424 protein-coding genes, 5 tRNA genes, 1 riboswitch and 1 other annotated feature (1 of these 431 only partly in view) are annotated in these 461373 nt (G+C 53.6%); of the genes, 180 read left to right on the top strand and 249 right to left on the bottom strand.

What is annotated here, in order from left to right; genetic code table 11:
* The 3 genes from sppA to pncA all read left to right on the top strand — a co-directional run.
* A protein-coding gene (gene sppA, locus WFP70_RS02145) for a signal peptide peptidase SppA (protein WP_034828799.1) crosses the window boundary here: on the top strand, positions 1 to 59 show its 3' portion. Its footprint begins 1801 nt before the window's first position; the window shows 59 of its 1860 coding nt (coding positions 1802-1860); its start codon lies beyond the left edge, outside the window; the stop codon is at positions 57 to 59.
* Positions 60 to 144: 85 nt separating this feature from the next.
* Positions 145 to 1158, top strand: coding sequence for an asparaginase (ansA, locus tag WFP70_RS02140; RefSeq protein ID WP_034828797.1), 1014 nt, complete (start codon positions 145 to 147; stop codon positions 1156 to 1158).
* Positions 1159 to 1174: 16 nt separating this feature from the next.
* The gene (pncA, locus tag WFP70_RS02135) at positions 1175 to 1783 is read left to right on the top strand and encodes a bifunctional nicotinamidase/pyrazinamidase (RefSeq protein WP_034828795.1); all 609 of its coding nucleotides are present in this window, start codon (positions 1175 to 1177) and stop codon (positions 1781 to 1783) included.
* A 35-nt stretch (positions 1784 to 1818) separates the two neighbouring features.
* Here pncA and WFP70_RS02130 read toward each other — a convergent pair whose 3' ends face one another.
* Entirely contained in the window at positions 1819 to 2100 is a 282-nt protein-coding gene (locus WFP70_RS02130; RefSeq protein ID WP_160833623.1) for a YeaC family protein, read from the bottom strand.
* A 2-nt stretch (positions 2101 to 2102) separates the two neighbouring features.
* Positions 2103 to 2513 carry a peptide-methionine (R)-S-oxide reductase MsrB gene (gene msrB, locus WFP70_RS02125; protein WP_034828790.1) on the bottom strand — a complete coding sequence of 137 codons (411 nt, stop codon included), beginning with the start codon at positions 2511 to 2513 and terminating at the stop codon, positions 2103 to 2105.
* A 338-nt stretch (positions 2514 to 2851) separates the two neighbouring features.
* Here msrB and gapA point away from each other — a divergent pair, with 338 nt between their 5' ends.
* Positions 2852 to 3850 (top strand): glyceraldehyde-3-phosphate dehydrogenase, encoded by a 999-nt coding sequence (gene gapA / locus WFP70_RS02120; RefSeq protein WP_034828788.1) that lies wholly within the window; start codon positions 2852 to 2854, stop codon positions 3848 to 3850.
* A 74-nt stretch (positions 3851 to 3924) separates the two neighbouring features.
* Positions 3925 to 4800 carry a D-hexose-6-phosphate mutarotase gene (locus tag WFP70_RS02115; protein ID WP_337022448.1) on the top strand — a complete coding sequence of 292 codons (876 nt, stop codon included), beginning with the start codon at positions 3925 to 3927 and terminating at the stop codon, positions 4798 to 4800.
* A 21-nt stretch (positions 4801 to 4821) separates the two neighbouring features.
* Here WFP70_RS02115 and WFP70_RS02110 read toward each other — a convergent pair whose 3' ends face one another.
* Entirely contained in the window at positions 4822 to 5670 is an 849-nt protein-coding gene (locus WFP70_RS02110; protein WP_097116973.1) for an aldo/keto reductase, read from the bottom strand.
* 84 nt (positions 5671 to 5754) lie between these two features.
* Positions 5755 to 6504 (bottom strand): MipA/OmpV family protein, encoded by a 750-nt coding sequence (locus WFP70_RS02105; protein ID WP_058959835.1) that lies wholly within the window; start codon positions 6502 to 6504, stop codon positions 5755 to 5757.
* Positions 6505 to 6911: 407 nt separating this feature from the next.
* On the opposite strand from WFP70_RS02105, the gene yeaG reads away from it, so the two are divergent.
* The 6 genes from yeaG to WFP70_RS02075 all read left to right on the top strand — a co-directional run bounded on the left by yeaG (position 6912) and on the right by WFP70_RS02075 (position 15640).
* On the top strand, positions 6912 to 8846 hold the full coding sequence (gene yeaG, locus WFP70_RS02100; RefSeq protein WP_034828773.1) for a protein kinase YeaG: 1935 nt from the start codon (positions 6912 to 6914) through the stop codon (positions 8844 to 8846).
* A 91-nt stretch (positions 8847 to 8937) separates the two neighbouring features.
* A complete protein-coding gene (locus tag WFP70_RS02095) occupies positions 8938 to 10215 on the top strand; it encodes a YeaH/YhbH family protein (RefSeq protein WP_034828771.1) in 1278 nt (425 codons plus the stop codon).
* Between the two features lie 230 nt (positions 10216 to 10445).
* The gene (locus WFP70_RS02090; protein ID WP_038646621.1) at positions 10446 to 12173 is read left to right on the top strand and encodes a potassium/proton antiporter; all 1728 of its coding nucleotides are present in this window, start codon (positions 10446 to 10448) and stop codon (positions 12171 to 12173) included.
* A gap of 77 nt (positions 12174 to 12250) precedes the next feature.
* Positions 12251 to 12484 (top strand): DUF1480 family protein, encoded by a 234-nt coding sequence (locus tag WFP70_RS02085; protein WP_034828766.1) that lies wholly within the window; start codon positions 12251 to 12253, stop codon positions 12482 to 12484.
* A 377-nt stretch (positions 12485 to 12861) separates the two neighbouring features.
* Positions 12862 to 14328 carry an undecaprenyl-phosphate galactose phosphotransferase WbaP gene (wbaP, locus tag WFP70_RS02080; protein WP_058959838.1) on the top strand — a complete coding sequence of 489 codons (1467 nt, stop codon included), beginning with the start codon at positions 12862 to 12864 and terminating at the stop codon, positions 14326 to 14328.
* A gap of 118 nt (positions 14329 to 14446) precedes the next feature.
* Positions 14447 to 15640 carry a multidrug effflux MFS transporter gene (locus WFP70_RS02075; RefSeq protein ID WP_034828762.1) on the top strand — a complete coding sequence of 398 codons (1194 nt, stop codon included), beginning with the start codon at positions 14447 to 14449 and terminating at the stop codon, positions 15638 to 15640.
* Here WFP70_RS02075 and dadX read toward each other — a convergent pair.
* Both dadX and WFP70_RS02065 read right to left on the bottom strand, forming a co-directional pair.
* Positions 15633 to 16703, bottom strand: coding sequence for a catabolic alanine racemase DadX (gene dadX, locus WFP70_RS02070; RefSeq protein WP_034828760.1), 1071 nt, complete (start codon positions 16701 to 16703; stop codon positions 15633 to 15635). The genes WFP70_RS02075 and dadX overlap by 8 nt on opposite strands.
* Before the next feature lie 21 nt (positions 16704 to 16724).
* Complete coding sequence (locus WFP70_RS02065) at positions 16725 to 18026, bottom strand: D-amino acid dehydrogenase (protein WP_337022447.1); 1302 nt, start codon at positions 18024 to 18026, stop codon at positions 16725 to 16727.
* Positions 18027 to 18527: 501 nt separating this feature from the next.
* On the opposite strand from WFP70_RS02065, the gene WFP70_RS02060 reads away from it, so the two are divergent.
* Complete coding sequence (locus WFP70_RS02060) at positions 18528 to 20063, top strand: SpoVR family protein (protein ID WP_034828757.1); 1536 nt, start codon at positions 18528 to 18530, stop codon at positions 20061 to 20063.
* 37 nt (positions 20064 to 20100) lie between these two features.
* On the opposite strand, the gene fadR is transcribed toward WFP70_RS02060, so the two are convergent.
* A complete protein-coding gene (gene fadR / locus WFP70_RS02055; RefSeq protein WP_034828755.1) occupies positions 20101 to 20820 on the bottom strand; it encodes a fatty acid metabolism transcriptional regulator FadR in 720 nt (239 codons plus the stop codon).
* A 316-nt stretch (positions 20821 to 21136) separates the two neighbouring features.
* Between fadR and dsbB the strand changes: the two genes are divergently transcribed.
* Entirely contained in the window at positions 21137 to 21670 is a 534-nt protein-coding gene (dsbB, locus tag WFP70_RS02050; protein ID WP_034828752.1) for a disulfide bond formation protein DsbB, read from the top strand.
* A 39-nt stretch (positions 21671 to 21709) separates the two neighbouring features.
* Here the strand turns inward: dsbB and WFP70_RS02045 are convergent, their stop codons facing one another.
* From WFP70_RS02045 to WFP70_RS02035, 3 genes are all read right to left on the bottom strand, one after another.
* Positions 21710 to 22156, bottom strand: a complete 447-nt coding sequence (locus WFP70_RS02045; RefSeq protein WP_038646609.1) for a YcgN family cysteine cluster protein — start codon at positions 22154 to 22156, stop codon at positions 21710 to 21712.
* A gap of 65 nt (positions 22157 to 22221) precedes the next feature.
* The gene (locus WFP70_RS02040; protein WP_337022446.1) at positions 22222 to 22881 is read right to left on the bottom strand and encodes a fumarylacetoacetate hydrolase family protein; all 660 of its coding nucleotides are present in this window, start codon (positions 22879 to 22881) and stop codon (positions 22222 to 22224) included.
* A gap of 267 nt (positions 22882 to 23148) precedes the next feature.
* On the bottom strand, positions 23149 to 23424 hold the full coding sequence (locus WFP70_RS02035) for a YcgL domain-containing protein (protein ID WP_058959843.1): 276 nt from the start codon (positions 23422 to 23424) through the stop codon (positions 23149 to 23151).
* 153 nt (positions 23425 to 23577) lie between these two features.
* On the opposite strand from WFP70_RS02035, the gene minC reads away from it, so the two are divergent.
* The 3 genes from minC to minE are packed head-to-tail and all read left to right on the top strand — an operon-like array spanning position 23578 to position 25413.
* Entirely contained in the window at positions 23578 to 24288 is a 711-nt protein-coding gene (gene minC, locus WFP70_RS02030) for a septum site-determining protein MinC (RefSeq protein ID WP_337022445.1), read from the top strand.
* A 33-nt stretch (positions 24289 to 24321) separates the two neighbouring features.
* Complete coding sequence (gene minD, locus WFP70_RS02025) at positions 24322 to 25134, top strand: septum site-determining protein MinD (RefSeq protein ID WP_034828743.1); 813 nt, start codon at positions 24322 to 24324, stop codon at positions 25132 to 25134.
* Between the two features lie 3 nt (positions 25135 to 25137).
* The gene (gene minE, locus WFP70_RS02020) at positions 25138 to 25413 is read left to right on the top strand and encodes a cell division topological specificity factor MinE (protein WP_034828741.1); all 276 of its coding nucleotides are present in this window, start codon (positions 25138 to 25140) and stop codon (positions 25411 to 25413) included.
* Positions 25414 to 25467: 54 nt separating this feature from the next.
* On the opposite strand, the gene rnd is transcribed toward minE, so the two are convergent.
* From rnd to WFP70_RS01995, 5 genes are all read right to left on the bottom strand, one after another.
* Positions 25468 to 26589 (bottom strand): ribonuclease D, encoded by a 1122-nt coding sequence (rnd, locus tag WFP70_RS02015; RefSeq protein WP_337022444.1) that lies wholly within the window; start codon positions 26587 to 26589, stop codon positions 25468 to 25470.
* A 98-nt stretch (positions 26590 to 26687) separates the two neighbouring features.
* On the bottom strand, positions 26688 to 28364 hold the full coding sequence (gene fadD / locus WFP70_RS02010; protein WP_160833629.1) for a long-chain-fatty-acid--CoA ligase FadD: 1677 nt from the start codon (positions 28362 to 28364) through the stop codon (positions 26688 to 26690).
* 207 nt (positions 28365 to 28571) lie between these two features.
* Positions 28572 to 29168 (bottom strand): Slp family lipoprotein, encoded by a 597-nt coding sequence (locus WFP70_RS02005; RefSeq protein ID WP_034828738.1) that lies wholly within the window; start codon positions 29166 to 29168, stop codon positions 28572 to 28574.
* A 59-nt stretch (positions 29169 to 29227) separates the two neighbouring features.
* The gene (gene tsaB / locus WFP70_RS02000; RefSeq protein ID WP_097116884.1) at positions 29228 to 29926 is read right to left on the bottom strand and encodes a tRNA (adenosine(37)-N6)-threonylcarbamoyltransferase complex dimerization subunit type 1 TsaB; all 699 of its coding nucleotides are present in this window, start codon (positions 29924 to 29926) and stop codon (positions 29228 to 29230) included.
* Between the two features lie 52 nt (positions 29927 to 29978).
* On the bottom strand, positions 29979 to 31889 hold the full coding sequence (locus WFP70_RS01995) for an ATP-dependent DNA helicase (RefSeq protein ID WP_160869317.1): 1911 nt from the start codon (positions 31887 to 31889) through the stop codon (positions 29979 to 29981).
* Between the two features lie 123 nt (positions 31890 to 32012).
* Here WFP70_RS01995 and WFP70_RS01990 point away from each other — a divergent pair, with 123 nt between their 5' ends.
* Positions 32013 to 32357 (top strand): RidA family protein, encoded by a 345-nt coding sequence (locus WFP70_RS01990; RefSeq protein WP_034828732.1) that lies wholly within the window; start codon positions 32013 to 32015, stop codon positions 32355 to 32357.
* Positions 32358 to 32369: 12 nt separating this feature from the next.
* On the opposite strand, the gene WFP70_RS01985 is transcribed toward WFP70_RS01990, so the two are convergent.
* Positions 32370 to 32555 (bottom strand): YoaH family protein, encoded by a 186-nt coding sequence (locus WFP70_RS01985; protein WP_034828730.1) that lies wholly within the window; start codon positions 32553 to 32555, stop codon positions 32370 to 32372.
* A 110-nt stretch (positions 32556 to 32665) separates the two neighbouring features.
* On the opposite strand from WFP70_RS01985, the gene pabB reads away from it, so the two are divergent.
* The 4 genes from pabB (at position 32666) to WFP70_RS01965 (ending at position 37932) form a co-directional block, all read left to right on the top strand.
* The gene (pabB, locus tag WFP70_RS01980; protein WP_337022443.1) at positions 32666 to 34024 is read left to right on the top strand and encodes an aminodeoxychorismate synthase component 1; all 1359 of its coding nucleotides are present in this window, start codon (positions 32666 to 32668) and stop codon (positions 34022 to 34024) included.
* Positions 34025 to 34594 (top strand): CoA pyrophosphatase, encoded by a 570-nt coding sequence (locus tag WFP70_RS01975; RefSeq protein WP_337022442.1) that lies wholly within the window; start codon positions 34025 to 34027, stop codon positions 34592 to 34594.
* Between the two features lie 191 nt (positions 34595 to 34785).
* Complete coding sequence (locus WFP70_RS01970; RefSeq protein WP_058962469.1) at positions 34786 to 36150, top strand: L-serine ammonia-lyase; 1365 nt, start codon at positions 34786 to 34788, stop codon at positions 36148 to 36150.
* A gap of 219 nt (positions 36151 to 36369) precedes the next feature.
* Entirely contained in the window at positions 36370 to 37932 is a 1563-nt protein-coding gene (locus tag WFP70_RS01965) for an EAL domain-containing protein (RefSeq protein ID WP_097116880.1), read from the top strand.
* A gap of 482 nt (positions 37933 to 38414) precedes the next feature.
* On the opposite strand, the gene WFP70_RS01960 is transcribed toward WFP70_RS01965, so the two are convergent.
* A complete protein-coding gene (locus tag WFP70_RS01960) occupies positions 38415 to 39980 on the bottom strand; it encodes a TerC family protein (protein WP_034828721.1) in 1566 nt (521 codons plus the stop codon).
* Positions 39981 to 40491: 511 nt separating this feature from the next.
* Here WFP70_RS01960 and manX point away from each other — a divergent pair.
* From manX to WFP70_RS01940, 4 genes are all read left to right on the top strand, one after another.
* Positions 40492 to 41457 carry a PTS mannose transporter subunit IIAB gene (manX, locus tag WFP70_RS01955; protein ID WP_337022441.1) on the top strand — a complete coding sequence of 322 codons (966 nt, stop codon included), beginning with the start codon at positions 40492 to 40494 and terminating at the stop codon, positions 41455 to 41457.
* Positions 41458 to 41514: 57 nt separating this feature from the next.
* A complete protein-coding gene (locus tag WFP70_RS01950) occupies positions 41515 to 42315 on the top strand; it encodes a PTS mannose/fructose/sorbose transporter subunit IIC (protein WP_034828717.1) in 801 nt (266 codons plus the stop codon).
* A 14-nt stretch (positions 42316 to 42329) separates the two neighbouring features.
* Positions 42330 to 43175 (top strand): PTS mannose transporter subunit IID, encoded by an 846-nt coding sequence (locus WFP70_RS01945; protein ID WP_034828715.1) that lies wholly within the window; start codon positions 42330 to 42332, stop codon positions 43173 to 43175.
* A 92-nt stretch (positions 43176 to 43267) separates the two neighbouring features.
* Positions 43268 to 43726 (top strand): DUF986 family protein, encoded by a 459-nt coding sequence (locus WFP70_RS01940; RefSeq protein ID WP_337022440.1) that lies wholly within the window; start codon positions 43268 to 43270, stop codon positions 43724 to 43726.
* Here WFP70_RS01940 and rlmA read toward each other — a convergent pair.
* The 5 genes from rlmA to WFP70_RS01915 all read right to left on the bottom strand — a co-directional run bounded on the left by rlmA (position 43723) and on the right by WFP70_RS01915 (position 46868).
* Positions 43723 to 44529, bottom strand: a complete 807-nt coding sequence (rlmA, locus tag WFP70_RS01935) for a 23S rRNA (guanine(745)-N(1))-methyltransferase (protein ID WP_337022439.1) — start codon at positions 44527 to 44529, stop codon at positions 43723 to 43725. The genes WFP70_RS01940 and rlmA overlap by 4 nt on opposite strands.
* A gap of 139 nt (positions 44530 to 44668) precedes the next feature.
* The gene (gene cspE, locus WFP70_RS01930; RefSeq protein WP_034828712.1) at positions 44669 to 44878 is read right to left on the bottom strand and encodes a transcription antiterminator/RNA stability regulator CspE; all 210 of its coding nucleotides are present in this window, start codon (positions 44876 to 44878) and stop codon (positions 44669 to 44671) included.
* 83 nt (positions 44879 to 44961) lie between these two features.
* On the bottom strand, positions 44962 to 45036 hold the full coding sequence (locus WFP70_RS01925; RefSeq protein WP_128599124.1) for a DUF2627 domain-containing protein: 75 nt from the start codon (positions 45034 to 45036) through the stop codon (positions 44962 to 44964).
* Between the two features lie 527 nt (positions 45037 to 45563).
* Positions 45564 to 46574, bottom strand: a complete 1011-nt coding sequence (locus WFP70_RS01920) for an MBL fold metallo-hydrolase (RefSeq protein ID WP_337022438.1) — start codon at positions 46572 to 46574, stop codon at positions 45564 to 45566.
* Positions 46575 to 46592: 18 nt separating this feature from the next.
* Positions 46593 to 46868, bottom strand: coding sequence for a YebO family protein (locus WFP70_RS01915; protein WP_034828707.1), 276 nt, complete (start codon positions 46866 to 46868; stop codon positions 46593 to 46595).
* Positions 46869 to 47086: 218 nt separating this feature from the next.
* Between WFP70_RS01915 and WFP70_RS01910 the strand changes: the two genes are divergently transcribed.
* Positions 47087 to 47323 (top strand): YobH family protein, encoded by a 237-nt coding sequence (locus tag WFP70_RS01910; protein ID WP_034828706.1) that lies wholly within the window; start codon positions 47087 to 47089, stop codon positions 47321 to 47323.
* 36 nt (positions 47324 to 47359) lie between these two features.
* Here the strand turns inward: WFP70_RS01910 and kdgR are convergent, their stop codons facing one another.
* Entirely contained in the window at positions 47360 to 48151 is a 792-nt protein-coding gene (gene kdgR, locus WFP70_RS01905) for a DNA-binding transcriptional regulator KdgR (RefSeq protein WP_337022437.1), read from the bottom strand.
* Positions 48152 to 48344: 193 nt separating this feature from the next.
* On the opposite strand from kdgR, the gene WFP70_RS01900 reads away from it, so the two are divergent.
* Positions 48345 to 49727 (top strand): MFS transporter, encoded by a 1383-nt coding sequence (locus tag WFP70_RS01900; RefSeq protein WP_337022436.1) that lies wholly within the window; start codon positions 48345 to 48347, stop codon positions 49725 to 49727.
* A gap of 52 nt (positions 49728 to 49779) precedes the next feature.
* Here the strand turns inward: WFP70_RS01900 and htpX are convergent, their stop codons facing one another.
* The 4 genes from htpX to WFP70_RS01880 form a co-directional block, all read right to left on the bottom strand.
* A complete protein-coding gene (gene htpX / locus WFP70_RS01895) occupies positions 49780 to 50661 on the bottom strand; it encodes a protease HtpX (RefSeq protein ID WP_038646563.1) in 882 nt (293 codons plus the stop codon).
* A gap of 218 nt (positions 50662 to 50879) precedes the next feature.
* Entirely contained in the window at positions 50880 to 52919 is a 2040-nt protein-coding gene (gene prc / locus WFP70_RS01890; RefSeq protein WP_034828701.1) for a carboxy terminal-processing peptidase, read from the bottom strand.
* Between the two features lie 19 nt (positions 52920 to 52938).
* Complete coding sequence (proQ, locus tag WFP70_RS01885; RefSeq protein ID WP_034828699.1) at positions 52939 to 53619, bottom strand: RNA chaperone ProQ; 681 nt, start codon at positions 53617 to 53619, stop codon at positions 52939 to 52941.
* 96 nt (positions 53620 to 53715) lie between these two features.
* A complete protein-coding gene (locus WFP70_RS01880) occupies positions 53716 to 54216 on the bottom strand; it encodes a GAF domain-containing protein (protein WP_038646557.1) in 501 nt (166 codons plus the stop codon).
* Between the two features lie 217 nt (positions 54217 to 54433).
* Here WFP70_RS01880 and yebS point away from each other — a divergent pair, with 217 nt between their 5' ends.
* The 3 genes from yebS to rsmF all read left to right on the top strand — a co-directional run bounded on the left by yebS (position 54434) and on the right by rsmF (position 59780).
* Positions 54434 to 55678, top strand: coding sequence for a membrane integrity lipid transport subunit YebS (gene yebS / locus WFP70_RS01875; protein WP_097116874.1), 1245 nt, complete (start codon positions 54434 to 54436; stop codon positions 55676 to 55678).
* Positions 55647 to 58280 carry a PqiB family protein gene (locus WFP70_RS01870; RefSeq protein ID WP_337022435.1) on the top strand — a complete coding sequence of 878 codons (2634 nt, stop codon included), beginning with the start codon at positions 55647 to 55649 and terminating at the stop codon, positions 58278 to 58280. Before yebS ends, WFP70_RS01870 begins: the two co-directional genes overlap by 32 nt.
* 75 nt (positions 58281 to 58355) lie before the next feature.
* A complete protein-coding gene (rsmF, locus tag WFP70_RS01865) occupies positions 58356 to 59780 on the top strand; it encodes a 16S rRNA (cytosine(1407)-C(5))-methyltransferase RsmF (RefSeq protein ID WP_337022434.1) in 1425 nt (474 codons plus the stop codon).
* 3 nt (positions 59781 to 59783) lie between these two features.
* On the opposite strand, the gene WFP70_RS01860 is transcribed toward rsmF, so the two are convergent.
* Positions 59784 to 60431 (bottom strand): metallophosphoesterase, encoded by a 648-nt coding sequence (locus WFP70_RS01860; protein WP_034828689.1) that lies wholly within the window; start codon positions 60429 to 60431, stop codon positions 59784 to 59786.
* 251 nt (positions 60432 to 60682) lie between these two features.
* Here WFP70_RS01860 and WFP70_RS01855 point away from each other — a divergent pair, with 251 nt between their 5' ends.
* The 3 genes from WFP70_RS01855 (at position 60683) to WFP70_RS01845 (ending at position 62271) form a co-directional block, all read left to right on the top strand.
* Positions 60683 to 61414, top strand: coding sequence for a class I SAM-dependent methyltransferase (locus WFP70_RS01855; protein WP_337022433.1), 732 nt, complete (start codon positions 60683 to 60685; stop codon positions 61412 to 61414).
* Positions 61415 to 61669: 255 nt separating this feature from the next.
* Positions 61670 to 61930 (top strand): DUF3761 domain-containing protein, encoded by a 261-nt coding sequence (locus tag WFP70_RS01850; RefSeq protein WP_160833641.1) that lies wholly within the window; start codon positions 61670 to 61672, stop codon positions 61928 to 61930.
* 62 nt (positions 61931 to 61992) lie between these two features.
* The gene (locus WFP70_RS01845) at positions 61993 to 62271 is read left to right on the top strand and encodes a hypothetical protein (RefSeq protein ID WP_160869865.1); all 279 of its coding nucleotides are present in this window, start codon (positions 61993 to 61995) and stop codon (positions 62269 to 62271) included.
* A gap of 42 nt (positions 62272 to 62313) precedes the next feature.
* Here the strand turns inward: WFP70_RS01845 and WFP70_RS01840 are convergent, their stop codons facing one another.
* The 5 genes from WFP70_RS01840 to copC form a co-directional block, all read right to left on the bottom strand.
* On the bottom strand, positions 62314 to 62481 hold the full coding sequence (locus WFP70_RS01840; protein ID WP_337022432.1) for a hypothetical protein: 168 nt from the start codon (positions 62479 to 62481) through the stop codon (positions 62314 to 62316).
* A gap of 108 nt (positions 62482 to 62589) precedes the next feature.
* On the bottom strand, positions 62590 to 62916 hold the full coding sequence (locus WFP70_RS01835; protein ID WP_337022431.1) for a hypothetical protein: 327 nt from the start codon (positions 62914 to 62916) through the stop codon (positions 62590 to 62592).
* Between the two features lie 468 nt (positions 62917 to 63384).
* Positions 63385 to 63732, bottom strand: coding sequence for a YebY family protein (locus tag WFP70_RS01830; protein ID WP_337022725.1), 348 nt, complete (start codon positions 63730 to 63732; stop codon positions 63385 to 63387).
* 28 nt (positions 63733 to 63760) lie between these two features.
* Positions 63761 to 64642, bottom strand: coding sequence for a copper homeostasis membrane protein CopD (gene copD, locus WFP70_RS01825; protein WP_337022430.1), 882 nt, complete (start codon positions 64640 to 64642; stop codon positions 63761 to 63763).
* 3 nt (positions 64643 to 64645) lie between these two features.
* Positions 64646 to 65023 (bottom strand): copper homeostasis periplasmic binding protein CopC, encoded by a 378-nt coding sequence (copC, locus tag WFP70_RS01820; protein WP_337022429.1) that lies wholly within the window; start codon positions 65021 to 65023, stop codon positions 64646 to 64648.
* Positions 65024 to 65176: 153 nt separating this feature from the next.
* Here copC and WFP70_RS01815 point away from each other — a divergent pair, with 153 nt between their 5' ends.
* Both WFP70_RS01815 and exoX read left to right on the top strand, forming a co-directional pair.
* The gene (locus WFP70_RS01815; protein ID WP_034828680.1) at positions 65177 to 65407 is read left to right on the top strand and encodes a DNA polymerase III subunit theta; all 231 of its coding nucleotides are present in this window, start codon (positions 65177 to 65179) and stop codon (positions 65405 to 65407) included.
* 7 nt (positions 65408 to 65414) lie between these two features.
* A complete protein-coding gene (exoX, locus tag WFP70_RS01810; RefSeq protein ID WP_038646533.1) occupies positions 65415 to 66083 on the top strand; it encodes an exodeoxyribonuclease X in 669 nt (222 codons plus the stop codon).
* Here exoX and WFP70_RS01805 read toward each other — a convergent pair.
* Together WFP70_RS01805 and WFP70_RS01800 are read right to left on the bottom strand one after the other, a co-directional pair.
* Positions 66077 to 68140 (bottom strand): prolyl oligopeptidase family serine peptidase, encoded by a 2064-nt coding sequence (locus WFP70_RS01805; RefSeq protein ID WP_337022428.1) that lies wholly within the window; start codon positions 68138 to 68140, stop codon positions 66077 to 66079. The genes exoX and WFP70_RS01805 overlap by 7 nt on opposite strands.
* A 127-nt stretch (positions 68141 to 68267) precedes the next feature.
* A complete protein-coding gene (locus WFP70_RS01800) occupies positions 68268 to 68780 on the bottom strand; it encodes a phenolic acid decarboxylase (protein WP_176505730.1) in 513 nt (170 codons plus the stop codon).
* Between the two features lie 92 nt (positions 68781 to 68872).
* Here WFP70_RS01800 and WFP70_RS01795 point away from each other — a divergent pair, with 92 nt between their 5' ends.
* Positions 68873 to 69745 (top strand): LysR family transcriptional regulator, encoded by an 873-nt coding sequence (locus tag WFP70_RS01795; protein ID WP_337022427.1) that lies wholly within the window; start codon positions 68873 to 68875, stop codon positions 69743 to 69745.
* A gap of 17 nt (positions 69746 to 69762) precedes the next feature.
* Here WFP70_RS01795 and WFP70_RS01790 read toward each other — a convergent pair whose 3' ends face one another.
* Positions 69763 to 70404, bottom strand: a complete 642-nt coding sequence (locus WFP70_RS01790; protein ID WP_337022426.1) for a tellurite resistance TerB family protein — start codon at positions 70402 to 70404, stop codon at positions 69763 to 69765.
* A 161-nt stretch (positions 70405 to 70565) separates the two neighbouring features.
* Here WFP70_RS01790 and purT point away from each other — a divergent pair, with 161 nt between their 5' ends.
* Positions 70566 to 71744, top strand: a complete 1179-nt coding sequence (purT, locus tag WFP70_RS01785; protein ID WP_034828670.1) for a formate-dependent phosphoribosylglycinamide formyltransferase — start codon at positions 70566 to 70568, stop codon at positions 71742 to 71744.
* Between the two features lie 81 nt (positions 71745 to 71825).
* Here the strand turns inward: purT and WFP70_RS01780 are convergent, their stop codons facing one another.
* The 3 genes from WFP70_RS01780 to zwf all read right to left on the bottom strand — a co-directional run bounded on the left by WFP70_RS01780 (position 71826) and on the right by zwf (position 74764).
* On the bottom strand, positions 71826 to 72464 hold the full coding sequence (locus WFP70_RS01780; protein WP_034828669.1) for a bifunctional 4-hydroxy-2-oxoglutarate aldolase/2-dehydro-3-deoxy-phosphogluconate aldolase: 639 nt from the start codon (positions 72462 to 72464) through the stop codon (positions 71826 to 71828).
* A 198-nt stretch (positions 72465 to 72662) separates the two neighbouring features.
* Positions 72663 to 73106, bottom strand: a complete 444-nt coding sequence (locus WFP70_RS01775; protein ID WP_337022425.1) for a hypothetical protein — start codon at positions 73104 to 73106, stop codon at positions 72663 to 72665.
* A gap of 182 nt (positions 73107 to 73288) precedes the next feature.
* Positions 73289 to 74764, bottom strand: coding sequence for a glucose-6-phosphate dehydrogenase (zwf, locus tag WFP70_RS01770; protein ID WP_337022424.1), 1476 nt, complete (start codon positions 74762 to 74764; stop codon positions 73289 to 73291).
* Positions 74765 to 75137: 373 nt separating this feature from the next.
* Here zwf and WFP70_RS01765 point away from each other — a divergent pair, with 373 nt between their 5' ends.
* The 3 genes from WFP70_RS01765 (at position 75138) to WFP70_RS01755 (ending at position 78871) form a co-directional block, all read left to right on the top strand.
* A complete protein-coding gene (locus WFP70_RS01765) occupies positions 75138 to 75983 on the top strand; it encodes a MurR/RpiR family transcriptional regulator (RefSeq protein WP_337022724.1) in 846 nt (281 codons plus the stop codon).
* Positions 75984 to 76100: 117 nt separating this feature from the next.
* Positions 76101 to 77543 (top strand): pyruvate kinase, encoded by a 1443-nt coding sequence (pyk, locus tag WFP70_RS01760; protein ID WP_038646525.1) that lies wholly within the window; start codon positions 76101 to 76103, stop codon positions 77541 to 77543.
* Between the two features lie 92 nt (positions 77544 to 77635).
* Positions 77636 to 78871, top strand: a complete 1236-nt coding sequence (locus tag WFP70_RS01755; RefSeq protein WP_182058046.1) for an MFS transporter — start codon at positions 77636 to 77638, stop codon at positions 78869 to 78871.
* 25 nt (positions 78872 to 78896) lie between these two features.
* Here WFP70_RS01755 and lpxM read toward each other — a convergent pair whose 3' ends face one another.
* The 3 genes from lpxM to znuA form a co-directional block, all read right to left on the bottom strand.
* Positions 78897 to 79874 carry a lauroyl-Kdo(2)-lipid IV(A) myristoyltransferase gene (lpxM, locus tag WFP70_RS01750; protein ID WP_337022423.1) on the bottom strand — a complete coding sequence of 326 codons (978 nt, stop codon included), beginning with the start codon at positions 79872 to 79874 and terminating at the stop codon, positions 78897 to 78899.
* A gap of 127 nt (positions 79875 to 80001) precedes the next feature.
* The gene (gene mepM / locus WFP70_RS01745; protein ID WP_034828661.1) at positions 80002 to 81330 is read right to left on the bottom strand and encodes a murein DD-endopeptidase MepM; all 1329 of its coding nucleotides are present in this window, start codon (positions 81328 to 81330) and stop codon (positions 80002 to 80004) included.
* Positions 81331 to 81344: 14 nt separating this feature from the next.
* Positions 81345 to 82316 (bottom strand): zinc ABC transporter substrate-binding protein ZnuA, encoded by a 972-nt coding sequence (znuA, locus tag WFP70_RS01740; RefSeq protein ID WP_058960184.1) that lies wholly within the window; start codon positions 82314 to 82316, stop codon positions 81345 to 81347.
* 77 nt (positions 82317 to 82393) lie between these two features.
* On the opposite strand from znuA, the gene znuC reads away from it, so the two are divergent.
* A complete protein-coding gene (znuC, locus tag WFP70_RS01735; RefSeq protein ID WP_097117250.1) occupies positions 82394 to 83149 on the top strand; it encodes a zinc ABC transporter ATP-binding protein ZnuC in 756 nt (251 codons plus the stop codon).
* Positions 83146 to 83931: a zinc ABC transporter permease subunit ZnuB gene (gene znuB, locus WFP70_RS01730; protein WP_034828656.1), complete on the top strand. Its 786-nt coding sequence runs from the start codon at positions 83146 to 83148 to the stop codon at positions 83929 to 83931. Before znuC ends, znuB begins: the two co-directional genes overlap by 4 nt.
* 70 nt (positions 83932 to 84001) lie before the next feature.
* On the opposite strand, the gene ruvB is transcribed toward znuB, so the two are convergent.
* The 6 genes from ruvB to aspS all read right to left on the bottom strand — a co-directional run bounded on the left by ruvB (position 84002) and on the right by aspS (position 89599).
* Entirely contained in the window at positions 84002 to 85006 is a 1005-nt protein-coding gene (ruvB, locus tag WFP70_RS01725) for a Holliday junction branch migration DNA helicase RuvB (RefSeq protein WP_097116855.1), read from the bottom strand.
* Between the two features lie 8 nt (positions 85007 to 85014).
* A complete protein-coding gene (gene ruvA / locus WFP70_RS01720) occupies positions 85015 to 85629 on the bottom strand; it encodes a Holliday junction branch migration protein RuvA (RefSeq protein ID WP_034828652.1) in 615 nt (204 codons plus the stop codon).
* Positions 85630 to 85836: 207 nt separating this feature from the next.
* Positions 85837 to 86364 (bottom strand): crossover junction endodeoxyribonuclease RuvC, encoded by a 528-nt coding sequence (gene ruvC, locus WFP70_RS01715; protein WP_038646509.1) that lies wholly within the window; start codon positions 86362 to 86364, stop codon positions 85837 to 85839.
* Between the two features lie 37 nt (positions 86365 to 86401).
* A complete protein-coding gene (locus tag WFP70_RS01710) occupies positions 86402 to 87145 on the bottom strand; it encodes a YebC/PmpR family DNA-binding transcriptional regulator (RefSeq protein WP_034828649.1) in 744 nt (247 codons plus the stop codon).
* Positions 87146 to 87386: 241 nt separating this feature from the next.
* Entirely contained in the window at positions 87387 to 87818 is a 432-nt protein-coding gene (nudB, locus tag WFP70_RS01705; RefSeq protein ID WP_034828648.1) for a dihydroneopterin triphosphate diphosphatase, read from the bottom strand.
* Positions 87818 to 89599 carry an aspartate--tRNA ligase gene (aspS, locus tag WFP70_RS01700; RefSeq protein ID WP_337022422.1) on the bottom strand — a complete coding sequence of 594 codons (1782 nt, stop codon included), beginning with the start codon at positions 89597 to 89599 and terminating at the stop codon, positions 87818 to 87820. Before aspS ends, nudB begins: the two co-directional genes overlap by 1 nt.
* A 232-nt stretch (positions 89600 to 89831) precedes the next feature.
* On the opposite strand from aspS, the gene WFP70_RS01695 reads away from it, so the two are divergent.
* The 3 genes from WFP70_RS01695 (at position 89832) to cmoB (ending at position 92424) form a co-directional block, all read left to right on the top strand.
* Positions 89832 to 90653: a DUF72 domain-containing protein gene (locus tag WFP70_RS01695; RefSeq protein ID WP_337022421.1), complete on the top strand. Its 822-nt coding sequence runs from the start codon at positions 89832 to 89834 to the stop codon at positions 90651 to 90653.
* A gap of 77 nt (positions 90654 to 90730) precedes the next feature.
* Positions 90731 to 91459, top strand: coding sequence for a carboxy-S-adenosyl-L-methionine synthase CmoA (gene cmoA, locus WFP70_RS01690; protein ID WP_160832826.1), 729 nt, complete (start codon positions 90731 to 90733; stop codon positions 91457 to 91459).
* The gene (gene cmoB / locus WFP70_RS01685) at positions 91456 to 92424 is read left to right on the top strand and encodes a tRNA 5-methoxyuridine(34)/uridine 5-oxyacetic acid(34) synthase CmoB (RefSeq protein WP_337022420.1); all 969 of its coding nucleotides are present in this window, start codon (positions 91456 to 91458) and stop codon (positions 92422 to 92424) included. Before cmoA ends, cmoB begins: the two co-directional genes overlap by 4 nt.
* A 3-nt stretch (positions 92425 to 92427) precedes the next feature.
* Here the strand turns inward: cmoB and WFP70_RS01680 are convergent, their stop codons facing one another.
* On the bottom strand, positions 92428 to 93048 hold the full coding sequence (locus tag WFP70_RS01680; RefSeq protein WP_160869625.1) for a LysE family translocator: 621 nt from the start codon (positions 93046 to 93048) through the stop codon (positions 92428 to 92430).
* A gap of 175 nt (positions 93049 to 93223) precedes the next feature.
* Here WFP70_RS01680 and WFP70_RS01675 point away from each other — a divergent pair, with 175 nt between their 5' ends.
* On the top strand, positions 93224 to 94321 hold the full coding sequence (locus WFP70_RS01675) for a glycerol dehydrogenase (RefSeq protein ID WP_337022419.1): 1098 nt from the start codon (positions 93224 to 93226) through the stop codon (positions 94319 to 94321).
* A 41-nt stretch (positions 94322 to 94362) separates the two neighbouring features.
* On the opposite strand, the gene WFP70_RS01670 is transcribed toward WFP70_RS01675, so the two are convergent.
* Both WFP70_RS01670 and cutC read right to left on the bottom strand, forming a co-directional pair.
* Positions 94363 to 95223 (bottom strand): hypothetical protein, encoded by an 861-nt coding sequence (locus WFP70_RS01670; RefSeq protein ID WP_034828634.1) that lies wholly within the window; start codon positions 95221 to 95223, stop codon positions 94363 to 94365.
* A 169-nt stretch (positions 95224 to 95392) separates the two neighbouring features.
* A complete protein-coding gene (gene cutC / locus WFP70_RS01665; RefSeq protein ID WP_034828632.1) occupies positions 95393 to 96145 on the bottom strand; it encodes a copper homeostasis protein CutC in 753 nt (250 codons plus the stop codon).
* An 85-nt stretch (positions 96146 to 96230) separates the two neighbouring features.
* On the opposite strand from cutC, the gene WFP70_RS01660 reads away from it, so the two are divergent.
* The gene (locus WFP70_RS01660) at positions 96231 to 97370 is read left to right on the top strand and encodes a MalY/PatB family protein (RefSeq protein WP_337022418.1); all 1140 of its coding nucleotides are present in this window, start codon (positions 96231 to 96233) and stop codon (positions 97368 to 97370) included.
* On the opposite strand, the gene WFP70_RS01655 is transcribed toward WFP70_RS01660, so the two are convergent.
* Positions 97367 to 97921 carry a VOC family protein gene (locus WFP70_RS01655; protein WP_337022417.1) on the bottom strand — a complete coding sequence of 185 codons (555 nt, stop codon included), beginning with the start codon at positions 97919 to 97921 and terminating at the stop codon, positions 97367 to 97369. The genes WFP70_RS01660 and WFP70_RS01655 overlap by 4 nt on opposite strands.
* A 319-nt stretch (positions 97922 to 98240) precedes the next feature.
* Between WFP70_RS01655 and WFP70_RS01650 the strand changes: the two genes are divergently transcribed.
* Both WFP70_RS01650 and argS read left to right on the top strand, forming a co-directional pair.
* Positions 98241 to 98363, top strand: coding sequence for a hypothetical protein (locus WFP70_RS01650; RefSeq protein WP_007889544.1), 123 nt, complete (start codon positions 98241 to 98243; stop codon positions 98361 to 98363).
* Positions 98364 to 98531: 168 nt separating this feature from the next.
* Positions 98532 to 100262, top strand: coding sequence for an arginine--tRNA ligase (gene argS, locus WFP70_RS01645; protein ID WP_337022416.1), 1731 nt, complete (start codon positions 98532 to 98534; stop codon positions 100260 to 100262).
* Between the two features lie 35 nt (positions 100263 to 100297).
* Here the strand turns inward: argS and flhE are convergent, their stop codons facing one another.
* From flhE to WFP70_RS01595, 10 genes are all read right to left on the bottom strand, one after another.
* Positions 100298 to 100702, bottom strand: coding sequence for a flagellar protein FlhE (flhE, locus tag WFP70_RS01640; protein WP_097116846.1), 405 nt, complete (start codon positions 100700 to 100702; stop codon positions 100298 to 100300).
* A gap of 3 nt (positions 100703 to 100705) precedes the next feature.
* Positions 100706 to 102793 (bottom strand): flagellar biosynthesis protein FlhA, encoded by a 2088-nt coding sequence (gene flhA / locus WFP70_RS01635; RefSeq protein WP_337022415.1) that lies wholly within the window; start codon positions 102791 to 102793, stop codon positions 100706 to 100708.
* Positions 102786 to 103937, bottom strand: coding sequence for a flagellar biosynthesis protein FlhB (flhB, locus tag WFP70_RS01630; protein ID WP_097116845.1), 1152 nt, complete (start codon positions 103935 to 103937; stop codon positions 102786 to 102788). Before flhB ends, flhA begins: the two co-directional genes overlap by 8 nt.
* 87 nt (positions 103938 to 104024) lie before the next feature.
* Positions 104025 to 104846, bottom strand: a complete 822-nt coding sequence (gene cobA / locus WFP70_RS01625; RefSeq protein ID WP_337022414.1) for a uroporphyrinogen-III C-methyltransferase — start codon at positions 104844 to 104846, stop codon at positions 104025 to 104027.
* 11 nt (positions 104847 to 104857) lie between these two features.
* On the bottom strand, positions 104858 to 107461 hold the full coding sequence (locus tag WFP70_RS01620; protein WP_337022413.1) for a nitrate reductase: 2604 nt from the start codon (positions 107459 to 107461) through the stop codon (positions 104858 to 104860).
* A complete protein-coding gene (gene nirB / locus WFP70_RS01615) occupies positions 107458 to 111525 on the bottom strand; it encodes a nitrite reductase large subunit NirB (protein ID WP_337022412.1) in 4068 nt (1355 codons plus the stop codon). The genes WFP70_RS01620 and nirB overlap by 4 nt, the downstream gene beginning before the upstream one ends.
* Before the next feature lie 10 nt (positions 111526 to 111535).
* Positions 111536 to 112324: an ABC transporter ATP-binding protein gene (locus WFP70_RS01610; protein ID WP_097116841.1), complete on the bottom strand. Its 789-nt coding sequence runs from the start codon at positions 112322 to 112324 to the stop codon at positions 111536 to 111538.
* Positions 112325 to 112334: 10 nt separating this feature from the next.
* Positions 112335 to 113210: a nitrate ABC transporter permease gene (ntrB, locus tag WFP70_RS01605; RefSeq protein WP_337022411.1), complete on the bottom strand. Its 876-nt coding sequence runs from the start codon at positions 113208 to 113210 to the stop codon at positions 112335 to 112337.
* 11 nt (positions 113211 to 113221) lie between these two features.
* Entirely contained in the window at positions 113222 to 114475 is a 1254-nt protein-coding gene (locus WFP70_RS01600; protein ID WP_337022723.1) for a CmpA/NrtA family ABC transporter substrate-binding protein, read from the bottom strand.
* A 267-nt stretch (positions 114476 to 114742) separates the two neighbouring features.
* Positions 114743 to 115963: a nitrate- and nitrite sensing domain-containing protein gene (locus WFP70_RS01595; RefSeq protein WP_337022410.1), complete on the bottom strand. Its 1221-nt coding sequence runs from the start codon at positions 115961 to 115963 to the stop codon at positions 114743 to 114745.
* A 480-nt stretch (positions 115964 to 116443) separates the two neighbouring features.
* On the opposite strand from WFP70_RS01595, the gene WFP70_RS01590 reads away from it, so the two are divergent.
* The 8 genes from WFP70_RS01590 to WFP70_RS01555 all read left to right on the top strand — a co-directional run bounded on the left by WFP70_RS01590 (position 116444) and on the right by WFP70_RS01555 (position 125435).
* Positions 116444 to 116935, top strand: a complete 492-nt coding sequence (locus tag WFP70_RS01590; protein WP_176505716.1) for an SH3 domain-containing protein — start codon at positions 116444 to 116446, stop codon at positions 116933 to 116935.
* A gap of 85 nt (positions 116936 to 117020) precedes the next feature.
* Entirely contained in the window at positions 117021 to 118235 is a 1215-nt protein-coding gene (gene icmH, locus WFP70_RS01585) for a type IVB secretion system protein IcmH/DotU (protein ID WP_034828609.1), read from the top strand.
* Positions 118235 to 120349, top strand: coding sequence for a type VI secretion system membrane subunit TssM (tssM, locus tag WFP70_RS01580; RefSeq protein WP_058960206.1), 2115 nt, complete (start codon positions 118235 to 118237; stop codon positions 120347 to 120349). The genes icmH and tssM overlap by 1 nt, the downstream gene beginning before the upstream one ends.
* A gap of 13 nt (positions 120350 to 120362) precedes the next feature.
* Positions 120363 to 121061 carry a type VI secretion system-associated protein TagF gene (tagF, locus tag WFP70_RS01575; RefSeq protein ID WP_034828605.1) on the top strand — a complete coding sequence of 233 codons (699 nt, stop codon included), beginning with the start codon at positions 120363 to 120365 and terminating at the stop codon, positions 121059 to 121061.
* A 33-nt stretch (positions 121062 to 121094) separates the two neighbouring features.
* Positions 121095 to 122210 carry a type VI secretion system-associated FHA domain protein TagH gene (tagH, locus tag WFP70_RS01570; protein ID WP_283215316.1) on the top strand — a complete coding sequence of 372 codons (1116 nt, stop codon included), beginning with the start codon at positions 121095 to 121097 and terminating at the stop codon, positions 122208 to 122210.
* Entirely contained in the window at positions 122207 to 122983 is a 777-nt protein-coding gene (locus WFP70_RS01565) for a PP2C family protein-serine/threonine phosphatase (protein ID WP_045816028.1), read from the top strand. The genes tagH and WFP70_RS01565 overlap by 4 nt, the downstream gene beginning before the upstream one ends.
* A 14-nt stretch (positions 122984 to 122997) precedes the next feature.
* The gene (locus WFP70_RS01560; RefSeq protein ID WP_337022409.1) at positions 122998 to 123948 is read left to right on the top strand and encodes a hypothetical protein; all 951 of its coding nucleotides are present in this window, start codon (positions 122998 to 123000) and stop codon (positions 123946 to 123948) included.
* 65 nt (positions 123949 to 124013) lie between these two features.
* Positions 124014 to 125435, top strand: coding sequence for a serine/threonine protein kinase (locus tag WFP70_RS01555; protein ID WP_337022408.1), 1422 nt, complete (start codon positions 124014 to 124016; stop codon positions 125433 to 125435).
* Here the strand turns inward: WFP70_RS01555 and WFP70_RS01550 are convergent, their stop codons facing one another.
* A complete protein-coding gene (locus WFP70_RS01550; RefSeq protein WP_337022407.1) occupies positions 125436 to 126104 on the bottom strand; it encodes a gamma-glutamylcyclotransferase in 669 nt (222 codons plus the stop codon). It lies immediately after the preceding gene.
* Positions 126105 to 126639: 535 nt separating this feature from the next.
* On the opposite strand from WFP70_RS01550, the gene chaA reads away from it, so the two are divergent.
* Positions 126640 to 127731: a sodium-potassium/proton antiporter ChaA gene (gene chaA, locus WFP70_RS01545; RefSeq protein WP_097116833.1), complete on the top strand. Its 1092-nt coding sequence runs from the start codon at positions 126640 to 126642 to the stop codon at positions 127729 to 127731.
* Positions 127732 to 127800: 69 nt separating this feature from the next.
* Here chaA and kdsA read toward each other — a convergent pair whose 3' ends face one another.
* The 6 genes from kdsA to hemA are packed head-to-tail and all read right to left on the bottom strand — an operon-like array spanning position 127801 to position 133112.
* Positions 127801 to 128655, bottom strand: a complete 855-nt coding sequence (gene kdsA, locus WFP70_RS01540; protein WP_337022406.1) for a 3-deoxy-8-phosphooctulonate synthase — start codon at positions 128653 to 128655, stop codon at positions 127801 to 127803.
* A gap of 27 nt (positions 128656 to 128682) precedes the next feature.
* On the bottom strand, positions 128683 to 129492 hold the full coding sequence (sirB1, locus tag WFP70_RS01535; RefSeq protein ID WP_034824266.1) for an invasion regulator SirB1: 810 nt from the start codon (positions 129490 to 129492) through the stop codon (positions 128683 to 128685).
* On the bottom strand, positions 129489 to 129887 hold the full coding sequence (locus tag WFP70_RS01530) for a SirB2 family protein (protein WP_097116831.1): 399 nt from the start codon (positions 129885 to 129887) through the stop codon (positions 129489 to 129491). The genes sirB1 and WFP70_RS01530 overlap by 4 nt, the downstream gene beginning before the upstream one ends.
* 14 nt (positions 129888 to 129901) lie before the next feature.
* On the bottom strand, positions 129902 to 130732 hold the full coding sequence (gene prmC, locus WFP70_RS01525; protein WP_337022405.1) for a peptide chain release factor N(5)-glutamine methyltransferase: 831 nt from the start codon (positions 130730 to 130732) through the stop codon (positions 129902 to 129904).
* A complete protein-coding gene (gene prfA / locus WFP70_RS01520; protein ID WP_034824272.1) occupies positions 130732 to 131814 on the bottom strand; it encodes a peptide chain release factor 1 in 1083 nt (360 codons plus the stop codon). Before prfA ends, prmC begins: the two co-directional genes overlap by 1 nt.
* Before the next feature lie 41 nt (positions 131815 to 131855).
* Positions 131856 to 133112: a glutamyl-tRNA reductase gene (gene hemA / locus WFP70_RS01515; protein ID WP_058960216.1), complete on the bottom strand. Its 1257-nt coding sequence runs from the start codon at positions 133110 to 133112 to the stop codon at positions 131856 to 131858.
* Positions 133113 to 133329: 217 nt separating this feature from the next.
* On the opposite strand from hemA, the gene lolB reads away from it, so the two are divergent.
* The 4 genes from lolB to WFP70_RS01495 all read left to right on the top strand — a co-directional run bounded on the left by lolB (position 133330) and on the right by WFP70_RS01495 (position 137293).
* Positions 133330 to 133953 carry a lipoprotein insertase outer membrane protein LolB gene (gene lolB / locus WFP70_RS01510; RefSeq protein WP_034824277.1) on the top strand — a complete coding sequence of 208 codons (624 nt, stop codon included), beginning with the start codon at positions 133330 to 133332 and terminating at the stop codon, positions 133951 to 133953.
* Positions 133953 to 134807, top strand: a complete 855-nt coding sequence (ispE, locus tag WFP70_RS01505) for a 4-(cytidine 5'-diphospho)-2-C-methyl-D-erythritol kinase (RefSeq protein WP_337022722.1) — start codon at positions 133953 to 133955, stop codon at positions 134805 to 134807. The genes lolB and ispE overlap by 1 nt, the downstream gene beginning before the upstream one ends.
* A gap of 137 nt (positions 134808 to 134944) precedes the next feature.
* Positions 134945 to 135892, top strand: a complete 948-nt coding sequence (gene prs, locus WFP70_RS01500) for a ribose-phosphate diphosphokinase (RefSeq protein ID WP_034824282.1) — start codon at positions 134945 to 134947, stop codon at positions 135890 to 135892.
* 225 nt (positions 135893 to 136117) lie between these two features.
* Positions 136118 to 137293 (top strand): GGDEF domain-containing protein, encoded by a 1176-nt coding sequence (locus WFP70_RS01495; RefSeq protein WP_034824284.1) that lies wholly within the window; start codon positions 136118 to 136120, stop codon positions 137291 to 137293.
* Here the strand turns inward: WFP70_RS01495 and ychH are convergent.
* Positions 137290 to 137565, bottom strand: a complete 276-nt coding sequence (gene ychH, locus WFP70_RS01490) for a stress-induced protein YchH (protein WP_034824286.1) — start codon at positions 137563 to 137565, stop codon at positions 137290 to 137292. The two genes, WFP70_RS01495 and ychH, sit on opposite strands and share 4 nt — an antisense overlap.
* 259 nt (positions 137566 to 137824) lie before the next feature.
* Between ychH and pth the strand changes: the two genes are divergently transcribed.
* The 4 genes from pth (at position 137825) to WFP70_RS01470 (ending at position 142055) form a co-directional block, all read left to right on the top strand.
* On the top strand, positions 137825 to 138412 hold the full coding sequence (pth, locus tag WFP70_RS01485) for an aminoacyl-tRNA hydrolase (RefSeq protein ID WP_034824288.1): 588 nt from the start codon (positions 137825 to 137827) through the stop codon (positions 138410 to 138412).
* A gap of 111 nt (positions 138413 to 138523) precedes the next feature.
* Positions 138524 to 139615 (top strand): redox-regulated ATPase YchF, encoded by a 1092-nt coding sequence (ychF, locus tag WFP70_RS01480; RefSeq protein ID WP_034824290.1) that lies wholly within the window; start codon positions 138524 to 138526, stop codon positions 139613 to 139615.
* Positions 139616 to 140021: 406 nt separating this feature from the next.
* Positions 140022 to 140999 (top strand): DUF1852 domain-containing protein, encoded by a 978-nt coding sequence (locus WFP70_RS01475; protein WP_058960220.1) that lies wholly within the window; start codon positions 140022 to 140024, stop codon positions 140997 to 140999.
* A gap of 27 nt (positions 141000 to 141026) precedes the next feature.
* Positions 141027 to 142055 carry a methionine synthase gene (locus WFP70_RS01470; RefSeq protein WP_097116825.1) on the top strand — a complete coding sequence of 343 codons (1029 nt, stop codon included), beginning with the start codon at positions 141027 to 141029 and terminating at the stop codon, positions 142053 to 142055.
* A 117-nt stretch (positions 142056 to 142172) separates the two neighbouring features.
* Here the strand turns inward: WFP70_RS01470 and WFP70_RS01465 are convergent, their stop codons facing one another.
* From WFP70_RS01465 to WFP70_RS01445, 5 genes are all read right to left on the bottom strand, one after another.
* Complete coding sequence (locus tag WFP70_RS01465) at positions 142173 to 143591, bottom strand: 6-phospho-beta-glucosidase (RefSeq protein WP_337022404.1); 1419 nt, start codon at positions 143589 to 143591, stop codon at positions 142173 to 142175.
* A gap of 202 nt (positions 143592 to 143793) precedes the next feature.
* Positions 143794 to 145227 carry a 6-phospho-beta-glucosidase gene (locus WFP70_RS01460; protein WP_337022403.1) on the bottom strand — a complete coding sequence of 478 codons (1434 nt, stop codon included), beginning with the start codon at positions 145225 to 145227 and terminating at the stop codon, positions 143794 to 143796.
* A 30-nt stretch (positions 145228 to 145257) separates the two neighbouring features.
* Complete coding sequence (locus tag WFP70_RS01455) at positions 145258 to 145590, bottom strand: PTS lactose/cellobiose transporter subunit IIA (protein WP_160832839.1); 333 nt, start codon at positions 145588 to 145590, stop codon at positions 145258 to 145260.
* Between the two features lie 8 nt (positions 145591 to 145598).
* Positions 145599 to 146915, bottom strand: coding sequence for a PTS sugar transporter subunit IIC (locus tag WFP70_RS01450; protein WP_337022721.1), 1317 nt, complete (start codon positions 146913 to 146915; stop codon positions 145599 to 145601).
* On the bottom strand, positions 146915 to 147235 hold the full coding sequence (locus tag WFP70_RS01445) for a PTS sugar transporter subunit IIB (RefSeq protein WP_034824314.1): 321 nt from the start codon (positions 147233 to 147235) through the stop codon (positions 146915 to 146917). The genes WFP70_RS01450 and WFP70_RS01445 overlap by 1 nt, the downstream gene beginning before the upstream one ends.
* Positions 147236 to 147529: 294 nt before the next feature.
* On the opposite strand from WFP70_RS01445, the gene WFP70_RS01440 reads away from it, so the two are divergent.
* From WFP70_RS01440 to gap, 3 genes are all read left to right on the top strand, one after another.
* On the top strand, positions 147530 to 148552 hold the full coding sequence (locus WFP70_RS01440; RefSeq protein ID WP_160868144.1) for a LacI family DNA-binding transcriptional regulator: 1023 nt from the start codon (positions 147530 to 147532) through the stop codon (positions 148550 to 148552).
* A gap of 51 nt (positions 148553 to 148603) precedes the next feature.
* Positions 148604 to 149581: a GlxA family transcriptional regulator gene (locus WFP70_RS01435; RefSeq protein WP_337022402.1), complete on the top strand. Its 978-nt coding sequence runs from the start codon at positions 148604 to 148606 to the stop codon at positions 149579 to 149581.
* A gap of 78 nt (positions 149582 to 149659) precedes the next feature.
* Entirely contained in the window at positions 149660 to 150670 is a 1011-nt protein-coding gene (gap, locus tag WFP70_RS01430) for a type I glyceraldehyde-3-phosphate dehydrogenase (RefSeq protein ID WP_337022720.1), read from the top strand.
* Positions 150671 to 150737: 67 nt separating this feature from the next.
* On the opposite strand, the gene phoA is transcribed toward gap, so the two are convergent.
* The gene (gene phoA, locus WFP70_RS01425) at positions 150738 to 152144 is read right to left on the bottom strand and encodes an alkaline phosphatase (protein ID WP_337022401.1); all 1407 of its coding nucleotides are present in this window, start codon (positions 152142 to 152144) and stop codon (positions 150738 to 150740) included.
* 245 nt (positions 152145 to 152389) lie between these two features.
* Between phoA and WFP70_RS01420 the strand changes: the two genes are divergently transcribed.
* Positions 152390 to 152477: transfer RNA gene (locus WFP70_RS01420), tRNA-Ser, on the top strand.
* A 64-nt stretch (positions 152478 to 152541) separates the two neighbouring features.
* Here WFP70_RS01420 and WFP70_RS01415 read toward each other — a convergent pair.
* Positions 152542 to 153417 (bottom strand): LysR family transcriptional regulator, encoded by an 876-nt coding sequence (locus WFP70_RS01415; RefSeq protein ID WP_337022400.1) that lies wholly within the window; start codon positions 153415 to 153417, stop codon positions 152542 to 152544.
* Positions 153418 to 153510: 93 nt separating this feature from the next.
* On the opposite strand from WFP70_RS01415, the gene WFP70_RS01410 reads away from it, so the two are divergent.
* Both WFP70_RS01410 and WFP70_RS01405 read left to right on the top strand, forming a co-directional pair.
* Positions 153511 to 154524 (top strand): nitrilase family protein, encoded by a 1014-nt coding sequence (locus tag WFP70_RS01410; protein WP_337022399.1) that lies wholly within the window; start codon positions 153511 to 153513, stop codon positions 154522 to 154524.
* Between the two features lie 91 nt (positions 154525 to 154615).
* A complete protein-coding gene (locus WFP70_RS01405) occupies positions 154616 to 155485 on the top strand; it encodes a hypothetical protein (protein ID WP_337022398.1) in 870 nt (289 codons plus the stop codon).
* Between the two features lie 71 nt (positions 155486 to 155556).
* On the opposite strand, the gene phoH is transcribed toward WFP70_RS01405, so the two are convergent.
* The 5 genes from phoH to putP all read right to left on the bottom strand — a co-directional run bounded on the left by phoH (position 155557) and on the right by putP (position 162219).
* Entirely contained in the window at positions 155557 to 156345 is a 789-nt protein-coding gene (gene phoH / locus WFP70_RS01400) for a phosphate starvation-inducible protein PhoH (RefSeq protein ID WP_034824330.1), read from the bottom strand.
* A 574-nt stretch (positions 156346 to 156919) separates the two neighbouring features.
* Positions 156920 to 158200: an iron uptake transporter deferrochelatase/peroxidase subunit gene (gene efeB / locus WFP70_RS01395; RefSeq protein WP_337022397.1), complete on the bottom strand. Its 1281-nt coding sequence runs from the start codon at positions 158198 to 158200 to the stop codon at positions 156920 to 156922.
* 2 nt (positions 158201 to 158202) lie between these two features.
* On the bottom strand, positions 158203 to 159321 hold the full coding sequence (gene efeO, locus WFP70_RS01390) for an iron uptake system protein EfeO (RefSeq protein ID WP_337022396.1): 1119 nt from the start codon (positions 159319 to 159321) through the stop codon (positions 158203 to 158205).
* 54 nt (positions 159322 to 159375) lie between these two features.
* The gene (gene efeU / locus WFP70_RS01385) at positions 159376 to 160209 is read right to left on the bottom strand and encodes an iron uptake transporter permease EfeU (protein ID WP_337022395.1); all 834 of its coding nucleotides are present in this window, start codon (positions 160207 to 160209) and stop codon (positions 159376 to 159378) included.
* Between the two features lie 525 nt (positions 160210 to 160734).
* Complete coding sequence (gene putP / locus WFP70_RS01380; RefSeq protein ID WP_097116811.1) at positions 160735 to 162219, bottom strand: sodium/proline symporter PutP; 1485 nt, start codon at positions 162217 to 162219, stop codon at positions 160735 to 160737.
* Between the two features lie 445 nt (positions 162220 to 162664).
* On the opposite strand from putP, the gene putA reads away from it, so the two are divergent.
* Entirely contained in the window at positions 162665 to 166609 is a 3945-nt protein-coding gene (gene putA / locus WFP70_RS01375; RefSeq protein ID WP_337022394.1) for a trifunctional transcriptional regulator/proline dehydrogenase/L-glutamate gamma-semialdehyde dehydrogenase, read from the top strand.
* An 89-nt stretch (positions 166610 to 166698) separates the two neighbouring features.
* On the opposite strand, the gene WFP70_RS01370 is transcribed toward putA, so the two are convergent.
* From WFP70_RS01370 to WFP70_RS01330, 9 genes are all read right to left on the bottom strand, one after another.
* Complete coding sequence (locus WFP70_RS01370; RefSeq protein ID WP_160868135.1) at positions 166699 to 167781, bottom strand: acyltransferase family protein; 1083 nt, start codon at positions 167779 to 167781, stop codon at positions 166699 to 166701.
* A 409-nt stretch (positions 167782 to 168190) separates the two neighbouring features.
* On the bottom strand, positions 168191 to 169279 hold the full coding sequence (locus tag WFP70_RS01365) for an acyltransferase family protein (RefSeq protein WP_337022393.1): 1089 nt from the start codon (positions 169277 to 169279) through the stop codon (positions 168191 to 168193).
* A 236-nt stretch (positions 169280 to 169515) separates the two neighbouring features.
* A complete protein-coding gene (gene tcyN, locus WFP70_RS01360) occupies positions 169516 to 170268 on the bottom strand; it encodes an L-cystine ABC transporter ATP-binding protein TcyN (RefSeq protein ID WP_034824347.1) in 753 nt (250 codons plus the stop codon).
* On the bottom strand, positions 170265 to 170933 hold the full coding sequence (tcyL, locus tag WFP70_RS01355; protein ID WP_045815117.1) for a cystine ABC transporter permease: 669 nt from the start codon (positions 170931 to 170933) through the stop codon (positions 170265 to 170267). The genes tcyN and tcyL overlap by 4 nt, the downstream gene beginning before the upstream one ends.
* Complete coding sequence (gene tcyJ, locus WFP70_RS01350; RefSeq protein ID WP_034824352.1) at positions 170933 to 171733, bottom strand: cystine ABC transporter substrate-binding protein; 801 nt, start codon at positions 171731 to 171733, stop codon at positions 170933 to 170935. Before tcyJ ends, tcyL begins: the two co-directional genes overlap by 1 nt.
* Before the next feature lie 143 nt (positions 171734 to 171876).
* Entirely contained in the window at positions 171877 to 172863 is a 987-nt protein-coding gene (locus WFP70_RS01345) for a D-cysteine desulfhydrase (protein WP_097117246.1), read from the bottom strand.
* Positions 172864 to 172994: 131 nt separating this feature from the next.
* On the bottom strand, positions 172995 to 173498 hold the full coding sequence (gene fliZ / locus WFP70_RS01340; protein ID WP_034824353.1) for a flagella biosynthesis regulatory protein FliZ: 504 nt from the start codon (positions 173496 to 173498) through the stop codon (positions 172995 to 172997).
* Positions 173499 to 173547: 49 nt separating this feature from the next.
* Positions 173548 to 174270 (bottom strand): RNA polymerase sigma factor FliA, encoded by a 723-nt coding sequence (locus WFP70_RS01335; protein WP_038646384.1) that lies wholly within the window; start codon positions 174268 to 174270, stop codon positions 173548 to 173550.
* Between the two features lie 143 nt (positions 174271 to 174413).
* Entirely contained in the window at positions 174414 to 175382 is a 969-nt protein-coding gene (locus WFP70_RS01330; RefSeq protein WP_045834049.1) for an HNH endonuclease signature motif containing protein, read from the bottom strand.
* Between WFP70_RS01330 and WFP70_RS01325 the strand changes: the two genes are divergently transcribed.
* Positions 175372 to 175551 (top strand): hypothetical protein, encoded by a 180-nt coding sequence (locus WFP70_RS01325; RefSeq protein WP_337029536.1) that lies wholly within the window; start codon positions 175372 to 175374, stop codon positions 175549 to 175551. The two genes, WFP70_RS01330 and WFP70_RS01325, sit on opposite strands and share 11 nt — an antisense overlap.
* On the opposite strand, the gene WFP70_RS01320 is transcribed toward WFP70_RS01325, so the two are convergent.
* A complete protein-coding gene (locus WFP70_RS01320) occupies positions 175552 to 175920 on the bottom strand; it encodes a cell envelope integrity TolA C-terminal domain-containing protein (protein WP_337022391.1) in 369 nt (122 codons plus the stop codon). It abuts the gene before it with no gap.
* Positions 175921 to 176032: 112 nt separating this feature from the next.
* On the bottom strand, positions 176033 to 177364 hold the full coding sequence (locus tag WFP70_RS01315; RefSeq protein WP_337022390.1) for a FliC/FljB family flagellin: 1332 nt from the start codon (positions 177362 to 177364) through the stop codon (positions 176033 to 176035).
* Positions 177365 to 177699: 335 nt separating this feature from the next.
* Between WFP70_RS01315 and fliD the strand changes: the two genes are divergently transcribed.
* Genes fliD through fliT form a run of 3 tightly spaced genes read left to right on the top strand, consistent with a single transcriptional unit; the run spans position 177700 to position 179900 of the window.
* A complete protein-coding gene (fliD, locus tag WFP70_RS01310) occupies positions 177700 to 179127 on the top strand; it encodes a flagellar filament capping protein FliD (RefSeq protein ID WP_337022389.1) in 1428 nt (475 codons plus the stop codon).
* Positions 179128 to 179139: 12 nt separating this feature from the next.
* A complete protein-coding gene (fliS, locus tag WFP70_RS01305; protein ID WP_034824372.1) occupies positions 179140 to 179547 on the top strand; it encodes a flagellar export chaperone FliS in 408 nt (135 codons plus the stop codon).
* Positions 179547 to 179900 carry a flagella biosynthesis regulatory protein FliT gene (gene fliT, locus WFP70_RS01300; protein WP_034824376.1) on the top strand — a complete coding sequence of 118 codons (354 nt, stop codon included), beginning with the start codon at positions 179547 to 179549 and terminating at the stop codon, positions 179898 to 179900. The genes fliS and fliT overlap by 1 nt, the downstream gene beginning before the upstream one ends.
* Before the next feature lie 72 nt (positions 179901 to 179972).
* Here fliT and yedD read toward each other — a convergent pair whose 3' ends face one another.
* On the bottom strand, positions 179973 to 180440 hold the full coding sequence (gene yedD / locus WFP70_RS01295) for a lipoprotein YedD (RefSeq protein ID WP_337022388.1): 468 nt from the start codon (positions 180438 to 180440) through the stop codon (positions 179973 to 179975).
* Positions 180441 to 180588: 148 nt separating this feature from the next.
* Here yedD and WFP70_RS01290 point away from each other — a divergent pair, with 148 nt between their 5' ends.
* Positions 180589 to 180912, top strand: coding sequence for a DUF6388 family protein (locus WFP70_RS01290; protein ID WP_034824381.1), 324 nt, complete (start codon positions 180589 to 180591; stop codon positions 180910 to 180912).
* A 197-nt stretch (positions 180913 to 181109) separates the two neighbouring features.
* On the opposite strand, the gene iraP is transcribed toward WFP70_RS01290, so the two are convergent.
* Positions 181110 to 181403: an anti-adapter protein IraP gene (iraP, locus tag WFP70_RS01285; RefSeq protein ID WP_034824384.1), complete on the bottom strand. Its 294-nt coding sequence runs from the start codon at positions 181401 to 181403 to the stop codon at positions 181110 to 181112.
* Between the two features lie 169 nt (positions 181404 to 181572).
* On the opposite strand from iraP, the gene WFP70_RS01280 reads away from it, so the two are divergent.
* A complete protein-coding gene (locus WFP70_RS01280; RefSeq protein WP_160868127.1) occupies positions 181573 to 181812 on the top strand; it encodes a DinI-like family protein in 240 nt (79 codons plus the stop codon).
* Positions 181813 to 181831: 19 nt separating this feature from the next.
* Here WFP70_RS01280 and WFP70_RS01275 read toward each other — a convergent pair whose 3' ends face one another.
* From WFP70_RS01275 to WFP70_RS01260, 4 genes are all read right to left on the bottom strand, one after another.
* Positions 181832 to 182098 carry a hypothetical protein gene (locus WFP70_RS01275; protein ID WP_034824391.1) on the bottom strand — a complete coding sequence of 89 codons (267 nt, stop codon included), beginning with the start codon at positions 182096 to 182098 and terminating at the stop codon, positions 181832 to 181834.
* A 127-nt stretch (positions 182099 to 182225) separates the two neighbouring features.
* The gene (locus WFP70_RS01270) at positions 182226 to 182822 is read right to left on the bottom strand and encodes a hypothetical protein (RefSeq protein ID WP_337022387.1); all 597 of its coding nucleotides are present in this window, start codon (positions 182820 to 182822) and stop codon (positions 182226 to 182228) included.
* A gap of 82 nt (positions 182823 to 182904) precedes the next feature.
* Positions 182905 to 183234: a hypothetical protein gene (locus WFP70_RS01265; RefSeq protein WP_034824398.1), complete on the bottom strand. Its 330-nt coding sequence runs from the start codon at positions 183232 to 183234 to the stop codon at positions 182905 to 182907.
* Positions 183215 to 183604 (bottom strand): hypothetical protein, encoded by a 390-nt coding sequence (locus WFP70_RS01260; protein WP_034824400.1) that lies wholly within the window; start codon positions 183602 to 183604, stop codon positions 183215 to 183217. Before WFP70_RS01260 ends, WFP70_RS01265 begins: the two co-directional genes overlap by 20 nt.
* Positions 183605 to 183748: 144 nt before the next feature.
* On the opposite strand from WFP70_RS01260, the gene WFP70_RS01255 reads away from it, so the two are divergent.
* On the top strand, positions 183749 to 184396 hold the full coding sequence (locus WFP70_RS01255) for a helix-turn-helix domain-containing protein (protein WP_337022386.1): 648 nt from the start codon (positions 183749 to 183751) through the stop codon (positions 184394 to 184396).
* 57 nt (positions 184397 to 184453) lie between these two features.
* On the opposite strand, the gene WFP70_RS01250 is transcribed toward WFP70_RS01255, so the two are convergent.
* Entirely contained in the window at positions 184454 to 184702 is a 249-nt protein-coding gene (locus WFP70_RS01250; protein ID WP_038646357.1) for a hypothetical protein, read from the bottom strand.
* Positions 184703 to 184950: 248 nt separating this feature from the next.
* Between WFP70_RS01250 and WFP70_RS01245 the strand changes: the two genes are divergently transcribed.
* Positions 184951 to 186162, top strand: a complete 1212-nt coding sequence (locus WFP70_RS01245; protein WP_337022385.1) for a diguanylate phosphodiesterase — start codon at positions 184951 to 184953, stop codon at positions 186160 to 186162.
* 51 nt (positions 186163 to 186213) lie between these two features.
* On the opposite strand, the gene WFP70_RS01240 is transcribed toward WFP70_RS01245, so the two are convergent.
* The 3 genes from WFP70_RS01240 to fliE form a co-directional block, all read right to left on the bottom strand.
* Positions 186214 to 186396: a hypothetical protein gene (locus WFP70_RS01240; protein WP_045815127.1), complete on the bottom strand. Its 183-nt coding sequence runs from the start codon at positions 186394 to 186396 to the stop codon at positions 186214 to 186216.
* A gap of 229 nt (positions 186397 to 186625) precedes the next feature.
* Complete coding sequence (locus tag WFP70_RS01235) at positions 186626 to 187333, bottom strand: YnfC family lipoprotein (RefSeq protein ID WP_337022384.1); 708 nt, start codon at positions 187331 to 187333, stop codon at positions 186626 to 186628.
* A gap of 109 nt (positions 187334 to 187442) precedes the next feature.
* Entirely contained in the window at positions 187443 to 187754 is a 312-nt protein-coding gene (gene fliE / locus WFP70_RS01230) for a flagellar hook-basal body complex protein FliE (RefSeq protein WP_034824419.1), read from the bottom strand.
* A 235-nt stretch (positions 187755 to 187989) separates the two neighbouring features.
* On the opposite strand from fliE, the gene fliF reads away from it, so the two are divergent.
* From fliF to WFP70_RS01155, 15 genes are all read left to right on the top strand, one after another.
* Positions 187990 to 189711 carry a flagellar basal-body MS-ring/collar protein FliF gene (gene fliF, locus WFP70_RS01225; protein WP_337022383.1) on the top strand — a complete coding sequence of 574 codons (1722 nt, stop codon included), beginning with the start codon at positions 187990 to 187992 and terminating at the stop codon, positions 189709 to 189711.
* Entirely contained in the window at positions 189708 to 190700 is a 993-nt protein-coding gene (gene fliG / locus WFP70_RS01220) for a flagellar motor switch protein FliG (protein ID WP_034824425.1), read from the top strand. Before fliF ends, fliG begins: the two co-directional genes overlap by 4 nt.
* The gene (fliH, locus tag WFP70_RS01215; RefSeq protein WP_034824427.1) at positions 190693 to 191394 is read left to right on the top strand and encodes a flagellar assembly protein FliH; all 702 of its coding nucleotides are present in this window, start codon (positions 190693 to 190695) and stop codon (positions 191392 to 191394) included. Before fliG ends, fliH begins: the two co-directional genes overlap by 8 nt.
* Positions 191394 to 192758, top strand: a complete 1365-nt coding sequence (gene fliI / locus WFP70_RS01210; protein WP_045815130.1) for a flagellar protein export ATPase FliI — start codon at positions 191394 to 191396, stop codon at positions 192756 to 192758. The genes fliH and fliI overlap by 1 nt, the downstream gene beginning before the upstream one ends.
* 23 nt (positions 192759 to 192781) lie before the next feature.
* Entirely contained in the window at positions 192782 to 193225 is a 444-nt protein-coding gene (gene fliJ, locus WFP70_RS01205; RefSeq protein ID WP_038646338.1) for a flagellar export protein FliJ, read from the top strand.
* Positions 193222 to 194505 (top strand): flagellar hook-length control protein FliK, encoded by a 1284-nt coding sequence (locus WFP70_RS01200; RefSeq protein ID WP_337022382.1) that lies wholly within the window; start codon positions 193222 to 193224, stop codon positions 194503 to 194505. Before fliJ ends, WFP70_RS01200 begins: the two co-directional genes overlap by 4 nt.
* Before the next feature lie 130 nt (positions 194506 to 194635).
* A complete protein-coding gene (fliL, locus tag WFP70_RS01195; RefSeq protein WP_034824439.1) occupies positions 194636 to 195121 on the top strand; it encodes a flagellar basal body-associated protein FliL in 486 nt (161 codons plus the stop codon).
* 4 nt (positions 195122 to 195125) lie between these two features.
* A complete protein-coding gene (gene fliM, locus WFP70_RS01190; RefSeq protein ID WP_034824442.1) occupies positions 195126 to 196133 on the top strand; it encodes a flagellar motor switch protein FliM in 1008 nt (335 codons plus the stop codon).
* Positions 196126 to 196533, top strand: coding sequence for a flagellar motor switch protein FliN (gene fliN, locus WFP70_RS01185; RefSeq protein ID WP_034824445.1), 408 nt, complete (start codon positions 196126 to 196128; stop codon positions 196531 to 196533). Before fliM ends, fliN begins: the two co-directional genes overlap by 8 nt.
* Positions 196534 to 196535: 2 nt before the next feature.
* Entirely contained in the window at positions 196536 to 196931 is a 396-nt protein-coding gene (gene fliO, locus WFP70_RS01180) for a flagellar biosynthetic protein FliO (protein ID WP_034824448.1), read from the top strand.
* Positions 196931 to 197662, top strand: coding sequence for a flagellar type III secretion system pore protein FliP (gene fliP, locus WFP70_RS01175; protein WP_034825234.1), 732 nt, complete (start codon positions 196931 to 196933; stop codon positions 197660 to 197662). The genes fliO and fliP overlap by 1 nt, the downstream gene beginning before the upstream one ends.
* 77 nt (positions 197663 to 197739) lie before the next feature.
* A complete protein-coding gene (gene fliQ, locus WFP70_RS01170) occupies positions 197740 to 198009 on the top strand; it encodes a flagellar biosynthesis protein FliQ (protein WP_034824451.1) in 270 nt (89 codons plus the stop codon).
* A complete protein-coding gene (fliR, locus tag WFP70_RS01165; protein ID WP_034824454.1) occupies positions 198009 to 198797 on the top strand; it encodes a flagellar biosynthetic protein FliR in 789 nt (262 codons plus the stop codon). Before fliQ ends, fliR begins: the two co-directional genes overlap by 1 nt.
* A gap of 629 nt (positions 198798 to 199426) precedes the next feature.
* A complete protein-coding gene (gene rcsA, locus WFP70_RS01160) occupies positions 199427 to 200062 on the top strand; it encodes a transcriptional regulator RcsA (RefSeq protein ID WP_058959884.1) in 636 nt (211 codons plus the stop codon).
* A 176-nt stretch (positions 200063 to 200238) separates the two neighbouring features.
* On the top strand, positions 200239 to 201945 hold the full coding sequence (locus WFP70_RS01155; RefSeq protein ID WP_097116788.1) for a methyl-accepting chemotaxis protein: 1707 nt from the start codon (positions 200239 to 200241) through the stop codon (positions 201943 to 201945).
* Positions 201946 to 202021: 76 nt separating this feature from the next.
* On the opposite strand, the gene dsrB is transcribed toward WFP70_RS01155, so the two are convergent.
* Both dsrB and WFP70_RS01145 read right to left on the bottom strand, forming a co-directional pair.
* Positions 202022 to 202216 carry a protein DsrB gene (gene dsrB, locus WFP70_RS01150; protein ID WP_160832784.1) on the bottom strand — a complete coding sequence of 65 codons (195 nt, stop codon included), beginning with the start codon at positions 202214 to 202216 and terminating at the stop codon, positions 202022 to 202024.
* 67 nt (positions 202217 to 202283) lie between these two features.
* Complete coding sequence (locus WFP70_RS01145) at positions 202284 to 202442, bottom strand: YqaE/Pmp3 family membrane protein (protein WP_034824466.1); 159 nt, start codon at positions 202440 to 202442, stop codon at positions 202284 to 202286.
* A 318-nt stretch (positions 202443 to 202760) separates the two neighbouring features.
* On the opposite strand from WFP70_RS01145, the gene yodD reads away from it, so the two are divergent.
* The 3 genes from yodD to WFP70_RS01130 all read left to right on the top strand — a co-directional run bounded on the left by yodD (position 202761) and on the right by WFP70_RS01130 (position 205398).
* A complete protein-coding gene (yodD, locus tag WFP70_RS01140; RefSeq protein WP_039327762.1) occupies positions 202761 to 202994 on the top strand; it encodes a YodD family peroxide/acid resistance protein in 234 nt (77 codons plus the stop codon).
* A gap of 362 nt (positions 202995 to 203356) precedes the next feature.
* Positions 203357 to 204154: a mannosyl-3-phosphoglycerate phosphatase-related protein gene (locus WFP70_RS01135; RefSeq protein ID WP_337022381.1), complete on the top strand. Its 798-nt coding sequence runs from the start codon at positions 203357 to 203359 to the stop codon at positions 204152 to 204154.
* A 23-nt stretch (positions 204155 to 204177) separates the two neighbouring features.
* Positions 204178 to 205398: a glycosyl transferase gene (locus WFP70_RS01130; RefSeq protein WP_034824481.1), complete on the top strand. Its 1221-nt coding sequence runs from the start codon at positions 204178 to 204180 to the stop codon at positions 205396 to 205398.
* Here the strand turns inward: WFP70_RS01130 and dgcQ are convergent.
* The 6 genes from dgcQ to WFP70_RS01100 form a co-directional block, all read right to left on the bottom strand.
* Positions 205395 to 207047, bottom strand: coding sequence for a cellulose biosynthesis regulator diguanylate cyclase DgcQ (gene dgcQ, locus WFP70_RS01125; protein ID WP_337022380.1), 1653 nt, complete (start codon positions 207045 to 207047; stop codon positions 205395 to 205397). The genes WFP70_RS01130 and dgcQ overlap by 4 nt on opposite strands.
* 131 nt (positions 207048 to 207178) lie before the next feature.
* Positions 207179 to 207358: a YodC family protein gene (locus tag WFP70_RS01120; protein WP_034824498.1), complete on the bottom strand. Its 180-nt coding sequence runs from the start codon at positions 207356 to 207358 to the stop codon at positions 207179 to 207181.
* Positions 207359 to 207538: 180 nt separating this feature from the next.
* Positions 207539 to 207673, bottom strand: coding sequence for a hypothetical protein (locus WFP70_RS01115; protein WP_255253243.1), 135 nt, complete (start codon positions 207671 to 207673; stop codon positions 207539 to 207541).
* A gap of 36 nt (positions 207674 to 207709) precedes the next feature.
* Complete coding sequence (locus WFP70_RS01110) at positions 207710 to 208621, bottom strand: DUF808 domain-containing protein (protein ID WP_034824501.1); 912 nt, start codon at positions 208619 to 208621, stop codon at positions 207710 to 207712.
* An 11-nt stretch (positions 208622 to 208632) separates the two neighbouring features.
* On the bottom strand, positions 208633 to 208908 hold the full coding sequence (locus WFP70_RS01105) for a hypothetical protein (RefSeq protein WP_034824504.1): 276 nt from the start codon (positions 208906 to 208908) through the stop codon (positions 208633 to 208635).
* Positions 208909 to 208978: 70 nt separating this feature from the next.
* Entirely contained in the window at positions 208979 to 209455 is a 477-nt protein-coding gene (locus WFP70_RS01100) for a very short patch repair endonuclease (protein ID WP_337022379.1), read from the bottom strand.
* Between the two features lie 127 nt (positions 209456 to 209582).
* Between WFP70_RS01100 and dcm the strand changes: the two genes are divergently transcribed.
* Entirely contained in the window at positions 209583 to 210983 is a 1401-nt protein-coding gene (gene dcm, locus WFP70_RS01095) for a DNA (cytosine-5-)-methyltransferase (protein ID WP_337022378.1), read from the top strand.
* Positions 210984 to 211105: 122 nt separating this feature from the next.
* Positions 211106 to 212707 carry a methyl-accepting chemotaxis protein gene (locus WFP70_RS01090; RefSeq protein WP_160868113.1) on the top strand — a complete coding sequence of 534 codons (1602 nt, stop codon included), beginning with the start codon at positions 211106 to 211108 and terminating at the stop codon, positions 212705 to 212707.
* A gap of 44 nt (positions 212708 to 212751) precedes the next feature.
* Here the strand turns inward: WFP70_RS01090 and WFP70_RS01085 are convergent, their stop codons facing one another.
* Together WFP70_RS01085 and WFP70_RS01080 are read right to left on the bottom strand one after the other, a co-directional pair.
* Positions 212752 to 213000 (bottom strand): hypothetical protein, encoded by a 249-nt coding sequence (locus WFP70_RS01085; RefSeq protein ID WP_034824521.1) that lies wholly within the window; start codon positions 212998 to 213000, stop codon positions 212752 to 212754.
* A gap of 76 nt (positions 213001 to 213076) precedes the next feature.
* Positions 213077 to 213775 (bottom strand): phosphohydrolase, encoded by a 699-nt coding sequence (locus tag WFP70_RS01080; RefSeq protein WP_038646302.1) that lies wholly within the window; start codon positions 213773 to 213775, stop codon positions 213077 to 213079.
* Between the two features lie 590 nt (positions 213776 to 214365).
* On the opposite strand from WFP70_RS01080, the gene WFP70_RS01075 reads away from it, so the two are divergent.
* From WFP70_RS01075 to WFP70_RS01065, 3 genes are all read left to right on the top strand, one after another.
* Positions 214366 to 215046, top strand: coding sequence for a hypothetical protein (locus WFP70_RS01075; protein ID WP_045815144.1), 681 nt, complete (start codon positions 214366 to 214368; stop codon positions 215044 to 215046).
* Positions 215047 to 215216: 170 nt separating this feature from the next.
* On the top strand, positions 215217 to 215984 hold the full coding sequence (mtfA, locus tag WFP70_RS01070; protein ID WP_034824527.1) for a DgsA anti-repressor MtfA: 768 nt from the start codon (positions 215217 to 215219) through the stop codon (positions 215982 to 215984).
* Positions 215985 to 216087: 103 nt separating this feature from the next.
* Positions 216088 to 216163: transfer RNA gene (locus tag WFP70_RS01065), tRNA-Asn, on the top strand.
* Between the two features lie 253 nt (positions 216164 to 216416).
* Here the strand turns inward: WFP70_RS01065 and ybiX are convergent.
* The 9 genes from ybiX to WFP70_RS01020 form a co-directional block, all read right to left on the bottom strand.
* Positions 216417 to 217094, bottom strand: a complete 678-nt coding sequence (gene ybiX / locus WFP70_RS01060) for a PKHD-type hydroxylase YbiX (RefSeq protein ID WP_097116735.1) — start codon at positions 217092 to 217094, stop codon at positions 216417 to 216419.
* Positions 217095 to 217141: 47 nt separating this feature from the next.
* A complete protein-coding gene (locus WFP70_RS01055; RefSeq protein ID WP_337022377.1) occupies positions 217142 to 219421 on the bottom strand; it encodes a catecholate siderophore receptor Fiu in 2280 nt (759 codons plus the stop codon).
* A 361-nt stretch (positions 219422 to 219782) separates the two neighbouring features.
* Complete coding sequence (locus WFP70_RS01050; RefSeq protein ID WP_166932180.1) at positions 219783 to 219950, bottom strand: hypothetical protein; 168 nt, start codon at positions 219948 to 219950, stop codon at positions 219783 to 219785.
* Between the two features lie 135 nt (positions 219951 to 220085).
* Positions 220086 to 221498: an EmmdR/YeeO family multidrug/toxin efflux MATE transporter gene (locus WFP70_RS01045; protein ID WP_034824533.1), complete on the bottom strand. Its 1413-nt coding sequence runs from the start codon at positions 221496 to 221498 to the stop codon at positions 220086 to 220088.
* Between the two features lie 120 nt (positions 221499 to 221618).
* Complete coding sequence (locus WFP70_RS01040) at positions 221619 to 222368, bottom strand: ABC transporter ATP-binding protein (RefSeq protein WP_097116733.1); 750 nt, start codon at positions 222366 to 222368, stop codon at positions 221619 to 221621.
* Positions 222361 to 223236, bottom strand: coding sequence for an ABC transporter ATP-binding protein (locus tag WFP70_RS01035; protein ID WP_337022376.1), 876 nt, complete (start codon positions 223234 to 223236; stop codon positions 222361 to 222363). The genes WFP70_RS01040 and WFP70_RS01035 overlap by 8 nt, the downstream gene beginning before the upstream one ends.
* Positions 223229 to 224512: a high-affinity branched-chain amino acid ABC transporter permease LivM gene (livM, locus tag WFP70_RS01030; RefSeq protein WP_337022375.1), complete on the bottom strand. Its 1284-nt coding sequence runs from the start codon at positions 224510 to 224512 to the stop codon at positions 223229 to 223231. Before livM ends, WFP70_RS01035 begins: the two co-directional genes overlap by 8 nt.
* 10 nt (positions 224513 to 224522) lie before the next feature.
* On the bottom strand, positions 224523 to 225437 hold the full coding sequence (locus tag WFP70_RS01025) for an ABC transporter permease subunit (RefSeq protein WP_097116730.1): 915 nt from the start codon (positions 225435 to 225437) through the stop codon (positions 224523 to 224525).
* A gap of 80 nt (positions 225438 to 225517) precedes the next feature.
* On the bottom strand, positions 225518 to 226576 hold the full coding sequence (locus WFP70_RS01020) for a branched-chain amino acid ABC transporter substrate-binding protein (protein ID WP_160868152.1): 1059 nt from the start codon (positions 226574 to 226576) through the stop codon (positions 225518 to 225520).
* Positions 226577 to 226978: 402 nt separating this feature from the next.
* Here WFP70_RS01020 and WFP70_RS01015 point away from each other — a divergent pair, with 402 nt between their 5' ends.
* Entirely contained in the window at positions 226979 to 228427 is a 1449-nt protein-coding gene (locus WFP70_RS01015) for an AMP nucleosidase (protein ID WP_337022374.1), read from the top strand.
* 48 nt (positions 228428 to 228475) lie between these two features.
* On the opposite strand, the gene WFP70_RS01010 is transcribed toward WFP70_RS01015, so the two are convergent.
* Complete coding sequence (locus tag WFP70_RS01010) at positions 228476 to 229264, bottom strand: hypothetical protein (RefSeq protein WP_337022373.1); 789 nt, start codon at positions 229262 to 229264, stop codon at positions 228476 to 228478.
* A 257-nt stretch (positions 229265 to 229521) separates the two neighbouring features.
* The gene (locus WFP70_RS01005; RefSeq protein WP_211728366.1) at positions 229522 to 230820 is read right to left on the bottom strand and encodes an NCS2 family permease; all 1299 of its coding nucleotides are present in this window, start codon (positions 230818 to 230820) and stop codon (positions 229522 to 229524) included.
* 416 nt (positions 230821 to 231236) lie between these two features.
* On the opposite strand from WFP70_RS01005, the gene WFP70_RS01000 reads away from it, so the two are divergent.
* A complete protein-coding gene (locus tag WFP70_RS01000) occupies positions 231237 to 231983 on the top strand; it encodes a response regulator (protein WP_058959928.1) in 747 nt (248 codons plus the stop codon).
* Here WFP70_RS01000 and WFP70_RS00995 read toward each other — a convergent pair.
* The 6 genes from WFP70_RS00995 to WFP70_RS00970 form a co-directional block, all read right to left on the bottom strand.
* Positions 231920 to 232972 (bottom strand): carbohydrate kinase family protein, encoded by a 1053-nt coding sequence (locus tag WFP70_RS00995; RefSeq protein ID WP_337022372.1) that lies wholly within the window; start codon positions 232970 to 232972, stop codon positions 231920 to 231922. The two genes, WFP70_RS01000 and WFP70_RS00995, sit on opposite strands and share 64 nt — an antisense overlap.
* A 1-nt stretch (position 232973) precedes the next feature.
* Entirely contained in the window at positions 232974 to 233834 is an 861-nt protein-coding gene (locus WFP70_RS00990; RefSeq protein ID WP_337022371.1) for a ketose 1,6-bisphosphate aldolase, read from the bottom strand.
* A gap of 11 nt (positions 233835 to 233845) precedes the next feature.
* The gene (locus WFP70_RS00985; protein WP_337022370.1) at positions 233846 to 234529 is read right to left on the bottom strand and encodes a D-lyxose/D-mannose isomerase; all 684 of its coding nucleotides are present in this window, start codon (positions 234527 to 234529) and stop codon (positions 233846 to 233848) included.
* Positions 234530 to 234579: 50 nt separating this feature from the next.
* A complete protein-coding gene (locus WFP70_RS00980; RefSeq protein WP_337022369.1) occupies positions 234580 to 235518 on the bottom strand; it encodes an ABC transporter substrate-binding protein in 939 nt (312 codons plus the stop codon).
* Positions 235519 to 235710: 192 nt separating this feature from the next.
* Positions 235711 to 236694 (bottom strand): ABC transporter permease subunit, encoded by a 984-nt coding sequence (locus tag WFP70_RS00975; protein WP_337022368.1) that lies wholly within the window; start codon positions 236692 to 236694, stop codon positions 235711 to 235713.
* Positions 236695 to 236704: 10 nt separating this feature from the next.
* Entirely contained in the window at positions 236705 to 238210 is a 1506-nt protein-coding gene (locus WFP70_RS00970; RefSeq protein ID WP_337022367.1) for a sugar ABC transporter ATP-binding protein, read from the bottom strand.
* Between the two features lie 145 nt (positions 238211 to 238355).
* Here WFP70_RS00970 and WFP70_RS00965 point away from each other — a divergent pair, with 145 nt between their 5' ends.
* The gene (locus WFP70_RS00965; RefSeq protein WP_337022366.1) at positions 238356 to 240941 is read left to right on the top strand and encodes an ATP-binding protein; all 2586 of its coding nucleotides are present in this window, start codon (positions 238356 to 238358) and stop codon (positions 240939 to 240941) included.
* Here WFP70_RS00965 and phnE (WFP70_RS00960) read toward each other — a convergent pair.
* The 14 genes from phnE (WFP70_RS00960) to phnF all read right to left on the bottom strand — a co-directional run bounded on the left by phnE (WFP70_RS00960) (position 240895) and on the right by phnF (position 252144).
* Positions 240895 to 241779 carry a phosphonate ABC transporter, permease protein PhnE gene (gene phnE, locus WFP70_RS00960; protein ID WP_337022365.1) on the bottom strand — a complete coding sequence of 295 codons (885 nt, stop codon included), beginning with the start codon at positions 241777 to 241779 and terminating at the stop codon, positions 240895 to 240897. The two genes, WFP70_RS00965 and phnE (WFP70_RS00960), sit on opposite strands and share 47 nt — an antisense overlap.
* Positions 241776 to 242639 carry a phosphonate ABC transporter, permease protein PhnE gene (gene phnE, locus WFP70_RS00955; RefSeq protein ID WP_034824562.1) on the bottom strand — a complete coding sequence of 288 codons (864 nt, stop codon included), beginning with the start codon at positions 242637 to 242639 and terminating at the stop codon, positions 241776 to 241778. The genes phnE (WFP70_RS00960) and phnE (WFP70_RS00955) overlap by 4 nt, the downstream gene beginning before the upstream one ends.
* Positions 242640 to 242719: 80 nt before the next feature.
* On the bottom strand, positions 242720 to 243646 hold the full coding sequence (gene phnD, locus WFP70_RS00950) for a phosphonate ABC transporter substrate-binding protein (protein ID WP_034824564.1): 927 nt from the start codon (positions 243644 to 243646) through the stop codon (positions 242720 to 242722).
* 26 nt (positions 243647 to 243672) lie between these two features.
* Positions 243673 to 244503 carry a phosphonate ABC transporter ATP-binding protein gene (gene phnC, locus WFP70_RS00945; protein ID WP_200569610.1) on the bottom strand — a complete coding sequence of 277 codons (831 nt, stop codon included), beginning with the start codon at positions 244501 to 244503 and terminating at the stop codon, positions 243673 to 243675.
* Between the two features lie 79 nt (positions 244504 to 244582).
* Positions 244583 to 245353, bottom strand: a complete 771-nt coding sequence (phnP, locus tag WFP70_RS00940) for a phosphonate metabolism protein PhnP (RefSeq protein WP_058962103.1) — start codon at positions 245351 to 245353, stop codon at positions 244583 to 244585.
* On the bottom strand, positions 245350 to 245886 hold the full coding sequence (gene phnN / locus WFP70_RS00935) for a ribose 1,5-bisphosphokinase (RefSeq protein WP_160832763.1): 537 nt from the start codon (positions 245884 to 245886) through the stop codon (positions 245350 to 245352). Before phnN ends, phnP begins: the two co-directional genes overlap by 4 nt.
* Complete coding sequence (gene phnM / locus WFP70_RS00930; RefSeq protein ID WP_337022364.1) at positions 245886 to 247022, bottom strand: alpha-D-ribose 1-methylphosphonate 5-triphosphate diphosphatase; 1137 nt, start codon at positions 247020 to 247022, stop codon at positions 245886 to 245888. Before phnM ends, phnN begins: the two co-directional genes overlap by 1 nt.
* Positions 247019 to 247723 carry a phosphonate C-P lyase system protein PhnL gene (gene phnL, locus WFP70_RS00925; RefSeq protein ID WP_034824574.1) on the bottom strand — a complete coding sequence of 235 codons (705 nt, stop codon included), beginning with the start codon at positions 247721 to 247723 and terminating at the stop codon, positions 247019 to 247021. The genes phnM and phnL overlap by 4 nt, the downstream gene beginning before the upstream one ends.
* An 18-nt stretch (positions 247724 to 247741) precedes the next feature.
* Complete coding sequence (gene phnK, locus WFP70_RS00920) at positions 247742 to 248503, bottom strand: phosphonate C-P lyase system protein PhnK (RefSeq protein WP_038646247.1); 762 nt, start codon at positions 248501 to 248503, stop codon at positions 247742 to 247744.
* Complete coding sequence (locus WFP70_RS00915) at positions 248493 to 249341, bottom strand: alpha-D-ribose 1-methylphosphonate 5-phosphate C-P-lyase PhnJ (RefSeq protein WP_337022363.1); 849 nt, start codon at positions 249339 to 249341, stop codon at positions 248493 to 248495. The genes phnK and WFP70_RS00915 overlap by 11 nt, the downstream gene beginning before the upstream one ends.
* Positions 249334 to 250410, bottom strand: a complete 1077-nt coding sequence (locus tag WFP70_RS00910) for a carbon-phosphorus lyase complex subunit PhnI (RefSeq protein ID WP_034824580.1) — start codon at positions 250408 to 250410, stop codon at positions 249334 to 249336. The genes WFP70_RS00915 and WFP70_RS00910 overlap by 8 nt, the downstream gene beginning before the upstream one ends.
* Positions 250410 to 250985 carry a phosphonate C-P lyase system protein PhnH gene (gene phnH / locus WFP70_RS00905; RefSeq protein ID WP_034824582.1) on the bottom strand — a complete coding sequence of 192 codons (576 nt, stop codon included), beginning with the start codon at positions 250983 to 250985 and terminating at the stop codon, positions 250410 to 250412. Before phnH ends, WFP70_RS00910 begins: the two co-directional genes overlap by 1 nt.
* Complete coding sequence (gene phnG / locus WFP70_RS00900) at positions 250985 to 251431, bottom strand: phosphonate C-P lyase system protein PhnG (protein ID WP_034824584.1); 447 nt, start codon at positions 251429 to 251431, stop codon at positions 250985 to 250987. The genes phnH and phnG overlap by 1 nt, the downstream gene beginning before the upstream one ends.
* The gene (phnF, locus tag WFP70_RS00895) at positions 251428 to 252144 is read right to left on the bottom strand and encodes a phosphonate metabolism transcriptional regulator PhnF (protein WP_166932154.1); all 717 of its coding nucleotides are present in this window, start codon (positions 252142 to 252144) and stop codon (positions 251428 to 251430) included. The genes phnG and phnF overlap by 4 nt, the downstream gene beginning before the upstream one ends.
* A gap of 310 nt (positions 252145 to 252454) precedes the next feature.
* Between phnF and WFP70_RS00890 the strand changes: the two genes are divergently transcribed.
* Positions 252455 to 254620 (top strand): putative bifunctional diguanylate cyclase/phosphodiesterase, encoded by a 2166-nt coding sequence (locus WFP70_RS00890; protein ID WP_337022362.1) that lies wholly within the window; start codon positions 252455 to 252457, stop codon positions 254618 to 254620.
* A gap of 108 nt (positions 254621 to 254728) precedes the next feature.
* On the opposite strand, the gene WFP70_RS00885 is transcribed toward WFP70_RS00890, so the two are convergent.
* From WFP70_RS00885 to WFP70_RS00780, 22 genes are all read right to left on the bottom strand, one after another.
* On the bottom strand, positions 254729 to 255571 hold the full coding sequence (locus WFP70_RS00885) for an oxidoreductase (protein WP_337022361.1): 843 nt from the start codon (positions 255569 to 255571) through the stop codon (positions 254729 to 254731).
* Positions 255572 to 255654: 83 nt separating this feature from the next.
* Positions 255655 to 257742 (bottom strand): hydantoinase B/oxoprolinase family protein, encoded by a 2088-nt coding sequence (locus WFP70_RS00880; protein ID WP_337022360.1) that lies wholly within the window; start codon positions 257740 to 257742, stop codon positions 255655 to 255657.
* Between the two features lies 1 nt (position 257743).
* Entirely contained in the window at positions 257744 to 259792 is a 2049-nt protein-coding gene (locus WFP70_RS00875; protein WP_337022359.1) for a hydantoinase/oxoprolinase family protein, read from the bottom strand.
* Positions 259793 to 259810: 18 nt separating this feature from the next.
* Complete coding sequence (locus WFP70_RS00870) at positions 259811 to 260257, bottom strand: GNAT family N-acetyltransferase (protein ID WP_034824597.1); 447 nt, start codon at positions 260255 to 260257, stop codon at positions 259811 to 259813.
* A gap of 209 nt (positions 260258 to 260466) precedes the next feature.
* On the bottom strand, positions 260467 to 260979 hold the full coding sequence (locus WFP70_RS00865; protein WP_034824599.1) for an Lrp/AsnC family transcriptional regulator: 513 nt from the start codon (positions 260977 to 260979) through the stop codon (positions 260467 to 260469).
* A gap of 142 nt (positions 260980 to 261121) precedes the next feature.
* Complete coding sequence (gabT, locus tag WFP70_RS00860; RefSeq protein WP_337022358.1) at positions 261122 to 262438, bottom strand: 4-aminobutyrate--2-oxoglutarate transaminase; 1317 nt, start codon at positions 262436 to 262438, stop codon at positions 261122 to 261124.
* A gap of 115 nt (positions 262439 to 262553) precedes the next feature.
* Positions 262554 to 263687: a M20 aminoacylase family protein gene (locus WFP70_RS00855; protein WP_337022719.1), complete on the bottom strand. Its 1134-nt coding sequence runs from the start codon at positions 263685 to 263687 to the stop codon at positions 262554 to 262556.
* Positions 263688 to 263694: 7 nt separating this feature from the next.
* The gene (locus WFP70_RS00850) at positions 263695 to 264621 is read right to left on the bottom strand and encodes a 2-hydroxyacid dehydrogenase (RefSeq protein ID WP_337022357.1); all 927 of its coding nucleotides are present in this window, start codon (positions 264619 to 264621) and stop codon (positions 263695 to 263697) included.
* The gene (locus WFP70_RS00845; protein WP_337022356.1) at positions 264621 to 265466 is read right to left on the bottom strand and encodes a GNAT family N-acetyltransferase; all 846 of its coding nucleotides are present in this window, start codon (positions 265464 to 265466) and stop codon (positions 264621 to 264623) included. The genes WFP70_RS00850 and WFP70_RS00845 overlap by 1 nt, the downstream gene beginning before the upstream one ends.
* Before the next feature lie 113 nt (positions 265467 to 265579).
* On the bottom strand, positions 265580 to 267244 hold the full coding sequence (locus WFP70_RS00840) for an ABC transporter ATP-binding protein (protein WP_166932138.1): 1665 nt from the start codon (positions 267242 to 267244) through the stop codon (positions 265580 to 265582).
* Positions 267241 to 268092, bottom strand: a complete 852-nt coding sequence (locus WFP70_RS00835) for an ABC transporter permease (protein WP_058962118.1) — start codon at positions 268090 to 268092, stop codon at positions 267241 to 267243. The genes WFP70_RS00840 and WFP70_RS00835 overlap by 4 nt, the downstream gene beginning before the upstream one ends.
* Positions 268092 to 269045: an ABC transporter permease gene (locus WFP70_RS00830; protein ID WP_337022355.1), complete on the bottom strand. Its 954-nt coding sequence runs from the start codon at positions 269043 to 269045 to the stop codon at positions 268092 to 268094. Before WFP70_RS00830 ends, WFP70_RS00835 begins: the two co-directional genes overlap by 1 nt.
* Positions 269046 to 269072: 27 nt before the next feature.
* Positions 269073 to 270677 (bottom strand): ABC transporter substrate-binding protein, encoded by a 1605-nt coding sequence (locus WFP70_RS00825; RefSeq protein ID WP_034824613.1) that lies wholly within the window; start codon positions 270675 to 270677, stop codon positions 269073 to 269075.
* Between the two features lie 229 nt (positions 270678 to 270906).
* Positions 270907 to 272184, bottom strand: coding sequence for an NAD(P)/FAD-dependent oxidoreductase (locus tag WFP70_RS00820; protein WP_337022354.1), 1278 nt, complete (start codon positions 272182 to 272184; stop codon positions 270907 to 270909).
* Between the two features lie 14 nt (positions 272185 to 272198).
* A complete protein-coding gene (locus WFP70_RS00815) occupies positions 272199 to 272867 on the bottom strand; it encodes a haloacid dehalogenase type II (protein ID WP_034824618.1) in 669 nt (222 codons plus the stop codon).
* A 32-nt stretch (positions 272868 to 272899) separates the two neighbouring features.
* The gene (locus WFP70_RS00810; protein ID WP_034824619.1) at positions 272900 to 274369 is read right to left on the bottom strand and encodes an aldehyde dehydrogenase family protein; all 1470 of its coding nucleotides are present in this window, start codon (positions 274367 to 274369) and stop codon (positions 272900 to 272902) included.
* 423 nt (positions 274370 to 274792) lie between these two features.
* Positions 274793 to 276250, bottom strand: a complete 1458-nt coding sequence (locus tag WFP70_RS00805; RefSeq protein WP_160868087.1) for an NAD-dependent succinate-semialdehyde dehydrogenase — start codon at positions 276248 to 276250, stop codon at positions 274793 to 274795.
* Between the two features lie 265 nt (positions 276251 to 276515).
* Complete coding sequence (gene cbl / locus WFP70_RS00800; RefSeq protein WP_034824622.1) at positions 276516 to 277475, bottom strand: HTH-type transcriptional regulator Cbl; 960 nt, start codon at positions 277473 to 277475, stop codon at positions 276516 to 276518.
* 188 nt (positions 277476 to 277663) lie between these two features.
* On the bottom strand, positions 277664 to 278581 hold the full coding sequence (gene nac, locus WFP70_RS00795; RefSeq protein WP_034824624.1) for a nitrogen assimilation transcriptional regulator NAC: 918 nt from the start codon (positions 278579 to 278581) through the stop codon (positions 277664 to 277666).
* Positions 278582 to 279011: 430 nt separating this feature from the next.
* A complete protein-coding gene (locus tag WFP70_RS00790) occupies positions 279012 to 280043 on the bottom strand; it encodes an ABC transporter permease (RefSeq protein WP_337022353.1) in 1032 nt (343 codons plus the stop codon).
* 14 nt (positions 280044 to 280057) lie between these two features.
* Positions 280058 to 281542 (bottom strand): sugar ABC transporter ATP-binding protein, encoded by a 1485-nt coding sequence (locus WFP70_RS00785; RefSeq protein WP_034824628.1) that lies wholly within the window; start codon positions 281540 to 281542, stop codon positions 280058 to 280060.
* Between the two features lie 32 nt (positions 281543 to 281574).
* The gene (locus WFP70_RS00780; RefSeq protein WP_034824630.1) at positions 281575 to 282498 is read right to left on the bottom strand and encodes a sugar ABC transporter substrate-binding protein; all 924 of its coding nucleotides are present in this window, start codon (positions 282496 to 282498) and stop codon (positions 281575 to 281577) included.
* A gap of 507 nt (positions 282499 to 283005) precedes the next feature.
* On the opposite strand from WFP70_RS00780, the gene WFP70_RS00775 reads away from it, so the two are divergent.
* Both WFP70_RS00775 and WFP70_RS00770 read left to right on the top strand, forming a co-directional pair.
* Positions 283006 to 283081 (top strand) — tRNA-Asn (locus WFP70_RS00775).
* A 184-nt stretch (positions 283082 to 283265) separates the two neighbouring features.
* Entirely contained in the window at positions 283266 to 286868 is a 3603-nt protein-coding gene (locus WFP70_RS00770) for an AAA domain-containing protein (RefSeq protein ID WP_337022352.1), read from the top strand.
* 147 nt (positions 286869 to 287015) lie between these two features.
* Here WFP70_RS00770 and WFP70_RS00765 read toward each other — a convergent pair whose 3' ends face one another.
* From WFP70_RS00765 to WFP70_RS00745, 5 genes are all read right to left on the bottom strand, one after another.
* Positions 287016 to 288347, bottom strand: coding sequence for an MFS transporter (locus WFP70_RS00765; RefSeq protein ID WP_166932131.1), 1332 nt, complete (start codon positions 288345 to 288347; stop codon positions 287016 to 287018).
* 627 nt (positions 288348 to 288974) lie between these two features.
* Positions 288975 to 289277, bottom strand: coding sequence for a helix-turn-helix domain-containing protein (locus WFP70_RS00760; RefSeq protein ID WP_337022351.1), 303 nt, complete (start codon positions 289275 to 289277; stop codon positions 288975 to 288977).
* Positions 289278 to 289281: 4 nt separating this feature from the next.
* Positions 289282 to 289635, bottom strand: a complete 354-nt coding sequence (locus tag WFP70_RS00755) for a type II toxin-antitoxin system RelE/ParE family toxin (RefSeq protein WP_337022350.1) — start codon at positions 289633 to 289635, stop codon at positions 289282 to 289284.
* Between the two features lie 242 nt (positions 289636 to 289877).
* On the bottom strand, positions 289878 to 290534 hold the full coding sequence (locus tag WFP70_RS00750) for a methionine ABC transporter permease (protein WP_058962320.1): 657 nt from the start codon (positions 290532 to 290534) through the stop codon (positions 289878 to 289880).
* A complete protein-coding gene (locus WFP70_RS00745) occupies positions 290515 to 291642 on the bottom strand; it encodes a methionine ABC transporter ATP-binding protein (protein ID WP_337022349.1) in 1128 nt (375 codons plus the stop codon). Before WFP70_RS00745 ends, WFP70_RS00750 begins: the two co-directional genes overlap by 20 nt.
* 320 nt (positions 291643 to 291962) lie before the next feature.
* On the opposite strand from WFP70_RS00745, the gene WFP70_RS00740 reads away from it, so the two are divergent.
* The 3 genes from WFP70_RS00740 to WFP70_RS00730 all read left to right on the top strand — a co-directional run bounded on the left by WFP70_RS00740 (position 291963) and on the right by WFP70_RS00730 (position 294908).
* Complete coding sequence (locus WFP70_RS00740; protein ID WP_058962323.1) at positions 291963 to 292604, top strand: TetR family transcriptional regulator; 642 nt, start codon at positions 291963 to 291965, stop codon at positions 292602 to 292604.
* 73 nt (positions 292605 to 292677) lie between these two features.
* A complete protein-coding gene (locus tag WFP70_RS00735; RefSeq protein WP_337022348.1) occupies positions 292678 to 294060 on the top strand; it encodes a D-arabinono-1,4-lactone oxidase in 1383 nt (460 codons plus the stop codon).
* Between the two features lie 20 nt (positions 294061 to 294080).
* Positions 294081 to 294908 carry a glycosyltransferase family 8 protein gene (locus WFP70_RS00730; protein ID WP_337022347.1) on the top strand — a complete coding sequence of 276 codons (828 nt, stop codon included), beginning with the start codon at positions 294081 to 294083 and terminating at the stop codon, positions 294906 to 294908.
* A 38-nt stretch (positions 294909 to 294946) separates the two neighbouring features.
* Here the strand turns inward: WFP70_RS00730 and WFP70_RS00725 are convergent, their stop codons facing one another.
* Entirely contained in the window at positions 294947 to 295969 is a 1023-nt protein-coding gene (locus tag WFP70_RS00725) for an LLM class flavin-dependent oxidoreductase (RefSeq protein ID WP_034824654.1), read from the bottom strand.
* A gap of 217 nt (positions 295970 to 296186) precedes the next feature.
* On the opposite strand from WFP70_RS00725, the gene WFP70_RS00720 reads away from it, so the two are divergent.
* Both WFP70_RS00720 and WFP70_RS00715 read left to right on the top strand, forming a co-directional pair.
* Positions 296187 to 297236 carry a fatty acid desaturase gene (locus tag WFP70_RS00720; protein WP_337022346.1) on the top strand — a complete coding sequence of 350 codons (1050 nt, stop codon included), beginning with the start codon at positions 296187 to 296189 and terminating at the stop codon, positions 297234 to 297236.
* The gene (locus tag WFP70_RS00715; protein WP_442956325.1) at positions 297133 to 297918 is read left to right on the top strand and encodes a phosphate/phosphite/phosphonate ABC transporter substrate-binding protein; all 786 of its coding nucleotides are present in this window, start codon (positions 297133 to 297135) and stop codon (positions 297916 to 297918) included. Before WFP70_RS00720 ends, WFP70_RS00715 begins: the two co-directional genes overlap by 104 nt.
* A 109-nt stretch (positions 297919 to 298027) precedes the next feature.
* Here WFP70_RS00715 and fusA read toward each other — a convergent pair whose 3' ends face one another.
* Entirely contained in the window at positions 298028 to 300127 is a 2100-nt protein-coding gene (gene fusA / locus WFP70_RS00710; RefSeq protein ID WP_097116691.1) for an elongation factor G, read from the bottom strand.
* Positions 300128 to 300341: 214 nt separating this feature from the next.
* Here fusA and WFP70_RS00705 point away from each other — a divergent pair, with 214 nt between their 5' ends.
* Positions 300342 to 301259, top strand: coding sequence for a ketopantoate reductase family protein (locus tag WFP70_RS00705; protein ID WP_337022344.1), 918 nt, complete (start codon positions 300342 to 300344; stop codon positions 301257 to 301259).
* 95 nt (positions 301260 to 301354) lie between these two features.
* Here WFP70_RS00705 and WFP70_RS00700 read toward each other — a convergent pair whose 3' ends face one another.
* Positions 301355 to 302122 (bottom strand): YdcF family protein, encoded by a 768-nt coding sequence (locus WFP70_RS00700; protein WP_337022343.1) that lies wholly within the window; start codon positions 302120 to 302122, stop codon positions 301355 to 301357.
* 99 nt (positions 302123 to 302221) lie between these two features.
* On the opposite strand from WFP70_RS00700, the gene WFP70_RS00695 reads away from it, so the two are divergent.
* Positions 302222 to 303289 (top strand): LacI family DNA-binding transcriptional regulator, encoded by a 1068-nt coding sequence (locus tag WFP70_RS00695; protein WP_337022342.1) that lies wholly within the window; start codon positions 302222 to 302224, stop codon positions 303287 to 303289.
* Between the two features lie 97 nt (positions 303290 to 303386).
* Here WFP70_RS00695 and tmaR read toward each other — a convergent pair whose 3' ends face one another.
* The 4 genes from tmaR to dacD form a co-directional block, all read right to left on the bottom strand.
* Entirely contained in the window at positions 303387 to 303707 is a 321-nt protein-coding gene (tmaR, locus tag WFP70_RS00690) for a PTS system regulator TmaR (RefSeq protein ID WP_034824689.1), read from the bottom strand.
* 161 nt (positions 303708 to 303868) lie between these two features.
* Positions 303869 to 304927, bottom strand: a complete 1059-nt coding sequence (locus tag WFP70_RS00685; protein WP_034824691.1) for an FUSC family protein — start codon at positions 304925 to 304927, stop codon at positions 303869 to 303871.
* A gap of 159 nt (positions 304928 to 305086) precedes the next feature.
* On the bottom strand, positions 305087 to 305551 hold the full coding sequence (locus WFP70_RS00680; protein WP_337022341.1) for a GyrI-like domain-containing protein: 465 nt from the start codon (positions 305549 to 305551) through the stop codon (positions 305087 to 305089).
* An 88-nt stretch (positions 305552 to 305639) separates the two neighbouring features.
* On the bottom strand, positions 305640 to 306806 hold the full coding sequence (dacD, locus tag WFP70_RS00675) for a serine-type D-Ala-D-Ala carboxypeptidase DacD (protein ID WP_337022340.1): 1167 nt from the start codon (positions 306804 to 306806) through the stop codon (positions 305640 to 305642).
* A gap of 199 nt (positions 306807 to 307005) precedes the next feature.
* Between dacD and sbcB the strand changes: the two genes are divergently transcribed.
* Positions 307006 to 308427 carry an exodeoxyribonuclease I gene (gene sbcB / locus WFP70_RS00670; protein ID WP_160832734.1) on the top strand — a complete coding sequence of 474 codons (1422 nt, stop codon included), beginning with the start codon at positions 307006 to 307008 and terminating at the stop codon, positions 308425 to 308427.
* Positions 308428 to 308582: 155 nt separating this feature from the next.
* On the opposite strand, the gene WFP70_RS00665 is transcribed toward sbcB, so the two are convergent.
* The 5 genes from WFP70_RS00665 to ltnD all read right to left on the bottom strand — a co-directional run bounded on the left by WFP70_RS00665 (position 308583) and on the right by ltnD (position 313623).
* Positions 308583 to 309935 (bottom strand): GntP family transporter, encoded by a 1353-nt coding sequence (locus WFP70_RS00665; protein ID WP_337022339.1) that lies wholly within the window; start codon positions 309933 to 309935, stop codon positions 308583 to 308585.
* Positions 309936 to 310050: 115 nt separating this feature from the next.
* The gene (locus WFP70_RS00660; protein WP_337022338.1) at positions 310051 to 310830 is read right to left on the bottom strand and encodes an HPr family phosphocarrier protein; all 780 of its coding nucleotides are present in this window, start codon (positions 310828 to 310830) and stop codon (positions 310051 to 310053) included.
* Complete coding sequence (gene otnC / locus WFP70_RS00655) at positions 310830 to 311456, bottom strand: 3-oxo-tetronate 4-phosphate decarboxylase (RefSeq protein WP_034824702.1); 627 nt, start codon at positions 311454 to 311456, stop codon at positions 310830 to 310832. The genes WFP70_RS00660 and otnC overlap by 1 nt, the downstream gene beginning before the upstream one ends.
* A complete protein-coding gene (otnK, locus tag WFP70_RS00650; RefSeq protein ID WP_337022337.1) occupies positions 311453 to 312712 on the bottom strand; it encodes a 3-oxo-tetronate kinase in 1260 nt (419 codons plus the stop codon). Before otnK ends, otnC begins: the two co-directional genes overlap by 4 nt.
* A gap of 2 nt (positions 312713 to 312714) precedes the next feature.
* On the bottom strand, positions 312715 to 313623 hold the full coding sequence (gene ltnD / locus WFP70_RS00645) for an L-threonate dehydrogenase (RefSeq protein ID WP_337022336.1): 909 nt from the start codon (positions 313621 to 313623) through the stop codon (positions 312715 to 312717).
* Between the two features lie 259 nt (positions 313624 to 313882).
* Between ltnD and ygbI the strand changes: the two genes are divergently transcribed.
* Positions 313883 to 314644: a DNA-binding transcriptional repressor YgbI gene (ygbI, locus tag WFP70_RS00640; protein WP_045815211.1), complete on the top strand. Its 762-nt coding sequence runs from the start codon at positions 313883 to 313885 to the stop codon at positions 314642 to 314644.
* A 93-nt stretch (positions 314645 to 314737) separates the two neighbouring features.
* Here ygbI and WFP70_RS00635 read toward each other — a convergent pair whose 3' ends face one another.
* Together WFP70_RS00635 and WFP70_RS00630 are read right to left on the bottom strand one after the other, a co-directional pair.
* Positions 314738 to 316093 (bottom strand): APC family permease, encoded by a 1356-nt coding sequence (locus tag WFP70_RS00635; protein ID WP_058962044.1) that lies wholly within the window; start codon positions 316091 to 316093, stop codon positions 314738 to 314740.
* A gap of 358 nt (positions 316094 to 316451) precedes the next feature.
* Complete coding sequence (locus WFP70_RS00630; protein WP_034824710.1) at positions 316452 to 317867, bottom strand: glutamine synthetase family protein; 1416 nt, start codon at positions 317865 to 317867, stop codon at positions 316452 to 316454.
* 213 nt (positions 317868 to 318080) lie between these two features.
* Between WFP70_RS00630 and puuD the strand changes: the two genes are divergently transcribed.
* From puuD to WFP70_RS00615, 3 genes are read left to right on the top strand one after another with little or no spacing between them, the layout of a single operon-like run.
* Complete coding sequence (puuD, locus tag WFP70_RS00625) at positions 318081 to 318845, top strand: gamma-glutamyl-gamma-aminobutyrate hydrolase (RefSeq protein ID WP_337022335.1); 765 nt, start codon at positions 318081 to 318083, stop codon at positions 318843 to 318845.
* Positions 318842 to 319399 carry an HTH-type transcriptional regulator PuuR gene (gene puuR, locus WFP70_RS00620; RefSeq protein ID WP_034824711.1) on the top strand — a complete coding sequence of 186 codons (558 nt, stop codon included), beginning with the start codon at positions 318842 to 318844 and terminating at the stop codon, positions 319397 to 319399. The genes puuD and puuR overlap by 4 nt, the downstream gene beginning before the upstream one ends.
* Before the next feature lie 24 nt (positions 319400 to 319423).
* Positions 319424 to 320701, top strand: a complete 1278-nt coding sequence (locus WFP70_RS00615; RefSeq protein WP_337022334.1) for an NAD(P)/FAD-dependent oxidoreductase — start codon at positions 319424 to 319426, stop codon at positions 320699 to 320701.
* 105 nt (positions 320702 to 320806) lie between these two features.
* Here the strand turns inward: WFP70_RS00615 and WFP70_RS00610 are convergent, their stop codons facing one another.
* The gene (locus tag WFP70_RS00610) at positions 320807 to 321634 is read right to left on the bottom strand and encodes an SDR family oxidoreductase (protein ID WP_211729770.1); all 828 of its coding nucleotides are present in this window, start codon (positions 321632 to 321634) and stop codon (positions 320807 to 320809) included.
* Between the two features lie 180 nt (positions 321635 to 321814).
* Here WFP70_RS00610 and hisL point away from each other — a divergent pair, with 180 nt between their 5' ends.
* The 12 genes from hisL (at position 321815) to WFP70_RS00550 (ending at position 331837) form a co-directional block, all read left to right on the top strand.
* Positions 321815 to 321862, top strand: coding sequence for a his operon leader peptide (gene hisL / locus WFP70_RS00605; protein ID WP_100396937.1), 48 nt, complete (start codon positions 321815 to 321817; stop codon positions 321860 to 321862).
* Positions 321838 to 321959 (top strand) — a sequence feature (His leader region). It overlaps the preceding gene by 25 nt.
* A gap of 54 nt (positions 321960 to 322013) precedes the next feature.
* The gene (hisG, locus tag WFP70_RS00600; protein ID WP_034824735.1) at positions 322014 to 322913 is read left to right on the top strand and encodes an ATP phosphoribosyltransferase; all 900 of its coding nucleotides are present in this window, start codon (positions 322014 to 322016) and stop codon (positions 322911 to 322913) included.
* Between the two features lie 4 nt (positions 322914 to 322917).
* Entirely contained in the window at positions 322918 to 324225 is a 1308-nt protein-coding gene (gene hisD / locus WFP70_RS00595; protein ID WP_337022333.1) for a histidinol dehydrogenase, read from the top strand.
* Positions 324222 to 325292 carry a histidinol-phosphate transaminase gene (gene hisC / locus WFP70_RS00590; RefSeq protein ID WP_337022332.1) on the top strand — a complete coding sequence of 357 codons (1071 nt, stop codon included), beginning with the start codon at positions 324222 to 324224 and terminating at the stop codon, positions 325290 to 325292. Before hisD ends, hisC begins: the two co-directional genes overlap by 4 nt.
* Positions 325289 to 326356, top strand: coding sequence for a bifunctional histidinol-phosphatase/imidazoleglycerol-phosphate dehydratase HisB (gene hisB, locus WFP70_RS00585; protein WP_097116671.1), 1068 nt, complete (start codon positions 325289 to 325291; stop codon positions 326354 to 326356). Before hisC ends, hisB begins: the two co-directional genes overlap by 4 nt.
* Positions 326356 to 326946 (top strand): imidazole glycerol phosphate synthase subunit HisH, encoded by a 591-nt coding sequence (gene hisH / locus WFP70_RS00580; protein WP_337022331.1) that lies wholly within the window; start codon positions 326356 to 326358, stop codon positions 326944 to 326946. Before hisB ends, hisH begins: the two co-directional genes overlap by 1 nt.
* The gene (gene hisA / locus WFP70_RS00575) at positions 326946 to 327683 is read left to right on the top strand and encodes a 1-(5-phosphoribosyl)-5-[(5-phosphoribosylamino)methylideneamino]imidazole-4-carboxamide isomerase (RefSeq protein WP_045815223.1); all 738 of its coding nucleotides are present in this window, start codon (positions 326946 to 326948) and stop codon (positions 327681 to 327683) included. Before hisH ends, hisA begins: the two co-directional genes overlap by 1 nt.
* Positions 327665 to 328441 carry an imidazole glycerol phosphate synthase subunit HisF gene (gene hisF / locus WFP70_RS00570; RefSeq protein ID WP_034824747.1) on the top strand — a complete coding sequence of 259 codons (777 nt, stop codon included), beginning with the start codon at positions 327665 to 327667 and terminating at the stop codon, positions 328439 to 328441. Before hisA ends, hisF begins: the two co-directional genes overlap by 19 nt.
* The gene (gene hisIE, locus WFP70_RS00565) at positions 328435 to 329046 is read left to right on the top strand and encodes a bifunctional phosphoribosyl-AMP cyclohydrolase/phosphoribosyl-ATP diphosphatase HisIE (protein WP_337022330.1); all 612 of its coding nucleotides are present in this window, start codon (positions 328435 to 328437) and stop codon (positions 329044 to 329046) included. Before hisF ends, hisIE begins: the two co-directional genes overlap by 7 nt.
* Before the next feature lie 138 nt (positions 329047 to 329184).
* Complete coding sequence (locus WFP70_RS00560) at positions 329185 to 329688, top strand: YbaK/prolyl-tRNA synthetase associated domain-containing protein (RefSeq protein WP_337022329.1); 504 nt, start codon at positions 329185 to 329187, stop codon at positions 329686 to 329688.
* Positions 329689 to 329753: 65 nt separating this feature from the next.
* On the top strand, positions 329754 to 330551 hold the full coding sequence (locus WFP70_RS00555; RefSeq protein WP_160832717.1) for an ABC transporter substrate-binding protein: 798 nt from the start codon (positions 329754 to 329756) through the stop codon (positions 330549 to 330551).
* 170 nt (positions 330552 to 330721) lie between these two features.
* A complete protein-coding gene (locus WFP70_RS00550; protein ID WP_337022328.1) occupies positions 330722 to 331837 on the top strand; it encodes a succinylglutamate desuccinylase/aspartoacylase family protein in 1116 nt (371 codons plus the stop codon).
* Positions 331838 to 331895: 58 nt separating this feature from the next.
* Here WFP70_RS00550 and WFP70_RS00545 read toward each other — a convergent pair whose 3' ends face one another.
* The 28 genes from WFP70_RS00545 to wbaP (WFP70_RS00410) all read right to left on the bottom strand — a co-directional run bounded on the left by WFP70_RS00545 (position 331896) and on the right by wbaP (WFP70_RS00410) (position 368156).
* Positions 331896 to 334187, bottom strand: a complete 2292-nt coding sequence (locus WFP70_RS00545; RefSeq protein WP_337022327.1) for a hypothetical protein — start codon at positions 334185 to 334187, stop codon at positions 331896 to 331898.
* Positions 334180 to 335082 carry a hypothetical protein gene (locus WFP70_RS00540; RefSeq protein ID WP_337022326.1) on the bottom strand — a complete coding sequence of 301 codons (903 nt, stop codon included), beginning with the start codon at positions 335080 to 335082 and terminating at the stop codon, positions 334180 to 334182. Before WFP70_RS00540 ends, WFP70_RS00545 begins: the two co-directional genes overlap by 8 nt.
* Before the next feature lie 42 nt (positions 335083 to 335124).
* The gene (locus WFP70_RS00535; RefSeq protein WP_337022325.1) at positions 335125 to 336072 is read right to left on the bottom strand and encodes a glycosyltransferase family 2 protein; all 948 of its coding nucleotides are present in this window, start codon (positions 336070 to 336072) and stop codon (positions 335125 to 335127) included.
* A gap of 198 nt (positions 336073 to 336270) precedes the next feature.
* Positions 336271 to 337680, bottom strand: a complete 1410-nt coding sequence (gene gndA, locus WFP70_RS00530; protein ID WP_337022324.1) for an NADP-dependent phosphogluconate dehydrogenase — start codon at positions 337678 to 337680, stop codon at positions 336271 to 336273.
* 134 nt (positions 337681 to 337814) lie between these two features.
* Complete coding sequence (locus WFP70_RS00525; RefSeq protein WP_337022323.1) at positions 337815 to 338930, bottom strand: glycosyltransferase family 4 protein; 1116 nt, start codon at positions 338928 to 338930, stop codon at positions 337815 to 337817.
* Positions 338927 to 340093, bottom strand: a complete 1167-nt coding sequence (locus tag WFP70_RS00520; protein ID WP_337022322.1) for a glycosyltransferase family 4 protein — start codon at positions 340091 to 340093, stop codon at positions 338927 to 338929. The genes WFP70_RS00525 and WFP70_RS00520 overlap by 4 nt, the downstream gene beginning before the upstream one ends.
* Positions 340069 to 340971, bottom strand: a complete 903-nt coding sequence (locus WFP70_RS00515; protein ID WP_337022321.1) for a GDP-mannose 4,6-dehydratase — start codon at positions 340969 to 340971, stop codon at positions 340069 to 340071. The genes WFP70_RS00520 and WFP70_RS00515 overlap by 25 nt, the downstream gene beginning before the upstream one ends.
* A gap of 1 nt (position 340972) precedes the next feature.
* Positions 340973 to 342013, bottom strand: a complete 1041-nt coding sequence (gmd, locus tag WFP70_RS00510) for a GDP-mannose 4,6-dehydratase (protein WP_337022320.1) — start codon at positions 342011 to 342013, stop codon at positions 340973 to 340975.
* A 46-nt stretch (positions 342014 to 342059) separates the two neighbouring features.
* A complete protein-coding gene (locus tag WFP70_RS00505) occupies positions 342060 to 343439 on the bottom strand; it encodes a glycosyltransferase family 4 protein (protein ID WP_337022319.1) in 1380 nt (459 codons plus the stop codon).
* Positions 343432 to 344649, bottom strand: a complete 1218-nt coding sequence (locus WFP70_RS00500; RefSeq protein WP_337022318.1) for a hypothetical protein — start codon at positions 344647 to 344649, stop codon at positions 343432 to 343434. Before WFP70_RS00500 ends, WFP70_RS00505 begins: the two co-directional genes overlap by 8 nt.
* On the bottom strand, positions 344650 to 345549 hold the full coding sequence (locus WFP70_RS00495) for an FkbM family methyltransferase (RefSeq protein ID WP_337022317.1): 900 nt from the start codon (positions 345547 to 345549) through the stop codon (positions 344650 to 344652).
* On the bottom strand, positions 345550 to 346767 hold the full coding sequence (locus WFP70_RS00490) for an ABC transporter ATP-binding protein (protein WP_337022316.1): 1218 nt from the start codon (positions 346765 to 346767) through the stop codon (positions 345550 to 345552).
* Positions 346767 to 347561, bottom strand: coding sequence for an ABC transporter permease (locus WFP70_RS00485; RefSeq protein WP_442956329.1), 795 nt, complete (start codon positions 347559 to 347561; stop codon positions 346767 to 346769). The genes WFP70_RS00490 and WFP70_RS00485 overlap by 1 nt, the downstream gene beginning before the upstream one ends.
* Entirely contained in the window at positions 347561 to 348940 is a 1380-nt protein-coding gene (gene cpsG, locus WFP70_RS00480; RefSeq protein WP_337022314.1) for a phosphomannomutase CpsG, read from the bottom strand. Before cpsG ends, WFP70_RS00485 begins: the two co-directional genes overlap by 1 nt.
* Before the next feature lie 15 nt (positions 348941 to 348955).
* Positions 348956 to 350371 carry a mannose-1-phosphate guanylyltransferase/mannose-6-phosphate isomerase gene (locus WFP70_RS00475; protein WP_337022313.1) on the bottom strand — a complete coding sequence of 472 codons (1416 nt, stop codon included), beginning with the start codon at positions 350369 to 350371 and terminating at the stop codon, positions 348956 to 348958.
* A 531-nt stretch (positions 350372 to 350902) separates the two neighbouring features.
* The gene (gene galE, locus WFP70_RS00470; protein WP_058962022.1) at positions 350903 to 351916 is read right to left on the bottom strand and encodes a UDP-glucose 4-epimerase GalE; all 1014 of its coding nucleotides are present in this window, start codon (positions 351914 to 351916) and stop codon (positions 350903 to 350905) included.
* Positions 351917 to 351960: 44 nt separating this feature from the next.
* Positions 351961 to 352854: a UTP--glucose-1-phosphate uridylyltransferase GalF gene (gene galF, locus WFP70_RS00465; RefSeq protein WP_097116653.1), complete on the bottom strand. Its 894-nt coding sequence runs from the start codon at positions 352852 to 352854 to the stop codon at positions 351961 to 351963.
* A 310-nt stretch (positions 352855 to 353164) separates the two neighbouring features.
* Positions 353165 to 354505, bottom strand: coding sequence for an MOP flippase family protein (locus WFP70_RS00460; protein ID WP_045832317.1), 1341 nt, complete (start codon positions 354503 to 354505; stop codon positions 353165 to 353167).
* The gene (locus WFP70_RS00455; protein ID WP_337022312.1) at positions 354502 to 355725 is read right to left on the bottom strand and encodes a glycosyltransferase; all 1224 of its coding nucleotides are present in this window, start codon (positions 355723 to 355725) and stop codon (positions 354502 to 354504) included. Before WFP70_RS00455 ends, WFP70_RS00460 begins: the two co-directional genes overlap by 4 nt.
* Positions 355726 to 355728: 3 nt before the next feature.
* Positions 355729 to 356991 (bottom strand): colanic acid biosynthesis pyruvyl transferase WcaK, encoded by a 1263-nt coding sequence (gene wcaK, locus WFP70_RS00450; protein WP_034824781.1) that lies wholly within the window; start codon positions 356989 to 356991, stop codon positions 355729 to 355731.
* A gap of 197 nt (positions 356992 to 357188) precedes the next feature.
* Positions 357189 to 359399, bottom strand: a complete 2211-nt coding sequence (locus tag WFP70_RS00445; RefSeq protein ID WP_034825254.1) for a phage tailspike protein — start codon at positions 359397 to 359399, stop codon at positions 357189 to 357191.
* 179 nt (positions 359400 to 359578) lie between these two features.
* The gene (locus WFP70_RS00440) at positions 359579 to 360613 is read right to left on the bottom strand and encodes a glycosyltransferase (protein WP_182057062.1); all 1035 of its coding nucleotides are present in this window, start codon (positions 360611 to 360613) and stop codon (positions 359579 to 359581) included.
* Between the two features lie 85 nt (positions 360614 to 360698).
* Complete coding sequence (locus WFP70_RS00435; RefSeq protein ID WP_160832702.1) at positions 360699 to 361451, bottom strand: glycosyltransferase family 2 protein; 753 nt, start codon at positions 361449 to 361451, stop codon at positions 360699 to 360701.
* Between the two features lie 73 nt (positions 361452 to 361524).
* Entirely contained in the window at positions 361525 to 362442 is a 918-nt protein-coding gene (locus WFP70_RS00430; protein ID WP_337022311.1) for a glycosyltransferase family 2 protein, read from the bottom strand.
* Between the two features lie 219 nt (positions 362443 to 362661).
* Positions 362662 to 364839, bottom strand: coding sequence for a tyrosine-protein kinase Wzc (gene wzc / locus WFP70_RS00425; protein WP_337022310.1), 2178 nt, complete (start codon positions 364837 to 364839; stop codon positions 362662 to 362664).
* Between the two features lie 12 nt (positions 364840 to 364851).
* Positions 364852 to 365286 (bottom strand): arsenate reductase/protein-tyrosine-phosphatase family protein, encoded by a 435-nt coding sequence (locus WFP70_RS00420; protein WP_200569385.1) that lies wholly within the window; start codon positions 365284 to 365286, stop codon positions 364852 to 364854.
* 8 nt (positions 365287 to 365294) lie between these two features.
* Positions 365295 to 366425, bottom strand: coding sequence for a polysaccharide export protein (locus WFP70_RS00415; protein ID WP_337022309.1), 1131 nt, complete (start codon positions 366423 to 366425; stop codon positions 365295 to 365297).
* Positions 366426 to 366722: 297 nt separating this feature from the next.
* Positions 366723 to 368156 carry an undecaprenyl-phosphate galactose phosphotransferase WbaP gene (gene wbaP, locus WFP70_RS00410; protein WP_160868032.1) on the bottom strand — a complete coding sequence of 478 codons (1434 nt, stop codon included), beginning with the start codon at positions 368154 to 368156 and terminating at the stop codon, positions 366723 to 366725.
* Between the two features lie 791 nt (positions 368157 to 368947).
* Between wbaP (WFP70_RS00410) and WFP70_RS00405 the strand changes: the two genes are divergently transcribed.
* Positions 368948 to 370513, top strand: a complete 1566-nt coding sequence (locus WFP70_RS00405; RefSeq protein WP_313374705.1) for a TerC family protein — start codon at positions 368948 to 368950, stop codon at positions 370511 to 370513.
* A 50-nt stretch (positions 370514 to 370563) separates the two neighbouring features.
* On the opposite strand, the gene asmA is transcribed toward WFP70_RS00405, so the two are convergent.
* The 3 genes from asmA to udk form a co-directional block, all read right to left on the bottom strand.
* Positions 370564 to 372366 (bottom strand): outer membrane assembly protein AsmA, encoded by a 1803-nt coding sequence (gene asmA, locus WFP70_RS00400; protein WP_337022308.1) that lies wholly within the window; start codon positions 372364 to 372366, stop codon positions 370564 to 370566.
* A 135-nt stretch (positions 372367 to 372501) separates the two neighbouring features.
* Positions 372502 to 373083 (bottom strand): dCTP deaminase, encoded by a 582-nt coding sequence (dcd, locus tag WFP70_RS00395; RefSeq protein WP_034824828.1) that lies wholly within the window; start codon positions 373081 to 373083, stop codon positions 372502 to 372504.
* 87 nt (positions 373084 to 373170) lie between these two features.
* Entirely contained in the window at positions 373171 to 373809 is a 639-nt protein-coding gene (gene udk, locus WFP70_RS00390) for a uridine kinase (protein WP_034824830.1), read from the bottom strand.
* Positions 373810 to 374038: 229 nt separating this feature from the next.
* Here udk and WFP70_RS00385 point away from each other — a divergent pair, with 229 nt between their 5' ends.
* The 3 genes from WFP70_RS00385 (at position 374039) to yegD (ending at position 378780) form a co-directional block, all read left to right on the top strand.
* Positions 374039 to 374653, top strand: a complete 615-nt coding sequence (locus WFP70_RS00385) for a phosphatase PAP2 family protein (RefSeq protein WP_034824832.1) — start codon at positions 374039 to 374041, stop codon at positions 374651 to 374653.
* Between the two features lie 147 nt (positions 374654 to 374800).
* A complete protein-coding gene (locus tag WFP70_RS00380) occupies positions 374801 to 377365 on the top strand; it encodes a diguanylate cyclase (RefSeq protein WP_337022307.1) in 2565 nt (854 codons plus the stop codon).
* Positions 377366 to 377427: 62 nt separating this feature from the next.
* On the top strand, positions 377428 to 378780 hold the full coding sequence (gene yegD / locus WFP70_RS00375; RefSeq protein ID WP_034824834.1) for a molecular chaperone: 1353 nt from the start codon (positions 377428 to 377430) through the stop codon (positions 378778 to 378780).
* Between the two features lie 130 nt (positions 378781 to 378910).
* Here the strand turns inward: yegD and WFP70_RS00370 are convergent, their stop codons facing one another.
* Positions 378911 to 380251 carry a carbohydrate porin gene (locus WFP70_RS00370; protein WP_337022306.1) on the bottom strand — a complete coding sequence of 447 codons (1341 nt, stop codon included), beginning with the start codon at positions 380249 to 380251 and terminating at the stop codon, positions 378911 to 378913.
* Positions 380252 to 380464: 213 nt separating this feature from the next.
* Positions 380465 to 381427: an aldo/keto reductase gene (locus WFP70_RS00365; RefSeq protein WP_160868026.1), complete on the bottom strand. Its 963-nt coding sequence runs from the start codon at positions 381425 to 381427 to the stop codon at positions 380465 to 380467.
* Between the two features lie 239 nt (positions 381428 to 381666).
* On the opposite strand from WFP70_RS00365, the gene WFP70_RS00360 reads away from it, so the two are divergent.
* The 10 genes from WFP70_RS00360 (at position 381667) to yegS (ending at position 395944) form a co-directional block, all read left to right on the top strand.
* Positions 381667 to 382893 (top strand): MdtA/MuxA family multidrug efflux RND transporter periplasmic adaptor subunit, encoded by a 1227-nt coding sequence (locus WFP70_RS00360; RefSeq protein WP_337022305.1) that lies wholly within the window; start codon positions 381667 to 381669, stop codon positions 382891 to 382893.
* Positions 382893 to 386015 carry an MdtB/MuxB family multidrug efflux RND transporter permease subunit gene (locus tag WFP70_RS00355; protein ID WP_337022304.1) on the top strand — a complete coding sequence of 1041 codons (3123 nt, stop codon included), beginning with the start codon at positions 382893 to 382895 and terminating at the stop codon, positions 386013 to 386015. The genes WFP70_RS00360 and WFP70_RS00355 overlap by 1 nt, the downstream gene beginning before the upstream one ends.
* Positions 386012 to 389080 (top strand): multidrug efflux RND transporter permease subunit MdtC, encoded by a 3069-nt coding sequence (gene mdtC, locus WFP70_RS00350; protein ID WP_337022303.1) that lies wholly within the window; start codon positions 386012 to 386014, stop codon positions 389078 to 389080. The genes WFP70_RS00355 and mdtC overlap by 4 nt, the downstream gene beginning before the upstream one ends.
* Positions 389081 to 389151: 71 nt before the next feature.
* On the top strand, positions 389152 to 389385 hold the full coding sequence (vapB, locus tag WFP70_RS00345; protein ID WP_034824846.1) for a type II toxin-antitoxin system VapB family antitoxin: 234 nt from the start codon (positions 389152 to 389154) through the stop codon (positions 389383 to 389385).
* Positions 389385 to 389783: a type II toxin-antitoxin system tRNA(fMet)-specific endonuclease VapC gene (gene vapC / locus WFP70_RS00340; protein ID WP_034824847.1), complete on the top strand. Its 399-nt coding sequence runs from the start codon at positions 389385 to 389387 to the stop codon at positions 389781 to 389783. The genes vapB and vapC overlap by 1 nt, the downstream gene beginning before the upstream one ends.
* 16 nt (positions 389784 to 389799) lie before the next feature.
* On the top strand, positions 389800 to 391206 hold the full coding sequence (locus WFP70_RS00335; protein ID WP_200569332.1) for an MFS transporter: 1407 nt from the start codon (positions 389800 to 389802) through the stop codon (positions 391204 to 391206).
* Positions 391203 to 392594 (top strand): two-component system sensor histidine kinase BaeS, encoded by a 1392-nt coding sequence (gene baeS, locus WFP70_RS00330; RefSeq protein ID WP_097116632.1) that lies wholly within the window; start codon positions 391203 to 391205, stop codon positions 392592 to 392594. The genes WFP70_RS00335 and baeS overlap by 4 nt, the downstream gene beginning before the upstream one ends.
* Before the next feature lie 3 nt (positions 392595 to 392597).
* Positions 392598 to 393305 (top strand): two-component system response regulator BaeR, encoded by a 708-nt coding sequence (gene baeR, locus WFP70_RS00325; protein ID WP_034824856.1) that lies wholly within the window; start codon positions 392598 to 392600, stop codon positions 393303 to 393305.
* 139 nt (positions 393306 to 393444) lie between these two features.
* Positions 393445 to 394812 (top strand): prephenate-dependent tRNA uridine(34) hydroxylase TrhP, encoded by a 1368-nt coding sequence (gene trhP / locus WFP70_RS00320; RefSeq protein WP_160833496.1) that lies wholly within the window; start codon positions 393445 to 393447, stop codon positions 394810 to 394812.
* A gap of 232 nt (positions 394813 to 395044) precedes the next feature.
* Positions 395045 to 395944 carry a lipid kinase YegS gene (yegS, locus tag WFP70_RS00315; protein WP_034824860.1) on the top strand — a complete coding sequence of 300 codons (900 nt, stop codon included), beginning with the start codon at positions 395045 to 395047 and terminating at the stop codon, positions 395942 to 395944.
* 451 nt (positions 395945 to 396395) lie between these two features.
* Here yegS and WFP70_RS00310 read toward each other — a convergent pair whose 3' ends face one another.
* Positions 396396 to 397517: a Gfo/Idh/MocA family protein gene (locus tag WFP70_RS00310; protein WP_058961411.1), complete on the bottom strand. Its 1122-nt coding sequence runs from the start codon at positions 397515 to 397517 to the stop codon at positions 396396 to 396398.
* A 308-nt stretch (positions 397518 to 397825) separates the two neighbouring features.
* Here WFP70_RS00310 and WFP70_RS00305 point away from each other — a divergent pair.
* Positions 397826 to 397901, top strand: a tRNA-Asn gene (locus WFP70_RS00305).
* Positions 397902 to 397954: 53 nt separating this feature from the next.
* Here the strand turns inward: WFP70_RS00305 and WFP70_RS00300 are convergent.
* Both WFP70_RS00300 and WFP70_RS00295 read right to left on the bottom strand, forming a co-directional pair.
* Positions 397955 to 398287, bottom strand: a complete 333-nt coding sequence (locus WFP70_RS00300) for a type II toxin-antitoxin system PemK/MazF family toxin (protein WP_034824863.1) — start codon at positions 398285 to 398287, stop codon at positions 397955 to 397957.
* Positions 398288 to 398545, bottom strand: a complete 258-nt coding sequence (locus tag WFP70_RS00295; protein ID WP_166936165.1) for an AbrB/MazE/SpoVT family DNA-binding domain-containing protein — start codon at positions 398543 to 398545, stop codon at positions 398288 to 398290. It lies immediately after the preceding gene.
* Between the two features lie 233 nt (positions 398546 to 398778).
* Here WFP70_RS00295 and WFP70_RS00290 point away from each other — a divergent pair, with 233 nt between their 5' ends.
* The 4 genes from WFP70_RS00290 to WFP70_RS00275 all read left to right on the top strand — a co-directional run bounded on the left by WFP70_RS00290 (position 398779) and on the right by WFP70_RS00275 (position 403544).
* Positions 398779 to 399789, top strand: coding sequence for a Zn-dependent oxidoreductase (locus WFP70_RS00290; RefSeq protein WP_160868019.1), 1011 nt, complete (start codon positions 398779 to 398781; stop codon positions 399787 to 399789).
* 173 nt (positions 399790 to 399962) lie between these two features.
* The gene (locus WFP70_RS00285) at positions 399963 to 401246 is read left to right on the top strand and encodes an MFS transporter (RefSeq protein WP_160868018.1); all 1284 of its coding nucleotides are present in this window, start codon (positions 399963 to 399965) and stop codon (positions 401244 to 401246) included.
* Positions 401247 to 401298: 52 nt separating this feature from the next.
* Positions 401299 to 402759: a mannitol dehydrogenase family protein gene (locus WFP70_RS00280; protein ID WP_337022302.1), complete on the top strand. Its 1461-nt coding sequence runs from the start codon at positions 401299 to 401301 to the stop codon at positions 402757 to 402759.
* Positions 402760 to 402857: 98 nt separating this feature from the next.
* A complete protein-coding gene (locus WFP70_RS00275) occupies positions 402858 to 403544 on the top strand; it encodes a GntR family transcriptional regulator (protein ID WP_034824871.1) in 687 nt (228 codons plus the stop codon).
* A 213-nt stretch (positions 403545 to 403757) separates the two neighbouring features.
* Here the strand turns inward: WFP70_RS00275 and fbaB are convergent, their stop codons facing one another.
* The 3 genes from fbaB to thiM all read right to left on the bottom strand — a co-directional run bounded on the left by fbaB (position 403758) and on the right by thiM (position 406600).
* The gene (gene fbaB / locus WFP70_RS00270) at positions 403758 to 404810 is read right to left on the bottom strand and encodes a class I fructose-bisphosphate aldolase (RefSeq protein WP_337022301.1); all 1053 of its coding nucleotides are present in this window, start codon (positions 404808 to 404810) and stop codon (positions 403758 to 403760) included.
* A gap of 207 nt (positions 404811 to 405017) precedes the next feature.
* Positions 405018 to 405818, bottom strand: a complete 801-nt coding sequence (thiD, locus tag WFP70_RS00265; protein WP_038645887.1) for a bifunctional hydroxymethylpyrimidine kinase/phosphomethylpyrimidine kinase — start codon at positions 405816 to 405818, stop codon at positions 405018 to 405020.
* Positions 405815 to 406600, bottom strand: coding sequence for a hydroxyethylthiazole kinase (gene thiM / locus WFP70_RS00260; RefSeq protein WP_337022300.1), 786 nt, complete (start codon positions 406598 to 406600; stop codon positions 405815 to 405817). Before thiM ends, thiD begins: the two co-directional genes overlap by 4 nt.
* A gap of 33 nt (positions 406601 to 406633) precedes the next feature.
* Positions 406634 to 406729, bottom strand: a riboswitch (TPP riboswitch).
* A 324-nt stretch (positions 406730 to 407053) separates the two neighbouring features.
* Between thiM and WFP70_RS00255 the strand changes: the two genes are divergently transcribed.
* Positions 407054 to 407257, top strand: a complete 204-nt coding sequence (locus tag WFP70_RS00255; RefSeq protein ID WP_337022299.1) for a hypothetical protein — start codon at positions 407054 to 407056, stop codon at positions 407255 to 407257.
* A 66-nt stretch (positions 407258 to 407323) separates the two neighbouring features.
* Here the strand turns inward: WFP70_RS00255 and ahpF are convergent, their stop codons facing one another.
* Together ahpF and ahpC are read right to left on the bottom strand one after the other, a co-directional pair.
* On the bottom strand, positions 407324 to 408892 hold the full coding sequence (gene ahpF / locus WFP70_RS00250) for an alkyl hydroperoxide reductase subunit F (RefSeq protein WP_097116623.1): 1569 nt from the start codon (positions 408890 to 408892) through the stop codon (positions 407324 to 407326).
* A gap of 70 nt (positions 408893 to 408962) precedes the next feature.
* Positions 408963 to 409526 carry an alkyl hydroperoxide reductase subunit C gene (gene ahpC / locus WFP70_RS00245; protein ID WP_034824884.1) on the bottom strand — a complete coding sequence of 188 codons (564 nt, stop codon included), beginning with the start codon at positions 409524 to 409526 and terminating at the stop codon, positions 408963 to 408965.
* A 255-nt stretch (positions 409527 to 409781) separates the two neighbouring features.
* On the opposite strand from ahpC, the gene WFP70_RS00240 reads away from it, so the two are divergent.
* Complete coding sequence (locus WFP70_RS00240; RefSeq protein WP_097116622.1) at positions 409782 to 410234, top strand: GNAT family N-acetyltransferase; 453 nt, start codon at positions 409782 to 409784, stop codon at positions 410232 to 410234.
* On the opposite strand, the gene apbC is transcribed toward WFP70_RS00240, so the two are convergent.
* Positions 410231 to 411343, bottom strand: a complete 1113-nt coding sequence (gene apbC, locus WFP70_RS00235; protein ID WP_097116621.1) for an iron-sulfur cluster carrier protein ApbC — start codon at positions 411341 to 411343, stop codon at positions 410231 to 410233. The two genes, WFP70_RS00240 and apbC, sit on opposite strands and share 4 nt — an antisense overlap.
* Before the next feature lie 88 nt (positions 411344 to 411431).
* Between apbC and metG the strand changes: the two genes are divergently transcribed.
* The 7 genes from metG to WFP70_RS00200 all read left to right on the top strand — a co-directional run bounded on the left by metG (position 411432) and on the right by WFP70_RS00200 (position 419168).
* Entirely contained in the window at positions 411432 to 413519 is a 2088-nt protein-coding gene (gene metG, locus WFP70_RS00230; protein ID WP_286119915.1) for a methionine--tRNA ligase, read from the top strand.
* 57 nt (positions 413520 to 413576) lie between these two features.
* Positions 413577 to 413951 (top strand): CidA/LrgA family protein, encoded by a 375-nt coding sequence (locus tag WFP70_RS00225; RefSeq protein WP_034824894.1) that lies wholly within the window; start codon positions 413577 to 413579, stop codon positions 413949 to 413951.
* On the top strand, positions 413944 to 414636 hold the full coding sequence (locus WFP70_RS00220; protein ID WP_097116618.1) for a CidB/LrgB family autolysis modulator: 693 nt from the start codon (positions 413944 to 413946) through the stop codon (positions 414634 to 414636). The genes WFP70_RS00225 and WFP70_RS00220 overlap by 8 nt, the downstream gene beginning before the upstream one ends.
* 124 nt (positions 414637 to 414760) lie before the next feature.
* Complete coding sequence (gene cdd / locus WFP70_RS00215) at positions 414761 to 415657, top strand: cytidine deaminase (RefSeq protein WP_337022298.1); 897 nt, start codon at positions 414761 to 414763, stop codon at positions 415655 to 415657.
* Positions 415658 to 415817: 160 nt separating this feature from the next.
* Positions 415818 to 417515 (top strand): NAD-dependent malic enzyme, encoded by a 1698-nt coding sequence (locus tag WFP70_RS00210; protein ID WP_034824900.1) that lies wholly within the window; start codon positions 415818 to 415820, stop codon positions 417513 to 417515.
* 136 nt (positions 417516 to 417651) lie between these two features.
* Entirely contained in the window at positions 417652 to 418371 is a 720-nt protein-coding gene (sanA, locus tag WFP70_RS00205; protein WP_034824903.1) for an outer membrane permeability protein SanA, read from the top strand.
* Positions 418372 to 419009: 638 nt separating this feature from the next.
* Entirely contained in the window at positions 419010 to 419168 is a 159-nt protein-coding gene (locus WFP70_RS00200; RefSeq protein WP_337022297.1) for a hypothetical protein, read from the top strand.
* 416 nt (positions 419169 to 419584) lie between these two features.
* On the opposite strand, the gene mglC is transcribed toward WFP70_RS00200, so the two are convergent.
* From mglC to WFP70_RS00165, 7 genes are all read right to left on the bottom strand, one after another.
* Positions 419585 to 420595 (bottom strand): galactose/methyl galactoside ABC transporter permease MglC, encoded by a 1011-nt coding sequence (gene mglC, locus WFP70_RS00195; protein WP_034824905.1) that lies wholly within the window; start codon positions 420593 to 420595, stop codon positions 419585 to 419587.
* Between the two features lie 18 nt (positions 420596 to 420613).
* A complete protein-coding gene (gene mglA / locus WFP70_RS00190) occupies positions 420614 to 422134 on the bottom strand; it encodes a galactose/methyl galactoside ABC transporter ATP-binding protein MglA (RefSeq protein WP_337022296.1) in 1521 nt (506 codons plus the stop codon).
* Positions 422135 to 422204: 70 nt separating this feature from the next.
* Entirely contained in the window at positions 422205 to 423200 is a 996-nt protein-coding gene (gene mglB, locus WFP70_RS00185) for a galactose/glucose ABC transporter substrate-binding protein MglB (RefSeq protein ID WP_034824919.1), read from the bottom strand.
* A 304-nt stretch (positions 423201 to 423504) separates the two neighbouring features.
* A complete protein-coding gene (gene galS / locus WFP70_RS00180) occupies positions 423505 to 424545 on the bottom strand; it encodes an HTH-type transcriptional regulator GalS (protein ID WP_160869470.1) in 1041 nt (346 codons plus the stop codon).
* A gap of 141 nt (positions 424546 to 424686) precedes the next feature.
* The gene (gene yeiB, locus WFP70_RS00175; RefSeq protein WP_337022295.1) at positions 424687 to 425847 is read right to left on the bottom strand and encodes a DUF418 domain-containing protein YeiB; all 1161 of its coding nucleotides are present in this window, start codon (positions 425845 to 425847) and stop codon (positions 424687 to 424689) included.
* A gap of 51 nt (positions 425848 to 425898) precedes the next feature.
* A complete protein-coding gene (gene folE / locus WFP70_RS00170) occupies positions 425899 to 426564 on the bottom strand; it encodes a GTP cyclohydrolase I FolE (protein WP_034824925.1) in 666 nt (221 codons plus the stop codon).
* A 125-nt stretch (positions 426565 to 426689) separates the two neighbouring features.
* Entirely contained in the window at positions 426690 to 427820 is a 1131-nt protein-coding gene (locus WFP70_RS00165; RefSeq protein ID WP_337022294.1) for a YbfB/YjiJ family MFS transporter, read from the bottom strand.
* Positions 427821 to 427924: 104 nt separating this feature from the next.
* On the opposite strand from WFP70_RS00165, the gene ptrR reads away from it, so the two are divergent.
* From ptrR to fghA, 3 genes are read left to right on the top strand one after another with little or no spacing between them, the layout of a single operon-like run.
* Positions 427925 to 428836 carry a putrescine utilization regulator PtrR gene (gene ptrR / locus WFP70_RS00160; protein WP_038645851.1) on the top strand — a complete coding sequence of 304 codons (912 nt, stop codon included), beginning with the start codon at positions 427925 to 427927 and terminating at the stop codon, positions 428834 to 428836.
* Between the two features lie 46 nt (positions 428837 to 428882).
* A complete protein-coding gene (locus WFP70_RS00155; protein WP_034824931.1) occupies positions 428883 to 430007 on the top strand; it encodes an S-(hydroxymethyl)glutathione dehydrogenase/class III alcohol dehydrogenase in 1125 nt (374 codons plus the stop codon).
* Positions 430008 to 430019: 12 nt separating this feature from the next.
* Positions 430020 to 430862 carry an S-formylglutathione hydrolase gene (gene fghA, locus WFP70_RS00150; protein WP_058962266.1) on the top strand — a complete coding sequence of 281 codons (843 nt, stop codon included), beginning with the start codon at positions 430020 to 430022 and terminating at the stop codon, positions 430860 to 430862.
* 142 nt (positions 430863 to 431004) lie between these two features.
* Here fghA and WFP70_RS00145 read toward each other — a convergent pair whose 3' ends face one another.
* The 6 genes from WFP70_RS00145 to WFP70_RS00120 form a co-directional block, all read right to left on the bottom strand.
* Positions 431005 to 431793, bottom strand: coding sequence for an ABC transporter ATP-binding protein (locus WFP70_RS00145; protein WP_034824935.1), 789 nt, complete (start codon positions 431791 to 431793; stop codon positions 431005 to 431007).
* Positions 431793 to 432872: a FecCD family ABC transporter permease gene (locus WFP70_RS00140; RefSeq protein ID WP_034824944.1), complete on the bottom strand. Its 1080-nt coding sequence runs from the start codon at positions 432870 to 432872 to the stop codon at positions 431793 to 431795. Before WFP70_RS00140 ends, WFP70_RS00145 begins: the two co-directional genes overlap by 1 nt.
* Positions 432873 to 433045: 173 nt before the next feature.
* On the bottom strand, positions 433046 to 434512 hold the full coding sequence (locus tag WFP70_RS00135) for an amino acid permease (protein WP_034824946.1): 1467 nt from the start codon (positions 434510 to 434512) through the stop codon (positions 433046 to 433048).
* 137 nt (positions 434513 to 434649) lie between these two features.
* Positions 434650 to 435516: a DNA-binding transcriptional regulator YeiE gene (gene yieE / locus WFP70_RS00130; RefSeq protein WP_034824948.1), complete on the bottom strand. Its 867-nt coding sequence runs from the start codon at positions 435514 to 435516 to the stop codon at positions 434650 to 434652.
* A 9-nt stretch (positions 435517 to 435525) separates the two neighbouring features.
* Entirely contained in the window at positions 435526 to 435903 is a 378-nt protein-coding gene (locus WFP70_RS00125; RefSeq protein ID WP_034824950.1) for a YkvA family protein, read from the bottom strand.
* 120 nt (positions 435904 to 436023) lie between these two features.
* Positions 436024 to 436365 carry a hypothetical protein gene (locus WFP70_RS00120; RefSeq protein ID WP_337022293.1) on the bottom strand — a complete coding sequence of 114 codons (342 nt, stop codon included), beginning with the start codon at positions 436363 to 436365 and terminating at the stop codon, positions 436024 to 436026.
* A gap of 205 nt (positions 436366 to 436570) precedes the next feature.
* On the opposite strand from WFP70_RS00120, the gene nfo reads away from it, so the two are divergent.
* Positions 436571 to 437416 (top strand): deoxyribonuclease IV, encoded by an 846-nt coding sequence (gene nfo / locus WFP70_RS00115; protein WP_337022292.1) that lies wholly within the window; start codon positions 436571 to 436573, stop codon positions 437414 to 437416.
* Between the two features lie 51 nt (positions 437417 to 437467).
* On the opposite strand, the gene fruA is transcribed toward nfo, so the two are convergent.
* From fruA to WFP70_RS00095, 4 genes are all read right to left on the bottom strand, one after another.
* A complete protein-coding gene (gene fruA / locus WFP70_RS00110; RefSeq protein ID WP_034824956.1) occupies positions 437468 to 439162 on the bottom strand; it encodes a PTS fructose transporter subunit IIBC in 1695 nt (564 codons plus the stop codon).
* A 16-nt stretch (positions 439163 to 439178) separates the two neighbouring features.
* Positions 439179 to 440117, bottom strand: a complete 939-nt coding sequence (fruK, locus tag WFP70_RS00105) for a 1-phosphofructokinase (protein ID WP_038645831.1) — start codon at positions 440115 to 440117, stop codon at positions 439179 to 439181.
* The gene (fruB, locus tag WFP70_RS00100; RefSeq protein WP_337022291.1) at positions 440114 to 441244 is read right to left on the bottom strand and encodes a fused PTS fructose transporter subunit IIA/HPr protein; all 1131 of its coding nucleotides are present in this window, start codon (positions 441242 to 441244) and stop codon (positions 440114 to 440116) included. Before fruB ends, fruK begins: the two co-directional genes overlap by 4 nt.
* 276 nt (positions 441245 to 441520) lie before the next feature.
* Positions 441521 to 441775, bottom strand: a complete 255-nt coding sequence (locus tag WFP70_RS00095; RefSeq protein WP_097116606.1) for a YkgJ family cysteine cluster protein — start codon at positions 441773 to 441775, stop codon at positions 441521 to 441523.
* Positions 441776 to 441924: 149 nt separating this feature from the next.
* On the opposite strand from WFP70_RS00095, the gene yeiP reads away from it, so the two are divergent.
* The 9 genes from yeiP (at position 441925) to yejF (ending at position 452863) form a co-directional block, all read left to right on the top strand.
* Positions 441925 to 442497, top strand: coding sequence for an elongation factor P-like protein YeiP (yeiP, locus tag WFP70_RS00090; RefSeq protein ID WP_034824964.1), 573 nt, complete (start codon positions 441925 to 441927; stop codon positions 442495 to 442497).
* A gap of 95 nt (positions 442498 to 442592) precedes the next feature.
* Positions 442593 to 443567 carry a CobW family GTP-binding protein gene (locus tag WFP70_RS00085; RefSeq protein ID WP_097116605.1) on the top strand — a complete coding sequence of 325 codons (975 nt, stop codon included), beginning with the start codon at positions 442593 to 442595 and terminating at the stop codon, positions 443565 to 443567.
* Positions 443568 to 443612: 45 nt separating this feature from the next.
* A complete protein-coding gene (locus WFP70_RS00080) occupies positions 443613 to 444320 on the top strand; it encodes a phosphatase PAP2 family protein (protein WP_337022290.1) in 708 nt (235 codons plus the stop codon).
* A 516-nt stretch (positions 444321 to 444836) separates the two neighbouring features.
* On the top strand, positions 444837 to 445412 hold the full coding sequence (mepS, locus tag WFP70_RS00075) for a bifunctional murein DD-endopeptidase/murein LD-carboxypeptidase (RefSeq protein ID WP_034824970.1): 576 nt from the start codon (positions 444837 to 444839) through the stop codon (positions 445410 to 445412).
* A 298-nt stretch (positions 445413 to 445710) separates the two neighbouring features.
* Complete coding sequence (locus WFP70_RS00070) at positions 445711 to 447276, top strand: cyclic di-GMP phosphodiesterase (protein WP_337022289.1); 1566 nt, start codon at positions 445711 to 445713, stop codon at positions 447274 to 447276.
* Positions 447277 to 447341: 65 nt separating this feature from the next.
* On the top strand, positions 447342 to 449150 hold the full coding sequence (locus tag WFP70_RS00065; RefSeq protein ID WP_337022288.1) for an extracellular solute-binding protein: 1809 nt from the start codon (positions 447342 to 447344) through the stop codon (positions 449148 to 449150).
* Between the two features lie 10 nt (positions 449151 to 449160).
* Positions 449161 to 450252, top strand: coding sequence for a microcin C ABC transporter permease YejB (locus tag WFP70_RS00060; protein WP_337022287.1), 1092 nt, complete (start codon positions 449161 to 449163; stop codon positions 450250 to 450252).
* A complete protein-coding gene (locus WFP70_RS00055) occupies positions 450252 to 451277 on the top strand; it encodes an ABC transporter permease (RefSeq protein WP_166936103.1) in 1026 nt (341 codons plus the stop codon). The genes WFP70_RS00060 and WFP70_RS00055 overlap by 1 nt, the downstream gene beginning before the upstream one ends.
* Entirely contained in the window at positions 451274 to 452863 is a 1590-nt protein-coding gene (gene yejF, locus WFP70_RS00050) for a microcin C ABC transporter ATP-binding protein YejF (RefSeq protein ID WP_337022286.1), read from the top strand. The genes WFP70_RS00055 and yejF overlap by 4 nt, the downstream gene beginning before the upstream one ends.
* Here yejF and WFP70_RS00045 read toward each other — a convergent pair.
* The 3 genes from WFP70_RS00045 to rsuA all read right to left on the bottom strand — a co-directional run bounded on the left by WFP70_RS00045 (position 452857) and on the right by rsuA (position 455525).
* Positions 452857 to 453183 (bottom strand): hypothetical protein, encoded by a 327-nt coding sequence (locus WFP70_RS00045; RefSeq protein ID WP_034824977.1) that lies wholly within the window; start codon positions 453181 to 453183, stop codon positions 452857 to 452859. The two genes, yejF and WFP70_RS00045, sit on opposite strands and share 7 nt — an antisense overlap.
* A gap of 416 nt (positions 453184 to 453599) precedes the next feature.
* On the bottom strand, positions 453600 to 454790 hold the full coding sequence (locus tag WFP70_RS00040) for a Bcr/CflA family multidrug efflux MFS transporter (protein ID WP_034824979.1): 1191 nt from the start codon (positions 454788 to 454790) through the stop codon (positions 453600 to 453602).
* 12 nt (positions 454791 to 454802) lie between these two features.
* A complete protein-coding gene (gene rsuA, locus WFP70_RS00035) occupies positions 454803 to 455525 on the bottom strand; it encodes a 16S rRNA pseudouridine(516) synthase RsuA (RefSeq protein ID WP_058961320.1) in 723 nt (240 codons plus the stop codon).
* Positions 455526 to 455693: 168 nt separating this feature from the next.
* Between rsuA and WFP70_RS00030 the strand changes: the two genes are divergently transcribed.
* Both WFP70_RS00030 and rplY read left to right on the top strand, forming a co-directional pair.
* The gene (locus WFP70_RS00030) at positions 455694 to 457448 is read left to right on the top strand and encodes a DEAD/DEAH box helicase (protein WP_337022285.1); all 1755 of its coding nucleotides are present in this window, start codon (positions 455694 to 455696) and stop codon (positions 457446 to 457448) included.
* Positions 457449 to 457576: 128 nt separating this feature from the next.
* Entirely contained in the window at positions 457577 to 457861 is a 285-nt protein-coding gene (rplY, locus tag WFP70_RS00025; protein ID WP_034824983.1) for a 50S ribosomal protein L25, read from the top strand.
* 56 nt (positions 457862 to 457917) lie between these two features.
* Here the strand turns inward: rplY and yejK are convergent, their stop codons facing one another.
* Positions 457918 to 458922 carry a nucleoid-associated protein YejK gene (gene yejK / locus WFP70_RS00020; protein ID WP_167140348.1) on the bottom strand — a complete coding sequence of 335 codons (1005 nt, stop codon included), beginning with the start codon at positions 458920 to 458922 and terminating at the stop codon, positions 457918 to 457920.
* A gap of 158 nt (positions 458923 to 459080) precedes the next feature.
* On the opposite strand from yejK, the gene WFP70_RS00015 reads away from it, so the two are divergent.
* The 3 genes from WFP70_RS00015 to WFP70_RS00005 all read left to right on the top strand — a co-directional run bounded on the left by WFP70_RS00015 (position 459081) and on the right by WFP70_RS00005 (position 461232).
* Positions 459081 to 459308 carry a YejL family protein gene (locus WFP70_RS00015; RefSeq protein ID WP_034824987.1) on the top strand — a complete coding sequence of 76 codons (228 nt, stop codon included), beginning with the start codon at positions 459081 to 459083 and terminating at the stop codon, positions 459306 to 459308.
* Between the two features lie 23 nt (positions 459309 to 459331).
* Positions 459332 to 461083 carry an LPS biosynthesis-modulating metalloenzyme YejM gene (yejM, locus tag WFP70_RS00010; RefSeq protein WP_337022284.1) on the top strand — a complete coding sequence of 584 codons (1752 nt, stop codon included), beginning with the start codon at positions 459332 to 459334 and terminating at the stop codon, positions 461081 to 461083.
* 72 nt (positions 461084 to 461155) lie between these two features.
* A tRNA-Pro gene (locus WFP70_RS00005) sits at positions 461156 to 461232 on the top strand.
* The last annotated feature ends 141 nt before the right edge of the window (positions 461233 to 461373 follow it).

Genomic DNA, 461373 nt, shown 5'->3' with positions numbered 1-461373 from the left:
ATCTTAATGATCCGCAAAATCGCTACGCCTTCTGCCTGAACTGCGGCAACGTACGCTAATCTTTACAGCCCGGCCGCTGGTCGGGCTGCTTTTCGCTGTTAATCCCCTTATACTGCGCGTTTTACGGCAAGTCTGAGTTCTTCCATGCAAAAGAAAAATATCTATGTAGCCTACACGGGCGGTACCATCGGTATGCAGCGCTCCGCGCACGGCTACATTCCGGTTTCCGGCCACCTGCAGCAGCAACTGGCCAACATGCCAGAGTTCCATCGGCCTGAGATGCCGAATTTCACCATCCACGAATATCAGCCTCTGATGGATTCGTCAGACATGACGCCATTGGATTGGCAATCGATTGCTGATGACATTAAACAGAATTACGACAGCTATGATGGTTTTGTCATTCTGCACGGCACCGACACCATGGCATTCACTGCCTCGGCGCTGTCATTCATGCTGGAAAACCTGGCGAAGCCGGTAATCGTAACCGGCTCGCAGATTCCACTGGCAGAATTGCGCTCAGATGGTCAGCAGAATTTACTCAATTCGTTGTACGTGGCCGCTAATTATCCGATCAATGAAGTGGCGTTGTTCTTTAACAACACGCTGTTCCGTGGCAATCGCACCACCAAAGCACATGCCGACGGCTTCAACGCCTTCGCTTCACCGAATCTCCCTCCTTTGCTGGAAGCCGGTATTCACATTCGTAAACTCAATACGCCGCCGGCGCCTCAGGGCCGTGGCGAGTTGATTGTGCATCCGATTACCCCACAACCGATTGGCGTGGTTACCATTTACCCCGGGATCTCTGCCGATGTGGTGCGTAACTTCCTGCGCCAGCCGGTGAAAGCACTGATTCTGCGCTCTTATGGTGTCGGTAACGCGCCGCAAAATGCAGAATTCCTGGCTGAACTCCAGCAGGCGAGCGAACGTGGGATTGTGGTGGTGAATCTGACGCAATGCATGTCCGGAAAAGTGAATATGGGGGGCTATGCCACCGGTAATGCGCTGGAGCATGCGGGGGTGATCAGCGGTTTTGACCTTACCGTTGAGGCTACATTAACAAAACTGCACTTTTTGTTGAGCCAAAACCTCACCAACCCGGAAATTCGTGCCAGAATGCAACAGAATTTACGCGGCGAACTGACCGACGACTGATACGGAGCGAGATGTAATGAAGCGGGCATTGATAATCATCGATATTCAGAACGATTTTTGCCCCGGCGGCCCAATGGCGGTGCGCGAAGGCGACCAAACGGTTGCCGTTGCCAATCGCTACGCACGCGAGTTCCGCGATCGGGGAGAATGTGTAGTGGCATTGCAAGACTGGCATCCGGCAGATCATGGCAGCTTCGCCTCCGTCTCTGGCGAACCAGTGTATACCCTGGGTGAATTGAACGGTCTGGCGCAGATTTGGTGGCCCGATCATGGAGTCGAGAACTCAGTGGGGGCGGACTTCCACCCAGAACTGGACCGCACACTGATTGATGCGGTGTTCCATAAGGGGGGCGACGCGGATGTGGACAGCTATAGTGCTTTCTTCGATAACGGCCATCGCCGCAAAACGGAGCTAGACAGTTGGCTGCGTGAACGCGACATCAGCGACCTGGTGATGCTGGGGCTCGCTACCGACTATTGCGTCAAATACAGCGTGCTGGATGCGCTGGAGCTGGGCTACAACGTTGAAGTGGTGAAAGAGGGTTGCCGCGGCGTCAACCTGAATCCTGATGATAGCGATATTGCTATCGAACAGATGCAAGCTCAGGGTGCAGTAATAATCTGAAAATGAGGGCTGGTGAAAACCAGCCCTTTTGCATTCTAGTGCAGGTTAATGCGCGTGATGTCCGGCTCGATACCAAACTCTTCCTTAAGCTGCTTTTTCGACTTCATCACCATCTCCCCACCTTTGCCAATGGTCATATGCTGCGGGTCGTCGTTGTGACGCGCCTGCCACAGCATCACCAGCTGCAGGCAATTATCGCGCTGCTCTTGCGTCAGCGCGACACCGTCCGGCCATTTACCGATTTCCACTGCGGTGGCGAGCCGCTCGTAGACTTCCGGCGTCATCGCCGCCAGCATGGCTTCCAGTTCTTGCTTCATGCTCAGCCCTCTTGTTGCTTGCCCTGCTCATCGGTAAAGCTCAATGAGGCAGAGTTAACGCAGTAACGCTCACCGGTAGGCTGCGGGCCATCCGGGAAGACGTGGCCGAGATGCGCATCGCAATTGCCACAGCGAATTTCCACGCGGTGCATGCCGTGGGAATCATCTTCCAGATAACGAATCGCTTCGTCGCTGTAAGGCTGGTAAAAGCTCGGCCAGCCGCAGCCTGAATCATATTTAGAGTCGGAGAGGAACAGCGGTGAATTGCACACTAAACAGTGGTAAATGCCTTCCTGCTTGTTGTGCAGTAGTGCGCCACTGAAAGGAGGTTCCGTGCCGCGATGCTGTGTGACATAGCGCTGCATCTCAGAGAGCTGCGCGATTTTTGCCTCGGGTGCGGTGTCTTTAGCCATTTTGAGTTCCGGAGTGTCATTCTGTAAAAATCGACTAGTATTCTAACAAACGAACAACATCATCATGGTCTTTTTTCGTGCGAACCCGTTCGCCACGACTGCCACAGCGCAAAATTGTGACGTCGATCACCCTTTGCAAAAGTCATCCCTTTTCGGTCGGTATTCGGCGTAACATAGGCGCGCAATAAGGGTGCTGCGTAAGCGATTGCGCAACCAATTATTCCTGGCGTTGGAATTGACCTGTCGCAACAATTGACACGATTCCGCTTGACGCCTGGTAAGGTTTTTGTAATTTTACAGCCAACCTTTTATTCACTAACAAATAGCTGGTGGAATATATGACTATCAAAGTAGGTATCAACGGTTTTGGCCGTATCGGTCGCATCGTTTTCCGTGCTGCACAGCAGCGTTCTGACATCGAAATCGTCGCGATCAACGACCTGCTCGACGCCGATTACATGGCTTACATGCTGAAGTATGACTCTACGCACGGTCGTTTCGACGGCACCGTAGAAGTGAAAGACGGCGCGCTGATTGTTAACGGTAAGAAAATCCGTGTTACCGCTGAGAAAGACCCGGCTAACCTGAAATGGGACGAAGTGGGTGTTGACGTTGTTGCAGAAGCAACCGGTATCTTCCTGACCGACGAAACCGCTCGCAAACACATTCAGGCTGGTGCGAAGAAAGTGGTTCTGACCGGTCCTTCTAAAGATGCGACCCCAATGTTCGTTCGTGGCGCTAACTTTGAAAAATATGCTGGCCAGGATATCGTTTCTAACGCATCTTGCACCACTAACTGCCTGGCACCACTGGCTAAAGTGATCAACGACCACTTCGGTATCGTTGAAGGTCTGATGACCACTGTTCACGCCACCACCGCTACGCAGAAAACCGTTGATGGCCCGTCTCACAAAGACTGGCGCGGCGGCCGCGGCGCAGCTCAGAACATCATCCCATCTTCTACCGGTGCTGCTAAAGCAGTGGGCGTGGTTCTGCCAGAGCTGAACGGTAAACTGACCGGTATGGCGTTCCGCGTTCCTACCCCGAACGTGTCTGTTGTTGACCTGACTGTACGTCTGGAAAAACCAGCCACTTACAAAGAAATCTGTGCCGTGATCAAAGCTGAATCTGAAGGCAAGATGAAAGGCGTTCTGGGCTACATCGAAGACGACGTTGTATCAACCGACTTCAATGGCGAAACCCTGACTTCAGTATTCGATGCTAAAGCCGGTATCGCACTGAACGACAACTTCGTGAAACTGGTTTCATGGTACGACAACGAAACTGGCTACTCACACAAAGTTCTGGATCTGATTGCACTGGTTGCTTCTAAGTAAGCGACTGGCGAAACAGACAAGGGGTGACTTCGGTCGCCCCTTTTTTTTCATTTGGAAGAAGAGAAGGTCTGACGATGCAAGATACGCTTTATAGTTTACCGGTGGTGAATCAGATCACCCCTTACCTGTCTCAGCGCCAGATGGGCGATTTGCCGATCGTGGTTGTGAGCCATCCTAAAGTTCGTGCGGCGATCGCGCTGCAAGGCGCGCATCTGCTCTCATGGCAGCCCAGCGGCCAGCAACCGGTGATCTGGTTGAGCGATAAGACGCCGTTTGCCGCAGGCAAAGCAATCCGTGGAGGCGTGCCGATTTGCTGGCCTTGGTTTGGTCCGGCAGGTGAACCGGCGCATGGTTTCGCCCGTAATCAACCCTGGACATTGACTGCACACGATGAGAACGAAGATGCCGTAATGCTGACGTTCACACTGGAAAGCAACGCGCAAACGAAGAAGCTGTGGCCGCATGATTTCACCCTGCTGGCCCGTTTCCGTATCGCCGAGCATTGTGAAATTGAGCTGGAAGCCTGGGGCGATTACGAAGCCACCGCAGCCTTGCACACCTACTTCCAGATCGCCGATATTGCTCAGGTGGAAGTGAGTGGCTTAGGAAATAGCTTTATCGACAAGGTGAACGCTAACACGGTAGGCAGTTCGGCTGATGGCAAGCAAACCTACCCTGACCGCGTCGATCGGATTCACACCGCAGCCGAAGATTGCAGTGTGATTCACGACATCGCAGGAAAACGTCAGATTGAAGTGTATCACCACTATCAAAGTGACGTTGTCACATGGAATCCAGGTCCAGAATTGTCCTGCAGCATGGCGGATATGCCTAATGAGGGTTACAAAACTATGGTCTGCGTGGAAACGGCTCGCATCAACAAGCCGATGAAAAGTGCCGGTGAATCCCCTGCTCGCCTCGGTACCACCCTGCGCGTGCGCAATAAGTAGGTTTGCGGCGCAGATGCGCCGCTATACCACGTCTAAGCCCGTTTTATGTTGCGGTGCTGGAAACGCCCGGTCAATGACCGCCAACTCTTCAACACTCAAATGCAGGTCTAACGCAGCCGCATTTTCAGCCACGTGTTGTTGGCTGCTGGCCTTGGGGATGGCGATCACGCCTGGCCGACGAATCACCCACGCGAGCAGCAATTGCGCCACGCTGATGCTCTTCTGTTGTGCAATTTGGTGCAAATGGGGATCTTCAAACAGTGACTGACGTAAACGTCCCGCCTGTGCCAGAGGGCAATACGCCATGATCGGCATATCACGCTGCTGGCATGCCGCTAACAAATCGTATTCGATTCCTCGTGATGCCAGGTGATACAACACCTGATTGGTAGCGCAGTTTTCACCGCCCGTCTCACTCCACAGTTCATGCAGATCGTCCGTGTCGAAATTGGATACGCCCCAATGCCGAATTTTTCCCTGCTGCTGTAATGTTTCCATGGCGCGAATGGTCTCTTCCAGTGGCACATTGCCACGCCAGTGCAGTAAATAAAGATCAAGATAATCGGTCTCTAAGCGCTGTAAGCTGCGCTCGCAGGCCTCTATCGCATCCACTTCCCCGGCATTCCACGGATAGACTTTTGACACCAGCCAGGCCTGATGGCGGCGTCCGCGTAGCGCTTCGCCCACCACCTCTTCCGCCCCGCCTTCGGCGTACATTTCTGCGGTATCAATCAGTCTCAGCCCCAGATCCAATCCAGCTTGTAACGCCGAGACTTCCTGACGACGCAGCGCTGCATTCTCCCCCATATACCAGGTTCCTTGCCCAATAGCGGGTAAAGTTGATTCTCCACGGAATTGAATCGTCTTCATTACGCCTCCTGATGCGCCATGATGGGGCGCGTTATTGGTGCAATGTAATAAAAACGCCTCATTACGAGGCGCCATGTAAAACCATTAGAAGCTGTAGCTGATGCCGGTCCAGAGAGTGAACTGACCACTTTTGTCCACCATCGGACTGTCTTTGATTTCGCTATCAAAGCGGGTGTAACGCCCGGACAAACTGGCATTCCAGCTATCGCTAATCTGGTAGCTGGCATTCATTTCCACATAAGGAGACCAGCTGTCGTCCGGTTGATATTCAGCAATACCTGTCCGCGCGCTTTCGTGCGAAGACACGCCATAGTAGTAGCGGTTTTGATTGGCGCTGTTCCACATTGCACCGATGCCTGGCGTCAGGCTGAACGCGCCAAAATCGAAGCGATACAGATAGGTAAGATCCCAGATGATGCCATTACTGTTGTTCAGCACATCGCCCAGCAGAGCGGTACGCACGATACCCCAATCGGCAACATGGCGATAGGTGGCACCTGCCATCAGAGTCATCCGGCGCTTATCCAGAGCCTTCATGTCACCCAGATCGTTATCCTTGGGATCATACTGTTGCGGTGAACCCAACAGGGTTAATGACAGTTGATCCTGCTGGTCTTTCCACAGGTAGTAGCCGCCCTGCAAGCTACGGAACCAGAAGTTTTCGCCTTCATAATTGATGACCGGGATGGGGATGTATCGGTCCTGTCCGCCGCGATAAGGTGACTGGGCATAAATAACCGAAGCCCCGAGAGATAAGGGTTCTGCATGAGTGCTGAACGCCGCAAAATAACAAGGAACAACACAAGCAAGCGCTTTAAGTTTGAATTGGTTCACAATTTAATCAGTCCATTAATATAACAATCACACGCAGAGTCTAACTAAATTTTCGCGCTGGGTTAACGTTAAATCAGGGATGTTTATCACCCATGCGGAATAGTCTGAAGCAGGTTGCAGTGGTAGACATGCAAACGGAATGCCTTAGTGCTTATGAGACTTTGTTATTGATATATCGCTAAATAAGGAGAAAAGTGGCTGCAGATTTTCTGAATGCCTTCTACAGTTAAAAGTAAGTCGAGACTTTTTGTACGAGCAGAGTAACCATAAGAATTGTGTATCCGGATAAAAAAACGTCAGGTTGGCATAAGGGTTGCTGTACTCAATAAAGAATATCTTCCGGGAGCTGCAAACGTATCTAATTTCGCTCCTTTACCTGTGCTAAAAACGAAAGGACGGGCATCGCTATGAATATATTCGATCACTATCGTCAGCGTTATGAAGCTGCCAAGGACGAAGAGTTCACACTGCAGGAATTTCTCGCTATCTGTAAGCAGGATCGCAGTGCATACGCCAACGCTGCAGAGCGACTATTGATGGCTATCGGTGAGCCGGTGATGGTTGACACGGCGCAGGAGCCACGCCTTTCCAGAATCTTCTCTAACCGCGTCATGGGACGCTATCCCGCCTTCGAAGAGTTTTATGGTATGGAGGAAGCGATTGAACAGATCGTCTCCTACCTGAAACACGCTGCGCAAGGCCTGGAAGAGAAGAAACAGATTCTCTACTTGCTGGGGCCGGTCGGTGGCGGTAAATCGTCACTTGCTGAGCGTTTGAAAGCCCTGATGCAACGCGTACCGATCTACGTGCTGAGCGCTGATGGCGAACGCAGCCCGGTCAACGATCATCCTCTGTGCCTGTTCAACCCACAGGAAGACGCCAACATTCTTGAGAAAGAGTATGGCGTGCCGCGGCGTTACCTGGGCACCATCATGTCGCCGTGGGCAGCAAAACGCCTGCATGACTTCGGCGGCGATATTACCCGCTTTAAAGTGGTCAAAGTCTGGCCTTCTATCCTGGAGCAAGTGGCCATCGCCAAAACGGAACCGGGTGATGAGAACAACCAGGATATCTCTGCATTGGTCGGTAAGGTGGATATCCGCAAACTGGAAAACCACGCGCAGAATGATCCCGACGCTTACGGTTACTCGGGCGCACTCTGCCGCGCGAACCAGGGCATCATGGAATTCGTCGAGATGTTTAAGGCACCGATTAAAGTGCTGCATCCATTGCTGACCGCCACTCAGGAAGGTAACTACAACGGTACTGAAGGGATCTCTGCCCTGCCGTTTAACGGCATCATTCTGGCGCACTCCAACGAGTCAGAATGGGTGACTTTCCGTAACAACAAGAACAACGAAGCGTTCCTGGACCGTGTTTACATCGTCAAAGTGCCTTACTGCCTGCGAGTGTCGGAAGAGATCAAAATCTACGACAAACTGCTTAATCACAGTGAGCTGACGACGGCGCCATGTGCACCAGGCACGCTGGAGACCTTAGCGCGCTTCTCTATCCTGTCGCGTTTGAAAGAGCCGGAAAACTCCAGCATCTATTCAAAAATGCGCGTCTATGATGGTGAAAGCCTGAAAGATACCGATCCAAAAGCGAAATCATGGCAGGAGTATCATGACTACGCTGGCGTGGATGAGGGCATGAACGGCCTTTCGACCCGCTTCGCGTTCAAGATTCTGTCGCGCGTGTTCAACTTTGACCATGCAGAAGTGGCGGCCAACCCGGTACATCTGTTCTACGTGCTGGAGCAACAAATTGAGCGCGAGCAGTTCCCGCAGGATCTGGCAGAGAAATACCTTGAGCACCTGAAAGGTTATCTGATTCCGAAATACGCGGAGTTTATCGGCAAAGAGATTCAGACCGCCTATCTGGAGTCTTATTCAGAATACGGCCAGAACATCTTCGACCGCTACGTAACCTACGCCGACTTCTGGATTCAGGATCAGGAATACCGTGATCCCGATACCGGACAGTTGTTTGATCGTGAATCACTGAACGCCGAGCTGGAAAAAATCGAGAAACCTGCCGGGATCAGTAACCCGAAAGATTTCCGTAACGAGATCGTCAACTTTGTGCTGCGTGCCCGGGCGCAAAATAGTGGACGTAATCCCAACTGGACCAGCTACGAAAAACTGCGCACGGTTATTGAGAAGAAAATGTTCTCCAATACCGAAGAGTTGCTGCCGGTGATTTCGTTTAATACCAAGACCTCAACGGACGAACAGAAAAAACACGATGATTTTGTCGATCGCATGATGGAGAAAGGCTATACGCGCAAGCAGGTACGCTTGCTGTGCGAATGGTATCTGCGCGTGCGTAAATCGTCTTAATCGTTACCTGTAAGCTACGCGGCGCCGCGACGCCGCAACAGGAGGCCGGAGTGGTTCCGGCCTGGCTTGCACTGTAGTTTGGGGGATATGTATGGCCTATTTTATCGATCGGCGTCTGAACGGTAAAAACAAGAGCGCGGTCAATCGGCAGCGTTTCCTGCGCCGTTACAAGTCGCAAATCAAGCAGTCGATCTCCGAGGCCATCAACAAGCGGTCGGTCACCGACGTGGAGAGCGGCGAATCTGTCTCGATTCCTATCGATGACATCAATGAGCCCATTTTCCATCAGGGACGCGGCGGCAGTCGCCATCGCGTGCATCCGGGGAACGATCATTTCGTCCAGAACGACCGCATTGAGCGCCCACAAGGGGGCGGTGGTGGCGGTGGCAGCGGTCAGGGCAACGCCAGTCAGGACGGTGAAGGTCAGGATGAGTTTGTCTTCCAGATATCGAAAGATGAATATCTTGATTTGCTGTTTGAAGATCTTGCCCTGCCAAATCTGCGTAAAAATCAGCATCGACAATTGAACGAATATAAAACGCACCGCGCGGGCTTTACCTCAAATGGGGTACCGGCCAACATCAGTGTGGTGCGTTCGCTACAAAATTCACTGGCGCGTCGTACTGCCATGACCGCCGGTAAACGCCGTATGCTGCACGAACTGGAAGCCACGCTGACGGAAGTGGAGAACAGTGAACCGGCTCAGTTGCTGGAAGAGGAGCGGCTGCGCAAAGAGATTGCCGAACTGCGGGCACGCATTGAACGCGTACCCTTTATTGATACCTTCGACTTACGCTACAAAAACTTTGAGAAGCGCCCTGAGCCTTCCAGCCAGGCGGTGATGTTCTGCCTGATGGATGTGTCCGGTTCCATGGATCAAGCCACGAAAGACATGGCGAAGCGTTTTTATATTCTGCTCTATCTGTTCCTGAGCCGGACCTATAAAAATGTGGAGGTGGTGTATATCCGTCACCATACGCAGGCGAAAGAAGTCGATGAGCAGGAGTTCTTCTACTCGCAGGAAACCGGCGGCACCATTGTGTCTAGCGCATTGAAGTTAATGGATGAAGTGGTTAAAGAGCGCTATGACCCTGCGCAGTGGAATATTTATGCGGCACAAGCCTCTGATGGTGACAACTGGGCGGATGACTCTCCGTTATGTCATGAGATTCTGGCCAAACATATTTTGCCGGTTGTACGTTATTACAGCTACATCGAAATCACGCGCCGTGCGCACCAGACGCTGTGGCGTGAGTATGAACATCTGCAAGCCATGTTTGATAACTTCGCGATTCAGCACATCCGCGAGCCAGAAGACATTTACCCGGTATTTAGAGAACTTTTCCACAAACAGGTGGCAGAAGCCTGAACATCAAGCCGGTCATTGACCGGCTTTTTCTTTTCCGCGCCACCGCTCATTCGCCTGAAATCCCCGCTGATTTTTCACACAATTTTAACGATCTATGGGATAGCGCTCCGCAGATTGAAAAAATATGCAATTAAGCGCTGACAAGCTATTGATAAGGCATTATCTTTTCACCTTGTCTGTGTGAATCCCCCGCAGTTTGTCATTTTCGCTCGTACCGCAGGAGAACGCCGTTGAATGCCAGCATGATTTACAGTTTGTTTATTATTGGTTCCGTGCTGGTCGCAGCAAGTATTCTTCTGAGTTCATTCTCGTCACGGCTTGGCATCCCTATTCTGGTAATCTTCCTTGCGTTAGGCATGTTGACCGGCGTTGATGGGATTGGCGGCATCGCTTTTGACAACTACCCGGTGGCGTATCTGGTATCCAACCTCGCGCTGGCGATTATTTTGCTGGATGGCGGCATGCGCACCAAAGCCAGCTCATTCAAGGTGGCACTGGGGCCCGCATTATCACTCGCCACGGTCGGTGTGATGATAACCGCCGGTTTGACCGGTTTGGCTGCAGCCTGGCTCTTTAAACTCGATTTGATGCAAGGTTTCCTGATTGGCGCGATTATCGGTTCCACCGATGCCGCCGCCGTCTTCTCGCTGCTGGGGGATAAAGGGCTTAACGAACGTGTCAGCTCCACGCTGGAAATTGAATCCGGCAGTAACGATCCCATGGCGGTATTCCTGACCATCACGCTGATTGACATGATCCAGCAAGGCCAGTCAGGCTTAAGCTGGATGTTTGTGGTACATCTGGTGCAACAGTTCGGTCTCGGTATTGTACTGGGGCTGGGCGGCGGCTGGGCACTACAGCAACTGATTAACCGTATCAATCTGGCGCAAGGTCTCTATCCCCTGCTGGCGTTAAGTGGCGGCATCATTGTGTTTGCACTGACCACGGTGATGGAAGGCAGCGGTATTCTGGCGGTTTACCTGTGTGGCTATCTGCTGGGTAACAGCCCGATTCGCAACCGTCACGGTATTCTGCAAACCTTCGATGGTATGGCGTGGTTGAGTCAGATCGGCATGTTTATCGTGCTCGGCTTACTGGTGACGCCATCTGATTTGTGGCATATCGCCGTTCCTGCCATGATTTTATCTCTCTGGCTGATTTTGGTGGCGCGTCCGCTTTCAATTCTGGTGGGCCTGTTGCCATTTAAAGGTTTTACCGGCCGCGAACGCATCTTTATCAGTTGGGTTGGCCTGCGTGGCGCAGTACCCATCATCCTCGCGGTATTCCCGATGATGGCCGGGCTGGAAAACGCCAAGCTCTACTTCAACATCGCCTTCTTCGTGGTTCTCGTGTCGTTGATGCTGCAGGGCACCTCACTGGGCTATGCGGCCAAACGCGCCAAAGTTGTGGTTCCCCCTACTGCATCACCTATCAGCCGCGTCGGACTGGACATCCACCCTGAAAACCCCTGGGAGCAGTTTGTTTACCAACTTAGTGCTGATAAATGGTGTATTGGAGCCGCGCTGCGTGATTTGCAGATGCCACGCGAAACGCGCATCGCTGCCCTGTTCCGCGATAACGCGCTGATGCATCCCAACGGTAGCACGCGCCTTAAAGAGGGCGATGTGCTATGTGTGATTGGACGTGAACGTGATTTGCCCGCTTTGGGTAAAATGTTCAGTCAGTCTCCACCCGTCGCGCTCGATCAACGCTTCTTTGGTGACTTCATTCTGGATGCCGAGGCACGTTTACGCGATGTGGCGCAAATTTATGGGCTGGAACTCGATGAAACCACCAACGATCAGCAATCCCTCGGTCAACTGGTGATGGGCCTGCTGGGCAGTACACCGGTGGTGGGCGATCAGGTGGAGTGGAACCAATTGACCTGGACCGTGGCAGAGAAAGAGGACAACCAAATCGTTAAAATTGGCGTACGTGTCATGGAAGACAAGGAGTAATCCTAACCGCGAATACGCCAAAACTGCGCGTGAGCGACTATGATCACTGTTCCACCCAGCACAAACGGGAGAAGCGCATGGGACACGTGGTAAAGATTGGTCGTTACGAGATCGTTGATGCAGAACTGAATGCTGAAAAGCTCGATACCATCAGCATTCCCTGCAATACCAACCCCGGCCTGAGTTACCAACTCGATGGCTGGGATCATGAAACCAGCGTGCCGGCGTGGATTGATGGCGAGCCCGTCGATCTGCAGATCGGACACTATGACAAGCAACAAGACCGCTGGGTATTAAAAAAACCCGCCTGATGTACCCCCGCCGCCATCCGCTTCGTATGGCGGTCATTCCTAAAAGCAGTCTTAAAATGAAGCGTTCTATCTGTGTTTTTTTTAGTTTTAACCTTGTATTTCAATTAGCTAACTCACTATTTCACGCAGCATTTATTTCCTTTTAAGACTATTTCCATATTAACTCTGTCAAATAACTCCTGCATACTCTTAAACGTTGCTGCAGCTTTTCGTGACGTACATCACGTCTCAAACGGCCCTTTCCATGCAGCGCTTATGGCAGCATTGACTTATATCGCACTGAAAAATCATTTCTTTTTATTTTCGGTGGACAACTCCTGAGCGCGTACTTGATTCTGGTCAGGCCATCTTTTACTTAAGAAAAGAGAGCAGGTTTTATGGCAAGTACATTGGTAATGAATGATGCAACCCGCTCGTGGAGCGGATTGCGTAAAAATCTCATCGCAAAAGTCGCTTTAAGCTTTTCGGATTTAATTGCTCTGAATCTGGCTTTGTTTTTATCTGCAGCAACCGTTCAGGGTATTTGGGGAGAACTGGACACCTTTATTCCGCCGCAGCAGATTGAGTACCGCTTCATCGCTCAATTAGGGCTTTCTGTACTTTGCACCGCGTGGTTTTGGGTGCGCATGCGTCATTACACTTACCGCAAACCGTTCTGGTTCGAGTTAAAAGAGATTGTTAAAACCCTGTTCGTCTTCTCGCTGCTGGATTTGGCGCTGATTGCCTTCTCCAAGTGGGATTTTTCGCGCATGGTTTGGGTGTTTAGCTGGACTTACGCACTGCTACTGCTGCCGCTGATGCGTGCGGTGGTCAAGCGTGCCATTAACCGCGCAGGTCAGTGGCAGAAAGAGACCATCATCATTGGTTCAGGTAAGAATGCCATGGAAGCTTATGCAGCCCTGCAGAGTGAGGAAATCCTCGGCTACAACGTCCAGGCTTTTATCTCACTGGAAGATGAGCACCACCCTGAGAACGTGAATGGTGTACCCGTGATCACCTGGAAAGACATCAACTGGCAAACGATGGATCGCGACAACACGCAATTTATCGTCGCCACTGAGTTTGAACAGCAGGTGGTGCGCGATAAATGGCTGAAGTTCCTGTCCAAAATGAAGTGCCGCTCGATCTCCGTGATCCCAACCCTGCGCGGCGTGCCGCTTTACGGTACGGATATGTCATTCATCTTCAGCCACGAAGTGATGATCCTGCGCGTCAGCAACAATCTGGCGAAACGCTCATCCCGCTTCCTCAAGCGTACTTTCGATATCGTGGTGGCATCACTGTTGCTGCTGTTCCTTGCCCCGGTATTTGGTCTGCTGTGTGCGATGGTGAAACGTGATGGCGGCAATGCCATTTATGGACATGAACGCGTTGGGCAAGACGGTGTGAAGTTTAAATGTCTGAAGTTCCGTTCGATGGTCACTAACTCCCAGGAAGTATTGCAAAACCTGCTGGCGACCAGTGAAGAAGCGCGTGCCGAATGGGATCGTGATTTCAAACTGAAGAACGATCCACGCATCACCAAAATTGGCGGCTTCCTGCGTAAAACCAGTCTCGACGAATTGCCGCAGTTGTGGAATGTGATTCGTGGTGAGATGAGTCTGGTGGGACCACGTCCGGTTATCGAAGCTGAGCTGGAACGCTACGCAGGGGATGTCGATTATTACCTGATGGCGAAACCAGGCATGACGGGGCTGTGGCAGGTGAGTGGCCGTAACGACATCGACTACGACACCCGCGTCTATTTCGATTCCTGGTATGTGAAGAACTGGGCGTTGTGGACCGATATTGCCATTCTGTTCAAAACCGCAGGCGTAGTGTTACGCCGTGACGGCGCTTACTGATCCTACCCTTGACGCGATGTCTGTGTTGGTCCAGCAGACATCGCTTTTTTATTCCTTTCTTTTTCCCGGCTAAGTCATTACCCTTCCCGCTTGTTTAACAGGACGTTTCTGGTTTCAGATGCAAAAATTTACCCTGCTGCTTTTAAGCCTGGTGCTGCTGGCACCGCTCGGCATCGATCTTTACCTTCCCACTCTGCCGCAAATCGCTGAAGGCCTGAACAGCCCGGTCAGTTTGATTCAGATCACCATTCCGTTGTTCTTACTGGTGATGGGCATCGGCCAGCTGGTGACCGGACCATTGGTAGATAATTTTGGCCGTAAGCCGATTGCGCTGATTGGCCTGGCACTCTACATCGTTGGTAGCGCTGTGGCTGCGACCGCCACCGTATGGCCGGTGTTCTTCCTCGCCCGTTTGATTCAGGGCTGCGCGGTCTGTTGCAGTGCTGTGGTGGCCTTCAGTGGCGTGCGCGATCGTTTAAGCGGTGATGAAGCCGCACGCGCCTATGGTTTCCTCAATGGTGCACTGAATATTGTGCCGGCACTGGCGCCACTGCTTGGCGGTATCCTTGCTGAAGCCTACGGCTGGCGTGCGCCCTTCTGGTTCCTGTGTGGCTATGCTGCCGTGATTGGTTTGATTGTGGTGTTCTGCCTGCCGGAAACCCGTCCTGCCGATACGCTGCGAGTTAAAGGATTGCCGCTGGCGCAGTACGCGGCGATTGCACGTGAACCGCGTTTTCTTGCCTTCGCCTTTGCCAATGCGGGTGCGCTCGGCATGGTGCTGACTTATGTGTCACTGGCACCCCACGTGCTGATGACGGAAGGGGGTCTGACGCCCCTGCAATTCTCCTTTGCCTTTGGTGCCAACGGCTTTTGGATCATGCTGGTCAGTGCGTTTGTGAATAAGACTATCCGTAAAGCCGGACGCCCGTTCTGCCTGGCGATGGGCTTCGTCACCATGCTGCTGGGTGCCATTCTGCTGCTGGCGGGAATGACGCTGTTGCCTGCCGTATGGCAGACACACTGGGCGCTGTATATGATTCCGGTGGCGGTATCGGTTGCAGGGCTGGCCTTTACCGTTGGCCCGGCCACCAGCTACGCGTTAGAGCCGTATCAGCAGCAGGCAGGCGTTGCCGCGGCATTGCAGGGCTTTATTCAGATGGCGTGCGGCGCGGGTGGCAGCCTGATGATTGTGGCATTGCCGGTTGCAGAAAAATCAGCACTGGCTTTGATGATGCTTTTAGGTGCAGCGCTGGCCCTGATTGCCTGGCGCTGCAGTAAGAAGATGCACGGCAGCGTGACCGCGCTTAAATAATCTCAACCGGTACGCGGGGCGCGAGTGCACACATCAGCTCGTAGCCCACCGTGCCGGCGGCTTTCGCCACCTCATCGATTTTCACCTGATTGCCCCACAGTTCCACTTTGGAACCAATCCCGGCCTGCGGACAAGGTTCGAGGTCAATCATCATCATATCCATGGAGATCGCGCCCAGCGTCTGAGTGCGAATACCGTCGACGCTCACTGGCGTGCCGGTTGGCGCATGGCGTGGATAGCCATCTGCATAGCCGCAGGCCACAATACCAATGCGCTGTGCGCCCGATGCATGATAGCGATAGCCATAGCCCACACCGTCACCGGCACTGAGCTGCTGCACACCAATGATTTCACTGTTCAGCGTCATCACAGGTTGCAAGCCGCTGCTGGCAATATCCTGCCAATTCCCACTTGGCGATGCGCCATAGAGAATGATCCCCGGACGCACCCAGTCAAAGTGCGCTTCAGGATGCCACAACGTGGCGGCAGAGTTGGAGAGCGAGCGCGGGCAATCCAAACCTTCGGCGGCCAGTTCAACACGCTTCATCGGTTCGATAAGTCCTTCCGGGTTTTCCGCGTCCGCAAAATGCGCCATCAGCGTCATCTCACCGACGTTAGGGAGCGCACGCAGTTTCTGCCACGCCGCCTGAACCTGTTCAGGACGGAAACCCAGCCGATTCATGCCGCTGTTCATCTTCACATAGATATCAACCGGTGCAGAAAGTGAAGCTTTGGCCAGCGCCTGAATCTGCCAGTTGCTGTGCACGCTGGTGGTCAAGCGATAACGATCGATCAACGTTAAATCTTCAGCATGGAAGAAACCTTCCAGCAACAGAATCGGTTTTTTCCAACCCTGCTCACGCAACAGAATCGCTTCTTCCATATTCAACAGCGCGAAACCATCGGTCTCTGCCAGACTTTGCCAGACACGCGCGATACCGTGCCCGTATGCATTGGCTTTGACCACTGACCAAACCCGCGACTGCGGTGCAGCCTGCCGTACAATCGCCAGATTGTGGCGCAGCGCCTGTTGGTTAATGGTGGCGCCAGTAGGACGTGACATGCTTGTGCTCTCCCTGAGGTCTCAACGCGCCGCGTTAGCGTTACGCAACGGCGACGAATGGGGTTCGAAACCCGGCAGGTAGCGCAGTACTGACAAATCGTCTGCGGCAATCGCCGGTTTCTGACCGGAAATCAAATCAGCCAATAGCTGACCGGAACCACAGGCCATGGTCCATCCCAGCGTTCCGTGACCGGTGTTGAGATAGAGATTGGACAGCGGCGTACGCCCGACAATCGGCGTGCCGTCCGGCGTCATCGGACGCAATCCTGTCCAGAACGTGGCCTGTTCAACAAAACCGCCTTCAGGATAGAGATCGCTGACCACCATCTCCAGCGTTTCACGTCGTGCAGGCGTCAGTTTGGTGTTAAAACCAACAATTTCCGCCATGCCGCCCACGCGAATGCGATCGTCGAAGCGCGTGACCGCCACTTTGTAGGTCTCATCGAGGATGGTGGATACCGGCGCAGCGTCGGGATTCTTAATCGGAATGGTGAGGGAATAACCTTTAAGCGGATAAACCGGAATTGAGACAATATCTTTCAGTAACGCGGTCGAGTAGGAACCAAAGGCCACCACATAGGCATCCGCTTTAACCACCTCATCACCACACTTCACACCGTAAATGCGATTGCCTTCACGCAGCAGTTGATCAACCTGAGTGTCATAGCGGAAGGTGACACCCGCAGCGGCTGCCATCTCGGCCAGGCGCTGCGTAAACAGCTGGCAGTCTCCGGTTTCATCGTTCGGTAAACGCAGCCCACCGGTCAGTTTGTGTGCGGTCGTGGCCAGCGCCGGTTCAACGCTGTGGAGCTGATGTGCTTCAAACAGTTCATAAGGCACGCCAGCTTCTTTCAGCACGGCAATATCTTTGCTGGCGCTCTCAAACTGTTGCTGAGTGCGGAACAACTGCAAGGTGCCACCCTGCCGGCCTTCATAGGCGATACCGGTCGAGGCGCGCAATGCTTTCAGGCAATCACGACTGTATTCCGCGATACGTACCATGCGTCCTTTGTTTTCCTGATAATGGCGCATGTCACAGTTACGCAGCATGTTCCACATCCATTCCAGCTGGAACTTGCTGCCATCGAGGCGGACGGCCAATGGCGCGTGACGCTGGAACATCCATTTTACCGCTTTCAGTGGCACGCCCGGTGCCGCCCAGGGCGCTGCATAACCTGGAGAGATCTGGCCAGCGTTACCGGCACTGGTTTCCAGCGCGGCCCCCGGCTGGCGATCGATGACCGTCACCTCATGTCCAGCCTGCGCCAAATACCAGGCACTCGCCACTCCCACGACACCACTTCCAAGAATCACTACGCGCATAAGCCCCTCGCCGCGGCAAAAGCATAATCAACTATGAATGCTGCCTGAATCAGCATAACCAGACAGCACTTCTTATCTTACATTCGACAGACATATTTCACATGTTTTTCACCTTCCTGCACACAGAAATCATGAGCTAGTGCAAAAATCAGGATTTTTTATGCCATAAAACCATTAATCAGCAATTTATTATGCGCAAGGGAGTGCTTTTCTCTTTTTTCAGGAGAAAGCGCCGCAGTCATACAATGCACTTATAAACAGAACTTTATTCTGCAACTTAGATAAAAACCAACAGTTGTCATCAGTAATGACTTAAGCGACGATTTTTGAATGATTTTCTGCCAAAAGAATTCGATTGAGTTCCGGTTTCGGATAAGCGACAGTGGACTATCATTGAAGTGTTCGCTCAGTTTTATTGGGCTGTCTTTCTCAGGATGAAGCCTTAAACGATCGTGACAGGTGACACTCCGTTGCCTGCCGCTTGCAAAACAGAGGTGCGCTATGACGACAATCTTTGACGAGCCAACCCGGAGCAGTAAACGACTCAGTGATGGACCCGACTGGACCTTTGAACTGCTTGATGTTTATCTGGCAGAAATTGACCGTGTAGCGAAAAGCTACGGGCTTGATACCTATCCGCATCAAATCGAAGTCATCACCTCCGAACAAATGATGGATGCCTACTCCAGCGTGGGTATGCCGATTAACTACGCCCACTGGTCGTTCGGTAAAAAATTCATTGAAACCGAACAACGCTATAAACATGGCCAGCAGGGCTTAGCGTACGAGATCGTCATCAACTCCAATCCTTGTATTGCCTATCTAATGGAAGAGAACACCATGACCATGCAGGCGCTGGTGATGGCGCACGCGTGCTATGGGCACAACTCTTTCTTTAAAAATAACTATTTATTCCGCAGCTGGACCGATGCCAGCTCCATCGTCGATTACCTGTTATTCGCGCGTAATTACATCACCGATTGTGAAGAGCGATATGGCGTCGAAGAAGTGGAGCGGTTGCTCGACTCCTGCCACGCTCTGATGAACTACGGCGTGGATCGCTATAAACGTCCGCAAAAGATCTCGCTGCAGGAAGAGAAAGCGCGGCAAAAAAGCCGTGAAGAGTATCTGCAAAGCCAGGTAAACACCTTATGGCGCACCCTGCCGCGTAAAGAGAAGGAGTCCGTGCACGTGGAAGCGGCGCGCTATCCTTCGGAACCGCAGGAAAACTTACTCTACTTTATGGAAAAAAACGCCCCGCTGCTGGAGTCCTGGCAACGCGAGGTGCTGCGCATCGTGCGCAAGGTCAGCCAGTATTTTTACCCGCAGAAACAGACGCAGGTGATGAACGAAGGATGGGCGACGTTCTGGCATTACACCATCCTCAACCATCTCTACGACGAAGGGAAAGTGTCGGAACGCTTTATGATGGAGTTCCTGCACAGCCACACCAATGTGGTGTATCAACCACCGTATAACAGCCAGTGGTATAACGGCATAAACCCTTATGCTTTGGGCTTCGCCATGTTCCAGGATATCAAGCGTATCTGCCAGTCACCGACGGAAGAGGATCGCTACTGGTTCCCGGATATTGCGGGTTCTGACTGGCTAAAAACGCTGCACTTTGCCATGCGCGAGTTTAAAGATGAGAGTTTCATCAGCCAGTTCCTGTCACCCAAAGTGATGCGCGACTTCCGCCTGTTTACGGTAATGGATGACGATCGCAATAACTTCCTGGAAATTGCCGCGATCCACGACGAAGCAGGCTATCGTGCCATCCGCCAGCAGCTGTCAGCACAGTACAACCTGAGCAATCTGGAGCCTAACATTCAGGTCTATAATGTGGATCTACGCGGTGACCGTTCGCTGACCTTACGCTACGTGCCACAGCAACGTGCGCCGCTGGATAAAAGCCGCCGCGAAGTGCTGAAGCATGTGCATCGGTTGTGGGGTTTCGATGTGATTCTGGAACAACAGAACGAAGATGGCAGCGTTGAGCTGCTGGACCGGTCGCCTTCACGTGGACCCGCACTTTAAACATAAAAAAACCGGACTGTTAAAGTCCGGTTTTCTTTTAGCGCTTGCTGGCTAAATCATCGGGCATGCTTTTTTGCATGCTATGCCAGATCTCGCCACTGCGACGACCATACTCACGTACCGTATCGACAATCTGGTCCTGCGTGGGATTCGCACTGCACAAATCCGCCAGTTGACGATAGAAGCTACGAGCCTGCTGACGCGCCTCGGGATTAGAGAAGTAGTGGCGCCCCACGCGGGTGTACAGCCCTTTCAAACCGTTCAGGATCAAACCATAAATCGGGTTACCGGAGGCAAAGGCCAAACCACGGAACACGCGATAATCCAGTTCGGTGTAAGCTTCTGCTTTATCCTCTTCGCTCAATGCGGTTTCAAGCACTTCGCGCGCTTTGTCCGGATGATGACGCAATGCACGACTAATAAAGATCGAGGCGATGTTGGTACGCACCGACAGCAGATTATCAATCAACTGCGGTACGCTATCGTGATCGAGGCGGGCCAGCGTTTCGAGAATGTTAAGACCGGAGGTTTCCCAGAAATCATTCACGCGCGTGGGCTTACCATGCTGAATGGTTAACCAGCCATCGCGTGCCAGACGCTGTAAAACTTCACGCAGCGTGGTGCGCGTGACACCAATCAGTTCAGAAAGCTCACGTTCAGCAGGCAGGATCGACCCCGGCGGAAAGCGACTGTTCCAGATGCTTTCAATAATATACTCTTCAGCAAATCCTGCGGGGCTTTGCGCCTTAATCACCATAGCATTTATTTCTCATTGCTTTCTTTGTCGTAATGGCACTCATCATACCAGAGCGGCTATAGCGGAAATAGACTGACAACCGATTAAAAGCGCGCGCTGGCGCAAAATTCAGCGGTGTTTTTAACCGGTCAGACGGCAACGCACTCGTTTGCGTGGTATGGACCTTCTGCCACCTCCGCTTGATCAGTAAATGCGCTTTATATGGCCTGGATCAGGCTTAAGTCATTTTTGTACATGATTTTTTCCCCTTACCTGGCTGGCACGGTTACGCTTTTGGTTTACACTGCGAAGCATTAATGGTTACAGGATAAGCAATATGTTGCGATATTTGAATCAATGCTCACGAGGACGCGGGGCATGGTTATTGCTGGCTCTGACAGCACTGGCTTTTGAACTGACTGCACTCTTCTTTCAACACGTCATGGGACTGAAGCCCTGCGTGATGTGTATCTACGAACGTTGTGCGCTGTTTGGCGTCATGGGCGCAGGTATCGTTGGCGCGTTCGCCCCGAAATCCCTGCCACTGCGCTGGGCCGCTATCCTCATTTGGCTTTACAGCGCTTATAAGGGATTAATGCTTTCGATTGAACATACGAATATTCAGCTGCACCCGAATCCGTTTGTCACTTGTGACTTTGCCGCACGCTTCCCGACCTGGCTGCCGTTGGATAAATGGCTGCCATCGGTATTTGTCGCCAGCGGTGATTGTGCCGAACGCAGCTGGACATTCCTGACCTGGAGTATGCCGCAATGGATGATCGTCATCTTTGCCGCGTATCTGCTGGTTGGCGCACTGGTGCTGATTGCCCAACCGTTTAAGCCAAAACGCCGCGATCTGTTTAGCCGCTAATCAAAACGAAACAGGCAGCTCTCGCTGCCTGTTATCACGTCAACCGTTACGATCGGGCCGATCGATAATGTGATCTTCCCAGTCGCGCACTTCGCTTTCCCGTACCGCGATATAACGCACCGAGATACGCTGCGCATGCATCGCTTTTTTCGAACCAGCCACCAATGGATGCCAGGCAGGTAAAGTCCCGCCTTCGCCTAACAGACGATAGGCGCAGGTGCGCGGCAGCCAGTTAAAGGTGGTGAGGTTTTCACGCGTCAGCTTGATACAGTCCTCTTCAAATTCAAACCGGCGCTCGTAGTTACGGCACTGGCAGGTTTTGATGTTCAGCTGATTGCAAGCCACATTGGTGAAGTAGATTTCGTCGGTGTCCGCATCCTGCAACTTGTTCAGGCAGCACTGGCCGCAGCCGTCGCACAGTGATTCCCACTCTGCATCGTCCATTTGGTCAAGGCGTTTTGTCTGCCAGAAAGGTTGTTCAGTCATGATCGCGGTCCGGGTTGTGCAATAAGACCGCACCTTATAAAGGGTTAGGTGCGGTGATGCAAGTTTTACAGTACGCGGGTGGTAATTCCGTGACCGGCCAGCGAGATTTCGAGTTTATCGCCAGATCGCATTGGCCCGACACCTTCCGGGGTGCCCGTCAGGATCACGTCACCGGCGCGCAGCGTAAAGTACTGGCTCATGTAAGCAATCAGCGGCAGGATTTTGTGAATCATATCCGCCGTGCTGCCATGCTGGCGCACTTCGCCATTCACCACTAGCTTCAGTTCAGTATCCTGCGGGTCGCCGCTGAATTCAGAAACTGGAATGAAACCTGACAGCGGGCAAGAGTTATCGAACCCTTTGGATTTTTCCCACGGCTGACCAGCTTTTTTCAATCCCGCCTGTACATCGCGCAGCGTCAGATCCAGTGCCACACCATATCCGGCAATCGCTTTGACCACATGCTCTTCCGTTGCCTGCTTCAGCGTGGAGCCAATCAACACCGCCAGTTCCACTTCGTGATGCACTTCGCCTAAGTTGGCTGGAATCGAAAGCGGCTGGCGCAGATCGCACACCGCCGTTTCCGGTTTGATAAACACCACCGGTTCTGTCGGCGTGGCACTGCCCATTTCCTTGATGTGCTTCGCATAGTTGCTGCCCACGCAAACCACTTTGCTGACGGGATAATCCAACAAAGCGCCCTGCCAGTTACGATGCTGATACATGCTGTTCCCCTGCATTAGTTGTGTTTGATGCCAGTCTGACTGGCGGATAGGTCAGGTTCAGTGCCGGAACGCGGCAAGCTGAGGAGGATTATATTAGCGGTTTTATGGCGGCAGACGTGGCGGAAATTGTCAAAAGTCGTTAATCATACGCAACAAACAGGATTACAACCTGGAATTATTGCCCGCAATAATGCTTTAAAGCGGGCGAATAATTAATGCAAATAACACTGAGGATTTTTACAGGGAATATTTACAGATGAATCCGAATTAAACTTTTTTACTCTGATCAAGATGAATGTTGAGCAGACTTTCAACCGGTGGTGGGATCTGTAAATAATAGCCTTGATCGCTCAAACCTTGCTTAACTTTATTGATATCTGCATTAGCCAGTTTGTCGCGTTTGTCCAGTGATAGCACCATTGCTAGCTGGGGTTTACCAAAGCCACGCAGCAGTTCTTCCGGAACGCGCGAAAAATCGTCTTTTTTTTCAACATAAAGATAAGTTTGTTCACGTTGCGGGCTTCTATAGATCACACAAAACATATTTTTTACTCGAATTAACCTATGGCGTCACTTGCCTGAATATAGCAGTAACTATAACATGCTTGCAGAACTTCGAATATTGACCGTTTGATGTTAATGACGATTTTATCGGCGTACATCTTAGGGTCGTAAAACAGGACTGAGTCAGGACAGATGTCGCAAACGCCAATCGAATTCAAGGGAAGCAGTTTTACCCTGTCAGTGGTTCATCTGCACCATTCGCAACCCGAGGTGATTCGTCAGGCGCTGCAGGACAAAATCGACCAGGCACCTGCGTTTTTGCAGAATGCACCGGTGGTGCTCAACGTGTCAGCACTGAACGGTGACATCAACTGGAAACAGATGCAGCAGGCGGTCATCGCCACCGGTTTACGCATTGTCGGTGTCAGCGGTTGTAAAGATGAAGCCCTGAAAAAGATGATTGCCCGTGCAGGCTTGCCGGTGTTGTCAGAAGGCAAAGAGAATCGCAAGCGTGCGGAAGCGCCAGTGGTTGAAGAAGCCCCGCCTATCCTGGCGCCGGTCGCTGAAACCGCCAGCAAAACCCGCATCATCAATACGCCAGTGCGCTCAGGCCAACAAATTTACGCACGGAATGCCGACCTTATCGTCACCAACAGCGTCAGCGCCGGTGCCGAACTGGTGGCAGACGGCAATATTCATATTTACGGCATGATGCGTGGTCGTGCGCTGGCGGGTGCCAGTGGCGAACGTGACAGCCAGATTTTTTGTACCAACCTCGCAGCCGAGTTGATCTCTATTGCCGGGGAATACTGGATTATGGATCAGATTCCGGCGGAATTTTTTGGTAAAGCCGCGCGCCTGTGCCTTAAAGAGGGCGCGCTCACCATTCAGACACTTTATTAGGCCCCTTTTCTTTCGTTAAGGAAATCAACATTTATGGCACGCATCATTGTAGTTACATCGGGTAAAGGGGGCGTTGGCAAGACCACGTCAAGCGCGGCCATCGCAACCGGTTTAGCGCAGAAGGGCAAGAAAACTGTCGTGATCGATTTTGATATCGGTCTGCGTAACCTCGACCTGATCATGGGCTGTGAACGCCGTGTGGTTTATGACTTCGTCAACGTCATCCAGGGCGATGCAACCCTGAACCAGGCACTGATTCGTGACAAGCGCACGGAGCAACTCTATATCCTGCCTGCTTCACAAACACGTGATAAAGATGCGCTGACCCGCGAAGGCGTGGAAAAAGTATTAAACGACCTGGCCGCGATGGAGTTCGACTTCATCGTATGTGATTCCCCTGCGGGGATCGAAACCGGTGCGTTGATGGCACTGTACTTTGCGGATGAAGCGATTATCACCACCAACCCGGAAGTCTCTTCCGTGCGTGACTCCGACCGCATCCTCGGCATTATCTCTTCTAAATCGCGTCGTGCTGAAAATAGCCAGGACCCGGTGAAAGAGCATCTGCTGCTGACACGTTACAATCCAGGCCGCGTGACGCGTGGCGACATGCTGAGCATGGAAGACGTGCTGGAGATTCTGCGTATACCACTGGTGGGTGTGATCCCGGAAGATCAGTCAGTACTTCGTGCTTCTAACCAGGGTGAGCCGGTCATTCTCGACGCTAACTCTGACGCCGGTAAAGCTTACGCTGATACCGTAGATCGCCTGCTTGGCGAAGAACGCCCCTTCCGCTTTATTGAAGAAGAGAAGAAGGGTTTCCTGAAACGCCTGTTCGGGGGATAACCAATGGCATTATTAGATTTCTTTTTATCCCGTAAGAAGAACACAGCCAACATAGCCAAGGAAAGGCTGCAAATTATCGTAGCCGAGCGCAGAAGGGGCGACAGTGAGCCCCATTATCTGCCGCAACTGAAGCGCGATATTTTGGAAGTGATCTGTAAGTACGTGAAAATTGACCCGGATATGGTGACCGTTCAGCTGGATCAGAAAGGGGACGATATCTCCATCCTGGAACTCAACGTCACACTGCCGGAGACGGAGACGGAAGACGTTCCTAAATGATTGTAGCGGGTTCCTGATTTTCCCCTGCGTTGTGCGCAGGGGAAAACATTCCGCTTATAGCGCCTGCAGGATCTCGTCGATTCGCTTTTGCAGCAATTCACCACGCCAGCCAGTCAGTAATTCTGGTGTACGGCATCCGCTTTTCAAGCCCCAGTATACGCTTAACACCTGATTGATTTGGCGACGTGAAGCCAATAGTTCCTGACTGAAACCCGTCTCTTCGCTTACCTGTAACACCAGCGCTTTGATTGCTTTAAATGCCTGTTTGTAATGCGGATGGTCAATCAGATTGGGCAACGGTTGTGGCAAGGTCGCTTCATCCTGTGCCAGCGCTTCCGCCACCAGCGCCACCATCGCTTTCCCGTGGAAGCGAATCTCGTGACCGTTCAGGCCCAAATGATCGAGCTCACCCAGGCTACCCGGCATAAAGCGCGCCACTTTCCACAGATTCTCTTCACGCACCACAAAATTCACGGCCATGTCTTTCTGACGGGCGATGTTCAAACGCCATGCCGCCAGGCGTTGCAGCGCTGCCAACTGGCGCGGTCGCAACTGCCATGCGTTGGTGATGTCGCGCCATGCATCCTCTGGCTGTAAAACGTCAAGACGACGCTGGCAAAGATTATCGCATTCGCTCAGCGCGGCAGCCATGTTGCCTGCGGCTTGCGTCTGCTCAACTAACTGATGGGCAATCGGCAGAAGATAAGCGACATCTGCTGCGGCATAGTCGCATTGACGCTCAGTGAGCGGGCGCGCCAGCCAGTCAGTACGGGATTCGCTCTTATCCAGTTCGATTTGGTTAAAGTGATTAACCATCGAAGCGAAGCCCCATGACAGCGGCTGCCCAGCGAAGGCCGCCAGGATTTGGGTATCGATCATCGGATCAGGCAGGCATTTAAAACGATGCAAGAAAACTTCAAGATCTTCGCCACCGGCGTGCAGGAATTTCGTCACCTGCTTGTCTTGCAGCAGTGCGATGAACGGCGTCCAGTCACTGATGTTGAGCGGATCGATCAGAACCAGTTGTTCACCATCGAACAGCTGGATCAGACCCAACTGCGGATAGTAAGTGCGCGTGCGCACGAATTCAGTATCCAGCGCAACGGCATTATGCTGGCGCGCTTGTTCGCACACGGCAGCCAGCTGGCTGTTTTGGTCGATCAGGGTGTAATTCACGTATTCATTCTCGCTGCGGCACACTTCGCGCAGCGCTCCATGTTAAAAGCAATAAAAACGCCGGACTGAGCCGGCGTTAACCTGGAGAGAAAGGCAGCTTACTGCCCTTCTCGCTTCGCCTCGTCACGCAATTCGCGGCGCAAAATTTTGCCCACGTTGGTCTTCGGCAGCTCATCTCTAAACTCGATAATCTTCGGCACTTTGTAGCCGGTGAGCTGACGGCGGCAATGATCCAGCACTTCTTCTTTCGTCAGTGACGGATCCTTTTTAACGATGCACACTTTCACCGCTTCGCCAGAAAGGTCGCTGGGAACACCGATTGCGGCGGCTTCGCGCACTTTCGGATGCTGCATCAGCACATCTTCGATTTCGTTAGGATACACGTTAAAGCCTGACACCAGAATCATGTCTTTCTTCCGATCGACGATGCGAATAAAACCTTCGCCATCAACGGTAACAACATCACCGGTGTGCAGCCAGCCATTTTTCAACACTTCTTCGGTAGCATCCGGTCGCTGCCAGTAACCGACCATCACCTGTGGACCACGAATACAGAGTTCACCCGGTTCACCTGGCGCCACATCGTTATCTTCGTCATCGACGATACGCACATCCGTGGAGGGTACAGGAAGACCGATGCTGCCGGTGTGGCAAGTGATGTCATACGGATTGACCGATACCAGCGGTGAACATTCAGTCAAACCATAACCTTCGAGCAGATAATGCCCGGTGAGTTTTTCCCAACGCTCAGCCACGGCCTTCTGCACGGCCATGCCGCCGCCAGCAGAAAGACGCAGCGTGGAGAAATCGAGCTTATTAAAGTTTTCGTCGTTGAGCAGCGCGTTAAACAGCGTATTGACGCCGGTAATGGCGGTGAACGGGAATTTGCTTAGCTCTTTGACAAAACCGGGGATATCACGCGGATTGGTGATCAGCAGGTTGGTACCGCCGAGATCGAGAAACAGCAGGCCGTTTACCGTTAACGCAAAGATATGGTAGAGCGGGAGTGCCGTGACCACCTGCTCTTTGCCTGCACGCAGCAGTTTGCCATAGGTGGCTTTGGTCTGCTCCAGGTTTGCCTGCATGTTGCCGTGAGTTAGCATCGCGCCCTTGGCGACGCCGGTGGTGCCGCCGGTGTATTGCAGGAATGCCAGGTCACTGTTAGTCAGCGTCGGACGCTGGTAAGTCATCTGCGCACCCTGCTGCAACGCGCTGCGGAACGGCACCGCACCGGGCAGATGGTATTTCGGCACCAGCTTCTTCACATACTTAACCACGAAGTTGACCAGCGTGGCTTTGACCGGGGCAAGTTGGTCACCCATGCGCGTCAGCATCACGTGCTTGATCGGTGTTTCCGCGACGACTTTTTCAAGCGTGTGGGCAAAGTTGGACACAATGACAATCGCACTGGCACCGCTGTCATTCAGCTGATGTTTCAGCTCACGCGGCGTGTAGAGCGGGTTAACGTTGACCACCACCATACCCGCACGCAGCACGCCAAACAGCGCCACCGGATATTGCAGCAAGTTTGGCATCATCAGCGCCACGCGGTCACCCTGCTTCAGGCCCAACCCTTGTTGCAGCCAGGCCGCAAAGTCGCGACTTTGCTTATCCAGCTGACGATAGGTCATCGGCTGACCCATATTAATAAACGCCGTTTGATCGGCATACTGCAATGCTGCGTGCTCGAAAAGTTCGACCAAAGAGGTATAACGGTCCGCATTTATCTCCGCAGGAACATCTGCCGGATAGCGTTTAAGCCAAACCTTATTCAAAGAATCACCCCGATATTCTTGTTGCGTAGCCATCGCCGCCTCTGCAATCAGTGTTGTTAACAATATTTTAACTGATTGTACCAGTTTGCCTGTTTCGGCATTTTCAGGTTGCGAAGCGCATCACTAAATTTCGCGCATCGGTTGCGCGCCCAATAAAAAAGCCCGGTCGCGAGCACCGCGACCGGGCCGTCAAATAATGAAGATGAATTATTCGGTCAGGATAGTTTCCACCTGCGCGGGACCGGTATTCATGTTCATTCCCCAATAAGGATTAGGCCCCCAGTAACCCGGATGACGACGCGTTGGCCCATACCAAATCCACGGATCGATCGGCTGCGGAGGCGTCATCACCTGCTGTGTCAGATGCCAGCGCTGATAGCCGCGTACATCCACCACCACAAAGTTGTAGCTGGCTTTACCAATTTCACCTTTTTCGGTGCCTTTGATATTCCCCAGTACCGTAACGTACTGATTGTTCAGATCCACCGGATCAACAAAACCGCGAATGTCGGCAAAGATACGCCCAACCGATGCGGAACCTAAACGCGGCCGCGCACTGTCATCCAGCGGTTGGGTGGCGATCTCCAGGCGCGTCACGCCCGTCAGATTGGTGACTTTCACCACTTTACCGCCAAAACGTGACTCCTGGCCGACATACAGCTGAGGCGCATTCATCACGCGTAATAAATCTTGCTGTGGAAGTTGAGAACTCCCTTTAATGGAATCTGGCACCGAAACGCAGCCGCTGAGCAACAGCGCGCAGGCTAACAGAGCGCCAGACATCCCTTTACGACTTATTGGCATAGCACTTCTCCTGTTATTTCTCAGTTAGACTGGGCGCTTACGGAATAGTTGCGTGGCGCTTAACGGCCTGGCAACTTTTTCCATGCCACTTCATTACGCAGGTAAACCGGCTCGGCATTCTCCACCGCCACCGACTCACCGCGCTGCCAGGCACTCAATGCCAGCGGCAGCATATCCTCCGCTGCTGGCAGAGTTACTTCTGTGGTCACTAAGGTTGCGCCCGTCGAGCTTAACAGATGCGGATAAGCCGCCCAGCCGGTGCCGACCGTTGCCCACTCGCCGCTTAGCTGGCCGATGCGCGCCTGCACATCTTCGGGTTTCAAAACGGCTTCCGAGTCCGCACCTTGCCATTCACCGTTAGCATCACGCTGATATTCGGCCCAGTAAACTTCGCCCATGCGCGCGTCGATGGCAGCCAGCACGCGTTGAGCGCCGGTTAAGCGCCATGCGCCCTGAGCCATAGTCGCGAGAGAAGAGACGCCGATCATCGGCAAGTTCGCACCCAACGCCAGCCCTTGCGCAATACCAATGCCAATGCGCACGCCAGTAAAACTGCCTGGCCCACGGCCAAACGCCAGCACGTCAAGCGCGGTCAGATCCAGCTGCTGCAACTGCAACAGCTCTTGTACCAGCGGTAAGATGCGTTGGGTGTGATCGCGCGGGGCGATTTCAAAGCGGGCATCGATCTGCTGCTGATTGAGCAGCGCGGCAGAACAGGCTTCTGTCGCCGTGTCCAGAGCTAAAATTCGGGCGGACATAACAACCTCTGAAAGTCAAAATGGCGCGCATCTTAACACAGCCTGGCACAAATTAGTGCTTCTCTGGCTGGCGGACGAAAGCGATGGCGCGCTGCAAATCGCGGGTACGTGGCGTGGGTGGCAGACTATTAAGGAACAACCCGCCATACGGACGCGATACCAGGCGCTGATCGCAAATCACCAGCACGCCACGATCGTCAGTATCACGAATCAAACGGCCAACCCCCTGCTTCAGGGTGATAACCGCATCCGGCAGTTGCACATCATTAAAGGGATCGCCGCCACGCAGGCGACAATCTTCCATGCGCGCTTTCAGCAACGGATCTTCCGGCGAGGTAAACGGCAGCTTATCGATAATCACCAGTGACAGTGCATCGCCACGCACATCAACGCCTTCCCAGAAACTGCTGGTCGCCACCAGCAAGGCGTTGCCGGCCTCGAGGAACTGCTTCAGCAGCTGGCCTTTACTGGTTTCTCCTTGCAACAACACCGGCAAAGTCATCGAGGCACGAAATTCGGCGGCCAGTTCGCGCATCATCTTGTGCGAAGTACAGAGGAAGAAGCAGCGTCCTTTATTGGCATCGATCAGCGGTTTCATCATCTGTGCCAGCTTACGGGCACCGCCGGGTTGATTGGGTTCCGGCATATTGCGAGGCACACATAACAGCGCCTGCTGGGTGTAATCGAAAGGACTGTCGAGAATCATGGTGGTGGCTTTATCGACGCCCAATCGGCTGGAGAAGTGGCTCATCTGCTCATTCACCGCCAGCGTGGCGGAGGTGAATACCCACGCCGCTTTACGGTTATCCATCACTTCACGAAAACGTTCGGCTACCGATAGCGGGGTTAACGCCAGCGTAAAGTGGCGGCTGGTGCACTCATACCAGTAGCTAAAACCGGGTTCATCAATGGCGCGTAGGCGTTTCAAACGGGTGCGATACAGCGCGGCACGCTCGAATGCCGCGTCCAGCAACGCCGAGCGCCCCAGCGACAATTTAATCACGTCGTAGCAAAGCTCCAGCGCATCATCCAGCAGGGTCAACATGCGCATGATGTTGTTATCGCTTAGCAGGTCACGCAGATTGCCGCGAAAACCCGGCTCGCCCAGTGTTAAGCGGAAATCCTGCGCGCACTGTGCCAGACGGTCGGCTGATTTCTGTAGCTGCTGCACGTCGCGCACTTCAGTGCGATAGGCAATAATGATGTCTTTGGCGAGATCCTGCAGTTGGCGGCTCGAAAGTTGCTGACCAAAGTATTGACTGGCGATATCGGGTAACTGATGCGCTTCATCGAAGATCATCACATCCGCTTCCGGGATCAGTTCACCAAAACCGCCCTCTTTGACCACCAGATCGGCAAGGAACAGATGATGGTTCACCACCACCACATCGGCATCCATGGCTTTTTTACGCGCTTTCACCACAAAGCAATCTTTGTAGAGCGGGCAGTCGCTGCCAAGGCAGTTATCGTTAGTGCTGGTGACAAACGGCCAGATCGGACTGTCTTCGGCCACGCCGGAACAGCTGCTGACATCGCCATCTGAAGTTTGATTTGACCAGCTGCGCACGTTGATCAAATCCCCAAGCGCCTGCACGGTGAGATCGCCACCGGTCTGATTCTGCTGTTCCAGACGTTCGAGGCATAAATAGTTGGAACGTCCCTTCAGCAGGGCAGTTTTACCGCTGAACTTCAGGGCACGAGCGATGGTGGGCAAATCGCGGTTATACAGCTGATCCTGTAAGGCTTTGGATCCGGTCGAGATAATGACCTTTTTTTTCGCACGCAATGCGGGTGCCAGATAGGCATAGGTTTTACCGGTACCGGTGCCGGCTTCGACCACCAGCTCACCGCCCTTCTTCACCGCTTCCATGACCGCTTGCGCCATTTCACGCTGCGCGGCACGCGGTTTGAAACCTGGAATAGCCTGCGCCAGCGCGCCATCAGCTGCAAAATCGTCTGCCACACATCCTCACCGATTGGTCAAAAACACTGTAATTATGTCAGGATTCCCCTGAGGCGACCACAACAGATGACAGCGCCCTACTGGATATGGCAGGCTAGCGCAGCGAAATAACAGGAGAACACCATGACCATTACGCGTATTGATCCCGCACCCCGCATGTCAGAAGCCGTTGTGCATAACCAGACCGTCTATTACACCAGCGTGCCAGAAAATCTGGATGACGATGCCGAAGCGCAAACCGCCAACGCGCTGGCGGTGATTGACGCGATTCTGACCCGAGTCGGATCAGACAAAAGTAAGATCCTTGATGCCACAATTTTCCTGGTCGATAAAGCTGACTTTCCGGCCATGAACCGTGCATGGGATGCGTGGGTTTCACCTGATAACGCGCCCGTACGTTGCACCGTGCAAGCTGACTTGATGAATCCGAAGTACAAAGTGGAAATCAAAATCATCGCCGCACTGTAACCCTTTCGGGCGTTATTCGTCTTCTTCGTCGTCTTCGAACATCGCCCGAATCGATTCACCCTGATAGCTCTGACGGATCTCGTGTGCCACTTGCGCAATCGCCTGACCACTGGCCATGCCACCCGCCATCAACTCCTGGATACGTTCCACAGCTTGCTGCTGCTGTTCATGAGATAAAGCCGGAAGACCTGTAAACATTATTTGCTCCTGGTGCAAAAGGGGACGCATTATTCCACGAGGAACAAACAGGTGCCAGCGACAAAAAAATGTGCCAGGCTACGCGCCTGCTTGTTGGATTAATTAGCCCGATGATCGTAAAAACCCTTAATCTGAAGTATACGCCGGATGCGCTATTGCATCGTTTTTCTGCGCTTGCTCATCGTCCCTGGGCGATGTTGCTCACCTCTGGCCATGCCGACCATGCCGATAATCGTTTTGACATTTTAACGGCGGATCCCCGTGCCACGCTTACCACGCGCGGCGAGATGACGGAAATCGACTGTGATGGCAAGGTGATCCTCTCCGCCGATGATCCACTGCACCTGGTGCAGCAACAGTGCGAAATGCTGGGCGCGACTCCACTGTTTGATGCTGATCTGCCTTTCCAGGGCGGCGCGCTGGGTTTGTTTGGTTATGATCTGGGACGCCGCTTTGAAATCTTACCGCAGCGCGCTGAGCAGGATCTGACAACGCCGGATATGGCAGTCGGCATCTACGATTGGGCTTTGATCGCGGATCATCATCAGCAAAAACTCACCCTGATTTCACTCACCGATGCCGGGCAACGCTGGCAGTGGCTGCAGGCGCAGGCGATTCCGCAGCCTAAAGCTTTTGCGCTAACCAGCGACTGGCAGTCAAACCTTAGTTTTGATGAATACGCCGCGCGTTTTGCACAGGTTCAACATTACATTCAGGCCGGTGATTGCTATCAGGTGAATCTGGCGCAACGCTTTCAGGCTCGCTATCACGGCGACGAGTGGCTGGCCTTTTTACGACTCAACCGCGCCAACCGCGCGCCCTTCAGTGCATTTATCCGCTTGCCTAAGAGCGTCATTCTTAGCCTGTCACCGGAACGCTTTCTCTCATTGCAGCAAAAGGAGATTGAGACCCGACCGATTAAAGGCACTTTGCCACGCTTAGCCGATCCAGAAGCCGATCGCTTGCAGGCTGAGAAACTGGGCCATGCGGAAAAAGATCGCGCCGAGAACCTGATGATTGTCGATTTGCTGCGTAATGACATTGGTCGCGTGGCTGAACCCGGCAGCGTCAGCGTCCCTGAGCTGTTTGTGGTGGAACCTTTCCCGGCGGTGCATCATCTGGTGAGCACAGTACGAGCGCGACTACCTCAACATCTCGGCGCAACCGATCTCCTGCGCGCCTGTTTCCCCGGCGGCTCCATTACCGGTGCACCAAAAATTCGCGCGATGGAGATTATTGAGGAATTGGAACCGCAGCGCCGCAACGCCTGGTGCGGCAGCATCGGTTACATCAGCCTGTGTGGTCGCATGGATACCAGCATCACTATCCGCACGTTAATCGCTGAAAATCAGCATCTTTATTGTGCGGCAGGTGGTGGCCTGGTGGCGGACAGCGATGTGGAGCTGGAATATCAGGAGACCTTCCACAAGGTCAATCGTATCTTGCCCAGCCTGAGCGGCGAGGTTTAAATGAGCCTGACGCTTGACCAGTTCCTGAACCGCTTCGTGCTGCAGCCTCCTCTGAGCGCATCCAAAAGCGTGATCAGCGGCCGGCGAGCGGCCGTGTTGGTACCGGTGATCGACGGTGCTGAACCGGGTTTACTGCTGACGCGTCGCTCATCACACCTGCGTAAGCATGCGGGCCAGGTAGCGTTCCCTGGCGGCATGCAGGATGCAACGGATGATTCGCTGATCCACACCGCACTGCGTGAGGCCGAAGAAGAAGTCGGCATTCACCCCGCTCAGGTTAGCGTCGTGGGTGTGTTACCGCCCGTGACCAGCAGCACCGGTTTTGCCGTCACGCCGGTGGTCGGCATTATTCCAGCGGACCTGCCTCTCAATATTAATCCTGACGAAGTGGAAAGCACCTTCGCGATGCCGCTGGCAGAAGCCCTGCGTCTCAGTCGCTACAGTGGACTCACCTTGCGCCGTGGTCATCGTCAGCATCAGGTGTGGTTATCGTGGTATGAGGATTATTTTATCTGGGGCATGACCGCCGGGATTATTCGCGCATTAAGTCAGCAAATCGCCCTTCCCTGAGTTCCGCGCTGCATGTTACTTCCGCCATAAACTCGATCCACTTCACAACCGCAGAATGGGATAACTATTTCTGTGGCTTATAATTAGTTTATTTCATGCGAAAAGCTGCTCGCTGAATCACGCGGGCGATTACTATTAGCCGCATAAACGGCCTCAGCCGTACAGAATAAGATTTGTGAGGAGTGTCACCTGTGATTAGTGTTTTTGACATGTTCAAAGTGGGCATTGGCCCATCCAGTTCACATACCGTAGGTCCGATGAAAGCGGGCAAGCAGTTTGTTGATCTGCTGGCCGAACAGGGCAAATTGCAAGACGTGACGCGCATTGCCGTCGACGTCTATGGCTCGCTGTCGCTCACAGGTAAAGGTCACCATACCGATATCGCCATCATTATGGGGCTGGCCGGTTTTGAGCCCGCCACCGTGGATATCGATAGCATTCCCGCTTTTATTAAAGACGTCGAGCAGCGCGAGCGCCTGCTGCTGGCGAACGGTGCACGTGAAGTCGACTTCCCACGCGAAGGCGGCATGGTGTTCCGCAGTGAAAATCTGTCGTTGCATGAAAACGGCATGACGGTTTTCGCCTTTGCCGGCGATCTGCTGATCCTGACCAAGACCTACTACTCGATTGGCGGCGGATTTATCGTTGATGAAGAGCATTTCGGCCAATCCGTACTGGATGAGGTCTCGGTGCCGTATGCGTTCAACTCTGCCAAAGAGTTGTTGAGCCACTGCCATGAAAGTGGATTGTCCCTTTCCGGTTTGGTGATGAAGAATGAGCTGGCGCTGCACAGCCGTGAAGACATTTATGCCTATTTCGGCAACGTCTGGCAAACCATGCAGGCCTGTATCGATCGCGGCTTAAATACGGAAGGCGTATTGCCGGGTCCACTGCGCGTGCCGCGCCGCGCTGCCTCGTTGCGTCGTTTACTGGTTTCTTCTTCCAAGCACTCCAATGATCCGATGAACGTGATTGATTGGGTCAACATGTTTGCCCTGGCGGTCAATGAAGAAAATGCCGCCGGTGGACGTGTGGTCACCGCGCCAACCAACGGCGCCTGCGGTATCGTCCCTGCGGTGCTGGCCTATTACGATCACTTTATTGAGACCGTGACGCCGGACATCTTCATCCGTTACTTCCTGGCCTCGGGTGCCATTGGCGTGTTGTATAAAATGAATGCCTCGATTTCAGGTGCTGAGGTGGGCTGTCAGGGCGAAGTCGGTGTGGCCTGTTCGATGGCTGCCGCTGGCCTGGCGGAGTTGCTCGGCGCCAGCCCGGAGCAGGTGTGTGTCGCCGCTGAAATCGGTATGGAACATAACCTGGGATTGACCTGTGACCCGGTGGCAGGTCAGGTGCAGGTGCCGTGTATCGAACGTAATGCTATCGCCTCAGTGAAAGCCATCAATGCTGCGCGCATGGCGTTGCGCCGTACCAGTGAACCACGTGTTTCACTGGATAAGGTGATCGAAACCATGTACGAAACCGGTAAAGACATGAATGCCAAGTATCGTGAAACCTCACGCGGTGGTCTGGCGATCAAAGTTCAATGTGATTGACCAGATGTGTTGAAAAAATAATCAATTAGATTTTTTTCTGCATCTCACGCTACCTCCCTGTGAGTAAACCAGATACATTAATTTGCGCGCGGCCCTTAGTGGCCGCGCTGTTTTTTAGTGCCGCTTTTTTTCTCTGCGGTGCGCTAAACCTGGCCGCCTCAATGCCGATAACCTACACGTTAATTTGGCTTCAATTTTTGTTTTGCAAGGTGGTTACTGATGCTCATTCCCCAGCAATTTGTCGGTCAATTTCGCCGTAAGCGTTTGCTTATCGCGTTGGTGATCGCGGCGCTGGTTCTGATTCTCACGCTGACTTTTCGTTATATCGAAGAGAAATCGCGTATTGAGCAGCAGTCCCTGAATTTTGCCAGTCGCGCCATTGAGCGCTTTGACCGCATGTTCTCCCCGCTGGATGTCTCCGCCAACAATACGCTTGGGCTGGTTGGCGTGCCTTGCGCACAAGTTCGCTATCCGTTAATCGAAAAGATTTCTTCATTGCAGACCGTGCGCACCATCCTGCTGGTGCAGGATGACAGTATTTACTGCTCCAGTATTTACGGCCCGCGCAATATTTCGTTTAGCCAGACCTATCCAGAGTTGGCGATTAATAATCAGCGCATGATGCTGACCACCGATAATTATCTGCTGAAAGGCTCACCGGTCTTGCTGCTGTGGACACCCAAATCGCTGGATAATCGCGATGGGCTGCTGCAGGTTATCAATGTGGAATTGATGACAAATTATCTGCTGGAGCCGCAGTTACCCTGGGTCGAACGGGCTATTTTTAATGTCGGCGGACAGAGTCTGGAATATGGCAATCCGTTGATTGAAGAGACAGTGCCATCGGAAGATGAAGTGGCTTTTGATCAGGCTTCACTGCGTTACCCCTACAGCATTACCTTGTATGGCCCTTCTCCAGCGCGTCTGGCGTTGCATACGCTTCCTTCACAGCTACCGTTGGCGGTGCTGCTGAGTTTGCTGATGGGCTATATCGTTTGGTTAGCCACCGCGAACCGCATGAGCCTCAGCTGGCAAATCAGCTATGGCATTACCGCGAATGAATTTATGGTTTACTGTCAGCCGCTGATCAATGCCAAAAGTGGTGAGTGCGATGGCATGGAGTTGCTGTTGCGCTGGCACAATGCGCGTCAAGGCTGGGTTGCGCCGGATGTGTTTATCCCGCTAGCCGAGCGCCAGAACCTGATAGCACCACTGACGCGCTTTGTGTTAGCCAAAGTGGTGGATGAGTTGCCTAACCTGCCGCAATGTTCTTCTTTTCATATTGCGATTAACGTTGCCGCCAGCCATTTCCGCGATCGTGCGATTGTCGAGGATCTGCAAAGTATCTGGTGGCCCGCTAATCCACTGCCGAAGCTGGTGGTCGAGTTGACCGAGCGCGATGCGCTGCCGGTGATCGATCAATCCGTGGTGTCGCAGTTGCATGAGATCGGCGTGCGCCTGGCGATTGACGATTTCGGTACCGGACACAGTTCCCTCGCCTACCTGAAAGACCTGAAGCCAGACGTGCTAAAAATTGACAAGATTTTCACTGCGGCCATCGGCACCGACGCGATTAACGCCACGGTGACAGATATGGTGATTTCGCTGGCGCAGCGTTTGAACATTGCGTTAGTGGCTGAGGGCGTGGAAACCGCGGAGCAGGCACACTATTTGCGAGAGCGCGGCGTGGATCATTTACAGGGCTATTATTATGCCCGTCCAATGCCCATCGAAGATTTCCCTGTGTGGCTGGAGCAGCATCAGGCGCATCTTAGGGCCTGATGTTGGGTTGTATTGTTGTGTCTGATGCTGGGTTGGATTGCTCTGTTTGATGGTGCGTTCGATTGCTCTGTTTCATGATGCGTTCGATTGCTGTGTCTGAGGGTGCGTTCCAGCCAGTAAAGGGGGATGTTCCGTAAAGACGGCGTGAATACATCCCTATAGCCTCGGACGCCGCATCCCTGCGGCGTACGCTTTACTCCTCATCCCCCTTTACCGGCTTCATGTGGCATTTTTTGCGGTCTGTACAACGCTGTACCTGGATTAGGTCAATCGCGTGGAGCGTTTAACATACTCGTTCATGACCTATTCCTCAGAGAAAGTGTGGAAAGTGTCAACGCCATTCAGGGCGAAACACATACTGGTTAATCACATCTTCCTAAGTGAGTGAGTAAAATGTGCCAACGCTATTTAGGACGGGTCACAGAAATAAAAAAGGCCGATATCGTGGATATCGGCCTTTTCGATGACAATTAACTTAGCGCTTACGCCTCATGCTCTTCATCTTCATGCGGCTTATCTTTGGTTACGCGCACCAGGTCGATACGATAATCCGTAGCCTCAATGATTTGGAAATGCAGCGGCGGCAGGTCGATGATCTCACCAGGCTGCGGCAGTTGGCCTTTCTGGGCAATCAACAGACCCGCCAGCGAGGCATGATCTTCTTCCCGATCCACCAGCTCATGGTGGTCGAGCAACTGCTGCAGTGAGTGCAGATCGGTACCGCCCTTCACTAACCAGCCATCACCATCCGCGATAATATCGGGCGTTTCATCTTCATCCGGGAACTCACCGGCAATCGCTTCCAGCACGTCCAGTGGGGTAATCAAACCTTGCACCACACCAAATTCGTTGGTGACGATGACAAAGCTGCCTTTAGCGCGGCGCAGTACGCCCAGCAGGTTGATCGGATCCAGCGTTTCAGGCACCACTATCGCCGGAGTGGTAGCAGCAAACGTCGCCACATCCATACCATGCTCCAGCGCCACCAGCAGTTCTTTAGCACGCACCACGCCGATGATCTCATCCAGCTCACCGCGGCATACCGGAAACAAACTGTGCGGCGTGTCGAGGAGCTGAATACGGATTTCATCCACCGGACGTTCAGCATCAACCCATGAGATATTGCCGCGTGGCGTCATGATGCTACGAATGGAGCGCTGTGACAGCGTCAACACGCCGTTGATCATATAACGCTCTTCGTCTTTAAATGCTTCCTGTGGCATCGCCTGCGTCAGTGAAGCTTCTTCAGTGGTCACCGGCTGATGACGCTGGCGACCGCCCATCAGACGCAAGATCGCTTCAGCCGTACGTTCTCGCATCGGCCGATGTTCCTGATGGCGAATAAAGTTACGACGCGCAATTTGGTTGAACAGCTCAATCACAATCGAGAAGCCAATTGCGGCGTACAGATAGCCTTTCGGAATGTGGAAACCGAAGCCTTCCGCCACCAATGACAAACCAATCATCAGCAGGAAGCTTAAGCACAGCACCACGACCGTCGGATGGGCATTGACGAAGTTGGTCAACGGCTTCGAAGCCAACAGCATCACACCCATGGCAATCACCACGGCGGTCATCATCACCGGCAGATGGTTGACCATCCCCACTGCGGTAATCACCGCATCAAGCGAGAATACCGCGTCCAGCACCACAATCTGGATCACCACGGCCCAGAAGCTGGCATAACCTTTGTTGCCCTGATGTTCCATGCCGCGGTTTTCCAACCGCTCATGCAGTTCCATGGTTCCCTTGAATAACAGGAACAAACCACCGAACAACAGAATTAAATCTCGCCCGGAAAAACTGAAATCGCCTACGCTGAATAGGGGTCGTGTCAATGTCACGATCCAGGAAATCAGCGACAGCAGGCCCAATCGCATCACGAGAGCGAGTGACAGACCGATCAGACGCGCTTTATCACGCTGTTTCGGTGGCAGCTTGTCCGCCAGGATGGCGATGAACACCAGGTTGTCGATGCCGAGAACGATCTCAAGCACGATCAGCGTTAGCAAACCCGCCCAAATTGAGGGGTCGAAGAGAAATTCCATCAATGACTCCTTACAACACAGAGGGGCGAACGAGATTGAGCCTGCGCGGTGAAGCGAGACGAGAGATCGTTAGCAAATGAGGTCACGCTGAAGAGCGTTGTAGTGTGCGCCAGAAAGCGCTGAGAACATGTTGAGCGACGTCGGTGACGGTCCATATAGGTGAGCTGAAGCCCGATACTCCTGAATATTAAACAGAACGCTAATGTATCAGTTACATCAACAACGTCAAAAAATTTTATTACATTTACAAACAACTGCACAAACGCAGGAATAATGAACATAAATGCAATTTTGCAGCGTTACGCTCGAAATAGCTGACAAACATCACATAAATTATTTTTTCGCACACTAAAATAAATCGCGACCTTACTGCTGTGCAGCGGACAGTTTCGGAACATTTATTGATGCGACTCTTCATCTTAGACCCAAACGATCCACCTGAATCAACAACGGTAATTCTCAATGATTCCCGGCAATGCCAGAGAATCTCTCATGCGAACGGAGGTAGCAAGTGACCATTGCTATTGTAATTGGTACACATGGCTGGGCGGCAGAACAGCTGCTTAAAACAGCAGAAATGTTGTTGGGTGAGCAGGAAAATGTCGGATGGATTGATTTTGTGCCCGGCGAAAATGCAGAAACGCTAATCGAAAAGTATCAGGCGAGACTGGCAGAACTCGACACGTCGAAAGGCGTGCTGTTCCTGGTGGATACCTGGGGCGGCAGTCCATTCAACGCGGCCAGCCGCATTGTGGTGGATAAGCCGGATTATGACGTCATCGCCGGGGTGAACATCCCGATGCTGGTGGAAACCCTGATGGGGCGCGATGATAATCCATCCTTTGAGGAATTGATTCATATTGCCGTGGAAGCCGGCCGCGAAGGTGTTAAAGCCCTCAAGACCGAAACCCCTACCCCGGAAGCTGCAGCACCCGTTGCCGCAAAAGCCCCGGCGCAACCGCAAAAGCCTTTGGCACCGGGCGAGCACATGAAGATAGGCCTGGCGCGCATCGATGACCGTTTAATTCACGGCCAGGTGGCAACCCGCTGGACCAAAGAGACCAAAGTGACTCGCATCATCGTCGTCAGTGATGAAGTGGCTAATGACCATGTGCGTAAAACGCTGCTGACGCAGGTGGCCCCTCCTGGCGTGACCGCACACGTGGTGGATATTGCCAAGATGATCCGCGTGTGGAACAACCCGAAATATGGTCGTGACCGCGTGATGCTGCTGTTCACCAATCCTACCGATGTGGAACGGATTGTTGAACAAGGCGTGGATATCAAGTCGGTCAACATCGGCGGCATGGCATTCAAACAGGGTAAAACCCAGGTCAACAACGCAGTTTCGGTCGATCAGAAGGACATTGAAGCCTTCCGTAAACTGAATGAACGCGGTATTGAGTTGGAAGTGCGTAAAGTTTCAAACGACCCAAGACTGAAAATGATGGACCTGATTGCCAAGGTCAATCAGTAGTTCGCTTTTGCCTGCGCTGGCGGGCGAATACTTGAGACCTTGCTGAGGAGAAAAGCAATGGAAATAACCACGCTACAAATCATCCTGATATTTATTGTGGCTTGTATTGCCGGGATGGGTTCGATTCTTGATGAGTTCCAGTTCCACCGTCCACTGGTGGCCTGTACCTTGATTGGTGCGGTTCTGGGTGACATGAAAACCGGTATCATCATCGGTGGTACCCTGGAAATGATCGCGCTGGGCTGGATGAACATCGGTGCGGCAGTTGCACCCGATGCGGCACTGGCCTCCATCATCTCAACCATCCTGGTTATCGCGGGTGGCCAAAGCGTTGGTGCGGGTATCGCACTGGCGATTCCACTGGCAGCAGCCGGTCAGGTTCTGACTATCATCGTCCGTACCATCACCGTTGCCTTCCAGCACGCTGCCGATAAGGCCGCCGAGAAAGGTAATCTGAGCGCCATCAGCTGGATTCACGTCTCTGCACTGGTATTGCAGGCGATGCGTATTGCAATTCCAGCCCTGATTGTGGCGATTTCAGTGGGTACCAGCGTGGTACAGGAACTGTTGAGCTCCATTCCAGAAGTGGTCACCAACGGTCTGAACATCGCCGGTGGCATGATCGTGGTGGTCGGTTACGCGATGGTCATCAACATGATGCGCGCAGGCTACCTGATGCCGTTCTTCTATCTGGGCTTTGTGACGGCGGCCTTCACCAACTTCAACCTGGTTGCTCTGGGCGTGATTGGTGTGGTCATGGCGGTGTTGTATATCCAGCTGGCGCCGAAATATAACCGTACAGCAGGCGCGGCCGCTGCCGGTCCTGCACACAATGACCTCGACAACGAACTCGACTAGGAACAGGTGAAATCATGGTTGATACAACTAATATGCAAAAGAAACTCACCCCGAGCGATGTCCGTGGTGTGTTCATCCGCTCTAACCTGTTTCAGGGTTCATGGAACTTTGAACGTATGCAGGCGCTGGGCTTCTGCTTCTCAATGGTGCCGGTGATTCGTCGCCTCTATCCTGAGAACAACGACGATCGTAAACAGGCGATTAAGCGTCATCTGGAATTCTTTAATACCCATCCATACGTGGCAGCACCGGTGCTCGGCGTTACCATGGCGATGGAAGAGCAGCGTGCTAACGGCGCGGCGATTGATGATGCCGCGATTAACGGCATTAAAGTCGGCCTGATGGGACCGCTGGCGGGGGTGGGCGACCCGATCTTCTGGGGTACGGTGCGTCCGGTGTTTGCTGCACTCGGTGCCGGTATCGCGATGAGCGGCAGCTTGCTCGGTCCCCTGCTGTTCTTCATTCTGTTTAACGCCGTGCGTATGCTGACGCGTTATTACGGTGTGGCGTATGGTTATCGCAAAGGCGTGGATATCGTCAGCGATATGGGTGGCGGCTTCCTGCAAAAGCTCACGGAGGGGGCGTCGATTCTCGGCCTGTTTGTCATGGGGGCGCTGGTCAACAAGTGGACACACGTGAACGTGCCGCTTGTGGTGTCGCGCATTACCGATCACACCGGCAAAACCACCGTGACCACCGTTCAATCGATCCTCGATCAGCTGATGCCGGGCTTAATCCCGCTGCTGCTGACCTTCGGCTGTATGTGGCTGCTGCGCCGTAAAGTTAACGCACTGTGGATTATCGTGGGCTTCTTTGCCCTGGGTATCTTTGGTTACTGGATCGGCCTGCTCGGTCTGTAATCATCTCGCCGGGGGCTTCGGCTCCCGGCAGTTTTCAGCGAAGTTACCTGAGCGCCAACGTTGAGGTAAATTCGGTTGAGGAAGAAAATGTAATGTCACTGACTGACGCTCTGATTGCCCTGCTGATCATCGCTTTCGCCCTGTTCGCAATTTACGATGACGCTATCCTGCCGCGGCGCAAGGGGCCGACCAAATTGCGTGTCGCGCTGCGTCGTCGCCATAAGATCGACAGCGGCATTTTTATCGTGTTGCTGCTGATTTTGCTGTGGAATAACGTCAGCAACCATGGCCCGCAGCTCACCACCACGCTGCTGATGGTGCTGTGCTTTATGGCAATCTGGCTGTTCTGGCTACGCACGCCGAAACTGTTGATGAAGACTGAGGGACTGTTCTTCGGCAGCGTATGGATCGACTACCGCCGCATTCAAAGCATGAACTTGTCTGAAGATGGCATCTTAGTGATGCAACTGGAGCAGCGTCGCCTGCTGATTGCGGTGAAACAGCTCGACGACCTGGAACGTATTTACAATACGCTGGTGGAAGCGCGTTAAGTGCGCTGCCAAAGTGTTAGCATGAAATCGGCGTCGCAGCTAAAGCTATCGGCTGCCGCCAGCTGTTGCCAGACTTCTTCGCGCGCGCGCCAGGCAAAAGGCGTCATCTGCAGCAAGCTCACCGCTTCGGCCCCATTTAACGTCATCTCATAACGCAGATTGTGTTGCCCGACCTGGCTAAAACCTTCGTAAGCCTTTTCTTCTGCCGCGTGCAGCTGCACTTCACGATAAATCAACGCCTTGAACTGCTGCAGATGATGTGGACCCGGCGTCACCGTCAGCAGATAGCCGCCCGTTTTCACCACCCGGTTCAGTTCGGTTTCATTACAGGGAGCATAGATGCGCACAATGCCCTCCAGCGATGCATCAGCAAAGGGTAAACGCTGGCTGGAGGCGACACAAAATTTCACCGTGCGATAACGTTTAGCCGCCATGCGAATCGCCGCTTTCGCCACATCCAGGCCAAACAACTGCGCCTGCGGAAGGGCTTCTGCCATTGCTGCGGTGTAGTAACCCTCGCCACAGCCAATATCCAATACCTGTGCCGCCTGGCCATTCAGGCGCTGTGCCAGATGTTGCGCCACTGCATCGCGCAATGGCTGATAGTGGCCGGCATCAAGAAATGCGCGACGTGCCAGCAGCATTTCCGCACTGTCACCCGGTTCCTTTGAGCCTTTATGCTGCACCGGCAACAAATTAACGTACCCTTCTTTAGCCTGATCGAATTGGTGACCTGCATCGCAGCGGAAGGTGTTGGCTTGCTGGTGCAAATGTTGCTGGCAAAGGGGGCAAATCAAAGACATAGACAACTCCGGGTTCACGATTCGCGCGCAGTTTACCCTGATCGTCTGGCAACAGAAAGGATAAAAGAAAAGCCCCGGTCAGAGACCAGGGCTTTACAATTCGTGTCAGCGGCGCATGGCACCGAGTCTGAGAACGAAATCAGATAGCAGTAACGTTTACTGCAGCTGGACCTTTCTGGCCGTCCTGAATTTCGAACTCAACAGCCTGGCCTTCAGCCAGAGTTTTGAAGCCGTTACCCTGGATTGCAGAGAAGTGTACGAACACGTCTTTGCTGCCGTCAGCAGGAGTAATGAAACCAAAACCTTTAGACTCGTTGAACCACTTAACCTGACCTTTAATCTTTGCCATTTTTGCAAATTCCTTTGATTGTTTATATTGCCCGAAGGCAGTCTTACAGATAAACCAGAGACGTTACTGAATGAGGCACTAATTTAAGGTTCGGCAAGGAAGCGGAATTCAACGTCAACGTCTTTACTCGTAACTTCTTTACTGAAGATGCCATACATAAACAGAACTGTACCTCGTTTGACCCAAGAGTCGTTATCACATATCCGCAAATTAATGGCAAGCCATTTTTAAACGGTGATCGACATGACGCACATAATTGGCCGTTGCTCTGCACTCTTCTGCCATTAGCATATTGACAGATGACGGAATAACTGCACAAAAAAATGTTATATGTCAGAGTAGTTAGCGCCAGTACTTACATTAGTCAAGCGTAGCGACGCAATCTAAACCAGCACAATTAAAGCGGTCAAGGCTACGCAAAAAATATTGCATTAATATGGCATTGATAAAATATTTCGCCAAAAAATTAACGTGGAATGCAACATTCGTGCGCTGAGCAAAACTTGTACAACCCGATTTATTAAGTACAAGTCATTAATTGTTTTGCACCAAAATCAGGAAAATATAAGCGCTCTTGCCCCAAATATATGCACGCTCGTTTTGGCGGTTATCTTATTTTTAACTAACGACTCTACAATTAAATGTTAAAAAAACGCACTGCGACGATTGATTTAACAAATCGGGCTTAGGACACATCTGAATCGCTATTCTGCAAGCTTCGGCTGGTGCCTATTCTCCATGGCATAAAGCGTGAGTCCCATTCTCCCGCGGATTGCATTGCTTGCGCCAAAGCGGCAGGGGGTTCATCTAAAGGATCATCCGCCAGTTCAAACACACCCCAGTGGATCGGCAGCGTTAACGGACGCCCTATCGCCTGCCATAAACGCACCGCCTGATCGGGGTCCATATGTTGACCGCGCATGAACCATTTTGGTGCATAAGCGCCAATGGGCAATGCGGCAAGATTAAAGGGCCCGAGACGTTCAGCAATTTCTAACAGGTTTTCGCTATAGCCACTGTCACCTGAAAACCAAAAATTCACACTCTGGTTTCGCACCACCCAGCCACACCACAGTGAGCGATTACGATCCCAGAAAGTTCGCATGCTCCAGTGCCGCGCGGGTACGGCAGTCAGCGTCACTCCAGCGATATCAATGGATTGCCACCAGTCGCGTTCGGTGACATGACGCACGCCACGTTTGCGACACCAGGTTCCCATACCCAGCGGCACAACAAATTGCGCATCCGGGAAATGACGCGCGATGCGCTTTACCGTAGGTCGATCGAGATGGTCGTAGTGATTGTGCGAAATCAGTACCACGTCGAGATGTGGCAACTGTGCAATATGGAGCGGAGCGGGCGTTTTACGCTGTGGTCCAGCAAATGGCAGCGGTGAAGCACGCGCAGAAAGTGCCGGATCGATGAGAATATAGCGGCGATTGAGCCGCATCAACACGGCGGCATGACCTAACCACCAGACGCGATCGTCATCACCGCCCAGATCGCTTTCCTGATACCAGCGGGCAATGAATGCCGGATAACCGGCCTGAGGCGGCAGCGGCAAATGGTCCGCTTTGCGCTCCCGCCGCCAGCGCTGCAAATCCCCTGGCTGGCGCAATTCCGGTTCCGGATTGCGGAAACCTTCTGGCGTGTGATGCGCCAGCCTTGCGTCGTACCAGGGATTTTGCCAGGCCATTACTGCTCCATCATGTGTTTAACGTTCTGGAATCATACGGATGAAGTCGCGCTGTTCTACGGCGTCTTCTTCCTCCTGCTGTTTTGCTGTGGCAGGTTGAGCATCCGCCAGGCGGCGCAACAATGCATTCTGTTTTTTCTGCTCTTCCAGCAGTGCTTCCAGCAAACGAATCTGTTCACTGGCGCGCATGCTGGCCCGGTTAACGAAGAACCAGGCTATCAAGGCCACAACAATAATGATGGCCAGTACACCATAACTGAACAGCGGACTGGTATTTGCGGCTAACTCGTTCATAACTGCCTCTATTGTCAAACATAAAACACTTACACCGCCGCTGATTCTACTCGTTGTGTGCGGAAAAGATAATGGTTGCCGGTGGAAAGCAGATTATCCCGCATCTTGATGGCTTTCAGTTATCTCTGATCGATTTCATGAGCAGGACGCGTCATGCTGCTACTATAGAAATCGCAGCGACTTCAGGATAGCTGCGTTGTGTATCACAAGGAGATAAAATGAAACTATTCATTCGGGCGATAATCGTGGTGGCAGTGGTCTGGTTAGGGATGCTGTTTACCGGCTATGGCGTACTGACCGGAAGCAACAAAAACGCCGCTGGACTGGGCTTACAGTGTAGCTATCTCACTGCACGCGGCATGATCACCGCGCAATATCTGCATACCGACAGCGGTATTGTGGGTGTCACCGATTGTCCACTGCTGAAGAAAAGTGGCGAAGTGGTAGATAATTAGTGATTCAAACGGGCTGGCGACAGCCCGTTCTGCTGTTCAGAATGGGTAGTCGTGGTAACCCAACTGGTCGGAAATATTGCGCGCGGCACGATGCAGCATCGCCACATACTCGTTTTTTGCTTCTTCAGAGAATCGGATTGTCGGGAATGAGATGCTCAATCCCGCGATCACCACGCCGAAGCGGTCGAAAACCGGCACAGCGATACAGCGTAAGCCCTCTTCCTGCTCTTCATTATCTTCACCGAAACCCTGCACTTTTACCTGATCTAATACCTCAAGCAGCGCTTCAGCACTGACGATGGTGTTGGCGGTACTGCGACGAAACTCGACTTCGCTCAGGATTGCCTGAACTTCAGTGCAATCGCGCCATGCCAGTAACACTTTACCGATGGCGGTGGTATGCAGCGGGTTACGACGCCCGATGCGCGAGTACATGCGCAGGTTATACAGCGAATCAATTTTATGGATATAGACAATGCTGTCTTCTTCCAGCGCACCCAGGTGGATGGTTTCTTTGGTCAAACGCGACAGTTCTCGCATTTCGACATCGGCACTACGAATCAGGTCGACGTTTTGTAGTGCCCTGGCACCCAATTCAAACAGCTTGAGCGTCAGCGAATATTTTTCACTTTCCCCTTCCTGCGCTACGTAACCCAATGATTTCATGGTTTGCAGAAAGCGGTAAACCGTGCTTTTTGACATCATCACGCGTTGCGACAACTCGGTGATACCATGATCACGATCTTCGCCTAACGCCTGCAAAATGCCGAACACTTTCATTACCGAAGAGACGGAGTCTGGCTGTTTATCGTTATCACTGCTCGCCATTGCGCGTATCCTTTTTTGACGGTGTTTCAAAAAAAACGGAACAGAAGCGCCAGTATATGCGTTTCAGCCCAACGGCGGCAACGACTGGCAATCTGCGACACATTCCTTCGTAATTTTTTGTCAATGAATGCGGTGCTTTCCGTCACAAAATTGATTAGCATGATGATATTCACTTCCTTCATTTATTTCATTTATGTCCCCTACAGTCTCTCAGGATGGATTACCTGTTCCGCAGCGGTACGGCGCGATTATCACTATTGCGTTAGGCATCATGATGGCAGTGCTGGATGGTGCCATTGCTAACGTTGCGTTACCCACCATTGCACGCGAACTGAATGCCAGTCCGGCGGAATCAATCTGGATTGTTAACGCCTACCAAATCGCCATTGTTATCTCGTTACTGTCGCTCTCCTTTCTGGGCGATATGCTGGGTTATCGCCGTGTTTATCAGGTAGGGCTGGCGTTGTTTATCGCCACTTCACTGTTCTGCGCCCTCTCCTCTTCACTCAATATGCTTACCGTGGCGCGTATCCTGCAGGGTTTTGGCGGCGCGGCATTGATGAGTGTGAACACAGCGCTGATTCGTATTATCTATCCGCAGCGTTTTCTCGGCCGCGGTATGGCGATTAACTCGCTGATCGTCGCGGTGTCGAGCGCTGCGGGCCCAACGGTGGCAGCCGCGATTCTCTCCATCGCCAGCTGGAAATGGTTATTCCTGATCAACGTGCCGCTGGGCATTGTGGCACTGTGGCTGGCGCTGCGTTTTCTGCCAGATAACACGCAGAAAGCTAAACAGCAGAAGTTCGATGTTCCCAGTGCCATCATGAACGCCCTGTTCTTTGGCCTGCTCATATCGGCCCTCAGCGGGTTCTCACAGGGGCAGGACCACTGGCTCATTCTGGCTGAAGTCGTCGCACTGGTGTTGGTGGGCGTGGTGTTTGTTCGTCGCCAGTTGGCGATGCCAGTGCCGCTACTGCCGGTGGATTTGCTGCGCATCCCCATTTTTTCGTTGTCGATGTGCACTTCGATTTGCTCGTTCTGTGCGCAGATGCTGGCTATGGTTTCGCTGCCATTCTTCCTGCAAAACGTGCTGGGACGGGATGAAGTGGCAACCGGGTTGCTGCTCACACCCTGGCCGCTGGCCACCATGGTGCTGGCCCCCATTGCTGGTCGGTTGATTGAGAAAGTCCATGCGGGATTATTGGGTGGCCTGGGGCTGGCAATGTTTGCGGCGGGTCTGTTCTTACTGGCACTGCTGCCTTCACAACCCACCGATATTGATATTATCTGGCGAATGATGCTTTGCGGTGCGGGCTTTGGCCTGTTCCAGTCTCCAAATAATCACACGATTATCTCCTCTGCCCCGCGCCATCGCAGCGGTGGCGCCAGCGGTATGTTAGGGACGGCGCGTTTGGTCGGTCAGAGCAGCGGTGCAGCATTGGTTGCATTGATGTTCAATCTGTTTAACGACAGCGGAACACAGGCATCACTGGTTCTGGCGGGTAGTTTCGCCACGGTGGCAGCCGTCGTCAGTATGTCTCGGATGACGCAATCGAGTCAGACGGTGAAGTCATAAAACAACAAAGGTGCCCAATTGGGCACCTTTGTTTATTGCAACAGCCAAACCATTATTTCAGATAGTCACCGTTACGCAGCGCTTCGATACGCTTATCGAGCGGCGGATGCGACATAAACAATTCGCTCAACGATTTGCTTTTGCCGTTAATGCAGAATGCCATCATGCTGCTTGGCTCCTGCGGCTCGTAGCTGGTTTTCAAACGCTGCAGAGCGGCAATCATCTTCTCGCGACCCACCAGTTTGGCTGAACCTGCATCCGCGTGAAATTCACGGTGACGTGAGAACCACATGGTGATGATGCTGGCGAGAATGCCGAACACCAGTTCCAGCACGGTCGCGACCGCAAAATAGACCAGCGGGTTACCGTTGCTGCTCTCTTCACCGTCACGGTTACCCGACAGGAAGCCCGATGCTACCTGCGCGATAATACGCGAAATGAAGATCACGAAGGTGTTCACCACACCCTGAATCAGCGTCATGGTGATCATGTCACCGTTAGCGATGTGGGCGATTTCGTGCGCCAGCACCGCTTCCGCTTCATCACGGCTCATGTTCTGCAGCAAGCCAGTCGAGACCGCAACCAGTGAGGCGTCACGACGTGCACCGGTAGCAAAGGCATTAATATCTGGCGCGTGATAGATCGCCACTTGCGGCATCGCAATGCCGGACTGTTGAGCCTGGCGACTGACGGTATCCATCAGCCAGCGTTCTGTCTCGTTACGGGGTTGTTGAATCACTTCACCGCCGACGGAGCGCAACGCCATCCATTTAGACATCAGCAGTGAAACAAACGCACCGCCAAAGCCAAACAGACCTGCCATAATCATCAGACCCTGAACACTGCTTGACTGAATTCCTGTCAGACTCAGAATCAGTCCGAATACCAACATCACCGCCAGGTTGGTGACCAGGAAAAGCGCAATACGCATCATAAACGTTAATCTTCCTCAGTTGTGCTCGCGCTCATGCGCGGATATACATCCTATGTCCATTGCGCAGGTTTTCAAGCAACCTTAATCTTTAAGTGTCTAAAAAGACATAACTTTACATTTGGTAATGATGTGCGCAATTCTGCCCATTAGCCACAATGAACAATACCTTTGGTACAAAAAAAAACACCGCCGGAGCGGTGCTTTTATTCAGCGAAAATTTATTTCGCGCCTTCGGCAGCAGGCTGGGTTTTCTCCAGCTGTGCCATGTCATTGGCAATTTTCACGGTTTCGTCCAGATACGGGTCTGGCTCTTTGTAGTCTTTCGGCAAATCTTCAATGCTCTTCAGCGGGGCTTTGCCTTCCGCCTGGTAGCGCGCGTTAATGCGTTCCAGACGCAGTGCATCATCTTCGTGGTTCTCTTTCTCACGTTGAGCAAGATTGAGCGACACAATATTGCGTTTGTCTTTCATCGCGTCAAAGCGCGCAATATCTTTCATGATGTACTGGAACTCGCGATCTTTAGCGATACGATCGGCGTGCTCTTTGGTCAGCTGCGGTACCAGCGCGGTGATATCACCGGTTTTGGTGTAAGTCGCGGCATTCACGCTATCCCATGGCAGCGCGTTGTCCTCGAACTTCTCACCGGTTTCCGCCGCTTCTACGCCAGTTGGCATCAGCAGGTCCGGCGTGACGCCTTTACGCTGAGTACTGCCACCGTTAATGCGATAGAACTTCTGGATGGTGTATTGCACTGAGCCCAGCGCCGGCCATTCCGGACGCAGCATCTGATCGTAGATGCGGTTCAGTGAACGGTACTGCTGTACGGTGCCCTTACCAAAGGTTGGTTCACCGACGATCAGTGCGCGACCGTAATCCTGCATCGCAGCGGCGAAGATCTCAGAAGCCGAGGCACTGAAACGATCGACCAGCACCACCAGCGGACCTTTGTAATAAACGATACCGTCATTATCGCTGTCCTGGCGCACGCGACCGTTGTTGTCACGGACCTGCACCACTGGGCCACTTGGGATAAACAGACCCGACAGTGATACGGCTTCGGTGAGCGCACCGCCGCCGTTGGTACGCAAATCAATCACGATGCTGTCGACGTTCTGCTTCTGCAGTTTTTGCAGCTGCACTTTCACATCGTCAGTCAGGCCAACGTAGAAGCCTGGAATATCCAGTACGCCGACTTTCTCTTTACCGACGTTATGTACGGTGCCTTTCACCGCGCGATCTTCAAGACGGATCTTTTCACGCGTCAGTGTCACGGTGCGGGTTTTGGTGCCCTTGCCAGCAGGCAGGATTTCCAGGCGCACTTTGCTGCCTTTCGGTCCTTTGATTTTGGACACCACATCATCCAGACGCCAGCCAATCACATCTTCCATTGGCTTGCCTGGCTGAGCAACACCGACAATACGGTCGCCCACGCTGATGGATTTGCTTTTCGCGGCCGGTCCGCCAGCCACCATGGAGTTGATGACCGTGTAATCATCGTCCATCTGCAGCACGGCACCGATACCTTCCAGCGACAGGCTCATCTCGGTGTTGAACTGTTCGGTGTTACGCGGTGAAAGATAGTTGGTGTGCGGGTCGATTTCATGCGCAAAGGCGGTCATCGCCAGCTGGAACACATCTTCACTGTTGCTCTGCGCCAGGCGACGAATGGCAAAGTTGTAACGCTTAGTCAGCGTTTCACGAATCTCTTTGTCATCTTTACCGGCCAGTTTCAGGCTCAGCTCGTCATATTTAACTTTGGCATCCCACAGCGCGTTCAGCTCATCGCTGTTTTTCGGCCAGGGTGATTTTGCACGGTCAATGTCGATGGTGTCATTGCCGGTGAAATTCATCGGGCGATTCAGCACGCTTAGCGCATATTGATAGCGCTCGAAGCGGCGTTTCTGCGCCAGATTGTAGAGATCGTAGAACACATCCAGCTTACCGCTGCGCAGTTCATCACCCAACGTGGTTTTCTTATCGGCGTATTGCGCGATGTCTGAAGCCAACAACACGTTATGGTTGTAGTCGAGCAGATTCAGGTAGCGATCAAAAATTTTCGCAGAGAAATCCTGATTCAGATCGAACTGGCGATAGTGAGAACGGGTGAAACGCGAAGTGACGCGTTCACTGACGGTAGGATGCTGTGGGTCTTCATGTAACTGTGGAATCTGGTCGGCGCGGGTAATGTTATCTGCGCCAAAGGTGGGGCCTGCTAACAGCAGGCCCGCGATCATACCGATCTTTAAAATGTTGTTCATGCCGAGGTCAGCCTCCGTTTCAGAACTGCAAGTGTTCTGCGCGCACAATCATTGCCATGCCGGAAGCGAGCTGCACCCGAACGCCATCCTTGGTGATTTCAAGAATGGTGGCGTCCATTGCACTTTTGCCTGCTTTAACTTTGATGTTCTGGCCGGGTTGCAAAGTTGAGGTATCAGTGACAGGTTTAGCTCGCGGTGGGCGCGGTGCAGCAGGACGTTCTGCTGATGCGGCACGCGGTGCCTGTGGACGAGGCTTGCGAGGTGCTTCGCCTTCAGCCGCTTTGCGAGGAGCAGGTTTACGAGGACGACGTTCAGCGGTCTCTTCACCGGCTTCGCGTTTCTTCGCTTTTTGCTGATCGCGCTGCGCCTGAACGCGCGCTTTGGCTTCTTCCAGCTGCTTGCGCGCATGTTCAACGTGTTGTTCGTCCAGCACGCCACAGGCGTTGCCATCAAGATCAACACGGATTGCACCCGCTTTAATGCCGTACAGATAACGCCAGCTTGAGGTATAAAGGCGCAAGGCTGAACGCAGTTGCGTCTTGCTCAGGCTGTTTTCACCCTGAACGCGCTCAACCAGATCCTGGAAGATACCGATTTTAAGCGGACGCGCTTCACCTTCGGCGCTAAAACATTGCGGAAAACGTTCCGCCAAAAAGGCGATCACTTCTTTACTGCTATTCAACTTAGGTTGATTTTCCATGAAATTTCCTGATTACTACGGGTTTGCCGACCAGAGCAGGCATGAACAGGCGACATTATAATGACAACATCGCCAAATGCTATGTGATCCAGTCGATTAGCTGCGTGACAGTTGAATAAATTTTTCGATGTCACTGCCCGCCAGCACTTCACAAAGCCCGTCGGTAAGGGCCACCAGCCCCGCTTCATCCTCACTATCAAAGCGAGAATAAACCGTACTATCAATGTCTAGCACACCGACAACGGTGCCATTCACTTTCAGAGGAATCACGATTTCAGCGTTGCTGGCCGCATCACACGCGATATGACCAGGGAACGCATGCACATCCTCAACGAGCTGTACTTTATCCTCTGCAATCGCTGTGCCACAAACCCCTTTGCCCACCGGAATGCGCACGCAGGCAATTTTGCCCTGGAACGGGCCCAGCACCAGCGTATTTGGCTCGGTGAGCAAGTAGAATCCTGCCCAGTTCACGCCTTCCAGGCGTTCAAACAGCAGCGCACTGCAATTACCCAGTGCTGCCAGGAAAGAGGTTTCGCCCGCTAACAGTGCACGGACATCGCGATTTAAATCCTCGTAAAAGGCTTTTTTGTTCATTGTTTAACCATAACTCGTCACTGTCGTGAGCTTGTTGTCACTCAGTTGTTAAAATAAGCACTAATAATCCAGCCCCATCAGGTGAATCATTGTGTTAGTTACTATACCCTTAGCAGTCGGTGGTTAAGACTATTCTTGTACCACTCCCTATTGCAGTCAGAATGCTCTGAACAGCATGCCGGTAAACGTAACGAACGATGGGCCACTTGCGTCACCTATGAAAATTCACGCTATCAGCCAGACGTTGCCCCACGCACGTTATCAGCGTTGTCCGCAATGCGATACCCTTTTTTCCTTACCGGATGTGAAATCGCATCAGTCGGCGCATTGCCCGCGCTGTCATGCAAAAATTCAAAGTGGCCGCGATTGGTCAATGACGCGACTCACCGTAATGGCCGTGACCATGATCGTGTTGATGCCCTTCGCCTTCAGCCTCCCGTTGGTGGATATTCGCTTGCTCGGCATGCGCATCAACGCCAGCCTGGTGGAAGGCGTGATCCAGATGGCGCAGCAGGGCAACGTGCTGACGGCCTCGATGGTGGCGTTTTGTACCATTGGTGCACCGGTAACCTTAGTCGCGGGCATCTGCTATTTATGGATTGGCAACGCCCTCGGGATGAACCTGCGTCCGGTGTTGCTGATGCTGGAGAAGCTCAAAGAGTGGGTGATGCTGGATATCTATCTGGTCGGTGTGGCGGTCGCCTCTATAAAGGTGCAGGATTACGCCGCGCTGGAAGTCGGCTATGGCCTGGTGGCCTATATCGCGCTGACGGTGCTGAGCCTGCTGACGCTGATTCATCTCAACGTGGAAGAACTGTGGGAGCACTATTATCCGCAGGCTGTACCCACGACACCTCCGGAACAGTGGCAGGTGTGTCTGAACTGTCATCAAACCGGCATGCCGGACGATCGCGGACGTTGTACACGTTGTCACACCCCGCTCGATTTCCGTCGTCGCCACAGTTTGCAGAAATCCTGGGCCGCACTGATCGCTTCGATTGTGCTACTGATCCCCGCTAATCTGCTGCCGATTTCAGTAGTTTACGTTAATGGCGCACGCCGTGAAGATACGATCTTCTCCGGTATTCTGGGTCTGGCTTCCGGCAACATCCCGGTGGCGGCGGTGGTATTTATCGCCAGTATCCTGGTGCCGTTTACCAAAGTGTTAGTGATGCTGACTTTGCTGGTCAGCATCCATTTTAAGTGTGAACAGGGCTTAAAAACCCGCATTCGACTGCTGCGTGCCATCACCTGGGTGGGACGCTGGTCAATGCTGGATCTGTTCGTGATTGCGGTCACCATGTCATTGGTGAATCGCGATCAACTGCTGGCTTTTACCATGGGACCTGCCGCTTTCTATTTCGGTGCGGCAGTCATCCTGACCATTATGGCTGTAGAGTGGCTTGATAGCCGCCTGATCTGGGATGCACATGCAACAGGAAACGCCGACTACACCGACTAGCGCCAACCTGCGTAACAAACGCAAGGTTTCGCCGTTCTGGCTATTGCCCATTATTGCCCTGCTGATTGCTGGCTGGCTGTTATGGACCAACTATCAGGAACGCGGTACCACAATTACCATCAACTTCCAGACTGCGGACGGCATTGTGCCAGGCCGCACGCCGATTCGTTATCAGGGCGTGGAAGTGGGAACGGTGCAAGGTATTGTGCTGAGCGATGATTATCACAGCATCCAGATCAAGGCCAGTATCAAGAGCGATATGCGCGATGCGCTGAAGGACAATACGCAGTTCTGGCTGGTCACGCCCAAAGCCTCTCTGGCGGGCGTTTCTGGACTGGATGCGCTGGTGGGCGGTAACTATATCGGCATGATGCCGGGCGGCGGCAATCCGCGTGAGCACTTCACCGCGCTGGATACCCAACCGAAATATCGCGTTAACACCGGGGAATTGCTGATCCATCTGCACTCCCCCGATTTGGGATCGCTGAATACCGGTTCGCTGGTCTATTACCGCAAAATCCCGGTAGGACGTGTGTATGACTACAGCATCAACGGTAATACTGATGGCGTCACGGTCGACGTACTGATTGAGCGTCGTTTCGTCAATCTGGTGAAAAAGCAGAGCCGCTTCTGGAACGTGTCCGGCGTAGACGCTGACGTCAGTCTGAGCGGTGCCAAAGTGAAGCTGGAGAGCCTGGCCGCGCTGGTGAATGGGGCGATTGCCTTTGATTCTCCAGAAGAAGGTCAGCAGGCCAACAGCGACGAAAACTATCAGCTCTACCCCGATCTGGCACGCAGCCAGCGTGGCGTGCAGATCAGTCTGGATTTACCGAGCGGCGATAACCTCAAAGCGAATAGCACGCCACTGATGTACCAGGGTCTGGAAGTGGGTACCTTAACCAAACTTAATCTGTTGCCGGGCGGCAAAGTCACCGGCGAACTCACCGTGGATCCTTCGGTGACGAGCCTGATGCGCAGCGGTACCCGCATTGAAATGCGTGCACCCAAACTGAGCCTGACCGACACCAATCTCAGCAGCTTGCTGACCGGTAACACCTTCGAACTGGTACCGGGCGAAGGTCCCGCGCAGGATCACTTTACCGTGCTGCCTGCCAGCGAAACCCTGCTGCAAAAACCGGATGTTCTGACGGTAAAACTCAGCGCGCCGGAAACCTACGGTATTGATGGCGGTCAGCCGGTGATGCTGTACGGCATGAAGATCGGGCAGGTCATTTCGCGTCAACTGGATGAGAATGGCATTAGCTTTGCGGTGGCCATCAATCCGGAATATCGCCATCTGGTGCACGCGGACAGCAAATTCATTGTGAATAGTCGTCTCGACGTGAAGTTTGGTCTCGAAGGAATGCAGGTGCTGGGTGCCAGTGCCCGTGAATGGGTAGACGGCGGCATACGTCTGGTGCCGGGTGCGAAAGGCAATCCTTCCGCCCGTTATCCTTTATATGCCGATGCTGAGCGTGCGCAGGAAGGGATTATAGGTGACCAACCGCCAACCACACTGAAACTGACCGCCAACAGCTTGCCAGATGTGCAGGCCGGTTCAGTGGTGCTGTATCGTAAATTCCAGGTGGGTGAAGTGGTGGACGTGGTGCCGCGCGCCGATGCCTTTGAGATTTCCATCCACATTGAGCCGCAATACCGCAAATTGCTGACCAGCGAGAGCGTATTCTGGGCCGAAGGTGGTGCGAAAGTGCAACTTAACGGCAGCGGTTTAACGGTGCAGGCTTCGCCGCTCAACCGTGCGCTGAAAGGGGCGATCAGTTTCGATAACCTCACTGGCGCGCAAGCGACGAAAGGCGTGAAACGCGTACTGTATGCCTCTGAAACGGCTGCGCGTGCAGTCGGCAGCCAGATCACCTTGCATACCTTTGATGCCAGCAAGCTGGCTGCGGGCATGCCGATTCGTTACCTCGGCATTAATGTCGGCCAGGTCGAATCACTGGCATTGAGTAAAGACAATAATCAGGTGGTGGCGAAAGCGGTGCTCTATCCCGAGTATGTGCAGGACTTTGCGCGTATCGGCAGTCGCTTCTCGGTGGTCTCACCGGAAATTTCGCCAGCGGGTGTTAATCATCTGGAGACCTTGCTGCAGCCTTACCTCAATGTCGATCCCGGCAAAGGGGCTCAGGCACGTACCTTTGAGTTGCAGGAGAGTACCATCACCGATTCGCGTTACCTCAACGGACTCAACATTTATGTTGATGCTACCGAAGCCGGTTCGCTGTCGTTGGGTACCCCGGTGCTGTTCCGTGGGGTTGAAGTGGGTACGGTAACCGGTACCTCGCTGGGCAACATGGCGGATCGCGTACAGATCGCGCTGCGCATCAGTAAGAAGTATCAGCATCTGGTGCGTAATAACTCCGTGTTCTGGCTGGCGTCTGGCTATAACCTCGACTTCGGTCTGATTGGTGGGGTAGTGAAAACCGGTACCTTCCAGCAGTTCATTCGTGGCGGCATTCAATTTGCCACACCGCCGACGGTGCCGCTGGCGCCTCAGGCCGGTGCTGATAAACACTTCCTGTTGCAGGATGAAGCGCCGAAAGAGTGGCGCAGTTGGGGAACGGCGATTCCGGATCCCAATTAAGCAATCGGGCAGCCTGCGGGCTGCCCGTTTTATTTGCACGTGTTACACTTCGCGCTAAATTTGATACCCCGGTAAATGTCCGTGTCCGATCGCTTTCCTGAAGATTTCCTTGCGCTGATGCGCACCAGCCTGGCTGACGAAAATGAACTGCAGCGTTTCCTGGCGATTAGCCAGCAGCCGCTGCGCCGCAGCCTGCGCGTCAATACGTTGAAAATCAGTGTGGAGGCGTTTTTAGCACGCACCGCGCATTATGGCTGGCGCTTAACGCCGGTTCCCTGGTGCGCCGAAGGATTCTGGATCGAGCGGGAAGATGAGACATTGCCGCTGGGCAGTGTGGCCGAGCACCTGAGCGGTTTGTTCTACATTCAGGAAGCCAGCTCAATGCTGCCGGTCACCGCGTTGTTTGATGCCGCGCCAGAAGCACGCAAGGTGATGGATGTGGCCGCTGCACCCGGTTCCAAAACCACGCAAATGGCTGCGTTGATGCGCAACGAAGGCGTGATCCTCGCCAATGAATATTCAGCCAGCCGCGTGAAAGTGCTGCATGCCAATATCAGCCGCTGTGGTGTCAGCAATGTGGCGTTGACGCACTTTGATGGTCGTGTGTTTGGTGCCGCCCTACCTGAGCAGTTTGATGCCATCCTGCTGGATGCGCCCTGCTCCGGCGAAGGTGTGGTGCGTAAAGATGCCGACGCCCTGCGTAACTGGACACTGGCCAGCACTGAAGAGATTGCCGCAACCCAGCGTGACCTGATCGACAGTGCATTCCATGCATTACAACCTGGCGGCACGTTGATCTACTCCACCTGCACGCTGAACCAGATTGAGAACCAACAGGTGATCGCCTGGTTGCAGCAGCGCTATCCCGATGCAGTAGAAATCGTGCCGTTGCGCGACCTGTTTGACGGTGCCGAGCGTGCATTGACGCCGGAAGGCTTCCTGCATGTCTTCCCACAGATTTTCGACAGTGAAGGCTTCTTTGTCGCACGCCTGCGCAAAACGGCCAGCATCCCGGCGCTGCCCGCGCCCACCTATAAAGTGGGTAAACTGCCCTTCTCGCCTGCCAGCCGCAAGCTGGTTGCTGAAGTGCAACAGGCGGCAGCACGGGTGGGTATCGAGTGGGATGAGCAGCATTCGTTGTGGCAGCGTGATAAAGAACTGTGGCTGTTCCCGGCTGCGCTGGAAAACTGGCTCGGCAGAGTGCGGTTCTCGCGCATCGGTCTGAAGCTGGCAGAGACCTTCCCGAAAGGCTATCGCTGGCAGCATGAAGCGGTGGTTGCCCTGACTAAACCGGGCAGCGCACTGGATTTCGAATTGACGGAAACGGAAGCAGAAAGCTGGTATCGCGGCCAGGATATTCATCCTGAAACCGCACCGGCACGCGATGAAGTGATCGTCACCTATCAGCAGCAGCCATTGGGATTAGCCAAGAAAGTCAGCAACCGCATCAAGAACAGCTACCCACGCGAACTGGTGCGCGACGGCCGTCTGTTCCGTTAACCCTTACTGAAGCTGAACCAGCGTTAAGCGATTACCGAACACTGCGCCGGTATCGATATAATGCTGGTTCGCCACATTGAGCGGCTGTTCCAGCGGCGTGTGGCCAAAATAGAAATCGCTCGCGCCGTCGATACTGGCGGAAGCGCCGCGATGATGACGCCCGAGGCGATCGCGGCTCCACACCACCTGATGCCAGTCCACGTCCTGACCCAACTCATAATGGCTGGCTGGATAGTCGGCATGGGCGATCACCACCACGCGGTCGGCTAACTCCAGGTGCAAAATCAGCGGCAGATCGGCACAGCGTTTCAGCGCATGGCGCGCCGCAATTAAATCCGCCCCTTTTAATTGCCAGAACCAGTCACCGCCGTTCATCATCCACAGCATAGGGTCTTGCCCTTCCAGCGCCGACAACGCCATCTGTTCATGATTACCGCGCACACAGCGAAACCATGGCTCCTGCAACAGCTGTAAGCAGCCGGGGCTGTCGGGACCGCGATCGATCAAATCCCCTACCGACAGCAGCAGGTCTCGCTCTTTATCGAAGTCATGCAGAATGAGCTGCGAGTCCAGTTGAGCGCGGCAACCATGCAAATCGCCCACCACCCAAATGTTACGCCACGTTTTGGCACTCACCGTTTGGTAAAACATGTAATCTTCCCCGGTTGACTGGAAGTTTAGTGAACCCGGCATAAAGTATAGTCCGGTGAGTTGAAGCCAGGGGAGGGAGCAGCGTGAGTAGCCGTAAACAATTTATCGGTGTACTGGTGTTTATATTTCTCGGCAGCCTGTTGTTGCTGGAATCGCTGGCGCGTTTGGTGCATCTGCTGTTTGTGGGCTAATCGCTGTTTCCTGTCGCGCTAAACACCTAAACTCCTTTCGATTCATATAAAGGAGCCAACATGAGCCAGAACATTTACGATAACCCCACCTTCTTTGCCGGTTATGCTACTTTACCCCGCTCGGTGGAAGGATTGGATGGCGCACCTGAGTGGCCCGCATTACGAGCGATGCTGCCCGATCTGCAGGACTTACGCGTCGTTGATTTAGGCTGTGGATACGGCTGGTTTTGCCGTTACGCGCAGCAGCATGGTGCCCGTGAAATCCTGGGGATTGATGTCTCAGAAAAGATGCTGGCGCAAGCGACCGCCATGACTTCTTCACCGAACATTCGCTATCAACGTGCGGATTTAGACACTCTGCAGCTCGATAAAACCTATGATCTTGCCTACAGCTCACTGGCATTACATTACCTGAGTCACATCGAGCCGTTATTCACCACCCTGTTCGATGCATTAAAACCTGGCGGTATGCTGATCTTCTCCTGCGAACACCCTATTTATACCGCTCCGCTTCAGCAGCAGTGGATTGTCGATGATCAACAGCAGCGCAGTTGGCCAATCAATCATTATCAACAGGAAGGCGATCGCATCAGTAATTGGTTTGCCGATGGCGTGAAGAAGCAGCATCGCAAATTAGCCAGCTGGATTAATGCGTTGATTGGTGCCGGATTCGAGATTGTGCATCTTGATGAATGGGGGCCTACCGATGAGCAGGTAAAGCAGAATCCGGGCTTAGAAGAAGAACGCGACCGTCCAATGATGTTTTTATTGTCTGCCAGAAAACCTCAATAAATTTCAAAAGCGGCTGCGTCCTGCAGCCCTGATGAAAGTCCCGTCCGGCGCTTATCTCCGGCGCTCATTAAAGGCGTTAGCTCTGTGCGGGACGGCGATCACTTTATCAATCCAGACAATTCTGAACAAGTTAAATGATATTAACTATCATTCTCATCATTGCTTTTTTACGCTTCGCTTACATTAGTGATGTTTATTTAAGCTTTCTTCCTTCCTGCCGATAACGTCCTATCCTCTTTCCTCCTTTATGAGAATATGAAAACGCTTTCTGTTATCACACTTATGCTGTTGCTTGTCAGCATGCCCACTCACGCCAAAAAGCATGTTGAACTGATCGAGCAAGGCAATTACATCAACAGCGAAGGACAATCGATTCATCGTCCCGCACATACGCAAAATAATGACGTTCCCGATGGCGCAACCGCTCGCTGTCGCGATGGGTCATACAGTTTCAGCACGCATCACCGCGGGACCTGTTCTCGCCATGGTGGCGTCGCGGAATGGCTGGCATCTTAAGCCACACGCAATAAGCAGCATGTGCCAGGCTTAAAGGACACTATTTTCTTAAGGAGTGAGCAATGAAAGACTATTATAAAATCGATCTGGAGCTTTTTATGCAAAATAACGTGGACTTGATTCGCGAAATAAAAAGCAAAGCGCCGGTTTATGCGGATGAGTTGGGATTAGAGCTGGTGCAGTATATTAACCGCGAAGTGAAACAAGCCCATCTGGATTATATCGAAAGCCTCGGCGTGCGCGATCCCTATGAATATTACGTCTCGCAACATGAAGAAGATCGTCACCTGGCTGACACGCTAATTGCTCAGCATCGTGCCGCCTTACACCACACCGCTTAACCAACTGATTTGCCACACAAGCCGTGTGGCAAACGGTGCTCTTTAATGCGAGAGAAAGAATATCGCCAGCAGGAAAAATCCCCATAATCCGGCAAAGGTCGCAAAGCCGACACGAGGCGTTTTCGTCCGACCGACTACCACACCGATAAAGATGCTTAGTAGCGTTAAGGTGCCAATCATTACCCAGAGAAGATATTGCGCATTTGCCATGAAGGATCCTTATTAATCGGCAATAAAAACAGTGCGCACTCTTATACCATTTTTCACGCTAACTGGCTGCTGTTAAATGTCCGCATCTTTCGTGCTGGCTTGAATTCATTACGCCGTTGGGTGACTGCAACGCACGGCTTTTAATTGTTCCAGCTCATTTAACCGTGCCGAGGCATGCTTGTTGGCGCTAGCCTTAGCGATACCGTTGCCGATGCCAAAATCGCCGATGAAACCAATCACCGTCAGCGCATCAAACTCACCGGTTATGTCGATCTGCTGCTGGACACTGTGGGATTTCGCAATTTCCTGATCCAGTGCCGCACAATTGTAGGTTTGCGCTTCTTCATCACTGACTTTGGGTGATTGCGGGTATTGTTTCAGGGCGCAGCCACTGATCAGCAGGATAGTGGTGAACAGTACAGCAGATTTGAACATCTCAAGACTCTCGTTTGGGCTGGCAGGGTTGGCGTATTGCTGAGAGGAAATGTAGCACGTGAAGCGAGGCGCGATTGGGTGAATAACTGGGCGATTTGCGGGTATTTTGCGCAAAGATTAGGTTAGGATTGCGGGATATGAATTTAATTCGGATATAAAGGTTTCGGACAAACTTCGGGAAATCTGGGTGAGGAGTAAATTATAATCATAAAAATCAATTACATAAAAAAAGACCCAATACGATTCCTGTATCGGGTCCAGGGAAATGGCTCTTTGAGAGCCGTGCGCTAAAAGTTGGCATTTTTGAAGGCGAGTTCGCCTTGCCATTTAAAGGTAGTCCAAAGGTGGTTATTTTCCAGCCAACCGTCACAATGCGGTCAGGAAGCTGCCAACTCTGTGATCGTGCTGACACATCGGGAAAGCAAGCGTAGCGGCAAAACTGTGCGCTACGCCCGAATTTTGCAGGGATTACTTACCGCACAACTGCTGCGCGCGATCAATGATCGGTTGCAGGCTCATTTTCTGGCCAGGATGTGCTTTGTCTTCCGCCACGATGGTATCGATGGATTGCAGTGTGCCCTTGCCGGCATCAGCGCGTGCTTGTGCTTTATCATTCAGCGGATACTGCAACAAGGTGCTCGGATTGATGGCAAACAGCGCGCCGTCTTTCTCACAGGTCAGCATCACCTCTTCGCGGGTGAAGGGCCATTTGTCCTTGCCAATCTCAAAGCGGCTGACGGTAATAATCTGTGCGGCCATCGCCTGGCTGCACAGCGCCATCAGAATGCAGGCTGGAATCAATTTCTTCAGCAAAATGTCGACCTCATTTTTCATTTATGACAATTCAGGCCGGTGACAGCGTGGCAAACACGCTAACCAATCCGACAACAACAATGGCCAGCAGCAGCTCAAGCTGCGTCAGGCGAATAAACTGCTGCGGCGCGTGACTGCCCGCGACGCGAAAACCTGGCACCAGAACATAGCGATTGATCAGCGCAATGCCCACCATCATCATTACCAGCAACACTTTGACCACCAGCATCGCACTCCACAGGGTCGTGCCCCAATTGAGCGGTGTGCCGCCAATCAGCAGGCTGTTGATCAGCCCGGTAAGCAGCGCCAGTGAGACAGCCAGATGCCCATAACGCGAAAAGCGCATCATGCAGCGAATCGCATCGGTGCGATACGTAATCTGACGGGCTTCACGCATTAGCAATATGAGAGGCAATAAGCCGCCGGTCCAGAACGCAGCAGCAATCAAATGCAGCGCGTGATTGATCTGCTGCAGCAAGCCGGGTAAACCATCGCGCATCGCGGCATGTCCGACGCCTGCCAGCGCCGCCAACTGCAACAGACCACTTATCAGTAAGAGCTGCTGGCGCAGTGTGCCACGCAGCAGCAAGGCCAGCGTGCTCAGCAGTGCGAACCCCAGTTCCCAACACCACACCGCGCCAAAGCGAGTGGCTAAAACCGCCTGCCAGGTTTCCAGGTCAGCGACATTGTGCCAGTCACCGCTCATCAAACCGGTTTGCGTGGCGAGCATTAACACCGCACTGAGCAGACTCAATAGCGCTGTCGTGACTAAAATTTTGTGCAAACGTTGCGCCAGCACCGGGCGATAGCGCCGCGGCGCCAGCAGAGCCGTATAGAACGCGCTGCCAGCCAGCAATAACACCGCAATAAAATGCAGGGCGCGCAGACTAATCCACAACGTGCTCAGGCTCATCGATTACTTCACGCTGAACGCGTAGCTTCCCTTGGTTTTGTGTCCATCAACGGACAACACATGCCAGTTCACCTGGTAGTTGCCGGATGGCAGCGGCTTGCTGATTGGCACGATCAACTGATCATGCTTTTTGTCGTTGAGTTTGGCTTTTTCCACGGCCATCGGCTGATTCTGTGCATTGAGCACTTCAACACCGCTGAAGGCAGGCTCAACATCTTCTGTGAAGGTCAGCGTCAGATTTTGTGGCGAGCTGTCGATCACCGCTTTATCGGCGGGAACCGGCGTTTTCAGGTGAGCATGTGCCAGTGCAAACTGACTGAAGACCAACGTGGATGACGCCAGCAACATCGCCACAATCGGGTTTAACGCAGTTTTCTTCATCACTTCTTCCCTTTGCCATGCGGCGCTCTGCCGCAAACGTGGCAGCAGGATACGCCGCTGGCAAAGACGTGTCGAGACTTGCGGTGCGATCCAATTTCCTTGATCCGTAAAGGGGAAACCATTACTTTTGCCCCTGTTTATCAGGAGAAATGCATGAGCCAAAACCTTGCCCTGTTGTCGCAGGAAGAGAAAGACAAAGTCAATGTCGATCTGGCCGCCGCAGGCGTGGCCTTTAAAGAGCGCTACAACATGCCCGTGATCGCGGAAATGGTCGAGCGCGAGCAGCCGGAAGCCCTGCGTGAGTGGTTCCGTCAGCGCTTGATGAGCTATCGCCAGGCATCGCTCAGCCTCTCTCGCCTGCCCTACGAACCTAAACAGAAGTAATTAATCTATGTTACGCGTTATCGATACCGAAACCTGTGGCTTGCAAGGCGGCGTGGTCGAAGTGGCGTCGGTGGATGTGATCGACGGCCAGATCGTCAATCCAATGAGCGATTTGATTTGCCCGGACCGCCCTATCAGCCGTCAGGCGATGGCGGTGCATCGCATTACGGAAGCAATGGTCGCCGATAAGCCGACCATTGAAGAAGCGATTGGTCGCTATCATGGCAGCCCCCATTATGTGGCGCACAATGCCAGTTTTGATCGTCGTATGTTGCCGATCATGCCCGGTGAATGGATCTGCACCATGACGCTGGCGCGCCAGCTGTGGCCGGGCATTAAGTACGGAAACCAGGCACTGCGTCACAGCCTGAAGCTTGACGTTACGCCACCTGCTGAACTGCATGCGCACCGTGCGTTATATGACTGCTATGTCACCGCTGCGCTGCTGATCCGCATCATGGAGACCTCCGGCTGGAGCGTCAGTGATATGGTCGGCCGCTGTCAGCCCGCAGAAGTCAGCGGCGATGTGTTCCCGTTTGGTAAATATCGCGGACAAAGCATTGGCAGCATTGCGCGTAAAGATCCCGGCTACTTACGCTGGGTGCTGGAGAATGTGCGCGATTTGCGCCCACCGTTACGGCAGGCGCTGCGCAAGTACGTGAAAGTCGATCAATAATCGACGCGGTCTGGCAAGCTGCCCTGCGCCAGACCGATCAGGAAAGTAAACTCCTGCGCTACCCCTTCATAGGCTTTAAAACGCCCTGATTTACCACCGTGACCGGAATCCATCTCGGTACACAGCAGCAGCAGTGTATCGTTGGTTTTCAGCTCACGCAGTTTTGCTACCCACTTCGCCGGTTCCCAATACTGCACCTGGGAATCGTGCAATCCTGTCGTCACTAACAGATGCGGGTAGGCTTTCGCTTCAATGTTGTCATACGGGCTGTACTGGCGAATGATGTGGTAAAACTCTTCTTGCTCCGGGTTGCCCCACTCGTCATATTCGCCGGTGGTTAGTGGGATCGACGGGTCCAGCATGGTCGTCACCACATCGACAAACGGCACTTGCGCCACAACACCGTGGAACAGTTCGGGGGCAAGGTTCATCACACCGCCCATCAACAAGCCGCCCGCACTGCCGCCCATCGCATACAGCTGCTGCGGATTGCCGTAGCCTTTCGCCACCAGCGCCTGCGTCACATCAATGAAGTCGGTGAAGCTATTCATCTTATTCTTCAGGCGACCATCGTCATACCACTGCTGCCCCAGTTCGCCACCGCCGCGCACATGGATAATCGCGTAAACAAAACCGCGTTCCAGCAAGCTAATGCGACTGGTGCCGAAACTGGCATCCATGCTACTGCCATAGGCACCATAGCCGTAAGCCAGCAGTGGATTGCTGCCCGGTTTGAAATGCTTGCGGTGATAGACCAGCGACACCGGCACTTCAGTGCCATCACGCACCGTGATCCAGTGATGTTCGCTTTTGTAGTCATCTGAGTTGAAGCCCGGCACCGGCGTCTGTTTCAACACCCGGCGGTCGCCCGTCTCCATATTGAGTTCAAACAGCGTGGTTGGCGTGGTCATGGATGAGTAGCCATAACGCAGCGTGTCACTTTCCGGCGAAGGATTGTATGCCAGCCAGGTGACGTAAGCCGGATCGTCAAAGGCGATCCCGATGCTTTCTCCACTTTCCCAGTTGATCTGGCGCAGCGTATTGACGCCGCGCTGGCGCTCTTCCACCACCAGCCAATGGCGGAACAGCTGGAAATCCTCCAGCACCACGTTATCGCGTGCCGGAATCAACGCCTGCCAGCGGTTCTCCGCCAGCCATGCGCTGCGATACAGGCCAAAGTTTTTGCCGTCGCGATTCGAGCGAATATAGAACTGGTGATTGTAGTGATCGATGCTGTACTCGTGATCGCGACGACGTGGACAGAATACCTGCGGCTGCGCATCCGGATACTCGGCATCAATCAGCTGGATCTCACTGGTGGTGGTGCTGTACATCGCGATCAGGATGAAGTGCTCGGAGGTGGTTTTGTGCACGCTGAGGTGGAAGCTCTCATCCTGCTCTTCATACACCAGCTGATCGTCTGATTGCGGATGACCTAACTCATGGCGCCACACCTGATAGGCCAGTAACGTTTTCGGATGCTTACGCACGTAGTACAGCGTGCGCGAATCATTGGCCCACGCCACGCTGGATGAAGCATCACTCAGCACTTCCGGATACCAACTACCACTCTCTAAGTTACGGAAGCGGATGCCATACTGGCGGCGCGACAGAAAATCTTCCGCCAGCGCCATCACCTGGTTGTCGGGTGAGATCGCCAGTGCGCCCATGGTATAGAAATCACTGTGAGAAGCTCGTTGATTGCCGTCGATCAGCAGTTGCCAGGGTTCATCCGCTGGTGCGTTCACCGATTGACGAAAATAGAGCGGGTATTCGTTGCCTACCTCATAGCGGCTTTGATAGCAATAGCCGTTTTTTACGTAGGGAACGGAGTGGTCCTGCGGTGGGATGCGGTCGACAATCTCTTTTAATATCCGTTCCTGCAAAGGATCTTGCGACGCCATCATCGCTTTACCGTACGCATTCTCGGCGTGCAGATGCTCCAAAATCTCTGGGTTTTCACGCTCGTCATCGCGCAGCCAATAATAGTTATCGGTGCGCGATTCGCCGTGCAGGTTCATGACGTGGGGGATTTTTTTCGCTTGCGGCTGGTTCATTCTGGCTCCTTTCCCTGAAAGACAACATTCAGCAAGCGTGGCACTTATCACGCGGGAAGCCAAGCAGCAGCGCAAAGGAAGTGTAACGAAAGGAGCGCTTTTTCATGCGCTCCCTCGTCAAGGGTGGTTAACGCAACAAATTAGCTGGAAAATCAGCGGGCAATTCACTGGCCGCACAGGCGATGACCTCATCATTATCGGCACCGCAATCTCGCACCAGTGTGATGGTGGCAAATTCGTCGATCACTTCAGTGGGATAAGCTGGACCCGCTTCGCGATAACGATTCATTTCGTTGAGATGTTCATTCTGGAAGCAAACCGTCTGCTGCGGGTTGTTCATCACCCAGCGGGGGAAGAAGATCGTACCGTGAAACAATCTGTCTCCCAGATTCGCGATCAAACTGACGTCAGTGCCGGTGGGTTCAGTCCAGGAAACTTTGTAGACCTCTTGCGCGACTCGCACAATATAGGCGCGCTGGTCCTTAACCCAACGATTACCCACCATCCCGCTATGAATACGATAATCAACGGTGCTGGCATTTTTAATATACAGCTCATAGTTCCAGCCATTGTCATAGGTATAGATAAGGTGTTTGCCAACAAATCCAGCCAAATCATTTTTATCGAAGGTGCTCATAATGTGTTCTCCTTTGGTTTGAAGCCAGATTACGCCTTCACTTACCTGATGAATAACGCTATGTTTCGATAAAATTCATTCAAAATTTAGATGATATGCATAAATCAACGTTGGAACAGTGGAGCTTGTTAAATGAGGTGGTGCTGCGCGGCAGTTTCGCCAGCGCGGCCGAGTCGACACATCGCAGCCAGTCTTCGGTAAGCTATAACCTCGCCATGCTGCAAGAACGCCTTGAAGTCACCTTGCTGGAGACCAAAGGAAGGCGCACCGTGCTGACGCCTGCAGGCGAGAAGCTTCTGGCGCAGGTCAGGCCACTGTTGAAAGCTTTCTACGCGCTGGAAAGCACCGCCAGCGCTATGCGCAACGGTGAGCGCAGCCGCATCGAACTGATGGTGGATAGCATCTTGCCGCGCGAGCATTTGTTCAGTGTGCTGAGTGAATTCCAGCGTCTCTATCCAGGTACGCAGGTTAACGTCACCGAGGTGTTGGAAACGCAGATACCGGATAACAGCCAGGCGGATGTAATGGTATTGAGCCAGCGCCAGCCCGGGACAGGCCGGGGCGAATGGATGATGAATGTGGATTTCGTGGCTGTTGCGCACCACCAGCATGCGTTACATCACTTGAACGGTGCGGTTAGTGCTGAGCAGTTAGCGGAATATCCGCTGATCCGCATTGCCGATCATCAGCATTTTAGCGTACTGCAGGAGCACCATCAGGGAGAGATCTGGGCTTGTTCCACCATCGAGGCCGCAATTGAAGCGGTAATGCATCAGGTTGGTTATGGTTGGTTACCGGAGACCCGTATTCAAGCCGCCCTGGCGGCAGGAATATTGAAGATGCTGCCACTGCAACAGGGCGTTCGTCGCGTTACAGCGCTGCATTTACTGATCAATAACGAGATCATTGTTATTGATGCACAGTTGCAAACGCTGCTCGATCTGATGCGCAATAAAGCCTGGATATGATCCAGGCTTCAGCATCATTACGCCGCTTTCTCCGCCTGAATATCGCGCTGAATGCCGTCGCGCACATCCTGTGGGATCTTAAGGGCATCACCCAGTGCAGAGAGATAGCTGCGCTCCATAAAGTGATCCACATCGATGGCGGCACAGCTGAGGAAGTACAGTTCCAGCGCCTCTTCTTCGTTTTTCACATCTGCCGCCAGCCACTGTGGATCGAGTGGACGGTTCATCGCCTGCTGGATCAGCGTTTCCGCCTGTGAACCATAACCCGCCTGATGGATATTCTGCTCAATAGCGGCACGTTCGCGATCGTCAATATGACCATCGCTTTTGGCGGCGAACACTAACGCCGTCACCAAACGTTCAGCGCGTTGATCCACAGGTGTCTGCAACTGACCAAATCCCGGATCATCCTGATGGGTTTCACGCACGCGCTGTTTGTACTTATTCCACAGCACCGCACCGGCAGCCGCACCGCCGCCGACCAGCAAGGCTTTACCGCCGTATTTGGTCAACAGGCTTCGCGTGGACTTGCTGGCCACCAGCAATCCCGCTAAACCACCCAGCGCGCCGGGGGCCAGCATATCGCTCAATCCACCGGCTTTGCCGTCGCCGCCCTTCTTCGCCAGCACCGACTGGATTTGCTGCAACCAATTGCTCATCGTTTAACTCCTGTTTAAGTTTCCGCGTTCCATGCTGCCGTAGCGAGTGTCAGGTAACGTCAGAGCGGGAAAAGTATGGCAAACCTGATGAAGGCGAAAGCGTGAGTACGCAAACGTTTTCGTATATACTGCGCGCGCATTTTGACTGCTAAGGTGAAATTATGACGACTCTCGGAACCGCGCTGCGCCCTGCCGCAACGCGTGTGATGCTGTTAGGTTCAGGCGAATTGGGCAAAGAAGTGGCGCTGGAGTGTCAGCGTCTGGGTGTGGAAGTGATTGCCGTGGATCGTTATGCCGATGCCCCTGCGATGCACGTTGCACACCGTAGCCATGTGATCAATATGCTGGACGGTGATGCGCTGGCTGCGTTAATTGCGCTGGAGAAGCCGCACTTTGTGGTGCCAGAAATTGAAGCTATTGCCACTGAAAAACTGCTGGAACTGGAAGCTCAAGGCCAGAAAGTGGTACCTACCGCGCGTGCTGCGCGCCTGACCATGAACCGCGAAGGTATTCGCCGTCTGGCGGCAGAAGAGTTGTCGTTACCGACTTCAACCTATCAGTTCGCTGACAGCAAAGAGAATTTCGTCGCAGCCGCCAATGAAATTGGTTTTCCGTGCATCGTTAAACCAGTAATGAGCTCATCGGGCAAAGGTCAGAGTTTCATCCGCGAAGCGAGCCAGCTGGATAAAGCCTGGGATTACGCGCAGCAAGGCGGACGTGCCGGTGCCGGTCGCGTGATCGTCGAAGGTGTGGTGAAATTTGATTTCGAAATCACCCTGCTGACCATCAGCGCAGTGGATGGCATCCATTTCTGCGCGCCGATTGGTCATCGTCAGGAAGATGGCGATTACCGTGAATCCTGGCAGCCACAGCAGATGACCGACCTGGCTCTGCAGCGTGCACAAGATATCGCATCTAAAGTGGTGAAAGCGCTGGGCGGATACGGTCTGTTTGGCGTTGAGCTGTTTGTCTGCGGTGATGAGGTGGTGTTTAGCGAAGTCTCGCCACGCCCACACGATACCGGCATGGTGACGCTGATTTCTCAGGATCTGTCCGAGTTTGCTCTGCATGTGCGCGCGTTCCTTGGCTTGCCAATTGGTGGCATTCGCCAGTATGGCCCGGCGGCTTCGGCGGTGATTCTGCCACAGCTGGATAGCAACAATGTGCAGTTCGTGAACATCGAAGCGGCATTGGGTGCGGGACTGCAGTTGCGTCTGTTCGGCAAGCCAGAGATTGCTGGTCAACGTCGTCTGGGCGTAGCGCTGGCTACCGGTGACAATACCGATGAGGCGATTGCGCGTGCCGTGGCGAGTGCCGCAGCCGTGAAAGTAGAGGGCTAATTCCCTCAGCTGCTGACAGCGAAAAAGGGCGGCCACCAGGCCGCCCTTTCAGTTCCAATGATTCGCACCCTGCCAGATGCGTTACTTCGCGCCTTCAACGGCTTCGCGAGCCAGACGCGTAATGCGATCCCAGTCGCCGCTTTCCAGCGCATCGTTCGGCACCAACCACGAACCACCAATACAGAGCACGCTTTTCAGCGCCAGGTAGTCACGATAGTTGGCCGGTGAGATACCGCCGGTTGGGCAGAAGCGCACCTGTGGGAAAGGACCGCCAATCGCTGACAGCGCTTTAACACCACCATTCGCCTCAGCCGGGAAGAACTTAAACTCACGCAGGCCATAATCCATACCCAACATCAGTTCAGAAACGGTGCTGATGCCCGGAATCAGTGGTACCGGACCTTCAACTGCGGCTTTTAGTAACGGCTCGGTCAGACCTGGGCTGATCACGAACTGCGCACCGGCATCAGTCACCTCTTTCAGCTGCTGGGTGTTGATCACTGTGCCCGCACCGACAATCGCTTCTGGCACTTCTTTGATCATCGCACGCAGCGCGTCCATCGCGACCGGCGTACGCAGCGTCACTTCCAGCACACGCACACCGCCGGCCACCAACGCTTTGGCCATCGGCACGGCGTGTTCCAGTTTGTTCACCACGATCACCGGCACAACCGGGCCCGTTGTCATGATCTGTTCAGCAGTGGTTTTCCAGTTCTTCATCAGGTTTCCTTAGTGGCATCAGCCCGACTCACATCCGGCTGTCAATGTTTGGGCTCTACCATACAAGATTGGCTGGAGCGGCGTCTATCGGATATCAAAAATTATTGAAACTCTGGTTCAATTTTAAGAAAAATGAATTTTCAAGTGGGAAGTTTTTTTCCTTCTGCATCATTCATCCCCATTGCCTGAGACAAATCTTTATCCGAAAAACCCAGATATCAATGACAACACGATAAGTAGCAGGATAATCGCGGACGCAAATGCCATGCCCAGCAAAATGGCATGGAATGCGAGCGTTCCGCAGCTAAATATCAGCGCGCCCCTGACACTCCATTTGTTCTCTTTACGCATACCACCAACGAAGGCCATGAGTAAGGCCGCCGTGGCGAGGCTAAGAACAACGGTAGTCAGTATTTGATCGATATTGATTTTCCTGGCGGGTTCACTTGAGGAAGGAGCTTTGCCTTTCAATCCGTCGATAACGCCTTTTTTAATCTCGCCAACGTGTCTGGCAACGACACTCTCAAGCGAAGGAGGTGCCGAGTAAGGCCCAGTTGAGAAATGGATAAGGCTGATAATCAGAGCTATCGCTCCCAATATCATACCGGCTGAACTCCATGCATTTTTTACCAGCTTATTCACACAATAATCCTTTATTTGATCAACCTGCTCCGTGCAGCAAATACTGTTACACGCTTTCTGACCCGTCAACGCTTACATTTTACAGAAATAAAAAAACGCTTTCGGTGATCATCATCGAAAGCGTTTGTCTGTGGTCTCTAATACCTAATCAGCCGTTAGATCACTGGCTGTGCCATCACAAATTATTCAAACTCATTCCAGGAACGGCCATCACGCGTAATCATCGCGACGGAAGCCACCGGGCCCCAGGTGCCGGCCTGATAAGGCTTAGGTGCTTCGGCATCGGCGTTCCATGCATCAATGATGGAATCCACCCAGCCCCACGCCGCTTCCACTTCGTCACGGCGTACAAACAGCGCCTGAATACCGCGCATGGTTTCCAGCAGCAGACGCTCATAGGCATCCGCCAGATGCGACTGGTTGAAGGTCTCGGAGTAGCTCAGATCCAGCTTGGTAGTCTGCAGTTTGTGCTTGTGATCCAGACCCGGCACTTTGTTTAGGATCTCGATATCCACCCCTTCGTCCGGCTGCAGACGAATGGTCAGCTTGTTCTGCGGCAGTTCAGCGTAGGAGTCTTTGAACAGGTTCATCTCTGGGTTCTTAAAGTACACCACAACCTCAGAGCATTTGGTCGGCAAGCGCTTACCGGTACGCAGGTAGAACGGCACGCCCGCCCAGCGCCAGTTGTCGATATCAACACGGATCGCCACGAAGCTCTCGGTGGCGCTCTGCTTGTTCGCGCCCTCTTCTTCCAGATACCCTGGTACTTTTTTGCCCTGCACGAAGCCGGCGGTGTACTGGCCACGCACGGTTTTTTCACGCACGTTGGTCTGGTCAATACGACGCAGCGAACGCAGCACCTTAACTTTCTCATCACGGATGGCATCCGCACTGAGATCGGATGGCGGTGACATGGCGATCATCGTGAGGATCTGCAACAGGTGGTTCTGGATCATGTCGCGCATCTGGCCAGCTTTATCGAAGTAACCCCAACGACCTTCGATACCCACCTCTTCCGCCACGGTAATCTGCACGTGATCGATGGTACGGTTATCCCAGTTATTCACGAAGATAGAGTTGGCGAAACGCAGAGCCAGCAGGTTCAGTACCGTCTCTTTACCGAGATAGTGGTCAATACGGAACACCTGGCTCTCTTCGAAGTACTTGCCAACGCTGTCATTGATCTCTCGCGAGGTCTCGAGCGAGGTGCCGAGCGGCTTCTCCATCACCACGCGCGCCGGTTTAGCATTTAGCTTGGCGGCGCCCAGTCCATCGCAAATGGCGCCAAAGGTGCTCGGCGGCATAGCGAAGTAGTTGATGGTGACACGATCTTTCTGGTCAAGCATCTTGCCCAGTTTGGTGAAATGTGAGGTGTCGTTAACGTCGAGGTTGCAGAAATCGAGACGGCTGCTGAGTTTATCCCACAGCGCTTCGTCGATTTTCTCCTTCATGAAGGTTTCCAGCGCTTCACGCACCACTTTGGTGTACGCGTCTTTGTCCCACTCCGCGCGCCCCACGCCGATGATGCGTGTGGTGTCGTGAATCTGACCGGCTTTCTCCAGCTGATACAGTGAAGGCAACAGTTTCCGGCGAGCAAGATCGCCTTTGGCACCGAAAATAACCAGATCGCATGCCTGGGCTGTTTGTGTTACCGCCATTTTCCTCTCCTCGTTGCAGGATATACCCGGTTTGAGCGTCCTCATCATCCCAGGTCCTTATTGTAATTTTCTTACAGCACAATGTACTTTTTTCCCCGCATCGGAACAACCCAGACGCGGTGTGGCATTAGCCATTACTTTGAACATGATGGCGAACAAAGGTGTGTTGTGGTGTGCGCTTTTCGCGCTTTTTCTGTTTCGATGTTTGTCGGGTTAAAACCCGGCAACGATCAAAGTATGACAAAAAAAACGCGCTTACATTTGTCCGCTGCTGCGTGCGAGGGTGTATTACACGGTATATTGTTGTGAATTGGCAGCGTTTTATCAGGTGATGAACGCGACGAAAGTGATTGAGACGCATCGGGTTAACGACATGCTGGAACATATTCAGGCGCAACTTAACGCGCTGAGCAAATCAGAACGGAAAGTGGCAGTACAGATTCTGGCCGCTCCGCAGCAGGCTATGCACTCCAGCATCGCCACCCTGGCGCGTGCCGCCGACGTCAGCGAACCGACCGTCAATCGCTTTTGTCATCGTATGGGTACGCGCGGCTTCCCTGACTTCAAGTTACGCCTGGCACAGAGTCTGGCGAAAGGTCCGAACTGGGTCAGTCGCGATGTGGAAGAAAATGACAGCGTCGAAAGTTACAGCCACAAGATTTTTGATTCCGCCCTCGCCGGCTTAAGTCATGTGCGCCAACAGCTGGATCTTCAGGTCATTGATCAAGCGGTTCTAGCCCTGACTCAGGCACAAAAAATCGCCTTTTTTGGTCTCGGCGCCTCTGCGGTGGTGGCGCACGACGCGACCAATAAATTCCTGCGCTTTAATCTGCCGGTCATCTGGTCAGAGGATATTGTGATCCAGCGCATGAGTTGCATAAATAGTGGACCAAATGACGTTTTTGTTCTCATATCACATACTGGTCGAACCAAAAATATGATAGAACTGGCTCGCCTGGCACGTGTAAACGCTTCCACAGTACTGGCTATCACCTCTCCGGGTTCACCCCTTGCGGCAGAAGCAACCCTCGCACTGACGCTCGATGTACCTGAAGATACGGATATCTACCTGCCGATGGTTTCCCGCCTTGCGCAATTAACCGTGGTTGATGTTTTGGCGACAGGTTTTACCCTTGAGCGTGGCGCGGCTTTCCGCGAAAATCTGAAACGGGTGAAAGAAGCGCTTAAGGATTCGCGCCTGGAAAAGCGGGTGCAGTAAAATAATTAACATCACATTCACAATGTGAGTCGAATCACAGCCCATCGATCATATAGAATATGCGATTACACCGTGTCCCCTAGAGAGTGACACGAACCTTTGTCAACGGAGTCCTTCATGTCAAGACGTCTCAGAAGAACCAAGATCGTAACTACCCTCGGCCCAGCCACCGATCGCGACAATAACCTCGAAAAAATCATCGCGGCGGGCGCGAACGTGGTGCGACTCAATTTCTCCCACGGCACCCCGGAAGACCACCAGATGCGCGCCAACAAGGTGCGTGAGATTGCCGCTAAGCTTGGCCGTCACGTGGCGATTCTGGGCGACCTGCAAGGTCCAAAAATTCGTGTTTCCACCTTCAAAGAAGGCAAAGTCTTCCTGAATGTCGGCGATCGCTTCCTGCTGGATGCGGATATGGGCAAAGGCGAAGGTGATAAAGAGAAAGTCGGTATCGACTACAAAGGCCTGCCAGAAGACGTGGTGCCGGGCGACATCCTGCTGCTGGATGATGGTCGTGTACAGTTGAAGGTGCTGGAAGTTCAGGGTGTGAAAGTCTTCACCGAAGTCACCGTCGGCGGCCCGCTCTCCAACAATAAAGGCATCAATAAACTCGGCGGCGGTTTGTCTGCCGAAGCGCTGACTGAGAAAGATAAAGTCGATATCATTACCGCCGCGAAAATCGGCGTGGATTACCTGGCCGTGTCATTCCCGCGAAATGGTGAAGACATGAACTACGCTCGCCGACTGGCGCGCGATGCAGGTTGTGATGCCAAACTGGTGGCCAAAGTCGAACGTGCAGAAGCCGTTGCGTCTCAGGAAGCGATGGATGATATCATTCTCGCCTCTGACGTGGTGATGGTCGCGCGTGGCGACCTCGGCGTTGAAATTGGCGATCCAGAACTGGTAGGGATCCAGAAGGCGTTGATTCGTCGTGCGCGTCAGCTGAACCGTACCATCATCACCGCCACGCAGATGATGGAGTCGATGATCACCAACCCGATGCCAACCCGCGCTGAAGTGATGGACGTGGCGAACGCCGTGCTGGATGGTACCGATGCCGTGATGCTGTCAGCAGAAACCGCTGCCGGTCAGTATCCAGCGGAGACCGTGTCTGCGATGGCGAAAGTGTGTCTCGGTGCGGAAAAAATCCCAAGCGTCAACGTGTCTAAGCACCGTCTTGAAGTGCAGTTCGACAACGTGGAAGAAGCGATTGCGATGTCCGCGATGTATGCAGCCAACCACCTGCAGGGGGTTTCTGCCATCATCACCATGACCGAATCGGGCCGTACTGCGCTGATGACGTCACGTATCACTTCTGGCCTGCCGATCTTCGCTATGTCACGTCACGAACGTACATTGAACCTGACTGCGCTGTATCGCGGCGTGACCCCGGTTTACTTCGACAGCAACAATGATGGTGTAGCCGCCGCGCATGATGCAGTGAACCTGCTGCGCGACAAAGGTTTCCTCGTTTCGGGCGACCTGGTGATTGTCACCCAGGGCGACGTGATGGCAACCACCGGCACCACCAACACCAGCCGTGTTCTGCGCGTAGACTAAACGCTCACGCACCACTCACAGCGGCTGTAACAACATGGATAAACGCGACTGCCTGGCAGTCGCGTTTTTATTTTTTCTGACAAGGAGGCCAGATGGCCCGCTATCAACCGATTACCCAACTCACCGGACGGGTGCTGCTGTTCCCGCTCGCGCTGGTGTTGTTTGAGTTCGCGACTTACATCGCCCATGACATGATTCAGCCCGGCATGCTGCTGGTCACTTCTGAATTCAACGTCGGCCCGGAATGGGTGTCGACTTCTCTTACTGCTTATCTGATGGGCGGCGTGGTGCTGCAGTGGCTGCTCGGCCCGCTCTCGGACAAATATGGTCGCCGTCCAGTCCTGCTGTTCGGCATTCTGTTCTTTGCTGCGGCCTGCATTCTGACCACCTGGGTCACGAACATCGAACAGTTTGTCACCCTGCGTTTTATCCAGGGCATCAGCCTGTGCTTTATCGGTGCAGTCAGTTATGCCGCCGTGCAGGAAGCGTTTGATGAGGCTTTAGCGGTGCGCATGATGGCGCTAATGGCCAACGTGGCCCTCTTAGCCCCGCTGGCCGGTCCGCTGGCGGGTGCCGCCTGGTTAACCGTGGGTGAATGGCGCAGCATGTTCTGGCTGTTTGCGATTTGTAGCGTGGTGGCTTTTGTGGTGCTGTGGCGCATCATGCCGGAAACCGCTGGCGATCGTAGCCACTCCATTGCCCTGCCGAATCTGGCACGCGCCTATGGCCGTCTGGCACGCGATCGTCAGGTGATGTATGGATCTTTCGCTATTGGCCTGGTGTTTATTCCGATTCTGACCTGGGTTGCCCTGTCGCCCGTGATTCTGATGCATGACGAGGGCTTATCGCGCATGGAGTATGCGTTGCTGCAACTGCCAGTGTTCCTTGCCATGATCGCTGGCAACCTGACGCTGGGTAAACTGGCGGGTCGCGTTCCCATCGAGCAGCCGGTCAAATTCGCGGCGTGGCCGATTCTGCTGGGTTTAAGCATCTCGTTGCTGGCTAACCTGCTCGACAGCCATACCTACCTGCTGCTGACCGCAGGATTAAGTCTGTATGCCTTTGGTGCGGGCATGGTCAACGCCGGTCTGTATCGTCTGACGCTGTATTCCAGCAGCGAAGGTAAAGGCAGCGTGGCAGCCATGCTGGGAATGATCAGTATTCTAACATTGGCCATCGGGATTGAACTGGCAAAAGCAGGCTACTTCAGTGGTGGCACGCCATGGTTCAGCGGCATCAATTTTGCGGCAGGTGTGCTGTGGTTTGGCCTGGTCACACTGTTTCTGCGTGAACGTATCCGACGCAGCCACGTTGAAGCGGTAGAATAATCAAAGGGGCCAATCGGCCCCTTCGTTATTTCTTGCGAGGATAAAGCTCCTTACGCGCATAAGGTTCAATATCCCCTTCTTTACGCGTTTTCAGCAGCTTTAAAATCCAGGTGTATTGCTCTGGATGCGGCCGCACAAATATCTCAACTTCCTCATTCATTCGCCGCGCCAGGGTGTTATCGTCGGCATCCAGCAAATCGTCCATCGGCGGACGCACATAGATTTCCAGACGATGGGTCTCGCTGTTGTACACCGGAAACAGTGGCACCACGCGCGCTCGACACACTTTCATCAATCGGCCGACCGCTGGCAGTGTTGCTTTATAGGTGGCAAAGAAATCCACAAATTCACTGTGCTCCGGGCCGTGATCCTGGTCCGGCAGATAGTAACCGTAATAGCCCTGACGCACCGAGGCGATAAATGGCTTAATGCCGTCATTACGTGCATGCATGCGGCCACCAAAGCGACGCCGTACGGTGTTCCACACATAATCCAGCAGCGGATCGCTCTGATTATGGAACATGGCCGCCATCATCTGGCCCTCTGACGCCAGCAGCATCGCCGGGATATCCACGGCCCAACCGTGCGGCACCAGAAAAATCACGTTCTCTTTGTTGGTCTGCAGGGCTTCGATAATTTCACGGCCGTGCCAGTCAACGCGTTGGCGCACACGAGCCGGATCGCGCATCCCCAACTCAGCCATCATCACCATCGCCTGTGGCGCGGTGGCAAACATACGATCAGCAATCTCTTCGCGCTGTGCTTCGCTTAACTCCGGCAGGCAATAATAGAGATTGATCAACGCACGACGACGCGCACTTTTTGCCAGCTTACCGGCAAACCGCCCCAATCCACCCAAAATCGGGTCGCGCACTTTGGCAGGCAGCATTGCCATACCCGCCAGCGCACCAATCGCCAGCCAGTTGCCCCAGTATTTCGGTTTTAAAAAAGAACGTTGAAAAACGGGAATAAATTCACTGTTATTTTTCTTTCGGGTTTCCATGCACTCGCCTCTGACAATGACGGGACAATGATAGTGACGGTGGTTAATTTTGCAATCATCCTGCGTCAGATAGCAAAAAACCGACGAATAATTCGTCGGTTTTTTCACTATTGGCTACAGAAATGGGTTATTTCAGTGCCAGTTGTGGCAGATAGCTCTTCACGTCCGCCAGATAGTTGCTGCGATCTTTACCGGTCAGCCCTTCCATACGCGGCAATTTTGCCGTGAGTGGATTGACAGCCTGATTGTTGATCCACACTTCATAATGCAGATGCGGCCCCGTAGAACGCCCGGTGTTGCCAGACAGTGCAATACGGTCACCGCGCTTCACTTTCTGTCCTGGTTTCACCAGCGCCTTACTCAGGTGCATATAACGGGTCATATACTGACGACCGTGACGAATGGCCACGTAGTTACCCGCCGCCCCGCCATTTTTGACCATCACCACTTCACCATCACCCACGGCCAATACCGGTGTACCGATCGGCAGCGCGAAATCGACCCCCTTATGTGGTGCGATGCGGCCCGTTACCGGGTTAAGACGGCGCGGATTAAAGTTGGAGGAAACGCGATACTGTTTCACCGTCGGGAAGCGCATAAAACCACGCGCAAGGCCTGAGCCGTTGCGATCGTAGAATTTTCCATCTTCCGCGCGGAACGCGTAGTAATCTTTGCCACCGGTACGCAGACGCACGCCGAGCAGCTGGCTCTGCGCACTTTTGCCATCCAGCATCTCGCGTGACATCAGCACGCTAAAATCGTCACCGGCGCGCAGTTTGCGGAAATCCATCTGCCACTGCATGGCTTTGATAACGTTGCTGGTTTCAGCACTGGTCAAGCCTGCACGCTGGGCGCTGGCACCAAAGCTGCCACGCACTTCACCTTTCAGCACACTATTTTGCCACTCGCCCTTTTGCATCTCCTGCTGCATCTTAAAGCTGCCATTCGGCTGGCGCTCGTAAGTGCGGGTTTCACGGCGATCCACTTCCCAGGTAAAGTTTTGCAGTTGACCATCCGCATCCAACGTCCAACTGAGTTGCTGACCGACGCGCAGGTTACGGAAGTCTTTATCGCTATTGACTAACGCATTGATATCACTGAGATCAATACCGTACTGATTCAGTGCGCTGCTCAGGGTATCGCCAGAGGAAACGGTATAATCGTGTTGATTCGGGTTGTCCTGCACATCTTTATCGATGTCATCGGCCGGAATCTCTTCTTCCGGTTCAACCGTGGTCTGATCAATCGGCTCACTGGCTTCGGGTAACAGCGTGCGCAGTTCGTTTTTGTCCAGCGTGATGTCTTTCACGATGGGGGCAACATCATGGGGATGGTAAACGTAAGGCCGCCAGACAGCGACGGCCAACGTGATAACGGTTAATGAACCCAGCATAACGCGGTGGGGACGCGGCAAATTATTAAATGCGAGGGCGACAGAGCGGGCTATCTGCTGCACTTTTACTTATTCCTCTATGCTCCATTCAGGCAGCTCGCATACTGGCTCGACAACTGTGAGAGGAATTTCACATAGCTGTCTTTGGTTAAGCTGATTCCCATGCCCAGCGGGTCAAGTGTGCCTTTGCGCACGTTGGTTCCGCGAGACACGGCATCGATGACGGCCGGCCTGAATTGTGGTTCAGCAAAAACGCATACGGCTTTTTGCTCAACCAACTGTGTTCGTATTTGATGTAAACGCTGGGCGCCCGGTTGGATCTCAGGGTTGACGGTGAAATGTCCAGCAGGGGACAAACCGTAGTGTTTTTCAAAGTAGCTGTACGCATCGTGAAAAACGAAATAACCCTTACTCTTAACGGGGGCAAGCTGCGCGCCAATATGCTTATCCGCATCTGCTAATTCTGCTTCAAACTGCTGCAGGTTCGCGTCAAGTTTGGCTCTGCTTTGCGGCATAAGTTCCAATAATTTTCCGTGGATTGCAACCGCAGATTGTCGCGCAATCTCAGGTGACATCCACAGGTGCATATTAAACTCACCATGGTGGTGGTGTGTATGAGACGGCTCCTGGTCATCAGACTTATCTGAGTCATGCTCATGATCGTGACCGTGCTCATGTTCGTCCTCGTCTTCACCACCACGAATCAGTAGCGGTTTCACCCCTGGCATCGCCGCTATTTCGAGATTTTTAGCCTCAGGTAACTCTGCCGCTGACTTGGTCAGAAACGCCTCCATTTCTGGTCCAACCCATACCACTAAGTCCGCGTTTTTAATACGTTTTACATCAGAAGGACGTAAAGCATAATCGTGCTCTGAAGCGCCATCGGGCAACAGCACTTCCACTGGCGTCACGCCATCTGCAATGGCCGCTGCGATAAATCCGATCGGTTTGATTGAAGCCACTACGGCTGAGTGCGCGGGCATCGCGCAGGCGGCGGCGAGAGCCGCAGCAGGAAGAGTGAAAGCGAAGCGCTGCTTAATGTGTAACATAATGCGTCATTCCATCGTGACCTGTTGATGGAATGTGATATTATAACATTCGAAATTCAATGCAACCCGTAAATAATATGTCGTCACTTGTTACACTTGAAAACATCTCCGTCAAGTTTTCCCAGCGCCCTGTGCTAGCAGGTATTAGCCTGACACTGGAGCCAGGGAAAATACTTACGCTGCTTGGGCCGAACGGCGCGGGCAAATCGACGCTGGTCCGGACGGTGCTCGGCCTTCTTACGCCTACAGGGGGTAGCGTCAAACGCACCCCCGGTTTACGCATTGGCTACGTGCCTCAGAAGTTGCACATTGACCCGACGTTGCCGATCACCGTTGAACGTTTTATGCGTCTGACGCGTGGCAGCAAGCGAGATGCTATTCTCCCGGCTTTGAAACGCGTACAGGCCGGACATCTGCTGAATGCGCCTCTGCAAAAACTCTCAGGTGGTGAAACCCAGCGCGTACTGCTGGCGCGTGCCCTGCTCAATCAACCCCAGTTACTGGTGTTAGATGAACCTACGCAAGGCGTTGACGTAAATGGGCAAGTGGCGCTCTACGATTTGATCGATCAGCTTCGTCAGGAGCTCAACTGTGGCGTGCTAATGGTTTCGCACGATCTGCATCTGGTGATGGCAAAAACTGACGAGGTATTGTGCCTCAACCACCACATCTGCTGTTCCGGCACGCCAGAAGCGGTGTCGCAGCATCCAGAATTTATCGCCATGTTCGGCCCACGCGGCGCGCAGCAATTGGCTATTTACCGCCATCATCATAATCACCGTCACGATTTACAGGGACGCATTGTGCTGCGCAAAGGAAATGGTCCGTCATGATTGAACTGTTATTACCCGGCTGGCTCGGTGGCGTGCTGCTGGCGCTGGCGGCGGGTCCGCTTGGCTCGTTTGTGGTCTGGCGCCGCATGTCTTATTTCGGCGATACCCTCGCGCACGCTTCGCTGCTCGGCGTGGCCTTTGGTCTGCTGCTCAATGTGAATCCCTATTATGCAGTGATTCTGGTGACTGTATTTCTGGCTCTGGGCTTAGTGTGGCTGGAGCGTCGTCCGCATCTGGCCATTGATACGTTACTCGGCATTATGGCGCACAGCGCGCTGTCGCTGGGTTTGGTGGTAGTCAGCCTGATGCAGGGTGTACGCGTCGATTTAATGGCGTATCTGTTTGGCGATCTGCTGGCGGTGACACCGGATGATTTGTGGATGATGGGCGCTGGCGTGGCCATTGTACTGGCGGTGATGGCATGGCAGTGGCGCTCACTGCTGTCGATGACCATCAGCCCGGAGTTAGCTCAAGTGGATGGCGTCAACATTCAACGCACGCGCCTGATGCTGATGCTGGTCACCGCCTTGACCATTGGTGTGGCAATGAAGTTTGTCGGTGCACTGATTATCACCTCACTGTTGATTATTCCCGCTGCCACCGCACGTCGTTTCTCCCGTTCACCGGAACAGATGGCCGGTTTTGCGGTGATTATCGGTATTCTGGCGGTCACCGGCGGACTGACGTTCTCCGCCACTTACGATACACCCGCCGGCCCTTCCGTGGTGCTGTGCGCCGCTGTGCTGTTCATCTTTAGTATGGCGAAAAAGCCGGCGGCGTAATAAAGGGGCCATTAATGGCCCCTTAGCGAATGCCCGATCGTGAAACCGCGCAGCCGGACGAACGCCAGCATTACTCGTCGCGGCTGATGCCGAAATGCTTGTAGGCATGCTGCGTTGCCAGACGGCCGCGCGGCGTGCGCTGAATGAATCCTTGCTGAATCAGGAAGGGTTCAATCACATCTTCAATGGTTTCCCGTTCTTCACCAATCGCCGCCGCCAGGTTATCCAACCCCACCGGACCACCCGAGAACTTGTCGATGATCGCCAGCAACAGCTTGCGGTCCATGTAATCGAAACCCTGATTATCGACGTTGAGCATATCGAGTGCGCTGGCAGAGACTTCACCACTCATCACACCGTTGGCGCGAACTTCGGCGTAATCGCGTACGCGACGCAATAAACGGTTGGCGATACGAGGTGTACCACGGGCACGGCGCGCCACTTCTAACGCGCCCTCTTCACTCAATGCCAATCCTAAGCACGCTGCACTGCGGCTGACGATGTGTTGCAGATCCGGTACGTTGTAGAATTCAAGGCGTTGCACAATACCAAAGCGATCGCGCAGCGGCGAGGTCAGCGAGCCCGCGCGCGTGGTGGCGCCAATCAGGGTAAAGGGGGGCAAATCAAGTTTGATTGAGCGCGCCGCTGGGCCTTCGCCAATCATAATATCCAGCTGATAGTCTTCCATCGCCGGATAGAGCACCTCTTCCACCACCGGTGATAAGCGGTGGATCTCATCGATAAACAGCACGTCATGAGGTTCGAGGTTGGTCAGCATCGCAGCCAGATCGCCTGCCTTCTCCAGCACCGGACCAGAAGTGGTACGTAAATTCACGCCCATCTCATTCGCCACAATGTTAGCCAGCGTGGTTTTACCTAATCCCGGCGGGCCGAAAATCAGCAGATGGTCCAGCGCATCGCCACGCAGTTGCGCCGCTTTGATGAAAATCTCCATCTGCTCGCGCACCTGCGGTTGCCCCACGTATTCCGCCAGGAGCTTAGGACGAATGGCACGGTCGAGGCTCTCTTCTTCATTTATAGAGACGCCCGAGACCAGGCGATCGGCTTCAATCATGCATTACCTCAAATAGCTGCGCGCAGAGCTTCACGGATCAGGGTTTCGCAATCCGCATCAGGTTTGCCGACTTTACTGATCATGCGGCTGGCTTCTTGCGGTTTATAACCCAGCGCCACCAGTGCAGCAACCGCTTCGGCCTCAGCGTCATTCGCGGCTGGCGCTTCAGACGGCGTGGTCAATGTGAAGGTCGAGTCACTGCCAAACAGATCGCCGTGCATGCCTTTAAAGCGGTCTTTCATCTCCACCACCAGACGCTCGGCGGTTTTCTTGCCGACGCCAGGCAACTTGATCAATGACGCGATCTCTTCACGCTCAACGGCGGTCACAAACTGTTGTGCTGACATGCCAGAAAGGATTGCCAGTGCCAGTTTTGGCCCCACGCCATTGACTTTCACCAGTTCACGGAACAGCGCACGCTCTTGTTTGTTATTGAAGCCGAACAGCAGCTGCGCATCTTCACGCACCACAAACTGGGTGAAGATAATCGCTTCCTGATTGATCTCCGGCAGCTCGTAGAAGCAGGTCATTGGCATGTGCACTTCATAACCCACACCGTGCGCCTCAATCAACACCAGCGGCGGCTGTTTTTCCAGAATATTGCCTCGTAAGCGACCAATCACCTGAGCAGTTCCTTATGTAATCCTAAAAATACCTGATTGATTTCCGCTGACGTTAAAGCGGCAAGCGAGCGCATGACGATGAACGCACTGAGGTCAGTGATTCAGGTTAACAAGGGTAGCTCGCGCATCAGCCAGTGGAAATATGACGGGTATTTATATCATAAAAAAGGCTGGATCAATATCCAGCCTTCAATGTTTGGGTTTTCGTCAGCCGGACCGCAATCGCCCACGCGTCATCACCAGCTTAGCGTCACTCAATCGCGTGGTGTTTTGGCTCAGGTGACAATGGGTGATGGCAATCGCCAGCGCATCAGCGGCATCAGCTTGTGGGTTAGCGGGAAGTTTCAGCAAGGTGCGCACCATGTGCTGAACCTGACTTTTTTCTGCCCCACCGGTGCCGGTTACCGTTTGTTTGACCTGACGCGCTGCATATTCGAACACCGGCAAATCGAGATTCACCGCCGCGACAATCGCTGCGCCACGCGCCTGGCCCAGCTTAAGCGCTGAGTCCGCATTCTTCGCCATAAATACCTGCTCGATAGCAAAATAGTCTGGCGAGAATTGGGTGATGATTTCTGTCACCCCGGCGTAAATCAATTTGAGGCGAGAGGGTAGATCGGTGACGTTGGTGCGGATACAGCCGCTGCCCAGATAGCTGAGCTGGCGGCCAACCTGACGAATCACACCGTAACCGGTGACGCGCGAGCCGGGGTCAATCCCGAGAATGATCGCCACTACGCGCCTCCGGCTGTGAGGTTAATGGAAAACGCCATTACAGCGTTTCCGCGACCTCATCAGAAATTTCACCATTATGATAAACTTCCTGCACATCGTCGCAATCTTCCAGCATGTCGATCAGACGCAGCAGTTTCGGTGCGGTTTCCGCATCCATTTCCGCTTTGGTGGAGGGGATCATTGAGACTTCAGCGGTATCCGCCTTCAGGCCACCGGCTTCCAGCGCATCACGCACCGCACCCAGCTCTTCCCACGCGGTAAACACATCAATCGCGCCGTCGTCGTAGCTCACCACGTCTTCCGCACCGGCTTCCAGCGCCGCTTCCATGACCGCATCTTCATCCTGGCCTGGCGCAAAGGAGATCACACCCTTTTTGCTGAACAGGTAAGAAACGGAACCGTCGGTGCCGAGGTTGCCACCGGTTTTGGTGAAGGCGTGACGCACTTCGCCCACGGTACGGTTACGGTTGTCACTCAGACACTCGATCATCACCGCTGAGCCGCCTGGACCGTAACCTTCATAGATGATGGTTTCCATGTTGGAATCATCTTCGCCGCCCACGCCGCGTGCAATCGCACGGTTCATGGTGTCACGGGTCATGTTGTTGGACAGGGCTTTGTCCATTGCTGCGCGCAGACGCGGGTTCGAGCCGGCATCGCCGCCGCCCAGTTTCGCTGCGGTCACCAGCTCACGGATGATCTTGGTGAAGATTTTACCGCGCTTAGCGTCCTGCGCCGCCTTGCGGTGCTTGGTGTTTGCCCACTTACTGTGTCCAGCCATCTTGAGTATTTCTCCGATCTTTTATTTCGCACGAGCTATCTTACTTGCGATCTCGATTCCCGGCAGTGCTCGCAATCCTCACGTACAAAAGTACGCTCCGGTTGCTGCGCGCTGGCGGTAACCGACCTCGCTGCGCCGATTACGCTCGACTGTTCAATATTAGGGCGCAGGGTTGAAACTCTGCGCAGGATAAATGAAATCTACCTTAATCGTCGCCGGAAAAACGCGCGGCGGCGGGCATTCAGGTAAATTCTTCGATTGCCTGGCGGTTACTCCAGGACTTGGTCAGGGCTGCGGCAGCGGCAGGATCGAGCCAGCGCGCGGCGAGATGCTCGGTGAGCAGCAGGTCACGCTCTTGCGGGAGTGCCAGCCGGAACCAATGTTCGCGGTTGTGCGTGATGCCAGGTGCGTAGCGATGGCGATAGTGCGGGAAGATTTCAAACTCAATGTGTTTGTGGCAATCGTCCAGCACCAGCTGTTCGCCCGCAACGTCGATACCCAGCTCTTCTGACACTTCGCGCTGTGCCGCCTGACGCGGGCTCTCACCCGCTTCGAGGCTGCCCGTTACGGATTGCCAGAAACTTTCATCATCCCGTCGCTGCAGCATTAACACCCGGCCAGTATCTCGCGCAAAAATCACCACCAGCACTGAAACCGGATGTTTATAGCCCATTACTTGTTCTCTGACTTTTCTTTCTTCGGAGCCACAAGAATGCCGAGATCCAACAACGCTGCCGGGTTGGCTTCGCTTGGCGCTTCGGTCATCAGGCACGCCGCTGCAGTGGTTTTCGGGAACGCGATAACATCACGGATGTTGTCGGTGCCGGTCAGCAGCATGGTCAGACGGTCCAGACCGAAGGCCAGGCCCGCGTGCGGTGGTGTACCGTATTTCAGGGCATCCAGCAGGAAGCCAAACTTCTCGCGCTGCTCTTCTTCGGTAATACCGAGAATGCTGAATACGGTCTGCTGCATGTTGCCGTTGTGGATACGCACGGAACCGCCACCCACTTCGTAGCCATTGATCACCATATCGTAAGCGTTCGCCACGGCCTGCGTCGGGTCGACCGCCAGCTGTTCAGCCGTCAGTTCTTTAGGCGAGGTGAACGGGTGGTGCATCGCAGCCAGACCGCCCTCTTCATCCGCTTCAAACATTGGGAAGTCGATGACCCACAGCGGTGCCCACATGCTTTCGTCAGTAATCTTCAGATCACGGCCCACTTTCAGACGCAGTGCACCCAGCGCATCAGTGACGATTTTGGCACGGTCAGCACCGAAGAAGATCAGATCGCCATCTTGCGCAGTGGTGCGGTTCAGAATCGCTTCAACGATTTCAGGCGTCAGGAACTTCGCCACCGGGCTCTGTACACCCTCGAAGCCTTTTGCACGCTCGTTGATCTTCATCCACGCCAAACCTTTGGCGCCATAGATCTCAACAAATTTGGTGTACTCATCAATCTGCTTACGCGTCAGCGCTGCACCACCCGGCACACGCAGCGCGGCAACACGACCTTTCGGATCGTTAGCCGGGCCAGCGAACACCTGGAACTCCACGTTCTGCAGCAGGTCAGCGACATCGACCAACTCCATCGGGTTACGCAGATCGGGTTTGTCAGAACCGTAACGGTTCATAGCTTCAGCAAAAGTCATTTGCGGGAAGTCACCGAGATCCACGCCTTTCACGTCGATCCACAGTTCACGAATCAGACGCTCCATCTTTTCACGCACCTGCTCGGCGGTCATGAAAGAGGTTTCCACGTCGATTTGGGTGAATTCTGGCTGACGGTCTGCACGCAAGTCTTCATCACGGAAGCATTTAACGATCTGATAATAGCGATCGAAGCCGGACATCATCAGCAGCTGTTTGAACAGCTGTGGGGACTGCGGCAGCGCGTAGAATTTGCCTTTGTGCACGCGGCTTGGCACCAGATAGTCACGCGCACCTTCTGGCGTGGCTTTGGTCAGCATCGGGGTTTCGATATCGAGGAAGCCCTCGTTATCCATAAAGCGACGCACGAAGCTGGTGATTTTCGCACGGGTTTTCAGACGCTGTGCCATTTCCGGACGACGCAGGTCCAGATAGCGATAGGTCAGACGCGCTTCTTCGCTGTTGGTCTGGTTAGAGTCCAGCGGCAAAGGTTCAGCGCGGTTGATGATGTTCAGCGCATGGGCAAACACTTCGACATCGCCGGTGGCCATATCGCTGTTGCGGTTTTTCTCTTCACGCGCACGCACGGTGCCGGTGATCTGGATACAGAATTCGTTACGCAGCTCAGAGGCCAGCTGGAAAGCGTCCTGATGATCGGCGTCGAAGAATACCTGAGCGATACCTTCACGGTCGCGCATATCGATAAAAATCAGGCTGCCCAGATCGCGACGGCGGTTAACCCAACCGCAGAGAGTGACTTGCTGACCCACGTGAGACAGATTGAGCTGTCCGCAATATTCTGTACGCATAACGTATCCTTTTAACTTCGCCGCTGCTGCCAGACAGCATCAGGCCGCGTAACCTTCTGAGATGCTGTCGCAAAAAAGGCGGCTATTATAATGGAAAAACCCAGGCAGGATAAGTAGAGCCAGATCAAAGCGGGCAAAACATTGCGGTTTATCGCGCGGATTTTCCTGCCGACACCAAAACAGGGTACATTACCCGGCCTATTCCCGCCCGTAAAAGGATCAGGAGCCGCGTTTGACACTTCGCATTGGATTACCACAATGGCAGCATCCCCGCTGGAAGCAGTATGGGCTGGAAACCCTGGCGGATTACGCCCAGCTGTTTGACTGCGTGGAAGGCAACACCACGCTGTATGCGCTGCCCTCGCCGGAAGCAGTGATGCGCTGGCGCGATATGACTCACGATGACTTTCGCTTCTGCTTCAAATTTCCCAACAGCATCAGCCACAAAGCCGCGCTTCGGAACTGCGATGAACTGCTGAACGAATTCTTCCGCTTGCTCGATCCGTTGAGCCAGCGCATCGGGCAGTATTGGCTGCAACTGCCGGCGACCTTCTCACCCGCGCAACTGAAAGACTTGTGGCTGTTCCTCGATAGCCTGCCGCGCGGGTTTAGTTACGGCGTTGAAGTGCGCCACGAGCAGTTTTTTGCCAAAGGCGAGGCTGAGCGCGCGTTCAACCGTGGCCTGCTGGAACGCGGCGTGAATCGCGTGATCCTCGATAGCCGTCCGGTGCACGCGTCCACCTCGCAAAGCGCCGCCGCCGTGGATGCCCGGGCGAAAAAACCGCGCGTGCCACCGCATGCCGTGCGCAGCGGTTCGCAACCGATGGTGCGCTTTATCGGCAGTGACAGCGTGGAAGAGAGCGTGCCGCTGTTTCAGCCGTGGCAAAACAAACTGGCAGAATGGCAGGCGGACAGCGATCCGATGCTGTTTATCCATACGCCGGATATGGGCGAGGTGTTTCCCTTACTGCAGGCGCTGTGGCCTCAACTGTTGCAGCTTGAGCCTTCGCTGCGCAATCTGCCCGACTGGCCGCAACAAAGCAGCTTGTTCTAAACTCAAAGCGGGTGCAGCCTGCGGGACTTTCTGACAGAATAGCGCCCTTTCCGATTCCTCTCTCCGGACTTTCCATTATGTCTGACCGCGATACGCTATTCTCTGCGCCCATCGATAAGCTGGGTGACTGGACCTTTGACGAGCGCGTGGCTGAAGTCTTTCCCGATATGATTCAGCGCTCGGTGCCGGGTTATTCCAACATCATTTCGATGATTGGCATGCTGGCAGAACGCTTTGTGAAGCCTGATAGCCAGGTTTACGATCTCGGCTGCTCGCTGGGTGCCGCCACGCTCTCTGTGCGCCGCAATATTCATGTGCCCGGCTGCCAGATTATTGCCGTGGATAACTCTCCGGCGATGGTGGAGCGTTGCCGCCGTCACATTGATGCCTTCCGCGCGGACACGCCGGTGCAGGTGATTGAAGCGGATATTCAGGATATCCATATTGAGAATGCTTCAATGGTGGTGCTGAACTTTACTCTGCAATTTCTTGAGCCGCCTGCGCGCCTGGAACTGCTGAAAAAGATCGCTAAAGGCCTGAACCCTGGCGGTGCGCTGGTGCTGTCTGAGAAATTCAGCTTTGAAGATGGCGAAGTGGGCGAACTGCTGTTCAACATGCATCACGACTTCAAGCGTGCTAACGGTTATAGCGAACTGGAAATCAGCCAGAAACGCAGCATGCTAGAAAACGTCATGCTCACCGACAGTGTAGAAGCGCACAAAGCGCGTCTGAAAGACGCCGGTTTTGCCCACGCTGAGTTGTGGTTCCAGTGCTTTAACTTTGGTTCTTTGGTAGCGTTGAAATGATTGATTTTGGCCGTTTTTATCAGCAAATCGCCACCGGCCCATTGGCGAGCTGGCTGGAAGTTTTACCCGCACAAGTCGCAGCCTGGCAGCGCGAGAATCTGCACGGTAAATTCCGCGACTGGGAAAAGTCAGTGGATTACCTGCCGCTGCTGAACCCGCAAACGCTGGATCTGGTCAACAGCGTCACGGCCACGGCTGACGATCTCACCGATCGCCAACGTCTTGGTATTGAAAACCTGTTGCGCAACCTGATGCCCTGGCGCAAAGGTCCTTATTCCCTTTACGGCACCGAGATTGATACCGAATGGCACTCGGACTGGAAATGGGATCGCGTGCTGCCGCATATCTCGCCATTAACCCACCGCACGGTGCTGGATGTCGGCTGCGGTAGCGGCTATCACATGTGGCGTATGATCGGCGCAGGCGCGAAGCTGGTGGTCGGCATCGATCCGATGCAGTTGTTCCTGTGTCAGTTCGAAGCGGTGCGTAAGTTGCTGGGGGACGATCGTCGCGCCCATCTGCTGCCACTTGGCATCGAACAACTGCCCGCCTTGCAGGCTTTCGACACGGTGTTTTCTATGGGTGTGCTGTATCACCGCCGCTCGCCGCTCGATCATTTATTGCAGTTGAAAAACCAGCTGGTCAGCGAGGGAGAGCTGGTGCTGGAAACGCTGGTCGTTGAGGGCGATGAAAACACCGTTCTGGTGCCGGGTGAACGCTATGCGCAGATGCGCAACGTTTACTTTATTCCGTCTGCTGCAGCGCTGAAAGGCTGGCTGGAGAAGTGTGGTTTTGTCGATGTGCGCATCGCGGATTACGCGGTGACGTCAGTGGAAGAGCAACGTCGCACCAGCTGGATGACCAGCGAATCGCTGTCCGAGTTCCTTGATCCTAACGACAGCAGCAAAACCATTGAAGGTTATCCAGCACCGCTGCGCGCGGTGCTGGTAGCACGCAAACCGTAATGCTCAACGCCGCGACAGCGCCAGCTTCGCGGCGAAACCGATAAACACACAGCCCGTCAAACGATCCATCACTTTCAGCACTGTTGGACGACGCAGATGCGCCGCAAAATACTGACTGCCGCCAATCAATATCGCATTCCATACCAGGCCAATAATCATATGCGTTAACGCCATCAGGGTGCACCATAGCGCCACTGACGCACCGGCCGGAATAAACTGTGGCAGGAAAGTGACATAAAACACACCGACTTTCGGATTTAACAGATTGCCGAATAATCCTCGCGAGAAGCAGGCGAAATAGCTTTGCTCTTTGCCCTGCACACTCTGACTCTCTTCCGCCTGGGTGCGGGGATTCAGTAGCAGTTTAATGCCGAGATAGAGCAGATAGGCGGCGCCGACCCACTTCAACAGGTTATACGCCATTTCGGAAGCCAGCAGCAGCGCGCCGAGACCCAGTCCCACCGCAACGCCCCACACCAGACAGCCCATGGTGACGCCCAATGCGGTGGCTGATGCCCGTTTCCAGCCTTGCGCGGCTGCGGAACGCAGCACCAGCGCGGTATCAAAGCCTGGCGTTAACGTCAGAATAGTAATGGCAAAAAGAAATGAAAATATCAGTGTCATGGCGAGCTCCCTGTCAGTTCGCCGCTATCTTAACCTTGCCGCAACATCTTGACGATAGTTACCTTCCGTCAGTAATTGATAATAATTCTCAACTTGCCAGTAATGGTTAAATCTCCGTCATTTATCTGTGTCACTTTATCGGCAACGGCTTTTCTCACATCAAGGAGTTGTCGCTATGAGTAAATTCATTTTTTCTTCTCCGCGTAAGTATGTTCAGGGTGCAGGTGTGCTGGATGAATTGGGGACCTATGTGGCCGAGCTGGGCCAGCATGCATTTTTGGTCGCCGATGACATCGTCTGGAAACTGATTGGTGAACGCACACAGAAAACGTTAAAAGCGGCGGGCATTGAGTTCAGCTGGCAGCAGTTTAAAGGTGAAGCCTCCAGCAACGAGATCAATCGTTTAACGCAACTGGCGAAATCACAAGGCAGCAATGTGGTGGTGGGCCTTGGCGGCGGTAAAACGCTGGATACCGTAAAAGCGATTGCGGATGAGCTTAAGCAGCCGGTCGCCATAGTACCGACCGTGGCCTCGACGGATGCGCCCTGCAGCGCGCTATCCGTGATTTATTCAGACAGCGGCGTATTTGAGAGCTATCGCTTCTACAGCAAAAACCCGGATCTAGTGCTAGTGGATACCGCGGTTTGTGCCGGTGCACCAGCCCGCTTGTTCGCCTCCGGCATTGCCGATGGTCTGGCCACCTGGGTGGAGGCTCAGGCCGTGCTGCGCTCGCACGCCAAATCGATGGTCAACGGCGATCCGACCATTGCGGGCACCGCGATTGCGCGCGCCTGTGAAGAGACGCTCCTGACGTGGGGCTACAGTGCTTACACCGCTGTGAGTGAAAAACGCGTGACGCCAGCCGTCGAAGCCGTGGTGGAAGCCAATACCCTGCTTTCAGGACTCGGATTCGAGAATGCCGGATTGGCGGGTGCGCACGCCATTCATAATGGCTTTACCGCGATTGATGGCGATATCCATCATCTGACGCACGGCGAGAAAGTCGCTTACGGCACGCTGACGCAAATGGTGCTGGAGCAGCGTCCGGATGAGGAGATTGCGCGCTATATCCGCTTCTACCGTTCCATCAAAATGCCGACCACGTTGAAAGAGCTGCATCTGGAGAACGAGTCTTGGGAGAATCTGCTGCGCGTCGGGGCGCTGGCGAACAGCGAGGGGGATACATTGAAGAACCTCAACCCGAACTTGTCGCCAGAAGATATTGCCAACGCGATTGTCGCAGTGGATGCCTTCAGTAAAACCGTGCAGTAAAAGAGGTTGGGCGCACCACGGTGCGCCCGGATAAGACGCCTTTATTCCCCGTCATCCGCTACGGCTGGCGGGCGATCCCAGTACTGATATTTGTACGCAGAACTCAGGTGGCGCTCGATGGTGCCTTTAGCAAACACCTCGGTTTCATGCAGATAACTTAGCGTACAGTTGCCCACCTCATCCCATAACTGACACTCGTCAACTGAACTTAAGGTACTGACAGGCGTGGTAGCGAAGCCATTAAGCCGCAGCTCTCGCCACTGCTTATCATAACTGTAGGTGTCTTTACCGCGTGCACTGGACGATGAGGTGACCAGCCCTTGTGGATTCCAGCGCCAGGTGCTCTCTCCGTTGGTCATCACATCACTGCCGCGCGCGACGCTTTTCTCCAGACGAAAATGTTTGTCGTAGCGGTAAGTGGTATCGGTGAAGCCATCCTTGCCCATGCTGGTAAATTTGTCGGAAGAACTGATGATGTTGCCATGTTGACCCATTTGCCAGCTGATGGTGCCCTGACGGTTATCCACCACTTCCTCTTTGCCCGCTTTTACCACTTTGACCAGGTAGGCATACTCCGCCACCCAACCTCGCTGCACGCGGGCGATGTGCTGTTCCATGGTCAGCACCACGTTGCCTTCGTTCTTGTCATACGTAATGTCGGCAACCATCAAATCCCCGCACTGATCGAACTGCCCCAGCACGCGTTTTTGCGAATCGACATCTTTACCAAACTCACCGGCTACGACCTGACGTACCGCGCCTTTGGCATCACCACCCAGCATGATCCAGTTGTTGCTGCTGGTAATATTTTTGCTCAGAGGCGGACAGGCAGTGCTCACCGCCAGCGCTGAACCAGACAAGGGAAACAACAGCACTAAAACAGCACAAGAGTAGGATTTCATGAATGTTATCCGCGCTAAGCCATAAAGTAATCAAAGCATCTTTTTTAACAATGCGCTATCAACGGCTGTACAGAAGACAAAAAGAACCCCAGCAAAATTCACTGGGGTTTGGTACTTGCAAACATCACGTCAGAGTTTTGGCGTGCTGCGCGGCAAAAGGGGTGCGAACTCAGGCGACACGAACTGCGGTCATTTCCAGCATGCTTTTCATCGCTTCGACCACATCGCCGTCGACACAAGTTCGGCTGAATTCGTCGACTTCTGCTTCGGAGCACATGGAGACACCGGCTTTACGGTAGCGCATCGGCGAAGCAACCAGTCGGCTGGCGGAGCTGTGAACTTCCTGCAGACCACTATCGATAAATTTCTGCAAATTGCTCAAACGAACACCTGCACCGGCCATGATAATTGGACCCGTGCTCAGTTCATTTAGTTCCCGCAACAATGCAATTCCAGTTTCCGCGCTCTGCTGCTGGCCGGAAGTCAAAATACGCGCAACGCCTAAATCCGTCAGTACGTCCAGCGAACGTTTGGGGCTGTGGCACAAATCAAAAGCGCGGTGGAAGGTCACCGCCATGCCATCACTGAGCGCCATGATCTGCCGCATGCGCACAATATCAACATGGGCATCTTCATCCAACATGCCGATCACCACGCCAGGGAAACCGAGTTCACGCATCAGTGCAACATCGGATTTCATCACCTCAAATTCCTGTGCGGTGTAACAAAAATCGCCGCCACGCGGGCGAACAATCGGGTGAACCGGTATGGACAGTTCACGTTGTGCGGCTTCCAGCACGCCAGCTGACGGCGTCAGCCCGCCTTCGCGTGGGGCACTGCACAGTTCCACGCGATCGGCACCGGACTGCTGTGCAGTCATTGCACAGTCGATGCCGTAGCAACAAATTTCCAGTTTCGTCATAGCTTGCTCCTTTTCATGACTTCTGGCTCGAGAGGATGGCTTAAGTTAGTCTGCTTAATTGGACAGTTTACGTGGAAACCTCACTATGGCATTCGATTTTGATCAATGGATAGACCGTCGTCACAGCGATAGTTTGAAGTGGCACAAATATGGCGATCGTGATGTGCTGCCTTTATGGGTTGCAGACACTGATTTTCGCTCGCCGCCCTGCATTATTGAGGCCATTAAAAAACGCGCCGATCACGGTGTTTTTGGCTATGGCGGCACACCCACTGGATTGATTGATATCACTGTTTCCCGCCTGGCGCAGCGCTACAACTGGCATATTCAGCCGGAATGGATCGTTATGCTGCCTGGCGTCGTCAGTGGTCTTAACCTTTCGGTCCGCGCGTTTACCGAGGCTGGGCAACGCACAGTCGCGCCAACGCCGATTTATCCACCGTTCCGCGCGGCCTCAAAACTCGCCGGGCGTGAACAGATCAACTTGCCGCTGCATTTACAGCATGGCCGCTGGGTCGTCGATCTCGATACGGCTGCGATGCAGGGCAATGAACGCCTGCTGATGCTGTGCAATCCGCAAAACCCCGGCGGCACCGTGTATCGTCGCGAGGAACTGGAGGCGCAACTGGCGTTTGCTCAGCAACACGATTTAATCGTTTGTTCTGATGAAATTCACTGTGATTTGATTTTGTCGCCCGATGCCCGCCATATTCCTTTTGCAGCATTGAGTGATGATGCTGCACAGCGCAGCATTACGCTGATATCGCCCTCGAAAACCTTCAACATCGCTGGTCTCGGCGCATCAATGGCGATCATCCCCAATCCTGAATTACGCAAACGGTTCAAACAGGTACGCGAAGGTATTGTGCCAGGGGTCGATATTCTCGCACTGGTGGCAGCAGAAGCAGCCTGGCGTGAAGGTGATGCATGGCTGGAGGCGCAAATCCAATACCTGCGGGCGAATCGCGACTGGCTAGTGGCGCAGGTGAGTGCACTCCCCGAACTGCACATGAATTCGCCCGAAGCGACCTATCTCGGCTGGATTGATGCCAGCCAGCTGGATGTGGCCAGCCCCGCGCTCTATTTTGAAAAACACGGCCTCGGTTTTTCACCCGGCCGCGATTTTGGTGATGACAACTTCGTGCGCTTTAACTTCGGCTGTACTCGCGTCTTACTGGAACAGGCGGTGAGCCGATTGCATAGCGCAGTCATGGCACGGCGTTAGCCTTGTTCACTGGCGACAATGTCTTCCAGTCGCCAGGGATGAAACTTGATGGTAGTTTGCCCGTCCGTCACCGCCAGTGTCGGGTTGGGCAAACGCTCATGCTCACCTTTTGGCGCGCTGGTTTTGAACGAAATGCCGGGTTGCGTCAGTGCATGATCGGAGAGCAATGCCATCGCGCGCACACCCAATGTTTCGGGCTCACCGCGCAACACGATTTCCACATGTTCCCAGCCTTCATGGCGATACAATTTCTCACCCGGCCAGGGTAACTCAATCACATCGACCTGCCATCCAGCGATCGTTAACGGCTGATGCAATTTGAACAAGCAGATCGGGCGTCCGTTGATCATTGCTTCGGAAAACTGACTGCCCATCTGCTGCAATCCCGCCTTCCAGCGCTCCGCCGTGGCGAACTGATGGCAGCGCACCGCCAGGTGATCGGCCTCATGTTCTGATAACCGCAGCCCTAATCTTTCAGCAAATTGCTGCAAGGAGTGCTCAAATCGAGCCAGGTCTTGTTCTAAATCACTCAGTTCCGCAGGAAAATTCATCTCAACACTCCAGACACATTAATATCAGTTCAATTATTTTAATCAATTTAAAAACAGCAGCGTTTCAGAATCCGCTTGACAAAGTCGTCGGATTCCTCCGATTTCATCATGGAAAAGACCTGAAACCGCATAAATAGGCCCTCTCTTTAGGATTACTCGCCTAAATAGGTCCAGCAGTTACTTTATGAAAACACCTTAAATCACTGTTAATATTAACGATAATTAATACAATGAGATAAGTCTTATTTGAGTTGCAAACAATTGCAGCTTGATACCCTTTCTTATAAATTTGTGTTTCACAACTACAAGGAATGGCTCTATGTCTATGCTCATTGTTGTCGCGGTCCTGATTGCATTGATGGGATTTGCAATTTCCCGCCACTGGAAGGTGCGTGAAGACAAAAGCGTTAAAAATCCTCGTCGTCACCCGCGTCGCCGTTAATCGGCGCGCGGGTTGCTGTTACCCGCCATTGCGCATGCTAAAAGCTGACGCACTTTAACATTTCACGTATACTTCCCCTCTTATTTTTCCATCCCGCCGCGCTATTGCGGGATGAAGGCATCGGCTCGCCGCCACTGGCGGGCCTTTTCAGCATATGAAGGTAACGCGGTGAATATTCAGGCTCTTCTATCCGATAAAGTCGGTCAGGCAATGGTAGCGGCGGGTGCGCCAGCAGATTGTGAACCTCAGGTTCGTCAGTCGGCTAAAGTGCAGTTCGGCGATTATCAGGCGAACGGTATCATGGCTGTGGCGAAAAAGCTCGGTCAGGCTCCGCGCCAACTGGCTGAACAGGTGATTCAGCATCTGGATCTCGCCGGCATCGCCAGCAAAGTCGAAATCGCCGGCCCCGGCTTCATTAATATCTTCCTCGATCGCTACTGGTTGGCTACCCAGGCCGCGCAGGCTCTACAATTGCCGCGCCTTGGCGTCAGCAGCCTCAAGCCACAAACCGTTGTCATTGACTACTCGGCACCCAACGTCGCCAAGCAGATGCACGTCGGTCACGTCCGTTCCACCATCATCGGTGACGCTGCAGTACGTACGCTGGAATTTCTCGGCCACAACGTGATCCGCGCCAACCACGTCGGCGATTGGGGTACTCAGTTCGGTATGCTGATTGCCTATCTGGAAAAGCAGCAGAATGAGCACCACGAAGATATCGCGCTGGCGGATCTGGAAGAGTTCTACCGGGAAGCCAAAGTCACCTATGATGCGGACGAAGTCTTCGCCGAACGCGCCCGTGGTTATGTGGTGAAACTGCAAGGCGGCGACGAATATTGCCGTGCAATGTGGAAAAAACTGGTGGATATCACCATGAGCCAGAATCAGGAAGTCTATGACCGCCTGAACGTGACGCTGACGCGTAAAGATGTGATGGGGGAAAGCCTGTACAACGATATGTTGCCTGGCATCGTAAGCGATTTGCGTGAAAAAGGGCTGGCCGTAACCAGCGAAGGCGCAACCGTGGTATTCCTTGATGAGTTCAAAAACAAGGAAGGCGAAGCGATGGGCGTGATCATCCAGAAAAAGGATGGCGGCTACCTCTACACCACCACCGATATCGCCTGCGCCAAATACCGCTATGAGACGTTGCATGCCGACCGCGTGCTTTACTACATCGATTCGCGCCAGCATCAACATCTGCAACAGGCGTGGACCATTGTGCGTAAAGCCGGATACGTGCCCGAGTCTGTGCCGTTGGAGCACCATGCGTTTGGCATGATGCTGGGCAAAGATGGCCGTCCATTTAAAACCCGTAGCGGTGGCACCATTAAGCTGGCCGATCTGCTGGATGAAGCCGTTGAGCGTGCGCATGCGCTGGTCAGCGAGAAAAACCCGGAAATGTCAGCGCAGGAGCTGAAAGATCTGGCGGAAGTGGTGGGTATCGGCGCGGTGAAATATGCCGATCTGTCAAAAAGCCGCACCACCGATTACATCTTCGACTGGGATAACATGCTGGCGTTTGAGGGCAACACTGCACCATACATGCAATATGCCTACACGCGCGTGCTTTCTGTGTTCCGTAAAGCCGGCATTGAAGCTGACAGCCTGAGCGGCGACATCGTGCTGACCGAAGAGCGTGAAGCGCAACTGGCAACTCGCCTGTTGCAGTTTGAAGAAGTGATCACCCAGGTTGCGCGTGATGGCACGCCGCATGTGATGTGTGCTTACCTGTACGATCTGGCAGGCCTGTTCTCTGGCTTCTACGAGCACTGTCCAATCCTCTCCGCCGAGGATGAGCAGGTGCGTAACAGCCGTCTGCAACTGGCTGCATTGACCGCTAAAACGCTGAAACAAGGTCTGGATACGCTGGGTATCAAAACCGTCGAGCGTATGTAGTAACAAAAAACCCGCCTCGGCGGGTTTTTTATTGGCTATTGGTAATTCACCGTCACTTCACTGCTCACCACTCGTAATCCCGGCGGTAACGCGCCCTTCCCCTGAAAACCGAACGCCAGATGCAGCGTCTCGTCAGCCGGAATATTCGCCAGGCTACGCGTTGAACCACTGCCGCCCTCAATCTCTACGCAACGCTGAGTCGCACACAAACGCACGATCAGCCCCGAGGGGGCTGGACGGCTCAACTGGTAACGCCAATTCACCACCGTAATAGTGCCCACTGCGGGCGAAGGTGCTTTTAAAGCTGGCGTCGTGTGCCAGTTGCCGCGCACGCCGAGGCTCGGACCACTGGCACTGTCATGCCAGGATCCTGCTGCATCCACATAGAGCGGTAGCGCCATCATCGGCAACATCATTAGAGTCCAACACCAACGGCGCATCGGTTATTTGCCCCCAATGGTGGCGGTCATACGGATCTGGCGATTGTCGGTCAGCTCCATATTTGACAGCACCACCAACTGTGGCAGATTGCGGCGCAGGAAGCGCGCCAGCAAAGCACGCAGCGGATGGTTCACCAGCAGCACCGGTGGTGCACCCGTCATCTCTTGCTGTTGCAATGCACCCTGCGTCTGCACTAACAGACGATCGGCCAGGCCGGGCTCTAACCCCCCACCGCCCTGCAAGGCTTGCAGTAGCAGGCGTTCTAAGGTGGCATCCAGTCCAATCACCTGCACTTCACCGTTACCCGGGAACCACTGCTGGGTAATTGCTCGGCCCAACGCCACACGCACCGCGCTGGTCAGCTCTTGCGGATCGGTCTGGACCGGCGCATGTTCCGCCAGGGTTTCGATGATGGTGCGCATATCGCGGATCGAAACACGCTCAATCAGCAGGTTCTGCAGCACTTTGTGCAGGGTGGTCAGGGTGATAACGCCCGGCACCAGATCTTCCGTCAGCTTCGGCATCTCCTGGGTCACGCGATCCAGCAGCTGTTGCGCTTCCTGACGACCAAACAGTTCACTGGCGTATTGCCCAATCAGGTGGTTAAGATGCGTTGCCACCACGGTACTGGCTTCTACCACGGTAAAGCCCTGAATCTGCGCCTGCTCTTTCAGCGCACTATCGATCCAGATTGCCGCTAAACCGAAGGCAGGATCGACGGTCGGTTCACCCGGCAAAGAACCGGCTGCAGTCCCAGGGTTGATCGCCATCCAGCGCCCAGGATAGGCATCACCGCTGCCAATTTCCACGCCTTTCATCAGGATGCGGTAACGCGCAGGCGGCAACTCCATGTTGTCACGGATGTGCACCACCGGCGGCAGGAAGCCCACCTCCTGTGCGACTTTTTTACGGATACTGCGGATGCGGCCCAGCAGCTCACCGTTTTGCAAATGATCAACCATGGGAATCAGGCGATAACCCACTTCGAGACCTAGCGAATCTTCCAGCTGCACGTCTTTCCAGGAAGCTTCCACCGTGGCGGGTGTCTCCTGCGTTTTGACCAGACTAGAAGGTTCCGAGGTAGTCTTCGGTTTCATCTCTCGACCGCGCAGCCACCAGGCCAGACCGAGCAACGCGGCGGTAAACAGCAGGAAGACAAAGTTGGGCATACCCGGCACCAGGCCGAGCAGACCGATAACACCACCACTCAGCATCAACACACGCGGATTGCTAAACAGCTGGGAGACCATCTGATCGCCCACATCCTGATCGGTGCTGACGCGCGTCACGATAACACCCGCAGCGGTAGAGATGACCAGCGCCGGGATCTGTGCCACCAATCCATCACCGATGGTCAGCAGTGTATAGGTTTCACCTGCGTGCCCCAGATCCATGCCGTGCTGCACTACGCCCACCAGCAGACCGCCGATGACGTTAATCACCATAATCAAAATACCGGCGATGGCGTCACCACGTACGAATTTACTCGCACCGTCCATTGAGCCGTAGAAATCGGCTTCCTGGGTCACTTCGCTACGACGACGTTTGGCTTCCTCTTCCCCGATTAAACCGGCGTTAAGGTCAGCATCGATCGCCATCTGCTTACCGGGCATCCCATCCAGCACAAAACGCGCGCCCACTTCGGCGATACGTCCGGCACCTTTGGTGATAACCATAAAGTTGATGATAACGAGGATGATGAACACCACGATACCGATGGCAAAGTTACCTCCCACGAGGAAGTGGCCGAAAGCTTCAACCACGCGTCCGGCGGCATCGGCACCCGTATGGCCCTCAAGCAGGATAATACGGGTTGAGGCGACGTTCAGCGCCAGGCGCAGCAACGTTGAGAACAGCAGAATGGTCGGGAATGCCGCGAATTCCAGCGTACGCTGAGTAAACATTGCCACCAACAACACCATGATCGATAAGGCAATGTTGAAGGTGAACAGCAGGTCGAGAATGAAGGCAGGTAACGGCAGCACCATCATCGACAGGATCAACATGATCAGTATCGGTCCAGCCAGCACCTTCCACTGCGTGTCTTTAAAGTTGCCCGGTAAACGCAGCTTTTCGGCCAGATTAGCCATCGTTTCTGTTCTCTCCTGCAAAGTCCATGTCTGCCGGAACCGGCAGCTGTTTTGGTTTGGTTGGGATCAAGCCACCTTCGCGTTTCCAGCGACGCAGTTGCCATACCCAGGCCAGCACTTCCGCCACGGCACCGTAAAGCGCGCCGGGGATGAACTGACCAATTTCCGTGTGTCGATACAGCGCACGCGCCAGCGGCGGTGCTTCTAAAATCGGAATGCGATGTTCTTTTGCCAGCTCACGAATTTTTAGCGCAATATCCCCGGCCCCTTTCGCAATCACCTTTGGCGCGCTCATCTTGCCTTCCTGATACTGCAACGCTACCGAGTAATGCGTTGGGTTGGTGACGATAACGTCGGCTTTCGGTACATCTGCCATCATGCGACGACGGGCCGCCGCACGCATCGCCTGACGAATGCGCCCTTTGACGTGCGGGTCACCTTCGTTTTGTTTGTGTTCGTCGCGGATTTCCTGGCGGGACATTTTCAGCTTTTTGAAATGGCTGTAGAGCTGCCAGAACACGTCGAAACCGACCATGGGTACCAGGCCCAGCATGATCAACGCACAGCTAATGGCGATCATGGTTAAACCGTGATGGAGCGCGTTGGTGGGTGATTCACTGATTAACCGCAGCATCTCCTGCCAGTGCGACCAGATGTACCAGCCACCCACCAGACCCACCAGCACCGCCTTCAAAATGGCTTTTAGCAGTTCCGCCCAGGTCTGTGAGGAAACCATGCGTTTAAGACCACTCAACGGGTTCAGCTTGCTGAAATCCAGCTTGATCGATTTACCGCTGATATTGATCCCACCCAGCAGCATCGGTGCAGCTATCGCCACAATCACCAGGCCTGCCATCAACGGCAGCAGCGCCATCACTGCCTGGCCGATCAGGTTGCTAATGTGGGCGATGATCATTTTGTCATCGGTCACCATGGCATGGTCAAAGCGAAAGCCAGTGGCCAACATGCTGGCCAGCTGTTCAGCCATCAGTTCGCCGCCGAGCCACAGGATCAGCAAGCCCGCCAGCAGCATCAGTACCGATGTCAGCTCGCGCGATCGCGGAATCTGCCCCTCTTCTCGCGCCTTCTCTAGTCGGTGCGCCGTGGGCGATTCTGTTTTGTCCTCGTCGCTCTCTTCAGCCACGACATACCTCAGCTGGCAGGAATTCTGAGCATAGGATGCCAAAACCCGCCAAGGCTAAAGCGTGGATTAAGGGGGGAAAATACGAGTTTATTTAGCCATAAGTGAAATTGCGCAGTGATCGGCGGTATGAGGCTGGCGATAAAAGCGTACCACTTCGCCCACCAGCAGCAGTGCGGGAGATTGCGCCTGCTCACGCGCAATGGTGACGGTCAGATCCGCCAGAGTGGTCACCATCACGCGCTGGTCAGGGCGCGTGCCATTTTCAATGATCGCCACCGGCGTATCGGCAGCGCGACCGTGCGCCTGCAACTGGGCGCTGATGCTGGCGCTCCATTTCAATCCCATGTAAAACACCAGCGTCTGATTGCTGGCGGCTAAACTGGCATCATCCAGCTGTGGCTCACCGCTTTTGCCGTGCCCGGTGATTAGCCGTAAAGACTGCGCACAGTCGCGATGCGTCAGCGGAATGCCGCTGGCTGCCGCACAACCTGCTGCGGCAGTGATGCCGGGCACTATCTGGCAGGTAATACCCGCCTGCTGCAGAAACAGCATCTCTTCTCCGCCGCGCCCAAAAATAAAGGGATCGCCGCCCTTCAACCTCACCACTCGCCGCCCACTGGCCGCCAGATCGGCCAATAGCTGATTGATCTGCGCCTGCTTCAGACCATGGCTACCGGGCTTTTTACCGACATCGATCGACAGCGTCGAGGACGGCACTTCAGCCATGATCTCGTCGCTTACCAGGCGGTCATACACCACCACATCAGCGCTTTTAATCAGGCGTAGTGCTTTCAGCGTCAGTAATTCGACATCACCCGGCCCTGCGCCCACCAGCCACACGCAGCCCGGCGCCGAGTCCCCACTTTGGAAATTGAACAGTTTTTCAAGACGCTCAATGGCCTGAGTCATGATGTTCTCCGCTACTGCGCCACGCGCAGGGTTGCCAGTAAGTTTTTAAGTTCCGGAATACAGGAGCCACAGTTGGTGCCGCACTTTAACGCTGCCCCCAGTGCCGCTGGCGAGCCGCAGCCCTGCTCGATCGCCCGACGGATCGCCACTTCTCCCACGCCGAAACAGCTGCAAATTGTCCGGCCCTGGCTTTCCCCCTGAGCCGGACGCCCACCCAATAGCGCATGACGCAGCTGAGGAGACGTTGGCGTCTCCGTGAAGGCTCGCGCCACGAAGCCATGATCAATCTCTGGCAACCAGGGCGCGGCATAAAACGCACACACCAAACGTCCGCTGCGCCAGCCCAGCATGTGTAACTGCTGTCCCGCCTGCGCCTGTTGCCACTGCACTTCCTGCATAGCGGGTAACTGCATCAACCAATCTGCTGCCTGCGCCTCACCCGCCAGCACATAACGCTGTGCTCCCTGTTGCGGCGCACGCGACCAATACAGCAGTTTCGATGGTGTTATCACCTCAGGCATGAACAACCATCCCTGCCACAACGGACGCAGCGGTTGCAAACGCACTGCGGTCTGCTTCAACGCAGGTTGCCCCGAGTCGGGACAGCATTGAGCCGCTATTAATCCGTCGACATTCGCCTGCGCACTAAACTGACGCGTCCAGTGCATCGGGACAAACAGCTGGCCGCGGGTTAAGCCACTGTCGATCACCACACGACCACTCCACCAGCCCAATGCCGACTGCATGCGAGTGAGATCGCCCTGACTTAGGCCATGTGCCGCCGCATCGTGCGGGTGTAGCGCGACAAAAGGCTCATCGTAATGCTGCATCAGGCGCGACACGTTGCCGGTGCGCGTCATGGTGTGCCATTGGTCACGAATGCGTCCGGTGTTCATCAATAAGGGGTAACGCGCGCTGGTGAGCGTCTTAACCGGAATGGCGGGCGGCAGCAAACGTGCTTTGCCATCCGCGTGGAAGAAACGACGATTGGCAAACAGCCGTGCGGTGCCACTCGGTGCACGGTCGTTAAGCGGCCACTGCACGGGTGCCAGCTGGTCATATTGCTCACGGGTGATATGCGCCAGTGCACTGATGTCGAAAGCGCGGCGGCCATGATTTTCGAAGCCAGACAGCGCCGCATGTTCAGCAAAAATTTCGCTGGGATGCTGCCAGGCAAAGGCTTCGGTATATCCCAGACGCTGAGCCACCTGCGCCAGTAACCACCAGTCAGGTTTCGCTTCGCCAGCTGGGGCAATAACACTTCGCTGGCGTGAAATGCGCCGCTCGGAGTTGGTCACCGTACCGTTTTTCTCGCCCCACCCTTGCGCGGGCAGCAAGACGTGCGCTAAATCAGCGGTATCACTGCGCGCGCTCACTTCCGACACCACCACGAGTTCGCACTTTGCCAACGCCTGAGCGACACGATTCCCCTCAGGCATCGACACTGCCGGATTGGTGCCCATAATCCACACTGCTTTGACCTCGCCACGATCAATCGCATTGAACAGATTAACCGCCGTTAAACCGGGCTGGCGCGCCACCTGCGGGCTGTTCCAGAAGCGACTCACGCGGTCCACTTCCTCTTCGCTGAACCCCATATGCGCCGCCAGCTGATTGGCGAGGCCACCGACCTCACGCCCGCCCATGGCGTTCGGCTGTCCGGTTAATGAAAAGGGACCCGCGCCTGCATAGCCGATTTTTCCGCTGAGCAGATGGGCATTGATGATGGCGTTATTGTTGTCACTGCCGGTTTGCGACTGGTTGATTCCCATGCACCACAACGTCACCACGCGGGGTTGCTGGGCAAACCGTTGCCAGAAAGCCACAATATCTTGCTCGCTGAGCTGGCAGGCGGCGGCGACTGTGGCCAGATCCCAGGCCTTGCAGGCCGCCAGCGTGGCTTCGACGTTGGACAGATGGGGCAGCATGCTTGCATCCACCGCATCATTGTCGCTCAGCCAGTTAAGCAGCCCGGCGAACAGCGCACTGTCCGACCCCGGCTGCAGGGCCAGATGCAGATCGGCGATATCACAGCTGGCGGTGCGACGTGGGTCGATTACCACCAACTGCATTTCTGGTCGATCGGTTTTCGCCTGCACCAGCCGCTGCCACGCCACCGGATGCGCCCACGCCGCGTTTGAACCGACCAGCACCACCATATCCGCCTGTTCGATATCTTCATAACAGCAGGGCACGGCATCGGCACCGAATGCGCGTTTGTAGCCCACCACTGCCGACGCCATACATAGCCGCGAGTTGGTATCGATATTGGCGGCGCCGATAAAGCCCTTCATCAGCTTGTTGGCGGTATAGTAGTCCTCGGTCAGAAGTTGGCCAGAGCCATAAAACGCCACTGCCTGAGGACCATGCTGATCGATGATACGGCGCAATCCTTGTGCGACATGATCCAGCGCCCGATCCATGCTGACGCGTTCACCGTGGATCTGCGGCCACAACAGACGTCCTTCATGAGACAGGGTTTCACCCAGCGCTGAGCCTTTCACGCACAAGCGGCCAAAGTTAGCCGGATGCTGGCGGTCCCCGCTCACCGGCTGATCGGGCGCGTTGACTTCTACGCCACACCCCACGCCGCAGTAAGGACAGGTAGTTTTCATGATGCTGCCGCAAGCGCGAGAATGGGCTGATGGCCGAGCCACACTTTGCCGCCATCCACCCGCACTGGCCAGCAACGCAGCTGGTGCTCGGTATTGTCCAGACTCTGCCCATCGCGCAAACGAATCCGCTGCTTATAAAGCGGAGAAATCACCACCGGTTCGCCCGCCACATCGCCGAGAATCCCGCGCGACAATACGCTGGCCTGCGTGCCCGGCTCAATATCCTCCAGCGCGTAGACCGCCTCACCTAAGCGGAAAAGCGCCACACGCTGGCCACCCAGTCGCGCGCCCATCCCTGCTGCCTCAGGAATCGAGGACACATCACAAATCGCACTCCAGGGTTCAGCAGGCAGCGTGGTCACTGGAATGATTTCCATGGCCGCGGGTTGTCGCTGGTCGCGCACGCGCACATAGTTGAGGGTTTCATCCGCTTGCTCACTGTTGACTGTTGCACTGAACAATGCGCGGCGTGAAGGATCCTGCAGCGTGCTTTGCCACTCGCACTGGTAGCGATCCACCACCAATTGCATCTCCTGCTCCAGCATGTCGCCGATACCGAGGGCATCCTCGATGATCACGCTGCGCAGGTAATCAAGTCCGCCCTCCATGTTGTCCATCCACACGCTGGTGCGCTGCAGACGGTCAGCGGTGCGCACATAAAACATCAGAATGCGATCCACATAGCGCAACAGGGTTTCATCATCCAGATCGCTGGCGAACAGGTCAGCGTGACGCGGCTTCATCCCCCCATTGCCACAGACATAGAGGTTCCAGCCTTTGTCGGTGGCGATCACCCCAATGTCCTTGCTCTGCGCTTCAGCACACTCTCGGGTACAGCCCGACACCGCCATTTTGATTTTGTGTGGCGCACGCAGCCCCTTGTAGCGATTCTCCAGCGCGATAGCGAAAGCGGTGGAGTCCTGCACGCCATACCGACACCAGGTCGAGCCGACACAGGACTTCACGGTGCGCAGCGATTTGCCGTAGGCGTGGCCGGTTTCAAAGCCAGCAGCGATCAGTGTTTCCCAGATGTCGGGCAACTGATCCAGCCGTGCACCAAACAAATCGATGCGCTGGCCGCCAGTGATTTTGGTGTAGAGATCGTAACGGGCCGCCACTTCGCCAATGGCAATGAGTCCCTTGGGCGTGATCTCCCCAGCGGGCACGCGCGGCACCACCGAGTAGGTGCCGTCTTTCTGGATGTTGGCAAAGTAGCGGTCATTAGTATCCTGCAACGGCAGATGCTGGGGTTTCAGCAGGTACTCGTTCCAGCACGAGGCCAGCAGCGAGCCCGCCAGCGGCTTGCACACTTCACAGCCGTGGCCACGACCATGCTGCTGGATCAGTTGATCAAAGGTGGTGATATTGCCGACGCGCATCAGGTGATACAGTTCCTGGCGTGAGTAGGCAAAGTGCTCGCAGATATCCTTTTTGACCACCACGCCCTGGTTCGCCAGCTCCAGCTCCATCACCTGTTTCACCAACGCGCTACAGCCGCCACAGCCGGTGGCCGCTTTGGTGCAGCTTTTAATCGCGGCCATATCGCCGCAACCGCCCTGCACGGCGGCACAAATATCCCCCTTGCTGACGTTGTGGCAGGAGCAGATCTGCGCGGCTTCCGGCAAGGCGGCTACGCCGAGTGCTTTTGATGGCGCCCCCGCTAGCTGCGGCAGGATCAGGCTTTCTGGTTCACTCGGCAGCGGCATCTTGTTGAGCATCATCTGTAGCAGACTGCTGTAATCACCGCTGTCCCCCACCAGCACACCGCCGAGCAGGGTTTTGTTGTCTTTGCACACCACCAGTTTTTTGTAGATGCCTTTGGGATTGTCAGTCCAGTGATAGCTCTGACTGTCAGCGGTGCGGCCATGCGCATCACCAAACGAGGCCACTTCCACACCGAGCAGTTTGAGTTTGGTGCTCATATCTGCGCCGCTGAATGCCAGCTCCTCCTGCGCCAGTTGAGCTGCCAGCACGCGCGCCATTTGATAGCCTGGCGCCACCAGGCCAAAAATCTGACCTTGCCACAGTGCACACTCGCCAATCGCATAAACGCCGGCCACGTTGGTTTCACAGCCGTCGTTGATGGCAATGCCACCCCGATCGCCGAGTTGAATCCCCGCCGCACGCGCCAAAGTATCGCGTGGTCGGATACCGGCGGAGAACACAATCAGATCGGTTTCCAGTACGCTGCCATCGGCAAAGCGCAGCAGCACGCTGCCGTCCGGCTGGCTTTCAATCGCTTCGGTCTGTTTACTGGTGTGGATCTGCACGCCCAGTGCGCTGATTTTGCCGCGCAGCATTTGCGCCCCGCCATCATCCAGCTGCACCGCCATCAGACGCGGGGCAAACTCCACCACGTGGGTTTCCAGCCCGAGTTGCTTCAGGGCGTTGGCCGCTTCCAAACCCAGCAAACCTCCGCCGATCACCACGCCGCGCGTGGCCTGTTTGGCGCAGGCGGCAATCGCATCGAGATCGGCCAGAGTGCGATAGACAAAACAGCGTGGGCTTTCACGTCCTGGCACCGGCGGCACAAACGGCATCGATCCGGTGGCCAGCACCAGCTTATCCCACGCCAGTTCCGCACCGCTGGCATCGCGCAGGCTGCGCTTGTCGGTATCAATCGCCAGCACTTCGCAACCCGTGCGCAACTCTATCCCGTGTTGCTCGAAGAAGTTCTCGCTCACCAGCGAGAGATCGTCGGCACTTTTGCCGGTGAAGTACTCGGTGAGGTGCACGCGGTCATACGCCATCTGCGGCTCATCGCCATACACCACGATGTGATAGTGCTGGTGCAGTTCACGACTCACCAGCTGCTCAAGAAAATGGTGGCTGACCATACCGTGACCCACCACGGCGAGAAGAGGTTTGCTCATGACATTGCTTCCTGCAGCACACGGCTGCGTTAAGGGATTCTCCAGACCAAACAGCGCGTGAATGTCCACGTGTTCTGCCTGTTGTAATTGGGTTAGCAGCGAACTGGCACCCTGACTGTCGCCAAACAGCAGCACGCCGCGCAGGGCGCCATCGCGTAAGAACAGACGGCGATAGTGGCCGTCGAAAGGATCAAAACTGGTAATAGAGTCGCCTTCACGGATGTCGCCCGCGCTGAACATCTCAATGCCGGTGACTTTGAGCCGCGTACCGCTCTCCTGATGGTAAAAATCCGCCACTGGCGCGCCGGTCAGCTGTGCCGCCAGCACGTCGGCCTGAGCCAGGCACGGCGCTACCAGGCCAAAGGTCTCACCGTCGATTTCACAGCATTCGCCCAGCGCATAGACGTTAGCGACCTGGGTTTGCAGCTGACGGTTAACGATGATGCCGCGCTGGCATGGCACGCCAGCCTGCTGCGCCAGGGCGATTTCAGGCACCACGCCAATCGCCATCACCACCTGCTGCGCGGGCAGCAACGTGCCATCGGTGAGCGTCACGTGAGCGCGCTGGATCGATTGCAGCGACACGCCGAGACGGCAGTGGATCCCGCGCTGAGTGAGATGCTGTTTCAGTTGCGCGCCCGCCTGTTGATCCAGCTGGCGATCCAACAGCCAGGGACGATGATGCAGCAGCGTGACATCGCGCCCGCGCAGACGCAGCGCCGCAGCGGCTTCCACCCCAATCAACCCGCCGCCCAGCACCACCACCGGTCCATCCTGCGCCAGCATGGTGTCGACATCGCGCAAGGTGCGAAATCCCAACACCTGCGGGCGCTCAACTCCCGGCAGATCCGGCATACGGGGTTGGGATCCACAGGCAAACACCAGCTTGTCCCAGTGCAGCGTGCGTTGATCGGTGAACACCGTCCGTGCGGTGAGATCCACCTGCAGCGCTTCTTCACCCATCAGCAGTTGTACGTCATGTGCGACATACCATTCCGGCGTGTGGATCAGCGTGTCCGCGAAGGCTTTTTCCCCAGACAGCACCGGTGACAGCAGCACGCGGTTGTAATTGCCCTGTGCTTCACGGCCAATCACCGTGATGGCATAGCGGCCCGGCGCACGTTGCAGCAAGGTTTCCACCATGCGCATCGCCGCCATCCCGTTACCGATCACCACCAGCTGCTGAGTCATCGCCCGCTCCTTACGCCACTGCCGTCTGTTTTTCGTAGAGGAAATGTAGGATCTGCTGGCGTAGCTGGTGATAGCGCGGCTCATCGGCCAGCGCCACGCGTGAACGCGGGCGCGGCAGATCGATAGCAAGGATCTCGCCCACCTGCGCCGCCGGGCCGTTAGTCATCATCAGCACGCGGTCCGACAGCAATACCGCTTCATCCACGTCATGAGTGATCAGCACAATGGTGGTTTTCAGCTCCTGCTGGATGCGCATCACGCTGTCTTGCAAGTGGGCACGCGTTAAGGCGTCGAGCGCGCCGAATGGCTCATCCAACAGCAGCACGCGCGGTTTCATCGCCAGCGCACGCGCAATACCGACGCGCTGCTTCATGCCGCCGGAGATTTCCGAGGGGCGCTTGTGCATGGCGTGGCTCATCTGCACACGATTGAGGTTGTGTTCGATCCACTCGCTCATCTCGCGCTTGTTCATCTGCCCTTTAAACACCTGCTGCACCGCCAGCTCAACGTTCTGATAGGCGGTGAGCCATGGCAGCAGCGAATGGTTCTGAAATACCACCGCACGCTCGGGGCCGGGGCCGCTGATTTCGCGGTTCTCACACAGCAACACGCCGCTGCTCGGTTGAGTTAAGCCGGCGATCAGGTTGAGCAAAGTGGATTTACCGCAGCCGGAGTGGCCAATCAGGCTCAATGTTTCACCTGCGTGGATATCGAAGCTAACGTTATCGAGTGCCAGAAATTCACCGCTGGCAGTGTTAAAACGTTGACTCACCTGCTGTACGCGAATAATCGGATTCATCATCGGCCCCTTATTTATCCCAGCTAAAACGACGTGCCAGCAGCATCAGTGCCTGCTCCAGCAACAGCCCAATCACGCCGATCACTACGATGGCGATCAGGATGTTTTCCACATTAAGGTTGTTCCACTCGTTCCAGATCCAGAAGCCAATCCCGAGACCACCGGTCAGCATCTCGGCGGCGACGATCACCAGCCAGGCGATGCCCATCGACAGGCGCATCCCGGTGAGCACGGCGGGCAATACCGCCGGGAACAGGATGCGGCGCATCACCGTCCATTCGTTGAGTTGCAGCACGCGGGCGACGTTGAGGTAATCCTGCGGGATGCGCTGCACGCCCTCGGCGGTGTTGATCACCATCGGCCAGATTGAGCAGATGAAAATGGTCCAGCTGGAAGCGGGTTCCGCACGCTGGAACAGCAGCAGGCCAATCGGCAACCACGCCAGTGGGCTGACCGGACGCAGCAGCGCGATGATTGGGTTGAACATGCGTGCCACAAAGGTGAAGCGGCCAATCAGGAAACCGGCTGGGACGCCCACCAGCGCTGCCAGCCCAAAACCCACCGCCACGCGTTGCAGCGAGGCGACGATGTTCCAGCCAATACCCTGGTCGTTTGGCCCATTGTTGTAGAAAGGATCAGCGAACAGCGTGATGGCTGCCTGCCAGGTGGCAAACGGCGTTGGAAAGCCTTTGCTCGACATTGATGCCAGCTGCCAGACAAACAGCAGCAAAATCACACCGCAACTCGCCGGGATCAGTCTTTGTAGCAGCGGTTGCAACCAGCGCTGACGAGCGCGCGGTTTCTGTGGCACGTTAAGCGCAATAACCTGCGCCGGTTGAGCGACGACAGGCGTCGCGGGTTTTAGCGTGCGGGCTTCAGATTTCATGCTGACCTCACTTAACTGCGTTTAATGGCAAAGCTGTCGGCATAAGCGGCGGGGTTGCTGCCGTCCCACACTTTGCCGTCAGTAAGCGTGCTGCTGCGCATTTCACTGGACGGCACGGAGACGCCTCCCACTGCGCTGGCGGCTTGTTTGTAGATGTCGATACGATTGATTTGACGGGCAACGGCAGCGTAATCGGGAGCGGTCTTCACCATGCCCCAGCGCTTCATTTGCGTCAGGAACCACATGCCATCAGAGATCCATGGGAAGCTCACTTCGCCATCGTGGAAGAAGCGCATGGCATGCGCGTCCTGCCATTTCTGGCCGAGACCGTTTTCGTACTGGCCGAGCATGCGCCCTTCTAAGGTTTCAACTTTGGTGTTGATCCATGCGCGCCCGGCTAATACGGCGGTGGTCTCTTTGCGATTTTCATCAGAAGCATCGATCCAGCGTGCGGCTTCCAGCACCGCTGCCGTCATGGCGCGCGCCGTGTTGGGGTTTTCTTGCACCCATTGCGCGCGAGTGGCGAGGATTTTCTCCGGATGATCGGGCCAGATTTGCTGCGTGGTGGCGGCGGTAAAACCGATGTTGTCGCTGATGGCGCGCTGATTCCATGGCTCGCCCACGCAGAAGCCGCTCATGTTGCCCATTTTCATGTTCATCACCATCTGCGGCGGCGGCACCACCACGGTGCGCACATCCTCAAACGGATCGATACCGGCGTTTGCCAGCCAGTAATAGAGCCACATGGCGTGGGTGCTGGTCGGGAAGGTGTGCGCAAAGGTGTAAGTGCCTTTCGCCTGGCTGGTGATCAGCTTTTGCAAGCTGGCGGCATCGGTGACCTTTTGCTCTTTAAGTTGATTGGCTAAGGTGATGGCCTGACCGTTGTTATTCAACGTCATCAGGTTGGCCATGTCGTGTTGTGGCCCTGCCACGCCCAGCTGTAAGCCGTAGATCATGCCGTACAGCGCGTGTGCCGCATCCAGCTCGCCTGCAGTGAGTTTGTCACGCACCGCCGCCCAATTGGCTTCTTTGCTCGGTTGCAGCGTCAGACCGTACTTCTTATCAAAACCTTTTACAGAAGCCATCACCACCGGAGCGCAGTCAGTGAGTGGAATAAAGCCCACGCGCACTCTGCTTTTTTCGGGCGCATCTGAACCGGCAGCCCATACCGCATTGCGTAAGCCCGGCAGTAAATAACTGCTTCCTACCACCGCGCTACCCAGCAGGAACTGACGACGTGAGACTGAAAACCGCGTTTTACTCATCATGCGCTTCCTGAAAAAAAGAAATAAAAAAAGGCGTCCTCCCGCATGTCGTCAAAACATGGGGCCGGACGCCTTTATCCAAAGCACTCGCTTCACCGCCGTTGGCGAAACAAATGCGCAATGTCAGTGGAATATTGCAAAGCCTGTGCCAGAAAATTTTTTACTGCAAAATCAATATTAGCGCGCCATTGAGCCGTGAATCTGACTCCGCTTTGCACTGCCAGGACGCATAATACGCACAAGCTTTGTGCAACTACCTCCTTCGGGTTATGGCTTCAGCGTGGCCGCTACAGCGAGGATCGCCTGAGCAATATCCAGCATGCGTTTGTTCTGATTCATGGCACTTTTGCGCAGCGCTTGCCACGCTTCCTGCTCGCTAAAACCGTGCTGCTGCATTAGCCATCCTTTGGCCTGGTCGATGACTTTTCGCTCATCCAGAGAAGCACGCATGGTGGCTAGTTCATCCGCCTGTGCCTGTAAGCGTTGCGCCTGCTCGCGAATCAGTGACAGCACAGAGCGGCCGAGTTGGGGGGCGAGACCGTTACTGTCCAGTGTGGTTTCCTGCTCACCCAGCCAGCTGGCGCCAGCGACATACAATGAGAAACTCGCGTCCTCATTGATCGTCAGGTGCTGCGGTTCAGCTTGTTCACTCGCCGCAATGGCGCGCTGGCAACACGCCATTAATGTGCTGCAGAGTTCATCTTCAATCTGTTTCATCTGATCGAGACGTTGGCTCAGCAGCGTGAACCACTGCAGCACGCCATTCTCACCGCACTGCGCGCCGGTGCAGGCAATACGCCTCAGACGCTCAATCTGGCTGTCCGCATCCGCCATCACTAGCCATCGCTGCTGATTTTGCGCATCCGCGAACTGACTGAAGGTCGCGAAGCTTTTCTCCTGAGCAGCGATCAACATTTGAATCCGCTGGCGCTGTTCCGCGGTAAACTCCCCGGCAGCAAACCCGGCTGAACCGGTAGCGCGCTCCTGCCCCGCCAACTCCTTACCCTGCATAAAGCTAAAGAGCGCAATCAGCGCGCGGGAAATCTCCGGCTCACTGGCCGTATCGGTGGCTTCGAAGACCAGATTAAGTAAGGTGCGGATAATGTGATTAAAGCCCTCCATCGCCTCTGCATGGCTGCACTGCCCCGCCCGTATTTGCTGGCGTAACGATGGCAGGCTCTCTAACGACTGCAGCGCTGCGGCAATTAGCATACAGAAACGGCTGTAACCCGGCTGCGCCACCGCTTCCGGCAGGACCATAAGGGCATTTTCCTGTCGCTGCTCTACCTCAAGTGCGCGCGCATCCAGCTCATCGCCAAACAACCGTCCTGCGGAACAGATCCAAATGTTGCTGGCACCGCGCTCACGTTGTAGCACGTGAATTAACTCACTGATGGTGAGAATCTGTTCGCCTGTGCGCAGAAGTCGTCGCAGGCTGGCAATTTCGCTGGCGCGGCTGGCGCGCAAATATTCTAAAGCCCGGCTCATAAGGTTCTCTTGAGCAAAATAGACATAACGACTTTAAGCAAAAGCCGTGCCGGACTGACTTCAAAGCTGGCGGAAATGTGCGCGGAAATTCCGAAAGTAAGAAAATTGTTTACTCGCGCAATCTTTTTTTAACCTTAAGGAAAGATTAAGAATTCTTACCATTAATCAGGCACCTTTCTGAGTTGCTTCGGCTTTATCGCTTGCGTTTTACGCTTACGCGGGTAAATAAGTAAACTTAGCTTATCTATCACTAAAGGCACAGGTTTTTTATCCCCCTGATATGCGCTATTTTCGCCCGGTAGCACGGGTTTTCTCGCTATGCAATGGATTGAATTCTCAAAAGTCTTAGGTAGACTGAGCACAGTACTATCTTTCTGTAATCTGACTGTTTTTTGATGGCTTTCCCGCTGCATACTCTGCCCGCCTTAAATGCGTGTGCCACATATTAATCTGCAGCTAATCTGATGAAATTTGAGGTTCATGGTGAATAAGAGTCTGTTGCTCACTCTGCTGGCAGTATTGACATTGGCGGGTTGTAAAGCGCCACCACCGCCGATGACTGATGACACCCTGGTCACCAGTGAGGTAAATGGCGTCAAGCTGGTTCACCGTCATGCGGTGGCAGCGCCAGGCGAATTCACGCCGGTTAATGAGAGTTTCCGCGCACTGTATGCGGCGTCGGTGATGACCACGCCAGATTATGGCGGCAAGGTCGTTCGTTATCTCGATAACGCTAAACCATTTGAAGTACTAGGACGTGTCGAACACAGTTGGTTAGCCGTTGCCGATGAACCCAATGGACAGCTGATTGGTTACATCCCGCCGAAAGCCGGGGTTGAAAGTAGCCGTTATGACGCCACCCTGCGTAGCGACCGTCCACGTCCCCGCCGTACTAAACAGGTCTGCGTGGCCGTTGGCGGAGCCAGCAAGGCTTGCCGCACCAACGATACCGCGACCTGGATCCTAGACTGATAATGCAATATGGCGCAGATTGTCCACAGCAAGGTCGCACTCTGTGGACGCTCCCTAGCGCCATTGCCAGGAAAAAAGATATTTAATGACCCAGGATTCTGTTGTCCGCGATGGCATTGTCGCGGGCAACGATAACCTTTTGCTTAATGCCGCAGCACCGATATTGAATGCCGTTGTCCGTATACGGCAGGCTGCTACGCATGACGATCCCGCCGGTTTACGCCAGTTACTCATTGAAGAGATCCGCCAATTCGAACATCGCTGCAAGCAAGCCGGTTTGCCGTTTGAGATGATTATTGGTGCGCGCTACTGCTTATGCAGCGTACTGGATGAAGCCGCCGCACAAACTCCATGGGGTACGCGCGGTGTGTGGTCAGGGAACGGCATGCTGGTCACTTTCCATAATGAAAGCTGGGGCGGCGAAAAAGTGTTTCAGCTACTTTCCCGCGTCTCGCAAAGCCCGCAGCAACACCTGTGGTTGCTGGAGCTGATTCATTACTGTCTGCTGCTGGGCTATGAAGGACGTTATCGCGGCAGCGATGCTGGCCGTGCGCAGTGTGAAGGGATTCGTAAACGTCTCGCTCAACTGATTCAGGAAACGCGCCCGTCGACCACGAACCCGGCCGCGCCGCTGGTGGAAGTGCATCCCCTGGTCAGTCGCTTAACCCGTCCGATGGTGCCGCTATGGGCCTGTGCGATGTTAGCGGCCCTGATTGCCTGCCTGATTTACAGCGGCCTGAACTGGCGGCTAGGCAATGCGGCTGAGCCGCTGCTGCGCGCCATCTATCAAACACCGCTGCCACAAATTATGCCCGGCCGTCGCCCTACCTCACCGCAGGCATTGCTGGATTTGCATCAGCGTTTGAATGATGTGATCGCCGCCGGTCAACTTGAAGTCAGCGATGGCGCCTTTGGCAGTAAAGTGATCATTCCTGCCGATAAACTCTTCTCCCCTGACGGTACCGTGGTCAATCAGGTTGGTCGCGCGCTGTTGGCGCACGTTGCCAGCGCCATGAAAACCGTTAAAGGCACGGTACTGGTGTCGGTGTATACCGATAACAGCCCGGTGGATGGGCGTTTTGCCTCAAGCTATGAATTTTCCTTTGCGCGCGCACGCGCCGTGACCCAGTTGCTAAACCCGCAACTGGCGGAAGGGCACAGTGTGAAAGCGGAAGGCCGCGGCGACAGTAATCCGCTGCTGCCAAATGACAGCAATGAAAACCGCGCGCGCAACCGCCGTGTGGAGATCACCCTGTTTGCCGCACCGGAAACCCTTGGCAATCATCCAGGAGGTGAGTGATGCGCGCATCGCTGCAACATCTGTTAACCCACCGCCTGCTGTGGAGCCTGATTGGTGTCACTGCCTTAAGCTGTGTGCTGTGGATGCTCGGCCCGCTGTGGAGTTGGGGAGACACCCGCCCCCTTGAGCCGGTGTTTCCTCGTCAACTGCTGGTCGGTTTGCTGTTCTTCTGCTGGGTGCTGTTCCAGTTTATCCCGGCGATCTGGCGCGGCTGGTTCAACAGTAAACTCCTCAACCGTTTACAGGAGATGAGTCACGAAGAGCTGTCCGATCGTCAGGCCACTGATACGCTGCTGGCTCAGCGCTTCAGTGAAGCAGCGCTGCGCCTGAAACGCACACAGTTTGGTCGACGTCATCAACAGAACTGGCTGGCCCGCTTTCAGAGCCACTATCTCTACCAACTGCCCTGGTATGTGATGATTGGGGCGCCCGGCGCGGGCAAAACCACCGCCCTGCTCAATGCCGGACTGGAGTTTCCACTAACTGATAGCCTTGGCAAAGCGGCGATTCGCGGCGTCGGCGGCACGCGTCACTGCGACTGGTGGTTTACCGACAGCGCGGTGTTGATCGATACCGCAGGGCGATATGCCCTGCAGGAGAGCCAGCGTGCACGCGACGGCGCTGAGTGGCAGAGTTTCATCAACCTGCTGAAACGCTATCGCACCCGCCAGCCGATCAACGGCGTGATCATGACCATTAGCGTTGCCGATCTGCTCACCGATTCCGCGGAAGCACGTCACGCACAGGCCAGCGCGTTACGTAGCCGCATGCAGGAGTTACACCAGCAAACCGGTATCCATTTCCCGGTGTATGTGATGGTGACCAAGACCGATCTGCTGAAAGGGTTTTTAAGCTTTAACGACGGCCTGAGCAAACCGCAGCGCGACGCCATCTGGGGATTCACCTTCCCCTGGGAACCGGGTAAACCGCACAAAGATGACTGGCATAACAGTTTTAGCCAGCAATATCAGCGTTTGGAACAGCGCCTGCAGCAGCAACTGCCCACGGTGATGGCGAATGAACGCGATCTCACCCTGCGTGCTGACTGTTTCCTGTTCCCACAGGAGTTCAGTTCGTTAAGGCCGTTGCTGAATGAGTACCTGGATGTGGTGTTCTCGCGCCATGAGGATGAGATTGCCTGGTCAGCGCGCGGCTTATTCTTTACCAGCGGGACTCAGGAAGGCTTACCGTTTGATCGCATCATGGGCGAACTCAACCGTAAGCTTCAATTGCCACATACCGGTGAAAGTAGCCTCGCCACCTGGGATAGCGTCACCCGTAATAACCCCATCCCCGGCAATAAAGGCCAGAGTTTCTTTATCCGCGACCTGCTGAGCGATCTGGTGTTCCGCGAAAGTGGCTTAGCGGGCAGTAACCGCCATTGGGAGTACCGCAACCGCCTATTCCACTGGATTGGCTACGGTGCGCTCACTGGCGCATTGCTTTTGCTCTCCGGTTTATGGCTGGCCAGCTATGTCCAGAACCAGCAATATCTTAACCAGGTCGCCGAGCGTATTGAGCCAATGACTCGTCAGAGTCAGCAGGTGATTCATCAGCCAGCCGATAATATCTTTGATCTGCTACCCTTCTTAAATAACCTGGTGAAGCTGCCGTTGTCGGAGCGCTTTTCCCTCGACAATCCACCGCTTAGCATGCGCGTGGGTCTCTATCGTGGCAACCAGGTAAGCGATGCGGCATGGGTGCTTTATCAAAATGCGCTTAAGTCTCTACTGTTACCGCGCGTGGCCCAGCAAATCACCAATTTGCTGCGTGATGACCCCGGTAACGACAATGAATACAGCCGCAATGCGCTGCGTGCCTATCAGATGTTGTATCAACCGCGCAATTATGACGGCGAATTCCTGCGCGCCTGGCTGATGCAGAATCTTCAACGCAATCTGCCAGATGATGTCAGCGCCCGGGATTTGCAGCAGCTTGACTGGCATCTTAGCCAGCTTCTGGATCAGCAGATTCAGTCGTCGCCTTATGCGCGAGATAACGCACTAATGATGCGCAAGCTTGCAGAAAATCTGAAAATTGCCGGTGCGAATGGCAGTTCGCTGGCGATTGCACCACAGCGGGTTTCGCAGCGATTGACCGGACACAGTGAGTAATGGTGAGGTAACCATGGCGACGCACACCGCGCCGGGTTGGTACGGCAAATTACCGGCCACCGGCGATTTCCTGCGCCAGCGCCTGAGTGAGAATACCGTGACGCCCTGGAGCCATTGGTTTCAACAGGGGCTCATGCACTGGCATCAGCAACCCGATGCCTCCACTCAGCTGTTTCTGCGCGCACCTGTCTGGAATTTTGTTCTGCCGCTGTCGCCGCTACGTCAGCAGGTGCAGATGGGCTGCCTGCTGCCTTCGTGCGATCGCGTGGGGCGCAGCTGGCCGCTGCTGGCTTTGCGGAGTTTTCCGCTCAGCCACTGGCACAGCGCTCAGCTGGCCATGTCGGGCGACTGGTTTCAGGAGTTGGGGACGCTGCTACTGCGCGGCGTGCGTGACCGGCTGAACCCGGATGCGCTGGAGCAGCAGATGCAACGCGTCACGCCGCTGATGGTCCCGGATAATCAGCGCAGCGATATTATGGATGTGATTGGTTTTGATGATCTGCCCTGCACGCTGAGCTGGCGTGAAGTGGCGGATAAATTTGATCCCCAGCAGCATATTAGCTACTGGTGGAGTAATCGCAGTGACGGTTTTGCCCACGCCACACACAAACACAGTGGGCCGCTCACCGCGCAACTTTTTGCGTTACTGTTTAACCCGGCGGCAGGTGCACAGCCGGGACGCAACGGCCTCTATCCACCCATGTTTGAATGAGCCGCAGCGTTTTCCTTGTTAACAGGATGACTCATGCAATTTACCATTGTGCAGTGCAATACGGATGTGCCAGCAAAGACGGTTGCTTTTAAACCGCCTGGGGGAACCATTGGCCGCAGTCAGGATAACGATCTGGTGCTGCCTGACGAATCGCGCGCCATTTCACGCTTGCAGGCGCTGGTGCATATCTCCCCGGAAGGTGAATGCCGCCTGACCAATCAGGGCAGCGTGACCTCGGTGGTATTGAACGGCGTGGCGCTACAGCGTGGTTCACAAGTGCAATTACAGCATGGTGATGCACTGCAAATCGGCGATTATGGCCTTGAGGTGCGCGATCCTGCCTGCCAGAGTACCCAGCATGATGACCCGCTCACGTTCTTCGCGGACAGCACTGCCGATCCTCTCGGTATGCAGCAGGCATTCGACAGGGTGCCGGAACCCACTGCGGCGCGTCCGGAGCGCCTGACTGACCCACGCCTGGGTATTGATCCACAAAGTGATGCCCCTTCGGCTCCCGCCACGTTGCCGCATGCCGATCAGGACAAGCTGCTGGCTGCGCTGCTGGAGGGCATGGGATTGAACAATGGCCATCACACGACGATCACCGAAGAGCAGATGCGCGTGACCGGCCGCATGCTGAGCCTGTTCTCGCAAGGCACTGTTGCCCTGCTCTCTTCCCGTTCGATCCTCAAGCGCGGCGTGAAAGCCGATATGACGATGATCCTCAATGAGGCCAACAATCCGTTTAAAATTTTGCCTTCGGGTAAGACGGTATTGATGCAGATTTATCAGAGCCAGATGCCCGGTTTTATGCCGCCAGAAGCGGCAGTGCGCGATGCACTGGTGGATTTGCAGGCGCATCAGCTGGGTATGATCGCTGGCATACGCGCGATCATCGCGGCGATGCTGCAATCCTTCAATCCGCAACGGCTGGAAGAGGAAGCACGTAAAGATGGCGTGTTGCCTAAGCTACCGTTTAACGGCGGGCGTAAAGCGGCCTTGTGGGATTATTTTTCACGCCACTATCAGCGCACTGCCGGTGAAATTGAAGATGACTTCCATACCCTGTTTGGTGAAGCTTTCCTGCATGCGTATGACATGGAAGTGAATCAATATAAAGATTCCCAGACTCGGACCGAAGACGCATGAAAATGATGTTTGCCAGCCGTTGCCAGCAGGGAATGCGCGATGAAAACCAGGATCGCACCGGAGCCGAGCTGGATGAGCACAAAGCCTGCTTTCTGGTTTGCGATGGCGTGGCCGGTTTGCCTGGCGGTGATAAAGCGGCGCAAATCGTGCGGGATACGCTGCTGACCCAGTTACACAACAGCCCGACGTTCACACCCGAGAGCACTCGTGCAGCGATTGAGCACTGCCAGCAGGTGTTGCTTGAGGCGCAGGGAAAAAATCCGAAATATGCTCGCATGAGCACCACGCTGGCCGCGCTGTTTATTGACCGCGAGACACAGCGCGCATGGTGGGCGCATGCTGGTGACAGCCGGGTTTATCACTTCCGTCATGGGGTGTTGAGTCAAGTGACGCGTGACCATAGTCTGGCCCAGCAACTGCGCGAAGCAGGCTATGAAAATACCGGAATTAACAGTAATTTACTCTATAATGCGCTCGGCGTTGAGCCTGCACGTCCAGCCACCTTTAGTGAAGTGATTTCATTGACGGATGGCGATGCGTTTCTCGTCTGCACCGACGGGTTCTGGCTCAATCTGACCACTCACGAGATGGAACAAGCCCTGCGCATGGTCAATGCCTGCGAAGAGTGGCTGACTTTGATGGAACAAGCCGTTAACCGCAGTGTAAAAAGCGACAATCTCAGCGCTCTGGCCATCTGGATTGGCGAACCGCAGGAAGCGACGCTGCTTTATTCCCAGGCTGATGCGGCACGTTTTCTGCCGACACGTTATTGATCCCAAGGACCCTTATGAAAGTGTGGTTGCCGGGCTTAGCGACCCTGTTGCTGGCTCTAAATGCGCAAGCTGATGATTATCGTGTGGTCTATTCGCCGAGTCTGTCGCTTGAAGTCTATATCGATAATGTGGCCAGCAATTCACCCAACGACTGGTGCAAAGAGACCTTGCCGTTGCGTATTGTTTCCGGCAAAAGCACTGATTCCAGCATTCTGACCAGCTTCCTGCCGCGCGTTGGCACGCTGCTGGCGAATCAATGCGGCACGCTGGATGAAATCCCGTGGCAGATGACCAATAAAGACGGCAGCGTGCTGGCCAACGGCAGCGCAGCAAAATTACAGAACTGGCGACCCATCGTGATTAACGATGCGACCGCCAGTGCCAGTGCCAGCAATGCCGCCCCGCTGGATCTCTCACGCCCGGCAGACAGCACACCATTGCAGCACTTCACCCTACCAGCGGGTTGTCATTTCCGCACCTCCTGGGACGAAAACGGCGACTCGCTATTTATTCCGGATAACCCGCAGCAGCACTGCTCCACGGATGGCTGGCTTGGAGGCCCGAGTGAATTAACGCTGATGAGTGGTGACAAAACCCGCTCGCTGGCGGTGAATTTCTATCAGGGCTACCCCATTGCCAACCTCAAGCTCAGCGGCCCGGCACTGGAAGTGGTGGCGGTGAACAAACAGCGCATGATCGTGACGCGTCCGGACGCCGAAGAGAGTTGGTTAGTGCTGCCGTTTGACAGCCAGCAACATGTCTGGCGCTTCACCGGCAATCTGCTGATTAAAATGGATAAGACAGCAGGTCAAGACAGTGACACGGTGAAGAGTCGGGTTGAAACCTTACGCGGCGTTTGGTCGTCGCAGTTTATGCCACAGCAAAAAGTGACTGTGTTACTGATTGACACCCTGCATGCGGATCTTGCCGATCCGGCGATTGGTGCCTGGCGTAACATTAATTAATTAGCGGTCGTCGCCTGACCTCAACAGACTGGCAGGCGCTACAGGACGTGTTCAGAGAGTTCACTATGTCGGCAAACGAAAACCACACACCGAATGCCCTGCCTGCGGGTTACCGGTTTAATGAATTTGAAATCAAGGAAGTGATTGGCGGCGGCGGCTTTGGCATTGTTTACCGTGCCTGGGACCATCAACTGGAACGCACCATCGCCATCAAAGAGTACATGCCGGTTTCACTGGCGGTGCGTGCCGCTGACCTGTCGCTGGAGTTGCGTGGCGAGCGCTTCCAGAAACTGTTCAACGCCGGACGTAACAGCTTCATTCAGGAAGCCCGTTTGCTCGCACGTTTTAATCATCCCGGCCTGCTGCACGTGTTGCGCTTCTGGGAAGAGAATGGCACCGCCTACATGGGCACGCTCTACTACAGCGGGATGACATTAAAAGAGTGGCAGGTCACCAGCCCGGACAGTATCGATGAGTCCTGGATTCGTCGGCTGTTACCGCCGCTGTTTGGCGCAATTAATACCATCCATACCGCCGGTTATCTGCACCGTGATATTTCGCTGGATAACATCCAAATCCAGGAAAATCAGCTGCCGGTGTTACTCGATTTTGGCTCAGCGCGGAAGGAGATCGGCAATCTCTCCGATGAAACCGAGATCATGCTGAAGCCTGGCTTTGCCCCGATTGAGCAATACAGCGAAGAGGGTGAAGTTGAGCAAGGTCCGTGGACCGATATCTATGCGCTTGGCGCGGTGCTGCACAATCTGATTACCGGCCATGCGCCTCCGGTTAGCGTGGTGCGCTGCATCGAGGATAACTATCAGCCACTGGTTGAACGCAAGCCAGCAGGCTATTCCCTGCCGCTACTGCATGCCATCGACTGTGCGCTGGCAATGAAACCCGGCGATCGCCCACAAAGCATTGATGCGTTTGCCAGCCTGATTGATTTGCCGGTGAGCGATGTTGAAGCACTGGTCACCACCTTCCCGGTGGCGGTTGAAGCTCCAGCTCCAGCGCCTGAACCCGTCGCCGCTCCGGTGCCTGAACCACAGGTAATGGCGGTGAATCATGCAGCGGCGGCGATTGAACCTGTCACGCCACGCAACGTGCGTCGCCTTTCGCCTGGTCTGGTCGCCGCCGCTGCCATTGCCATTCTGGCTGTGGTGGTGGTGGTGTGGAAAACGAATCGCCACAGTGAAACCGCTTCGATCGCCGCGACACCTTCTGCGTCAGCGCCGGTAGCGAGTCAGAGCGCAGCAGCCAGCGCGCCAGGTATGGCAACCGTCTATCTGCGCTTGCAGGAGGGAGAGAAAGTGCTGCTTAACGGCGAAGCGAAGGACGTGAAACCCACCAGCAGCGGCTTTGCTTCACTCAATCTGGCGGCGGGGAGTTATCGAATTGAAGTGCAAAATGGCAGCCAGATAATGAGCCAATCGCTGACCATTGACAAACCCGGAACCTGGCTGATTAATCCGGTTAAACAGTAGTTAACGCGCTGCAGACTGCTGCAGCGCCCTCACTTCAGCGGCCAGACGCGTCAACGCATCTTCCTGCATGCCGCGTTTACCCAACTCCTGTTCGAGGGAGTAGAGATACTGAGCATTGGTGCCCAATGGTCCGCTGGCCTGGGCAATCAACGGTGCGATGGTGCTGCGACAGGAGTCTGCTTCATACAGCGGGTGACGCGGATCCATGATGAATACCAACGCCGTCACTTTGCGAGCATCTTCCAGTTCCAGTTCGCACCAGGTTGGCAGATAACAGCCGGTGATCATCTCGCGCTTCCACAGCAGCTCCAGCTCGTCATGCAACCGCGCTTCGGGTAAACGGAAAGCCAGACCGCTGGTTGCACCGCCTTCTTTTAGCGCCAGCATACGACCGGGCGTCGATACCGTTCCTCTGCCAGCGGTCAGACGCAGACAGAAAGCACGATGCCAGCCTTCGAGTCGTCCGGAAGCCACTTCTTCCGCCTCAAAAACCGGGTTCCACATCAGGGAGCCATAGCCAAAAATCCACACCGGGCTTTGGTCAGGGCGACAAGCCAGTGTGGCAGCGAGTGACGCGGCACGCTTTTCACAGCTCCACAGCAGCGTTTCGTCGATATCGCCAAATGATGTTTTACAATCCGCTTTTAAAAGAAATTCCCGGGTTAACAATGCGACCTCCTCTACTGCGCTGACATCCTGTCGGTTCGGCTCCTCAAAGATGATGTCTTACAGGCAACACGCGTTGCGTCGACTTAAGAGAAGACATTAATGCATTTTTAACAAAAGTTTCAAGATTGACCCCGATCACAAAGGGGAAATTCTTTGTAAATAGCATCGGCTGCCTGGCAGATAACTTGAACAGAGTGATGACGAAGAAAGCAATGAAATGGCAAACATATACTTTAGTTACACAAGGTTTTTTAAATCAATAAAACTCCGATAAACCGCAATGAAATCAGATTAAAACAGGCATTACTTTATCTTAAAATTACTTTTATCGATTTACAACAAGATGAATAGTCTATGTTATTAGTAGATAATTGCTTCTTTTACTGTATTAGAATCAAAAACCTGACTAAGTAAAGTCGCGTAAAAAGCCTGAAACACAACTGTTGAAAAGTTACACTGCGCTGCGTCAGAAAAGTCATTATATTTATCAGGCACTGATCGCCTGTTTTGTTCTTTTTGCCGGAGAGGATGGTGAATGGCTACACATGAGAAAACCCGACATACCGAGTACTCACTGATTTTCCCGATTGTCGCGCTGACGGTGCTGAGCTTCTTTGGCGGTCAGACGGCATTATTGCCGATTATCGGCATCAACCTGCTGGCGCTGGTCGCCATCCTTTGTAGTGCTTTCAGCGTGGTGCGTCATGCTGACGTGCTGGCACACCGCCTGGGTGAACCCTATGGCTCGCTGATTTTGAGCCTGTCTGTGGTGATTCTGGAGGTCAGTTTGATCTCCGCCTTGATGGCCACCGGCGATGCTGCACCTGCGCTAATGCGTGACACGCTCTACTCCATCATCATGATTGTCACCGGCGGCCTGGTGGGCTTTGCGCTGCTGCTCGGCGGACGCAAATTCGCCACCCAATATGTCAATCTGGCGGGCGTAAAGCAGTACATGATTGCCATCTTCCCGCTGGCGATTCTGGTGCTGGTGTTTCCGAATGCGCTGCCAGGCGGTAACTTCACCACGGCTCAGGCGTTGATCATTGCCGCGATCTCCGCTGCCATGTACGGCGTGTTCCTGCTGATTCAGACCAAAACGCACCAGAGCCTGTTTGTTTATGAGCATGAGGATGACGGTGACGATGGCGATCCGCATCATGGTAAGCCTTCTGCGCATAGCTCACTGTGGCACACGGTATGGTTGATCATTCATCTGATCGCGGTGATCAGCGTGACCAAGATGAACGCCAACACGCTGGAGCATCTGCTGACGGAACTGAATGCACCTGAGCAGTTCACCGGTTTCCTGGTGGCCTTGCTGATTCTGTCGCCGGAAGGGTTAGGGGCCATCAAAGCGGTGTTAATGAACCAGGTACAGCGTGCGATGAACCTGTTCTTTGGTTCGGTATTAGCCACCATCTCTCTGACGGTGCCGGCGGTCAGCATCATCGCTACCCTGACCGGTCAGCAGCTGATATTTGGTCTTGAGCCACCACATATGGTGATCATGAGTGCCGCGCTGATTCTGTGCCATATTTCGTTCTCAACCGGGCGTACCAATGTGCTGAACGGCGCCGCGCATCTGGCACTGTTTGCCGGCTATTTACTGACAATTATGCTGTAGCGTCTGACGCTCAGATTCAAAGCAAAAAAAGGCGCCCATCGGCGCCTTTCTTACATCTGGATAACGCAATTAGTTGCTGGTATCCAGTTCCGGGAAGCTCTTCACCAGATCATCAATCGCTTTCATCTGCATCAGGAATGGCTCCAGCTTATCCAGCGGCAGCGCGGATGGGCCGTCGCATTTCGCGCTATTCGGCTCAGGGTGGGCTTCAATAAACAGACCGGCGATACCCACCGCCATACCCGCGCGAGCCAGTTCAGCTACCTGCGCGCGACGTCCACCTGAAGCCGCGCCGAACGGATCGCGCGTCTGCAGTGCGTGGGTCACGTCGAAGATAACCGGGCTGTTGTTGGTGACCTTCTTCATCACGTTGAAGCCCAGCATATCGACAACCAGGTTGTCGTAACCGAAATTGCTGCCACGGTCGCACAGGATTACTTTGTCGTTACCGCCTTCCGCGAATTTATCGACAATGTTACCCATCTGGCCTGGGCTAACGAACTGCGGTTTCTTAACGTTGATGACTGCACCGGTTTTCGCCATCGCTTCCACCAGATCGGTCTGACGCGCCAGGAACGCAGGCAGCTGAATCACATCCACCACATCCGCCACCGGCTGCGCCTGTGAAGCTTCATGCACATCAGTGATGATTTTCACGCCGAACGCCTGTTTCAGCTCCTGGAAAATCTTCATGCCCTCTTCCAGACCCGGACCACGGTAGGATTTGATGGAAGAGCGGTTAGCTTTGTCAAAAGAGGCTTTGAACACGTAAGGGATACCGAGTTTGTCGGTCACTTTTACATAGTGTTCGCAAATACGCATGGCGAGGTCGCGCGATTCCAGCACGTTCATACCACCAAAGAGAACAAATGGCAGATCGTTTGCGACCTTGATATCGCCGATATTTACTACTTTCTGAGTCATGCCCTTTCCTTATTGTCGAGATGACGCTTAGTGCAGCGTCACCTGTTTCTGTTCAATTGCGTGAATCTGCACTTTAATCATTTCGCTGACCGGGTCTTCTGGACACTGTTCAACGAAGTAGGTCAAATCGGTCAGTGCGATATGTTCACACTCAAGCTGAGCGTAGATTAACCCCCGATCGCGGATTTCATACGGGTCATCGGGATCAATCTGCAGCAGTACCTGGCTGACGTTTAACGCCAGTTCCATCTGCTTCTCTTCCATCAGTGCCGCTTTCAACGTATCCAGCATTTTACGCATCACGTTGATGGTTTTGGCTTCATCCAGATCATCATTGTAGAGCTTCGCAGTCGGGCTGATATTGCCCTTCAGCCACACTTCCAGCGTATGTGTATCCAGCGTTTCGCCGTTGAAAGGGTTGATCAACCACATTTCACCGTCCAGCCAGTCAGCACGCAGAATCAACTGGGTGGGGAAAATCACCGGGATCAGCGGCAGCTCCAGCTCGTCGGCAATGTGTAACAGTATCACCCCCAGCGATACGGCAGTGCCCTGTCGGCTCTTCAGCACTTTATCGATCCACAGCGCATCGGACAAATTGTAGACGCCGCTGGCGCCACCAAAGCCCCACTGGCGATAAAACAATTCAAGCAGCTTGCCCAGTTGCAAGTCGGCATCCTGTTCGCTGCTGACGTATTCCCGTGCTTCTTCAACTAATGCCGCCAGCTGTTGCTGAACGGATGGCGCAGAAAAATCATTGCGTATGGCGCAGGTTGCGCCAATCACCGCTTCACTCAACGGTGTTTCACTGTAATCAACTAGCTCTGGCGAGGTCATACTATCCCCAATAACGGCATTTTGGTCATCGCCAGCTTAATCACAAACAGCAGTGCTACGATTGCAATCAGACAAGCGATCCAACGTGTCCCCATCTTGCGTGGGCGACGGCTCAATGCCACGGAACCTAAGGCGATGTAGATAATAACCCCTAACAGCTTCTCCGTCAGCCAGCTTCCTTGCGGTGAGAACGGATAAAAGTGCGTAATCACCACCAGCAATACGCCACTGAGCAATAAAAAGGTGTCATTAATATGCGGCGCAATGCGAACCCAGCGGCGCTGCAGCATTGCCGAACCGGTGGTTAGCCAGTAAAAGCGCAGTAAAAACAGACTGATAGTCAGGGCAACCGTCAGCAGGTGAAAATGTTTAATCAGCGGATACCAGCTTGCCATGGTGCTTCCTTAAATCAAAAAAATTGCCCAAGTGTGACGCGCGGATTGCCGCCATAATCGTTAATGCTGCTGACCTGCTGATAGCCGTGCTGCGTCATGATGCCGCGCACCGCTTTATCCTGCTGCCAGCCGTGCTCCAGCAACAGCCAGCCACCGGGCTTTAACCACTGCGGCGTACGGTGAATAATCAAACGCAAATCAGCCAGCCCGGCCTCATCGGCCACCAGTGCACTGAGCGGTTCAAAGCGCACATCTCCCTGCTGCAGATGTTCATCGGCGGCATCGATATAAGGCGGGTTACTAACGATGAGATCGAAACGCTGGGCGGGAATGTCATCGAACCAGTGGCTGAGCTGGAAACGCGCATTGCTGATGTGCAACCGCTGAGCATTCTCATCAGCCAGCGCCACAGCTGCTGGGATACGGTCGCAGCCCAACACCTGGCAGTCAGGACGCTCACTCGCCAGCGCTAACGCGATAGCTCCGGTGCCAGTGCCAAGATCGAGTAAGGAGGAGGCGGTTGCGGGAATACGTAAGAGCGCCTGTTCCACCAGCACTTCGGTATCCGGACGCGGAATTAATGTGGCATCATTGACGCGCAACGGCAGCGACCAAAACTCACGCTCGCCCACCAGATGCGCAATCGGTTCGCCTTTCACCCGACGCGCCAGCAGCGCATCAAGTTCGGCAAGCTGAGTAGCGTCGAGTTCATGATCGTCAAACGCCACCAGCCAGCTGCGTGATTTTCCAGTAACAAAACCCAGCAAAATCTCCGCATCCCGTTTCGGGCTGTCTCCGCCACAGAGCGCGACCACTGCGTGCTTGAGCCAGTGGCGAATCATCATCAGTCTTGTCCAGCCAGCGCGGCCAGCTGATCGGCCTGATACTCCTGCACAATCGGCTCGATCAGCGTATCCAGCTTGCCTTCCATGGTTTCATCCAGGCGGTACAGCGTCAGGTTGATACGATGATCGGTAACACGACCCTGCGGGAAGTTGTAAGTACGGTTACGGTCCGAACGGTCGCCGCTGCCCAACAGGTTGCGACGGGTTGAGGCTTCTGCCGCATTACGCTTGGCGGTTTCGGCGGCATGAATACGCGCACCCAATACCGCCAGCGCTTTGGCTTTGTTTTTGTGCTGGGAACGTTCGTCCTGACACTCCACCACAATACCGGTGGGCAAGTGGGTAATACGAATCGCGGAGTCGGTGGTGTTAACGTGCTGACCACCGGCACCTGAGGAGCGGAAGGTATCGATTTTCAGGTCGCCCGCGTTGATTTCCGGCATTTCTGCTTCCGGCAATTCTGGCATCACCGCCACGGTGCAGGCAGAGGTATGAATACGGCCCTGCGATTCGGTTTCCGGGACGCGCTGAACGCGATGACCGCCGGATTCGAATTTCAAACGACCGTAAGCGCCTTCACCATTAATTCGGGCGATAACTTCTTTGTAGCCGCCGTGCTCGCCTTCGTTGGCGCTAATGATCTCGACCTGCCAGCGGCGTGCTTCGGCATAACGGCTGTACATACGGAACAGATCGCCTGCGAAAATTGCCGCTTCATCTCCGCCGGTTCCGGCGCGCACTTCCACAAAGCACGAACGTTCATCATCGGGATCTTTTGGCAGCAGCAGCACCTGAAGCTGTTGTTCCAGCACTTCACGCTTCTCACGCGAAATTTTTAACTCTTCGTTAGCCATTTCACGCATTTCAGGATCGTCGAGCATCATTTCAGCTGTTTCGATATCTTCCTGCACCTGCTGCCAGTCGCGGAAGCAACGGGTCACATCGGTCAACTGTGCATATTCGCGTGATAAGGCGCGAAAACGTTCCTGATCGCCAATGACGCCGGCATCGCCCAGCAACGCTTCAACTTCTTCGTGGCGTTCCTGGAGGGCTTCCAGCTTGGCAACAATAGAGCTCTTCATGTAATAGAGGGTATCCCAGTGATAGGTCGTGACAGACCAGATTACTCTAAACCGAGGCTGTCACGTAAGATCTGCAGGCGTTCGTTGTCGCCATCGCGCGCGGCCTGCTGCAGTGATTTGGTTGGTGCATGAATCAGACGGTTGGTCAGCTTGTGCGCTAACTCTTGCAAGACTTTCTCGGCATCCGCGCCCTGACGCAGCGCGGCAATCGCACGCTCCTGCAACTCGGCACGTACGTCGTCCGCCTGTGAACGATATTCGCGAATGGTGTCGCCCGCGCTTTGCGCACGTAGCCATGCCATAAATTCGCCACTTTCCTGCACAACTATGCTTTCGGCCTGGACTGCAGCGGCTTTGCGTTGTGCCATATTCTGCTCGATGATCGCTTGCAGATCATCGACGCTGTACAAATAGGCGTTCGCCAGCTTACCCACTTCAGGTTCGACATCACGCGGTACGGCGATATCCACCAGCAGCATCGGCTGGTTGCGACGTGCTTTCAAGGCGCGCTCCACCATGCCTTTGCCAATAATCGGCAGCGGGCTGGCAGTAGAAGAAATAATGATATCCGCATCGGCCAGACGGGTTTCAATATCACCCAACCCAATCACTTCTGCGCCCACTTCATCGGCCAGCAGCTGCGCACGCTCGCGGGTGCGGTTGGCAATCATCAACTTCTGCACTTTGTGTTCACGCAGATGACGCGCCACTAACTCGATGGTTTCCCCGGCGCCCACCAGCAACACGTTGACCGTGCTGAGTGATTCGAAGATTTGACGCGCCAGAGAACAGGCGGCGAAGGCGACAGAGACCGCGCTGGCACCGATTTCAGTTTCGGTGCGCACGCGTTTAGCGACGGAGAAGGTCTTCTGGAACATGCGCTCCAGCTCGCTGCTTAGCGCATGGTCACGCGAAGAATCAGCATGGGCCTTTTTAACCTGGCCGAGAATTTGCGGTTCGCCCAATACCAGCGAATCCAGACCGCTGGCAACGCGCATCAGATGGCTGACGGCGGCGTTGTCCTGATGCCAGTAAAGGCTGGCACGGACATCCTCTTCACGCAGATCGTGATACTCGCACAACCAGCGCACCAACCTCTCCTGCAAATCTGTCTGCTGCTCTACGCTGAGATAGAGTTCAGTACGATTACAGGTTGAGAGCACCACACCACTCTGAACCATCGGCTGGGACAACAGGCTATTCAGAGCCTGATCCAGCGTGTCTGGCAGAAACGCAACGCGTTCGCGCAGCGCAACAGGTGCGGTTTTGTGGTTGATTCCGAGAGCAAGCAGCGTCATGGTGATTCGGGTTGGGATGTCCCAATATTTGTCAGGGCTTTGTGAAGCGCATTCTACAAGATGCCACAGATCAAGAAAAGCCATACAAAGGCTATGACTGTAATAAGATTAAACTGATCGTGCGCAATTATCCTTACATCGGCATTGACGGCATAGTATTGGATGGTTAGCGTTATCGGTTACGAAGTAAAAACGTGTCTGAGGAGACGACCACGTGATGCATTTGCCCCCGCGCAAGCTGTTGCGCCTTTTGCCCCTTGCCAGCGTATTGCTGGCTGCTTGTAGCATCAACAAACCACAAGGTCCTGGCCCCAGCACCACCTCACCGCAATGGCAGCAGCATCAACAAGCCGTTGAGAAAATCACCCAATATCAAACGCGTGGCGCTTTTGCCTATCTTTCCGATAAGCAAAAAGTCTATGCGCGCTTTAACTGGCAGCAAACCGCCGCCGATCGCTATCGTCTGTTGTTAACCAATCCGCTGGGCAGCACCGAGTTGCAGCTGGATGCGCAGGGGTCGGTGGTGCAAATTGTCGATAACAAAGGCAAGCGCTATGTGAGCAATGACGCTGAGAAGATGATTTCACAGTTGACCGGCATGGATATTCCGCTGGCGAATCTGCGTCAGTGGATGATGGGTCTGCCGGGTGATGCCACGGATTATCAGCTCAATAGCAGCTATCAGTTGCAGAGTGTGAATTACAGCCGTAATGGCCAGCAGTGGAAAGTGAACATCTCTGATTACGACAGCAAGGTCAATCCACCGCTGCCGGCCAACCTGGAACTGACAGAAGGTGGTCAGCGTATCAAACTGCGCATGGATAGCTGGACCACGCAATGATCACCACCTGGCCTGCTCCGGCAAAACTGAATCTGTTTCTCTACATTACGGGCCGTCGCGCTGACGGCTACCACAATCTGCAAACGCTGTTTCAGTTTCTTGATCACGGCGACACGCTTGAGATCACGCCTGACAGCAGTGGGAACATTACTCTGCTGACGCCGTTAGCGGGCGTCGCCGATGACGATAACCTGATCGTGCGGGCGGCGCGGATGTTACAGCAAGCCGCGGTCGTTCGCGGTACGCTGCCCGAAAACGCGGGTGCGGAGATAGCCCTGGAAAAACGTCTGCCGATGGGCGGCGGACTGGGCGGCGGTTCATCGGATGCCGCGACCGTGCTGGTGGCGCTGAACCATTTATGGCAAACCGGGCTTAGCGTGGATGAGTTAGCCACCCTTGGCGTGCAGCTTGGTGCTGATGTTCCGGTGTTCGTGCGTGGGCACGCCGCCTTTGCCGAAGGGGTTGGCGAGCAGATTCAGCCTGCTGAACCGGAAGAAAAATGGTATCTGGTGGCACATCCTGGTATTAGCATCGGCACGCCGGATATCTTTCGCGATCCTGACTTGACGCGCAATTCACCGATACGCACATTAGATGAACTGTTACAGCGTCCTTTTCACAATGATTGTGAAGCTGTGGCAAGAAAACGTTTTCGCGAGGTTGATGCGCTGCTTTCCTGGCTGCTAGAATACGCGCCGTCGCGCCTGACCGGGACCGGATCTTGTGTATTTGCTGAATTTAGCACCGAATCCGCTGCTCGTCAGGTGCTGGAGCTTGCCCCGAAATGGATTAACGGATTTGTGGCGCGCGGACTTAATATCTCGCCGTTGCAACGTACCCTTTCCGGGCTCTAAGCGTTTGCGTGACAGTGCCACCCTGTTCCAGGCACTGCACGTGACGCATTAACACACCCGTATGAACGACTTCAAAAGTATTCGCCGGTTACTTTTGAAACGTTCATTCTCTGGACGCCAAGCCTGAGGTTCTTCTCGTGCCTGATATGAAGCTATTTGCTGGTAACGCCACCCCGGAACTAGCACAACGTATTGCCAACCGCCTTTACACTAGCCTCGGAGACGCCGCTGTCGGCCGTTTCAGCGATGGTGAAGTAAGTGTACAGATCAACGAAAATGTACGCGGTGGTGATATTTTCATCATCCAGTCCACCTGTGCCCCCACCAATGATAATCTGATGGAGCTGGTTGTGATGGTCGACGCGTTGCGTCGGGCTTCTGCTGGTCGTATTACTGCTGTTATCCCTTACTTTGGTTATGCCCGTCAGGACCGCCGCGTGCGTTCTGCTCGTGTGCCTATCACCGCCAAAGTGGTTGCCGATTTCCTCTCCAGCGTGGGTGTTGACCGTGTTCTGACGGTTGATCTGCACGCCGAACAGATTCAGGGCTTCTTCGATGTCCCGGTTGATAACGTGTTCGGTAGCCCAATCCTGCTGGAAGATATGCTGCAGATTGGCCTGGAAAACCCGATTGTGGTTTCCCCGGACATCGGCGGCGTCGTGCGTGCGCGTGCTATTGCTAAGCTGCTCAATGACACTGATATGGCTATCATCGATAAACGTCGCCCGCGTGCGAACGTTTCTCAGGTGATGCACATCATCGGTGACGTGGCAGGTCGTGACTGTGTACTGGTCGACGATATGATCGACACCGGCGGTACGCTGTGCAAAGCAGCTGAAGCGTTGAAAGAGCGCGGCGCGAAACGTGTCTTCGCTTATGCGACTCACCCCATCTTCTCTGGTAACGCGGTCGAAAACCTGCGTAAGTCAGTGATCGATCAGGTTATCGTGTGCGACACTATTCCGCTGTCAGACGAGATGAAAGCCCTGCCAATCGTGCGTACCTTAACGCTCTCTGGCATGCTGGCCGAAGCGATTCGCCGTATCAGTAACGAAGAGTCCATCTCCGCAATGTTCGAACATTAACACATTGCATGAAACCGGGCCCCGCGCCCGGTTTTTATTCCCAACAATCCGCTTCATTTACCGATTAAGCCGCTCTCGCTACAGATATTTTCGCGATAAATTTCGTTAAAATTCGCTATTCTCCCTGCCTTACACTCTTTTCATTCGACTCGCGATGCTGCACTTTAGCGGGCCATTGATTAGTGGTATTTTTCTCCACACTTTTTTCTGAGAACTCCGACCACTATGACTCTCGACATTTACACACTATTTGTTTGCGAGCTCTATGTGCTGGGTTTTTTGAGCATTATTTTGGTGTTCGCCTGGGTGGGTGCGCAGTACGATCGCGTGCTGGGGTTCACTACGCTGGCGCTCACATTGACCCTGACAGCGGTGTTTCTCAGCAGTCTGCGCAGTGCTGGATTTGTTTTTCTTCCCATCGCTGTCGGCAACGTGGTGATGATGCTGGCCTATGGCAATCTGCTGAACGCTTTTCGAGCATTCTGCAATAAACCTCTCGGCTTCAGCTGGTTAGCGGCTGCATTGTTATGGGCCATTCTCTGCGCGTTCCCGCAGTTTTACGCCAGCCAACCTAAACGCGTTTTAGTCATATGTCTGCTTTGCATTATTTACACCGGTGCCCTGATTCGCCTGTTGTGGCAATCGCGCGATGCACTGCAGGTGACCTTTTGGCCGGCGCAGATGTTGCTGTGGATCCATCTGCTGTTTCACGTGGCGCGTATATTCCTGGATGATGCCATCGCCACCCCGGTGCGCGGCGCGATAGCCGGTTCCAGCTTTTCGGTGTACGTGATTCTTGAATCCATTCTGTTTGTGATTGGCCTGACATTTACCATTCTGGCGATGGTCAATGAGCGCACGCAGATAGCTCACAAACGGGCCTCGCTTCACGATCCCCTGACCAGCGTCTGGAATCGTCGCGCTCTGTTCGAGCAAGCCGATAGATTAGTGTTACGCAATACGCGCAATCCGCAGCCATTAGTTTACTCGGCCGTGCTGTTTGATCTTGACCATTTCAAAGGCATTAACGATCGTTACGGCCATCTGCAAGGTGACCGCGTATTAATCGATTTTTGTCAGGTGGTGCAGGCGTTGCTGCCCGCAGAAGGTCATTTTGCCCGTCTGGGCGGTGAAGAGTTTGCGGCGATTCTGCCGGGCAATAGCGAGGATGCAGAACGGGTGTGTGAGCGTATCCGTCTGGCGACACAGCTGTCGCAGCCCAACGACGTCTGCTATACCGTGAGTATTGGCTATGCTACCGCTAACCATCGCGATCACACCTTCCCGATTTTACTCGGCCTGGCGGACGAAGCGTTATACCGTGCAAAAGCCAGTGGCCGTAACCGCGTCGAACGTTATTTTGTGCAGTTACAGCCGGTGCAGGAAGCCGCTCTCTCTTAATGTGAAGAGTGATTGCGGCGGCAGCGTTTGTCACCGTAATGGCGTAACCAGAAGTAGCGGTCTTCGACACGCTCACGTCCGCTGACGCGCGCCCCTACCAGCCACAACAGTGCCCCGACAAAGATGCTGAACATGGCACCATGCGCGAGGAATTGCGGCAGGTTTAACGCAGGCAGCTGATTAATAATGGAATAGCCGACGCCTAATACCATCGTCAGTAAACCTAAACACATCAGGCCATTACCTAAATAGCGGCATTGTTGACGTTTCATGATTCACCTCCATCCTTATGAAAAAGCAAAACAGCACGTATGGTTAACTTGTCATAAGTTTAGGCAATGACTGCCGGTTAAGTTGCGTACAGGATCACACATCCTTCACAATCTCTGACATTTCTTTACGGCCAGAGGCTTGATTTCGATAGAAATTGATAAGTCACGCAGAGGTATCATCTGTACTCAGCACCCTTTGTCATCGCCGCTTGCAGGCAGTAAACTATCGCCCTTTCCGCAGCAAGACAGGATAAACATCGTGAGCAGCATTAAACTGATTGTGGGGCTGGCCAATCCCGGCGCTGAATACGCCGCAACGCGCCATAACGCAGGTGCCTGGTATGTGGATTTGCTGGCCGACCGGAACAATCAGTCATTGAAAGAGGAGCCGAAATTCTACGGCTACACTGCACGCCTGTCACTGGCGGGTGAAGATGTCCGTTTGCTGGTGCCCACTACTTTTATGAACCTGAGTGGCAAAGCGGTTGCGGCAATGGCGACCTTTTATCGCATCGCACCAGAAGAGATTTTAGTGGCACACGATGAACTGGATCTGCCTCCTGGCATCGCCAAATTCAAACAGGGCGGTGGTCATGGCGGGCATAACGGTCTCAAAGACATCATCAGCAAGCTTGGCAATAACAATAATTTCCATCGCCTGCGGGTTGGCATCGGTCATCCCGGCGATCGCAATAAGGTTACCGGCTTCGTGTTAGGCAAACCGCCTGCCAGCGAGCAAAAACTGATTGACGATGCCGTGGATGAAGCGGTGCGCTGCACAGAACTGTGGCTGAAAGAAGACAAAATCAAGGCGATGAACCGCCTGCATGCGTTCAAGGCTGGCTAAGCCCAATTCCCGCGCCGCAGAAGGCAATTCTGTGTATAATGCGCAAAATTTTTTGAATCTGTCGGCGCTGCCAGCCAGTGCCGTACACTCAGTGAGAAAGGTAATCAGACCATGGGATTTAAATGCGGTATTGTGGGCCTGCCGAACGTCGGTAAATCCACCCTGTTCAACGCGCTGACTAAAGCGGGTATCGAAGCAGCCAACTTTCCGTTCTGCACCATCGAGCCTAACACCGGTGTGGTGCCAATGCCCGATCTGCGCCTCGATCAGCTGAGCGAAATCGTTAAGCCACAGCGTGTTGTGCCGACCACCATGGAATTCGTCGATATCGCCGGTCTGGTGAAAGGCGCATCCAAAGGTGAAGGCCTCGGTAACCAGTTCCTGACCAACATCCGTGAAACCGAAGCTATCGGTCACGTGGTGCGCTGCTTCGAGAACGACAATATTATTCACGTTTCCGGCAAAGTGAACCCGGCGGAAGATATTGACGTCATCAACACCGAGCTGGCGCTGTCCGATCTCGACACTTGTGAACGTGCTATTCAGCGTTGCCAGAAGAAAGCCAAAGGCGGAGATAAAGACGCTAAAGCTGAGCTGGCTGCATTGGAAAAATGTCTGCCACACCTGTCTGAAGCCGGTATGCTGCGTGCGCTGAAACTGGATGCTGATGAGAAAGCGGCTATTCGCTACCTGAGCTTCCTGACCCTGAAACCCACCATGTACATCGCCAACGTCAACGAAGACGGTTTTGAAAACAACCCGTATCTTGATCAGGTGCGTGCGATTGCAGAAGCCGAAGGTTCAGTGGTGGTGCCGGTATGTGCAGCCGTTGAATCCGACATCGCAGAGCTGGATGACGAAGAGCGTGACGAGTTCATGGCAGAGCTGGGTCTGGAAGAGCCGGGTCTGAACCGCGTGATCCGTGCAGGTTATGCCCTGCTCAACCTGCAAACTTACTTCACCGCTGGCGTGAAAGAAGTACGTGCATGGACCATCCCAGTGGGCGCGACCGCGCCACAGGCTGCCGGTAAAATTCATACCGACTTCGAGAAAGGCTTTATCCGTGCGCAGACCATCGCGTTTGATGATTTTGTCACCTATAAAGGTGAGCAAGGCGCGAAAGAAGCCGGCAAGATGCGCTCAGAAGGTAAAGAGTACATCGTGAAAGATGGCGACGTGATGAACTTCCTGTTCAACGTCTAATCTTCAAGTCGATGATTTGACCCTGTTGAATTAAATTCAGCCAAAAAAATCCACGCCTGGCGTGGATTTTTTATTTCCCATTAGGTAGATTCTTCCGCATTGCCCTCCGGGCGTGTTGGCCATCACATCGCTTTTATCGCTGGCCTAACAAACATTCACCGCTCGCTTTTCCGCAAAAATCCCCCTTCTGACCACCCTGCTTCAGAGTGTGAACCCGATCATGAAATTGGCTCATGCAGCTTTGAAGTTTAATCACTTTCAATCACTGAGTGACTCTGGCATAAAATTCGCATTGTTATTGACTTAAGACAATGTGAAATCTACCGCAGGTGATAGGCCGAAGTATCAGGTCTACCCGCCTAAAGCCGGAAAGGTTTTGCAGCTGAAATCAGGATACCCGAGCATCATGAGCAACGATTTTGCATTTTCAATTAAGAGCAGCGTTTTCGATGAGAACTACAATCCATCTGAAAATACGCGCATCACCACGAACTTTGCTAACCTGGCACGTGGAACCCATCGCCAGCAGAATTTGCGCAATGCCTTAATGATGATGAACAACCGTTTCAACTCTCTGGCGCACGCGGACAACCCAAAAGGCGATCGTTATGCTGTTGAGCTGGAAATCATTTCTGCGGAAATTGATATTGAAGGCAATGGCAAAACCTTCCCGGTGATCGAGATCCTGAAAACCAATATTGTTGATCGCAAAACTCAGCAGCGTACCGATGGCATCGTAGGCAATAACTTCTCGTCTTACGTGCGTGATTACGATTTTAGCGTGCGTCTGCTGGCGGCCAATAACAATAACTCCGGTTTCAGCCTGCCGGAAGGTTTCGGTGATCTGCACGGCAATATCTTTAAAAGCTTCGTCAACTCGGCGGCTTATCAGGAACGCTTTAATAAAAAGCCAGTGATCTGCCTGAGCGTATCGAGCAAGAACACCTATCACCGCACTGACTATCAGCATCCGGTATTGGGCTTTGAATATCAGCAAGATGAGCTGTCTCTCACCGACCATTACTTCGGCAAAATGGGATTGCAGGCGCGCTACTTCATGCCTGAAAACAGCGTCGCGCCATTAGCTTTCTATTTCACCGGTGACTTGCTGAATGATTACACGGATCTGGAGCTGATCGGCACCATCAGCACTATGGAGACGTTCCAGAAGATTTACCGCCCGGAAATTTACAATGCCAACTCTGCCGCAGGCCAGTGCTATCAGCCAAGCCTGACACATGGCGACCATTCATTAACGCGCATTGTTTACGATCGAGAAGAACGCAGCCGGTTGGCAATTGAGCAGGGGAAGTATACGGAAGAGCACTTCATCAAACCCTATCAAGACATTCTTGAGCAATGGTCTGCACATTACGTTCTTTGATTAAGCCAAAATAAAAGGTTATTGATTATGAAATTGTTATTGCCTACTTCAACGGCAGGAAGCTTACCGAAACCGGCCTGGCTTGCTCAACCTGAAACGCTGTGGTCGCCATGGAAATTGCAGGGTGATGAATTAGCCGAGGGCAAAAGAGATGCCCTGCTGTTATCCCTGCAGGATCAGCAATTGGCGGGTATTGATATCGTCAGTGATGGCGAGCAAACGCGCCAGCATTTCGTCACCACCTTTATTGAGCATCTCAGCGGCGTTGATTTTGAAAAGCGTGAGATTGTGAAAATTCGCAATCGCTATGACGCCAGCGTGCCGAGCGTGATCGGTGAAGTCGTACGTAAAAAACCAGTGTTTGTTGAAGATGCTAAATTCCTGCGCCAGCAAACCAAACAACAGATCAAGTGGGCTTTGCCAGGCCCAATGACCATGATCGATACGCTTTATGATGGTCACTACAAAAGCCGTGAAAAACTCGCCTGGGAATTTGCCAAAATTCTTAACCAGGAAGCCAAAGAGTTAGAAGCAGCCGGTGTTGATATTATTCAGTTTGATGAACCCGCATTTAACGTGTTCTTCGATGAAGTGAACGACTGGGGTATTGCCGCACTGGAAAGAGCCGTTGAAGGTCTGAAGTGCGAAACCGCCGTGCACATTTGCTATGGCTACGGCATTAAAGCGAATACCGACTGGAAAAAGACGCTTGGCACTGAGTGGCGTCAGTACGAAGAAGTGTTCCCTAAACTGCAGAAGTCTTCTATCGATATCATTTCACTGGAAGCGCAGAATTCGCGCGTGCCAATGGATCTGATTGAGCTGATCCGTGGCAAAAAAGTGATGGTCGGTGCCATTGATGTGGCGACCAACACCATTGAGACTGCGGAAGAAGTGGCTGATACCTTGCGTAAAGCACTGCAGTTTGTCGACGCCGATAAGCTTTATCCTTCTACTAACTGCGGTATGACGCCACTGTCGCGCCGTGTTGCCAGAGGTAAGCTGGAAGCCTTGAGCGCGGGTGCTGCTATCGTACGTAACGAACTCACCGCGTAATGCTGATCCACTCACCGCCCAACAAGACGGTGAGTGCTTTTCCCGGTGCCCAGCGATGTTCAAACGGGCACCGTTTTCAGTCTCCTGCCTGCCTCATTCGATCCTGATAAAACCTCATCAACCCTTATGCGCGTGCGCTTGCCTGTCGGCCAGTAACTGATCGACGAAGGTAACGATCTCCGGTTTGGTCTGCTCAATCTCCGCAATTTTGCTGGCGAACTTCGGCAAATAGGCTTTATGGGCATACAACAATTGATCCAGCACTTTGATCGCCGTGTCGCCCGCCGGAATCAGCGGATTAATGGTGAAAGCGTGTAATGCCGCACCGTAATCTCCAGTAACGGCGGCTTCAATCACTGTTTCCTCCATGGCTTTCATTAACTGAATCATGCCGCGCGCCGCAGGCGGTAACGCTCCCCAACGCAGCGGTTCTGCGCCATGAGAAGTGATGGCGGCAGTGACCTCCACCACGCAATCAAACGGTAAATCGGCAATCGCGCCATTATTGCGCGTTGAGACCACCATTAATTTTCCGCTGTTATTTTGAATCGATGCAATGAGATCGCAAGCCGCATCGCTGTAATGCGCCCCGCCCCGCTGACTTAACTCTTCAGGCTTGTAGTTAAGATTGACGTCTTTATATAACTCGAACAGCCGCGCTTCGGTTTTCTTCACCACTTCAGCACGCGTTTCATACTGTTCGAACTCTTCGATGGCATGGGCCAGCATCGGTTCCTGCAAATAGTAATAGCGATGGTAACCGCAGGGCAGCAGGCCAAGATGTTTTACCTGATCGTAGTTAAAAGGAATCTGATGAATATTTTTCAGCCCTTCATCGCTTTTTTCCTGCTGGTCTGGGGAATAGATTTTATCAATCAGTTCAGCGGTGCGTTCATTGCCCTGCTGATCCCAGACGCGATGCCAGTGGAAATGATTGAGCCCGGCAAACTTGAAATAGAGATCTTTCTCTTCCGCACCGAGCACGCTGCATGCCTGAGTGATATGGCCGAACGGCACATTGCACAGGCCAACGGTTTTTTCCCACTTGCCATATTTAATCGCCGCTTCGGTGACCATGCCTGCCGGATTAGTGAAATCCACCAGCCAGGCATTGGGGCATAATTGACGCATGTCTTCGATAATGTCGAGAATCACCGGCACCGTGCGAAACGCTTTAAATATCCCGCCCGGGCCGTTAGTTTCCTGGCCCAGTAAACCATTGGCTAATGGAATCACTTCGTCTTTTAAGCGTGCATCCAGCAACCCCACGCGGAACTGGGTGGTCACGTAATCCGCATCCTTTAACGCTTCCTTGCGATCGAGAGAAAGATGCACCTGCCAGTCGAGTTTGGCAGCCGCGATCATGCGTTTTGCCATACTGCCAACGATTTCCATCTTCTCTGCGCCGTCCTCAATATCGACCAGCCACAACTCGGCAATCGGTAACTGCTCCTGACGCAGGATAAGTCCTTCAATCAACTCTGGCGTATAGCTGGAACCCCCACCGATAGTGACAATCTTGATCTTATTTGGCATAGGATATAACTCCGTTTGGTTGCAATCAGGTGAGTAAAAAGCGCCGTTTCAGGCAGCATTGCGCCTCACCGCATGGATGATATTTTTCCTGGCTCAGGTTTATGTTATTTATTCAGCCTGCCTGCGCAGGCTGGAAAGGATATTCACTGCCGAAGAGATGACAACTCTGATTTACCCGGGCTTCCTGCCCGGGCAATCCGAATTAAAGCGCTTCACCTTGTGAGGCGATGACTTTTTTATACCAGGCAAAACTCTTTTTCTTCGAGCGCGAAAAATCGCCGGTTTGATCGTCATTACGGTTGACGTAAATAAAGCCGTAGCGTTTGCTGTATTGGCCGGTGCCAAAAGAGACACAGTCGAGACAGCCCCAGGGCGTGAAGCCCATTAAATCCACGCCATCTTCCAGTACGGCTGTTTTCATTTGCTCGATGTGTTCACGCAGGTAGGCAATACGATAGTCATCATTGACCTCGCCGTTGGCCTCACGTTGATCGACGGCGCCAAACCCATTTTCCACAATAAACAGCGGCTTCTGATAACGCTCATACAGCGCATTTAGTGTGTAGCGCAGGCCAACGGGATCAATCTGCCATCCCCAATCTGACGCCTGCACATGCGGATTTTTTCGGCTGCCGGGGAATGCTTCGAGTGCGCTGTCCATGCGGGTCGCGCTGGCATACTCCACGGCGTTACTCATGTAATAGCTAAAGCCGAGATAGTCGGTGCAGCCTTCTCGCAGCGTTTGTGCATCTTCCGGCGCCATCTCAATGTGGAATCCGCGCAGTTCCCACTCTTTCAAAATGTAGGAAGGATAGGCACCACGCATGTGCACATCGCCAAACAGATAACGTTCCTGCATCGACTTTTGCGCATACATTACGTCATCAGGATGGCATGACCACGGATACAGCGGCACCATCGCCAGCATGCAACCGATCTTGAATTCAGGATTGATTTGATGCCCCAGCTTCACCACTTTGGCACTGGCCACAAACTGATGATGCAGTACCTGATACATCACCTCTTCCGGATTTTCATGATCGGTGAAAATCACGCCTGAGTTGCTGTAGCCGAACAGCGGTCGGCGCCAGTTACGCTGGTTGTTGATCTCGTTAAAGGTCATCCAGTATTTCACTTTGCCTTTGTAGCGCTTCATCACCACTTCGCTATAGCGTACAAAGAGATCGATCAATTCACGATTGAGCCAGCCGCCATATTGCTGCACCAGATGCAATGGCATTTCGAAGTGCGACAGCGTAATCACCGGTTCGATGCCATATTTGAGCAGCTCATCAAACATGTCGTCGTAGAACTGCAGGCCCGCTTCGTTAGGTTGTTGCTCATCGCCTTTCGGGAAGATGCGTGTCCAGGCAATCGAGGTACGAAAACACTTAAAACCCATCTCGGCAAACAACGCGATATCGTCTTTGTAGTGATGATAAAAATCGGTGGCCTGATGATTGGGGTAGTGTTTACCCTCGACAATGCCATCGGTAATTTCACGTTCAACACCATGCGCTCCGCCCGTCAACACATCGACGATGCTCGGCCCTTTACCGCCTTCGTTCCATCCACCTTCAACCTGATGCGCGGCAACGGCGCCGCCCCATAAAAAATCAGCCGGTAACTGAGACATAATCCATCCTTTCATGTGATTAACTGCGTCTTACTGCAAGTGGGTTTTCGATAACTCCTGCACCTGACGATGCAGATAGATCAGCTCTTCAACTAAATCGCGGCACAACATGGCGTTCATCAGATGATCCTGCGCATGCACCATAATCAGGTTGACCGGAATTTTGCCGCAGCCTTCATCCGCGCCGATTAACGCGGTTTGAATTTTGTGGGCTTCGCGCGCGGCATCTCGTGCACTTGCCAGCAACGCATCGGCTTCCTGCCAGTTGTGTTTTCGGGCCGCTTGCAGTGCCTGCATCGATGATGAACGGGCTTCCCCTGCATGAATGATCAGCTCCATCACCGTGCTTTCCATTTCCTGCATCTCTTGCATTACTTCATCTCCTCAGCCAGTTGTTCCTGCGCCATCTCTTCTTCCTGCGCAAGCAGTTGGCGTTCATACATTTTGAAGAACGGGTAATAAATCAGCGTGGATAAACAAATCAGGAACGCGACTAACACCACTGCGCGCCAGTCCCAGCCGGTTGACCAGGCGGCACCAATCGGTCCCGGCGTGGTCCAGGGTGCCAGCGAAATGACGTGGTTGATCAGGTTGGTGCGGGTGGCGGTCCAGGCGATAACCGCGTTGATCAACGGCGTGGTGATAAAGGGAATAAACAGCAGCGGATTCATCACCACCGGTGAACCGAAAATAATCGGCTCATTGATGTTAAACATACCGGGTACAAAGCCGAGGCGGCCGATGGCGCGCAGATGCGCGGAGCGGCTGCGCAGATAGAGAATCACCAGGCCCATGGTGGCACCCGATCCGCCTACGGTGATGAAGAACTGCCAGAATGGCTCGATAAAGATTTTAGGGATCTCTTGCCCGGCATTTAACGCTTCCTGGTTCAGCCCCAGATTACTCAGCCAGAATGCCTGCAGGATGCCGCCGACAATCGCCGCACCGTGAATGCCGGCAAACCACAGCAAATGACATAGCAAGACGGCGATGAGCACCGCAGGCAGTGAATCGGCTGCTGAGATAATTGGCGCAAACACTGACATGATGGCCTGAGGAATCAACAGACCAAAGTGGCTCTCCATAAACAGGTTCAGCGGGTAGAGCGTCAGGAAAATCACCATGATGGGGATCAGCAGGTCAAAGGACTGACGAATTTTCGGCGGCACCTGTTCCGGCAGTTTGAAACCAATGTTGTACTTCACCAGCCAGTGCATCACTTCCGTGCAGTACAGGCTGATCAGGATGGCGGTGAATATCCCTTCCCCACCCAGCGAAGCGACGGACAATGCGCCGTTCTTTTCCGGTGCAGCCACCACCAAAAAAGTCATCAGCGACAGCAGCGCCGCCATCAGGCCATTTAGTTTGTAGCTTTGCGCCAGGTTATAGGCAATCGCGCCGGTGATGAACACCGCCATGATGCCCATCGTCATGTTGTAGGGCATCATCAGCTGGTCGTTGTACTGCCTCACCATACCCAGCCACCACTGTGCGAAGCCCCATTGGCTGTCCTGACTGAAAGGAGGATGTGAGAACAGCAGCATAAATGAGCCGACAATCAGGAACGGCATTGAGGCAATAAATCCGTCCTTGATCGCCACCACATGCCGTTGCGATGAGAGTCGCGCAGCAATCGGGCTGATGCGGTTTTCAATCACACCAAATAAGGAGTCAGCCAGTGTACTCATCATGCCCCCTTATTAGCATCAATCAGGGCGAGCGCCGACTTCAGGATCTTTTCGCCATTTAACATGCCGTAATCCATGGTATTAATGACGGTAACCGGTTTGTGATACTCCTGCGCCTGACGTTCGAAATCTGCCAGCTTATATTTGATCTGTGGGCCTAGCAGACAACAGTCATACTCGGCGATTTTTTCACTGAACTCTTCCATGCCAACGGCATCAATTTTGGCTTCTAAACCCAGCTGCGTAGCGGCTTTCTGCATTCTTTGTACGACCATGCTGGTTGACATACCTGCGGAACAACACAATAGAATTTTCACCATGACACCCTCCGTTTTTTTTAAATAATTACGCGCCGAGAATCGTTTCTGCAACCGGTTACAGATTCAATTTGTTCTTTTTGTGATCCATAACTCAAACCGTTAAACCTTATTTAAAGAGTGAAAATATGATTAATCTGAGACCGGTTTCATATTATTTTTATGTTAGCCTTTTAAATATGTGATGAAATCGGATGATAATGAGAAAAAACGTTATCGGTTAGAAGAGCCTCACTCTGCGGTTTTCAGATTGAGCTTTTGCGCTACAATGCGCGAGAACGCTGAGAAGGAAGATAAATGACGACAATGCTTGATGTCGCAAAACGCGCAGGTGTGTCAAAAGCCACGGTGTCACGGGTGCTGGCTGGCCATGCTTATGTGTCTAAAACGGTGCGGGATCGGGTGATGCTGGCCATAGATGAGATGGATTACCGTCCTAATCTGCTGGCACGAAGTCTTGCGACCAACCGTTCGCACAGTATTGGTCTGATGGTGCCCAACACGCTTTACAATGGTCCCTTTTTTACCGAGCTGTTATTCCAGGCCGCGACCATGACGGAAAAACTCGGTTCACAACTGGTGCTGGGCGATGGTAAACACAATGCGCAGCAAGAGCGCGAAGCCATAAACTTTTTAATCGATAGCTATTGCGATGCCGTGATCATCTATCCGCGCTATTTAAGCGTGGAAGATATTGATGCACTTATTCCTGGAATGAGTAAGCCGTTAATCGTGTTAAACCGCCGTTTGAAGCAGCATCCGCAATATTCGGTGTGTGCTGACCACGAAAATGACACCCTCAACGCTGTGAATCATTTGATTGCTCAGGGCCACCGCGAGATCGCTTTTATCAAAGGAATGGGCAGCTCTCACACCGGATTAAGTCGTCTGAAAGGCTATATTTCATCGTTGATGGAAAATGGCATTGAATACGATGAAAACCTGATGCTGGATGGCTGCTGGACCAGCGCCAGTGGGCAGCTGGCGGTTGAAGCACTGTTGCGTCGTAAAGTTAGATTTTCCGCGATTGTCGCCAGCAATGATGATATGGCGATTGGCGCCGCCTGCGCCTTGCACAACGCGGGTTTGCGCATCCCGCATGACGTCTCCTTGCTGGGCTTTGATGATATCCCGGTTGCGCCCTATCTCCTGCCGGCGTTAACCACGGTGCATGTTCCGGTTGCTGAGATGGTGTCGAGCGCATTAACGCAACTGTCTAAAATGCTGGATGGCGAAAGCGTGACGGCGCAGCCACTGATGCCGGGCCGACTGGTGCTGCGTAATTCGATCACCCAGGGACCGTATTACCAGCAAAAATAACGGCGCCGTGCGATAATCTGGCTTATTTTGCCACGATGAGCATTTTACGCCATGAAGCACTTTCTCGTTATCGTACCCGATGGCGGCATGTTATTTGAAGCCGCCGGTATTGCCGACATCCTGATGCACGCCAACCTGCACCTGCCCGTTGGCGTTGATCAGCCACGTTATCGCGTCAGTATCGCCACCACGCAGCCGCATCAGGTGATCCATGGTCAGTCGGGCCTCAACCTGCTGGCTGACCTGAAGCTGGCCGAATTAGATCCCCGCGCCGCCTGGGACACCATCATGATTACCGGACGCGGTGACAGCGTTGAAGAAGGCAATATGGTGGTGGATTTCATCAGGCTGGCGGCTCCGCAGGCTCGCCGCGTGGTGTCAATTTGTGGCGGTGCGATGCTGCTCGCCGAAGCCGGTTTGCTCGACGGACGCCGCGCCACGTCACACTGGCGTCTGCTGGAAACCCTGCAAACTCGTTTCCCCCGTGTTCAGGTGGAAGGGGGTCCGCTGTATATTCAGGATGGCCCAATCTGGACGTCCGGTGGCGTCAGTTCCGGCTTTGATCTCACGCTGGCGCTGGTTGAGGAGGATTTTGGTTTCAGCGTGGCACGCGATATCGCTCAGGATATGGTGATGTATTTGCGTCGCCCCGGCGGACAGATGCAGTTCAGCCGCTACCAGCTACAACAAACCAGCACCGGCCCGATCCACGATCTGCAAAGCTGGATACGCGCCAACCTGGCGAAAGATCTGTCGGTTGAGAAATTGGCCGAACGTGTCGCCATGAGTCCACGCAATTTCACCCGCGTATTCACCCGTGAAACTGGTTCGTCACCGGCGCGCTATGTCGCAGAAGCGCGACTGGCCGCCGCACGAGAACAGCTGGAGCAGAGTCGCGCGACGCTGGAACGCATCGCCCTTGACACCGGATTTGGCAGCAGCATCAATTTGCGCCGCAGTTTTGAGCGCCAGCTGCATCTCACTCCGGGTGAATATCGCCAACGCTTTCACTGCCGCAAAATGGCGTAAAGTGATCCTTTTTTGTCGTTTACGCCAATCACACATCGTCCTACATTGACTGCAACCACTTCGGATAAGGAGTCAATGATGATTAAGATTGGCATTAACGGCTTTGGCCGTATCGGACGTAACGTGTTCCGCGCCGCACTCGGCAGCAACGATATTGAGATTGTGGCGATTAACGATCTCACCGACAGCAAAACGCTGGCGCATCTGCTTAAACACGATTCACTGCTGGGCAGACTTCCTGCAGAAATTGAGGCCGGTGAAGGTGAGCTGCGCATTGATGGCAAGCCTGTACGCGTGTTCAGCGAGCGCGACCCGGCCAATATCCGCTGGCGTGACGTGGGTGTTGATATTGTGATTGAAGCCACCGGCTTCTTCACCGAGCGCGAGAAAGCGGCAGTACATATCACGCACGGCGGCGCAAAACGGGTGATCATCTCCGCTCCTGGTAAAAACGATGATTTGACGATTGTGCTGGGCGTGAACGACCAGCGTTACGATCCCCAGCAGCATTTCGTGGTGAGTAACGGCAGTTGCACGACCAACGGCCTCGCGCCAGCCGCGCAAGTATTGCATCAGGCATTTGGTATTGAGCATGGTCTAATGAATACCACTCATGCATATACCAATAGCCAGGTGCTGCACGATCAGCCGGAGAAAGATCTGCGCGGCGCGCGCGCGGCGGCGCTGTCAATCGTGCCTTACTCCAGCGGTGCGGCTAAAGCGCTGGGCCGTGTTATTCCCGAGTTGGATGGACGTTTGACGGGCTATTCATTGCGCGTACCGGTGCCGGTGGTGTCGATTGTGGATCTTACCGTGACGCTGAAACGTGATGTGACGGCAGAAGAAGTCAACGACGCGTTTAAAGCCGCCGCCGCTGAAGGTCCATTAAAAGGCATTCTGGGATACAGCGATGAGCCACTGGTCTCCAGCGATTATCAGGGCGATCCGCGTTCATCGATCATTGATGGGCTCTCTACCCTGGTGATTGGCGGCAACCTGGTGAAAATCCTCGCCTGGTACGATAACGAGTGGGGATTCTCAAATCGTCTGGTGGATTTAGCGCGCTTGATGGCGCAGCGCGGACTGTAATTCGCACCAATCTGCTGCCAAAAAAAATCCCCGCTGATGCGGGGATTCTCGTTGCTATTGGCAGCGATTACTTGATGCCCATTGCATCCTTCAGCGTAAAGAACAAGTCGGTCTGATCGGTCAAACCCACTACGTTAGCCGCATAAGGCCCATAGGCCGCGATGCGCAGCTGTGTGCCGGTATGTCCCTGAGAATCCTCTTCAGAGTTACCGTAGCTGATGGTCATGACCGCACCATCTTTGGTGTTCACCGCCTGGGTCAGGCCTGGGGCTTTGCTGCCATTTTCAATAATCTGGCTGCTATGCGCATGGTCTGCCGTCACTACCACCAGCGTGTCACCGTGTTCACGTGCAAAAGCCAGCGCCTGCTGCACGGCCTCATCCAGATCCACCGTTTCGCCAATCTGGCCGCACGGATTCGCCGCGTGATCCTGCTTATCTATTGAAGCCCCTTCCACCTGCAGGAAGAAGCCTTTCTCATTGGTGCTCAGCAGATCAATCGCCTTTTTGGTCATCTGCGCCAATGTTGGTGTTGATGCCGGGCGATCTTTATTGACTTCACAGGTCACAACCGGTTTATCGATATTGCCGTGATAGCTGGCTTTTGGCCCCTGCCAGCGAACCGGCATATTGCCATCGGAGAACAGCCCCAGTACCGGTTTAGTTTGGTCGGCCTGTTTGATTGAATTCATGCCATCAAGGTTATCAACCAGCTGGAAGCCCAGCGCCTGAGCCTGCTCGCGCAGGGTTTTACCCTGATATTCACCCGCTTTGGCGCTTTCATAGAACGATTTCGCCCCGCCGCCAAGGGTGACATCTGGGCGGGTCTTCAGCATCTGCTCGCTGATAGACCCTTTACCGCCCTGCTCCAGCGCATTGGTGGGACACAGCTCGCTGGTTTTCTCCGGGCCATAACATTTACGCGACGTGACATGCGCCATCAAAGCGGCGGGCGTGGCATCCTGTAATTCTGCAGTCGAGACGTTACCGGTGGCTTTCCCAGCGGCTTTCGCCAACTCCAGAATGGTGACCTGATCCTTGCCATTGACGTCTACGCCGATGGCACCGTTGTAGGATTTGGTGCCGGTTGCCCAGGCGGTCGCGGAGGCAGCCGAATCGGTCACGTAATTCGGTTTGTGGGTTTTCTTGTCTAACGAGTAGTGGGTGTACTGACCGGTTAACGGCAGCGCATCAATGCCTGGGAAGAAACCACCCGCGCCCATCGCCTGATTTCGTGCGGCGGTGATTTCCGAGTCACCCATGCCATCGCCGATCAATAAGATGACGTTTTTGGCCGTGGTATTAACGAGTGAGGCTTTCAGCGCTTCCGTCTGGTCGCTGCTGAGGCGGCGCGCGCCACCGTGTTCGGTGATATCACCGGTGGCGGCGCGGCTATACGTTGTTGTGTCTGCCACTGCTGACGTCGCGATGAGTGAAGCCAGCAGAGAAACCGTGAAAAGAGGTATGTGTTTCATTTATAAGCATCCTTATCAGTAAATATAACCAAATGTTTCCGCAGACAAGTCTGCGACAGTCTGGTGACACTTTTGTGGCAGAGAAGGAATAATTTGATGACAGAACACGCAGTTCGGCGAGAGATGCAGCAAGCTGCACAGAGCTTAAGCGGATAGAACAAAAGGAGAAAATAGGGCTTGACCGTATTCAGGTAACTCCCTATAGTAGCGCCCCGTTGACCCAGTGCGGTTGGCAGAAAAAATGTGGTGAGATGTCCGAGTGGCTGAAGGAGCACGCCTGGAAAGTGTGTATACGGCAACGTATCGGGGGTTCGAATCCCCCTCTCACCGCCATCATTTTGAAGAAGAGCCTGAACGAAAGTTCAGGCTTTTTTTTGTCTTCAATTCAGCCACATCGTTAATTTATCTGGCCATCTTCCATTACCATCGCTAAAAACTTGTCTCTTAGCGGGTCCTTAATCTGACCATTCCACGCCAAACCGGTGTGCCATTGGGTATGCTCGCCTTCCAGAGGCAATAGTGTGACGCCTACAGGCAGGATGTGTTTCACACTCGCCGGCAGTAACGCCACACCATCACCAGCGGCCACCAGCGCCAGTAACGTCTGAATATCATCAGCAGCCGACACCGTGCGCGGCGTGAGGTTTCTTGCGGTCAGGAATTGATGGGCCTGCGTAGTGAGCCCTTCGCCCCGCTGAGGTGCCAACTGTAAGAGTTGATGATTTTCAATAACCTGTGTTGTTTCTAAGTGACTCGATAATTGATCAGCGGCTACCGCCAGCACTAATTGTTCCGTATCCAGACTGTGACTTTGCAGTGGTTCAGGCACGGGTAAGCGCACAAATCCCACCTGCAGTCGTCCTTCAGCAAGCCATTGGGTCTGAACCGCCGAAGGCATATCGTTGAGCGAGACCTTTACGCCGGGATAACGAACGCGAAAGGCAGCGACACGTTTGGCAGCAAAAAGATAAGAAGAGATGCCAAAACCCAGAGTGAGTTTTCCTGAATCCCCTCTTTGGATCGCCGTCACATCAGCAAAGAAATCCGAGTAGCGCTCCACTGCCTCGCTGGCAGCCGCTAACAATTGATCTCCCGCCACCGTTAACCGCGCACCATGCCGTCCGCGATGAAATAACGTCACACCAGAAAGGTGCTCCAGTGTCTGGATCTGTTTCGAGAGTGCGGGCTGGGTGATGCAGAGCTTATTGGCCGCCGAGTGGTAGGTGCCTTCTTGCGCCAGCGTCACAAAGGCGCGTAACAGTTTAATATCCATTCCAATCGGTTATCAAAGTGGGAGAAGTTGTGATTATACACGGTGGTTTTCCCTCTGGTGAAATAGCGACCTATTTCCTTTAGGAGAATCACCATGGAACATTCACTTCGCGTTGCCACCGTGCAGTTTTGCCATCGCGCCAGCGACAAAGCTTACAATCTTTCCGTGATGGAGCGCTTTATCGCGCAGGCCGCACAAGAAGAAGTCAAAATATTAGCCTTTCCTGAAATGTGCATCACGGGTTACTGGCATGTGCCGGATCTGCCCATTACAGAGGTCGAAGCCCTGGCCGAGCGCACGGAAAACAGCCCGTCACTGGCGCGTATCGCGAGCCTGGCGGAAAAGCATCAGATGGCGATCGGCGCCGGCTACATCGAAAAGCATGATAATGGACTGCTCTACAATGCCTATGCGGTCTGCATGCCGGATGGCCAACGCCATGTACATCGTAAGATCCATGCTTTCGAACATGCGGGCATCGTCCAGGGAAATGAATTCACCGTGTTTGACACGCCATGGGGGGTGAAAGTCGGGATTCTGATTTGCTGGGACAATAATTTAACCGATAACGTCCGCATCACCGCGCTCATGGGAGCCGATATTCTGATTGCCCCGCATCAAACAGGTGGCACCCATTCACGCAGTCCCTTTGGTATGAAACCCATTCCGGTGAGCCTGTGGGAAAACCGAGAAAGCGATCCCAGCGCACTGGAAATCGCTCTGGCTAGCGACAGCGGTCGAGGCTGGTTGATGCGCTGGCTGCCTTCGCGTGCGCACGATAACGGTCTTTTCGTCCTGTTCAGTAATGGCGTCGGACTGGATAACGGCGAGATCCGTACCGGCAATGCGATGGTGATTGACCCCTATGGCCGCATCGTCAACGAAACCACTTCCTTCAGGGATACGCTGGTGAGTGCCGACCTGGATCTCTCGTTACTGGCGATGTCTACCGGACGCCGCTGGATCCATGGTCGTCGCCCGGAGCTTTATCAACTCCTGTGTGAACCTCAGGGCTATGAGCGTGATGCACGTACTGCACGGTTCTCCGAAGATGTTCCTGTGTTCGATCACAAAATGGCGCGTAAAACATTTTTGGATAAAAAATAACGCAGCATGAGGAGTAAACCTTTCGCGTTTTATGAATACCGACACTGAAAACGCCTGGGGAAGTTAATACTAATATAGGGAAAAATAATAAATGAAGGGATTTATGCATCATGGCATTTTTATCTGCGCCATGACATTCACCTCGTTAGCTGAAGCGGTAATTGAAATTCCGTTTAAATTCGATGAGAGTGCAGTACCGATTGCAACACTGAATATTAATGGTCAGGATGGCGAGTTCATGCTTGATACCGGCTCCGCATTTGCTTTCCATTTTGATCAGTCATTTATACGACAGGTGCCCTGGTTAAAACCCCTAAAGGAGAAAGTGCGCACCACCGATCTGACCGGCGAAGTGTTCCTGCATGATAAATTCATGTTCCACCATGTTTACGTCAATGGTATGAACTTTGAGAATGTTGAAGGGATTTCCCTGGTTCCATGGGGGCTGACGCTGCAGCCTGACGGCAAACGTCCGGAAAGTATGGTTATCGGATTGGGGCTATTCCGGCAGAAAGCCCTGCTCATCGATTATCAGCATCGCCTTTTTTCCGTTGCTGATCGGCTGGACGATTTCAATATCGATCGTCAGCAATGGTTAGCGCTGCCGTTAACCTTAACCCATGAGGGTATTATCATTGAGGCAATGAAGAATAATGAAATCTTTAATATGCTGCTGGATACCGGTGCATCACACACAATGCTGTGGAGTAAACGTTTAAATAGAACAGAGAACGTTTATCCCTGCAAAGAAGTCATCGCCGAATTGGATTATGAAGGCTGCCGGGCGACTCAAATAAATATCAAAAACGCGACATCCGGGGAAATAGATATCGATGTCGTGCTATTAGATGATGTTGACTCGCGAATGGCAGCGGAGGGTTTATTAGGCACCGATTTCTTACAGCACCATCGTGTTCTGATCGATTTTCCTAACCAGCAGTTATTCATTGAACCAGGCTAAGTAGCAATAAAAAAACCCGGCTTGCGCCGGGTTTTGCTTCGCTACACTCTCAATCAACTACGACTCAATGGTTAACCGTAAGCCAGCAGCGTGCGCTGGCAAAGTGCCGAACGGACGCAGTCGTTTTTGTCGAAACGCACCACACCAATCATCTCGTCTTCTTCGAAACGCGCCAGCGCATCAGCAAGACCGGATTTGACATGGGACGGCAAGTCACACTGGGTGATATCACCGTTGACGATAACCGTCACGTTCTCGCCTAAGCGTGTCAGGAACATCTTCATCTGTGCCGCAGTGACGTTTTGTGCCTCATCAAGGATCACTACCGCATTTTCAAACGTACGTCCGCGCATATATGCGAAGGGCGCAATCTCTACCTTGGCAATTTCAGGCCGCAGGCAGTACTGCATAAAGGAAGCGCCGAGACGTTTAACCAGAACGTCGTATACCGGTCGGAAATACGGGGCGAACTTCTCGGAAATATCCCCAGGAAGGAAACCGAGGTCTTCATCCGCCTGCAGAACCGGGCGCGTCACAATAATCCTTTCGATATCCTTATTGATCAGGGCCTCAGCCGCTTTGGCTGCGCTAATCCAGGTTTTACCGCAACCGGCTTCACCGGTGGCGAATATCAGCTGTTTCGTTTCTATGGCATTAAGATAGTGCGCCTGAGCTTCATTTCTGGCTTCAATCGGACCGCGATCGCGTGAATCACGCGCCATACCAATTGAGTCCAACCCACCCATCTGCACCAGCGAAGTGACCGATTCTTCTTCGCGCTGACGGTGACTGCGAGAATCACTACGAACGACTCTTCTTGCTTCACGACGCGCTTTGATCACTGCTTTCTGTCTTCCCATAGTGGCACCTTACAGTTGGTTTCATTTATCGCGGCGGATCACCCGCGGCGATGACTTGAACGCTTTAGAGGTTTGTTTGGCTTCCTTGTAAGCCGGGTCTGGCCATTGAAAATAGTGTGCAACAACGACGAAGCGCTGAAGCGCACCGGTAGAGAATTGGCGTTAGTTCGGAAACGATAATTGAAAAGTGAAGAGGATACTTTGGAGGGAAGAAATCCCCCGCAGTGTACTGCGCTAGCTGAAGTGTATTTAACTGTCCATAGAAGGACCGGGTCATGCGCGAACTCCAGTGGACTTAGCCACACAACTGACAACGCTTATGAGTAAAGTGCATCATATTAACCATGCTTTGCAACAGTATTTTTACGTCACGACAAAGAAAAACAGATAAGCGAAGCATGAGAATTTTCGTCTTAAATTAAATTATCTCGCATTTTCAGTGGGATGGATTATTTGACGTGCGACGAACTTTTTCGGAACATTCGGAAGTGGAAGCGACCAGGGGAAAGTTTACGGTCGGTGAAAAAAGCGCCAGCGCAACCTTATCGCTGTGCTGGCACGGTGCGTTTATTAATCAGGCCTGCAGTAAAGGCTGGCCAAGGTAATGTTTTTCGTCAGGGACGCCGGGCAAAACGAAAAAGTATCCGCCGCCAATCGGACGAATATATTCTTCCAGCGCTTCGCCATTGAGACGTTTTTGCACGGTGATAAAGCCTTTGGCTAAATCATGCTGATAGCAAACGAACAAGAGTCCCATATCTAGCTGCCCCGAACCGGTAATCCCTGAGGAGTAACTGTAACCCCGGCGCAGCATTAAACTGCTGTCGGTTTCCGGCGTGCGTGGGTTAGCGAGACGGATATGCGCATCCAGCGCGATGACATCGCCATCCGGATCTTTGCTGTAATCCGGCACGTCATGTTCCTCTTTCATGCCCAGCGGCGCACCGGAAAGTTTCTCACGACCGAATATCGTTTGCTGTTCACCCAGTGGAGTGCGATCCCACATTTCAACGTGGAAACGAATGATACGCACCGCCTGATAACTGCCGCCCTGCGTCCATGCGGGTTCTTGTTGATTTGCAGTGACCCACAGCAACTGATCCATCAACGCAGGATTATGCGTGTCAGGGTTAGCGGTGCCATCTTTGAAGCCCAGCAGATTGATCGGCGTTTCTTTACCGTGACTGCGTGCGGCGTGGTCGGCGATAAAGCCGTCGCGCCGCCAGCGCACGGCCAGCAGATCGGGCGTGTACTTAATGATGTCGCGCAGTGCGTGTATCACCGTATCTTGCGTATTGGCGCAGATTTGCAGCAGCAGATCGCCGTGACACTGATCGGCATCCAGCGAATCGTTGGGGAAGCGCGTCATGCTTTGCAGTTGCGTCGGTTTGTGTGCACTCAAACCAAAGCGCTCATCAAACAACGAGGTGCCCACGGACAGCGTCATGGTGAGATTATCGGGTGCGATATCGGCGCCAAGAATGCCGGAATCCATTGGCGGCAGCTGTGGGTTGGTGACAACTGGCGCGGCGCCTCCTTTGGTCAGGAAAGCGAAGCGCTCGGTCAACAAACGGAACAAGCGCTCCAGATCGGTTTTATCGCTGGCTAAGACGTCAAAGGCCACCAGCATCATCGAAGCTTGCTGCGGGGTGACAATGCCAGCCTGATGCGGGCCGTAGAAAGGTTGCGCCTGCTGGCGCGCATCGGGTGCAACCGTGCCAGGAGAGAAGCTGTCAGCCGCGGCTGCCGTATGGAACGGACAACCGCCACTCAGGGCGGCCGCGCCGCCCAACATACCTAACCCCTGCAATAAACGACGACGCGACGGCTCTGCCGCGTCATTTTTATGGCTCATGATTAGTCGAGACCTAAAGTTCCGCGCAGCAGGGAGAGATCTTCCGCCAGAGTGGTGATCGGCCCTTTCAGCGCATTGCGGTCAGCGGTAGTCAGTTTCTCGTAAGATTTGAAACCGTCTTTGGTGCGGTATTTGCTGAGGATGCTGTCGACTTTCTTAAAGTTAGCATCGACTTTCGCCAGCAGCTGCGGGTTAGCTTTTTGCAGCTGTGGACGCAGCAGGTCAACGATTTTCTGTGCACCGTCGATATTGGCCTGGAAGTCAGACAGGTCGGTACGGCTGTAGCGATCTTCTTCACCGGAGATTTTGCTGGCCGCCACTTCTTCGATCAAACCTGCTGCGCCACCGACCACTTTCGCCGGAGGGAAGGCCAGTTCACTGATGCGGGTCTGCAGATCCAGCACGTCCTGATTCAGCTTAGTCGCAAACTCTTCTGCACCTTTGGTGGTTTTGTCGGCCCAGAGGATTTTTTCGATGCGGTGGAAACCGGTGAATTTCGGATCATCCGCTTTTTTCTCGAAGTCATCTTCACGGGCATCGATGCTGCTGTCCAGATCGGAGAACAGTTCAGCAATCGGTTCGATACGCTCGTAGTGCGCACGGGTCGGTGCGTACAGCGCTTTGGCTTTTTCCAGGTCGCCCGCTTTAACCGCATCGGTGAAGGCCTGAGTGCCAGCCACCAACTCTTTGACTTCGCTCATCACGTAGGTTTTGTAGTCTGTGATTGGGCCAGCCAGCTGCATGATGTCGGTTTTACCTTTGGCAGCGGTTTTCGACTCACCCGACACCACCAGTTTGCCTTTCGGGTTGGTCAGCAAGCCACAGGTCATGTCATATTCGCCTGCTTCGAGGTTCGCAGTCAGTTTCTGGCTAAAGCCCGGCGCGATGTTTTCACGCTCTTCCACCACCATTACCCCTTTCAGGATTTCCCACTCCAGCGCTTTCTGGCTGTTGTTTTTGATGATGAACTGGGTTTTACCCGCCTGCACATTAAGCGACATCGGCTCACACTGTTTGTCAGTGACGGTGACCGTGACTTGCGGGATGGATGCAGCAGATGCAGCGCCTGAGAGAGCCAGCATTGAAACCAACAGCGCCTTACGGCGGAAGCGAATCGTCATAGTGATATCCCTGTTACATGGAAGAACAGGCGCGCAATCGCGCCTGATTTAATTTCAGCGCGTGGTGCGCGCAGCACTGGCCGTTGGGCGCGCCGGGAAGAAGAACAGCAGCAGCGCCGGAATCAGGTAGATAAGCCAGGCCGCCACTTCACTGACGCTTGGCGTTTCCTGATAGCCGAGAATGCCTTCCAGCAGCGTACCGACCACCGAGTGGGTGGAGAGCGTGTTGCTGAGGTCGAAAGCAATGTCCTGGAAGTGGTTCCAGAGCCCCGCTTCATGGAAAGCACGGATCGCACCTGCCGCGAGACCTGCGGCAACAAAGAGAATGAATAAGCTGGTCCAGCGGAAGAAACTCGCCAGGTTGAGGCGGATGCCGCCGTAGTAGAGCAGCATGCCCAATACAATCGCCGTCAACAGGCCGAGTACTGCACCAATCGGCGGCGCGTAGCCGACATTCTGGGTGAAAGCAGCGAGCAGGAAGAATACCGATTCCAGCCCTTCACGCGCCACCGCCAGAAAGACCATGAGGACCAACGGGAAGCCACCGCCGCCCTGCTTTTGCAATGCCTGGTCCACCGAGCGTTCCAGTGTGGCTTTGATGTTGCGCGAGACTTTGCGCATCCAGAACACCATGGACGTGAGGATGACCACCGCCACGACCGCCACGATGCCTTCAAACAGTTCTTGCTGTTTTTGCGGGAATTCACCGGTGGTTTCGTTGATGAAGATGCCCAGGCCTAAGCAGAGTGCAGCCGCAATGAAGACGCCCGCCCACATCGCAGGGAACCACTGTGTACGCTGAGTGCGTTTCAGGTAGCTGGCAATCAGGCTGACGATGAGCGCTGCTTCAAGACCTTCACGCAGCATAATGAGAAACGGTACGAACATCACCAACCTCTTGATTGTTAAGGAGGGTAAACCTTAGGTAAAAATACGTAAAGTGCAAACGATATCGATTATCATTATCGCGGGTAAAATTACAAGTCACTGAATGAAATTATTTCTCATTTGCGGGCTGGGAAACGGATTCAATGAAAATGGGTGATGGGGATTTCAGCGTTCAGATAAATATTCAGTGCTGGGGTGTGGCTGCAAGCTCAGTGCGGGGATATCGCTGCAGGTTCAGTGCCGGGTTTTCGCTGCACGTTCGGTGCAGAGTTATCGCTTCAGGTTCAGTGCAGAGGTGTCGCTTTGAGTTCAGCGCATTGTCCACTAAAGGCCATCCCGATCGCGAAGAAACCACGCATCCCTGCAGATCGGCCGCACCGTCCATGGCGCGGACGCTTCGCTCCTCGGCATGGCCTTTATTGGACGATTAACTATGTCATTGCTTTGAAGGGAATGCTGAAGCCTGGTCGATTCCATAAAAAAAGCCCGCCGTATACGGGCGGGCTTAGTGTGTCAGAGACAGAATTACTTGGTGTTGTATTCAGCTTCAGCGGCGGCGAAGCGCGCTTGTGCTTCTTTTGATGGGCCTTTGCCGATCAGGCTGAACACCACAATCGCGATGCTGGCGAAGATGAAGCCAGGAATGATTTCATACAGTTCGGTGTAACCATACTGTTTCCACAGCAGCACCGTCAGTGCACCAATCACCATCCCGGCCAGCGCGCCATTGCGGGTCATACGTTTCCAGCATACGCCGAACAGAACAACCGGACCGAAGGCAGCACCAAAGCCCGCCCATGCATAGCTGACTAAGCCGAGCACACGGTTTTCCGGATTGGCCGCCAGCGCGATGGCGATCAACGCAATCAGCAGCACCATTAAACGCCCTACCCACACCAGCTCTTTCTGACTGGCATTTTTACGCAGGAAGCCTTTGTAGAGGTCTTCTGTCAAGGCGCTTGAGCACACCAGCAGCTGGCAGCTTAGGGTGGACATCACCGCTGCCAGAATCGCAGACAGCAGGATGCCAGCAATCCACGGGTTAAACAGGATACGCGCCAGTTCAATGAACACGCGTTCGCCGTTCTGGCTTACGCCTGCCGCTTGTTCAGGGTGGTTCTGGAAGTAGGCGATACCGAAGAAGCCCACCGCCACGGCACCGGCCAGGCACAGGATCATCCAGGTCATGCCAATACGACGTGCAGTACGAATCGAGTGATGTGAATCCGCCGCCATAAAGCGCGCCAGAATATGCGGTTGTCCAAAGTAGCCCAGGCCCCAGCCGAGTAAGGAGATAACGGCAACAAAGTTGAGCCCTTTCAGCATGTCGAGGTTTTCAAGACTTTTTGCTTCGATCACCGCCAGTGAATCATCCAGGCCACCTACCGCGATAATCACAAACACCGGGGTGAGGATCAGCGCGAAGATCATCAGGCTGGCCTGCACGGTATCGGTCCAGCTCACCGCCAGGAATCCGCCCACCAGCGTATAAAGAATGGTGGCAGCAGCACCGGCCCACAGCGCAGTTTGGTAATCCATACCGAAGGTGCTTTCAAACAGACGTGCACCCGCAACCACGCCTGATGCGCAATAAATGGTGAAGAAGATGAGAATGACTACTGCGGAGATAACACGCAGCAGCTTGCTTTTGTCTTCGAAACGGCTGGAGAAGAAGTCCGGCAGCGTTAAGGCATTATCGTGATGTTCGGTCTGCACGCGCAGGCGACCTGCCACAATTTTCCAGTTAAGCCAGGCACCGATGGTCAGGCCAATGGCGATCCAGCTTTCTGAAATGCCGGAAAGGAAGATGGCGCCGGGTAAGCCCATCAGCAACCAACCGCTCATATCTGATGCACCCGCTGACAGTGCGGTGACCACACTGCCTAAACTGCGTCCGCCCAGAATGTAGTCGTCAAAGTTTTTGGTCGAACGGTAGGCAATAAAGCCAATCAGCACCATTCCCAGGATATAAATTACAAAGGTCACCAACATCGGTGTACTCATACTCATACTCTCTCCACTTATTATTTAATCCGTTAAGAGAAATCTTTTTTCCTGAGCCACCGGAACGGGACGGCATCAGGGCTTTACCGCATCCAGAGAAAGCGATTTCTCTTAAGGCGCGGTATCCTGCCGCAAAGGGGCGGCGCGCACAATGCATTTAACACAGCTGTCACAATGGTTTCACCTGACTTCGCTGATTTAATGCCAATAGGTTGCACACGCTCACACTTTGAGTTGCACCTTGTTCAACATAAGAGTGCTCTCGTTGACGGGAGTTGCAACTTTGGCGAGCTTCTTGCAGCAAGTTTTGTGCCGTTTTTTCACATGACCGATTTTAAGTGTTGATAAACGTGCAACTCAGGTCACATTTAACATGGTTGCACAAAGTTGCAACATGAGTGATAGTGCAGCCCACGCTGATGTTGAATCATATTTTGAGGACGAGGAAATCATGGGAACGACCACCATGGGGGTGAAGTTGGATGAAGCCACCCGCGATCGCATTAAATTGGCGGCAGGTAAAATTGACCGTACGCCACACTGGCTGATCAAACAGGCGATTTTTAACTACCTTTCGCAGCTGGAAGCCGGTGAATCAATGCCGGAAATTCCCCTACAGCTCGCCGACGCCGCCAGTGAAGAAGGCACGGCAGACGAGTCATTCCAGCCCTTCCTCGACTTCGCTGAACATATTTTGCCGCAGTCGGTCACGCGCTCTGCCATCACCGCTGCGTGGCGTCGTCCGGAAACCGATGCGGTACCGATGCTGCTGGAGCAGGCGCGTCTCCCTGCCCCGCTGGCCGAGAAAACCCATCAGCTGGCTTATAGCCTGGCGGATAAGTTGCGTCACCAAAAAGGTGCAACCGGACGCGCCGGAATGGTGCAAAGCCTGTTACAAGAGTTCTCCCTCTCTTCGCAGGAAGGCGTGGCGCTGATGTGTCTGGCGGAAGCGCTGCTGCGTATTCCCGACAAACCAACTCGTGACGCGCTGATTCGCGACAAAATCAGCAATGGCAACTGGCAGTCGCATCTGGGCCGCAGCCCGTCGATGTTCGTTAACGCCGCGACCTGGGGTCTGCTGTTTACCGGACGTCTGGTATCGACTCACAATGAAGCCAACTTGTCGCGTTCACTTAATCGCATTATTGGTAAGAGTGGAGAACCGCTGATCCGCAAAGGCGTGGATATGGCGATGCGCCTGATGGGCGAGCAGTTCGTCACCGGCGAAACCATTGCGGAAGCACTGGCCAATGCGCGCAAACTGGAAGAGAAAGGCTTCCGCTACTCCTACGATATGCTGGGTGAAGCGGCGCTGACCGCCAGCGATGCCAAAGCTTATCTGGTGTCCTATCAGCAGGCGATCCATGCCATTGGTAAAGCTTCCAATGGCCGTGGCATCTATGAAGGTCCAGGCATCTCGATCAAACTGTCGGCCCTGCATCCTCGCTATAGCCGCGCGCAGTATGAACGCGTGATGGAAGAGCTATATCCGATCCTTAAATCACTGACCTTACTGGCGCGCTCTTACGACATTGGTATCAATATTGATGCGGAAGAAGCAGACCGCCTGGAACTGTCGCTCGATCTGCTGGAAAAACTGTGCTTCGAGCCTGAACTGGACGGCTGGAACGGGATTGGCTTTGTGATTCAGGCATACCAGAAGCGCTGCCCGTTTGTGATCGACTCCCTGATCGATCTCGCCCAACGTAGCCGCCGTCGCCTGATGATCCGTCTGGTAAAAGGCGCGTATTGGGATAGCGAAATCAAACGTGCGCAGATTGAAGGGCTGGAAGGTTATCCGGTTTATACCCGCAAGGTGTACACCGACATCTCTTACCTGGCTTGCGCCCGCAAACTGCTGGCGGTACCGAATCTGATCTACCCGCAATTTGCTACTCATAACGCTCACACGCTGGCAGCGATCTATCAGCTCGCAGGCAATAACTACTATCCGGGTCAGTACGAGTTCCAGTGCCTGCACGGCATGGGCGAACCGCTGTATGAGCAGGTGGTCGGCAAAGTGGCAGACGGCAAACTGAACCGTCCGTGCCGTATCTACGCACCGGTCGGCACCCATGAAACCCTGCTCGCCTATCTGGTACGTCGCTTACTGGAAAACGGGGCCAACACCTCGTTTGTTAACCGCATCGCGGATAACACCCTGCCGCTGGATGAGCTGGTTGCCGATCCGGTTTCTGCGGTGGAGAAGATGGCGCTGACCGAAGGCGCAGTCGGTTTACCGCATCCGAAAATCCCGCTGCCGCGCGATCTGTATGGTGAGAAGCGCGCCAACTCAGCCGGTCTGGATTTGGCTAACGAACATCGTCTGGCATCACTCTCCAGCGCCCTGCTCAATAGCGCCAGCCAGCCATGGATTGCCCAGCCGCTGGTCGAAGGTGAGCTGGGTGACGGCGTGAGCCGTCCGGTACTCAACCCGTCTGCGCCAGCCGATGTGGTGGGCAGCGTGCGCGATGCCAGCGAAGCAGAAGTCTCGGAAGCGCTGGATGCCGCAGTGAATGCCGGTCCAATCTGGTTTGCCACCCCGCCACAAGAACGTGCAGCCATTTTGGAGCGCGCCGCCGAAGCGATGGAAGGCCAGATGCAGCAGCTGATTGGCCTGCTGGTGCGTGAAGCAGGTAAGACCTACAACAACGCCATTGCCGAGGTGCGTGAAGCGGTTGATTTCCTCTATTACTACGCCGGTATGGTGCGTGATGATTTCGATAACGAAACCCATCGTCCGCTCGGCCCAGTGGTGTGCATCAGCCCGTGGAACTTCCCGCTGGCGATCTTCACCGGTCAGATTGCTGCAGCACTGGCAGCCGGTAACAGCGTGCTGGCGAAACCCGCTGAGCAGACGCCGCTGATTGCCGCGCAGGCGGTACAAATCATGCTGGATGCGGGCGTGCCATCAGGTGTGCTGCAACTGCTGCCGGGCCAGGGCGAGACTGTCGGTGCACAGTTAACGGGTGACGAGCGAGTACGCGGTGTGATGTTCACCGGTTCCACCGCCGTCGCGACGCTGCTGCAACGCAATCTGGCGGGTCGTCTCGATCCGCAAGGCCGCCCAACGCCGCTGATTGCTGAAACCGGCGGCATGAACGCCATGATCGTGGATTCTTCGGCGCTGACTGAGCAGGTGGTGGTCGATATCGTTGCCTCCGCCTTTGACAGCGCCGGACAGCGTTGCTCGGCGCTGCGTCTGCTGTGCGTACAAGATGATGTCGCCGATCACACCCTTAAAATGCTGCGTGGCGCGATGGCTGAATGCCGCATGGGCAATCCGGAACGTCTCTCTACGGATATCGGCCCGGTAATCGACGCCGAAGCCAAAGGTAACATCGAGCGCCACATTCAGGCGATGCGCGATAAAGGTTTCACCGTGTATCAGGCGGCGCAGGACAATCCGCAAGACAGCAAAGAGTGGACCAGCGGCACCTTTATCAAGCCCACCCTGATCGAGCTGGGTCAGGTAAGCGATCTGGATAAAGAAGTGTTTGGCCCAGTGCTGCACGTGGTGCGTTATGCGCGTAACAGCCTGCCACAGCTGATCGATCAGATTAACGCCTCTGGTTACGGTCTGACACTGGGTGTGCATACGCGTATTGATGAAACCATCGCGCAAGTCACGGCAGGCGCGAAGGTCGGTAACCTGTATGTGAACCGCAATATGGTCGGCGCGGTCGTCGGCGTGCAGCCCTTTGGTGGAGAAGGTTTATCCGGCACCGGTCCAAAAGCCGGAGGTCCTTTGTATCTCTATCGCCTGCTGGCAAACCGCCCAGACAGTGCACTGCGTAAGACCTTCGATCGTCAGGATGCCGAGCGTCCAGTCGACAGTTCCGTACGTGCTGAGCTGATGAGCGCGCACCAGTCATTGCAGAGCTGGGCGCAGGATAAACCTGAACTGCTGGCACTCTGTCAGCGTTATGACGAGCTGGCGCAGGCGGGTACGGTGCGACTGCTGCCAGGCCCAACCGGTGAACGTAACACCTTCACGCTTCTGCCGCGCGATCATGTCCTTTGTATTGCGGATAACGAGCAGGACGCACTGACGCAACTGGCAGCAGTGACCAGCGTGGGCAGTCAGGCAATCTGGCAGGATGATGAGTTGCATCGCGCGCTGCGCAAATCACTGCCTGCCGCCGTACAAAAACACGTGGTGCTGGTGAAAGATGTGCTGGCAGCAGAGTTTGATGCGGTGATCTATCACGGTGACGCGGATCAATTGCGCGTGCTGTGCGAGCAGGTTGCCGCGCGGGACGGTGCGATTGTTTCGGTGCAGGGCTTCGCGCGTGGCGAAACCAATCTGTTGCTGGAACGTCTGCTGATAGAGCGCTCACTGAGTGTAAATACCGCCGCAGCGGGTGGTAACGCCAGTCTGATGACCATTGGTTAAAAAGATAAGGGCCCGCAAGGGCCCTTTTTCATGGCGCGCCGCGACGAGTATATCCACTTGTTGCGGCGCTACTGTTTTGTACTTTGAGCTTAAGCCGCAGACTTGTTGCGCTTCAGGCCAATCAAGGTCGGGAAGACAAACAGCGACTGCCCCAACCCGCGATTGGTGACAGACCACACCGCCACCGACAGCAGCGAGCAAATCCCCACAATCGCAACCGGATAGAAACACGCCCACAACACGGAGAACCAGGCATAGTCAAACAGATGATGGCGCTGAGCGAACAGAATCGCTGACATGCCAAAATACTCAATGAAAATACGATGGATCACGTAGATTTGCAGGGTGTTACGGCCAATCCAGTTAAAGTACGTCATCTTAAAGTGCGCGTTAAGCCAGCGGCAGGCCGCCACGCTCGCCAGCACCGCGATGATGCACAGGAACAGGCTCTTATCCAGACCGAAGATAATGTGAATCCCTGATACCGCCGCCAGCAGCGCCCATGGCACGAGATTTTCACGACGCCATTCGCTCATACGCAGCATCAGCGGGCTCCAGAACGCGCCCAGCAGGAAGAACAGGAAGTACTGCGCCACGCTTTGCGGTCCCCAATACGGAATGATCTTCTCCACCGCCAGATAGTTAAGCGCAACCGCGACCACCAGCAACGCCACTTTCTGTTTGTGGAAGATCTTCGCACACAGGAAATACAGTGCCAGTCCGTACAGATACCACGAGGTGCTCATCGCCATAAACGTCAGCTTCAGGAACTCAAACAGTGAACCCGCATAGGCGGCATTCAGATTGTGTGAGATACGCTGGCCGGTAATCTCTGTCGAGATACCCACAATCGACCACCACTGAATAAAGCCCCACAAAATATAGAGATAGAACAGGTTGGTAATACGACTGGTAAATACCTGCTTCCACGGACGATTAAGAATCCCGTTGGTTGCCAGCAAGCCCGAAACAAAGAAAAAGGCTGGCATACGCAGCGGAGATAAAACAGTATTAAACTGCACCCATATTTCTGCCGGTATCCAACCCGCCGTCAATAATTTCACCGTTCCTTCAAATCCGGGTAATACGGTGTGGTACAACACCACCAGCAATATGCAGGCCCCTTTCAGGGTATTGACCCATGCAATATCTTCTTTCCTGGCGTTATTCATATGATTAACTCCCGCTGCTGTGTAGGTCTTAAAGGAGAAGTATGAGGAAATAAACAATGATGCATTTCTGGTTATTCAACGATTATTAAACAAGCTGGCGGGGGATGACTCTAGCGAAAGTCCTAAAAGTTTTTTACTGGTCCTGATATAACAATACTTTACAGTTCCAGACATTAATCAAATGCTAAGCAGACTAACAATATCTTCCCAAATTAGAGTCACTAAGGGTATGACGAGGGAAATAAGGTTAGCAATTAATACAGGGAAATTAAGAGCAATCCACCACAATCAAACCAAATTAAAATCAAATTTTATTCGGATAATTATGAAATGTGGCAGATGGATAAACGCGGATATTAATATTGTGCTAAGAGAAAATAATTAGGGCCAGCGAACTGGCCCTTTTTGATTATTGCAGCGGTGCCGCTTTTGTCTCTGGCACTGGTTTTCTCAACAGTCGCGGATAGATGAATAACATTCTGCCTGGACCGCGATTCAGCAGTGACCACACCGCCAGTGAGATCGTCACGCAGAGCGCCACGCCCGTCATCGGCATCAGCAGCGCCCATGCCCAACTGAAGGCCGCATGACCAAACCAGCCGTAATGCAGCGCCAGGGCAATCGCGCTCAGTCCCAGCAACTCTATGAAGATGCGGTGCAGTACGTAAATCTGCAGCGTGTTACGGCCAATCCAGTTCAGCCAGGCCATGTTCAGGCGCTCATTGAGGAAACGGCACACGACGATACCAAACACGATGGTCAGCAGGCTGTAGAACGGGTTTTTATAGATTCCCCCCACATGATGTACCACGCCAATCACCGCGATGCCTGCCAGCAGTAGCCAGTGTTGGCGCTTAAGCTGGCTAATCTCAATCAGAGACTGGCTGAAGAATACGCCAAGCAGGAAGTAGAGATAGTTTTGCGCCACGCTGGCCGGCCCCCAACCCGGGATCAGGCTAAACTGCGCAGCGTAGGTCGCGACAATCGCCAGTGCCATCAGCGCCATTTTCTGGCGGTGGAACAGCTTGGTGAACAGGAAGAAGCCCGCCAGCGCGTACAGATACCAGAGGCTGGTCATGGAAGTCAGCAGCAGTTTAAGGAACTCAAACGGCGTGTCGGCATAGGCAGCGTTTTTGGTGCTGGACAGCCGCTCACCGAGGTGCGTGGAGATATAGTGAATGCTCAGCCACTGAATCACCCCCCACAGCAAATAGAGATACACGATATTGCTGAACTTCTTGGTGAACACCTCTTTCCAGCTCTTTTTTACGATCGAACTGGCCGCCAGCAGACCTGAGACAAAGAAAAAAGCGGGCATACGCAGCGGTGAAAGATAGGTATTGAAGGTCACCCACCAGTGCGCAGGCACCATGCCGGCCGTGAGGTGATGCAGGGAGGGAGCGAAAGTGGTGATGATCGAGTGATGTAGCACCACCAGCAAGATGCAGGCACCTTTTAGCGTGTTGATCCAGAGGACTTCGTTTCTGGCATTACTCATTTTATGATCCTGATTGCGCCATGAATTTGTAAAGAATTATTTATATTTACAAAGATGTCTCAATCGGGCGGCTCTTAAAAATGGCCCAGCCTATTGCCTGTGAATATTTCATTAAGATAAAAGCAGATAATTCATAGTTTTACTTAAGTGTGGCGTAAATATTTTCAGAACAAACTGAGGGAGGGTACAACGCGGCAAAGAGAATAAGCGTCGCCTGTGCATGACGACGCTTGAGACTATTGGTTAAGAAACTTGTCAAGAAATTGTCGGGTGCGTGCCTGCTGCGGATGGCTGAACAGCTCTTTCGCTGCGCCCTGCTCCACGATACGGCCCTGATCCATAAAAATCGCCCGATCGGCCACGTCACGCGCAAAACTCATCTCATGCGTCACGATCACCATGGTGCGTTTCTCCTGCGCCAGCGCGCGGATGGTGTTCAGCACTTCGCCCACCAGCTCAGGATCCAGCGCCGAAGTCGGCTCATCGAACAGAATCACTTCCGGGCGCATCGCCAGCGCTCGCGCAATGGCGACACGCTGCTGCTGCCCGCCAGAGAGGCGACGCGGGAAGCTCTCCTCTTTGCCGTGCAGACCGACCTTCTCCAGCAAGCTGCGGGCGCGCGCCACGGCTTCTGCTTTCGGTTCACCCTTCACGATCACCGGCCCTTCAATGATGTTCTCCAGCACTGAACGATGCGGGAACAGATTGAAGTTCTGGAACACGAAACCCACCTGCTGACGCAAACGGCGAACCTGCTCTTTCTGCTTGTTGAGCCCAATACTGGCATCAATGGTGATATTACCCACCGTGACGCGGCCGCTATCGGGCACTTCCAGCAGATTGATACTGCGCAGCAAGGTGGTTTTCCCCGAACCGCTTGGCCCGATAATCGCCACCACTTCACCCGGTGCCACATCCAGATCAATGCCGTGCAACACGGTCTGGCCGTGGAACTGCTTGACCAGTTGACGTACTTCAATCGCACTCATTTTGCCTCCCGATCCTGTCGATTCACATGCGCTTCCAGGCGATTTTGTAATGCCGACAGCACCGTCGCCATTACCCAGTAAATCAGCGAGGCAGCCAGATACATGGTGAACACTTCCAGCGTACGTGAGGTGATCAATTGCGCCTGACGGAACAGCTCCGGCACCTGAATGGTGGCCGCCAGCGAGGTGTCTTTCACCAGGCTGATAAAGCTATTACCGAGCGGTGGCAAGGCGGTACGTGCCGCTTGAGGTAGGATGACACGACGAAGAGTTTGCCATGGCGTCATGCCGATACTGGCCGCCGCTTCCCACTGCCCACGTTCAATCGCCGCAATCGCGCCACGCAGGGATTCAGAGGCGTAAGCGGCAGTATTGAGTGACAAACCGATCATCGCTGATGGGATAGGATCCAGCTCGATACCGAACTGCGGCAAGCCGTAGTAGATCATAAACAGCTGGGCGATCAGCGGCGTGCCACGGAAAATCGACACATAGATACGCGCCAGCCAGTTTACTGGCCAGAAATGTGACAGGCGCATCAGCGCCAGCACAAAGCCAAGTACCAGACCGAAGAACATCCCGCCGATACTCAGCTGCAGCGTGAACAGCGCGCCTTTGAGTAAGAATGGTGCTGAATCCAGCACCAGTTGTAAGCTTTCCTGCATTATTTAGTGACGTCCGCGCCGAACCATTTCTCAGAGAGTTTGCTCAGCGAGCCATCTTTCTGCATATCAGCAATCGCTGCATCAATGGCTTTCAGCAGATCGTCATTGCCTTTACGCAGCGCCACGCCGGATTCGAGACGAGAGAAGGCCGGGCCCGCTACCGCCATGGTGTCGCCGGTTTTCTTCACCAGATCCAGCGCCGCTAAACGGTCCACCAGAATGGCATCAACACGGCCAGAACGCAGATCCTGATATTTCGTTGGGTCATCATCATAGGTACGGATATCGACGCCTTTAACGTTGTCGCGCAGCCACTGCTCGTAGTTAGAGCCCAGGCCGACACCGACTTTCTTACCGGAGAGATCCTCTGGCTTGGTGATGCTGCCAGCATTTTTCTTCATCGTCAGCGCCTGAACGCCAGAGATGGTGTATGGCGTGGAGAAGTCATACTTCTTCTTACGCTCGGGTGAAATCGTTACCTGATTGATCACCACGTCGATACGCTTAGAATCCAGTGCCGCCAGCATGCCATCCCACTTGGTCGGTTTCAGATCCGCTTTGACGCCAAGGTGTTGCGCCAGCTCTTGCGCAAACTCCACTTCGAAACCAGTCAGCTTGCCGCTCTCATCCTGGAAACTGAACGGCGGATAAGTGCCTTCCAGACCCACGCGCAGCTCACCTTTGCTCTTCACCTGTGCCAGCAGATCTTCTGCGGCGAACGTTTTAACGTTAACGCCCGCGACCAGCGCGACCGCCATCATGCCCATCACCAGTTGGCGACGAATTGGAGAGAAAGCCATGTTTACCCCATTTATTGTGATGTGTTGTGTGCTATGAGGCAGCGAAACCGGGGTTTGCCGCCTTTTCGTTATTGGCGCTGCATTCAGGCCCATTTCAGGCCAGAACAACAGCTGCCGGATTATAAACCTTTTTTATCTTAGCCTTAGACCGAAGGATGATAAGCAAATAACGCAGGCGCGCCGCCAGTATGAATAAACAGCAGCGGCCCTTCACGACGGAAACGATTCTGCGCAATGCCATCAATCAATCCGGCCATCGCTTTACCGGTGTAAACCGGGTCCAGCATGATGCCTTCAAGACGCGCCAGCAGTTTCACCGCTTCCATGCCTTCATCATTAGGTTCACCGTAACGCGGCGCGAAATAGTCATCCCAAAGCGTGATCGGCGCGTGCGTCTGCACTTCCAGCTGTTCAGCCAGCGCGCTGCGGATGCGCTCTACCACCGGCAACTGCGCGTCGACTTTGCGTGAAACCGTCACACCGACCAGCTCGGTATCAGGCAGCAACTGCTCCAGCCCTACCGCTAAACCTGCATGGGTGCCGGCGCTGCCCGATGCAACCACTACAGCGGCGAAATCCACCACGCCTTCGCTTTGGTGCGCGATCTCCTGCGCACACTCCACATAGCCGAGCGCGCCCAGTGCGTTGGAACCGCCAACCGGCACAATATAAGGACGGAAGCCTTGGGCTTCGAGACGTTCAGCCTGTTCGGCCAGCTGTTCAGTGGGATTGTGCAACGCATCGACCATCACCACCTCGACATCCATCAGGTCGAGCATCAGGCGGTTGCCGTTGGTGAGGTAGTTTTCTGAGGTCGTGCCAATCGGATTTTCCAGCAGCGCCACACACTTGAGGCCAAGGCGCGCCGCCACCGCCGCCGTCTGGCGCACATGGTTGGATTGAATCGCGCCCGCCGTCAGCAGGACATCCGCGCCCTCGCGCAGCGCATCGGCCGCCAGGAATTCAAGTTTGCGCAGTTTGTTGCCGCCCATTGCCACAGGCGTGAAGTCATCACGCTTAATAAAGATATCGCGACCGAGATAATCAGAAAGCCGTGGCAGATGCTCAAGCGGCGTAGGTGCACCGAGTAATTCAAGACGTGGGAACTGGTGCAAGAGATGTAAAGACAATGCAGCCTCCATTCGGGCAATGTGCAATTATCCATACAGTGTTGCAGAAGATGAGAAAAGTCGCACCCGGAATTCTGCGAGTGCGGCCCCTGTTGCTGCTATGCTCAGCAACAACAAGGGCAGGATCACAATCAGCCCTGCTGCCAGCCTAAAAACTGGTCATATTTACGCAGTGCGATGCGGTAATTGTTGTTACCCGCATCCGGCAAATCGTTTTCCAGACATTCATGCCAGCTGTTGCCCCGTAATCTGTCGGCCGGGAAATTTTTCGCTTTCAGCATGTCATCAAGACGACGCAGCCGCACCACATACTCGCGAATGGTGCTGTGACTCATCTCGGTCTGCTCAAACAGATACTGTTTGAACGCCATAATGTCGAAGTAATTAGGATGGGTATTACAAAAAATATCGCTGCAGAAACGACATAACGCGGTCAGTTCCGGCTGGAGTTTCATCCATACCTGGTCATCAATCATCTGGTCCATCCGCGCGATGGCCTCTTTATTGATGATCTGTCCACGAAACACTAACGCCATACGATCTAAAACTTTGCCACAATGTGAACAGTTGCTTTGGCTGTGTTTATAGTCTTTAAGATAACGACTTAAAGGTCTGGCTTTGGCTTTGGCTCCCATTGCTGAGTCCCCGGTATTTTTATTTTTTCGATGCCAGGTACTGAGTCTGTCAGCGCGCCCCCGCTAACCGGGCACGCAGGCGTTTAATCGCCTGACTGTGCAGTTGACTGACGCGGGATTCCCCCACTTCCAGCACTGCGCCAATCTCTTTCAGGTTCAGTTCTTCCTGGTAGTACAGTGTGAGCACTAATTTTTCACGATCGGGCAATGCCTCGATGGCTTCAATCACGCGATCACGCAGGTTTCCTTCCATTAACTGATGAAGCGGGTTGGCTTCTTCATGCCCCTCCGTCACCAGCTCCGCACTGTCACCGTGTTCTTCCCGATACTCGTCGTAGGAGAAGAGTTGGCTGTTATTGGTATCGAGCAGAATCTGCCGATACTCTTCCAGCGAAACATTCAACTGTTCAGCCACTTCCTGCTCAGTAGCCGAGCGCCCCAACGCTTGTTCTACCTGATGCATCGCACCGGCCACTTCGCGCGCATTACGACGCACGCTGCGAGGTGCCCAGTCGCGGCTGCGCAGTTCATCCAGCATTGCGCCCCGGATACGCTGCACGGCATAAGTGGTAAAGGCGGTGCCTTGCAGCGCGTCGTAGCGCTCCACGGCATTTAATAAACCAATGCCACCGGCCTGCAGCAGATCGTCAAGCTCAACGCTGGCTGGCAGACGTACCTGCAAGCGCAACGCTTCGTGTCGCACCAGAGGAACGTAGCGCTGCCAGAGCGAATGTTTATCCATCACGCCTTCGGGCGTATAGAGATCGTTCACGGTGACTACCCTGCGTTAATAAAGTTATCGGCATGATTATCCAATTCTGTAGGGGTTTCGATTGGCAGAATAGGCGGGCAAAAGCGAGGTTATTTCAAATTTGTTATGGATGGCGGTGGAATGCACCGCCATAGGCGAAGCCGCTAGCGTAGATTGCGCAGCCGTTGCCGCGTGCCAGGCGGCACCGCGTCCCACAGTGCACAGGTTTTGCCATCAAGTGCCTGATAAAAATCGCTAATCGGCGCTTCAGTTTCGAGCAGCGGATTAAACATCACCTGCCCGGATTCCGCGTCGATACTTATCATTTTATTGATAAATAATCGCTGTAAGTCACTGCGCAGGAACAAGCCATTATCGACGCTGTTATCGGCAAGAAAACCTTCTTCATTTTCCTGGGTATCGATATAGCAGGCCTCCACCCATGGCCAACTGTGACGTTCTGTAAGCTGCGTGCCGGTAATAATACAGGCGCCATAGCGCGCTTTAACGGCTGAATTAAACTCTGCCTGGCTGGCACGCTGGAACACTTTCGCCTTTACGCGCCGCCCGACTTCTGTGCCTGGCATCACCGCCGTCGGCACTTTATGCTGCGGCGTACTCAGCACCACCAGAAACTGAATTTTGCGCGACAGTGGGAAGCAAGGGTGCGCATGGGGATCGAACAGCTGCCAGTACTCCTCCTCTTCCGTCTGTCGCATCAACACCAGCTTGAAGCCCCGACTGGTGAGCAGGTTCTGCGCTTCTGCCGAATTCGGATCCAGCATGGCGTAAACCTGGGTTTCACCCACCACCTTCCAGCGCCCCTCCTTCTTTATTTCATCATTACGGCGGAAATAAAGGAAAGCCTGCTGGCTTTTGAGATAGTGCTCAAAACGACGCAGATAGTTTTTGCGCTCGTTATCGTCAGAGACGAACAGCAGATCCTCCAACGGACTGTTAATCTCCTCCTGCGCGAATACCGCGCGGATCACCAAATTGCGAAAGCTGGTCGACGGGCTCAGCAACCCGCGGGCGGTGAGTTCTTTCTCATCAGGATGCTGCTGCGCATAGCGCAACGCGATCTCTTCGAAGGTCAGAAGCTCACCCGGTAACAAGTCATAATTGAAGCGCATAGACACCCCAGAAAAAGAAAAAATCGTGCAAAAAATGGGAATGATTCTGGGGAAGTTATCGGCATTTTTAGGAGGGACTGTAACAGGTTGGTTACTTTTCTTGCCTTATAGGGTGCTGGGGGAAATCATCATCGCTGATGAAATCAAATTTGGTTTAATGCAGGAATAATCACTGCGGGGCAAACATGATCACCATATGTTTGGTCTTCTCATGCACTTCTGCCGAAGGCGGTGCCGGAAGTTCAGCATGCTTAGCCGCATACAACGCTTCGGTACAGAGCGATAAATCGCCGGTGCGCATATGTAGGCCGTTCAACTGCCCTTTTTCATCCAGATCAATGTCTATCTGACAGGTTTTGCCAATGTAATGGTCAGCGTCAAAAAACTGTGTCTGGATAGCAAAGGTAACGGCGTAATAGTAGCTTTTGAGATCGGTCACCACGGGCGCTAGAGGATTTTGAGAATAAGTTCGAGGATGCTTTATTGGCGCACAGCCAGAGAGCAGGAGAAGCGTTAAAAGGGCAATGCGATGATGCATGGTTCACGTCCTGTGAAAAGTGAGAGCTGTGAGTGTATCTGCATATTCATGATATGCAGATATAAAAAAACCCCGCCAAAGCGGGGTTTGATAAACAATAAGCTTAGAGCGATTAGCCCTGCAGCAGAGACAGAACCTGCTGTGGAACCTGGTTAGCTTTAGCCAACACTGAGTTACCCGCCTGCTGGATGATCTGTGCTTTAGACATGTTGGAAACTTCAGTAGCGTAGTCAGCATCCTGAATACGAGACTGTGCTTCAGACAGGTTAGTGGTGGTGTTGTTCAGGTTGGTGATAGCAGAGTCCAGACGGTTCTGCACCGCACCCAAGCTTGAACGGAAGGTATCCACAGTAGCAATTGCTTTATCCAGAAGTGCCAGAGGATCATTTGTTGCTGCGCCAGCGAATTCTGTACTTGCTGCAGTTGTGACGTTACCTGAGGCATCTTTAACGTCACTTAAATTCAGCCCAGTAGTTGTCAGCCCAGTTGCCCCATTTTCGAGTACAGTTGCTGCAGTACCAGCTGAGTAATTTTTACCCTGAACTGTAACATAACCCTGTGCTGCACCAGTCGAATCAGCTGAAACTTTAATTAATTGACCTGTCTGTTCAGCATCATCTACACCATTGGCATAATCATCGTAAGTAACATCAGTAGTGTTTAATGTTACGGTACCGGTGGTTGAACTTACTGAAGCTGCATAGTAAGTATCACCTGACTGAACAACATAATTTTCAGAAGCTGTTCCATCAGAGTTTTTGATGTTATGTAAAGACAGGCCTGAGGTGTCACTTACACCCAATTTCGTAGCCAAGGCAGCAGCAGCAGCATCAGTACCGTAGTTTACCGCTACAGGTGCATCGCCAGCAGCTTGAGGTATAGATGTAATTGAATCGCTTACACTCAATGAGTTCTTAGAGACCGAAAATCCATCTAAACCTAAAGTTGATGAGTCAATTTTTTTAAGGTCGATATCGATAGTTTGACCATCGTTTGCTCCAACCTGGATTTTCATGGTGCCGTCTTTAGCCAGCACGTTCACGCCGTTGAACTGAGTCTGACCAGATACACGGTCAATTTCGTCCAGACGGGATTTAATTTCGTCCTGGATTGAAGACAGGTCAGAATCAGAGTTGGTGCCGTTCTGTGCCTGTACGGTCAGTTCACGAACACGCTGTAAGTTGTTGTTGATTTCTGACAGTGCGCCTTCAGTGGTCTGCGCAGCAGAGATACCGTCGTTGGCGTTACGAGCAGCCTGAGTCAGGCCGTTGATGTTAGAGGTGAAGCGGTTGGCAATTGCCTGACCAGCAGCGTCATCTTTTGCGCTGTTGATACGAAGACCAGAAGACAGACGCTCGATAGAGGTAGACAGAGCAGACTGGTTCTTGTTGATGTTGTTCTGAGTGATCAGCGAGAGGCTGTTGGTGTTAATTACTTGAGCCATGGTTTAAGTTCCTATTAATCAAGTCTTTGGTTATGGTTTGGGCTTCAACCCGCCGGCTTCAGCGCCGTCAAAGTTGTTATCGTCTGTGCTTAAACAACCTTTAGAGATTTTTTAGTACCAGGCGAAATTTTTTCTCTTCAACCTGTCACGCTTATCTTTATCGCCCTCACCCCGCACTTCTTTAGTGCGAAACCAATACTTTTCTAGCGTCAGAATTACCCTTCTCTATATGCCTTATTCGCTTTATCACTCGCCGTTAAATAAATTTAAACTTTGCCTATTAAGAGCCGATAACCCCGGTATTCACTCTCCGTGTCGGTATAAAAGGAAACAACATGGCTAGTATCTCTACCCTCGGTATCGGTTCAGGACTCGACTTAAGTACTATTCTGGATAACCTGGAAACCGCCGAAAAAGCGTCTCTGACGCCGATTTCAACGCAGCAGACCGCTTACACTGCCAAACTGAGTGCTTACGGCACGCTGAAAAGCGCGTTGACCACTTTCCAGACCGCTAACACCACGCTGAATGATGCAGATCTGTTCACGGCAACCTCCGCAACCAGCAGTAGTAGTGCCTTTAGTGCTACAACATCCGGTTCAGTGGTTGCAGGTAAATATACAATTAGCGTTTCGCAGCTGGCGCAGGCGCAAACCCTGACCTCAGCAGTGCAAACCAGTAACACCACTGCATTGGGCGACAGCTCTGCCAGCAGCCGCACACTGACCATCGCGCTCAAAGATGGCAGCAGCAAAGACATTTCCCTGACCAGCGATCAAACTTCACTGACCGGGATGCGCGATGCGATCAACAGTGCTGATGCGGGCGTGTCTGCCACCATTATTAAGGTGGGTGATGGTAGCTATCGTTTGTCCCTGACCTCCAGCGAAACCGGTAGCGATAATGCCGTGACTTCGATTAGCGTGACAGGCGATGACACATTACAGGGGATCGTTGGTTACGACTCCACCGCCAGCAGCAATGCGATGACTGAAAGCGTCGCCGCGCAAAATGCCAAGCTGACCGTGAACAATGTTGAGATTGAGAACAGCAGCAACACCATTGATGATGCGCTGGAAGGTATTACTCTCAATTTGAACGATACCACCACCGGTAATCAGACACTGACGATTACCAAGGACACCTCTAAAGCAGAGAGTGCAATCAATAGTTGGGTTAGCGCTTACAACACTTTGCTGGATCAGTTCGACACATTAACCAAATATACTGCGGTAGATGTGGGGGCGGATGCTCAGGACTCCAGCAATGGCGCGCTGCTGGGCGACAGTACGCTGCGAACTATTCAGACGCAGCTGAAAAGCATGCTGACCAATGCACAAAGTTCTTCAACTTACAAAACATTGGCTCAGATTGGTATTACCACCGATCCCACTACAGGTCAATTGGAAACCGATTCCGACAAACTAGAAACAGCACTGAGCAGCGACCCAGACGGCGTGAAAGAGATGATAGTTGGTGACGGTACAACCACCGGCATCACCACCACTATCGCCACCAATCTGACCAGCTGGCTTTCTACAACCGGTATCGTGCAGGCTGCCACCGACGGCGTGAGTAAAACGCTGAACGAGTTAACCGATCAGTACAACGACATGAGCACCCGCATCGATAATATGGTGGCGCGCTACAAAACTCAGTTTACCGCTCTCGACGTACTGATGAGCTCACTGAACCAAACCAGTAGCTATTTGACACAGCAGTTCGAGTCATCAAGCAGCTCTAGCTCCAGCAGCTCATCGTAATAAGGAGTGATCATGTACAGCGCAAATGGCACTAAAGCCTATGCAAAAATTGGTGTGGAGAGCGCTGTCATGAGCGCCAACCAGCAGCAGCTGGTCTCCATGCTGTTTGACGGCGCGCTCAGCGCGCTGGTTCGTGCCCGCCTGTTTTTGCAGGATGGCAATATTGAAGGCAAAGGTTCATCGCTTTCTAAAGCGATCAACATCATCGAAAACGGACTTAAGCAGGGTCTGGTGGAAGGTAGCGGCGATGAGCTCACCGATAATCTGGTGGGACTTTACGCCTATATGGTCCGCCGTCTGCTGCAGGCCAACCTGCGTAATGACGTAGAAGCCATCGAAGAAGTCGAAGGTCTCCTGCGTAATATCGCTGACGCCTGGAAAGAAGTCGCACAACCTCAACACCTTCAGGACGCCGTTTAATGAACAATGCACCGCATCTGATTACCGTTTACCAACAGTTACTCGATCTCAGCCATGGAATGCTGCGCCTGGCCGCAGACGGCGAATGGGATGACCTGATTACAAAGGAAGTGGATTACGTCAGTGCGGTGCAAACCTTGGCCCGCTCGACCGAAGCGGCTCCGCCCTCCAGCCAGTTGCAGGATCAGCTGCGTCCGGTACTGCGCCATATCCTCGACAATGAGAGTGAAGTCAAACGTCTGTTGAAATTGCGTATGGACGAGCTGACGCAACTGGTGGGCCAATCATCGAAGCAGAAATCGGTGATGAGCGCGTACGGCAAGCAAGGTAATGTCTATCTGCCACAGAATTAATTCGCGGCGGGCTGAATGAAAAACGGGTGAGCTGATGCTCACCCGTTTTTATTTGGAACTGTGCTCACAAAATCACTCCTGCGCAGGGAACGACACCGGCTCCATAATCTGCGGCTGAATATTCTGAATCACCGCATCCTTCGGACGCTTCGCCACTTCTTTCAGCGCCTGCTGGCACTCAACAGTGGGTTGATCGACCTTACGCATGCGCAAGCCGTCATAACGCAGTTCACCGTTCTCCAGCGTCATCGGCATCACGCGCACCTGACGCGTCACGTTGACCCACTCATCGCTCAGGCGGGTTAACTTGCCTGGCTTGGCAATCACGCGCTGCCACTGGCGGCAGTCCAGCGTGTCGCCTTCTGCACCAATGATCAGGCTGCCCATCGCCTGGCCACTGATCAACTTGCTCTGCGGTCCGACAGTCTGCCAGTTACCTTGCAATTCCACTGGTGCCGGGGTTTTTACCGCTTCATCGTAATTGCTGATTTGCGCACATCCGCTCAAGCCCAGCGCGGCCAATACCATCCACTTTTTCATTCCTGGTCCCTACACTCGCCTCAATGGCGGCTACGTTATAATTTTTCGCGTAAGTTACGCAAGGAATCTCGGCGAAAACCCGGCTGAGCCTGACAAGACAGTTCGCGCACGTTACACTAGCGCGCAAGTCGATAAGCAGGAAACTCGCATGAAAACCCCAGAAGAGTATTACGCCCAGGCACGCACGATGTTTTTTGCCGCGCACGCCGATTTTCAAGCCGCGCTGGATGAACTAACCGAGAGCGACGCGCGCGCGGCCAACTTGTCACTGCGCCAACTGCGCGAGTGGCACGCTGAGCGCATTTATGCCGCATTCTTACGCCAGAAAAAGCTGGATGGCATGCTGTTTTCCATCCAACTGGCAGAGCCTGATAAAGCGGTTGCTGCTGAAGCGATTGAAACTTACCTGAAATCCCATGCGGAAGCGCTCGGCATGACGTGGGAAGAGTTTTGCATTAAGAACGAACTTTAAGCGCAGCGGCTCTAAAAATATATCTCAAACACACCTCCAACCACACAAATCGGCAAGGAAAAAGTTGTACAATCCCGAATAAGTTGTATAACTTGTATCTGACGGCTTCGGTCGTAGATTGTCCTTGAACGAAGGTGCTATTGCGCCGCCTCTGGAGGAGTTGCTGGATTTCCCCTCCAGAGGTAGTATTTTTTCCGCTATCCTTCTCGCTCGACCCCCTTCACTTCGACATAACGCGCAACGGCCAGCAGCCGATTAATGTGTGTCAGCAGCAGATCCACATCTGACTGGAGGAACTGCTCACCAGAGCGCGATGCAGTAACAATGGCATCCTGCACGGTTTCCGTAATGGTGAGCGTGTTGTCTTCTTTAGCCTGAATCAGTAATGCCGCCAGTAACAGCGACTGCGCTTCAACCTGCGCCACCAGCTCTTTTGCTTCGGTATCCATCTTTGCCATTTTCAGCAGAATATCGATCACCAGTTGCCGCATATTACCCCCTCATGAGTCCATTTCCCTGTGTAACGCTGTTGAGTATCAGCGCAAAAGCGGTGCTGCGCCTGCCAGAAACAAAAAAATTTAGCAGCGCAACGGTTCATCGCTTGCCACTGGTTTTATTTACAGTAATATGGCGCACCCGCTTGATAAATGGAATGCCCTGATGTTTGTGGAGTTGATTTACGATAAACGCAACGTTGCCGGTCTGCCGGGCGCACGTGAGATGATATTGCAGGAGCTTGAGAAACGCGTACAACGCGTGTTTCCAGAGGTTGAGGTGCGCGTTAAACCGATGGAACGCAATGCTATCGATACCGATTTAAGTAAGAACGACAAAGCGACAGTGGCACGTATTGTCGAAGAGATGTTCGATGAAGCCGAAATGTGGCTGGTGGCCGAGTAAGCCACCAGCGCGAGGGAACTCAGCTTTCTTGCTCGCTGTGATTGATGGCGATCTCTAAATCCTGAATCGCCAGCTCGATATCATCTAACAGCTGTCCCTGCTTGTTGAGCAGCGTGTCAAAACGTCCTGCATACTCTTTGTCTTTGTACTCGCCTGCATCAAATGCCAACCAGTGGCTGGATAGCGTCTCAGTATTGGTCTGCGCATAGTGACGCATCTCTTTTAGCTGGGAGGTGACATCACGCAGGTAGTCAGTTTTGGTTTTGATTGCCTCTGTATCACTCATGCTATCTTCCTTTTCGCTAATTAAACCCGTTTAAATAACGTTTGAATGATTAAAGTTAGTAGAAAATAGCGAGACCGCATTAAGAATAATCGGAAGATGAAAAGGCGACCCGAAGGCCGCCTGAAGATTACAGATACTTGCGCGCCAGGGCGATTAGCTCATCCTTTGCCGCTACACCTAATTTCTCGACGCCACTTTCGACAAAGTTAAATGCCTGAGTGAAGTCCTTCACGCTGGCGTTGATGTCCTGACTGACAGCATCCGTAATGACTCCCACGGCAGGTTGCTCAGCGAGAATCCCGACGGTAGAAGCCGATGAAGGCCCAGCGCTGGCAGAACCGTTGGCCAGAGGATCGGGCGTGGCCAACTGCTGGGTGAGATCCGTTGCATCCGCCGCCACTTGTGTCTCGCTGCCAGCGTTCGCGGCTGACGTTGAGGTGTCCAATGCGGGCACGTCGCTTGCTGTCAACGATGAGACGTCCGGAGCTGGCGTATTGCTCTCAGCGGGCGTTGAGACGTCAGGTGCTGGCGCACTGCTCACCGCTGACGTTGTGCCTACCTGTCCTGCCGCGCTGCTCACCGCTGCCGTCGGGGCATCCGCAGCGGGCGCACTGCTTGCCACCGGCACCGCCACTTCATTAGCAAAACTCTCTAATGGTGACAGCATGATGGCATCCGGTGTTGCAGTTGTTGCACTATTTTCGATTACAGTTTGGTCGCTCATAATGTTCTCCTTCTTGCTTAATAAAGACCGCAGTCGGCCGAAGCTGGCTGCAATCCGCTCAGTAATACTCATCATGGCCTCCTTAATGCGTCGATTCGGGTGGCGCGTCTTCCCCCACAACCTGCTTCACTTTGTCCGCTGTCTTGTTCGCGGTGCGGTCCGGCAAGCCATCGAGTTTTTTCTGCAATGTCACCAATTGGCTGGTCAGTTCCGCCACCCGCGCTTCCCGCCGATCGGAAATCGCACGGTACTGCTGTCGGATATCCTCCACCCGTCGGTTGGCGCTGTTATTCACGAACACGAACATAATGGTCATCGCCACACACAGCAGCGACAGCATCAGCAGCAGACCGCCCAGCAGTAGCTGACGCCGATGGCCGCGTACTGAAAATTCACTGTTTATCTGCACCATCGCGACTCTCCTCTAAAGTGGTGATCAGTTGATTGATCTGACTGCGGAATTTATCGCTATGATCAGATTCCGTGGTGGCTAACAGAATGCCCAACGCGTTCTTAATCAGCCGTAGATCGGTCTCCAGCGAAGAGATGCGCCGCAGGTTTTTGTCGTGGCGAATACGCAGGTCATCGTTCTCCTGGCGCATCAGCGCATGGCTCTCCTTGAGAAGCATCACCTGTTCTTTGTAGCTGGTGATGATCTCGCCGCCGGCGCGATTGCTGGTGACGATGGCCGCGATGCCGGCCATTAAGGGTTTCCAGAACACAGCTGCCGCACCGCCACCGAGAAGCAGCGCACCGACGCTGGTCACCAAACTACTTTCCATGCCTCACCTCTCTTCACTGGCAAGGGATCCGCCCGAGAAACATGTTGTCCGCCCTTGCCAGTTGCGCGGCCAACACCATAATTTAAGTTTACTTTAATTAATGAATTTAAGTATACTTAAGTAAAACCCAGCGGAGTTGTCAAGATGATGAAAAAAGAATCTGCAGGTGAACGCATTCGCAACCGTCGTAAAGCGCTGAAGCTCACGCAGTTAGTGGTGGCAAGTGGCATTGGCGTGTCACATGTCGCTGTTTCACAATGGGAAAAAGATGAGACGGTCCCGCGCGGCGAGAACCTGTTGCGGCTGGCAGAACTGCTGCAATGTACGGCAGCATGGATAATTGATGGCGAGGGCGAGGTGTTTGCCGCCCCGCTTAACGTCAGTGGTGTCAGTGCTCTGCCGTTGATCACTCTGGCGCAAGCGGCTGCGTGGATGCAGGAGCAACGCTTATTGATTCAGCAGCAGGCGACCCGCTTTCTCTACAGCGATAGCAGACTGAGTGAATCAGCGTTGGCGATCACCCTTGAGGATACCGCCATGCAACCTGACTACCGACCCGGCGACACGCTGATATTCGATCCTGCCGTTGATCCACAACCGGGTGATGTGGTGCTGGCGCTCATCAAAGGTGTTGCGCAGGTGCGCATTTATCGTTTGATGGCCGAACAGCATGACGAGCAAATTTTCTCGTTGCGGCCGTTAAATGATGATTTTCCTGTACAGACATCATCGGAGAAAAAGATTGAATTAATGGGAACTATGATGGAAATGCGCCGCTATCGTGCCAGATAAGAGAATGCAAAAAACCCGCCTATGAGCGGGTTAAAACCAGCAAAACTACGGCAATTATTACAAAACGTCGGTCAAATGATCGACGACAACCCTCCCGTGCACATCCTTCTGCGTAATGCGATAGTTAACACAATATGAGCGGCGGTTGCAGAGCTTATCGAACAGCGTCACGCTGCCTTTTTGCTTGCCGTCTACGCTTACAATATGCCATTCAGTGACATCTTCCTGACCGCGGTTGTTGAGTCTTAATACGCTCTGTTCAACTAAACGGTCGCTATCATCAATCTTTAAATAGTCGCGTAACATTATGCTCACCTCTGGTTAACGAGGGTCAAGATACGCTTTTTATTTATCCATTCAATAGAAATTATTTATCGTAAATACTCCCCCGGTGCAATTAATTAACAATTCGATTTGACGCCGTTTCGCTAGCCGTTTCGGTTAACTCATTAATTGGAAAATAGTTTACGATTCGAGCCTATATTGGTGGACAGCCCCCGCCCCAGGCCTGCTAATGTAGGCGCCACAATAAAAAAGTTGTTCGGACAATCGCTATGCTCACCACCATCATTTATCGCAGTCACCTCCATGATCATGTTCCTATCAAAACCCTTGAAGACATGGTGGCGAAAGCGAATAACAAAAACAGCTCGCACGATGTCACAGGCATTCTGCTTTTTGATGGACTGCACTTCTTCCAGTTACTTGAAGGGCCCCGTGACGCTGTGCAGGGTATTTATGATCGCATTTGCCTGGACGCCCGCCACCACAATCTGGTGGAGTTGATGCATGACTTTGCCCCCGCTCGCCGCTTTGGCAAAGTGGGAATGGAGCTGTTTGATTTACGCGAGCATGATAAATCCATGGTGCTGCAAGCCGTGTTAGACAAAGGCACCTCGCGCTATCAACTGACCTACGATGATCGCGCGTTGCAGTTCCTGCGCACCTTTGTTATCGCTCGTGATAAAGAGAACTATTTTGAAATCCCTGCAGCCAGCACATGGGAATTTATTGCGGATGAGCCATCTCGTACCCTTCAGAATGAAGTCATTGAGTCACTGAAAGAGTGCCACTTCGCCTTTCAGCCGATTATCGATCCGTTTGCACGCCGCGTGGCATCGTATGAGGCGTTAATCCGTACCCCGAATGGCGGTTCACCAGGTGAATACTTTTCGGCATTCGGTGGCGAGGCTGTTTATCATGCGGATATTCAGTCTAAAAAACTGGCGTTCGAACTGGCGAAAAAATTAGGCATTGGCGAACACAGTATCTCCATCAACCTGCTGCCAATGTCCCTGGTCACGGTTCCTGATGCGGTGGATTTTCTGCTGACGCAGATTGAAGCCAATGGTTTGGTCCCCGAGCAGGTGATTGTTGAAGTCACAGAAAATGAGATCATCTCGCGCACCGATGAGTTTGCGGCACAGGTGCGCAAACTAAAATCGGCGGGTATCAGTCTGGCCCTGGATGATTTTGGCGCGGGCTTTGCTGGCCTGTCACTGTTATCAAGATTTCAGCCGGACAAAATTAAGATTGATCGTGAGCTGATTAGCGATGTGCACAAAAGCGGTCCTAAACAGGCCATTTTGCATGCCATCATTAAGTGCTGTAACTCGCTGGAGATTGCGGTGATTGCAGAGGGCGTGGAGAAAGCCGAGGAGTGGATGTGGCTGGAAGCGGCAGGCATTAGCCAGTTCCAGGGGTATCTGTTCGCGCGTCCGCAATTAAATGGTTTCCCGGCTATCGCCTGGCCGGAAATCAAATAGCGAACGGTTAGAGAGAATAAAAAAACCGCCTTTAACCGGCGGTTTTTGCATTTAAAGCGGGAAGTAACCCGGTGGTAATAATCGATCGCTGATGACCTGGTAGTTCATCAACTTAAAAGAACTTAAGGTGATGGGCACGGCAACGCAGGGACGGTACCAGCCAAATTGCTTTATATATCGCCAGACTTCTGGTGGGTTATCTTTATCTCTAACCCAGTAATAACCTTCTTTCATTCTTACACGCTTCTTGTCGCTGCAACCCTTACTCAACACTCCTCAACGCCTCGCGTGATGCGCATGTTGCACATCGAGTTCCCTGCTCTGACGAATGCTTACCTAAGGCCCACACTTTAGCATACCGAGCGCACAATTGATCAGTAAGTGATTGTTTTATTTAGCGCTTCGCTTATCGACGCCGATATTAACGGCATAAAAAAAGCCGCATTCGCGGCTTACTCAGGCATCAATAATAGGTGACATCAATGGTGCCGTACTGCTTATCCGTGACTTGCCCTTCGGCATCAGTGGTCACGGTATCGCAACGGAAAGGAACATCATTCTTATACTGGCATTGCGTGGTAACCGTCTTGCTTTGCTCGTTTCTTTGCACCGTCGTCACCACATCGGATATCTTTTTTGCGTCCGTATCATGTTTGGCACTGGCGCGTGACACTTCCTCATCGCCCTTCTTAATACTCAACAGCGTCATATCACCGACGTTATTGTAGGTCAGATGGAATTTAACATCGGAGGCGGGAGAGGAGATTTGATCAACCCAACCCTGATCGTTATAGCCAATATCCACCGTCATGCTGGGAGTGACTTTTTTTATTACCGCGCACTGCTTATTCAGCGTGACGACCACATCCTGACCGTTCTCTGTGCCAGTCAGTTTATCGCCTTCCCGCGTCACTTCGGTGATCTCTCCGGCTTTATCAATGGATTTCACATGGGCAATACAGCCTTGCCCATCGAACGCGATATCGACATCAAAGATTGGCGTGTCGTCGGCGCTAAACAGGCGCTGATGCGTGCTTTTGACTTTGCCGGGAATGGCTTCGAACTGATAGAGGTAAGCGTAATTTTTCATCTGCGGTGCAAAGTCCGCATTTTTATTATCACAGCCGGATAGCATGATCGTTGCCATCAGCAGCAGCAGGGTGGGCTTCACGTGAGAATCCTCTTCTCGATATACGCTGTGTGTCAGGCCAGCATCATGCCGCTGTTACTGAAAAAGATAAATGCTTTCCCGCCTGACACCGCAACAATCTTTGCAGCCACTACACCTGCATGTTCATGATATCGGTGTACGCCGATACCAGTTTGTTACGCACCTGAATCCCCATTTGCATGGAAATGGAGGATTTCTGCAGATCGACCATCACATCGTTTAACTGGATGCCCGGTTTGCCCATTTCAAAATCCTGCGCCTGGGTGCGAGCCGCGGTTTGCGTGTCGCTGATCTTATCCAGTGCTGCTTTCATGGTGGCACCAAAATCTACCTGATTGGTTGACTCGGCCTGCTTGCCGCTGGCCTGTAACGACGTTAACTGCAGCTGCTGCAACACACCATCAATTGCCTGAATCGACATTGCCTGTACCTCATTAAAGAAGGGTTTAAATTTTCACGCTGCAAAAGTTAACACACTGTCAATAGGACAAAGGCGCTAAATAAACGTAAAAAACCCAGCTTATCCAGCCATCGAAGTGACCCGATTCATCAATAATGCCAGCCATAAGATTGGAATTTCATTTAAGACGTTGCTTCAGGGAGTCTGTTTTGTCACCACAACTAACCCGGTCAATTATGTCAGGCAGGAATCGGTCATGAATGCGAGTGCAGCCGCCACACAAGATACCGCAAAGAAAGGTTTCAATGACCTTCTGGCTCGCCTGCGCGCCAATCCGCGAATTCCAATCATTGTTGCTGCCGCTGCCGCTATCGCAGTGGTTTTTGCATTGGTGCTGTGGGCTAAAGCCCCTGACTATCGCGTCCTTTATAACAACCTCTCCGATGAGGATGGCGGCGCGATTGTTACCCAGCTAACGCAAATGAACATTCCTTACCAGTTCGCCGAAAACGGCGGTGCCTTGATGGTGCCTGCCGATAAGGTACATGAACTGCGTCTGCGCCTGGCGCAACAGGGGCTGCCGAAAGGTGGCTCTGTTGGCTTTGAGCTGATGGACAAAGAGAAGTTCGGCATCAGCCAGTTCAGCGAGCAGATCAACTACCAGCGTGCGCTGGAAGGTGAGCTGGCCCGCACCATTGAAACGCTCGGCCCGGTCAAGAGCGCGCGCGTGCATCTGGCGATGCCAAAACCCACGCTGTTCGTGCGTGAGCAGAAAGCGCCTTCGGCCTCCGTGACATTGAACCTGCAACCGGGTCGCGCACTCGATGAAGGCCAGATTCAGGCCATTCAGCATATGGTTTCGAGCAGCGTCGCCGGTCTGCCGCCTGGCAACGTGACCGTGGTGGATCAGGCCGGTCGTTTGCTGACCCGTTCTGACAGCGAAGGTCGTGACCTGAATGATGCTCAGCTGAAGTACGCGTCTGAAGTGGAAGCGCGTTATCAGCAGCGTATCGAAGCCATCCTGAATCCAATCGTTGGCCAGGGCAACGTGCATGCGCAGGTGACAGCGCAGATCAACTTTGACCGCAGCGAACAAACCGACGAGAAGTACAAACCGAACGCCGATCCGAACAGCACGGCGATTCGCTCGCGTCAGACCAATACCAACCAGCAGAATGGCAGCCCGTACCCAGGTGGCGTGCCCGGTGCGTTGTCGAATCAACCTGCCCCTGCGAATACTGCACCGGTTAACAATCCGCAGCAGCAAAATGCCAACGGCCAGAATGCGAATGGCCAGAACAACGCGGCAAACAACAACGGCACCACCACCAGCACGCAGCAAAGCAGCGGCCCGAGCAGCTCAAGCCGTAACGACACCGTGAACTACGAACTGGACCGCACCATTCGCCACACCAAGGTCAATGTGGGCGATGTGCAGCGTCTGTCGGTGGCCGTGGTGGTGAACTACCGTGATGACGGCAAAGGCAAAGCCGTTGCACTGAACGATCAGCAGATCAAACAGATTGAAGACCTGACCCGTGAAGCGATGGGCTACTCGCAGAATCGTGGCGACAGCGTCAACGTGGTGAACTCGCAGTTCAACATCACTGAGCCGACTGGCGGTGACCTGCCGTTCTGGCAGTCGCAAGCTTTCTTCGACATGTTGATGAGCGGCGGTCGCTGGCTGCTGGTGGCGCTGGTTGCCTTCATCCTGTATCGCAAGCTGGTGCGTCCACAGCTGATGCGTAAGAAAGCGCAGGAAGAAGCGGCAGCAGAAGCAGCGGCAGCGCGTGCGGAAGCGCTGGAATCTGAAGAAGCTTATAGCGTGCAGCTCAGCAAAGATGAGCTGGATCAAGAGCGTAAATCAAATAACCGCATGAGCGCCGAGGTGATGAGCCAACGCATCCGCGATATGTCTGAAAACGATCCGCGCGTTGTAGCGCTGGTTATCCGCGAATGGATGAGTAAAGAACTATGAGTCTGACCGGTACTGAAAAAAGCGCCATTCTGATGATGACCATTGGCGAAGAACGTGCGGCCGAGGTATTCAAACACCTCAACCAGCGTGAAGTGCAGCACCTGAGCGCCGCGATGGCGGGAATGCGTCAGGTGTCGCACAAGCAGCTAACCGAAGTGCTGCGCGAGTTTGAGGCGGATGCCGAGCAGTTTGCTGCGCTGAGCCTCAACTCCAATGACTACCTGCGTTCGGTGCTGGTGAAAGCTTTGGGCGAGGAGCGCGCCTCCAGCCTGCTGGAAGATATTCTCGAGAAAAACGAGACCACCAGCGGCATGGAAACACTCAACTTTATGGAACCTCAGGCAGCGGCCGACCTTATCCGCGACGAGCATCCGCAGATTATCGCCACCATCCTGGTGCACCTCAAACGTGGCCAGGCCGCGGATATTCTGGCGCTGTTCGACGAACGCCTGCGTCACGACGTGATGCTGCGTATCGCCACCTTCGGCGGTGTACAGCCAGCGGCGCTGGCAGAACTGACCGAAGTCCTGAACGGTCTGCTGGATGGCACCAACCTCAAGCGTGCGAAGATGGGTGGCGTGAGAACCGCAGCCGAAATTATCAACCTGATGAAAACGCAGCAGGAAGAAGCGGTTATCGAAGCGGTACGCGACTTCGACGGCGAGCTGGCACAGAAGATCATCGACGAGATGTTCCTGTTCGAAAACCTGGTGGAAGTGGACGATCGCAGCATCCAGCGCCTGCTGCAGGAAGTGGAGTCCGAGCAGTTGCTGATCGCCCTGAAAGGTGCCGAACAGCCGCTGCGCGAGAAGTTCCTCAAGAACATGTCAGCGCGTGCAGCCGATATCCTGCGCGACGATCTGGCCAACCGTGGTCCGGTGCGTATGTCGGCCGTGGAGAACGAACAGAAAGCGATTCTGCTGGTGGTCCGTCGCCTGGCAGAATCCGGCGAAATGGTAATTGGTGGTGGCGAGGAAACTTATGTCTGATGCCTTTTCCGCCCGTGCGTGGCAGCGCTGGCAGCCTGATGATTTAGGCAGCACCTTCAAAGTGGCGGAAGAACTGCCGCAGGAAGAGCCGGCTGTGGATGTCGAAATGAGTGCCGAAGCTGAGCAACAGCAGATGCTGGAGCGCATGCAACAGCAGATGCGCAAAGATGCACAGACGCAAGGTTACAGCGAAGGCTATCAAAAGGGTTTTGCCGAGTCACAGCAGAACGGTTACGACGCCGGTTTCCAGCAGGGACTCGCCGATGCCCAACAGCAGCAGGCGCCCTTACAAGCGCGCATGCAGCAGTTAGTCACTGAGTTCCATCACACGCTGGAAGCGCTGGATAGCGTCATCGCTTCACGTCTGATGCAGCTGGCCCTGGAAGCGGCGCGCACGGTCATTGGCCAGGCCACACAAGTGGATGGCACCGCCCTGCTGCGCCAGATTCAGCAACTGATTCAACAAGAACCCATGTTCAGCGGCAAACCGCAGCTGCGTGTACATCCTGATGATTTACAGCGCATTGAGCAGACACTGGGCCCGACGCTGGATCTGCACGGCTGGAAACTGCTGGCGGATAATTCACTGCATCCCGGCGGCTGTAAACTCAGCGCCGAAGATGGTGATCTCGATGCCAGCGTGGCAACCCGCTGGCAGGAACTGTGCCGTCTGGCCGCACCGGGGACCTTGTAATGACCTCGTCGCGTCTTTCCCGCTGGCTTGGCGCACTCGATGCCTTCGAGGATCGTATTTCGCAGGTGCAAACCGTGCGCCGCTATGGCCGTCTGACCCGTGCCACCGGTTTAGTACTGGAAGCCACCGGGCTGCAACTGCCGCTCGGTGCGACCTGCATCATCGAACGTCACGACGGCAACAACATCACTGAAGTGGAAAGTGAAGTGGTGGGTTTCAACGGTCAGAAACTGTTGATGATGCCGCTGGAAGAAGTGGACGGCATTTTGCCGGGTGCGCGCGTTTATGCCCGTTTTAGCGGTGACAACGCACAAGGCGGTAAACAGCTATTGCTTGGGCCAGAACTGCTCGGCCGCGTGCTGGATGGCGCAGGCAAACCGCTGGATGGTTTACCTGCCCCGGATACCGGCTATCGTGCGCCCTTGATCACCGCCCCGTTTAACCCACTGCAACGTACGCCAATCCACGATGTACTGGATACCGGCGTACGGGCGATCAACGCCCTGCTGACTGTCGGACGGGGTCAGCGTATGGGCCTGTTTGCGGGTTCCGGCGTCGGTAAGTCGGTGTTGCTTGGCATGATGGCGCGTTATACCAAAGCCGATGTGATTGTGGTTGGCCTGATCGGTGAACGTGGCCGTGAAGTCAAAGAATTCATTGAGAACATCCTCGGCGCAGAAGGCCGTGCGCGCTCGGTGGTGATCGCCGCACCGGCTGACGTTTCGCCGCTGCTGCGTATGCAGGGTGCCGCGTATGCTACACGCATCGCGGAAGATTTTCGCGATCGCGGCCAGCACGTGCTGCTGATCATGGACTCCCTCACCCGCTACGCCATGGCTCAGCGTGAGATCGCCCTGGCGATTGGTGAGCCACCGGCCACCAAAGGTTATCCACCTTCCGTGTTCGCGAAGCTCCCCGCCCTGGTGGAACGCGCCGGTAACGGCACCCACGGCGGCGGTTCGATTACGGCTTTCTATACCGTGCTTACCGAAGGTGACGATCAGCAAGACCCGATTGCCGACTCGGCGCGCGCCATTCTTGATGGTCACATTGTATTGTCGCGCCGTCTGGCCGAAGCCGGTCACTATCCGGCGATTGATATTGAAGCCTCAATCAGCCGTGCGATGACCGCGTTAATTGATGACACCCACTACGCGCGGGTGCGTCAGTTCAAACAACTGCTCTCCAGTTTCCAGCGCAACCGCGATCTGGTGAGTGTAGGCGCGTATGCCGCTGGAAGCGATCCGATGCTCGATAAAGCCATCAAGCTTTACCCGGAGATGGAAGCCTTCCTGCAACAGGGTATTTTCGAACGCAGCGACTATGACGACGCCAGTCTGCACCTGCAGGCCATGTTCGGCTAGCGCGAGCCCAAGCGAGGTAAGCCATGAAAACTGCCAGTGCAATCGATAAGCTGCGCGATATGGCGGAGCAGGATTTGGAACAGGCCGTGATTCATTTAGGTGACATGCGCCGTGGCGTAAAGCAGGCGGATGAGCAGCTCACCATGCTGCTCGACTATCAGGATGAGTACCGCAATAAGCTCAACACCGATATGTCAGGCGGTATTTCCAGCCTGCGCTGGACCAATTACCACCAGTTTATTCAGACGCTGGAGAAAGCCATTGAACAGCATCGGCAACAGCTGAATCAGTGGAATCAACGTCTGGATCAGGCGCTGAGCAGCTGGCAAGAAAAGCATAAGCGATTGAATGCGTATCAAACACTGATCACTCGCGCTGCCGAAAACGCATTACGACAAGAAAACCGTCTCGATCAGAAACGGATGGATGAATTTGCCCAACGGGCCGCTATGAGGAGAGGCGAATGATTACGCTGCCAACTATGGTTACGCAAACCTCTAAAGTCAGCGATGCAGACAGTGCTGTAGCATCGGACAATTTACTGGGTACAGATGCGCTGCCACAGGGATTTATCACTGAACTGGGTAACCGCTTACTGACGCTGGCTCAGCAACAAGGTGTTAACACGCAATCGACTGATCTGACAGCAGAAGTCGATGAAAAAGGCGTCACAAAAGCGTCATTAAGCGCGTTATTGCAGGCACTGGACAAACCAGAGGCGTTAAACGCACTTTTACAACCGGAAAACACTAAAGCCACGCTGAAATCAGCCGATGATAAAGACAAGTCTGAAGCAAGTTCGTTAAGTGCCAGCGACTTACAGAATGTGCAGGCACTGTTCGCGATGTTACCGGTTGCGGTTGAAGCGCGAAACAGTCAGAGCGCCGTCAGCGCCAGCACGGATAAAACCTCTGCCGATGCAGAGACTACGCTAAACGGATCATTGTTAAGCCGAACGCTGCAGAACGCCGTGAAAGATGAACAAGAGGCACAGTCCGACAGTACGCCTCATAAGAAATCCAGCGATGTGCTGAGCGGTGTCAGCCGTGATGTCAGTACAACGACAGCCAGTAGCAGTGCCGCTGCCGCCAGCACCACGGCCAGCAGCAGTAACAGCAACAGCGCACTGTCACTGGATGAAAGCTTTAAGCAGGTGCTGAGCACGCTCAGCAAACCGGAAGAACATCGTAATACTCAGAGCGACACGGTAACAGCATTAACCAGCGCCCCGGTCAGCAGCAGTAGCACACTGACCAACAGCACGGCGACGACCAGCACCACTCCGTCGACGCCGATGCTGAATGCCCAACTCGGCAGCAATGAGTGGCAGCAGGCGTTAAGCCAGCAAATCGTGATGTTTAGTCGCAACGGTCAGCAAAATGCCGAATTGCGCTTACATCCCGAAGATTTGGGTGCTATCCAGATCAACCTGACCCTCGACAAGGATCAGGCGCAGTTAAGTATGGTTTCCAGCCACAGCCAAGTGAGGGCCGCGCTGGAAGCGGCTCTCCCTCAGCTGCGTACAGCGCTGGCGGAGAGCGGTATTAACCTGGGACAGAGTAATGTCAGCAGCGACGCCTTCGCACAAAGCCAGAATTATCAGGGCCAGCAGGAAGGACGTCGTGATGGCCAGCACGGCAGCTTTACCCTCTCCCAGGACAGTGAAAATGAGATAACGCCTATTGCCGTCCCGGCAGCCCTTCAGGCGCGCGCGACAGGTAATGGCGCTGTCGATATCTTTGCCTGACAGCGGCTAAACGCTGAAGGTAAGCGTAAAACCCGCGTCTTTTCTTCCCATTGTTTGACTTAAGACGCGGGATAATCTGTCCAGGCGAGCCGAGAGGCTTGCCCATAATTCACAGGAAGTAACTGCAAACATGTCTGATAACGCGAAAGCTAAAGGCCGCAAACGTTCACTACTAATACCGGTGTTACTGATTGTAACGCTGGCCGCTTGCAGCGTGGCAGGCTATGCAGTCTGGCGAATGATGAATAAACACGGGGATGACAAACCGGAAGCGGCGAAAGTAGAGCCACCGGCCGCCCCTGTATTTTTTGCAATGGATACGTTTACGGTTAACCTGGTCAATCCTGACAACGATCCCGACCGTGTGTTGTACGTAGGCTTTACCCTGCGTCTGCCGGATGAGGATACCCGTCGTCGGTTGAATGATTACCTGCCTGAGGTGCGCAGCCGTTTACTGCTGCTGCTCTCGCGTCAAAGTGCCGCTCAGCTTGCCACAGAACAAGGTAAGCAGGCCCTGGTTGAGCAGATCAAACAGGCATTGGCGCCACCGCTGGTAAAAACGCAACCGCCACAGGTGGTCAGTGACGTGCTGTTTACCGCCTTCATTTTGAGGTGATTTAATGGGCGATAGCATTCTCTCCCAGGCTGAGATTGACGCGCTGCTTAATGGCGACAGTGACAGCGCGGAAGTAGAGAACAGTTCCAAAGGGACCGATGGCGATATCCGTCCCTATGATCCTAATACTCAGCGTCGCGTGGTGCGCGAGCGTCTGCAGGCGCTGGAGATCATTAACGAGCGTTTTGCCCGTCATTTTCGTATGGCGCTGTTTAACCTGCTGCGCCGTAGCCCGGATATCAGTGTCGGTGCGATCAAGATTCAGCCTTACCATGAGTTTGCCCGCAATTTACCGGTGCCGACCAACCTGAACCTGATCCACCTGAAACCACTGCGCGGTACTGCGCTGGTGGTATTTTCACCGAGTCTGGTGTTTATCGCCGTAGATAACCTGTTTGGTGGTGATGGCCGTTTCCCGACCAAAGTGGAAGGCCGTGAATTTACCCATACCGAGCAACGCGTCATCCGTCGCATGCTGAAGCTGGCACTGGATGGTTACAGCGATGCCTGGAAAGCGATTTACCCGCTGGATGTTGAGTACGTCCGTTCGGAAATGCAGGTGAAATTTACCAACATCACCACTTCGCCGAACGATATCGTCGTCAACACCCCGTTCCAGGTCGAGATTGGTAATCTGGTGGGTGAATTTAATATCTGTATTCCGTTTTCAATGATTGAGCCGCTGCGCGAGCTGCTGGTCAATCCACCACTGGAAAACTCCCGTCAGGAAGATACGCACTGGCGCGACAATCTGGTGAAACAGGTGCAGCACTCGGAGCTGGAGCTGATTGCCCACTTCGCGGAAACATCCATGCGCCTGTCACGTATTTTGCAACTGAAACCTGGTGACGTCCTGCCCATTGAGAAGCCGGACCGCATCATTGCTCACGTCGATGGCGTACCCGTGCTGACCAGCCAATATGGCACCATGAATGGCCAGTACGCGCTGCGTGTTGAACACCTGATTAACCCGATTTTGAATTCGCTGAACGAGGAACAGCCCGATGAGTGACAGCAAAAAACCGTCCGATGATATTTCTGCGGACGACCTGTGGGCTGAGGCAATGAACGAGCAGGCAACCACCAGCACGCCTGATCCAACCGAGAACGTTTTCAAATCGTTTGAAAGCAACGGTGCCAGTGGCTCGCTGCAAGACATCGATCTGATTATGGATATCCCGGTCAAACTCACCGTGGAACTGGGTCGCACCAAAATGACCATCAAAGAGCTGCTGCGCCTGACGCAGGGTTCCGTGGTGGCTCTGGATGGCCTGGCCGGTGAACCACTGGATATCTTGATCAATGGTTACCTGATTGCGCAGGGCGAAGTCGTCGTCGTGAACGACAAATATGGCGTGCGTATCACCGACATTATTACGCCATCTGAACGTATGCGTCGTCTGAGCCGTTAAGCATGTTAAAGAACGCGCAAATTGGCCAGCCTGTTCATAGCCAGCCGGTGGTTTCTACCGGTTCGGTGATTGGGCAAGTCAGCAGCGTACTGGCAGTGATTGTTCTGCTGATTCTGGCCTGTGGCTGGCTGGCAAAACGCCTTGGCTTTGCGCCCAAAACCGTCAACACCCAGGCGCTGAAAATTAGCGCCAGCGTGCAGGTGGGTCGTCAGGAGCGGGTGGTGATTGTTGACACCGCCGATGCGCGTTTAGTGCTGGGCGTCACCGCCCAGCAAATTACCCATCTGCATTCGCTGCCGCCGCTGCCACCTGAAGAGCTGGTGAACAAAACCGTAGCGCCGCAGGATTTTCGTCAGCTGTTCCAGAATCTGGTTAAACGTCCCGGAAAACCCCAATGATGCGTCGATTGCTTCCCCTCTTGCCGCTGCTGTTGCTGGCACCGGTTGCCCATGCGCAATTGCCAGGACTGGTCAGCCAGCCACTGGCAAATGGCGGCCAGAGCTGGTCACTGCCGGTGCAGACGCTGGTGTTTATCACCTCGCTGACCTTTATTCCGGCCATTTTGCTGATGATGACCAGCTTTACGCGCATCATCATTGTTTTTGGTTTGCTGCGTAACGCCTTAGGCACGCCTTCTGCCCCCCCCAATCAGGTTTTGCTTGGCCTTGCGCTGTTTTTAACCTTCTTTATTATGGCGCCGACCTTCGACAAGATTTATAGCGACGCCTATTTGCCGTTCAGTCAGGACAAAATCAGCATGGACGTAGCGATCGACAAAGGCGCTCAACCGCTGCGTGAATTTATGCTGCGTCAGACGCGTGAAGCCGATTTAGCGCTGTTTGCTCGTCTTGCCAACACCGCGCCGATTCAAGGTCCGGAAGCCGTACCGATGCGCATTTTGCTGCCGGCTTACGTCACCAGTGAACTGAAAACTGCTTTCCAGATTGGTTTTACTGTGTTCATCCCGTTCCTGATCATCGACCTGGTGGTTGCCAGCGTGTTGATGGCGCTGGGGATGATGATGGTGCCGCCGGCGACCATTTCTCTGCCATTCAAGCTGATGTTGTTTGTGTTGGTGGATGGCTGGCAGCTGCTGGTGGGTTCACTGGCACAAAGTTTCTACTCCTAGCGGCACACCTGGAAGTCGATGGCAACTCTCAATCCGGTCGGCCTGAAGGCCGTAACATATAACGCCAGGAGCGCAGCATGACACCCGAATCGGTTATGGTCATCGGCCAGGAAGCAATGCGAATTGCCCTGATGCTCGCCGCCCCGCTGTTGCTGGCGGCACTGGTCAGCGGTCTGATCATCAGCCTGTTACAGGCGGCCACGCAGGTCAACGAACAGACACTCTCCTTTATTCCTAAGATCCTTGCCGTTGCCGCGACCGCAGTGATTGCTGGCCCGTGGATGCTGAATCTGATACTGGATTACATGCGTAATCTGTTGACCAACTTACCTTATATCATCGGCTGATGATTAACCTCGATAGCAGCCAGCTGGTCCATTGGGTCGCGCAATTTTTCTGGCCGATGGTACGTTTGCTGGCACTCTTTGCCAGTGCGCCAGTGCTGAGTGAGAAATCCATTCCCAAGCGCGTGAAAGTGGGCCTCGCGGTATTGACGACCTGGATCGTCATTCCCGTGTTGCCTCCGGTAGAAGTCACGTTATTTACCCCCGCCGGTTTTTGGATCCTGTTACAGCAATTACTGATTGGCGTGGGGATTGGCCTGACGATGCAACTGGCGTTTGCCTCCGTGCGTATGGCCGGTGAAGTCGTGGGATTACAGATGGGCTTATCCTTTGCCACCTTCTTTGATCCTGGCAGCCGCCTTAACATGCCCGTGCTGGCGCGTTTTCTCGATATGCTGGCCATGCTGCTGTTTCTGACCTTCAACGGACACTTGTGGCTGATTTCGCTGCTGGTGGACAGTTTTCATACCCTGCCGATTAACGATCAACCCCTCAACGCCAATGCTTTTATGGCGCTGGTGAAGTCCGCCGGGTTAATTTTCCTTAATGGGATGATGTTAGCGCTGCCCTTAATTGTTTTATTGCTCACGCTAAACATGGCACTAGGTTTGTTAAACCGTGTTTCACCACAACTGTCGGTTTTCGCGATTGGCTTTCCGATTACCTTAACGGTGGGGATCCTCAGCCTGGGTATGATGATGCCGCTGCTCGCCCCCTTCTGTGAACATCTGTTCGGCGAAGTCTTTGATTTACTCGCGCAGTTTGTGTCAGAACTCTCCCGCGCACGCTGATTAACCATTCTGTAGTAGTTCTTATGCGATAGTTAAGTATTCAAAATCAATCTGTGCATTTTTCGAACCATATTTCTCAGAAATCAACTGAGGTTATTCTGATAAATGCGCATTTCAGGTGAAAATTATTCTTATTAAACGGCGCTTCGCGTATTTTAGTCAGACGATTCCTAAGGTGATAAACCTTGAGAATTGGTTGAATAAATGCTCAAAGGGCTGTTTTTAAACAAAAAAAATTTTACAGCGATTTTTCTTGTCTAAATCCCTTTTTTCCGGCATTGTCAACACTCGCTGAAACGTCACACTTTCGCGATTCAAATGTTTTTAAGAATTGTCCTATCAGATTTGTCTGTGACTTGCGCGATAGTGACAGGGCTCTCAAAAACAGAGCGAATTACACACTTAATGCAAACTCCCGGCGATTCCCACTATCGCGGGGACAAGAGTGACGTGGAAGTAACACAATAAACTTCGCAGAAGGGTTCAGGGATAGAGTCATGATGGCGCACGGATATCATTCGCCAGTCTGCCGAGCAGAATAAAAAAGTGTCTTTGGAAATCTCTCTCGTACCGCAAACGCGTATTCATCGTTGATTTAAACGGATAACAAATTGGTGAGGGTCGCTATAATGCCAACGATTATTATGGATTCATGTAACTACACACGCCTGGGATTATCAGACTATATGTCGGCCAAAGGAGTTAAAAAGAAAAATATTACTCCGGTCTCTGATATTGAACAACTGCAACAAAGATGTGAACAGTTAAAGCCTGGTGTCGTATTTATTAACGAAGAATGCTTCATTCATGAATCCGATTCCAGCGATCGTATTCGTGCCATTATTATGCAGCATCCAGATACGCTATTTTTTATCTTTATGGCGATCTCGAACATCCATTTTGAGGAATACCTCTACGTTCGTAAGAACCTGATTATTACGTCAAAATCGGTGAAAACCTCGACTCTGGATTCACTGCTCGGTACTTACTTGCAAAAGAAACTCAGCGCTACCCCGCGTATTTCAGCAGGCCTGGATATTCACCCACTGACATTAAGTCAGACTGAATCAAATATGCTGAAAATGTGGATGTCAGGACATGACACCATTCAAATTTCAGACAAGATGCAAATTAAAGCCAAAACGGTATCGTCACACAAAGGTAATATAAAACGCAAAATTAAGACACATAATAAACAGGTTATTTATCATGTGGTGCGACTGACCGATAATGTGACCTCCGGTATTTATGTCAACGTGCGATAGTCCTGCATGTAAACAGTTTGAGTAAATAGCCGTAGCCGACAAAGGGCCAATCCGCAGATTGGCCCTTTGTCGTTTTGCCTGGATCTGCGAGCCAGGTCTCACTTCGCCCCCTAATCCTTTAGCCTGAACTGCCGATGCTTGTTCTCAGAACACCTACCCAAAATGAGAGCAAGGATATGAAAACAGCATCGATTGATGAGCAATATAAGCTCAGCATCTGGCAGAACCTGCGCCTGATGCCTCTTTTCAGCATGATCTTTGGTGGCATTCTGCTGCTTTTTGCCCTGTGTATCGGCCTCGCCAGCTATTTTTTAATCCAGAGTAATAATTCCCTCAACGATGCGACGGATGAAATTCAAATCCGTATGGGCATCTCTAATAGCTCGAACCATTTGCGTACCGCTCGTCTGAACGTGCTGCAATCCGGCGCCGCTGCCCGCATCGGTGAAATGGACGGCTATCGTGCCGATCTGGCGCGCACGGAGACCCGCATCAAGCAAGCACGAGACGGTTTTAAAACTTACATGGACCGCAAGGCGAAAACGCCGGAGGATATCGCGCTGGATGCGCCACTCACCGCGGCATTCAATGACTATATCGACAAGGGATTGAAGCCGATGATTGAGTCGGCTAAGCAAGGCAGCTTCGAAGGGATCGTGGCGCAGGAAACCGACGTGACACGCAAGTTGGATGATGCGTATAACGCGGTATTACTGAAAGCGATAAAAATTCGTACTGACCGTGCCGAAGCGATCAACGCGGAAGCTGCGCACCAGTCCCGCGTCGGCTTTATTGCCATGGCTGTGGCCTTTGCTGCTGCACTGGTATTGGTGCTCCTCACCTTCGTCTTCCTCCGCCGTGTGGTGATCAGCCCGCTGCGTCAGTCGGTTGAGCGTATTGAGCGTATTGCGCAGGGCGATCTGACCGCACCGGAACAAGCGTATGGCCGTAGCGAGATCGGTAGCCTGTTGCATAATCTGCAACTGATGCAGGCCGCACTGGTGCGTACCGTAGGCACCGTCCGCGAAGGCGCCGTTGCCATCTATCAGGGTTCCAGCGAGATCTCCGCCGGTAACACCGATTTGTCTTCACGCACTGAGGAGCAGGCTTCCGCGCTGGAGCAAACCGCTGCCAGCATGGAACAGCTCACCGCGACCGTGAAGCAAAATGCGGAGAACGCCCATCATGCCAGTCAACTGGCTGCGGATGCTTCCGGTAAAGCCCGTAGCGGTGGTGAGTTGGTGCATGGCGTGGTGAAAACCATGAACAATATCTCTGGCAGCTCGAAGAAAATTGCTGAGATCACCAACGTCATTAACAGTATCGCCTTCCAGACCAATATCCTGGCGCTGAACGCGGCGGTAGAAGCAGCGCGTGCCGGTGAGCAAGGGCGTGGTTTTGCCGTCGTAGCGAGCGAAGTACGCAATCTGGCCCAGCGCAGTGCCCAGGCCGCGAAAGAGATTGAAACGCTGATTGCCGAGTCGGTTGATCTGATTAATAACGGTTCACATCAGGTGGGTGAAGCCGGCTCAACCATGGGTGAGATCGTCGAGGCGGTGCGTCGCGTCACCGATATTATGTCGGAAATTGCCGCCGCCTCCGATGAGCAGAGCCGTGGCATTCAGCAGGTGAGTCTGGCGGTTACCGAGATGGACAACGTGACGCAGCAGAACGCCTCGCTGGTGGAAGAAGCCTCTTCAGCGGCAGCCTCGCTGGAAGATCAGGCGGGTCGTCTGACACAGGCCGTTGCGGCATTTAAACTTAACGATTCACCCGCATCGCGAGTGATGGCACCTTCATCAGGCACCCTGAAGGCCCCGACGCTGACACCGCGTCCAGCATTGGCAGCGGCGAACAGTAATGACAACTGGGAAACGTTCTAAACCCTCTCGCCGTCATTGATGGCAGGGTTGATATGCATCAGGTGCACCTTATGTGCACCTGTTTTTTTATGCAGTCTTAAGCTTGCTCGTAGGGCTCAACAAACACCCCTTCCGCATGGTCGCTTTCATTAAAGAACCAAATCCCCAGCGGATAATCCTCCAGCGCCACCAGGTACATGGTCCCTTCATTAAAACCTTCGACTGCCAGTACCGTACCCACGCGACGTGGGCCGCCATCGGTTTTTACCGTTACGCGGTCATTCACCTGCATTGATTACTCTCCAGATATTGTCCTGAATACAGTGTAACGGAAGAAAATGGCGGCTGCCTGATCCGGATCAGCGTCGGGCGATTACCCACACTGCATGCACAATGCCCGGGATATAACCGCACAGCGTGAGCAGGATATTCAGCCAGAAGGCACCGCCAAAGCCCACCTGCAGAAATACACCCAGCGGTGGCAGTAAAATCGCAATCACAATTCGAATAAAATCCATACTAACTCCCTGATATCACTTCTTTATCGTCAAGCTTTAAGCATAGCCGCAGATTCGATTGATGAGATGACAGACGGGTAAAGTTCTGTCAAACCGCGGCTTTTCACTTTCTTAACAGTACGCAGAGAGACTTCTGACGCGGGTAGCCCGTACACTTCTTCGTACTGCACCAACCCCAAAGGCGCAGTCAACCTAAAAGTAACAAGGATTTTTGCCCGCGCAGCGCGGGCTTTTTTTTGCCTGAAATCTGCCCTTTCCTGCCCATTCTTCCCGTTGTCTATACTGATAAAGAATCTCATCGCCTCTGGGAGGCCGACCATGACAACCGCAAAAGAGTACAGTGACAACGTGCAGCGCGAAGTGAACATTGACGTTGAAGCATTGCTGGAAGCGATTCAGAAGAAAACCTCAGGCGAGGTGAAAGAGTTTATGGAAGCGGAACACGCTCATCGGGTAAAAGTGAATGGTGAGGCTTATGACTCGTACACGGAACTGGCTGAAGCATTCGAACTCGATATCCGTGACTTCTCAATCACTGAAGTTAACCGCTGAAATCGATTTCATAAAAAAATACCCGGCGGGATGGCCGGGTAAAATAAATCAGTGAATTCGTTACACCAGGAAATTCTTAACACCTGAGTCAGACTACGCTTTAGTCAACACAAGACAAGTCCCAATCTTGCGTGTAAAACGAACAAAAATGCATTACCTTCCCCATTTGTTACCGAAAACACCGTGTGACTGCTGTGTTTCTTAAATGCACAACCTGTGCATGTCCCTTATTGTTACCGTTTTGTTTTAAGATTTATCCTGGAAATTGACGCAGCAGACTCGCAAAAAAGTGTGATCTTCATAACGCTATTATACTGATTACTCTCTGCTTTACAGACGCGCCTGGCGTAAGGAGTGTGTTGATGCTCAGACTTAACTCGTCGCTGATGATTGTGACCGATCTCGATGGCTCGTTGTTGGATCATCATGATTACAACTGGGATGCCGCCAGTGAATGGTTGCAGCGCCTCAAACAGCAGGCGATTCCCGTGGTGTTCTGTTCCAGTAAAACGGCCGCTGAAATGATCCCCTTACAGAAACGCCTGGGTCTTTCCGGTACCCCTTTCATCGCTGAAAACGGGGCGTTTATCGCTTTTGATGGCGAGCAGATTGCAGCGGAGGAACCGGGTGAACACTATCTTGCGCTGTGCCGTTCTCTGAAAACCCTGCAATCCACTTTCCGCTTCAGCGGTTTTCACGACTTTAGCGATGCGGAAGTGGCCCGCTTCACCGGATTAACCCTGGCCGAAGCCAGCCAGAGCCGACTGCGCGATGCTTCAGAAGTCATACTCTGGCGCGATGATAGTGAAAAGCTGGAGGATTTTCGTATGGCGCTGGCGGAACACAACCTGGCGCTCACCCAGGGGGGACGATTCTGGCATGTGATGCCCGCGGGCTGCGGTAAAGGCATCGCACTGCAGCAGCTGCAGCAGCATCTCGAACAGCGCAGTGGAGAGAAGCGGACCACCCTCGGCCTCGGTGATGGCCCCAATGATGTGCCGATGCTGGAGCAGGTCGATTATGCCGTAGTGATTAAAGGATTCAGTAAAACCCCGGTGATCCTCACGCGCCGCGATCAACAAAATGTCTATCACACCGCGCATGCTGGCCCGTTGGGCTGGCGTGAAGGGCTGGACTATTTTCTCGCGCAACCCGAATAACCCTCTGACCTAAGGATGAGAAAATGAGTGATTTTTACCAAAATGGTGTCATTACTAACTTTCATAATCTCACCCAACGCAGCGTTGAATCGCTGGAAAAAGAGATGGTACGTTTCGCGCGTAAACGCAAAATGGGGCTAATCCTGCCTTCCCTGTTCTCAGAACTGGAAGGTCCGGCGCTGGATAACATCGTCAATGAGCTGGCCAAAGTGCCTTATCTGGATGAGATCGTCATCGGTCTCGATCGTGCTGACCGCGACCAGTTTCTGTTTGCTCGTGAGTTCTTTTCTCGTTTGCCACAACGCCATCGCATCCTGTGGAATGATGGACCGCGATTGAAAGCGCTGGATGCTGAACTGGATAAAGAAGGGTTGTCGCCGAGCCAGCCGGGTAAAGGACGCAACGTGTGGTTCTGCACCGGGTATACACTGGCCTCGGATCGCACCCAGTGCGTGGCGCTGCATGACTGCGATATCGTCACCTATGAGCGCAGCATGCTGGCACGCTTGCTCTATCCGCTTGCCAATCCAGCTTTCCAATATGAGTTCTGCAAAGGGTTCTACGCGCGCGTTGCGGACGGCAAACTCAATGGCCGCGTCGGTCGCTTGCTGGTCGGCCCGCTGCTGCGTTCGCTACAAAAAGTGTATGGCCATTCTGAATATCTGGATTACCTCACCAGCTTCCGCTACCCACTTTCCGGCGAATTCGCCATGCGCACCCATGTGCTGAACGGCATCAAGATTCCCGGCGACTGGGGGCTGGAAATCGGCGTGCTGTCGGAGATTTATCGCAACTACACCACGCGACAAACCTGTCAGGTGGAAATTGCCGATAACTACGATCATAAACATCAACCATTGGCAGAAGAAGATGGCACCGGCGGCCTGAAACGCATGAGCAATGATATTGTCCAGTCGCTGCTGCGCAAGCTGGCGACCATGGGCGTGCCACTCACCAGTGACTCATTCCGCGTGCTCAAAGCCACTTATTATCGCAATGCGCTGGATATGATGGAGATCTACAACCACGAAGCGACAATGAATGGCCTGAAGTTTGATCAGCATATTGAGGAAGCGGCGGTCGAGATGTTCACCCAGGCGATACTCGATGCCGGGCAATCCTTTATTGAGCGGCCCAATGAGAAACCTTTCATTCCCAGCTGGAGCCGCGTGCAATCGGCGTTTCCGGATATCCTGCAGCGGATTTATCAGGCGGTGGAGGAAGATAACGAAGGCAAGGTTTAATCTTCTGCCACCACGCGGTTGCGGCCGCCGGTTTTCGCCAGATACAGGCGGCGATCGGCGGTGGCTTGCAGGCTCTCGGCATGATAATCGCCCTGCTCTTCGCTACCGGTCACGCCTGCCGACAGCGTGACGCTGAACGTGGTGCTGGCATTCACCAGAATCGTTTTTGCCGCTAAACGCGCACGGATGCGTTCCGCAACTGCACTGGCATCCGCCAGCGTAGTTTCCGGCAGTACAATACAAAACTCCTCTCCGCCGATACGGCCCGCCACATCATATTTACGCAGCGTATGGCTAATCACGCCCGCCACCCGAATCAATGCCTGATCGCCTGCCGCATGTCCCCAGGTATCGTTCACTTTCTTGAAGTGATCGACATCCAGCTGAATCACCGCGAGGGGCGTTTGCTGCTGCTGGCTGCGGGCAGAGATCGCCACAAACTGTTCAAAGAACGCATTGCGATTGAGCAACCGCGTCATACCGTCATAATTGGCGCGCCAGGTGAGTTTGGCGGAGAGATCGTCCATACGGCGCACCAGACGAATAATGACCTGATGCACGACCAGCAGTAGCAGTACAAACAGCAACCACATGCCGAGCAAGAACAGCGATACGCGGCCCAGTTCCTGTGACATCCCCTGCCTCAGGCTCTGAATATTCACGATATACGCGTCCACATTCTTTAATTTGCTCCAGCTGGCAAACTGGGTGCCAAGGCGCATCACACCTCCAGGCAGTTGCCGGATTTGGCTCTCCAGACGCTCCTGCTGTTCTGGCGTCAAGGGCTCATCGTTGGGTGCATGCAAGCGAGTGATTTCATTTAACGAGCGGTCCACCATGAGCAACTTGCCTTGTAGCAAGCTGTGACGTGCTTCGGCCATCAGCCCATGTATCCGCGCCTGGGTGAAATCCATCGACAGTACACCGTACCAGTAACCATGACTGACGATCGGCGTGCTCACTGTCATCATTAACCCTTCGTTAAATTCACCCTGATAGGCTTCACTCCAGCGCAATCGACCGCGCTGCGGATTATCCGGTGCCTGATCGCGAAAATAGGGGCGCTCCGTCATGGTGGTATAGCTTTCTATCAGCTCCTGCGGACTTTGCGGAGGCCTTGAACTGATAAAAAAACCGGCGCGCGAGATATACCAAAAGCGTGAGTGAAAATCCTGTCCCGGGTCGCTGAACTGCATGATAAAGCTGAATTCCATGGCGGCGCGCAATTCCGCATTGATGTGATCGCTGTTGCGCAGCAGCAGGGGATCGCGCATTAACCAACTGTCACTCACGCCATTCAACGGCATACTGCGCAGGCTGGCCAACTTTAACTGCCAGGTCGTTTGCTGGCGCAATTGTTGAAAGCGGGTAATGGCTTCGCGCGTTTGACTCGAATCCAGCGGATGCATCAACGCATAGTTGAGCATTCTCTCGTAATACGTCAATTCATCGATGCTTTCCTGAAATCGGCTGTCGAGGTTTTTCTGGATTTCAGCCAGTTGTGCGCGCTGACGCTCCTCATAGTTATTTTTTAGCTCAATCGCTTCATGCACGGTAAGAAATGCAGAGAACAAAAAGACCGCCAGAAAGCAGAGATGCACCGGCAAAAAAGGATTACCTGTGCGTGGCGTCAAAGGCGAAGTGGGCATGGGCAACAGTTATTCGATAAAGGGCGGATGCGAAAAGTGTAGTCAGCAGGAGAAAAGTCGTACAGGCAGGGATCAAAGGAAAATCAGATAGGTAAAAACGCAACGGGACGGATTGACCGTCCCGCACACGCTTAGCTGGCCAGCTGGCGCGCTCCGGATAAGTGACTCAGTTCGTCACTACGGAACGCCTCGCGTCGCACGCTGTAGCCATCATACCAACGACACTCTACCATTCCGCTGGCATAGCCGGTCACCACCATCGTGGGTCCGCCCTCTTTGTGCTGAACTTCATCACTGATCGCAAAGGTCATACCGCGCCCTCCCTTTTTCCGTTGAATGAACGGATAAAGTTATAGCAGCTGCACCCCATTTACGCCTATAGGATAATGTTATTACTGTGACGAAATCGGAATAAGCAGTGTAAAATGTTGTTTATAAAAAAAGCCGATAAAAATTATTATCGGCTTTGAAACACTTTCCCGGGTGGGAAATCAGATTTTGCAACCTTCGCAGTCCGCTTCGTCGCTGATATCAGCCGGGACTTCATTGGCTTTTTCAGCCGCTTTCGCTTCAGCCTGTTCCAGCTGCGCATCGATATCAAATTCAAACATATCGTCGTTCATCATCGTTCTCCTGACCCGTGATTGATAAATTCCTGCGCTTTATACCGATTTACCGCGTACTTTCGCAACCAGATTTACCGCCAACAGCACGATCGACCCAATGATAAAGCCGAGTACCAGATTGGCACCGTTGCTCAGCAAGGCGGAGATAACGCCATGGAAGCCGCTGCTATATTCCTCAATCGCGTGATGCAACGGCGCGATACCGTGCACAATAATGCCGCCACCGACCAGGAACATTGCCACCGTGCCCACCACCGTTAACACCTTCATCAACCAGGGGGCCAGCGCCAACAGCGCACCGCCAGTCGCCTGAGCCAGCGTGGAGGACTTTTCCCGCAGCCAGTATCCGAGGTCGTCGATTTTCACGATCATCGCCACGATGCCGTAAACACCAATCGTCACCAGAATCGCAATCCCCGCCAGAATCAGCACCTGATTCAACAGCGGCGCTTCAGAGACAATCCCTAAGGTGATTGCCACAATTTCCGCAGAAAGAATGAAATCTGTGCGTACAGCGCCTTTCACTTTATCTTTTTCGAACTGCCGCGGATCCTGCTGCGCCAGCTTATCCAGACGCTGTTGACGTGCCTCCGGGCTGCTTTCTGCCTTATCGTGATTCAGGCTGTGCAGCACCTTTTCCACGCCTTCATAGCAAAGGTAAGCGCCGCCCAGCATCAACAGCGGTGTGATTAGCCAGGGCGCAAACGCCGAGATAATCAGCGCCAGCGGCACCAGAATTAATTTATTAAGAAATGAGCCTTTTGCGACGCTCCAGACCACAGGTAATTCACGGTTGGCTTTTACGCCGGTGACCTGCTGCGCATTGAGTGAGAGATCATCACCCAATACGCCAGCGGTCTTCTTTGCCGCGACTTTGCCCATCACTGAAATATCATCAAGCAGCGTCGCAATGTCATCCAGAAGCGTGAGTAAACTGGTTCCTGCCAAAATAGTTATCCTTATTCCGGTTCGTGATCCTGACAACAGGGGCATCGCTCAACCGCCGTCACTGACATATCAGCGATGCCCGCACAGTCCCATTCGACGCGAAGTGTTTGCCCGGCAAGATCGCCAGCGTGCACATATTTGCTGACTGGACTTTCCGTCATTCCGCTGATCTCCTCGGTGGCCACCAGTTGCTCGCCTAAATAAATGCGTGCCGTTGCATGGGTGTTCACCATCCGCTCATCACGGAGTTGATACAGGCGTTTGACCGTCAGTTTGATGCTGCTCATGGCTCGATTCCGCGTCCCAGAGAAAGAGAAGATCTAAACCGTTATAGCGGCTAAAAGCAACAATCGCACGCTATTCAATACGATAGTGATGCAAGCCCTGATGATCGATTTCGCCACTGTGCATGGCAGCCAGCAGCCACTCTTCCAGTCGTTCAATCAATGCCTCATCTTCCAGGCGCAATTTGCCGCGCAGCGCACATTCCCAGACTATCAGCACTTTCCAGCCGCTTTGTTGTAATTGGCCGATATAACGGCGATCGCGTTCAACGTTGCTGTTAATTTTGCCGTTCCAGAACTCAGTACGCGTCGCAGGCATCTTGAATAAATAGCAGTGATGGCGATGCCAGAAGCAGCCATGGACAAAGATAATCGCCCGCTCGTGTGGCAAAACAAAGTCTGGCCGACCCGGCAGCGCTTTATCTTGTACACGATAGTTGAAGCCACGATCTTTCAAAATCAACGCGATACGCTGCTCAATCGCCGTGTCCTGATTGCGAATGGCACGCATATTTTTGCTGCGAATAGCTTGCGAATGGACGTCGACCATGGCGTCTCCTTTTTATTGGGGCTTCTACAACTTTAGCGGTTTGGCGTGAAAGCGAAAGGCACGCGCAACAAGTGTGTGAAGACGCGAGGAGTGATAGCATAGCGGCTTCACTGTTAAGGAAAAACGCATGCTTGCTATCGATCCCGCCGCGACGGTTTCACCCTCCTCATTTTCTGCCCCTTCGGATGACGCCACATCGCTGTTAATGCAGGTTCTCGATATCTATGCCGCACGCGATGTGGTGCAAACCTTAACCGAGGCGGGCGGATGCGACTGGAGCGTGCCGCGTCTGAATCGTATTCGTCAGGGCAAAAGCGCCGTCCCTGCCCTTTCCAGCGATGAAGTCAGCAGCCTGCAAGCGTTGTTGCCTTCGCGCCCTGCGCATTACGCTGCGCCTAAATTTCAATTTGTCGATCTGTTTGCCGGTATCGGCGGGATTCGTCGTGGTTTCGAGCAAATTGGCGGTCAGTGCGTGTTCACCAGTGAATGGAATAAAGAAGCGGTCCGTACTTATAAAGCCAATCACTATAGCGATCCGCAACGACACCAGTTCAATAGCGATATTCGTTTGGTGACGCAGCCCGCAGGACTCACTGACGAACAGGCGATTTATCAGCACATCGATCAAACCATCCCCGATCATCAGGTGCTGCTGGCGGGTTTTCCCTGCCAGCCGTTTTCACTGGCCGGCGTCAGTAAAAAAAATGCGTTAGGTCGTGCGCACGGTTTTGAGTGTGAAGCGCAGGGCACGTTGTTTTTCGATGTTGCCCGCATTCTCGCTGCCAAAAAGCCGCCGTTCTTCGTGCTGGAAAACGTGAAAAACCTCAAGAGTCATGACAAAGGACGCACCTTCGCCATCATTATGGCGACGCTGGATGAACTTGGCTACGACGTTGCCGATGCGGCCGACAGCGCAACACCCGATGCGAAAGTGGTGGATGCGCGCCATTTCCTGCCGCAACATCGCGAACGCATTGTGCTGGTCGGCATTCGCCGCGACACCGGATTGAGCGACGGTTTTTCGTTGCGCGCGCTTTCTCAACTCTATCCGCAGCAGGTGCCCACGCTGCAAAGCTTGCTGGAGCCGACGCCAGATGCGAAATACATCCTGTCGCCGACACTGTGGAACTATCTCTATCAATACGCCAAAAAGCACAAAGCCAAAGGCAATGGCTTCGGCTTTGGCCTTAACGATCCCTGTAATCCCAACGTGTGTGTCCGCACCTTGTCCGCGCGCTACTATAAAGACGGTTCTGAAATCCTGATCGACCGCGGCTGGGATCAGGCGCAGGGGGAAGCGGATTTCCAGCTCGCCAGCAATATGGCTCTGCGTCCGCGTCGGTTAACACCGCGCGAATGCGCCCGACTGATGGGATTTGAGGCACCGGGACAAAGCCAGTTCCGTATTCCGGTTTCGGATACCCAGGCATATAAGCAGTTTGGTAATTCAGTGGTGGTCCCGGTTTTTGCTGCTGTGGCACAGTTACTTTCGCCGCTTATCGAACAACATCTTAGCCAAAACACTTAGCGCCACAGGTCCACAATTTCCTTTAGGGACGCGTATTATGCTGTTTTGCGCTGAAACGCGTCTATTGTCACCAAACTGTCACGCCCGCTCTCAATACTCCTTTTTATTTTTGGGGGCGTTAGATGTCACTCCTTTCTGTAATCTCGTTACCGCTGCGTTTACGTACACGTCTTACCTGGCGCTTGCCGCTTTGGCTCACCAGTCTTCGTAACCAGTTTTTGCTGTTTATCGTGCTGTTCTGTCTCCTGCAGTTCGCGGGCGTACTGCTGCTCAGCAATCACGTTAACCAGACACAAACGTCACTCCAGCAAGCCAACCAACTGCGGGAAAGATTGGCCCTGCTGGATAAAGCACGTATCGAATTGCTCACCGCCAGTGATAACAGCCACCGTGCTGGTATCTATTTAATGCAGGATCAGCAAAGTGGATCAGTCGATAGCTGGAAAAGTCTGGCGGCCGCTTCTGATGATTCGTTAAAAAAAGCGCAGGCACTGTTCACCGCCTACCATGCTAAAGCAGACAGTCCGCTGGCTCAGGGCTTTGCGATGTTAGCGGAAGGTTTGCAAGAGCAGTTGAAAGGGTTAGCGGCCAATGACATCAATGCCTTCTTTATGGTGCCGATGCAGGCATTCCAGCAGCAGTTTAACGATGCCTGGTTCAGCGAGATTGAACAAGCCAACCATCAGTTGAGCAGCGTCAATCAAAATACCCTCAGTACGCTAAAGCAGAGTCGCAACATGTCGCTGATCGTCAGTGCCATTTTGATGGCGCTGCTGGTGCTGGCCTCCAGTCTGTTGATGCGCGGCGTGCTGTTGCCGCTGCGTCGTGCCAACCGGCAGCTGGAGCAGATTGCCACCGGTGATTTAGTCCCGAGTCATGATACGCCACGCCGCCAGTGCTTAGAGACGCGCCAGCTGTTTCAGTCGATCGAATCAATGCGTTTCGGTCTGCAGCAGATTGTCAGCGACATTAATACCGTTGCTGTGAGCGTGGCGGCGGGTGCAGAAGATATGCAGCAGCATAATGAACAGGTGATGCAGCAACACCAGGCGCAGAATGCCAGCTTCCACCATCTGTCACAGCGTTTACATCGCGTGTCTGAAGAAGTCGAAATTGGTGCGCAGTTCTCGCAGCAGGCCACGCAGGAGGCGCAGTCAGCCGATGCTCTGATGCGCAACTGCGCCACGGAAGTCGACAATATGGAACTCAAAATGCAGCAGATCGTTACAGCTTCGGGTGATATCGCTGGAATTGTGGGCATGCTGGATAGCCTGTCGATGCAAACCCGTTTGCTGTCGTTGAATGCCGCGATTGAATCCGCCCACGCCGGATCGTACGGTCGCAGTTTCTCCGTTGTCGCCAAAGAGATGGGGCTGCTCTCGCAAAAGAGTGGTGAATCAACGCGTCAGATTGATGGTTTAATTCAGCACACTCAGCAGCATGTGAATGATGGTTTTGACAAAGTGAAAGCGCTGGAAGTGTTGTTTACACAAATCAGCGGTGCGGTTTCGGGGGTCGTAACGCAGCTCGATGAGTTGCAGCAAAATAGCACTGCGCAAAGTCACCGCGTCAGTAAAATTGCGCACGAAGTGGTGGAGATGAGTAATCAGCTACAGCAAAACGAAGCGCTCAACGCCCATCAGGTCAATTCGGCTACGCAATTGCGTGAACTCTCTGATCGCCTCGCCCAGCGGGCACAGCAATTCCGCGTCGATGCCGCTTGAGTACAAAGATAAAAAAACCCGTCAATGACGGGTTTTTTTATCGCTTATTTTTTCTTTTTGCCTTTCTTCAGCAGTGCACGTACCTGCTTCAGTTCAGACGCGGAGAGCTGTTCAGCCACCGCTTCTTCGGTATTCAGACTATCAACAGCCGGTTGCTCAACCGCATGTAAACTGGCCTGCAGGCGGTTAACGATCTCCTGACTCATGGAGATTTGGTTATCGGCGGCTAACTGTTTGATGTGCTCTTTCAGCGCCGGGTCAATTTTAATGGTTAAGTTAACGGTCTCGGTCATCTTCATACTCCCTTTTGATTTACAACAACGTAGCGGAAGAAGATGAAAGTTAACAGACTGTCATAAAAATTTAATATTAAGAGTGTATAGGGCTGAAATCCCTTAAAACCGACTCATCAATGCTGGTGAGATTGCCCTGCAATTCCGCGCATAGCTTAGCCATATAGTGCACCAGGAAATCTGCGTTATGTTCCGCCAGCAGGCGCCCCGCTTCGGTTTGCATGGTTTCGGGCAAGCGTAAAAGTTTCTTCTGGAAGTGATCCAGCGTCCATTTCACATCGTCTAATTCACGCTCTTTTCCTAATGGATCCTCGCTGTCAAACAGCGGACGGCCCAACGCCCCGGCCGTATAGAAAACACGTGCGAGGCCGATAGCACCCAGAGACTCGAGGCGATCGGCATCCTGAACAATTTTTGCTTCCAATGTCAGTGGCGTGATGCGTGCGCTGAAACTGTGCGCCTGGACGGCATGGGCGACGCCCTCAAGCAATTCCTGGGGGAAATCGGGAAAGTCCTGCTGCAAAATTCGGCGTGTCTCTTCAGCGGCATAGGTGGAAGCCAGATGGCGCTCTGGATGGTTTTTGGGAAGATTAACCACATCATGGAAGTAACAGGCGGTGAGGACCACCATAGGATCGGCTGCACTGTGCTGCATGATGCGCGTGGCGCTCATCCAGACACGACGCAGGTGCGCGATATCATGGGCTTTATCATCGTGCAGCCAGTTTTGCTGCAGCCAGTTCTCGTAGCGTTGTTGCCAGCGGGTGAGTGACATCGTGCTTCTCCTTATTGCTGTTATAAAAGCACCGCCAATTCAGGGTGCTGCTCCTGGGGACATCATAGCGGTCTGGTCGTGACACTTTTTTTACATCCTTCCTGGATGTGCAAAGCGTAAAAATGCGATCCCGATCTTGTTATAGCGCTGTTAATGTCGCTTTCCCAGCGGAGATCACGTTTTAGGCATTTCCTTAGCGTCATTTCAGTTAAATAACTCTGTTAAACAGGCGTAATCTATTTCTACCATCAACAGTATTCACGCTTTTGAATTATTCCAGTTAATGATGCTAACTATCACAAGGTAAAAGCGATAAACACTTACGGCAAAATCTGAAAAGATTCCCATGCAGGCCGTTATAACGTACTGTATAGGGGATATTTCTGGTTCTCTCTCGCCTGAGAAGGCATTTCCAGCATGTATTTTGCTTAAGCGCCATTTTTAAAACCGGAATATGCAGGAATAGCCTGATACTGAGGCGACAAATTATTAAGCAAATTGATTCAAACCCATTATGCTAACTCTCACATCTGCTGATGCGGGTGATTCGTCGAAGTTTTCCGGGTGAGTAACACTACATGAGGTACGTAATGAAAGAACGGCCGATTCTTTTTTCCGAACAGCGGGTCCGCGCCCTGCTGGTTGGCCAGCAGACGCAAACCCGGCGCATTATGAAAACCCAGGCTTTTGGCCCAGGCCAGGATCATCACGAAGGCGTGCATGCATTTGACGTTAGCGCCAACCATCTGCATGGCTATAAATTGATGTCGATGGCAGATGTCAGCTCTCACTGCCCGTTTGGCCAGGCGGGTGACCGATTGTGGGTGCGTGAAACCTGGCGCGGCCCCATCGTGCCAGAAGAACAACTCGCCGAATATGAACGCGATCCACTGCCGTTCCGTAGCCCGGCTTTCTGTCAGTATCGTTCCGACAGCAATGAACTGGGTCAGTTGGATGAAGATGTGGAACACGCCGAGCAGTTTGGTTGGCAAACGGCGATTCATATGCCGCGCTGGGCCAGCCGTATTGATTTGGCGATTACCTCGGTACGTGCTGAAAAGATTCAGGACATCAGTGAAGATGACATCATGGCTGAGGGCGTACAAACGGATACGCACTTCCTGAATAACTTCTTCACGATGAATATGAACGCAGAATCACCGAAAGAAGCCTATCGTAAAGCGTGGCAGAAGCAGTATGGCGCCACCAGTTGGGAAGTGAACCCGTGGGTATGGGTGATCGAGTTTCAACGCGTTGATCGCGAGAGTTAACTGTCTTCAGCCCTCACCCGCCTGGGTGAGGGCAATTTTCCTGCTTTGCCATCTTAATCACAGAAAAAACCTGCAGTAACTGATTGAATACACGGCTTTGATTCCGCGCTGGCATTTTTCTTTTTGTCGCGCCAGGATAACCCTTTCCGCCCTGCAGAGTGAGTCGCGCGATGTTCAAATGGCCATGGAATGCGCAGGTAGATACCACTGTCACGGCGCTTCCCTGGCAACAGGCGCTGGCGCAACCGATCTTTTCACTGCTCACGACTGAAGAGCAAAGCGCCCTGACCACGCTTGCCCAACGCTTTCTGCAACAAAAAAAAATCTCGCTGTTGAATGGGCTGCAACTCGATGAACGGCAGCTGGCACGTCTTGCCTTGCTGTTTTGCCTGCCCGTGTTGAAGCTCGGTCTGGAGTGGCTGGATGGCTTTCATGAAGTGTTAATTTATCCCGAACCGTTCAATGTCGATGACCGTTGGGAAGACAGCAGCGGCTTAGTCCATCAGGCTCCAGCGGTGCATGCCGGTCAAAGCTGGACGCAAGGCCCGGTGGTATTAAATGCGTTGGATATTCAGGACTCTTTCGATCTTTCCGGCTACAACCTCGTCATCCATGAAATTGCGCATAAACTCGATGCACGCGGCAGCGGCTATACCAGCGGTATTCCCGTCATTGCCTTACGAGATGTCGCCCAATGGGAGAAGGACTTGCTACAAGCGATGGAAGAGATAGAGGCGGAAGTGGAATTGGTGGGTGAACAGGCGGCAACCATCGATCCCTACGCCGCCAGCGATCCCGCCGAGTGCTTTGCCGTGCTGTCGGAGTACTTTTTCAGCGCCCCAGATTTACTGGCGAATCGCTTCCCTGCGATGTATCGCCACTTACAGCAGTTTTATCGCCAGGACCCGATGGCGCGTCTTGCAGCAGGTTCTGCTTAAATCGCGATCGCTTTGTACTATTGCTAGCCAGTTGAATACAAATGTATTTTTAGCTGTTGACACATTAATGAGGTGCCATTAATATGCGCCTCGTTCACACGATTCCTCTGTAGTTCAGTCGGTAGAACGGCGGACTGTTAATCCGTATGTCACTGGTTCGAGTCCAGTCAGAGGAGCCATATTTAGAGAAACCCGCTCAGGGAAACCTGAGCGGGTTTTTTGCTTTTCATCACGTTGCGTTCCCTCGTCTCTAAAAAGCTGGCATCGACATCCTGTGCCAGATTCTGATTGCAAAAGGGTCATGTTTGAACCTTTCATACCCTTTTATGTATTTTGACGCCGACGTTCTCAATGAAAACACGCCAAAGGTTCAAAAATGAACCTTTGAGCCATCAGGTTGTGTACGTGCACTCGGCAACCTGCCCTTATTCGCTACACTTCCGTCCAACCCCGCAGCAGGTTGTGATACATGTTCAGCAGAGACAGCAGCTCCTCGCTATCGCCATGACGCGCTTTGAGGCTTTGAATATTACGATCCAGTTCGAACAGCATGGCGCGTTGCTTATCATCACGCACCATCGACTGAATCCACAGAAACGACGCCACACGTGCGCCGCGCGTCACCGGAGTAACACAGTGCAGACTACTCGAAGGGTAAAGCACCAGATGGCCGGCAGGTAATTTCACTTTGTGCTGACCATAAGTGTCTTCAATCACCAGTTCGCCGCCGTCATAACTGTCAGGTTCACTGAGAAACAGCGTGGCCGAGAGATCGGTACGCATCCACCCGGCAGCACCATTATGTCTCACCGCGCCATCAACGTGAAAACCGTAGGTTTCACCCTGTTCGTAGCGGTTAAACAGCGGTGTAGAAATAGAGCGCGGCAGTGCAGCAGAAAAGAACAGCGGGTTGTTGTTCAAAGCCTGCATCACTGCTGTTTGCAACCGATCATAAAGCGGCGTACGCGTATCAATCTGCTGATTATTTTTTACCGTTGCGCCCTGGCTGCCCACCGTGGCGCGTCCGTCAATCCATTCGGCCTGTTGCAGCAGCGAACTGAAATTTGCCACCTCTTCAGGCGTCAGCACTGCAGGAATGTGATACATCATCGCGGTGTTCTCTCATAAATAGGGGCGCGAACGCCCCACGTTGAATCTTAGAAATGTACGTTTGCCGTTAACAAGAAGGTACGTGGCTCACCCGGATGGTAGCGGTATCCACTCTTATTGATGGAAGCCACATAGTGGGTATCGAAAATATTGTACGCGTTGAGCTGCAGATCGAAGTTGTTATTAACCTTGTAGCCCAGCTTCGCATCTGCCACCCAATAACCTTCAGTATGGTCTGGCGTGCCTACCGCGCCATCGCTGCCGCGACGCAGACTGCCCACGTAACGCGCCCCCGCACCAACAGAAATCGCATCAGTGGCCTGATATTGCGTCCACAAGGTGAAGGCGTGTTTCGGTGTATAAGCGATAGCAGATGAACCATCCTGAGCGACGGCTGCGCCCTCTTTCACCGAAGCGTGCTGCTGGGTGTAACCGGCAATCACTTCCCAGTCTGGGGTGATGTTGCCAGTAGCTGAAAGCTCATAGCCCTCAACGCGTTTTTTACCGGTTTGCGAATAAGTGCCGTCGTCGTTGGCGTCCACTTCATTCTCGATATCGGTACGGAACAGTGCAGCATTCAACAGCAAGCGTTTATCCAGCACCTGCCACTTGGTTCCCACTTCGCTTGATTTGGCTTTTTGCGGTTTGAAATCAGTGCGGTTAGCACTATTGCCGGCGCCACCTGCCGCCAGCGCAAAGCTGCTGCCGCCTGGAGGCTGCTGAGAAATAGCATAGTTGACGTAAACATTGCCCTGCTCGGTCAAACGATAGAGCGCACCCGCTTTCCAGTTCACCAGATTGCCAGACTTGGCCGTATCAACGGTGGTGAGCGGCGTGCCACGTGCGATGCCCGTTGGACACGCCAGCGCACCGCGCCCGCTGCCGCCACACGCCGTAGCACTGTCATAATCGGTGTGGTAGCTATCAAGACGAATGCCGCCGTTCAGCTCGAAGTTTTTGGTTATAGCCAGCGTATCGAAGGCATAGATTCCGGTGGTATCGGTCTGACCGTTGGCATTGGCGCCGTTGCGATCCAGCCCACCCACGGAAATGCTACTGATCGGATGGTAGATGTTAACCGCAGGCGCAGTAATGGCGTTGACACCGTAGTTGGTCTGGTTTTCACGCGTGAATTCCACGCCAGCACTGACATCGTGACCCACTGAACCGGTATAGAATTTCGAGGTAATGTTGGTCTGGTTGGTAAGGATGCGGTTACTGACATCTTTCAGGTTTGCGTTGCGCGTCCAGGTCCAGGTGCCAACATCATTAGGATTTGGCGTGGTAATGGTGCTGCCCATTACCGCGGTCAGCAGATACTCCTGCTTCACTCGCGACCAGCGCGTGGTGTTGCGAATCGTGGTGCTGTCGCTAAGATCGTGCTCGAAGCGAATAGTGCCGCTATCGGTGGTGGATTTGTCGAAATCGGAATCGGTGCCGTAATAATTACTGGTCGCCACTTTACCCGAATGATTAAGTGCAGAGGTAGCTGCAGTCGGTGACGAGTATCCCGGCAGGCCGGTGGTCGGAATGCCGCCATCTGGCGTGTTGTTCTGATGCACATGCAGATAGTTCAGATACAAACGCGTTGACGTATCCAGACCGAATGCCAGTGAAGGCGCGACACCATAACGCTCATTTTGCACATTATCGCGTGCGGCATCGTGGGTTTTCTCGCCCATAAGATTGAGGCGAAACGCGCTGTTGTCGTTGATGGCCTGGTTATAGTCCAGCGTACCGCGGCGCATCCACGCACTACCGACACTGGCCGACGCATCCAGGCCCGTATCCAGACGCGGCTGCTTACTGATCATGTTAATTGAACCCGACGGCGCGCTACGACCGTAATCAGTGCCAGACGGCCCTTTAATCACTTCAATCTGCTGAGTATTAAAGGTATCGCGTGTCACGCTACCAATATCACGAATGCCGTCCACGTAAATGCTGTTTGAAGTATCCATGCCACGCATATACACGGCATCACCGGTCGAAGAACTGCCATTTTCCCCGGCGTAGAACGCCCCCACCCCCGGCACATTTTTCAGCGCATCGGTCAGGTTATTGACACCTTGATCTTTGATCACCTGATCCGGAATGACCGTCATGGTGCGGGTGGTATCCACCAGCGGACGGGTAAATTTGGGGTCGGCAGAAGTATTAGGCGCATACAGAGAAGGCGTTTGCGCCGTCACCACTAAAGTGTCGTCAGATTTTTTGTTGGCATTATCAGCGGCCAGAGCAGCAGCAGGAGAAATACCAATGCATAGCCCGGTGAACAGGGTCAGCGAATTGAAACTGCCAAACGGCAAATTGCGATTGTTATCCATTTTAAAAAGTAAATTTCTTATCGTTATTGACGGGCTTATTGCATCAAGCAAACCAAAACACTCAAGGTGCCATGATCTACACTGCCTTGAGATGCAACACCTAAACGATAACGCCAATGGTTATCATTTACTTTTTTATTCTTGCATGAAGCGCAACGGCTTGGGAATACATTTCTTTACGGTAGCCTTACATAATTAATACAATCAGTGCCAGCAGGAGGGTTGCGTCAGGGTTTGCTCAAGAAGTCGTCAGGAAGGGCTAATATTCAGGCACAAAAAACCCGCTGGACAGGGTAGCGGGTTTTTAAGCAGCGCGCACAGTTCATTTCAGTAACTGTATCGCATAGCGTGATGCAGGCGTTCATCGCTCATAGTAGCGATACACCGACGGATGGAATTCAATGCCATAAAGTTGGCTGACCGGAATCAGCAAATCAATATGATTGCTGAGATCGAACTCACGCTCTTCAGCGGGTTGTGATGTGGCGTTGATCAGGCGATGGAACCACTGTGACAGCGTCGTTTTCATCGTCAGGTTCTCCAGTAAGGGTTGACCCTGACAGTAAAACCTAACTTGCTTTATAACCAAAACGATTAGTTATGCGATGGAATCCCAATTAATGCATATATTGAAGGCCGCCGTCTGCTACGACGGCCAACTCCGTTATGCCCGGCTCTTCGCCAGCATACGACGGTAATTATTGAGCCATTTGCCGCTGGTCAAACGGAACCAGAAGAACACACCGCGTACTGTCCAGTCGAGGAACATGCCCAGCCACACCCCGACCACGCCCATACCGAGCATGATGCCCAGCACGTAGCCGGCAACCACGCGCGCACCCCACATGCTGAACATCGACACATACATGGTGTATCGCGCATCGCGCGCGCCTTTCAAACCAGCAGGTAGCACCCAGGATGCGGTCCAGATCGGCATAAAGGCCGCATTGAGCCAGATGAGGTGTTTGGTGACTTCAATAACTTCAGGGTCGCGGGTGTAGAATTTAGCCAGCGTGCCCGCCAGTGGTACGGTGATCAAGGCCAGTGTGCACAGCCCAATCATCGCCAGCCAGAACACATGTTTAATCTGCCTTTCCGCCTGCATCACCTGATTTTTACCCAGCCGCTTACCGGTAATGATGGTGGAAGCCGAACCGAGGGCGTTGCCCGGAAGGTTAATTAACGTGGCAATGGAGAAGGCGATAAAGTTACCGGCGATTTCATTGGTGCCCATGCCTGCCACAAAAATCTGCGTCAGCAATTTACCGCCGTTAAACAGCACTGACTCAATACTGGCCGGCACCCCGATCCCCAGCACTTCCATCAGGATGTTGCGATCCCAGCGTCGGAAATAGCTGGCGATGCTGATTCTTAACGCCGGCGTAATGCCACGATACAGCACATAAATGGCCGCCGCCGCGCCGATATAGCGTGAGATGGTTAATCCTAACCCGGCCCCAACGAAGCCCATCCCTTCCCATCCCATCGCACCATAAATCAGTACGCTACTGATCACGATGTTAAGGATGTTCATGCCGCCATTAATCAGCATCGGAATTTTTGTGTTTCCCGCTCCGCGCAGCGAGCCGCTACCGATCAGGGCGATCGCCGCGGCTGGATAGCTCCACGCCGACGTTTGCAGGTAGCTCAGCGCCAGTTCCTTCACCTTGGGTTCCGCGCTGCCCGCGATGACATCGATAATCAGATGTCCCCAGATCTCAATCACGATCACCAGCACAAATGCCAGCACCGTCATCAAGCCTAGCGACTGCCGCGTAGCTGCGCGCGCGCGTTTGCCGTTGCGCTTGGCGAGGCTAAAGGCCACCACCACTGTGGTGCCGAGATCAATCGCCGCAAAGAAGGAGATAATCACCATGTTGAAGCTGTCGGCCAGACCGACGCCCGCCATCGCCTCTTTCCCCAGCCAGCTCACGAGGAAAGTACTCAGGACGCCCATCAGCATCACACAGAGGTTTTCAATAAAGATGGGCACGGCTAATGGGGTAATTTCACGCCACAACAGCGTGCGATAAGAGCGACGTTTCGGATACCACGCCGTATTTCTGACCGCCCGCATCACTGCTACGCCAGGATTTTGCAAGGGAGTACCAAATCACTTTGGAGAGGAAGAAGAGTAATAATGATGATAGGCCACTGAGAAATATGCAAAGTGTTTCCCATCACCATTTAATCATTATTACAAACTTTTTGTCGCCACCACCGCAGGATCCGCTGCACCACCGAGATAAGCGCTGCGCACCTCATCATTATTTAGGAGTTCTTCCCCACTGCCGCTCAGTTTGATCTCGCCGTTAACCATCACATAGCCGCGATCCGCCAGTCGCAACGCATGACGGGCATTTTGTTCTACCAGGAACAGTGTCATGCCCTGCTGGGTCAATTCACGCAGGATGCTGAAAATTTGCTTCACCACAATCGGCGCCAGCCCGAGACTCGGTTCGTCCAGCAGCAGCAGTTTTGGGCGACTCATCAGCGCACGCGCAATCGCCAGCATCTGCTGCTCTCCACCCGAGAGCGTCATGGCACGCTGTTTACGCCGCTCCAGCAGGCGCGGAAACAGTTGGTACATGCGATCTTTATCCTCTTTCACAAAGCGATCGCCCACCGCGATCGTGCCCATCAGCAGGTTCTCTTCCACCGTCATATCGGGAAAGATGCGGCGGCCTTCAGGCGCTTGTGCAATGCCGCTCGCCGCGATGAAATGGGTGCTGCGATGGCTGATGGACTCGCCACGTAAGCGAATGTCACCACTGGCAATGCGCGGCTGGCCAAAAATCGACATTAGCAGCGTAGATTTTCCCGCGCCGTTAGCACCGATCAGCGCCACCGTTTCCCCCTGGTTCACCGTCAGGGAAACCTGCCTGAGCGCCTGAACCGGACCATAAAACACGTCCACCTGTTCAAAACTCAACATCGGTTCAGTCATGGTCGCTCTCCTCATCTGCGCCGAGATAAGCGGCGATAACGTTGGGATCGTGGCGAATTTGCTGCGGCGTCCCCTGTGCAATGACATCGCCATGATCCAGTACCACAATGTGATCGGAGATGCGCATGACCATCGGCATGTCGTGCTCAATCAACAACACGCTGATACGGTGATCAGCGCGTAAGCGATGCAATATCTGACTCAGCGCATCGGTTTCGACCGGGTTTAATCCCGCGGCCGGCTCATCCAGACAAATCAGTTCCGGTCGCGTGCACATGGCACGCGCAATCTCCAGTCGGCGCTGCTGACCATACGAGAGCGTGCCAGCCAGTCGATTGGCGCTGGAGACCAAATCCACATTTTCCAGCCAGTAAAAAGCGCGGTCTACCGCACGATTTTCCGCTTCGCGATAACCACGGGTATTCAATACGCCAGCCAGCAGATGACGATTCACCTGCATATGCTGCGCCACCAGCAGGTTCTCCACCACCGACATCTCGCGGAACAAGCGGATATTCTGGAAAGTACGCGCCAGGCCGGCCCGGTTAACCAGATGTGCGCCGCCAAACATTTTGTACCACACGCGCGAACCCAGCCGCGCCGGATGAAGCCAGTCCTGCGGATGAATTTTTTGCCCCAGCACCTGGATTACATCGGTACTGCGCTGTTGGGCATTGAGTATGATGCGCCCGCCGGTGGCGCGATAAAACCCGGTCAGGCAGTTGAACACCGTGGTTTTTCCCGCCCCGTTAGGGCCGATTAATGAGGTAACCGAACCGCGCGCCACAGAAAGGCTGACATCGTTCAGGGCTTTGATGCCGCCGAAGCGCATCATTAAATGATCAACTTGTAGAATGGCATCACTCATGGCGCACTCCTTTCCGCAGCGGAACACCCACACGTGCAGTACGAACCAATCCACGTGGTCGCCAAATCATCATTAACACCATCAGCATGCCAAACAGCAGCACACGATATTCGGCAAAACTTCGCAGCAGTTCAGGCGCGACTGTCAGTACAAAAGCGGCAAGCACCACGCCCAGTGTCGAGCCCATCCCCCCCAGAACCACAATCGCCAGGATTAACGCCGATTCGAAGAAAGTAAAGGAAGTTGGATTCACGAACCCCTGATAGCTGGCGAAAAACACCCCGGCAATCCCGGCCGTCGAGGCACCCAACATAAAGGCGGAGAGTTTGACCAGTACATGATTAAGCCCCATGGCGCGGCAGGCAATTTCATCTTCACGCAATGCCTCCCAGGCGCGGCCAATGGGCATGCGCGTTAACCGATGCTTGATTAACAGCACCAGCAGCACCACGAGTACCAGCACCACATAGATGAAGATGAATTTCATATTCGGGTTGTAATCGAGATGCAGAAACTCGTGATAAGGCACGCCCCCGTCCCGCGCCCGGCGAGCAAATTCGAGGCCGAAAAATGTCGGGGAAGGCACCGATACGCCATTGGGTCCACCGGTAAACGACAACCAGTTGGTTAAGACCAGACGGATGATTTCACCAAAGCCGAGGGTCACAATCGCCAGATAGTCACCATGCATGCGCAACACCGGAAACCCCAGCAGCGCTCCGGCAAAGGCCGCCATTAATGCCGCGAGCGGCAACATACTCCAGAATCCCAGGCCGAGGTACTCGTAGCCCAGTGCCAGGCCATAAGCGCCGATGGCATAAAATGCGACATAACCCAAATCAAGTAATCCCGCCAACCCCACCACAATATTGAGCCCCAGCCCCAGCAGCACATAAATCAGCCCCAGAATGGCCACGGTTAACAGGTATTTACTCGATAGAAATGGAAAGGCAAATGCTGCAATCAATAACAGCGGCAATATCCAGCGCATCCGCGAGCGATAACCCGGTTCGCGGACATATACGCCATCGTCATTGCCTTCAAACTTGCGTGTAAAGCGTTGTCCATAGGAGGTACTGGTGAACAGGCTGAGCATTAAGCGCCCTGCCATCACTAATCCCACTAACAGCGCCACACGTTGCGGCGACAGTGTGAAACTGTAACCCTCCAGCACCACGCCCACAATCGGGCCAAACACCACCAGCGCAATCACTCCCGCCAGCAGCGTGTCGAGCAATGCTTCACGCACGCCCGCTTTTTGCGTCATTGCATTCATCGTGGCTTCCTCACACTTTTGCGACCAGCGGACGACCCAGCAGTCCCTGCGGACGGAAGATTAAAATCACCACCAGCAGCGAAAACGAGAACACATCTTTGTAGTCAGAGTTAACCAGCCCCGCAAACTGCGCTTCCGCTACCCCAAGCAACAGTCCACCGAGCATGGCACCGGGTAGAGAACCGATACCGCCCAGTACTGCCGCCGTAAAGGCTTTGATACCAATGATGAATCCCGCATAAAAATCAAACGTGCCGTAGTTCATGGTCACCAGCACGCCCGCCAGTCCGGCCATGGCTGCGCCGATGACAAACACCAGCGAAATCACGCGGTCAGTATTGATGCCGAGAATCGATGCCATGCGCCGATCCTGCTGAACGGCACGGCAGATGCGGCCAAGTTTGGTGTACTGAATAATCCAGGTGAGCAGCGCCATACCACAGAAAGCGGCAATCAGAATAAAGACTTTGGTCCAGGTGATTTGCACAATGCCGCCATCCACTTCCATGCGCAGCACCCCCGTGAGCAGCGTCGGGATGCCCTGCTGGTTGGGCCCCTGGCTAAGCTGCACGTAGTTTTGCAGAATCAACGACATGCCGATGGCGGAAATCAACGGTGCAAGGCGCGTGGAGTTACGCAGGGGTCGATAAGCAATACGCTCGATGACCCAGCCATAAGCCGCCGTGACAATAATAGTGAACAGCAAGGTGCCGAAAATCAGTAATGGAAAGGAGTGAATACCGAAGAAGCTCAGGAGTGCTAAGCCTATTGCGCACAAATAGGCGGAGACCATATACACCTCGCCATGCGCGAAGTTGATCATGCCGATAATGCCGTAAACCATGGTGTAACCGATGGCGATCAACCCATACACTGCGCCCAGCGTCAGGCCGTTAATCAGCTGCTGTAAGAAAAAGGCGTCCATAAATCCATCCCGCGCGTAAAGGGAGCGCATACCTCGCGCCCAATGGCGAAAGGCCCCGTGATACGGGGCCGCGTATCGAATTACAGTTGGTGATACTTGCCTTTATCATCCCACTGATAAACCACATAATCCGAGACTTTCAAATCGCCTTTGCCATCCCAGGCTTTTTTACCCATCACGGTATCGACGCTGTTGGCTTTTAACCAGTCACTGGCTTTGGCGTTGTCTTTACCCGCCGCTTTGTAAGCCGCCGCAATAGCCTGCACAGAGGCGTAAGCATACAGGGTGTAACCTTCCGGTTCGAAGCCGCTGGCGCGGAACTTCTCAATCACCGCTTTGCCATCCGGAATGGTGCGCGGGTCATTACCGAAGGTCATATAAACCCCTTTGGTGTATTGAGGGCCACCAGCCGCTGTCACCATCTCTTCCGTCACGATGCAGTCTCCGGAGAAGAAGGCGGCATTCACACCCTGCTCACGCATTTGACGCACCAGCGGACCGGCTTCTGGATGACAACCACCGAAATAGACCACGTCGGGTTTCACCGCGCCAATCTTGGTGACCAGCGCATTGAAGTCTTTCTCACCGCGTGAAAGCCCTTCATACAGCACCTCTTTCACGCCACGTTTTTCCAGCGCAGCTTTGGTGGCATCGGCCAGCCCCTGACCGTAAGTGTCTTTGTCATGGATTACCGCCACCTTTTTCGCTTTCAGTTTGTCGATAATGAAGTCCGCCGCAATCGCGCCTTGCTGATCGTCACGGCCACACATGCGGAACATAGTTTTCATGCCGCGCTCGGTGATTTGCGGGTTGGTGGACCCGGGGGTGATCGCCAACACGCCCGCTTCGTCATACACCTCTGACGCGGGCATGGTGGAGGAGGAACAGAAGTGACCCACCACCGCCATCACTTTGTCCTGATCGACGAGTCGGTTTGCTACTGATACCGCCTGTTTGGGTTCGCAGGCATCATCGCCCTGCACCAGCACAATTTTTTCGCCGTTAATACCGCCAGCGGCATTGATATCATCGGCAGCCTGACTAGCGCCCTTCCAGTACTGCGCCCCGTAGGTCGCATTTGGACCAGAGAACGGGCCTGCCACACCAATCTTGATATCCGCCTGAGCGTAAAATGCCATGCTCAGACAACCTGCAAGTACCACCTTCACTGGGTGTTTCATGAATTTCAAAGACATGCTTTCAATCCTCAACGGGTCAGGAACGGAGCCATACCACGGCCTGGGAGAAATCAATTTCTGAAACTTTTGCAGCACTGTATGCAGCCGATAGGGCCACGATTTAGGATCAAGCAAGAAACTCGCCAAAGAAGACGGTCGGTGGCAGCTTTTTGCAGTGGCATCGCGCCAGGGTAGACGAGGCGCGAGGTGACATCCCTGCTAATCATAAACATAGCCAGAGTTAAGCCGCATACCAGCACCGTGATGGTGCAGAATGCGGTCGATCACAGATTATTCATCGTGCTGGGGTGTTTATCCGCTATGCTCTGGTCAAATCGGTCCACGTTTCCTGAAGGAGAATCTATGAATACGCAACGGAACGGATTGAGTAGCCAGCAGGCACTGGATGAACTGGAGCGCCTGTATGAAAGCGCAGTGGAAGCACTGCGCAACGCGATTCGCGCTTTCACGACAACCGGCACGCTGCCGGATGAAGATGCGCGACAGAAAGGTCTGTTTGTTTATCCGGAACTGCGCATCACCTGGCTGGGTGAAGGCCCACAGCAAAACCGCACTCGTGCATGGGGACGTTTTACCCACACCGGCAGTTACAGCACCACCATTACCCGCCCGGCACTGTTGCGTCACTACCTGAGTGAGCAATTACAGATGTTGGAAAAAGAGTACGACGTTCTGGTTGAAGTGGTGCCTTCACAGCAGGAGATTCCGTACCCGTACGTCATTGATGGCCTGACACTGGATCGCTCGATGAGCGCCAGCATTGCGCGCCATTTCCCTACCACCGAACTGTCGCAGATTGGCGATGAAACCGCAGATGGCCTGTTCCATGCGAATGCCATTTTCCCGTTGTCACACTTCGATGCACTGCGCACTGATTTCTCACTGGCGCGTTTACGCCACTACACCGGCACAGCCGTCGAGCATTTTCAGCCGTTTGTGCTCTTTACTAACTACACGCGCTATGTCGATGAGTTTGTGCGTTGGGCGATTGAGCAGGTTCAGGATCCTTCCACACCCTATGACAGCCTTGCCTGTGCTGGCGATGTGGTGATCACCGCTGACACCCAGGATCCCACGGCAATGATGTCTGATCTGGCCTGGAAGAAGCACCAGATGCCGGCCTGGCACCTGACATCACCGAATCGCCGTGGCATCACCCTTGTGAACATTGGTGTGGGTCCATCCAATGCCAAAACCATCTGCGATCATCTGGCAGTGATTCGCCCACACGCCTGGCTGATGATTGGTCACTGCGGCGGCCTGCGTGAAAGCCAGACCATCGGTGATTACGTGCTGGCACATGCTTATTTGCGTGACGATCATGTACTGGATAGTGTGCTGCCGCCGGACATTCCTATTCCAAGCATTGCTGAAGTGCAGCGCGCGCTCTATGACGCCACCAAAGCCGTGAGCGGCATGCCGGGAGAAGAGGTGAAACAGCGTCTGCGCACCGGTACGGTAGTGACCACAGATGACCGTAACTGGGAGTTGCGTTACTCCGCTTCTGCACTGCGCTTTAACCTGAGTCGCGCGGTGGCAGTTGATATGGAGAGTGCCACGATTGCCGCGCAAGGCTATCGCTTCCGTGTACCCTACGGCACCTTACTGTGCGTCTCGGATAAGCCACTGCACGGCGAGATTAAATTGCCGGGCCAGGCGAATCGTTTCTATGAGGGGGCGATTTCTGAGCATCTGCAGATTGGCATTTGTGCGGTAGAACTGCTGCGTGCTGAGGGCGATAAGTTGCATTCAAGGAAGTTGCGCACCTTTAATGAACCCCCTTTCAGGTAAAGGTTTAACTCCGGTCCCAATGGGACCGGAGTTACATGGGATTTCAGATCAAACTTTAACTAGCAGGTCTTTCACAAACCAGGCCAGCACAGCCAGAATAGCGGGCACCATAATGGACCAGGTGAGTCGGTCATTCAGCTTTTCAAATTTCACATTGAGCTTTTCAAACCTCTCATCGATCCTGACAAACTTCTTCTCAAATTTTTCATCCATGCGTTCAAACTTCACATCGATGCGTTGTTCCATTTTGTCTAGCTTGTCGTCGATACGCAGTTCCATTTTGTCTAGCTTGTCGTCGATGCGCAGTTCCATTTTGTCCAACTTGTCGTCGATGCGCACTTCCAACTTTTCAAGTTTATCGTCAAAGTGAAACGCCATTTTTCCCAATTTATCATCGAAATGCAGCGCCATTTTTCCCAGTTTATCGTCGAAACTCAGCGCCATTGTCCCTGGTTTATCGTCGAAATGCCGCGCCATCCCTCCCAACTTATCGTCGAAATTCAGCGCCATAGTCCCTAGTTTATCGTCGAAGTGCCGCACCATTCCCCCCAGCTTATCGTCGAAGTGCAGCGCCATCTTTTCGAACTTACCATCGGTACGCTTTTCCGACTTTCCCATTTCTCCCAGCAATTCGGTACGCAGCGTGCCGATATCGGCCTTAGTCGCAAAATTCTCGGATCGCGCGGTCAGGACGGCAACATCCTGTTGAATTTGATGTGTAGTTTTTTCCAGTAACCCGACTCGTTGAGTTAATTCTTCCATTTTTGAATCTCCGATATTCCTGACGACATAGATAAGTGGTGGAAGAAACGGGGCAGTACGCATGGCGTATTCCATTACAAACCTCCAGAGAGTCCCGGCTATCTCTTCACCTTGCAGCGTAGTGAAACAGATTCGAGCCGCTTAAACATTCCACGAACCCGCCATTCGCGGCAAAAAAGTTCAGGCAGGCATCAATACGTCGCGCAGGTTAAAACTGGCAGAGAAATAACAAAAGCAGTCACAGTGAGGAATTGCGAGAGATGGCACATAAAATATTGGTGGGGATGAAACAGAAAACACGGAAGCCCGATCGGGCTTCCGGTAACCAAAACTTAAGCGCTCAGCCAGCCCAGTTTGATGACGAACAGAATCGAGAGAATCACCAGTGCAGCATTGATCTCTTTCGTACGGCCACTCAGCAGTTTTACCACGGTCCAGGTAATGAAACCGAAGGCGATACCGTTGGCGATGGAGTAAGTCAAAGGCATGGTCAGCGCGGTGACGGTCACTGGCGCAGCCGTGGTGATGTCTTTCCAGTCAATTTCGGCCAAACCAGAGGCCATCAACACCGCCACAAACAGTAATGCCGGTGCGGTGGCGTAAACCGGGACGCTACCCGCCAGCGGCGAGAAGAACAGGCTCAGCAGGAAAAGCACAGCGACGACAATCGCTGTCAAACCAGTACGACCACCAGCACTGACACCCGCAGCCGATTCAACATAGCTGGTGGTCGTTGAGGTACCCAGCAGTGAACCAAACAGCGCAGCCGCACTGTCAGCGATTAACGCACGGCCCATTTTCGGCACATTGCCCTGCTCATCCGCCAGACCCGCACGCTTGGTCACGCCCAGCAGCGTACCGGTGTTATCGAACACATCCACAAACAGGAAGGCGAAGATAACGCTCACCAGACCCACGTTAAACGCACCGGCGATATCCAGTTGCATAAAGGTGGGTGCAATAGAAGGGGGTGCTGAGAACACGCCACCAAATGGCGTCAGACCAATGCCCATCGAGATAAAGGTCACGACCAGGATGCCGATCAACACTGCGCCGGTCACGCGACGTGCTTCCAATGCCACAATGATGAAGAAGCCTAACAGTGCCAGCAGCGGACCCGGTTTGGTCAGATCGCCCAGGCCAACCAGTGTAGCCGGGTTATCCACCACGATGCCCGCGCCTTCCAGTGCAATCAGTGCCAGGAACAAGCCGATACCGGCAGCGATACCCGCGCGCAGAGGCAGCGGAATACTGGCAATAATCCACTCACGAATTTTGAAAATTGACAGCGCAAAGAAGATCACCGCTGACAGGAACACCGCGCCGAGTGCGATCTGCCAGGTGTAGCCCATGTGCAGCACAACGGTATAAGTGAAGAAAGCATTGAGCCCCATGCCCGGTGCCAGCGCGATGGGATAGTTGGCGATCAGCCCCATCAGCACACAGCCAATTGCCGCCGCTAAGCAGGTCGCCACAAAGACCGCACCTTTATCCATGCCGGTCGCACCGAGAATGCTCGGGTTAACAAACAGAATGTAGGCCATGGCCAGGAAGGTAGTGATACCCGCAATGATTTCGGTGCGCACGGTGGTGTTGTGCGCTTTAAGTTTGAAGAGTTTTTCTAACATCATCATCTCTCATGAGCGGAGACGGCACGGGTGCACGTTCTCTCTTGCCAATGTGGTTAACAAACTAATTATTGTATTGATGAAAGCGACACACGCTGGACCCAAGGCAGACACACCTTCCGCTTTCCCCTGTCCACATAGCAATAGCTATGCCATCACCGTACGCAATCGTTTACGTTTCAAAATGCGGTTACGGTTAGGATAATTCTGAACCCGATCAGGGCGCGATTATGGTGCATTGCACCATGGCTGCGCAATCGTTTTCCCTTCTACTGCCTTCCAGAGGAAAAAGATTGCGGCAACGCACGCTTTCGCACACTGCTCAGCGATGGCGCTCACGTTTCTGCAGCACAGGACAGCAGCTCAAAAACATCGGGTTACACTGCTTTTAACCCTTTCGCAACATAAGAGACAGCGCAATGAAGCCCGCGATTTTGGTCGTTGATGATGATCGTGCCGTGTGTGAATTGCTACACGATGTATTGAGTGAACATGTGTTTACCGTCTACAGCTGCCATCAGGGCAAAGATGCCCTTGCGCTGCTCAGCCTGCATCCCGAGATCTCCCTGGTGATGCTGGACATGATGCTACCGGACACCAACGGCTTACTGGTGCTGCAACAGATGCAGCGGCAGCGGCCGGACCTGTTGGTCATCATGCTGACCGGGATGGGGTCGGAAGCAGATATGGTGGTGGGATTAGAGATGGGTGCGGATGATTACATCGCCAAACCCTTTAATCCTCGGGTGGTTGTCGCGCGCGCGCGTGCAGCACTGCGCCGCTGTGGACGTCTGACACAAGCTGATGCACAGCAGGATGAAGGATGGCAATTCAATGGCTGGCGGCTGGATGATGCGCGTTGTCAGTTGTTTAATCCTCAGCGCGAAAGTGTCGCCCTCACTCAAGGCGAATATACCCTGTTGCGCGCCCTGGTGGGTCACGCACGGAAAGTGCTGACGCGCGATCAACTGCTGGAACTGACTCACAATGAGAGTCTTGAGGTGTTCGACCGCACCATAGACGTGCTCATCATGCGACTGCGGCGGAAAATCGAAGCCAATCCACACCAACCCAGCCTTATCCGCACCATCCGTGGCCTCGGTTACGTATTTTCCGCTGATGTATTGCGTCCGGCTTCAGCCGCGCGTGAAACACAGATTGCCTGATTCATCCAGCGCTGCATCTCGGCCAATGGCCGCGTGCCGTCCAGCGCATTCGCTGCATGCAAATTGAAACAAGCGCAGGTATGTGCCAGCTTCAATGTCTCCAGCAGGGGCCAACCTTCATGACTGGCATATAACACCCCAGCACAAAACGCATCTCCCGCGCCAACGCTGCCCACAATCTCCTCTGGTTTCAGGCACCACGCCGGCTGCCACCCTGCTTCACCCCTGCTCTCTTGTCCCCAGGCACCTTCAGGGGCATGGATCACCACGCGTTGGCGCACGCCCTGTTCCAGTAACCAGGCGGCGGCCTCGGCAAACGCGCTGGGTGCAGCCAGCCCCGAAGCGCTGCGCAGCGTCACGCCAGTGAGTGACTGCGCCTCCAGTTCATTAATCACCAGATAGTCGAGCCAGCGTAACGCCGGCACCACCAACGGACGATACTCCCCGGTTCGCGACACCAAATCCAGCGAAGTGAGGTAACCCCGTTGCTGCATTTGTGCCAGCAGATGCGCGCTGCGCGTACCAAAAACCTCATCGGGCTGGTCGAGACTATCCAGCAACAACAAATAGCCGAGATGAAATATACGATGTGAAGTGACAACTTCAGCAAAATGGGGCAAATCCAGTTCGGCATTGGCGCCGCGGGCATGGAAAAACGTGCGTTGACCATCGGGCGTGGTCATCACTTGTGTCATCGCCGTGCTGACATTGCGCGTGCGTTGTACAAACTGACGATCAATCTGATGATCGTCCAGCAACTGCACGATGTAATCACCGTCACTGTCCCCGCCCACCATGCCGACACCGGCCAGCGGCAAATTGACCTGCATGCGCGCCAGGGTGAACAGCACATTCAGTGCAGCGCCTCCGCTGCACTTCTCACTGTGGGTGATCTCCGCTAACCAGCCTTGTTCTGGCCAATGCGTGATACGTTGCACATGATCCACCAGCATACTGCCCGCACCGAGAATACCGTTGCGTTGCACCATGTCAGGCCCTCCCGGCGCTGCCAAACACCTGCATCTGCTGCGCCACCACATTGGCAATATCGTGTTCTACCGCCATCAGCAGTTCAGCAAAGGAGTCGTAGCGCGCATCACGCTGGCTAATTTGCTTTTCTATCGCGCCTAGTGCGGCTTGTGACATACCGGTATAGAAATTGATTTTATGAATGCCCAAACTGATGGCGTGGCGGAAATCGGCATCACTGATCCCTGAACCGCCATGCAGCACCAAAGGAATGCCTGCCGCCGAGCGAATTGCCGCCAGACGCTCAAAGTCGAGCTTCGGCTCACCTTTGTATTTGCCGTGCGCGTTGCCAATCGCTACGGCCAGACAATCGATCCCGGTTGACTGGACAAACTCCGCCGCCAGAGCAGGATCGGTGAATTTGTTGCTGTCGGCCTCACCAAACAGCGCCCCACCTTCATCGCCGCCCACCGCGCCCAATTCCGCTTCAACCGATACGCCAATGGCGTGGCACATCTTCACCACTTCACGGGTCTGGCGCACATTCTCCTCATAGCTGAGGGTGGAGCCATCAAACATCACCGAAGTAAATCCGAGGCGAATCGCCTGCATCACCGCCTCAAAGTGCAAACCGTGGTCGAGATTGAGCACTACCGGGATATCATGTAGCGCCGCTTCTGTGCGAACCGCCGCAATCAGATGCTCGAGGCTGACGTACTTAAAATGCACTTCCGCGATGTTGATGATAAAAGGCGACCGTTGTTGCTCAGCCGCCTGGAACAGCGCACGCAGAAAATGGGTGTCCAGTACGTTAAATGCGCCGAGCGCGTATTGGTGTTGCTGCGCGTGGGCCAGGCCTTGCGCCAGTGAAATCAGTGACATCGTGAACTCCTTTATGCCAGCCAGCGGTGATATTCGTTGCACAACAGCCAGCGCGGATCTTCATCCTCATCAATCGGATTAAAGCGCGCCAGCGGTGTGAGAAAGACGTTGTCATGCTCGTCATCGTTGGGCATCGAGACTTCGCCAACCAGCACATCGCCATAGCCCTCTTCGCCCCAGAAACTGTGCCAGATACCGGGCAGCAAGGTGACGCTCTCGCCAGGAGACAGACGCAGTTGCGATCCCGCCGCGTGGGTCTGGCGGATGCCATCCAACGTGACGTTAACCGGTGAATCATCAAGCCGGTCGCCCGCGCGGTTATGCAGCGTGACGATCAGATTGCCGCCACCGCGATTGATGATGTCTTCCATCTTTTGTGGGTGGTAGTGCATCGGCGTCACCTGCCCTTCCCGCACGTGCATGATTTTTTCAGCGTAAGGTTTTCCCCACGGCTGACCGCCGCGCGACCCGTTGCGCAGAGTAAACAGGGTTAAGCCAGTCTGAGAGAAATCATCAGCGCCAAAACTGGTGACATCCCAGCCCAGATGCAGCGTTAGCAGCTCTTCTGCGTGGCGTTTATCCAGCGCACGCCAATGGTTGAGACCGTAATCTGCCCAGGGCGGCAGGTGCACATCCTGTCGCATAAAGAATTCGCGGGTGAGTTGCAGAATGGCGTTCACTTCGGATCGATGCATAACTCCGCTCCCAATGTGGGCGGCCCAGAGACCGCCTCAAGAAATCAACGTTATTTCACCGTCCAGCCTTTGTAGCTGCTGACAGTATTGCGATCGATCATCGTGACCGGAATCAGCACCGGTTTGTCAGGTGCGGGTTTGCCCTGCAGGATGTCGTAGCCAATCTCCACCGCTTTGGCTGCCATCACCTGCGGGTCTTGCGCTGGCGTGGCGACAAACAGCGATCCTTTACGTTTCAGGGCTTCTTCGCCGTCTGGCGAACCATCGACGCCGACAATAAAGAACTCACTGCGCTGGGCCTGCTTGGCAGCCAGATCGGCACCAATCGCCGTGGGGTCGTTAATCGCAAACACCGCATCGATCTTCGGATTGGCTGACAGCAGTCCGGTCATCACTTCCAGGCCACCATCGCGACTACCCTTGGCGTTCTGGTTATAGGAGAGCAGTTTGATATCGGGATGAGTTTTCAGCTCGTTCATACAGCCTTCAACCCGGTTTTGCACTGCTGACACCGGTGGTCCGTTGATGATCACCACGTTGCCTCTATCCTTCAGGCGATCAGAGATGTATTTACACGCCATCGCACCTGCCTGGGTGTTATCGGAGGTAATGGTGGCATTGGCACCGTCAGCCGCCACGTCGACCGCCACCACCACGATGCCTGCATCACGCGCACGTTTCACCGCGGGAGCGATGCCTTTGGAATCCGCGGCGTTAAGGATGATCATGTCCACTTTGGCGGCGATGAAGTTATCTATCTGCGCCACCTGCTGACCAAGATCGTAACCGCTGGAGACCAGCGTCACATTGACCTTGTCGCCGGCCAGTTCACGCGCCTTGAGCTCAGCACCTTTAGTGATCTGCACGAAGAACGGGTTGGCGAGATCGCCGACGGTGACACCAATGGATTTGAGTTCTTTTGCCTGCACCAGTGGCGCACTCAACAACGTCGCCGCCAGCAGTCCGGTCAGAATCGGATTAAAACGCATAGTCGATGTTCTCCTGCTTTTTTGATTATGTTGGCGACCCAGCAGATCGCCGTTGTGTGACAGCCTGTTCTCAATTAACCGAGTTGAGGGGCGTTATTGTCGCAGCCAGTTTGCCGACGGCCAGCGCACAGCAACCGGAGGGTACTCAAGTACGTGAGAGTTGCGCGCACTGCCCGGCGGTAAAATAGCTCGTTAACCCACGTGATGACGTGTGCGGTACTTATCGATGAGTACGGCGATAATGATCACTGCGCCCTTGATGACCAACTGCCAAAAGTACGAAACGCCCATCAGCGTCATGCCGTTATTCAACGTGGCGATAATCAGTGCACCAATCAGCGTGCCGGTAATGGTGCCGATGCCGCCGACAAAACTGGTGCCGCCCAGAATCACCGCGGCTATCGCATCCAACTCGTATCCCACACCCAGGTTGCCGTTGGCGCTATAGAGGCGTGAGGCGCTCATCAATCCGCCTAATCCCGACAACATGCCGCTCATGGCATAGACAAACACCAGCACCATGCCGACCTTAATCCCAGTCAGGCGCGCCGCCTGCACGTTGCCCCCTACAGCGTAGATGTGAACTCCCAGGGTAGTACGACGCAGAATGAACCAGCACAGCGCGATGACGGCGAAGGCGATGATGATGAGCCAGGGAATCGGCCCAAGATAACCATTACCTATCCACTCAAAATTGATATCGGAGTTAATCACCGTGGTACCGTTCGCCAGCAAATACGCCGCCCCGCGCAAGGCGGTATAGGTGCCGAGCGTCACGATAAAGGGCGGCAAACCTGCCCCCGCCACCAGCAGGCCGTTGAACAGCCCCATAATCAGCCCTGCGCCAAGCGCCGCTGGTATAGTCAGGCCTGCAAAGGCGGGATCCAGTGACACCACCATCGCTACCACTGCCGTAGTGCCCAGCATCGAGCCGACGGATAGATCTATCCCGCCGGTCAGGATCACAAAGGTCATGCCTGCCGCCAGCACGATATTGATCGAAGCCTGGCGGGTAATATTCAGCAGGTTAGCTTCGGTAATGAAGTTCGGTGCAACAAAGCCAAAAACCGCCACAATCAGGATCAAAATTGGCAAAATCCCCACCGTTTGCAGCAGGTCGCTCATTAAGGCGCGTTTAAGCGTTGGACTTTTTACACGTGCGGTTTCACTGGTCATTTCGGTCTCCTCAGGCCTGTACCGGCTGTGCGCCGGTGGCCAGTGTCATAATGTTTTCCTGGCTAATCTCAGCACCGCTCAGTTCACCGGCAATACTGCCTTCACGCATCACGTACACACGGTCGCTCATCCCAACCACCTCCGGCAGTTCGCTGGAGATCATCAGGATCGCCACGCCCTGTTGCGCCATCTGATTCATCATGCGATAGATTTCGCTCTTGGCACCGACGTCCACGCCGCGCGTGGGTTCATCCAGCAGCAAGATGCGCGGTGCAATCGCCACCCAACGTGAGATCAGCAGTTTCTGTTGATTACCGCCCGATAGCCCCCCCGCCCGTACCTGGGCGTGCGGCACACGAATGTTCAGTGATTCGATGGCGTCACCTGCAATCTTTTGCCCTTTGCGCCGATTAAGCAGACCGTAACTGGCATCGCGTTCCAGCGTCGCCATCACGATGTTTTCCTGTGCGGCCAGTTCCAGGAACAGCCCCTGCTCTTTACGGTTCTCGGTGAGGAAGCCAATACCACGTGCGATGGCATCTCGCGGCGAATGAATTTTGACTTTCTCGCCATCGATCCAGATTTCGCCTCCCTTGGGTTGATGCACGCCAAAAATCAGCTGCGCCAGCTCACTGCGTCCGGCACCGACCAATCCCGCCAATCCGACAATCTCCCCGGCACGCACCGAGAGACTACTGGGATGGACTTTGCGGTTATCGGTCAGGTGATTGACAGCGAGACGGACCTCGCCGAAAGGAATGTTGCGGTCTTTATTGAACAGATCGCTCAGCGGACGGCCAACCATCATACGCACCAGTTCACTGGCATTAAGCTGATCGCGCGTCAGGCTGCCAACATACTGCCCATCACGCAGCACGCTGACGCGATCCGAAAGCTCATACACTTCGGCCATGCGATGGCTAATGTAAATGATCGCCATGCCTTCGCTGCGCAGGCGTTTAATCAGCGCAAACAGCTGTTCGGTTTCGCGATTGGAGAGTGCTGCCGTGGGTTCATCCATCACCAGAATGCGGCTGTTGCGGTGCAGCGCGCGGGCAATCTCCACCTGCTGCTGTTCAGCGATACTGAGTTTGCTCACCAGATCGTTGGCACTGAATTGGGCACCCAGACGATTAATCACCAGCTGTGCCTCTTCCGCCATCTGCCGACGTTTCACCAGCCCACCGCGCGTGATCTCGCTGCCGAGAAAGATGTTCTCTGCCACGGTGAGATTAGGTGCCAGATTGATTTCCTGATAAATCAGCGTGATGCCTGCTGCCAGCGCTTCTTTTGGGCCTTTGATGGCGTAGGGTTTACCGTCGATAAGAATTTCCCCGCTGCTGGCGGTATAAGCACCGGCCAGAATCTTCATCAGCGTACTTTTCCCGGCACCGTTTTCGCCCATCAGCGCATGGACTTCACCCGGCCACACGGTCAGATCCACGCCCTTTAACGCGTAGAAACTGCCGAATCGTCGGGTGATTTCGCGCATTTCTAATATCGGTGTCGCCGCCATCGCCTGGCTCCTGCTTTCTGAAGTTGTCGCCGAGTGTTGCAACGCCAGATAAATGGAAAATGTCAGCGGCCATTCATATTTGTCATATTGCGCCCCGGTCACGCTTCTATACTCGCCGGGAGCTGAGAGGTAAGGAGTGACCGCAATGAGTCAGAGTCTGCACTGGCACGCTGGCGCGCGGGGTCGCCTGCTGCTATTTAACCTGTTAGTGGTGAGCGTCACGCTGGCGGTGAGCCTGGTGGCTATTTTTGGATTTCGCCACGCCGGTCACATTCAGGAGCAGGCACAGGCGCAAACCCTGGCGGATATGAACGGCAGCCTGGCGCTGGCGCGGGATACTGCCAACGTGGCCACCGCCGCCGTACGATTGGCGCAGGTGGTGGGTGCGCTGGAGTATCAAAGCGAGTCGGCTCGTCTGCAGCAGACGCAGCAAGCCTTGCAGCAGTCTTTATCCCTGCTGGCGAACGCGCCATTGGCCGCACAGCAACCCGCGCTGCTGGCGCGCATTCGTGAACGCAGCCAGATGCTGGAACAGAGCATCAATCAGCTGCTGCGTGTTGGCCATCAGCGCCACTTACAGCGCAACGTGATGTTAAGTGGCCTGTGGCAGGCGCAACTGCTGCTGAATCGCATTGATGTGCTCGCCAGCGACGGCGCTTTTTTGCCGCTGCGCCAGCAAACGGATGCCCTGTTAAAGGTGGCGATCCAGTCCACTGCGCCACAAGCCGCTGAACAGCAATTAAAGCAGGTGCTGCCCATTTGGTCCGCCCTACCGTTACAGGATGCGCTGGCGATGCAGCGTGACCGATTGGTCGACACCACGCGCAGCTTACAACCCATCGCTGATCAGCTTGAGCAGAGCGATATTGCCATTGCCTACGCGACCTATCGCATCAAAGCCCTGGTCGCGATGCTGAATGGTGACATCACCCATTATGTGCAACTGGTGGCGCAGCAGAGTGATGCGCGCAGTACCGCCACGCATCAGGAGCTGGACTCCATCATCGGGTTTATTGGCCTGTTTATGCTGCTGGCACTGTTGATCACCGGTTACGCAGGTTACTACATTTATCGTAATCTCGGTTCGAGCCTGACCGCTATCGCCCACGCCATGACGCGTCTGGCCCAGGGCGAGAAAAGCGTCAATGTTCCGGGATTGGCCCGCCGTGATGAGCTCGGCGATCTGGCTCGCGCCTTTAACGTCTTTGCACGCAATACGGCTTCACTGGCCCACACTTCCCGCCTGTTAAAAGAGAAAAGCAATCAGCTGGAATCCACTTTCCTCGCCATGCGCGATGGCTTTGCTTTGTTCGATAACAGTGGGCAACTGGTGGTGTGGAACGCGCAGTACGCCGAGCTACTCGGCATTCCGGCACGCGACCTGCATCGCGGCCTGCATTATCAACGTCTGCTAGAGCGAATGGATGTGCAGCTCACCAGCCTGCAGGATGCGCAGGAAGTTCGCCTGCCCGACGGCCGCACGCTGGAACTGCGCTTTAGTCCGGTGCCACGCCGTGGCATGGTCAACACCGTGCTGGAGCGCACCACACGTAAGGCGCTGGAAGAAGCGCTGCTGCACAGCCAAAAAATGAAAGCGGTGGGCCAACTCACCGGCGGTATCGCCCACGACTTTAACAACCTGCTGGCCGTGATTATTGGCAGTCTGGCCCTCACCGTGGGCCAACTCCCCTCCGGTTCACTGGCCAGTCGCATTGAGCGAGCCCGGCTGGCGGCCGACCGCGCGGCACAGCTTACCCAGCGGCTGCTGGCCTTCTCACGTAAACAGTCGCTTTATCCGCGTGCGGTATCAGTCATTGAGCTGGTCGATAATCTGCACTCACTGTTACAGCATGCACTGTTGCCCGGTCAGCAATTAGTGGTTGATGCGCAACGCCCCGGCTGGCCCGCGTGGATCGATGCCGGGCAACTGGAAAATGCGCTGATGAATCTGGTGGTCAATGCACGCGATGCCATGGAGAAACAGAGCGGAGAAATTCGCCTGCGCATCTGGAATCAGCGAATGCAGGAAGCGGATGGTAAACGCGATCGCGTCACCATTGAAGTTATCGATCACGGCTGCGGCATGTCAGCCGAGGTACGTGAACAGGTGTTTGAGCCATTTTTCACCACCAAAGAGACCGGCAGCGGCAGCGGACTGGGGTTGTCGATGGTGTATGGATTTGTGCGTCAATCTGGCGGGCAGATCGAAGTGGAAACCGCCCCCGGCCAGGGCACCACCGTGCGCCTGCTGCTGCCGCGCGCACCGGAAGCGGTCCAGCCCGCGCCGACTCTTCCCGAATTTACGCCGGGTGCCAGCAGTGACCGGCTGGTGTTGGTGCTGGATGATGAACCCGCCGTCAGGCAGACATTGTGCGAGCATCTGCATCAACTCGGCTACCTCACTTTAGAGTGTGGCGATGGCGAATCCGCACTCACGCTGCTGCGGCAGACGCCAGATATTGAGTTATTGATCAGTGATTTGATGTTACCCGGCGCGTTAAACGGGGCGGATGTGATTCGCCAGGCACAGCAGCAGTGGCCAGAACTGGCCACCCTGCTGATCAGCGGTCAGGATTTGCGCCAGAGCCAGGTCACTTTGCCACTGTGTGAACGGCTGGCGAAGCCCTGGCAGCAGGCGCAGTTGGCGCAGGCGCTGGAGCGCGCCTGGCAACGCAGTGAACGGCTCAATCGCGCACGGCAGGCTGCCACAGCGGCAACGGTTTCCCCGTAATGTAGCGCTTACGCAGTTTGCTGGAGATCACATCCATGATCATCACCACGCCAACCAACAGGATGGTCAGGAACATCACCACATCCCAGTTCCACAGGCGCATGTTTTCGGCATAAACCAGACCGACGCCCCCTGCGCCGACGAAGCCGAGTACTGCCGCCGAACGGGTATTGGATTCAATCTGGTACAGGCTCAACGCCAGGAAGGTCGGGAAGGATTGGGTAAAGATGCCGAAGCGATGTTTCTGCAAGCTGTTGGCCCCTACCGCACCTAAACCCCGGCTCGGCGAACGCTCAACCGCTTCATGCCCTTCCGCATATAGTTTGCCCAGTAAGCCCACGTCCTGTACCACAATCGCCAGCACACCCGCTAGTGGTCCCATGCCAACTGCACGCACAAAGATCAGGCCCCAGATGGCCATATCGACACCGCGCAGGATGTCGAGCAAACGGCGCACCACTAAGGAAATCGGACGGGCAATCGGATCGTGCATCACGTTGCGGGCGGCAAGGAAAGACACCGGCAGCGCAATAATGGAAGCGGTCAGCGTCCCGGCGAAGACAATCGCCAACGTGATGCCAATCTGGGAGAAGTAATAAGCAAACGGCCAGTTGATAAAATCCTGCCAGACAAACATGCGCAAGAAGTAACGGCCCAGCTGCTGGCAACCGATCAGGAACCGGCTCCACTCAATGCCGAAAAATTCAAAGAAGAACAGGTAATAGAGCACCACGGCGAGGGAGACTAAAGCCACGCGGCGCAGATAACGGTTTTGTGCGGCGAACAGTGCAGGATGTTCCTGCTTCAGTTTTGCCACATCCGGTGCTAATGCGATCATTTGATTTCCCCTTCCACCACGCGACGACGCAACCAGCCGGATACGGTATCCAGCAGCGACACCACCACAATGATCAGCAGCAGTGTGATGCTCACCTGATCGTAGCGATCCAGTTTGATATTGGTCATCAGCTCCTGGCCGATACCGCCCGCCCCCACCAATCCGAGGATAGTGGAAGATCGGAAATTCACTTCCAGACGCATAAAGCTGTAGGAGAGAAATGTTGGTTTGACCTGAGGCCAAAAGGCAAAGCGCATACGCTGTAACTTGGTGGCGCCACACGCCGCCAAACCGCGCACCGGTTTGTCCGAGGCGCTCTCAATCGATTCATAAAACAGTTTGGTCAGGCTGCCCACGGTGTGCAGTGCCAGCGCCAGAAAGCCAGGAATCGCACCGATGCCAAACGCCATCACGAACATCACAGCCCACGCCAGTTCTGGCATGGTGCGCAGGAAAGCGACAAACGCGCGGATCGCGATGCGGACGCTGCGCGGCGTCTGGGTGTTATCAGCTGCGAAAAACGCCAGTACCCCAGCCACCATCACTGCCACAATGGTCGACGACAGCGCCAGCTGCAGGGTTTCCCAGATCAGCGGCAACTGGAAGTGCAGACGGTAGCCCCAATAGGCCAGCGAGCCTTCGGTTTTTCCATCGGAGAACAGCACGGGCAGATGCAACACCGGCACGGTTTCGCCGATGTAATCGAAAAAGTGTGGCAGTGATTGCCAGACGGTGACCAGATTGAATTCCGCCATCTTGCCCGCAGCGAGGTAGAGCGCCACCAACAGCAGCGACCAGAGCACAGTGTCGCGCTTTTGCTGGCGACGAATGCGTTGGTAGTAGTGTTCGAAATCGGTCAAGGGGAATGTCCTGTGGTAGAGGGTGGTGCAGATGTGAAAAGGGTCGCCATCACGGGCGACCCTGCCGGTCAGACGCGAAATTAACCGCGTGAGCCTTTCATCAGATCACGTTTCATATCGATGATGTTCTGATAATCGGCAACGGTTGCCGGGCCGATGTGCTGAGCACCGCCCACCGCTTTAACAAAGCAGCTGTGGTCTTCTTTATCCAGCTTCTTGATCGCCGCCACCAGCTTCTGTTTGAAGTCAGCGGGCAAGTTATTGCTCACCAGGATTGGACCGTTCGGGATCAGCGGAGACTGCCAGATGATGCGGATTTTCTTCATCAGGTCAGGCTGGTCCATACGCATCATGCGGCCAAAGGCACCAGAGGTATAACCCTTGTCGTAATCACCGATCATGGAGGTCCAGGTCACTGCGCCTTCGAACTGACCATTCAGCACACCCAGGATGTCCTGCTCATGGCCGCCAGAGAAGGTGACGCTGGAGAAGGTGTTGTTGTACTTGTCGTCAACTGTGCCACCGAACTCTTTCTTGAACGCCTGGTTTGGCATCAGGAAGCCAGAAGTTGAATCCGGATCGGCCATACCGAAAGATTTGCCTTTCAGGTCTTCCAGTTTTTTGTACGGGCTGTCCGCTTTCACGATCACGACTGAGTGGTAACCTTGTGAACCGTCTTTGTCATCTACCACGATGCCGACAACATCAACCGCTTTCGGGTTCTGCAGATAGACGGAAGCGTAAGATGCTGGAGACATGCTCAGCACCATATCAATTTTGTTACCCAGCAGGCCCTGAATCACGCCTGAGTAGTCAGACGAGTTGCGCATTTTGGTATCGACATTCAGCTCTTTGTCGAAGAAATCTTTCACGCACTGGTTATCACCGATCTGCTGAGTGGCGTTCTGTCCACCCAAAATCCCGAGGTTCAATTCTTTTGGTGCATCCGCTGCGTTAACGCCAAAAGTCATTGCAACAGTCAATAAAGCTAAAGAGGTCAGTTTCATTCGTGTTTTTTCTCTTGCCGTGGAAGTTAGTGGAGCTGGTTAATTTCGTCGCCGTACAGCTCATGCAGCAAGCCGTCGGTCAACTGAGAAGGATGTCCGTCAAACAGCACTTTGCCGCGCTGAATGCCGATAACACGGGTGCAATACTGCTTCACCAGTTCAATCGAGTGCAGGTTCACCATCACGCTGATGCCCTGCTCACTCACCTGGCGCAGCACATCCATGATGCGTTTGGTGTTTTTCGGGTCGAGTGAGGCCACCGGCTCATCGGCCAGCAGGATGCGCGGGTTCTGCATCAGCGCACGGCAAATCGCCACGCGTTGCATCTGTCCACCTGACAGATTCTCCGCACGCTGCAGCGCCTGCGGCAGCATGTTCATCCACTGCAGCAGTTCAATTGCTCGCGCGCGATCCGCTTCGGAGAACACTTTGAAGAAGGATTTCAGGGTTGAGGTCTGGCTCAGGCGTCCCAACAGGACGTTAGTCAGCACATCGAGACGCGGCACCAGACAGAAGTCCTGGAAGATCATGCCGCATTCGCTGCGCCATTCGCGCATCTGGCGGCTGTTGAGCGTCACCACATCACGATCCGCTTCACCCTGACGATTGCTGAGAATCGCACCCTGTGAAGCAGAGATGGTACCGTTCAGCATGTGTAACAGTGTCGATTTGCCTGCGCCTGAGCGACCAATCACGGCCACCAGCTCGCCCGCATGCAGATCGAAGCTGACATTATCCAGTACGCGGTTTTCGCCGTACGCCTTGCACAGTCCCTGTACCGACAGCACCTTGTTGCCTTGCCCGGCGTGCGGAACATAAGGATTGTCGATAACGGTTTTCAGTAATGCCTGTGCCATGTTGCACTCCATCTCGCTGAGGTCTTGATTGCCCGTTATTACGGGCAAATCCGATGAAGTCTTGATGACAGTAAAATGATTAAACAGTGACAGCGTGTGAGGAACCGACCGTGATGGTCTGACCGTCGGTAGCCGCCAGCACATTGTCCGGTAAGCGATTATTGAGTAACCAACTGTCCATCTCATGGCTCAGGTGGATAAGCCAGGCCTGGCGCGGCGCCAGCTGTTCAATAATCTGCAATGCGCGCGTCACATCATTATGATTGCGTACGCTTTCTCGCGGCGGGTCATTGCAGTCAATCACCAGCTGATCCAGCGGTTGACCATCAAGAAAATCTGCAGTGTCCGGGGGTAATCCGCAGGTATCACACAGCCAGGCAAGCCGCGTACCGTGCCAGTCGAACAGGTAGCCATAAGTGAGTTTTGAGTGCTGCAACGGCAGCGGCGTGACCTGCAACGCCCCGAAACTGTGAGGCACAAAAGGCGTTAACGCAGAACGGAAATCCAGCAGTCCCGGATGCTTAAACAGGTCATCACAGCCCTTCTCATCCGGTGGCGCCCACACCGGAATCGGTTCACCCAATCCCCAACGCAGGCTAAAGAGTCCCGCTACATGATCCATATGAAAATGGGTCAATAAAATGCGACTTAGCTCGCCGGGACGAAAGCGCTGATGCAGATCGTGACGTCCGGCATCTAGCAAAATACGTTCGCTGCCGGTGTCAATCAGCGCACTGGTGGCAGCACGAGCGCGTCGTGGCTCAAGACGTGCACGTTCGCAAGCGTGGCAATCACAGCCAAACAGCGGCGCAGATTGCACGCCTCCAGTACCGAGAAAAGTGAGGTTCATGGCGGATGCTCCAGCAACTGGCGCAGCCGGTCGAGCGTGTCGCTGAGTGCGCCATCGTTATTGAGCGGATGGCAGTGCGCAGGCAGCGGTTCTGCCGCACGCGCCAGCCGTTTACCGATTTCGGCTTCACTTTCACGTCCGCGCTGCCGTAAACGCATTTCCAGCACCGCCGGAGAGACTTGCAGCACCAGCGGCAACAGTTGTGCCCCGTAATGCTGCTCAACAATCGGCAAATGCAGACGTGAACCATTGACCAGCACATTTAAACCCCGCGCCAGCCAGTGGTCGATTTCCTCCCCCAGCCCGTAATACAGGCCGTGCGCCTGCCAGCTAATGGCAAACAATCCTAGTGTCTGACGCCGCCGAAACTCGGCCTCGCTCAGCGCCACATGGTTTTCACCCCCGGCATCGGCCGGGCGCGTAATGTAGCGATGGGCGATGACCAGGTTATCCGGCGGCGCTTCGCGTAGCGCATTCAACAGACTGTCTTTACCCGAGCCCGAAGGCCCGGTTAGCCAGATCAGGCGCGCCATCAGAACACCAGCCTGCCCTGCGACCAGACGTGGCGAATGTGTGGGTGGCCATGTTCGGTATGCGCCAGCACCAGGTCGGCACGCATGCCTTCGCCAATCACCCCGCGATCGTGCAAGCCAATCGCGCGAGCCGGATTACGTGTCACCAGCGCGGCGGCTTGTGGCAACGTCAGGCTGTTGCGCTCATCCGCCACTAAGCGGAACACCGCGTCCAGCAGGCTCGCCGGGTAGTAGTCGGATGACAGAATATCCAGCAGGCCATGGCTGGCTAGCTCCCAGGCTGCCACGTTGCCGGAATGCGAGCCGCCGCGTACGATATTCGGCGCGCCCATCAACACCTGCATACCGCATTCGCGCGAGGCGCGTGCGGCCTCCAGCGTGGTGGGGAACTCAGCAATGGTGCTGCCCACATCGTGTGATTCGGCAACGTGTGCCGCTGTGGCATCATCATGACTGGCAATCGGAATGCCGCGCGAACGGCACAGGCCGGAAATGGCGTTGCGGTTCGGGGTGGAGAACTCGGCGGCCAGCGCCAGTTGCTCACGCTCGAACTGATCCATCTGCTCATCACTCAGCGAATATTTGCCCTGATAATAGAGGCGATACATCTCCAGTGAAGCGTATTGACGCTGACCTGGCGAATGGTCCATCAGCGATACCAGCGACAGCTCCGGCGTGCTCATCAGCTTTTCGAACAGCGGCAGAGTGGTGTTATGGGGCAGCTCGCAGCGCAGGTGCAGATGGTGATCGACACGGTTAATGCCTTTGCGGTTGCTGTCCTGAATCGCGTTGATCATCTTGCTCAGGTTCTCAATGCGATGACCGCCGTCGCGCACATCGCCGACACCAATGGCATCCAGCACCGTGGTAATACCGCTGGCGACCATCAGCGCATCGTGGCTACTCATCGCTGAGTGTGCCGGCCAGTCCACTTTCGGACGCGGCGTGAAGAACTTATCGAGGTTATCGGTGTGCAACTCGACCAGACCTGGCAGCAGGAAGGCGTTTTCGCCATCCAGTGCGCCCGCTAATTGGCTGGTACTGTCACTGAAACTGGCAATGCGACCCTCACGGATTTCCAGCGAACCGGTGACAACTTCATGTTCCAGCACCAAACGGACGTTATTGACGATCATGCTTCTGCTCCTGTTTTAACCGGCTGCATGACGTGCAGGCGATCGGCCACGCGTGCGCGCACCGCTTCGTCATGGAAAATACCCACAATGGCGGCACCACGGGTGCGCGCCTGTTCAATCAATTCCACCACCGCTGCGCTGTTGGCACTGTCGAGGGAAGCGGTGGGTTCATCCAGCAGCAGCACTGGATAGTCGGCGATAAAACCACGCGCGATGTTGACGCGCTGCTGTTCACCACCGGAGAAAGTGGATGGCGCGAGTGACCATAAACGCTCCGGCACATTCAGCCGTGTCAGCAGCTCTTTGGCACGTTTCTCACAGAAAGCACGCTCCACACCGCGCTCTAACAGCGGTTGCATCACGATCTCCAGCGTCGGTACGCGAGGGATCACCCGCAGGAACTGGCTGACCCAGCCAACGGTTTCGCGGCGAATCGCCAGTATCTGGCGCGCGGGAGCCTGTGCCATATCGATCCACTCACCCTGATGTTGCAGCCAGATATGACCGCTGTTGGCCTGATAGTTGCCGTACAGCGCGCGCAGTAAGGTGGATTTTCCGCTGCCGGAGCGACCGTGCAGCACCACGCACTCACCGGCGCACACTTCAAGATTGGCATCCTGCAGCACCGGCAGCTCGGCGCTGCTCTGGTTGTGCAGCACAAAGGTTTTGCTGAGTTTCTCTACGCGCAATAAAGGTTGCATGTTGATGTCCTGATGAAGTTAAGCCAGCACCGATGAAACCAGCAGTTGGGTGTAGGGATGGTGCGGATCGTCCAGCACCCGATCGGTCAGACCGCTCTCCACCACTTTGCCCTGCTTCATCACCAACAGACGGTGCGCCAGCAAGCGCGCCACGCCGAGATCGTGCGTGACAATCACCACCGCCAGATTGAGTTCACGTACCAGGGTACGCAGCAGATCCAGCAGTCGCGCCTGCACGGATACATCCAGTCCGCCGGTCGGCTCATCCATAAACACCAGCGTGGGCTGGGTCACCAGGTTGCGGGCAATTTGCAAACGCTGCTGCATACCGCCGGAGAAGGTGGTCGGCAAATCGTCAATGCGGTTGGCGGGGATTTCCACGTCCTGCAACCAGCGCATCGCCTCTTTACGGATATCGCCGTAATGGCGCTGGCCGACGGCCATCAAGCGCTCACCAATGTTGCCGCCTGCCGTGACCTGCGGACGCAATCCATCCAATGGATGCTGATGCACCACGCCCCACTCGGTGCGCAGTAAGCGGCGGCGATCGCTTTCACTTAGCTGATAGAGATCCTGAGCGCGATAGAGAATGTTGCCCTGCTGTGGCGCTAAACGCGCCGACAGGCTGCGCAGCAGCGTGGTTTTGCCGGAACCAGACTCGCCCACAATGCCCAAGACTTCCCCTGGATAGAGTTCAAAGCTGACGTCTTCAAAACCTTTGCCTGGCGCATAGAGGTGCGTCAGATTGTTGACCGCAAGCAGCGGCTGTTCACTGTGCATGTTGTTGTTCCTGCTGCTGGTGGCAAAAATCGGTATCGGAGCAGACAAACATGCGCGTACCGACATCATCCATGACCACCTCATCAAGGTAGCTGTGGCGTGAACCGCACAGGGCACAGGGTTCATCCCAGCTTTGTACGGTGAATGGGTGGTCGTCGAAGTCGAGGCTTTCCACTTTGGTGTACGGCGGCAGCGCGTAGATGCGTTTTTCACGGCCAGCACCAAACAGCTGCAGTGCGGGCATCATGTGCATCTTCGGGTTGTCGAATTTCGGAATCGGCGATGGATCCATCACGTAGCGATCGTTGACCTTGACCGGATAGGCGTAGGTGGTGGCGATATGGCCGTAGCGGGCGATATCTTCATACAGTTTGACCTGCATGATGCCGTACTCTTCCAGTGCGTGCATGGTGCGAGTTTCCGTTTCGCGTGGTTCGATAAAGCGCAGCGGCTCAGGAATCGGCACCTGGAAAATCAGCACCTGATCTTCCTGCAGCGGCGTCTCCGGAATACGGTGGCGGGTCTGGATCAGCGTGGCGTCTTTGGTGGCTTCAGTAGTGGCGGCCCCGCTGACGCGCTGGAAGAAACGACGGATCGATACGGCATTCGTGGTGTCATCCGCGCCCTGGTCAATCACCTTCAGCACGTCGCTGTCGCCAATGATGCTGGCGGTGATCTGGATCCCGCCGGTGCCCCAGCCGTAAGGCATCGGCATTTCACGTCCGGCAAACGGCACCTGATAACCTGGAATCGCTACCGCTTTGAGGATCGCGCGACGGATAGTGCGCTTGGTCTGCTCATCCAGATAGCCGTTGTTATAGCCGGTTAACTCACTCATCGTTTTGCTCCTGAACCTGTTCACGCAGCCGTTTCAGCAACTCCAGCTCCGCCTGGAAATCGACGTAATGCGGCAGTTTTAGATGCGAAACAAAGCCCGCCGCTTCCACGTTGTCGGCATGCGACAGCACAAACTCTTCGTCCTGCGCCGGACCGGCAATACGTTCATCGTAATCGGGTGCTTGCAGGGCACGATCCACCAGCGCCATCGCCATCGCTTTACGCTCTGAGCGCCCAAACACCAGGCCGTAACCACGGGTGAAGTGCGGCGCACCCTCAGTTTGCGTGGTGAAGCCGTTAACCATTTCACACTCGGTCAGCAGAATTTCACCGATATCAATCTCAAAGCCCAGCTCTTCCGGGCAGATTGATACGCTGAGATAGCCGGTGCGGATTTCGCCAGCAAACGGGTGATTGCGGCCATAACCACGCTGCGTGGAGTAGCCGAGCGCCAGCAAGAAACCTTCATCGCCGCGTACCAGTTGCTGCAGGCGTGCCGCGCGCGTCGCCGGATAACCGGGCGGCTCGCGTGTGATATCGCACGGCTCACTGCCATCATCCTCTTCACGTGCCGCCAGACCCTCTTTGGTCATCATGCTGAACACATGCGGACAGCGTTCAGGCAGCGCCTGATCGTCACGCGGTGCCGCCGGGGTTTCACCGTTGGCCAGCAACGTGAAATCGAGCAGACGATGGCTGTAATCGTAAGTGGGGCCGAGCACCTGGCCGCCCGGCAAATCCTTATAAACCGCCGAAATACGACGTTCGATGCGCATCTCATCGGTTTCCAGCGCCAGGCTATCAGCCAGACGTGGCAAGGTGGTGCGATAGGCGCGCAGCAGGAAGATGGCTTCCACCAAATCGCCGCTGGCTTGTTTAATCGCTAAGGCCGCGAGCTGGGGATCGTAAATGCCGCCTTCGGTCATCACGCGATCCACCGCTAATCCCAACTGTTGCGCGACCTGATCGCAACCCAGTTCCGCCACGTCACGGTCGCCACGGCGCAGATCGGCCTGAAGCTCATGGGCGCTGGCTATCGCCTTCTCGCCCCCTTTCACCGCAACGTACATCAGCACACCTCCACGTCAGTGGTGCGTGGCAAGGCCATCATCGCTTCACCGCAGGTGAAAATCAGATCCACGCCCAGTGGGAACGGATGCGGACGCTCGCGCAGATAAGTCAGAATCGCTTCCGGCAACTGTGGCGCGATGGCGCGTGATTCACGCAGGCCAGGGCCGGACAGGCGCAGGGTTAAACCCCCATTCAGGGAAGGCACTTCAATGATCAGCGTGGTGCTTTTTTCCGGTGACATATTGTCGCCCGGCGCGAACTGCGCAGGATCCGGATTTGACGCTGCATGGGTTAAGGCAAACGGTGCATGGCGCTCTTCCACAATCGGCACACCGGTGTGGAAACGCAGGTTGTTACGCACGATTTCGCTGTCTACACGGCTATCCAGCCACAGCGCACTCTCCTGATCCACCAGCGTCAGCAGTACCGCCGTCGCGGCAGGAGACAAATCGCCCCAGCCCTGTTCCAGCGGCAGTGAGACCATGACGCCTGGCTCGCTCATGGCTTTCAGGATGCGACGAAAAGCACGCTGTGAATCGGCAACCGGATGGTTAAAACTGGCGAGTAATGTCATTAGTTATCTCCGCGTACCAGCGTAAAGAAGTCCACTTTAGAGCTGGCGATTTCACGTGCACGCAGCTGACGCTGCTCTTCACGCAAGGCCGCCAGCGGGGCAATTAATTTTTCCTGCAACAGCGCATGGGTTTCCGGCTGTTGCAGCAGCGCATCAATCACGGCGCAGCGTTCGGCATGGGCTTTATCGCGGCCCAGCACATAGCTGAAGCCAAGGGTGCCATCGTGCAGTTTCACTACGGCACGCGTGACGGTGGCATCGCCCATTACGAAGCGTTTGCCGCTACCGCCCATGCGCGCCTGCAAACGGGTTAAACCGGTTTCGGCGGGACGAATCGCTTCAAATTGTGCATTGAGGTGCAGCGACTGCCAGTGGGCATTTAGCTGGCTGGCTTCGCTGTGCGCGAGTACCGATAGCCAATGCTGGCGAGCGGTTTGCTGTTTCATTCATGCTCCAGAGTCAGTTCAATCATGTCGCCACGCGTCAGGCTGACGGAGTATTCCGCTACCTGACCGTCACGGTGTTTATTCAGGGTGCGCACGCAGAGCAGCGGTGACTGCAGGGCAATCTCCAGCTGTTTACACTCTTTAGCCTGGGCGCGGCGGGTGCTGATTCGGGTTTGCGAACGCGTTAAATCGAGGCCAAGGTGCTGCTGCATAAAGTCATGCAGCGAGCCGTTCTGGAACTGCTGTATCGTCGGCCACCAGCTCAGTTCCGGCAGGAAGTGATTGATGACACACACTGGCACACCATTGACCCGGCGCAGCGTACGCAGATGAATCACGTTGTCGCCTTCATTAATGGCCAGTGCACTGGCCACATCACTGCTGGCGGGACGCAATACCGCCAGTAACCGCTCACTGGTGGGGTGGCTGCCCTGCTCCAGCAGGTTTTGGCTAAAGCGCGCCTGCGCATGCAAGGGGTAATCATAGGGACGCATCAACACCAGGATGCCGACGCCGTGACGGCGTTGCAGCAGCCCTTTGTTCACCAGTTCATCCACCGCGCGGCGCAACGTATGGCGGTTGACTTCATAGTGGTCGGCTAACTGCTGTTCGGAAGGCAGATAGTCACCGCAGCGATAACGCTCTTGCAGTGCCTGCTCCAGTTGGGCGGCGACCGCCTGGTAAACAGTGGTCGGATGTCTGGATATCTCCATCACGTTCAATACCTCATTCGCTATGGTTGAGGAACGCAGCGACAAGTGCTGCGAGATGGCGACTACAGTGCGCGAGCCAGATGACAGCGCCGTGACGGCTCAATGACGCAAGGATGAATTTGCTTTAGGGCAGCAGGATCGAAGCGAAACGGCTGCGGTTTTAATAAAAAATTTTTAACTGTTGCCTTTGTGACAGTGTTCAAAAAATTATCGCTTATTTTCACCACCTTATCGCTTTCCTTACTGGGTGCAGCTTGCGTAAAGTCTGCTAACGTTATTGATGAGCCCTCCTTGTCACGCGAACCTTAAAATGATTAATACAATCAAACTGTCAGATGGATTCAGACGCAATTTCGTTCGGGAAGTGATTTTGCCTTTGGTGGCGATTTTAGTTTTAACCTTTGCCGGAGCAGGTGTTGGCTTGTTCTGGGGCACCTCGCTGAGCAATGAACAGGCTCGCGATCAACAGCAACGCATGATTGAGGCCTCCTTTAGCCAAAGTTTGAATGAACATTTGCGTCAGCTGCGCAGTTTGACTCGCTGGTCGCCTCTCGCTGACCAATTGGCGTTGGGCGTGCCGGATCAGAACTGGTTAGATCAAAATATCGGCGGCTGGCTTTATGACATGTTTGACCACCAGTTGATTCTGCTGATGGATCGTAACAATCAGCCACTGGCGGTCTGGCGTGAGGGTAAACGCGTATCCAGTGACAGCGTAGGGCAATACCTTAAAGACATGCTGGCCAGTCCGCTCGTGGTGAGCAGCGATGAGGTGGCGGGTCCCAGCGATCGCGCCGATTTCGTGCGCATTGGGCAACGTGCCGCGGCCCTGGCCGTTGGCGATATCAGCAGCACCCGTGAAGCAGGCCGCTATCGATTAGTGAGTATCAAATTCCTCGATGATGGCTATTTACGTAATCTGGCGGATCGCAGCCAGCTGCAGCAGCTGCATTTTAGCGATGGCGCGCCGCAGCCCGGAACAGATGCACTCTACCAACTGAATTCACAGCAAGGCGATGCCGTGGGTTACCTGAGCTGGCTACCGGATAAACCCGGTGCGCAGATGTTGCGCATGCTCGGCCCTTCAACACTGTTATCCGTGCTGCTGATTACCCTGCTCTGTCTGTTTATGGTCAGGCGCATCTGGACCTCCTCTCTCAATCTGTCGCAATCTTTGCTTAAGCTCGGTGCCAGTGAAGCGCAAGCGCAGCATCTGGCTTTTCACGATGTGCTGACCGGGTTGCCGAATCGGGCGCTGGTGGAAGATCGGCTGACCCAGGCGCTGGCGGCATCCGCCCGGCACGATCAGCGTGTGGCGCTGCTGTTGCTTGATCTCGATCGCTTTAAAAACATCAATGATACCTATGGTCATCATGCGGGTGATGAGTTGATCATTGAGGTGGCGCGCCGCCTCACGCACATCTTGCGTGCCAGCGATACCGTAGGACGCATCGGTGGGGATGAATTTATTGTGATGATGCCGGACGTCGATAACATCGGTCAGGTGCAGGCATTGGCAAAACGCATTATCAGTGAGCTGAGTGAAGCCTATGAGCTGCAAGGCAGCGAAGTCTGGGTTGGGGTCAGCATCGGGCTGGCGCTGGCCCCTAAAGATGGCATTGACCGTATGGAGCTGATGCGTAAAGCGGACATCGCGCTCTATGAGGCGAAAAACAGTGGTCGCGGCCAGTATCGCCAGTTCGAAAAAGTGATGGATGAATCGCTGCGCACCCGCCAGCAGATGGCGACGGATTTACGTCAGGCGCTGGTCAATTTCGATGGCCTGCGCGTGTGGTATCAACCCCTGATGGAGATCAGCGGACAGCGTGTGGTGGGATTAGAAGCCCTGCTGCGCTGGCAGCATCCGGTACGTGGTGATGTCTCGCCGGGTGACTTTATCGCCATCGCCGAAGAGACCGGGATGATCATTCCGCTGGGCGAATGGGTATTACGTGAAGCCTGTAAAACCTCACTGAAATTGCCGCAGGTGATTGTGGCGGTCAACGTTTCTCCCGTGCAGTTCCGCGCCAGTGGCTTTGTGGAGCGCATCGTTGAAATTGTGCGTGAAGAAGGCGCCAATCCGCATCATATGGAACTGGAGATCACCGAAGGCGTATTGATTGAGGATGAGCACGAAGCGCGCAATAACATCATCGCGCTGCGTGAGGCCGGTTTCCGGATTGCGCTGGATGATTTTGGCACCGGTTATTCCAGCCTCAACTATCTCAGCACGTTCCCGGTCGACAAAATCAAGATTGATCGCTCCTTCACCCAATCACTGGGCGTGGCGCAAAATTCTGCGGCAATCGTTGAATCCGTGGTGCGTCTGGGTCACGCCATGGGCTTAACGGTGACCGCTGAAGGGGTCGAAACCGAAGGCCAGAAAATGGCGCTGGCCGATGCGGGATGTAATCAGCTGCAGGGATATCTGTTCAGCCAGGCCGTACCGTTTGAAGAGATTGAAAAGATGATATAAATGCCCAGCGGGAGGAAAGTGTTCCGCCCTGCGGGCATTGACGTCAAAACCGCGCCGCTCGCGTTTAATCCGGTTAGCGGTGGCGGCGCGATCTACCCTGCACCAGGGTTATGACGGAAAATCTGTATCAATCGACGTCTGTTTCCAGTCTTCGATCTGCGCCAGGCGCTCTTTCAACTTATTGGTCACCGCCTCATAACCCCATGCGCCCATCACCAAATGGCGCGGAGGATTGTCATGTTCGGTGATGGCAATCATCGCCGTGGCCGCGCGAGCCGGATCGCCCGCCTGGGTGCCGCTGTATTCGGAAGTGGCTTTCATGCGCGCCGCCGCCGTATCGGCATATTCCGGTAAGGTGCTTGGCGTCTGGTGCAGTGAACGCCCCGCCCAATCCGTGCGGAATGGCCCCGGCTCGACACAAGTGACATGGATGCCTAAAGGCGCCGCTTCCACCGCCAGGGAATCAGACCAGCCTTCCACCGCGTGTTTGCTGGCCGAATAGTAGCCTGAACTGGCAAAGCCAATAAATCCGGCCACTGAGGTGATATTGATCACGTGCCCGCGACGCTGTTTGCGCATCGCCGGTAATACCGCACGCGTTAAGGCAAACAGGCCAAAGACGTTGGCATCGAATTGATCACGGATCTCGCGATCATCACCCTCTTCGACTGAACTCTGATAGCCGTAACCCGCATTGTTAACCAGCACATCAATGGTACCGAATTTCTCCAGCGCCGCGTGAACCGCGTGATCGATACTGTTCTGATCGGTCACATCCAGTGCCACCGCAAGGGCGTTGTCATGCCCCGCCACCAAATCCTGCACTTTCGCCGGGTCACGCGCGGTCACCACGGTGTGAAAGCCGCGCGCAATGGTCTGCTGCGCCAGCTCCCGGCCAAAGCCGGTTGAACAACCAGAAATAAACCAAACGGGCGTGTTTGCTGAAGCCATAGTGACATCCTCTTAAATGCGCCTGATGAACCGTCATCGGGCAACAAAAGACTATGGCAAAGCCTGAAGCTGAATATTAGCGCTTAGTGCGACCGGTTCATCATCGCCGGATAGCGCTGGTGCAGATTTTGAAAGATAGCCTGCATCTGCGCGTCAAGTGCTGCCGGTTGCGCATTCGCTGTGGCACCCTCAAGTGCTGCCGATTGTGTATCTACTACGACTGCTTCAAGTGCTGCCGTTTGGGTATAGGCTGCGACCGCTTCAAGTGCTGTCGGTTGGGCACCTGCCGCCACGGCGTCAAACACCTGCTGCTTGAGGAAATGTCTCCAACTGATGGGTGCGGCAGCCAGAAACGCCGTGAGCAAAGCATAGCGCGCCGGTGTCCAAAGCTGTTCAAATGCCGTGCGGGCCGGGCCGTGATCAAAATGCTGCCGGGCTTCGCGCTGCATCTCAGCGCGTAAACGCGCAGTGGTGACCTCATCCACCTCATCATCGATGATCGCCACGCCATAGCTATCACGTGCTACTTGCACTGAAACAAATCCGCAGCGCACATCCTGCAGCACCGCCGCCGGCTCGCGTTCCACCGGCAGGCCATAGCCGCCCGCGCCCGGCCCGCGCACCTCAACGATATCACCCGGCTGGCAACAAATGACATCGGTGTTGCCGTGTTCAATGACCTTGCCGTTGCGCAGCGTGCGGAAGTGCGACAATGCCCCTGACTCACCGCCCAGCACGCCAGCCGAAGCGAACACTGACCGGTTGCGATTGCGCGCCGTTACCGTGGTGTTGGGCGCGGTAATTTCAAACGCCATCTCCGTGGCCAGACCGCCGCGATAGCGCCCGGCACCGGCACTGTCCGCCGCCAGCCCATAGCGATGGAAATGGATGGGGACTTCTGCCTCGTTGATCTCAATAGGCGTGTTTTTCAGAAACGCCGATAACCCGCCAGAACCATCCGGGCCATCATGACGTGGCGTTCCGCCCGCGCCACCGCCGACAGGCCCTAGCGAGGCCACGACGCTGCGGTTCTGACTATCGCTGGTACGAATATTCATGATTGAGTTGCCGCCGGGTGAGTTAGCCGGTAAGCGATCGGGCAATGCCTGGGAGAACACGCCAATGGTGGCGATCTGCGACAACGCGCAGGTCAGCGAACGCATGCCTACCGCTGCAGGCGCTTCACAGTTCATTACGGTGCCCGGCGGCAGGATGGCGCGCGTCGGGCGTAAGGTGCCCGCATTAAGCAGCAGATGGCGATCCAGCGTTGAGAGCACATAAGTCACACCCACCAGCGCCAGCGGATGCCGTTCACGGCCGCCGGTGGGCATATTCAGCGAGGAGGCCAGCTGCGGATCGCTGCCGGTGTAATCCAGTTCCAGCGTGTCGCCGCTAATGCGCAGCGTGATCGCCACGCGGCACGGATAGCCGCCTTCACCATCTTCGTCGGCAAAGTCAGCATAGAAGTATTCACCATCCGGAATGGTGGCGATAATGCTGCGCGCCTGCGCTTCGGCGTAGTCCAGAATGCCTTCAATGCCCTGCAGGAAATCCTCAATACCGAAACGCGCGATGATGTCATGGATCTTACGCTCGCCCACGTTTACCGAAGCAATCTGCGCTTTGAAATCCCCCCAGTTTTGCTCTGGTACACGCACGTTGAGGCGCATAATGCTGGCGACTTCTTCATTCAACTCACCGTTGCGCACAATCTTGAGTGGCGGAATGCGAATGCCCTCCTGCACGATATCGGTCAGCGAGCGCGACAGCGAAGCCGGCACCGCACCGCCCACGTCGGTGTTGTGAATATGACCCACCACAAAACAGACAATTTCACCGTTATGGAACACCGGCTTCCAGATGTGGATATCCGGCGAGTGGGTGGCCACATTGCCCGCATACGAATCATTGGTGATGCAGATATCGCCCTCTTCGTAATGATCGATTAACGCCAGCACCGGGCCGTAATCGATGCCGCTGTACCAGGGCGCGCCAAAGCTGCGTGGCGAAGCGAACGCCATGCCGTCACGGCTGACAATCTGACAGGAAAAATCTTCGGTCTCTTTAACGAAAGTGGAGTGCGCGGTGCGCATCAGCGTAAACGCCATCGCATCGGCCGCAGCGGCACAATAGTTCGCGAGAATTTGCAGGTTACGTCCGTTAATGGCCATATTAGTTTGCCTCCACAGGCGTAATCAGCAAGTTGCCAAAGGTATCGACATCCACCTGCATCTGCGGTGGAACGCAGGTGGTACAGTCATCCTGTGCGATGATCACCGGTCCGTTGAGATGATGCCCGGCCCGCAGACTGGCACGCACCACCACATCCACCTGATGCGATGCGCCATCAATCCAGGCACTGACACGTTTCGCAACGGCAACGGGCTCGGTCGCGTCGGGTAAGATATTGAGCGTCGGCTTCGATGTGGGCGAGGCGATCACTAAACGCAGGTTGATAATCTGCACGGGTGCATTGGCATCACAGTGACCAAATAGCAGCTGATGCTGGCGGTCAAAGGCCTCGTGCAAGGCCGCCACGTTGGCCTGCGCCAGCCACTCTGGCTGTAGCGCGACTTCGATCTCAAACGACTGACCGCGATAGCGCATATCAGCGCTGTAGTGCAAGGTGAATGGCATATCAGTGCCGTGTTGCTCGCACAGCCAGCCGCGTGCGCGTTGGCTCAGACCTTCCGCTTCCGTTGCCAGCGCATCCGCCAGCGTCGCGTCCAGATCGCTATAAAGCGTGCGGATAAAATCATTGCGGATATCCGCCACTAACCCTCCCAGCGCAGACAGCACGCCCGGCGTAGGCGGCACGATCACTCCTTTCATATTGAGTTCGCGGGCGAGGAAACACCCCATCATCGGGCCCGCGCCGCCAAAGGCGAGGAACCAAAATTCACGCGGATCCAACCCAAACCGCGACAGCAGTCCGCTGGTATCACCGTACATACTGGAGATCGCCAGCTCGATGGCGGTTTCCGCCGTCTCTTCCACCGTGATACCCAGTTGATCTGCCAGCGGTTGCCAGGCAGCACGTGCAGCAGCAATATCGACTTTCACCGCGTTGTAACCGAGATCGCCATGACCGATCATGCCACAGGCGGCAAAAGCATCGGTCGCCGTCGGTTGCGTCCCTCCACGCTGGAAACACACCGGCCCGGGCAGCGATCCGGCGCTATCCGGGCCCATCTGCAGCACGCCCTGGTTATCGATCCACGCCAGCGAGCCGCCACCCTGCCCCACCGAGGTGACTGCCACTGACGGAATATAAATCGGGAAATCACCGATGATTTCACCGTTGCCCTGCGCCACTTGCCCATCGACGATCACCGCCACGTCCGCGCTGGTGCCGCCAATATCAAGACTCAGGATCTTGTCGAAACCACAAGCGCTGGCAAGAAAGCTGGCACCGATCACCCCTGAAGCCGTGCCGGACAACACCATCTGCACACATTCACTTTTCGCCTGCTCCACGCCCATCACGCCACCATTGGACTTGGTGATACGCGGCGGAGGCTTAACGCCCATGGTGTGCAACGCCTGTTCAAACGATTCCAGGTAGTGAATCACCATCGGCTGCACATAGGCATTAATGGTGGCGGTGATAGTCCGTTCATATTCGCGAATGATCGGCCAGATGTCGGCGGAGCAAGAGGTGAGCAGTTCAGGCGCCACCTCGTCGATAATGGCTTTGACTGCTGCTTCGTTGTGGCGATTGCGATAACTGTGTAACAGCGACACCACAATGCCCTGACAACCCGCCGCACGCGCCTGATCAATGGCATCCAGCACACTTTGCCGATCCACTGGCTGCAACACGGTGCCGTGGCGGTCCGTTCGCTCTTTGATGGCAAACACCCGATCGCGGGTAATCAATGGTGCCGGACGTCGCGAAAAGAGATCGTGAATATGAGGAATTTTGAGACGCGCCAGCTCCAGCACATCACAAAATCCTTCGGTGGCAAACAGCGCCAACCGCACGCCACGTCGCTGAATGACCGCGTTGATGCCCACGGTGGTGCCGTGGGTAAAATAGTCAATATGCTGGGGTTCAATCCCGTCACGCTGCTGCAACTGCGACAGCCCGGTGAGGATTTCGCTGCCGGGCTGATCCGGTCGCGACAGGACTTTTAAGGTATGAATCTGATGAGTCTGTTCATTCAGCACGGCAAAATCCGTAAAGGATCCGCCAATATCAACGCCAACGCGGTAACCCATGGTGAGCAAGCTCCGTTATCAGGAGAGAGGAAATTCCATCAGTTTTTGCGGATCCTGCACCACACGCCAGCCAAGGCGCTGATACAGCTGATGGGCATCATTAGTAGAGAGCATCCAGCGGTGCACCGTGGCCAGCTCCGGGTGCGCACGCACACAGGTCGCCAGCCAGCTGCCCAGTCCATGGCCCCGCCAGTTTTCATCGATCATCACATCGCACAGCCAGCCAAATCGAGTGTAATCCGTCACCAGTCGCGCGAAGCCAATCTGCTGTTGCTGATGGTAAACACCAAATGGCAACGAACCGGCAAAAGCGCGCTCGGTTTTGGCGCGTGGCTGCGCGTTGGCCCAGTAAGACTTCTCAGTCAATTGCTGGTGGATGTAATCCATATCAAGGCGCTGGCGATCGGTAGAGATGGTGAACTCGTCGCGCTGCCATTGATGATCGGCAAGGGTTAAAGCGGTCATGGCAACTCCTTGTAAAGCGATAAATTGAGTGTACGGATATGCAGGCACAGGACGCGCGTGAAGCCACGACCGGAACAGTAAAGATAAAGGGAATTTACGGCAGAGAAGAAATTTTATGCTGTGGCAAATGCGTTCGGAGGTTTAGGGGCGAATAGTGAAGTGGAAACAATACCTTCTCCCTGTCTGGGAGAAGGTCAGGATGGGGTCAATTACACACTAAAATCCACAGAATTATGCTTAGCAATCAGCGATCGCAATGGAACGGTGCTTTTCATAATCGGGGATTTAATCACGATATAGCTGAAGTACTTATCGATGCCGATTTGTGCGTCCAGCATCTTCTCAATCACTTCCTGGTAGTGCTCGATGCTGCGGGTAATAAAGCGCAGCAAATAGTCGTAGCCGCCGGTAATCAGATGGCACTCCATCAGCTCATCCACGTCGCGAACCGAATTTTCGAATTTCATAAAATCTTCGCGTCGATGGCCCGAGAGCGTGACCTCGGTGAACACCGTAACGGAATCGGTAATTTTGGTCAGATTGATATGGGCTTCATAGCCGGTAATAAATCCAGCCTGCTCCAGGCGCTTCACCCGTTGCAAACAAGGGCTGGGCGAAAGTCCTACGGCGTCGGCGAGATTGACGTTGCTGATACGGCCATCTTTTTGTAGTTGCACCAGGATGTTGATGTCGATGCGGTCGAGTTTCATTAAGCCGTTCATAGCACCCCTCATTGTTGACCAATCGCGCAGGCTGATACGATGGTATATCACGCTTTGACGTGACGGCGCTAGCGACTTCCGCACGCCACGTCATTCATTGGTCGAGTCAATAATTCCAGAGATATCAATGAGGAAGCCGGATTTATCCCAGGCGACCACTGGCGCGGGCCAGCGCAATATCAAAGATATGTAACGCTTCTTCCAGCTGAGAATCTGTGGTCACCAGTGGCGCGAGGAAGCGCACCACGTTGCGATGCAGGCCACACTTGATCAACAGCAGGCCTTCCTGACAGGCGCAGTCGAGGATTTTCTGCGTCATCGCAGCGTCAGGACGTTTGGTTTCGAAGTCGATGATCTCCACCGCCTGCATAAAGCCCACGCCACGTACTTCACCAATGCAGGCATATTTCTCCGCCAGCTGTTGCAGACGTGCATTCAGCTGTTCACCCAGCTGATTGCTGCGCGCCAGCAGATTGTCGTTTTCCAGCAGGTCCAGCACCGCCAGCGCCGCCGCACAGCCCAGCGCGTTACCGCCATAGGTGCCGCCAAGACCGCCCGGCAAAGGCGCATCCATGATGGCTGCTTTGCCGACTACGCCGGAAATCGGCAGACCGCCCCCCAGACTCTTCGCCACGGTCACCAGATCCGGTGTAATGCCCAGTTGCTCGAAGGCAAACAGCGTACCGGTGCGACCAAATCCGGTCTGCACTTCATCGAGAATCAGCACGATTCCGTGTTTTTCGGTAATGCGACGCAGCGCTTGCATAAAGTTCGCACCCGCTGGCAGGAAGCCACCGTCGCCCTGAACAGGCTCGATGATGATTGCTGCCACACGCTCCGGCAGGATCTGCACGGCGAACAACTGTTCCAGCGCTTGCAGGCAGTCATCATCGCTGACGCCATGGAAGGCATTAGGATAAGGCAGGCGATACACCTCTGAGGCGAACGGGCCGAAGTTCTGTTTATACGGCTGGCTCATCCCCGTCAGGGTACAGCCTAGCAACGTACGCCCATGGAAGGCACCATCAAACGCGATAATGCCGCTGCGGTTGGTGTGCGCACGGGCAATTTTCACCGCATTTTCTACCGCTTCCGCCCCGCTGGTGAAGAACACGCTTTTGAAATCTTCACCTTTGCCGACCAGCGTATTCAGCCGCTGCGCCAGCTCGATATAGCCCGGGTAGGCAACGACCTGGAAACAGGCGTGTGACACCAGCCCAAGCTGTTTTGTCACCGCATTCACTACCGCCGGATGGTTATGGCCCACATTAAGCACCCCAATCCCGCCGACAAAATCGAGATAGCGATTGCCCTCGACATCCCACACTTCACTGCCTTTTGCCCGCTCAATCACCAACGGATGCGCGGTGACCACACCACGCGGCACGTTCTGTTCACGTGCATCCAGTAACAGGCCGTTATCGCTATACGTTTGCTGCTCCGCCATGACATTCTGCATTTTCAAAATCCTCATCCACGTAACGTTCGGTTGGCTCAAGTATCGCAACCCGTTGGTTTCTCACGCTGCCGTAATCAGCAAAGCAGCGGCATTTCGTTTCAAAATCTTCTGCCAATCAGCAGGGAAATTCTGCACGCAGCGCGTGGCGGGCGATGGCCGTCAAAGTCTGAATACCGTGCGGGATCAGTGCATCGTTGAAGTCGTAAGATGAATGGTGCAACGGCTGGCTGGGTGCCGATCCGATCCACAGATAAGCCCCCGTTCTGGCCTGCAACATAAAGGCAAAATCTTCCGAGGTGAGAGCAGGCTGTCTGGCTTGTTCAGCAGGGAAGCCCGCCTCACGCAGGGCATCCAGCGCCAGTTGTGCAGCACCCGCATGATTGACCGTGGCCGGGTAATAACGCAGATAGCTTACCTCTGCCTGCAGACCGTGCGCCGCCGTGACATATTGCGCCATTTCACGCAGGCGGCTTTCAATGATGTCCTGCGCCGCCGGGCTGAACGTACGTACCGTGCCGGTAATACTGGCCTCCGCCGGAATCATGTTGTGTGAGAAACCGCCCTGCATGCGCGTCACCGTCAGCAAACCCGGCTCGCACGGGTCAAGTGCGCGCGCCACCAGCGTATTGAGCTGCACCACCAATTCACTGGTGGCCAGCAAGGTGTCACGCGTCAGGTGTGGCTGTGCAGCATGACCGCCACCGCCCTTTACCGTGATATCAAAACGGTCCGCCGCCGCCATGATGGCACCCGGCCGCGTCTGCACTTCGCCCAGAGGCAGTTCAGGCCAGTTATGCAGGGCAAATACCGCATCGCAAGGAAATTGCTGGAACAGGCCGTCATCGATCATCGCTTTCGCGCCGGCTAAACCTTCTTCCGCTGGCTGGAAGATAAACACCAGCGTGCCGTCAAAATCGCCCTGCTGAGCCAACTGGATAGCCGCGCCCAGCAGCATCACCGTGTGACCATCGTGACCGCAGGCGTGGCAGACATTGTCATGCACACTTTTCCACGGCTGGGTGCCGTTATCCTGCATCGGCAGCGCATCCATGTCCGCGCGCAGACCTATCATGCGCGGTCTATTTCCACGTTTCAGCACACCGACCACGCCGGTTTTACCCAGGCCGCGATGCACCTCAATGCCGTGCTCTTGCAGCACCTGCGCCACGATGTCGCTGGTGCGCGTTTCCTGATAGCCCAGTTCGGGATGGGCGTGCAGATCCCGTCGCAGAGCGACTAATTGATCCAGTTGCATATCAGTATCCCCGGTTACGATCGATAAGGCCGACCATGGGTTCGCCACGTTGATAGCGGCGCAGGTTATCGAGTAGCGCAGCCACCGCGCTGTCGGTTTGCGTCTGGCTGGCAATGTGCGGTGTGAGCCAGATCGCCGGATGCTGCCAGAAAGGATGCTCTGGCGGTAAAGGTTCGGGATCGGTCACATCGAGCACGGCAGCGCTCAATTGTCCGCTGGCCAGTGCCGTGAGCAGATCGTCATGATTTAACTGCGGGCCACGCCCCACCTGTACCAGTGCGGCTCCGGCAGGTAACTGCGCAAACAGCTCAGAGTTGAGTAAACCGCGCGTGTTGTCAGTCAACGGCAGCAAACACACCAGAATGTCGCTGTGTGCCAGAAACTCAGCCAATTGCTCAGCGCCATGCCAGCAGCGCACGCCCTCGAGTTCACGCGGTGTCCGGCTCCAGCCAGCACACTCAAACCCTAATGACACCAGCTGCTGCAAAGATGCCTGGCCGAGTTCGCCTAAGCCCATGACGCCCACCCGCCGCTGATTGGCGGTGCGAATCGGGTGCGTTTGCCACGTTGCTGCGCGCTGTTGCTGGAAATAGCGCGGCATATCACGATGCAACCCTAGCACGGCAAAAGTGACGTACTCCACCATGCCTTGCGTCAGGCCGGGTTCGATCATGCGCACCACCGGCAAATCGGGCGGCAGTTGGCTGAGATCGAACTGATCGGCCCCCGCGCCCACCGACAGTAGCGCTTTGAGATTAGGGAAGGTCGCCATGACATCTTCTGGCGGTTGCCAGGCCACCAGCAGTTCAACCTGTTCTGCGTCACCCACATCCGGCCAGATATGCAGCTGCACATCCGGTGCATGTTCAGCCAGCCAGCGCTGCCAGTGGGCTCCACGCGTGGCTTCCGATTTATAGACGATATGCATCACGCCATCGCCTGGGTCATCAACCCAAACGCCTGCATCTCACCGGCTTGCGGTGACCAAGGCGTTCCCCGATACATGGTGGTGGGCGCGTCAACCTTGACCAGCCCCAGTTTTTCCAGCCAGCTCGCCAGCGGTAAAGCCGCATCGGTATCGATGCGCACGAACTCGCCGCGTAAACCCTGCATCAGCGCGGCAATTAACGCCTGTGCCACCTCGATATTGCGCGCAATCACCGGGCCAATTGCCCAGCCGTGACCAAATCGGCGCAGGCTGGCAAACCCTTGCACCCGCTGCTGCGCGTCATGCAGCAATACCGTTTGATGGTCAGCGATCAGCGTTTGCATCAACTGTGGACGCCACATACCGTGAGCCTGATGGTCTAATTCGGTGAGTAGATCGACGTCATTCGCCTCGGCATTACGCAGCGTTAAACCGGTGGGGATACTCACCGCAGGCACCGCTGCCAGCTCACGTGTCTGGTGCTGTTGGATGGTGCCCGTCACCTTGTAGCCGAGCTTCTGATACAGCCCCTGCCCCATTTCTGTGGCATGTAAACGAATCACGGCGTCCGGGAATTTTTCCATCACGGCCAGCATCAGCTGCTTACCAATGCCGCGCCCCTGGCAGGTGGGATTCACCACCACCAGACCAATGGTTGCGGCGTGTTCACCCCAACGCCAGCCAAAGGCGCTGCCAACAAATTTGCCCTGCTCTTCAGCGACCACGCCTTCACCCAATGCCAACGCCTGCTGCCAGTCTTCACGACGATGCGGCCACTTGAGCTGTTGGGTGATGGCATAGCCGTGTTCAATATCGTCCTGCGTCATGGCGCGTAATGTGATCATCTGCTGCTCCTTTCTTGTAAAACACACCCGCGACGTAGCGGCGCAATCTGCTGCGCGAGCGGTTTCGCCATTAAGATGTGCGATTTATCGCATCGCTACGAATGCCGTGATATTTATTCTGCTTTAAGCACTTCTTCGTGCTCATCCAACCAACCCTGTCGCAGCTCCGGCACCGCCCGTTTAAGACGTTCGAAGTACAGCTCACTGGTCGGCTTATCATATTCAGCGCGGGAAATCTGCGTGACGATGCGGCCTGACTTCATCACCACGATATCATCGCAAACGGCGCGCACGGCATGCATATCATGGCTGATAAACAGCACCGACAGTCCCAACTCACGACGCAGTTCGCTGATCAAATCCAGTACGGCGGCGGCGACCACCGTATCTAATGCCGATGTCACTTCATCGCACAGAATCAGATCCGGCTCCGCCGCAAGGGCACGAGCCAGATTCACACGCTGCTTCTGCCCACCGGACAGCGCCCATGGGCGGCGCCACAACACTGAGCGCGGTAATTTGACCAGGTCCAGTAACTGATGCAGACGCCGCTCAAGATCGGCCCCTTTCAGACCGTGGAACAGCACGAGCGGGCGAGTAAGAATACGTTCCACGTTGTGAGCCGGGTTCAGCGCGGTATCCGCCATCTGGAACACATACTGGATCCGCCGTAGTTCGTTATCCGGGCGTTTGTGCATGTCGCCATTGATGTAGTGACCATTAAACAGAATATGACCGTGACTCGGGGCATTAAGGCCGGCAATCGCATGCGCCAGCGTGGTTTTACCCGAACCCGACTCGCCGATAATGCCAATCGCTTGCCCTTTCCACAGCTTGAGATTGATATCTTCCAGAATCAGCGTTTTCGGTTTGCCCTCACTGTCACGCGGGCCATAACCGGCGCTGAGATCACGCACTTCCATCAGCGGCTGTGCATCAGCCTCTGCACAGGTCCAGCTACTCTCGCGCTCTTTCTGACGAGCGGCATCCATCAGCAGTTGGGTATATTCAGCCTGCGGCGCACCAATCAGCCGCTCTGTGGAACCATATTCCGCCATTTTTCCGCGCAGCAGCACCAGAATTCGATCCGCCATCTGCGCCACTACCGCCAGATCGTGACTGACATAGATGGCCGTAACGCCGCGCTGAGCCACTACGCGACGAAACGCTTTTAGCACTTCAACCTGTGTCGTGACATCCAGGGCGGTGGTCGGCTCGTCGAGGATCACCACATCCGGATCGCCGATCAGCGCCATGGCCGTCATCAGACGTTGCAGCTGTCCGCCAGAGACCTGATGCGGGAAACGGTCGCCAATGGTGTCAGGATTCGGCAATGCCAGCTCGCGAAACAGCGTGATCGCCTTCTCTTTGGCGGCTTTGCGTTTCATGGTGCCATGGATCACCACTGGCTCGATAACCTGGTCGAGAATACGCATCCCCGGGTTGAAGGAGGCTGCTGCACTTTGGGCGATGTAGGCCACTTTGTTGCCGCGAAATTCGCGCAGCTGGCCGGGCGACAGACTACGCACGTCGGTGCCCGCCAGATGAATGTTGCCCTCGGCGATGCGACAGCCGTGGCGCGCATAGCCCATCAGCGCCATGGCGATGGTGGTTTTACCCGAACCGGATTCACCGATCAGCGCCAGCACTTCGCCTTTTTGTACGGTAAAACGGATATCTGAAACCAGATCGATCTCTTCGCCCTTATCCGTCTCGGCGGTGACACGCAGGTTTTCAACGGAGATCACGGGCATGGCTGTATGGGGTGTCACGTTCATGCTCCCTCCTTCGCCAGCGTCAGCGGACGCATCTGTTGCAGGCTGTCAATAAACAGGTTGGCGCCGATGGTTAAACTGGCAATCGCCACTGCCGGCATCAATACCGCAGGCGAACCGTTAAACAGGCCTTGTAGATTTTCACGTACCAGCGTGCCCCAATCAGCATAAGGTGGTTGCACGCCTAAGCCCAGGAAGCTCAAGCCGCTGAGTAACAGCACGATATAGACAAAACGCAGGCCAAAATCGGTGAGCATCGGATGCACCATATTCGGCAGAATGTCATGGATAGCCACGTACCAGCGGCTTTCGCCACGCAGTCGTGAAGCACGGACATAATCCATATTGCGCAAACTGCTGGCCATAGCGAACGCGATACGGAACGCACCGGGCCAGTAGGTGAAGATGGCTGTCAGAATCAGCATCGGCAGCGAGGAACCAAACACGGCCACAATCATCAGCGACAGCACTTTGCCTGGCAGCACCAACATGGCATCGTTGATGCGGCCCAGCAACTCTTCGAGCCAGCGTCCTGCAACGGCGGCCAGCAGCGCCAGCAAGGTGCCGATTAAACTGGCACCCAGCGCAGCGGTCAACGCCAGCCCAATGGAGAACTTCGCGCCATACAAAATGCGGCTGAGGATATCGCGACCGAGATAATCGGTGCCCAGCAGGTTGTCAGCGGTCATCCCTCCTAGCATCGGGCCACCACCGATATCCTCTACGCTATGCGGCGCCAGTTGATTGCCGAACAGCGCCATCAGTACCCAAAACAGAGAGATTGCCAGGCCAATGCGACCGGAGATCGACAGCGACTGAAAAATTCGTACAGGAAGCAGCAAGCTATTCATCAGCTCCTCCATTTCGGGTTAAAGGCGATGGTCAGCACGTCCGCAATCAGCAGCAGCACCAGATAACAGGCGGCGAACATCATCACGCACAGCTGCACCACTGGCAGATCGCGATTACTCACGGCATCCACCAGCGCACTGGCGAGACCGGGGTAGCTGAAGATCGACTCAATAATGATCACGCCACCAAACAAGTAAGACAGGCTGAGCGAAATGGCGTTGGCAATCGGTCCCACCGCATTCGGCAGCGCATGACGCAACACGGCACGCAGCGGCGAGACCCCTTTCAGCAACGCCATCTCAAGATACGGGCTGTCGAGCTGATTAATGATCGCCGAACGCGTCATCCGTGCCATCTGCGCCACTAATACGCAGCACAACGTCAGCACCGGCAGTGCATAGGCTTTCAAATAACTGACGAGATCCATATCGGGGCTGCCAAACGACATTGCCGAGACCCAATGCAGTTTGACCGCGAAGATCAACACCGCCACGGTGGCCACCAGAAACTCCGGTACGGCCACTGTCGCCATGGTGGCGATCACCAGGAAACGATCCAGCGCTGAACCACGATTCATAGCGGCCAGAATGCCGATCACCAGCGCCAGAGGGACGCAGATCACCGTAGTGATGCCTGCCAGTTCCAGCGTGGCAGGAATACGCTGCCCCACCAGTTGCGTCACTGGCAGATGACTGGCAAACGAGGTACCAAAATCACCCTGCAACATTCCACCGAGCCAGCTGAAGTAGCGCATCAATAACGGCTGGTCGAGACCCAGCTGCTGGCGTAACGCCGCCACCGTTTCCGGCGTGGCGTTTTGCCCCAGGATCATCTGCGCGGCATCGCCGGGCAGCAGGCTGGTGATAAAAAACACCACCGCCGAGACGATAAGCAAGGTCAGGATGCCCGCACCTGCGCGCCGGGCAATCAGAAACAACATGTATCGGTTCATCGGCGTTCTCCTCTGACGGATGACGGATTAGGCTTTCAGCCAGGCGAACTCATGGAAGCGGTAACCCATCATCATGCCGCTTGGCCAGGCTTCAACACCGCCCACTTTTTTACTGTACCCGTCGAGGGTACTGATAAAGGTGGGGATGATGGTGCCGCAGTGGTCATAGATCAGCTTCTGCATATCGCCATACATCTGCTTGCGTTTGCCCTGATCGCGCTCACCGCGTGCGGCGACGACCAACTGATCAAACTGATCGTTCTTCCAGCCCGATTCATTGTTGGCCGCGCTCGACATATAGAACTGAGAGAACAGCATATCCAGCGTTGGACGCGGGTTGATCGAGCCATAACCCACCGGGTCTTTGGTCCAGTGCGTTGACCAGTAGCCGTCATACGGCACGCGACGCACCTTAACGTTCAACCCGGTGTTACGCGCCACCTGCTGGATTAACTGGCCCCCTTCCACCGCACCTTCAATGTTTGGCGTGGTGATGATCTCTACCGTTGCGCCCTTCATACCGGCTTTCTCGATATGGAATTTGGCCTTTTCGGCATCCAGCGGACGCGGTTTGAGATCGGCGTTAAACAGCGGATGCCACGGCGGCACGGGGGTGTCGTTACTGATATCACCGTAGCCTTGCAGCACGGTTTTCAGCACGATGTCACGCGGCTGCAAATATTTCATCGCCAGCACGAAATCCTCGCTGCTGCCCGGCTTCATGTCGGTGCGGATAATCAGGTTGGTGTACATCCCCGCCTTGCTCTCCAGCACGGCGAAGTCTTGCGTGGCTTTCAAACGATTACTGTCGGCTGCGCTCAGGGTCGAAACGATATGTAAGTCACCCGACATTAGCGCATTGACACGTGCCGCCTGATCGGTGACGCCCAGCAGTTCGATTTCGTCGAGATGTGGCAGGCCGGGCTTGTAGTAGTTTGGGTTCTTCACGCCAACAGAGCGTACGCCCGGCGTGAACTCTTTCAATTTGAACGGCCCCGTGCCAATACCCTTACTGAAGTCTTTGGTGCCATCCTGCACAATCAGGAATGGGGCACTGGCGAGCATATAAGGCACGTCAAAGTTGGCGCTGCTCAGCTCAAGTGTGACTTCGTTATCGTTCACCGCCGTGAAGGTTTTGAACTGATCGGCCAGCTTAAAGGCATTGGAAGCCACGGCGGGATCTTTGTGGCGGCTGAGTGAGTAAATGACGTCTTTCGCGGTGAGAGGTTTACCGTCGTGGAACGTGACCCCTTTGCGCAATTTAATGTGCCAGGTGACACCATCCGAAGACTCCACGGACTCCGCCAGCCCCGGTTGAATCGCCAACTTTTGGTCGAGTTCGGTCAGGCCGCTGTAGACCATAAACTGGCGGGTATAGTCACCGCTGTTGTTGCCTTTGGCAGGATCGAGTGTGTCAGTAGCGGAGGCGTTGGACATGGCTGCACGCATCTTGCCGCCTTTCACCGGTGTTTCAGCCGCAAAGCTCATCTGCGGAAAACCTATCAAGCCGCTGCTCATGACTGCACCCGCAGACAACAACTTCATCAGGCCACGACGTGACAGGGATCCCTCAGTCAGCATACGTGTCAGGGCCGGATTTACAGCGTCAGACTCTTTATCGAATTTACTCATCTGCACACCCTCAATATGAAAAGTGGTTTGTTTTGATAATCGAGCGTCAATCAGATCGCCATTAATGTGGCCCCTACCAAATCGGATAGCGTCCGCATGAATGCCAAATCAATGACACCTTAGGATGTGCATTTATGCGTCCCCCTCGAAAGCATCCCCCTGGCGCGCATCAATAGCGACCTGAAGAATCCCATCGTAGAGTGCACATTGATGCGCACCGGATTAACGATCAGGAGAGCCGATCCTTAGCCTTGTAATACAGCCCCGCGAGAGGCAAAAACCAGGGTTTCCCGTGGTAACCGGGCAGCGCAGGCCATGTATCGCGCTGCCAGGGATTTTCGTTACGCTTTTCTGCCAGTAAATCGGCCATCACCCGCCCCATCCACACCGACATCTGTGTGCCGTGGCCGCTGTAGCCCAGTGAATAGAACACGCCATCGTGCTCACCCGCATGCGGCAGGCGATCGGACGTCATATCCACCATGCCGCCCCAGCAGTAATCGATGCGCGATTTGCCCAGCTGCGGGAACAGCGCGGTCATCGCGGCGCGCAACACTTCGCCGCTGCGCGTATCCGAGGTCGGATTGCTGACGGCAAAACGTGCGCGCCCCCCAAACACCAGGCGACGATCGGCAGTGGTGCGGAAGTAGTTGCCGATATTCAGCGAGGTGACATAGGTGCGGTCTTTGGGCAGCACTTGTTCAATCAGCGCATCACCCAGCGGTTCAGTCACCACGATAAAGCTGCCTACCGGCACGATGCGGCGCTGGAACCACGGGAACGGCCCTTCATTCGATACGCCGGTGGCCATCATGACTTTTTCCGCGATGATCTCGCCCTGGGCGGTGGTGACGCGATGACGGTAGCCATCCAGACGCGTCAAGCCGGTCACCGCGTGATGGGGAAAGATCTTCGCTCCCGCATGGGCTGCGGCATTGGCGAGACCAATGCCGAACTTGCCCATATGCATCTGGCCACCGCGTTTTTGCAGTAAGCCACCGTGAAAGGCATCGCTGCCCACTTCACGGCGAATCTCATCTTTACTGATCAACTCGATTTCCGGGTCAACTGTGTCCCGCATCAGTTGCCATGCACTGCGCAGTCCGGGGAAATGCGATTCTTTGCTGGCGAGCTTGAGCTTTCCGCACATGCGGAAATCACAATCAATCTGCTCTTCCCGCACCAGTTGCTGGACATAACTCACGGCGTCATCAAAAGCCCGATAGAAGCGACTGGCTTGCTCGATCCCCAGGCTGGCTACCAGCGAAGCAAAGTTTTGCGATACGCCGGTATTGCAGTGTCCACCGTTACGTGCGGAGGCCTGACTCATCACGTTGCCACTTTCCAGCACCACCACGTTGATACCCTGTCGTGCGAGATTCAGCGCGGTTGAGATGCCGGTAAATCCGCCGCCAATCACCACCACGTCAGCAACCGACGGCAGTGCGCCACTCGCTGCGCCAGTAAATGCCGGTGCCGTGGCTTGCCAGAATGATTCGAGTTTCATCGCCGCCTCCGGGCTTAGAGTCCAACCACAGCGGGCAGACCGCCGATATCTTTAATCTCGGTGTATTCATAAGCTGGGTTGGCCGGATCGTGACCCCGGTTGACCCACACTTTGTTTTTGATGCCCATGTCGTAGCAGGTCATCAGGTCATAGCGCAGGCTCGACGAAACATGCAGGATCTCTTCGGGACCGCAATTCAGCTTGTCCAGCATGTACTCGAAGCCTTTCATCTGCGGCTTGTACGCACCCACTTCTTCTGCGGTGATGGTCATGTGGATCGGTGCACCAAGACGCGGCACGTGATGGGGAATCAAATCGTTCATTGAGTTGGTGAGCAGCACCAGTGGGAACTCTTTCGCCACTTTGGCAAGTCCTGCGGGCACGTCTGGGTGCGGCCCCCAGGTGGCGCAATCGGTGTAGATAAAGTCGCTATCGGCTTTGCTCCACTGCACGCCCCATTTTTTACAGGTGCGCTCCAACGCATCGCTGACGACGTCGTAGTAAGGTTTCCACGCCCCTAGCACTTCATCGCGGCGATAGATGGCGAAATCGGTGGTGAAGGCCAGCATCTCTTGCGCTGACACCCGATCTTTGAAGCAGCGCTCTGCCGCACCTGCCATGTCAAAGTTAATCAGGGTGCCGTAGCAATCAAAGGTGATGAATTTCGGTTTAAACAGTGCCATGACGCGACCTCGTCGTTGTCTGATACGTGAATTTAGAAATCGATTAATACACTCTTCTGGCGCTGGCAGGCCTGAAACGCCTGACGACCCAGATCCTTGCCAATACCGGAGCCCAGGAAGCCGCCGGTGGGAATAATGAAATCGCCGGAGCGACCGTAGCGGTTGATCCATACAGTGCCGGACTCAATGGCACGCATCGCTCGCATGGCTCTCGGCAGGCTCAGCGTATGCACGCCGGCACACAGCCCATAGGTTTCGTGCGCCGCCAGCGCGAGCCCTTCTTCTTCGCTGTCAAACTCCTGCACGGTGAGCACCGGGCCAAAGATCTCCTGCTGCACCGCCGGGTTATCAGCCGCCACACCACATAACAGCGTAGGCTGCCAGAACCAACCTTCGTCGGTGTCCGCAAAACGTTCGCCGCCCACTAACACTTCTGCGCCCTGCGCTTTGGCTTCAGCGATCACCGATGCCACCTTGTTGCCCTGGCGCTCATCGATCAGCGGCGCATAACGGCTGCTGTCTTGCCAGGTGACACCCGGCTGCGGCTGCTGGCATAGCGCCACCAGGCGATCCAGCAGCGGTTGAGCGATACCACGTTGCACAATCAAGCGAGTACCCGCGACGCATGCCTGTCCACCGTTGGCGGTGAAGCCGCGCAGGATGCGCTGTGCCAGGACATCGATATCGCCCGCATCATCGAACACCAGCTGTGGGCTTTTGCCACCTAACTCCAGCGTGACAGGCTTCATGCCATGCTGTGCTGCGTCACTCATGATGCGTGCACCCGTCACCGTGGAACCGGTGAACGAGACTTTGCGTACCAGCGGATGGGTGACCAGCGCGCTGCCGGTCACTGCACCACTGCCCTGCACAATATTCAGAATGCCCGCCGGTAAACCGGCCTGCACCGCCAGTTCCGCCATACGCACCGTAGAGAAAGGTGTCAGCTCCGAAGGTTTCAGCACCACGGCATTACCCGCTGCCAGTGCTGGACCGCATTTCCACGAGGCCATCGACAGCGGGAAATTCCACGGTGTAATCGCGCCAATCACGCCGTATGGCTCCGAAATCAGCATGCCGAGGCTGCTTTCCTGCGTCGGGAACAGATCGCCACTGTATTTGTCTGCGCACTCAGCGTAGAAACGGATGGCCTCTGCGGTAAACGGAATCTCATGCTGTACCACATCGCTGATCGGCCGCGTCGACCCCAGCGCTTCGAGCTGAGCCAGTAACGGATCGCTTTCAATCAGATCCGCCCAGCGGCGTAACACTTTTCCACGTTGCCGTGGTGGGCAACTGCGCCAGCCACTGGTTTTCAGCGCTTCATGGGCCAGGGTGACAGCCCTATCAACATCGCTGGCCTGGGCTTCGCTCAGCTCGGCATAGACTTTGCCATCAGATGGCCTTTTTACGGCAAAACGCGCGCCCTGGGTGGAAACATGCTGGCCACCAATATAATGGCCAATCGGGAGGGAAACTTTTTCAGGGTCGAAACTTAACATGGAAAATTCCTTATTTGTTACACCCATCACATGTGCGCCAATTAACGATTTGCACTACATTTATCTGTCACGTTAATAAGCTAATGCAGAAAGTATGCCAGCCCAGTAAAAAATAAAAATGCGTAAAAAACAGCCCAGAAAAATTTTCTGCCGTATTGAAGAGGGAAAATTTGCGGATTTGCCGAAGGAATAAACAGATGATTTACTTCACAAAATTCGTGCATCTCTACGGTGCAGCTCGCACGAAACTTGCACTAAAACGGTGATGGGCCGGAAAAATATGACGCCGCGCACAAAATAAAACAGCGCCGTAAACCTGAGGTTGCCGGCGCTGTTAATGTAATTGGTGATGAAAGTCATTATGCGCAATGAATTGCGCGGTTACCTATTTGGAGCGGTACGATTTAACACGCATTGCTGCATTTATAAACTGCCCATATGAAACGTTTTCTGCTCCAGATACTCTTCAATTCCATAGCGTGAACCTTCACGTCCTAAACCGGATAATTTAATTCCGCCAAAAGGTGCCGCATCTAAAGATATCGCACCGGTATTAAAACCGACCATGCCAAATTCTAATGATTCCGCCACGCGCCAGGCTCGACGTATATTCTCCGTAAAGAAATATGCGCCCAATCCATAAGGCGTGTCATTCGCCATGCGTATCGCCTCCTCTTCGGTATCGAAGACAAAAAGCGGTGCGACGGGGCCGAAGGTTTCTTCATGCGCAATACGCATACTGCTGGTGACATTACCCAACACGGTCGGCTCAACAAAGGTGCCATTCGCTGCACTGATCCCGCCACGCAGCAAGGTCGCTCCCTGACTAAGCGCATCATCAATATGGCTGTTTACCTTCTCAACAGCGCGATCGTTAATCAGTGGCCCAATCGTGCTACTGGGTTCAAAGCCATCCCCCACTTTAAGGGTTGCCACTGCCTCCAGGAGTTTCTCGCTGAAACGCTCATAGATACCGCGTTGCACCAAAATGCGATTGGCGCAGACGCAGGTCTGACCGGCATTACGGAATTTACTCGCCATGACGCCAGGGATAGTGACATCGAGATCGGCATCATCAAACACAATCAGTGGCGCATTACCGCCCAGTTCCAGGCTAAGGCGTTTAATGCTGTCTGCACTTTGTTGCATCAGCAATTGGCCGACGCGCGTGGATCCGGTAAAGGAGATTTTGCGCACCGTGCGGCTGGCAGTCAGCGTGCTGCCGATCTCGGTGGGTAATCCGGTGAGCACCTGAAGTACGCCAGAGGGAAAACCTGCCCGCTCTGCCAGCACCGCCAGTGCCAGAGCCGACAGCGGCGTCAACTCAGAAGGTTTCACGATGATCGGGCAACCGGCGGCCAGCGCAGGTGCCACTTTGCGGGTAATCATCGCAATCGGGAAATTCCACGGCGTAATCGCTGCGGCCACGCCAACGGGTTGTTTCAGAACCAGAATGCGGCGGTCTTCACTGGGCGCCGGAATGGTATCGCCATAGATGCGGCGTGCCTCTTCAGCGAACCATTTAACAAAGCTGGCACCGTACAACACCTCACCTTTGGCCTCTGCCAGCGGTTTGCCCTGCTCGGCGGTCATGATGATCGCCAGATCGTCCGCGTTATCGAGAATCAGCTGATGCCACTTATCCAGCAGCGCGGCGCGCGATGCATTTGGGGTTTTGCCCCAGCTGACACGCACCGACTCGGCATAATCTATCGCCTGCTCAGTTTCCGCCGCACCCAGTGCCGGAATGGTGGCAATCTGTTGCTGAGTGGAGGGATCGATCACCGGCAGCGTGGCCCCGGCGTGCGCGTCCTGCCAGCGCCCGCCAAACAACGCCTGCTGGCGTAACAGTTCTGCATCTTTTAGTTGAATCCGCGACATTTTCATCCCCTTTATCCTGTTCATTTCACTGTAACGTGGCGCAGCAGTGCAGGATGTTTTTCTAAGGGGTGGAAACCGGGCCAGGATGTGTTTTAGCGCGCCAAAAGAAATTTTATGCTGTGCATAAATCCGTCATTGATTACGGTGAGGTTTGTTGCCAGGTGCGCATGAATGCGTCATTGATTACGCTGCGATTTGAGGCCAGGCGCGCAGGAATGCGCACCCTGTAGGAAATGTGTGGTCGCCATTTATGACGACCACTGCATCAAATCTGGAAGTCGATGGCGGGTTCAGATTCCGTTTCATAGGAAAGCGCCTGACGCTTGATCTCTTCCAGCGACAGATTGGCGTTACACAGTTCCAGGAACTGCCAGACATAATTGCGCTGCAGCTGGCCGCGCTTCAATCCCAGCCATACGGTATTGGCATCAAACAAATGATGGGTGTCGATTTTCACCAAATCTTCACCTTCATAGATGTCACATGCCTGATCGGCCAGGATGCCAACGCCGAGTCCCAACTCAACATAGGTTTTCACCACGTCGGAGTCCTGCGCGCTGAGCACGATATCCGGCTTGATACCCGCCGCCTGGAATGCACGATCAACTCGCGAGCGACCGGTGATGCCCTGACGATAAGTGATCAGCGGATGGCGGCTCAAACTGGCCAGCGTCACCGGCTGATGCTGCAGCAATTCATGGTCATGCGGCACTAACAACGAGTGATGCCAGCTAAACCACGGGAAAGCCGCGAGGCTGCTGTTGTTCACCAACTGCTCGGAAGCAATACCAATATCAGCTTCACCCGCCAGTAACATCGCCACGATCTCCTGCGGCGATCCCTGATTGAGTTCAAGACGAACATTAGGATAGAGCTGACGAAACGCTTTTATCACGCGCGGCAGGCTATAGCGGGCCTGCGTATGCGTGGTAGCAATCGTTAGCACGCCGCTGGTTTCATTGGTAAACACATCCGCCAGGCGACGCACTTTGCCTGCTTCATCAAGAATGCGTTCAGCAATGGTTAACAGCGCCTTGCCCGGTTCCGTCATGCCCAGCAATCGCTTGCCGCGACGAATGAAGATCTCGACGCCGAGTTCATCTTCCAAATCACGAATATGGCGGCTGACCCCAGATTGTGAGGTAAACAGCGTGTTCGCCACTTCTGTCAGGTTGAATTCGCAACGTGCAGCTTCACGTATAATTTTAAGTTGCTGGAAATTCACACCCTTTTCTCCTGTTCCCTGCCCTGTTTCGCCCATGTTATGAAGTTGGTGTCATTGCAGGAAATAATAAAAAACGGTGTGTTATGCGGAATAGTAATAAGGAGGGTGATTTATCTCGACGCGTTTGCGGGTGTTATAGCGTGAAGGGGTTACCCCAGCCGTAAATAGCTGGGGTAAAGAAGAAGGGATTAACCGACCAGCATCAACTCGCGCTCTTCCGTCATCGGCTTATTCAGCAGTGACAGCAGGATGTTTTTCACTGCCTGCGCGGAAGGTGACAGTGGCAAGCGCGCAGAGATATTCAGCGAGAGCGGCAGATTCAGCGATGGGCTGTTAATACGTGCCATCCACGCGTGAGTTGAACTCACCAGGGCGCGAGCCGCTGATTCCGGCAGAACGGTCACACCCATGCCGCTGGAAACTGCGGCAGTCAGGGTTGAGATTGACTCGATTTCACCGATGATTTTTGCGCTCAGACGGCGCAGCGAGAATGCTTCATCAACACGTTTGCGCACCGCGCTGTAGTCACGCGGCAGGAACAAATTCATCTGCGCCACGTCGGCGAGATCAACGGTAGCGCCCGGGCATGCGGTCGCACCGACCAGATACAACTCTTCTTTCATCAATGGAATGCTGTTAATGCCGGCTGTCGGCGCACGGTCATACAGCACCGCCATATCCAACTGACCGTTCATCACTTTTTCATTTAAAGAGGTGCCGCTATTCTCATGCAGATACACCAGTACATCCGGGAATTGTTCCCGCACTGTTTGCAGCAGCGGCATCGTCAACGAAGAAGCGGCGGTGCCCGGTGCCAGACCAATTGATACCTGACCATTTAACGCCTGGCCCGCGTTGATGACAGCCGTTTGCGCCTGTTCACACTGGCGCAGAATCGTACGAGCATGAGCATAAAGAATTTTGCCTGCCTCGGTTGGTGTTACGCCACGTTTGGTGCGAATCAGTAACTGCTGATCGAGTTCGTTTTCCAGCGTCGCAACTTGCTGGCTAAGCGCAGGCTGCGCGATGTGCAGCACTTCTGCTGCCTGAGTCAGGCTGCCGATATCGACGATTTTTACAAAGTACTTCAGTCGTCTTAAATTCATATTGCCTCCGTCAATCCCCGAATAACCCGTTTGGGTGTCTCAGCCTGCTGGCTTGTGTTCATGAAGTTGCAATATGCAGGCCAGGTTTATTCGAAGCGTGAAAAAGCAGTGCCAGAATATTCCTAACGGCACGGAAAATAAGCCTTTCTGATTACCTCTTAAGAGTTAATAAGCTGAACGCATGACACAGAGTGATTAAAAATAAATCGAAATGCACCACCATGGTGCGCAACTTGCGTGGCAGATGTGCAAAAAAGTGATGACCGAAAGCGTCGCAGTGGTGCATAACTCACAGAAAATGACCAAAAACGGTCAGAACGAAAGCAAACGCGGGGAAAGGAGCAGGATCAACCAGTGGGAAAACTTATTGTGAACAACGGAGTAAAATGTCCTTGAGGGCGCACACAGTGCGCCCTGCAATCAGGAAGTACTATCTCTTTTTACGGTTTCTATGCATATCGATGGACACTGCGGCGACAATGATGATGCCCTTAATGATGTCCTGCACGTAAGCATCCACACCCACGAAGGTGAATCCGCTCTTAATCAGCCCCAGAATCACCGCACCAATCAGCGTCCCGGTAATACGACCCACGCCGCCCATCAGGCTGCTACCGCCGATAACGGCTGCAGCAATCGCATCCAGCTCATACGCCATACCCATACTTGACTGGCCGCTACTGACGCGCGCCGCCAGCACCACACCCGCCAGGCCAGAGAGCGCACCCGCGATGGTATAGACGATGATCAGGTATTTATTAACGTTGATCCCTGACACTTTGGCCGAAGTCATGTTGCCGCCAATTGCATACACATACTTACCGTAACGGGTATGCTTCAGGGCGATGTGGAACAGGAAGGCCACCACCAGGAAAATGATCACCGGCATCGCGCCCTGGCCGATGGAGGTAAAACCATCTGACAGGAAGCTGATCGGGTTACCTTGCGTGTAATACTGCGCCAGACCACGCGCCGACACCATCATGCCCAGTGTGGCGATAAATGGCGGGATACCGGTTTTGGTAATCAGGAAACCGTTCATGACCCCGCACAGCAAACCCACACCGATACCGGCCACAATCGGAATGACGGCAGGCAGGTTAACCAGTGACGGATACATCGGTGTCAGGCTGTCAGAGGTTTGTGCCAGACTGGCCGCCACTACCGCCGTCAGTGCAATCACCGAACCAGACGACAGGTCAATCCCCGTGGTGATGATGACCTGGGTCACGCCCACCGCAATGATGCCGATGATCGCCACCTGTAAAACAATCAATACCAGACGGTTGGTGTTGAGCAGGAAAGATTGGTCACGAACGTACCAGCCTGCAATCTCAAAGATTAAGGCAATACCCAACATCACCACAAAGATGCCGGTATCTTTCGGCAACTTATGGCGCAGGTTGCCAAAGAAGGATGTCGATTCCGCGGCCTGCGGGGCCGTAATTTTTAAGTTACTCATAGATGTCTCGCGCCTCACTCGGATGCCAACGACAAAATGGTTTCCTGATTGGCCTCTTCTTTATCGAGGATGCCAGTTATACGTCCGCCGTGCATAACCATCACGCGGTCGCTCATGCCCAGAATTTCCGGCAACTCCGACGAGACCATAATGATGGCCACGCCACGGTTTGCCAGTTCGCTGATTAAGCGGTAAATCTCGGCTTTTGCCCCGACGTCAATACCGCGCGTCGGTTCATCGAGGATCAGAATCTTCGGTTGAGCCAGCAGCCAGCGCGCAATCAGCACCTTCTGCTGGTTACCGCCACTGAGGTTGTTGATGATCTGATCCATGGTCGGCGTTTTAATATTGAGCTTGCGGATCTGCTCCATGCAGTCCTGTGCCATCTTCATGTGGCTAACGAAACCGGCTTTACTGACATAATCCGGCATGTTGACGATGCTCATGTTCTCCATCACCGACAACACCAGGAATAAGCCGGACTTTTTACGGTCTTCGGTCAGGAACGCCATGCCCTTCTCAATCGCCGTGGAAGGCGAATCGATTTTGACCGGCACGCCATCGATCAGCACTTCACCGCTGTCGAAGCTTTCCATCCCGAACAAACTTTCCATCACTTCACTGCGTCCCGCCCCCACCAGACCGGCAACACCGAGGATTTCACCCTTACGTACCGTGAAGTTGATATCGGTGAAACGGTCTTTACAGGTAAGGTTGCGCACCGTCAGCACTTCTTCACCGATTTCACCATTGAATTTCGGGAACAGCTGCGTCAGTTCACGCCCCACCATCTGGGTAATTAATGACTGACGGGTAAACTCGGAAGTGCTGTTGCTACCCACCCAGGTGCCGTCGCGGAAAATGCTGATCTCATCGGTGATGGTGAAAATCTCATCCATCTTGTGACTGATATAGATGATGGCTTTACCCTGCGCACGCAGGTCGCGGATGATGGTGAACAGATGCGCCACTTCGGTTTCCGTCAGTGCCGAGGTCGGTTCGTCCATAATCACAATGTCGGAGTTCCACGACACCGCTTTGGCAATTTCCACCATCTGCTGAGCAGCGATACTCAGTTCGCCAACCATGCGATCGGCTTTCAAACGGATATTGAGTTTGTTGAGTAATTCCTGCGTTTGCTTGTTCAGCAACGCGTGGTCAACAAAGCCGTACTTCATCGGTTCGCGACCGAGCCAGATGTTCTCAGCCACAGTCATGTAAGGCACCAGATTCAGTTCCTGGTGGATCATGGAGATGCCAGAACGCAGCGCATCCATGGTGTCCTGAAACTGCACCGGCTCCCCTTTAATGCGAATGGTGCCCTTATCGGGACGGTACATCCCGATAAGGCATTTCATTAAAGTGGATTTGCCCGCGCCATTTTCACCCATCAGGGCATGTACCGACCCCGGTTTAATGCGTAGTGAGACATTGTCGAGTGCCTTCACTCCGGGGAAGAACTTGCTGATGCCTTCGGCTTCAAGCGCAAAAGCGGTCATACATCACCTCCGTACGGCTGAGTCGGGAACGATTATTTCTGGTTACGAGATTCGAACTGCGCCATGTTGTCTTTGGTGATCAGCTGGTAAGGGATGTTAATCACCTTCTCCACTTTCTCGCCTTTCGCCAGTTTCACGGCAGTCTGTACGGCGCCTTCACCCTGACCTTTAGCATCCTGGAATACAGTGGCGACCATCTTGCCGTTCTTCAGCATCTGCAACGCATCCGGTGTACCATCCACGCCCGCAATCAGGATGTGGTTCGGGTTTTTGCCCAGCGCCTGCAGCGCACCGATCGCCATTTCATCGTTGTTTGAAGCAATCGCCTGAATGTCATCGCCTGCGGTCATCCAGTTACTCACTACGTCCACCGCGTCATTACGGGTGAATTTCGCGGTCTGTTTCTGCACCACTTTGATGCCAGGATATTTAGCCACCACCGCTTCAACACCTTTGGTGCGGTCACGGGTGGATTCGTTAGCCAGATCGCCCATCAAAATGGCGACGTTGCCTTTACCGTTCATCGCTTTTGCCAGCGCTTCCATTTGAAGACGGCCCGCTAATTCGGAGTCAGAGCCGACGTAAGCCATTTTGTCGGTCAATTCACCTGCCGGTTTGCGGTTAACAAAGATCAGCGGCACACCCGCTTTAGAGGCCGCATCCATCAAAGGTTTGACGGCATTGGTATCCACCGGGTTAACGATAATGGCGTCAACGCCCTGACCGATGAAGTTCTGAATTTGTTGCAGCTGTTGGGAGACGTCGCCTTTCGCATCTTCGACCTGACCCTTAACGCCATCTTTGGTCATCTCTTTCTGCATCGCGGTGCGCAGAATGGTAAGGAAGTTATCGTCAAACAGCGCCATAGAGACGCCCACCTGAAGGTCTTTTGCCATAACAGCGGCAGGTAACATGCAAGCTAACAGGGAAGTCACTAACGCTTTTTTGAATTTCATAGGTAACCCTTCTTATTCGTTAACATGCTCAGTTGGGCTGATACGACGAATGAAAAATATTTTTTACATTCACTCAACGGCACTGGCGTTATTTATCTGGTTGTAGAGGTAAGGCTTCTGATCTAACGCTATCGTTTCGGTACTGCTCTTTCCTGCAACTATCTACTTATCAAAAGGTTATTTTCGAAATACTGTTTCAGACGCCAAAACTGATTTCACCCGTGATGATAAGCAGTTCATTTGTTTCATCTGATCAGCATTTGAAATTTTCATCATAAAAGCACTGAAATGATTGTTTTAAAATCGGCAAATAACAAAACTTTGACATGCATCTAACATCTCAAAGGAAATGCGCTTAAAGTGAGATCTTGCTGGCAGTTTGAAATCTGAACGTTCAAGGCTGAAAAACAGCATTCCGCTGCTTTTACGCGCACTTAAACCAGAAGTGTGCGATCGGGCTTTGACATTGGGGATCGGCATCGCTAATATGCGCCTCGTTCACACGATTCCTCTGTAGTTCAGTCGGTAGAACGGCGGACTGTTAATCCGTATGTCACTGGTTCGAGTCCAGTCAGAGGAGCCATATTTAGAGAAGCCCGCTCAGGGAAACCTGAGCGGGCTTTTTGTTTTTTCTATCACCAGCTTTCTGTCGCAACATACTGCTAACAATACATTCTCGATCCACTTTTAACTCTGAAATTCAAGGGTATGCTATCCTGCACCTGTCAATTCCTGCAATCATGGACCGATACGGTACGGCAAAATCAATGAAAAACTCTTCGAAAGCTATTCTCTCGGCATGGCAAGACTATTTAAAATTCAGCGGCGCAGAAAAAAGCAAAATACCAGCTAGCCAGGTGCATGAAGATCATCAGTTGATGCTCGGTATAAATATCTGTGAGGACACGCCAAACGGTGTTTTGCTTCATGTTACCTCAGAGATGCGTGAGAACTGGCGTAAACGCTTCGTGAAGTATGGAGAAAAGGGAGAGATTACCGACATTGAACCCGTTAATTTACTCTTTCCGATATTGCGCTTTGTTGAAAAAGAACGAGAAAGGTTTATTACAAAGTATCTGCCCCTGTTCTCATTCCCCCTGCCTAAATCTTTCTTTGAACAAGACAACAACTCATTGTTAATTCCTGTAAAGGATGGCCAGCAGGTTAGCGCTTTCCCATTCGTTTTTCGCGAAATATTCGGCATTGAATTGGATGAATTAGGCGAAAACCGCCACATGATGAGCATTATCAGCTCACTTACCGAATGCAAATTCAGCACCTTTCTTGAAGCATTCGAAGCACTTCAGAAATGGGTTATTCAGCGAACCAACCACAGGCATCCGTCACTTGAAACAGCCTTCAACGCATTAATCGCTCCATTGCACAACGAAGATTATAACCTTAAACGGGATGGCGAAGATTTTGCCTGGCTTTGCGATAACGCCGTGGGGGAGTTCCCTCTACTTGAGCAGTACGTCAATCACATTCACCATGAAGAAAATCCATTAGATATAAAGGAGGTGGTGACTGGAGGATTGTTTGAAACGCAGTATCCGTTGGGTCACGGGCAAATGATGGCGATACAGGCCATAAATCAGGATGAGCGCCTGATTGCCGTGCAAGGAGCACCTGGTACGGGTAAAACGACACTGTTTAAATCTCTCATTGCGCAACAGTTGGTGGACAGGGCTCTGGCCATCGCTGATGGTAGAGACAAGAATTACGGCATGCTGGTCACCTCGACAGCTATAAAAGCTGTTGAAAATATCATTGATGACTTACGCGGCGATCCTGTCACTAAGGATCTGGATTGGCTGTGGTTTCATAGCGGTTCAAACCAACAAATACAGCTTGAACTTGCCCGATTAGAACGCCTTCTCAATCGCTGGCGGCATGAAAGCTATGATCCACAAAGCCAGCATGCATCCCTATCTATACTATTAACACATCGCGCTGAATTGGATTCTTGCTACCGGGCCTATGTGCTTGAGAAAACTAATGCAAGTCAATCCATCATTGATTGCGGCTTCAATACAAGTGATGCGGAAGAGCTGTCGCATCTTTTAATGGCCAGAATAAAAGATGTATCTGCTCACGCCCAGCGCCTGGATATTCATGTCTGTGTACTACTTCCTGACGATCTCAATGCACTAGATAATGCTTTGCAGCAAAGGCTACAGGAGCTTGAAGAGATAAAAGCACGGCATCAGCTGGCCACTAAAATGTCCCAGACATTGCTGGCAACATGGCCGCAAAAAAATAGTCTGGAACAAATACTGAGATGGATTGACTCACCTCTTCGCGTAGCACTTGAAATACACTATCGTGACTATCCCCGAAATGGATTGAAACGTCATCTGGCGCGCCTTTTTGAGGGAAAATATCCAGCTCGCTTACAGCAAATGAACCACGCTGCACCTGGAGATTTTCAATATTTCGGTCTCTCCTCGCTTTCTCATCGCCAGCTGGCAGCCCTGGCAGATGCCGGGGAAACTCTTGCGCACCAAACTGCCAATTTAGCGTTACTGGCACAGCTCCTGGATGGCGAACCCGATTTGCAGCAAATAGAAGAGATAATAAAGCTTCGCGCTGAAGTGGCCAAGATCCAACAGCAGTGTCTTCAGGTCACCCATGCACAACAGACCATGGCACTATACCGACAGCGTTACCCGGAAAATAATTGGTGTGGCATTTTACGTAAACGCTTCATCAAACAACATCGAGAGATGTTTGAGGCTGCCATTTGTTTTATATGGCAGGAACAATTGAAGCGAAAAAATGAACTGGAAGAAGTTCTCACCCATTGGCGAAGTCTATTAAGTAACCAACGCAGTGCGGGATATCACCGCTGGCTGGATAAACTCGATGTATTTTACCGTGCTCTATCCTTGGTATACCCCATAATGGCGACCACTTTAGTTTCTGCATGGAAAGCGGCGGGCTACCGTAAACTGAGTGAGCTCAAGGGTCATAAACCGTGGAATCTTATACTGTGCGATGAGGCAGGAATGATTTCGCTTGAGTCTGTGGTTCCTTTGCTCAGTCGCAGCGAGAAAGCCATGATTGTCGGCGATCCTTTGCAAATTGAACCCATCCGTAGCCTATCAGAAAACTTGATCATGCAACTCCGCATGAGCCATTTTGACGAAAATAATACGCTGTATGAACGGGTATCTCCTGCGACAGTTACCGCGTGGCATCGTGCCGCAGGGACACTTTCTGGCCGGGTTGATGCTACAGGCAACGGTATTGTTCTGGATGAACATCGTCGATGCCAGAAACCCATCGCTGATCTGTTTATCCGGCTGGCGGGTTACCGTGGCGTGAGTGTGGAAACCTCCTCGCCTTCTGAACGCATTACCAATGCTTTTGAGAAGTCAGGCGGGCACCATTTGATGTTTTACAGCGTCGAGGGCCAGAAAGGTGACAATGTGAATACCAATTTGGATGAGGTCGATGCTATTGAGCAATTGGTGAACAAACTGGAGGAAGCAGGCTATGATCTCACCTCCGATGTGGGCATTGTCACGCCCTATAGTAATCAGAAGTCATTACTTATTCAGCGCCTTGCTCAACGTATGAACCACCGACAGAAAAACTGCATTGGTACAGTACACCAATTCCAGGGGGTCGGTTTCGAAGTGATTATTTACAGTCCGGTTATTTTCCATCCTCTTGATAATCCAAATTTCCAGAATGCGTCACCCAATATGCTGAATGTTGTTGTTTCACGTGCGAAGCAGCAATTCATCGTGGTTGGCAATCATCACCGGTTGCGAACAGCAGGAGGATATCTGAAAGTGCTTGCAGACAGCGTGGCGGAGGATTTTCTCCTTGAACAAGGAAGCCAGCACCCGCAGTTTGCTAACCTGAGCCAGACACCCCGCTTACGCCGTTATTATCGTGACTGTGAACATATTGCTGCCTTTAGCGCACTGGCGGCGCAGAGTGAGCAGGAGCTTGTTATTATCACCCCGTGGATAAGGCAAGGGGGGCATCGCTCTCAGAGACCGGAACTGGCACTGCTTGTCGCAACTCAGCAACGCGGCGTCAAAGTGAAAATCTACTATGGCTATTATCATCAGCGATGGGATCGTATCGATGATAATGATGAAGATCTGATTGCGCAGTACCGTGGACAGCTTGGGAAAGACAATGTTATCCGACTGACTGAAGGCACCCATGAAAAGGTCATGATGATCGATGGCCGTCACATCGTCATTGGAAGCTGGAACTGGCTGTCACACGGGTATCATGAGGGTTGTGAACGAGCTGAACAGTTCGGCCATGCTATTCGTCATGAAATCAGTGCCGAGTTAGATGACGAGTCTCTCGTGAAGGAACTAAGAGAGAGACTAAGCATGGACTAACCCTCAGAGATAATAACCTCCACTCCATAACGAGGAGTTGTTAATGTGCTCTTAGCAAAGCCCTCTTGGTCAGAGATGTAAAATGAAAAAAGCCCGCTCAGGTTCCCTCGAGCGGGTTTTTGTCATTCTGGAAATGTCGTCTTTCTACTACCGCGCCAGCGAAGCCGCCTGACTCAGCGTCATATTACGCGTCTCCGGTGCCAGCCAAACCGAGACCAGCAGGCCAATAAAGGAAACAATCGCTGCAGCATACATGGTGTATTCGATGCCCAGATTTTGCAGGGAAATCGGTACCAGCCAGGTTCCAGCGGCAGAACCGATACGTGACATGGATGAACCCATACCGACAGCGAAGGCACGCACTTCCGTTGGGAACAGCTCGTTCGGATACACTAACTCCAGCACCTGTGCTCCGCCGATAAATACCGCGTAAGCACCAAACATCACCAGTACCAGCATTTCAGAACCGTGGGAGAACATCCCCAATGCCAACAGCGCCAGACTTGACCATAAAAAGCTGTGGATGATCAGACGGCGGCGGCCCATGCTATCAATCAAACGGGTTGCCACAACACAGCCCACCACAAACAGCAAGGTGATGGCTATCGAACCCAGTGAGGCCCATTCGCCATCCAGATTCAGGGCTTTCAGTACTACGGGTGCGAACGAATACACCGCAAACATCGGTACGACCGCTGCACTCCAGAACACCGAGACAAACAACATACGTTTGCCATAGCCAGAGCGCACCAAATCTTTCAACGTGACTTTGGCTTCCACTGACTCCGCTGGCATATTTTTCAGCGAGAATTCTGGACCGTAGACTTTCTTGATGATCTGCTCAGCCTCATTGAAACGACCTTTACTGACTAACCAGCGTGGTGATTCCGGCGTGCCGATGCGCAGAACGAAAAGGAGTACCCCCAGCACGGCCGGGCTGGCCAGTACCAGACGCCATGCGGCATCACCGCCAATCGAGAGAATGAGGTTACCCACGATATAAGCCAGGGCTGCACCGGCAAACCAGAGAATGGTCAAACCGGCCAAACGTTTACCACGATGCTTTTGCGGCAGGAATTCGGTCAGCAATGAACCAGCGACTGGATATTCTAATCCCACCCCGACACCCACCAGGAAACGCAGGATAAACAGCGTGAGGGCCGATTCCGCCCAGAAAGTGCCGACCGAACCCAGGATAAACAGGATTGGCCCGACAAAGAACAGGCGACGACGACCCACAATATCGGTCAACCATCCGCCGAGAAAACCACTGCAGAAGGTGCCGAGCATCGCTGAAGCGGCCACCATGCCCTGCCAGAAGGTATCAAGTTGCAGATGTTGGGAAAACTGCACGATCGCCACGCCGATGATACTCAGCACGTAGCCATCAAGGATCCAACCGCCACCCGCGCGCAGCGACATTAACTGGTGAAAATTATTAAGCGGGACATCTTCAATGGATATATTGGTGTTGCTCATAACAGGGTCTCTCCTGAATTATTCATTTCTCTGCAGACGCAGCGATCTGTCCAAATCAAAAATGATTTGGCGGAACGTTAAAGAAACAGAAAAAACATCATTGACTGATTTAGGTATTTCTTTGAAAAAGAAATTGACCTCGAAATTGAAAAACCCTGCGTTTAATCCCTGAACATAAATAATGAAATTAAGCATGACCCACTTGCAGATCGTCTGTCTTCATCATTGTTTAGCGGTGTGTTGACCCAATACGCATTTGTTCGCTTTTGTCTGTTAATCACAGGTTAACTCCATGTTCAAACTATGCTGAATTTCAGGTGGTGTAAACATGCCCAGGACACCCAAAACTTGAGATTGTGATCATCTCCAAAATTCATCTGAAAAAATAATTCGAAAAAGTTATACGTATAACTCATTGAAAATTAATCAATTAATTTTAAACCACGGTAAAATCATACTACTTAATTGTATTTCCTTTGTATTTTTCATGTATGCAAAAAGTTACGTGGTGGGATGGATTTTCATGGGTTGGGGAGCAGGCAGGTAGGAGTGAGTCGGCGTGCAAGTACGCGAAACAGTGCGCCAGATCGCACTGTTTTTTCGCGGATAGAAAGTCAAAGAAGGGAATTAAACAACAAACTCATAATGCGAGCCATCGGGGAGCTCGATGTTGATACGCAGTTTTCCGCCAGCGGCTTCAACATAGCGCTTCAGCGTCGAGAGTTTTAAATCCCGGCCAGGTTTTTCCATTCCAGCAACGGTGGGTTGTTTAATATTTAATTGCTGCGCTATCTCTACCTGCGTTTTGTTTACTCTTTCACGCAATTCAGCAAGGTGAATATTTAACAATACTTCTTCAGCCATGGCGTTAGCTTTAGCCACCACCTCAGACTTCTCAGATGCTAGAATCTGTTTGAGTGTTCTGCCCATGTCGTTACTCCTTTCTCTCTTCGCGTTGAAGATGATGGGTGAATTCTTTATCTGCGAGCGGGATCAGCTCAGCATAAAAACGCTTTTCATTGCCACTCTTATGACCTGCACAAAGCAACACACCGCTGCGCCAGGGGTCAAATGCGTAAAATGCCCGAATAGGATCACCTTTGCTCTGAATGCGAAGCTCTTTCATATTGCTAAAGCGAGAGCCTTTCAGGGTGTCGGCGTAGGGCCTGCATAATGCGGGGCCAGCTTGCTGCAATACAATCATTGCGGACAGAACGCAGGCTCGGTCAGTGTCGTCTTGCGCTACAAGCCAATCATCAAACGTGTCCGTTGTAATTATTTGCCACATGATACGCTCCTTGCGATATAGGTCAAATGCTATATAGGTTAAAGGCGATAATCAGTGTGGCGAGGCAGTTTGAATCATGCACTTGTTCTGTTAAAACATGTCGATAAGGATTCCAAAAAAATGCCCGCTAAGTTATCCAGAGCGGGCATGAACAGAATCAACGACGATATTAATCCACGGCGGGCGGTAAAGGTGCCACATCTGCGTTGCTGTCGCCAATGATGGAATGCAATGCGCGAAGTCTAGTGTCGCTTATCGATGTGCTGCACCAGTCGATCGCCAACCCACTGAATGCCACACACCAGCACAATCAACACCGCGATCACCGCAATCATCACGGAAGTTTCAAATCGTTGATAACCGTAGCGGATTGCCAGATCTCCCAGCCCGCCCGCACCAATCGCTCCCGCCATCGCCGATGCGCCGATTAATGCCACCAGCGTCACCACAAACCCCGAGAGAATGCCGGGCAGCGCTTCTGGGATTAAAACATCCCAGACGATACGGAGCTTGCTGGCACCCATCGCGCGTACCGCATCAATCAGGCCGCGATCCACATCGCGCAGTGACACTTCAGCCACGCGAGCAAAATACGGCGTTGCGGTGATCGACAGTGGAACTATCGCCGCCCACGTCCCCAGTGACGTACCGACCAGAAAGCGGGTAAACGGAATCAGCGCCACCAGCAAAATGATGAAAGGGAGCGAGCGGAAGCCGTTGATCACCAGCCCCAGCACCCGGTTAATACCACGATGTTCCGCAATGCCGCCTGCGCTGGTCATCACCAGAATCAGCCCCAACGGTAAACCGGCAACCAGTGAAAACAATCCTGAAATCAGCGTCATCAACACCGTTTCGCCCAACGCGTTGAGCAATAAATCAATCATCACTGGCGACATAACCGACTAACTCCACTTGCGCCTGCTGCCCGCGCAGCCAGCTGAGAATCTGTTGCTCATCGGCCACGTTGGCGACCGGAAGCGCGATAAAAAAACGCACCACGGCGTAGTGCTGAATATGATCGATGCCGCCCTGTAATAAGTGGAACTTGCCCGGCAACGCCGCCGCAAATCGGGTCAGCAAATCGCCCTGCGCGTCCTCGCCAGCAAAGTGCACGCTGTAAATTGCCTCGCCCTGTCTCCTCTCGGTAACCCGTGCGGCCAGCGCTTCCGGTAGCTGCGGCAGTAAACCACGCAATAAGGTGCGCGTCAGCTCGGATTGCGGATGCGCAAACACCTCCCACACCGGGCCTTGCTCAATGATTTCACCCGAGTCAATCACCGCCACGCGGTGTGCCACCGACTTGATGACTTCCATTTCATGGGTGATCAGTAGAATCGTGATACCCAGTTTTTGGTTGAGCGATTTAAGCAGCGCGAGAATAGAACGGGTGGTTTCAGGATCCAGTGCTGAAGTTGCTTCATCACACAGCAGCAGTGCCGGACTTGCCGCCAGTGCACGAGCAATGCCAACACGCTGTTTCTGACCGCCTGAGAGCGCCGCCGGATAGTGCTGTGCCTTGTCCGCCAGCCCCACCAATTCCAGTAATTCCGCCACGCGTTGGCCACGTTGCACCTTATCCAGACCGGCAATTTTCAGCGGCAACGCGACATTCTGCGCCACGGTTTTCGCCGTCAGCAGGTTGAAGTGCTGGAACACCATACCGACGCGGCTACGCACAGATTGCAGCTGTTTTTCCGACAGGCCGGTAATTTTCCGGCCTTCGATTTCAATGACGCCTTCGTCAGGTTGCTCCAGCCCGTTCAGACAGCGAATCAACGTCGATTTGCCCGCACCACTGCGGCCAATCAGGCCGAGAATTTCACCTTTCTGCACCGTCAGTGAAATATCGCGCAGCGCCTGAGTTTGCCCAAAGCGACGTGAAACGCCCTGCAAGCGCACCACGCTGCCGCTTTCGCGAGCAAGACGTTCACGGTCTTGCGCATTCTCTACCACGCCACGCGTTAACGCGCTAAACGGCGCTTCGACTCCTGTGAAAATCGTCATGCTAGATCCTTACCAGGCCGTTTCACCGATGCCTTTAGTGCTCGCCAGCAGTAAAGCGCCAGCGGTTAACAAGAGTGTCGTTTTGGCGGATGCCAGGCGTGTATGCATAGTTATTTCCTCATCGTTATAATTGCAGCGGCCAAAGTACACTGTCGTGATGAACAGATAGCCGCAGTATACGCAGATGCTTATTCCTGCATTATGATTTATCCGGGAATGCTATTCCTGAAAAGAATAAAGACACACAGCCGCTCGCATCGCCACAAGTGAACGGACGGCTGTGATACCATGCCGTTTTGATTGACCTGTAATTGAGCGCTATGTCGGACACTACAACGAAACGTAAAAATGACCCGGAAGGGCTGAAAAAACGCATCCTTGCCGGTGCCCTGAAGACCTTCGCCGAGTTCGGTATGCAGGGCGCACGCCTTGAGCAGATTGCTGAACACGCGCAAACCACCAAACGCATGGTGGTGTATCACTTCGTCAATAAAGAGAAGCTGTATATCGAGGTGCTGGAGCAGGTCTATCAGGCGATTCGTGAACACGAAACCGGATTGAACCTTGCACAGATGGAACCCGAACAGGCGATGATTAAACTGGTCGAAGCCAGCTTCGACTATCACGCCACCCATCAGGATTTCATGCGTTTGGTGTGTACGGAAAACCTGTTGCGCGGTCGCTACATTGTGCAGTCCGAGCGCATCAAAGCGTTGAACAAAAGTACGCTGGATCTGCTGGATGACATTCTGACGCGCGGTCAGCAGCAAGGCATCTTTATTGATGGCCTGAACACCGTGGACGTGCACCGCTTATTGAGCAGTATCTGTGTGCACCACGTCGCCAACCGCTACACCTTCCACTTCCTGTTCACCCCTGAGGATACGGAAGAGGACAGCATCCGTCGTAACCGCCAACTGGCCGTGACCGCAACGCTGCGCTACATCTGCAAGGCACCTTAAACCTGGGCAGTGCTGTGATGGTCTACGCTTAAAGTTTTGGGACCGTCACAGACTCAGTATAAGGAACGCCGTAGTGAACAGAGATTCCCTCCTTTACCCCCTTCGCAACCCGCAAAATACCGAGCACGACAGTGTCCTGTGGAACTGGGCGCAAAACACCGTGGTGGGCCAGCGTGAGCAAGTCCATCAGCCGCAAAACGAAGCCGAACTGCAACAGCTGCTGAGTTCGTCAACAGGCAAAGTGCGCGTCATCGGCAGCCGTTTATCACCCGGCCGCATGCTGTGTGTGAATGCCGACGATCTGTTACTCGATCTCAGCGCCATGCAAGGCGTATTGGGAGAGGATAACGACAGCATCACTTTCGCGGCAGGCACGCTGCTGCAGCAGGTGTTCGACGCACTCACCGCGCGCAATCGCATGTTAGGCTGTTCGCCAGGCGTGATATCCGTTCAGACGCTGGCGGGCGCGATAGCGACGGGCACCCATGGCCAGGGATTGGATCAGAGTTCACTGGCGGATGAAGTGATAAGCATCCGCATGGTTATGGCCGACGGCAGCGTGCGGGAGTTTCAACGTGGCGATAGTGATTTCCCTGCGGCGCAAACCTCATTAGGTTCGCTGGGGATTGTGACCGCCGTGACGATGCGCACCCAGCCGTTTCGCCTGTTTACCTGCCATAAATTTGCCGAGTCTGCGGATACGCTGGAGCAGGATCTGCCGCGCTGGAATCAACAGTATGAACTGAGCAAAGCCTGGTGGTTTGTTGATGACAACCTGATGCACGTCTGGAATGCCAACCCCGCTAATGAAGCCGATGCTCAGGCCTGGCACGCCAATGGCGGCGAGGTGATTGAACATGGCGATGATACCGACAGCAGTCTGAATGACACCATCGATCAGACGTTGGCGCAGATGCATCGTGATACACAAATAGAAGGTAAAGGTGGCAAGCAGTTCCGCACCGTCACGCGTTTTCGTGATTTCACCGACCTCAGCGGCGATATCTACCAGCTGTTTTGTCGCGGCATTGCCGTGCCGCAAATCAACGTGGAAATTGGCGTGCCGCTGGATAAAACACCGGAAATTATCGGCAAAATCAAAGCCTGGTATGCGAAGAATCATCCGCACATGCACTACCCCATCATTCTGCGCTGCACGGGCGCGTCAGAAGCCTGGCTCAGTCCAGCTTATCAGCAGCCGACCTGTTTCTTTGGCTTCGTGGTCTATTACGCCGATGACGGTTCGCTGTCACAGGACGGTTTGCATTTCCTCACCGAGGTCGAGAAATTGCTGGCAGCAGAAGGCGGAAGACCGCACTGGGGCAAATACTACGATCCGCAGCGCTACAGCTGGCGGGATATCTATCCACAGTGGGATGCGTTTCGCGCGGTGCGGGAACAACTCGATCCGCAGCGTCGTTTTAGCAATGACTATGTCACGGCTTTGTTTGATTAAATTTTGACGGGGGAGGATTTATGTACGCCTGGGTAACACTACTGACACAACCGGATTATTTTATCGGCGTGAAAGCGCTGCACCGTTCACTAAAACGCAGCGAAACCGCATGGCCATTGATTGTGATGGTGACCGATGCGATTGACATCGAAACACGTGAAGATTTGCAGGCTTTAGGCTGTGTGATTCATCCGGTCGAGCCTCTGATGCCGAATGCTGAACTGGAGCAGCATTATGCCTCTGCGCAATTTGGTGAAGTGTGGAGCAAGCTGCGGGCATGGGAACTGACCGGCTGCGATCGCGTGGTGTTTCTCGATGCCGACATGCTGGTGCTGCGCAATATGGATGAGCTGTTTACGCTGGATCTCGGCGATCATGCGCTGGCCGCCTGTCACGCTTGTCGCTGCAATCCGAATAAAATCGCCAGTTATCCCGCCAGCTGGCAGCCGGAAAATTGCCATTATACCTGGCAGGATCGCGGTGAAGCGGCACCTGCCAGCCTGGACCGCTATCTGAATGGTGGCTTTTTGGTGCTCGAACCGGATGAAGAGGTGTTTAACTGGCTACAGCAGAAAGTCGCTGCCATCACTGATTTACGCCGCTATCCGTTCTCTGAACAGGATTTGCTTAATGAAGTGTTTGAACATCGCTGGCTGCCGCTGCCGTATATCTACAACGCGCTGAAAACGCTGCCATTCCAGCACAGCGCTATGTGGCGTGAAGAGGATGTAAAAAACCTGCATTTTATTCTGGCCAAGCCGTGGAAGCGCGATCTCAATCAATCTGAAAGCGAACGCGACCGTTACTATGCGCTGGATAAGCTGTGGTGGGAATTAGGGGTGAATTAAGAAAAGAGGCGCACTTCACAAAGTGCGCCTCTTTAGTTTTAACGCCAGCCCAGTTCCGGTGCCACATGGGTCAGAATACTTTCCATCACGTGCGCACAGTAATCCACGCCCAGCTGGTTAGGGATGGTGAGCAGCAGCGTATCGGCTTCGGCGATTCCTTCGTCCTGAGCCAGCTGTTTGATCAACTGCTCTGGCTCTGCCGCATAGCTACGACCAAAGATGGCGCGGGTTTTCTCATCGAGGAAGCCCACGGAGTCCTGATCCTGACCACTGCGACCAAAGTAAGCACGGTCGATGTCATTGGTCAGCGCAAAAATACTGCGGCTCACTGACACACGCGGCGTGCGCTGATGCCCGGCGGCTTTCCAGGCTTCACGGTAAGCGCGAATCTGTTTCGCCTGCTGAATGTGGAACGGTTCGCCAGTTTCATCATCCTTCAGTGTGGAGCTTTGCAGATTCATGCCCTGCTGTGCTGCCCAAACTGATGTCGCATTTGAACCGGAACCCCACCAGATACGCTCACGCAGCCCTTCTGAGAATGGCTCCAGACGCAGTAAGCCCGGTGGATTCGGGAACATCGGCTGTGGATTCGGTTTAGCAAAACCCTCACCGCGCAGCACTTCCAGCAACTCTTCGGTGTGACGACGTCCCATATCGGCATCGGTTTCACCCTCTTTCGGGTTAAACCCAAAGTAGCGATAGCCTTCAATCACCTGCTCCGGGGAGCCGCGGCTGAGACCGAGTTGCAGACGACCGTTAGAAATCAGGTCTGCCGCACCGGCATCTTCTGCCATGTACAGCGGGTTTTCATAACGCATATCGATCACGCCAGTACCAATCTCAATGCGATTGGTTTTGGCACCGACTGCCGCCAGCAGCGGGAACGGCGAGCTTAACTGACGCGCAAAGTGGTGTACGCGGTAGTAAGCGCCATCCGCGCCCAGCTCTTCTGCAGCCACGGCTAAATCGATGGATTGCAGTAACACGTCCTGAGCGGAACGGGTGGCTGACTGCGATGACGGGGTCCAGTGACCAAAGGATAAGAAGCCAATCTTTTTCATGGTGAAATTCTCCAGGGGGACCGCGCTGGCCCGCACATGATGCATTAGGTTTCGATGGAGAAAGGTTACGCCAGGCGAGAGGTGACTGATAGCCAATAGTTTTCGCGCGCTTCATCAACTTTTTTGCATAAGTCATAAAAACACGGTCTTTGTGTTTATCACGGTGATCAATCATCTTGCGGGGAATTCATTCGATTCACAGGTTTATGGCATCCGCATGGCAAACGACTATATCAACGCACAGCAGCGTGAAGTGGTGCATCAGCTGGGCCGCAATTGGCTGTGGCGCAGTGAACTGCCCACCTGGGCGCTGATGGTCGGGGTGTATGGCGGCTGGTTTGGCTGCGTCATCTATTGGCAAACGCTGGGTCTGTTTTTAACCACTCTGCTGCTGATTGTTTTCACCACCTGGTATATGTCGCTGCAGCATGAGCTGATCCATGGCCATCCCACGCGTTTTCCAGGGCTCAATCAGCTGTTAGGTACCCTGCCGCTGGCGGTGTGGTATCCCTATGGGCTGTATCGCGATTCCCATCTGGCACATCACCGCAATCACACCCTCACCGAACCGGATGAAGATCCGGAAACCTATTACCTGTCGCCGGAACGCTGGGCACAGCTTAAGCCGTGGCAGCAACGCTTGATTCACCTGCGTAATACGTTTCCCGGCCGTTTGCTGTTAGGTCCGCTGCTGGATATCGTGGCGACCCTGAAGATGATGCTTTTGGCGCGTGATCGTGCCGCTATTTCGATGTGGGTGATTCATCTGACGCTGCTGGCTGGGCTTTTCTACTGGATGCAGCAGCAAGGATTGTCGCCGCTGTGGTTCGTGGTTGCCGTGAGTTATCCGGCATTGGCGTTGACCAAAATACGTTCTTTCTACGAGCATCGCGCAGAAGAAGCCCCGCTGGCCCGCTCCGTGAACAATGAAGCCGCCTGGCCGTGGCGTTGGCTATTTCTGAATCTCAACTATCATTCTGTACATCACGATCTGCCCGGTTTGCCCTGGTACGGCTTGCGCAAAGTCTATCTGCTGTATCGCGACGGCTACCATCAGCGCAATCACGGTTTCCGCGTCGCGGGTTATGGCGAGTGGTTGCTGCGCTTCTGGCGCAAACCGGTCAACGTTAACGCCCATCCGGGAACGCACAAGGATGCACAGCATGCCGATCATTTCACTGCCGATGTACGATATCCATCATCCAACGACGCTTGGCCTGACCGCTGCGCTAACGACGCTGCTCCAACAACGCGGCGTGCAGGCTGAGGTTGAGTGGCACAGCGATCTCTTACCCCACTGGCGCGACGCTGATTTGCTGTTAAGCCAGACCTGCGGCTATCCGCTGGTGGCTTTATTGCCTGATGTGCAACTGGTTGGGGCATTTCAATCCAGCGCGCAAGGCTGTGAGGGACTGCGCTATCGCAGTTGGCTGGTGGCGCGCAAAGAGGATGAAAATCTCACCCTGAGCGATTTTCGTGGTCGCCGCGCGGTGTGCAACAGTGATGACTCGCACTCGGGCTACAATTCGCTGCGCTACGTGATCGCGCCACTGGCACACGACGGGCATTTCTTCAGTGAAGCGCTGCAGAGTGGCAGTCATCGTCAATCGTTGGCCGCGTTGCGTGAACAGCGAGCGGATATCGCGGCGATCGATTGCATCACCTGGGCGCTGCTGCGTGCTCATCACCCTGAAGAACTGGCCGGGTTAGAGATCATTGGCGAAACGCCGCTGTGTGCCGCATTGCCGTTAATCACCTCAGCAAAAACCGATGCCAAAACGCTTGAGCATCTGCGCAGCGCTTTGACCGAACTCACTACTGATAAGAAGTATCAGCAGCTGCTGGCAGCGAGTCTAATCAGCGGTTTTGCGGTGCCAGAGCGGGCGTTTTACGATGAGGTGCAAGCGTGGGAAGATCAAGCAGCGGAATACGGTGTGAAGTTGCTGTGATTTGAACAGCCGCGATGTAATTTATCGCGCAACGACCATCTTTCATCGCGCTGCAGCTATACGCAATATATCGCGCAGCTTAAAGGCGGCATCCTTGCCGCCCAAAAAATCACTCTGCGCGTGACGCAATAATTCCCTCGGCCACATTGCGTGGCGCTTCAGCGTAATGCGCAAATTCCATGCTGTAAGTGGCACGGCCCTGCGACATGGATCGCAGCGTGGTGGCATAGCCAAACATCTCTGACAGCGGCACTTCGGCTCGGATGATGCGCGCACCAAAGCGCTCATCCATACCTTGCAGCGTACCGCGACGCGAAGAGAGATCGCCCATCACCCCACCGGCGTAATCCTCTGGCGTTTCCACCTCCACCTGCATCACCGGCTCAAGGATCACCGGATCGGCCTGTTTAGCCGCCGCTTTGAAACCAAAAATCGCGGCCATACGGAACGCCATTTCCGAGGAGTCGACGTCATGATACGAACCGAAGGTCAGCGTGGCCTTAAGGTCTACCACCGGATAACCCGCCAGCACACCGCTGTTCAGCGCTTCACGAATCCCCTTCTCCACAGAAGGAATAAACTCGCGTGGCACTACGCCGCCCTTGGTGGCATCTTCAAAGGCAAAACCTGCGCCTGCTGCCTGCGGCTCCAGCGTCAGCACCACATGACCATACTGACCTTTACCGCCCGACTGACGCACAAACTTGCCTTCCACATCGCGCACCGTCTTACGAATGGTTTCGCGATAGGTGACCTGTGGCCGACCAATGTTGGCTTCCACACCGAATTCACGCTTCATGCGATCAACGATGATCTCCAGATGCAACTCACCCATACCGGAGATAATCGTCTGCCCCGACTCTTCATCGGTGTGCAGGCGGAATGACGGATCTTCTGCGGCCAAACGCTGCAACGCCAGCCCCATTTTCTCCTGATCTGCCTTTGTTTTCGGCTCAATCGACAGCGAAATTACCGGGTCCGGGAACTCCATGCGTTCCAGGGTGATCACCGCATTCGGATCGCACAGCGTTTCGCCAGTCGTCACCTCTTTCAAACCGACACAGGCAGCTATATCACCCGCACGAATCTCCTCGATTTCGATGCGATCGTTAGCCTGCATCTGCACGATTCGCCCGATGCGCTCCTTGCGCCCTTTCACCGCATTCCACACGCTATCGCCTTTGCGCAGCACACCTGAATACACGCGCACAAAGGTCAGTTGACCGACGTAAGGATCGCTCATCAGCTTGAACGCCAGCGCCGAGAACGGTTCGTCATCATCCGCATGACGTTCGTCATGCTCACCCTTTTCATTCACACCGGAAACCGGCGGCACGTCCAGCGGCGATGGCATCAGCTCAATCACTGCATCGAGCATGCGCTGCACGCCTTTGTTCTTGAAGGCGCTGCCGCACAGCATCGGCTGGATCTCGCCAATCAGGGTGCGTTGACGCAATCCGGCGATCACTTCTTCTTCGCTCAGGTCGCCCTGCTCCAGATAACGATCCATCAGCGCTTCACTGGCCTCCGCCGCAGCGGCCACCATGTTTTCGCGCCATTCGGCAGCCAGCGCCTGCAATTCATCAGGGATCGGCGCATAGCTGAACGTCATGCCCTGGCTGGCGTCATCCCAATAGATGGCGCGCATTTTGTTGAGATCCACCACGCCTGCGAAGTGCTCTTCCGCACCAATCGGAATCACAATCGGCACGGGGTTGGCATGCAGACGATCTTTCATCATCTGCACCACGCGGAAGAAGTCCGCACCCTGGCGATCCATCTTATTAACGAAAGCAATGCGCGGCACATGATACTTGTTGGCCTGGCGCCACACGGTTTCCGATTGCGGCTGTACGCCACCGACGGCGTCATACACCATCACGGCACCATCCAGCACGCGCATGGATCGCTCCACTTCGATGGTGAAATCGACGTGTCCGGGTGTGTCGATGATGTTGATGCGGTGCGGCGTGAAGCTGCCATCCATGCCCGGCCAGTAGCAGCTTACCGCCGCCGAGGTAATGGTAATACCGCGCTCCTGCTCCTGCGCCATCCAGTCGGTGGTTGCCGCGCCATCGTGCACTTCACCCAACTTGTGGCTCATCCCGGTGTAAAACAGAATGCGCTCAGTGGTGGTGGTTTTGCCGGCATCGATGTGCGCGGAGATGCCGATATTGCGATAACGTTCGATAGGTAGGGGTCGGGGCATGATGCGTCCTTAGTCTGTTCGACTGGAAAAGTGGGCGAGCACCATTGCCCGCCGCTGCGCAACAGCATAGACCCATTGTACGAATAAATACGAACAGTTTGAGCCTTTTTTAGCCATCGTGAAAATCTTGCATCGGTTTCAGCATTTACGGGCTGGCAAGCTTAACCCTTCCCGATTTATGGTAAGGGTCTCACTCTCAACGGGAAATCTAACCATGCGCATTCTGGTTGTCGGCGCCGGTGCCACCGGCGGGTATTTCGGTGCACGTCTGGCGCAAGCAGGACGTGATGTGACTTTTCTGGTGCGCGAGCGCCGTTTTCAGCAACTGCAAAAAAACGGTCTGGTGCTAAAAACACCGGGCGGCACAGAAGTGATTCACCCACAGCTGGCGCAAACCGGCAAGCTGTCAGGCCAGTTTGATCTGATCATTCTGACGGTGAAAAGCTTCGGGCTCGATCAGGCTATCGAGGATATCGCACCCGCCGTCGGGCCAGAAACACTGATCATGCCGATCCTCAACGGCATGCGGCATATCGATACGCTGCGCGCACGCTTTGGCGACAAGGTGATTGGCGGCTTGTGCAAAATCAACGCCACGCTGGGTGAACAAGGTGAAGTGGTGCAGATGACGCCACTGCATATCCTCTACTACGGTGCACTCGATGGGCACAATGATGCACGTCTGCAACGTGTCGATGAGACGCTGAACATCGCGCAGTTCGACACGGTCTTTGCTGACAACATTATCAGCGAACTGTGGGAGAAGTGGCTGCTGCTGAGCACCTTAGGGGCGGTGTGCTGCATCGCGCGAGGTAATACCCAACAGGTGTTGCGATCCCAAGGTGGTGAAGCCTTGTTGCAGGGGATTTTTACTGAGGTGCTTTCCGTGCTTGGTGCTGACGGCTATCAGGAACGGCCAGCGGTAACGGCAAAGATTTATGAGACGCTAAATAATCCGCAGGTGGCGATGACCTCCTCGATGTATCGCGACTTAACCCAGGGTTATGAGATTGAGGCGGACCAGGTGATTGGCGATCTGCTGGTGCGAGGCGCACGCAGTGGCGTGGTGACGCCGTTGTTGAATGCAGTGTATGTGAATTTGCAGGTGTATTTGCAGAATCGCAGCGCATAGTTGCGCCACGTTAACCGTTGCGGTTTTCGAGCCAGGTGCGCATAAAGCGCACCCTTGTGCGGTTTGTCAGGTCACTGTTGCTAGTGACCTGATGTTCAAAGCCGCGACTGCACGCCTTTCAGTTGCATCAAGCGCTGCCAGCCTGCTTCTACCTCGTCCGGGATATCCACATGCCCGAGGAAACCTTTGCCGCGTGGACCGTAGCCGTTTTCATCATCGCGCAGGCGCTGGATCTCGCCCATCAGCAGCGAAAGAAAACGCTCCATCGACCACAATCCTTGCGGTGGCGCACCGATAATGCGCAGCATACCCGCATCCATCATGACCTGCGGAACAAACACCGGCCAACTAATAAATTCAGGCGCATCGGTGCGGTCGCGCCACTGGTAGCGGAAGGTTTCCCAGGTACGTCGCTGCATCAGTGGGTCCTGCACCAGCAATACATGCTGCGGCTGCCACTTCTGCTCATCCAGCAGTTTTTGGCTGAAAGCGGCATTCTCACCACAGTTGCGTGAGGCGGTTTCCAGCAGCAGCTGCTCGTCCGGCAGTGCGGCAAACACCCGCGCCATGTCGCCCAGCAACTCTGCTTCGCTTTTACCTTGGGTTGAAATCTGACGATAAAGGGGATGATTAGCGATCATCTCCGCCAGTAACACCGTGGAATGACCGATACCGCCGCTGATCATCAGAGGCAGCTGATACTTCTTCGCCAGTGCAATCACACCTTCAACGTTGGGCAGTACCGCGTGACCGGCAAGAATTGCCAAATCAACCTCGAGCGTGCCATCTGTCGGCATGTGGTCAAGCGCCAGCCAGGCCGCAAGCGTATTGATATCCTGAATCTGTTGGCTATTGAGCTGCATCGCGTTCTCCTCGCATTAACACTGGCAGTGTAGCGGCTTAACTCCGCGACAGCAGAGAAAAATTTGCTACACTCGCCGCTATCAGATTCAGGAGAGTTTATGACTGCGCGTTCCGTTACCCTCGATGATGTCGCTGCACTGGCGGGGGTTTCCTACCAGACCGTTTCCCGTGTGCTCAACCATTCCGTGCAGGTTTCGCCACGCACGCGCGCCAAAGTCGAAGCCGCGATGCAACAGCTGAACTATGTACCCAACCGCGTGGCACAGCAGCTGGCAGGAAAAGCCACGCGCACGCTGGGGCTGGCCACCAGCGATCTGGCATTGATGGCCCCGGCACAGATTGCCTCAGCGATCCATGAACGTGCCGCCGCGCAGGGTTACCATCTGGTGATCGCCATGGCGAATGCGGCCGGAAATGCCCAGGACACAGTGAATGAACTGCTGGCGCAGCGCGTGGATGCACTACTCATCAACCTGCCGCTCGATGCTGAACAGGCGGCGCAGGTGCAGCAGCAGTGCGGCAGCAAGCCTGTGCTGTTTCTCGATGTTGAACAACATGCTGCTGTCAGCCAGTGCCAGTATCAGAGTGAATCGGGTGCGCAGCAGGCAGTGGAGCATCTCGTCGCGCTGGGCCACCAGCAGATTGGCGTGCTGAACGGGCCTGAAAGTTCGGCTTCGGCGCGGGCGCGCTTCACTGCATGGCAACGGGCGTTATCGTCACACCAGTTGCAGCCAATATGCGTACTGCATGGCGACTGGAGTGCGGCATCCGGGTATCAGGCGCTATTGCACTTACTGCCGGATCGCCTGCCACAGGCCCTGCTGGTGGCGAACGATCAGATGGCGCTTGGGGCGATGCGTGCACTGCACCAACACGGCGTGAAAATTCCTGGAGAGATGTCGATTATTGGTTATGACGACACTGCCGAGAGCGCGTGGTATCAGCCGCCGCTCACCACCGTGCGTCAGGATTTGCAGCAGTTGGGTGCGGTATCTGTGGACCGCTTGTTGGCGGAACTGGCCGGAGAAGCCGTACAGCCCCTGCCGCTGGTAACCGAGCTGATATTGCGCGAAACGACAGCTGCGCCGATGCAAGGGGATGTGGATATAGCGGATATCGCCGGTCAGTTGCAGGCATTAGCGCGACAATTAAAACCCAAAGCCTGACCAGGTTAAAGCAGCACAGGCTATTGCGCACGCCACGGCAGGCAGTGCGGAAGCCGTTACGCTGCAAAAAATTTGGGACCTTACGGTCCCAACATTTTTACTGCGGCTTTGGTTCACCCATCGCTTTCAACTTCTTCGACAGCTCGCGGCGCTCTTTCGACAAGTCAGCATTTTTGATGATGTACTCATCGACGCGGTCTTCATAGTCCACACGCATGGATGCAATGATTTCCTGAATCGCCTCAACGCTCATGCCTGGTTTGATGTACTCGCTCAGGTTGTCCAGCAGCAACACACGTTTCTGGTTATCACGGACTTTCTTCTCGTTATCCACGATTTCGCGCTGCAGTTTGTTTTTACGACGAAACATACGTACAAACTCCAGAACGTCCTGAAATGATTGCTTGGCATTTTCCATGTTGGCACCTTTCTTTGAGCCTGCCGCGGCAGGCGGAATAGTCATGAGCTACAGCTTAGCGGCTTGCTAGCTGGATTCGCAATTTTCACAGCTAATTTCGGACTGGCACTTATCTTAGCGCAAAGAAAGGGTGATTCACATTAAGTCATTGCCTGAGAAAACTATTTGCGCAGTGCCAGACGGACCAGGTCCGTAATGCGCTCCAGTTGACGCGCCTGTTCCAGACTCAACCACACGTAGCCATAGATCGCCGTGGTCTCTAAGCGCCCGCTGCGGTTGGCAATCAACTGTTCCAGTTCCTGGGTGATCTCCTCCAGTTCATGGCTGTTGGCGATCACGCCTTCCGTCTCCCCTTTCACCATCAATGTGGCCAGCGCGTTCAACGTGTCTTCGGTCATTTTCTGACTGCGGCGCAGCGTAGGGGCATTGAGCAGCAACAGGTGGCTCTCACGTGATGACCACCATGCATCAATTTGCATCTGCATCGTGTTAACCATATTACGGTTGATGGTCTGAATCGCTTCAAACACCGATTTAGGAATGCGCGTCTCTTTGCTGGCCGGTTCCAGAAGTGCGCGCATCTTAATAACGCTGGTCAGCTGTTTCTGGAAGGGTTTGTTGAGTCGGGGTTTTTCCAGCAGGTTAGCGGAAAAGCCGGTGTGATGCAGTTTCGCCATCGCCAGAAATGAATCGGACAGCTGAATGCGCCAGTGCGTGTAGGCGCGCTGAGCGAGAATCGCACTGAACAGTAGCGCCATAATCGAACCCAGGATCACATCGCCGCCACGCCACAGCGCCACAGTGAAGTCACCGGCCGGAGCACCCACCACCACGCCGAGCGTGATACCAATCAACAGCGCCATATAAGGATGTTTACCCAGCGTCAGATAGCCGCAAATAATCATCACCACGAAGCACCATGACAACATCATCGGCAGCGAGATCAGTTCCAGCTTCAGAGCAATCAAACCCGATGCCAGTCCGGCAAAGGTGCCGCTGATGCGTTGGATCACACGCGGAAACACATTGCCCCAGGTCGAGATCGGCCCCATCACCACCACCAGGGTGATCAGCGGCCAGGTGCCTTCCGGAATATCCGTCAAACGCACAAACAGAAAACAGAGCACAAAGGCGATAGCGATGCGCACGCCGTGCACAGCGCGATAGTGGCGGTAGAACCAGAACTCAATGGCAGAGATGGGTTTGTCGGCGCGTAACATGGTGGTCCGGGAACGATAAAAATTTGCACGCTATGTTACCCTGGCGCGACACGAACATTGAGTGCTGCGCAGCACTATTTCCGCTCTTTTTTTGCGATTCAACAAGTGCGCTACATCTTATTTTCTCTTATGAAACATAGAAGTAACGCACTGATGATATTAGTCGGCTCCACGTACCGGAATGTACATATCCACCAGCCAGTCGCCGCTGTCAGAGCCGTCGGAAAGGTAGTGTTCGAAGCAGGGACGGTTATCCACGTGCCAGTCGGTTTTCGTCTTGAGATGATCAAACAGGCTGTGCCAGGCGGTGAAGAAATCGTTGTTCATCACTTCCATGCGCGCATGAAAATATTGCCCACCGGGCAGCAGGCCTTGCTCGATGTCGTCACCATAGGAGGGCACAGCATCGGTGGGCGCAGTGATCACCGTTTCAACGCGCAGCTCTTCCGGCGGAAGAACTTCAGGATTACCGTAATAGATGGCCAGCCATTCGCCTTCGAGACCATGCTGCTCGACCCAGCTTTTTAGCTGGTTAAATCCGCGCGGCACGGTTTCCTGCCACGGACCCTGCAAATGGTAGCCCAGCCAGCTTTGAGGATTGCGTTCAACGATAGATGCTTTCATGCCTTTGCCTCCGTTCAGCAGCAGAAAGCCTCACTGTTTCACTCCCATGCTGTTGAGCCATGGGAGCGACTCAGCTATCCGCTGCGGATTACAGTTTCTGTTTTACGTAGTCACTGATACGCGTGATGATGCCGGCTTTATCCACACCTTGTAGGGCATACAGCGGATAGCTCGCCAGCTGCTTGTCTTTGTCCATTACCTGGATTTCACCCACCTGCTCACCGGCTTTCAGCGGTGCTTCCAGATCTTTACGCTCAATCACATATTTCGCCATGACGTTTGAAACTTCGGTGCGCGGCAGAGACAGATAAATATCCTGAGTGGTGCCGACATCCACTTTGTGCGGATTGCCGTACCAGACGTTTTCGGTGCCGATTTTCTTACCTGCATGGAACAATTGCACGGTATCGAAGTTGTTCTGACCCCACACCAGCAGTTTACGCGCCTGCTCTTCACGCCCTTTCGAGCTCTTACCGCCCATGATCACCGCAATCAGGCGATGACGACCCACCACATTTGAGGCGATGATATTAAAGCCAGCTGATTCAGTATGGCCTGTTTTCATGCCATCAACGTGAAGGTTTTGATCCCATAACAAACCGTTACGGTTATTTTGCGTGATGCCGTTCCAGCTCAGGGTTTTCTCCGCGTACATGGCGTAGAAGTCCTGCTCACCGCTGATAATAGCGCGTGACAGCACCGCCAAATCGCGCGCAGTGGTGTGCTGACCCGGCGCATCGAGGCCGTGCACGGTTTCAAAATGGGTATGCGTCAGACCGAGCTTCTGTACGTAGTTGTTCATCATATTGACGAAGCTGTCCTGGCTGCCCGCCACATAATCCGCCAGCGCCACACAGGCGTCATTGCCGGAATCGATGATCACGCCACGCATCAGATCGCGTACCGTCACTTTGTCGCCGGGCTTGAGGAACATCAGTGAGGAGCCTTTGAACACCGGATTACCTGCAGCCCAGGCATCCTTACCCACGGTGACCACATCATCACGGGTGATTTTTTTCTGATCAACCGCGCGATCCACTACGTAGCCAGTCATCAGCTTGGTGAGGCTGGCCGGGTTACGCTCTTCATCGGGATTGGCGGCAGTGAGGATCTGGCCCGTGGTGGCGTCCATTAACACCCATGAAGCCGCATCGATCGGCGGAGGCGTCAGTGGGAATGGCATGCTGTCGTCAGCGTGTGCCAGTGATGCCCAAACAATCATTCCAGATACAGTTACCAGCAGACGCCTTTTCAACACTTCTTCCTCAAATCAAAAATGAATTTACCGCCGCACGTTTTACGGCAATTAGCGCCTGGATAGTTGAATAAATTGAAAAAAAGTATGAACTGCGGACAAATGCTGTGCGCCTGCCCACAGCAGCGGTAAACAAGGTTGTGCTGCCTGCTGCACACGACTATTCTGTGCGTTGATTTTCTATTGCCAGGATACTGCCGTGCCCGCCTCTGAGTTCACCTTTTTGTTTCACGATTACGAAACCTTCGGTAAAAGTCCCTCACTGGACCGTCCGGCGCAGTTTGCCGGGCTGCGCACCGATAAAGATTTCAACGCCGTAGGTGAACCGCAGGTGTTTTACTGCCAGCCCGCTGATGACTATCTGCCGCAGCCGGAAGCGGTGATGATCACCGGCATCACGCCACAGGTGGCTAAAGCGCGCGGCGTAACAGAGACGGCATTTGCTGAACGCATTCATGGGCTGTTTACTGAGCCACAAACCTGTGTGATCGGTTACAACAATGTGCGCTTCGATGATGAAGTGACGCGCAATATCTTCTATCGCAACTTCTTCGATCCTTACGGCTGGAGCTGGCAAAACGGTAACTCGCGCTGGGATCTGCTGGATGTGATGCGCGCCTGTTATGCCCTGCGCCCGGAAGGCATTATCTGGCCGGAAAATGATGACGGCTTCCCCAGCTTCAAACTGGAACATCTCACCAAGGCCAACGGCGTGGCGCACGAACAGGCGCACGATGCGATGTCGGATGTGTATGCCACGCTGGCGATGGCGAAACTGGTGAAAGAGAAGCAGCCGAAGCTGTTTGAGTTTCTGTTTACCCATCGCAACAAGCAGAAACTGATGAACCTGATTGATATTCCGCAGATGAAGCCGCTGGTGCACGTCTCCGGCATGTTCGGCGCGGCGCGCGGCAACACCAGCTGGGTAGTGCCTGTCGCATGGCATCCGGATAATCGTAATGCGCTGATCGTGGTGGATCTGGCGGGCGATATGTCCCCGCTGCTGGAACTGGATGCGGATGAACTGCGCGAGCGGTTGTACACCAAACAGAGTGAGTTGGATGGTCGCGCAGCTGTGCCGATTAAACTGGTGCACATTAATAAATGCCCGGTGTTAGCCCCAGCGAATACCTTACGTCCTGAAGATGCTGCACGCCTGAATATAGATCGAGAACGCTGTCTGGCGAACCTGGCGCTGCTGCGTCAGCACGCTGAAGTGCGTGAGAAAGCGGTGACGCTGTTTGCGGAAGCTGAGCCGTTCAAGCCATCGGATGATGTCGATGCGCAACTGTATGACGGCTTCTTCAGCGATGCCGATCGCGCAGCGATGAACATCGTGCGCCAAACGCCGCCGCAAAATCTACCGGCGCTGGATTTGACCTTCGACGACAAACGCATTGCGAAACTGCTGTTCCGCTATCGTGCGCGTAACTTCCCCGGCACGCTGGATGATCAAGAGCAGCAGCGTTGGTTGCAGCATCGCCGTGAAGCGCTGAATGCCGATCGCGTGCAGGCGTTCCTGTTAGAGCTGGAGTCGTTAGCGAGTTTGCATGAGGATAACGCGGAGAAGATGGCACAGCTGAAAGCACTGTATTTGTATGCGCAGGAGTTGGTGTCGTAGTGTGGTTCTCTGCGGCCTGATGACCTCATCAACGTTTTCTCCCACAGGAATAAAGGGTTGATCGAGAGATGTTTAAGATGGTTGCCATTCTGTTGTCGTCGCTAGATTGGCTCCCTCTCCCATTTATGGGAGAGGGATTAGAAGGAAAAACTGCCTTAAAGCATGGCCCAAATCACCCACGTGAACAGGAAGCCAAGCAGTCCCATCACAGTGGTCAACACTGTCCAGGTTTTCAAACCATCAGCTACCGACAAACCTAAATAGCGCGTTACCACCCAGAAGCCGGAATCATTCACGTGCGACAGGCCTAGTGCACCAAAGCAGGCTGAAAGCGCCACCAGAACCAATTGCATATCAGCCAATCCGGTTACGGCACTGGTCAGCAAACCACAAGTGGTGACGATGGCTACTGTCGCCGATCCCTGCGAGGCGCGTAACGCCAATGACAGAATGTATGCCGCAGGAATCAGCGGCAAGTGGATGGCCGACAGTGACCCTGCCAGTGCCTTACCCACGCCCGACTCAACCAATACTTTGCCAAATGCACCACCCGCCCCCGAAACCAGAATCACACCAGCAGCGTTGGCGATAGCCGTATTTGAGAGTGCTTCAACCTTGTCTTTGCCCCAACCACGACGAAATCCTAATTGCCATACTGCCAGCGCCAGGGTGATGAGCAATGCAATTGCCGGTGCGCCCAGCAACGTGAGAATGCCATGTGCCGTCGATCCCGGAGTGAGATGTGGTGGCACCAAGGTTCCAATCATGATGAGGAAAATAGGCAAGACGATTAAACCGGCAACCAAGCCTGCTGAAGGCGGGTTCTTGACGGTTTTCTGCTCATCTTTATTCGTGGTGAGCTGAACCTGCTCAAGCACATTTACTGATAAGTGATAGTTTTTGCGGTTCAACATTTTTGCGACAACGTAGCCAATGATGCCGACCGGGATGGAAACCCCAATGCCCAGCATCATTAACCAACCAATATCAGCATTCAGCAAACTGGCCGCCGCAGCAGGACCGGGATGCGTTGGCACAGCGACGTGCACCATCAACATCATTCCAGCCATTGAGAGGCCGAACTTAAGCGGTGAAAGACGCAATACCTTAGCGAATCCGTAAATCAACGGCACCACGATTATAAAGCCCACATCAAAGAACACCGGCAGCCCCAACACAAACGCCACAATGGTCAGTGCTGCCACCATGCGTTGCGGTCCAAGCAACTCCGTGAAACGCTTAGCCAATACATCGGCTCCGCCAGACGCTTCAATCACCGCACCCAGAATAGCCCCCAGCACGATGAGTGCGGCAATTCCGCCCAGCAAACTGCCCATCCCACCCAGAATCACCTTCATGATGTTCTCAGCGGGTATTCCAGTGGTTAACGCTACAAATAAACTGGCGACAATCAATGCGACAAAAGGATGCACTTTTGCCTTAATAACTAACAGCAACAGCAATACAACGCTAATCACCGCAATAGAGAGTAACAGAGTGGTAGTCATGCAATACCTCAGAGATAATTATTATATTATTCAGAACATTAAAAGTTATGGTGTTGGCGCAACGTACAATAAACTGCAGCAACTGCGCTATGCGCAGTCGTTGTAGCCAGATTAATCATTGTTTCCAGGGCGCGAACCAGCCGAGGCCCGCTTCGGTGCGACCGCGCGGGAAATACTCGCAGCCGACCCAGCCGTCATAGCCGACTTCATCCAGCAGGCTGAACAGGTACGGATAGTTGATTTCGCCTTCGTCTGGTTCGTGACGATGCGGCGCAGAGGCGATCTGAATATGGCGATAACGTCCAGCGTATTCGCGAATCAGATGGCTGAGATTGCCGTCCACCAGCTGAGCATGGAACAGATCCAATTGCGTGAACACGTTCGGACGATCGATACGTTCCATCATCGCCAGCGTTTGATACTGACTGGAGTAGAGGTAGTTCGGCTTCGTCATCGGATTGAGTGCCTCCAGTAACAAGCGGATGCCGTGTGGTGCAAAGCACTCGGATGCGTAATGCATATTACGGACAAACGTTTCTTCATACGCCGCCTTATCGGCACCGTTTGGCACCGTTGCCGCCATCACATGCACTTGAGGGCAGCCCAGTGCTAAGGCATATTCCAGCGCACGATCGATATCGGCACGCGCCTCTTCTTCACGACCAGGAATCGCGGATACGCCCCACTCCCCGGCCTGCACGTTTCCGGCTGCGGTGTTGAACAGCACCAACTCCAGATGATGTTTCTCCAGCTCGGCTTTGATCACCTCGGCCGGATAGTCATACGGGAACAGAAACTCAACGGCACGGAAACCGGCGTTCGCCGCTGCGGCAAAGCGTTCAATAAACGGCACTTCGCCGAACTGCGTGGATAAATTGGCTGCAAACTTAGGCATCAGTAATTCCTCAATTCCGCCACTTCGCCATCAGTCAGATAACGAATAGAGCGGTCGCCGAGCGTGAACATCAGACGCGCGGTCTCTTCCAGTTCTTCAGTGTTATTCGCGGCTTCACGTAGCGATTTACCCACCACTACCGGGCCGTGATTGGCCAGCAGGAACGCGTTGTAACGTGGCGCGAGCTGCGCAAGATCTTCAGCCAGGCGGTCATCACCCGGTTTGTAATAAGGTACGACCGGCACATCGCCCACGCGCATCACCACATAGGGCGTGAACGGACGAATGCAGTTTTCGCTGTCGAGATCGTTGAGGCACGAAAGCGCTGTCAGATAGTGACTGTGCAGATGCACCACCGCTTTACAGGCGGGATTGTTTAGATAGAGCGCGCGGTGAAACGCCACTTCCTTAGAAGGCTTGTCACCCGAAATCCACTCGCCCTGCATCGTCACTTTTGACAGGCGGTCGGCCTGCAGTTCGCCGAGGCAAGAGCCGGTAGGTGTCGCCAGCAGATTGCCATCTTCCAGCAACAGTGAAAGATTGCCGGCTGAACCGGTGGCGTAACCGCGCTGGAAAAAGGAGGCGCCCAGTTGCACCATCTCTTCACGTGCTTGTTGTTCGGTCATGCTGAGAACTCCGTTTGTGCGCGGGCAAAGAATTGTTCGTCGCCAAAGTTGCCTGACTTCAGGGCCAGCGACAGCGGCTGCTGGATGTCACGCACCCACGGCACGCCAGGGGAGATCATCGGGCCGATGTGGAAGGCCGTTACGCCCAGGCTTTGCGCGACCACGCCAGAGGTTTCGCCACCGGCGACAATAAAGCGCTGCCAGCCGCGTGATTTCAGCTCACGGGTCACGGCGGCAAACAAGTGCTCAACCGCTTCACTACTGCGTGCCGCGCCATACTGCTGCTGGATCGCCTGCAGTTGCTGGGCGTCAGCAGTGGCAAACAGCAGCGGTGCTAAAGGCTGCTGGTGATTCGCGGCAACCCACTCGCACAATTCCTGCGCGTAGCCTTCAGCATCGTCGAGGCAGCGCTCCACCAGCACTTCATGTGATGGCGCCTGCTGGCGATAGACCTGAACCTGACGATTGGTCATCTGCGAACAAGAGCCCGAGATCACCACCGCACGTTCGCCCTGTGGACGTCCGGCCTGCTCGGCATCGCTGTTTTGCTGCTGAGTGGCCCAGGCGCGCGCAATACCGATTGCCAGGCCGGAACCGCCGGTCACCAGCACGGTTTCTTTCAGCGCTTCGCCCTGGGTTAGCAGATGCTGCTCGTTGAGCGCATCCAGCACCACGTAGTTGATGCCCTGCGCTTTCAGCTCGCCCAGCTGTTTACGAACCGCTTCCGCGCCTTTGTCCAGCTGAGCAGCATTGATCACCGCCGCCTGCCCTTTCGCCTGGCGCGTCATCAGACGCACCAGATTGCTGTCGGTCATTGGTGTCACCGGATGATGACGCATGCCCGATTCAGACAGCAGCTGGCCGGCAACAAACAGATAGCCTTGATACACGGTACGACCGTTTACCGGCAGCGAGGGTGAGATCACCGTTTGCGTCTCGCCCAGTGCGGCCAGCAGTGCATCGGTCACAGGGCCGATATTGCCGTGTTCGGTGCTGTCGAAGGTCGAGCAATATTTGAAGTAAAAACGATCGCAACCCTGCTGTTGCAGCCACGCCAGCGCTGCCAGAGACTGGTCGATTGCCTGCTGTGCCGGGCAAGAACGTGACTTCAGGCTGATGACAATCGCCTGCGCGCTCACATCGTCATGACCTTCCGGCACGCCGTTGAACTGAATGGTAGGCAGACCGTTCTGTACCAGGAAGCTGGCAATATCCGTTGCACCGGTAAAGTCGTCTGCAATCACGCCTAAACGCATGGTTACTTCTCCTTTGACTCGGGCAGCGTGATGCCGCTGAAAATCTTGATGACTGCGCTGTCATCTTCGCGGCCGTAGCCAGCATTACTCGCTTCGGTAAACATGTTGAGGGCGGTAGACGCCAGCGGCAGTGGGAAATGCAATGATTTCGCGGTATCGGCCACCAGGTTGAGATCTTTCACAAAGATATCGACGGCGGATTTCGGTGAGTAGTCGCCGTCCACCACATGACGCATGCGGTTCTCAAACATCCACGAGTTACCCGCGGCGTTAGTGACCACGTCATACATGGTATCGAGTGGAATGCCTGCGCGCGCAGCCAGCGCCATCGCTTCTGCACCCACCGCAATATGCACGCCCGCCAGCAGCTGGTGAATGATTTTCACCGTTGAGCCCAGGCCAATTTCGCTGCCCACGCGATACACTTTGGCGGCAACCGCATCCAGAACCGGCTTCAGCAGCGCAAAGGCTTCATCGCTGCCAGACGCCATCACGGTCATCTCGCCGACGGCGGCTTTAGCTGCACCGCCCGATACCGGCGCATCCAGCATCAGCAGTTTATGTTGTGCCAGTTGCTGTTCAATCGCCTGTGCATCCTGTGAAGAAATGGTGGAAGAGACCATTACCACCGTGCCCGGCTTGAGTTGTGCCGCCAGACCGGTTTCACCAAACAGAATTGCTTTGACCTGCGCGGCGTTCACCACCAGCAGTAGTACGGCATCTAACTCTGCGGCGAAGCTGGCAGCGGAAGTTTGCGCATCACGCGCGCCGGCCTGACGCAGGGTTTCCAGCGCCTGCGGATTTAAATCAACGCCCCAGGTGTTCAATCCAGCGCGAATACAGGACTGCGCTGCGCCCATGCCCATGGAACCCAAACCAATGACGCCAATGTTATTCACGGTTGCTGACACAGCACACCTCCGTTGTTAATTTAAGTGATATTTTGTTCAATGCTGTTAATTCTGCCGCAGTTACTGGCGGAGAAACGTGCGGTAAATCACAAAAATTAACTTACACGCACAGCGTATAACATCGATTCACACCTCTGAATCCCAGCGGGAACCCCTGTTCTGGCGGGATATTTGCTAACATTCGCCTGAGATAAATTGTGCTGCAGGTTGTGAATTGATGCCTTACAATGTGAAAAATTGGTAATTCAGGGAGAGCGATGTGATTCCGGTAGAACGTCATCAACAAATTTTAGCGCTGGTTGCCGAACGCGGCGTGGTGAGCATTGCCGAGCTGACCGAGCGTTTAGGCGTATCACATATGACGATACGTCGTGATGTGCAAAAGCTGGAGGAGCAAGGTGCCGTGCTGTCGGTATCGGGCGGCGTGCGCTCGGCCGATCGCCTGGCCGCTGAGCCATCACATCTGGCGAAAACCAGCATGTACAGCAGTGAAAAGATGGCGATTGGTCAGTTTGCCGCGCGGCATATTCCGCGCAACAGCTGCATTTATCTCGATGCAGGCACCACCACGCTGGCGCTGGCTCGCGAACTGGTCGAGCGCGACGATTTGCTGGTGGTCACCAATGATTTCGTGATTGCCCGTTTATTGATGGAGAGCAGCGGCTGCAAGCTGATTCACACTGGCGGCACCGTGTGTCGCGAAAATCGCTCCAGCGTCGGCGAAGCGGCGGCGAGAAGTCTGCGCATGCTGGCGATTGATATCGCGTTTATTTCTGCCTCCTGCTGGGGGCCACGCGGCTTGTTTACACCCGATGAAGATAAGGTGCCGGTCAAGCTGGCGGCCAGCGATGTCAGCAGTAAGCGCGTACTGTTGAGCGACAGCTCGAAATACAACAAGATTGCCACCCATCTGGCATTACCGCTGGAGCGCTTCGATACCCTCGTAACCGATACAGAATTAAGTAAAGCGGGACGTGAAACGCTGAGTGCGGGGAGTTGGGAGTTGGTGCTGGCGGGTTAAGTTTGCTGGTCTAAAAGCAAAAGGTCGCCAATATGGCGACCTTTTGCATACGACACGAAGTCTTTATCCGCTCCGCATAATGCGCAACGAAAATTACACTTCTTCGCTGAACTGCGGAACCGGATTGCGGAAGGTGCGAGTAACAAACGCCAGGTAAATAATACCGACCGCTGCCCACACCAGGCCGAGCACCATCGAGGTCTCTTCCAGGTTGATCCACAGTGCACCCACTGTCAAAGCGCCCATCACTGGCAGCACCAGATAATTGAGGTGATCTTTCAGCGTCTTGTTACGCTTTTCACGGATCCAGAACTGCGCAATCACTGACAGGTTGACGAAGGTGAATGCCACCAGCGCACCGAAGTTGATCAGCGCAGTAGCGGTCACCAGGTCGAAGTTAATCGCCAGCAGTGCCACAGCGCCCACCAACAGCACGTTCAGCGACGGCGTGCGGTATTTCGGATGCACGAAGCCAAAGAAACGCTGCGGGAACACGCCATCACGGCCCATCACATACATCAGACGGGAAACGCCCGCGTGTGCCGCCATACCGGAAGCCAGTACGGTAACCACAGAGAAAATCAGGATGCCAATCTGCAGCGCTTTACCAGCTACAAACAGCATGATTTCAGGCTGTGAAGAGTCCGGATTCTGGAAACGCGAGATGTCCGGGAAGTACAGCTGCAGGAAGTAAGACACACCGATAAAGATCACACCACCAATCAGCGCGGTCAGGAAAATCGCGCGCGGGATAGTACGTTCTGCATCTTTGGTCTCTTCTGACAGCGAACTGATGCCATCAAAGCCGAGGAACGAGAAGCAAAGTATGGTTGCACCGGTAATCATCGGCACCACATGGGCATTCTCAGACCAGAAAGGCTTGCTGCTGGTCAGGGTTCCTGCGCCAACACCGTGCGCCACACCGTAAACCACCATACCGGTGATCACCACCATCACCACAACCTGCAGCACGACGATCACGCTGTTGAAGTTGGCAACGGTTTTGATACCACGGAGGTTAGAGATGGTCATAAAGGCCACCAGCAACACCACGAAAATCCACGATGGAATGCCCGGCACCAGCGTCTCAAAGTAGCTTTTCGCCAGCAGGATGTTGATCATCGGCATGAACAAATAGTCCAGCAGTGATGACCAGCCCACCATAAAGCCGACGTGCGGACTGATAGCCTTCTGAGCATAGGTGTAAGCGGAGCCCGCAGATGGGAAGCGGCGTACCAGCTTGCCGTAGCTCACGGCAGTAAACAGTATCGCGATCAGCGCGAAAGCATAAGCGGTGGCGACGTGGCCGTCGGTCAATCCAGAGACGATACCGAAAGTATCAAACAGGGTCATTGGCTGCATATACGCCAGGCCCATCATGACAACCGGGATCAAGGTCAGGGATTTTTTCAGGTGTGCACGCTGTGGTGCGGCGGTGTTAAGCGACATTGTTCAGGCCCCCAACAGAGGTGATCTGCGGGATACTGCGCAACGTGCTGCAGTGAGAAGTGATATTAGTGTTTGCGATTGTCGCCGCGCCGTAATCATCACGAAAGCGAGAACCAGCTTGCGCCGGTGCAATTGTAAACAGCCCCATCTTTGTTTTCCTCAAATCTCACGCCCAAGCGTGTTGTCAGTATCTATCTATCCGGATGCGTGTCCGGCCTCGGTAATTTGTGTGTGTACTGCAATCTGCAAAAAAATAACCGACGTGATAAGCGTCGGTTATGTTTCGAATTTTGCAGGGGACGTATTCTGCCCCAACTTATGCCATCGGCACAAGACGTTAGCGAAATTCTTCTGCGAGTCAGGCGTTCTTCAGCATCCAGTCAATCTCCGTGGCGGTGATAAGCCGTTCAAACTGCATTAACTCGTTCTGTTTGCAGCTGTGCCACACGCCGCTGAAATGCTCACCCAGCAGTTTTTGCAGAGGATAGCTATTCTCGAATTCGTACAGCGCATCGCTCTGTCGCACCGGCAATGGCAGCCCTTCTGCCTCATGTCCATTGCCCTGCACCGCATGCGGTAAGGGTAGCTGATTATCCAGACCGTGCAAAATACCGGCAAGAATTGTTGACACGACCAGGTAAGGATTTGCATCCGCACCGGCCACACGATACTCCACGCGATGGTTATCCACATCGCCGCAGGGAATACGTAAAGCAACGGTGCGATTGTTGTGCCCCCAGGAGGCCTGTAACGGCACGTAGGCTTCCGGTAAGAAGCGGCGATAAGCGTTCACGTTCGGTGCCAGAAGTGCCATTGAAGCCGGCATCAAATCGATCATCCCGGCCAGCGCGCGTTTCAACAGCGGTGAATCGCTGCCGTCGTCGAGTGAAAAGGCATTATGATCGGCGGCATCCAGCATGCTGATATGCACATGCATCCCGCTACCCGCGTACTCTTCATAAGGTTTCGCCATAAAGGTCGCAGTCATACCGTGGTTTTCGGCCACCTGACGCACCAGGCGTTTGAGCAAAATCGCATGGTCGCAGGCTTTCAATACATCACGGGTATGATGCAGGTTGATTTCAAACTGGCCCGGCGAGGCTTCCGCCAGCGCACCATCAGCGGGAATGCCCTGCTGTTTGGCAATATCGTCGATATCACGCAGAACATCAGCGAAATGGTCGAGATTATCGACTGAATAAACCTGACTCTGCATATTACGTTCGTCACTACCCGGCGCACAGGGTGGCTGTATGTACCCTTCCGCATCGCGCTTTTTATCGACCAGATAGAACTCCAGCTCTACCGCTACCACCGGGAATAGCCCTCGATTGCGTAGCTGCTGCCACAAGCGATTAAGGACATTGCGGGGTTCAACGTCAAAGGGAGTGCCATCTTGGTTACACATTGTCAACAGCAATTGCGCGATGCGTTCAGGATCGGCGGCAGAAGGAATTAAAGTTCCGGGAACCGGGATACAGAGGTTGTCGGGTTCGCCCAGTGACTGTCCGAGTCCGGCTTCTTCGACGGTATTTCCGAGGATATCCATGGCGAAAACCGAGGCCGGGAAGTAACACCCTTTTTCCAGTTTTGCCAATGCAGAGATGGGAATGCGCTTACCGCGAAAGACCCCATTTAAATCATTAAGAAGAATATCGACATACTGCGTTTCAGGATGGCGTTCCAGCCAGGATTTAACCTCCAGCTGGAACGCGCTTGTTCGTTTCTCTTCACTGTGCCGCGTGAAGTCTTCTACTTCTACGAGGTTCGTCATGTTCCCACCCGCCCTTTACCGTTTAATATTGGTTCGCGCAATGCTCAAAATAACAGCCACTCCTCTAACATAGCGCTAACGCAAAAAGTGTGCAAATGTAACAAATCTGTTGGAAGAACGAACAGACGGTTGCTAGATTGACAATATATTGCACACTTTTCAGACCGAACGCGCAAAAACGGTGAAAATATTGAACAGCAACGCGGAGACGTTATGGGCATTATTTTTGACAAACCCTTGATTGGCGTAGTGATGTGTCAGAACCACATCGGCAGCCATCTCGGGCAAACGGTTCACAATAAGTATCTCGATGCCATCGTGCTTGCTGGTGGTGTGCCCTTGCCTTTGCCGCATCAACTGATGCACGCCCCTTATCTATTAGAAAACAGTATGACGTTGCTGGACGGCATTTTACTCACCGGCAGTCCGAGCAATATCGAGCCCTGGCATTACGGTGAAGAAGGTAAAGAGGAGCATGCCGATCCGGCGCGTGACCGCCTCGCCTTCGGCATCATCACTCATGCGATTGGCAAAAAGATGCCGATTTTCGGTATTTGCCGTGGCTTGCAGGAGTTGGTGGTGGCCAACGGGGGTTCCCTGTATCGCCAGTTGCACATGACGCACCAGTTTCAGGAACATCGTGAAGATGATGCACTGCCGCTCGAACAGCAATACGCGTCGGTGCATGAGGTTCAGCCTGAAGCGGAAGGTTTGTTGAGCCAGGTGCTTGGCAGCGCTCAATCCTTTGCCGTGAACTCTCTACATGGACAAGGCATCCGCGAACCCGGCCCGCAGCTGCGCATTGAAGCGCGTGCGCCTGATGGGCTGATTGAAGCGGTGAGTTTGCGCCAGCATCCGTTTGCACTTGCGGTGCAGTGGCATCCGGAGTGGCACTCCGATCAAGACCCGGTTTCGCAACGCCTGTTTGCGGCTTTTATCCACGCGGCTCTCTGTTATCACAAGGAAAAACAGCCATGAATGATGCCACTCTGGCGCCTGGGCGACGTTTATCGCAAATCCGGCAGGAGATGGGATTGTCTCAGCGTCGCGTCGCTGAGTTGTCAGGACTCACACACAGTGCTATCAGCACCATTGAGCAGGACAAAGTCAGCCCAGCGCTGAGTACCTTGCAGAAATTGCTGAAGGTGTACGGCTTGTCGTTGTCAGAGTTTTTCTCGGAGCCAAAGGTGAACAGCACGCCGCGCGTGATCGTACGTCCGGAAGAGTGCGTGGAAATCGGCAGCCTCGGTGTGTCGCTGCGTCTGGTGGAGAACGGCGCTGAAAAACGTGCGCTGGCGATGTTGATTGAACGCTACGAACCGGGTTCCAGCACCGGAGAGAAACTGCGTCATCCTGGTGAAGAGACCGGCACGGTGCTGGAAGGGGAAATCACCCTGGTGGTCAACGGCCAGAGTTATCACCTTTATTGTGGCGAGAGCTATGTGATTGATACCGGCTTGCCGCACAGTTTTACCAATACGTCTGAGCTGCCGTGTCGCATAGTCAGTGCGCACACGCCAGCGAATTTCTGAGTTCACGCGCTTAAGGAGGATGTGATGCAACATGTGGGAAGTTATTACGCAGCAACCGCGAATGCGCATGAGCCGTGGCCCGAACTGCAGGAATCGGTGCAGTGTGATGTCTGTATTATTGGCGGCGGATTTACCGGGCTCTCCTCGGCGCTGTTTTTGACCGAAGCCGGTTATGACGTGGTGCTACTCGAAGCGGCAAAGATTGGTTTCGGAGCCAGCGGTCGTAACGGGGGCCAGGTAGTGAATTCTTACAGCCGCGATGTGGATGTAATTGAACAACGCTACGGCAAAGACGTGGCGAAGATGCTGGGCAATATGATGTTTGAGGGCGCGGAGATTATTCGCGATCGCATCGACCGTTATGCTATCGCCTGTGATTACCGTCCTGGCGGCATTTTTGCCGCGTTGAATCAGCGTCAGATGGGGCACTTGCGCAACCAAAAAGCCAACTGGGAGCGCTATGGTAACCATAATCTGGAGCTGCTGGATGAGCGCGCGATTCGTCGTGAAGTGGCAACCGATCGCTACGTTGGTGGCTTGCTGGATAAGCGCGGCGGGCATCTGCATCCGTTAAACCTGGCACTGGGTGAAGCGGAAGCGATTCGCCGTCACGGTGGGCGCATCTATGAACAATCTGCGGCACTGGAAGTGAAGTATGGCGAGCCGCATCGGGTAAAGACCGCTAAAGGTGAAGTCACTGCCACCTTTGTGATTTTTGCCGGTAATGCTTATCTCCCCTCACAACTGGAACCTCGCCTGAGCCGTAAAAGCATGCCGTGTGGCTCGCAAATCCTCACCACCGAGCCATTAAGCCGCGACCAGGCGTTGGGTTTATTGCCGAACAATCACTGCGTCGAAGATTGTAATTATCTGCTGGATTACTTCCGCCTCACCGCCGACAACCGTCTGCTGTACGGCGGCGGTGTGGTGTATGGCGCCCGCGAGCCGGATGATATTGAAGCATTGATCCGCCCTAAGTTGTTACGCACTTTCCCTCAACTGAAAGATGTGAAATTCAGCCATCGCTGGAGCGGTAACTTCCTGCTGACGCTGTCACGTATGCCGCAGTTTGGGCAAATCGAGAAGAATGCGTTCTTTATGCAGGGGGATAGCGGACATGGCGTGACCTGTACCCACTTGTCGGGAAGGCTGATTGCCGAGGTGCTGCGCGGACAGGCAGAAAGGTTTGATGCGTTTGCCAAATTGCCGCATTTACCGTTTCCTGGCGGCAGGCGCTTTAAAGTACCACTGACGGCAATGGGCGCGGTGTGGTACGCGTTAAGGGATCGCTTGGGGGTTTAGGCTAACGTATTGTCGCGGCGCAGTTTAATGCGAGTGTTATTTAAAACCCGCGATAAATCGCGCCGCTAGCGAAATAGTGCAGAAGTCTGCACTCGCACGACAATCTCACTCCAGCGGCATCTTCATCGGGTCATCGTAGCTGTACTCAAATCCCAGCTCGTTGCAGATCTTCGAGCCATCTACCACCTTCCCCGCCGAACGCACGGGCTCGGCAGTAAAGGTCGGAGCCACCAGCCCCAACTGCTTCGAAACAAACGGATAAAAATCATCACGTGCGGGATGTTTCGACGCGCACAGGTTGTAGACGCGTCCACCTTTCGGCGTTTGCAGCAACAGTACAATCGCATCCACCACATCATCGAGATGCACCAGATTGACCGCATGCCCGCCGTTTTCCAATCCCGTTTTACCGGCGAGGAATCGACCTGGATGGCGATTCGGCCCCACCAGTCCCGCCAAACGCACTATATCAACGCTAGTACCCGGCAGATCGTGCAGCCAGTTTTCCAGTTCGACCAGCGTCTTACCTGCCACACTCTCTGGCTGTAACGCACTGCTCTCTTTCATTACGCCCGAACCGGTGCCGTACACCGACGACGAGCTGGTAAAAATGATGCGCGGCACTTTATGCGCCAATGCCGTGTCTACCACGTTCTGCACGGCTTGCATGTAATCTTCACCGCCCTGAACCGTGCGGCTGGCGGGCAAAGTCACCACCAGCGCGTCCACCGCCATTAGCGTGGCCAACTCATCTGCTTCACATTCAATCTCGGGTGTTAGCACCAGTTGAAATGCCTCAATACCGCAGCGGCGCGCAGCATCCACACCATCGGGGGAGGTTTTGCTGCCGGTCACCTGCCAGCCGCGCGCCGTCAGCGCCATCGCCAGCGGCATACCCAGCCATCCCAGACCTACAATCGCGACTTTTTTCATACCGACTCCTGCTTTCCAGCGCTAAGACACTTCATCTTAGTCCCAGCGATTATGGCAAACCAGCGCAAACTGTTGCGGAAGGTTCCGAGAACTGACGTTAAAAAAGGGTTGCCAAGCGCCGCCATCTTCGTTAGGTTAATCAGCACGCAAATGAATACTCATTCAGCAACGGAATTTACTATGACACGCGTTCAGTTCAACCACCATCATCACCATCATCCTGACTAGTCTTTCAGGCGATGTGTGCTGGGAGACGATTAGGATCTTCCAGTGGTGCGAACGCAAAGAGAGCCCCCGGAAGATCATCTTCCGGGGGTTTTTTTATGGGCGAACGCAACCCCACTGAGTTCAGACAGGATTGAATAAGAGGACAGGAACCATGTTAGATAACACCCGTATTCGCATAGCTATGCAGAAATCTGGCCGTTTAAGTGATGAGTCACGCGAACTGCTGGCCCGCTGCGGTATCAAAATCAACCTTCAGCAGCAGCGTCTGATTGCGTTTGCGGAGAACATGCCTATCGATATCCTGCGTGTACGTGATGACGATATCCCTGGCCTGGTGATGGATGGCGTGGTGGATCTCGGCATCGTCGGTGAAAACGTACTGGAAGAAGAGCTGCTGGACCGCCGCGCACAAGGCGAAGACCCGCGCTACTTCACCCTGCGTCGTCTCGATTTCGGCGGTTGCCGCCTGTCGCTGGCGATGCCAGTGGATGCGGAATATACCGGCCCGCAGTGCCTGCAGAACTCACGTATTGCCACCTCTTATCCGCACTTGCTGAAGAAATATCTCGATAAGCAAGGCGTCTCCTTTAAGTCTTGCCTGCTGAACGGTTCGGTGGAAGTCGCGCCACGTGCGGGTTTGGCCGATGCCATTTGCGACCTGGTATCGACCGGTGCCACCCTTGAAGCCAACGGCCTGCGTGAAGTGGAAGTCATCTACCGCTCTAAGGCGGTACTGATTCAGCGCGATGGCGAGCTGCCTGCAGCCAAGCAAGAACTGATTGACAAAATGATGACGCGCATTCAGGGCGTGATCAAAGCGCGCGAATCCAAGTACATCATGCTGCACGCGCCAAGCGAGCGCCTGGAAGAAGTGATCGCCCTGCTGCCAGGTGCCGAGCGCCCAACCGTATTGCCACTGGCAGGCGAAGTGAGCCGCGTGGCGATGCACATGGTGAGCAGTGAAACCCTGTTCTGGGAAACCATGGAAAAACTGAAAGCGCTGGGTGCCAGCTCGATCCTCGTACTGCCAATCGAAAAAATGTTGGAGTAACAGCATGAGCACAATCATGACCCCGATTGACTGGCAACAGTGTGATGAACAACAGCAGCAAGCGCTGCTGATGCGCCCGGCGATTTCTGCCTCGGCGAGCATCAGCGAAGTGGTGCGCGATGTGCTGACGAAAGTAAAGGAAGAAGGCGATGACGCCCTGCGTGAATTCAGCGCGCGCTTCGACAAAGCGCAGGTGGAAAACCTGCGCGTCACGCCAGCAGAGATGCAAGCCGCCAGCGACCGTTTGAGCGACAAGTTGAAGCAGGCGATGGCAGTGGCTGTCGGTAATATCGAAACTTTCCATAACGCGCAGACTCTGCCCGCGGTGGATATTGAGACGCAACCGGGTGTGCGCTGCCAGCAGATCACCCGTCCGGTGCAATCTGTTGGGCTGTATATTCCCGGCGGCTCTGCCCCACTGTTCTCCACGGTATTAATGCTGGCAACCCCAGCCCGTATCGCCGGTTGTGGTCGTGTGGTGCTCTGTTCGCCCCCGCCGATTGCCGATGAAATTCTCTATGCGGCGCAACTGTGCGGCGTAAAAGAGGTGTTTCAGGTCGGCGGTGCGCAAGCGATTGCTGCGCTAGCCTTCGGCACCGAAACTGTACCAAAAGTGGACAAGATCTTTGGCCCAGGCAACGCCTACGTCACCGAGGCCAAACGTCAGGTGAGCCAGCGTTTAGATGGCGCCGCGATTGATATGCCTGCTGGCCCATCAGAGGTTTTGGTGATTGCTGATGAAGGTGCCACACCGGCATTTGTCGCTTCTGATCTGCTATCACAAGCAGAGCACGGCCCGGATTCACAGGTTATCTTACTGACCCCTTCGCTGAAACTGGCAGAAGGCGTGGCCCAGGCGGTGGAAGAACAGCTCGCGCAGTTGCCACGCGCGGCCACCGCACGTCAGGCGCTGGAGAGTAGCCGTCTGATAGTGCTGCGCGATCTGGCGCAGTGTGTGGAGATCTCCAACCTGTACGGTCCTGAGCACCTGATTATTCAGACGCGCCAGCCACGTGATCTGGTGGATGCGATCACCAGCGCCGGTTCGGTGTTCCTCGGTGACTGGTCTCCGGAATCAGCGGGTGATTACGCCTCAGGCACCAATCACGTATTACCGACTTACGGTTATACCGCCACCTGTTCAAGTCTGGGATTAGCCGATTTCCAGAAGCGTATGACGGTGCAAGAGTTGACGCCGCAAGGCTTCCTTAATCTGGCTGCCACTATTGAAACTTTAGCGGCTGCTGAGCAGTTGGAAGCCCACAAAAACGCCGTTACCCTGCGTGTTGCCGCGCTGAAGGAGCAAGCATGAGCATTGAAGATTTAGCCCGCGCTAATGTGCGCGCGTTGACGCCGTATCAATCTGCGCGTCGTTTAGGGGGTAATGGTGATGTATGGCTGAACGCCAACGAATTTCCACTGCCGGTGTCGTTTGAGCTGTCACAGCAAACGCTGAACCGCTACCCGGAATGCCAGCCTAAACTTGTTATTGAGCGCTATGCGGCTTATGCCGGTTTATCGCCGGAGCAAGTGATTGTCAGTCGTGGTGCTGATGAAGGCATTGAGCTGTTAATGCGCGCCTTCTGTGAGCCGGGCAAAGATGCGATTCTGTTCTGCCCGCCGACATACGGCATGTACAGCGTGAGCGCGGAAACCATCGGCATCGAGTATCGCACCGTGGCAGCATTGGATGACTGGCAGCTGAATCTGCCCGCCATTGCCGAACAGTTAGACGGCGTGAAAGTGGTCTACATGTGCAGCCCGAACAATCCGACCGGCAACCTGATCAATCAAGACGATATCCGTAAACTGCTTGAGATGACCGCCGGTAAAGCACTGCTGGTCGCCGATGAAGCCTATATCGAGTTTTGCCCGGAGGCGACTCTCGCCGGTTGGTTGAAAGAATATCCACATCTGGTGATCCTGCGCACGCTATCAAAAGCCTTTGCGCTGGCTGGCCTGCGCTGTGGCTTTACGCTGGCCAACAAGCCCGTGATCGACCTGTTGATGAAAGTGATCGCGCCTTACCCGCTGGCGACCCCGGTTGCTGATGTCGCGGGACAGGCGCTGAGCGAAGAAGGCATTGCGCTGATGCGTCAGCATGTCGCCGAACTCAACGCCAATCGTGCATGGCTGTTTGAACAACTGCCACAGCTGAACGTGGTGCAGCAGGTGTTCCCGAGCGAAACCAACTACATTCTGGCGCGCTTCACTAATTCGCCAAAAGTGTTTAAAACGCTGTGGGATCAAGGCATTATTCTGCGCGACCAAAACAAAAACCCCGGCCTTGCGGGATGCCTGCGCATCTCCATCGGCACCCGTAAAGAGTGCGAGCGCCTGATCGCCGCGCTGCAAGCCTTATCAGTGGAGCAAGCATGAGTCAGAAGACCCTTTTTATCGACCGCGACGGTACCATCATCTCTGAGCCGCCAACGGATTTTCAGGTTGATCGCATGGAGAAGCTGGCGTTTGAAAAAAACGCCATCCCTGCGCTGCTGGCCCTGCAAAATGCCGGCTATCAGCTGGTGATGATCACCAATCAGGATGGCCTGGGCACCGACAGCTTCCCGCAGGCTGATTTCGATGGCCCACACAACCTGATGATGCAGATCCTGACTTCGCAGGGCGTGAACTTCAGTGACATCCTGATCTGCCCGCATAAGCCGGAAGATAACTGCGATTGCCGTAAGCCGAAAACCAAAATGGTGGAAGCCTGGCTGGCACAAGGCGCACTGGACACCGCAAACAGCTACGTGATTGGCGATCGCCTGACCGATATCCAGCTGGCTGAGAACATGGGCATTCAGGGCCTGCGTTACGGTGCAGAAGGTATTGACTGGGACGCGATCCAGGCACGCCTGACCAAGCGTGACCGCCACGCGCTGGTGCAACGCAACACCAAAGAGACGCAGATCAAGGTGGAAGTGTGGCTGGACCGTGAAGGCGGCAGCAAAATCAACACTGGCGTCGGCTTCTTTGATCACATGCTGGATCAGATTGCCGTTCACGGCGGTTTCCGCATGAACATCGACGTGAAAGGCGATCTCTATATTGACGATCACCACACCGTAGAAGATACCGGTCTGGCGCTGGGTGAAGCGCTGCTGAAGGCGCTGGGAGATAAGCGTGGCATCGGCCGTTTCGGCTTCGTGCTGCCGATGGATGAGTGCCTGGCGCGCTGCGCACTGGATATCTCTGGCCGTCCGCACATCGAATTCAAAGCCGAGTTCAGCTATCAGCGTGTCGGCGATCTCAGCACCGAAATGGTTGAGCACTTCTTCAGCTCCCTCTCCTACGCGATGATGAGCACCCTGCACCTGAAAACCAAAGGTAAGAACGACCATCACCGTGTGGAAAGCCTTTTTAAAGCCTTTGGCCGCACCCTGCGCCAGGCAATTCGCGTGGATGGCAACACCCTGCCGAGTTCGAAAGGAGTGCTGTGATGAACGTGGTGATTCTCGATACCGGGTGCGCCAACCTTTCCTCCGTGAAGTGGGCGATTGAGCGCCTCGGCTATACGCCAGAAGTGAGCCGCGATCCGGATGTGGTGCTGCGCGCCGACAAGCTGTTGTTGCCAGGCGTGGGCACCGCGCAAGCGGCCATGAACCAGCTGCAGGAGCGTGACCTGATTGATCTGATCAAAGCCTGTACCCAACCGGTGCTGGGGATCTGCCTCGGTATGCAGTTGCTGGGACGCGGCAGCGATGAGAACGGCGGCGTTACCACGCTGGGCCTGGTGGATGAACCTGTTTCGCAGATGGATACCCAGGGCTTGCCCTTGCCACATATGGGCTGGAACCAGATCACCTCGCAGGCGGGTAATCACCTGTTCCGTAATATCCATGACGGCAGCTACTTCTACTTTGTGCACAGCTATGCCATGCCAGTGAACGCCGCCACCATCGCCCAGTGCGATTACGGTCATCCGTTCACCGCTGCGTTGCAGAAAGATAATTTCTTCGGCGTGCAGTTTCACCCGGAGCGTTCTGGCAAAGCAGGCGCGCAGTTGCTGAAAAACTTCCTGGAGATGTGATGATTATCCCCGCATTAGATTTAATCGACGGCAAAGTGGTGCGTCTGCATCAGGGCGACTACGGTCAGCAGCGCGACTACGGTAGCGATCCGCTGCCACGCCTGCAGGATTACGAACGTCAGGGCGCGGAAGTGCTGCACCTGGTCGATCTCACTGGCGCCAAAGATCCGGCTAAGCGCCAGATTCCTCTGCTCACTACCCTGCTGCGCGGCGTGAATGTACCGGTGCAGGTCGGTGGCGGTATTCGCAATCGCGAAGATGTGGCGGCTTTACTGGCAGCCGGCGCGACTCGCGTGGTGGTGGGTTCCACGGCTGTTAAGCAGCCGGAAGAAGTGAAAAGCTGGTTCAACGAGTTCGGCGCGGATGCCATTGTACTGGCGCTGGATGTTCGCATTGACGCCAACAATCGCAAAGAAGTGGCAATCAGTGGCTGGCAGGAAGCGGCTGGCGTAACGCTGGAAGAAGTGATTGGCTGGTATCAGCCGGTTGGCCTGAAGCACGTGCTGTGCACCGATATCTCCCGCGATGGCACCTTAAGCGGTTCTAACGTGGCGCTGTATAAAGAAGTGTCGGATGCCTTCCCGGATATCGCGTTCCAGAGTTCCGGCGGTATCGGATCGCTGGATGATATTGCGGCCTTACGTGGCAGCGGCGCGCAGGGCGTGATCGTTGGTCGCGCACTGCTGGAAGATAAATTCACCGTAGCGGAGGCGATTGCATGCTGGCAAAACGGATAATTCCTTGTCTCGATGTCCGTGACGGACAAGTGGTGAAAGGCGTCCAGTTCCGCAACCACGAAATTATTGGCGATATCGTGCCACTGGCGCAGCGCTATGCGCAGGAAGGCGCTGACGAGCTGGTGTTCTATGATATCACCGCCTCTTCCGATGGCCGTGTGGTGGATAAAAGCTGGGTGTCACGCGTCGCAGAAGTGATTGATATTCCGTTCTGCGTGGCGGGCGGTATCAAGAGTGAGGAGGATGCCGCGCGCATTCTGCAGTTCGGTGCGGATAAGATCTCCATCAACTCCCCGGCGCTGGCTGACCCGACGCTGATCACGCGTCTGGCGGATCGCTTTGGTGTACAGTGCATCGTGGTGGGTATTGATACCTGGTTCGATGAAGCCACCGGCAAGTATCACGTCAATCAATATACCGGCGATGAATCCCGTACGCGGGTTACGACCTGGGAAACCCTCGATTGGGTGCAGGAAGTGCAAAAGCTGGGCGCAGGTGAAATCGTACTGAATATGATGAACCAGGATGGCGTGCGTAACGGCTACGACCTGGTGCAACTGAAGAAAGTGCGTGATGTGTGTAAGGTGCCACTGATCGCCTCTGGCGGCGCGGGCACCATGCCACACTTCCTCGAAGCCTTTGAACAGGCAAACGTCGATGGTGCGCTGGCCGCTTCAGTGTTTCACAAACAAATTATCAATATTGGCGAGTTGAAAAACTTCCTGATCGACAACGGTGTGGAGATTCGCGCGTGTTAACTGCAGAACAACTGGCCAAACTGGATTGGGCCAAAACCGCGGGCATGATGCCTGTGATCGTCCAGCATAACGTTTCTGGCGAATTGCTGATGCACGGTTATATGAATGAGGAAGCGCTGCAAAAGACGCTTGCGGAAGGCAACGTCACTTTCTTCTCTCGCACTAAGAACCGCCTGTGGACCAAGGGGGAAACCTCCGGTCACTTCCTGCAGGTCGCGAGCATCACCCCGGATTGTGATAACGATACGCTGCTGGTGCTGGCAAATCCGATTGGGCCAACCTGCCACCTTGGCACCTCAAGCTGCTTCTCACCGGCTGCGCCAGATTGGGCGTTCCTCTATCAGCTGGAGCAGCTGCTGGCTTCACGTAAGAGCGCCGATCCTGAGAGTTCTTACACCGCGAAACTGTATGCCAGCGGCACCAAACGTATCGCGCAGAAAGTGGGTGAAGAAGGTGTGGAGACCGCACTGGCAGCCACAGTGAACGACCGTCACGAATTGACCAACGAAGCCTCTGATTTGCTGTATCACCTGATGGTGCTATTACAGGATCAAGAGCTGGATTTGAGCACCATCATTAACAATCTACGTGCGCGTCATAAATAGCGGATTGTGCAATAAGCTGCTCAAAATTGGCTTCAAAAGCGGGTTTTGAGCAGTATGCTTCTCAAATTAACGCGTGAATCTCATCGCAACTCACCGCGCGTTAATTACCCTCTTCACCCGGCACTTCGCGGCACAATCATGGCGCTTTATAAGGACGGTTCCTCTGTGACCACTCATGAAAAACTGATTGCCCTGCTCGACCAGCACAACGCGCGTTATCGCGTGATGGAACATCCCGCGACTGGCAAATGTGAAGCTGTTGCTGAGATTCGCGGAACTGAAGTGGGACAAGGCGCCAAAGCATTGGTGTGCCATGTCAAAGGTAACGGTATCAAACAGCATGTGTTGGCGGTTCTGCCGGCTGATCAACAGGCGGATTTGAGCAAAGTGGCTGAAGCGGTGGGTGGGCGTCGCGCGTCTTTGGCTTCTCCCGCAGAGGTGGACGCATTAACGGGCTGTGTGTTCGGTGCGATTCCACCCTTCAGTTTCCATCCCGACCTGCGGTTGGTGGTTGACCCGCTGCTGTTTGAACGCTACGACGAAATCGCCTTTAACGCGGGTCTGCTGGAAAAATCAGTGGTACTGAGTGTGGCGGATTATCGCACCATGCATAATGGTAACGTCATGAAAATAACCTGCTAATTGCCATGGCGGACAGTGATCGGTACTCTGCGTTATTCCACATCACGAAAAAGAAGACCGATATTATGGCAAGTTCTCGTTTTACTGCCCGCCTGCGTCAGACGCTGGCGCTGGCTGTGCTGGCAGGTTGCGCATTTGGCGCACAGGCAAAGATTGAACAAGTACGCTTCGCGGTTGATCCAACCTACCCTCCTTTCGAATCCAAAACCCCGCAGGGCAAACTTGTGGGTTTTGATATCGACCTGGGCAACGCGCTGTGCGAGCAGATGCAAACCAAATGCGTGTGGGTTGAGAGCCAGTTCGACGGCATGATTCCAGCGCTGAAAGCCCGCAAGTTTGATGCCATCCTGTCGGATATGGGTATCACTGAAGAGCGTCTGAAACAGATCGACTTCACCGTGCCGCTCTATGATACGCACACCCAATTAATTGCACGCAAAGGCTCTGGCCTGCTGCCAACGGCTGAATCGCTGAAAGGCAAAACGGTTGGTGTTGAGCAGGGAACCGTGCAGGAGCGCTATGCACTGGCAAAATGGCAGCCACACGGCGTGAACGTGGTGCCTTATGGCGATCAAGCACAGGTTGAAAGTGATTTGATCTCTGGTCGTCTGGATGTGGTGTTTACCGATGCAGCACAGGCAGCTAACGGCTTCCTGAAACATCCGCAAGGCAAAGATTTCGAGCTCGCTGGCCCGATTGTGGAAGACCCGATTATCGGTCCAGGTACAGCGATTGGACTGCGTAAAGGCGATGAAGAGCTGAAAACAGCCCTTGATAACGCCTTTGCTGAAATCAAGAAAAACGGCACTTTTGACAAGATCCAGAAGAAGTACTTCGCCACCGATATCTCGATCCAGCATTAATCAATGCAGAGGCGGCTTCATGGCCGCCCTGTTCGCGCGGCTAACATGAGCAAGCGCAAATTTAGCGGCTTCATACCCGCTCATTTTCACAGCAGCACTATAATTCCAGTCAATAAAATTAATCAGGCGCGACGTTCAGCGTGCCATAGATACAGGACATCGACCGCGCCATGCAACAACAACATCATCCCTTGTTAAGTGCTTCCCTCGGTACACAGCGCGAAATCGTCAGCTTTCATTTCGGTACCGATTCTCAGCAGCGCGTCTACATTCAGGCGGCACTGCACGGTGATGAACTGCCGGGTATGGCGGTGGCGTGGTATCTGAAACACAAGCTGCTGGCGCTGGAATCGGCCGGGCAGCTCAAATCCAAAATTACGCTGGTGCCGGTGGCAAATCCGCTGGCGATGGGGCAACACTGGCACGGCAGCCATTTGGGTCGCTTCCATACGCTTTCAGGTCAGGATTTCAATCGCCGTTTCCCGGCGTTAGGCGATACCCTGGCTGAAGAGTTGGCCGGTTCGTTGACGCAAAGCGAGTATGAAAACAAGCGGCTGATCCGTGATGCCATTGATCTCCATTATCGCGATCGCATTGCTAAAACCGAACTGGATGCGCAGCGCTTCACGTTGATGCGTATGGCCAGTCAGGCTGATTTGATGATTGACCTGCACTGCGACTGGGATGCATTGCCGCATCTCTACACCACGCCGCACGCATGGCAGGATATCGAGCCTTTAGCGCGTTGGTTAGGTAGCGAAGTACAGCTTCTGGCCCAAATCTCTGGTGGCGAGCCGTTTGATGAGGCCTGCTGCGAGCCGTGGCTAACGCTGGCCGAGCGGTTTGGTGGTGAGTATCCGATGCCACGGGGTTTGTTGCCAGTGACGTTAGAATTACGTGGGGTTGCTGATGTTTCGCCAGAACAGGCGGAGAAGGATGCGGATGCGATTATTAATGCCTTGATTGAGGGTGGCTACATTGCGGGTGACGTGAGTGAGTCCCCTGCCCTGATCAACCCTGCAACACCTTTGGCGGGTTGTGAATATATTCATGCGCCGCATTCCGGGTTGTTATTGAATCGCCGCGAGTTAGGGGAATGGATTAAGCCGGGTGAAGTGGTAGCGGAGATTGTGGACCCGATTACCGACCAGGTGACGCCGCTGGTGGCAGAGTTTGGTGGGGTGCTGTATGCGCGGAATCTGATGAAGTTTGCTACGGCGGGAATGCTGGTGGTGAGACTTGCGGGGGAGAATGCGGAAAGAGAGGGTGAGTTGTTAGTGGTTTAAAATGATGGCCTGTTGCAAGGCCATCCACATTTATTACTTTGTTAAAATTTCCTGCAAATTATTCTGTTGAAATTTCCTGCAAAGAAATACCGAGTATTCTGTTATCAGGCGCTATACCTAATTCAGCAGGAGACTTAGCATTGTGGACTTGCATGGTTATTCTCTGAGACTTAGAACTAAAATCAATAGGTATATTTACAACCACATTTTCAGCGCTGTCCACTATGACATCTTTTTGTAATTGTTTACCATTGACGAATGTTCGAAACGTTACATTCACATTCTCACGCCCAGGCGTATGTAACACATTAAACTTCAGTGAGAAATATTTTAAATTTTTCGCTGGCACACTGAGGACAATTTCAGACTCTGCCTTTGACCACACATGCCCACTCTCTCTATAATACCAACCATTATCCAGAATAGAACTAAGTGCATAGTTATCTTCATTTATCAAAATTGGATAAGATGAAATACCAGAGGTCGTATAGTCTCTATACTTGTCATTGTTAACTTTCAAAATCGCATACAGATCACGATTAATAACATCAATGAAAGGTATTTCTTTTAGAGTTTTGACAACATCACTCAAGTTATTCTTTTGCACATCCGGACAGTAGAATTTCAAATCATTCTTTAGCGACAATCTCTTCTCATATGAAAGGGGCAGTAAGGTTTCATCTGGACAAAGCCAATAGTGAGCAGACCAGAGCATATTAACATATGGCAATACTATATAATCTACCTTTTCATCTAAAAGCAATTGAGTTATGTAAGGAACTTGATTTACGCTAAGACTACCCTGAAGATTAACCATTATTTTAGGCCAATACAACTTCGCGTTATCAAGATTCTTATCCCCTCCAATATTAAAAGTCTTGAACCCAGAAAAAGGCGCCAAATAATTAGCAAAGAAATCATTATTCCATGGGATAAACGCAACTTTAGAATTGGCAGGTATATCGTGATTAAGGTCCTTAACTAAACTACTATTAATATTACCAATAGAGTAAAAGTTTGCTCGCCCATAATCCCAATTCTTTTTTAGATGTGGGATGTACAGAGTAATCAAACAAAGAACGATTAAATATCGCAACCAATGTTTGAGGTTACGAACGTAACAGATCGATAAAGCCCAAAAACAAAACAACCCTAATGCAATCCATCGATATGAGGCCCGCATTACATTAAAACCCGGCAAATATGTTGATATTAATGCATTACCAGTGGGAGCAATGGCATAGCTAGCAGGCATTAACATATCATTGGCAAGCGTGTTTATCTCTGAATAATTATCAGGTTTAAAGGAGTGGAACTTTAAAGATGGCCCCATAGACATATAAATAGAAAAAACACCAACAATAAATAAGCAATGTATGAATATACTTTTATTCTTATTTTTAAACCATCCCCAAAAGCCAATCAATAAAAATGGCAAAGAAAAAGTCGTATCCCAAACTGATGCATCTCCAAAATATTCAGATCCTAGTCGATGCTTAGAAAGTCCTAAAGTGTCTGATAACCAAAAAACGCCCTTTGCTGGTCTAATTAAAAAAGATAGGTCTACACCCCAACCGCGAAAAAAATCAAGAGGCTCAGCTTGATAGTTTGACTTTCCAATGAACTTTGAATACAAAAAATATGCACATGCAAAGGCAACAGCAAAAAAAACAGCCTTAAATACAATGAATTTAACTTTATTGGTCGAAGTTATAAAAGAGAATAGCAAAACTGCAGACGCAATAACAGCAAACATGACAAAAGTATAACCATCCATAAAAACAGAGATGATAACTGTCACTAAAAAATTCAGGTAGCTGAGTGGAATGCTTAACTTACCAGTACGTTCTGCGGCTAAAAAATTATAAGCAGTCCAACTATAAAAAGGAATTAATGCAATTCCTAGCATTAACATTGAGTAACCTGAGTGCCTGGTTACAACAGGTAAAATGAGCCAAAGCATCGAAAATAGCGCGGAGACTGTTGGTTCAAGTTTGAACAACCTTGATAATTGGTAACAGCCCCAAAAAGCGAGCGCCATCCATGCTGCAAAAACAAAACTGTATGCTGCCTCTGGCAACATGCCCAATTTTATTAACCAACTAATCGGGATTACAGCTGACAAACCAAAGGCAATCGCTGCGGGTTCAGGTATGCCAATATCATGAGCATAAAGATTAAAGAATCCTCCATTGCCTATAGATTTGGCATACCCCATTGCCCAGAGTGCCTGCCCCATAGTCGGCAAGGAAATATAAGGAAGCACATTGTTTATTGTTAAAGCAAAAAACAATGAAAATATAATAATACACATTTTAGCATTAAAAAATGCGCGAAAATAATTATACATTCAAACTAACTCTTCTAATATATAGTGAAATCAAGTAGAACACTACATCACCTAGAACTGTAATAACCCGTGAAATCATTACAGTCAGAAGTATGTTCTCATTAGATATATAACCACTCAAGAAATATATAAGTATTAACTCTCTTATTCCAAGCCCAGCGGGAGCGCCTGGAGTAATTAGTCCTATAAGCCATGCTGTTATAAAAACGGATGGAATGAAGACAATTAACCAAGGCGTTACCTTAAGAAATTCGAGACTATTAACCAAACAAAGAACAAGTAAAAACAAAAAGCCTGAAAATGTCAAAAAAGAAATTTGAATAAAAAATGCCTTTGTAACATATACACCAAAAAGTCGATTAGACAAAAGGGTACCAATCGAAAGCACTAATAAGAAACAAGCTATAGAATATTTTATTGATGACAAATTAAACCCCAAAAAAACAGGGGAAACTATTATTAAAAACATCCCACCGCTGATAGCTAAAAGCATTAACTCAATTAAAGTTGATTTAGCTAAAGATTTCCCAGATATTCCATCAGCCATTCCTAACGCTTGCCTTCCAGCGAAGTGAAATATGTTTCCAGGGATATACTTGGCTATTTGGGATATGCCAAATATTGATATAGACCACCGATATGAAGTGACCGCCCCACACTTTGCAAGCAAATTCCCCCATACACATCCTAAAGAAAGGCTTGAAACACCGTAAATCAATGCCAAGCCAATAAACAAAAATGTATTTCTAAAATTAAAAAAAACTAGAACACTGTCTGTCATGTAATTATTTATACGAATTGCAACAAATATTACACTAGAGACTGCCAAGATGCTGCCTATTGTATTCAGCAGCTTTGCATACTTATTTTTGGCTGTTTTTTTTTCGCCTGACATATGGCTTATCATCATACAAATCCTAAAAACAGAAAATACCCGTTAGTCTTTTTCGTCATGCAATATTTTATTGGTTTTGACACGTATATCTTCGAGGAGTTTTCGGTTTGCTGAAAGCAAATCGGCTAAGAAAGATACCAGTATAGTTTGAAATCCCATCATGATAAGAACGGCAGAAAGTATGAGAGACTGTACATGCCCTTCACCAGTCTGGAAAATATAAAAATACATATACCTAAGGCTAATCAGCAGTCCCAAAGTCATTAATATCGAACCAATAGTAAGGAAAAATCTAAAAGGACGATAAATAACGAAAATCCTGATAATGGTAAATATACTTCTTTGAATATAGGATGGAATGCTCTTCACTAACCTCGAAGGGCGCAAATCTTCATTAACATTCACCGGGACAGAACATATTGAGATATCTTTTTGGCCAGCTTGAATTATTGTTTCAAGAGTGTATGTGTATTCGCTAAACACGATGAGCTTCTGCGCCGCGCTTCTACTAATAGCCCTAAATCCACTTGGGGCATCAGGCACTGATGTTTTACTTGCACCTCTCACGACCCAACTTCCTAATTTTTGTAATAACTTCTTTGCAGGAGAGAAGTGTTCAATAGTGGCTATTGGTCTTGCACCAATGACCATTTCAGATCTATGGTTTAAAATTGGCCCCACCAAATCAGGTATATTGTTTGCATCGTATTGGTTATCAGCATCAGTATTAATTATTACATCTGCACCTAACTTGAGGCAATTATCGATGCCAGTCATAAATGCAACAGCTAACCCTTTATTTCCCATATGTTGTATAACATGATCTACACCGCACCTTTTTGCAACTTCAACAGTATTATCAGTGCTCCCATCATCGATGATTAACCATTCAACTTTATCAAAACCATCGACCTGTCGTGGCAAGGCTTTTAGTGCAATATCCAGAGTTCCTGCTTCATTAAAACATGGAATTTGTATGATCAGTTTCAATTTTACATCCCAAATTATATTGTTTGAAAAATATAGAATTCAGTGAAAACCACTGAATTCTAAGTAACTTAGCTTAACTTACTACAAAATAAAATTCTAATTATTGTAACTTTGATAGAATGAATACGAATTAAATTGAAAGACAATAGCTTTAAAAACAAAAATCCCAGCAAGCTGGGATTTTTTTAATTAATACAATTAATCCAACCACTCCGTGTGGAATACGCCGTCTTTATCAATACGCTTATAAGTATGCGCACCGAAGTAATCACGCTGAGCCTGAATCAGGTTAGCTGGCAGTACTTCTGAACGGTAGCTGTCGTAATAGGCAATTGCAGCAGAGAAGGTAGGAGTTGGGATACCATTCTGGATTGCATATGACACCACATCACGCAATGCCTGCTGATATTCATCAGCGATGTTTTTGAAGTATGGATCCAGCAGCAGGTTAGCAATATCAGCATTGCTAGCATAAGCATCAGTGATTTTCTGCAAGAACTGAGCTCGGATGATGCAGCCAGCACGGAAGATCTTAGCAATTTCACCGTAGTGCAGATCCCATTTGTTCTCTTCTGAGGCTGCACGCAGCTGAGAGAAGCCCTGAGCATAAGAAACAATTTTGCCCAGATACAGAGCACGACGCACTTTCTCAACAAACTCAGCTTTGTCACCGGTGAAAGCTTTAGCCTGAGGCCCGCTTAGTACTTTAGAAGCAGCAACACGCTGTGATTTCAGAGAAGACAAGTAGCGAGCAAAGACTGATTCGGTGATAAGAGACAGCGGTTCACCAAGGTCAAGAGAACTCTGGCTAGTCCACTTTCCGGTACCTTTATTTGCTGCTTCATCCAGAATCACATCAACCAGATATTTACCGTCTTCATCTTTCTTGGTGAAGATATCTTTGGTGATGTCAATCAGGTAGCTGCTAAGCTCACCGTTGTTCCAGTCAGTGAAAGTGTTAGCCAACTCTTCGTTATTCAGACCGAGCGCACCTTTGAGCAGTGCATAGGCTTCAGCAATTAGCTGCATGTCACCATATTCGATCCCGTTATGCACCATTTTCACATAATGGCCGGCACCGTTTGGACCGATGTATGCAACACAAGCTTCACCGTCTTCAGCACGCGCTGCGATTTTATCAAGAATTGGCGCAACCAACTCGTACGCTTCTTTTTGACCGCCAGGCATGATTGAAGGGCCTTTCAATGCCCCCTCTTCACCGCCAGAAACACCGGTACCGATAAAGTTGAAGCCTTGGTCTGAGAGTTCTTTGTTACGACGGATGGTGTCTTTATAGAAGGTATTACCGCCATCGATGAGGATGTCACCCTTGTCGAGGTGAGGAGTCAGAGAAGCGATAGTTTTATCTGTCGCTTCACCCGCCTGTACCATTAGCAGTATACGGCGTGGTTTTTCCAGTGATTGAACGAATTCTTCTACAGTGTAGAACGGAGCAAGTTTCTTGCCCTGGCTTTCAGCGATAACTTCATCTGTCTTCTCGCGCGAACGGTTGAAGATAGAAACAGTGTAACCGCGGCTCTCGATGTTAAGAGCCAGATTACGGCCCATCACTGCCATACCTACAACGCCGATCTGTTGTTTGGACATTACATACTCCTGTCTGTGGTCTCGCATGGTGTTATCAGTAACACCAACCTGTAAGTGTCCAATATGTTAACTCAGGATAGCCGATGAGAGGTAATGATTGGTGCGATAGTACAATGAAAATATCTTAAGAGTAATCACATGATTAACATGGACTTATAAAGCTTAGTGTAACTTTCAATCATCTTATCAGCCGTAAAGAGTGTTTCAAAACGCTCGTGGGCGGCTTTCCCTAAGGTTTCTGCTTGCACAGGATTATTCCAAATTTCATCCATAGCGTTACGCAGCGCACTAGGATCAGAAGGAGGGACAACCAGTCCGGTGACACGATCTATATTTATATAGGTTGTCCCTGTTCCAATTTCGCTAGAGATAAGCGGTTTAGCATAAAGTGCTCCCTCTAACAGAGAAATACCAAAAGCTTCAGATCGCAGATGTGAAGGAAATACTAAGCAAGTACATAGCTGTAGTAACGCTGATTTATCAGTATCCTCCAGCGCGCCAAGGAAGTAGATATTTTCTACTCCTGCTTCTTGTGCTTGCGATTTTAATTCGGATTCAATCGGCCCCGCGCCTACTACAACAATTGGATATTGGCTATTTTTCGCGGCTTCTATAAGGATATGCAACCCCTTATAATAGCGGAATGTGCCGATAAATAAGAAAAAACCTTGTGGGAAACGTTCCTTCCATTTATTTAAAACATTTTCATCTTTGTTTTTGTAAAAATGCTTATCCAGTCCGTATGGTATTACCTGAACTTTATCTTTGTACTTTTGGAGTATAGGGCTGCTTTTTACATAGTTCGGGGATGCAGCAACGATACAATCAACATTACTGAGAAATCGGTTCATTAAAGGTGCATACAGTTTTAAAAGCGCCTTTTGTTTTACGATATCAGAGTGATAACTCACAACTGAAGGTTTTTTAATTCCTGCTGCAAAATGCATCAAATCCATAAATGGATAAGGGAAATGGTAGTGGATAATGTCCGCCTGAGAGGCCAGTTTCTTAAAATCTGAGATCGCAGTCAATGAAAAAGGCGTTGAAGCAAACTCACATAATGTTTTGACACGATGGATTGTATGATGGGCAAACATAGTCGTTGTCTGCCCAAATGCTGGACTATGAGTGAAAACAATTGATTGGATATCTTCTTTCACCCCACCTTCGGCAAGCTGATAAATAACTTGTTCAATCCCACCGAAGGTATCTGGGTAATAGGTTTTATAGCAATGAAGAACTTTTATCATATAAATTTAGCGACCTGCTCATAGGCTTCTATTGTTTTGTCAGCACAGAGTGACCATGAAAATTGCTGCGATTGAGCAAGTCCAGACTGCATCATTCGATCCCTTGCTGAAATATCTTCTATCATCATTTGCATATAATGCACGAGCATGTCGATATCCTCTGGCTCATGCATTAACGCAGCATCGCCTGCGACTTCGGGTAGTGATGTTGCGTTAGAGCATATGACGGGGGTTCCTGAAGTCATGGCTTCTAGAACAGGCAATCCAAATCCCTCATAAATTGATGGGAAAAGAAAACAATTTGCTGCACTAAAGAGGACGGGTAAATCCTTACCAGGTACGAACCCTAAGTATCTCAACCAACCTTCGCGCTCACCTTTATCAAAGAGCCTAAAGAGTTCTTCGTTTTCCCAACCTTTATAACCACTAATAACGAGTGGAAATTTACTCTTTTCTGTGAGTGGCAAACGGTCATAGGCACGCAAAAGTGTCAAAATGTTCTTTCTAGGCTCAATGGTGCCGGTGTAGAGAAAAAACCGACGCCAATTTAATCTATAATTCTCCAGTACTGTCCGCGCTTGCTCTTCAGTACGAGGGTAGAACTGCTCATTACACGCTAAGGGAGCTACTGAAATTCTATTCTCATCTAATGAAAAATATTCCATTAACTCTTCTTTAGTATAATGTGAATCAGTAATCAACATAGCAGCGCGTTTCACGGTATGACGCAATTCTTTCTGCATTAAATGCACACGGCCTGCAGGGTGAAACTGCGGCCAATGAAACACAGAAAGATCATGAAAAGTTGCAACACAATGATCAACGTTAGGTGGAAGATAATAATTAGGGCTGTGAAAAATAGAATTTCTAAATTTTTTGAGTGCACGTGATTTCAGGAAAGGATAAATAAGCCGATATACTTCACTCGCAGCTCTACTTTTTTGCAGCGTGCGCTTAATCGATTGGACGGATTGTACTGATTCACTAGCCACCACTAATGAATCTTTAAATTGTGTGCCATGTAAATAGGTGAGTGAAAGCTCATCTTTACGCTGCTGAAGTTGTATCGCTAACTCAAAAGCGTAACGACCTATCCCGGTTAAAGGATATTTAATACAATCAGTTGAGAAGACAATATTTAATTTTTTACTTCCAGCATCCATTTCAATGTTTCTCTAAGCGGCACTTTAGGATGTTGAGGACCAATCAGACTATTTAATAATGTAATATCACCGCATAATTCTTTTATTTCGTTTGGACGAACAAATTGCGGGTTCACTTCAATACGAATGTCGTGACCAGTGATCTCCTCACAAAGTCGAATGACCTCACGAAGTGAATGCATTTCACCCGAAGCAACATTGACAGTTTTTCCGAAAGCCTCACTCTTCAGCAGCTCTGCATAGCATCTGGTCAAGTAACGTACATCAGAGAAGTCACGCCAGACATCAATGTTCCCCAGCTCAATGACGTCTTTACCTTCGCGAAAATGCTTAACAATTTTAGGAATTAAAAAATTATCAGCCTGACCTATTCCAGTGTAGTTGAAGGGTCTGGTAATTATTAAAGGTAATTTTTCATTGAATAATCTAACCATATATTCCATGGCCAGTTTGCTAACAGCATAATCATTTGCAGGATTTGCTTCTGTAGTCTCACCAAGTTTTCCTGGCGTATTGTTACCATAAACATTAGCACTGCTCGCAACGAGTACCGCATTCGGTTTATGTTGTGTCTCTGCTAACGCTGTCAGTAGGTTTCGTGTACCGGAAAGATTTACTTCATAAAATGCATTGGGATTAGAATGCCCGACAAATGCAATTGCTGCAAGATGAATAACAACATCAGGGCTTATGCTGTCTATAGCATTTTTAACCTGGTTCTGATTAGTAAGGTCAACCTGGTAATATTTATCGGATTTTTTTTGAGGTGCTGAACCTAGGCCAAAAACATCATATCCGGCAGCGGATAATTCCGCTGCCATATAATGGCCTGTAAAACCCTTGATCCCAGTGACCAAAGCTTTTTTGCCATTGCTCATATTAGAATGAAAATCCTTGTTTATTGCGACGGAGATCTTCCTCAACCATCATTGCACAAAGTTCTTCAAGCGTCGTTTTTGGCTCCCAACCCAAAATGTCTTTAGCTCGTTGCGGATCACCAATTAATAACTCTACTTCAGCAGGACGATAGAACTTAGGGTTCACTTTAACCACGACCTTATTAGTTGCAACATCGATCGCTACTTCCTCGTCTTCTTTACCTTCAAAGCGTAACTCAATACCAACAGCTTTAAACGCCATCGAAACAAAATCACGTACTGTTTCAGTGCGGTTTGTTGCCAATACGAAAGTATCTGGCTCATCAGCCTGAAGCATTAACCACATTCCCTCAATGTACTCTTTAGCAAAGCCCCAATCGCGTTTAGCATCCATATTGCCTAATTCAAGTACATCAAGCTTCCCAAGCTTAATTTTTGCAACGGAATCGGTGATTTTACGAGTGACAAACTCTTGTCCACGTAACGGTGATTCATGGTTGAACAGAATGCCGCTTGAAGCGAAAATTCCGTAACTTTCACGATAGTTGATCGTCATCCAGTGTGCATAAAGCTTTGCAACACCATATGGACTACGAGGATAAAAGGGCGTGTCCTCCTTTTGGGGAATAGCCTGAACTTTACCAAACATCTCTGAAGTTGAAGCTTGATAGAAACGAATTTTTGGATTAACAATACGAATTGCTTCCAGCAAATTTACAGGGCCAATACCGGTAATTTCAGCTGTCGTTAATGGTTGTTCAAAAGAGACACCTACAAAACTCTGCGCAGCCAGGTTGTAAACTTCAGTTGCGCCACTTTGTTGTAACAGACGAATGCTAGCAGACAGATCAGTTAAATCGTATTCTACTAAATGCAGGTCTGAATGATCCTTAATGCCTAATTCTTCAATACGCCAGAAATTAACAGAGCTTGTGCGGCGGTAAGTACCGTAGACAGTATAATTCTTGCTTAACAATAATTCAGCGAGATAGGCACCATCTTGTCCAGTAATGCCAGTTACAATTGCAATTTTATCACTCATACTTAATTCCATATTAATTTACGATAAAAACCAACTACTATGTCAATCAATTGAAAATTGAAGAAGCAGTTTCCGACCATTTAGTAGACCTGTATTCTACATTAATTCGCGTTTCTTTTTGTTGTATTGCCGTTGGATTTTCAACGAAATATTTTATCTTATCAGACCAACCTAGTACATCCCAGGGATCTATATAATCAAGCAAATCTCCCGCAACTTCAGGAACAGATGCCGCTGAAGATGCCAAGCAATATTTTCCAAAAGCAAGACTTTCTGCAACCGGCAGTCCCCATCCTTCATATAAAGAAGGGTACACTGTAAACCAACAATTTCTATATAACTCAACTAACTCGGGATCAGAAACATTATTCAACTGAATAATCTTTCCTTTGACTCTTGGATCAAGATTTAAATCACTAATAAAATCATTCATTCCCCAACCAGGCATACCAACAAAAACCAAGAGTGGAAGATTATCTACTTTACTATCTATAAGTCTTGTGTAGGCCTTGTAAAGAACCTCATGATTCTTGCGTCTTTCAATCGTTGAGACAAATAAAATGTATTTTTTTCCTAATAAAAGTTTAATTTCATCAGAGATTTTATATTCAGGTTCAAGCTCAGGAAGTTCGCAGCCTAGTTTAACTATTGTAAGTTTAGGAATAGGGGTACCTAATTGAATCAACAAGTCATTTAGATCATCACGTGAGCATTTAGATATGCAAAATATTTCATCGGCACACCAAGCTACATTTGAGAAGTAATGGGAAAACTTACCTGCCACATCCCCAACACAAAGATGAGGTAATTTCACCGGTATCACATCATAGCAAAAAAGTTTAACTTTAAGGTTTAGTTCTTTTTTTAACCTATAAAGATACTGAAAATCCTTTTGATCCCAGTCAAGACCCAATGAAATATATTCATCCCCACTCTTGAAGGGGTGCTTGTTGATTACTTCACTTTCAATGCTTGTGATGTTAAAGGAGGAGGCCAATTCAGGCTTGAAAAATTGTTTAAATGCTAGTTTAGCATAGCGTATTGACGCTAATAAACTGCTTACAGAACTTCTGCGAGGAATTAGATAATTTACAACCCTCCTCTGTATAGTCGAAGGTAAAATCTTAATGCATTTAATAATTAAATTTTTAACCCTGACCTTATTATCGATTTGATTAATCGACTCTGTAGCTTTCACAGAAGCTTTGCTAGCAACGTGACCGTTTATTTTTTTTATCGTTGCTTCAACAAGTAGTCTATCTATTTCTGAGTAACCTGTTAAAGGGTTATAAACACAAAATTTAGCATTTATTGAAGAAATGTTCTTTAATGCATATGTTGCGCACTCAACTTCAGTTCTCACAATACCAACTGCTGCTCTTTGCCAACCCATGATTGTTGTAACATCTAGCCAAACATTATGCATTCACTGAAGCCTCATATTTTCTTTCAACGTCAAAATATAAAACATCTAACGTTTTATTCCATGTTAAATTCTCCAAGTCTACACGTTCTTCTCGGCTTAACTCTGGCAATCGTGTAGTAAGCACAGTCCTCGTCGCAGAAAAAAAATCGCCAGGCGAACGTATAACTTTCACACGGGGATTATCACAATATTGCTCAAATCCTCTAAATGATGAAACCGTACCTATTACAGGTTTGCCAGAATAAAGTGATTCAGCCGTTTTAAGGTTTGAACCGCCACCGTGTTCTATTGGAAGAAAATACGCATGAGCAAGGTTTTTTACAACTGCTAAATCTTCATCATCTAATACATACAAGAGCTCAATCCGACTAATGTTTATGTTAGACCACTTTGATTTTAATATTTCTTTGTAGATGTGCTCGCATACACTTCCAGCAATGACAAGTTTGCTGTCTGGAGGAATGCATGCCAAGCTTTCGCCAATGATTTTATTGAAGCTAGTAAAATTAGGAGGATGTGCACTCGCTATGTAAAGCATCCACGGGGTTTTTGGAAGTTTACTTTTCCATTTATCATTGGATAAACTCGAGTCCCAGGGCTCAATGCCATTCGCAGCTAGCTGAATGTTTTCTCGCCCCCACTGTTTCATGTGATTAATATCATTTTGTGTAACTGCAGCTACTACATCCGCCCCTAATACTGCATTTAGCTCTAAAGATTTAATATCTGCAATGACATCTGCTCTATCTTTAACTTGATATTGTTCTAATATATCTTCTTTTAATAGATATTCAATATTTTGGGAGCCAAATACAACACTTGCATTACTATATTTTGGAATGGTCTTTATTTTTTTAACCAACTCCCACAACCAACATTGTTCAACATGAATAACATCGATATTAGCGGGTAGATTGGAAACTATCTTATCTAAGCCACCATCTTTAGAGACTGCGAACCCTCCTGTAAGAAGGTCATTAATTAATGGTACGCTTCTATTTTTATATAATCGAAATTTGGAGTTTACAGGAAAAGGAACATCGTACGTGCCAAGTTCATCTCCTAAAAAGCTTTCTTGTTCATAAACAGCAATGGAGCGAGTGATCCAACCATTGGATTTGAATTTTTTAACAAGTTGATTGAGTCTAATTTGTCCACCATGCCTAGGTTTGGCAAATGGATATGTACTAAGAAAAAGAATAGATTTCATTTAGCTTTCCTTTTTGAAAAATGACGAAACTTTTCTTATAGGCATAGTCATTTTCCATGAATTGCTACTATATACTTCATTGAGTCTATTATTTGCAGTATAAATACGGTCATTAAGGCCGTCTATAGCTCTCTTATAACCTTCTACTTCAGAATTTAAAGCAATTATTTTTTCATTCAAAGAGATTGTCATTTTTCTGTAATTCTCTTCTGCGCTGGAAATAAATTCATCAAATATGTTAGGAGGGGTTTGAAAATGGACGGCTAAATCTTCATGTTCCTTACTGACATAAAATCTATTCAAGCCATCAAAGTATAAGAAAATATAATCATTATTCTTCAGAATATCATCCCATTGCTCATGACTTTCCATCTTAGAATTAGGTGCAGTAGACTCAATAACAAGAATCCATGGTCGATATCTCTTCCAATCATTGCTTCTGACAACAGCCTCTTCCACGCCCTCAACATCAATTTTAAGGAAGTGAATTTCTTTATTATCTGAAGAAAGATGCTTCTCAAATATGTAACTCAATGTTTTTGTAGACGTCTTTGACCATTCACCTTTGAAACCATTAAGCTCATGTTGCTCTGCAACCTTTTCATCAAGAGTTGCCCAACCTCTAATTTCAGACTCCCAGATATTAAGCTCTTCTATTCTGTCAGATACCGCCAGATTCAAGTTAATATCTCTATTCCTGCTTTCAATTAAAGCGTTATAATGACTTTTGAGAGGCTCGACATTTATTCCACTCCAACCATTTTGATAAAATAAATTTGTCACAGAATCAATTATGGGATCATTAGCACCAATATCTACATAGAATCCGTTGGTTATATTTCCTAATGCCCGCCATAGCATTACATCTTCAAAATTTTGAGCATAACTTACTATCGACATTTATTTTATCTCTATTTCAGGGTCTATCCAGGCTGTTCCAGCAAAATGAGGTTTATTTATATTTATTATATTAAAAACCATCGCAAGATCGCGCCACTCATAATTATTAACTAAATGAGTATCAGTGCTAACTAAAGCTGTTTGTATCGAGTAGCTTCCTGGTCCCAGGTTAGCATTAAAATTAATATTAAAAACATATTCCGTACCTTTCTTTACATCCAGAATAGGTTGTTTCTTAAGATCGGTATTCGTACCATATACAACCTGTCCTAATCGATCCTTAATTCCATATCCCAAAACAAGTCTAGGCAAATCCTCATTGACTAAAACTGTAACTTTTAGTGTAATCGACTCTCCAACATCGATGAACTCAATGCTTTCACCTCTGACATTTAATATTCTAATGTCTTTTACAGTGGCCTCGCCACTTCCCGAAATTGTTTGAATACTTCCATTATCCAGCTCAACTCTTTCAATTTTTTGATTCTGCTTATCTGCTAACAAAGCATTATAATAATCCATTACGGATTCAGGGTCGCCTTCCAGTTCAAGTTTACCCTTATTCAACAAGATGGCTTTATCGCAAATACTCTGGATAGACTGTTTGTCGTGTGAAACAATGAGTAACGTAGTACCTGCTCGACTGAACTCGCGAATGCGGTTAAAACTTTTATGTTGGAAGTACGCATCACCTACAGATAGAGCTTCGTCTACAATCAAGATATCAGGCCTGACTGCTGTTGCCACTGAGAACGCTAACCTCATTTGCATCCCGCTAGAGTAGACGCGAACTGGCTGGTCAATGTATGTACCAATCTCTGCGAAATCTTCTATAGAAGGCATCAAATTATTGATTTCTTCTAAGCTATACCCCAGCAACTGACCTGACATGATAACATTTTGCCGGCCAGTGAAGTCTGGATGGAAACCCATACCCAATTCAAGCATGGCTGCAACTCTACCCTCTAAACTGATAAAACCTTCAGTTGGCTGAGTTGTGCCCGTAATCATTTTCAGCAGCGTACTTTTTCCAGCACCATTAATCCCGATAATACCTAAGGCTTCTCCAGGATTAACTTCAAAAGAAATATCTTCTAAAACCCATTTTAATTTGTGATATTTCTTTTTCCCTGGTAAGAACCACTCTGCTAACCTACTCCATCTTGTCGCATATTGTTTATATGCTTTTCCAACATTCTTTACTGTAATTTTACCCATTATAGTTCATCCACCATTTCGCCGGAATGTTTCCGGAACAACTTAAGTCCGACCACACAAAGAACTAATCCGATAAACAAGGCAGGGATGAGTTGATGGAAACTGGGAAGCATACCTTTTACAAGAATATTCTGAGCGGCAGTTATCACGCCATACATTGGGTTTAATGATAGATATTGTTGTGCTTTTGCAGGCAGAATTTCTGCTGGATAAATAATTGGCGTTAGCCAAAACCAAAACTGTAGTGCAATGCCAAAGAACTGCCCAACATCTCTGAAGAAAACATTGAGGATGCCCAATGTTATCCCTAGTCCCATAGCAAAAACGATTAACACTAAAACAACCGGGATTAATGCAAAATAGTTTAAGCCAGGGAAATTCCCTGTAAAAATTAGAAAAATTGTGAACAATCCAAACACAATGAAAAAATTTAGCAATGCATTACATACTATTGTTACTGGGAGGCAAAGCCTGGGGAAACTAACTTTTTTTAATAAGTTTGCATATTCTAAAAACACATTCTGCCCTCTTCCAACGATTTCCGCGAAAAGGCCCCAAGTAAGAATCCCTGAACAAAGATAAATACTATAACCAAACGTATTTGATACGCCTGGCATCTTCGAATGCATTACCTGTGAAAATATCACAGTGTAAACCACTATCATTGAAAGAGGATTCAAAATATTCCATGCTGCACCTAAGAGAGAGTTTTGATATTTAGATTGAAACTCTCTCTTTACATTGCCGAGCACGAAACCTCGATAGCTCCATAAGGATCTAATAACTGATGATATCATTCCTGATCCTTAATTAAACTCGAGATAGCATCCACCATATCGTTGACTAATCGTGAGTCATTTTTAGATTCAACATTTAATCTAAGTAATGGCTCAGTATTTGATGTCCTTACATTCATCCGCCAATTTTCAAATTCAAAGCTTTTCCCATCTATATTGTCAGATTGAATAGATTTTATCCCAATCCCCTCATCAATTTTTGAGAGGACAACGTTTGAATCTCTTACTTTAAAGTTTATCTCGCCACTGCATGGAAATGATTTCATCCTTTCATTCACTAGCTGTGACAAGGTTTTCCCTTTCGTTGCCAGCAACTCCGCTACCAGCATCCATGGAATCATCCCGCTATCACAATAAGCAAAGTCACGGAAATAGTGATGCGCACTCATTTCACCACCATAAATCGCATCTTCCTCACGCATACGCTCTTTAATAAACGCATGTCCAGTCTTTGACATTACAGGGATGCCACCCGCCTTGGTCACCACATCTATGGTGTTCCAGGTCAATCTTGGGTCATGAATGATTTTAGCGCCCTTCTCTTTTTTCAGGAACGCTTCAGCCAGGAGGCCCACGATATAGTAACCTTCGATGAACTCTGCAGTTTCATCGAACAAGAAGCAGCGATCAAAATCACCGTCAAAAGCGATGCCCATATCTGCATTGTGTGCACGTACTGCATCAGAGGTATCTTTACGACATTCAGGCAGTAAAGGGTTAGGGATGCCGTTAGGGAAGTTGCCATCTGCCTGATGGTGCACCTTAATGAAGCTGACCGGCACATTTGCCAGCTGGAAGCGCTTTTCTATTTCATCAATGACATGGCCTGCAGCGCCATTGCCTGAGTTGATCACCAGTTTCATTGGCTTTTTAAAATTAGCCAAATCGATGTAGCCCATCAAATGATCTACATAAGCGTCCAACACTGAAATCTGTTTGTAGCAACCGCGCTTTGATTCATCGACAGCTGAAAACTCATTCGCTTCGGCTAAGCGCTGTACATCACGGAGGCCTGTATCACCGCTAATAGGGCGTGCGCCTTCACGTACCAGTTTCATGCCATTGTAGTTCATTGGATTATGGCTGGCGGTGACTTCTACTCCCCCATCAATACCGAGGTGGAAAGTGGCGAAGTAAATCTCTTCTGTACCGCTCATGCCAATATCCAGCACATCTGTGCCAGCGTCCCGCAGACCATTTGCTAACGCCAGCTTCAGAGATTCACTAGTGAGGCGTACGTCTCCACCGACGACGATTGTTTTTGGCTTAATGAATTCGCCGTATGCACGGCCAATACGATAAGCGATATCTTCATTGAGCTCTTTGCCCAGCTCACCACGAATATCGTAAGCTTTGAAACAAGTTAGTGCTTCCATTATTTCTTTGAATCCTTATTTACGGGCAAATTGCTCTTTAATCAGAATGAGATCGTCATCACCGAGGTATGAACCTGACTGAATTTCCAATAGCTCCAAAGGAATTTTTCCAGGGTTTTCAAGCGTGTGCTGGTGACCAATAGGAATGAAGGTAGATTGGTTTTCGGTTAACAACAGGGTCTTATCCTGAATCGTTACCTTCGCGGTACCAGACAGAATCACCCAGTGTTCAGTGCGATGATAATGCATCTGTAATTCGAATGATTCACCCGGTTTCACCGTAATACGATTTACGTTAAAACGTCCGGTGTTAACGATCAGATCGCAACGTCCCCATGGCCAATAGGTTTCACGGTGACGGCGATACTCACTACGACATTCTGACTTCAGGAATTCAACGACACGTTTTACGTCCTGCACCTGATCTTTACGCGCAACCAGTACGGCATCTTTGGTGTTTACGATCACGAGATCTTCTACACCAATGGCTGCAACCAACTGGTCTTCACTGTTGATATAGCAATTTTTGGTGTTATGCAGGAAAGTGTCGCCCTTCAGTGAGTTACCCGCTGCATCCTTCTCATTCACTTCCCACAGCGCTGACCATGAACCGACATCACTCCAACCTGCATCCAATGGCACAACTACAGCCGCGTCGGTTTGTTCCATTACCGCGTAATCAACGGATTCATCCGGACACGCGATAAAGTCATCTTTATCGATGCTAATGAAGTCACTGCCTTCTTTCACGTTAGCCATTGCACGCTGGCAGGCTTCAAGAATATCAGGGCGGAATTTTTCCAGCTCTTGCAGGTAACGTTTTGCGCGGAACATAAACATGCCGCTGTTCCAGTAATATTCACCGGATGCGAGGTAATCTTCCGCTGTTTTAAGATTGGGTTTTTCGACAAAGCGTTGTACGCCGAATGGGGCGTTCAAATCATCCGAAATCTGGCTTCCACGATGGATGTAACCGTAGCCTGTCTCAGGACCTGTCGGCACGATACCGAAGGTGACTAAATGGCCTTGCTTGGCATATTTAGTAGCAGTTGTAATTGCCTGATGGAATGCTGCACGATTTTCAATAACATGGTCTGCAGCCAATACCAGTAGTACAGGGTCATCTCCCTGCTCAACCGCATTCAGCGCAGCGAGAGCAATGGCCGGGGCGGTATTACGGCCAACCGGTTCAAGGATGATGTTGTGAGAAAGCTTGTTGATTTGGCGAAGTTGTTCTGCGACCAGGAAGCGGTGCTCTTCGTTACAGATAACCAGAGGAGCGCGTGCTTCAACTCCAGTTAAGCGGTTGACGGTTTCCTGAAGCATTGAGTGCTGCCCATGCAAACTGATGAATTGCTTTGGATAAAGTTCGCGTGAAAGGGGCCACAAACGACTGCCGGTTCCTCCGGCCATAATTACGGGAAGTAACATTCCACAACCTCTAATGTGTCATTTAAAACTGCTTTATCAATTTAGAGCGGGTTATTTTTTCAACGCATTATAAAAAACAGCCACGCTACCGCCCTTGGCTTGCAGCAACCAATATGCTGTGTAACAAGTCAAATTTGTGTGCACCGCCTCTCTTACATGAGGCGGTTAATTATTCATCAAGCCTTAGCCCACACCAAAGCCACCGCAAATAATACATTTTGTGCTGATGAAATAACATGGTTATTGTCTTATGCGACTGTTACGAAGCTTTATATCACCTAATCGTTTCGCTTAAATCCAACCCATTGACCTGATTGAATATAGTTGTTTTTTCGGATAGTTAAAGCTCGAATTTTCTCCATGGTCTAACATTGGCATATAGAGTTCGAACGTTAATCTTATCTGCCCGGGTTTAGGAATAATCTGTGTTTAAAATCACGCGCGTGATTAAAAAACAAACAACCATGATGCTAGTAAATTTAGCCATAAAAAAACCCGGCAGATGCCGGGTTTTGATCAATTCATCGAGAGTTACTTAAACCCATCCGGATTCTTACTCTGCCAGTTCCACGTGTCGCGCATCATCGCATCGATCCCACGTGTCACCCGCCAGTCCAGCTCATTATTTGCGAGCGTCGCATCCGCCCAGAACGCCGGCAGATCGCCATCACGACGCGGCTTAAACTCAAATGGAATCGCCTTACCAGAAGCCTTCTCGAACGCTTTAATCATTTCCAGCACCGAGAACCCTACCCCGCCGCCAAGATTATACGCCTTGTAACCGGTGACTTTCGGCAGATGATCCAGCGCCTTCAGGTGCCCTTCGGCCAAATCCACCACGTGGATATAGTCGCGCTGTGCGGTGCCGTCTGGCGTGTCGTAGTCATCACCAAACACGCCCAGCTTCTCCAGGCGACCAATCGCCACCTGCGCGATATACGGCAGCAGGTTGTTAGGGATGCCGGTTGGGTCTTCACCAATCTCGCCAGACTCATGCGCGCCAACCGGGTTGAAGTAGCGCAGCGCGATGGCTTTGAAATTCGGGTCAGCTTTAGCGAAGTCGCGCATCACGAATTCGATCATCAGCTTAGAGGTGCCGTACGGGCTGGTGGTGCCACCGATTGGCGTGGTTTCCACGTAAGGAACCGGTGCATCGGCGCCGTATACGGTCGCTGATGAGCTGAAGATGAAGTTCCACACGCCAGCAGCGCGCATCTCTTCCAGCAGCACCACGGTGCCTGCCACGTTGTTCTCGTAGTATTCCAGCGGCATGCGCGTGGATTCGCCGACGGCTTTCAACGCCGCGAAGTGAATCACAGCAGAGATGTCGTTGGCTGCAAACAAGTCACGCAGGCACGCGCGATCGCGGATGTCGCCTTCAACGAACACCGCTTTCTTGCCCGACAACTTCTCCACGCGATTGACGGCTTCGCGCGAAGCATTGCAAAGGTTATCCAGGACCACAACGTCGTCGCCGCGCTCTAACAGCGCCAGCACCGTATGGGAGCCGATGTACCCTGCTCCGCCCGTTACCAAAATAGCCATGTGTACTCCTTTAAACCGCGCAAGCGGCGCGGCATGAGAATGGATTATTTCGCCAGAATTTTCTGGATAGCTTCGCGGAAATCACGACCCTGTGCGTTGTTACGCAGACCGTAAGAAACGAATGCCTGCATGTAGCCCATTTTTTTACCACAGTCGAAGCTGGTACCGGTCAGCAGTTGTGCATCAACCGGTTTCTTCTTGCTGAGTGACGCGATGGCATCGGTCAGCTGGATACGGCCCCATGCGCCCGGCTCAGTTTTTTCCAGCTCTTGCCAGATGTCCGCAGACAGCACATAACGACCGACCGCAGTCAGGTCTGAGTCCAGCTGGCCCGCTTCTGGTTTTTCAACAATGTTGGTGATGGTGCTGATGTCGCCTGGGTTATCGATCGGCTGCTCGGTGGTCAGAACACCGTATTCGGTCAGGTCTTCGCCTGGCATGTGTTTCGCCAGTACCTGTGAGTGACCGGTTTCTTCGAAGCGCGCGACCATGGCGGCGAGGTTATAGCGCAGGTGGTCAGCCGTAGAGTCATCCAGCAGCACGTCTGGCAGCACGACGACAAATGGGTTATCACCGATCATTGGGCGTGCACACAGCACAGAGTGGCCGAGACCCAGCGGGTTCGCCTGACGCACGTTCATAATGGTCACGCCAGGAGGACAGATTGATTGCACTTCGCTCAGCAGCTGACGTTTTACGCGCGCTTCGAGCAGCGCTTCCAGCTCATAAGTGGTGTCGAAGTGGTTTTCCACTGCATTTTTGGAAGCATGGGTGACCAGCACAATCTCCTTGATGCCCGCTGCTACACACTCGTCAACGATGTATTGAATCATTGGTTTATCGACGATTGGCAGCATCTCTTTCGGGATAGCTTTTGTTGCAGGGAGCATATGCATACCGAGACCCGCAACCGGGATTACTGCTTTAAGCTTGGTCATATTTATTCCATTTCATGAAGTGAATACGTGGGGTCGATTATGCAGGATCGGCCGGTGCAGCAAGTATAATCTTTATCTGAAAATCCGACACTAACTCTCTGTCACGACATCAAAAATCGCCAAAACGCCTGGCTGCCGCTTCGCCTGAGACACGGAAAATGAACCGGCTAAACTGCTGAAAAACAGTGGGAGATTGATGGAAAAAGCACCGGGGATAAGACCATTGATTTGCAGAATGGATGAGGGGGATTTTGGCGCGGGCACTCGCTCAAAGCTCATACCCGCGCTGATAGCGTCGTTATCCTAAAACTTACAGCCAACCCTCAAACCACTCCGGCATCACGAACAGATTGAAGTGATTCACCAGCATCATCAGGCCGACAAACACCACCGACACCGAAACCCACTGGCGGGCATACGGCATAAAGCGGATACCAATCACCGGCTTGATAAAGAACGGATGGGCGAAAGCAGAAATCAGCACCTGCGAGATGGAGAGCGTCAACGCCACATACAGTACGTTCGGCCAGATGTAGGTTGTCGCCAGTACCACGACCACCACCAGACTCGCCACAATATTCCAGTAAAACTCGACGTTAGTCTTGCCGTTCGCCTGGGAAATCGCGCCGGTTAAGCCCCCCATCGGACGCAGCATGCCGAACAGCAGCATCAGCGGAATCAGATGGTAAACCTGCTCATGCGATGCGCCATACAGCACGCGTACGATGACCGGAGACAGAATGCCAATCGCCAGATACATCGCGCTGCTGAACAACATGATGACGAAGGTGCCTTTCAGGAACAGATTTTTCAGCTGCTCCGGATCGTGCTGCTTCTCGGCGAAACGCGGCAGTGCCAGACGGTTAATCACCGGCGATACCAGTTTCAGTGGCTGCAGAATCAACTCTTTTGCCAGCGAGTAGATCCCCAGCATCTCCGCGCCCATCACTTTACCCACAATCAGTGCATCCGCCTGGGTACGCAGTTGGTTGATGGTCTGAGAACCCAGCTGATAAATGCCGTAACGCACCGCGCTGATGAAGGTCGCCCCTTCAAACTCCCACGTTGGACGCCACGACTTCTCCCCGAAGTAGATCATGCACAGGATGCGGGTAAAGGCATTGATGAACAGCCCAAGGATGGCCGCCGCCACCGTGAGCGAAGTGAAGTAGAGCATCGCCACGGTACAGATGAACGCGAACAACTTGGTGGCCATCTCAATCTTCGCCAGCGTCACCATACGTTTGGATTTCACATAGTGCGCCTGATACTGCGACAGATGTCCCAGCACGAGGAAGTTGAGGCTGGTGAGCATGATCAGCCCGGTCAATTCAGGCAGGTGATAGAACCACGCCACCGGGAAGGCAATCGCCAGCATAATCAAGCCGGTACACAAGCTGAGTGAGACGTTGACCCAATAAATCGTACTCTGCTGGCGGCGGTTGATGTCCTGGCGATGCACGATGTAGCTGCTCATTCCCATATCCTGCAACACCGTTGCCACCGCCAGAATGGCGTTGATAATGGCTAATAAACCCAACTCATGCGCTTCCAGTTTTCGCGCCAGAACGCTGAGCTGTAACACCTGCAGCAATGCCGCGAAGCAGGTACTGCCAAACAGCCAGACGGCCTGTTTTTTTAATCCGCTCACACCATGCGCTCCAGAATTTTAGCCAGCTCGCCATAAGCGATGTGCTGATTGAACTCGGTTTCCACTTTGTGTCGCGCAGCAGCCACGACCGGCGCGACATCGACATCACCGCGTGACAGACGCAGCAACGTGTCAGCCAACTCTTCGGCATCGTTTTCGGAGACCAGCCAGCCGCTGACGTTGTTCTGAATCAGCTCCGGGATGCCGCTGTGATAGGTCGAAACCACCGGCAGCCCCACCGCCATCGCTTCCATCAACGCCACCGGAATGCCTTCCATGTCGCCATCGGCTGCGGTTTTCGACGGCAGCAGGAAGATATCGGCATCATTCAACGCCTGACGAATCTCTTCCTGCGGTTTGAAACCTGGCATAGTGACAAAGGCTTCCAGTCCGGCACGCGCGATGTGTTCACGCATCATGCCGTCCTGCTCACCGTTGCCGATGATGGTGAACTCGAACTGCCCACCGTTGTTGCGCAGAATTTCGCTGGCTTTTACCGCCACGTCTAAGCCCTTTTTCTCGGTCAAACGCGCGACCGAAACAATTCGCAGCGGCTGATGAAACGCCTCACGCGGCCTGAAGTTAAACTTCTCAGGCTCGATGCCCATGCGCGTCACGTGCACCTTCTCGCGTGGACAACCCATCTCAATCAGCTTGTTCTCCCACAAATGGCTGATGGGCAACATCAACTCGCTCTGTTTGAACAGGTTGATGTAATCGAGCTTGTGCTCTTCGAGAATGTGACGGCGTGAAATATCCGCGCCATGGAACACCGTCGCCTGCTTGCCTTTCAGCACGCCGAGCTCACGCAGTTTGTTGGCCAGCGCACCGGCATAACCAAAGTGCACCAGAAACACATCTGCGGTGAAGGTTTGCTTCGCGTTAGCAACAATCGCGGGCAGCAGCAGCTTTTTCGCCTGCTGGCCGTAGCGGCCAACGTTGAGTGATTTGATTAACGCCGGCTTCGCGATTTTCGGCAGCATCAAACCAATGCGCTGCGTCAGCTTATCGAGATTCGAAACTTTCTCTTCCGGCAGTAAATAGTGAGTTTTCGCCGCCAGATTGTAATCATCGAACGCGGCGTGGCGATTGATCATATCGCCCGGAAACACGGAGATGATCTCCACGTCATAGCCTGCATCGATGAAATGCGTTACCTGATTGAGGACAAACGTCTCAGAGGCAACCGGAAAACGCATGGTGAAAAAGGTCAGCTTCATCACTTACCCCAGCACGTTGAGAATTTCTGCCGTAATGCGGTTACCAATTTCACGCTCCTGCGCCACCGCGGTATCCACTTTGCGCTTCACATTGTCGTAATCGGCCAGCACGGTTTGTACTTTGTCGATCAGCGAGCCATCCATCAGGCTTTGCACGTCGGTGGCCATTTGCGGCAGTCCAAGCTGCTTCATCACACCGAGCGATTTGTGCTCATAGTTGATGGCCACGGCTGGGGTACCGAAGTTCATGGAAATGATGGCGGAGTGCAGGCGGGTGCCAATAGTCAGGTGACAATGGCTTAGCAGGATGCCGAGTTCGAGGTCGTTGAACTCGTCCATGATGACATGGTAATGCTCGGGATTTTCGACGTGGTCGCGTAGCGTCAGCGCCACCATCCGGTCATCTTTGGCGTAGCTGTCGATGCCGGTACAGGTAGAGAAAGCCACCACCTGATAGCCTTCAGCAATCATCGCATTGATGACTTTCCCAAAGGCCGCTTCGTACTCTTTCTGCGTCACGCCGAGACGTTTATCGAACGGTGCCAGTTCACGCACGGTGATGGCGATGGTTTTACGCGCGCTGATGATGTTTTTCCAGTGCAGCAGGTTGTGGCTCGGATTCTCCACATCGCGTGCTTTCACCAGGAAGGCGGTATCGACGCCCTTCTTCACGCGGCTGGTGGTGACGCCGTCTTGTTTCAGGCGATCGAAGCTGACCTCTTCACGCAGCACCAGGCTATCGACGCGATCAAACACGAAATTGGCCAGCGCATTCACGCGTGGGTTCTCAAAGGGTCCCACGGAGTGACCGACCATGTGCAGCGGCTTTTTCGCCATCAATGCACAGAGCGCGTGGTCAAACTGCGTCACACCATAAAGATCGACGAAGAACGAACCGCCCACCTGAATGATGGCGTCATACTGTTCCAGACTTTTGGTGAACTGCGCCAGATGGGGCGGCACAGAGAACGATTTGTACAGGCCACCCTTGCCCAGATGCGCCATCATGATTTCGGGCATCAGGCGGTTGGCCACTTTACGTTTAACGCTGCCCACCAGCCCTTTCGCTGATTTGCTGTTATGCAGAAACAAGGAATCCTGCTGGATATCCTGTTGCAATAAGTACCCGGAGCTTGTTGGATAACGACTGATCACATCAATATCGAGGTCGCCACGCGCAGACTGCAAAGAGTCGATAAGTCCACGTAAAATCGCGCCATCCCCACGATTTCCACAGGTATGGTTTCCCACCAATAAAATCTTCATAAACACTCCAGAAAAATTTTTTTAATTTTTTACAAGCCACGTCATTTCCTGCACGGGCAAAGTGAACTCTGTGTTAAAAAACTGCAATGGGAACAATGCCCAAAATAGAAAATCTGTCCTCAAACGGGCGACCTGCAGGCCGCTCCCAACCTTTCCCGGAGAGGGCGCAAACGGCTGCGTCCTCTCCGGTTACTGCATTACGACTTCACCGCAAAATAGGGTAACGCCACCTGTTCGCCGTTAATCACCACCGAGACAAATCCTTTCGGCTCGCGCGTATCTACCTGCTCCGGTTTCAGCGCGCGCGAGGCCAGCAGCAGATCGCCCTGCTCGTTGCCGCCTATACCCGCTTTTCCGTTGTGCAGACTGAAGCGCTGCGGTGCTTGCTGGCTGCCGCTGGCAGGACTGCCCTGCGCCATGGTGGCATCCACACGCGCACAGCGTCCGGTGAGGAAGCGGTCCTTGGCGGTGCTTTTAATCAAAATAGCGGTGGTGGGTGTCCAACCAGCCAGCTTGACGAACACTTTCGTGTCCGTCTCTGAGCGCGGTTCAAAGCGGACATCCACCACGGGTGAACTGCCTTCGGCAGACCAGCTGGCTTCCGCATTTTTGGTTTTGCGTTGCAGATGAATAACCGCACGGCCGCCGGTGCCTTTACCATCAATGACGTTCATTAAGGGCTGATTAGCCGTGCCATTATTGAATTGCGATTGACCAAACACCTCTATCTCCCAGCTGTCTCCCACCGTAGGTGAGTAGAAGTTGCCGAGTTCAAACCAGGTTTCCTGGTTGGTGTTATTCGCCAGGCGGAAGCGTGAGGTGATGTAGTTGTATTTCAGGCTGCCATCGATGGCGACACCGTAAGATTCCACGCGCGTGGATCCCATCTCCCAGATGTTGAGCCAGCGCTCACCTTCCATCGAGTTATCGATCCAACTCCCCGCCTGCAGGTTGGTCTGGCGCATGTTCAGTCGCGAGTTGTGCGCAATCAGCGGATTTTTACAGTCTTCAATGCTGAGCGCATCGATAATCCACTGCCCATTGGAAATGTCACCGGGAAACTCACTGTGCTCGATCCAGCCGTTATGAATGATCGACTGGCTGCAACGTGGCAGATTCAACACCTTACCGCCTTTACAGTGCTGGGCGTTGAAGTTGGAGAGTTCAATCGCCGTGCTGTGATCCCAGGCGCCAGCCTTTTGGCCCGACCAACTGGCTTTGATCACATCACCGGTACAGGCATTGGCGTACCACTGGTCGATTTTACAATCCAGCGTATCCAGTAAGCTCAACGACACTCCGCCAACCTGATTGAGTCGCAGGCAGGCACCACGGAAAAATTGCCCGCCGGGGCACGTGTTGCGGAACAGCCCCTGCTTATTAGGTCGCTTGTCGTTTTGACCGTTGAAAATCAGATTGGAGATTTCAGTCCAACGCGCGTTCACCTGGAACAGGAATTCAGAGCGACCGTCTGAAGTCAGCGTGGTCGCCGGGAAATAGCCAAAATTGACCATCGCGCCTGAGATACGGAAGTAGCGTCGTTCTTCATTACCGAAATCGCACTCGGTGACGAAGAAATTGCCTGCCGGGAACTGCACACAGATCTGCTGATTGGCATCAATTGACCATTGATACATGGCTTTTATCGCCGGTGCGGCATCGGTTTTGGCATCGGCAATAGCGCCAAAATCGAACAGCGTCAGGCGATTAAAATCTTCAACCACGCGACGCCAATAGAAGCCTTTACCACTGAAGATAACGCCGCCATCATCTTTGCCGTCACCAAAAGCGCCAACGAATTCCCCGCCGCCCACTTCTAAGCCTTCATGCCAGCTTTTCAACTTGATTTTGGCACCCGCGAACAGCGGACGCGTTTTCCTTAGCTCCTCAACCGACGGGATTTCGCCAATCAGCTGATAGCCATTCGGCTGCGCCAGACGTTGACTAAAGTTACTCGGATTCGGTCGTGAAACATCTGCAATCGAAAACAGCGTATTCCCTTGATCGTCTTCCACCACCATGGAGTGAGCAGGATTGGCGATCAACGCTGCATTATCGTGGATGAATTGCGCGAAGTTGCCCTTATTTAGCGCAATAGGCTGGCTGATTTGTGACACTTTACCGCTGGCATCGCGCAGGAAGACCGGAATCTGATTGCCCGCTTTGCTGGCATCCTGACCGGCCTGCCCGATCCACAATTTGCCCTCAAAGTTCTGCCAAAACTGTGGTGGCATAGTGTAGACATTTTCTGGCGTTAAAATCGGCACATCGCCCTGCGGTACGCTGGACGGATCGACAGCCTTCAAAGCCGGTTGACCACTTTTTGCCGCATAGCTGGAAAATGCGCTCACTGAGAGCGCGGCAACAATGGAGGAGGCTGCAGTTTGCAAGACTTCTCTTCTTTTCATGCTTTCAATCCCGTGGTCATGGGGCTGCGTAACAGCCATAAATGTGATCCCGGAGGCATTTAGCCGTCATACTTCACGCCACAAGGGCGTTGGCTGCCTGCCTTCGCCCCTGTCACTTACTCAAGTAAGCTCACGGGGACTCAAGCATTTGCCGCCTTCCTGCGGCATGAATTATTTGGCTAAACCAGGGCTAGCCAGCTTTGTTTGATCTGGTTACCGTCAAACTTCAGCGCAGTTTCTTTGGTTTTTTCGCTCATGGCATAGAACAGGCTATCGTCACTCGCCAGCTGTTCCATCCGCGCCAGAAACGTCGATTTGTCATTCATCGGCACCAGGAAACCATCTTCCCCGTGGTTGATGATTTCCTGCGGGCCGGTTGGGCAGTCATAAGCCACCACCGGCAATGACCAGGATTTCGCTTCGAGCAAGACCAGTGGCAAGCCCTCATAACGCGAGGTCATCAGCGCCATGTCGCTGTCACGGTAGTAATCGTTGATGTTGCTGACTTTGCCGACGAAGTTAACGCTATGGGTAATGCCCAACGCCGCAGCCTGATCGTGCAGTTGCTGACGCAGTTCGCCGTCACCGGCAATGACCAGCGTCCACTCAGGATGGGTTTTGCTGAAATCAGCCCAGATATCCAGCAACAGGTCGAAGCCTTTTTGATTGTCCAGACGCCCCACCGCCAGCGCCTGACGGCTGCGGCTTTGGCGCTGAAAGGCCTTGTACACCACCGGATTGGGGATCTGCTTGCTGGCAATATTCCAGCGGCTGAACACCTGATGATCTTTGTCCGTCAGCACGATGACCTGGTCGTAATAGCGCAGCAGCATCCACTTCAGTGCTTTAATGGGCTTGCTGAAGGAGTTAATCGCGATGTGTTCACAGGCGTAGGCTTTAAAGCGTTTTTTCTTCATCGCCATCAGGTTCCAGAAGGCGAACATTACGCTCAGGCGACCCATGCTGATCAGAAATACGCTGTCGAAGCCTTGCTGATGAATGCTTGCCACAGCGCTTTTAATCGGGTTGCTGTGCCCTTCAAAACTGACGATCTCTTTCACGCGATCGAACGGATAAAAGGTTTTGCCGTGTCCTTCCAGCGAATAAATGGTGACGGCGTGCTGCTCTCCGAGGCACTCCGACATGAAATTACAGATGTTTTCTGTGCCCGCGTAGGAGTAGGCATCCTTAATCACTAAAACGATCTTTTTCATAAAACGCTTTCCACCTCAAAATGTGAACTTAAGACCCAACGCCTTCGTGCTGCTCACGTCGTAACAACACAAGGGATGCCGGGTCTTAACGATGCTTCAGGGTGAAGAGAACGCCGTTCACCATATACCAGCCGTAATAGTAATAGATTTTTAACGGATTGTTTTTATAGATAATTCTTAATAATTCGAGGTGCCATTTCGCCGCTTTATTCTTGTTGCGCGAGAGGGAATCGCCCAGCTCGTAATAGTTGACGAGCGTCTTCTGGATCACCCGAGCTTGCTTGTAGCGGAGGAACAGTTCGTAGAGGAACAGGAAATCTTCATGTCCTTTACGCTGGAAGAAGATGCCCTGAGGGGGACGGCGGAAACACACGGAAGAGAAGCAGACGCGATACTGCTTCTTCACGAAGTTTTCCTGCTGCAGATAGGGTTTGCTGTAGAGAATATCGTGGTCGGCGGTTTTGGTTTTGTAGTGATAATGCGTGATGACAAAATCATCACCCGCCGCGATCGCCGCAGTCTGTTCGGCAAGTTTATCGACGTGCCATTCGTCGTCACTGTCGAGAAACGCAATAATCTCTTCTTGCGCGGCACGCAGACCCACGTTACGTGTTTCCGCCGCACCGAGGTTGACTTCATTGTTAAGAATGGTGATGCGCGCATCAGTGCAGTGTTCGCGTACATAGGCCAGCGAATCATCGGTGGACTGATCATTTATTAAATAAAGATGCCAGTCGCTATAGGTCTGATTGACGATCGACTCTACCGCACGCAATACCGTTTTACGCGCGTTATACATCGGCATCACGATACCGACGGTGCCAACATGATTTGTCATTTGCATACCCGGAGTGTCAGGAACCAAAAAATTGCTCCCGGTGCGGGAGCAAGTGAAATTTTTATAAAGTGAATCAGGAGACGGCTCGCCCGCCAGAGAAGCGAGACTTCACCTTATCGAACAGTCGATTCAGGAAATAAGCCCGGTTATCACGATTGGTCAGGAAGAAGTAGCGCGCGAAACTGAGGCTCGCCTGCAGTGATTTACCATCCATCTTGTAGCGCAGCGGCAGCTTGAACGCCTTATAGGTATGGACGTCACGTGCCGTGAGGTGCGGCTTCATGGTGTCCAGCCAGAAGAAGGAGTACTTCACCGACTCGCCTTTGTGCTTGGAACCAAATTTGGTTACCAGATGGTACGTTGCCAAAGGTTTATCGATCATCACGAACGCGTAGCCCATGCGATCGGCGCGGATGCAAAAGTCATAATCCTGATGGCGAATGTAGCGCGCATCAAAACGGATTTTGTCGGCATCTTCGCGCTTCAGCACAATGGTGCTGGTCTGAATAAAGCCATAACAGCCGAACAGATACTCCGCCACGGTTTCGTTTTTGCCCGGCGGCTGCATCGGCATCACTTTCAGGAAGCTGCCGTCCTGATGAATGTTCACCTGGCTAAAAATCACATAGCGCGATTTGCCCTGTGCCTCCAGTTTGCTGATGGTGTCGTGCACGGTCAGTAGCTTATCGGCAGCCCACTCATCATCGGCATCAAGGAAGCTAATGAAATCGCCTTCAGCCAGTTCAATACCCTTATTGCGGGCGCCCGCACCGTTCAGTTTGATCTGGGACAGTTCCAGCTTGATGTCCAGATCCTGATAACGCTCACTGCGAACGACCTGCGCCAGTTCGTCTGCATCAGCCGATTTGTCATCGACGATAATGACTTCAAAATTGCGATAGGTTTGCGCTTTGACACAATCTAGCGTCGTGACAATTGATTTCGACGCGTTATACGCGGGAATTACAATTGAGAAGCGGATGTCCTGCATTGCCAGCACCTCTTAAACAGCTGTTCCAGATTTAACGGTAGCGCGGACAGCCCTCAGAAAGGAATCGGCTTTGTTCTGAAAAATCATACCGTTATTTCTCTTTCTCATTGAGCTGCTGCGTTCCATCACGGAGGTTCCTATGAAAGTTTGTGCTGTGTGTATTTTCGCGGTGCAAAACGCACCATAAAAAGGGGCGGATAATCCGCCCCTGAGTTTTACTTAGCTTTTGGTTTCTTTGCCGTATTCGTAGTTGTAGTAGTCGTAGCCATAACCGTAGGCATTCGACGCTTTACGTACCACGGCGTTAAGGATGACGCCCTTAATCTCGATACCGTTCTGCGCGAAGCGCTTGTAGCTGACATCCAACTCTTTAGTGGTGTTGGTTTCGAAACGCGCCACCATCAGCGACGTACCGGCCAACTTACCGATGATGGAAGCATCGGTCACCGCCAGAATCGGTGGGGTATCAATCAACACCAGGTCGTAGTTCTTGCTCGCCCAATCCAGTAACTCACTCATGCGACGATGCATCAGCAGTTCAGACGGGTTCGGTGGTACCTGACCGCGTGGCAGGAAATCAAAACCGTACACGCCTTTCTGAATCATGGCCGGGGAGAACTCACTCTTGCCGGACAACACATTGGAGAGACCCATTTTGTTTTCCGAACCGAGCAGCTCATGGGTATAACCTCGGCGCATATCACCATCGATAAACAGCACACGCTGGCCTGCTTTCGATACCAGGGTCGCCAGGTTGGCACAGATAAAGGTTTTACCAATACCCGGGCTGGCACCGGTAATCATCAGAATGTTGTTTTTGGCTTCCATCATCGCGAAGTGCAGGCTGGTACGCAGGCTGCGAATCGCTTCGATGGAGAGGTCGGTCGGATTACCCAGCGCCAGCAGCGTATTATGTGGGTCACTCTTCTCTTTGTGACCACGACGCGCCAGGGCTTCTGTATCTTTCTTACGTTGCCACTCTGACAGCGGTACGCTGGCATAGACGTTCATGCCCAGCTCTTCCAGCTGCTCAGGATTCTCAATACCGTGATGGAACAGCGCTTTCAGCAGCACCAGACCCACAGAGAGAATCAGACCCAGAATAAAGCTGGCGGCAATAATCAACAGTTTCTTCGGTGCCACCGGGCTACCGGCGGTTTCCGCACGGTCGATGATGCGCACATCACCCACGGTACTGGCTTTACTGATTCCCAGCTCTTGCTGGCGATTCAGCAACTGCATGTAGATTTCCTGACCTGACTGCACATCACGTGTCAGACGCAGAATTTCCTGTTGGGTTTGCGGCATACCGGCAATTTTCTTGTTCAGTTTTGCCTGCTCGTCTTCCAGGGTTTTGCGTTTTTCCAGCAGCGCGCGGTAAGTCGGGTGATCTTTGGTGTAGAGCTGTGACACTTCAGCTTCTTTGAAGGTCAGTTCGTTCAACTGGCTCTGCACGCTAACGGATGAGTCGAGAGCCGATTTCGCTTCCAGCGACATATCCACCGATTCATTCTGGCGGCGATAGGCGTTGAGCTTGTTCTCCGCATCATCCAGACTGCTACGCACTTGTGGCAGCTGGTTGCGCAGGAACTCCAGGCTCTTCTCAGCCTGCTCAGATTTGCGGTCAACGTTCTGCAACAGATAGTTATTCACGATCTGGTTCAGGACGCGACTCGCCTGCTCTGGATCTTCATCCTGGAACTCAAGGCCCAGCACACCGGTGGTTTTACCTTTGTCGGCAACGGTCAGCGCGCCCAGCACGTTTTTAATCGCCTGCAGATCGCTCAGCTTAGTGACGTTGAAGCTGGTGCCTTCGTCAGCCTGAATGCCGCTGACCAGCATAGTGACATCACCGTGCTGCTCCATCTGACCCACACGACCTTTGAACAGCTCATCGCCATCTTTGGTAACGGTGTAAGTCTGTGGACCGGTCACTTCCAGCTCGACGGTACGCTTGTCGATGGAGCGTGGAATTTCCAGACGCGAGATAGCAATTTGCGCCGGCTTATTGCCCATCAGGCGAGATAAACCTTTACCAATAACCGGGAAGTAATTCTGCTGCACCACGGTGTCCAGACCGAGGTCATTAACCGTTTTGCCCAACACCATACGCGATTCAACAATCTGAATTTCCGTATCAGATGCTGGCGTGGTTGGCAGCACATCCTGCAATTCATTCAGAACAGAAGCCGTGTTTTTCTGCTCTACCTGAACCATGGCATCGGCGCTGTAAATAGGCGTTGCAAACAGTGTGTAGAGCGTTCCGGCCAGCATGAAGAAGGCGGTAACGGCCACAATGATCCAACGATGATCAATCAGCTGTCCCACAAGATGCGCCAGATCCCATCCATTCGAATCTTCTTTTGGCGCGGTCATAACCTTGTTTTTAATATTCATGGATATTCCCAACTATCGGCTTAGTACGTTAACCCATTTCTGGGTAGCGTTTTCCAGTAACCCGTAGACCTCTTCAAAGGCCTCGCGACTTTTTTTGTACGGATCCGCAATTTCCTGTTGGTTGAGCCAGTGCCCAAGCAGCATGGTCTTTCCGCGTGCGGCTGGGTCGATGCGATTCACCTGCTCAACGTGGCGCTTCTCCATTACCAGAATCAGGTCATAGTCACGGCACATACTGGCCGTTAACTGCTGAGCATGATGGCCTTCCAGCGACACGCCATGTTCGGCGGCGACATCGCTGGCAGTCTGGTCTGCCGGGTAGCCCTTCAGAGCACCGAGCCCTGCTGAAGCCACCCGGGTTTTAGGCAGCGCGCGCTGGAACAGACGCTCTCCCGTAGGAGAGCGGCAAATGTTGCCGACGCAGACAACTAACACGGACTTGATCATGATTAAACCTAGTCAGACCAATTGCGGAAACGCAGAGCCGCGGAGCTGGCATCGTCGACACCTACGATGGTCGGCAGCAGCCCGGAAATAACACGGTTCCAACGGGTAATCGGTGTCGCAGTAACGTAGACGATGTCGTACGGCTGCAGTTGGAATTCGGTGCCCATCACCATTGATGCCGCATCTTTGGTATTCAACTGATAGATGTTGGCGATCTTGGTGCGGTTGGCACCACGAATAGGACGAATAACGAATACACCGGTGGCATCAGAAGTGGTTTGATCCATCCCCGCCGCGTTGCCCAGCGCTTCCGCCAGCGTCATGCCGCTGCGGTCCATCTTAAGCGTGGACTGCTGCTTCACTTCGCCCATCACGAACACCTTCAGGTCATCGTTACGTGGAACGTAAAGAATATCGCCTGGATACAGCAGATGGTTCTGGCTCAGGTCGCCGTTTTGCATTAGCGCTTGTAGAGAGATGCGTTGCTCTTTGCCCTGATGCGTCAGCACCACATTACGCCAGTCAGCATCAGCGGCTAAGCCACCTGCGGCGTTAACGGCATCCAGTACAGTAAGCGGGACGTTGGTGATCGCCTGCTGACCGGAAGTGGTCACCGAACCGGTCACGTAGGTTTTCTGTGAACGGAAGGCTGCGACGTTGACATCCACTTGCGGGCTTTCAATGAACTGCGCAAGGCGGCGCGCAATTTCAGCACGGATTTCCGTCACGGTGCGGCCGGCGACACGCACTTTACCGATGTACGGGTAGAAAATCGTGCCATCAGCCTGCACCCAGTTTCCGGTGTCACTGGCGCTACGATACTGACCGGCTGGTGTGGTCAATTCCGGGTGGTCCCAGACAGTAACGTTCAGGACGTCGCCGATGCCCACACGATATTCGTAGCTCTGAATTTCGGTTTGCAGCGCCGGGTTGGCCTGCGCAACCAGTGGCCTTGGTCGCATCTGTTCAACCAGACGCGGCGTCAGCGGGAAGACATTTACGTATTTGTCGATGTCATAGTTGCTATCCTGTTGCTCAATGACATCTTTTCCGCTAGTGGAAAGGTGCGAACCTGGTTCGATGGTGCACCCGGAGAGAAAAGTCGCGGATACCAATAAAGGTATCAATTTAATTTTCATTATCATCTGATTCTTCGCTATCAGTTAATGATTGATAGAGGCGAAAACGCCGCTGTGTAGCGTCTTATAAAAAATAAAACTGACGGGTTAAACACTGAAACTGTGGGTCATTATCATGCGCTCCCTTGGTTTTATGTTGTCACCGTGCCCTGAGACGACATCAATTAAAGTCGGTGATTACCCTGCCGGCAAAGCACCGACTCTATTCAGGCTCGATAATGGCAGTTGTCAGTTAAGGCACTCCCAGCACCGGCATTTCAGACGGGGATAATGATTTCGTCCCCTGCCCTTCTACTCTCAATAAGCGCCATCGCGTTTCAGTACGACACCCACTGTCTTAAACAGGATCGCGATGTCATTCCATAGCGACCAGTTTTTGACATACCACGAATCGAAATAGACGCGCGTTTCATAGTCAACGTCGTTACGACCGCTAACCTGCCACAATCCCGTCATGCCGGGTTTCGCCATCAGGTAATAATCAACATCACCGGCATAACGACAGAGTTCGTCTTCAATCACTGGACGTGGGCCCACCAGGCTCATGTCGCCGCGTACCACATTCCACAGCTGCGGCAGTTCATCCAGACTGGTTTTACGGATGAAGTGGCCAACTTTGGTAATACGCGGGTCATTCTTCAGTTTGAAATCTTTATCCCACTCGGCGCGAGCGACCGGATCGGTGCGCAGGACTTCCTCCAGCACCTCTTTCGAGTTGATCACCATCGAACGGAATTTAAGGCATTTGAATTTACGTCCGTTCAGGCCGACACGTTCATGACCGTAAATCGGTGGGCCGCCATCGCGTCCAACCATAAAGCCGAGGACCAGCAGCGCCGGTGACAGCGCAATAATGATGCCGAGTGCGCCGACGATGTCGAAAGCACGTTTCAGGAAGCGCGAAGTGCGTTTCGCCAGATTATTGTTCACGCGCAGAATCATCACTTCATGGCTGAAGATGTAGGCCATGTCGGTACCATAAAGGGGCACGCCGCGCAGAGTTGGAATCACTGAGACTGAACGGCAGTTATGCATTGCCAGCATTTTCAGCCAGTTGTCACGATGCTGGCTCTGTTCAAACTCCACAGCCACGATGAACTGGGTTTCGCTGTGCGTCAGCTGCCACAGCTCTTGTTCATTGTGCAGTACCGGTACGCCAGAGATGCTGGCCTGCGGGCAACTGCCATCAACATCGAAGAACGCAATGACATCAAACCCCATCACCTCTTCGCTCTGCAGCGCCTGCCAGGCTTCTTCAGCATTACGGCTACTGCCGATGATGATGGTTTGTTTTTTCCACATACCGAAGTGATTTAGTACGCGTTTAGAGATGGCGCGCGCCAGCGGAATTAATATCAACGCCAGAATCCAGGTGGTCACCCAGACAAAGCGCGACATCTGCCATTGCGATAATGCTGAAATTGACAAATCGATGACAGAGAAAATAAGAATGGTACGAAATATCTCTTTCAGCTCAAACCAGAATGGCTTGCGATAGGTGTAATGACGCAGGCGAACCCAGAACCAGCCTACGCAAATAATCGATAAACAAACGTGGGTGGCGATTTTTAAGTGCAGGTATTTTTCAGATATATCTGCCAGTGGAGAATCTGTGAACGAATTAATCACCGCCAGAGCAATAAACAATGCCGCGTTGAAACAAATTAAATCCGAGCACGCCAGTAAAATTTTAGTGAGGAGACTTTTATATGTAATTTGGTTATCGCGCATATTTAACTCTTTTATTTTATTTCCCTAATCCCTAACGCCTCTGCCCTGTGTAATAAATGAGCGATATATCCACTGCTAACGGGGAGGCAATCTGCGGCAAACGCTCCGGTGTTTATGCCAATTCTCTTTTTAGTAAAGCCAAAGAATTGCAATAAATACCAACAGATTAGTCTGACTTCCCTTGCCACGATTTAGCCCTAATCTGAACGGAGAAAAGCACTTCAGGCACGCTACCGCCCTTGGCTGTCGCTGCCAATACCGCTGCAATCGCATCTATTTTCATCGCACTCACTGAGATTATTCTTAGCCAGCGGCAGGCAAATCCCGTGCACGATCACAATTCATAACATTAAGAAGCTAAACAGCGCGCTATTAACAACTTCGGCGCAGACATTTACTAACTCGTTGCTATACTAGTTATTACTGGCTTGTTTACAAGTAGGCCCCGTGTCCCCTGCACTATTTTAGGAAAAAGACTACCAGCCATAAGTATTGATGCCATCCCTTTCAGCCCATTCCTGCGTAAAATTCAGAATAATTCGATACTCACCTTCGGACTGCTTCGCATTAAAAATGTACGCTTGCGCGTGAATATTAGAATTAATCGTCACTATCACGATGCGGTGAAGTTTATCCATACATTCATCTTATCGACGAAATGTACCTTCTCAGAATATGCCTAAAACTCAGGGCAACAGGGTGATATCGCGCGATTTGCCTCATTTGTACCTTGCCTGCTGATTCACTATCATCAGACAAAACGCATTTTCAGACATTCAGGTGATGAAAGCATGATGGAGTGGATCCTCGATCCGTCGCTCTGGGCAGGATTAGTCACGCTAATCGTTCTCGAGTTGGTGCTGGGTATTGATAACCTGGTTTTTATTGCCATCCTGGTCGAAAAGTTACCGCCTGCGGCGCGTGACCGGGCGCGCGTAATCGGTTTGCTGTTGGCGTTGCTGTTGCGACTGGTGTTGCTGGCATCGCTTTCCTGGCTGGTGACTCTCACGCAACCGCTGTTTACCCTGTTCCAGCATAATTTCAGCGCCCGCGATCTACTGCTGCTCTCCGGCGGGCTGTTTCTTCTTTATAAAGCCACTACGGAACTCAATAGTCGTCTGGAAGGTAGCGACGAAGAGAGCGGTCAAAGTAAGAACGGTGCTAAATTCTGGCCAGTGGTCGCGCAAATTGTGGTGCTGGATGCCATCTTCTCGCTTGATGCGGTGATTACCGCTGTAGGCATGGTGAACGAACTGCCGGTGATGATGGCGGCGGTCACCATTGCCATTTTACTCATGCTGCTGGCGAGTAAGCCGCTCACGCGCTTTGTGAATGGTCATCCAACCATTGTGATCCTCTGCCTGAGTTTCCTGCTGATGATTGGCTTCAGTCTGGTGGCGGAAGGCCTCGGCTTTATTATTCCGAAGGGCTATCTCTACGCGGCGATTGGTTTCTCAATCGTGATCGAGATGTTTAATCAACTGGCGCTGTTTAATCGCCGCCGCTTCCTCACCGCCGGACGCCCGCTGCGCCAGCGTACCTCTGAAGCCGTGCTGCGCATATTGCGCGGTGAAGCCCAGCGCGCCGAACTGGACGCCGATACCGCCTCATTGATCAGCGACAGTGATGAAGGTGCGTTATTCAATCGCCAGGAGCGGCGCATGATTGCCCGCGTACTCGGTTTAGGGCAGCGGCACATCAGCAGCATCATGACGTCACGCCACGATATTGAGCACATCGATCTGAGTGAAGATCCCGCCGCGATCATGGCTAAGCTGGATAACAATCAGCACACCCGCATCCTGATTACCGAACGCGGGCACGATCCGCTCGGCGTGGTGCATGTGATTGATTTGCTCCATCAGTCGCTGCACAGTCATTCTCTCGATTTACGTGCTTTGGTGAAACAGCCGCTGATCTTTCCCGAACGCCTGACGTTATTGCAGGCACTGGAGCAGTTCCGCCACGCCCGCACCCATTTTGCGTTTGTGGTCGATGAGTTTGGATCGGTGGAAGGCGTGGTCACCCTGAGTGACCTGATGGAAACCATCGCCGGGAATCTGCCGAATGAAGGTGAGGAGATTGATGCGCGTTATGATATCCAGCCGTTGCCGCATGGCGGTTGGGTGGCGAACGGACATATTCCTCTGGAAGATTTGGCAGCCTATGTGCATTTGCCACTGGATGAGAAACGTAATTACCACACGCTGGCAGGATTATTAATGGACAGCCTGCAACATGTGCCTGAAGAGGGAGAAGAGTTACAGGTAGGGGATTATTTATTGCGCACGCTGCAGGTGGAAAATCATCGGGTACAGAAAGTGGAGATTGTGCCCGCGCCCGAGCTGGCAAGGTAACCGACGCCGTTATGCCCAATCAAACCCGGCATAACGGCATTTCTCGTGGATTAAGGTTGTTGCACCGCAGGCTTTTGGCGATCCAGCCACTCGTTAAGGCGCGACTTCGCTTCACTCTGCAACTGCTGGCGCACCACATCGTCAACCGGCAGTGAGTACTGCAGGTTGTTCCAGCCACCGTACATCCGCAGTGGAATCGCCTGGCCATTGAGCAGAGTCGCTAGCTTATCGTCGCCTTTCCAGCCGCGCAGCATCATATTGAAGGTGACGTCGAGCTGCTGGTTCACCACATCAACCGTGCCTTTGGTCTGCACTGCCAGGCGGTTACTGCCACCCTGCAGATCTGGCATGACAACCTTGCCCTGATTCAGGCTAATACGACCGCTCAGCTGCTGAATCCCCTGATCGTCCGGCCCATCATTGGTCACGCTATTGCTCACGCGCGCCACGGCACGGCGCACCATCTGTTGCAGATTAAGCTGGGCGAGTTGCAGGTTGGTGGCCTCCAGCTCGGCATTACCCTGCCAGTTACGCTTCGCTTCATCCACGCTCAGGCCCGTGCCGCTGAGATCGCCTTTCAGGGAGACCGTGCCCTGCAAACTCTCCGGCAGCTCCAGCGCTTTCATTAAGGGTGCAATGGCGATGTTTTCGATCTCCGGCTGCAAGGCGACTTTCGTCACCGGCTGGCGGATATCAATGCTGCCCGGAATCGAGAAGTGCCCATCGCCGATCTTCCCCTGCAGTTTGTTCAGGGTCATCAACCCTTCCTGATTGCTGGCATCGATCTGCAGATTGCTCAGCGTCAATCCGCGCCACACGCTGGAATCCGCATTCAGGCTCAGCGTTAAATCCATCAGATTTAACGGCGAGTCAGCGTTGGTACGCGTGCGTGGTTCAGCAATCACGGGCGTGCGCGTCACGCTGGCGTGCTGTGGGGTGCTGTTGTCGCTGGCGGGGGCGCTGGCCATCAGATTATCAAGATTCAACGTCGTGGCGTGTAAAGCCAGATTGAGCTGCTGCGGCAACATTAAACGCCCTTCGGCACTGCCATCCAGCGTACTGTCGTTGGCCGTCAGCTGCATCTTTTGCAACGAGAATTGCTGTTTATCGGCATTCCACTCACCCTGCCCGCTCAGCGCCCCTTTGATGCCCTGCGGCGGGAGGTTAGCGCCGTCCAGCGTGTAATCCATCTCTTCTATCTGCCCCACCAGCCGATGCGGATACTGCGCCACATTCATCTGCCCTTTAAGGTTGACGCTAACATTACGCTGATTGCGTGAAATGCGCGTGGCGAGTTCGATGCTGGCATTTTTGCTGGCATCCTGATCGAGGTTGAGATTGAGATTACGGAAGTTATATTGATCGCCACCGGGCTGCTGCCAGATCAGCAGACTGTCGGCGAGGCGCAGTTTAGCAATGTCGAATGACCAACCATTGGTGCGCGTCACCAATGGTTCCGCGTCCGTGGGCGCCACCGGTGAACCGCTCGGTCTCTGGGCGGCGCTGTCTGGCGTGACACGAATGACAGCATTTTTCAGCATCACCTGGCTGACGCTTAGCTGATGCGACAGTAGCGGCCAGAGGTTGACATCAAGACGCATATTTTCTGCGGTGACCATCGGCTGACTGGCGCCAGGTGCGGTCAGGCTCATGCGCCCGGCGAGAATACTGAGTTGCGGCCAGACGTGCCAGCGCAGGCCACCGCTGACTTCAAGTTGATAACCACTGCGCTGTTCTACCTGCTGTACCATATAGGTACGAAAGTCGTTGGGATTGACCAGCAACACCAGTGCCGTCATGCCCGCCACGACCACCACTAACAGGATGGCCAGCGTCGTTATCACTCTTCTCATAATCCCTCATCACCGTCATTCTTCATGCTGCAGCGGCGTTGGCTGCGTTCATTTACCCCAGTCACACACTGATGCCAGCTACCGGGGATTCACCCTCTTACCGCTTTGCCGCACGTTGAATCATTTAGGCGAACATCAGTCTTTGTCGATACGACTGGCATCGGCACCCTGCTGACCACGATATTTTGCATCTTCGCGGCGGTTATAAGGGCGTGCCGCTGGGCCAGACAACGGTTCAAAGCTCAATGCGCCAATCAACATGCCCGGACGCAGCGCCAGCGGCAGCTTACCGGAGTTGTAGAATTCCAGCACAATGCGGCCCTGCCAGCCTGGATCGATACGGTGTGCCGTCACGTGCACCATCAAGCCCAGACGCGCCAGCGAGGAGCGGCCATCCAGCCAACCCACCAGATCATCCGGAATCGTGACCGATTCCAGCGTCACTGCCAGCGCTAACTCACCCGGATGCAGGAAGAACGCTTCCCCTTCCGGCAGCACAATCTCATCGCTCATTACGCGATCCAGTGCGGCGCTGACTTCGTGTTTTGGGCCACTCAAATCAATAAACGGTGCAGTGTGACCACTGAAAGTGCGGAACTGGTTGCCGAGGCGCACGTCCACGGTTGCGCCATTAATGCGCTCAACCGGTGGGCGCGGGTCAATCGCCAGTTTACCGTTGTCGAGCCAGGCTTCAATGTCGCGATCGCATAATCTCATCGCAGAGTCTCCATGCTTTAAGTGTAGCGAAAGGTCGCCACTGTTGTGACAACCTTCACGCGTCACGTCCATCCGGACGCAGTATTTTCAAAGATATTGGTTAATCTTGGCTTTGAGAATATCGATGGCGATGCGGTTCTTCCCGCCACGCGGCACGATAATGTCAGCGTATTGTTTGGAGGGCTCGATAAACTGCAGGAACATTGGACGCACGGTCTTCTGATACTGGCTCATCACCGAATCCATGGAACGACCACGCTCATTCACATCGCGCTTCATGCGACGCATCAGACAGATATCCAGCGGGGTATCTACGAAGATAGAGAAGTTCATCTCCTGACGCAGACGCGCATCGGTCAGCAGCAGAATGCCCTCAAGGATGATCACTTTTTTCGGCTTAAGATGAATACAGTCACTGGTGCGCGTGTGTTCAACGTAGCTGTAAACCGGCAACTCAATATCCTGACCCGCCTTTAACGCGCGCAGATGCTGCAACAGCAGATCGTGGTCCATCGCGCTGGGATGGTCATAGTTGGTTTTCACCCTCTCTTCCATGGTGAGGTGGCTCTGATCTTTGTAGTAGGCATCTTCGGGGATCACACCGATATGCTCGTCACCGACCTGGTCACGGATTTCACGATAGAGCGTGCTGGCAATAAGACTTTTTCCGGATGCGGATGCACCTGCGATGCCAACGATCACGCACTGATGAGACTTGTCAGTCATACTTTTTTAAGACCTGATAACTGGAGCCAATTGAAGCCGAAACCGCAATGGGCCGATTGAGAGGGTTAGTTGGCGGCAATTATAGGTATTTCACCTGTTTGATGCCAGAGAAATGGGCCCGCCGCTTTTCAGAATATCCCCTTTTGCAGCCAGATGCTTAATCGATACACTGTTCTCCTGCCTGGGTGGTGTACCCCCCAGGTTGACTCAATAAAGCCCAAGGAAAAATATGAGTTGGAAAACCCTGACCTATTTTGGTGACAGCATGTTGCTGATCCCGACCGCCGTGATTATCGCGCTGGTGTTGCCGTGGAAAAGCGACAACCGCCAAACTGTCTGGTATTGGCTGCTCGCTTTTGGCCTGGCGGGCCTGCTGGTTAGCCTGTCTAAAATTCTGTTTCTCGGGTTTGGCATTGGCAGCGCCAGATTTAACTTCACCGGATTCAGCGGCCACAGCGCCATGTCAGCAACGCTTTGGCCGGTGATGATGTGGCTGGTTTCGGGCCGCTTCCCCACCTTTTGGCGCGCATTCACCATCGGTATTGGCTATCTGATCCCGATGATGGTCGGCCTGTCTCGCCTCGTGATCCACGCGCACTCCTTCAGTGAAGTGCTCACCGGCCTGATGCTGGGCTTTACGCTGAGCAGTGCATTCCTGTTGACACAGCGCCGCACCGCTCTGAAGGGCTTCAGCCTGGCGCAAGTGTGTGTCGCCCTGCTGGTGCCGCTGGTGTTGATGAGTCATGGCCGCGTGGCCACCACGCAGCAATTTCTTGAACGTTTTTCCGCCCATCTCGCCGGATTAGAAAAACCCTATACGCGCGCCGATCTATTTCGCGATTAATCTTTTTTGCCAGGGCCAAATCTTTCATTGAATCAGGGCTAAACTAGATTCTGCGCAGACATCTTAGATAGATGTGCTAGCATGCAAAACAGAGAATGATTGGCGCATTTTTCGACGTGTCACGAATGCGCGCTGCTGGATTCGTGCATGACCCTGGAAATATTAACCTCACAGGATAGACCGCAAAGAAAATGGCTCAACGCACTGTTTTTGGGTGCATTGGCCTTTTTACTGACGCTATTTTGTCTCGAACTGATTGTGGTCAGCGGACGCATTTCCCCGCTTTGGTACTCCACCGCCCTGATGACGGTGGTGGTGTTCCGCGCCCCCTCAAAACATGTTCCGCTGCTGCTGTTCAGCTGTGTCATCGGCACCTCGCTGGCCAATTTAATCGTCATCGGTCCGGCGCTGAGCAACCTTAAATTTGCCATCCTGAATATGGTGCAAGCCATTCTCGGCGGCCTGATGTTGCGCGCGCTGCTGGATCGCAGAAATCCCCTGAATTCGCTGCTCGATTGGGTGCGATTTGCCGTCTGCGCCGGGTTGATTGCGCCGCTGATTGGCGGTGTGGTGGCGGTCTGGATGCTGCAGGTGGGGCATCGTGCGTCGTTGCCCTTCTTTTCTACCTGGGTGATCTCCGAAGTGATTGGCGTGCTGGCATTCGGCCCCGTGCTGTTGTTATGGCCCAACAAGCCGCTGCGTCAATTAATCACCCCCGGTCGTCAGCTGGAAACGCTGATGACACTGATCGTCACCCTACTGGCCAGCTATTTGTCGCTGCGTTTTCTGCCGTGGCCGTTCACCTTTATTGTGGTGATCCTGTTTTGGTGCGCGGTGCGGCTACCGAAATTCGAAGCCTTTTTACTGTTCTTTCTTAATGCCAGTTTTATCTCCATTCTGCTGGCATTCAGTTTCGTTAACCTGGCACAGACGGGGCTGTTACTCGGCCAGGTCAGCACCTGGTTGCCATTCCTGTTAGTGCTGCTGCCCAGTCATGTGATGGCGCTGGTGATGGATGCGTTCCAGCGCGAAAAGCATCATATCAGCGAGAGTGAGACCCGCTTCCGCCATGCGATGGAGTATTCGGCGATTGGCATGGCGCTGGTGTCGCCCAATGGCGGCTGGCAGCAGGTCAATCAATCGCTATGTCACACGCTGGGCTTTCCGGCGGACGAGCTGAAAAAACTCACTTTCCAGCAGATTACCCATCCTGATGATCTCAACAGTGACCTGCAACAGCTGGAGCGTTTGGTGGCGGGTGACATCATGAGCTACACCATGGAGAAGCGCTATTTCCGTAAAGATGGCGAAATTGTCTGGGCGAGTTTGACAGCATCCATGGTGCGCGATGCCAATTTCCAGCCGCTCTATTTTATTGCACAGATTGTCGATATTTCTGAACTCAAACAGAGTGAGCAGGTGAATCGTCGCCTGATGGAACGCATCACGCTGGCTAACGAAGCGGGCGGTATCGGCGTGTGGGAGTGGAATCTGCTGACCGGTGAAATGCTGTGGGACAAGCGCATGTACGAGCTATTTGCGCTCGGTCCGCATCAGGTGCCCACCTATGACGTGTGGTTGCATCTGTTGGAACCGACAGAACGCGAAACGGCCGCGCTGATCGTGCAGCAGGCGATTGAAAGGCGCAGCGCTTTCCATATGGAATACCGTGTCAATCTGCCCAGCGGCTCGCGCTATGTGCGCACCGAGGCTAACCGCATTCTCAGCCAGGATGGTCATATCGAACGCATGCTCGGCATCTGTCAGGATATTACGCCACTGCGCGCGCTCAACGAAGCGCTGTTCCAGGAAAAAGAGCGTATGGCGATCACCCTCGATTCGATTGGCGAAGCGGTGATTAGTACCGACGATGAGATGCGCGTGACCTTTATGAACCCGGTGGCCGAAACGCTGAGCGGCTGGCCTCAGGAAAAAGCGGCGGGAGTAGCGTTAAGCGAGCTGTTAAATATCACGCGCGGTGCTAACGGTCCGCGCGTAGAGAATTTGCTGCTGTGTAACTTGCCGGGCATAAAAACCTCACCCGACCTGGAAGAAGAGCTGGTGCTGCACACGCCGGAGGGTGTGCAGGTAGAGATTCACTACAGCATTACCCCTTTGAAAACCCTCGCCGGCGCCAGCATCGGTGCGGTGATGGTTATTCAGGATGTCAGTGAATCACGCAAAATGATGAAACGCCTCAGCTACAGTGCTTCACACGATATGCTGACGCGGCTACCGAATCGCCATAGCTTTGAACAGCAACTCAAACGCGTGGTGAACGATGCTGCGGCCAACAACACTCAGCATGTGCTGGTGTTTATCGATCTGGATAAATTCAAAGCGGTGAATGACAGCGCAGGTCACGCAGCAGGCGACGCGCTGCTGCGTGAACTTGCGGAGTTGATGCAAAAACACCTGCGCAGCAGCGATCTGCTGGCGCGTTTGGGCGGCGATGAATTTGGCGTGTTGCTTCCGAACAGTCACGTTGACCAGGTGCGCGAGGTGGTTCAGCGCATTGTCACTTCGGTCAACGAATACACTTTCCTGTGGCACGATCATCCTTATCATGTGGGCGCCAGCGCCGGGATCACGCAGATTGATCAGCACAACTGCATCCGCAATGTGGTGATGTCACAGGCGGATGTCGCCTGCTATAGCGCGAAACATGCGGGCCGTGGTCAATATCACGTTTATCAGGAAGTACAAATGTGATCATTGCCAGCCCGCGCTGGCTGCGCTAAAGTCGCCCCCTTTTTTCTGGCATGGGGGATAAAATGTTCATTGGATTCGATTACGGCACGGCCAACTGTTCTATCGCGGTCAGCGATAACGGTACACCGCGCCTGCTGACACTGGAGAAGGGTCAGCGCCTGCTTCCCTCCATGATTTGTGCACCCACGCGTGAAGCAATCAGCGAATGGCTGCACCGCCATCATCAGGTGCCGACACCGGATACAGAGGGTACCGCGCTGCTCCAGCGTGCTCTGCGCTATAACCGCGAAGAAGATATCGAAGTGACCGCGGCAAGCGTGCAGTTCGGCCTGACCGCGCTGCAACAATATATGGTGGACCCGGAAGAAGTGTGGTTCGTAAAATCACCGAAATCTTTCCTTGGTGCCAACGGCCTTAAACCACAGCAAATCGCCTTCTTCGAAGATCTGGTGTGCGCCATGATGCTGCACATTCGCCAGCAGGGCGAAACCCAACTCGACCGTCCGATTGAGCAAGCCGTGATCGGCCGCCCGATCAACTTCCAGGGCCTTGGCGGCGAAGAGGCAAACCAGCAGGCGCAGGGTATTCTGTTGCGTGCAGCGAAGCGTGCGGGTTTCCGCGACGTGGAATTCCAGTTTGAACCGGTTGCCGCCGGGCTGGACTTTGAAGCCACGCTGGAGAAAGAGACGCGTGTGCTGGTGGTGGATATCGGCGGCGGTACGACCGACTGCTCGATGCTGTTGATGGGCCCAGAGTGGCGCAATAAAACCGACCGTCGCGAAAGTTTGCTGGGCCACAGTGGTTGCCGCGTGGGCGGTAACGATCTCGACATTATCCTCGCGTTCAAAACTCTGATGCCGCTGCTGGGTCTCGGTGGTAACACGCAAAAAGGCACCGCCCTGCCCGCACTGCCGTGGTGGAACGCGGTGGCGATTAACGATGTTCCGGCGCAAAGCGACTTCTACTCTGCCGCGAGCGGTAAACTGCTGCGCGATTTGATTCGCGATGCGGAGCAAGGTGACAAAGTGGCGCACCTGCTGAAAGTGTGGCAGCAGAAGCTGAGTTATCGTCTGGTGCGTGCGGCGGAAGAGAGCAAAATCGCCTTGTCCGAATTGCCGGAAACCGAAGCGTCGCTGGCATTTATCGCCCAGTCATTGCAGGCTGATATCAGCGCCACGCAACTGGAAGAAGCCATCAATCAACCGCTGGAACGCATCCTGGAGCAGGTGCATCTGGCACTCGCCACCTGTGAAACCAAACCGGAAGTGATCTACCTGACCGGCGGCAGTGCGCGTTCGCCAGTGCTGCGTGCGGCATTGCAGCAGGCCTTGCCGGACACGCCAATTGCGGGTGGTGATGACTTTGGCTCAGTGACCGCCGGTCTGGCGCGCTGGGCAGAAGTGATGTTCCGTTAACCCGGTTGCAACCACTTTATCGCGCATTGTGCAGATGATTGATCCACTGCCCGATGCGCAATGAATTACGCCGGTAACAAGCAAAAAAATGGCGGCCACCCTGGCCGCCATTTTCATGTGCATCCGCGAATCAGAAATTAATGTTCGCCGCGATGCCGCCAACAAACGCATCTTTCACTTCACTCACTGCACCCGGCGCCACCACATATTGCAGGTTCGGACGCAGCTGCAGCCATTTGGTCAGCTGAGCGTTGTAATAGATCTCGTAGTTGTATTCTGAGCCATCCTGAATCGGCAGATAGGTCGGGCTGTTGAAGTCAGTTTCGCCGTTAGCGTTGTTCTGCTCACGCAGCGAACGGGTATAGGCGCTGTTAACGTGGATGCGCGCCGCACCGACACCGATTTCATCCTGTGGACGCGCATCAAACGGCCCTTTCCAGGTGAAGCTGATGGACTGATAGTTGTCGGTTTTCGAGGTTTTGTGGTCGTTCATCACTGCCTGTACCGTCACGCCCAGACCACGGCTGGCATCCCCGCCCTGCGCTGTCAGTTGCTGTTGCAACAGCACATAACCACCGTAGGCGTGATCCTGGCTTTGATAGGCCCCATCGCGCCAGCTGCCGTAATTATCGCTGTTGGCTGACGAGTAGTAATACCCGATACGGTAGTTACCCGGCAGTTTGTCGGCACCGAAAGTCGGTTTCCAGCCCAGTTCCACCGGCACCATGTTGCCTTCAGAGTTGCTGGTATCCAGACGGAAACCATCACCGCGATCGTAGTTGGAGCTGTTCTGGTTATAGAACCCGACCTGGAAGAACACTTCCGGCGTGATGTTAAACTTCACACGGCCGCCCCATTGGGAAACCGGCCAGTTAAACCAGCGATCGCCACGCCAGTTACCCGCCTGACCACTCCCAAAAGCCAGGTTCTGGAACTTACTGTCGAAGTTATCGAAGTCTTCACCGACAGTGACACGACCGGCTTTCAGGTTAACCGCGTCATCAAACAAACCTTTGCTCAGCCAGAACTGCGTCAGGCGCCAGGTTTGTCCACGGCCATACACTTCCTGCGTTGAAGAGAGCATGCCCGTGCGACGATCGGCGACCTGATCGGAGATGTTTTGCCCATTACGGTCAGTGATGGTCATCTGGAACTCCGCATCCTGCCAGTTCAGCAGTTTTTCCAGGTCAAAGTTGGCGCCAAACGCCCACTGATCGCTGTAACGCATGGAAGTGTTGGTATCCGCGCCGCCGCCGAGGTTAGAAGCGCTCTCCATGGTGTAGTTGACGTCGAATTTGATGCCGTCTTTTTCCAGCTGCGTTCGGGAACCACCCCAATCGCCGAACATGTAAGGTGAGTCATAGCTGAATGCATCAGCCGCCATTGCTGATGTACTCAACATCGCAAACATCAGGGTGCCCGCTGCCAGACGGGGCATATGCTGCACTGCTTTTTTTCTGTTCATGATCATTATTCTTTTGTGATGTAACGGGAAAGGATCGAACAGAGGATAGTGCTGGCTTTATGTCAATTTTTGCAAATATGTGCGCACTCATTGGAAGGGTGATAGTTAATTAACGCAATTGTGACAAGGGTCTATGAATGAATATCTTTTTACAGAAATGGCATTTTTTGCATGGCAAAAAAACAAAATAAAGCGGGACGCCGTCGCGTCCCGTGAAGGTTACGCCTTACTGGCGCTCGCCAGTTCCTCGATCTCTTGCTTACTCAACTCTAACTCAGTGGCTTTCACCAGTTCGTTAATCTGCTCCAGCGAGGTGGCACTGACGATCGGTGCGGTGATGCTCGGGCGCGCAATCTGCCACGCCAGCGCGACCTGAGTCGCTGATGCATCGTGCGAAGCCGCCACATCCTCCAGCGCTTCGACAATGCGCTTGCCGCGCTCGTTAAGATACTTTTCGACGATGCCCTGCCCGCGTTTACTCTTGCTGGCATCTTCCGGCTTTTTATACTTACCGCTCAGGAAACCGCTGGCCAGCGAGTAGTAGTTAATCACGCCGAGGCCATTTTTAACCGCCACCTGCTCCAACCCACCTTCATAATCCTGGCGGTCATACAGGTTGTATTCTGGCTGTAGCGTTTCATAGCGCGCCAGCCCCTCTTTTTTACTGATATCCAGCGCTTCCTGCAGGCGTTTAGCATTGTAGTTGGAGGCGCCAATTGCACGCACTTTGCCTTCTTTAATCAGCGAATCAAAGGCTTTCAGTGTATCGACCAGCGGCGTATCCTGGTCGTCGCGGTGCGCCTGATAGAGATCGATCACATCGGTTTGCAAACGACGCAGCGAATCTTCCACTGCCTGACGGATGTAAGCCGGTTTTAGCCCGGTTTTCTCCGGAGACAGCTCCATCCCCACTTTCGTCGCCAGCACGATACTGTCGCGCTTGCCGCTCTTTTTCAGCCATTTACCAATGATGGTTTCAGACTCGCCCCCTTCATTACCGGGAGCCCAGCGCGAATAAACGTCCGCGGTATCGATAAAGAACAGCCCTTTTTCCACCAGCGCGTCGAGCAGTGAGAACGAGGTTTTCTCGTCGACTGTCCAGCCGAAAACGTTGCCGCCAAAAGTGAGAAGCGGAACCTGAATACCACTGTCGCCAAGCTGACGGGTTTTCTGTTGACTCATTTTGTTCTCCTTATTGAAACGAGACATGACTGCCTTTGAGCTTAGCAAAGGAAATCGCTGCGCTTATGCGTTTTCCTGCCAAAATGTTTACACAATATGAATACTTAGCCCGCTAGCGGAGATATTCTTAATTCCTTCAATTTTTGCCCGGCCCGGGCGTCTACAATCATTTCGTTTGCGAAACGGCCATTTTGCTTTCGCATTTGGGGAATACGAAACCGCTGGAGAGCAACATAGCAATGAACAGCCGAATGAAAAAAAGCCTGATAACCGTTGTCGTGATTGCCGCACTGGCGGGTGGATATTATTGGTGGCAGCATCCTGCGGAACCGAGTAAGCAGCCGCGAGCCGAGGGCCAGCAGCATCATGGTCGCGGCGCAGGCGGCGCAAATCGCCGTCCTTTAGCACCGGTGCAGGCCGCTGCTGCAACGACCCAGAGCGTGCCCTACTATCTCAGCGGGCTTGGCACCGTCACCGCCGCCAATACCGTGACAGTTCGCAGTCGCGTTGATGGCCAGCTGATGGCTCTACATTTCCAGGAAGGTCAGCAGGTGGCAGCGGGTGCGCTGCTTGCCGAGATCGATCCCCGCCCGTATCAGGTTGCGTTAATTCAGGCCCAGGGCCAGCTGGCAAAAGATCAGGCCACGCTCGCCAATGCACGTCGCGATCTCAGTCGCTATGAAAAACTGGCGAAAACCTCACTGGTGTCGCAGCAGGAACTGGACACGCAACGCTCGCTGGTGAGTGAAACGCTGGGCACGATTAAAGCCGATGAAGGTAACGTCGCCAGCGCGCAACTCAATCTCACTTACAGCCGCATTACCGCACCGATCGCCGGTCGGGTCGGTTTGAAGCAGGTCGATGTCGGTAACTACATTACTTCCGGCGATACAACCGGCCTGGTGGTGATCACCGAAACCCATCCGATTGACGTGGTATTCAGCGTTGCCGAGAACAACATTAGCCAAATCCTCAAGGCACAGAAAAGTGGACAACCGTTGATTGTCGAAGCCTGGGATCGCAGTAACAAAACCCTGCTCACCAGCGGCACGCTGCTCAGCCTCGATAACCAGATTGATGCCACCACCGGAACCATCAAACTCAAAGCGCGCTTCGATAATCAGGATGATGCGCTGTTCCCCAATCAATTCGTCAACGCGCGTCTGAAAGTGGATACGCTGCAGGATGCGGTGGTGATCCCAACGGCTGCGCTACAAATGAGCAACGACGGCCACTTTGTCTGGGTGGTCAACAGCGATAACAAAGTGAGCAAGAAGCGCGTAACGGCGGGCTTGCAGGACAGCCAAAAAGTGGTGATCAGTGCCGGGCTCGACGCCGGTGAGCGGGTGGTCACTGACGGATTGGATCGTCTGACCGAAGGTGCCACCGTTGAAGTGGTATCACCGCAAAGTACCGCCACACACAGCACGCGCGCCGCCCAGCCTGCGCGCGGAGAGCGTCAATAATGGAGGTGATGCCTCAGGACCGCAGTGGCGGCCCGTCACGCCTGTTTATTCTGCGCCCGGTGGCGACCACGCTGCTGATGATTGCCATTCTGCTGGCGGGCGTGCTCGGTTACCGCTTTCTGCCGGTATCGGCGCTGCCCGAAGTGGATTACCCGACGATTCAGGTGGTCACGCTCTATCCCGGCGCCAGCCCGGATGTGGTGACGTCCTCGATTACCGCCCCGCTTGAACGTCAGTTCGGCCAGATGTCAGGGCTGAAGCAGATGGCATCGCAGAGTTCCGGCGGTGCTTCCGTGGTGACCTTGCAGTTCCAGCTTTCACTCTCTTTGGATGTCGCCGAGCAGGAAGTACAGGCGGCGATCAACTCCGCCACCAATCTGCTGCCCAGCGATCTGCCCAACCCGCCAGTTTACAGCAAGGTCAATCCTGCCGATCCACCGATCATGACGCTCGCCGTGACCACCACCAGCATGCCGCTGACGCAAGTGCAGGACATGGTGGAGACGCGTGTGGCGCAGAAAATTTCGCAGGTGACCGGTGTGGGCCTGGTGACGCTATCCGGCGGACAGCGCCCGGCCGTACGCGTGAAAATGAACACTCAGGCACTGGCCGCGTTAGGCTTGACCAGCGAAACCGTGCGCACCGCCATCACCAACGCCAACGTCAACTCCGCCAAGGGCAGCCTGGATGGCCCAACGCGATCGATTACGCTGGCCGCCAACGATCAGATGACCTCCGCCGAGGATTACCGCAAGCTGATCATCAGCTATAACAACGGTGCGCCAGTGCGTCTTGGTGATGTCGCCACTATTGAACAGGGCGCAGAAAACAGCTGGCTTGGCGCATGGGCTAACCGTCAGCAGGCGATTGTGCTCAATGTGCAGCGCCAACCTGGCGCCAATATCATTGCTACCGCTGATAGTATTCGTACGCTGCTGCCCTCCCTTACCGCCACACTGCCCAAATCGGTGGACGTGAAACTGCTCACCGACCGCACCACCAATATCCGAGCATCGGTAGCGGATACGCAGCACGAGCTGATGCTGGCGATTGGTCTGGTGGTGATGATCATCTATCTGTTTCTGCGTAACGTGCCTGCCACCATCATCCCGGCCGTGGCGGTACCGCTGTCGCTGGTCGGGACGTTTGCGGCCATGTATTTCCTCGGCTTCTCGATCAATAACCTGACGCTGATGGCGCTCACCATTGCCACCGGCTTTGTGGTCGACGATGCCATCGTGGTGATCGAGAACATCTCGCGCTATATCGAAAAAGGCGAAAAGCCGATGACGGCAGCGCTGAAAGGCGCGGGCGAAATCGGCTTCACCATTATCTCCCTCACCTTCTCGCTGATTGCGGTGCTGATCCCGCTGCTGTTTATGGGCGATGTGATTGGTCGCCTGTTCCGTGAGTTTGCTGTGACGCTGGCGGTGGCGATTCTGATCTCAGCCGTGGTGTCGCTCACGCTCACGCCGATGATGTGTGCACGCATGCTCAGCGCCGAATCGCTGCGCAAGCAGAACCGCTTCTCGCGAGCCAGTGAAGCGATGTTTGATCGGGTGATTGCCGGTTATGGCCGCTGGCTGACCCGCGTATTGCAGCATCCGTGGATCACCCTGTCGGTGGCACTCGGCACGCTGCTGCTGACGGTGGTGATGTGGATTGCCATCCCGAAAGGCTTTTTCCCGCAGCAGGACAACGGCATTATTCAGGGCACCTTACAGGCGCCGCAGTCGGTGTCGTACAGCAGCATGGCGGAACGCACGCGCGATGTGGCGTCGATCATCATGAAAGATCCGGCGGTACAAAGCATGACGTCGTTTGTCGGCGTTGATGGCACTAATGCGGCACTCAACAGCGCGCGTTTGCAGATCAACCTTAAACCGCTCAGCGAGCGTGATGACCGCATTCCCGCGGTACAGAAACGCCTGCAGCAAGAGATTGATAAAGTGCCTGGCGTCTCACTGTGGCTGCAGCCGGTGCAGGATCTGACTATTGAAACCCAGGCGAGCCGCACGCCGTACCAGTTCACGCTGCAATCGGGCTCGCTGGAATCACTCAGCACCTGGGTACCGAAGCTACTGGCACAACTCAATAGCTTGCCGCAGCTGCGTGACGTCAGCAGCGACTGGCAGGATCAAGGCCTGGAAGCCTTTATCCGTGTCGATCGTGACAGTGCCAGCCGCCTCGGTATCACCATGGCGGATGTCGATAACGCGCTGTATAACGCTTTCGGTCAACGATTGATCTCCACCATTTATACTCAGGCCAATCAGTATCGCGTGGTGCTGGAGCAGAACAATGAGCAAACGCCGGGCCTGGCCAGTCTCGACGGTATTCGACTGACCAGCACCGACGGCGGCAGCGTACCGCTCAGTGCCATCGCGCAGATCGAAGAGCGTCATGCGGCGTTGAGCATTAACCACCTCGATCAATTCCCGTCAGCCACCTTCTCGTTTGATGTCGCCGAAGGCTATTCACTGGGCGAAGCGGTGAAAGCCATCAGCGCAGCCGAAGATCAGGTCGGCATGCCCGCCGAAATGATGACGCAGTTCCAGGGCAGCACGCTGGCGTTTGAAGCGGCGCTCACCAGTACCGTGTGGCTGATTATTGCGGCGGTGGTGGCAATGTATATCGTGCTCGGCGTGCTGTATGAGAGCTTTATCCATCCGATCACTATTCTCTCCACACTACCGACGGCGGGCGTGGGCGCGTTGCTGGCGCTGATGCTGAGCGGCAACGAGCTGGATATCATCGCCATCATCGGCATTATCTTGCTGATCGGCATCGTGAAGAAAAACGCCATCATGATGATCGATTTTGCGCTGGCCGCCGAGCGTGAGCAAGGTATGGCGCCACGTGAAGCGATCTATCAGGCCTGTTTACTGCGTTTCCGTCCGATTCTGATGACCACGATGGCGGCACTGCTCGGTGCCTTGCCATTGATGTTGAGCACCGGTGTTGGCGCAGAGCTGCGTCATCCGTTAGGGATTGCCATGGTCGGCGGCTTGATCCTCAGCCAAATCCTGACGTTGTTTACCACGCCAGTGATCTATCTGCTGTTTGACCGACTGGCCCACGCCACGCGCCGTCGCTTTAAGCGTTCCGAGGCGCAGCCGTGAAGTTCTTCGCGCTGTTTATCCATCGGCCAGTGGCGACCACGCTGCTGACGCTGGCGATTGCGCTGGCCGGTATTCTTGGTTTCCGCCTGCTGCCGGTCGCCCCGCTGCCACAGCTGGATTTCCCGGTGATCGTGATATCCGCCTCACTGCCCGGCGCGTCGCCCGAAACCATGGCGGCTTCAGTGGCCACGCCGCTGGAGCGTTCGCTGGGGCGCATTGCCGGTGTCAGTGAGATGACCTCCACCAGCTCACTCGGCAGTACGCGCGTGATTCTGGTGTTCGATTTTGACCGCGATATCAACGGTGCCGCGCGTGACGTGCAGGCCGCCATCAACGCCGCCCAAAGCCTGCTGCCGACCGGCATGCCAAGCCGTCCGACCTATCGCAAAGCCAACCCATCGGATGCACCGATCATGATCCTGACGCTGACCTCGGACATTTATAATCCCGGTCAGCTGTATGATTACGCCTCAACGCAACTGGCGCAGAAGCTGTCGCAGATTCAGGGCGTTGGTGATGTCACCGTGGGCGGCAGTTCATTGCCTGCGGTGCGCGTCGATCTTAATCCGCAGGCGCTATTTAATCAGGGCGTATCACTGGATGCGGTGCGCACCGCCATCAGCAATGCCAACCAGCGCCGTCCGCAAGGGGCGATTGATGATGTGCAGCAGCGCTGGCAGGTACGCACCAACGATGAGCTGCAAACCGCCAGCGAATATCAGCCGCTGGTGGTGCATTACAGCAACGGCGCGGCGGTCCGCCTGAGCGATGTGGCTAACGTGCAGGACTCGGTGCAGGACGTGCGTAACGCCGGGATGACCAATGGCAAACCGGCGGTGCTGCTGGTGGTGCGCAAATCGCCGGATGCCAATATCATTGAAACCGTGGATCGCATCCGCAGCGAGATGCCGCTGCTGCATGAAGTGATTCCCGCTGCCATCGATTTACAGATCGCTCAGGACCGCTCCCCCACCATTCGCGCCTCGCTGCAGGAAGTGGAGCAGTCATTAATGATTGCGGTGGCGCTGGTGATTCTGGTGGTGTTTGTCTTCCTGCGCGATGGCCGAGCCACCCTGATCCCGGCCGCCGCCGTACCGGTTTCGCTGATTGGCACCTTTGCCGCCATGTATCTGTGCGGATTCAGCCTCAACAACCTCTCGCTGATGGCGCTGACCATCGCCACCGGGTTCGTGGTCGATGATGCGATTGTGGTGCTGGAAAATATCGCGCGTCACGTTGAAGCGGGGATGAAACCGCTACAGGCGGCGCTAACCGGCGTGCGCGAAGTGGGCTTTACCGTACTGTCGATGAGTCTGTCGCTGATTGCCGTGTTCCTGCCACTGCTGATGCTGGGCGGCATTATCGGGCGCTTCTTCTCGGAATTTGCCATCACGCTGTCGGTGGCGATCCTCATCTCGCTGTTTATCTCCATCACCCTGACGCCGATGATGTGCGCCTACCTGCTGAAGCCGCAGGAAAAGCGCAGCCAGCCGCGCACGCGGGGTTTCGCTAAAGTGATGCTGAGCGTGCAAAACGGCTACGCGCGCTCGCTGGGTTGGGTGCTGAATCATGCCATCTGGGTGCTGATGCTGCTGCTCGCCACCGTCGGGCTGACGGTGTATCTGTTTATCTCAATCCCCAAAACTTTTATGCCGGAACAAGACACCGGGCGCTTAAACGGTTTTATCTCGGCGGATCAAAGCATTTCTTTCCAGGCGATGCGCGGCAAGCTGCAGGACTTTATGAACATCATCAAGGCCGATCCGGCGGTGGATAACGTCACCGGCTTTACCGGCGGTTCGCGCACCAACAGCGGATCGATGTTCGTGTCACTTAAGCCGCTGTCGGAACGCAGTGAAAACGCGCAGGAGGTGATTGCCCGCCTGCGCACCAAGCTGGCGAAAGAGCCCGGTGCCAACCTGTATCTCAATGCGGTGCAGGATATTCGCATCGGTGGACGTGAATCCAACGCCAGCTACCAATACAGCCTGCTGTCGGACAATCTCGCCGACCTGCGCGAGTGGGAGCCGAAAATTCGTCAGGCGTTTGCCGCGTTGCCAGAACTGGTCGATGTGAACTCCGATCAGCAGGACAAAGGCAGCGAAATGGATCTGACCTACGATCGGGAAAGCATGGCGCGGCTGGGTATTCAAGTCTCGGCCGCCAATGCGCTGCTGAACAACGCCTTTGGTCAACGGCAAATCTCCACCATTTACCAGCCGCTGAATCAGTACAAAGTGGTGATGGAAGTCGATCCGCGCTACACCCAGGATATCAGCGCCCTCGATCAGATGTTCGTGATCAACAGCGATGGCAAAGCCATTCCGCTGAGCTGGTTCGCCAAATGGCAACCAGCTAACGCGCCGCTGTCGGTCAACCATGAAGGTCTGTCGGCCGCCTCAACGATTTCGTTCAACCTGCCGGAAGGCGTGTCGTTATCTCAGGCTTCAGCCGCCGTTGAACGCACCATGACGGCGCTCGGTGTGCCCTCCAGCGTACGCGGCAGCTTTGCCGGTACGGCGCAGGTGTTTGAGCAGTCACAATCCAATCAGCTGTATCTGATGCTGGCGGCGATTGCGGCGGTGTATATCGTGCTGGGGATTTTGTATGAGAGCTACGTGCATCCGCTGACCATTCTCTCTACTCTGCCCTCGGCCGGCGTTGGCGCGCTGCTGGCGCTGGAACTGTTTAATACGCCGTTCAGTTTGATTGCGCTGATAGGAATATTGCTGCTGATTGGCATCGTGAAAAAGAACGCCATCATGATGGTGGATTTCGCACTGGAGGCACAGCGCAATGGCAATCTCAGCGCGCGTGACGCCATTTTCCAGGCCTGCCAGATGCGTTTCCGCCCGATTCTGATGACCACGCTGGCAGCGCTGTTTGGCGCACTGCCGCTGGTGCTGACCAGCGGCGACGGAGCCGAACTGCGTCAACCGCTGGGGATCACCATTGCCGGCGGCCTGGTGATGAGTCAGCTACTCACGCTCTACACCACGCCGGTGGTGTTTCTAATGATGGATAAGCTGAGTCGGCGTAAAAAAGCGGCATTGATTACCGAATGACCATGCTATACACCTTTGCTACATAGCATAAAGCGAGTAAACTTTATCCAGTCACTATGAAGGAGGTTTATATGTCTCAAGGTACAGTGTTTACCAATAATCGTACGCAAAACGTGCGTATTCCTGCTGACGTGCGCTTTCCCGACAACGTGAAAAATGTCACGGTGCGTGCGATTGGCAAAGAGCGCATTCTCACACCAATAGAAAACGCCTGGGATAGCTTTTTCCTCGATGGCCCCAGCGTAAGCGATGATTTTATGAATGAGCGTGCGTCACAGGAGCAATCTGACAGGGAAGATTTTTAATGCATCGCTATATGCTGGATACCAACATCGTTATCTATGTCATCAAACGCCGCCCGATTGAGGTTTTGGAACGCTTTAATGCCAATGTCGGGCGCATGGTCATCTCATCGATTACGCTTGCTGAACTCGTTCATGGTGCGGAGAAAAGTGCTTTTCCTGAAAGGAATCTACGCACTGTTGAAGACTTTATTTCCCGTCTGGACGTACTCAGTTACGACCAAAGGGCAGCATTTCAATACGGCTCGATTCGCGCTGACCTGGAAAAGAAAGGCACACCCATCGGTCTGAATGATTTACACATTGCTGCACACGCGCGGAGTGAAGCGCTAACACTCATTACCAACAACCTGCGCGAATTTTCACGGGTGAACGGGTTAATCAGCGAAAACTGGCTTTAATATAACGGTAATCTTCATGAACTCGCAAAACGCCACCGTGCGCTGGCAGCTGTGGATCGTCGCCTTCGGCTTTTTTATGCAGGCGCTGGATACCACTATCGTCAACACCGCCATCCCTTCGATGGCGCGCGATCTCAACGTCAGCCCACTCAACATGCACTCGGTGATCGTGTCGTATGTGCTGACGGTGGCCGTGACGTTGCCGATCAGCGGCTGGCTGGCGGATCGCTTTGGCGTGCGTAACATTTTCTTCTGCGCCATTGTGCTGTTCAGCATCGGTTCGCTGCTGTGCGCCTTCTCTACCTCGCTCGATCAGCTGGTGATGGCGCGCGTGGTGCAAGGCGTCGGCGGGGCGATGATGGTGCCGGTCGGGCGTTTGACCGTGATGAAAATTGTGCCGCGCGAGCAGTACATGTCGGCGATGACCTTTGTGACCACGCCGGGGCAAATCGGTCCACTGCTCGGTCCGGCGCTGGGCGGGATTTTGGTGCAGTACGCCAGCTGGCACTGGATCTTCCTGATTAATATTCCGGTCGGCATCATCGGCGCGATTGCTACGCTGATGCTGATGCCGAATTACACCATGCAAACCAAACGTTTTGATTTTCTCGGCTTCGTGCTGCTGGCAGTGGGCATGGCGACCCTGACGCTGGCGCTCGACGGCCAGCGCAGCACCGGCGGCTCCCCGCTGCTGCTCGGCGCACTGATTCTGGTCGGCGTGTTCTCCCTGCTGTTTTACCTGATGCACGGCCGCAACAACGACAACGCGCTGTTTAGCCTTAAGCTGTTCGACAACCGCATCTACTCGATTGGCCTGCTCGGCAGCTTCACCGGACGCATCGGTAGCGGCATGCTGCCCTTTATGACACCGATCTTTTTGCAGGTGGGCCTCGGCTACAGCCCGTTCCACGCGGGTTTAATGATGATTCCGATGGTGCTGGGCAATATGGGCACCAAACGCGTGGTGGTGCGCATCGTTAACCTGTTTGGCTATCGCAATGCGCTGGTCGGGGCGACTATCGCACTGGCGCTGGTGGTGTTGCTGTTTCCGGCAGTGGCGCTGCTCGGATGGGTGTGGATGCTGCCAGTGGTCCTGCTGCTGCAAGGCATGGTGAATGCCATCCGCTTCTCCTCAATGAACACCTTAACGCTGAAAGAGTTACCGGATGATCTGGCTTCAAGCGGCAATAGCCTGCTCTCAATGATCATGCAGCTGTCGATGAGTATTGGCGTCACGGTGGCAGGCTTGCTGCTGGGGTCGTTCGCCCACGGTGCCGTGACCAACAGCGCTGCCGCGCATCAAACCTTTATTTATACCTACCTGTGCATGGCGCTGGTGATTGTGTTGCCAGCACTGGTGTTCTGGCGCGTACCCAAAGATGTGAGTAAGAACGTGGATCTCAGAGGCAGGAGAAAAGCATGAAGCAGCCGTTGAAACTCGGCATTGGTGCCAAGTTGTTTGTGGCGATTTTTTCCACCTGCATGCTGGTGATCATCACCATGCACTGGGGCGTGCGCCTCAGCTTTGAGCACGGCTTTGTTGATTACATCAAGAAAGGCAATGAACAGCGTTTAACCCTGCTGAGCGATGCGCTGGCGGATCAGTATGAGCAGCACGGCAACTGGGATTTCCTGCGGAACAACGACCGCCTGATTTTCACCATTCTGCGATCGATGGAGCAAAATCCCGGCAGCAGTACGCAGTTGCCGCCGCACGGCTGGCGCACCCAATTCTGGATTATCGATCAGCAGTATAAAGTGCTGTCCGGGCCACACTCACCGGTGCCGCCGGAAGGCACGCGGCGCAACATCACCACCAGCACCGGCAAGGTAGTGGGTTGGGTGATCGCCTCGCCCGCTGAACGACTGACGCGCAGCACCGATATCAACTTTGATCTGCAGCAGCGCCGCACCAGCTGGATGATCGTCACCCTCACCACGCTGCTGGCGGCGCTGGTCACCTGGCTGCTGGCGCGCGGCTTATTGGCCCCGGTGAAGCGGCTGGTGGATGGCACCCATGAACTGGCCGCTGGCAAATTTTCCACACGCGTGGAAGTGGGCAGCAGTGATGAAATCGGTCAGCTGGCGCGTGACTTTAACCAGCTCGCCAGTTCGCTGGAGAAGAACGAAAGTAACCGCCGCGCCTTTATGGCCGATATCTCCCACGAGCTGCGCACACCGCTGGCAATCATGCGCGGTGAGCTGGAAGCGATGCAGGATGGTGTGCGCAAGCTGACGCCGGAAGCCATCACCTCACTGCAGAGTGAAGTGGTGGTGCTGACTAAACTGGTGGATGATTTGCATCAGCTGTCGCTGTCTGACGCGGGCGCCCTCGCCTACCGTAAACAGCCGGTGGATGTGGTGAATCTGCTGGAAGTGGTGGCAGGCAGCTTTGGCGAACGCTATCGCAGCCGGGATTTAACCCTCACCCTTGCGCTGCCGACCAAAGCGGAAAGTTTTGGCGATCCGGATCGTTTGATGCAGTTGTTCACTAATCTGCTGGAGAATAGCCTGCGTTATACCGATGCCGGTGGCGAAGTACGGGTCAGCCTGCAGCAACACGGTGACTACTGGCAGTTACGCTTTGCGGATAGCGCGCCCGGCGTGGATGCTGAACATCAGGCACATCTTTTTGAGCGTTTTTTCCGGGCTGAAAGTTCACGCAATCGCGCCAGCGGCGGCTCTGGATTGGGCCTGGCGATCTGTAAAAACATTGTTGAAGCACATAGCGGCAGCATTTCTGCGGAGCACTCTGATTTAGGTGGACTGCAAATCGCGCTAAACTTGCCGTATGTTCCTCACCAGAAATAGCTTATGAGCCCGGATAATCACGATCCCCTGATTCTTATTGTTGAAGACGAACCGAAACTGGCGCAGCTGATGATCGATTATCTGCAGGCGTCCAACTATCGCACCCACCATATTGCCGATGGCAATGATGTGCTGAACTACGTGCAGCACTCACCGCCGGATTTGATGCTGCTGGATTTGATGCTGCCGGGTCGCGATGGCTTAACGCTGTGTCGTGAAATCCGCCGTTTCTCCGAGCTGCCGATCATTATGGTCACCGCGCGCACCGAGGAGATCGACCGTTTGCTGGGGCTGGAAATCGGCGCGGATGATTACATCTGCAAACCGTTCAGCCCGCGTGAGGTGGTGGCGCGCGTGAAAACTATTCTGCGCCGCGTGAAACGTTCGCCGGAAGAGGCGCAACTCGCCTCGCATCTGCTGATTGATGAAGGACGTTTTCAGGCCAGCTGGCGCGAACAGCAACTGGAGCTGACGCCTGCTGAATTCCGCCTGTTGAAAACTCTGGCGCTGGAGCCAGGTAAAGTGTTCTCGCGCGAACAGTTGCTGAACCATCTTTATGACGACTATCGCGTGGTTACCGACCGTACTATCGACAGCCATATCAAGAACCTGCGTCGTAAACTGGAAAACCTCGATGCGGAGCAGCCGTTTATTCGCGCGGTGTACGGCATGGGCTATCGCTGGGAAGCGGACGTCTGTCGCCTGATGTAGCGCTCGCTTGATGTAGATCAATTTACTTCAGCGGCGGCCCTGCCTACAATTCCCCACCTTTTGCAGGGCCGTTTGATGCGGCTCATGCACCTGCCATCGCCGATGGCATGCTGACCTGACATCAGTGAGAATTCCCTCCATGTTTAAACCCGAACTCCTTTCTCCAGCGGGATCGCTGAAGAATATGCGCTATGCCTTTGCCTATGGCGCAGACGCGGTGTATGCCGGTCAACCGCGCTACAGCCTGCGCGTGCGTAATAATGAATTCACCCACGAAGTGCTGGCCAAGGGCATTGAAGAAGCGCACCAACTGGGCAAGAAATTCTACGTAGTAGTGAATATCGCGCCGCATAACGCCAAGCTGAAAACCTTTATCCGCGACCTGACGCCGGTGGTGGAGATGCAGCCCGATGCGCTAATCATGTCCGATCCCGGCCTGATTATGCTGGTGCGTGAAGCTTTTCCGGAGATGCCGATTCATCTATCGGTGCAGGCCAATGCGGTGAACTGGGCGACGGTGAAGTTCTGGCAGCAGATGGGGCTGACCCGCGTGATTCTGTCGCGCGAGCTGTCGCTGGATGAGATTGCTGAGATTCGCCAGCAGGTGCCAGAAATGGAGATTGAGATCTTCGTACACGGCGCACTGTGCATGGCCTACTCCGGGCGCTGTCTGCTTTCCGGTTATCTCAATAAGCGCGATCCTAATCAGGGAACCTGCACTAACGCCTGCCGCTGGGAATACAAAGTGGAAGAAGGCAAACAGGATGAGGTGGGCAATATTGTCGGCTTCCACCAGCCGGTTGAGGTGCAGGAGCCCACGCTGGGCGTTGGCGCGACGACCGACCGTGTATTCTTGTTAGAAGAGAAGATGAAGCCCGGCGAAGTGATGAGTGCCTTTGAAGATGAGCACGGCACTTACATCATGAACTCGAAAGATTTACGCGCGGTGGCCCACGTCGAGCGCCTGAGCCAGATGGGCGTGCATTCATTGAAAATTGAAGGCCGTACCAAATCGTTCTATTACTGTGCTCGCACCGCGCAGGTTTATCGTCGTGCTATTGATGATGCGGCAGCGGGCAAGCCGTTCGATCCGGCGCTGCTGGAGACGCTGGAAGGTTTGGCGCATCGTGGCTATACGGAAGGTTTCCTGCGTCGTCATACGCATGACAGTTATCAGAACTATGAACAGGGTTTTTCGGTATCCGATCGCCAGCAGTTTGTGGGAGAGTTTACCGGTGAACGTCGCGGCGACTGGGCGCAAATTGCCGTGAAGAATAAGTTTTTGCTCGGCGATTCTGTGGAGATCATGACGCCGCAGGGCAATCTGAACTGTACGCTGGAATCGATGCAGAATGATAAAGGTGCAGCGGTAGATGTCGCGCCGGGAGATGGACATAAGGTGTGGATCCCGGTGCCGGAATCGGTGGATCTGGCCTTTGCTTTGCTAATGCGAAATTTCACTGACGGCAACAGCACCTACGATCCGCACGGAAAAAAGCGCACATAATGAAAAGAAAGGCGCGAAGTTAGAACAGGATCACAGACCGCCGCTGCGCCTCGCTTTAGAATCCAGCCTGCTGCTAACGAGTAACAATAAACAGCAGGTAGTACCAGGAACCACCTCATTCACCCGCCCGGCTCCCCCGTGCGGGTTTTCTTTTTTTCATCGCCCGCCGATAAAGTTCCTCGCCCAGCTATGCTATAACCTCTGCATCGTATTTCGCCTCAAGGAACTGATTATGCAAAATAAACCACTGACGCTGCTGATCCTCAATGGGAAAGGCGCGGGCAATGAAGATTTGCGTGCGGCGGTGAATACGCTGCGCGATGAAGGTTTTAATCTGGCGGTACGCGTGACCTGGGAAAAGGGCGACGGTGACCGTTACGTGCAGGAAGCGGTGGCGTTGCAGGCTGAAACCGTGGTAGCGGGCGGCGGCGATGGCACCATCAATGAAATCGCCACGGCGCTGGCGGCAGTGCCTGCAGAGCAGCGTCCAGCACTGGGTATTCTGCCGCTTGGCACGGCCAATGATTTCGCCACCAGCGTGGGGATTCCAGAGGAGATGGAACCGGCGCTGCGTCTGGCGGTGTTGGGTAAAGCCAGCGCGATTGATTTGGCGCGCGTGAATGGCGATCGCTACTTTATCAATATGGCGACCGGCGGCTTTGGCACGCGTATTACCACGGAGACGCCGGAGAAATTGAAATCGGCTTTAGGCGGCGTGTCCTATTTTATTCATGGTTTGATGCGAGTGGATGCGCTGAAGCCGGATAGCTGTGAGATCAGCGGTCCGGGATTTGAGTGGCAAGGTGATGCACTGGTGATCGGCATTGGTAATGGTCGTCAGGCGGGTGGCGGACAGAAGCTGTGTCCGGATGCGTTGATCAATGATGGGCAGCTGAATCTGAGCATCGTCACCGCGCAGGAGTTGTTGCCGACCTTGCTGCATTCACTGACGCGTAATGATGAGAATCCGAATATTGTCTCGGCGCAGCTGCAGTCGCTGAGCATTCGCTCACCGCACGAGATGACGTTCAATCTGGATGGCGAACCGCTGACCGGTAGCGAATTTGAAATTGAGGTGATGCCCGGCGCGCTGAGCTGCCGTCTGCCGCCGCAGTGCCCGCTGCTGGCGTGATGTTAGTCGGTTAGAGGCGGGTGAAATGCAGTCTGGGGGGCCAGGTTGCAGCTGATGACGCTGATGGACTAGGCTGACCACGTCGCAGGTGATAACGCAGTCTGGGGTCGGTTTGGGGCTGGCGGTCCTCGCGCCGCTGACGCGGTGCCTTCACTTCACTCGTCAGCCGGACGGACCGGCGCAGACGGAACATCCCTGTTCCGGCTGCGCCTTTCGCCAGCATCCATGCTGGCTTCCTCATTCCGTTCAGCGCTGCGAAATGCCAGCCCCAAAGCGACCCCAGCCTGCTCATTAGCTTTAATGCGTGCTGTCAGAGGTGCTGCCTGTTAGACATTGCGCTCATTGGCTAACTTTAGCTGCTGCCAGAATCACTCTCTAGCAATATTCACTACCGGCTCAGAAGCTGCCCTAGCCTGCCCAATAGCTTGAATGCGTACTGTTAAGAAGGCCTTTACACTTTCATCCAACGACGCTCGACGGCGGACACCGCCACCGCTTCCAGTACTTTCTGCACCTGCAAGCCCTCGGCAAAATCTGGCCACATACGATCACCTGCCGCGATGCCGTTGATCAAATCACGAATCTCGACGGTTTTCTGGTCGTTAAAGCCGATACCGTGACCCGCTGATACGCAGAAGTTGGCGTAATCCGGATGGGCCGGGCCAGTCAGAATGGTTTTGAAGCCCTGACGTCCAGCGGGCTCATCATGGATATACAGCTCCAGCTCGGCCATGCGCTCCTGGGTGTAGCGTAGCGTGCCTTTGGTGCCGGTGACCACGTAGGTGAGGCCCATTTTGCTGCCACAGGCGATGCGCGAGGTTTCAAAAACGCCGTGCGCACCGTTTTTAAAGCGCAGCAGCGCGCTGGCCTGATCTTCGTTCTCTACCGGCAGCAGACGTGAAGGGTCTTTGGGATCGGGCCGCTGTTTAATCACCGTCATCATATCGCCGCTGACTTCTTCGATGTCGCCCACCAGATAGTGCGCCATGTTAACGATATGCGCCGCCAAATCGCCCAGCGCACCTAAACCGGCCAGCGCTTTCTGACAGTGCCAGTCGAGCGGGGTTTCCGGACGTGCCAGATAATCTTCGTTGTGGGTGCCGTAAAAATGAATCACTTCACCAATTTCACCACGCGCAATGATTTCACGCGCCAGTTGGCTGGTCGGGTTTTTCATGTAGTTGAAGCCCACCAGCGTTTTGACGCCTGCCTGCTGCGCGGCCTGCACCATCTCTTCTGCATCGGCCACAGACAACGAAAGCGGCTTCTCGGAATAAACGTGTTTGCCGTTGCGGATCGCTTCCAGCGCCATCTCTTTGTGCAGGAAGTTCGGGGCACAGATGTCGACCACATCAATATTGGGATCGCGCACCAGCTCGTGCCAGTCGCCGGTTGAACGGGCAAAGCCAAAGGTTGCCGCCTGTTTCGCGGCCAGCTCTGGATTCACCTCTGCCAGCATTTCACGCACGATTTCGCCTTTCAGCGCAAAAACAGTGGGAGCCTGCGCGTAAGCAATCGCGTGACAACGACCAATGTAACCACTGCCGATCATTCCGATTCTGACTTTGTTCATGCTGCACCTGGAGTTGTGGGTGGGAATTGATCTGGAATATATGTTTCGCTTTTGGCCGCCACAACGGCGAAATGAAATATCTGTGATCATACATGCGAGGTATCTGACAAAATCGACAAATCAGAATGTAATTTTGCATAACATTAGTGACTTGCATCACAAATCATCCTGTTATGGAGGGTGATTCAGCGTGCTATGGCCGAGAGAATCGCAAAATTGACGCTTTATTCAGCAGTCAGTTAAAAATGTAGAAAAGGCCTTTGACAACCCAGAGCCTGCTCGTTACTATGCGCCCCGTTCCAAACGATTCCTCTGTAGTTCAGTCGGTAGAACGGCGGACTGTTAATCCGTATGTCACTGGTTCGAGTCCAGTCAGAGGAGCCAAATTTGAAAAGCCTGCTTTTGAAGCAGGCTTTTTGCTTTTCTGGGTCCTGCCGTTAACTCAAAATAGCATCCAGCCTGGCAAGCACTTCATTCACCACAGCGTCTGGTATGCGTTCCAGCCGCTTGCCGTTCCGGGCAGCCATATCAATGGTTCTGGGCTGGTCGCAGCGAATCACGCCCATCGTTTTTGTTCCTGCCCATTCCAGTGAAACAGTGAAACCTGCCGTGCGAGCAAAGTTTCCGCCGCTGGTAATGGGAACAACAACGGGTAACCGGGTCAGCTTGTTAAACGATGCCTTCGATACGATAAGCACCGGACGTTTTCCGCTTTGCTCGTGGCCTGCAATCGGGTCCAGTGAAACGAGCCAGATTTCCCCTCTGTCCATCTACAGGATCTCCTTGCCCACCGCAGGAGTATCAATCCATTCCCGATCTTCTTCGCTGATTTCGGCGTGCGGATCGCACTGCGCCAGCAGCTCCTCAAGAGAATAATGAGGCCGTTTCTGGGGTTCAATAATCAGGCAGCCATTATTAATGGTCATGCCGACTTCACTGTCCGTCGACAGCTCCAGCGTTTTGAGCACGGCGGGAGGAACCGCCAACATGATGGATCCGCCGACCTTTTTCAGGCGAGTGGTATACATAGAGCACCTCCTAATATTATATTTTAATATAACATCCATGACAGGCTGTGCACAATTATTCATCAGATTCATGGTGATTTCCCTTTCGTCACATCTCCCTGCACTATGTGACTCTCTTCACAACTCTTTAACGCCGACTTGTATGGTAGTATTAGCAAGCGTATTTTTCATTCATTGCATTCCCGTTGCTGCCAAATCCACCGATTAAGTGTGTATCTGGCAAGGAGTAGATGATGAAAAGTGTCGTAATTGAACAACCGGGTGAACTGGTAGTGGCAGAACGCGCATTGCCTGAACCAGCCGCAGGCGAAGTGCGCGTCAAAGTGCAGTTTGCCAGTATCTGCGGTTCAGATGTGCACATCTGGCACGGCCACAACCCATTCGCCAAATACCCGCGCGTGATTGGCCACGAATTCTTTGGCTTGATCGATGCGGTGGGTGAAGGCGTGGATGCTGCGCGTATCGGCGAGCGTGTGGCGGTGGATCCGGTCGTCAGCTGCGGACACTGCTATCCCTGCTCCATCGGTCGCCCAAACGTCTGCAAAGAACTGCAGGTGATCGGTGTGCACCGTGACGGTGGTTTCAGCGAATTTGCGGTGGCACCGGCGAAAAACGCTTTTACTCTGCCCGCTTCTATTCCGGACAAACTCGCCAGCCTGGTGGAACCGTTCACCATCGCGGCGAACATCACCGCCTTCCTCAAACCGCAGGCTAATGACGTGGCGCTGATTTACGGCGCAGGCCCAATGGGCTTAACCGCCATTCAGGTGCTGAAAGGCGTCTACGGCGTGGAAAAAGTGCTGGTGGTGGATCGTCTGCCGGAACGTCTGGCGCTGGCGCAGGAAAATGGCGCTGATCAGGTGTTCAACAACAGTGAGATTCCGCTGGCCGCACAGCTGGAAGGCGTGCAGCCAACATTGATCATCGATGCCGCCTGCCATCCGACCATTCTGGCAGAAGCCGCTGCCCTCGCCTCTCCGGCGGCGCGTATTGGTCTGCTCGGCTTCTCCGGTGAGCCTTGCAGCATCACGCAGCAGGCGTTAACCAGCAAAGAGTTATCACTGTTTACCTCGCGCCTGAACAGCAATCGCTTCCCGCAGGTGATTGAGTGGATGGAGAAAGGTCAGATTCAGCCAGAGAAATTAGTCACCCACTATTTCCCGCTGGCCGAGATTGAAAAAGCGATGACGCTGTTCGAAAAAGATCCGCGCACCTGCTGCAAAGTGATTCTGCACATGGGTTAAGTTAATCTTCACACCAGGTGTCCTTAATCCGGTGCGTACCCGCCGGCCAATATAATAATCCTCTCAATGCTTCAGGCTGTATCAAAGCGGCAAGTGATTCAATCCCCGAAGGGGATGAGATTAAACAGGCCACACAGAAACAGATTGAAGCATGATGGGGAAACGGAGTTTCTATGTTAAAGAATCTACGCTGGACCCTCGTACTGCTGTTGTTCCTGGTTTATATGATCAACTACCTCGATCGTATTGCCCTTTCTCTGACTGTACCGCTGGTAGAAAAAGACCTGATGATCAACGCCGAACAGTTCGGCATGATTTTCGGTAGCTTCTTCTTTGGCTACGCGCTGTTTAACTTTATCGGTGGCCTGGCGACCGATAAATTCGGCCCGACTATCGTGCTCGGCACCGCCGTCGGTATGTGGTCGCTGTTCTGCGGCATGACCGCGCTGGCAACTGGCTTCTGGTCGATGATGATTCTGCGTGTGCTCTTCGGCATGGCAGAAGGCCCGATTTGCGCTTCTGCCAACAAAGCGATTAACGGCTGGTTCCCGAAAAAACAGGCTGCTACCGCAATGGGCTTACTCAGCGCCGGTTCGCCGCTGGGTGGCGCGGTGGCAGGCCCGATTGTGGGTTATCTGGCGTTGTCATTTGGCTGGCGTCCAGCGTTCGTGGTGATCTGTGTGATTGGCCTGGTGTGGATGGGTTTGTGGTTCTTCTTCGCCGCTGATAACCCGGCGCGCAGCAAAAAAGTCTCTGAAGAAGAGCGCGCGCTGGTCGAGAAACTGAAAGCAGAAGAACCGGCTGATGTCATCGACCCGACCGGTAAAGCACACGGTATGGGTTACTACCTGCGTCAGCCGATTATTCTGGTCACCGCTTTTGCCTTCTTCTGCTACAACTATATTCTGTTCTTCTTCCTGAGCTGGTTCCCGGCTTATCTGGTGCAGGCGCACGGCCTGGATATTAAATCCATGAGTATCACCACCATGATCCCGTGGATTGTCGGCTTCGTCGGCCTGGCGTTGGGCGGTTGGATCTCGGATAAGATTTTCAACATCACCGGCAAGTTGCTGCTGTCGCGCAAAATTGTTCTGGTGGTCTCGCTGCTGGCTGCCGCCATCTGTGTAGCACTGGCGGGAACGATTAAAGAGGTGAATTCCGCGGTGATCATGATGTCGATCTCCATCTTCTTCCTCTACATCACCGGTGCGATTTACTGGGCGATTATTCAGGATGTGGTGCACAAAAGCCGTGTCGGCAGCATCAGTGGCTTTATCCATCTGATTGGTAGCCTGTCCGGGATTGTTGGACCGATTGTCACGGGCTATATCGTGCAGCACACCGGTAAATTCGACAGCGCCTTTATTCTGGCGGGCTGTGTCGCCGGGATTGGTGCGATGCTGGTGCTGTTTGTGATTCGCAGCCCAAAGACCGTAGATAAACCGGTGTCCGCATAACAGATTGACCATAATGGGGCGCTCAGCGCCCCATTTGCTAAAAGGAAAACGCATGTTAGAGCTTGATCGCCTCCCCGCCGACGTCCAACGTCCCGCTTACGACCGCAGCCAGTTAAAAACCCGCATGGTACATATTGGCTTTGGTGCTTTTCACCGCGCCCATCAGGCGCTCGCGACCGATAAACTGGCAACGGAAGGTAGCGACTGGGGCTACTGCGAAGTGAACCTCAACAGCGGCGCATTGATTCAGGCGCTGCGTCAGCAAGACCTGCTTTATACCCTCACCGAAATGGCCGATAGCAGCCTGCACACCCGCGTGATTGGCGTGGTGACGCAAGCGCTGCATGGCAAAGGCGACGGCATTGATGCGGTAATTGAGGCGATGAGCCAGCCGGATGTGGCGATTGTCTCGATGACGGTGACCGAGAAAGGCTATTGCTACATGCCTTCCAGCGGCAAGCTCAATCCGGATCATCCTGATATCGTGCATGACCTGGAAAACCCCACGCAGCCGCGTTCGCTGCCGGGCCTGATTCTGGCGGCGATTATGCGTCGTCGCGAGCGTGGATTAACGCCATTCAGCGTGATGTCCTGCGACAACATGCCAGAGAACGGTCACGTCACGCGCAACGTCGTCACCCAGCTGGCAGAACGCCATAGCCACGAACTGGCAGAGTACATTCAAACGCACATTACCTTCCCTTCCACCATGGTGGATCGCATCGTTCCCGCCATGACAGATGCGGCATTTGATGCGCTGGAAGCACGCTTAGGCAGCAGCGATCCGGTGGCGGTAGAAGCCGAGCCTTTCTTCCAGTGGGTGATTGAAGATAACTTCGTCAATGGCCGCCCGGCGTGGGAAAATGCCGGTGCTGAGCTGGTCAGTGATGTATTGCCGTTTGAAGAGATGAAGTTGCGCATGCTGAACGGCAGCCACTCGTTCCTCGCCTATCTCGGCTTCCTCGCCGGATACGAACACATCAGCGATTGCATGGCCGATAGCCACTTCCGCACAGCGGCACGCGCGCTGATGTTACAGGATCAGGCCCCGACGCTGCGTACTCAGGGCGTGGATCTCACCGCCTATGCCGACTCGCTGATCGCTCGCTACGAAAACCGCGCCATCAAGCATCGCACTTATCAAATTGCCACCGATGGCACGCAGAAGTTGCCACAGCGTTTGCTGGACAGCGTGCGCTGGCATCTGCGTAACGGCACCTCGTGTGACTATCTGCTGCTGGGTGTGGCGGGCTGGATGCGTTACGTGAGCGGTGTCGATGAGCAAGGTCAGGCGATTGAGATTCGCGATCCAATGAAAGAACAATTGGCGAGTATCGTTGCGCACAGTGATGAGGGTGCACAGCGCGTCGAAGCCTTACTGCGGATACAAGCGGTATTTGGCGATGATTTACGTTATCAGACCGCCTTTGTCTCACGCCTCACCGAGTTGTATAACCAGCTTAATACCCAAGGTGCACGCGCCACGGTACAAGCCCTTGTGACACAGGCATAAGTGCCTTCACAAATGTGTAGCGCAGATGCAGCGTGCTGATTAGACTGAACCTTTCTCATCGGGCTGGCGTAGGCCAGCCGTAATACGGATATTGCTGCATGTCGATTGCCTATACCATTACCACCAGCGAACCCGTAAATCAGCAGATCTATCGTTATCTGCGCAAAGATATCGTGACCTGCGCCATTCATCCCGGCTCGTTGCTGTCGGAAAAAGAAGTGTCCGCGCGCTTTAATGTGTCGCGCCAGCCAGTCCGCGAAGCCTTTATCAAACTGGCGGAAGCGGGCCTGGTGCAGGTGCTGCCGCAGCGCGGCACTTTCGTGCGTAAAATTTCCGCCCAGCGTGTGGCCGACGGCCGTTTTATCCGTGAAGCGGTGGAGATTGCCGTGGTGCGACGCGCGGCACAGGAGATCACGCCCGAAGGCTTGATGGCGCTGGAGCACAATCTTCAGTTGCAGCGCCTGGCGGCAGAACGTCACGACAGCCAGGCATTCTTAGCGCTGGACGATGAGTTTCACCGCCTGATTGCCGAAGGGATTAACTGCCTGCTGGCGTGGGAAACGGTGGAGAACATTAAAGCCACCATGGACCGCGTGCGCTTCCTGACCCTGAGTGAAGTGTCGCCACCGGAAAGCCTGATTCAGCAGCATGAAAACATCTACCAGGCGTTAAAAGCGCAGGATGTTGAGGCGGCAGAAGCGGCGATGCGTCGTCATCTGCAGGAGATGATTTTAACCATCACGCCGATTGCTGAGCGTAATAGCGAATGGTTTGAAGCGCCTTAGATTGTCTGCGATTAGATGCCCTCAACCTGGTCCTCTCCCATATAAAGGGGGAGACCCAAGCAAAGTGCGATTGGCGGGCGAGTGAAGCGCGTGTTGCCGCTCAATAGAGAGCTTTGCAGATAAGATTTCGTCCCCATGCTCTCGATCAATCCCCAATCATTACTCCGCTGACCGATTCCCCTCCCGCTTGCGGGAAGGGATTTGGGCAATCAATTACGCAAATGTGACGTCTTTCGCCAGATAAACATCCTGCACCGCATTAATCAGCTGTACGCCCTCTTTCAGCGACTTCTTAAACGCCTTACGGCCCAGGATCAGCCCCATCCCGCCCGCACGTTTGTTGATCACCGCAGTACGCACCGACTCAGCAATGTCGGTGTCCCCTGCAGACGCTCCACCTGAGTTAATCAATCCCGCACGGCCCATATAGCAGTTCGCTAGTTGGTAGCGCACCAGATCGATCGGGTTCTCCGTGGTCAGCTTGCTGTAGACGCGCTCATCGGTGTGACCGAATTTCACCGCCTTGTAGCCGCCGTTGTTCTCGGCCATCTTCTGCTTGACGATGTCTGCGCCAATGGTCGCCGCAAGATGGTTAGCCTGACCGGTTAAATCAGCGCTGGCATGGTAATCCACGCCGTCTTTCTTGAAGCCATCATTGCGCAGATAGGCCCACAGCACGGTAACCATACCCAGCTCATGCGCACGCTCGAAAGCAGCCGAGATCTCTTCAATCTGGCGGCGTGACTGCTCAGAACCAAAATAGATGGTCGCGCCCACCGCAATCGCCCCCAGGTTGAATGCCTGCTCAACGCTGGCATACAGCGTTTGATCGTATTGGGTGGGATAGCTCAGGGTTTCGTTGTGGTTGAGTTTCACCATAAACGGAATACGGTGCGCATAACGGCGTGATACCGAGGCCAGCACGCCATAGGTGGATGCCACGCAGTTACAGCCTGCTTCAATCGCCAGCTCAACAATGTTCTTCGGATCGAAGTAAGCCGGGTTGGCGGCAAAAGAGGCGCCCGCTGAGTGCTCAACGCCCTGATCGACCGGCAGAATCGACAGATAGCCGGTGCCCGCCAAACGACCGGTGTTATACAGGGTTTGCATATTGCGTAATACGGCAGGAGAACGATTGTTGTCGATCATCACACGATCGACGAAATCCGCGCCCGGTAAATAAAGGCTGTCCGCTGGAATGGTCATGCAGCGATGTTGAAGAAGTGAATCCGCTTCTTTGCCCAATAACTGTACGATGTCCGTCATGTTGGCTCCTGAAATAAATGGCTGGAATGGAACCGGCAATGGCCGATTCGCCCCCAACAGCCTGGACCGAAAAGCGCCAGGCTGGCAAATTGCTGACTCCATTTTTCAGACGGATACGCAGTAAAAAAATTCTGCCACCTTGCCATGGGCGGCCTTCAGATTGAATCCTGCAACGCAATGGCACACCTTAATGGCCGTTTTAGAGCCCTACCACCATTGATGGAAATGGTGCACCGGACCAATGCCCTTGCCGACTTCCAGCGAGTCCGCGTGCAGCAAGGCTTGCTGCAACCAGGCTTTGGCTTCGGTCACCGTATCCGCCCAGTTATCGTGGCGTGGACGCAGCGCCGCTAAAGCGGCGGACAGCGAACAACCGGTGCCGTGGGTATGGCGCGTATTGACGCGCGGTGCGGTAAAACGCTGACGGCCCGCGCGGGTGATTAGCCAGTCCGGGCTCTCAGCATCGCTAAGATGACCGCCCTTCATCAATACGGCTTCACAACCGAGATCCAGTAGCGCATCGCCCTGCATCAGCATGGTTTTCTCATCCTGCGCCATGTCACGCCCCAATAGCGCAGCCGCTTCCGGCAAATTGGGGGTGATCAACGACACCTGTGGCAGCAGCAGTTCACGCACGCTGGCCACTGCATCCGGCGACAGCAGCGGATCGCCACTCTTGGCAATCATCACCGTATCCAGCACCACAAACGGCAGGCTGGCGCGTTTCAGCCGCTCGGCCACCACTTCAACAATCGCGGTTTCCGACAGCATGCCGATTTTGGCGGCATCGATACGCACATCGTCCAGCACCGAATCCAGTTGCGCGCCCACGAAATCGGGTTCAATGCGATACACCGACTGCACGCCGCAGGTGTTCTGCGCCACCAGCGCGGTAATCACACTGGTGCCATACGCACCCAGCGCGGAGAAGGCTTTGAGATCGGCCTGAATGCCCGCGCCACCGCTCGGGTCAGTGCCTGCAATGGTCAACGCGTTGATGCGTTTCATATGGCAACCTCCAGCGTCCAGAGGTTATCGAGGAAAGCCGCAACAAAGCTGCCTGGCCCCTGAACAGCACGTGCCGCCTGCTCACCCGCCAGTGACATCACGCGACATGCCGCCGCCACATGCTGCAAGCGGTCGCCCGGCAAGCTGCTGAAGGCCGCGACCACGGCGGAAAGCGCGCAGCCGGTGCCGACCACGCGCGTCATCAGCGGGCTGCCGCCTGGAATGGCCAGCGTGCGTTTGCCATCGGTAACGTAATCCACTTCGCCGGTGACCGCCACCAGCGTGTGGTAATCCTGTGCCAGTTGTTGCGCGGCGCTCAATGCGGTATCAGCCTGATGCACGCTGTCCACGCCGCGTCCGCCCGCAGCCTGGTTAGCCAGCGCGAGGATTTCCGAGGCGTTGCCACGAATCGCGGCGGGATGCAGGCTCAACAGCTGCTGGCAGAATTCGGTACGGAATGAGAGTGCACCCACGGCCACCGGATCGAGCGTCCAGGGCGTACCGACTTTAGAGGCGGACTGCACCGCCGCCAGCATCGCATCGCGACGGTCGCGAGTTAAGGTCCCGACGTTGATCAGCAGCGCATCGGCAAAACTCACGAACTGCGCGGCTTCTTCGGCATCGATCACCATCGCGGGAGAGGCTTGCAAAGCCAGCAGCACATTGGCGGTAAAGGTTTGCACCACATCATTGGTCATGCAGTGCACCAGCGGTGCCTGCTGACGCAGCAGCTGCAGGGATTGCGCGAGTTGCGCGGAGGTAAGAAGGTCAGGCTGTGTCATAAAACTCCCAACCGGCGATCAAGAAGGCGAATGCGGTCAGGCATCTGACTTCCCTACGCTGGCATTATCCAGATCAGGTCAGCGGGTGTATCTCAGCCCTGTTTTACAGGGGCACCCCGAGTCATGGCATGGTGAACATGCCGCACACAGGATAAGGCGAGCGTGAAGGATTGTAAATCGTGGTCGTTTGAAGGATGCTGATAACGGCACTCAGTCAAAATAGTTAAAATAATTCGACAGGCTAAATTTTAAAAAGATCCATCTCGATCAATTATCATCATTAATTAACTCTCTTCTGAATTTTCCAGATTTATTCTAATCACTGAAAAATCGACTAATCAACACGCGCCTTCGCATTCATTGATGCACATCAACGCCCTGCCAGGCGTAGCAAGGCCTAATCCCCCTCCGGACTTGAACAGAGTCACAGCCTATCCAATTCCGGAATCGATAATGATCTCAAAATTATTAAGCTTTGTTCCGCATGCCCATAAATGGCACGACATTCGTATTTCGCGCAAAGGGGCTATTTGCCCTTCCGGTCGCCACTATTTTTCCACCCATGTTGAAGCTCGATGTAAAAGTTGCGGCGAACGTTTGCATAAAGTTTATTACCGCGACGTGAGCGATGCGGAAGCACACCGTTGGTTGGGATGAAAAACAGGCAAAAAAAAGCCCCGTAACATCCGTTACGGGGCTGCTGCGTGGCTATCGCAATAAAACTTATTCAGCCGGTTGGGTGCGGATCAGGTAATCGAACGCGCTGAGTGAGGCTTTCGCGCCTTCACCGCTGGCGATGATGATCTGCTTGTACGGCACCGTGGTGCAGTCACCCGCTGCGAACACGCCTTTCAGGCTGGTTTCGCATTTGGCATCGATAATGATTTCGCCCATCTTGTTACGTTCTACCGCGCCTTCCAGGAAGGTGGTGTTCGGCAACAGACCAATCTGCACGAAGATGCCGCTCAGCGCGATCTCGTGGCTGGTCTGGTTGTTACGGTCGATGTAGCTCAACCCGGTCACTTTGCTGCCGTCGCCTTTCACTTCAGTGGTCTGCGCATTCAGAATCACATCGACGTTTTTCAGGCTGCGCAGTTTGTCCTGCAGCACTTTGTCGGCGCGCATTTCGCTGGCGAATTCCAGCAGCGTCACGTGCTCAACCAGACCCGCGAGGTCGATAGCCGCTTCAACGCCGGAGTTACCGCCGCCGATAACTGCAGTGCGCTTGCCTTTGAACAGCGGGCCATCGCAGTGTGGGCAGTAGGTCACGCCTTTGGTGCGATACTGCTCTTCACCCGGCACACCCATGTTGCGCCAGCGTGCGCCAGTGGCAATGATGATGCTGCGTGATTTCAGGACTGCGCCAGAAGCGGTTTCAATCGCGTGCAGACCGCCCTCTTTCGCTGCAGGAATCAGCTTGATGGCGCTCTGGGTGTCGATGACGTCAACATCGTAATCATCGACGTGGGCACGCAGTGAACCGGCCAACTTCGCGCCTTCGGTTTTCTGTACGGAGATGTAGTTTTCGATGTCCACGGTGTCGAGCACCTGACCACCAAAACGCTCGCCCATCAGGCCAGTGCGGATACCTTTACGTGCCGAGTAAATCGCTGCCGCTGCGCCCGCTGGGCCGCTGCCGACAATCAGCACTTCATAGGCGTCACGCTTGTTCAGCTCTTCTGCTGCACGTTTCTCAGCGTTGGTGTCCACTTTGCCGACGATTTCCGCCAGACTCAGACGGCCCTGACCGAACTCTTTGCCGTTCAGGAATACCGCAGGAACGCCCATCACGTTACGTTCGGTGATTTCGTTCTGGAACATGCCGCCGTCAATCGCGGTGTGGCTGATGCGTGGGTTCAGCACCGCCATCAGGTTCAGCGCCTGCACCACGTCAGGACAGTTATGGCACGACAGCGAGTAATAGGTTTCGAAATGCAGGTCGGTGTCCAGAGCAACCACTTGCTCCAGCAGGCTCTGCGACTCTTTCGAAGGGTGTCCACCGGTCTGCAGCAGGGCCAGCACCAGTGAAGTAAATTCGTGCCCCATTGGCGAACCGGCGAAGCGTGGGCCGCTCTGGCTGCCTGGGTTAGTGATCAGGAAAGAGGGTTTACGAACCGGACGATCATTCTCTTCACGGAAGCTGACTTTTTCTGACAAGCTCGCGATATCGGCTAGCAGAGAACGAATCTCCGCAGATTTAGCGCCATCATCCAGTGTGGCAATCAACTCAACCGGTTTCTTTAATTTCTCAAGGTAAGCCTTGAGCTGTGTTTTTAAATTGGTATCGAGCATAGTGAGTTCCTGTCAAGAAAATCGGGTGCCGTAGCACCCGATTGAGAAAGATCGAATGGCTGGGTGTGACTTAGATTTTGCCAACCAGGTCCAGAGATGGAGCCAGTGTTGCTTCGCCTTCTTTCCATTTAGCTGGGCAAACTTCACCTGGGTGAGAAGCCACATACTGAGCCGCTTTAATTTTGCGGATCAGGTCAGATGCGTCACGGCCAATGCCTTCAGCGGTGATTTCGATAGCCTGGATGATGCCCTGTGGGTCAACAATGAAGGTACCGCGATCCGCCAGACCTTCGTCTTCGCGCATGATTTCGAAGTTACGGGTCAGTGCGCCAGTTGGGTCGCCGATCATCGCGTATTTGATTTTTGCGATGGTTTCGGAAGAACCGTGCCAGGCTTTGTGGGTAAAGTGCGTGTCGGTAGAAACAGAGTAGATGTCTACGCCCAGTTTCTGCAGTTCTTCGTGATGGTCTGCCACGTCACCCAGCTCAGTTGGGCAAACGAAGGTGAAGTCAGCCGGGTAGAAGAAGAATACACTCCATTTACCTTCAACGTCTTTCTCGGTTACGTCGATGAATTCGCCGTTTTTGAACGCTGCGTTTTTGAATGGTTTGATTTTGGTATTAATGATGGACATGGTGACCTCCGTTAAAAGATGTGATGCAAGTTACAGTTTTTCCGGGCCAACTTCTAATATGCAGTCGTTATCAATCAGATAATCAAAAGCTATCAAAGTGCTGATGCCAGATTCCATGCGGCTTGCCGCGGCATTCTACACAGAAAGCCTGATGATTTGACAGGCTTTATCTTTTTTCGTCGGCTAGTGTTACCTGGGGTTGCCATTTAAAGCGACCGCCACGCTACCTAATCTTGTTTATGATGGAGCCCATGCTTGGACATTCGATTATTTGAGGAAGCCGACCGCCCTTTTCTGCGCACACTGTTTCTTGCAGCACGTCGTCACAACTGGACCTGGCTGGATGGCGATGATTGGGCACTGGAAGATCTGGATGGCGTGATTTTGGGGGAGACGGTGTTAGTCGCGTTGGTCGATGGGCATCGTGCCGGGTTCGCGGGCATCCTTCCTAATGACAACTTCCTGCACAGCCTGTATGTCGATCCCGACTTTCAGGGCCGTGGGGTTGGCAGCGCCTTGCTGGAGGCAGTGCAGAAGCGCTTTACCTCAACCGGCGTGCTGAAATGTCTGATGCTGAATGAGTTAGCGCAGGCGTTTTACCTAAAACATGGCTGGCAGCGTGAAGCCACCGGTGAGAGCGAGCAAGGAAAATATGTGCTGATGCATTTTCCGCTGACGGCGCGCGCCAGCGGAAAAGTGAAGCGTTAAACCGCGCGGAAGGCGATATCGGCCGGAATCACTTCGCCCTGCCAGTAAAGCTGTGCCGCCACGCGACCGGCTAACTGGCGATACAGTGCAGTGAATTCGCTGTCCGGACGGCGGATCACCGTTGGTTCACCATCATCCAGATCCTCACGCAGATTGATATGCAGCGGCAGTTGCGCCAGCAGCTGCGTGTGGTAATCCGCCGCCAGTTTCTGCGCGCCGCCGGTGCCAAAAATCGGCTCATGATGGCCGCATTCGCTGCAAATATGAATGCTCATGTTCTCCACCACCCCCAACACCGGCACGCTGACCTTCTCAAACATCACAATGCCTTTACGCGCATCAATCAGGGCGATGTCCTGTGGCGTGGTGACCACCAGCGCGCCCGTCACCGGGACGTTTTGCGCCAGCGTCAACTGGATATCCCCGGTGCCCGGTGGCATATCGAGAATCAGGTAATCCAGATCCGGCCACATCGTCTCGTTGAGCAGCTGCATCAGCGCTTTGCTGGCCATCGGGCCGCGCCACACCATGGCATTTTCATCGGTGACCAGGTAGCCAATCGAGTTGGTCGCCAGTCCGTGCGCCATGATCGGTGCCATGTGCGTGCCATCCGGCGAGGTTGGCCGCTGGCTCTCAGTGCCGAGCATATTGGGAATCGACGGGCCGTAAATATCGGCATCGAGAATACCGACCTTCGCACCTTCGGCAATCAGCGCCAGCGCCATGTTCACCGCGGTGCTGGATTTGCCCACGCCGCCTTTACCGGAACTCACCGCAATGATGTTCTTCACACCTGTTGCGCCAGGATGATTTTTCACGCGCTTCAGCGTGGCAATGTCGTGGCGCAAACGCCAGTCGATAGCGCTGGCGTGGGTAAGACGCAGCAGTTCGGCGCTGACTTGTGCCTTCAGCTCTTCAAACGCGCTGGCCCAGGCAAACGGCATCACCAGTTCGATGTGCAGCTTGCCGTCCAGCAGTGCCACATGGCGCAGGGCTTTCAAGGTCGTCAGATTGTGATGCAGCGTCGGATGTTCAAAGTCACTCAGCACGCCGATAACCACCGCGCGCAATGCTTCGGGTGAATGATGTTCCCGGGATTGTGAAGTCATCCCAACTCCTTGTGTTTTCATCACGCCAGATATCGGCGATGTGCTTTCAATAATATCAGATGCCGTCCAGTTGTGTTTACGCCAGAGGGTGCTTCGGGTAACATCTAAGCCCGATTTTTATTCACGGAACGCTACGCAAACTATGACTCAAGTCGCTAAAAAAATTCTGGTAACGTGCGCACTGCCGTACGCAAACGGTTCAATCCATCTCGGTCACATGCTTGAGCACATTCAGGCTGACATTTGGGTCCGTTACCAGCGAATGCGTGGCAACCAGGTTTACTTCATCTGCGCAGACGATGCCCACGGCACGCCGATCATGCTGAAAGCACAACAGCTCGGTATCCCACCTGAGCAGATGATTGCCGAGATGAAGCAGGAGCACGAAACTGACTTCGCTGGCTTCGACATCAGCTACGACAACTATCATTCCACGCACGGCGATGAAAACCGTCAGCTGTCAGAGTTGATCTACGGTCGTCTGAAAGAGAACGGTTTTATTAAGAACCGTACCATTTCACAGCTGTACGATCCGGAAAAAGGCATGTTCCTGCCCGATCGTTTTGTCAAAGGCACCTGCCCGAAATGTAAGTCACCGGATCAGTACGGCGATAACTGCGAAGTGTGCAGCGCGACCTACAGCCCAACCGAACTGATCGATCCGAAATCCGTGGTCTCTGGCGCGACGCCGGTACTGCGTGATTCAGAGCACTTCTTCTTCGACCTGCCTTCATTCAGCGCGATGTTGCAGACCTGGACTCGTTCAGGTGCGTTGCAGGAGCAGGTGGCGAACAAAATGCAGGAATGGTTCGAATCAGGCTTGCAGCAGTGGGATATTTCCCGCGATGCGCCTTATTTCGGTTTCGAAATTCCAGGCGCGCCGGGCAAATACTTCTACGTGTGGCTGGATGCGCCAATCGGTTACATGGGTTCCTTCAAGAACCTGTGCGACAAGCGCGGTAACATCGATTTCGACGAGTTCTGGAAAAAAGATTCTTCTACCGAGCTGTATCACTTCATCGGTAAAGACATCGTTTACTTCCACAGCCTGTTCTGGCCTGCAATGCTGGAAGGCAGCAACTTCCGCAAGCCGACCAACCTGTTCGTGCACGGTTATGTGACGGTGAACGGCGCGAAGATGTCCAAATCACGCGGCACCTTCATTAAGGCCAGCACCTGGCTGCAGCATCTTGATGCGGACAGCCTGCGTTATTACTACGCAGCGAAACTCTCTTCACGCATCGACGACATCGACCTGAATCTGGAAGATTTCGTACAGCGCGTGAATGCCGATATCGTCAACAAGGTGGTGAACCTCGCGTCCCGTAATGCTGGATTCATCACTAAGCGTTTTGGCGGCAAACTGGCGAGCGAGCTGGCCGATCCGGCGCTGTATCAGACCTTTGTCGATGCCTCAGAGAAGATTGGTGAAGCCTGGGCGAGCCGCGAGTACAACCGCGCGATTCGTGAAATCATGGCGCTGGCGGATATCGCTAACCGCTATGTGGATGAGCAGGCACCGTGGGTGGTGGCGAAACAGGAAGGCCGAGATGCTGACCTGCAAGCGATCTGCTCAATGGGTATCAACCTGTTCCGCATTCTGATGACCTGGCTGAAGCCGGTGCTACCTTCACTGAGCGCGCGTACCGAAGCCTTCCTTAATACGGAACTGAGCTGGGATGCGATTGCACAGCCGCTGCTGGATCACGATGTGGCGCCTTTCAAAGCCTTGTATGGCCGTATCGAAATGGCCAAAGTTGAAGGCCTGATTGAAGCATCTAAAGAAGATGCAGCTGCGGCGAACAAGCCAGCAGTAACCGGCCCTCTGGCGGATGCGCCGATTGGCGAAGCCATCACTATCGACGATTTCGCTAAAGTTGATATGCGTGTAGCACTGATCGAGAAAGCCGAGCTGGTTGAAGGATCTGACAAGCTGCTGCGTCTGGAACTGGATCTTGGCGGCGAGAAGCGCCAGATCTTCTCGGGCATTCGCGCGGCCTATCCGGATCCGTCAGTGCTGGTCGGCAAGATGACCATCATTGTCGCTAACCTGGCACCGCGTAAGATGCGTTTCGGCATCTCAGAAGGCATGGTGCTGTCAGCCGGTTCCGGCGGTTCAGATCTGTTTGTGTTGTCCGTTGATAGCGGTGCACAGCCTGGAATGCAGGTGAAGTAATTGAACAAGCCGCCTTCAGGGCGGCTTTTTTATCGACCCTCTGTTGTGGAGCCTGTCGTGCTAACTGCTTGCTGGCACTATTTGCGTGCCTTTGTGATTATCTATGCCGCGCTCTATGCCGGAAACGGTATTGCAGCCCTGCTGCCGTTTACCATTCCGGGCAGCATTATCGGCATGCTGCTGCTGTTTACCTTGCTGGCGCTGCAAATCCTGCCGGTCGGTTGGGTGAAACCGGGCTGTCATTTGCTGATACGTTATATGGCGCTGCTGTTTGTCCCGATCAGTGTCGGCGTGATGGGTTATACCGATATCCTGAGCGCACAGTTTGGACCGATTGTCGTCTCCTGCGTGGTAAGTACCTTTATGGTGCTGTTAATCGTTGGCCTGAGCGCCGAACGTTTGCAGCGCCCGAAGGAGCAGCCTCATGACTGACGCCTGGTGGTCACTGCCGCTCACCGTGGTGGCGTATCTGCTGGCGCGTAAGCTGGCAGCCAAAATCAATATCTCGATCATTAACCCGCTGTTGGTGGCGATGGCGATTGTGATTCCGATCCTGCTGCTCACCCATATCCCTTATACCCGCTATTTTGCCGGCAGCACCTTCCTTAATCAGCTGCTGCAACCTGCGGTGGTCGCGCTGGCCTTGCCGCTGTATGAGCAGATGCATCAGATTCGCGCGCGCTGGAAAACCATCATCAGCGTCTGTTTTATTGGCAGCATCACCGCGATGGTCTCCGGCACCGCTATTGCGCTGTGGATGGGAGCTACGCCAGAAATTGCCGCGACGATTATGCCGAAATCCGTCACCACGCCGATTGCCATGGCAGTATCCGGTTCGCTGCACGGTATTCCCGCCATCAGCGCCATCTGTGTGTTGATTGCCGGCGTGCTCGGCGCAGTGTTCGGCCATATGCTGTTGAATCTGTTTAAGGTGCACAGCAAGTCTTCACGCGGCCTGGCGATTGGCAACGCATCGCATGCCTTAGGCACGGCGCGCGCGGCAGAGATCGATTATCAGGAAGGGGCATTTAGCTCTTTGGCATTAGTGATTTGCGGCATTATCACATCGCTGCTGGCCCCCTTCCTTTTCCCGCTGCTGATGCACTGGTTGGGCTAAAACTTGCGAGAGATCTCGCAAAGTTGAAACAACTCAATCAGCTTACATTGTCATAGCGACACAGATCACATATAACCCCATAGGCGGCGCATCGCCGCTAACGCGTTAATGAGGTCATCACATCATGCATCCACGATTTACTGCTGCTTTCTCCGCCCTGCCCGCTGACTTGCAAACTGCGATTTATCCCTTGCTGGATGCAGCTGATTTTGACGGCGTACTGCGCCCGCAAGACGTGGCGCGCCTGAAGCAGGAAACGGGGCTGGATGATGATGCCCTGGCGCTGGCACTGCTGCCGATTGCCGCCTGCTGTGCGGTGGCACCGGTGTCTCACTTCAATGTGGGTGCGATTTCACGCGGAGTGAGTGGTCACTGGTATTTCGGTGCCAACATGGAATTCGAACATGCGCCGCTGCAGCAAACCGTGCATGCGGAGCAGAGCGCCATTACTCATGCCTGGCTGCACGGCGAAGAGAAACTGGATGCCATCACCGTCAATTACACGCCTTGCGGCCACTGCCGTCAGTTTATGAACGAGCTTAACAGCGGCACGGCTATCCGCATCAGTCTGCCAGGTCGTGCAGTGAGTACATTGGGCGATTATCTGCCGGATGCGTTTGGCCCCGCCGATCTGAATATCACGGAACGCTTGCTGGCACCGATTCATCACGGCTTCGCTGCGCAAGGTGATGCCTTACAGCAAGCGGCGATTGAGGCGGCGAACAACAGTCATGCGCCCTACAGTCACAGCTACAGTGGTGTGGCCCTGCGCAGCCAGAGCGGTAACCTCTTCACCGGTCGCTATGCAGAAAACGCCGCTTTCAATCCAAGTTTGCCGCCATTGCAGGCAGCGCTGATTATGATGAACATGCGTAATGAAGCACTGGATACGATTAAACAGGCAGTTTTAGTCGAATGTGAGGGCAGCACGTTAAGCCAGCGCGATGCCACGCGCGCTACGCTGGCGGCACTGGGCTGTGAAGATTTCTCACTTACTTTAGTTTCGAAAACATCAGTTTAGTGATCCTTTCATCGCTTTTGTGACTTTCTATTAACAAAAGCTGTACATCTGCAAGAATCCTCATAGGATCGGGCGCCAGAACTACTTCACAAGAAACAGGTCTGGCGTTACCTTTTCCCGGTGACACGTCAGAAAACACTGCAACCGGAGCAAACACTGCATGGAACTCGACTACGAAAGTAAACGTCCGCTGTATATTCCTTACGCGGGTCCGATTCTGCTGGAATTTCCGCTGCTGAACAAAGGCAGCGCCTTCACCCTGGAAGAACGCAACGAATTCAACCTTAATGGCTTACTTCCTGAAGCCGTTGAAACCATCGAAGAGCAGGCAGAGCGTGCCTGGCGTCAGTTCCTGGATTTCAAAAACAATAACGACAAGCACGTCTATCTGCGCAACATCCAGGACACCAACGAAACCCTGTTCTACCGCCTGCTGGATAATCATCTGGAAGAGATGATGCCGATTATTTACACCCCAACCGTCGGCGCGGCCTGTGAACACTTCTCTGAAATTTATCGTCGTGCGCGCGGTGTTTTCATTTCGTATAACAATCGCGATCGCATTGAAGACATGCTACAAAACGCCACCAAGCAGAACGTGAAAGTGATCGTGGTGACCGATGGCGAACGTATTCTCGGCCTCGGCGACCTCGGCATCGGCGGTATGGGTATCCCAATCGGTAAGCTGTCGCTGTACACCGCGTGTGGCGGGATCAGCCCGGCGTATACCCTGCCCGTGGTGCTGGATGTCGGTACCAACAATCAGCAGTTGCTGAATGACCCGCTGTATATGGGCTGGCGCCATCCGCGTATCACCGGCGAAGAGTACGAAGCCTTCGTTGATGAGTTTATCCAGGCAGTGAAACGCCGCTGGCCGAACGTGCTGCTGCAGTTTGAGGACTTCGCGCAGAAGAACGCTATGCCGCTGCTGGAGCGCTATCGCGATGAAGTATGCTGCTTTAACGATGACATTCAGGGTACCGCCGCCGTTACCGTCGGCACTCTGATCGCCGCCAGCCGTGCCGCAGGCAGCCGTCTGTGCGAGCAGAAAGTGGTGTTCCTCGGTGCCGGTTCCGCTGGTTGCGGTATTGCGGAGCAGATCATCGCGCAGATGAAATCTGAAGGTCTGAGCGACGACGAAGCACGTTCCCGAGTGATGATGGTCGATCGCTTTGGTCTGTTGACCGACAAACTGCCTAATTTGCTCGATTTCCAAGGCAAACTGGTGCAGAAGAGTGAAAACCTGAAGGACTGGGATGTGACCAGCGATTCTATTTCACTGCTGGATGTGGTGCGCAACGCGAAGCCAGACATTCTGATTGGTGTGTCAGGTCAGCCGGGTCTGTTCACCGAAGAGATCATCCGCGAGATGCATAAGCACACCAAGCGTCCGATCGTGATGCCGCTGTCAAACCCAACCTCACGCGTTGAAGCCACTCCAGCGGATATCATCTCCTGGACCGACGGTGAAGCGCTGGTCGCGACTGGCAGCCCATTTGCACCGGTGACCTGGAAAGGTAAAACCTACCCGATTGCCCAGTGCAACAACTCCTATATCTTCCCAGGTATTGGTTTGGGTGTGATTGCTGCAGGTGCAACGCGTATCACCGATTCGATGCTGATGACCGCCAGCCGTGCTCTGGCTGACTGCTCACCGCTGGTGAACGATGGCGAAGGTCCAGTGCTGCCAGAATTGAAACACATTCAGGGCGTTTCGAAGCTGATCGCTATGGAAGTGGGTAAAGCAGCACAGTTGGCTGGCGTGGCCGTGGTGACCTCAGAAGATGTGCTGTCGAAGGCTGTGAATAATAACTTCTGGCTGCCGCAGTATCGTCATTATCGCCGTACGTCCATCTAAGCAGGCAGCGCAGCCGGTAAATTCAGTACCGGCTGCGCTTAAAATATCGCCAGCCAACCGGCGTAAACTTGCTTAGCGCCCCCACCTCAAGTAGCCTTTAGCCATCCTTTTTTCCGCCAACCGAGTGCTTACGCGCATGATTAAACGCGTTTTCTTTGGTCTGTTTTTCATCATCTTATTGATGGTGGCGACCGCGCTCGGCCTGGATCGCTGGATCAGCTGGAAAACTGCCCCGTTTATTTATGAAGATGTCACCTCGCTGCCGCATCGTCAGGTCGGGGTGGTCTTAGGCACCGCCAAGTATTACCGCACCGGCGTGATCAATCAGTATTACCTTTATCGCATTCAAGGTGCGCTTAACGCGTATAACAGCGGCAAGGTAAATTATCTGCTGTTGAGCGGTGACAACGCGCTGCAAAGTTATAACGAACCGATGACCATGCGCCGCGATTTGATCAAAGCCGGTGTCGATCCTGCCGATATCGTGCTCGACTATGCCGGATTCCGTACGCTGGACTCGATTGTACGCACCCGCAAAGTGTTCGATACCAATGATTTCATCATCATCACACAACGCTTCCACTGTGAGCGCGCGCTGTATATCGCCCAACATCTGGGAATTCAGGCGCAATGTTATGCGGTGCCTTCTCCGAAAAATATGCTGTCGGTGCGTTTCCGCGAGGTTGGTGCTCGTTTAGGCGCATTAGCCGATTTGTATCTGATGAAACGTGAACCTCGTTTCCTCGGCCCGCTGGTGCCGATTCCGGCGGTGCATGAAGTGCCGGAAGATGCACAGAGTTATCCGGCGGTGACGCCAGAGCAGTTGCTGGACCTGGAAGAGAAGTTGCAGAAGTAACGCCGCCTGAAGATATTGCGTTGATGCCATCTAGTGTCGCCTGGGTTGTTGTGGTGACGGTATCTGCTGCTTCAGGGTGCTGTGATAATGCTGTCTGGTGTCGCTTTGGGGTGCTGTGATAATGCTGTCTGGTGTCGCTTTGGGGTGCTGTGATAACGCTGTCTGGTGTCGCTTTGGGGGCTGGCGGTCCTCGCGCCGCTGACGCGGTGCCTTCACGCCGTTCGTCTGCCTTACGGAACGGCGGGGATGGCACATCCATGTGCCGCCCCGCCTTCCGCCCGCATCCCTGCGGGCTATCCTGGCATCCTCACTCTGTTCAGCGCTGTGAAATGCCTGCCCCCAAAGCGACACCAGCCTGCTCCTAAACTTTATTGCGTGCTGTTGAAAAAAGGCACGCAGCTTCAAGCCTTGGCCGCTCGGCTGCAAGAGCTATGCTTGGATGCCGTGTGTTTGGCCTAAAGGCAGGCACAATGCCATTACTTTCTATCAGCCACTGCAAGAGCCATCTGCAAAAAGTAGAGTATCTGTTCAAAAAGCGGGAGCTATGTTTGAAGCCATGTCCCCTTGCCGCTGGAAGGACAAATTGCAGAAGCCGCATATTTAAAAAAAACGGGCACAACGTTTGAGGCCATATCCGTATGCCGCTGAAAGAACTATTCGCAGAAGCCGCATATTTAAAAAAAACGGGCACAACATTTGAGGCCAAAGCACCTCTGCTGCTGCAAGGGCTATCCGCAGAAGCCGCATATTTAAAAAAAACGGGCACAACATTTGAGGCCATATCCCTATGCCGCTGAAAGAACTATTCGCAGAAGCCGCATATTTAAAATAAACGGGCACAACATTTGAGGCCAAAGCACCTCTGCTGATGCAAGGGCGATCCGCAGCGCTGAGGCTTTTACGTTGGGCCAGGAGCCAGTCGCATGGATGCGACTGGCAGTTCGGGTTGGCCAGGACGGCCTTACCCGAACGGTCCGTAGGCACGACGTGGAAGCCGAGGGCACCGCGTCAGCGGCGCGAGGACTGCCCGGCAGCAGCAGAGGTGCTTTGAGCCCACACCGCACCCGCCCTTTGCCCTTCGCCCTTCGCCCTTCGCCCTTCGCCCTTCGCCCTTCGCCCTTCGCCCTTCGCCCTTAACAGTTTGCACAAATAAAAAAGGCCACCATTCATAAAATGGCAGCCTTTTGCAGTGATGTGTTGCTGTGTGTCAGTCTTATTTTTTACGTGCGTACTTCAGTGAATCCAGGGCTACAGCGAAGATGATAATGCCGCCCTTGATAATATACTGCCAGTAAGGGTTCACGCCGATGTAGGTCAAACCGTAGTTGATAACGGTGAAGATGATCACACCGGTCACCACACCCGCAACTGTACCCACACCACCCGCAAATGACACGCCGCCGACCACACAGGCCGCAATCGCATCCAGCTCATACATAAAGCCGAGGTTGTTGGTGGCACTGCCGATGCGGCCCGCTTCCAGCATCCCGCCGAAGGCGTAGAACACACCTGACAGCGCATACACCAGAATCAGGTTCAGCGGCACGTTAACGCCTGAAACACGAGCGGCTTCCGGGTTACCGCCGATGGCAAAGATGTTCTTACCGAAGCGCGTTTTATTCCACAGAATCCACACGAAGATAATGGCAATGAACGCGTAGAAGGTAATGAACGACAGCTTGAAATCACCGAAACGGAAGAAGCCCTGAGCAAAGGTCGAGAAGCCCGCGTCAAAACCGGCCACCGGTGATGCGCCAACAAAGTCGTAATACAGCGAGTTAATGCCGTAAACGATAATCATGGTGCCCAACGTGGTGATAAATGGCGTCACTTTCAGATAAGCGATGATCACGCCGTTCACCAGGCCAATCACACCACCGATAATGCACACGGTCAGGATAACCAGTGGAATCGGTACGGTATCCAGGTGTGGGAACACCTTATTGGCGTTATCCATGGATTGCAGCAAGGTCGCCGCAACCACCGCGGCCAGACCGACCTGGCGCCCGGCTGACAGGTCAGTACCCTGCGTCACGATCAATCCGGCCACGCCCAATGCAATAATAATACGCACTGAAGATTGGGTCAGAATGTTACTCAGGTTCATTAAACTTAAAAACGTCGGATCCTGGAAAATAATAATTGCCAGCAGTACCAACAGGACAACGTAAATGCCGCCCTCTTTTAACCAGGTTAGCGCATTCTTTTTAGTAGTCGCTTTCATGTTAAAGCCCTTGCTTCATTAAAGGTGTAATGACGCTAAACGCAGGATTTCATTCTGCGAGGTCGTTTTGGTCTCGACAATGCCCGCTACCAGGCCATTACTCATCACTAAAATACGATCGGTAATTCCCAGCAATTCTGGCATTTCAGAAGAGATAATAATGATGCCCTTCTCTTTCTTCGCCAACTCAGAAATTAACTGATAAATTTCGAACTTAGCACCAACGTCAATACCGCGCGTCGGTTCATCCAGCATCAGAATTTCCGGCTGAGTTAATAACCAGCGACCAATAATAACCTTCTGCTGGTTACCACCGGAAAGCGAACCAATTTGCGTATGATGACCTGGCGTTTTCACGCGCATTGAATCAATCACCCACTGGGTATCACTCTTCATGCGCTTATTATCAAGCAAGCCCATGCCGGATTTGTATTTTTTAATATTGGAAATAAGCGAGTTAAAACCAATATCCAGATAAGCATAAATCCCGGTTGAACGACGTTCTTCCGTCACCAGCGCAAAACCGTGGTTAATCGCTTCATTGGCACTGTGGTTATTAATCGCTTTACCGTGCAGCTTTATGGTGCCGCCTGACTTTTCGCGAATACCAAATAAAGTCTCGACGATGTCAGTACGTTTGGCGCCCACCAATCCGGCGATGCCTAAAATCTCACCTTTGCGCAGGTCGAAGGAAATATCGCGAATCGACGGCTGACGCAGCGAGGTTAAATGACGCACCTCAAGAATAGTTTCGCCCGGCACGTTGGTCTTATCCGGGAAACGCTGGTTCAGTGAACGACCGACCATCATGGCGATGATCTTGTCCATATCCAGCCCTTCCAGCGGCTGGGTGGCAATCCACTGTCCATCACGCAAAATCGTAATCTCATCACACAGTTGGAAAATCTCTTCCATCTTGTGTGAGATATACACAATACCGCAGCCACGATCTTTCAGCTTACGGATAATAGTGAACAAGTGATTCACTTCTTTTTCGGTCAGCGACGATGTTGGCTCATCCATGATGACGATTTTCGCGTCATAGGAAAATGCCTTGGCAATTTCAATCATCTGCATTTGCGAAACAGACAGATTAGCCACTTTATCGCGTGGATCGATATCAATATCTAATTCGTCAAAGATCGCTTTGGTATCGCGATACATTTTATCCTGATCAACAAACACGCCTTTACGTGGATAGCGGCCAAGCCACATGTTATCCATCACGTTGCGTTGTAAAACCAGGTTTAATTCCTGATGCACCATTGAAACGCCATTCTCCAGCGCTTCTTTGGAACTTTTATAATCAATTTCTTCACCCTGAAACAGGATGCTCCCCGTATCCTTTTTATAAATACCAAACAGGCATTTTAATAATGTGGATTTTCCGGCGCCGTTTTCGCCCATTAAGGCATGGACGGAGTGCGGCCGCACTTTCAAATTCACATTATCTAAGGCTTTCACCCCTGGAAATGATTTCGAGACATTCGTCATCTCCAGCAGATATTCACGCTGTGCGGTCGGATTCTCACTGGCCATAATTTACCTGGCTAAATAAAACGTGGGTCAGATGCAATAAGGCGCGGCGTGCTGCCGCGCCCGGTACGTATTACTTCACAAACTGAGACAGGTTTTCTTTATCGACTGGTACGTAAGGAACACGTACGATTTTGTTTTCCATCTTGAAGTTAGTACCGGCGGTTGGCTCTTTGCCATCGGCCAGGTTCTTCGCGATATCAATGGTGGCTTTCGCCTGGTTTTCCGCATCGTTCAGCACGGTACCGGCCATCGCACCGGATTTCACCAGTGCCAGCGCTTCTGGCAGCGCATCCACACCAAACACCGGAATGCTGGTTTTGTTGTGCGCTTTCAGGGCTTCTACTGCGCCCATTGCCATCGCATCGTTGTTCGCGATGATCACTTCAATTTTGTTGCCGTTCGGGCCAGACAGCCAGGCGTCAACTTTGTCTTTTGCCTGTGCGGTGTCCCACATCGCGGTATCCATCGCCAGCTGCTGAGTTTTGAAACCATCGGTGTTCAGGGTTTCGATCACGTATTTGGTACGGGCTTCAGCATCCGGGTGGCCCGGCTCACCTTTCAGCAGAGCAAACTGAATCTGACCATCTTTGTTCAGATCCCAGGCTGGGGTGGCTTTCCAGTGCTTCTCAATCAGTTTGGCCTGGATGATGCCTGACTCTTTAGAGTCGGTACCCACGTAGTAGGCTTTCGGGTAGCTGGCCAGCACTTTGGCATTCGGCTCTTTGTTGAAGAACACCACTGGCACATCATTCGCTTTCGCTTTGTCGATCACCACTGCCGCAGCAGCAGGGTCAACCAGGTTGATTGCCAGCGCTTTCACGCCTTTAGCCATCAGTACGTCAATCTGGTCGTTCTGGGTGGACTGGCTGTTCTGCGAGTCATTCATCAGCAGTTGGATGCCGCCCAGTTTTTTGGCTTCGCTATCGATGTCCTTGCGAACCATAGACATAAAGTTGTCGTCGTATTTATAAATTGTCACGCCAATGCGGGTATCGGCGGCGTGCGCAGTTGCACCAAACATCATGCTGGCAACCAGTGCTGTGAGCGTGAAAACCTTCTTATTCATGGTATCTCCGGTTTTTTATGTAGGGCATATCATCGCGCTGTGCTGCCTGCGGGCAACCAGCGCAGTCGGTTCAAACTCATTTATGGGGCGGACGCGTAACGCAAAGCCGGGCCACCATCGCTATCCTGACTTCCCTGTACGTAAACGCTTCCTGAAGAGTGTTGTGAACTATTTCAATCGGCTACTGAAACCTGACCGGAGAAGGAGAACCCGGCGTTACATGATGTTTCAGTCCGGTAAGACGCTGCCATCATAGTGAGCGCCATGTTAATTAACTGTGAATGTAATCACAGATTGGAAACGGTTACACAGCGCTATCGCCCGAATTAGTGACCGACTCCACAATTTGCCGCTGAGCGACCGAATGGCGGCGCACCAGGGTCGGCATAAAGCAGTGTGTGGCGTCGGGGTCGAGTTCGCCCGCTGCGCCTTTTAAGGCCAACTCCGTGGCCAATTTAGCCATAGAAACAATAGGATAGCGCACAGTCGTGAGTTGAGGATCGGTGTAACGCGAGATGGGAATATCATCAAAGCCGATGACGGAGAAGTGCTGTGGCACCTGAATGCCATTATCTTTCAATGCGGTCAGCGCACCGGCGGCCATACCGTCACAGTAGGAGAAGATGGCGGTTAAATGCAGGTTACGGCCCAGTAACTCCACCATCGCCGCTTCCCCGCCCTGCATGTCCGGTTCGCCATGGGCAATCCAGGACTCCTGCGGGCGAATCCCCTGCTCTGACAAGGCTTGCAGCCAGCCTTCACGCCGTTGCGTCACATCTTCAATCGGGTGGCTGGAGCTGAGATAACCAATGCGTTGATGTCCCTGTTGTAACAACATGCGCGTTGCCATCAGAGATCCCGTTACATTATCCAGGCAGACGCAACGATGTTCGTACCCGGGAATAGTCCGGTTAATCAGCACCATACCGGGAACCTGATCCATAAACTGAGTTAGTTCAGCGTCTGAAAGCGTTTTCGCGTGGACCACTAAAGCGTTACATCGTTGACGGATCAGCACTTCAATCGCATGGCGCTCTTTCTCTTCCTGGTGCCATGAGTTGCTGATCAACACGTGTTTGTGCACGCGCTGTGCCACGGTATCTACCGCTTTCACTAACGCGCCAAAGAAGGGATCGGATACGTCCATCACCACCACGCCGATGGTGTCACTGACCTGGGTGGCCAGTGCCTGCGCATTGGCATTGGGGCGATAACCTAACGCCTCTACCGCCTGGAGTACGGCTTCACGGGTATCAGAGGTGACTGCACTGCTGTTATTGAGCACACGCGACACGGTGGCTACTGATACACCGGCCTGACGGGCGACATCTCGAATCGTTATCATGCAGCTGTTCCACAGAGGAGAAAATGCGCGACAAGCGCGTAACGGCGCTATTTTGTCAGGGCATTTTATTCAGCTGCGTGAATCACGTCACACGGATGAAAACGGTTACATACAAATCTGCAACCTTTGTGATGAACATCATTATCTGATGCGGGAGGAAGGTTCCGTTTTGCCGGCGGCGAGACGTGTCAGTTTGCGCCAGATCCACTCCATTGGGCCCTGCGGGAAAAAGCGCAGCCAGAGTACTGAAAACAGGATATTGACCAACCAGATAGCCGGGACCAGTGCCAGCAGATGCAGGCGATCAAACTTGAGGAACAGATTGAAGCGATAAAACAGCGTGGTGCAGATCAGCGTCTGTAACAGGTAGTTGCTGAGTGCCATGCGGCCAACGCATTGCAGCGCATAACTGATACGCGTGGCACCGATTTGCGGCCAGAAGCCAAAACAGAGCGCCGCATAGCCGAGGCTGATAAACGGGCTGGCGAGATCGCGAGGCACCTGCAGTAAGAAGCCGCTCCAGCGGAACTCCCAGTCCAGTAACCATTGCGCCACTATGCCGGGAATGGCTATCAGCCAGCCGATCGTCAGCAGCAGCGCGGCCGAGCGACGATAGTGCTGCACGCTGAGCTCGCCTTTCAGCCAGCCGCTGCGCATCAACGCCGCGCCAATCAGCATCAATCCCGCCAGCTGCCAGCCGTACTGCGCGGCCAGCGCCATCAAGCCGGATGAGAGATGGTCGAGGCGGTTCTGAATCGCTTCCCAGCCACCGACCAGTTTCCAGTAGCTTTCATACTCGATATCGGCGGCACCCGGCAGCCACGAACGGCCCGGTTCCGGGCTGGAAATGCCCCAAAACACCAGCAGTACGCCGCAACCGATCAGGTAAAGCAACACGCCAGTTTGCAGCAGAGCTTTGTCCGAAGGCACTTCACGCAGCATCCGCCAGATAATCAGCCCGGTCAGACCGTAATCCAGCAGGATATCCCCTTCCCAGAAGAAGATGCTGTGAATAAAACCCAACAGCACCAGCAACGTCAGGCGCGCCGACATCCAGCGACTGCCACGCGGGATCTGCAGATAAAGGCCACCGCCAAACAACAGCGCAAACAGCGTGAGGAATTTCAGTTGCGCCAGGCCATCCATGATCGCCCAGGTCCAGACATCGGAAAGCGAGATAGTGCCCTGCCACGCCGGATTGAGATAGGCAGCCGATGGCAAGCCAAAACCCACGATATTGAGCAGCAGAATGCCGAGAATGGCGCAACCACGAATGAAATCCAGCGCAAGATAGCGTTGCATCGAGTGACCTGACGGAGAGAGAAAACGGGCGGCAATAAGCCGCCCAAAGGATTAGCTGTGACGCACCGCGCGTAAGAACTCCTGGCGCGTATTCTGGCTGGACTTGAACAGGCCACCCAGTGATGTGGTGGTGGTGGCGCTGGTGGCATCTTTCACGCCACGCGCTTTCACGCAGTAATGCACCGCATCAATCGACACCGCCACGTTGTTGGTGCCAAGCAAAGTTTGCAGCGCCACCAGCACTTGCTGGGTTAAGCGCTCTTGCACCTGTGGACGCTGGGCAAAGAACTGCACGATGCGGTTGATCTTCGACAGACCAATAACCTTCTCTTTCGGGATATAAGCGACGGTGGCTTTACCGTCGATAATCACGAAGTGGTGCTCACAGGTGCTGGTCAGGGTGATATCTCGCACGGTAACCATCTCATCCACCTTCATCTTGTTTTCGATGACGGTGATTTTCGGGAAGTTGGCGTAATCGAGGCCTGAGAAGATCTCGTCCACGTACATCTTGGCGATGCGATGTGGCGTCTCCATCAGACTGTCATCTTCCAGATCCAGATTCAGCAGCTGCATGATTTGGGTCATATGACCGGCGATTTCACGCTTGCGGGTTTCGTCATCCATCTCGCGCACCGGGGCGCGTAACGGCGTTTCCAGGCCACGCGCCAGCAGCGCTTCGTGAACCAGGGCGGCTTCCTGACTTAAGGTGCTCATCGTACTCTTTCTCCGGCAGGTGATGCGCCCGCAGATCGTCGCCTGCGGGGGAAATTCTGAGCGCGTATTGTGAAACACAACGCGCGCGTAATCCAGCAATCAATCCAATCGGAGATGAAAGCTTTTCATGGTGCCGAACGGCGTAACACCAGTAAGCCCGCCAGAATCAGTGCGACACCCGCTACCCACAAGGCAGGATCGAGGCGGTGCCACAGCAAACTGGAGATCCATGACAGCAACGGCCCGCCCAACTGACCGACTGCGTAGCCGGTGGTCAGCAGACCGGCCAGATAGCGCGCGTGATGCGGCGCCAGCTCACGACCGTATTGCAGCGTCAGTTGTACCACGCATAAGAATCCGCCGCCGACTAACAGCGCGCTAATCAACAGCCCATCCAGCCCTGGCAGGACAATGGCGGAGATCACGCCCAAAGCCTGCGCCCAGAGCACCACTGCCAGCCGCAGATGGCTGCTGCCCCAGCGCCGCGTCAAAATGCCGAGCACAATGCCGATCACCGCTGCGCCGCCAAACACCGGCCAGACAAACTGCGCCAGCGCACTGTCCGGGAAACGCGCGGCGGTCATCTGCGACAAGAAGGTCGCAGGGAGAATGTAACCAAAACCGGCGAGGCTGTAGCTCAGCACCAGGCGTTTCAGGTTACCGTTGAGCACCAGCGGCGCAGGCGCCTGATCGGGACGATGTAACTGTCCCGTGCGCGGTAAAAAACGCGCAATGGCGGCGATGAACAGCAGCGCCAGCAAACCATAAGCCGCCCAGCCCAGTGCCGCGCTGGCCCCGCTGGCATGCAGCGCCACCGCCAGCATTCCGCTGATGAAAATCCCGGTGCCGGGTCCGGCAAACACCGCCGCCGACAAGCCTGGCCGTCCATGATGCAGCAGTTGCTCATTGCTCCACGCAGCGATCAGCACCATCGCCCAACCGCTGGCACCGCCAATCACAAAGCGTATAAAACCGTGCAGCCACGGCCCGCTGACGCAAGCAGACAGCAGCGTCAGGATCACTGCGCCCCACAAGCCAGCCTGCAGCCGCCATTCGACACGCTTATGCGCGCGCATGGCATCAAAGGAGCCACACAGATAACCAAGATAGTTGAGCGCCGCCACCAGACTGGCGCTGGTCAGCGTTAACTGATGGTCCTGAATCATCAATGGCACCTGCGGGGTGAAAGCAAATCGCCCAATCCCCATCGCAACCACTAAACTTAAAAACGCGCTCAGCGCGACACGAAACGCCATTCCCACTCCCGTTCAGATTCTTTTAGCACTTGTTATTAGCATGCATGACGATTACACTCACGAAAAGTGAATAATATTAACCAAGTTGTTTACGGAAAGAGAATATGGATTTAGTACAACTCCGCATGTTCTGTTCTGTGGCCGAAACCGGTTCGCTGGCGCGCGCCGCGGAGCTATTGCATCGCGTGCCCTCTAATCTCACTACTCGTCTGCGCCAGCTGGAAGAAGAGATTGGCGTGGATCTGTTTATCCGTGAGAAGCAGCGTATTCGATTGTCGCCGATGGGCCACAATTTCCTCAATTATGCGCAGCGCATCCTTAGCCTGAGCGATGAGGCGCTGAATATGGCCCGTGCCGGAGAACCGGGCGGGAACTTTGCCTTTGGTTCGATGGAGAGCACCGCCGCGACCCGTCTTCCTGGTCTGCTGGCGGCTTATCATCAACGATTTCCCAATGTGGCGCTATCGCTGGTGACGGGCACCTCGGGCGATATCATCGATAAAGTGCGCGCCGGTACGCTGGCGGCCGCGCTGGTGGATGGCCCAGCCACCCATGATGATCTCAACGGCTGCATCGCCTTTCGCGAGGAGATGGTGCTGATCACCAGTCTCGATCACGACCCGATTACCAGCGCCCGCGACACGCAGCATGACACGCTGTTTGCCTTTGGTAACAGCTGTTCGTATCGCACCAAACTGGAGTCCTGGTATCGCGAAAGCCAGACCTCACCGAAAAGCGTGATGGAGATTCAGTCTTACCACGCGATGGTGGCGTGTGTGGCAGGCGGTGCGGGCGTGGCAATGATTCCGGCGTCGGTCCTGACGCAGATGCCCGGCCGCGCGCGCGTGCAGGAGCATGCACTGCCGCCTGCGTACCGCGATACCGCCACCTGGCTGATGTGGCGCCGCGACGCCTTCACGCCCAACGTGGAAGCGCTGAAGTATTTGATTATTGAAATGTTTGACGACCGCCCACTTAACGATGAGTTGCTGCATCCGCTGCAAACCGCTGAGTGAGTTTTTAATTTTAAGTAAATCACGACATCTGAAGAAGAGGGATTGCATGAACATGATTAAAACCCGCGCTGCCGTTGCCTGGGCAGCGGGCGAACCGCTGAAAATCGAAGAAGTGGATCTGATGCCACCGCAGAAAGGTGAAGTGTTAGTGCGCATCGTCGCCACCGGCGTGTGCCACACCGATGCTTACACCCTGTCCGGTAAAGATCCGGAAGGCGTGTTCCCGGCGATCCTTGGTCACGAAGGCGGCGGCGTGGTGGAAGCGGTGGGCGAAGGCGTCACCAGCGTGGCGGTCGGTGACCACGTGATCCCGCTTTATACCCCAGAGTGCGGTAAATGTAAGTTCTGTCTGTCAGGCAAAACTAACTTGTGTCAGGCGATTCGCTCCACCCAGGGCAAAGGCCTGATGCCAGATGGCACCACCCGCTTCTTTAAAGACGGCAAGCCCATCTTCCACTACATGGGGACTTCAACGTTCTCTGAGTACACCGTGGTGCCGGAAATTTCACTGGCGGTGATCAGCAAAGAAGCGCCACTGGAAGAAGTGTGCCTGCTGGGCTGTGGCGTGACCACCGGCATGGGCGCCGTGATGAATACAGCCAAAGTGAAAGAAGGCGATACCGTGGCGATCTTCGGCCTCGGCGGCATTGGTTTGTCAGCGATCATCGGCGCGAAAATGGCGAAAGCCGGTCGCATCATCGGTATCGACCTGAACACCAGCAAATTCGACCTGGCGCGCAAACTGGGTGCCACCGATCTGATCAACCCGAAAGATTACGATAAGCCGATTCAGGATGTGATCGTTGAGCTGACCGACGGCGGCGTGGACTTCTCCTTTGAGTGCATCGGTAACGTGAACGTGATGCGTTCCGCGCTGGAGTGCTGCCACAAGGGCTGGGGCGAGTCAGTGATTATCGGCGTAGCCGGTGCCGGTGAAGAGATCTCCACACGTCCGTTCCAGTTAGTGACCGGTCGCGTATGGCGCGGTTCGGCGTTTGGTGGCGTGAAAGGTCGCACCCAGCTGCCGGGCATCGTGCAGGATTATCTGGACGGTAAGTTCGCGCTGAACGATTTCATCACGCACACCATGCCGCTGGAAGAGATTAACGAGGCCTTTGATCTGATGCACGAAGGGAAATCCATTCGTTCGGTTGTGCATTTTAACAAGTAAAAAGGAGGCGTTATGGCATCCACTCTGGAACTGCTGGAAGAACATCGTATCTTCGGCGGCTGGCAGCAGCGCTGGCGTCATCAGTCGGCGGTGCTGAACTGCCCGATGACCTTCAGCATTTTCCTGCCGCCACCGCAGGATGACACGCCGCCGCCGGTGGTATGGTTTCTCGCCGGACTGACCTGTACCGACGAGAACTTCACCACCAAAGCCGGTGCGCAGCGTGTTGCCGCTGAACTGGGCCTGGTGCTGATTATGCCGGACACCAGTCCGCGCGGTGACGAAGTGGCCAACGACAGCGGCTACGATCTCGGTCAGGGCGCAGGTTTTTACCTCAACGCCACGCAGCAGCCCTGGGCGGCGCACTATCGTATGTTCGATTATCTCAGCGAGGAGTTGCCAGCCCTGGTGGCGGACAACTTCAAAGTGAGCGATCGTCAGTCGGTAATGGGTCATTCGATGGGCGGACATGGCGCGCTGGTATTGGCGCTGCGTCAGGGTGGACGTTTTGCTTCGGCATCCGCGTTCGCTCCAATCGTCAATCCAACCGAAGTGCCGTGGGGACAAAAAGCCTTCACCGCTTATCTGGGAGAAGATCGCCAGACCTGGCGCGAGTGGGACAGTTGCCTGCTGATGCGTGAAGTGGAACAGCGCTTACCGATTCTGATCGATCAGGGTGATAGCGATCAGTTCCTTGCCGATCAACTGCGTCCGGATCGTCTGGAAGCGGTAGCACGTGAGCAAGGTTTCCCGCTGGAGCTGCGCGTGCAGCCGGGTTACGACCACAGCTACTTCTTTATCGCCAGCTTTGTCGAGGATCATCTGCGGTTCCACGCCAAGCATCTGTTGGTGTAGTTCACGTCAGTTGATGTGGAGACAGTAAGGGCGCACCAGGTGCGCCCTTTTTTGGCTATGGCTGACTGTGATTGGCTAAAAGCCGCACCAACATTCATCCTCAGCTTCTCTTGATGTTGAGCTTAAGCGTCTTTTGCGAGGTTTAAGCCAGCGATTCCGCCACCAGCCCATCGATCATCACCTGCGGCATGCCCTGCGAGCAGTGTTCAATACGCCCGCGTACGCCATACACCTGCGCCAATGTGTCCGGCGTGATCACCTGCGACGGCTCGCCGTCAGCCAGCAAGGTGCCCTCTTTCAACATCAACGCATGGTCGGCATGGCGCAGTGCAATGTTGATATCATGCACCACGACCACAGTCACAATATTGCGCAGACGGGTTTCGCGACGTACCAAATCCATTACGTGGAACTGGTAATTAAGATCGAGCGCACTCAGCGGTTCATCCAGCAGCAGCAGTTCCGGACGGCGAATCAGCGATTGCGCCAGACCCACCAGCTGTTTCTGCCCACCTGATAACTGGTCCAGATAACGCATCGCTAAGTGGGCAATGCCCAGCTGTTCCAGCAGATGCATAATCTCGGCTTCACTTGATGCGCTGTGTAAGCCACCCGACGCACGCTGCGCCACGATGATTGACTCCAGCACATGCAGATGCACGCCTGCCGGCAAACTTTGCGGCAGATACACCACGCGCTGGGCACGACGGGCAAACGGCTGTGACATCAGCTCTTCGCCATTCAACCACAGTTCGCCCTGCCCTTTGCTCAGGCCCGCCAGTGCGCGCAGCAAGGTAGACTTACCGCAGCCGTTAGGTCCAAGTAGTACGGTGATTTTGCCGCGTGGCAGCATCGGCACGTTGAGATCTTCAATGACTTTACGCTTCGGATAACCGGCGTAGAAATGGCTGAGACCTAATCCCTGTTCCATTACACCGTCCCCCGATGACGCAGAATAATACTCAGGAAGAATGGCACGCCAACCAGTGAAGTGACGATACCCACTGGAATGATCACGCCTGGAATCAGGTTCTTCGACGCTACCGAGGCCAGTGACAGCACCAGTGCACCGACCAACGCACTGGCCGGCAGATAGTAGCGATGATCTTCACCAAACATCATGCGAGCGATGTGCGGTGCCACCAGGCCAATAAAGCCAATCGGCCCGACAAAAGCCACCGCCAGCGCGGAGAGAATACTGATGCGCAGTAGCGTCGCCAGACGCAAGCGGCGCACATCAATGCCGAAACTCACGGCACGATCTTCACCCAGGCGCAGCGCGGTCAGTTTCCAGCTGCTGAGCATCGAGAACGGGATCAGGATGGCGAAAGCCGCCGTGAGCACACCGAGTTTTTCCCACGAAGCACGCGCCAGGCTGCCCATGGTCCAGAACACCAGGCCCTGCAAGGTATCTTCACTGGCGATGAACTGCATCATCGAGACCAGCGCGTTAAAGGTGAACACCAGCGCGATGCCGAACAGCACCACGCCTGAAGTGGACACTTTGGTCCAGCGCGTCACGCCATCCAGCATCAGTGCGGCAAACAGCGCAAACACAAAGGCGTTTGCCGAGATAAACCACTGGTCTGGCACACCGGGAATACCGATGCCGAGAATAATTGCCAACGCCGCGCCAAAGGCTGCCGCAGAAGAGACGCCGAGCGTAAACGGACTCGCCAGTGGGTTATTGAGGATAGTTTGCATCTCAGCACCCGCCAGACCCAGCGAAAAGCCGACGACGACAGCCATCAACGCATAAGGTAAGCGGATATCCCAGACGATCACGCGCGTACCCGCATCCACCGCATCAGGATGGGTGAGCGTTTGCCACAGGGTGTCGAGGGAGAGCCCAGCCGGGCCAAGCGTGAAATCAAGAATCACTGACGCCAGTATTGCCAGCACCAGTACGCCAATCAGCATCAGGCGCTGACGTAACACCTGACGATAACGCGTCATGGTATCGGCTTCGCGGTTATTTTCCGCCAGCAGCGCGGAATCCGTGGTCTGCATTGTTCTACCTGTTTCTTATCGAAATCATAACGGCAGCCACAATAGTGCAGGTGATAATAATTATCAATTATATCTGTATGACAAAGCCCAAAACGTTGTAACACGGTTCATCTTTGCCAAATAAAACGCCGCTAGCCAAAGGCAGCGGCGTTATGTCACTCACGTTTAACGCATTACTCTTTAAACGTTGGGAATTCCATTTCGCTGTATTTCACGAAGCGCGAGCCGCGTGCCAGCTTGTAACCGAGCCAAATCAGCAGGAACAGCGGAATGCCGATGTAGGTCGCCGCCACGCCATACCAGTCAATACGATCCGCCAGAAACGCCTGGTAGTTCTGACCCAGTGTAATAATCAGGCACAGCACGAAGGCGAAAATCGGACCCAGCGGGAAGAAGCCGGAACGGTATGGCAGAGCCGCTAAATCATGCCCTTGCGCCACGTAGCCACGACGGAAGCGGTAGTGGCTAATCGCAATACCGAGCCAGGCGATAAAGCCGGTCATGCCTGAGGTATTCAGCAGCCACAGATACACTTCCTGGTTGCCGAACTTCGAGCTCAGGAAGCACAAACCCGCCACCACGGTGGTGGCAATCAGAGCATTGCGTGGCACACCGCCTTTCGACAGTTTGGCAAAAATACGCGGGGCTTTGCCTTCCTGCGCCAGGTTAAACAGCATGCGCGTTGAAGCGTACATGCCTGAGTTACCCGCTGACAGCACCGCCGTCAGGATCACCGCGTTCATTACCGCCGCTGCCGACAGTAATCCGGCATTCTGGAACACCAGCGTGAACGGGCTGATGGCGATATCAGTGACATCGTTATGCAGCAGTTTCGGATCGGTGTACGGCAAAATCAGGCTGATAATCAGAATCGCAAAGATATAGAACAGCAGAATACGCCAGAACACCTGACGCACGGCACGTGGAATATTTTTCGCGGGATCCTGTGATTCACCGGCTGCGATGCCGATCAACTCTGTACCCTGGAACGAGAAGCCGACAATCATCGCCACGCCAATCATCGCGGCAAAACCGCCGGCAAAAGGTGCGTCGCCCACGGTCCAGTTATGCCAGCCGGCGTTTTCTGCACCGCGCATAATGCCGACGATCATCAGCACACCCACCACGATAAAGATGATGACGGTAGCAACTTTGATCAGCGAGAACCAGTATTCCGCTTCGCCGAAGCCTTTGACGGAAATGTAGTTAAGCAGGAACATCAGACCAAGGAACAGCGCGCTCCAGATCCAGCCCGGCGTATCCGGGAACCAGTAGTTCATCACCAGTTGCGAGGCGACGAGATCAACGGCGATGGTGACCGCCCAGTTGTACCAGTAGTTCCAGCCGAGCGCGAAGCCAAAGCCTTCTTCAACGTATTTAGAGCCGTAGGTGGCGAAGGAGCCAGAAACCGGCATAAACGCCGCCAGTTCGCCGAGGCTGGTCATCAGGAAATAAACCATCAGGCCAATCAGCGCGTAAGAGAGTAATGCGCCACCGGGACCTGCCTGAGAAATGGTGGCACCCGAGGCGACAAACAGGCCGGTGCCAATGGAACCGCCGATGGCGATCATGGTGAGATGGCGCGCTTTTAATTCACGGCGCAGCCCAGGTTGTTGTGTTGTTTTTGAGTCATTATGCATGTGTAAACGCTATGCTGGATAAAAATAAGGCGCGATTGTAGCAGCTAACCCCAGGCTGTATAGCATTCACGTCGGGTTATTAGTTACCTTCATAATCGGCGCGAAATTATTAGCCGTTTACGTTATGACAGCCGCGATTACTCGCGGCAATAGGAGAGAAATCGACTTAGCGCTTTCGACAAATGCTTCTGCCGATGATGAATGCGATACAGCGTGCGCGTCAGGCGTGGTAAGGGCACAGCCACTTCCACCAGCGTGCCCGCCTCCAGCAGATCGCTGATCACCCGGCGCGATAAACAGCTGATGCCCATGCCGTGACGCACCGCATGTTTGATTGCCTCAGAATTGCCCAGCTCCATGCCGAGTTGAAACTGCGGCAGGTGAGACAACAGCAGGTAATCGACAATTTCACGCGTGCCCGAACCGCGCTCACGCAGGATCCAGGGGGCGGCCGCCAGTGATGCCAGCGTAATCGGCTGTTGCAGGATCTCAGCATCAGGCGCGGCAAACACCACCAGTTCATCTTCCAGCCATGCTTCGCTAACGATATCCGGCTCGTGACACGGCCCTTCAATCAGTCCGATATCCACACGGAAATCTGCTACTGCGTTAATCGCATCCTGGCTGTTGCCGACGCTCAGTTCGAGCGGCAGCGTGGGGAAGTCACGACGATAGGCGGCGATCATCCCCGGCAGCAGATAGTTGCCGATGGTGCTACTGGCAAACAGACGAATGGCGCCATTATCCTCTTTAAACAGCTGTTCAATCTCACCGGCCTGTTCCAGCAATCCGACCGCGCGTGGATAGAGCAAACGACCATGCTCGTTCAGGGCCAGTCGTTTGCCGACACGATCAAACAGTTGCACCCCGAGCTGGTTTTCCAAATCGGCCAACGCCGCACTGACCGCAGACTGCGACAGTGCCAGTACCTGCGAGGCCTGGGTGGTTGAACCGCTTTTCAACACTTCGGTAAAGACTTCAATCTGACGCAGCGTGATATGCATGCGCCCTCCTCACATTGCGTAACGCTTCACAAGATAAGCCACCACCGCTAACCAGACGATCACCGTCAGGAAGAATCCTGCCCAGCTGACAATCTTTTTGCCGCGTGCCCGCTGGACATCAGCCCGTTCTGCACTGCTGATGCGAATTTCACGCGGAAGCAAACGCAGCAGGATGATCACACCCAGCGGGACGATAATGGCGTCGTCGAGTAAGCCGATAATGGGAATGAAATCAGGAATGAGATCGATGGGGCTGAGTGCATAGGCGACAATGCCAAATGCCAGCAGCTTAAACCACCAGGGGGTACGCGGATCGCGGCAGGCAAACCACAGCGTGAGCACATCGCGTTTAATTAAGCGTGCCCAGCGGCGCAAGCGCTTTAACATCCCGACTCTTCCTTATTAGTTATACTGGTCAATGGACAATATATTACCAATTTAACTTTTAAACCAGTCAGGTATATACGCAGGCAAGCAGCCGCCAGGAGATTGGCGGCGGAGTGTGTGTCAGGCTTTCATACCGATCAGTTCTTCCAGTTCTGTGTCACAGGCCGTGAACTCATCGGTAATGGTGCGAATCAACCAGTCCTGATAGCCAAAGTTTTCCCGGCGGGAATAGAGGCATTCAGAGCGGTACAACTTTTTCGGATCGCTGTTATTGACCCCATAACGATAAAAATGGACCAGCGAGTTGTCGCTATCGGGCACGGCGAGCGTGAAGCCGACTGCGCCATGACCATTATAAAAAAGGGTCACTGCATTGGTTTTACCTAAAGTTAATTTATGGATTACGTTGAATTTTTCATGCTGTAAAGCGGTATCCAAAGTACTTCTATAAGCTGTTTTCATGGTTATAGTTAAAAGTTTCTAATTTGTTAAACTATAGTTAGCCAGAAAAAAAACGCACCTGCTAACTTTGGTAGGTGTGTTGATATTTTGGATAAGTGTTTACCCGTGCCGTTTTTCTCCCCACGAGCGATGCAACATTTCATGGCGGTAGCGCATCCGCTATGATGTGCCCTTTGCAGCAGCAATCGCCAACCAGGAGAGCGGCATGAAATATATCGGCGCACACGTCAGTGCATCAGGCGGCGTAGACCAGGCAGTTATCCGTGCCCATGAACTCGAAGCCACAGCCTTTGCGCTGTTCACTAAAAATCAGCGCCAGTGGAAAGCCGCCCCGCTTTCAGGTGAAGTGATTGATGCCTTCAAAACCGCCTGCGAGAAATACAACTTCACTTCCGCGCAGATTTTGCCGCATGACAGCTACCTGATTAACCTTGGCCATCCGGTGATGGATGCGCTGGAGAAATCCCGAGAGGCGTTTCTGGATGAGATGCAGCGCGCCGAGCAATTGGGGCTGACATTGCTGAATTTCCACCCTGGCAGCCATTTGAAGCAAATTGAAGAAGAGGCGTGCCTGAAGCGCATCGCCGAATCGATCAATATCGCGCTGGATAAGACCCAGAACGTGGTGGCAGTGATTGAGAATACCGCCGGTCAGGGCAGCAATCTTGGCTTCCGTTTCGAACACCTCGCCACCATTATCGAGCACGTCGAAGATAAATCTCGCGTTGGGGTGTGTATCGATACCTGTCATGCATTTGCCGGCGGTTACGATCTGCGTACTGAAGAAGCCTGCGTGGAGACCTTCGCGGAATTTGAACGCATCGTTGGTTTCCAGTTCCTGCGCGGCATGCACCTGAATGACGCCAAAAGCACGCTCGGCAGCCGTGTGGATCGCCACCACAGCTTAGGTGAAGGCAACATTGGCAGGACGGTGTTTAGCTGGCTGATGAAGGATAAGCGCTTTGATGGCATCCCGATGATTCTGGAAACCATCAATCCGGATATCTGGAAAGATGAGATTGCGTGGCTGAAGTCGGAACAACAGGCGTAAAACAGACAGCAAAAAGGGAGCCGCAGCTCCCTTTTTCTTATCCCGTGAAAATTACGCGGCTTTCGCCAGCTCTTCTTCCGGACGTTTCAGAATCGCGTAACCGAGGCCAGCCACTGCGGTACCAATCACAATCGACATCAGATAACCCAGCACCGGGGTGATTGCACCTGGAATCAGCAGTACAAACAGACCACCGTGAGGTGCCATCAGTTTCGCGCCAACCAACATGGATACCGCGCCAGTGATTGCACCGCCGACGATGCAGCAAGGCAGCACACGCATAGGGTCACGCGCCGCAAACGGAATTGCACCTTCAGAGATGAAGCACAAGCCGAGCACCAATGCCGCTTTGCCCCCTTCCTGCTGACCTTTGTTGAACTTACGACGTGCAACAATTGTTGCCAGGCCCATCGCTAACGGTGGCACCATACCGGCGGCCATGATCGCGGCCATCGGCGCATAGGTTTGCGAACTCAGCAGGCCGACACCGAAGGCGTACGCCACTTTGTTTACCGGACCACCCATGTCGGTACACATCATGCCACCAAGGATCGCGCCCAGCAGTACCGCATTGGCGGTGCCCATGTTCGCCAGCCAGTGCGTCAGACCGCTCATGATGCCCGCAACAGGTTTACCCACCACGTAAATCATCAGCAGGCCGGTAATTAAACTCGCTACCAGCGGAATGATCAGGATCGGTTTTAACGCTTCCATACTTTGCGGCAGTTTAACTTTGCTGCTCAGCATCTTCGCGGCGTAACCGGCAATGAAGCCAGCGATGATACCGCCAAGGAAACCGGCGTTAATGCTGGTGGCGATCATACCGCCAATCAGACCCGGAGTCAGACCCGGACGGTCGGCAATCGAGAAAGCAATAAAGCCTGCCAGTACCGGTACCATCAACGCGAAGGCACTGCCGCCACCAATCTGCATCAGCGCAGCCGCTAAGGTGCCCTGCTCTTTAAATGCGGTGATACCAAAGGCAAAGGAGAGCGCGATGCTCAAACCTCCCGCTACAACCATCGGCAGCATGTAGGACACGCCGGTCAGCAGGTGACGATAAGCACCGGCTTTCTCTTTGCTGTCGCTTTGCGTGCTGGCAGACGCGTTGCCGCTCGGTTGATAGGTTTTGGCTTCAACCTGCGCTTTATCCAGTTCCTGCGCGGTTTTCTTCAGCGCCAGGCTGGTTGAGGTGCGGTACATCGGCTTGCCTGCGAACTTCGCCAGGTCCACATCGATATCCGCCGCCACGATCACCAGATCGGCCGCCGCCACCTCTTCAGGGGTGATGGCATTGCCTGCACCCACGGAACCGCGGGTTTCGACTTTCACCCACCAGCCGCGTTTAGTGGCTTCTGCCTGAATCGCCTCAGCCGCCATAAAGGTGTGCGCTACGCCGGTTGGACAAGCGGTAACCGCGACAATGCGTTTCTGACCGGTGCTCTGAGCGGCAGCCGGTGCAGCAACCGCCGTAGCCGATTGCCAGACTTTGGCACTGGCTTTAGCCTGATTAATAGCCGCCAGCGGATCGCGCAGCGCCTGCTGCACATCCACCAGCGCCACGGATTTGCCTGCCAGTTGTGCATCGTTCGGCACAGCATGGCCAGCAACCAATACCAGTTCAGCATCGGCCGCGTTGTCAGTCAGCGTCAGGCCAGCCTGTGCTGCGGTTGCGCGCAGACGTTCTAAAGCCAGATGTCCTGATGCCAGTCCCAGTGAAGAATCTTTTATCAGCAGCGTTTTCATTATCGCTCTCCTGCTGTTAGTTAACGGGTTGTAAGTCGACGCGCGCCATCATCGCGGCCAACTGGGTACGATCGGTCACACCAACGTTGCTCTGGCTCACCGCCATCGCAGCCACTGCGGTAGCCAGCCGCAAAGTATGCTCGCTGGATTCACGCATCAGCAGCCCGTAAATCAGGCCGCCGACCATTGAATCTCCCGCGCCTACGGTGCTGACCACTTCACAGGCTGGTGGTTTGGCAATCCATTCGCCAGAGGCGTTGACCCACAGTGCGCCTTCCGCACCAAGGGAAATCACCACATGGGCAATGCCCTGCTCACGCAGTTCATGCGCGGCTTCAATCACATCCTGCAAGGTTGGCAGTTTGCGGTCGGCCCAGATTTCCAGTTCACGACGGTTCGGCTTCACCAGCCATGGCGCGGCTTTCAGCCCCGCCACCAGCGCTTCACGACTGCTGTCGAAAATAATGCACGGACACAGGGTGCGCAGATCGCTCATCCATTTGGTGAACGCTTCGGGTGCCACGCCCGCGGGCAAGCTGCCGCTGACGCATACCATGTCGAACTGTCCCAGCCAGGTCAGTGAATCGGCAGTGAAGCGATCCCAGTCCTGCGCGGTGACGTTAAAGCCAGAGAAATTCAGGTCGGTGACTTCACCGTCTTTTTCCGTCAGCTTGACGTTGATGCGGGTACGGCCCTGCACCACCTGAAAACGGTTGGCGATACCCAGCTCGCTAAACAGCTGCTGGAAGCCATCCTGGTTCTCTTTGCCGAGGAATCCACCGACGGTGACGTCGATACCCAGGTCTTTCAGCACTTTGGCAACGTTGATGCCTTTACCCGCCGCGTGCAGACCGGTGGTTTTCACCAGGTTAACTTCGCCACGTTCGATTTCTGGCGTATAGCCCACCAGATCGTAAGCGGGATTCAATGTGATCGTGGCAACGCGGCGGCTCATGCGACCCCCTCGCCCAGGCCAGAATTGATGGCCTCTTCGATGGCATTCAGCGCCTGCTGTGCATCTTCACCGCTTGCGGTAAAGCGCAGGCGATGGCCTTTTTTCACGCCCAGCGCGACAACTTTCATCAGGCTGCGTCCGTTGGCCGGTTTGCCGCTGCCGTCAAGGTTGGTGACGGTGATGTCACTGTTGAACTGTTTAATGACCGTAACCAGCGCAGTACCCGGACGTGCGTGCAGTCCGTGCTCGTTGCGGATAGTAAATTCAGCCACCAGTTGATCCGCGCTTTCGTCCACTTCACTGGTCAGCAGCGCGAGGATGCCTGCCGCGTCGGCTTTCAGCAGACGTTCAGCTTTGTTGCTCAGCAGCAGATTGCTCAGATAACCCAGCACTTCCAGCGGACGATCGTCAGTGGCGGCCACGGTCAACAGCAGCGCCACATTTTCGCCCTGATGCACGAATGGCGTGGCGGTACGGCTGACTGCAATGGCGCTACCAAGGTTGCCATTGGCGCTGTCACTCAGCCAGATGCCCTGTCCGAGGCTCAGCGGCGTACGCGAAACCGCATCCGCCACAAACGCCGCTTCAACAGCTCCTGCTGCCTGTAAACGTCCAGCGTTCAGCGCCTGCAAGGTGATGAGATCGTTGGCTGCAACGTCAACCGCAATCAGCGAGGTATCGAATTTGAACTCAGCCGCCTGCTTTTCACCCATCAGGATGGCACGGAGATCTTCGGCTGAGGCGGTTTTCAACTGCTCAGCAATGCTGTCATCGCTTAATACGTGAGTCAGCTGGCGCAGCAGCGCAAGATGTTCATCTGATTTTGCCGCGATACCGATGGCGACATAAGCCGTTTGCCCGTCACCCCACTCCACGCCCTGCGGGAACTGATAAACCTGTACGCCGGTCTTCAGCACCATATCGCGCGTATCGGTGGTGCCATGCGGAATGGCAATACCATTACCCAGGAAAGTGGTGGTCTGCTGTTCGCGCGCCAGCATGCCGTTAACGTAGCCTTCCGACACATTACCGGCTGCGGTTAACGCAGCGGCAACCTGACGGATAGCCTCTTCTTTATTTTGTGCACGGGCACCGGTATGGATGGCCTGAACGTCGAGCTGGAACATATTTCTCCTCGCTTGCTGAAATTGAATCGTTTCAGCTTAATGGCGAAAAATTACGCTGTACTTCTCGGGGCTTACCGAGAAGACAACGCTGAAACGTTTCAGGGAATATGGTACAGCATGAGAAAGCAGGCAAGAAAATGCGCGATCGGCGTAGCAGATTTTTGATGTTCCGCACACTTCAGATCGGATTTAAGATTTTTCAGGCCTGTACGGCTGACGTCATTGCTGTAACGCATGGGTCACATAAGGCAAATTCTTCAGCACCGCGTCAGCAATTTAAGGCGCGGTATCTGCTTCGAGTTGTAACAGGAAGGTCATCGCGGCTTCGCGACTGCTGCCGCACATCTCTGCGCTGGGCTGTAAACCCGCACAGACTGCGGGACGCAGCGGAGAACCAAAAATTTTGCAGCGCTGATTGTCATCCAGCTGAACGCAGCGGGTATTCGCCGGTTTGCCCTGGGGCATGCCGGGAATCGGGGAAGAGATTGAGGGGGCTGTGCAACAGGCACCGCACTGGTCACGACAATACATCATGCGCTCCTGAGGATTTCGTCGCGACAATAGCAGGCTGATGACGGGAATGCCATGCGCGGACAACAATTTTACACTGCCTCCCTTGCCTGTTTTTCACGGCGCGAGTAACGTGGCGCGCATTAACCTTTTCACAGCGAGTTATCCCCATGCCAAAGGCAAATGAAATCAAAAAAGGAATGGCTGTTACCTGGAACGGCAAACTGTTGCTGGTAAAGGACATTGATGTCCAGAGCCCAAGCGCACGCGGTGCTGCCACCCTCTATAAGATGCGTTTTACCGACGTGCGCACTGGCCTGAAAGTGGAAGAGCGCTTCAAGGGTGACGATATTATCGATGCCATTCAGCTTAGCCGTCGCGCCGTGACCTTCTCTTATATAGACGGTGACGAGTACGTGTTTATGGATGATGAAGATTACACGCCCTATAGCTTCAAGAAAGATCAGATTGAAGAAGAGCTGTTGTTCATCCCTGAAGGCGGCATTCCTGGCATCCAGGTATTAACCATGGAAGGTCAGGTGCTGGCGCTGGAACTGCCACAGACGGTGGATATGGAAATTGTCGATACTTCACCGGGCATTAAAGGCGCTTCCGCCAGCGCACGCACCAAACCCGCGGGCATGAGCACCGGCTTGTCGATCCAGGTACCGGAATACCTGAGCAATGGCGATCGCATCCGTATTCACGTGGCTGAACGCCGCTATATGAGTCGCGCGGACTAACCGCACGATTTTATCCGGCCGCTGAAGGTTGTTATAGTATAACAACGTCGTGCGCGCCGGGTATGTTGTCCGCGCGCCTGAAAATGGAGCCTGTAATGACGCGCGTTAATGTAATCACCGGATTTCTCGGCAGCGGCAAAACCACGACCCTGCTGCATCTGTTAGCCCACAAACCGGCCAATGAGAATTGGGCGATTCTGGTCAACGAGTTTGGCGAAGTAGGCATCGACGGCGCATTGCTCGCCGATCGGGGTGCCACGCTGAAGGAAATTCCTGGCGGTTGCATGTGTTGTGTGAACGGCCTGCCGCTGCAGGTCGGACTCAATATGCTGTTAAAGCAAAATAAGCCCGATCGTCTGATTATCGAACCCACCGGCCTTGGCCACCCTAAACAACTGCTGGATATGCTGCGCGCCGCTGTGTATCAACCCTGGATTCAGGTTGATGCCACCATCACGCTGCTTGATGCGCGCCAGTTAGCCGACACGCGCGTCGTCGAGAATGAAAACTTCCGCGATCAACTGACCGCCGCCGATATTATCGTCGCCAATAAGAGCGATCGCTGGAGCGAGGAAGATCGTCAGCGCTTGCAGCAGTGGCAACAGGACAACCTGGGCGATCGCCAACTGGTCGAGTCGGCCTGGGGTAAAGTCGACCCCGCCCTGCTCAGCCAGCCCGCGTTGACGGATCGTGCGGTTCCTGAAGCGGCCCATCATCATCATACTTCACGTCCAAAAGGACTGGCAGCACTGAAACTTGAGGGTTCCGCACGTTGGCGCCGTGCATTAAATGAAGGCCAGGGCTATGCTTCCTGTGGCTGGATTTTTGATGGTGATACGGTGTTCGATACCATCCCGGCGCTAGAGTGGGCGCGGCTTGCACCGGTGGATCGCGTCAAAGGTGTACTGCGCACACCAGACGGTCTGGTGAACATTAATCGTCAGGGTGACGACTTCTTTATGGAAACGCGCCCCACCACACCGCCGGACAGCCGTATCGAGTTAATCCACCACCAATCTGTGGACTGGAACGTTTTGCAATCAACCTTGTTGAAGATTCGTTTAAATTAGCTGCGTTAGGTTGCCCCGTTATTTTTCTTTTTGAGTCTATTTTTTATGCGCGCGTCTCGTTTAATCACCATCCTGCTGCTGAATGCATTGGGGATCATGCTGTTCTTCTCGTGGTATCTGCCGCCAGACCATGGTTTCTGGTTTGGTATTGATAAAGCCATCTTCTTTAGCTTTAACGATAAGATGGTGGATCACCACGGTTTCGCTTTGCTGGTGGCGATCACCAATTACCGTGGCTTTGATGCGGTATCGCTGCTGGCGATGGGTCTGCTGTATCTGTGGTTCTGGCGTCGTGAAACGCCACAGGGCCGCCGCCGCATGCTGGCCATTGGTATCACCATGCTGCTCACCGCCGTGGTGCTCAATCAACTAGGTCATTTGATTCCTGTGCAACACGCCAGCCCAACGCTGTTCTTTGACAACGTGCATCGCGTGAGTGAACTGACAGGGATTCCGGCGAAAGATGCCTCCAGCAATAGCTTCCCGGGCGATCACGGCATGATGCTGATTATTTTTGCCTGCTTTATGTGGCGTTATTTCGGCTTCCGCGCCTTCCTGATGGGATTAGTGATTGTGGTGGTGTTTGCCCTGCCGCGCGTGATGGCGGGTTCTCACTGGTTTACGGATATTGCGGTGGGATCGATGTCGGTGATTCTGGTGGGATTGAGCTGGTGCTTATTAACCCCACTCAGTGACAAACTGGTAAATTGGCTCAATCGCACCCTGCCAGGGAAATATAAGCCACGCACATAATTGTTAAGCGCGGATGACATTAAGCAGAAAAGTCGATCATCCGCGCTTATCGAATTCAGAAATACATTATTAGCAGGCTAACGTTTTTCTATTAAAAGAAAACATTATGATGCAAAACGCGTAACAATCGCCTTTTTCCTGGCTTGTCCAGCCAGAAGCCTCTCAAAATCAGCCCTAGCGCCGGAATTAGCCCCTGAAAACCCGCCTTATTGGCTATTAAATCGCTACCAATCGTTGATAAAGTAACCATTGTGTTACGGATTGATTTCACATCAATAAAAGCTATAAAAATTTATATAAAAGCACTCGCCACGCGGTCTGTAATCGGTTAACCTCAAACGCGATTACTTAGAGTGCAGCATAAAATTCGGTGCCTTATGCAACAAAAATGTGTTCATTAACACATTTTAGTAATTAAGGAATTGTCTTAAGCCTTAGCTCTTATTAATCTCAAACCCGTTTTGTCATCTGGCTGGCGACATTGTGTCGTAAGGACTTCAAAGGAACACACGTATAATGGTCAAGTCTCAACCAATACTGAGATACCTCAGGCGGATCCTTCCCGCAGTAGCATTAGCAACACTCTTATCGGCATGTAGTAGTACGCATAACGGTCAGAACGCGAATAACGAGAATCATGAAGTTAACAACCAGAATGGTTTTTTACTTCAAGCGTCTCAGGACGAATTTGAACAAATGGTGCAGAATGTGGACGTTAAGTCCCGCATCATGGAACAGTACAGTGACTGGAAAGGTGTTCGTTATCGCTTAGGCGGCGACACCAAACGCGGCATTGATTGTTCTGCTTTTGTTCAGCGCACCTTTCGCGAGCAGTTCGGTTTAGATTTACCCCGTTCAACGTCAGAACAGCAGGATACGGGCAAAGAGATTTCTCGCGGCAAACTGCGCCCGGGTGATTTAGTCCTGTTCCGTGCCGGTTCTACCGGACGACACGTTGGCATCTATCTGGGTAACGATAACTTCGTTCACGCGTCCACCAGCAGTGGTGTGATGATCTCCAGTTTAAACGATAGTTACTGGAAAACGCGTTACCGTGAAGCCCGCAGGGTTTTAGCTAAAAACCCTAGCTAACGTATCCTTTTGAAGATCCTCTCAGCCAGAGAATCAGAAAACGCTGCCCAGGCAGCGTTTTTTTTCGCCTGCCGTTTCTTAACGCAAATCCGATAGATAAAAAGTAATTGAGAATCAGAAATATAACGAGACTTTTCGCGCGTCCTCGTTATATTCTCGTTTGCTTACTGGCAGCAAATTGTTGCGTCTTCGTCGGCTGAAAAAACCCGTCCTGATGCAATGTTTTACGCCAGACACCAGCGAGCAGTAGTGCACGATTTACATAATAATAATGGCGCCATAAAGGGGAATGCACTCCATGCCACTGTCGGGGACGTTAAAACGTCATGCAACCTATTCGCGCCGTATCGCCTGGAGTAGTGCGATCATCGGCAGTGTGTTCTTTCTGTTGTTTGTCATCGTACTGCTGACGCTCACCTGGCAAAAACGAGTACAACAACATGAACAGTTGCTGATCCATAGCCGCGACGATCTACAACAGGTGATGTCGACCCTGGTGGATACCCTTTATCCATTGCAACAATACACCCAGCTTGAATGCAGTAGCGTCAGCCGCGAACTCACTTCACGTGCCGCCTTTGCCGGCAATATCCGCGCGATTTTGCTGGTACGTAACAGTAATGCCTATTGTTCATCTGCTACCGGCGCCTTTCTGCTGCCTGCGAATGATATTTCGCCACAATCGGAACTGGAGCGCGATCGCGATTTACGCTTACTGGAAGGCACGCCCCTCTTGCCAACCAAACCGGCGCTGGCGTTGTGGATGAAGAATCCAGGCTCAGCTGAGACCGGCATTCTCGCCACCATGAATATCAGCCTGACGCCTTATCAGTTGCTGGCTTCTTATCATCCCGAAATCACCGGTATGGCGTTGGTGATTGGCGATAAAGCCCTGCTGAGTGGCAAGAATCAGGTGGTGAACATCCACGATTTACCACCAGCCTTGAAAGAAATGAGTTTTAAAGATAATGGCATGCGCTTCGTGCTGTACGGTACGACGCTGGCGCAACGCGATTATCATCTGATCCTGCTGACCGGCCTCCTTTCAGCCCTGTTTATAAGTGCGGGTAGCTGGCTGCTGCTGACGCTGTATCAGCGTCCTGGCAAAGAGATTATGCAGGGCATTAAACGTGGTCAGTTTCATGTTGAATATCAGCCCCTGGTCACCGCCCACGATGGGCAACCGTATGGCGTTGAAGCACTACTGCGCTGGACACATCCCACCGAGGGAATGATTCCCCCCGATGCCTTTATTAGCAACGCCGAAGCGCAAAATCTGATTATTCCCCTGACTCAGCATTTGTTTAAGCTGGTGGCACGCGATGCGAAGTTCCTCTGCCAGCAACTGCCGCGCGGCACGCGTATGAGCCTGAACCTTTCCCCTCTGCATCTCGCATCAGAAAGTTTTCGTCAGCATGTGCAGGAGTGGATTGCCGACATGCCAAAAGACCACTTCAACTATGTTTTTGAAATCACCGAACGCACCATGGTGGGCGAAAGAAATGCTGGCGAGATTTTTGCCTGGCTGCATGAGCAGGATATTAAAATTGCCATTGATGACTTCGGCACTGGCCACAGCGCATTGATCTATCTTGAACGCTATCCGTTTGATTACCTCAAAATCGATCGCGGTTTTGTACAGAGTATTGGTACCGAAACGGTGACCTCACCGGTACTGGACGCGGTATTGCTGCTGGCGAAGAAGCTCAATCTCAAAACCGTGGCAGAAGGTGTTGAAACCGGCGATCAGGCAGCGTGGCTGGTGAACCGTGGGGTGACACATCTGCAGGGATATTTATTCAGCCGCCCGCTGCGTCCGGAAAACCTGATTAGTTATTACCAACGTCAGGCAGCACTCGGTTAACGTCACGCTATCGTCACGAAACTGCTACCATTCAGTGCGGATTATTTAAGGAGAGCGCCCCACTTATGCTGCTGCGTCTTGTCACCGCATTGTTGGTTTGTAGCGCCATCGCGCCACTGCATGCGGAAACCATCAATGAGAGTTATGCCTTTGCCAAGCTGGGCGAACCGAAGTATGTGGTGAATTTCACCCATTACGATTACGCAAATCCCGCTGCGCCTAAAGGCGGCAAGATGACCATCGCGGTGGTGGGCACTTACGATAACTTCAATCGCTTTGCTTCACGCGGTAATCCTGGCGTCGGCACCGATACGCTGTATGACGGGCTGTTCACCACCTCCGATGATGAGCCAGGCAGCTACTATCCCTTGATTGCTGAATCCGCCCGCTATCCATCCGACTATCACTGGATGGAAGTGTCCATCAATCCGCATGCGCGTTTTCAGGACGGCAGCCCGATCACCGCGAAAGATGTTGCCTTCACCTTCCAGAAATTTATGACCGAAGGGGTGCCACAATTTCGCGTGGCGTTTCGTGGGGTTGAAGTAAAAGCGCTCAACAATCTCACCGTGCGTATCGACATGCCGAAACCGGACAAGGACATGATCCTGAGCTGGTTAACGCTGCCGGTATTGCCGCAAGCCTTCTGGCAGAATAAAAAATTCAACGAGCCGATCGGCTATCCCCCGCTTTCCAGCGGCCCCTATCGCATCACGTCTTATAAGCCAGGTCAGTTCATTCAATACAGTCGGGTCAAAAACTACTGGGCGGCAAATCTGCCGGTCAATCGGGGACGTTTTAACTTTGATACGCTGCGCTACGATTATTATCTTGACGACAACGTCGCTTTCGAAGCCTTCAAAGCCGGCGCCTCCGATCTGCGCGAAGAGGGGTCGGCGAAGAAGTGGGCCACACAATACCGTGGGCGCAACTTTGATAGCCACGCCATCGTGAAATCGACCACGCCAAATACCGTCTCTACCGATACTCGCTGGCTGGCCTTTAACAATGAAAAACCGCTGTTTGCCGATCGTCGTGTGCGTGAGGCGCTGACGCTGGCATTTGATTTCGAGTGGATGAACAAAGCGCTGTTTTACGGGGCCTACAAACGCACTGACAGCTATTTCCAGAACACCGCTTATGCAGCCAAAGGCTACCCGAAAGCCGACCAGCTCATTCTGCTGGCACCGTATAAAGCACAGTTGCCTGCTGAAGTGTTCAACAACGAATACGCACCGCCGCGTTCAGAAGGTAGCGGCTTCGATCGCGGTAATCTGCTAAAAGCCATGACGCTGCTGAAAGAAGCGGGCTGGCAGATTAAAAATCAGCAGCTGGTGAACGATAAAACCGGTCAGCCCTTCCGCTTTGAACTGCTGATGCGCAGCGGCACGCAGAACGACTGGGCACTGCCGTTCCAGCATAGCTTGCAGCGTCTGGGGATTCAGGTAGAGTTGCGGCAAATTGATAGCTCGCAGTATTTGCGCCGTTTGCGCGAAGGCGATTACGATATGATCCCCTCGCTTTATTACGCAATGCCTTCGCCTTCCACCAGCCTGCGTACCATTTGGCAGTCGCAATACATCGACTCCTCCTGGAACACCCCTCGGGTGAAAGATCCCATCGTGGACCATTTCGTGCAGGAGATTGTCGATCATCAGGGCGATGAAAAAGCGCTGCTGCCGCTGGGTCAGGCGCTGGATCGTATTCTGTTATGGAATGCCTATATGATCCCGATGTGGTACAACGCCGAACAGAGGCTGGCATACTGGGATAAATTTTCCCGCCCTGAAATCAAACCCGCGTATGCAACCGGGTTAGAGAACTGGTGGTATGACGTGAACAAAGCCGCACAATTGCCGGCCGACAGACGCTGAGGAGAGCGGTTTGGGTTCCTATTTCCTGCGCAGGTTGCTGCTGATTATTCCCACACTGTGGGCGATCATCACCCTGAACTTTTTTATCGTGCAGATTGCGCCCGGTGGACCGGTGGATCAGGCGCTGGCGAATGCGCAATTTGGTCATAGCTCCGGTTTTTCCTCGGGTAGTGCTGGAGATGTCGGCGGTCGCGGTGCGCTGGCGCATGATAATCCGGGCGACAGCCAATATCGCGGCGCGCGTGGCCTTGATCCTGAGGTGATCGCCGAGATCAAACACCGCTACGGTTTTGATAAACCGCTGCTGCAGCGCTATGGCGAAATGCTGTGGAACTATATTCGTTTTGATTTTGGCGACAGTTTGTTCCGTAGCGCCTCGGTGCTGCAGCTGATCAAAGAGAGCTTGCCGGTTTCCATCAGCCTGGGCTTGTGGAGTACGTTGATCATTTATCTGGTCTCGATTCCGTTAGGGATTAAAAAGGCAGTGAGCAACGGCAGCGCTTTCGATATCTGGAGCAGTACCTTTATCATCATTGGATACTCCATCCCGGCCTTTCTCTTCGGCATCATGCTGATTGTGCTGTTTGCCGGGGGCAGCTATTTCGACTGGTTCCCGCTACGCGGTCTGACCTCGCCGCAGTTTGATACGCTGCCGTGGTACAGCAGGATTGGCGACTATCTCTGGCACATCACGCTGCCGGTTCTGGCCACGGTGATCGGCGGTTTTGCCACGCTCACTATGCTGACCAAAAACTCATTCCTCGATGAGATCCGCAAACAATATGTGGTCACCGCACGCGCCAAAGGACTGGATGAAAAACGTATTTTATACGGCCACGTGTTTCGCAACGCCATGCTGCTGGTGATAGCCGGTTTCCCTGCCACCTTTATCAGCATGTTCTTTACCAGTTCGGTCTTGATTGAAGTGATGTTCTCCCTCAACGGACTCGGCTTGCTGGGTTACGATGCCACTATTCAGCGCGACTATCCGGTGATGTTTGGCACGCTGTATATCTTTACGCTGATTGGCTTGTTGATGAATATTCTCAGCGATCTGACCTATACGCTGGTCGATCCGCGCATCGATTTTGAGGGGCGCTAATGGGTTTATCGCTAATCAACCAGCAGCGCTGGCAACGCTTTCGCCATAACCGCCGTGGTTACTGGTCGCTGTGGATTTTTTTGCTCATTTTTGTGCTTTCACTCGGTGCGGAGTTACTGGCCAATGACAAGCCACTGCTGGTGCACTACCAGCAGCGCTGGTACATGCCGCTGCTGTTCAATTACAGCGAGAGTGATTTTGGCGGCGACTTTGCCACCCCGGCCGATTACCAGGACCCGTGGCTAAAACAGCGGATCGATCAGCAGGGATGGGCGCTGTGGGCACCGATTCGTTTCAGTGACAGCACCATTAATTTCGCCACGGATGTGCCCTTCCCTTCTCCGCCCTCGAAGCAGAACTGGCTGGGTACTGACGCTAATGGTGGTGATGTACTGGCGCGTTTACTGTACGGCACACGCATCTCGCTGCTGTTTGGTATCTTACTGACGCTGTTCTCCAGCGTGATCGGCATCGTGATCGGCGCCGTGCAGGGCTATTTTGGCGGCCGCGTCGATCTGGTTGGTCAGCGTCTGATTGAAGTGTGGTCTGGTATGCCGTCGCTGTTTTTATTGATTCTGCTCTCCAGTGTGATTCAACCCGGCTTCTGGTGGCTATTGCTGGTCACCGTGGTGTTTGGCTGGATGAGCCTGGTGAGCGTAGTGCGGGCCGAGTTTCTGCGCACGCGTAACTTTGATTATGTGCGTGCGGCGCGCGCGCTCGGCGTGAGTGACGGACGCATTATGCTGCGTCACATGCTGCCGAACGCCATGGTGGCCACGCTGACCTTCCTGCCCTTTATTTTATGCGGTTCGATTACCACCCTGACCTCACTGGATTTCCTTGGCTTCGGCCTGCCGGTGGGTTCTCCTTCGCTGGGTGAACTGCTGTTACAGGGCAAAAACAACTTACAGGCGCCGTGGCTGGGACTTTCCGGCTTCTTCGCCCTCGCGCTGATCCTCTCGCTGTTGATCTTTATCGGTGAAGCGGTACGTGATGCTTTTGATCCAAGTCGGGGGGTGAAATGAGCCTGTTAAGCGTCAATCATCTCGCCGTGGCCTTCAATCAGCGCCGCGTGTTGGAAGATATCTCTCTGCAGATTGAGGCCGGTGAAACCCTGGCGCTGGTCGGTGAATCCGGTTCAGGAAAAAGCGTCACCGCGCTCTCGATTATGCGCCTGCTGCCGCAACCACCTGTGACCTATCCGCAAGGTGAGATCCTATTCAATGGCCAAAGCATCTTGCAGGCCAGCGAACGCGAGATGCGCGGCCTGCGCGGCAACCAGATGGCGATGATTTTCCAGGAACCGATGGTGTCGCTCAACCCGCTGCACAACGTTGAGAAGCAGCTGTATGAAGTGCTGTCTCTGCATCGCGGGATGCGCAAAGAAGCGGCGCGCGGCGAAATTCTTAGCTGTCTCGATCGCGTTGGCATCCGCAATGCAGCATCACGCCTCGGCGATTTCCCGCATCAGCTGTCCGGCGGAGAGCGTCAGCGCGTGATGATTGCCATGGCGTTACTGACGCAACCAAAACTGCTGATTGCCGATGAGCCCACCACCGCGCTGGATGTCACGGTACAGGCACAGATTCTGCGCTTGCTGCGTGAACTGCAGCGTGAACTGAATATGGGCATGCTATTCATCACCCACAACCTCAATATCGTCCGCCAGCTGGCGCATCGCGTTACGGTGATGCGCAATGGTCAGGAAGTGGAACACAACCTTTGCAAGCCACTGTTTAGCCAGCCACAGCATCCCTATACACGCGAATTACTCGCCGCAGAGCCGGATGGCCAACCGGTGCCGCTTATCGATACCCAACCGCTGCTGCAGGTCAAAAACCTGCACGTGGGCTTTCCGATTAAACGCGGATTGTTCAAACGCAGCGTGGCGGAAAAAACCGTGCTCAGCGATCTCAACTTCACACTGCGCCGGGGTGAAAGCCTTGGTTTGGTGGGGGAATCCGGTTCAGGCAAAAGCACCACCGGATTGGCGCTGCTGCGTTTGATTGCCGCGCGCGGTGAGATTTGGTTTGACGGTCAGCCGCTGCATAGCCTATCGCGTAAACAGCTTTTGCCGCTGCGTCCGCATATTCAGGTGGTGTTTCAGGATCCCAACTCATCACTCAATCCGCGCATGACGGTACAGCAGGTGATTGCAGAAGGGCTGGCAGTACATCGCCCTGAATTAAGTGCCGCCGAGCAGGAAGCGAAAGTGATCGCCGTGATGCAGGAAGTGGGGCTGGATGCGGAAAGCCGTTCACGCTACCCCGCAGAGTTTTCCGGTGGTCAACGTCAGCGCATCGCTATTGCCAGAGCGCTGATTCTGGAGCCGCAATTAATCGTGCTGGATGAACCGACCTCTTCGCTGGATCGCTCAGTGCAGAAGCAAATTCTCACCCTGCTGCGCCGTTTACAGCAGCAGCACCAGTTAGCGTATCTGTTTATTAGCCATGATTTGCAGGTGGTGCGCGCACTCTGCCATCAGCTAATTGTGCTGCGCCAGGGTGAAGTGGTGGAACAGGGAGAATGCGAAGCGTTGTTTAACGCACCGGCCAGCGATTATACGCGTCAGCTTTTAGCCTCCGCGCAGGGCGAATCGTTAACTCAGTGACCTTCAAAGGTTTCCGCGATGGCAACGCCCTGATTTTTCAGGCAGCAGTTGGTAGTGCTTTCGTCGCCACGCTGAATCAGTAAACAGGGCTGCCCTTCACACAGGGCAATTTTGCATTCGACCTGAATCTGCGCCAGCGTCTCTTGCAGCTGGTGCAGAATTTCCAGCGCCGGATGGCCATCGTGGCTTAACAGACGCAATGCGACGAGATCTTCATCGTGCACACCGTTGACCGCTTCCTGACGTTCAATTTCACCGACATGGTCGGCTGACCAACGATAATGTTGCGGTAAGCGATGCATAACCGAAAGTTGCAGCATAATTACAGTCCCCAGAGACGTTAACGCTTATTCACGACGACGGCGATTACGCAGTGAATCCCTACCTGGTAAACTCAGAATACGGACGTCAAGGTTTGCCTTCTCGTTTTAAACACAAAGCATGTAGCAAAGTTATTATTTGCGAGCTTTCTCGCATTTATGCCTATGTGTACCTTGTTCGGCGGCAGTTAACAATCATTTTAGACGCAATATAGTTACTTTTTTACACCTAAATTTTCACATTATGGAAACATTAAGCATAACGAATATGTGGGGATTCGCGAGTGAACGTGAAGAATTGATCGCATACTGCAAGAGAGAATGTGATAACGGCGCGGTTTTTTATTCGCGATTTCAATGGCTCTAAAAACCAGTGAACTCCGCGATCAACCGCGCCGTGAGAGGAAAGAGCAGATTTACGCGTGGCGTGGACGTGCGGCGTAGCTAAACAGCACAATGGATACGGTTGCGCACAGGGCAATGGTCGCCACCATCGGCCAGGCGCTGTTAATACTCACCAGTGACAGCAATGCCCCCACCAGCGCACCCACGCCAAAGCGCAAAGTACCGGCCAGTGACGATGCGGTGCCCGCCATATGCGGAAACTCATCGAGAATCACCGCCATCGCGTTCGAAGAAACCGTCGAGACGCAGCCGATAAACATCGCCACGCCAAACACCAGCGACAGGAAACCTAAATCCAGCGCGCTGGCAATCAGCAGCCAGATGCCCATCGCAAACTGTATGATCAGTCCGATACGGAACATCGCCAAAGGCCCGAAGCGGCGTACCGCGCGGCTGTTGATCAGCGTCATGACAAACAGGAACACCACGTTAAGGCCAAAGTAGTAGCCAAAGTTTTGCGGTGAAACGTGATTCACTTCGATGTAAACAAAAGGCCCGGCGTTGAGGAAGGTAAACAATCCCGCAAAGGAGAAGCCGCTTGCCAGCATGTAGCTGAACGCACGTTTATGGCGCACCAGCGCGACGAAGTTACTCAGCGTGGTTCGCAAATGGAAGCGCTGCCGCTGTTCAGGCTTGAGCGTCTCGCGGATCTGCGTCACCACCAGTACGGTAGTGATCAATGCGGCCACAGCCAGCGTCCAGAATATCGCGTGCCAGTTCCACAGCAGTAACAGCCAACCGCCGATAATGGGTGCCAGTAACGGTGCAATGGTGGTGACCAGCATGACAAACGACATCATGCGCGAGAAATCCTCTTTCGAGTAACTGTCTCGCATCAGCGCGTTAATCACCACGCTGGCCGCTGCCGCCGACAAGCCGTGCAGGAAGCGCATAAAGATCAGTTGATCAATGGACTGCGACAAGGCACATGCCGCCGCGGCGCAGGCAAAGATCAGCGTGCCCAGCACAATCACCGGTTTACGTCCGTAGCTGTCCGCCAGCGGGCCATACACCAACTGCCCGATAGCAAAGCCCAGGATGTACAGGTTCAGCGTCATCTGCACGCTGCCTGCCGAAACGGCAAATTCGCGTGCGATTTGCGGCATAGCCGGCAAATACATATCAATGGAGAGCGGCATCAGCATCGCCAGCAATCCCAGAATCACGACCAACCCTACCGGTGAATTCTTTTCCTTACGCACCGCTTTCTCCCGCTATTTGCGTTTTTTCAGCTCTTCTGGCAGGCCGATGCTGTCGACCTCTTCTTCCGTGAGTTCACGGTATTCACCTTCAGCCAGGTCGTCATCCAGCACGATCTCGCCAATGCTTTCGCGATGCAGCGCGGACACATGATTACCCATCGCGGCAAACATGCGTTTGACCTGATGATAGCGGCCTTCCGTGATGGTTAAACGAGCGGCTTTTTCATCGAGGATTTCCAGCACCGCCGGTTTGGTCAGTTCTTTCTCATTGTGCAGTTGAATCCCCGTCGCAAACTTCTCCACCAACGCAGGGTCAATCGGTTCTTCTACCTCAACCAGATAGGTTTTTTCGAGGTGATGGCGCGGAGAGGTAATACGGTGTGACCATTGACCATCGTCCGTCAGCAGCACCAAACCGGTGGTATCGATATCCAGACGGCCCGCCGCATGCAGCTTAAAGGCAGCCGGTTCTTCCATGAAAAACAATACGGTAGGATGATCGGGATCGTCAGTGGAGCAGACATAGCCCTGCGGCTTATTCAGCATGAAGTAGCGTGGACCGGTTTGCACCACCAGTGGGTTGCCGTCGTATTCGATTTCGTCGTCTGGCAACACTTTGTAGCCCGCGTCGCGAACCACTTCGCCGTTAATGGTGACTTTCCTGGCGCGGATTTCGCGGCCAGCGATAGCACGGCTGACTTCCAGCTGCTGAGATATGAATTTTTCGAGTCGCATGAATTCGCTTTTGCCTGTTACTACGGAGGGAACTGAAACGGCGTTTTTAAACCGTTAAAAAAGTGTGGGCAGTATAGCTTGATCCTTCGCCTGCTAACAGTACCGCGCCTGCGTTTCAGCTGTTTTCATGGCATAATGCGTGCCCGTTTGAAAAAAAAGTTTGCTCAGATGTCCTTCACCCTGCGCCCGTACCAGCAAGAGGCGGTTGACGCCACACTCCAGCATTTTCGCCGCCACGATACGCCCGCCGTGATTGTGCTGCCGACGGGTGCCGGTAAAAGTCTGGTGATCGCTGAACTGGCGCGCATTGCCCGAGGCCGCGTGCTGGTGCTGGCGCATGTGAAAGAGCTGGTCGAGCAGAACCACAGCAAATATCAGGCGTATGGTCTGGAAGCCGATATTTTTGCCGCCGGTTTGCAGCGCAAACAAAGCGAAAGCAAAGTGGTATTTGGCAGCGTGCAATCCGTGGCGCGCAATCTGGATCGCTTCAACAGCGCCTTTTCTCTGGTGATCGTCGATGAGTGCCACCGCATCAGCGACAACGAAGAGAGTCAGTATCAGCAGCTGTTCGCCCATCTGCGGCAGCATAATCCGCAACTGCGTCTGCTGGGGCTCACCGCGACGCCCTTTCGCCTCGGTAAAGGCTGGATTTATCAGTTTCACTATCACGGCATGGTGCGCGGCGATCAGCACGCGCTATTCCGTGATTGCATCTATGAATTACCACTGCGCTATATGATCAAACACGGCTTCCTTGTGCCGCCCGAACGGCTGGACATGCCGGTGGTGCAGTACGATTTCAGCCGCCTGATCCCGCAAAATAACGGTTTATTTAGCGAAGCCGATCTCAATCGTGAACTGAAGCAGCAGAATCGCGTGACGCCGCACATCATCAGACAGATCGTCGAGTTCGCGGAGGATCGTCGTGGCGTGATGGTATTCGCCGCCACGGTAGAACATGCGCGTGAGGTTTTATCTCTGTTGCCCGAGAACAGCGCGTTGGTATCTGCGGAAACAGTGGTGAAAGAACGCGACCGTTTGATCAGCGAATTTAAAGCGCAGCAGTTAAAGTTTTTAGTGAACGTCGCGGTACTGACCACCGGCTTTGACGCGCCACACGTCGATCTCATCGCCATTCTTCGCCCTACTGAATCTGTCAGCCTGTATCAGCAAATCGTCGGGCGAGGCCTGCGTTTGTCGCCGGGCAAAACCGACTGCCTGATCCTCGATTATGCTGGCAATCCGCACGATCTCTTTACCCCTGAAGTCGGCACGCCAAAAGGCGCCAGTGACAATCAGCCGGTGCAAGTGTTCTGCCCAGCCTGTGGTTTCGCCAATACCTTCTGGGGAAAAACCACCGAAGATGGCCATATCATTGAACATTTTGGCCGTCGCTGTCAGGGCGTGATGGAGGATGATGAGGGCAATCGTGAACAGTGCGACTATCGCTTCCGCTTTAAAAGTTGTCCCGACTGCGGTGCAGAAAACGATATTGCGGCCCGCCGCTGTCATCAGTGCGATCGTATTATGGTCGACCCTGATGATATGTTGAAAGCCGCGTTAAAGCTCAAAGATGCACGCGTGCTGCGCTGCGGCGGCATGACGCTGGAGCAAGGGCGCGACGAGAAAGGCGAATGGCTGAAAGCGACCTACTTTGATGAAGATGGCACCAGCGTCAGTGAGCGTTTTCGTTTGCAAACGCCTGCACAACGCAAAGCCTTTGAGCAGCTGTTTATGCGCCCACACCAGCGCGCACCCGGCGTGGAACTCGGTTGGCAAACTGCTGCGGATGTTATTGCATTGCAGCCACTGCTGCGCCATCCCGATTTTGTGGTGGCACGCGCGAAAGGTCATTTCTGGCAAATTCGCGAGAAGATGTTCGATTATCAGGGACGTTATCGACGCGCGAATGAGCTGCGTTAAACGACGGAATCATTTGCCCGCGTCTTCTATTGCGGCTATAATGCCGCCCGCTTTTGCATCCGTAAAAGCATATGAATAACCGTCTGTTGCTGGGTCGCCTGTAGCAGAAATGATTGAAGAGAAATCAAATGACCACTTTCAACGCTGAAGTACGTAAAGAGCAGGGTAAGGGTGCGAGCCGCCGTCTGCGTGTAGCAAATAAATTCCCAGCCATCATCTATGGCGGAAACGAAGCGCCAGTTGCTATCGAACTGGACCACGACGTTGTAATGAACCTGCAGGCTAAGCCTGAGTTCTACACCGACGTGCTGACCATCGTTGTTGATGGTAAAGAAGTTAAAGTTAAGGCTCAGGCGGTGCAACGTCACCCGTTCAAGCCAAAACTGCACCACATCGACTTCGTTCGCGCTTAATCGCCAACGAGTTGAAAAGAGAACGCCGCTTACGCGGCGTTTTTTTTGCCTGTAAATCAGTTGCCGCCGGTTCGACGCTGTAACTGATCGCGCAGATTAGGCGGTGTGCCTTTGATGGTCAGGGTATCGGTCGCGGGATCCCAAAAAATGCGCTCGCCCAGTAGCATGGCATCAAAATTCAGCGTCAGGCCGCCACCGCTGCCAGCAAACTTGGTCAACTGGCGCAATGTGCTACGGTCAGCCGGGAAGTGCTCTTCCAACTCATAACCCTGCTCCTGGGTAAAGGCCTGGAAGGTTTTCTCTCCCAGCGGCGGCAGTTCACTGGAAAGATCTTCCAGCGCAATCTCCTCACCCGCCTGCAGTTGGTCGTTGCAGTAGCTGTAAACCTGCTGACGATAGTTCTGGCGCTCGTTCTTATCGAGATTCGATTCCGCGCAGTAATCATCTACCGCCTGCAGCAACCCCCGGTTCTGTGCTTTGGTATCGAGGCCAACGCTGGCACCGAGGAAATCCATAAAGAAATCGGCCACTTTGCGCCCGACGCGTCCACGCAGGAAGGTCAGATAACGGGTGGATTCCGGATTGGTTTCCCATTCAGTAAGATCGATACGCGCCACAATATCCGCATGATTAATATCGAGATAATGGGTGCTGCTGATATCCAGCTGCTCATTGACGCGCATGCTCGACTGGCTGCTCAGCATCGCCACCAGCAAATACTCCACCGCCAGATAGCGATAGTGCAGGAACAGCACCACGCCACTTTCCGCAAATGGATATTTACCCAGCTCATCACGCAGACGGCCGGTCGCCGCACGACTGAAAGCCAGAAAGTCATCTTGCCCTTTGCGGCAGTTACGTAGCGCATCGGCCAGTTCGCTCTCTTCATTGAACAAACCGTAAGCCTTACTTTTGGCGCTGTACACCCGATGCAACTCTTCCGCCATCTCTTCTACCGCACGGGTAGTCGGCAGTAATGTGTCACGCAGGACCAGCTCAAGCTGATTTTCATCACGTTTAACTAACTGATGCAGGGCAATCTGGTCGATATCCAGACTCATGGTAGACTCTCCTTTGGGCTCAGGCGCGTATTCAAACACCGCCCGCCGCTGCTTTCAACTCCACGCACAAACTGATCGCTCTGCTTGCGATATAATTGCGGAAAAAAGCGCGTTGTTACGGTAATATACCGCCTTTTCACACTTGATTAGTCGACGATATGCCACAATCATCCCGTTATAGCGACGAGCGCGTAGAGAAGCTTCTCGCGCAGATGGCGCAGATTCTTGAAAAAGACAAAGCGCCAACCGACCTTTCCCTGATGGTGTTAGGGAACATGGTAACCAATTTGATTAACACCAGTGTCTCGCCGGCCCAGCGCCGCAGCCTGGCAAAATCTTTCGCGGAAGCGTTGCAGTCTTCCGTTCGCGATGACAACGCCCACTAAATTGCAGATCTGACCTCATAAATATGGTAACCAACCGGCAGCGCTACCGCGAAAAAGTCTCCCAGATGATCAGCTGGGGGCACTGGTTTGCCCTGTTTAACATCATCTTCGCGCTGATTTTAGGCAGCCGCTACCTGTTGGTCGCCGACTGGCCCGCCTCGCTTGCGGGCCGTATTTATGCCTATACCAGCTGGATTGGCCACTTTAGCTTTATTGTGTTTGCCGGTTATCTGCTGATTATCTTCCCACTCACCTTTGTGGTGATGTCACAGCGATTGCTTAGGGTGCTGTCGGCGATTATCGCCACTGCCGGGCTGACGCTGATTATGGTCGATAGCGCGGTATTCAACCGCTTCCACCTCCATCTGAATCCGGTGGTGTGGGAGTTGGTCATCAACCCCGACCAAAGCGAGATGGCGCGTGACTGGCAGCTGATGTTTATTAGCGTACCAGTCATCTTCCTCGTGGAGATGTTGTTTGCCACCTGGAGCTGGCAGAAGCTGCGCAGCCTGAATCGACGCTCATTTGGTAAGCCGCTGGCCGCGCTGTTTATCTGTGCTTTCTTTGCCAGCCATCTGTTGTATATCTGGGCCGATGCCAATTTCTATCGCCCGATTACCATGCAGCGCGCCAATCTGCCGCTCTCCTATCCGATGACCGCGCGACGTTTTCTTGAACGTCATGGCTTGCTGGATGCGCAGGAGTATCAGCGTCGTCTGGTGCAACAGGGTGATCCTGAGGCGCTGTCAGTGCAGTATCCGCTGAGTGATATCACCTTCCGCGATGGCGGCACGCGGCACAACCTGCTGCTGCTGACCGTTGATGGTTTGAGTCATGACAATCTGGATAAGGCACTGCCATCGCTGAATCAGTTTGCCAGTGACAACGTACGTTTTACCCAACACTACAGTGCCGGGATTGCGCCGGAAAAAGGCATGTTCGGTCTGTTCTACGGCATCTCCTCCAGCTATATGGATGGCGTACTTGCTGCGCGCATGCCTTCGGCATTACTTGGTGCGCTGAATTCGCAGGGGTATCAGTTTGGTCTGTTCTCCTCCGACGGCTTCAGCCAGCCCTTGTATCGCCAGGCGCTGTTAGCGGATTACAGCCTGCCAGAGGCGGAGGCTCAGCCAAACAGCACGACGGTGAACCAATGGCAAAACTGGCTCAATGGCCAGAAAGCCGAGGGTGCGCCCTGGTTCTCCTGGATTTCACTTGATGGCGTCAACGTGACTGGCGAAAGCATTAAAGCGCGTCAGCGCAGCTATTTGCGCCAGGCTAACAGCGTTGATGAGCAAATTGCGGCCGTGCTACAGACGTTGCAGCAACGCGATTTGCTCAAAAATACCGTGGTGGTGATTACCGCCCAGCGTGCGGTTACGCCGGATAATGATGATAATCCGGGCAACCGTGCAATGTTACGGGTGCCTCTGGTGGTGCACTGGCCGAATACGCCGGCGCAGACCATCGATCGTCTGACCGATCAGCAGGATGTGATGACGACGTTGATGCAACGTCTGCTGCACGTGCGCACCAATCCGGCCAACTATTCACAGGGTGAAGACCTGTTTGCTGCTCAGCGCAGCCACAACTGGGTCGCCAGTAGTGAAGAGGGCAAACTGGTGGTGACTACGCCAACCGTGACGCTGGTGCTGAATAACAATGGCAGTTACAGCGCCTACGATGCTCAGGGTAACAAACTGAAGGATCATAAACCGCAGCTGGCATTACTGCTTCAGGTATTGACGGAAGAGAAGCGCTTTACCGCAAACTGATTAATTATGAGGCAGTTAAAACCTGCGCATATTGCAATCGTGAGCGGAACCAGTAGACTACTTCTCCACGTTCGGCACGTAGCGCAGCCTGGTAGCGCACGGTCATGGGGTGTCCGGGGTCGGAGGTTCAAATCCTCTCGTGCCGACCAAAATCCTATAAAAAAGCAGCCCTTAAGGCTTAATGCCGATCAGTTAAGGATCAGTTGAACGATCCAGTGGCTGTGTAAGAATCCGGAAACGCTTCGTTTCCGGATTTTTTTATGCAGCTCAGTCAGGCCCTTGATATCGTC

This window comes from Pantoea sp. USMM079 (assembly GCF_037153115.1).
GTDB lineage: Bacteria > Pseudomonadota > Gammaproteobacteria > Enterobacterales > Enterobacteriaceae > Pantoea > Pantoea communis.
Note: the sequence above shows the minus strand (reverse complement) of the source record. Positions and strands in the feature narration are given on the sequence as shown.

Coding starts and splice junctions, on each gene's coding strand:
- ansA (WP_034828797.1), top strand. CDS start 145: ATGCAAAAGAAAAATATCTATGTAGCCTACACGGGCGGTACCATCGGT.
- pncA (WP_034828795.1), top strand. CDS start 1,175: ATGAAGCGGGCATTGATAATCATCGATATTCAGAACGATTTTTGCCCC.
- WFP70_RS02130 (WP_160833623.1), bottom strand. CDS start 2,100: ATGAAGCAAGAACTGGAAGCCATGCTGGCGGCGATGACGCCGGAAGTC.
- msrB (WP_034828790.1), bottom strand. CDS start 2,513: ATGGCTAAAGACACCGCACCCGAGGCAAAAATCGCGCAGCTCTCTGAG.
- gapA (WP_034828788.1), top strand. CDS start 2,852: ATGACTATCAAAGTAGGTATCAACGGTTTTGGCCGTATCGGTCGCATC.
- WFP70_RS02115 (WP_337022448.1), top strand. CDS start 3,925: ATGCAAGATACGCTTTATAGTTTACCGGTGGTGAATCAGATCACCCCT.
- WFP70_RS02110 (WP_097116973.1), bottom strand. CDS start 5,670: ATGAAGACGATTCAATTCCGTGGAGAATCAACTTTACCCGCTATTGGG.
- yeaG (WP_034828773.1), top strand. CDS start 6,912: ATGAATATATTCGATCACTATCGTCAGCGTTATGAAGCTGCCAAGGAC.
- WFP70_RS02095 (WP_034828771.1), top strand. CDS start 8,938: ATGGCCTATTTTATCGATCGGCGTCTGAACGGTAAAAACAAGAGCGCG.
- WFP70_RS02085 (WP_034828766.1), top strand. CDS start 12,251: ATGGGACACGTGGTAAAGATTGGTCGTTACGAGATCGTTGATGCAGAA.
- wbaP (WP_058959838.1), top strand. CDS start 12,862: ATGGCAAGTACATTGGTAATGAATGATGCAACCCGCTCGTGGAGCGGA.
- WFP70_RS02075 (WP_034828762.1), top strand. CDS start 14,447: ATGCAAAAATTTACCCTGCTGCTTTTAAGCCTGGTGCTGCTGGCACCG.
- dadX (WP_034828760.1), bottom strand. CDS start 16,703: ATGTCACGTCCTACTGGCGCCACCATTAACCAACAGGCGCTGCGCCAC.
- WFP70_RS02065 (WP_337022447.1), bottom strand. CDS start 18,026: ATGCGCGTAGTGATTCTTGGAAGTGGTGTCGTGGGAGTGGCGAGTGCC.
- WFP70_RS02060 (WP_034828757.1), top strand. CDS start 18,528: ATGACGACAATCTTTGACGAGCCAACCCGGAGCAGTAAACGACTCAGT.
- fadR (WP_034828755.1), bottom strand. CDS start 20,820: ATGGTGATTAAGGCGCAAAGCCCCGCAGGATTTGCTGAAGAGTATATT.
- dsbB (WP_034828752.1), top strand. CDS start 21,137: ATGTTGCGATATTTGAATCAATGCTCACGAGGACGCGGGGCATGGTTA.
- WFP70_RS02045 (WP_038646609.1), bottom strand. CDS start 22,156: ATGACTGAACAACCTTTCTGGCAGACAAAACGCCTTGACCAAATGGAC.
- WFP70_RS02040 (WP_337022446.1), bottom strand. CDS start 22,881: ATGTATCAGCATCGTAACTGGCAGGGCGCTTTGTTGGATTATCCCGTC.
- WFP70_RS02035 (WP_058959843.1), bottom strand. CDS start 23,424: ATGTTTTGTGTGATCTATAGAAGCCCGCAACGTGAACAAACTTATCTT.
- minC (WP_337022445.1), top strand. CDS start 23,578: ATGTCGCAAACGCCAATCGAATTCAAGGGAAGCAGTTTTACCCTGTCA.
- minD (WP_034828743.1), top strand. CDS start 24,322: ATGGCACGCATCATTGTAGTTACATCGGGTAAAGGGGGCGTTGGCAAG.
- minE (WP_034828741.1), top strand. CDS start 25,138: ATGGCATTATTAGATTTCTTTTTATCCCGTAAGAAGAACACAGCCAAC.
- WFP70_RS02005 (WP_034828738.1), bottom strand. CDS start 29,168: ATGCCAATAAGTCGTAAAGGGATGTCTGGCGCTCTGTTAGCCTGCGCG.
- tsaB (WP_097116884.1), bottom strand. CDS start 29,926: ATGTCCGCCCGAATTTTAGCTCTGGACACGGCGACAGAAGCCTGTTCT.
- WFP70_RS01990 (WP_034828732.1), top strand. CDS start 32,013: ATGACCATTACGCGTATTGATCCCGCACCCCGCATGTCAGAAGCCGTT.
- WFP70_RS01985 (WP_034828730.1), bottom strand. CDS start 32,555: ATGTTTACAGGTCTTCCGGCTTTATCTCATGAACAGCAGCAGCAAGCT.
- pabB (WP_337022443.1), top strand. CDS start 32,666: ATGATCGTAAAAACCCTTAATCTGAAGTATACGCCGGATGCGCTATTG.
- WFP70_RS01975 (WP_337022442.1), top strand. CDS start 34,025: ATGAGCCTGACGCTTGACCAGTTCCTGAACCGCTTCGTGCTGCAGCCT.
- WFP70_RS01965 (WP_097116880.1), top strand. CDS start 36,370: ATGCTCATTCCCCAGCAATTTGTCGGTCAATTTCGCCGTAAGCGTTTG.
- WFP70_RS01960 (WP_034828721.1), bottom strand. CDS start 39,980: ATGGAATTTCTCTTCGACCCCTCAATTTGGGCGGGTTTGCTAACGCTG.
- WFP70_RS01950 (WP_034828717.1), top strand. CDS start 41,515: ATGGAAATAACCACGCTACAAATCATCCTGATATTTATTGTGGCTTGT.
- WFP70_RS01945 (WP_034828715.1), top strand. CDS start 42,330: ATGGTTGATACAACTAATATGCAAAAGAAACTCACCCCGAGCGATGTC.
- WFP70_RS01940 (WP_337022440.1), top strand. CDS start 43,268: ATGTCACTGACTGACGCTCTGATTGCCCTGCTGATCATCGCTTTCGCC.
- rlmA (WP_337022439.1), bottom strand. CDS start 44,529: ATGTCTTTGATTTGCCCCCTTTGCCAGCAACATTTGCACCAGCAAGCC.
- cspE (WP_034828712.1), bottom strand. CDS start 44,878: ATGGCAAAGATTAAAGGTCAGGTTAAGTGGTTCAACGAGTCTAAAGGT.
- WFP70_RS01920 (WP_337022438.1), bottom strand. CDS start 46,574: ATGGCCTGGCAAAATCCCTGGTACGACGCAAGGCTGGCGCATCACACG.
- WFP70_RS01915 (WP_034828707.1), bottom strand. CDS start 46,868: ATGAACGAGTTAGCCGCAAATACCAGTCCGCTGTTCAGTTATGGTGTA.
- WFP70_RS01910 (WP_034828706.1), top strand. CDS start 47,087: ATGAAACTATTCATTCGGGCGATAATCGTGGTGGCAGTGGTCTGGTTA.
- kdgR (WP_337022437.1), bottom strand. CDS start 48,151: ATGGCGAGCAGTGATAACGATAAACAGCCAGACTCCGTCTCTTCGGTA.
- WFP70_RS01900 (WP_337022436.1), top strand. CDS start 48,345: ATGTCCCCTACAGTCTCTCAGGATGGATTACCTGTTCCGCAGCGGTAC.
- htpX (WP_038646563.1), bottom strand. CDS start 50,661: ATGATGCGTATTGCGCTTTTCCTGGTCACCAACCTGGCGGTGATGTTG.
- prc (WP_034828701.1), bottom strand. CDS start 52,919: ATGAACAACATTTTAAAGATCGGTATGATCGCGGGCCTGCTGTTAGCA.
- proQ (WP_034828699.1), bottom strand. CDS start 53,619: ATGGAAAATCAACCTAAGTTGAATAGCAGTAAAGAAGTGATCGCCTTT.
- WFP70_RS01880 (WP_038646557.1), bottom strand. CDS start 54,216: ATGAACAAAAAAGCCTTTTACGAGGATTTAAATCGCGATGTCCGTGCA.
- yebS (WP_097116874.1), top strand. CDS start 54,434: ATGAAAATTCACGCTATCAGCCAGACGTTGCCCCACGCACGTTATCAG.
- WFP70_RS01870 (WP_337022435.1), top strand. CDS start 55,647: ATGCAACAGGAAACGCCGACTACACCGACTAGCGCCAACCTGCGTAAC.
- rsmF (WP_337022434.1), top strand. CDS start 58,356: ATGTCCGTGTCCGATCGCTTTCCTGAAGATTTCCTTGCGCTGATGCGC.
- WFP70_RS01860 (WP_034828689.1), bottom strand. CDS start 60,431: ATGTTTTACCAAACGGTGAGTGCCAAAACGTGGCGTAACATTTGGGTG.
- WFP70_RS01855 (WP_337022433.1), top strand. CDS start 60,683: ATGAGCCAGAACATTTACGATAACCCCACCTTCTTTGCCGGTTATGCT.
- WFP70_RS01850 (WP_160833641.1), top strand. CDS start 61,670: ATGAAAACGCTTTCTGTTATCACACTTATGCTGTTGCTTGTCAGCATG.
- WFP70_RS01845 (WP_160869865.1), top strand. CDS start 61,993: ATGAAAGACTATTATAAAATCGATCTGGAGCTTTTTATGCAAAATAAC.
- WFP70_RS01840 (WP_337022432.1), bottom strand. CDS start 62,481: ATGGCAAATGCGCAATATCTTCTCTGGGTAATGATTGGCACCTTAACG.
- WFP70_RS01835 (WP_337022431.1), bottom strand. CDS start 62,916: ATGTTCAAATCTGCTGTACTGTTCACCACTATCCTGCTGATCAGTGGC.
- copD (WP_337022430.1), bottom strand. CDS start 64,642: ATGAGCCTGAGCACGTTGTGGATTAGTCTGCGCGCCCTGCATTTTATT.
- copC (WP_337022429.1), bottom strand. CDS start 65,023: ATGAAGAAAACTGCGTTAAACCCGATTGTGGCGATGTTGCTGGCGTCA.
- WFP70_RS01815 (WP_034828680.1), top strand. CDS start 65,177: ATGAGCCAAAACCTTGCCCTGTTGTCGCAGGAAGAGAAAGACAAAGTC.
- exoX (WP_038646533.1), top strand. CDS start 65,415: ATGTTACGCGTTATCGATACCGAAACCTGTGGCTTGCAAGGCGGCGTG.
- WFP70_RS01805 (WP_337022428.1), bottom strand. CDS start 68,140: ATGAACCAGCCGCAAGCGAAAAAAATCCCCCACGTCATGAACCTGCAC.
- WFP70_RS01795 (WP_337022427.1), top strand. CDS start 68,873: ATGCATAAATCAACGTTGGAACAGTGGAGCTTGTTAAATGAGGTGGTG.
- WFP70_RS01790 (WP_337022426.1), bottom strand. CDS start 70,404: ATGAGCAATTGGTTGCAGCAAATCCAGTCGGTGCTGGCGAAGAAGGGC.
- purT (WP_034828670.1), top strand. CDS start 70,566: ATGACGACTCTCGGAACCGCGCTGCGCCCTGCCGCAACGCGTGTGATG.
- WFP70_RS01780 (WP_034828669.1), bottom strand. CDS start 72,464: ATGAAGAACTGGAAAACCACTGCTGAACAGATCATGACAACGGGCCCG.
- zwf (WP_337022424.1), bottom strand. CDS start 74,764: ATGGCGGTAACACAAACAGCCCAGGCATGCGATCTGGTTATTTTCGGT.
- WFP70_RS01765 (WP_337022724.1), top strand. CDS start 75,138: ATGCTGGAACATATTCAGGCGCAACTTAACGCGCTGAGCAAATCAGAA.
- pyk (WP_038646525.1), top strand. CDS start 76,101: ATGTCAAGACGTCTCAGAAGAACCAAGATCGTAACTACCCTCGGCCCA.
- WFP70_RS01755 (WP_182058046.1), top strand. CDS start 77,636: ATGGCCCGCTATCAACCGATTACCCAACTCACCGGACGGGTGCTGCTG.
- lpxM (WP_337022423.1), bottom strand. CDS start 79,874: ATGGAAACCCGAAAGAAAAATAACAGTGAATTTATTCCCGTTTTTCAA.
- znuA (WP_058960184.1), bottom strand. CDS start 82,316: ATGTTACACATTAAGCAGCGCTTCGCTTTCACTCTTCCTGCTGCGGCT.
- znuC (WP_097117250.1), top strand. CDS start 82,394: ATGTCGTCACTTGTTACACTTGAAAACATCTCCGTCAAGTTTTCCCAG.
- znuB (WP_034828656.1), top strand. CDS start 83,146: ATGATTGAACTGTTATTACCCGGCTGGCTCGGTGGCGTGCTGCTGGCG.
- ruvB (WP_097116855.1), bottom strand. CDS start 85,006: ATGATTGAAGCCGATCGCCTGGTCTCGGGCGTCTCTATAAATGAAGAA.
- WFP70_RS01710 (WP_034828649.1), bottom strand. CDS start 87,145: ATGGCTGGACACAGTAAGTGGGCAAACACCAAGCACCGCAAGGCGGCG.
- nudB (WP_034828648.1), bottom strand. CDS start 87,818: ATGGGCTATAAACATCCGGTTTCAGTGCTGGTGGTGATTTTTGCGCGA.
- aspS (WP_337022422.1), bottom strand. CDS start 89,599: ATGCGTACAGAATATTGCGGACAGCTCAATCTGTCTCACGTGGGTCAG.
- cmoA (WP_160832826.1), top strand. CDS start 90,731: ATGTCTGACCGCGATACGCTATTCTCTGCGCCCATCGATAAGCTGGGT.
- cmoB (WP_337022420.1), top strand. CDS start 91,456: ATGATTGATTTTGGCCGTTTTTATCAGCAAATCGCCACCGGCCCATTG.
- WFP70_RS01680 (WP_160869625.1), bottom strand. CDS start 93,048: ATGACACTGATATTTTCATTTCTTTTTGCCATTACTATTCTGACGTTA.
- WFP70_RS01675 (WP_337022419.1), top strand. CDS start 93,224: ATGAGTAAATTCATTTTTTCTTCTCCGCGTAAGTATGTTCAGGGTGCA.
- WFP70_RS01670 (WP_034828634.1), bottom strand. CDS start 95,223: ATGAAATCCTACTCTTGTGCTGTTTTAGTGCTGTTGTTTCCCTTGTCT.
- cutC (WP_034828632.1), bottom strand. CDS start 96,145: ATGACGAAACTGGAAATTTGTTGCTACGGCATCGACTGTGCAATGACT.
- WFP70_RS01660 (WP_337022418.1), top strand. CDS start 96,231: ATGGCATTCGATTTTGATCAATGGATAGACCGTCGTCACAGCGATAGT.
- WFP70_RS01655 (WP_337022417.1), bottom strand. CDS start 97,921: ATGAATTTTCCTGCGGAACTGAGTGATTTAGAACAAGACCTGGCTCGA.
- WFP70_RS01650 (WP_007889544.1), top strand. CDS start 98,241: ATGTCTATGCTCATTGTTGTCGCGGTCCTGATTGCATTGATGGGATTT.
- flhE (WP_097116846.1), bottom strand. CDS start 100,702: ATGCGCCGTTGGTGTTGGACTCTAATGATGTTGCCGATGATGGCGCTA.
- flhA (WP_337022415.1), bottom strand. CDS start 102,793: ATGGCTAATCTGGCCGAAAAGCTGCGTTTACCGGGCAACTTTAAAGAC.
- cobA (WP_337022414.1), bottom strand. CDS start 104,846: ATGACTCAGGCCATTGAGCGTCTTGAAAAACTGTTCAATTTCCAAAGT.
- WFP70_RS01620 (WP_337022413.1), bottom strand. CDS start 107,461: ATGAAAACTACCTGTCCTTACTGCGGCGTGGGGTGTGGCGTAGAAGTC.
- nirB (WP_337022412.1), bottom strand. CDS start 111,525: ATGACTCAGCAGCTGGTGGTGATCGGTAACGGGATGGCGGCGATGCGC.
- WFP70_RS01610 (WP_097116841.1), bottom strand. CDS start 112,324: ATGAATCCGATTATTCGCGTACAGCAGGTGAGTCAACGTTTTAACACT.
- ntrB (WP_337022411.1), bottom strand. CDS start 113,210: ATGAAATCTGAAGCCCGCACGCTAAAACCCGCGACGCCTGTCGTCGCT.
- WFP70_RS01600 (WP_337022723.1), bottom strand. CDS start 114,475: ATGAGTAAAACGCGGTTTTCAGTCTCACGTCGTCAGTTCCTGCTGGGT.
- WFP70_RS01595 (WP_337022410.1), bottom strand. CDS start 115,963: ATGAGCCGGGCTTTAGAATATTTGCGCGCCAGCCGCGCCAGCGAAATT.
- WFP70_RS01590 (WP_176505716.1), top strand. CDS start 116,444: ATGGTGAATAAGAGTCTGTTGCTCACTCTGCTGGCAGTATTGACATTG.
- icmH (WP_034828609.1), top strand. CDS start 117,021: ATGACCCAGGATTCTGTTGTCCGCGATGGCATTGTCGCGGGCAACGAT.
- tssM (WP_058960206.1), top strand. CDS start 118,235: ATGCGCGCATCGCTGCAACATCTGTTAACCCACCGCCTGCTGTGGAGC.
- tagF (WP_034828605.1), top strand. CDS start 120,363: ATGGCGACGCACACCGCGCCGGGTTGGTACGGCAAATTACCGGCCACC.
- tagH (WP_283215316.1), top strand. CDS start 121,095: ATGCAATTTACCATTGTGCAGTGCAATACGGATGTGCCAGCAAAGACG.
- WFP70_RS01565 (WP_045816028.1), top strand. CDS start 122,207: ATGAAAATGATGTTTGCCAGCCGTTGCCAGCAGGGAATGCGCGATGAA.
- WFP70_RS01560 (WP_337022409.1), top strand. CDS start 122,998: ATGAAAGTGTGGTTGCCGGGCTTAGCGACCCTGTTGCTGGCTCTAAAT.
- WFP70_RS01555 (WP_337022408.1), top strand. CDS start 124,014: ATGTCGGCAAACGAAAACCACACACCGAATGCCCTGCCTGCGGGTTAC.
- chaA (WP_097116833.1), top strand. CDS start 126,640: ATGGCTACACATGAGAAAACCCGACATACCGAGTACTCACTGATTTTC.
- kdsA (WP_337022406.1), bottom strand. CDS start 128,655: ATGACTCAGAAAGTAGTAAATATCGGCGATATCAAGGTCGCAAACGAT.
- sirB1 (WP_034824266.1), bottom strand. CDS start 129,492: ATGACCTCGCCAGAGCTAGTTGATTACAGTGAAACACCGTTGAGTGAA.
- WFP70_RS01530 (WP_097116831.1), bottom strand. CDS start 129,887: ATGGCAAGCTGGTATCCGCTGATTAAACATTTTCACCTGCTGACGGTT.
- prmC (WP_337022405.1), bottom strand. CDS start 130,732: ATGATGATTCGCCACTGGCTCAAGCACGCAGTGGTCGCGCTCTGTGGC.
- prfA (WP_034824272.1), bottom strand. CDS start 131,814: ATGAAGAGCTCTATTGTTGCCAAGCTGGAAGCCCTCCAGGAACGCCAC.
- hemA (WP_058960216.1), bottom strand. CDS start 133,112: ATGACGCTGCTTGCTCTCGGAATCAACCACAAAACCGCACCTGTTGCG.
- lolB (WP_034824277.1), top strand. CDS start 133,330: ATGCATTTGCCCCCGCGCAAGCTGTTGCGCCTTTTGCCCCTTGCCAGC.
- WFP70_RS01495 (WP_034824284.1), top strand. CDS start 136,118: ATGACTCTCGACATTTACACACTATTTGTTTGCGAGCTCTATGTGCTG.
- ychH (WP_034824286.1), bottom strand. CDS start 137,565: ATGAAACGTCAACAATGCCGCTATTTAGGTAATGGCCTGATGTGTTTA.
- ychF (WP_034824290.1), top strand. CDS start 138,524: ATGGGATTTAAATGCGGTATTGTGGGCCTGCCGAACGTCGGTAAATCC.
- WFP70_RS01475 (WP_058960220.1), top strand. CDS start 140,022: ATGAGCAACGATTTTGCATTTTCAATTAAGAGCAGCGTTTTCGATGAG.
- WFP70_RS01470 (WP_097116825.1), top strand. CDS start 141,027: ATGAAATTGTTATTGCCTACTTCAACGGCAGGAAGCTTACCGAAACCG.
- WFP70_RS01465 (WP_337022404.1), bottom strand. CDS start 143,591: ATGCCAAATAAGATCAAGATTGTCACTATCGGTGGGGGTTCCAGCTAT.
- WFP70_RS01460 (WP_337022403.1), bottom strand. CDS start 145,227: ATGTCTCAGTTACCGGCTGATTTTTTATGGGGCGGCGCCGTTGCCGCG.
- WFP70_RS01455 (WP_160832839.1), bottom strand. CDS start 145,590: ATGCAGGAAATGGAAAGCACGGTGATGGAGCTGATCATTCATGCAGGG.
- WFP70_RS01450 (WP_337022721.1), bottom strand. CDS start 146,915: ATGAGTACACTGGCTGACTCCTTATTTGGTGTGATTGAAAACCGCATC.
- WFP70_RS01445 (WP_034824314.1), bottom strand. CDS start 147,235: ATGGTGAAAATTCTATTGTGTTGTTCCGCAGGTATGTCAACCAGCATG.
- WFP70_RS01440 (WP_160868144.1), top strand. CDS start 147,530: ATGACGACAATGCTTGATGTCGCAAAACGCGCAGGTGTGTCAAAAGCC.
- WFP70_RS01435 (WP_337022402.1), top strand. CDS start 148,604: ATGAAGCACTTTCTCGTTATCGTACCCGATGGCGGCATGTTATTTGAA.
- gap (WP_337022720.1), top strand. CDS start 149,660: ATGATTAAGATTGGCATTAACGGCTTTGGCCGTATCGGACGTAACGTG.
- phoA (WP_337022401.1), bottom strand. CDS start 152,144: ATGAAACACATACCTCTTTTCACGGTTTCTCTGCTGGCTTCACTCATC.
- WFP70_RS01415 (WP_337022400.1), bottom strand. CDS start 153,417: ATGGATATTAAACTGTTACGCGCCTTTGTGACGCTGGCGCAAGAAGGC.
- WFP70_RS01410 (WP_337022399.1), top strand. CDS start 153,511: ATGGAACATTCACTTCGCGTTGCCACCGTGCAGTTTTGCCATCGCGCC.
- WFP70_RS01405 (WP_337022398.1), top strand. CDS start 154,616: ATGAAGGGATTTATGCATCATGGCATTTTTATCTGCGCCATGACATTC.
- phoH (WP_034824330.1), bottom strand. CDS start 156,345: ATGGGAAGACAGAAAGCAGTGATCAAAGCGCGTCGTGAAGCAAGAAGA.
- efeB (WP_337022397.1), bottom strand. CDS start 158,200: ATGAGCCATAAAAATGACGCGGCAGAGCCGTCGCGTCGTCGTTTATTG.
- efeO (WP_337022396.1), bottom strand. CDS start 159,321: ATGACGATTCGCTTCCGCCGTAAGGCGCTGTTGGTTTCAATGCTGGCT.
- efeU (WP_337022395.1), bottom strand. CDS start 160,209: ATGTTCGTACCGTTTCTCATTATGCTGCGTGAAGGTCTTGAAGCAGCG.
- putP (WP_097116811.1), bottom strand. CDS start 162,219: ATGAGTATGAGTACACCGATGTTGGTGACCTTTGTAATTTATATCCTG.
- putA (WP_337022394.1), top strand. CDS start 162,665: ATGGGAACGACCACCATGGGGGTGAAGTTGGATGAAGCCACCCGCGAT.
- WFP70_RS01370 (WP_160868135.1), bottom strand. CDS start 167,781: ATGAATAACGCCAGGAAAGAAGATATTGCATGGGTCAATACCCTGAAA.
- WFP70_RS01365 (WP_337022393.1), bottom strand. CDS start 169,279: ATGAGTAATGCCAGAAACGAAGTCCTCTGGATCAACACGCTAAAAGGT.
- tcyN (WP_034824347.1), bottom strand. CDS start 170,268: ATGAGTGCGATTGAAGTACGTCAACTGGTCAAGCAGTTCCACGGCCAG.
- tcyL (WP_045815117.1), bottom strand. CDS start 170,933: ATGCAGGAAAGCTTACAACTGGTGCTGGATTCAGCACCATTCTTACTC.
- tcyJ (WP_034824352.1), bottom strand. CDS start 171,733: ATGGCTTTCTCTCCAATTCGTCGCCAACTGGTGATGGGCATGATGGCG.
- fliZ (WP_034824353.1), bottom strand. CDS start 173,498: ATGGGAGCCAAAGCCAAAGCCAGACCTTTAAGTCGTTATCTTAAAGAC.
- WFP70_RS01330 (WP_045834049.1), bottom strand. CDS start 175,382: ATGCGCTTCAATTATGACTTGTTACCGGGTGAGCTTCTGACCTTCGAA.
- WFP70_RS01320 (WP_337022391.1), bottom strand. CDS start 175,920: ATGCATCATCGCATTGCCCTTTTAACGCTTCTCCTGCTCTCTGGCTGT.
- WFP70_RS01315 (WP_337022390.1), bottom strand. CDS start 177,364: ATGGCTCAAGTAATTAACACCAACAGCCTCTCGCTGATCACTCAGAAC.
- fliD (WP_337022389.1), top strand. CDS start 177,700: ATGGCTAGTATCTCTACCCTCGGTATCGGTTCAGGACTCGACTTAAGT.
- fliS (WP_034824372.1), top strand. CDS start 179,140: ATGTACAGCGCAAATGGCACTAAAGCCTATGCAAAAATTGGTGTGGAG.
- fliT (WP_034824376.1), top strand. CDS start 179,547: ATGAACAATGCACCGCATCTGATTACCGTTTACCAACAGTTACTCGAT.
- yedD (WP_337022388.1), bottom strand. CDS start 180,440: ATGAAAAAGTGGATGGTATTGGCCGCGCTGGGCTTGAGCGGATGTGCG.
- WFP70_RS01290 (WP_034824381.1), top strand. CDS start 180,589: ATGAAAACCCCAGAAGAGTATTACGCCCAGGCACGCACGATGTTTTTT.
- iraP (WP_034824384.1), bottom strand. CDS start 181,403: ATGCGGCAACTGGTGATCGATATTCTGCTGAAAATGGCAAAGATGGAT.
- WFP70_RS01280 (WP_160868127.1), top strand. CDS start 181,573: ATGTTTGTGGAGTTGATTTACGATAAACGCAACGTTGCCGGTCTGCCG.
- WFP70_RS01275 (WP_034824391.1), bottom strand. CDS start 182,098: ATGAGTGATACAGAGGCAATCAAAACCAAAACTGACTACCTGCGTGAT.
- WFP70_RS01270 (WP_337022387.1), bottom strand. CDS start 182,822: ATGAGCGACCAAACTGTAATCGAAAATAGTGCAACAACTGCAACACCG.
- WFP70_RS01265 (WP_034824398.1), bottom strand. CDS start 183,234: ATGGTGCAGATAAACAGTGAATTTTCAGTACGCGGCCATCGGCGTCAG.
- WFP70_RS01260 (WP_034824400.1), bottom strand. CDS start 183,604: ATGGAAAGTAGTTTGGTGACCAGCGTCGGTGCGCTGCTTCTCGGTGGC.
- WFP70_RS01255 (WP_337022386.1), top strand. CDS start 183,749: ATGATGAAAAAAGAATCTGCAGGTGAACGCATTCGCAACCGTCGTAAA.
- WFP70_RS01250 (WP_038646357.1), bottom strand. CDS start 184,702: ATGTTACGCGACTATTTAAAGATTGATGATAGCGACCGTTTAGTTGAA.
- WFP70_RS01245 (WP_337022385.1), top strand. CDS start 184,951: ATGCTCACCACCATCATTTATCGCAGTCACCTCCATGATCATGTTCCT.
- WFP70_RS01240 (WP_045815127.1), bottom strand. CDS start 186,396: ATGAAAGAAGGTTATTACTGGGTTAGAGATAAAGATAACCCACCAGAA.
- fliE (WP_034824419.1), bottom strand. CDS start 187,754: ATGTCGATTCAGGCAATTGATGGTGTGTTGCAGCAGCTGCAGTTAACG.
- fliF (WP_337022383.1), top strand. CDS start 187,990: ATGAATGCGAGTGCAGCCGCCACACAAGATACCGCAAAGAAAGGTTTC.
- fliG (WP_034824425.1), top strand. CDS start 189,708: ATGAGTCTGACCGGTACTGAAAAAAGCGCCATTCTGATGATGACCATT.
- fliH (WP_034824427.1), top strand. CDS start 190,693: ATGTCTGATGCCTTTTCCGCCCGTGCGTGGCAGCGCTGGCAGCCTGAT.
- fliI (WP_045815130.1), top strand. CDS start 191,394: ATGACCTCGTCGCGTCTTTCCCGCTGGCTTGGCGCACTCGATGCCTTC.
- fliJ (WP_038646338.1), top strand. CDS start 192,782: ATGAAAACTGCCAGTGCAATCGATAAGCTGCGCGATATGGCGGAGCAG.
- WFP70_RS01200 (WP_337022382.1), top strand. CDS start 193,222: ATGATTACGCTGCCAACTATGGTTACGCAAACCTCTAAAGTCAGCGAT.
- fliL (WP_034824439.1), top strand. CDS start 194,636: ATGTCTGATAACGCGAAAGCTAAAGGCCGCAAACGTTCACTACTAATA.
- fliM (WP_034824442.1), top strand. CDS start 195,126: ATGGGCGATAGCATTCTCTCCCAGGCTGAGATTGACGCGCTGCTTAAT.
- fliN (WP_034824445.1), top strand. CDS start 196,126: ATGAGTGACAGCAAAAAACCGTCCGATGATATTTCTGCGGACGACCTG.
- fliO (WP_034824448.1), top strand. CDS start 196,536: ATGTTAAAGAACGCGCAAATTGGCCAGCCTGTTCATAGCCAGCCGGTG.
- fliP (WP_034825234.1), top strand. CDS start 196,931: ATGCGTCGATTGCTTCCCCTCTTGCCGCTGCTGTTGCTGGCACCGGTT.
- fliQ (WP_034824451.1), top strand. CDS start 197,740: ATGACACCCGAATCGGTTATGGTCATCGGCCAGGAAGCAATGCGAATT.
- fliR (WP_034824454.1), top strand. CDS start 198,009: ATGATTAACCTCGATAGCAGCCAGCTGGTCCATTGGGTCGCGCAATTT.
- rcsA (WP_058959884.1), top strand. CDS start 199,427: ATGCCAACGATTATTATGGATTCATGTAACTACACACGCCTGGGATTA.
- WFP70_RS01155 (WP_097116788.1), top strand. CDS start 200,239: ATGAAAACAGCATCGATTGATGAGCAATATAAGCTCAGCATCTGGCAG.
- dsrB (WP_160832784.1), bottom strand. CDS start 202,216: ATGCAGGTGAATGACCGCGTAACGGTAAAAACCGATGGCGGCCCACGT.
- WFP70_RS01145 (WP_034824466.1), bottom strand. CDS start 202,442: ATGGATTTTATTCGAATTGTGATTGCGATTTTACTGCCACCGCTGGGT.
- yodD (WP_039327762.1), top strand. CDS start 202,761: ATGACAACCGCAAAAGAGTACAGTGACAACGTGCAGCGCGAAGTGAAC.
- WFP70_RS01135 (WP_337022381.1), top strand. CDS start 203,357: ATGCTCAGACTTAACTCGTCGCTGATGATTGTGACCGATCTCGATGGC.
- WFP70_RS01130 (WP_034824481.1), top strand. CDS start 204,178: ATGAGTGATTTTTACCAAAATGGTGTCATTACTAACTTTCATAATCTC.
- dgcQ (WP_337022380.1), bottom strand. CDS start 207,047: ATGCCCACTTCGCCTTTGACGCCACGCACAGGTAATCCTTTTTTGCCG.
- WFP70_RS01120 (WP_034824498.1), bottom strand. CDS start 207,358: ATGACCTTTGCGATCAGTGATGAAGTTCAGCACAAAGAGGGCGGACCC.
- WFP70_RS01115 (WP_255253243.1), bottom strand. CDS start 207,673: ATGATGAACGACGATATGTTTGAATTTGATATCGATGCGCAGCTGGAA.
- WFP70_RS01105 (WP_034824504.1), bottom strand. CDS start 208,908: ATGAGCAGCATCAAACTGACGGTCAAACGCCTGTATCAACTCCGTGAT.
- WFP70_RS01100 (WP_337022379.1), bottom strand. CDS start 209,455: ATGGTCGACGTCCATTCGCAAGCTATTCGCAGCAAAAATATGCGTGCC.
- dcm (WP_337022378.1), top strand. CDS start 209,583: ATGCTTGCTATCGATCCCGCCGCGACGGTTTCACCCTCCTCATTTTCT.
- WFP70_RS01090 (WP_160868113.1), top strand. CDS start 211,106: ATGTCACTCCTTTCTGTAATCTCGTTACCGCTGCGTTTACGTACACGT.
- WFP70_RS01085 (WP_034824521.1), bottom strand. CDS start 213,000: ATGACCGAGACCGTTAACTTAACCATTAAAATTGACCCGGCGCTGAAA.
- WFP70_RS01080 (WP_038646302.1), bottom strand. CDS start 213,775: ATGTCACTCACCCGCTGGCAACAACGCTACGAGAACTGGCTGCAGCAA.
- WFP70_RS01075 (WP_045815144.1), top strand. CDS start 214,366: ATGAAAGAACGGCCGATTCTTTTTTCCGAACAGCGGGTCCGCGCCCTG.
- mtfA (WP_034824527.1), top strand. CDS start 215,217: ATGTTCAAATGGCCATGGAATGCGCAGGTAGATACCACTGTCACGGCG.
- ybiX (WP_097116735.1), bottom strand. CDS start 217,094: ATGATGTATCACATTCCTGCAGTGCTGACGCCTGAAGAGGTGGCAAAT.
- WFP70_RS01055 (WP_337022377.1), bottom strand. CDS start 219,421: ATGGATAACAATCGCAATTTGCCGTTTGGCAGTTTCAATTCGCTGACC.
- WFP70_RS01050 (WP_166932180.1), bottom strand. CDS start 219,950: ATGAAAACGACGCTGTCACAGTGGTTCCATCGCCTGATCAACGCCACA.
- WFP70_RS01045 (WP_034824533.1), bottom strand. CDS start 221,498: ATGCGGGCGGTCAGAAATACGGCGTGGTATCCGAAACGTCGCTCTTAT.
- WFP70_RS01040 (WP_097116733.1), bottom strand. CDS start 222,368: ATGACTGAACCGATGTTGAGTTTTGAACAGGTGGACGTGTTTTATGGT.
- WFP70_RS01035 (WP_337022376.1), bottom strand. CDS start 223,236: ATGAGTGATGCCATTCTACAAGTTGATCATTTAATGATGCGCTTCGGC.
- livM (WP_337022375.1), bottom strand. CDS start 224,512: ATGAATGCAATGACGCAAAAAGCGGGCGTGCGTGAAGCATTGCTCGAC.
- WFP70_RS01025 (WP_097116730.1), bottom strand. CDS start 225,437: ATGGACGCCTTTTTCTTACAGCAGCTGATTAACGGCCTGACGCTGGGC.
- WFP70_RS01020 (WP_160868152.1), bottom strand. CDS start 226,576: ATGGCATTTTACGCTCAGGCGGATATCAAGATTGGTGTGGCAGGCCCG.
- WFP70_RS01015 (WP_337022374.1), top strand. CDS start 226,979: ATGAATACGCAACGGAACGGATTGAGTAGCCAGCAGGCACTGGATGAA.
- WFP70_RS01010 (WP_337022373.1), bottom strand. CDS start 229,264: ATGGAATACGCCATGCGTACTGCCCCGTTTCTTCCACCACTTATCTAT.
- WFP70_RS01005 (WP_211728366.1), bottom strand. CDS start 230,820: ATGATGTTAGAAAAACTCTTCAAACTTAAAGCGCACAACACCACCGTG.
- WFP70_RS01000 (WP_058959928.1), top strand. CDS start 231,237: ATGAAGCCCGCGATTTTGGTCGTTGATGATGATCGTGCCGTGTGTGAA.
- WFP70_RS00995 (WP_337022372.1), bottom strand. CDS start 232,972: ATGGTGCAACGCAACGGTATTCTCGGTGCGGGCAGTATGCTGGTGGAT.
- WFP70_RS00990 (WP_337022371.1), bottom strand. CDS start 233,834: ATGTCACTGATTTCACTGGCGCAAGGCCTGGCCCACGCGCAGCAACAC.
- WFP70_RS00985 (WP_337022370.1), bottom strand. CDS start 234,529: ATGCATCGATCCGAAGTGAACGCCATTCTGCAACTCACCCGCGAATTC.
- WFP70_RS00980 (WP_337022369.1), bottom strand. CDS start 235,518: ATGCGTTTTAATCCGATTCTGACCGGACTGCTGGCGGCGACGTTGTTG.
- WFP70_RS00975 (WP_337022368.1), bottom strand. CDS start 236,694: ATGACCAGTGAAACCGCACGTGTAAAAAGTCCAACGCTTAAACGCGCC.
- WFP70_RS00970 (WP_337022367.1), bottom strand. CDS start 238,210: ATGGCGGCGACACCGATATTAGAAATGCGCGAAATCACCCGACGATTC.
- WFP70_RS00965 (WP_337022366.1), top strand. CDS start 238,356: ATGAGTCAGAGTCTGCACTGGCACGCTGGCGCGCGGGGTCGCCTGCTG.
- phnE (WP_337022365.1), bottom strand. CDS start 241,779: ATGATCGCATTAGCACCGGATGTGGCAAAACTGAAGCAGGAACATCCT.
- phnD (WP_034824564.1), bottom strand. CDS start 243,646: ATGAAACTGACCTCTTTAGCTTTATTGACTGTTGCAATGACTTTTGGC.
- phnC (WP_200569610.1), bottom strand. CDS start 244,503: ATGGCACAGGCATTACTGAAAACCGTTATCGACAATCCTTATGTTCCG.
- phnP (WP_058962103.1), bottom strand. CDS start 245,353: ATGAACCTCACTTTTCTCGGTACTGGAGGCGTGCAATCTGCGCCGCTG.
- phnN (WP_160832763.1), bottom strand. CDS start 245,886: ATGGCGCGCCTGATCTGGCTAACCGGGCCTTCGGGCTCGGGTAAAGAC.
- phnM (WP_337022364.1), bottom strand. CDS start 247,022: ATGATCGTCAATAACGTCCGTTTGGTGCTGGAACATGAAGTTGTCACC.
- phnL (WP_034824574.1), bottom strand. CDS start 247,723: ATGCAACCTTTATTGCGCGTAGAGAAACTCAGCAAAACCTTTGTGCTG.
- phnK (WP_038646247.1), bottom strand. CDS start 248,503: ATGCACAGTGAACAGCCGCTGCTTGCGGTCAACAATCTGACGCACCTC.
- WFP70_RS00915 (WP_337022363.1), bottom strand. CDS start 249,341: ATGAGTGAGTTAACCGGCTATAACAACGGCTATCTGGATGAGCAGACC.
- WFP70_RS00910 (WP_034824580.1), bottom strand. CDS start 250,410: ATGTACGTTGCGGTGAAAGGGGGCGAGAAGGCGATAGCCAGCGCCCAT.
- phnH (WP_034824582.1), bottom strand. CDS start 250,985: ATGACATTACTCGCCAGTTTTAACCATCCGGTTGCCGATTCACAGCGT.
- phnG (WP_034824584.1), bottom strand. CDS start 251,431: ATGAAACAGCAAACCGCTCGCCAGCATTGGCTATCGGTACTCGCGCAC.
- phnF (WP_166932154.1), bottom strand. CDS start 252,144: ATGGAGATATCCAGACATCCGACCACTGTTTACCAGGCGGTCGCCGCC.
- WFP70_RS00890 (WP_337022362.1), top strand. CDS start 252,455: ATGATTAATACAATCAAACTGTCAGATGGATTCAGACGCAATTTCGTT.
- WFP70_RS00885 (WP_337022361.1), bottom strand. CDS start 255,571: ATGGCTTCAGCAAACACGCCCGTTTGGTTTATTTCTGGTTGTTCAACC.
- WFP70_RS00880 (WP_337022360.1), bottom strand. CDS start 257,742: ATGGCCATTAACGGACGTAACCTGCAAATTCTCGCGAACTATTGTGCC.
- WFP70_RS00875 (WP_337022359.1), bottom strand. CDS start 259,792: ATGGGTTACCGCGTTGGCGTTGATATTGGCGGATCCTTTACGGATTTT.
- WFP70_RS00870 (WP_034824597.1), bottom strand. CDS start 260,257: ATGACCGCTTTAACCCTTGCCGATCATCAATGGCAGCGCGACGAGTTC.
- WFP70_RS00865 (WP_034824599.1), bottom strand. CDS start 260,979: ATGAACGGCTTAATGAAACTCGACCGCATCGACATCAACATCCTGGTG.
- gabT (WP_337022358.1), bottom strand. CDS start 262,438: ATGCAGAATGTCATGGCGGAGCAGCAAACGTATAGCGATAACGGCCTG.
- WFP70_RS00850 (WP_337022357.1), bottom strand. CDS start 264,621: ATGCATATCGTCTATAAATCGGAAGCCACGCGTGGAGCCCACTGGCAG.
- WFP70_RS00845 (WP_337022356.1), bottom strand. CDS start 265,466: ATGATCACATTACGCGCCATGACGCAGGACGATATTGAACACGGCTAT.
- WFP70_RS00840 (WP_166932138.1), bottom strand. CDS start 267,244: ATGAACGTGACACCCCATACAGCCATGCCCGTGATCTCCGTTGAAAAC.
- WFP70_RS00835 (WP_058962118.1), bottom strand. CDS start 268,092: ATGAATAGCTTGCTGCTTCCTGTACGAATTTTTCAGTCGCTGTCGATC.
- WFP70_RS00830 (WP_337022355.1), bottom strand. CDS start 269,045: ATGAACCGATACATGTTGTTTCTGATTGCCCGGCGCGCAGGTGCGGGC.
- WFP70_RS00825 (WP_034824613.1), bottom strand. CDS start 270,677: ATGAGTAAATTCGATAAAGAGTCTGACGCTGTAAATCCGGCCCTGACA.
- WFP70_RS00820 (WP_337022354.1), bottom strand. CDS start 272,184: ATGAAACTCGAATCATTCTGGCAAGCCACGGCACCGGCATTTACTGGC.
- WFP70_RS00815 (WP_034824618.1), bottom strand. CDS start 272,867: ATGGCACTGTTTAAACCGAAATTCATCACCTTTGATTGCTACGGCACC.
- WFP70_RS00810 (WP_034824619.1), bottom strand. CDS start 274,369: ATGTTAAGTTTCGACCCTGAAAAAGTTTCCCTCCCGATTGGCCATTAT.
- WFP70_RS00805 (WP_160868087.1), bottom strand. CDS start 276,250: ATGTCGCGGATTCAACTAAAAGATGCAGAACTGTTACGCCAGCAGGCG.
- nac (WP_034824624.1), bottom strand. CDS start 278,581: ATGAATTTAAGACGACTGAAGTACTTTGTAAAAATCGTCGATATCGGC.
- WFP70_RS00790 (WP_337022353.1), bottom strand. CDS start 280,043: ATGAGTAACTTAAAAATTACGGCCCCGCAGGCCGCGGAATCGACATCC.
- WFP70_RS00785 (WP_034824628.1), bottom strand. CDS start 281,542: ATGACCGCTTTTGCGCTTGAAGCCGAAGGCATCAGCAAGTTCTTCCCC.
- WFP70_RS00780 (WP_034824630.1), bottom strand. CDS start 282,498: ATGAAATTCAAAAAAGCGTTAGTGACTTCCCTGTTAGCTTGCATGTTA.
- WFP70_RS00770 (WP_337022352.1), top strand. CDS start 283,266: ATGAAAAACTCTTCGAAAGCTATTCTCTCGGCATGGCAAGACTATTTA.
- WFP70_RS00765 (WP_166932131.1), bottom strand. CDS start 288,347: ATGAGCAACACCAATATATCCATTGAAGATGTCCCGCTTAATAATTTT.
- WFP70_RS00760 (WP_337022351.1), bottom strand. CDS start 289,277: ATGGGCAGAACACTCAAACAGATTCTAGCATCTGAGAAGTCTGAGGTG.
- WFP70_RS00755 (WP_337022350.1), bottom strand. CDS start 289,635: ATGTGGCAAATAATTACAACGGACACGTTTGATGATTGGCTTGTAGCG.
- WFP70_RS00750 (WP_058962320.1), bottom strand. CDS start 290,534: ATGTCGCCAGTGATGATTGATTTATTGCTCAACGCGTTGGGCGAAACG.
- WFP70_RS00745 (WP_337022349.1), bottom strand. CDS start 291,642: ATGACGATTTTCACAGGAGTCGAAGCGCCGTTTAGCGCGTTAACGCGT.
- WFP70_RS00740 (WP_058962323.1), top strand. CDS start 291,963: ATGTCGGACACTACAACGAAACGTAAAAATGACCCGGAAGGGCTGAAA.
- WFP70_RS00730 (WP_337022347.1), top strand. CDS start 294,081: ATGTACGCCTGGGTAACACTACTGACACAACCGGATTATTTTATCGGC.
- WFP70_RS00725 (WP_034824654.1), bottom strand. CDS start 295,969: ATGAAAAAGATTGGCTTCTTATCCTTTGGTCACTGGACCCCGTCATCG.
- WFP70_RS00720 (WP_337022346.1), top strand. CDS start 296,187: ATGGCAAACGACTATATCAACGCACAGCAGCGTGAAGTGGTGCATCAG.
- WFP70_RS00715 (WP_442956325.1), top strand. CDS start 297,133: ATGCCGATCATTTCACTGCCGATGTACGATATCCATCATCCAACGACG.
- fusA (WP_097116691.1), bottom strand. CDS start 300,127: ATGCCCCGACCCCTACCTATCGAACGTTATCGCAATATCGGCATCTCC.
- WFP70_RS00705 (WP_337022344.1), top strand. CDS start 300,342: ATGCGCATTCTGGTTGTCGGCGCCGGTGCCACCGGCGGGTATTTCGGT.
- WFP70_RS00700 (WP_337022343.1), bottom strand. CDS start 302,122: ATGCAGCTCAATAGCCAACAGATTCAGGATATCAATACGCTTGCGGCC.
- WFP70_RS00695 (WP_337022342.1), top strand. CDS start 302,222: ATGACTGCGCGTTCCGTTACCCTCGATGATGTCGCTGCACTGGCGGGG.
- tmaR (WP_034824689.1), bottom strand. CDS start 303,707: ATGGAAAATGCCAAGCAATCATTTCAGGACGTTCTGGAGTTTGTACGT.
- WFP70_RS00685 (WP_034824691.1), bottom strand. CDS start 304,927: ATGTTACGCGCCGACAAACCCATCTCTGCCATTGAGTTCTGGTTCTAC.
- WFP70_RS00680 (WP_337022341.1), bottom strand. CDS start 305,551: ATGAAAGCATCTATCGTTGAACGCAATCCTCAAAGCTGGCTGGGCTAC.
- WFP70_RS00665 (WP_337022339.1), bottom strand. CDS start 309,935: ATGACTACCACTCTGTTACTCTCTATTGCGGTGATTAGCGTTGTATTG.
- WFP70_RS00660 (WP_337022338.1), bottom strand. CDS start 310,830: ATGCCTAAGTTTGCAGCCAATTTATCCACGCAGTTCGGCGAAGTGCCG.
- otnC (WP_034824702.1), bottom strand. CDS start 311,456: ATGACCGAACAACAAGCACGTGAAGAGATGGTGCAACTGGGCGCCTCC.
- otnK (WP_337022337.1), bottom strand. CDS start 312,712: ATGCGTTTAGGCGTGATTGCAGACGACTTTACCGGTGCAACGGATATT.
- WFP70_RS00635 (WP_058962044.1), bottom strand. CDS start 316,093: ATGTCGCTTAACACCGCCGCACCACAGCGTGCACACCTGAAAAAATCC.
- WFP70_RS00630 (WP_034824710.1), bottom strand. CDS start 317,867: ATGACGAACCTCGTAGAAGTAGAAGACTTCACGCGGCACAGTGAAGAG.
- puuD (WP_337022335.1), top strand. CDS start 318,081: ATGGGCATTATTTTTGACAAACCCTTGATTGGCGTAGTGATGTGTCAG.
- puuR (WP_034824711.1), top strand. CDS start 318,842: ATGAATGATGCCACTCTGGCGCCTGGGCGACGTTTATCGCAAATCCGG.
- WFP70_RS00615 (WP_337022334.1), top strand. CDS start 319,424: ATGCAACATGTGGGAAGTTATTACGCAGCAACCGCGAATGCGCATGAG.
- WFP70_RS00610 (WP_211729770.1), bottom strand. CDS start 321,634: ATGAAAAAAGTCGCGATTGTAGGTCTGGGATGGCTGGGTATGCCGCTG.
- hisG (WP_034824735.1), top strand. CDS start 322,014: ATGTTAGATAACACCCGTATTCGCATAGCTATGCAGAAATCTGGCCGT.
- hisD (WP_337022333.1), top strand. CDS start 322,918: ATGAGCACAATCATGACCCCGATTGACTGGCAACAGTGTGATGAACAA.
- hisC (WP_337022332.1), top strand. CDS start 324,222: ATGAGCATTGAAGATTTAGCCCGCGCTAATGTGCGCGCGTTGACGCCG.
- hisB (WP_097116671.1), top strand. CDS start 325,289: ATGAGTCAGAAGACCCTTTTTATCGACCGCGACGGTACCATCATCTCT.
- hisH (WP_337022331.1), top strand. CDS start 326,356: ATGAACGTGGTGATTCTCGATACCGGGTGCGCCAACCTTTCCTCCGTG.
- hisA (WP_045815223.1), top strand. CDS start 326,946: ATGATTATCCCCGCATTAGATTTAATCGACGGCAAAGTGGTGCGTCTG.
- hisF (WP_034824747.1), top strand. CDS start 327,665: ATGCTGGCAAAACGGATAATTCCTTGTCTCGATGTCCGTGACGGACAA.
- WFP70_RS00560 (WP_337022329.1), top strand. CDS start 329,185: ATGGCGCTTTATAAGGACGGTTCCTCTGTGACCACTCATGAAAAACTG.
- WFP70_RS00555 (WP_160832717.1), top strand. CDS start 329,754: ATGGCAAGTTCTCGTTTTACTGCCCGCCTGCGTCAGACGCTGGCGCTG.
- WFP70_RS00550 (WP_337022328.1), top strand. CDS start 330,722: ATGCAACAACAACATCATCCCTTGTTAAGTGCTTCCCTCGGTACACAG.
- WFP70_RS00545 (WP_337022327.1), bottom strand. CDS start 334,187: ATGTATAATTATTTTCGCGCATTTTTTAATGCTAAAATGTGTATTATT.
- WFP70_RS00540 (WP_337022326.1), bottom strand. CDS start 335,082: ATGTCAGGCGAAAAAAAAACAGCCAAAAATAAGTATGCAAAGCTGCTG.
- gndA (WP_337022324.1), bottom strand. CDS start 337,680: ATGTCCAAACAACAGATCGGCGTTGTAGGTATGGCAGTGATGGGCCGT.
- WFP70_RS00525 (WP_337022323.1), bottom strand. CDS start 338,930: ATGATAAAAGTTCTTCATTGCTATAAAACCTATTACCCAGATACCTTC.
- WFP70_RS00520 (WP_337022322.1), bottom strand. CDS start 340,093: ATGGATGCTGGAAGTAAAAAATTAAATATTGTCTTCTCAACTGATTGT.
- WFP70_RS00515 (WP_337022321.1), bottom strand. CDS start 340,971: ATGAGCAATGGCAAAAAAGCTTTGGTCACTGGGATCAAGGGTTTTACA.
- gmd (WP_337022320.1), bottom strand. CDS start 342,013: ATGAGTGATAAAATTGCAATTGTAACTGGCATTACTGGACAAGATGGT.
- WFP70_RS00505 (WP_337022319.1), bottom strand. CDS start 343,439: ATGCATAATGTTTGGCTAGATGTTACAACAATCATGGGTTGGCAAAGA.
- WFP70_RS00500 (WP_337022318.1), bottom strand. CDS start 344,649: ATGAAATCTATTCTTTTTCTTAGTACATATCCATTTGCCAAACCTAGG.
- WFP70_RS00495 (WP_337022317.1), bottom strand. CDS start 345,549: ATGTCGATAGTAAGTTATGCTCAAAATTTTGAAGATGTAATGCTATGG.
- WFP70_RS00490 (WP_337022316.1), bottom strand. CDS start 346,767: ATGGGTAAAATTACAGTAAAGAATGTTGGAAAAGCATATAAACAATAT.
- cpsG (WP_337022314.1), bottom strand. CDS start 348,940: ATGGAAGCACTAACTTGTTTCAAAGCTTACGATATTCGTGGTGAGCTG.
- WFP70_RS00475 (WP_337022313.1), bottom strand. CDS start 350,371: ATGTTACTTCCCGTAATTATGGCCGGAGGAACCGGCAGTCGTTTGTGG.
- galE (WP_058962022.1), bottom strand. CDS start 351,916: ATGGCTATTTTGGTAACGGGCGGAGCAGGGTACATCGGCTCCCATACG.
- galF (WP_097116653.1), bottom strand. CDS start 352,854: ATGACCAAGCTTAAAGCAGTAATCCCGGTTGCGGGTCTCGGTATGCAT.
- WFP70_RS00455 (WP_337022312.1), bottom strand. CDS start 355,725: ATGAAGCTGACCTTTTTCACCATGCGTTTTCCGGTTGCCTCTGAGACG.
- wcaK (WP_034824781.1), bottom strand. CDS start 356,991: ATGAAGATTTTATTGGTGGGAAACCATACCTGTGGAAATCGTGGGGAT.
- WFP70_RS00445 (WP_034825254.1), bottom strand. CDS start 359,399: ATGAAAAGAAGAGAAGTCTTGCAAACTGCAGCCTCCTCCATTGTTGCC.
- WFP70_RS00440 (WP_182057062.1), bottom strand. CDS start 360,613: ATGAAAAAGATCGTTTTAGTGATTAAGGATGCCTACTCCTACGCGGGC.
- WFP70_RS00435 (WP_160832702.1), bottom strand. CDS start 361,451: ATGACAAATCATGTTGGCACCGTCGGTATCGTGATGCCGATGTATAAC.
- WFP70_RS00430 (WP_337022311.1), bottom strand. CDS start 362,442: ATGCAGGACATCCGCTTCTCAATTGTAATTCCCGCGTATAACGCGTCG.
- wzc (WP_337022310.1), bottom strand. CDS start 364,839: ATGAATATTAAAAACAAGGTTATGACCGCGCCAAAAGAAGATTCGAAT.
- WFP70_RS00420 (WP_200569385.1), bottom strand. CDS start 365,286: ATGATCAAGTCCGTGTTAGTTGTCTGCGTCGGCAACATTTGCCGCTCT.
- WFP70_RS00415 (WP_337022309.1), bottom strand. CDS start 366,425: ATGAAAATTAAATTGATACCTTTATTGGTATCCGCGACTTTTCTCTCC.
- wbaP (WP_160868032.1), bottom strand. CDS start 368,156: ATGCGCGATAACCAAATTACATATAAAAGTCTCCTCACTAAAATTTTA.
- WFP70_RS00405 (WP_313374705.1), top strand. CDS start 368,948: ATGATGGAGTGGATCCTCGATCCGTCGCTCTGGGCAGGATTAGTCACG.
- asmA (WP_337022308.1), bottom strand. CDS start 372,366: ATGAGAAGAGTGATAACGACGCTGGCCATCCTGTTAGTGGTGGTCGTG.
- dcd (WP_034824828.1), bottom strand. CDS start 373,083: ATGAGATTATGCGATCGCGACATTGAAGCCTGGCTCGACAACGGTAAA.
- udk (WP_034824830.1), bottom strand. CDS start 373,809: ATGACTGACAAGTCTCATCAGTGCGTGATCGTTGGCATCGCAGGTGCA.
- WFP70_RS00385 (WP_034824832.1), top strand. CDS start 374,039: ATGAGTTGGAAAACCCTGACCTATTTTGGTGACAGCATGTTGCTGATC.
- WFP70_RS00380 (WP_337022307.1), top strand. CDS start 374,801: ATGACCCTGGAAATATTAACCTCACAGGATAGACCGCAAAGAAAATGG.
- yegD (WP_034824834.1), top strand. CDS start 377,428: ATGTTCATTGGATTCGATTACGGCACGGCCAACTGTTCTATCGCGGTC.
- WFP70_RS00370 (WP_337022306.1), bottom strand. CDS start 380,251: ATGATCATGAACAGAAAAAAAGCAGTGCAGCATATGCCCCGTCTGGCA.
- WFP70_RS00365 (WP_160868026.1), bottom strand. CDS start 381,427: ATGAGTCAACAGAAAACCCGTCAGCTTGGCGACAGTGGTATTCAGGTT.
- WFP70_RS00360 (WP_337022305.1), top strand. CDS start 381,667: ATGAACAGCCGAATGAAAAAAAGCCTGATAACCGTTGTCGTGATTGCC.
- WFP70_RS00355 (WP_337022304.1), top strand. CDS start 382,893: ATGGAGGTGATGCCTCAGGACCGCAGTGGCGGCCCGTCACGCCTGTTT.
- vapB (WP_034824846.1), top strand. CDS start 389,152: ATGTCTCAAGGTACAGTGTTTACCAATAATCGTACGCAAAACGTGCGT.
- vapC (WP_034824847.1), top strand. CDS start 389,385: ATGCATCGCTATATGCTGGATACCAACATCGTTATCTATGTCATCAAA.
- WFP70_RS00335 (WP_200569332.1), top strand. CDS start 389,800: ATGAACTCGCAAAACGCCACCGTGCGCTGGCAGCTGTGGATCGTCGCC.
- baeS (WP_097116632.1), top strand. CDS start 391,203: ATGAAGCAGCCGTTGAAACTCGGCATTGGTGCCAAGTTGTTTGTGGCG.
- baeR (WP_034824856.1), top strand. CDS start 392,598: ATGAGCCCGGATAATCACGATCCCCTGATTCTTATTGTTGAAGACGAA.
- trhP (WP_160833496.1), top strand. CDS start 393,445: ATGTTTAAACCCGAACTCCTTTCTCCAGCGGGATCGCTGAAGAATATG.
- yegS (WP_034824860.1), top strand. CDS start 395,045: ATGCAAAATAAACCACTGACGCTGCTGATCCTCAATGGGAAAGGCGCG.
- WFP70_RS00310 (WP_058961411.1), bottom strand. CDS start 397,517: ATGAACAAAGTCAGAATCGGAATGATCGGCAGTGGTTACATTGGTCGT.
- WFP70_RS00300 (WP_034824863.1), bottom strand. CDS start 398,287: ATGGACAGAGGGGAAATCTGGCTCGTTTCACTGGACCCGATTGCAGGC.
- WFP70_RS00295 (WP_166936165.1), bottom strand. CDS start 398,545: ATGTATACCACTCGCCTGAAAAAGGTCGGCGGATCCATCATGTTGGCG.
- WFP70_RS00290 (WP_160868019.1), top strand. CDS start 398,779: ATGAAAAGTGTCGTAATTGAACAACCGGGTGAACTGGTAGTGGCAGAA.
- WFP70_RS00285 (WP_160868018.1), top strand. CDS start 399,963: ATGTTAAAGAATCTACGCTGGACCCTCGTACTGCTGTTGTTCCTGGTT.
- WFP70_RS00280 (WP_337022302.1), top strand. CDS start 401,299: ATGTTAGAGCTTGATCGCCTCCCCGCCGACGTCCAACGTCCCGCTTAC.
- WFP70_RS00275 (WP_034824871.1), top strand. CDS start 402,858: ATGTCGATTGCCTATACCATTACCACCAGCGAACCCGTAAATCAGCAG.
- fbaB (WP_337022301.1), bottom strand. CDS start 404,810: ATGACGGACATCGTACAGTTATTGGGCAAAGAAGCGGATTCACTTCTT.
- thiD (WP_038645887.1), bottom strand. CDS start 405,818: ATGAAACGCATCAACGCGTTGACCATTGCAGGCACTGACCCGAGCGGT.
- thiM (WP_337022300.1), bottom strand. CDS start 406,600: ATGACACAGCCTGACCTTCTTACCTCCGCGCAACTCGCGCAATCCCTG.
- WFP70_RS00255 (WP_337022299.1), top strand. CDS start 407,054: ATGATCTCAAAATTATTAAGCTTTGTTCCGCATGCCCATAAATGGCAC.
- ahpF (WP_097116623.1), bottom strand. CDS start 408,892: ATGCTCGATACCAATTTAAAAACACAGCTCAAGGCTTACCTTGAGAAA.
- ahpC (WP_034824884.1), bottom strand. CDS start 409,526: ATGTCCATCATTAATACCAAAATCAAACCATTCAAAAACGCAGCGTTC.
- apbC (WP_097116621.1), bottom strand. CDS start 411,343: ATGACTTCACAATCCCGGGAACATCATTCACCCGAAGCATTGCGCGCG.
- WFP70_RS00220 (WP_097116618.1), top strand. CDS start 413,944: ATGACTGACGCCTGGTGGTCACTGCCGCTCACCGTGGTGGCGTATCTG.
- cdd (WP_337022298.1), top strand. CDS start 414,761: ATGCATCCACGATTTACTGCTGCTTTCTCCGCCCTGCCCGCTGACTTG.
- WFP70_RS00210 (WP_034824900.1), top strand. CDS start 415,818: ATGGAACTCGACTACGAAAGTAAACGTCCGCTGTATATTCCTTACGCG.
- sanA (WP_034824903.1), top strand. CDS start 417,652: ATGATTAAACGCGTTTTCTTTGGTCTGTTTTTCATCATCTTATTGATG.
- WFP70_RS00200 (WP_337022297.1), top strand. CDS start 419,010: ATGCCGCTGAAAGAACTATTCGCAGAAGCCGCATATTTAAAAAAAACG.
- mglC (WP_034824905.1), bottom strand. CDS start 420,595: ATGAAAGCGACTACTAAAAAGAATGCGCTAACCTGGTTAAAAGAGGGC.
- mglA (WP_337022296.1), bottom strand. CDS start 422,134: ATGGCCAGTGAGAATCCGACCGCACAGCGTGAATATCTGCTGGAGATG.
- mglB (WP_034824919.1), bottom strand. CDS start 423,200: ATGAATAAGAAGGTTTTCACGCTCACAGCACTGGTTGCCAGCATGATG.
- galS (WP_160869470.1), bottom strand. CDS start 424,545: ATGATAACGATTCGAGATGTCGCCCGTCAGGCCGGTGTATCAGTAGCC.
- yeiB (WP_337022295.1), bottom strand. CDS start 425,847: ATGCAACGCTATCTTGCGCTGGATTTCATTCGTGGTTGCGCCATTCTC.
- folE (WP_034824925.1), bottom strand. CDS start 426,564: ATGAGCACCTTAAGTCAGGAAGCCGCCCTGGTTCACGAAGCGCTGCTG.
- WFP70_RS00165 (WP_337022294.1), bottom strand. CDS start 427,820: ATGGCGTTTCGTGTCGCGCTGAGCGCGTTTTTAAGTTTAGTGGTTGCG.
- ptrR (WP_038645851.1), top strand. CDS start 427,925: ATGGATTTAGTACAACTCCGCATGTTCTGTTCTGTGGCCGAAACCGGT.
- WFP70_RS00155 (WP_034824931.1), top strand. CDS start 428,883: ATGAACATGATTAAAACCCGCGCTGCCGTTGCCTGGGCAGCGGGCGAA.
- fghA (WP_058962266.1), top strand. CDS start 430,020: ATGGCATCCACTCTGGAACTGCTGGAAGAACATCGTATCTTCGGCGGC.
- WFP70_RS00145 (WP_034824935.1), bottom strand. CDS start 431,793: ATGGAACAGGGATTAGGTCTCAGCCATTTCTACGCCGGTTATCCGAAG.
- WFP70_RS00140 (WP_034824944.1), bottom strand. CDS start 432,872: ATGCAGACCACGGATTCCGCGCTGCTGGCGGAAAATAACCGCGAAGCC.
- WFP70_RS00135 (WP_034824946.1), bottom strand. CDS start 434,512: ATGCATAATGACTCAAAAACAACACAACAACCTGGGCTGCGCCGTGAA.
- yieE (WP_034824948.1), bottom strand. CDS start 435,516: ATGCATATCACGCTGCGTCAGATTGAAGTCTTTACCGAAGTGTTGAAA.
- WFP70_RS00125 (WP_034824950.1), bottom strand. CDS start 435,903: ATGTTAAAGCGCTTGCGCCGCTGGGCACGCTTAATTAAACGCGATGTG.
- WFP70_RS00120 (WP_337022293.1), bottom strand. CDS start 436,365: ATGAAAACAGCTTATAGAAGTACTTTGGATACCGCTTTACAGCATGAA.
- nfo (WP_337022292.1), top strand. CDS start 436,571: ATGAAATATATCGGCGCACACGTCAGTGCATCAGGCGGCGTAGACCAG.
- fruA (WP_034824956.1), bottom strand. CDS start 439,162: ATGAAAACGCTGCTGATAAAAGATTCTTCACTGGGACTGGCATCAGGA.
- fruK (WP_038645831.1), bottom strand. CDS start 440,117: ATGAGCCGCCGCGTTGCCACGATCACATTGAATCCCGCTTACGATCTG.
- fruB (WP_337022291.1), bottom strand. CDS start 441,244: ATGTTCCAGCTCGACGTTCAGGCCATCCATACCGGTGCCCGTGCACAA.
- WFP70_RS00095 (WP_097116606.1), bottom strand. CDS start 441,775: ATGTATTGTCGTGACCAGTGCGGTGCCTGTTGCACAGCCCCCTCAATC.
- yeiP (WP_034824964.1), top strand. CDS start 441,925: ATGCCAAAGGCAAATGAAATCAAAAAAGGAATGGCTGTTACCTGGAAC.
- WFP70_RS00085 (WP_097116605.1), top strand. CDS start 442,593: ATGACGCGCGTTAATGTAATCACCGGATTTCTCGGCAGCGGCAAAACC.
- WFP70_RS00080 (WP_337022290.1), top strand. CDS start 443,613: ATGCGCGCGTCTCGTTTAATCACCATCCTGCTGCTGAATGCATTGGGG.
- mepS (WP_034824970.1), top strand. CDS start 444,837: ATGGTCAAGTCTCAACCAATACTGAGATACCTCAGGCGGATCCTTCCC.
- WFP70_RS00070 (WP_337022289.1), top strand. CDS start 445,711: ATGCCACTGTCGGGGACGTTAAAACGTCATGCAACCTATTCGCGCCGT.
- WFP70_RS00065 (WP_337022288.1), top strand. CDS start 447,342: ATGCTGCTGCGTCTTGTCACCGCATTGTTGGTTTGTAGCGCCATCGCG.
- WFP70_RS00055 (WP_166936103.1), top strand. CDS start 450,252: ATGGGTTTATCGCTAATCAACCAGCAGCGCTGGCAACGCTTTCGCCAT.
- yejF (WP_337022286.1), top strand. CDS start 451,274: ATGAGCCTGTTAAGCGTCAATCATCTCGCCGTGGCCTTCAATCAGCGC.
- WFP70_RS00045 (WP_034824977.1), bottom strand. CDS start 453,183: ATGCTGCAACTTTCGGTTATGCATCGCTTACCGCAACATTATCGTTGG.
- rsuA (WP_058961320.1), bottom strand. CDS start 455,525: ATGCGACTCGAAAAATTCATATCTCAGCAGCTGGAAGTCAGCCGTGCT.
- WFP70_RS00030 (WP_337022285.1), top strand. CDS start 455,694: ATGTCCTTCACCCTGCGCCCGTACCAGCAAGAGGCGGTTGACGCCACA.
- rplY (WP_034824983.1), top strand. CDS start 457,577: ATGACCACTTTCAACGCTGAAGTACGTAAAGAGCAGGGTAAGGGTGCG.
- yejK (WP_167140348.1), bottom strand. CDS start 458,922: ATGAGTCTGGATATCGACCAGATTGCCCTGCATCAGTTAGTTAAACGT.
- WFP70_RS00015 (WP_034824987.1), top strand. CDS start 459,081: ATGCCACAATCATCCCGTTATAGCGACGAGCGCGTAGAGAAGCTTCTC.
- yejM (WP_337022284.1), top strand. CDS start 459,332: ATGGTAACCAACCGGCAGCGCTACCGCGAAAAAGTCTCCCAGATGATC.